This is a genomic window from Nocardioides sp. zg-DK7169 (assembly GCF_013155365.1).
GTDB lineage: Bacteria > Actinomycetota > Actinomycetes > Propionibacteriales > Nocardioidaceae > Nocardioides.
Genome location: NZ_JABJRA010000003.1, coordinates 1 through 404,843, shown reverse-complemented (window position 1 = coordinate 404,843; position 404,843 = coordinate 1). Strand labels below are relative to the sequence as shown.

The following is a 404,843-nucleotide window of genomic DNA, read 5'->3' as shown; positions in this document are numbered from 1 at the left end:
ACGCCTGCACGGCGAGATCGGCCTCGTCCCACCCGTTGAGTTCGAGGACGAGCACTACCGGCACAACCCCGCGCCGACTACCCTCAGCGCGTCAGTTCAGAGCCTCCACTGAACCCGGCACGCGACAGTTGGTAGAGCGCCCCATTGATACTGGGGAGGTCGCGGGTTCGAGTCCCGTACGGTTTTGGAGAGGCGCGGCGCGGTCGAAGACCCCGCGTCTCTTTCCATGTTCGGCCCGCCCTCCGCGCTTTTTTGCGGTGAAGTGACGCACCGTGGAAGCGCTCATCGCGGCAGGTTCGCGCGGGTGCGGCCAGCAACTATTCGTCGATGATGCGGACCTCGATCAGTTCTGCCTACCGCTTGCCACGTCTCGAACGCTTGCCACGAAGACGACGGGTAGGTCGTCGCGCGGACGGCGGGATCGGACGATTTGAGTCGCTCACGGATCGTAGGCCGATGAGCTCGCCCAATGCGTCCAGCTCTGGGTCGTTGGCGGCGGGTGCGTTCATGTAGACGACCTCGACGATCTCGCTACTGTTGTCGATGAGGAGCCCGAGGCTGCGGTCCGAACCCATCTGGTGCTTCTTCGCAGCCATGTAGGAGCGCAACTTTTGTGCCGACTCCCGACGCGTGTGGCTCTCGGGCACAGACCCCGCGAACAACATCGGATAGCCCCACATGCCTGCGTATCCCTGGACCATGCTGTGCCATCGATTGTCAGACCTGGTCTGCGCCACGAGATGGCGAAGGTGATCGCCGATCTTCGTCTGTGCTGTTCCCGCTAGCCCCAGCAGATCGGCACCAAAACGGAACCAACCCGGCTTCCGACCGTCTTGGAGGAAGTCCACGATCTCCTGTGCGGCGGGATGGGTGTTGAACGCGGGCTTGTCGATCTCGTACGGACTACTACCTTCACGGCGGTACATCCATGCGTCCAGTGGATCGGTATGCGTACCAACGACGGTAGGACGCGCGTCCTGGAGGTAACGCTTGCGATCGCGGTCCCGGGCCGGTCCGGCGTTTGGATGGAGGCGGCGAACCTCGTCCGGGTCTTCCTCGACGTAGAGCCCTCCATCTAGAAAGAGCATGAAAAGGTCCAGTTCGTCGGATCCGCGGAAGTGGGTTGCCACGCCGGAGTCCGTGCGCCTGCGCAGGTAGAGCAGGAATTCCGCCGGTCGATCGATCACCAGGGCGATCACCTCAAGGTCATGCAAAGAGGCGATCCACGGAAGGGAGCCGTCACCGAGATGTCCGGCTCGCTTGAGGTCGCCGAGCGCAACGGCCAGCGGACCGAAGAAGTCGAGGCCGACTACGATCGATCGGACTTCCCGCACTACGGCGAGGTCGAGCCAGGTCCCGTCCTCGCGCCACAGCCCATGGTTCGACAAGATGAGGTCCTCGAGGCGCCGGGCCTGCCGGGCACCATCACCGAAGATGGCCTTGATCTCCGTCGAGAGACGTGCCCGGTCGCCACGACGAGCCGGCTCGGCGATCGTTCTGCCCTTCACTTCGACACAGATCGCGACGTCGTCAATGAGGAAGAGTCCGTCGCATTCAGTCTGATTCCCTGTCGCCTTCGGGGTCTCACACGCACCGTTGAGCACCCCCGGCGCAGCGCCCTCCTTCGGTGCAAGGTACTTCAGGTTCGCATGAGCGGCCGGGGTCTTCAGTACGCGACCGACGGCTTCCAATGCCATCCGTTCGGTGACCTCAGCGCGGATGCGGTCGTAGCGTCTCCACGCCTTGCTGTCAGGCTTCAGCGCGGCTTCGGCGATCGTTCGAAAGGAGTCTGTGCCGATCTGGCCTCCGGTCATCAGATAGTTGCCGTTCGCGTCTTTGACGAGGCACGTCTTTTGAAGGGGATTCACGCCGCGTAGGAAGTCAGCCACGACCGAGGCTGCATCGGTGGCTCCACGGAACTCGATACTGAAGGCGTCGAGCACAGCTTCCACGCGAGACATGTCAATCCCGGACTCTTGTGCGATGTCGGTCGCGGTGAATGCAGCTCGGTCGCCAGGAAGGAACATGAAGGCCGACATCGACTCGCGAAAGCCAACGAGTTCCTCGGCCGTCGGCTCCCGTCCCTCGGCTTGGCACCGGATGACTAGGTTTCCGGTGTCGTCCCGAAGCGCGGTGAGGATCCTGCTGTAGCGCTCCTGGATGCCGCTTCGGACTGCTTTGAAGTCGCCATAGGTGAAACCAAGACATCTCATCAACAGTGCGTCGATCTGCGGTTGGTCGAAGAGTTCGGCGTCCGCCTTCTCCTGAACGGACTCGTACTGGAGCTTTCGTACAGCGACGAGATAGGACTGGTACTCGGAGGCGAGGCGTGCGAGCGCGTCGGTGCCGCCGCCAGCGGCGGCCGTATGCATGAAAGTGGCGAGACGAAGTAGCCTCGTGGATCGCGAGTGAAGCTCGCTGATGACCATGTGCGGCTCGGTCTCGCTGCGAGGCCGCCGGCCAACCATGCGAGCGGATCGCGCCAAGCAAACGAGCGCCACAAGTTCGATCGCTGCGCCGTTGCCATCGTGCTCGTGCACGAGTGCCGCGACCGGCACGATGGGTAGCTCTCGAAGACGAACCAGTTCGATGACGTCGAACGCGTCGAGTTCTTGGATGGCCTCCAGCATCGCGGAGACCTCGATCGTGACCTGCGCCTGCTGGCGCTGCTGAAGTTCGGCCGGGTTCGTGGCGCCGGCAAACACCTTCATGTCACCCAGCGCGTCGTCTCCCAAGCCCGTCCAATCGAAGTTGCCGATGAGCGAGCTCGACCCAGGGGCCAACTGGAAAGGCTGTCGACGACTCTTGGACATGCACGACTTGTATCAGCGAGCACCGACACACGGCCCGAGCACCGGCATGCGGCATTCCACTCGGCGGCTCCAATAGGAGCGAGCCGGCACCGACGCCGGTCGCTGGCGAAGGCGACCAGCCCTCCCGAGTGCTTCGCCAGACGCGGTCGCCCCGCAGCCTCACCTGCGTCCACTCATAAGGCCCGCGTGCAGCGGCAACGAGTTGTTCGGCGAGCTTGGTCCAACTAGCTCCATTCATGCACCTAGTCGTTGGCATCCGCGTTAGGGGGAAATAACGACAAAGCGGCGTACTGAGCCGCGTCGAAGGAGTCGGCGTCCACCCACCCCTTAGCCATGACGTGCGGTCCGATCGTGCTCGATGACTGAAGCTGAGCAAGCCCGACCCCATAGAAGTGGTTCCCGTAGGCATGCACACCTCCTGTTGTCACTACCCATTGCGGAGGACAGAGTTCGATTGCCGGACGTCGTCCCGGGCTGGTGAGCGCGACTTCGAGAAGGTCCGCTAACCCGGTGAAGAGCGAGACAGTGTCAAAGGCCTCGTTGGTCTCCTTGCGGAGTTCGCGGCCGAGTTGAAATAAGATGTCTTCCGCTGTCCGTTCCCCATCCCAGACCACGGGCGCAACGCTCTCCCCGTCGATCCTTTCGAGCCGTAGCTCGATCACGTGAGCAGCACCGCTGAAGAGGTTGCTGCGAGTGACGAGAAGGAAACTGACGTAGAGGTAGTGATCGCCAACTGCTACTCGCGGAGGGTGGTCCATGTCTACGAGCCCCTGCTCGACGGCGCGCTTGAGCGCGTCGGCGACGACTTCGCGCTCCGGCGCGGCACTTCTTAGCCCCTCGAACGTGTCTCTGTCGGCCGCGGCCTCCGCTCGCAGCCGCGCATCGACACGTTCGGCGACGTCGGTGAGCTGCCGAGCGACGTCTTCGCGGACTTCCTCCACCTGTTTGGAAAGGTCCTCAACCGTCGCCGCCGTCGACGCCCGCACCTGCTGCACTTGGTCAGCAGCGTCTTCGCGAACTTGCTCGATATGAGAATCAAGCGACCGCGTGAGCAGATAGAACGGGGCGAAGAGCAGGACAGAAGAGCCAAGGGTCATCAGCACGTCACGCAGCCACGCGTCGTCGTACCCGGGGCTGGGCAACAGCGAGAGAATGACCAACACGGATCCCGTCGAAAGCAATGCTGCGACGATCAGTGCAGATCGGCGGCTTGGCTTCTCTCTCACGGCGCTGAGGGTAGACGTCGTAGGGCGCGTGCGCTGAGCAAGCCTGTCGTCTTGATCTCCCTAAACAAGGAGGACGTGCTTCGGCCTTCGCCACGTACGCGTGATCAGTGACGAACAGAGCGACCCCTTCTGGGTTGGCAGCTCATCAACGATTGCGAACAGCGTGCGCTCGGCAATCGAGCAGCCGGAGGAAGCGATCTTCCAGATCGACACGGCAGCGCTCTAGCAGCCCGCGGTGCCCCGGGGCGCGCGCGTCCCGCAGGCCTCGATCCTTTGCAAGTTCGAGATGAGTTCATGTGTCATTGCCCATTCCCTTCCGAGTCCCAACAGTCGCGCGCAGTAGTGCGTCTATCTGGGCTACTAGAGGATTCCCGTAGGACCGGCGTCCGGCCAGACTCGGTCCAGGTGCCCGGCGGGCTTGCTCTCTTTTGGGCTGCCCACCCGTCCGCGGGTGTGGCTCGATTCCGGTTTGCAGCCCACCGGGCACCGCTGACGAGGCGTGGCTCAAGAGGGGACTGCCCAGCTCGTAGTAGCAATGCCCACCTCGCCGTCCACATCGGTACGAGCACAGGCGGGAGCAACGCATGGACCATGTCGTTATCGGGGTCGATCCCCACAAGCTGTCCGCGACGATCGAGGTCGTCGACCAGCACGAGCATCTCCTCGGATCCGGTCGCTTCAGCACCGACCAGGCTGGCTACGCCGCCATGCGTGCCTACGCCAAGACGTGGCCGAAGCGCCTGTGGGCGGTCGAAGGCGCCAACGGCGCGGGTCGTCCACTTGCCCAGCGTCTCCTCGAAGCCGGCGAACATGTCGTCGACGTGCCCGCGAAGCTTGCTGCCCGTGTCCGGCTCTTCGACACCGGCCACAACCGCAAGACCGACGCCCACGACGCACACGCGGTCGCGGTCGTAGCCGTGCGCACGACGAACCTGCGGGTGCTCAAGGTCGACGGCGAGCTCGAGGCGATGCGGATGCTGGCCGATCGCCGCGAAGCCCTCACCCGGCGTCGTGTTCAGACCGTGTGCCGACTCCAGGCGCTACTCGCAGAACTCCTGCCTGGCCAGGCCAAACGCGACATCACCACTGGTCAGGCCAAGGCGATGCTGGCCACCGTTCGCCCGCGCGACATCGCCGGGAAGACCCGTCGCCGCATCGCTGCCGAAGAGCTGGCCGAGTTGATCGCGGTCGAGGCGAAGATCAAGAAGGCCACTGCCGAGTTGAAGGCGATGGTCCTGGCGCGGGAATCACGGCTGATGGACATCCACGGTGTCGGTGCTGTGGTGGCCGCCAGGATCCTCGCCGATGTCGGCGACGTCGCCAGGTTCGCCGACCGCAATCGGTTCGCGTCCTGGACCGGTACCGCGCCGCTGGACGCCTCGTCTGGTGAGCAGAACCGGCACCGTCTCTCCCGCGCCGGGAACCGCCGGGTCAACCACATGATCCACATCGCCGCGGTCACCCAACTCCGGCTCGACACCGAAGGCCGCGCCTACTACCGGCGCAAACGCGCCGACGGCAAGAAGCCCCAAGAAGCACTCCGCTGCCTCAAGCGACGCATCTCAGATGCCATCTACAAGCAGCTCGTCACCGACGCTGTCCGAGCCGAAGGCGCGGACCCGGGAGGGCACTGCGGGGCGTCTCAAGAATCCAGCGCGGTCGACCTACCCCCGCACATCGACACTTCGGATCAGCCACTCCCGGACCCGCAGACCCGACGCTACGCCGCACTACCCGGCACGCGGAAGAGCCAACCGGTCGGAACCCTCGCCAGCACCGGTTGACAACAGAGGGGAGCCGGAAGGAGTCAGACCCAGTAGCAACTCTGGGCGCTCGGCTCCGGTTGATCCACGGCCGGGGCATGACTGCGGGACGGCTCTCGCCTGCGAGCCTGCTGCCGTGGGTGGTCGTGGCTGGCGCGACGTCGCCGGCGGCCGGCGCCCCGTGGGCAACTCGCGGCCCTGCCGAGGCCGGCAACGCAGCTAGGAATCCCCGCAGGGGTAGCTCGCCCGAGCCGCCGCGTGTCCGGGCGTGCGGGACCGGTCTTTCCTGTCGGGAGAAGGAGGAGCCTGCCTGTGACGTGGCGAGGAGGGCAGTGCCGGCCACTACACCCCGCGAGGGGAGCCGGAGAGCGGGCGTCGTCGTTAGATTCGAATCTCGCGATCAATGAGCGCAACTGGAGACACATGAAGTTCCACCAGCTCACAGCGGTGCAGCACGGCGAGACCGTGGCTCTCGCGGGAGTGATCGACGAGCTCTCGATCCACGAGCTGCGCACGGTGCTGGAGCACAAGGTCGGCAAGGGTCCACTGGTCGTCGACCTCTCCTCGGTCGAGCACCTCGCGAGCGTCGGGGTCAACGAGCTCGTCGCCGCGCTGCGACGCGCGCCGAGGGACAGCCCCGTGACGCTCCGGGCGTGCCAGGGTTCCATCGCGCAGATGGTCCTGGAGATGAACGGGCTGCCCCACACCACGGCCGTTCCCGCGCCCGAGGACGACCGGTCGCGGCAGGTCGAGGCGATCTAGCGGAACCCGGGCTCACAGACCGAGCCCCGACCGCGCACACCCACCGAGGGGTGAGGCGCAGGCGCCGAAGGGCTCCTACCGTCCAGGTGGCGCCTCGTAGTGGGGGACTTCTCACCAACCCCAGGGCACCAGCGGTGCCCCGGACGCCCCGGCGGTCGTGTGGTCGTCCCGGGGCGCCGCCCGTACGCCGCGGCGTACGCCTGCGATGCCCTATGTTCGCGCAGGTGAAGATCGTGATCGCCGGGGGATCCGGTGCGCTCGGGCGGCGGCTGTGCGAGGACCTCGAGGCGAACGGGCACGAGGTGGTCGTCCTGACCCGCCGCGCGCGTCCCGGCGCGAGGTTCCGGCAGGTGGAGTGGGACGGGCGGACCGTGGGTCCGTGGGCGTCCGAGCTCGAGGGCAGCGCGGTGATCAACCTCGCCGGCGAGCTCGTCGACCGGCGGCCCACCGCCGCGAACGTCGACCTGCTCACCCGCTCACGCGTCGAGCCCACCCGCGCGCTGGTCCAGGCGAGCGCGTCCCTGTCCGAGCCGGTGCCGGTGTGGCTGCAGGCCAGCACGCTGGCGATCTACGGCGACGCCGGCGAGCAGGTCCTCGACGAGTCCGCGCCACCGGCCGACGGGCCGCCCCAGATGGCGGGCGTGGCCACGGCGTGGGAGGCGGCCGTGGAGGGCGCGAACGCCGTACGCCTCTCCACGCTGCGCACCGGCATCGTCCTGGACACCGACACCCCGGCGCTCGACCGGCTCCTCGGGCTGGCGCGCTGGGGGCTGGGCGGGCGCGTCGGTCCCGGCACCCAGTGGATCAGCTGGCTGCACATCGAGGACTGGCTGCGCGTCGTCCGCCTGCTGCTCGGGCCCGAGGGCGCGGGGCTGTCCGGGATCGTCCACGTCACCGGGCCGCAGCCGGTCCGCAACGCCGAGCTGATGGCCGCGCTGCGCAGGAGCGTGCGCCGTCCCGCCTCGCCGCCCACCCCCTCGCCGCTGGTCCGCGTCGGCGCGGTCCTCCTGCGCACCGATCCCGCGCTGGCGCTCACGGGACGGCGGGCGGTGCCGGCGAGGCTGCTCGAGGCCGGGTTCGAGTTCCGGCACCCGGACCTTGACGCAGCGCTCGCCGACCTGGTCAGCCGTCCTGTCGCAGCAGGGCGCTGAGGGGAGTCGGCGTACGTCCGCCGATGGTCTCGACGACGTCGGTGACGCGCGCGAGCTTGCCCAGCCGGATGGACGCACCGAAGGACACCAGCATCGGGGCCCACGCCTCCGGGAGGCCGCCCGCGACGAGACCGGCGGCGTAGGCCTCGTCGTCGAGCCGGACCACCTCGACGGGGCGGCCGGCCTGGGTCGCGGCGAGGGCGGCGAGGTCGCTCGCACTCACCGCGGCGGGGCCGGTCACGTCGTACGTCTGTCCCTCGTGGCCCTCGCCGGTCAGCACCCCGGCGGCCACGGCGGCGCAGTCCGCACGCGTGACGTAGGCGGCAGCGCCGTCGCCGGTGTTGGTGAACAGCCGTCCGCTGGCCGCCGCCTGCTCGATCGTGGGGAGCTGCATGTCGGCGTAGAGGTTGTTGCGCAGGATCGTCCAGGCGAGCCCGCTGTCGCGCAGCAGCTCCTCGGTGGCCGCGTGGTCGGGCACGACGACGGAGGGGTTGTCGGCGCTCGGCTCCGGGATCGAGGTGTAGACGACGTGGCGTACGCCGGCCTTCGCGGCGGCCTGGATCGCCGCGCGGTGGCCCTCGACCCGGGTGCCGACGGCGTCCGTGGAGATGAGGAGCATCCGCTCCACGCCCGCGAGGCAGTCGACGAGGGCCTCGGGCCGGTCGAAGTCGGCGGCCCGGACGGTGGCGCCTCGCTCGGTGTGGACGGCGAGCTTCGCCGGGTCGCGGGTGAGGAGCACGACCTCGGCGGGGTCGAGGGTGGCGAGGAGCTGGTCGGCGACGAGCCGGCCGAGCTGTCCCGAGGCGCCGGTGACGGCAACGGTCATGGGGGGTGTCCCGATCTGTAGTCGCGGTGATGACGGTTCTCCCAAATGTAGCCACCGTGATTGCGGTGCGTCACGATGGGGGCATGCCCAAGCCGACCAACACCCGGTTCGCGGTCGCCGTGCACGTGCTGACCTACCTCGCGGCCGTGGCCGCCGCCGGTCGCCCGACGCCGGTCGGGTCCGAGGAGCTGGCCGGCAGCACGGCGGTCAACCCGGTCCACGTGCGCAAGGTGCTGGGTCCGCTGCGCGCGGCCGGCCTGGTGCGCTCTCGGGCGGGTGCGCATGGCGGCTGGGAGCTGGCCGTCGATCCGGACGCCGTGACCCTCGCGCAGGTGTGGCGGCTGCTCCAGGGCGACGACCCGGTTCTCGGCATCCACGGTCCGAACCCTGCGTGCGCCGTGGGCGGCAGCATGCAGGACGTGCTGGTCGACCTCGACCGGCGGGTGGCCGACGCGGTCGTCGCCGAACTCGCAGGCATCTCGCTCAGCGACGCCCTCGCGCGCGCCGGGTTCGACGCCGAGGTCTACTCCGCGCTCGCTGCGGTGGGCGAGGGGCGCTGAGTCGTCGGGGGATTGGCGGCCGCACGGGTCCGGCGGCCCGTCAGGGAAGTGGGGACAGCGCATTGCGCCCGAACAGATGTTCGAGTAGGATCGGGTCAAGACCCACCGTTGAGCTCTCGGAGGCTCGCATGGACCACCCGATCCGGGGCGCCGCCCGTGAGCTGGGCGCCGTGCTGGAGTCGGTCGCGGGGGTGGACCCGGTGTTCATGGCGACCGCGGACAAGGCGGCCGCGCTGGTGGAGCTGGCGGCGATCGAGTCGCGGGTGGCGGAGCTGCGGCTGCGGGTGACCGCCGAGGCCGGGGACGTGGCCGAGGCCGCGGGGGCGCGTGACGTCGGGGCGTGGGCCGCGGTGGCCACCCGGCGACGCCGCTCGGACTGTGCGGCCGAGCTGCGGGTGGCGGTGGCGTTGACCCAGCGGCCGGTGCTGGCGGCGGGGCTGCGTGCCGGCGAGGTGAACGTGGACCAGGCGGGGCTGATCGCGGCGGCGTTGGCCGAGCTCCCGGACGAGGTCGAGGCGTCGGTGGTCGAGCAGGCCGAGTCGCGGCTGGTGGAGCTGGCGGCGCAGTTCGATCCGGTCGAGCTGCGCCGGCTGGGGCGGCGGATCCTGGACGTGGTCGCCCCGGAGGTCGCGGAGGCGGCCGAGGCGCGCCGGCTGGCGGAGCTGGAGGCCTCGGCGCGCCGGCGGATGCGGCTGGGGCTGCGGGCGCTGGGCGACGGTACGACGCGGATCAGCGGGCGGATCCCGGACGCCTCGGCGGCGCGGTTGGCGGCGTACCTGCACGCGTTCACCAACCCGCGCCGCGAGGAGGCGCCCGAGGCCGCTGCTGCGCAGGGGGAGGCGGCGGAGGGGCGGGTGGCGTACGGGCGGCGGGCGGCGCAGGCGTTCTGCCAGCTGCTGGAGGTCCTGGACCCGGGTAGGTTGCCGATCCACGGCGGGGACGCGACGACGTTGGTGGTGACGGTCTCGTTGGAGGCGCTGCGCGCGGGGTTGGGCACCGCGACGCTGGGCAGCGCGGCGCCGGGGGACTCCCACGACCGGATCAGCGCCCAGGAGGCACGGCGGCTGGCGTGCACGGCGCAGATCGTGCCGGCGGTGCTGGGACGGCGCGGCGAGGTCCTGGACCTGGGGCGGGGGAGCCGGCTGTTCAGCCGGGCCCAGCGTCGCGCGCTCGCGGTGGTGCACCCGCGGTGCCGGGCGGAAGGGTGCTCGATCCCGGCGGCGTGGTGCGAGGCGCACCACCGCACGCCGTGGTCGGCGGGCGGGCGCACGGACCTGGCCGACGGGGTGCTGCTGTGCTCGCACCACCATCACCGCGCCCACGACCAGCGCTACGCGTGCGACCGGCTCGCCAACGGTGACCTCCGGTTCCACCGGCGGACCTAGTCGCCCCGGATCTCGACCAGCACCTCGCCGGCGTCCGTCCCGGGGCGGATCACCAGGCAGAGCGGGTGGCCCTCGACCTGCTTGCGCCACCCGCAGTACGTCGGGTCGGGGCCCCGGGCCCATCCGTGGTGCGCGGCGAGGGCGGCGAGCTCGACGATCTTCTCCGTCGTCGTCGCCCCGTCGGTGATGATCCACGACCTCGAGACCTGCGCGGGCGAGGCCATCCCGAACGGGGTGGTGTTGTCCTTGCTCCAGTCGAAGCGCACCGTCAGGCCGGGCAGTCGGTCCGAGGCCAGCGGGTCGGTGCGCATGGCGTCGTACTCGGGCGTGGTGCGGGAGCCGACGACCACATGACCCGCGGCGGCTCCGACGACGCTCAGCGCCACCACGGTGGCGAGCACCCCCGTCAGCAGCGCATGTCGCGGGGCGCGCCGCTCGGCGTGCCGCCCGGTGCTGGCGTGCCACACGACCGAGACCGCCACGAGCACCGCGAGCAGCGCGGGGAGCGGGCCGAGGTCGAGGTTGACGCCGGTGAACGCGCACGCGCCCGCGAGCGCCAGCGGTGCCGTCCAGGGAAGGTAGCGCCGGTCGTGGCGTCCGGCCAGCAGCGCGGTGGCCAGGCCGCCCAGCGCCCCGAGCCCCCACGGCCACAGCCAGTCCTGCGCAACCGTCTCGCCGTGGTCGGTGCCGAGACCGACGACCAGGACGGTGAACGCCGCGCCGTAGCCGACCACCAGGAGGGCCATCACGGCGTTGAGCGCGCCCCACAGACGACGCGGGATCTCGATCGGGCCACTTGTCATGACGGGGACGCTAGGGCCGCGGACCGCCCGGGGGGATGAGTACGGACACTCGACCTCCGCGGGCTGGACCGCTCTCGTGCGGGCGGCTCAGCGTGCGACGGGGCGGCGCACCTTCTGCAGCAGGACCTCCGACTCGACGGGGGAGAAGCCCAGGTCGGCGTTGATCGCGCGCATCCAGACGTTCGCGTCGTCGCTGCTGGTCCGCACGCGTACCGCCCCGGCGTGCTCGCGTACGGCGAGCAGCGAGGCGACCTTGACCGCCCGGCCGAGTCCCGCGCCGCGGTGGGCGGTGAGGACCAGAGTCCCCTCGACGTGCGCCGGCCGCTGCGGGGTGGGCCCGACCACCACGCACGTCCAGGCCGCGACCACACCGTCCGCGGTGACGGCGATGGACTCGACGGGGGTGCGGCCCTGCTGGTGCCACAGGGCCAGCTCGCGCTCGTAGTCCTCGACCGAGACCGGGGTGGGCTCCCAGCCGAGCTCGCCGTGGGGCGCCTCGGCGTCGACCAGGCCCTTGATCACGCCGACCTGGGCGCGCAGGTCGGCCGGGACGCCGTCGAGATGGGTGGAGACCGTGACGTCGGCGGCCCCCGGCTCGGCGGGCGCCAGCTCGGCGGTGGCCAGGTCGAGCTCGACCACCGTCTCCGTGGTGGCGCGCGCATAGCCGAGGGGACCGGCGAACCTCTCCACGAGCGCGTCGATCTCCGTGGCCGTGGGGAGGTAGGCGCTGGCGACGTACCGCTCCGCCCCCGCGGGGCCGGCCTGCTCCGCGGCCCGGGCGAGCCGCGTGCCGATGCCGCGGCGCTGGTGCGTGGGCAGCACGCAGACGTCGAGCCAGGAGGTGTCCGGGGTGTCGTCGGCGGTCGAGGAGCTGGCGAATCCGATCAGGTCGTCGCCCTCGAAGGTGCCGACGAGGTGGTGGGACCAGCCATTGTCGGCCTGCCACGCCGCGGCCCTGGCCGCCTCGTCGAGCGGCACCCAGCCCGGGCGGGCGTGCGCGGTCGCCGAGCACTCGACGGCGTACACGGCGCTCAGGGTCGCAGGGTCCTCGAGGTCGAGGGCCCGCACGTCCGGCGGCTGCGTCATCGCTGATCCCGTCTGCAGAAATGGCACGAGGCCGCCTCGCATCTCTGCGAGGCGGCCTCGTGTGGAACCTCTGTCGGGCTGACAGGATTTGAACCTGCGACCCCCTGACCCCCAGTCAGGTGCGCTACCAAGCTGCGCTACAGCCCGAACGTCCGGGACCCGGTGAAACCCGCGTCACGAACCGCGTGAACCTTACCCCACCTCGAGCCCGAGGCCGGAATCGGGCCGCGGTGGCGCGACCGGCGGCGCCTCCCCGGTGCCGGGACGGTGCCAAGACGGCGTCAACGGGCGTCAAGACGGCGACAAGATCGGCGGCCATGCCCTCGGTGCGGTCTTCGCTGGTGCCATGAGTGTTGAGAACGGCCTCCTGGTCCTTGCCGTCGTCGCCGTGGCGGCGTACCTCCTCGCCGCGCTGATCCGCCCGGAGCGGTTCTGATGGGCGACCACGTCGCAGGGCTGCTGCAGATCGCGGCCCTGGTCCTGCTGCTCGCGCTGGTCCATGTGCCGCTCGGTGACCACATGGCGCGCGTCTACACCAGTACGACGCACCTGCGCGCCGAGCGCGCGCTCTACCGCCTCAGCGGCGTCGACCCCCGCGCCGAGCAGAGCCCGAAGGCCTACGCGCTGAGCGTCGTCGGCTTCTCCCTGGTCGGCGTCGTGGTGCTGATGGCGATCCTGATGGGCCAGGCCCACCTGCCGCTGAGCCGCGAGCTTGACGGCATGGGCTGGGCGATGGCGTTCAACACCGCGGCGTCGTTCGTGGCGAACACCAACTGGCAGTCCTACGGCGGGGAGTCCACGCTCGGCTTCGCGGCCCAGATGGGCGGCCTCGCGGTGCAGAACTTCCTCTCCGCCGCCGTCGGGATGGCCGTCGCGGTGGCGCTGGTGCGCGGGTTCGTGCGGGTGCGCACCGGCACCCTCGGCAACTTCTGGGTCGACCTGACCCGGGGCACCGTGCGGATCCTGCTCCCGATCGCCCTCCTCGGCGCGGTCCTGCTGATGGCCGGCGGCGTCGTCCAGACCTTCTCCGACACCCCGATGACCACCCTCGCCGGGCACGGCCAGGTACTCACTGGCGGCCCGGTGGCCAGCCAGGAGGCGATCAAGGAGCTGGGGACCAACGGCGGCGGCTTCTTCAACGCCAACTCCGCGCACCCCTTCGAGAACCCCTCGGGCCACACCAACCTGCTCCAGGTCCTCCTGATGCTGCTCATCCCGGTCTCGCTGACCCGCACCCTCGGCACGATGTTGGGCAACCGGCGCCAGGGCCTGGCGGTGCTCGGGGCGATGGGCGTGCTGATGGCGGTCTCGCTGGCGGTGATGACCGCCGGCGAGGCGGGCGCCCGCTCCCAGGCGGCACAGGCGGCCGGTGCCGCGATGGAGGGCAAGGAGACCCGGTTCGGAGAGTGGGCCAGCGCCTTGTTCGGCATGGTCTCCACCGGTACGTCGACCGGCGCGGTCAACGCCGCCCACGACTCCTTCACGCCGGTCGGCGGCGGGGGATCGCTGGTGAACATGATGCTTGGCGAGATCAGCCCCGGCGGGGTCGGCTCAGGGATCTACGGGATCCTCGTGATGGCCGTCGTGGCGGTCTTCGTGGCCGGGCTGATGGTGGGCCGCACCCCCGAGCTCCTGGGCAAGAAGATCGGCGCACGGCAGATGACCTACGTCGCCCTCTACACCCTGACCACCCCGGTCCTGGTGCTGGTGGGCACCGGGGCGGCCATCGCCCGCGACGCCACGCCCGAGGCGATGGGCAACCCGGGCGGGCACGGCTTCAGCGAGGTGCTCTACGCCTACACCTCGGCCGCCAACAACAATGGCAGCGCCTTCGGCGGCATCACCGTGACCTCCGACTTCTTCCAGATCACCCTGGCCCTGGCGATGCTCCTGGGCCGTCTGGTCCCGATCGTGCTGGTCCTGCTGCTCGCCGGCTCCCTCGCCGAGCAGGGCAAGGTCCCCGCCACCGCCGGGACCCTCCCGACCCATCGGCCGATCTTCGTGGGCCTGCTGGTCGGCGTGATCGTGATCCTCACAGGCCTCACCTACTTCCCCGCCCTTTCACTGGGCCCGATCGCAGAGGCACTCGCATGAGCACCACCACCACGTCCCAGGCCCGCACCGGCCTCAGCCTGCGCACCCTCGCCGCCCAGGGCGTCGAGCAGCTCCCGGAGGCGCTGCGCAAGCTGCACCCGCGCCACCTGTGGCGCGCGCCGGTGATGTTCCTCGTCTGGCTGGGCTCGGTCCTCACCACCGTGGTCGCCGTCGTCGACCCGAGCGTCTTCGCGATCTCACTGGCGCTCTGGCTGTGGCTCACCGTGGTCTTCGGCAACCTCGCCGAGGCGGTGGCCGAGGGCCGCGGCAAGGCCCAGGCCGCCTCGCTGCGCGCCGCGCGCAGCGACACCGTCGCCCGCCGGCTGGCCGGTGACGGGACCGAGACCGAGGTGCCCGGCACCCAGCTCGAGGTCGGCGACCTGGTCGTGGTCGAGGCCGGCGAGGTGATCCCCGGCGACGGCGACGTGGTGGAGGGGATCGCCTCGGTCGACGAGTCCGCGATCACCGGGGAGTCCGCCCCGGTGATCCGCGAGGCCGGCGGCGACCGGAGCGCCGTCACCGGCGGCACCCGCGTGCTGTCCGACCGGATCGTCGTACGGGTCACCGCCGCGGCCGGGCAGACCTTCCTGGACAAGATGATCGCGCTGGTCGAGGGCACCTCGCGGCGTCGTACGCCGAACGAGATCGCGCTGTCGATCCTGCTGACCAGCCTGACCCTGGTCTTCCTCGTCTCCGTGGCCACCCTCGCGCCGATGGCGGCGTACGCCGGGGCACCGCAGGACCTGGTCGTGCTGGTCGCGCTGCTGGTCTGCCTGATCCCGACGACCATCGGCGCGCTGCTCTCCGCGATCGGCATCGCCGGCATGGACCGCCTGGTGCGCGTCAACGTGCTGGCGATGTCCGGCCGCGCGGTGGAGGCCGCCGGCGACGTGAGCACGCTGCTGCTCGACAAGACCGGCACCATCACCTACGGCAACCGGCGCGCGGTGCGGTTCGTGCCCGCCGCCGGGGTCGCCCCCGAGCAGCTGCGCGACGCGGCCCGCAACGCCAGCCTCGCCGACCAGACGCCGGAGGGGCGCTCGATCGTCGAGCTCGCCCGGGTCGAGGGAGGTGCGGCCGGGGGCGGTGACGACGGGGGCCTGCCCGCCGACGCGGAGTTCGTCGAGTTCACCGCCCAGACCCGGATGTCCGGGGTCGACCTCGCCGACGGCAGCTGCCTGCGCAAGGGCGCTGCCTCGGCGGTGGCCGCCTGGGTCGGGCAGAACCCGCCGGTGGAGGTGTGCGACGCGATCGAGGAGATCTCGCGCCGCGGCGGCACCCCGCTGGTGATCGCCTGCCGCGACGAGAGCGGCGGGGCCCGGGTGCTGGGCGTCGTCGAGCTCAAGGACGTGGTCAAGGAGGGCATGACCGAGCGCTTCGCCCAGCTGCGCGCGATGGGGATCCGCACCGTGATGGTCACCGGCGACAACGCCCTCACCGCCCGCGCGATCGCCGACGAGGCGGGCGTGGACGACTTCCTCGCCGAGGCCACTCCGGAGGACAAGCTGGACTACATCCGCCAGGAGCAGGCCGGCGGTCGGCTGGTCGCGATGACCGGCGACGGCACCAACGACGCCCCGGCCCTCGCGGCCGCCGACGTCGGGGTCGCGATGAACAGCGGCACCGCCGCGGCGAAGGAGGCCGGCAACATGGTCGACCTCGACTCCGACCCCACGAAGCTCATCGACATCGTGGAGATCGGCAAGCAGCTGCTGATCACCCGCGGGGCGCTCACGACGTTCTCGATCGCCAACGACGTCGCGAAGTACTTCGCGATCATCCCGGCGATGTTCGTCGCGGCCTACCCCTCCCTGGACGCGCTCAACGTGATGGGGCTCGCGACGCCGCAGTCCGCGATCCTCTCGGCGGTCATCTTCAACGCGCTGGTCATCGTCGGGCTGATCCCGCTGGCGCTGCGCGGGGTGCGGTTCCGTGCCGCCTCGGCCACCGCCGTCCTGCGCCGCAACATGCTCGTATTCGGCCTCGGCGGCGTCCTGGTGCCGTTCGCCGGCATCAAGCTCCTCGACCTCATCGTCTCCACCATCCCCGGGATCGGCTGATCACATGCTCACTGACCTCTCGCGCCAGGCCCTGACCGGGCTGCGCGCCCTCCTCGTCCTCACCGTCGTGCTCGGGGTGGGCTACCCCGTCCTCGTGTGGGGCGTCGGCCAGCTCCTCGGCGACCGGGCCCAGGGCCAGCCGGTCCGTCTCGACGGCGAGGTCGTCGGCTCGCGGCTGTTGGGCCAGCACTTCGAGGGCGAGGAGTGGTTCCGCTCCCGTCCCTCGGCCAACGACCACGACTCGCTCGCCTCGGCCCCCAGCAACCTGGGGCCCTCCAACACCGACCTGCTCGCGCTGATCGCCCAGCGGCGTACCGAGGTGGCCGCCGTGGAGGGCGTCGACGCCGCGGACGTGCCCGCGGACGCGCTCACCGCGTCCGGCTCGGGGCTGGACCCGCACATCTCCCCGGCGTACGCCGCCCTCCAGGTGCCGCGGGTCGCCGCCGCCCGCGACCTCGACGAGAGCGTGGTGCGCGCGCTGGTCGCCGACGCCACGGTCGGGCGCGGGCTCGGGTTCCTCGGGGAGCCGGGCGTCAACGTGCTCGAGCTCAACCTCGCGCTGGACCGTGCGGCGCCGCGGTGAGCGGCCACTGAGCGTGGAGACTGCTCCCATGGAACGCGGGACGCTCAGGGTCTACCTGGGAGCGGCGCCCGGCGTCGGGAAGACCTTCTCGATGCTGGACGAGGGGCACCGCCGGGCCGCCCGCGGGACCGACGTGGTGGTCGGGTACGTCGAGACCCACGGGCGGGCGCGGACCGCCGAGCTGCTCGAGGGCCTCGAGGTGGTGGCCCGGCGACGGGTCGACTACCGCGGGACCGCGCAGGAGGAGATGGACCTCGCCGCGGTGATCGAGCGCCGCCCCGAGGTCGTGCTGGTCGACGAACTGGCCCACACCAACGTCCCCGGCAGCACGTGCGACAAGCGCTGGCAGGACGTGCAGGTGCTCCTCGACGCGGGCATCGAGGTGATCACCACCGTCAACATCCAGCACCTGGAGTCCCTCAACGATGTCACCGAGGCGATCACCGGGGTGCGCCAGCGCGAGACGGTCCCCGACGAGGTGGTGCGCGCCGCGGACCAGATCGAGCTGGTCGACATGAGCCCGCAGGCGCTGCGGCGCCGGATGGCGCACGGCAACGTCTACGCGCCCGACCGGGTCGACGCGGCGCTCTCGCAGTACTTCCGTGAGGGCAACCTGACCGCGCTGCGCGAGCTCGCACTGCTCTGGCTGGCCGACCGGGTGGAGGAGGGGCTCGAGCGCTACCGCGACGAGCACCGCATCGACGCCAGCTGGCCCACGCGCGAGCGGATCGTGGTGCCGGTCAGCGCCGGCCCGGAGTCGGCCACGCTGATGCGCCGCGCCGCCCGGATCGTCTCGCGCGGCTCCGGCAGCGAGTGGCTCGCGCTCTACGTCACCCGCCCCGACGGCCTGACCGCGATCTCCCCGGACCAGCTGGACGCGCTGCGCGCGAAGGCCGAGGAGCTCGGCGGCACCCTGCACACCGTGGTCGGGGACGACCCGGCCGAGGCGATCCTCGACTTCGCGCGCGCCGAGAACGCCACCCAGCTGATCGTCGGCGCCAGCCGCCGCGGCCGAGTGCCGACGCTGCTGCGACCGGGCATCGGCGAGCGGGTGATCGCCGGCGCGGGCGACATCGACATCCACATCGTCACCCACGACTACGCACGGACGGGCAGCCGGTGGCGTCCGCCGGAGAGCCTGGGCGCGCGCCGACGCCTGCTCGGGTTCGCCTTCGCGGTCCTCGCGCCGGTGCTGGTCAGCCTGGCGCTGCTGGCGACGGGGGAGGCCCACAGCCTGCCCATCGAGGCGATGACGCTGATGGCCGTGGTGGTCGCCACGGCCCTGATCGGCGGCCTGGTCCCGGCGGTCGTGGCCGCGCTGTCCAGCGGCCTGCTGCTCAACGTGCTGTTCACCGCGCCGGTGCGGACCCTCACCGTCGCCGAGCCCGAGAACGCCGCCGCGATCGTGATCTTCATGATCGTCGGGATCGCCGTGGCCAGCGTGGTCGACACCGCGGCCCGTCGTACGGCGCAGGCGGCGAAGGCGCGCGCGGAGGCGGACGCGCTCGTGGTGCTCTCCCACAGCCTGCTCAACGCCGGCGACGACCTGGGCGGGCTGCTGGCCTCGGCGTGCGAGCTGTTCAACGCGCGCGGGGCGTCGGTCCTGCGCCGCGGGGAGCACGACGTCGAGGAGGTGGTGGCCGCCCACGGGGCCGCGCCGGCCTCCTCCGACGCCGCGGACGTCGCCACCGCCATCGACGAGCGGACCACGCTGGCCCTCGACGGCGCCCGGCTGCCCGCGTCACAGCGCGGGCTGCTCAACGCCTACGCGGCGTACGCCAAGGTGATGGCGGAGCGGCGGCGCGCGACCGCGGCCGAGGTGGAGCGACTCCGGCTCGCGGAGACCGACCGCACCCGCACCGCGCTGCTGGCCGCGGTCTCCCACGACCTGCGCTCGCCCCTGGCCGCGGTGAAGGTCGCGGTCTCCAGCCTGCGCGCCCCCGACATCGCCTGGTCCGCGGAGGACGAGGCCGCCCTGCTGGAGACGATCGAGGAGTCGACCGACCGGCTCGCCGCGCTGGTGGCGAACCTGCTGGACATGAGCCGCATCAGCACCGGCTCGGTGCAGGTCGCGCTCGCGGAGGTGTCCCTGGCCAGCACCGTGCACCACGCGATCGGGCCCCTGGAGCGCGGCGAGCGGATCGAGGTGGCGATCGACCCCGACCTGCTCGTGCGGGCCGACGCCGGCCTGCTGGACCGGGTGGTGGCCAACCTGTGCGACAACGCCCTGAAGTACACGCCCGCGCAGGCGCGCATCCGCATCGACGCCGCCCGGACGAACGGGCACGTCGTGCTTCGGGTCGCCGACAGCGGACCCGGCGTACGCGACCGGGACCAGCGGCGGCTCTTCGCGCCGTTCCAGCGCCTCGGCGACGTCCCGCAGGGCGACGGCGTGGGGCTGGGACTCGCGGTGGCGCGCGGGTTCACCGAGGCGATGGGTGGCACGATCAGCACCGAGGAGACGCCGGGCGGGGGACTCACCTTCGTCGTGGAGCTCCGCACCTGCGCCAAGGAACAGCCATGACCTTCGTCCTCGTCGTCGACGACGACCCCGCCATCTGCCGCACCCTCGCGATCAACCTGCGCGCCCGCGACTACGACGTCGAGACCGCCGGCGACGGCCGCTCGGCGCTGCAGATCGTCGACGAGCGGATGCCCGACGTGGTGCTGCTCGACCTCGGGCTGCCCGACCTGGACGGGATCACCGTGCTGACCCGGCTGCGCGGGTTCAGCCAGGTGCCGGTGATCGTGGTGTCGGCGCGGACCGGCTCCGACGACAAGGTGGAGGCGCTCGACCTGGGCGCCGACGACTTCATCACCAAGCCGTTCTCGATCGAGGAGCTGCTCGCCCGGGTGCGTGCGGCGACCCGTCGGGCGGGGGCGGTCGAGCCGGCGCCCTGCGTGCGGGTGGGCGACCTGGTGCTCGACCTGGGCGACTCCCGGGCGCGCCGCGGCGAGTGCGAGATCCACCTGACCCCGATCGAGTGGCGCATCGTCGAGCACCTGGTGCGCCGGCGCGGCCGGCTGGTGCGCCACGCCGAGCTGCTGCAGTCGGTGTGGGGGCCGAGCTATGAGCGCCAGACCAACTACCTGCGCGTCCACCTGGCCAGCATCCGGCGCAAGGTCGAGGTCGACCCCTCACGCCCGGTCCTGTTCGTCACCGAGCCGGGGATGGGCTACCGCTTCGCGCCGCAGGGGTGAGACGGGGCCGCACGCTAGCCGGGCAGGACCTTCGGGAGCGTGAAGGTGCTCGGGCTGTCGCACCCGGGGCAGTCCCACTCCAGGACCCAGGCGCGGGTGTCCTCGGCGACCCGCAGCGGGTGCGTCGTACGGTCCGGGCCGTGGCGCACGATCTTCGACGCCGCGTCGACCCGCACCGGGGTGTGGCAGGTGCCGCAGCTCAACAGCGCCGTCAGCAGCCCCACCGCCCCGGCGCTCGCGCGGACCCGGGCAGGTCCTGGTGGTGGTTCGTGGGCAGGGCGCTCACCCGCACGTCGCAGCCATCCCGAGAAGGTCATGACGCTGTGCCTTTCGCGGTGTCGTGGGCGCCAGGAGGCCTGGCGTCGTGGAGACCGGAGCCGGCGGAACGACCGCGGAGGGCGTGCGCTCGTCGGACCAGACAGGGTGCAGGATCGCGGGTCGCGGAGTTGGGGCGGGCGTTGTTTCGGCAAGTTCCTGGCGCGCAACGGTGGTCGCTGAGTGGACGCCTCGTTGCCGTTGGGGACCAGACGACAATGTTTTCGGGCGGATCGCTGTCGTTCGTGACCAATCGGTGGGGTGGCAGCGCGAGCAGCGGGCGACGCCCTGGGGATGTCGTCGCGGCTGGGCCGGCGGGTCGACGATTGGTCACGAACGACACGGAACTGCCCCGGATCGTTGTCGTTGGGGACCAAACGTCGACCCTCGTCGTACCCGGTCGGGTACCGCCGAGGCGGTCGGGGACCGGTCCCCGGTGCGGCCTACAGTTGCCCTCGTCCGTGGTGCGTGCCCGCCCGCGGACGGGAGCCGTTGCCGCTCCACACCCGGTCCGAACGGGGTCGAGAGCTCAGTCAGGGAGGGTCCGATGGCGCGTGAGCACCGCTGGCCGTCGTTCGTGTACGGCGCGGGCGAGGAGCCCGACTACCGCTTCAGCTTCGCCAACGAGCGCACCTACCTGGCGTGGATCCGCACCTCGCTGGCGCTGCTCGCGGCGGGTGTGGCGATCGACGTGGTCGACCTGTCGATGTCGGGCGCGGCCCAGCACGCGCTCGCGGTGCTGCTGGTCGCGCTGGGGCTGGTCTGCTCCGTGGCGGCCTGGGTGCGCTGGGCGCTCGCCGAGCGCGCGATGCGCCGCCGCGAGCCGCTGCCGTCCTTCGGGCTCGGCATCCTGGTCACGGTGCTGATGGTGGTCGCCGTCGCCGTGCTCGTCCTCGCGCTGTGAGCGACGCGGATCGCCCGGCGGCGGGCACCGACGGCGTGGACGGCCGGGGCCCCGGCGCCGCGCACGGCGACCCCGGCGCCGCCAACGAGCGCACGGCGCTGGCCTGGCAGCGCTCGGCGCTCGCGCTGATCGCCGGCGCCGCGCTGCTCGCCCGGCTCACCTGGTCGAGCCTCGGGGTGGCGGCCCTGGTGGTGCTGTCGGTGGCGCTGGTGCTCAGCGCCTGGGTGTTCGTGGAGAGCCGCGGGCGCTACGCCCACGACGCCGGCACCCGCCAGCGGCCCCGGTCGCGCGGCGGCCGGGCGCCGCTGGCGCTCGCGATCGCGACTGCCCTGGTCGGGGCGACCGAGCTCGCGGCCCTCGCGGTCCGCTGAGCCCGGCCGTCCGATCACGGCGCCGTCCGGATCAGCGCGGGAGCAGGCTCAGGCGCGGGTGCCGCGCACGAGGTACTGGGTGAGCACCTCGTGGTTCGGCGCGACGCCGTAGCGCTGGTCGAGCTCGAGGATGCTCGTGAGCGGGGTGGCGGTCACGTCGACGAAGCCGGCCTGCTCGACCACGCGGAGGGTGTCCTCGATGCTGGTCGCCTCTGCGAGGGGGAGGGCCTCGCGGACCTCGTCGCCGTACGACGTGCGGAACTGCTCGCTCGCGTCGACGTAGAGCCCCTTGGCGAACCAGGTGCTGTCGACGACCGCGAGGGTGCCGCCGGGGCGCAGCAGCGCGGCCCAGTTGGCCAGCGCCACGTGCGGCTCGCGCAGCGTCCACATCACGTAGCGGTTGACCACGGCGTCGAAGCTGGCGGCGGGGTACTCAGGGGCGACGGCGTCGCCGAGCTCGAAGCGCGGCGGGTTGTCCATCTTGGCGGCGTGCTCGCGGGCCCGCTCGATCATGCCGGTGGCCAGGTCGATGCCGGTGACGCGGTGGCCCAGGTCGGCCAGGATCCGCGCGACGTACCCGCTGCCGGTGCCGACGTCGAGGACGTCCAGGGCCTCGGTGCCGAGCGCCTCGGTCCACACCTCGCGCCAGGCGGCACGGTCGGCGTCGCGGCGGTCGGGGCGCTCCTGGTAGTCGTCGTACGGCCCGGACCGGCCGGTCCAGTACTCGTTCATGGCTGCCTGGACGTTGCTCATGCGTGACTTCCTTCGTGGGTCGGAACGGTGAGGAGACGGTGGCGGAGCGGACGGAAGGCCAGCTGGAAGCCGTCGGCGAGGTCGATGCGCTGCACCGCCACCTCATAGACCGGCTCCAGCAGGGCGGGGTCGAGCACCACGTCCGGGGTGCCGTCGGCGACGACGGTGCCGCGGTCGAGCAGCAGCACCCGGTCGCAGTAGGTGGCCGCGAGGTTGAGGTCGTGGAGCACCACGATCACGGTGCGGTGGCTGGTGAGCGCGAGCTGGCGGGCCAGGTCGAGCACCTCGTGCTGGTAGCGCACGTCGAGGTGGTTGGTCGGCTCGTCGAGCAGCAGGTGCGAGGCCTCCTGGGCGAGCGCGCGGGCGATCAGCACCCGCTGCCGCTCGCCGCCGGAGAGGCCGTCGAAGGGCTGGGTCGCGAGGTGCAGGGCGCCGACCTGCGCGAGGGCATCGGCCGCGATCCGGTCGTCCTCGCGACCGGCGCGGGAGAACCCGGAGCGGTGCGGGGTGCGCCCCAGCAGCACCATGTCGGAGACCAGCAGGGGCAGGTCTCCCGAGGACTCCTGCACCACCACCGCGACCCGGCGGGCGATCTCGCGGGCCGGCAGGGCGCCCAGCTCGTCGCCGTCGATGAGGACCGCGCCGGTCCGAGCGCGCAGCGAGGCGTAGAGGGTGCGCAGCAGCGTGGTCTTGCCGCTGCCGTTCGGGCCGACCAGCCCGAGCACCTGGCCGTGCGGCGCGGCCAGGTCGACGTCGTCGAGGACGACGCGGTCGCCGTAGGCGAAGCCGATGCCGTTGGCGGTGATCATCGCGCGAACGCCTCGGAGATCCGGTCCAGCCCGTCGATCACGAGCGGGGAGGCAGGCTCGCTGAAGTTGAGCAGCTGCACGACGATGTCGCCGTTGCGCACCGCGGTCAGCGCCTCGGCGCCGCGCATCGAGGTGATGACCTCCTCGACCGCCGCCGGGTCGCCGTCGGAGTGCAGCAGCACCAGGACGTCGGGGTCGCGCCCGAGCAGCTCCTCGCGGCTGATCTCGAAGACCCGCTCGTCCACGTCGGCGAAGACGTTGCGCAGCCCCGCCGCCTCGAGCTGGGGATGCGCCATGGAGCGGGTGCCGTAGGCGTAGGTGGTGCCGCCGCCGACGGTCGGGTAGAGGACGGCGGCGGTACGCGGCTGCCCGGTGCCGGTGCCGGTCGCGGCCTCGACCCGTGCGGTGGCGTCCGCCGCGGCGGCCTCGCCGCGCTCGGGGACGCCGAAGACGCGCCCGTAGGTCCGCAGCTGCTCGGCGATGTCGTCCAGGCTCGGGTCCGCCGCGGGCTCCGGGCACAGGGCGGGCTCCTCGAGCAGCGGGATGCCCGAGGCCGCGAGGGTCTCGCGGGTGAGGTTGTCGGAGGCGCCGAGGACCAGGTCGGGCCGCTGGGACAGCACGACCTCCTGGGAGATCTGCAGGTGGCCCGCGGAGTCGACCTCGTCGGTCAGCACCGGCACCGCCTCGATCGCCTCCCAGGTCTCGGCGTCGTAGTAGTCGCGGGGGTAGGTGCCCGCGCGTGCCACGACCCGGTCGAGCACGTCCAGCTCGTGCAGGTAGGTCGCGGCCCCGCTCTTGAGCATCACCACCCGCTGCGGAGGGGCGTCGAAGGTGACCTCCTCGCCGCAGTTGGTGATGGTCAGCGGGAAGCCGTCCACCTCGGCGCTCGCCCCGGACGCGGAGCCCTCGGTGTCGGCGCCGCACGCGGTCAGGGTGAGCGCCAGCAGGCCGGCAGAGGCCGCGGCCACGGCGCCGCGGCGGCGCGTCGTACGGATGTCCATGGGGGCTCCTCGGGCTCGGGGGTCGGTTCGTGCGGCGGCGGTGCGGGGTGTCAGCCGGCGGGGCGCAGGCGGCGGATCAGGTAGAGCAGGAACGGCGCGCCCACCAGGGCGGTGACGATGCCGACCGGGAGCTCGCGGGGCTGCAGGAGCATCCGGCACAGCAGGTCGGCCCAGAGCAGGAAGGTCGCGCCGAGCAGGGCGGCGGCCGGGACGGCCCACGCGTGCGCGGACCCGACCAGGCGCCGGGCGAGGTGGGGTACGACGAGGCCGACGAACCCGACGCTGCCGGCGGCGGCGACCACGGCGCCGATGCACAGCGAGACGAGCACCAGCAGCTGGGTGCGGAAGCGGGTGGGGGAGATGCCCAGGACGTGGGCGGTCTCGTCACCGATCGCCAGGGCGTCCAGGCGCCGCGCCCAGGCGCCGAGCACCAGGCAGGTGAGCACGACGACCACGAGCAGCACCGCGAGCGGGCCGCCCCACTGGGCGAGGGCGAGGGAGCCCAGCAGCCAGAACATCACCGAGCGGGCGCCCTCGGCCGAGCCGGAGGCGAAGATCAGGAAGCTGGTGACCGCGGAGAGCGCGTAGCCCACGGCGACGCCCGCGAGCAGCAGGCGTACGGAGGTGACCCGGCCGGCGGCTCGTGCGACCACGAAGACGAGCAGCGAGGCGCCGAGCGCGCCGAGGAAGGCGCTCGCGGCGAGGGCGTGCTCGCCGATGCCGAGACCGACGCCGAAGAGGATCGTCGCGGCCGCGCCGCTGGAGGCGCCGGAGTTGATGCCCAGCAGGTAGGGATCGGCCAGCATGTTGCGGACCATCGCCTGGAGGGCGACGCCGCAGACCGCGAGACCGGCGCCGACCGCGAGACCGAGCAGCACCCGCGGCAGGCGTACGTCCCACACGATCGCGTCGGAGACCGGGTCCAGGGCGGTCACGTCGCCGGCGCCGAGGTGGGCGGCGACGATGCGCAGGACGTCGACGGGGTGGATCCACACCGGCCCGACGGCAACGCCGAGCACGGCGCTGAGCAGGAGCACGAGGGACAGCGCGACGACGGCGAGGGTGTTGCGGCGACGGCGTCGCGCCCGGCCGAGCGGGTCGGCGAGGGTCACGTCGTCGAGTGTGACCGCCACATTGCCCCCCTTATTGCGAATCCGTTGCAAGAGCAACCATAGGGCTTCACAGCCGCCAGGGGGTGCGCGGTCCGCCTGTGGGACGCGAGCTGGGTGCGATCGGCACGCCACAGGGGCGGGTGCTCCCCGCCTCGGCGGCCGCCGACGTGGGTGCGGACGGCCGGTTCACCGCGCTCGACGCCGGGCTCCTGGGGCTCGGAGCGGCCGTCCTCCTCGGCGCGGTCGTGCGGACACGCCCGGCCCCGGCCGGCCTGAGGCCTCGACTCGACGCGCCAGAGGTCTCGACTCGACGGTCAGAGGTCTCGACTCAACCGTCGGAGGGCTCGACTCAACCGGCGACGTAGGCCGCGAGGTGCTGGCCGGTGAGGGTGGAGGCGTCGGCGACGAGGGCGGCGGGGGTGCCCTCGAAGACCACCCGGCCGCCGTCGTGGCCGGCGCCGGGGCCGAGGTCGACGATCCAGTCGGCGTGCGCCATCACCGCCTGGTGGTGCTCGATCACGATGACCGAGCGCCCGGAGTCGACGAGGCGGTCGAGCAGCGCGAGCAGCTGCTCGACGTCGGCGAGGTGGAGGCCGGTCGTCGGCTCGTCGAGGACGTAGACGTCGCCCTCGGTGCCCATGTGGATCGCCAGCTTGAGGCGCTGGCGCTCACCGCCGGACAGCGTGGTGAGCGGCTGGCCCAGGGTGAGGTAGCCGAGGCCGACGTCCTCCAGGCGCGCCAGGATGCGGTGCGCGGCCGGGATCCGGGCCTCGCCGGTGCCGAAGAACTCCTCGGCCTCGGTCACCGACATCGCGAGCACCTCGCTGATGTCGCGCCCGGCCAGGTGGTGCTCGAGCACCTCGGCCTGGAAGCGGCGGCCCTCGCACTCCTCGCACGGCGTCGCCACACCGGCCATCGTGGCCAGGTCGGTGTAGGTGACGCCCGCGCCGTTGCAGGTGGGGCAGGCGCCGGCGGAGTTGGGGCTGAACAGCGCCGGCTTCACGCCGTTCGCCTTCGCGAACGCCTTGCGGATCGGCTCGAGCAGGCCGGTGTACGTCGCGGGGTTGCTGCGCCGCGAGCCCTTGATGGCGCCCTGGTCGATCGTCACCACGCCCTCGCGCCCGGCGACCGAGCCGTGGACGAGCGAGCTCTTGCCCGACCCTGCGACCCCGGTGACGACGACCAACACGCCCAGCGGCAGGTCCACGTCGACGTCGCGCAGGTTGTGGGTGTCGGCACCGCGGACCTCCAGGACACCGGTCGGTTCGCGCACGGTGTCCTTGAGGGCGGCCCGGTCGTCGAGGTGGCGACCGGTCAGGGTGTCGCTGCGGCGCAGGTCGGCCACGCTGCCCTCGAACACCACCTCGCCGCCCCCGCTGCCGGCGAGCGGGCCGAGGTCGACGACGTGGTCGGCGATCGCGATGGTCTCCGGCTTGTGCTCGACCACGAGCACGGTGTTGCCCTTGTCGCGCAGCTGGAGCAGCAGGTCGTTCATCCGGGCGATGTCGTGCGGGTGCAGCCCGATCGTCGGCTCGTCGAAGACGTAGGTGACGTCGGTGAGCGAGGACCCGAGGTGCCGGATCATCTTGGTGCGCTGCGCCTCGCCGCCCGAGAGGGTGCCGGACGGCCGGTCCAGGGACAGGTAGCCCAGCCCGATCTCGGTGAAGGAGCGCAGCGTCGCCGACAGCGAGGCGAGCAGCGGGGCCACCGTGGGCTCCTCGAGGCCGTCGACCCACGTGGCGAGGTCGCTGATCTGCATGGCGCAGGCGTCGGCGATGCTGACCCCGTCGATGCAGGAGGACCGCGCCTGGGCGCTGAGCCGGGTGCCCCCGCAGTCGGGGCAGGTGGCGAACGTGACCGCCCGCTCCACGAAGGCACGCACGTGCGGCTGCATGGCGTCGACGTCCTTGGCGAGGAACGACTTTCGGATCTGCGGGATCAGCCCGGCGTAGGTGAGGTTGATGCCGTCGACCTTGATCTTGGTCGGCTCGCGGTGCAGCAGGTCCTCGAGCTCGCGCGGGGTGAAGTCGCGGATCGGCTTGTCGGGGTCGAAGTAGCCGCAGCCGCGGTAGATCCGGCCCTGCCAGCCCGCCATGCTGTAGCCCGGCACGGTCACCGCGCCCTGGTTGAGCGACAGGTCCTCGTCGTAGAGCGCGGCCAGGTCGAAGTCGGTGACCGTCCCGCGCCCCTCGCACGCCGGGCACATGCCGCCGAGCCGCTCGAAGGTGGCCTTCTCGGCCCGGGGCCTCCCGCCGCGCTCGACGGTGACGGCGCCGCTGCCGCGGGCGGTCGGGACGTTGAAGGAGTACGCCGTGGGCGGGCCGATGTGCGGCGTGGCCAGGCGGCTGAACAGGATGCGCAGCATCGCGTTGGCGTCGGTCACGGTGCCGACCGTGGAGCGCGGGTTGGACCCCATCCGCTCCTGGTCGACGATGATCGCGGTGGTCAGGCCCTCCAGGACGTCGACGTCGGGTCGGCCCAGCGTCGGCATGAAGCCCTGCACGAAGGCGCTGTAGGTCTCGTTGATCAGCCGCTGGGACTCCGCGGCGATGGTGCCGAAGACCAGCGAGCTCTTGCCGGACCCGGACACGCCGGTGAAGACGGTGAGGCGGCGCTTGGGCAGCTCGACGTCGACGTCGCGCAGGTTGTTGACCCGTGCCCCGTGCACCCGGATCAGGTCGTGGCGGTCGGCGGCGTGGGTCGCGCTCATGGGTCTCCTCGGGTCCGGGGGGCCGGCGTGGTGCCCGATTCAACCAGTCATCGGCGCTCGGCGTCGGCGAGCACGTGGTGGCGCCCGATCGGCAGCATCAGCGGCCGCCCGGAGACCGGGTCGGTGACCACGGTGCTGTCCAGCCCGAACACCGCCCGCACGGTGTCCTCGGTCAGCACCTCCTGCGGCGTCCCGGCCGCGTGCAGCCGGCCGCCGGCGAGGGCGATGAGCTGGTCGGCGTACCGGGCGGCGAGGTTGAGGTCGTGCAGCACCATCACGATCGTGGTGCCGCGCTCGCGGTTGAGGTCGGTGAGCAGGTCCAGGACCTCGATCTGGTGGCTGACGTCGAGGTACGTCGTGGGCTCGTCGAGCAGCAGCACGTCGGTCTCCTGGGCCAGCGCCATCGCGATCCAGACCCGCTGGCGCTGCCCGCCGGAGAGCTCGTCGACGGGCCGTTCGGCCAGCTCGACGGTCTGGGTGGCCTCGAGCGCTGCGGCCACGGCGGCGTCGTCGGCGTGGGTCCACCGGGGCAGGAACCCGTGGTGCGGGTTGCGGCCGCGACCGACCAGGTCGCTGACGGTGATCCCCTCGGGTGCGGTCGGGGCCTGGGGGAGCAGACCGAGGGTGCGGGCCAGCTCCTTGGCGGGCATCCGGTGCACCTGCTTGCCGTCCAGCAGCACCCGGCCCGCCCGCGGGGCCAGCAGCCGCGACATCGAGCGCAGCAGCGTGGACTTGCCGCAGGCGTTGGCGCCGACGATGGCGCTCACCCGCCCGGTCTCCACGACCAGGTCCAAGGACTCGATGACGGTCCGCTCGCGGTAGCCGAGGGCCAGCTCTTCGACGGTGAGGGTGTGGCGTGCGGTCACAGGGAGCCTCCGACGCGGTGGGTGCGGACGATGAGGTAGACGAGGTACGGCGCGCCGAGCACGCCGGTCACCACGCCCACCGGGTAGCGGTGGTCGAAGGCGAACTGCCCGCAGAAGTCGGCGAGCAGCACCAGCAGCGCGCCCACCAGCGCGGAGGGGACCAGCAGCGAGGCGCCGGGGCCGACCAGGCGGGCCGCGATCGGGCCGGCCAGGAAGGCCACGAACGCGATCGGCCCGGTGGCGGCGGTCGCGAAGGCGACCAGGCCGACGGCCGCGAGGATCACCACGATGCGGGTGGTCTCCACACGGACGCCGAGGGCGGAGGCGGCGTCGTCGCCGAGCTGGAGCATGTCCAGGTCGCCGGCCCGGCTCAGCAGCACCGGGCCGAGCACCGCGAGCGCGACCAGCGTGGGCACGACGTCGCCCCAGGCCGCGCCGTTGAGGCTTCCGGTCAGCCAGCGGGTGGCCTCCTGGAGGTCCCACTCGGGCGCCTGGCTGAGCACGTAGGCGGTGACGCTCTCCAGCATCGCGGCGATGCCGATGCCGATCAGGATCAGCCGGGTGCCGGCGACGCCGTCGCGGAAGGAGAGCAGGTAGATCAGCAGCGCAACCCCGAGGCCGACGACGATCGCGAACACCGAGACCGCGGCGCCGCTCAGCGAGAGCATGACGATCGCGAAGGCGGCGGCGGCGCTCGCGCCCGCGCTGATGCCGATGATGTCGGGGCTGGCCAGCGGGTTGCGCAGCATGGTCTGGAAGGCCACGCCGGCCAGGCCGAAGCAGAGGCCGGTCAGCAGTGCGAGCACGGTGCGCGGCAGCCGGAGCCGGCCGACGGTGAAGGACGCGCCGGGGACGTCCTGCCCGGCGATGACGCCCAGCACGTCGCCGGGACCGTAGAAGGTGCGCCCGACCATCAGGCTGAGCGCGACCATCGCGAGCACCAGCACGGCCAGCACGACGACCACGACGCGGCGCCGCGCGGTGCGCTGGCGCCGGGTGCGGGTGACCCGGTCGACGGTGGAGGGGCGCGCGGCCCCGCTGAGGAGGGTGTTCACAGGGCACGCACCTTCTGGCGGCGTACGACGTGGATGAAGACGGGGGCGCCCACCAGGGCGGTGATGATGCCGACGTCGATCTCGCTGGGGCGCGCGACGATCCGGCCGACCACGTCGGCGGCGGTCAGCAGCGCCGCGCCGACAACGGCGGAGAACGGCAGCAGCCAGCGGTGGTCGACGCCGACGAGCAGCCGGCACAGGTGCGGCACGACCAGCCCGACGAACCCGATCGGCCCGGCGACGGCGGTCGCGGCACCGCACAGCAGCACCGCGCCCAGCGCGGCGGCGCCGCGGGTGAGGGCGACCCGCTCGCCCAGCCCGGCGGCGACGTCGTCGCCGAGGGCCAGGGAGTTGAGGCCGCGGGAGGTGGCCACGCAGACCACCAGGCCGACGACCAGGAACGGCGTGACCAGCCCGATCGTGTCGAACGACGCCCCGCCGACGCCGCCGATCTGCCAGGAGCGCACGCCGCCGGCGATGTCGTTGCGGGGGAGCACCACCGCGGTGATCACCGAGGCGAACGCCGCGGAGGTGGCGGTGCCGGCGAGGGCCAGCTTGAGCGGCGTCGCGCCGCCGCGGCCCAGCGAGCCGATGACGTAGACGAACACCGCGGAGACGCCCGCGCCGACGATCCCGACCCAGATGTAGCTCGACGCGGCGGTGAGGCCGAACCAGGCGATGCCGGTGATCACGGCGAGCGAGGCGCCCATGTTCACCCCGAGGATGCCGGGATCGGCGAGCGGGTTGCGGGTGACGCCCTGCATCACGGCGCCAGCGACCGCGAGGGCGGCGCCGACGAGCACGGCGAGCAGCGTGCGCGGCACCCGCTTGGAGACCGCCGCCTCGCCCATCGTGTCCGTCGAGCCGCCCAGGGCGCCGAGGATCTCGGCCAGGCTGACCTCGCGCGAGCCGACCGCGACCGAGCAGGCCGCGAGCAGCACCAGGAGCACCACGCCGGCGGCCAGCCAGGCGGCGCGCACCCGCCTCGGACGTCGTACGACGCCCGAGGCGGGTGCCGGCGCGGGGGCCGGGGTCGTGCTCGTGCCGGAGGTGGTCACTGGGTGTCGGCGCTGGCCTCGGCGAGCATGGTGACGTAGTCGTCGAGCACGTAGGAGATCGACAGCGGCGTCGGGTTGGCGGCGGTGCCCAGCGGGTTGTTGGGCAGCAGCACGATCGCGCCGTTCTCGACGGCCGGCATCTTCGACAGCAGCGGGTCGCTCTCGAGGGCCTTGACGAGGGACTCGTCGCCGTAGGTGACGATCAGCTCGACGTCGTCGAGGGCGTCGACCTGCTCGGCGCTGCGGGTCAGGCTGAACTGGTCGGTCTTCGCCGACGCGGTGGCGATGCTCTTCGGCGTCGCCAGGCCGAGGTCCTCGAAGAAGCGCGCCCGGGTGTCGTGGGTGGTGTAGAAGCTGACCTCGCTGAGGTCGGTGGTGTCGACGTGGGTCAGGAACATCGCGCCCTTGCCGGCCAGGCCCTCGTGCTTGGCGACGGTGTCGGCGATCTCGCCCTCGAGGTCGTCGACGAGCTCCTCGCCCTCCTCGGCCAGGCCCATCGCCTGGCTGCTGAGCGTGATCATCTCGCGCCAGTCGGTGGACCAGGGGGCCTCGGGGTAGGCGACGACCGGGGCGATCTCGCTGAGGGTGTCGTAGTCCTCCTGGGTCAGCCCGGAGTACGCCGCGAGGATCACGTCGGGGGCGGTGTCCGCGACGGCCTCGAAGTCGATGCCGTCGGTCTCGTCGAAGAGCACCGGGGTCTCCGCGTCGAGCTCCTCGAGCCGGTCGGCCACCCAGGGAAGCACGCCGTCGCCGTCGTCGTCGCCGAAGTTGGCCGCGGCCATGCCGACCGGCACCACGCCGAGCGCCAGCGGAACCTCGTGGTTGGCCCAGTTCACCGTGGCGACCCGCTCGGGCGCCTCCGGGATCTCGGTGGTGCCGAGGGCGTGCTCGATGGTGATCGGGTACGACGCGTCGCTGCCCGTGGCCTTGTCGCTGCCGGTGTCGTCGTCGCTCTCGGCGGAGGAGCAGCCGGTGAGCAGGAGTGCGGTGACGCCGACGGTGCCGGCGAGAAGTCGGAGGGGACGCACGTGGGTGTCCTTCGGGGCTCGGGGATCACGGGGGGTGGATCGGGGGTGGTCGCGGGGGATGACGCAGCTGCGGGGAGAGGCGCGGGCGAGGCTCGTCCGGGCGGACCCGGGCCGCCCCGCGGCGACGCCTGCGATTGGTGAGGCTAACCTAAGTGCCTCACGTCTCAGGAAAGCGGTGCCATGTACGGACGAGTGGAGTCCACCGAGCAGATCACGCCCTCGATCGTGCGGGTCGTGCTCGGCGGGGAGGGTCTGGACGGCTTCGAGATGCCGGCCGCGACCGACGCCTACCTCAACCTCGCGATCGCGCCGTCCGGCGCGCCGTACGACGCGGTGTTCGACCCCAAGGCGGTGCGCGCCGAGCACGCCCGCGAGTGGTGGCCGGCCCGGCGCCGCTACACCGTGCGGGCCTGGGACGGCACCCGCCGGCTGCTCACCATCGACTTCGTGGTCCACGGCGACGAGGGCGTCGCCGGCCCCTGGGCCAGGCACGCCCGCCCCGGCGACGTCCTGGTCTTCGAGGGCCCCGGCAGCGGCTACACGCCCGACCCGGGCGCCGACTGGTACCTGTTCGCCGGGGACGAGTCCGCCCTCCCGGCGATCGCCGCCTCGCTGGGCGCCGTCCCGGCCGGGCGCACCGTCGTGGTGCGTCTGGTGTGCGACGACGCCGAGCACGAGCTGGCGCTGGAGACCCCGGGCCGCCTCGACCTGCGCTGGCTGCACCGCCGCGGCGCCGAGGAGCCCGCGCGGCTGCTGCTGGACGCGGTGGCCGCGCTGGAGCTGCCCGCGGGCCGCGCGGACGTCTTCGTGCACGGAGAGGCCGACGAGATCCGCGGCCTGCGCCGCCACCTGCTCGCCGAGCGCGGGATGGACCGCTCCGCGATGTCCTGCTCGCCGTACTGGCGCCGCACGATGACCGACGAGGCCTGGCGCGCGGTGAAGGCGGACTTCGTCGCCTCGATGGACGCCGACCTGGACGCCGCCACCGGCGCCGACAGCACCGCCGATCGTCCTTGAGCACCCGCACCGGCGCCCGGACCGCGCCCGACGTCGAGGGCCGACTCCCCGAGCCGCCCCCCGCCCCGGACCTGACCGCGGCGCCGCCGGCGACTGCGGGCGCGCTGCTGCGCCGCACGGTGCGCCGCCACGCCCGCTCCCTGGCCGGCGCCTCCGCGCTGGTCACCGTCTGGCAGGTCGCCGAGCTGATGGTCCCGGTGCTGATCGGCGTGGTCATCGACCGTGCGGTCGTCACCGGCGACGTGGCGCAGATGCTGCTGTGGGCGGGCGTCTTCGCGCTGCACTTCGTGGTGCTCAGCCTCTCCTACCGCTTCGGCGCGCGGATGGGCAACCGCGCCCTGCACACCGAGTCCCACGCGCTGCGCACCGAGGTCTCCGCCCACGTCCTGTCCGGACGCGGGGCCCGCTCCGACCGGCTGCCCGGCGACGTCGTGAGCATCGCGACCGCGGACGCCGAGATGGTCGCCTTCGTCGTACGTCAGCTGATGTTCACCGTCGCCGGCGCGGTGGGCCTCCTGGTGAGCGCCGTCGTGCTCGCGGCGATCGACCTGGTGCTCGCCGTCGTCGTGCTCGTGGGCGTGCCCTGCGTGCTGGTCGCCACCCAGCTGCTCTCCCCGCGGTTGGCCAAGCGCAGCGCGGTGCGCCAGGAGGCGCTCGGCGAGGCGGCCGGCATCGCCAGCGACCTGGTGCGCGGCATCCGGCCGCTCAAGGGCGTCGCCGGCGAGGACGCCGCCCAGGCCCGCTACCGGCGCCACAGCCAGCAGGCTGCCACCGCCAGCGTCGGCGCCGCCCGCTGGGAGGGCGTGATGCAGGGGATGACCGAGGGCCTGAGCGGGGTGTTCCTCGCCGTGGTGGCGCTCGTCGCGGGCGTCCGCGCCGTGAACGGCGACATCGGCGTCGGCGAGTTCGTCGCCGTGGTCGGCATCAGCCAGTTCCTCGGCGAGCCGCTGCGGATGCTGACCTTCCTGGTCGCCCAGCTGGCCCAGTCACGTGCCTCGGCCGCGCGGATCGTGGACTTCCTCGCCACGCCGCCGCTGGTGCTCGCCACCCGCGACGAGCAGGGCGAGGCACCCGCCAGCGGCGCCGTGCCGGTCGTCGCGACCCCCTCGCTCGCGCTGCGCGCGGTCTCCCACGGCCCGCTGCGCGACCTCACGCTCGTCGCCGAGCCGGGCGCCTGGGTCGCGGTGGTGGCCGAGGACCCGGCCGACGCGGCCGCACTGCTCGCGCTGCTGCGCGGCGAGGCGGTGCCCGACGAGGGAGTCGTGCTCGTCGGCGGCCGCCCGGTGGCCGACCTCGACGTCGCCGAGCTGCACGCCGAGCTGCTGGTCGTGGACCACCACGTCGAGCTCTTCGACGGGACCATGCGCAGCAACGTCGACCCCCACGGCGTCCTGGACGCCGACCGGCTCGCCCGGGTGCTGCGCGCCTCGGCCGCCGACGAGGTGGTGGCCCAGGGTCCCGCCGGGCTCGAGGAGCACGTCCGGGTCGGGGGCACGACGCTCTCCGGAGGCCAGCGCCAGCGCCTCGGCCTGGCTCGGGCGCTCGCCGTGGACCCCGGGATCCTGGTGCTGCACGACCCCACCACCGCCGTCGACGCGGTCACCGAGGCGCGCATCGCCGACGGCCTGCACGAGCTGCGCCACGGCGGCGGTGCCGCGCGCACCACCGTCGTGCTCACCAGCAGCCCCGCGCTCCTGGCGCGCGCCGACCTCGTGGTCCACCTGCGCGAGGGCAAGGTCCTCGGGAAGGGCCGCCACCACGACCTCGGCGCGGACGAGCGCTACCGCGCGGCGGTGCTGCGATGACCCGCCTGCCCGTCTCCAGCGCCCGCGAGGCCTACGCGCTGGCGCGCCGACTGCTCGCCCGGCGACGCTGGACCTTCGCGCTCAGCGCGAGCATGTTCGCGCTGGCCGGCGCCGCCGGCCTGGTCGCCCCCTGGCAGCTGGGACGCATCGCCGACCTGGTCGGGACCGGCGGCACCACCGGCCAGGTCCTCACCGCGGCCGCCTGGATCGGCGTCGCGGCGCTGGTCACCGCGGCGGCCACCGCCCTCTCGGTGGCCGCGCTCGCCCGGGCCGCGGAGCCGGCGCTGGCCGAGCTGCGCGAGGACGTGCTCGACCGAGCCCTGCACCTCGACACCGAGGAGCTCGAGGCCACCGGCAGCGGCGACCTGCTCGCCCGGGTGAGCGACGACGTCCGGGTGGTGGCCGCGTCGCTGACCGAGGCCGTGCCGCTCGTGGTCAACTCCGCGATGGCGATCCTGTTCACCCTCGGCGGCCTGCTCGCCCTCGACTGGCGCCTGGGCCTCGCCGGTCTCGCCGCGGCGCCGGCCTTCGTGGTCGCGCTGCGCTGGTACCTGCCCCGCTCCGGGCCCTACTACCGCCGCGAGCGCGAGGCGAACGGCGACCGGGCCGAGGCGCTCCTCGCCGGCGTCCACGGCAGCCGGCCGCTGCGCGCGCTCGGCGTCGCCCCCCAGCAGCAGGAGCGGATCGCGCAGGCCTCGTGGCGCTCGGCGCGGATCTCCATCGACGTCTTCGACCTGCTGATGCGCTTCGGCGGGCGGACCAACCGCGCCGAGGCGATCGGGCTGCTGCTGGTGCTCACCACCGGGTTCCTCGTGGTGCGCGCCGACGTGGCGACGGTCGGAGCGGTGACCACGGCGGCGCTGTACTTCCACCGGCTGTTCAACCCGATCGGCGCGGTGCTGTTCCTCTTCGACGAGGTGCAGTCGGCCGGCGCCTCGCTCACCCGCCTCGCCGGGGTGGCGCTCCTGCCGCCGCGCGCCCCCGGGGCCGCGCTCGCGCCCGCGGACGGCGGGGTCTCGCTCAGCGGCGTCGGGCACGTGTACGACGGCGGGCACGCCGCCCTGCGCGGCGTCGACCTGGAGATCGCGCCGGGCGAGCGGCTGGCGGTCGTCGGCAGCAGCGGGGCCGGCAAGAGCACCCTCGGCTCGGTCGTCGCCGGCCGCGTGGTGCCCAGCGCCGGGAGCGTGCGGGTCGGCGGCGTCGCCGTCGCGGACGCCGCGCTCCCCGGACGCCCCGTGGTGGCGACGGTGACCCAGGAGGTCCACGTCTTCGCCGGCAGCGTGCGCGACAACCTGCTGCTCGCCCGCCCCGACGCGACCCCCGAGGAGGTCGACGCGGTGCTGGTGGCCGTCGGCGCCTGGGGCTGGGTCGCGGCGCTGCCCGACGGCGCGGACAGCGAGGCGGGCGGCGGCGCCGTACCGCTCACGCCCGCGCAGGCCCAGCAGGTCGCCCTCGCCCGGGTGCTGCTCGCCGACCCGTGGGTGGTGGTCCTCGACGAGGCCACCGCCGAGGCGGGCTCCGCGGGCGCGCGGGCCCTCGAGTCGGCCGCCCGGGCCGTGACCGAGGGACGCACCACGATCACCATCGCGCACCGGCTCGTGCAGGCCCGCGACGCCGACCGGGTGCTCGTCCTCGAGGACGGCGTCGCGGTCGAGCTGGGCACCCACGAGGAGCTCGTGGCCGCCGGCGGGCGCTACGCCCGGCTCTGGTCGGCCTGGTCGGCGCGCTGACCGGCCGACCCGCTGGGCAGAGGACCGGTCAGGACCCGGCGGTGACCTTCTCGGCCAGTCGCACCGCGGCGTGCAGCACCAGCGGCGCCTCGTCGGGGTCGGCGGCCGCCTGCTCGGGGACCAGCCCGCCCAGGAGTGCCGCGGGGCGGGTCAGCCAGCCCCAGGCGGTCCAGGGGTCCATGCGCGCGGCGAGCAGCGGCTCGAGGACGGGCAGCAGCTCGGGGCGCACCTGGCCCTCGGCGTCGAGCTGGAACGCCGGCACCAGCACCCGCTCGGCCTCGGTGAGGATGAGCAGCCGGTGCTGGGAGGCGGCCTTGTGGATGCTGAAGCGGGCGGCGTCGACCGAGGAGCCGCGCTGCTCGGCCAGCGACTCGTAGGTGAACCACCGGCTGGCCAGCAGCTGGCCGCGCACCCGCGCGCGCTGGGCGAGCTGCAGCAGCGGCACCGGTACGGCGTGCTCGGGCTCGCTGCCCTCGCTGTGCAGCTGGCGGTCCAGGTCGGCGAGCTGCTCGGCGCTGAGCTGCGCGCCGGTGCGCGGGTCGGTCCACACCGCGCGGCCGTGGCAGTCGCGGGTCATCGTGGGCAGCCCGGCGCCGCGGAGCGCCTCGACCAGCCCGAGCTCCTCGAGCCAGGCGGCCAGCCGCTCACCGGTGTCGGCGGGTGCTGCTGCGTCGGGTGCGGGGGACGGCGCCGAAGTCATGGTTCAAGCCTGCCGCACCGCGGCCCGCGGGCGCTCATCGGGAGGTCCGGTCGTGCTCGGCGAGCCCGGCGAGCATCCGGTTGTAGGCCTCCAGGTCCGCGTCGGCGTCGCGCGAGGACTGCCGGTCGTGCCGGTCGGCGTCGCGGGTGTCGCTGCGGAACCACTGGAACAGCAGCACCACCATCACGATCAGCAGCGGGATCTCGCCGAGCGCCCAGGTGAGCGAGCCGCCGACGTACTGGTCGTGGGCCAGATCGGTGGCGAAGCCGCGGTCGAGCATCGCGTAGTAGTCGCCGGCCACGACGGTGTCCGCGCTCATCAGCGCGATCGCGAAGAACGCGTGGAACGGGGTGACCAGCAGCATCAGGCCGAGCCGGGCCAGGTAGGAGGGCCGGTGCGGCACCGGGGCGTCGCCGACGAGCACCTCGAAGTAGAGGTAGCCCGCGATCAGGAAGTGCAGCTCCATGAAGGCGTGGCCGAGGTGGTTCTGCATCAGCGCCTCGAAGACGCCGGTCATGTAGACGGCGTAGAGGCTGCCCACGAAGATCACCGCGGCGACCAGCGGGTGGGTCAGGAAGCGGGCCGGGCGCGAGCGGAGGACCGAGGAGAGCCACTGGCGCGGGCCGTGGCCCCCGGGGACGTCGGCGCCGGGCAGGGCGCGCAGCGCCAGGGTGACCGGAGCGCCGACGACCAGGAAGATCGGGGCGACCATCGAGAGCACCATGTGGGCGGCCATGTGGGCGCTGAACATGACCTCGGAGTAGACCGCCAGGCCGCCGAGGGTCGTGTACGCGACGAGCAGCAGGCCCACGAACCACGACACGGTCCGGCCGGCGTGCCAGCGCCCGCCCCGGCGGCGCACGGCGACGATGCCGGCGATGTACCCGGCGGTGCCGAGCAGCACGACCGCGAGCCCGATGCCCGAGGGCGTGAAGGACAGCAGCAGGTTGCCCACGCTCGGCGGGTCCGGCAGCGGGCCGCCGAGCAGGCTCTCGGCGCCGGTGCGGAACGGCTCGCCGACCGGGGGAGGGGTGCGGCCCAGGGCGACGCCGAGGCCGGCGGCCACGGACATCAGCACGAGCTCGAGGCCGACCAGCGGGGCGAGGTCGCGGACCCCGCTCGCCGACGGCTCGCGCTCCACGAGCGTGCGCCGGGCCCGCAGCGCCACCACGCACAGCAGCGCGAGGGCGGCGGTCTTGGCCAGCACGCCCGCGCCGTACGCCGTGGTGAAGAGGTCCACGGGGGAGTCCAGGCGCACCAGGGCGCTCACGACGCCGGAGGCCAGCGTGAGCCCCAGGCAGCAGGCGGCGAGCCCGGAGAAGCGGCGCGCGGCGCGCGAGCGCGCCTCGGAGGGCTCGCGCAGGAACCAGGCGAGGGCGACCAGGCCGCCGGCCCAGACGGTGACCGGCCCGACGTGCAGGGCCAGCGCGATCACGGCGGTGTCGTGGCTGCCGGAGGAGGCGGAGTGCCCGGTCAGGACGCCCGGCAGGTTGGCGAGGACGGCGAGCACCAGCAGGAACGCCGACTCGCGGACCGCGAGCACCCAGCGGCAGGCGACGGCGAGCACCAGCGCCGCCGCGGCCTGCACGAGCAGCACCCGGCCCTGGTCGGACTGGAGGGCGAAGTCCCACACCGTGCCCGGGCGGACGTTGCGCAGCGGCACCGCGAACAGGTCGGAGTAGGTGAGCACGATCTCGGTCAGGCAGACCACCAGCCATGCGGCCGCCAGCCAGCGCACCGAGGCGACGGCGCGGAACGCGCGGCCGCTCAGCTCGCTGCGTGGCCCGGCCGCGGTGAGCACCGGGACCAGCAGCGCGCCGACGACGGCGACGCCGAGGCCGATCGAGACGTAGCCGAGGACCGGCACCCCCCAGCCGCTGAGCGCGCCGGGGTCCGGCAGGCCGGCGGGCGGGGCCTCGGGGGCACCGCCGCCCAGGAGCAGGAACGCGACGAGCGCGAGGAGCCCGCCGCCGACGGCGAGCAGCGCCATCCGCACCCGCGGGCTCATGCCGAGCCCTCGCGGCGCCCGCGCAGCACCAGCGCGCCGGCGAGCGCCAGCACCGCGACGATCCCGGCGACGAGAAGGGCGACCGTGGTCGCGTCCCAGCCGTCGTCGTCCGCGGCGGCCTCGGACTGCGCGTCGGAGGCGTCCGCTTCGGTCGAGCCCGCCGAGCCCGTCGCGGGCTGGCCGCTCGCCTCCGTGGCGGTGGCGACCTCGAAGGTCTGCTCGCCGCTGACCGGGTGCCCGTCGGCGGAGACCACCCGGTAGGCCAGCGTGTAGCTGCCGGCCGGCAGCGCCAGGCCCTGGGCGTCGAGGTCCTGGGTGACGCGGGTGCCGTCCACCACGGCGTCGCCGCTGTTGACCCGGACGCCGTCCGGCGCGGTGACCACGACGTACGCCGGGTCCGCGATCGGCTCGTTGAACTCCAGGGCGACCTCGTCGGGCAGCGTCTCGACCCGGTCGCCGTCGCCGGGGTCGGAGGAGACGAGCGCCGCGTGCGCCCACGCGGGGGCGGTCGGGGCGAGCAGGGTGCCGGGGACCAGCGCGACCAGCAGCGCCGCGAGGGCGGCGAGGCGGGCGCGGGGGCGCGGCGAGGTGGCGCGGGCGTTCACAGCAGGGTGCTCCAGTAGTCCCAGAAACGGATCAGGATGAGGACGAGTACGACGAGGTACCACAGGGCGACCAGCAGGAGGCGCGCCTCCCAGGTGGTGCGGACCAGGCGGCTGCGGCTGCCGCGGGCGGCGGCGAGCACCGACCACAGCGCGATCGGCACGGTCACCGCCCAGACCACCAGGCACCACGGGCACAGCGCGTCGATGCGGTAGAGGCTCTGGAAGGCGAGCCAGTGCACGAAGAGCGCCCCCGCCGCCGAGCCGGCGACCAGGCCGCCGAGCACCCAGGCGGGCACGCGCGCACCGGCGGCCAGGACGACCCCGAGGGTGATCACGACGCTGAACCCGATCAGGCCCAGCAGCGGGTTGGGGAAGCCGAGCACGGAGGCCTGCTCGCTGGTCATCACCGAGCCGCACGACAGCACCGGGTTGAGGTCGCAGGAGGGGACGTACGCGGGGTCCTCCAGCAGCCGGATGCGGTCGACGGTGAGCGCCAGCGAGGCGAGCAGACCGACCGCGGCCAGGACCGCGAGGGTGACGCCGGTGCCGCGCAGGGAGCGCTCCGCGCGCGCGGGCGAGATCCCGGGCGCGCGCGCCTCGGCGACCCCGGCGTCGTCCCTGGTCTCCATGGTGGCTCCAGTGTGGCAACCGCGCGGTCGCCGGGCCAACCGGTGCGGCGCCGCCGGCGTGCGGAGGAGGTGCAGGTCACCCTGGGGTGACGTCGTCCGGGGACCTCCCCGGACCCTCAGTGCTCGACCAGGCCGTGCGCCACGCCCCAGAGCACCGCCTGGGAGCGGCGCTCGACGCCGATCTTGCGGTACGCCGAGCGGATGTGGGTCTTGACGGTGTTGACGCTGAGGAACGACTGGTCGGCGATCTCCTGGTTGCTCATCCCGCGCGAGATGCACGCGATGATCTCGGCCTCCCGCGGCGAGAGACCCTCCGGGTGACCGGGCCAGGTGCTGCGCTCGGCGGCCGGCACCCGGTGGTGGGTGGTCGTGGGCTCGAGGACGGTGCGGCCCTCGTGGACCGCGACGACCGCGTGCACCAGCTCCGCGGCCGAGCAGCTCTTGTGCAGGTAGCCGGCCGCGCCCTGCGCCATCGCGATCTCGGCCGGGTAGGTGCGCCAGCTGAAGACCAGCACCGGCGCCCGGTGCTCGTGCACGAGCGTGGCGAGGGTCGGGTCGTGGCCGGGCATCCGCCCGAAGGTGTCGTAGAGGATCACGCCGGGGGAGCGGTCCAGCTGCGCGCTCGTGGTCAGCTCCATCACCTCGACCTCGGCGTACGGCTCCAGCATCGCCTGGAGCCCGCGCACGATCACTTCGTAGTCGTTCGCGATGGCGAGCTGGACCGGGTCGGGGTCCGGGCGCGTCGCCATCGCCGAGGTCGCCGAGGTCATGGACGTGGCGGTACCCGATCCGGGCCGGGGCCAACGCCCCTCGCCGTGAGTTGGGGGCCGATTCGTGGGCGACCGGGGGTCGGATGGGATGCTGTCGCGTCGCCTCGCGCCCACGGCAGCGGCGAGCGTGACGGGCCAGACGTGCCCCTGACAGACCCCGACAGACCCTGACAGAACCCGATGGACCCCGATGGAGTGGCGATGAGCGAGGTGGCCGGCGAGCTGGCGCGCGTGCGCAGCGCGTTCGAGCAGCCCACGCTGACCCTTCTCCACCAGCGGCAGGCGCCGGTGGTGATCACGGTGTTCCGCGCCGCCTTCGGGCGCGACAACCGCCCGGTGTCGACCGGGCGGCTGCACGCCCAGGTCGAGGAGCACCTCACCGAGCTGCGCCTGGCCGGCGAGCGCGACCTGCCCCAGGGCACCGGGCGCGACCTGTGCCAGCGCTGGATGAAGGGGCAGTGGCTGGTCCGCTCCCTCGACGAGCTCGGCAACGAGGTCTACACGCTCACCTCGCACGCGCAGCAGGCGCTGGAGCAGGTCAAGGCGCTGTCACGCGACCGCGCCACGCTCAGCGAGCACCGGATCGGGACCCTGCTCTCGACCGTGCGCCGCTTCAACAGCGAGGCGAACCCCGACCCCGGTGCCCGGGTCGGCATCCTCAACGCCGAGATCGCGCGCCTGCAGTCCGAGCGCGACCGGCTCCTCGAGGGCGGCGCCGTCGAGGCCGCCGACGAGGACTACATGGCCCAGGGCTTCACCGAGCTCCAGCTGCTCGTCTCGGCCCTGCCCAGCGACTTCGCGCGCGTCGAGGAGCGCTTCGCCGAGATCCGCGCCGAGATCCTCGCGGCGTTCCGGGCCGAGCAGCGCCCGGCCGGCGAGGTGGTCGACGAGTACCTCGCCCGCGCCGACACGCTGATGACCGCCACCCCCGAGGGCCGCGCGTTCGAGGGCGCGTTCGCGCTGCTGCGCGACGACGAGCTCGTGGCCCAGCTGCGCGACGACCTGTCGGCGCTCCTGGAACACCCGCTGTCCGGCGCGATCCTGGCCGACGTGGACCGCGCCGAGCTGCGCGGCACGGTGCGGCTGATCCGCGAGGGCCTGGACCGGGTGCTGGCCCAGCGGGCCCGGGTCACCGCGACGCTCAAGGAGTACATCGTCGCCCACGACGCGGCTCGCGACCGCGAGCTGGAGCAGACGCTGCGCCAGGTCGAGTCCGAGCTGATGACCTGGATGGACAACACCGGCCCGCGCACGGTGCTGGAGATGGCGCTGCTGCCCGACCGGGTCGGCGTCGAGCACCTGCGAGAGCGCTTCTACGACCCCGCCGACCACGTCCGCCCCGCCCGGCTGCCCGCCGCGCCGCAGGAGCCGTCGACGCCCCCGACGTACGAGGAGCTGCGCGCGCAGGGCGGCCCGTCGGTCTCCGAGCTGCGGACGCGGTTCGTGACCGCGCTGTCCGCGCCGGTCGGCGCCGACGGCCGGCGGGCCGCGTCGCTGGGCGCGTTCTTCGACGCCCTGGAGCCCGAGCTGCGCCGCCCCGTCGAGATCTTCGGCCTGCTCCACCTCGCCGCCGAGCGCGAGCTGGCCGTCGCCGGCGAGCCCGAGACCTACCGGGCGGTGCGCCCCGACGGCACCGAGCGTGCCTTCGCGGTGCCCCGCGTCGAGCTGAGCGACCCCGACCCCGACCCCGACCCCGACCGATCCCGCACGGAGGACCCCCGATGAGCACCACCGCCGACCCGGCCGCGCCGGAGGAGTACGACGGGGAGCCGATCGGGTCCGCTGAGCCTGCTCGGCCCGCCGACGAGATCGACCCGCCCGAGCTGCTGGCCTCCGTGTCGCTGTTCGAGGGCGACGAGGGCACCCTGGCCCAGCCCGAGCGGCAGGCGCTGGTCGCGCTGCTCAAGCAGCGCTTCATCAGCGCCCGCACGCATCCCCGCGACTGGCGGGTGCTGGTGGAGAACGAGCAGCTGCTGCGCTCGCGCCTCAACGACCTGTTCCTCGAGCTCCAGGTGGACCGGCTCCGCGAGGTCGCCTGGAAGCGCCAGGCGTTCTCCGAGACCGGCCAGCGCTTCCCGACCCTGCTGCACGACACCGCGTGGAGCCGCGAGGAGACGATCGTGCTGGTCCACCTGCGCGACCGGTTCCGGGCCGCGACGGCGGCGGGGGAGGACCGGGTCTTCGTCGACCGCGAGGACCTCGTCGAGCACGTCTCCGGGTTCCGCCCGGTCCACAGCACCGACCTGTCGGGCGATGAGAAGCGGGCGCGCAACGCGGTCGCCAGCGTGCAGAAGGCGGGCCTGCTGATGGGCTCGCCGACCGACGACCGCTTCGAGATCAGCGAGGCCGTCGAGTCGCTGCTGCCCCTCGAGGTGCTCCAGGAGCTGCTGGAGACGCTGCGCCGCGCCAACGAGGAGCCGCCCGAGCCTGCCGACGACGTGCTGTTCGGCGACGACCGCTCCGACCGTGAGGAGGCTCAGGCATGAGCACCACCCAGCAGCCCGGGCCCGGGACCCAGTCCTCGGGCGAGCCCGAGCCCACCGTCCCCGCCGCGGTGCTCCCCGACCGACTCCAGGACGACCCGGCCAAGGTCGAGACCGAGGTCGGCAGCGTCGGGCTCTTCGACGAGGACGCCGTCCTCCTGCCCTCCGACGACACGCTGCAGTGGCGTGCCGAGGTCCTGCAGATGGTCAACTGGGGCGGCTTCTCCGGCCGGGTCGCGATCGACCTGCACGCCGACGCCACGATGATCTCGGGCGCCTCCGGTGTCGGCAAGAGCACGCTGCTCGACGCCTACACCGCGCTGATGATGCCCTCCGACACCCGCTTCAACGGCGCCTCGAACGACGCCGTCACCGGGCGGGCGCGCGGCGCCGGGCAGCGCAACCTGCTGTCCTACCTGCGCGGTGCGGTCGACGTGGTCGACGACCCGCGCACCGGGCGCCCGGTCGAGCGGCTGCTGCGCGGGCGCGACGGCGACTCGTGGGGCGCGGTCGCGATGACGTTCGTCAACGACGAGGAGCGCCGCTTCACCGCGCTGCGCACCTACTACGTGCCGCGCCGCGCGACCCGCTCCGGGGAGGTCCAGATGCAGCTGGTCACCCTCGACGCCGCGATCGACCTCGCCACGCTCGAGGCGGCGGTCCCGGACCGTTTCCACGCCAACACGCTCAAGAAGCTCAGCCCGGGGCTGCGGGTGCACCGCACCTACGCGGAGTTCTCCGCCGTGCTGCACGCACGCCTCGGCATCGGCGCGAACGGCGACGGCGCCAAGGCGCTCGGCCTGCTGGCCCGCATCCAGGCCGGCAACCAGGTCCGCAGCGTCGATGAGCTCTACAAGGAGATGGTCCTCGAGCGCCCCGCGACGTTCGGGGCCGCCGACCGTGCCGTGGAGCACTTCGACGCCCTGGAGTCGGCGTACTCGGCGATGCGCACCGAGGAGGAGAAGCAGGACCTCCTCGCCCCGATCACCGAGCTGCACGCCCGCAAGGTCGCGGCCCGCGACCGCGCCGCCGAGCTCGACGCGTACGGCGTGACCGCGACCGGCGACACCCCGGTGCGGTTCTGGCTGCTGCGCACCCACGCGCGGCTGCTCGCCGCCGGCGTCGAGGCCAACCGCCTGGGCCGCCTCGCGGTGCGCGACGAGCTGCGCGCCGCCGATCGCCGGGTGGCCGCGCTCGGCGCCGACCTGGACGCCGCCCGTGACGAGCACCGCGACGCCGGCGGCGCCAGCGTTGCGCGCCTGGACGGCGAGATCGAGCGCGAGCGGCTGCTGCGCGAGGAGCGCCACGTGCGCCGTCAGACGCTGCTCGAGCGGCTCGCGCCGCTGGCCGTGCTGGACGACGACGGCGGCGAGCGGGTCGACCCGACCGCCGCCCTGGCCAGCCGCGAGGCGTTCGCCGCGCTGGCCGACCACGCCGAGCAGTGGCTGGCCGGGCAGTCCGACGCCGGCGACCGGCTGGTCGCCCAGCGCGACGGGCTGCTCGCCGAGCGCTACCCGCTGCTGGCCCGGCGCACCGACCTCCAGGGCGAGCGCGCCTCGCTGGAGGGGCGCTCGGGCCGGGTGCCGGAGCACCTGCACGCGATGCGCCGCGAGGTGGCCCGCGCCAGCGGGCTGTCGGTCAGTGAGCTGCCGTTCGTGGCCGAGCTCCTCGACGTCGCGCCGGAGGAGTCGCGCTGGCGCCTGGCGATCGAGACCGTCCTCGGGGCCACCGCCCGCACGATGCTGGTGCCGCTGCCGCGCCTGGAGGCCTTCTCCGCGGCCATCGACTCGCTGCGCCTGCGCGGCCGGCTCACCTTCGAGGGCGCGCAGCTCGACCTCGAGGGTCCGGACCTGCTCGACCCCGACCACGTCGCCGGCAAGCTGGTCTTCGCCGACTCGCCGTTCAGCGGCTGGGTGCAGCGCCACGTCGCGGAGCCCGCGCGCAACGCCCGCTGCGTGGAGAGCGCCGACGAGCTCGGTGGCGGCGGTTACCGCGTCACCCTCGCCGGCCAGACCCGCTCCGGGCGCCGCGGCTCGCACGGTCGCGGCGACCAGCGCAGCATCATCGGCTTCAGCAACGCCGAGGCGCTCGCCGAGATCGACGCCGACATCGCCGCCCTCGAGGCCGAGCTCGCCGCCGTCGACGAGCGGATCGCCCGGGTCGAGGCCGCGACGCGGGTGCAGGACCGTCGCCGCGCGGCGTACGACGCCCTGGCCAGCCAGTCCTACGACGACCTGGACGTCGCCGCGTGCGACGCCCGGATCGCCGACCTCGAGCGCCGCCGCGAGCAGATCCTCACCGCCGACGACCGGCTCGGCACCACCGAGCAGCAGATGGGCGAGCTGGCCGAGCAGCTCGAGGAGGCCCGCCTGGCGCGGTTCCGCCTCGACGAGCGCCGCCACCGCCTCGAGCTCGAGCACGCCGAGCTCGTCGACAGCGAGGACCTCGTCAACGACGAGCTGGAGCGGATCACCCAGGCCGGCCGCGTCGTGTGCACCGAGGAGCAGTCGAGGCGCCTGGACGAGGAGTTCCGCGCCGCGGCCGACCCCGACGACCCCGAGGACCTGGACCGCTTCCACGAGAGCTCCGGGCGCCTCCAGGCCCGGCTCTCCGCCGCGGTCCAGGAGGCCCAGGTCGAGGTCGAGCACGTCGACCGCGAGCTCGCCGCGATCTTCCGCGCCTACCAGCTGCACTGGGCCGACCCCAACCTCGGCACGACGGCGGAGTCCTACCCCGACTTCGCGCGGATCCTCGCCGACATCGAGGCCACCGGGCTGCCGCAGCGCCGCGCGGAGTGGCGCCGTCGCCTCACCGAGTGGAGCGGGCAGGACCTGGTCCCGCTCGCCGGCGCGATGTCGTCCTCGGTCGAGGAGATCGAGGACCGTCTCGAGCCGATCAACGCGATCCTGCGCCGCCTGGAGTTCGGCGCCGAGAAGGACCGCCTGCGGATCCGGCTGCGGCGCCTGGCACCGGCCCACGTGCAGGTGTTCCTGCGCGAGCTGCGCGAGCTCTCGCGCGGCACGGTGCGCGACCTCGACGAGGCCGCGCTCGAGGAGCGCTTCACCCGGCTGCGCCGCTTCATGGGCCAGCTGCGCGGCCCCGCCCAGGGCGCCGACCCCGAGCGCGCGGCGGAGCGCGAGCGGCTGCTCGACGTACGCCGCCACGTGGAGGTCAGCGCCGAGCGCTACGACCGGCTCAGCGGCGAGCTGAAGTCGACGTACCGCACGCTGGGGGAGAAGTCCGGCGGCGAGAGCCAGGAGCTGGTCGCCTTCATCGTCGGCTCCGCGCTGCGCTTCCGCCTCGGCGACGAGATGCGGTCGCGGCCGCGGTTCGCGCCGGTCTTCCTCGACGAGGGCTTCGTCAAGGCCGACTCGGAGTTCGCCGGCCGTGCGGTGCGCGCGTGGAAGGGACTGGGCTTCCAGCTCGTCATCGCGGTGCCGCTGGACAAGGTCACCGGCCTCGAGCCGCACATGGACGCGCTGCTGGTCATCACCAAGCACACCGAGACCCAGCTGTCCTCGGTGTTCCGGGTGAGCGACGCCCAGGAGACGTCCGCCTGAGACGTCCGTCCGAGCTGTCCGCCGGCCCCGGCGTGGGGGCGGCGGACGGGCCGGCGACGGGCCTGAGGACGCAAATGTGCCGCGGGCGCCGGGTTCGGCGTACCGTGGAGGTCCAGACAAGTCTCCCGCGCGTCCTCGGGGGGCCGGCGGCAGGAGCACTCGGGTGAAGTCGGAGCACGCGCGTCCCTTGGCGGCGTTCGCGGCCGTCACGGTCGCCACCGCCGTCGTGCTCGCGGTACCCCGACACGCGGAGCAGCACTCGGACACCCTCGCGGCGACGTCGGCGCGGGAGGCCTCGGCCTCCGCGCAGGCACGTGCCGGGCAGGCCGTCGACGGCGGCACCTCGCGTCCCGGCTCCGGGAGCGACGCCGCGGCTGCACCCGGGCTCGGCCCGGACGGTCTGCCGATCGGCTCCGGCTCGAGCCTCGGGCTGCTCTTCGGCGGTGTCCCGGACGCCGCCCTCGCCGTCGCCGCCCGGCTCGCCACGGCGCTGCAGGACGCGGTCGACGCGGTGGACACGACGGACGTCGTGGACACGGGCGGCGGTCCCGCGGACGGCCCGGACGGCGGCAGCGACACCACCGGTCCCGGGGACGACGCCGGCAGCACCGGCGCCACGACGCCGCCGACCCAGGCGCCGGACCCGACCGCGACCTCCGTCCCGACCCCGAGCGACCCGCCGAGCACCCCTCCGCCCTCGGACCACCCCGGGGACCAGATCCCGCCGTCGCCCACCGGGTCCGCCGACCCGCACGGCTCCTCCGACGACACCTCGGGCACCGTCCCCTCCGAGACGACGCCGTCCGCGGACACCCCCCACGGCGGGACGTTCCCGACCGAGCCGACGCTCCCGCCGTCCGGCTGACCCCGCGCGCCCCCGTGCGCGATCGCGTCCGGTGCGTCACGCTGGGAGGATGAGCCGACGTCCCGTCTCGCGCGTCACCGACGCGCAGGAGCCGCAGAGCGCGCGCCAACGGCGCCGCCAGCGGTGGTACTTCGCGCTGATGGGGACCTGCGTGCTGCTGATCGTCGTGGCCTGGAACCTGGTCCGCTTCGTCTCGGTGCCCGCGGCCGTCGTCATGTCCGCGGTGGCCGCCGTGATCCCACCGGTCGCCGCCCTGATCGCGAACTGGGGCGAGGGGAGATGACCCGGATGGCGGAACCCGTCCCCGCTCCGCGTCCCCGGGCCGCAGGATAGGGCCATCGTGAACAGACCCGGACCCGAGGAGCCCCCCGCGCAGGGGTCCCCCGAGCGACCCGACGCCCCGACGGGGCTCGACGACCTCCTGGTCGAGGTGGACCGGCACCCGCCGCGACCCGCGGCCGGGCCGCTGGCCCGCTCCGCCGGCGTCGTGGTCGCCTGCCTCACCCTGGTCACCTGCCTGGCGCTGCTGCCCTTCACGCTGGTGCTGGGCGGCACGGCCCAGACCGCGATCCGGGCCTGGGACGGCATCGGCGCCGAGCTGCCGCCGATCCAGGCCAAGCAGCGCACGGTGCTGCTGGACGGTGAGGGGCGCCAGTGGGGCCAGCTGTTCACCGAGAACCGGGTCGCCACCCGGCTGGCCGACATCAGCCCGCACATGGTCGCGGCGCTGCTCGCCACCGAGGACAGCCGGTTCTACGAGCACGGCGCGGTCGACCTGCGCGGCATCGCCCGCGCCCTGGTCAACAACGTGGTCGGCTCGGACCTGCAGGGCGCCTCGACACTGTCGCAGCAGCTGGTGGAGAACCTGCGGATCCTCAACGCCACCACCGACGACGAGCGCCGCGTCGCCAAGGCCTCGACCCTCGGCGGCAAGATCGCCGAGCTCAAGCTCGCCGGCGAGCTGGAGCGCCGCTACTCCAAGGATGAGATCCTCGAGGCCTACCTCAACGTCGTCTACCTCGGCAACGGCGCGTACGGCGTGGAGGCGGCGGCCCGGCGCTACTTCTCCGTCCCGGCCGCCGACCTGAGCGTGAAGCAGGCCGCCACCCTGGTCGCGATGCTGAAGTCGCCCTCGGCGTACGACCCGCTCGCCCACCCGCGGCGCTCGCGGGAGCGCCGCGACGTGGTGATGGCCCGGATGGTCGCCGAGGGGTTCCTCGAGCGTGACCGCTTCGAGCAGCTGCGCCGCCACCCCACCCCGCTGCGCGAGTCGCGACCCCGTTCGGGGTGCGCGGCCTCGGAGTTCCCCTTCTACTGCGCGATGCTGATCGAGCACGTGCTGCGTTCCCCGGAGTTCGGCGCGACCCGCGAGGAGCGCCAGAACCGCCTCAACGCGGGCGGCCTGGTGATCCGCACGGCGCTGGACCCCGAGGCGATGCGGGCGGCGCAGGCCGCGGTCGACGACGGCTTCGGGCGCAGCAACCGGGTCGGCTCCGCGGTCGCGGTGATGGAGCCGGGCACCGGGCGGGTGGTGGCGATCGCGCAGAACCGCACCTTCGGCAGCCCCGAGGACGACGAGGACCTCTCGCGCACCCAGGTCGTCTACGCCACCAGCGAGTTCCAGACCGGGTCCACCTTCAAGCCGATCACCCTGGCCGCGGCGCTCGAGGCGGGGATGAGCGTGCGCACCCCCTACGACACCCCCAACGGCCTGCAGGTCGACGGGCTCGACGCCCCCGAGGGCGGCTACAAGAACGACGACCGTCGCGGGCACGGCGTGCTGGACGCCTACGGCGCGATGCGCGGCTCGGTGAACACCTACTTCGTGCAGATGGTCGCCGACGCGGGCGTGCGCGAGACCGCCGCGGTGGCCCGGCGTCTCGGCCTGACCTCGATCCCCGACGACCTCAGCGGGCGCGAGGGGTCGATCACCCTCGGGGCGTTCGAGAGCTCCCCGCTCCAGCTCGCCACGGCGTACGCGACCCTGGCGGCCCGGGGGATGCGCTGCGACCCGGTGCTGATCCTCTCCGCGCGTGATGTCACCACGGACGAGTCCGTGGCGGTGCCCGACGGCGACTGCCACCAGGCGATCAGCCCGGCGGTGGCGGTGCAGGTCTCCGACGTGCTCCGCGCCCCCTTCGACTCCGGAGGCACCGCGCAGTCGGTGCGCCTGGCCGGTGGGCGGCCCGCGGGCGGCAAGACCGGCACCACCGACGACGCGGCGGCCGTCTGGTTCGCCGGCTACACCCCGCAGTACGCCGCCGCGGTCTGGGTGGGCGACCCGCGCGGGGGCCAGGCGCACCCGCTGACCGGCGTCTACGCCCACGGCTACTACCACTCGGTGCTCTACGGCGGCACCGGCGCGGGACCGGTCTGGCGGCGCACCATGGACGCGGTCCACGAGGGGCTGCCGGTCGAGGACTTCCCGCCGATCCAGGGCGCCGGGGCGGTGCTGGTCAACACCGCCGTGCCCTCGGTGGTCGGCATGGGCGTGGACCAGGCGGTCACCCTGCTGGCCGCGTCCGGCTTCGAGGTCCGGGTGCGCGAGCGGCCCAGCGACTCCGCCGACGGGGACCCCGACCACGTCGCGGAGCAGGAGCCCGCGGCCGGGACAGCCGTGGGGCGCGGCGCCTCGGTGCGCCTCACCCTGACCGCCGGGTCCGAGACCTCCCTGGACCTCCGCTCCTTGCCCGCGGGCGGAAGCGAGCGCCGGCGCGGCCCGGGCGGTGGTCGATGAGCTTCGACCGGGGCAACCCCTTCCACGTGCTACCGGCCGCCGCCGCGGCGGTCGCGGTGCTGTGCACGCTCGGCCTGCTGCTGCTCGGGCTGCCGGTGCTCGGCCTCGGCGGCGGGGACGACGACGGCGAGGAGGTCGCTCGGGAGGTCCCGGTCGCCTACGCCCGCGTGGTCGAGGAGAGCCCGCTGCCCGCGTGGCGCGCGCTCACCCGCACCTTCGCGGGCCTGCCGGAGGACTGGGACCGGCAGGGCGAGCTGCTCACCGCCGCCAGCGTGCCGCACCCCCTCTCGTGCGTCGAGCTCGCCCCGGCGGTGGCGATGTCGCAGACGTTCCTGGTCGAGGAGAGCAACGTGCAGGCCACCGTGGCGGCCTGGCCCGCGGGCGTCGGCGCCGCGGCGCTGGCCCGGATGGTCGAGGACGGCCCCGGTTGCGCGCCCTCGGCGCTCTCGGTGCAGGTTGTCTCGCAGGTGCCGCTGGGGGTGGAGGGCCACGCCTTCGCGGTCTCCGGCACCGACGCGGCGTACGACGTGCTGGCCTGGCGACGCGGCGACGTGGTCGCCTTCGTGGCCGGCACCGAGAGGGAGGCGCTCGACGCGTCCGCCTCGGCCCTCGACGAGGTGCTGGCCCGCGAGCTGGCCGGGCGCTGCGCCGAGCAGGGCTCCGAGCCGGCCGGCGCGTTGCGCAACCAGGTCCACGCCGGCGCCGACTTCACCGGTCGCACCCGCGGTGAGCCGGTCCGCACCACGCCCGTCGACTGGCCCGAGCTGCCCGCCGACCTGCGCGCCAGCGGCGTCGAGGCGATCCAGGTGCCCGGGCCCGCCTCCTCCGTGCTGCCGGTCGTGCTGCCCGCTCAGCCGGGCCACCCGGTCTGGCCGCCGCTGCCCGAGCCGGTGGCGTTCCCCGAGCTGCCGCCGGACGTCGAGCCGCAGCGCACCGAGGCGATGGCCCGGCAGCGGATCCCCGACCCCACCGGCCCCGGGTGCGGGTGGGACTTCGCCGCCACGATGGAGCCGGAGTACGTCGAGCAGGAGGTCCGGGCGGTGAACACCGACGCGCTGCGGCGTACCCGCGCCGCCCTGGTCGAGGACGGCGCGCGCTGGCAGCGCGAGGTCCTCGACTACTGGGTCGACTACGCGGCGTACGTCGACGCGGTCGCGGCGTACCGCTCCTACGCCGACGAGGTGGCCCGGGTGTCGCTGGCCTGGGACGAGATCGCCGCGGACTGGGCCGACTACGAGCGAGCGATGGAGGAGTGGCGGGCCGCCGAGCAGGCGCGCACCGACCTCGTCGAGGCGCAGACGCGCGCGCGGGAGCGCTACGCCGAGGAGGCCGAGCGCTGCCAGGAGTGGTTGGAGGAGGACCCGATCAGCCCCGAGTACGTCCTGTACTGCCCCCCGACGTACCCCGCGGTGCTGGACGAGGAGGTTCCGCCCTCGCAGCCGGAGCCGGAGCCGCCGGCCGACCCCCGCCCGGCCGGCCAGCGCTGACCGACCGGGACGGTTCGTCGGGAGCGAGAGGCTAGGGCTCCTCGTCGAAGACCATCGGCTCCGGGACGCCGGCGGTGATGCGCGTGCCGTCGGCGCGGATGCCGCCGGTCTGCGGGCGGTTACCGAGCAGGCCGGGGACCCGCGGGCCCTGGTGATCGAGCGGGACGCGCACGGGCTCCTTGGCGCTCACCGTGTAGTAGTCCCCGCGCACGTTGACCGACACCTCGGGCTTGTCCCCGGGCTCCAGCATCGTGAAGGTGATGGCGTCCTGGGTGAGCTCGACGAGCAGCCGGGTGCCGTGCCAGCGGATCCGGAACCGCATCGCGGGCCAGTCGCGGGGCAGGCGCGGGTCGAAGCGCAGCCGCCGGCGGCGGTCGCCCATCCCGGCGAAGCCGAACACGAGCGCGCTCCACACGCCGCCGGCCGAGGCGATGTGCATGCCGTCGACGGTGTTGTGGTGCAGGTTGCCCAGGTCGACGTACAGCGCCTGGCGGAAGTAGTCCATCGCGACGTCCTCGTAGCCCACCTCGGCCGCGATGATCGCCTGGACCACGGCCGACAGGGTGGAGTCGCCGGTGGTGATCGGGTCGTAGTACTCGAAGTTGGCGCGTTTCTGCTCCGGGGTGAACCGGTCGCCCTGGAGGAACATCGCCAGCACCACGTCGGCCTGCTTGAGCACCTGGAAGCGGTAGATCACCAGCGGGTGGTAGTGCAGCAGCAGCGGACGCAGCTCGTCGGGGGTGCGGGAGAGGTCCCACACCTCGCGGTCGAGGAAGAAGTCGTCCTGCGGGTGGATGCCGAGGCCCTCGTCGAAGGGGATCGACATGCCGTCCGCGCAGCGACGCCACTCCGCGACCTCGTCGTCCTTGACGCCGAGGCGGTGCACGAGGCGCTCGTAGTCCTCGGGGCGGCGCTCGCGGATCGCCTCCACCACGCGGGCGGCGGCGTCGAGGTTGAAGCGCGCCATCACGTTGGTGAACAGGTTGTTGTTGACCACCGTCGTGTACTCGTCGGGGCCGGTGACGCCGTGGATGTGGAACGTCGGGTCGCCGCCGTTGGTGCGCCAGAAGCCCAGCTCGGTCCACATCCGGGCGGTCTCGACGAGCAGGTCCATGCCGTCACGGACGAGGAACCCGATGTCGTCGGTCGCGGTGACGTACTGGAGCAGGGCGTAGGCGATGTCGGCGTTGATGTGCATCTGGGCGCTGCCGGCCGCGTAGTACGCCGAGGCCTCCTCGCCGTTGATGGTGCGCCAGGGGAAGAGCGCGCCGCTCTGCGCCATCTCCCGGGCCCGGGCGCGCGCCGCGGGGAGCATCCGGGTGCGGAAGTGCATGAGGTTCCGCGCGAGGTGCGGCTGGGTGTAGGTGAGGAACGGGGCGACGTAGATCTCGGAGTCCCAGAAGTAGTGGCCCTCGTAGCCCGATCCGGTCACCCCCTTGGCCGGGACGCCCTGGCGGTCGGCGCGCGCCGAGGCCTGGGCCAGGGTGAGCAGGTTGAAGCGGATCGCCTGCTGGGTGGCGTCGTCGGTGGCGACCTCGACGTCGGCGGCCTCCCAGAACTGGTCGTACCAGCGCTGCTGCTCGGCGAGGTGCTCGGCCACGGTGTGCCCGCCGGCGCGGTCGAGGGTGCGCTCGCAGCGCTCGCTGAGCTCGCGGACCGGCACGCCGCGGGAGGTGTGGTAGGTCACCAGCTTCTCCAGGCGCACCGTGCTGCCCTGGCGCGCCTCGATCCGGATCACCATCTTGGCGAGGTCGTCGTCGGCGCGCACGATCACCTCGTGCTCGTCCGGGGTCTCCAGGCGGTGGTCGGCGGCGACGGCGATGGTCATGCCGGAGCGGGCGCACTGGTAGCCCAGCAGCATCCGCCGCTCGTCGGCGTGCGCGGCGCGCGGCAGCAGCACCCGCTGGTCGAAGCCGCCGGCCTTGCGCGGGTCGGTGGCCTCGCCCATCGAGGCGGCCGGGACGTGGTACTCGTCCTCGCCGTCCTGGCGGTTCTGCAGCTGCGAGGAGATCACCAGCGGGGCGTCGCCGTCGAGCATGGTGACCTCGAAGGTGAGCACGGCGAGGTGGCGCTGGCTCATGGACACCATGCGGGTGGACTCCACCTGCACGCGCTTGCCCGAGGGGGTGCGCCAGATCAGGCTGCGGCGCAGGACGCCGTCGCGGAAGTCGAGGCTGCGCTCGTAGTGCTCGAGGTCGGCGGTGCCGAGGATCAGCGGCTCGTCGTCGACGTAGAGCTTCATCAGCTTGGCGTCAGGGGCGTTGACGATCGTCTGGCCGGTGCGCGCGAAGCCGAAGGCGGACTCGGCGTGCCGGATCGGCCAGGTCTCGTGGAAGCCGTTGATGAAGGTGCCGTGGGCGTAGGCGTCGCGGCCCTCCTCGGGGTTGCCGCGCATGCCGAGGTAGCCGTTGCCGACGCTGAAGAGGGTCTCGGTGGTGCCGAGGTCGTCGGCGCGGTGCTGGGTCTCGACCAGGCGCCACGGGTCCGCGGGGAAGCGGCCGCGGTCCATCGGGTTCTTGGACTGCTCGCGCGGGTTCATCGGGCGTCCTCCCGCGTGACGAGGTCGGCGAGGTCGGGCACGACCAGGTCGGCGCCCGCAGCGGTGAGCGTCTCGGAGCCGGCGCCCCGGTCGACGCCGATCACCAGGCCGAACCCGCCGGCCGCGCCGGCGCGGACGCCGGAGACGGCGTCCTCGAGCACGACGCAGGCGTCCACGGGGGCGCCAAGGACCTCGGCGGCGTGGACGAAGGTGTCGGGGGCCGGCTTGCCGGGCAGCCCGAGCTCGGCCGCGACCGAGCCGTCGACGACGGTGCGGAAGCGGTCGGTGAGCCCTGCCGCGGCGAGCACCGCCGGGGCGTTGGCGGAGGAGGAGACCACCGCGAGAGGCACGTCCAGGTCGCGGAGCTGGTCCAGCAGCGCCACCGAGCCGGGGAAGGCGGTCACGCCGTCGCGCTGCAGGACGGCGTTGAGCGCGTCGTTCTTGCGGTTGCCCAGACCGCGCACGGTCAGCTCGGTTCCCGGGTCCTCGCTGGTGCCCTCGGGCAGGGTGATCCCACGGGAGGTCAGGAAGTCGCGGACGCCGTCGTAGCGGGGCTTGCCGTCCACGTGCGCGAAGTAGTCGGCCTCGGTGTACGCCGACAGGTCCGCGGACGCGGCGTCCGGCAGCGCCGGGGCGTCGTTGGTCAGGAAGGCGTTGAACATCTCGCTCCAGGCACGCATGTGAACCTCGGCGGTCGGCGTCACCACCCCGTCGAGGTCGAACAGCACGGCACGCCAAGAGGTCCAGTCGACTCGATCCACATCTCCGAGGCTAGAGGCTCCCGCCCCACGACCGGGCCTCCTGCGTCGTGAGTCCCGTCGCACTTTCGCCCTGCCTCCCGTGTCGATCCTGGGGGTCGGGGGTCTACGCGTCGGGCGGGTGCGCGCTGAGGAGGCGGGTGGCGCCGCCGTCCTTGACCAGGTGGAGGCCGTGTGGGGATCGCCAGAGATAGGTCGCCGCATCGGTCCGGTCGTACGTCCAACCCGTATGCGTCTTGGCCCGGTGATGTCGCCGGCAGAGCGGCGCCAGGTTGCAGCTGCATGTCGGGCCTCCGTCGCCGTGGGCGACGACGTGGTCGGTGTCGCAGCGGCGGGCCGGGCGTTCGCACCACGGGAAGGCGCACGTCGGCTGGGCCAGACGGGTCTGCTCGACCAGCCGGTCGGGGACGGCGTAGGCGTCGGTGTGGTGGTGGGCGTCGAGGTCGATGACGGGCTTGATGACGACCTGGGCGTCGCCGGTGCACCAGTCGCGGACCTGGTCGGTGGACACGATGGAGCGGGTCTCCTCGACTCGCGCGATGCCCGCCTCGTCGCGGCTGATGGCGGCGTGGGAGAGATGGACGTGGATGACGACCTGGCGGGGCTTCACCATCGCAGTGGTCCCGTCGCCCGCGTCGCCCATCAGGTCGAGGGTGAGCTGGCGGCGGGCGAGCTCGCCGGCGGCCCGGGAGCGGCGGACGTCCAGCGACTCGGTCGAGCCCAGTGCGGCGAGCTCCTGGGCGCCCTGGCGGATCGCGGCGTCGAGGTCGAGTGCGTCCGCGAGGTCGAGGGTGCCCTCGACCTGGACCGTCCCGTCGAAGTCGGCGGCCTCGGTGTGGACGTCGAACCGGCGCCCGTCAGTTGCCTGACGGCGCTGCTTCTCGGCGCCCTCGGGGTCGAAGAGCGCCTTCGCGTGATCCACGAGGCGTCCGATGGCCGCGAAGCCGATCTTGCCCACGACGGGGGAGAGGTGGCGGTCGACGTGGTCGGCTCCGGCCAGGGGAAGCGTGGTGGTCAGCTGGGCGACTCGGCGGGCCTTCCAGGCGGGCACCTCGCCGGCCTGCACGAGGGCCCACGTCCGCTTGAGGCGGTGGGCCAGCTCGAGGGCGTCCCCGATCAGCGACTTCGCGGAGTCGGTCGAGAGACCGAGTGCGGCGCCGAGCTCCATCGGCGCGAACTCCGCGACCAGCGGGGTGCCCTCGCCCGCGAGCGGGACGGCCAGCTCCCCGAACATCAGCCCGGCGGTCGGGGTCGGAGACACCGACCGCCGGGGTGCATCGCCGCCCACACCAGGGCGGCCCCCAGCACGTCGACCTCCGCGGCCTGGGCTGCGGCCCGGCGGCGCCGCGCGAACGCCAGCACGGCGGCCGGGGTGTCGCAGTCGGGGAGATCCGGGGAGGCCATGCCTCAGTCTACTCGAACACATGTTCGAGCTCAATGGTCTTTCCCCAAGGCACCCGCCCACCTCACGGCGTCCGCCACCTCGGCGACGGCCGACCCCGGGAAGCCGACCCACGAGCCCGACGTCGCACGTATGTCTGAGACATCACACCCCACGCCTCGCGGGTCTCGACAGGCTCGACCCACGGCGCACGGCTCGCCTCGCGGCGAGCTATCCGGCCAACGGCGCCCCGCTCTGCCGACGGCCGACTAGACCGGTGGGCCTCAGCGTGCCGGGCGCCTCCGCTTGGCCACCTCGTCCTGGACCCGGGAGGTCGCGCTGCGCAGGCGTGCCTGGTTCTGGGGCTTGCGCGCCTCGTCGTAGACCTTCTTGGCCAGCGCGAGGCTGGCTGCCTTCTTCCACAGTCCCATGGGGGAGCAGTACCCATCGGCGGCGACGTTTCGCGCCGGTCCGGCAGTGGGATGGTGACGTCCGTCGCGCCGGACCGCAACCGCGGCCGCCGGGGGAGCGACGACGAGGAGGAGTGAACGTGAAGCGAATCGGCATCCTGGCGGCGACCGCGGTCCTGGGCACGAGCCTGCTGAGCGGGTGCGGGGGCGGCGACGACTACTGCGACACCCTGAGCGACGCCCGCGGGGAGTTCTCGGCGGTCGGGTCGGGCGACATCGACTCCTTCGATGACTTCCGCGACGTCACCAGCGACCTGGCCGACTCGGCCCCCGACGAGGTCGCCGACGACTGGGAGACGATCGAGAAGGCCTTCAACGACCTCGAGTCCGCGATGGACGACGCCGGCGTGAACATGGAGGACCTCGACCAGATGTCGGAGTCCGGCGAGCTGCCCGAGGGCGTCAGCCAGGAGGACCTCATGGCGCTCGGCGAGGAGCTCCAGAGCGTCGGTGACGGGATCAACGAGTCCGGCGACGCCATCACCGAGCACGCCAAGGAGAGCTGCGACATCGACCTCAACGACCCCGACGCGTAGCCGGGACGTCGGTCGGGCCGCTCGGGCGGCGCGGCCGGCCGCGGCGCCGTACACTGATCCCTCGCCTGTTCGCGCGCGTCGCGCCCCGGATCTGCAAAGGACCCCAAGCACCACCCATGGACGGCTCTCAAAGTAGTCGGCTCTCCCCCTGCGGAGAGCCCACATGACGACCTCACTCATCCTGCTGGTGGGCGCGCTGCTGCTCGTCGCGGCCTGCGGCATCTTCGTGGCCGCCGAGTTCTCCCTCGTCGCGGTCGACCGCAACAAGGTCGAGCAGGCCGTGGCCGACGGCGACGTGTCCGCCCGCGGCGTCCAGACGGCGCTGCGCCAGCTCTCGACCCAGCTCTCCGGGGCCCAGGTCGGCATCACGGTCACCAACCTCGGCATCGGATTCCTCGCCGAGCCGGCCATCGCGGACCTGATCCGCGATCCGCTCGAGGACCTCGGTACGCCGTCCGGCGCCGTGTCCCCGCTCGCGCTGACCATCGGCCTCGTGCTCAGCACGATCATGACGATGATCTTCGGCGAGCTGGTGCCCAAGAACCTGGCGATCGCGCGGCCGCTGGAGACCGCGCGCGCCACCCAGGGCCCGATGCGGATGTTCACCGCGATCAACAAGCTGCCGATCCGGCTGCTCAACAACTCCGCCAACGCGCTCGTACGCCGTCTCGGCGTCGAGCCGCAGGAGGAGCTGCGCTCGGCGCGGAGCTCCTCGGAGCTGGCCTCGCTGATCCAGCGCTCGGCCGACGAGGGCACCCTCGACGCCGACACCGCGGAGCTGATGGAGCGTTCCGTGGAGTTCGGCACCCGCACCGCCGGCGAGATCATGACCCCGCGCGTGCGCACCCACACCCTCGAGGTCAACGACCGCGCGAGCGCCGTCATCGACCTGGCCCGCCAGACCGGTCACTCCCGCTTTCCGGTGCTCGACGCCGAGGACGTCGTGGTCGGCACCGTCCATGTCAAGCACGCGGTCGCCGTCCCGCTCCACGAGCGGGCCACCACCCGGATCAAGCACCTGATGGTGCGCCCGGTCGTGGTGCCGGACTCGATCCGCCTCGACCCGCTGCTCGCGCTGCTGCGCAAGGACGGGTTCCAGATGGCCGTCGTCCTCGACGAGTACGGCGGGCACGCCGGCATCGTCACCCTCGAGGACGTCATCGAGGAGATCGTCGGCGACATCGCCGACGAGCACGACCGGCTCGGAGCCCGGGCGCGGCAGCGCCACGACGGCAGCTGGATCGTCTCCGGCCTGCTGCGCCCCGACGAGGTCGAGGACCTCACCGGGATCGAGCTCCCGGAGGCGGAGGACTACGACACCGTGGCCGGACTGGTGCTGAAGGTGCTCGGCCGGGTGCCGTCGCGCGGTGACGTGGCCGAGGTCCCCGTCCCGGTCCGCACCGACGAGGAGGAGACCCGCGAGCAGCTCGCGCTGCTCAGCGTCGAGCACATGGACGGGCTGCGGATCGACCGGCTCAGCATGCGGCTGCTCGAGGGCACGCCGGCGGGGGAGGAGCAGCGATGAGCGACTGGGCAGCCGTCCTGCTGACCGTGGTCCTGCTGGGCCTCAACGCCTTCTTCGTGGGCGCGGAGTTCGCGCTCGTCTCCGCGCGCCGCAGCCAGATCGAGCCCCGCGCCCGGGAGGGCTCGCGGGTCGCGCGGACCACCCTGCGCGCCATGGAGAACGTCTCGCTGATGATGGCGGGCGCGCAGCTCGGCATCACCGTCTGCTCGGTGCTGCTCGGTGCTGTGGGCGAGCCCGCCGTGGCGCACCTGCTCGAGCCCGGCTTCGACGCCCTGGGCGTGCCGCACGAGCTGGTGCACCCGATCGCCTTCGTGATCGCGCTGGGCATCGTGGTGTTCCTGCACGTCGTGCTGGGCGAGATGGTGCCGAAGAACATCGCCATCGCCGGTCCCGACCGGGCCGCGCTGGTGCTCGGCCCGCCGCTGCTGGGCATCGTCACCGTCCTCAAGCCGGTGATCGTCGTGCTCAACGCGGTCGCCAACGGCGTGCTGCGCACGATGCGCGTGGAGCCTCGCGACGAGATCAGCTCCAGCTTCACCCGCGAGGAGGTCGCTGCGCTGGTCGAGGAGTCGCGCGGGGAGGGCCTGATCGAGGCCGACGAGTACGACCGGCTCGCCGGTGCGCTCGGCTTCACCGAGAAGACCGTCGCGGCCGTCCTGATGCCCGCCGAGTCGCTCAGCACCGTACGACGCGGCTCGACCGCCGCCGACGTGGAGGCGCTGTGCGCGGCGACCGGCTTCAGCCGGTTCCCCGTGGAGTCCGACACCGGCGAGCTGATGGGCTACCTGCACATCAAGGACGTGCTGGAGCCCGACGAGGAGCGCCGGCTGCGCCCGGTCGAGGACAAGTGGATCCGGCCGTTCGCGCCGGTGACCGCCGACGACCTGCTGCACGACGCGCTCGAGCAGCTCCAGCGGCGCGGGGCGCACATGGCGCGGGTCGTCGACACCACCGGCAGCACCGTCGGCCTGGCGACGCTCGAGGACGTCATCGAGGAGCTGATCGGCGAGATCCGCGACGCCGTGCACTCCGACGAGACCGTCTGAGCGCGGGGCGGCCCGCCATGTGGCGGGCCGCCTCTCGGCGCAGGGGTCGGCGGCAGCGCGCGGCGCTGCCGATAGGGTGAGGACGTTCCCAGCAGCAGCGACGAGGATGCAGGTCTACGTGGCGGAAGAGACGATGCGGGTCCACCGGGTGTGGACCCTGCCGAACGTGCTCAGCATGCTCCGCCTGGCCGGCGTCCCCGTCTTCCTGTGGCTCGTGCTCGGGCCCGAGGCCGACGGCTGGGCCCTCGTCCTGCTCATGGTCTCCGGGGCCACCGACTTCGCCGACGGGTGGCTGGCGCGGCGGCTGGACCAGACCACCGTGCTGGGCCAGCTGCTCGACCCGATCGCGGACCGGCTCTACATCCTGGCCGTCGTGGTCGGCCTCGCGATGCGCGACATCATCCCGTGGTGGGTGGCGGTGCTGCTGCCGCTGCGCGACCTGCTGCTGTGGGGGCTGGTGCCGCTGCTGCGCACCCGCGGCTACCACGCGCTGCCGGTGCACTTCCTGGGCAAGGCCGCCACCTTCAACCTGCTCTACGCCTTCCCGCTGCTGCTCCTGGGCGACGGCGACGGCGTGGTCGCGACGCTGGCGCAGGTCTTCGGCTGGGCGTTCGCGTTCTGGGGCATCGGGCTGTACTGGTGGGCCGGGCTGCTCTACGCGTGGCAGGTGCGGACCCTGCTGCGCACCACCGAACGTCGTACGGCGGTCCGCGATGGCTGAGGAGCCCCGGCGAGACCACGCGCCGACGCCGGCCCCCCGGCGGCCGGCGCCGGCCCCTCGGCCGCCGGCGCGGGTCACGCTGCCCCTCCTCACCCTGATCACCCAGCAGTCCCTCGACGAGGACTACGTGCTGGCCGCCGAGAGGCGCGTCCTCTCGGGTGACAAGGCCGCCCCCTCGAAGCGGCGCCCCCAGGTGATCGCGGTCGTCGTGATCACCGTCTTCGGCATCCTGGTGACCACCGCCGCGGTGCAGACCTCGCGCAACGCCGACATCGACGACGCCAGCCACAACACCCTGGTCGCGCGCATCGAGAACCAGCGCGCCGAGCTCTCCTCGCTGCAGGAGCAGGCCGCCGCCGTGCGCGTCGAGAACGCCGAGCTGGAGGACGAGCTGGCCCGGACCAGCGCCGCCCTGCAGTCGAGCACGTCGAACCTGCGCCGGCTTCAGTCGCGCACCGGGTTCGTGCCCGTCGTCGGCCCCGGCGTGCGGCTGGTCGCGAACGACGCGGAGAGCGCCGTCGAGCGGCTCCGCAAGGACGACCTGTTCCTGCTCATCAACGGACTGTGGGCCGCCGGCGCCGAGGCGGTCAGCCTGAACGGGCGCCGCCTGAGCGTGCTCACCTCGATCAACAACTCCGGCGGCGCGATCAACGTGGACCTCACCCCGATCCGGGCGCCGTACACGCTCCAGGCCATCGGGGACCCGCGTACGCTCCAGGCGAACCTGGTCGAGACCTCGACGTTCGACCAGTACACCGCCCTCATGTCGCAGTACGGCTTCACCCTCGAGATGGAGGACGTCGAGGAGATGACGCTTCCCTCTGCCCCCGTCAAACGCCTGGTCGCCGCCACCGAGGGCGCGGCCAACGAACGTCCGAACCGCAAGGACGAGGAGAACTCATCGTGATTGCCGCTCTCGGGCTCTTCATCGGCATCGTCCTGGGCCTGGTCCTGGAACCGGACGTCCCGCTGGCGCTGGAGCCCTACCTGCCGATCGCGGTCGTCGCCGCCCTGGACGCCGTCTTCGGCGGCCTGCGCGCGTACCTCGACGGGATCTTCGACGACAAGGTCTTCGTCGTGTCGTTCCTGAGCAACGTCGTGATCGCGGCCGGCATCGTCTACCTCGGCGACAAGCTCGGGGTCGGCGGCCAGCTCTCGACGGGCGTCATCGTCGTGCTCGGCATCCGGATCTTCTCCAACGTCGCCGCGATCCGCCGGCACCTGTTCCATGCCTGAGCGGTCCACGCCCGGCGGGTCCGGGCCCGTGCCGCCGGAGCAGCCGGACCGGCCGAGGCCGACGAGCAGGCCGGAGCCGCCGGCGCCGCCGAGCGGTCGCCAACGGCTGCGCAACGCCCTGGTGCGGCCCTCGCGGGGCCAGACGGTCGTGGCGATCCTGCTCGCGCTGCTCGCCTTCGCCACCGTCACCCAGGTGCGCCAGAACGAGGTGGAGGACTCCTTCGCCGGCTACCGCGAGCAGGACCTGATCGACGTCCTCAACGGCCTGTCCAGCACCAGCCAGCGCGCCCAGGCCGAGATCGAGCGCCTCGAGGAGACCCGCGCGGAGCTGCGCTCCGACACCACCAGCCGCGCCACCGCGCTGGAGCAGGCCCAGCAGGAGGCCGAGGTCCTCTCGATCCTCGCCGGGCTGGTGCCGGTCACCGGCCCGGGGCTGCGGATCACGATCACCGAGGAGGACGGCACCGTCGGGGCCAGCGACCTGGTCGACATGGTCCAGGAGCTGCGGACCGCCGGCGCCGAGGCGATGCAGGTCAACGGCCAGGTGCGCCTGGTCGCGCAGAGCTACTTCGCCGACGCCCCTGGCGGGATGAGCATCGACGGCCAGGTCGTGACCGCGCCGTACGTCTTCGACGTCATCGGCGAGCCGGACAACCTCGCCAACGCGCTCACCTTCTACGACGGCCCGCGCGACAACGTCGAGCGCGCCGGCGGCACGCTGACGTTCGAGGAACGCACCTCGATCGACATCGAGGCGGTACGCCGCCCGACGGATCCGGAGTACGCGCAGCCTGCGCCGGAGCAGTAACGTGCGGCCACGGCCTGTGGCACGCGCGACACCCCACCCGCACCCGACGCGAGGAGCACCCGTGTACCCCGACGACCTGACCTACACCAGCGAGCACGAGTGGGTGCGCCGTCCCGGCGAGCACGAGGGGTCGGTGCGGGTCGGGATCACCCACTTCGCCCAGGACGCGCTCGGCGACATCGTCTACGCCTCCCTCCCTGTCGTCGGCGAGATCATCACCGCGGGCACGCCGTGCGGCGAGCTGGAGTCGACGAAGTCGGTCAGCGACATCTACGCCCCGGTGAGCGGCGAGGTGGTCGCCCGCAACGAGGCCCTCGACGCCACCCCCGAGCTGGTCAACAGCGACCCCTACGCCGGCGGCTGGCTCTTCGAGGTCGTGCCCTCGGACCCCGCCCAGCTCGACGACCTGCTCGACGCCACGACGTACGCCGACTCGCTCGAAGGCTGACCCAGCCGGCCGGGTGCCCGGGGCCGGACGTTCCGGCTTGATCGACCCGGCCGGGCTGGTAGGTTCTGACAACCGTCAACCTCGACCCGTCCTTGAGGGTTGGGGGACCACGACCCCGGAGGATGACCGAATGCCGTTCTGCACCGCGTGTGGCAGGCAGAATCCCGACGACGCCCGCTTCTGCGCCCAGTGCGGCACCCGCCTGGTGAGTGTCGAGGCGCCTGGCGGCGAGTCCGCCGGCGAGTCCACGGCGACCATCCAGATCGGTGTCCCGGCAGAGAAGTCCGAGACATCCGACCGCCAGCTCGACCCGGTGGACGCCGCCGCCGTCGACGCGCTGCCCGCCGGTCACGCCCTGCTCGTCGTGCAGCGGGGCCCCGGCTCCGGCAGCCGGTTCCTGCTCGACACCGACGTGGTGAGCGCGGGCCGTCACCCCGACAGCGAGATCTTCCTCGACGACGTGACCGTGTCGCGCCGCCACGCCGAGTTCACCCGGGACGGCGACAGCTTCACCGTTGCCGACGTCGGCAGCCTCAACGGCACCTACGTCAACCGCGACCGCATCGACCACGTGCGGCTCAGCGACGGCGACGAGGTCCAGATCGGCAAGTACCGGCTGGTCTTCTTCTCCGGGCACGAGAGCGCCTGACGCCTTGGCGGCCACGGCTCCCGGAGGTGCCGCGGGCGCAGCCCCCGCCCGGATGAACATCGGGCAGGTGCTGGACCTGCTGCGCCCGGACTTCCCCGGCGTCACGATCCCGAAGATCCGCTTCCTCGAGGACAAGGGGCTGATCAAGCCGGAGCGGACGCCGGCGGGCTACCGCAAGTTCTCCCACGCCGACGTGGAGCGGCTGCGCTACGTGCTGCGCATGCAGCGCGACCACTACCTGCCGCTCAAGGTCATCGGCGAGCACCTCGACGCCCTCGACCGCGGCCTGGAGCCGCCGCCGATCGAGCCGGTCGTCCCGACCGTGCCGAGCGTGGCCCTGTCGCCCGACGGGCTGCCGAGCCCGGAGTCGTTCACCCGGCGCGACGACGTACGCCTCTCGCGCCTGGAGCTGATCAAGATCGCCGGGATCAGCGAGGAGCTGCTCGAGGAGCTCGAGCAGTACGGCCTGGTAGGGCGCCGCGCCGGCTCGCGCCACTACGACACCGACTGCCTGGTGGTCGCCCGCACCGCCCGGGAGCTGGCCGACTTCGGCCTCGAGCCGCGCCACCTGCGCGCGTTCAAGAACGCCGCGGACCGCGAGGTGGGCCTGGTCGAGCAGCTCGTGGCCCCGCACCGGCGCGCCCACGACGCCGCGGCCCGGGAGCGCGCGGACGAGGCGGTCGCCGAGATCGCGGCACTCTCGGTGCGCCTGCACGCCACGCTCGTCAAGCGCGCCCTGCGCTCGAGCTAGTCCATGTGTGGCCCGGTGGTCCGCGAGGGCCGTGCCGGGCCGGGACCCATCACCCGCGGAGTAGGCTGAAGCCGTGCGCGAAGTCGATGTCATGGGTGTCCGGGTCGAGATGCCGTCGAACCAGCCGATCGTGCTGCTGCGCGAGGTGTCGGGTGAGCGGTACCTGCCCATCTGGATCGGCGCGGTGGAGGCGACGGCGATCGCCTTCGCCCAGCAGGGCGTGGTCCCTCCGCGGCCGCTGACCCACGACCTGCTCAAGGACGTCCTCGAGGCCACCGGCAACGAGCTGAGCGAGGTCCGCATCACCGACGTCCGCTACGGCGTCTTCTTCGCGACCCTCGTCTTCGCCTCGGGGGTCGAGGTGAGCGCGCGCCCGTCCGACTCGATCGCGCTGGCGCTGCGCACCGGCACCCGGATCCTGTGCTCCGAGGCCGTGCTGGACGAGGCCGGACTGGCCGTCCCGGCCGAGCAGGAGGACGAGGTCGAGAAGTTCCGCGAGTTCCTCGACCACGTGACTCCCGAGGACTTCGACGCCCACGAGGGGTGAGCCGTGAGGGATGAGATCCCTCACCCTCATGCGCAAGGTGAGGGTCGGCGACACGCCGCCTCGCTCGTTGACCGGTCCAGCCCGTGGCCGTACCTTGAACTGTCTCTGTTGTAACTCCACCGTTGTCGCCGTGCCCGCACGACGACAGCGCCTTCCCCTGGCAGTTACGCACAACGGAGTAGACCCACGGAGGACCGTGTGAATGAGCATGAACAGGAGATGAGTCCCGATGTCGCGCGGGCGGCCGAAGCCGCCGGCGAGCAGGGGCTCCTCTTCAACGACGACGTCTCGACCCTGCCCAGTGACACCGGCTACCGCGGCCCGACGGCGTGCAGCGCGGCCGGGATCACCTACCGGCAGCTGGACTACTGGGCCCGCACCGGCCTGGTCGAGCCGACCGTCCGAGGCGCCAGCGGCTCCGGCACGCAGCGGCTCTACTCCTTTCGCGACATCCTGCTGCTGAAGGTCATCAAGCGCCTTCTCGACGCGGGCATCTCGCTGCAGCAGATCCGCACCGCGGTGCACCACCTGCGTGAGCGGGGCACCGACGACCTGACCCGTGTGACGCTGATGAGCGACGGCGCGTCGGTCTATGAGTGCACGAGCAACGACGAGGTCATCGACCTGCTCCAGGGCGGTCAGGGTGTGTTCGGCATCGCGATCGGCGGTGTCTGGCGCGAGATCGAGGGCACCCTCGCCGAGCTGCCGAGCGAACGGACCTCCGAGGACCCCTCCTCGTCGGCCGGCGACGAGCTCGCCGCCCGTCGGGCGCGCAGGATCGGCTGACGCCGAGCCACACGCATCCTCCGAGACGCCCCCGCAGCCACCGGCTGCGGGGGCGTTCCGCCGTCCGGACACCCCGGCCGGCGCCGGTCGGGCTGCTAGATTGATCGGGCTGACGAACCCGCACGGGAGAGTCTTCAGGTCGCGGCCACCACGGCGTGACGCCGAAGCGCCGAAGGGGCAATTCCTCCCCGGAACCTCTCAGGCACCCGGACCGTGCGAACCAGGCGACTCTGGAGCGAACGACCCCGGCGAGGTGGCCGGCGGGCGGGGTGACAGAGGGGGAGGCGACCCGATCTGTCGATCCGAGGAGCCCCCGTGAGCGCCGAGCCGTCCCGTCCCGCCCCCGCAGAGCCGACCGGGCTCGCTGGGCTTCCCGACCTGCACGGCGCGCTGCCGTTCGAGGACCGCCACATCGGGCTGTCCGCCGACGCGGTCGCGACGATGCTGGCCCGCGTGGGGCACGCCTCGCTCGAGGAGCTGATGGACGCCGCCGTGCCCGGCGCGATCCGCAGCGCCGCGGCCCTGGACCTGCCGCCGGCGCTCAGCGAGCACGAGGTGGCCCACGAGCTGCGCGCCCTTGCCGCTGCCAACCGGCCGGGGGAGGCGATGATCGGGCTGGGCTACCACGCCACGATCACCCCGCCGGTGATCCGGCGCAACGTGCTGGAGGACCCCAGCTGGTACACCGCCTACACGCCGTACCAGCCGGAGATCTCCCAGGGCCGCCTCGAGGCGCTGCTGAACTTCCAGACCATGGTCGGCGACCTCACCGGGCTGCCGACCGCCAACGCCTCGCTGCTCGACGAGGGCACGGCGGCGGCCGAGGCGATGACGCTGGTACGCCGCGCGAACCGCACGGCGAGCGGGCCGTTCGTCGTCGACGCCGACGCGCTGCCGCAGACCATCGAGGTGGTGCGCACCCGTGCGGAGGCGATGGGCGTCGAGGTCGTCGTGGCCGACGTCGCCCACGGACTGCCCGACGGGATCGAGGAGGTCTGCGGGGTCCTCGTGCAGTACCCCGGCGCGTCCGGGCGGGTCACCGACCCTCGCACGGCGATCGAGGCCGCGCACGCGCGCGGTGGCCTGGCCGTGGTGGCCGCTGACCTCCTGGCGCTCACGCTGCTGGAGGCGCCGGGAACCCTGGGCGCCGACGTCGCGGTCGGGACCACCCAGCGTTTCGGGGTGCCGCTGTTCCACGGCGGGCCGCACGCCGGGTACATGGCGGTGCGGGCGGGGCTCGAGCGGCACCTGCCCGGCCGCCTGGTCGGGGTCTCCGTGGACGCCGACGGGCGCCCGGCGTACCGCTTGGCGCTGCAGACGCGCGAGCAGCACATCCGCCGCGACAAGGCGACCTCCAACATCTGCACCGCGCAGGTGCTGCTGGCGGTCGTCGCGTCGATGTACGCCGTCTACCACGGCCCCGAGGGGCTGCGCGGGATCGCGCGGCACACCCACGAGCTCGCCGCGCGGGCCGCGGGGTCGCTGGCCGCCGCGGGCCTGAAGATCACCACCGACACCTTCTTCGACACCTTCAGCGTCGTGGTCCCGGGCCGCGCCGCCGACGTGGTCGCGGCCGCACGGGCGGACGGCCTGCAGCTGCGCCTGGTCGACGCCGACACGGTGGGGCTGTCGTTCTCGGAGGTCAGCGGGCCGCAGACGCTGCGCGCGGTGCACGCGGCGTTCGGCGTCCCGGCGCAGGAGGTCGAGCCGCTGGCCGCCCTCCCCACGGGCCTGGCGCGCACCACGGCGTACCTCACCCACCCGGTGTTCTCCGCGCACCGCAGCGAGACCCAGATGCTGCGCTACCTGCGCCGGCTCTCGGCGCGCGACTACGCGCTGGACCGCGGGATGATCCCGCTCGGCTCGTGCACGATGAAGCTCAACGCGACCACCGAGATGGAGCCGGTCTCGCTGCCGGGCTTCGCCGACCTGCACCCGTTCGTGCCGGTCGAGGACGCCGAGGGCTACCACCGCCTGGTTGCGGAGCTGGAGGGCTGGCTGGCCGAGGCGACCGGCTACGACCGGGTCTCGGTGCAGCCCAACGCCGGCTCCCAGGGCGAGCTCGCAGGCCTGCTGGCGATCCGCGGCTACCACCGGGCGCAGGGCCAGGAGGGGCGCGACGTGTGCCTCATCCCGTCCTCGGCCCACGGCACCAACGCCGCCTCGGCGGTGATGGCCGGGATGCGGGTGGTCGTGGTCAAGGCCGGCGAGGACGGCGCGGTGGACCTCGACGACCTGCGCACCCAGTGTGCGGCGCACGCCGATGACCTCGCGGCGATCATGGTCACCTACCCCTCGACGCACGGGGCCTACGAGGACACCGTCACCGAGCTGTGCGAGATCGTGCACGCCCACGGCGGGCAGGTCTACATCGACGGGGCCAACTTCAACGCGCTGCTCGGCTATGCCAAGCCCGGCGAGTTCGGCGGCGACGTGTCGCACCTGAACCTGCACAAGACCTTCTGCATCCCGCACGGCGGCGGCGGCCCGGGCGTCGGGCCGGTCGCGCTGCGCGCGCACCTCGCGCCGTACCTGCCCTCGCACGGCATGCACCCCGACCCCGCGCGCCGCGACGGCATCGGCGCGATCAGCGCGGCGCCGTACGGCTCGGCGGGGATCCTGCCGATCTCGTGGGCCTACGTGCGGCTGATGGGCGCGGCCGGGCTGACCCGTGCGACGGCGTCCGCGGTGCTGGCGGCCAACTACGTCGCCGCCCGCCTCGACCAGCACTTCCCGGTGCTCTACCGCGGCCACAACGGCCTGGTCGCGCACGAGTGCATCCTCGACCTGCGCCCGCTCACCAAGGCCACGGGCGTCACCGTCGACGACGTGGCCAAGCGCCTGGTCGACTACGGCTTCCACGCCCCGACCATGTCGTTCCCCGTCGCGGGCACGCTGATGGTCGAGCCCACCGAGTCCGAGGACCTCGGCGAGATCGACCGGTTCTGCGAGGCGATGATCGCCATCCGCGCCGAGATCGAGCGGGTGGCCGCGGGGGAGTGGAGCGTCGAGGACTCCCCGCTGCGCCACGCCCCGCACACCTCCGCCGCGGTCCTGGGCGACTGGGACCGTGCCTACCCCCGTGAGGTCGGCGCCTTCCCGACCGGCCCGGACCCGGACAAGTACTGGCCCCCCGTGGCCCGCATCGACCAGGCGTACGGCGACCGCAACCTGGTCTGCTCCTGCCCGCCGCCGGAGGCGTTCGCGGACTGAGGGTGCTCGGACTACCGCTCCATGTCATTCTAGGCGAGCCGGAAGTAGAAGATCTTTGACACCTCCCGGACGCCACCCCTACGGTGTCGATGTCAAGAATTCTTGACATTGCTCGCTGACCGGAGGAAGAGATGGCGTACGAGGAGAAGCGGGCCTGGATCATGGCGGTGGTGGCACTCGGCGCCTACGCCGTCTACCTGGGCCGGGTCGGACCAGGGCTGGCCGAGGCGTCGGCGGCGACGGTCCCGTACGCCGCAGCGCTGATCTGGAGCGTCGCCGGCTCGATCCTCGCGGGGATCGTGCTGAACGTGGTGGCGGGCATCGGGGTCGGCGCCGGAAGCCGCACGGACCGGCGAGACATCGAGATCCACCGCGCCGGCCAGTACATCGGCCAGTCGTTCCTGGTCCTCGGCGGCGTCGCCGCGCTCGCGATGGCCCTGGCTCGCTGGGACACCTTCTGGATCGCGAACGTGCTCTACCTCGGGTTCACGCTCTCCGCCGTGGTGGCCTCGGCGGCCAAGATCGTCGCCTACCGCCGGGGATTCCTGGGATGGTGAAGCCGACCCGCGTCACCAACTCGATGCGTGCCCTCCGGGCCGAGCACGGGGAGATGTCCCAGGGCGAGCTCGCCCGCCGCATCGGCATGACCCGCCAGACCGTCATCGCCATCGAGCAGGGGCGCTACTCACCGTCCCTGGAGGTGGCCTTCCAGATCGCGGCCGTGTTCGGCGTCCCCGTGACCGAGGTCTTCGACTACCCCGCAGCAGAGGAGGAGTGATGAGGGCGATCCTCCACGACCGGTACGGGCCGCCCGAGGTGCTGAGGGTCGGGTCCGCGCCGGTCCCGGAGCCGCGCGACGACGAGGTCCTGGTCCGGGTGCGGGCCGCCGGTGTCGACCCCGGTGTCTGGCACGTGGTGACCGGCCTGCCGTACGCCGTCCGGCTCGGCTTCGGCCTCCGCCGGCCGCGTCACCCCGTCGTCGGCATGGACCTGGCCGGTGTCGTCGCCGCTGTGGGCCGGCGGGTGACCGGCCTGGCCGTCGGCGACGCGGTCCACGGCACCGGCCGGGGCAGCTTCGCCGACTACGCCGTCGCCAATGCCAGCCGGCTGGCTCCCCTCCCGACGGCGCTGACCTTCGAGGAGGCGGCGGCGGTGCCGATCTCGGGACAGACCGCCCTCGCCGCGGTGCGCAGTGCCGGCGACGTCGACGGCCGGCGGGTGATGGTGCTCGGCGCCGGAGGCGGCGTGGGCGCCTTCGCGGTGCAGATCGCCAAGGCCCAGGGGGCGCACGTCACCGCGGTCTGCAGCACCGGCAAGGCCGACTTCGTGCGCTCCCTCGGCGCGGACGAGGTCGTCGACTACACCCGGACCGACCCGACGCCGCCGGGCGCGGCGTACGACGCCATCATCGACACCGCCGGCAACCGCACGCTCACTCGTCTCCGCCGCGCCCTGTCCCCGAGCGGCGTGCTCGTGCTGGTCGGGGGCGAGGCGAGCAGCGGCAGGCTGCTCCAGGGCTTCGACCGCCAGCTGCGGGCGCTGCTCTGGTCGCCAATGCTCCGCCAGCGCCTGGTGCCGCTGACGGCCCGGCAGAGCAGGGCGGACCTCGTCAGCCTCGCGCGACTGATCGACGCGGGCGAGGTCCGACCCGTGGTGGACCGCACGTTCCGGCTCGAGGACGCTGCGGCGGCCGTCGCGCACGTCGGCAGCGGTCACGCCCGGGCGAAGACTGTGCTCTCCCTTGGCTGATTCCGACTGAGCCGCGTGCGGAGCGGCGGTAGTCAGCGGGTGTGGATGCCCCGGACCCGTCCCTCGACCATGAAGCCGGCGTTGCGGCCGTACGCCTCCCAGCGCACGACGGGGCCCTTGACGTGCACGGTCCGGGTCGCACCGGCGGGCACGCGCACCACGCCGGATCCCTTGGCGGAGGACCCCCGCAGCGGGAGCGCAGGGAGGGTGTGGTGGTTCGCGCCCGCCCGCTGCCAGCTGAAGCGCATCGGCAGGGTGCTGGGGTTGGTGACCCGCAGGCGTCCGGGCTTGCCGGCGACCTTGCGGACGGTGACCTTCGGGGCAGGCAGGACCGTGACGGTGACGGTCGCCGGGGTGAGGACCGTGCGGTCGCAGGCGTAGTAGGTGAACCGGTGGGTGCCGCGGGCCTTCGGGCCGGTGGCCACCAGGGCGAAGCCCGGCTCGGCGAGCGGGCCGAGCTCGTCGAGCTCGTCCTCGTCGAGGCCGAGGAGGTCGGCCACGCTGAGCGAGCTGAGCGAACCCTGGGCGGCGAACAGGACCTGGCGGGCCGGCGAGCGGTCGATGCGGCACACGGCGAGCTCGTCGCCGTCGGGGTCGGTGTCGTTGGCGAGCAGGTCGAGGTACTTCATGCCGGTCGCGTAGACGGTGACGGCGTCGTCGCCGGCGACGGGCGCGTTGTTGGGCTCCGCGTGTGCAGGCGAGCTCATGAAGGGCAGCATCGTGGCGGCGGCGAGAACGCCGACCGCCGCTCGGCTGACGCTGCGGACGGACTGGTGGCGCATGGGACTCCTGGGTGTGGTGTTGCCGCTGTGAACCAGGCCACGCTACGGCGGGCTGCTGTCGGCGTCCGGGGATCGTTCGAGCTCCTCGGGTGCGCCGCGTCACAGGCTCGGTCGCGCCGGCGGGCTGACACCTCACGTTTGGTCCCCAACGACAGTGTTTCGGGGGTTTTCGGTGTCGTTCGTGACCAATCGTGGAGCTGGTGGCCCGAGGATGCGGCACCTCAGCGTTCGTACGCCGGCCGCCGGCATTCAGCAGCCCGGCACCCCACGTTTGGTCCCCAACGACAATGTTCCGGGGCTTTCCGATGCCGTTCGTGACCAATCGATGCGCCGCGCCAGGACACCCGACGGCCAGCCGGCGACCTCGGCCGGCCGGCGACACCCGGCCGGCGACCTCAGCCGACCGGCGTCCTCAGAGAGCCTGCGACACGCTCGACATGTTGAAGTCCGGGACCCGCAGCGCCGGGGTGGCGGTGCGCGAGAAGTAGTCCTCGCCCCACTCCCGGCTGAAGCTCGGCACCGTGGCCGAGGCGTGGGTGAACCGGTCCAGGATGCTGATCGGGCTCTCGTTGAACCGGAAGTTGTTCACCGCACCGGTGACCTCGCCGTCCTCGACCAGGTAGACGCCGTCGCGGGTCAGGCCGGTGAGCAGGAGCGACTGCGGGTCCACCTCGCGGATGTACCACAGGCAGGTCAGCAACAGGCCGCGCTCCGTCCCGGCGACGAGGTCGTCCAGCGACCCGGTGGCGCCGTCGACGGAGAGCACCAGGTTGTCGATGGCCGGGGTGAGCGGCTGGTCGGTCATCGCCGCGGAGTGCCGCGTCTGGAGCAGCGCGGCCAGGTCGCCGTCGCGGATCCACTCGGTGCGGTGCAGTGGGAGGCCGTTGTCGAAGACCGAGGACTCGTTGCCCGAGCTGGTGGCGATCACGAACGGCGCCGCCTGCAGCCCGTCGTACGCCGGGTCGGAGAGCAGGTGCACGCCGGGCCGGGCGATCCGCTCGCCGATGCGCGTCCCGCCCCCGCGCCTGCTGTAGACCGACTGGCCCTCGTGGGCCACGCGGGCCCCGGCGGACCAGTAGGCGTCGATCATCAGGTCGGCCACGGCACTGGGCGGCAGGATCGTGTCGTAGCGCCCCGCGGGCAGCTCGACGCGCCGCTCGGCCCAGGACAGGCGCCGGGCCAGCTCGTCGTCGAGGGCGAGGGCGTCGACACCGGCGAAGTCGCGGGTGGCGCCGCCCACCCAGGCGCTGCGGGTCAGGTCCGCGCTCTTGCCGGTGACGCCGTAGTGCCCGGTGGGCTGCACGTGGCGCAGGCGCAGCCCGGTGCTCGAGCCGAGGTAGGTCGTGGTGACCTCGTGGCTCACGAAGCCGTAGAGCCCCCGCCGGGCCGCGGCCGCGTGGCCGAACGCGGTGCCCAGGGCGGGCGCGAAGGACCCGAAGACACCGATGTCGGTGGCGGCGGGGGCCTCGTCCCAGTCCGCGGAGACGGCGTCGCCGGCCAACGGCGCGGCGTCCTCGGCCGGGGAGGCGGCGCGGGCGACGGCGTCCGCGGCCCGCGCCAGCTCGGCGACCTGCGCCGCCAGCGTCGCGGTGCCGGTGACCGAGCCGGTGGCGGTGCCGTCCGGGGTGCGCACGAAGGAGATGACCGTGACCTCGACGCCGCGGGTCACGCCGTTGGTGGTCAGGGTGTTGTTGGCCCAGCGCAGGTTGGCCGAGGCGGTGGTGCGCACCAGGACCACGCAGTCGTCGGCGCCGGACGTGGCGAGGGCGTGCTCGACGAAGGACTGGGGCGAGAGGGAGCTGCTCATCGGGTGCCTGCCTCGTCGGTGGTGTTGAGGATGCGGACGCCGCGGAACAGGGCGCTCGGGCAGCCGTGGCTCACCGAGGCGACCTGGCCGGGCTGGGCCTTGCCGCAGTTGAAGGCGCCGCCCAGGACCCAGGTCTGGGGGCCGCCGACCGCCTCCATGGACCCCCAGAAGTCCGTGGTGGTGGCTTGGTAGGCCACGTCGCGCACCTGGCCGCGCAGCTCGCCGTCGCGGATCTCGAAGAAGCGCTGCCCGGTGAACTGGAAGTTGAAGCGCTGCATGTCGATCGACCAGCTCTTGTCGCCCACGACGTAGAGCCCGCGCTCGACGCGCCCGATCAGCTCCTCGGTGCTCGGGCCGTCGGGAGCCGGCTGGAGGGACACGTTCGCCATCCGCTGGATCGGCACGTGGCCGGGGGAGTCGGCATAGGCGCAGCCGTTGGAGCGGAGGTCGTTGAGCTCGGGCATCGCGGCGGCCATCGCCCGGTCCAGCTGGTAGCCGACCAGCACGCCGTCCCGGACGATGTCCCACGACTGCGCCTCCACGCCCTCGTCGTCGTAGCCGATGGTGGCCAGGCCGTGCTCGACGGTGCGGTCGCCGGTGACGTTCATGACCGGGGAGCCGTACTGCAGGGTGCCGAGCAGGTCCGGGGTCGCGAACGAGGTGCCGGCGTAGCTGGCCTCGTAGCCCAGCGCGCGGTCGAGCTCGGTGGCGTGGCCGATCGACTCGTGGATGGTGAGCCAGAGGTTGGAGGGGTGGATCACCAGGTCGTGCTCGCCGGCGACGACCCCGGGCGCGCGCAGCTTCTCGGAGAGCAGCTCGGGCACCTCGTCGAGCTCGGCGTCCCAGTCCCAGGCTCCGGCGTCGGTGCTGCCCGCGACGTACTCCCAGCCGCGGGCGACGGGCGGGGCGATGCTCGCCATCGAGTCGTAGGTGTCGCCGACGGTGCCCATCGCCTCGAACCCGGGCTGCACCCGGACCCGCTGCTGGGTGGTGCGGGTGCCGGCGGTGTCGGCGTAGTACTTGTTCTCGTGGACCTGCAGGAGGTACGCCGAGGCATGGTCGACGTCCGCGCCGCGTCGCAGCCGCTGGGTCCAGTCGATGAGCACCTCGGCCTTCTCGGCGAGCGGGGTCGCGAACGGGTCGGTCTCGCAGGGACCGACCCAGGTGACGTCGCGGTGCGTCGGCTCGGGGGCGAGCTCGACCGGCGCCGGGGTCATCGCGGCGGACAGCTCAGCGACGGCGATCGCCTCGCTGGCGACCCGCACGGCCTCCTCCGGGGTCAGCACGACGCCGGACGCGAAGCCCCACGCGCCGCGGTGCACGACGCGGACCGCGAAGCCGAGGTCCTCGCGGTCGTGGGCGCCCTGGAGCACGCCGTCGCGCGCCGAGAGCACCTGGGAGCGCACCCGCTCGAAGCGGAAGTCGGCGTGCGTCGCGCCCAGGTCGCGGGCCCGTTGCAGGGCGGTCTCGCCCAGGCCGCGGTAGGGCAGCGCGGTGAAGGTCGGGTCCAGCGGGGTCGGGCCGGTCATGGCGCGAACCTACCCGAGCGCACCCCCTCGCGGCGTGCGCGATGAGTCCGCCCGTCGCGCCCGGTCGGTAGGAGCGAGCGACCCACCCCCGACCACCGTGCGAGGAGAGAACGATGAGCCTGCGACTCACCAGCTACCTGGGGTTCCCGGGGACCGCGCGGGAGGCGATGGAGCTCTACCGCGACGTCCTCGGCGGCGAGCTCCAGGCCACGACGTTCGCCGAGGTCGGTCAGAGCGACGAGCCCGGCGAGCGCGACAAGATCATGCACGCGGTGCTGGAGACCCCCGACGGCTTCGTGCTGATGGGCGCCGACCACCCGGCCGGGACGGACCGGGTCGTCGGCAACGCCCACAGCGTGTCGCTGAGTGGCGAGGACGACGCGCGGCTGCGCGGCTGGTGGGAACGGCTGAGCGACGGCGGCACGGTCGTGCTGCCGCTGACCACGGCCCCGTGGGGCGACGCGTTCGGCATGTGCACCGACCGCTACGGGACCAGCTGGATGGTCAACATCAGCTCGCGGGGGCAGAGCGGCTGAGCGAGAGGGAGGAGCCCTTGCGGGTCTTGCTCACCACCAGCTGGGCGGGGATCCGGTCGCGCATCTCCGAGACGTGGCTGACCACCCCCACCACCCGGCCGCCGTCGCGCAGCGAGTCGAGCACGTCGAGGACGTCGTCGAGGGTGTCGGCGTCGAGGGACCCGAAGCCCTCGTCGACGAAGAGGGTGTCGAGGTCGGCGCCGCCCGCCTCCTGGGTGATCACGTCGGCCAGGCCGAGCGCGAGGGCCAAGGAGACCACGAAGGTCTCGCCGCCCGACAGCGTCACCGGGTCGCGGGACTCACCGGACCAGTCGTCGCGCACCAGCAGGCTCAGGCCGCCGCGGGTCTCCCCGGCGCCCCGGCGGGCGGTGTGCTCGAGGGTGTAGCGCTGGTCGCTCATGTGGGCCAGCCGCTCGTTGGCGGCGGCCACGACCTGGCTGAGCCGGTAGGCCAGGACGTAGGCGGAGAGCCGCATCTGCAGGTGGTTGTCGGGGGAGCGGCCGTCGACGAACGAGCACAGGCGGGTGGTCAGGTCGAGGTCGGCGCGCAGCGGCGCCCACGCGTCCAGCGCACGGCCGAGCGCCTCCCCGAGCTCGGCGAGCCGGCGGGCGCGCCCGCTCCACAGCGCCGCGCCGGACCGGGCGGACCCGAGGGCGGCGAGCGCCACGGCGTGGTCGGACTGCCGGGCCGGTACGTCGGGCTCGGGGGCCGCGGCGGCCGCCTCGCTGCCGGGCTCCTCGAGGACCTCGCGCACGGCGCGGCGCCGGTGCTCGTGGTGGGCGACGCGGCGCGCCAGGCGCTCGACCTCCTCCGGGGCGAGCACCGCGGCGAGGGCGTCCTCGACATCGTCGAAGCCGGCGTCGGCGACCGCGGCGCGCAGGGCGGCGTCGGCCTCGAGGTGGGCGGCCGCGGCGGCGTCGTGCTCCTCCGCAGCGCGCAGGGCGGCGGCGAGGACCCGCGCGCGGCGGTCGTGCTCGGCGGCCAGCGCGGCGAGGTCGTCGTGCCCGGAGCCCACCAGGAGCTGCTCGACGCACTGGCGCACCCGGGCGGTCTCCTCGCGGCACCCGGTGAGCTCGGTCGCGAGTGCGCTCTGGTCCGCACCGACCCGGGCCTGGTGGTCGATCAGCTCGCGCAGGCGCCGCTCGGCACCCTCCAGCTTCTCGGCGAGCGTCGTGGCCTGCTCGGCGGCGCGCCGGGCGCCGGCGAGACGGGCGCGGGTGTCCTCGAGCCGCGCCGCCAGCGCGGGCTCCTCGTCTTCGCCCGCGCGCTCGCGGGACAGGTCGAGCAGGGTGGTCAGCTCGCGGACCTTCTCGGTGCGCAGGTGCTCCTCGGCCTTGGCGTCGTCCACCGCGCGCTGGGCCTCGCGCTCGACGGCCGCGTCGATGGCGTCGGCGCCGCGGGCGGCCTTGCGCGGGTGGTCCTCGGAGCCGCAGACCGGGCAGCACTCGCCCACGGCGAGGGCGGCGGCGATCTCGCCGGCCATCCCCTCCAGGCGGGCCTCGCGCAGGTCGAGCCACGCCTCGCGGCGGGTGGTCAGCGTGGCGCGCGCGGTCTCCAGCTCGGCCTGGGCGCTCGCGAGCTGCGGAGCGAGCCCGGCGAGCTGGCGGTGGGCGGCCAGGCGCTGCTCGAGGCTCGCCGCCTCGGCGCTCAGGGCGCCGGTCCCGGCGGCGGTCTCGCGCGCGGCGTCGAGGTCGGCGCGCAGCGTGGTGACGGTGAACGGCAGGACGTCGGCCTCCTCGCGCAGCGCCGTCGCGCGGGCGGTGAGGGCGTGCTCGCGGGCGGACAGCTCCTCGATGCGGGCCGCGAGGGTCTCCAGGCGGCGCTCGTCGGGCAGCGCGGCGCGCACCCGCGCCGCGGCGTCGAGCGCGCTCGCGTGGGCCTCGGCGATGTCCTCGCGACCGGCCACGAGCAGCCCGAGCGCGGCGGCGGCGTCGTCGAGGGCGGCGTCCGCGGCGAGCGCCGTGCGGTCCTTGGCCCGGGCGGCGCCGAGCGCGACGCGGTGGACCGGGGCCACGGTGGCCGCCCGTCGCCCACGGTCGAGCCTGGCGACATCGGCGGCGTGGGCCTCCGCGGCCTGGTCCAGGGCGCGCAGCTCCGCCGCCGCCGCGTCGAGGCGACGGCGCCGGTCGGCCAGCGCGCGCGCCTCGTCGAGCGCGGCGCGCGCGGCCTGCTCGGCCTCGGCGGCGGCAGTGGCGGTGTCGTGGGCCGCTGCGCTGGCCACGGCGGCGTCGGCGGCCAGGCCGGTGGCCCAGGCACGCACCGAGCCGTCGCCGGCGGGCACGGTGAGGTCGCGCGGGTCCCAGTCGGCCGGCGGGTGCGCGTCGGTGGCCTCGCTGACCCGGCTGACCAGGTCGGCGACGTCCTGGTGGGCGGCGTCACAGGCGCGCGACAGGGTGCGCCGGCGCTCGCGCAGCCAGCCCTCGACCTGCTCGAAGCGGCCGGTGCGGAAGAGCCGCTGGAGCAGCTGGTGGCGCTCCTCGGAGCGGGCCCGCAGGAAGGACTGGAAGCGGCCCTGCGGCAGCATCGCGACCTGGGTGAACTGGGTGAGGTTCATGCCGAGCAGCCCGGAGACCAGGTGGCCGGTCTCGTCGAGACGGGTGGACAGCGTCACCCACTCGCCGTCGACGCGTTCGGCGATCACCACGGAGGCCTGTTCGGTGGTGGTGCCGGTGCCGCGCTTCTTGGGCCGCTCCCAGGCAGGGGAGCGGCTGAGCCGGAAGCGGCGCCCGGACAGGCTGGTCTCGAGCACGACGCGGGGGGCGACCCCGGGCGCGGCGTGGTCGGAGCGGAGCCGCCGCGCGGAGCCGCGGTCGCCGGGCACGTCGCCGTAGAGCGCGAAGCAGACGGCGTCGAGCACGCTGGTCTTGCCGGCGCCGGTCGGGCCGGAGAGCAGGAACAGCCCGGCCTCGGAGAGCTCGTCGAAGTCGACGGTGACGGTGTCGGCGAACGGACCGAAGGCCGTCACCTCGAGGGAGTGCAGGCGCATCAGCCGGCCGCCACGGGGTCGAGGTCGGTGTCCTCGCAGCAGGAGTCGACGGCCTCGCGCAGCAGCGCGGCCTCGGCCTCGGTGGGCGGGGTGCCGCGCAGCTGGGTGACGAACTCGCGCGCGATGTCGTGGTCGGAGCGGCTGCTCGGGCGCTGGGTCGGGAGCATGCCGATCCCGGTGGGGGTCGCCTCGAACCCGAGGACCAGGGTGTGGGGGAAGCGCTGGCGCAACCGTTCCATCGCCCGGACCGGGCGGACCGCGTCGCTCAGCGTGACCTGGAGCCAGGACCCCTCGTGGCGGGCGAGGTCGGGGTCGGTGAGCAGGTGCTCGATCTCGCCGCGGACCCGGGCGAGCGGGCGCGGGACAGGGGCGTCGACGAACTCCGCACGCACCGCGCCGTCGGCGCCCAGGTCGACCAGCCAGCTGCCCTTGCGGTGGGTGGCCTCGGAGAAGGAGTAGGCGAGCGGCGACCCGCTGTAGCGGACCCGATCGTGCAGGGTGTGCCGGCCGTGGAGGTGGCCGAGGGCGACGTAGTCGATGCCGTCGAACACCGAGGTCGGGACGAGCGAGACGCCGCCGACGCTGATGTCGCGCTCGGAGTCGCTGGGCTCGGCGCCGGCGACGAAGGCGTGGGCGAGGACCACCGAGCGGGTCCCCGGCCGCCCGGCGAGGTCGGTGCGGACCCGGCGCATCGACTCGGTCAGGGCGGCCTGGTGGGAACGGGCGGGCAGCCCCCAGGGCTCGCGCACCGCGTCGGGGTCGAGGTAGGGGATGCCGTGCACCGCCACCGGCCCGTGCTCGTCCTCCAACAGGACCGGGGTGCCGACGGTCGCGGGGTCGGTGCGGATGAAGACCCCGGCGGCGTCGATGAGGCGCGAGCTGAAGCCGAGGCGCTGTGCGGAGTCGTGGTTGCCGCTGGTCAGGACCACCCGGGCGCCGGAGGCGGCCAGCCGGGCCAGGGTCTCGTCGGCGAGGCGCACGGCGTCCACGGCGGGCAGCGCCCGGTCGTAGACGTCACCGGCGACGACGACCAGGTCCACGCGCTCGGAGGCGACGACCTCGAGCAGGTGGTCGACGAAGCCGGCCTGGTGCTCCAGCATCCCCTCACGGTGGAAGGACCGGCCCAGGTGCCAGTCGGAGGTGTGCAGGATCCGCATGTGCGGCACGGTAGTCGGCGCCTCCGACAGTGCCCGCACCCACGCCGCTTGAGGCAGCGTCCCGGCGTCGTAACCTAGAAACGGGTCGTGAATTGATTCACAAAGGGGCTCGTGGCCTTGGGTAACCGACGCCGCGTCGGTACGTTTCCCGACATGACGTCGATTCCTGCCCAGGAGGTGTAGCGCCGTGTTCCTCGCGCTACGTGAACTCATCTTCGCTCGCGGACGGTTCGCCCTCATGGGCGTCGTCGTGGCCCTGATCGCCATCTTGATGGTGCTGCTCAGCGGTCTCACCGTCGGGCTCGTCAACGACGGCGTGTCCGGCCTGCAGCGCCTTCCCGCCACCTCGCTGGCCGTGCAGGACGGGGTCTCGAAGGACTCCGCCTTCTCGCGCAGCGTCGTGTCCACCGACGCGGTGGAGACCTGGCGCGAGCAGCCCGGTGTCGAGGACGCGGCGCCGTTCGGCAACGCGCTGGTCAACGCCCGCACGGACCAGGACGTCGAGATCGACCTGGCGCTGTGGGGCGTCGAGACCGGCTCCTACCTCGACCCCGAGGTCGCCGAGGGCAAGGCCCTGGCAGGCGAGGGCGAGGTCGTCGTCAGCGCCACCGCGGCCGAGGAGGGCGTCGAGATCGGCGACACGATCACCATCGACCCCTCCGGCTACCAGCTCGAGGTTGTCGGCATCCTCGCCGACCAGCACACCTTCGGCCACGTCGACATCGGCTACCTGCCGCTGCGCACGTGGCAGGAGGTCAAGGCCGGCGTGCGCGACGGCGACGTCGTCCCGGACCGCGTGTACGACGAGATCACCGCGGTCGCGGTCCGCGCCGAGGACGGGGCCGAGGTCGACCTGGCTGCCGGTGACGAGGCCGCCGGCACGGAGTCGATGACCATCAAGGACAGCTACGGCGCCTCGCCGGGCTACACCGCGGAGACCTCCACGCTGCAGCTGGTGCAGGGCTTCCTCTACGCGATCTCCGCGCTGGTGATCGGCGCCTTCTTCACCGTGCTCACCGTCCAGCGCAAGCAGGAGATCTCGGTCCTGCGGGCCATGGGCGCCAGCACGTCGTACCTCCTGCGCGACAGCCTCGCGCAGTCCCTGATCCTGCTCGTCGTCTCCGTCGCCGTCGGGGTCGGGATCGGGGTCGCCGCCGGTGCCGCACTGGCCTCCACGCCGATGCCGTTCGCCCTCGAGGCCGCCCCGATCGCCGGGGCCAGCGCGCTCCTCATCGGCCTCGGCGTCGCCGGTGCGGCCGTCGCGGTCCTGCGCATCACCCGAGTCGACCCGCTGAGCGCCCTGGGAGGCAGCCGATGACCACCATTCTCTCGATGTCCGACGTCACCCTCCTGCACGGGGACGGCGAGGAGACGGTCACCGCCCTCGACCACGTCGACCTCGAGGTCGCCGCCGGCGAGCTGGTCGCCGTCGTGGGTCCGTCCGGTGCGGGCAAGTCCAGCCTGCTCGCTGTCGCGGGCGCGCTGACGCGGCCCACCTCGGGCGCGGTCCGGCTCGGCGACGTCGACCTGGTGACGGCGAAGGACCGCGACCTCACCCGGCTGCGCCGCGAGCGGATCGGCTTCGTCTTCCAGAGCGGCAACCTGGTGCCTGCCCTCACCAGCCTCGACCAGCTGCGCCTGCCGCTCACCTTCGGCAAGGTGGCGGACGCCCGGGACCCGCAGGAGCTCCTCGAGGCGGTCGGCATGGGCCACAAGGCCAAGCGCCGTCCCCACCAGCTCTCCGGCGGCGAGCGGCAGCGCATCGGCATCGCCCGCGCGCTCGTCACCCGCCCGCAGGTGCTGCTGGTCGACGAGCCGACCGCGGCGCTGGACCGCCAGCGCAGCCAGGACGTGGTCGGGCTCCTGGCCCACGAGACCCACGAGCAGGGCGTGGCGACGATCATGGTGACCCACGACCACGACGTGCTGCACCACTGCGATCGTGTGCTTGAGATGATCGACGGGCGGCTGTCCCCGGTGCGGGTCACCGCCTCCTGACAGACCCCGCGAGACCCGGCCGACCGGCCCCCGCCCGACCGACCCGAGGACCCGAGTGCCCCGCATCCAGGCCCCCACCGTGGCCGAGCACCACGCCCGCATGGAGCGTGCGCTGCTCGACGCGGCGCGGGGCCTGCTCGCGGAAGCGCCCGAGGTGCCCTCGATGGCGGCGGTGGGCCGGCGCGCCGGGCTCGCGCGCTCCAGCGTCTACCAGTACTTCGGCTCGGCCGAGGAGCTCCTCGCCGCCGTCGTCGCGGACGTCTTCCCCGAGTGGGGCGCCCGGGTCGCCGACCGGGTGGCCGCGGCGGGGAGCCCCGCCGAGCGGGTCTGGGCCTACATCGAGGCCAACGTCGAGCTCTTCGCCAGCGCGGAGCAGGCGGTCGCGCGTGCGCTGACGCGCGTGGTCGAGCCGCACGTGCTCGCCGGGCCGATGAGGGAGTTCCACGCCCGCCTCCAGGTGCCGCTGCGCGAGGCACTCGCCGACTTCGGCGAGCCCGAGCCCGAGGCGATGGCCGAGCACCTGGACTCCCTGATCGTGCAGGCCTCGCGCGCGTCGGAGGAGCGTGCTCCCGACGGCCCCGACAGTCCCGACGGCGCTGCCGCCCCCGGCAGCTCCGCCCTCGCCCGGCTGCGCCGCCTGCTGGGCCCCTATCTCGGGCTGTCCGCGGACGCGGGAGCTCCCGCCGCGCCGCAGCCCCAGACCGGCCGCCGGTGAGACCCGGACCGGCCTGATCCACCCATCCCCACCACCATCGGAGAAGACATGGACATCGTCCGTCTCGTGCTGCTGTTCATCCACCTGCTCGGCATCGCGGTGCTGCTCGGCGGCCTGATCGTGCAGGCCAAGGAGCCCACCAAGCGGATCACCTCGTGGGTGCGCGACGGTGCGGGCACGGCGTTCGTCGCGGGTCTGCTGCTCGTCGGCGTGCTCGAGGGCCTCGACGCCGACGTCAACCACACCAAGGTCGCGGTCAAGCTCGGCCTCGGCCTGGTGATCCTCGTGATCGCCCTGATCAACATGCGCAAGGCGAGCATCAGCACCGGCCTGTGGGCCACCCTGCTCGTGCTGACCGTGGTCAACGTCGCCGTCGCGGTGTTCTGGTCCTCGCCCCACAAGGTCGCCGACGACGACAACGTCGAGGCCGCCCCGATCGTGCTGGTCCAGCGCTGATCGTTCAGCAGTAGCGCACCGTACGGCGGGCGCCGGTGAACCCGTAGAGGGCCAGACCGGCGTCCGCCGCCAGCTGTACGGCGAGGCTCGTGGGCGCCCCGACCGCGACGAGCGACCCGACGCCCGCGGCCACCGCCTTCTGCACGAGCTCGAACCCCGCCCGCCCGCTCACCACGAGGCAGGCCTGCGTGGGGGACTCCCCGGCCAGCACCCGTGCCCCGGTGACCTTGTCCACGGCGTTGTGGCGCCCGACGTCCTCGCGGACCACCAGCACCGTGCCGTCGGCATCGACGAGCCCGGCCGCGTGCACGCCGCCGGTGCGCCCGAAGAGCGCCTGGTGCTCGCGCAGCCGGTCCGGCAGCGAGCGGACCACCTCGGGCTCCGGCAGCGGCCCGCCCCAGCGCGCACCGGCGAGCGGCTGCCCGAGCACGTCGCCGATGCTGTCCTTGCCGCAGACCCCGCAGGCCGACGAGCCCGACGACGCGGCGTCGTGGCGGTGCCCGACGTCGCGCAGCGGCGGGCCGGCCAGCGTCACGGTCACGACATTGAACTCCTGCTCGGGCTCCAGGGTCACGTCGGTGCAGTAGGCGACCGTCGCGATGCCGTCGGCGGTGCTCAGCCCCTCGTGGAGCAGCCAGCCGGCGGCGAGCTCGAAGTCGTGGCCCGGGGTGCGCATGGTGACCCAGACCCGGCGCGCGTCCGAGCCCGGCCAGGCGAGGCGGATCTCCAGCGGCTCCTCGGTGGCCAGCCGGTCCTCGCGGCGCCGCTCGCCGTCCTCGGCGAGCTCGTGGACCCGGGTGCGGACCGAGGGGCCGGGCCGGCGGGCGCGCCCGCTCATGCGCCGTACCTCGTGCGGACCGCGAGGCGGCGGGCCAACAGGTCGGTGGTGTCGGCGAGCCGGCGCCGCACCGTCGGGTCGAGGGACTCGTCGGCCAGTCGCTCGCGGGCCCGCTCCAGGGTCTCCTGGCTCAGCGCGGTGGCCGGGAAGAACGCCTCCACGGCGGTGCCGCGCACCCAGCCCCGGTGCACCTCCGCGACGGTGTCGAGGGCGGCGAAGTAGCGCTCGACGTACGGCGCGGTGAGCTCCTCCTGCCCGGGCTGCCACAGCCCGGTGCCGGCCGCCTCGAGGTCGTAGTTGGGCACCGGCGTCTCGCCGGTGAACCGGGCCCACGCCCAGGCCTTCGCCTCCGCGTCCGGCAGCGAGGCGCGGGCGCGGGAGTGCTCCACGCGAGCCTGCGCGGTGGGGTCGGCGGCCAGCGCGGCGTCGAGCTCGGCGGCGTCGCACGCGCCGAGGACCGCGAGCCGGACCAGCACCCGCCAGCGCAGATCGAGGTCGGCGTCGATCCCCGGCGGCGGGGCGGCCAGCCAGCCGCGCAGCGTCGCGGGGTCGGTGGCGGTGGCGATCGCCAGGCGCAGGGCGGAGTGCTGGTGCTCGCTGCCCGCGGGCTCGGCGGCGGTGCGGGCCACCGCCGCCGCGTGCACCCGCTCGCGGGACCCGGCGGGGGCCAGCGGGAGCAGGGTCTGCACCAGCCACGGGACGGTACGACGGGGGACCGCGCGCACCGGGGTGTCCTCGAGGTCCTCCACCGGCGGGGCGGCCACCGCGACGTCCACGACCCGGGCCGGGTCGATCGCGCCGTGGTCGTGGGCCATCCGCAGCTGGTTCCAGGTCGCGGCCCGCTGGAGCTCGTCCGCCAGGACCGGCAGCTCGGTGACCAGCGCCTCGACGGTGGCCTCGTCCGGGAGCACCAGCGCCCACGTCTGCTCGTGCGGGTCGAGCAGCACCGCGCCGGTGCCGACGTCGACCGGCGTCTCCACGGCGCTGATCTCCAGCGGGCGGCGGGTCCAGCCCGCGGCCTCGCGGACGGCGAGGCCCAGCGTGTGGGTGCGCGCGACGTCCTGGCCGGCCGGGGGAGTGCGGCGCACGACCCCGGAGGCGCGGTCCAGGCTGATCGTGTCGGGCCCGGAGGTGCGCAGCCAGGCGTCGGTGAAGGCGGACAGGTCGCCGGCGCCGGCGCGCTCCCAGGCGCCGAACAGGTCGTGCATGGTGGCGTTGCCGAAGGCGTGGCGGCGCAGGTGGTCCACCACGCCGCCGAGGTAGACCTCGTCGCCGAGGCGGGTGTTGAGCTGGCGCAGGATGCTCGCGCCCTTGGCGTAGGAGATGCCGTCGAAGTCCTGGAGAGCGGCGAGCGCGTCGACCGCGCCGTTCCCGGCGACCGGGTGGGTGTTCGGCCCGAGGTCGGCGCCCAGGCCCCAGCAGCGGCGCAGGTAGGAGTTGTCCACCCACGCGTCGGCGTACTCGGTCGCGTCGGCCACCACGCGGGTGCCGGTGTACTCCGCGAAGGACTCGTTGAGCCACAGGTCGTCCCACCACCGCGGGGTGACCAGGTTGCCGAACCACTGGTGGGCCAGCTCGTGGGCGATGGTGGTGGCGCGCACGATCCGCGCGCCGCGGCTGAGCCGGGTCGAGGACAGCATCTGGTCGCGCAGCGTCACGCAGCCCGGGTTCTCCATCGCGCCGGCGTTGAACTCCGGGACAAAGGCCTGGTGGTAGTCGCCGAAGGCGTAGCGGATCCCGAACAGGCGGTGCAGCTCGTCGAGGCTGGCCCGGGTGACGCCGAGCAGGTCCTCGGCGTCCGCCTCGAGCGCCCCCGCCAGGCTCGACCGGGCGCTCAGCCCGAGCGGGATCCCGTCGTGCTCGTCGCGGATCAGGTAGTAGGGACCGGCGACGACGGTCACGAAGTACGTCGAGAGCGGCGGCGTGGGCCCGATCCGCCACAGCCCGGGCTCGGGGTTGCTGGCCGGGGCGTTGCCGAGCACCACCCAGTCGCGCGGCGCGCGCACCGTGAACGTGTACGGCGCCTTGAGGTCGGGCTGGTCGAAGCAGGCGAAGATGCTGGGCGCGGCGTCCATGAAGGACATGCCGTAGACGTAGTGGCGGCCGTCGGCGGGGTCGACGCTGCGGTGCAGGCCCTCGCCGTCGGTGCGGAAGGCCATCACCGCGTCGACGACCAGCTCGTTGGCGCCCGGCACCGTGTCGATGCCGAGGCGTCCCCCGACCAGGGCGTCGGCGTCCAGCGGCCTGCCGTTGAGCACCAGCGAGCGGACCCGGCGCGGCTTGAGGTCGACGAACGTCGCGCCGCCGGCGCTGGTGAAGCGCAGCGTGGTGCGCGAGGAGAAGGTCTCCACGTCGGAGGCGAGGTCGAGCTCCACCTCGCAGGACTCGACGCGGAGCAGGGCGGCGCGGGCCTCGGCCTCGGTGCGCTGGAGGCTGCGCGGCGCGGCGTGCTGAAGATCGGGGAGCGGGGACGTCACTTCGCCAGACTAGGCACCCGGGCCGCGTCGGGAGACCTAGCATCCGCCTCGGCAACCTCTTCGCGCTCGTGCGCGTCTGAGGAGGCATGGACGAACACGCGTCCCATCACTCGGAGGAAACCTCATGACACGTTCGACGTCCCGCCCTCCCCGGCGGCTTGCGGCAGGCCTTGCCGCGTCCGGGCTGCTGCTCGGCGCTGCGGCCGTTGCCACCGCGCCCTCGCCGGCCGGCGCGGCACCCCCCGGGTGTGACCAGCCGTTCCCGACCGCGGAGCTCGAGTCCGGCCAGGTCCTCTCGGGCCTGACCGTCGTCAAGGGCACCGAGCCGGTCGCCTTCGAGGGCACCGTGATCGGGGTGCTCGACGACGGCATCGCCTCCGGTCTCGACATGATCATGGTCGACGTCGAGCTGCCCGACATCGAGCTCCCCGGCGGCGGCCAGGCGGGCGGCATCTGGCAGGGCATGTCGGGCTCCCCGCTGTACGCCGCGGACGGACGCGTCGTCGGAGCCATCTCCTACGGCCTGGCCTGGGGTCCGAGCCCGATCGCCGGCGTGACCCCGTTCGGCGACATGGAGGAGTTCCTCGAGGCCGACCCCGCCCCGCGGCTCCCCGTGCCGCCGGCGATGGCGCGCAAGATCGCCGCCCGCACCGACGTCAGCGCCGCTCAGGCCGGCCGCGGCATGCGTGAGCTCACCGTGCCGCTGGGCGTCTCGGGTGTCTCCCAGCGCACGCTCGACATGCTGGCCGCGAAGGCCGAGCAGCTGGCCAAGCGCGGGGTCAAGCGCCCCTACCTGAAGTCCGCGAGCTACCGGCTCACCCGCTCGGCAGCCGCTGCCGACGCCAGCGCGATCGTGCCCGGCGGCAACCTGGCCACCACCGCGTCGTACGGCGACGTGACCATGGGCGGCGTCGGCACCGTGACCTCGGTGTGCGGTGACCGGGTGGTCGGCTTCGGGCACCCGGCGTACTCCCTGGGCGCCACGTCGCTCGGCCTGCACCCCGCGGACGCGGTGTACGTGCAGCCCGACCCGGCGGGCGCGCCGTTCAAGCTCGCCAACATCTCCGCGCCGGTCGGCACCATCGACGACGACCGCCGGGCCGCGATCGCCGGTCGCCTCGGCGCGCTGCCGGAGGCGATCGCCCTCACCAGCGCGCTGTCCCTGGACGGCGAGACGCTGACCGGGCGCACCGACGTCTACGTCGAGGACGCGGCCGCGGACGCGGTCTACTACCAGTTCTCCGCCGCCCACGAGCGGCTGCTCGACAACGACCCGATGGGCTCGGAGCTGCTGACCTGGACGATCACCGGCACCGATCCGGCGGGCGCGCCGTTCACCCTGCGCCTCACCGACCGCTTCGCCGGCGCCGACGCCCTGTGGGAGGCGGCGTACGGCGTCGCCGACTTCGCCTGGGGCCTGAGCCGCCTCGAGGGCGTCGAGATGACCAGCATCGACCTGCGGGCCGGTCTCAGCCGTGAAGCGCGCACGCTCGACATCGCCCGCGTCGAGCAGCACCGCAACGGGTCGTGGACGACGGTCAACAACAAGACCCCGATCCAGGTGCGGGCCGGGCGCACCATCCGGCTGCGCCTGGTGATGACCGGCCCGGGCGGCAAGACCTACCGCAAGGTCAGCTTCGCCGCCCCGGCCGCGAAGTACCGCACCGCGACCCGCGTCTCCGTGACCTCGGGCAGCAACCAGTGGAACAGCACCTCGTTCAAGAACCTCACGGGGGCCAAGAAGCTGGTCGCCTCGACGCTGCGCAACGACCAGGTCCGCGTGCAGTACGGCACCAACGACAAGGTGCAGTACGCCGGGGACTACTACGGCGAGGAGATGTACTTCCGCGCGGACCGCAAGCGGCCCAAGTCGTTCCTGCGCACCCGCACCTCCGCGCCGTACTCCCACGTGGTCACGGGCGCGGCCAACATCAAGGTCAAGATCCGCAAGTAGCAGCGCACGACGACGGCGGACGGGAGCGAGGCTCCCGTCCGCCGTACGCTGCTAGGCATGGGTGCGCAGGACGTGACAGAGCCGGGCGAGGTCGCCGCACGCGCCGAGAAGGACCGGCTGCTCGCGCTGGTGCGCGACTCCGTGATCGGTGAGGACCTGTTGATGGCCACGCCGTACGGGCGCCGCCGGGTGACCTACGCCGACTACACCGCCTCGGGCCGGGCGCTGTCGTTCATCGAGGACTTCGTGCGCCGCGAGGTGCTGCCCGGCTACGCCAACACCCACACCGAGTCCAGCGGCACCGGGCTGCAGACCTCGCGGCTGCGCGAGGAGGCCCGGGCGATCATCCGCGACGCCGTCGGCGGCGACGAGGACACCGTCGTGCTGTTCACCGGCTCCGGCGCCACGGGCGCCATCGCCAAGCTGGTCGGGGTGCTGGGGCTGCGGCTGCCCTCGGTGCTGGAGGACCGCCACCACCTGCTGCGCCACATCCCGCGCGAGGAGCGGCCGGTCGTCTTCGTCGGGCCCTACGAGCACCACTCCAACGAGCTGCCGTGGCGCGAGTCGGTCGCCGACGTCGTGGTGATCCGCGAGGACGCCGACGGCCAGGTCGACCTCGACGACCTGCGCGCGCGCCTCGTCGAGCACGCCGACCGCCCGCTGCGCATCGGCTCCTTCTCGGCCGCCTCCAACGTCACCGGGATCATGTCCGACGTCGCCGGGATCGCCACCGTGCTGCACGAGCACGGTGCGCTGAGCCTGTGGGACTTCGCCGCGGCCGCGCCGTACGTCGAGATCGAGATGGGTCCCAGCGACCCCGGGCGGCCGCTGTCCTACAAGGACGCGGTCTTCATCTCCCCGCACAAGTTCGTCGGCGGGCCGCAGACGCCGGGCGTGCTGGTCGCGCGGCGCGAGCTGTTCGCCAACCGGGTGCCGGACGTGCCGGGCGGCGGCACGGTCGCCTACGTCAACACCGACGACCACCGCTTCCTCGACGACCCGACCCACCGCGAGGAGGGCGGGACGCCGGCGATCGTCGAGGCGATCCGCGCCGGGCTGGTCTTCCAGCTCAAGCAGGCCGTGGGGGTCGAGACCATCCGCGAGCAGGAGGAGCGCCACCTGGCCCGTGCCGTCGAGGCGTGGCGCGCCGAGCCGGGGCTGGAGCTGCTCGGCAACCTGGAGGCCGAGCGGCTCTCGATCGTCTCCTTCGTGGTGCGCTCGCCCACCGGGCGCTACCTGCACCACAACTACGTGGTGGCGCTGCTCAACGACCTGTTCGGGATCCAGGCCCGCGGCGGCTGCTCGTGCGCGGGTCCCTACGGCCACCGGCTGCTCGGCATCGACATCGAGCGTTCCCACGAGTTCGAGCGCGAGATCACCGGCGGCTGCGAGGGCATCAAGCCCGGCTGGGTGCGGGTGAACTTCAACTACTTCGTCCCCGACGCCGTCGCGCAGTACGTCGTGGACGCGGTGCGGATGGTGGCCCGCGACGGCTGGCGCCTGCTCGGCGACTACGCCTTCGAGCCGGACACCGGGCTGTGGCGCCACCGTGCCGGGGTCGTCGACCCGCCGCTGTCGCTCCACGACGTGTCGTACGCCGGCGGCCGGGTCACGATGCCCGAGCACACCGCCACCGGGGGAGTGGAGCTGCTCGAGGAGCACCTGCGCGACGCCGCCCGGATCCTCGGCGAGCGTCCCGGCCCGGACCTCACCACGCACCCCGGCAACGTGAGCGCCGACTTCGAGCATCTGCGCTGGTTCGACCTGCCCGCGGAGTGCCTCGAGGCGTAGTCCGACACCGGGCCGCGCGGCGTCGATGTGCGGTGGGCGGCCGAGCAGTCGGGCGACCGGGTCGTCGACGTTTGGTCACCAACGACAGGTGTCCGGGGCGGAATGTTGTCGTTGGGGACCAAACGTCGACCTCGGCTCTCCGAAGCCCGGGCCCTCAGAGCCGCACGAGCATCTTCCCGATGTTGTCGCCGCGGTGCAGGCCGAGGAAGGCGTCGACGGCGTGGTCGAGGCCCTCGACCACCGTCTCGCGGTGGACCAGCTCGCCGTCGGCGACCCACTGGCGCGCGAGGCGCTGGTACTCCCGGGCCAGGTCGGCGTGGTCGGTGACGATGAAGCCCTGCATCCGCAGCCGCTTGGTGACGACCTGGAACATGTTGCGCGGGCCGGGAGTCGGCAACTCCTCGTTGTAGCTCGCGATCGAGCCGCACGCCGCGATCCGGCCGTGGTCGGAGAGCAGCGCGATGGCGGCCTCGAGGTGCTCGCCGCCGACGTTGTCGAAGTAGACGTCAAAGGGGCCGTGCGGCTCCAGCAGTCTCAGCGGCGCGCCGTCGTGGTAGTTCACGGCCGCGTCGAAGCCGAGGTCGTCGGTCAGCCAGGCGACCTTCTCGGGGGACCCGGCGGAGCCGACCACCGCGCTGGCGCCGAGCAGCCGGGCGATCTGGCCGGCGAGCGACCCGACCGCGCCGGCGGCGCCGGAGATCAGCACCCGGTCACCCTCGCGCAGGCCGGCGATCGCCACCAGCCCGACGTACGCCGTGAGGCCGGGCATGCCCAGCACGCCGAGGTACGCGGACTCGTCGACACCGGTCGCGTCGACGTGCCGGAAGGCCGCGGCGGGCGCCAGCGCGTGCTCACGCCAGCCCAGCTGGTGCAGCACCGTGTCGCCGACCGCGAGGGAGTCGTCGTTCGAGGCGATGACCGTGCCGACCGCGCCTCCGTCGAGCACCTCGCCGAGGCGGTACGGCGGCACGTAGGACTTCACGTCGTTCATCCGGCCGCGCATGTAGGGGTCCACCGACATCACGGTGTTGCGCACCAGCACCTCGCCGGGCCCGGGGTCGGGCAGCTCGGTCTCGACCAGGCGGAAGTCGTCGGGGGTGGGCCACCCCTCGGGGCGGGCGGCCAGGTGGATCTCTCGGGTGGCAGTCGGCATGCCGCGATCCTGACAGGGCGGCGGTGAGCCACCCGGCGTCCACAGGCCGCGCGGTGCGCCAAGGAGGGGTGAGATGACGAGTAGTCCGTGACGTTCGGGCCTGTGGAGAGTCTCCTCCACGGTCCCGAACGTCACGGACTACCTCGGGTCCGGGGACGCACCCGGACAGGCCGCCCCGGGATCACCCCCGGGACGCAGGGGTCAGGCCTGGAGACCGAGCGCGAACTCGACCTTGCCGGCGGCGTCGACGGCGGCGTCGAGCACCTTGTCGTCGAGCATCAGGGCGGCGGCGGCGTCGAGGAAGATGAACGCACCACCCTGCTCGACGACCAGGTCGCCCTCCTGTGCCTGTTCGGCGGCACTGACGGCGAACGAGGGCTCCTCGGTGCCCTCGGAGGTGATGCGCAGACCCGCCGTCTCGGGCAGGCCCTGCTGGCTGGAGATCTCGCGGACGATCGTGCTGGCGTTCTCGGTGAGGGTGAGCATTGACTCGCCTTCCGATGGGCGTGCAGGACCTCTCCACCGTGTCCGACCGGGCGCGACGGTTCAAGTCGCCGCAGGTGGCCCGGGCGTGTCGTGGGAGGCTGGCGGGATGGCCGAGCAAGAGACCCACCGCAGCATCGAGCTCGCCCGCGACGGCGACCTGCACTTCGTGGCGACCAACCGGCGCGGGGGCACCCTCGCGATCGGCTCGGGCGAGGACGCCGACTTCACGCCGGTCGAGCTCCTGCTCGCCGCGCTGGCCGCCTGCGGGGCGATCGACCTGGAGTCGGTGACTGCGAAGCGCGCGCCGTTCTCCTCCTTCGCCGCCCGCGCGGATGGCCACAAGATCCGCGACGAGCAGGGCAACCGGATGGTCGACCTCGCGGTCACCCTCGACGTGGCCTTCCCCGAGGGCGAGGACGGCGACCGCGCGCGTGCGGTGCTCGAGCGCACGGTGCGCCAGGTCGAGGAGCGGTTGTGCACGGTGGGCCGCACCGTGCACGTCGGCGACCCGGTGCGCTACCGGCTCGGCGACCTCGGGCGGCAGCCCGAGGACCTCACCGCACGGTGACGGAGGAGATCTCCACCGGGGTCGCGGGCGGGCCGTCCTGGCCGCCGCCCTCGACGCCGTCCTCCGCGACCGCGCGCACGTCCCTCAGCGACTTCGCCGAGATGGTGCCGAACGCCGTGTAGGTCGGCGGCAGCGCGCCGTCGACGTCCTCGTAGACGATGAAGAACTGCGAGCCACCGGTGTTCGGGCTGCCGGTGTTGGCCATCGCCAGGGTGCCGGCCGGGTAGGTCTCCTCGCCGGTCACCTCGTCGGGGATGGTGTAGCCGGGGCCGCCCATGCCGGTCCCCGTGGGGTCCCCGCACTGGAGCACGTAGATGCCGGCGGTGGTGAGGCGGTGGCACGGGGTGTCGTCGAAGAAGCCCTGCTCGGCGAGGGACACGAAGGAGCCCACCGTGCATGGCGCCGCGTCGGCGTCCAGGGTGGCGGCGAGGTCGCCGGCGGAGGTCGCGAGGGTGGCCTTGACCGTGCCGCTCACGGTCGCCTCGGTGGGCGGCAGCTCCGGACCGTCCTGGGTGCCGTCCGGGAGGTAGTCGCACGACACACCCGTCCCGGCGGACGGGGAGGACGGGGGCGTGGACTCGGCGGAGTCGGCCGGCGAGGCGTCGACGGCCCGGTCGGGCTCGTCGTCGCTGCACGCGGAGAGGGTGCCGACCACGGCGAGGGCGGCGAGGGCGGCGAGCGGGCGCTTGAGCGAGGCGACGGGCATGACGCCGATCGTATAGAGGGGCTCAGCCGTTGCGGCCCCGGGCGGTCACCGACCACTGCTGCGGCCCGGCCTGGTCCGCGGACCAGATCAGGTCGTGCAGGTTGACCGCGGCGCACACGTGGTTGGGTGCGATCTCGACGCGGCTGCCCAGCGGTGGGAGCGGCGCGCCGGCGAGGTCCACGACCGCGTGGTGCTCGGAGAGCAGCACCACGCGGGCGTCGGGCGCGCCCGGCAGCCGCCCCCATCCCGAGGCGTACGGCGCCCGGTCGGCGCCCAGCGCCTTGCTCCCGGCGTCGAGGACCAGGCGCCCGCCGGCGTGGCTGACGACCGTCGCCACGCAGGTGAGGGCGATGTCCTCGGGGCCGACCACGCCGAGCTCCCACTGCTGGGCGTCGTTGAAGGCGTAGACGCCGGGGCGCAGCTCGGTGACCACGTCGAGGTCGGTGTGGGCCAGCGTCGGCGTCGATCCGCCGGAGACCACCCGCGCCTCGACCCCGGCGGCGCCCATCGAGGCGACCGCGGCACGCAGCGCGGTCGCCTCCTCGAGGGCGACCCCGACGGGGTCCTCGCCGTACCCGTGGCCGGGGAAGGTGAAGACGCCGCGCACCGGGAGCCCGGCGTGGAGGGCCGCCACCGCCACGTCCCCCGCCTCGTCGGGCTCGGCGCCGCTGCGGTGCTGGCCGCTGTCGATCTCGACCAGGGCCTCGATGCCGCGGCCGCCAAGGTGGCGACCGGCGTTGGCGGCCCCGGCGACGGAGTCGACGCCGATCGCGAGACGGGTGGTCTCGGCGAGGTCGCCCAGGCGCCGGGCGGAGGCGTCATCGAGCCACAGCGGGTAGGCGATGAACAGGTCCGAGCAGCCGTACGCCGCGAACGCCTCGGCCTCGCCGATCGTCGCCACGGTCAGGCCGACCGCGCCGGCGCCGAGCTGGAGCTCGGCGACCTGCCGGGACTTGTGGGTCTTCGCGTGCGGGCGCAGGGTCACCCCCGCGGCGGCGGCCAGGTCGGCGGCGCGCTGGAGGTTGCGGTGCACCTTGGCCGGGTCGGCGCGCAGGAAGGGCGTCCGCGGCTCCTCGGGCACCGTGTCGAACATGGCGTCACTGCTCCTCGTGGACGTCGGGGTCGCCCCCGAAGAGACGCCCGTCGGGCCGGCCGAGGGCGGTGATGGCGGCCATCTCGGCCTCGCTGAGCGCGAAGCCGTCGAGGTCGAGGTTGGCTCGCTGGCGCTCCGGCGTGGCCGACTTGGGGATCGGCAGGTTGCCCAGCTGCACCTGCCAGCGCAGCACGATCTGGGCCGGCGTGACGCCGTGGGCCTGGGCCGCGTCGGTGACCGCCGGCTCGCCGAACGGTGCGTTGCGCTTGCCCAGCGGGCTCCAGGACTCGGTCAGGATCCCGAGCCGCTGGTGGACCGCCCGCAGCTCGACCTGCGGGAACCGCGGGTGCAGCTCGACCTGGTTGACCACCGGGGTCACCCCGGTCTCGGCGATGATCCGCGCCAGGTGCGCCTCGGTGAAGTTGGAGACGCCGATCGAGGTGACCAGCCCCTGGGCCTGCAGGTCGACGAGGGCGCGCCACGCCTCGACGTACTGGTCCTGGCTGGGGTTGGGCCAGTGGATCAGGTGCAGGTCGAGACGGTCGAGGCCGAGGCGCTCCAGCGACTCGTGGGTGCTGCGGATCGCGGCGTCGTACGCGTGGTGGCGTCCGGGGAGCTTGCTGGTGATCCGTAGCTCCTCGCGCGGGATTCCGGAGCGGCGCACCGCCTCGCCGACCTCGCGCTCGTTGCCGTAGTTGACGGCCGTGTCGAGCAGCCGGTAGCCGTTCTCGAGCGCGCCGGTGATGGCGCGGATGCCGTCCTCGCCGGTCAGGGTGTAGGTCCCGAACCCGATGGCGGGCAGGGTGCGGCCGTCGTGCAGGACGTGCTCGGGGAGAGGCATGTGCTCGACGCTAGTGCCGCGGCGGCGCGCGGGCGAGGGAACCTCGGAGAGAATGGCGCCATGACCCTCGAGGAGACCCTGCGCCCGGACTGCGGGGCCTGCGTGGGCCTGTGCTGCGTGGCGCTGCCGTTCGGGCGCTCCCGTGACTTCGCCTTCGACAAGGCGGCCGGCGAGCCGTGCCGTCACCTGACCCCGGCCGACGGCTGCGGGATCCACTCCGAGCTGCGCGGGCGCGGGATGGTCGGCTGCACCGTCTACGGCTGCCACGGGGCCGGGCAGCAGGTCAGCCAGGTGGTGTACGCCGGGCGCTCGTGGCGCGACGGCGCGGCGATGGCCGGGGAGATGTTCGCCGTCTTCGCGGTGGTGCAGGGCCTGCACGAGATGCTCGTGCTGCTCGCCGACGCCGGCCGCTGGGCGGTCGGCCCGCGCCGCGGCGAGCTGGACGCGCTGACCGAGCGGCTGCGCGCGGCGAGCGGAGGGACCCCCACGGAGGTGCTCGGAGTCGAGGTGGACCGGTTCCGGGCGTCGGTGGGTGAGTTCCTGCGCAGCCTCAGCGCCGAGGCGCGGGGCGCCGCTGGTGCCGCGCTGGCCGGTGCCGACCTCGTGGGTCGCGACCTGCGCCGGACCGACCTGCGGGCCGCTGACCTGCGCGGCGCGCTGCTCGTCGCGGCCCGGCTGAGCGGGAGCGACCTCACCCGTGCCGACCTGCTCGGCGCGGACCTGCGCGACGCGCGCCTGGACGGCGCCGATCTCTCCGGGGCGCTGCTGCTGACCCAGCCGCAGGTCGACGCCGCGCGCGGCGACGAGCGGACCCGGCTGCCCGCCGGCCTGGAACGTCCGGCGCACTGGCTCCCGCCCCACCCCGCCGGCGCGCACTGAGCTAGCCGACCCGCTCGGGGCCGGCGCCGGGGCCGGCATCGTGACCGGCGTCGTGACCGGCGTCGGGCGTCGCGGTGTGGTGCGGGTGGCCGTGGGTGCGCCGGTCCTCCTTCATCTGCGCCTCGTGGAGGTGCCGCCGGCCCTCGGCCAGCGCGTCGCGGGTCTCCCGCTCGATCTCCTTGACCGCGGAGTAGTAGTGGTCGTCGTAGTCCTCGACGACCTGGAAGGTCCAGCGGCCCTCCAGGACGTTGCGCCCCACCAGCTCGCGCTCGACCCGGTCGGCGAGGGCGTCGTGCCCGGCGTCGCGCAGCAGCGCGACGGCCTCGCCGAGGGTCAGGTCGGCGGTCCCGCTGAGCCGGTGGAAGGCGTAGAGGTGGCCGCGCGCCACCTCCACGCACTCCATCGCCTCCGACAGCTTGCCGAGGGCCTCGACGGTGTCGTCGTCGACGCCGGGCGGTCGCCGGTGCGCGGCGTCCGGGCCGCTCATGTCAGCCGAGCACGGCCTGGGCGTCGACCGCCCCGTGACGCGACTCGATGGCGTCGGCGAGACGGGTGATCTCGTCCTCGCCGACGGTGACGCCGGCCGCGAGGAAGCCGCGCTGCAGCTCCTCGTGCACGGTGCCCTCGGTGGCGCCGTCCTGCCAGGAGGTCACCCGGTCGACGACGGCCTGGACGGCCTCGAACTCTTCTGCGCTTCGCTGCTCGGTCATGGACGGGGAGTACCCACCGCGACCCGGCGTACGCTCGCCGGATGGACCTCGGCATCCACTACGCCCGCTTCGACCACCCCGGCTGGGACGCGCGGCTGGCGGAGCGCCTCACCGAGACCGCGCGGGTCGCCGACGAGGGCGGCGTGAGCCTGATGACGGTGATGGACCACTGGTTCCAGATGGAGGACCTCGGCGGGCCTGCGGAGCCGATGCTGGAGGGCTACACCACGCTGGGCTACCTCGCCGCGGTGACCGAGCGGCTGCGTCTCGGGCTGCTGGTGACCGGCGTGACCTACCGGGCCCCGGGGCTGCTCGCCAAGACCGTCACCACCCTCGACGTGCTCTCCGGTGGCCGTGCGGTGCTGGGGATCGGCGCGGCCTGGTACGAGCGCGAGCACCGTGGCCTCGGCGTCGACTTCCCGCCCACCGCGGAGCGCTTCGAGCGGCTCGAGGAGGCCCTGCAGATCTGTCGGCAGATGTGGAGCCCCGACGACGGTGGCTACCGCGGCACGCACTACCACCTCGACGAGACCGTGTGCGTGCCGCCGCCGGTGCGCGGTCGGGTACCGGTGCTGATCGGCGGCAGCGGGGAGCGCAAGACGCTGCGCCTGGTCGCGGCGTACGCCGACGCGTGCAACCTGTTCGGCTTCGAGCCGGACCTGATGGCGCACAAGCTCGACGTGCTGCGCCGCCACTGCGACGACCTGGGCCGCGACTACGACGAGATCGAGAAGACCGCGCTGACCTCGCTGGACCCGGTGGGGGAGCGCGACGCGTTCCTGCGGCAGATGGAGCAGTACGCCGCGCTCGGGATCGGCCTGGTCACCACGATGCCGACCGCCGAGGACCCCGTCGCCTGGACCACCGCGCTGGTGGACGATGTGGTGCCGCGGCTCCGCGCGCTCTGAGCGCGCCGACCCCTCCGACACATGGGGGCGGCGGTGGTCGGCCGCCGCGCTCGGCCTGCTGCTGGTGACGGCCGCGTGCTCGGCCCCGGACGGTCCCGGTGAGCCCCCGAGGGGCGCCGTGGGCGAGCGGGCCCCGGCGGCTGTCCCGGCCGCCTGGCCCGCCCCGGCGGCACCGGTGCTCGAGCTGGCGGTCAGCGACGGGCGCCCGGCGCGGGCGCTGCTCTCGGTGCCCGCCCTCGGCATCGTCGACCTCGCCGTGGTGCCCTACCGCGGCGTCACCGACGATGCGCCGGGCACCGCGATCCAGGACGGTGGCGTGGCCGCCAGCCCGCACGGTCCCGGCGGCGGCACCGGCCCGGGTGGCGTGGGCAACTACCAGGTCACCGCGCACCGGGTGTCCTCGACGCGGGCCTTCGAGCACCTGCCGACACTCGCCCACGGGGCGCGGGTGCTCGTCGACGTCGGGCGGACCCGCTACGTCTACGAGGTGCGTGCGACCCGTCGTACCTCCTTCCGCTCGGCGCAGTCGCTGCGCGAGCAGCGCGCCGCGGTGCCGGGCCGGCCCGTCGCGCGCCCGCGGCAGGCGATGCTGACCCTGTCGACCTGCGCAACCCCCGAGGACCACGCCGCCGGCAACTTCTGGTCCGACGCGCACGGCAACCCCGAGCACCGCATCGACAAGGTCGCAGTGCTGGTGGGGGTGGGGAAGTCGGTCCCTCAGGAGTAGTCCGCGAACAGCCGCTGGGTCTCGCCGTCGACGCTCATCACCCCGCCGTACGGCACGATCCACTGCGGCCGGGTGTGGCCGAAGGGCGGACCGACTACGACGACCGCGTCGGGGTGGTAGCGCCCGACCAGCTCGATCGCGGTGTCGCGCTGCTCCTCGCGCTTGGCCAGCCGCTCCGCGGACGACGGGCGCCGGGTGAAGTCGGAGGTCGGCGGCCGGGCCACGACCACCGCGTCCACGGCCTCCAGGATCCCGCGCTCGCCGAGGCTGCGCAGGATCCAGCCGAACTCGGTGGCGGACATCAGCTCCTCGGAGGTCTCCAGCAGCAGTACGCCGCCCGCGACCCCCGCGGGGTCGGTCGCGAACCGGCCGGCGGTCAGGATCCACTGGAGGACGTCGAGGCAGCCGCCCCAGGTGCGGCCGGTGACCGAGCGGGCGGGACCGGCCCAGGTCCACGACTCGGTCGGCTCCCGGTCGCCGTACTCGTGCAGCGCACGGGGGTCTGCCCAGTCCCGGCCGAAGTCCTCGGACTCGCCGGGCTCGGTGATCTCGAGGCGCCCGCCGCTCAGGAGGGCGGCGCGCAGGGACTGCTCGTGGACGGCGTCGAGGCTGGGGCCGGCCCCGAGGTGGACCTGCGTCGAGCCGCCGTAGAACCCGGGGACGCCGTGGCCCCACAGCCAGTTCAGGACGTTGGTGTTGTCGCTGTAGCCGAGGAACGGCTTGGGATCGCGCGTCACGAGGTTGGCGTCGAGGTGGGGGACCACCGTGATCTGGTCCTCCCCGCCCACCGTGGCCAGCACCGCGCGGATCTCGGGGTCGGCGAACGCGGCGTTCAGGTCGGCGGCGCGCGCCTCGGCCGATGCCCCGAGCTGGCGGGTCGTCGGGTACTCGACCGGCACCAGCCCGGTCACGGCACGCAGCCGCGCCATCGCCTGCTCGTGCACCGCGGGTGCCACCGCGGGCGCTGCGAACGAGGGGGAGAGGACGGCGACCTTGTCGCCCGGCCTGGCCTTGGGAACGTCTGCGAATGCCACGCACGCGACCCTAGTAGCCTGCCGCGGTGGAGAACGCCGAGGTCGCAGCCGGCCGCCTGAGCGAGCGACAGGCCGATCTCCTCGCGCGGTGGCTGCCCGGCTGGCGGCTCGTCGACGACCTCGGCTGGGGGCTGGTCGGCACCACCGTCCTGCGGGTCGAGCAGGACGGCGGGCAGTACGTCGTGAAGGCCGGCGACGCGGACGACCACCACCTGGCCCGAGAGCTGCGAGCGCACCGCGAGTGGCTGACGCCATGGACCTCCGGCGCTCGTGCGCCGGTGCTCGTGCACGGCGACGAGGCGGCCAAGCTGCTGGTGACCCGCTACCTGCCTGGCGAGCTGGTGCAGGGCAGCGCCGCGGAGACCGACCCGGACACCTACGAGCAGGCCGGCCGGCTGCTGCGGCTGCTGCACGCCCAGCTGAGCGTCGTGGACGACGGCTTCGAGGCCCGCGAGCGCGACAGGGCGCTCGCCTGGCTGGCCCGCCCGCACCGCATCGAGCCAGCCGCGGCGGCGGAGCTGGAGCGGCTGGTCGGCGGGTGGCCGACCCCGCCGACCACGCTGGTGCCGACCCACGGCGACTGGCAACCGCGCAACTGGCTGGTCGAGGACGGGGTCGTGTACGCGATCGACCTCGGCCGCGCCGACCTGCGCCCGGCGCTGAGCGACCTGACCCGGTTGGCCGCCCAGCAGTTCCGCGTCGTACCGGGGGCCGAGGCGGCGTTCCTGGCGGGCTACGGCGCCGACCCCCGCGACGCCGACGCCTGGTTCCGCACCCGCGTCCGCGAGGCCATCGGCACCGCCGTCTGGGCCCACCAGGTCGGCGACGAGCCCTTCGAGGCCCAGGGCCACCGGATGCTCGCGGAGGTGCTGGCCGAGGCGGAAAGGCTCGGATAACAGACGCATCCGAGGTTGCCCACCCGGACACCAGGAGCCGCGAAGCCCACCGGTTCCACGCCAGCCGCAACAACGACACGCCGCCGGGGGAGTGCGCGCTCACCGCTCCTCGGGGACGTCCTCGCCGCTCGCCGCGTCGTACAGGTAGACAGGCTCGCCGGCACGGGGATCCCGGGCGTGCAGCAGGTGGTAGGTCGTCGCGTCCACCGGGCCGAGGTCGAGCAGGCCCGCGCCGGCGCCGAGCACCCCGCGCACCAGGCGCGCCGGGGCCGTGGTGTCGATGCGGGTGACGACCCCGGGCGCCACCCAGACCGGCGTACCGGCCAGGAACCCGCTGACCGGGTGGTGCAGGTGCCCGGCGAGCACGCCGCGAACGTCCGATCCGCGCACGACCGCACGCAGGCGGTCGATGTCGCGCAGCACCACCTCGGCCACCTGCGGCATGGAGGCGATGTGCAGCGGCGGGTGGTGCAGCACCAGGAGGGTGCCGTCCGGCGACGGGGTCGCGAGCAGCGCGGCGAGGGCGTCGAGCTGCGCACGGTCCACCTCGCCGTGGGTGCTTCCCGGGACCAGCGTGTCGAGCGTGACGACCCGCAGCCCGCCGACCTGGCTGTACGCCGCGCGCAGGTCCGCGCCCGGCACGATCAGCGTGCCGCGGTCCTCGCCGTCGGCGCCGAGGTGGCCGCTGCCGAGAGCCGCGGCGAAGCCGGGTCGGGCGTCGTGGTTGCCGGTGCAGTAGACCTGCGGGACCCCGCGCGCCCGGGCGAAGGCGCCCACGCGGTCGCGCACCGCGCGGCAGCCGGCCTCGGAACCGTCGTCGGCCACGTCGCCGCTGACCACGACGAGCTCGATCCCGGGCACGTGGCGCACGTCGTGCAGCAGGCGCTCAAGCGCGCCGAGCGCGTCCACGCCGTCCATGTCGGCGCCGGTGCGCGCCGCGCTGGCGTGGGTGTCGGAGAGGTGCAGGATCCGGGTCACGGCGTTCCTCCGCTCGTCGTACGCGCGTGCCCAGCATGGCGGACGGTCGCCGGCAGCGCGTCCGCCTGATATCGTGGTGATATCACTTTCGGGCGTCACCGCCCACCACCACGAGGAGCCCCGCCCATGAGCGATGCGACGTCCACCGCCGTCACGACCCCTCCGGTCCGTGTCGACATCCAGGAGAAGCCCGGTTTCGCGGTGGGCGGCTGGCCGGTGCTGGCGCTCGTCGTCCTCGGGGCCGCAGCCTCGGCGGTCCTCGTCGTGATGGGCGTCGTGGCGGGGGAGTCCGACGACATCGGGCGCGCGGTCGCGCTCACCGTGCCCGGGGCGGTCCTCGGCCTGGCCGCGCTCGTGGCGCTCACCGGCTTCAGCGTCATCCAGCCCGGCGCGACGCGCGTGGTCACCTTCTTCGGCGCCTACGTCGGCACCGTGCGACGCACCGGCCTGTCCTTCACGGTGCCGCTGACCGGGCGCCGCCTGGTCCCGGTGCGGGTGCAGAACTTCGAGACCCAGACCCTCAAGGTCAACGAGAAGACCGGCTCGCCCGTCGAGGTCTCCGCGATCGTGGTCTGGCAGGTCGCCGACACCGCGAAGGCGGCGTTCGCCGTCGACCAGTACGACGAGTTCATCACCACCCAGTCCGAGGCCGCGCTGCGGCACGTGGTCGCGACGCACCCCTACGACGCGCAGGCCCAGGCGGCCGCGAGCGACCAGACCGAGGAGGAGGTCGAGCGCTCGCCCAGGATCCTCACCCTGCGCGAGAACGGCGCCGAGGTCGCCGACGAGCTGGTCGTCGAGCTCAACGAGCGCATCCACATCGCCGGGCTCGAGGTGCTCGAGGTCCGGCTGTCCAACCTCTCCTACGCCGCGGAGATCGCCGGCGCGATGCTCCAGCGCCAGCAGGCCCAGGCGGTCCTGGACGCCCGTCAGGTCATGGTCACCGGTGCCGTGGGCCTGGTGACCGAGGCGCTGGCGGCGCTGGAGAAGAGCGGTGACATCGAGCTGGACCCCGAGCGCCGGGCCTCGATGACCTCCAACCTCATGACCGTGCTGGTCGGCGGGGGCTCGGCGACGCCGGTCCTCAACGTCGGCTCGCTGTACTCCTGAGCGCGACGGCCGAGGACGCGACGTGCCCCGCGGAGTGCCCGGCCGGCCGGAGCGCAAGCAGATCCCGCTCCGGCTGAGCCGGCCCGTGGCCGACGCGGTACGCCGCTGGGCCGACGACGAGCTGCGCTCGGTCAATGCCCAGATCGAGAAGATCCTCCACGACGCGTTGGTGCGCGCGGGGCGGCTGCGTGAGGACGACCCCGACAAGAACGACTCGGGCAGGGACGACCGGGGCGAGCCGCCGCCGGACTGACCGAGTGCTGGGAGCACCGTGCTGAGATAACAGACGCAACCGGCGAGCCTCCAGGGAAATCGGTCGGCCGCAGCTTCGCTGCGCGGGCACCAGCAGGGGAGGCCCTGGGGGTGGCCACGGCTACGGTTCGGCGGGTGGAGTGCAGGGACGGCGGGTGCGGGCTGTGGGCGGCCGCGAGCACGGCGACGCAGCGCGCCGGTGCGGGCCGCGCGCGCCAGGTGACCTGGGTGGTGGGGGAGATCCACCGCGCCCGGGCCCTGGGCGGCGACGACGCGCCCGAGTGCGTCGCCTGGCTGGGTGGCGAACGCGCCCGCACCTACCTGACGATGGCGGCCGCCGGCACGCTGCGCAGCCGAGGTGGCCATGCCCGGCCGTCCACGGAGGCGTCCATGCGGGTCCGCAGCTCGGTGCTGCGAGAGCTCGGCGCGATCGTGGGCCTCGACGGGCCGGTGCCCGGGGTCGGTACGGCGCCCGAGCGCGGCTGGACCGAGGGCGCGTCGCGACGCGCCTTCCTCACCTGGCTGCGCCACGACACCAGTGAGGCCGGCACCCGCACGTGGGCGGCCGCCGCGCTGGCGTCCGCGGGCCTGTGGGTCGGCGAGATCGCCAGCCTGAGCGACCGGAGCGTCTCCGCCGACGGTGTCGTCGCCGAGCTGTGGCGCAACCCGCCCGGCCCCGGCGCGCCGTACCTGCTCCCGCTCGCCCTGCCGGGCCATGCCCTCGAGGCCGTGCGCGCCTGGCTCGCCGTACGCGAACAGGTCGTGGTCTCGGACCGGGTCCGGGCGATGTTCGTGACGCTGCGGCCCGGGACCCGCAACGGCAGCGTCTATGCGCGCGGGCTGCCGCTCAGTGCGCGCAGCCTGAACCGGACCCACGCCGCGGCCGCCCAGACCTGGGTGCGCACCGGTGCGTCCGCGGCCCAGGGGTTGCGTGCGTCGGACCTGTCGTTGGGGCGCCTGGCGTTCTCACCCGAGGCGACGGAGGAGGGCGGGAGGGACCTTCGATCTTCATAACCTGACATAATGTCAGTTATCGGCGATATTCGGATGGCGGTCGAGAGGGGCTGGATCGCTCACGCCAGCCAGGCGGTGTAGAAGATCCCGAGGCCTGCGGCGACGCACGTCCCGGCGATCACCCAGAAGCGGATCACGACGTTGACCTCGTCCCAGCCCAGGTGCTCGAAGTGGTGGTGGATCGGGGTGATCCGGAAGACGCGGCGGCCGACGCCGGTGAACCGCTTGGTGAGCTTGAAATAGCCGACCTGGATCAGCACCGACATCGCCTCGAGGACGAACACCCCGGCGATGACGGCCATCAGCAGCTCGGTGCGCGACATGATCGCCAGGCCGGCCAGGGCACCGCCAAGGGCCAGCGAGCCGACATCGCCCATCATGATCCGTGCCGGTTTGGCGTTCCACCACAGGAAACCGATGCAGGCACCGGCGATGGCCGCGGAGAACACCGCGAGGTCCAGCGGGTCGCGCACCTCGTAGCACTGCGCCTCGACGACCGCGGCCCGCGTGGACCCGCAGCGCTGGTTGTTCTGCCAGACGTTGACCAGGACGTAGGCGCCGAAGACCATCGCGGAGATCCCGGCGAGCAGCCCGTCGGCGCCGTCGGTGAGGTTCGCGGCGTTGGAGGTCGCGGTCACGATGAACCAGATCAGCAGCAGGACCACGACGACCGGGAGCTTGATGCCCCAGTCGTGCGTCGTGGAGAGGTGCTGCGACGCCGGGTGCATTCCCCTGTCGTCGGCGAAGAACAGCGTCGCCAGGACCCCGAACCCCAGCGCGACGGCGGTCTGGCCGGCGATCTTGGCCCGGCCGCGCAGCCCCTGGTTGTGCTGGCGGTAGACCTTGATGAAGTCGTCGAGGAACCCCACCGCGCCGCAGCCGGCGAACAGCAGGAGCAGCAGCCACGCGCTGGCGCTCGGACGGTTCCCGGTCAGGAACGTCGCCGCGAGGTACGCCGCGGTCGCGCCGACCACGATGACCACGCCGCCCATCGTGGGCGTGCCGCGCTTGACGTGGTGGGTCAGCGGGCCGTCGTCCCGGATCGGCTGGCCGAAGCCGTGCCGGGTGAACCAGCCGATGGCCAGCCGGGTCCCCAGCAACGCGCAGACCACGGCCAGCGCACCGCTCAGCACGATGACCCGCATGCGGCCCCCTCGGCTCGCTCAGGATGGTCGAACCCCGTCGAGCCGGGAGCAGATCCGCGGGTCATTCTGGGACAGACCGGACGCGCGGTGGTCCTTCGACACGCGGCTCGCCGGGGTCTTGCTGGGACCCGACGGGGTCCGCTGACACCGACGTTTGGTCCCCAACGACAACATCTGGCCCCGAAATGTTGTCGTTGGGGACCAAACGTGGGGGGTTACTCAGCCCTCGAGCAGCCCGGCGGCGACGAACGCGCGCTGACAGATCTCCCGCACGACGGCCTCCTTGCGGGCGTTGTACTCCATGCTGTGCTCACCGGCGGCGTGCGCGGCGTCGGCGGCGGCGCGCTTGGTGCGGGCGTAGAGGTCGCGGTCGACGGGGTGGGTGCGCAGCCGGTCGCGGAAGATCCGGTGCTTCATCGGTTCGGGACTGTCCGGGCCGAAGACGTGCAGGTGGCAGGCCGGATCGGAGGCGCGCAGCAACCGGTGCTCGAACCACCACGGTTCGCGCACCCGCAGCTCGAAGCCGACCGCCGCCAGGGCCGGGACGTACGCCGCCTCCTCGGCGGGGTCGGCGAGCACCAGGTCGATGTCGATGATCGGCTTGGCGGGCAGGTCGGGCACCGCGGTGGAGCCGACGTGGGTCAGCGAGAGCACCCGCGCGCCGAGCGCCTCCCGCACCCGGGTGGCGAGCTCGTCGTACCGACCCGGCCAGGCGGGGTCGGGCGCGACGACGGCGACGGCGGGCGACGGGCCCGCGCCGGGCACCCAGGGCGACTCCCCTGCCGGCACCGGCGGGTCGTGGAAGGTGACGACGTCGAGGCGGGTGACCACCTCAGCTCGCCGCAGCCCCGAGGAAGACCCGCAACGCGGAGATGAACGCCTCGGGCTGCTCGGAGTGCACCCAGTGACCGGCCCCCTTGATGGTGGCCAGCCGGGTGCGCGGGAAGAGCGCGCGCATCGCGTCCTCGTGCTCGGGGCGCACGTACGGCGAGCGCTCGCCGGCCAGCCACAGCACCGGGTGGTCGAAGCGGGCGTCGATCTCGGGCCAGCCGCCGATGTCGGGCAGGTCGCGGCGCAGCAGCGCGAGGTTGGGCTGCCAGTGGAAGCCGCCGTCGGCGGAGCGCAGGTTCTGCAGGAGGAAGCCGCGCACCCGCTCGTCCGGGATCGGGTCGGCGAGCCGCTCGTCGGCGTCGCTGCGCCGCTCGATCGCGTCCAGGTCGAGCCCGGCGAGGCTGTCGAGGAGGTGCTCGAACTCCCCCGTGCCGCCGCTCGGCACCGGCGAGATGTCCACGACGACCAGCCGGTCGACCAGGTCGGGGTGGCGCAGCGCCAGCTGCATCGCGGTCTTGCCGCCCATCGAGTGCCCGACCACGTGCACCGGGCCGTCGGCCGCGAAGCCCGCGCGCAGGTGCTCGGCGACCAGGTCGGCGGTCTCGGCGTACCCGAAACGCTCGGTCCACTCCGAGCGGCCGTGGTTGGGCAGGTCGACCAGCAGCGAGCGGAACTCCGGGCGCAGCGCCTTCGCGACCTGCGTGAAGTTGCGTCCCTGCCCGAACAGCCCGTGCAGGAAGACCACCCGGGCGCCGCTGTCGCCGACCTCGGTGCTGTGGATCGCGGTCTCGGTCGGGCTGGTCGAGCTGGTGGACGTCGCGGCGCTGGTCACGCGCCCAGCCTAGGGGTGGCGACCGGCGGCCACGACGGCCACCTCGTCGAGGTCCAGCTCGGTCCCGGAGCGGCCCTGCCGCGCCTGGTCGGCGAGCCGCTCGCCCACGACGTCGTCGTACGCCGCGCGCAGCCGGGCCCGCCCCGCGTCGTCCTGGGCGAGGTAGGTGCGCCCGACCACGCCGACTCCCCCGGCGATGCCGGTCCACCAGGTCTGCGGCGCGATCCGCCACGGGAAGCGCAGCTCGGCGGTGACCACGTCGGCGAGCCCGGCCTCCTGCAGCAGGGCACCGAGCCCGGGGACGCTGCGCTCGAAGTCGAGCTCCGCCGGCAGCCGGGTGCCCGGCGGCGGCTGCGCGCCCGCGCGCCGCAGCGTCTCCTCGAGCAGCGTCGCGCTCGGTCGCGGCCCGGACGGCCAGATCGTCACCGCCACCGCGGTCGAGGCGACCCGCACCAGCTCGCGCACGCCGGCGCGCGGGTCGCCGAGCTGGTTGACCACGAACCCCGCCACGACCACGTCGTACGACGCGTCGCCGAACGGCAGGTCCGGCAGGGCCGCGAGCAGCGTGGGGCCCTCGAACGCCGCGGCGCCGAGCGTGAGCAGCTCGGGGTCCGGGTCGACCGCGGTCACCGCCGCGCCGCGGCGTACCGCCTCGGCCGCGACGGCGCCGGTGCCCGTGCCGACGTCGAGCAGCCGCCGACCCATCAGCCCGCCCGCCCCGGCGGCCGCCTCCGCCGCGTCCAGCAGTCCCGGCACACCGCCGTGGCACAGGGACGCGAACGACGCGGCGTATGCCTGTGCGATCCCCGACCAGTGCCCGGTCCTGTCCTCGGCGTTCCCGCCGCGCTCCCCCGCCGCTGTGCTCATCGCGCCATCGAAGCAGCCGCACGGGTGCACGGGACCGAAGCCGGGCCGAAGGTCCCGAGACAGCGGATCGTATATCCGATATCTTCTTTGCCATGAGTGCTGCCGCCGTCGTCAAGGGCCCGAAGCTCGCGCTGGTCATCCCCTCCACCAACACCTCGGTGGAGCGCGAGTACCACCACATCCGTCCGCGTGACCTGTCCTGGCACACCGGCCGGATCATGATCAAGGCGCCGGCGCTGGACTCCGCCGACGCGTTCGGGAAGTTCCGCGAGTGCCTCAACGAGGCGCTGCCGGACGCCCTGGAGATCGTGATGACCGCGCAGCCGGACTACATCGTGATGGGCATGTCGGCCGAGACCTTCTGGGGCGGCGTCGCGGGCAACGCGGCCTTCGAGCAGAACGTCCGCGACCTCACCGGCCTCGAGGTCAGCACCGGCGCGACCGCCGCCGGTGAGGCGCTCAAGGCGTTCGGCGCCCGGCGGATCGGCGTGGTCACGCCGTACCAGCCGGTCGGCGACGAGCAGGTCGTCGCCTACTTCACCGAGCTCGGATTCGAGGTCGCCGCGATCACCGGGCTGTGCTCGGCCTCGGCGACCTCGATCGCCGACGAGACGCCGGAGACCATCCGCGAGGCGTTCCTGGCCGTCGACGGTCCCGACGTCGACGCCCTGATCCAGTGCGGCACCAACCTCGAGGCGGTCGCGGTCGCCGCGGAGCTCGAGAAGGAGCTCGGCAAGCCGGTCATCGCGATCAACGTCGCCACCATCTGGCACGCGCTGCGCGCCAACGGCATCGACGACAAGGTCGTCGGCCACGGCTCGCTGCTCGAGCTGCACTGAGCACCCGCTGCTCCCCCATCCCGCCCCGACCCCAGGAGACAACCCCGTGTTCCAGCACATCGGCGTCCTGACGCTCACCGACGAGGCCACCGAGGCCGACCGCACCGCCATCTCCGAGGGCCTCGGCTCGCTGCTCGGCCGCATCGACGGGCTGCGCTCGGCCCGCGTCGTCTTCGACGCCGGCATCAAGGAGGGCAACTCCGACGTCCTGTTCGTGATGACCTTCGACTCGCGCGCCGACTGGGAGGCCTACAGCACCCACCCGGCGCACGTCGAGGTCGTCAAGACCGTCATCGGGCCGGTCCTGGCGAGCAAGACCTTCCTCCAGGTCGACGCCGCCGAGCCCGCCCCCGGCGCCCTGGTCTGAGCACCCGCCCCGCCCGGGGCCGACCCGCCCGAGCGCGGGAGCGGCCGGTCACTAGACTCAGCCGCGTTCCGACATCTGCCGAGGAGATCCTTGTGAGCACGCCCGTCCGCCGCACCGACGCCCCGACGACACCGGCCAAGGCCGAGACGACGACCTACGTCCCGGTCGAGCCGCTGCCGCCCGTCGTGGCCCCGCTCGGCTGGGTGATCGCGCTCTCGGGCTCGATCGCCCTGATGCTCTGCGCCTGGCTGATCTTCCCCAACGACCACGACGGGATGTACGACGGCTACCGCTCCAGCATCCTGGCCACCGTCGCGCTGATGGCGATCCTGGCGCTCAAGGTCGACATCGCCCGGATCCCGCTGCTCGTGATCACCGGCCTGTGCGGCCTGGCCTCGCTCCTCGCCGGCATCTTCGACGACGCGACCACCGGCACGATGGTCAGCGAGATCGCCGGCGGCATCACCCTGCTGCTCGGCGTCGCGATGATGGCGTCCTCCCCGAAGGACATCCGCTGACCCGCGACTGACGCATCGACAAGACCCCGCCCCTCGCAGCAGAGGGGCGGGGTCTTGCGCGTCCGGGGAGCGGCCGCGAGGCCGATCCGGCTCAGGGCTCGACGAGCACCTTGATCGCGCGGCGCTCGTCCATCGCCCGATAGCCCTCGGCGACCTGGTCCAGGCCGACCCGCGCGTCGAAGACCCGACCGGGTTCGATGCGGCCCGCCAGGACCAGCTCGAGCAGCTCGGGCAGGTAGCGGCGCACCGGCGCCATCCCGCCGCGCAGGCCGACGTTCTTGGAGAACATCGTGCGCACCGGCAGCTCGACGCCGTGCGGCACGCCGACGAACCCGACCATCGAGCCGGGGCGGGCCACGCCGAACGCCGTCCGCATCGCGTCGTCCGTGCCGACGCACTCCAGGACCGCGTCGGCGCCGATGCCGCCGGTGAGCTCCTTGACGATCGCCCCGCCCTCGCGGCCGCGCTCGGCGACGATGTCGGTGGCCCCGAACGCGCGGGCCAGCTCCTGGCGCCGCGCGTGGCGCGACATCGCGATCACCCGCTCGGCGCCCATCGTGGAGGCGGCCAGCACGCCGCACAGCCCGACCGCGCCGTCGCCGACGACGACCACGGTCGACCCGGGCGTGACGTTGGCGCTGACGGCGGCGTGCCAGCCGGTGGGCATCACGTCGCTGAGCGCGAGCAGCGAGGGCACGAGCGCCGGGTCCGGGGCGTCGTCGCCGATCTTGACCAGGCTGCCGTCGGCCTGGGTGACCCGGGCGAGCTCGGCCTGCCCGGAGACGGTCATGCCGAGGTTCGTGCAGACCGACTGAGCGCCGGCGCGGCAGTGGGCGCAGGTGTTGTCGCAGTGGCAGAACGGCACCACCACGTGGTCGCCGACGCGGATCTCGCGTACGTCGGCGCCGACCGCCTCGACCACGCCGATGCACTCGTGGCCGATCGTGGCCCCCTCGGTGATCGGGTTCTCGCCGCGGTAGGGCCACAGGTCGGAGCCGCAGATGCAGCCTGCCGTGACTCGGACGATGGCGTCGGTGGGCAGCTCGAGGGTGGGGTCCGGGACCTCGCTGACGCGGATGTCGCGGGGTCCGTGGATCGTCGTGGCACGCATGCGAGCATCCTTGCACCCGCCCGTGAGCGGCTCGGCACGGCCGGGCGCGGCGCGAATTGCCATATCTCACATGTGAGTTACCGTGGTCGACATGAGTGAGGACTACAAGGGCCGCATCGGCAATCTCATCCGTGACGCCCGCAAGCACCGTGGTCTTACCCAGACCCAGCTCGCCGACCTGCTGGCCACCAGCCAGAGCGCGATCAACCGGATCGAGAAGGGTCACCAGAACCTCTCCCTGGAGATGCTCGCGCGCATCGGCGCCGCACTGGACTCCGAGATCGTCGCCGTCGGCGCCGGCCCCGTGCACCTGCGCGTGACCGGTCCCACCACGCTCTCCGGCACCATCGACGTGAAGACCTCCAAGAACGCCGGCGTCGCGCTGCTGTGCGCCTCGCTGCTCAACCGGGGTCGCACCGTGCTGCGCAAGGTCGCGCGCATCGAGGAGGTCAACCGGCTGCTCGAGGTGCTCAGCAGCCTGGGCGTGACCACCCGCTGGCTCAACGACGACAACGACCTCGAGATCATCCCGCCGCGCGACCTCGACCTGAGCCAGATCGACGAGGCCGCGGCCCGTCGTACCCGCTCGGTGATCATGTTCCTCGGCCCGCTGCTGCACCGCGCCGACGACTTCGAGCTGCCGTACGCCGGCGGCTGCAACCTCGGCACCCGCACCGTCGAGCCGCACATGTCGGCGCTGCGCCCCTTCGGCCTGGAGGTCAAGGCCACCGACGGGCTCTACCACGCCCAGGTCAACCGCAACGTCGCCCCGACGCGCCCGATCGTGCTCACCGAGCGCGGCGACACCGTCACCGAGAACGCGCTGATGGCCGCGGCCCTGCACCCCGGCACCACGGTCATCCGCAACGCCTCGTCGAACTACATGGTCCAGGACCTCTGCTTCTACCTCCAGCGCCTCGGCGTCACGGTCGAGGGCATCGGCACCACCACGCTGACCGTCACCGGCCGCGAGGTCATCGACGTCGACGTGGACTACGCGCCGTCGGAGGACCCGATCGAGGCGATGTCGCTGCTGGCCGCCGCGATCGTGACCCAGTCGGAGATCACCATCCAGCGGGTGCCGATCGAGTTCCTCGAGATCGAGCTGGCGCTGCTGGAGGAGATGGGCTTCCGCTACGACGCCACCCCCGAGTACGTCGCGCGCAACGGCCACACCCGGCTCATCGACATCACCACCAAGCCCTCCACGCTGCACGCGCCGCTGGACAAGATCCACCCGATGCCGTTCCCGGGCCTCAACATCGACAACCTGCCGTTCTTCGCGGTGATCGCCGCCGTCGCCGAGGGCCAGACCCTGCTGCACGACTGGGTCTATGAGAACCGCGCGATCTACCTCACCGACCTCAACAAGCTCGGCGGCAACGTCAAGCTGCTCGACCCGCACCGGGTGATGATCGAGGGCCCGACCTCCTTCACCGGCACCGAGCTGGTCTGCCCCCCTGCCCTGCGCCCGGCCGTGGTGATCCTGCTGGCGATGCTGGCCTCCAAGGGCACCTCGGTGCTGCGCAGCACCTACGTGATCCACCGCGGCTACGAGGACCTGGCCCAGCGGCTGAACCTGCTGGGTGCGCAGATCGAGTCCTTCCGCGACATCTGAGGGTCGCCTGACGGGCCGCTGCGGCCCCGAAGACCCCCACGTTTGGTCCCCAACGACAACAAAACGGCCCTTTGCGTTGCCGTTGGGGACCAAACGACGACATTTCCGGCCCACCGGGCCCGTGCGGCACCGGGCGGCCCGCAGGGGTGTTTACTGCTCCGGTGAGCACACGGCCGCACACCGGGCACGCCTACCTCGACACGGTCGCGGGACGGCGCGAGGTCCTGGCGTTCGCGCACCGGGGCGGGGCCTACCACCCGGAGATCGACGGGCTCGAGAACACCCTGGCCGCGTTCAAGCACGCCGTGGCGCTCGGGTACCGCTACCTCGAGACCGACGTGCACGTGACGCGGGACGGGATGGTGCTCGCCTTCCACGACCGGGTCCTGGACCGGGTCACCGACCAGCGCGGGGAGATCGCCTCGCTGACCTACGCGGAGGTCCGCCAGGCCCTCGTGGGCGGTCGCGAGGAGGTGCCGACGCTGGCGCGGCTCTTCGAGGAGTTCCCGGACGCGCTGTTCAACATCGACCTCAAGGCCGACGGCGCCGTCGCGGCGCTGGCCGAGCTCATCGACACCCACGACGCCTGGGACCGGGTGCTCGTCGGGTCCTTCTCCCCGCGCCGGCTCACCCGCTTCCGCGAGCTGACCGCGCACCGGGTGCCGACCTCCGCGCACCCGCTGGAGGTCCTGGCCTTCCGGTTCCTGCCCAGCGGGAGGCTGGCCGACCTGGTGACGCGCGGACGGGTGGCGGCCCTGCAGGTCCCCCACCGCCGCGGGCCCTGGCCGCTCACCAACGCCGGGCTGGTACGCCGCGCGCACGCGGCCGGCAAGCACGTGCACGTGTGGACGATCGACGACGCCGACGAGATGCGCGAGCTGCTCGACCTCGGCGTCGACGGGCTGTTCACCGACCGCACCGACACCTTGAGGGACGTGCTCGTCGAGCGCGGCCAGTGGATGGACCAGCGGAGGGACCACGCATGACGACCACCCAGCCGCCCGGCGGGACCGACGCCGGCAGCACCACCCCCGCCGGCCCGCCCCGCGGAGGGCGCGACCGCTACGGCTGGCCCGTGTACGCCTGGGGGCTGTGGGACTGGGGCTCGGCGGCGTTCAACGCCGTCATCACGACCTTCGTGTTCAGCGTCTACATCACCTCCGACGACTTCGGCCCCGGCGCGTCCTCCAAGCTCGGCTGGGCGCTGGCCGGCGCCGGCCTGCTGATCGCGCTGTTCGCGCCGATCAGCGGCCAGCGCGCGGACCGCTCGGGACGGCGTACGTTCTGGCTGGCCGTCAACACCGGCCTGGTGATCCTGGCGACGCTCGGGCTGTTCTTCGTCAAGCCGTCCCCGGACTACCTGTGGCTGGGCCTGCTGCTGCTCGCCGCGGGCAACGTGTTCTTCGAGTTCGCCTCGGTGAACTACAACGCGATGCTCAACCAGATCTCGACGCCGGCCACGGTCGGCCGGATCTCGGGGCTCGGCTGGGGCCTGGGCTACCTCGGCGGCATCGTGCTGCTGCTGATCGTCTACTTCGGGCTGATCAGCCCGGACGTGGGCCTGTTCGGGGTGACCTCCGAGGAGGGCCTCGACGTCCGGGTGACGATGCTGTTCTGCGCGGCCTGGACGCTGGTCTTCTCGCTGCCGCTGATCCTCACCCTGCGCGACGACCGCTCCCAGCGCGGTCCCCGCGGCCCGCGGACCGGCGTGATCGCCTCCTACCGCGCCCTCTTCGCGACCGTGGCCGACCTGTGGCGCACCGACCGCAACACCGTCTACTTCCTGGGCGCCTCGGCGGTCTTCCGTGACGGCCTCGCGGGCGTCTTCACCTTCGGCGCGGTGATCGCGGCCAAGGTCTTCGGCTTCAGCGACAGCGGGGTGATCGTGTTCGGCATCGCCGCCAACGTGGTCGCCGGTGTCGCCACCATCGCCTTCGGCCACCTCGACGACCGGATCGGGCCGAAGCGGGTCATCGTGCTGTCGCTGAGCGTGATGCTCCTCGCCGGCGTCCTGATCTTCTTCCTCCACGACGGCGGGACGACGACGTTCTGGGTGTGCGGACTGACGCTCTGCATCTTCGTGGGCCCCGCGCAGTCCGCCTCGCGCACCTTCCTCGCCCGGCTGATCCCGGCCGGCCGGGAGGGCCAGGTCTTCGGGCTCTACGCCACCACCGGCCGCGCGGTGAGCTTCCTGGCGCCCGCGGCGTTCGCCGGCTCGATCTGGATCGGGGCGAAGCTGACCGGCGTCGCGGACGTCGACGACGCCCAGCACTGGGGGATCCTCGGCATCGTCTCGGTGCTCCTGCTCGGCCTGCTCCTGCTGCTGCCGGTGCGCAGCGGCGTCCGCAGCGACTCGGCGCTGGTGACCACCCCTCCCCGGTCCTGAGCGGGTCCCGACCCCGCACCGACCCCGCACCGACCCCGGCCCGGCGTCACCGCCGAGCCGGGTCGCGACGTGTCAGGGGTTACGTCGGACCACACCGGGTTACCGTCGATTGTCGGAATCCTCGACCGCTCAGTAACGTTGAAGACTTCTGGAGCCGGGTCCCGACTCCAGTCACCGCTACACGGGGAACAGAACGGAGGCGTCTCTATGGCAGAGCGCACATTGCGTGGAGCCCGACTCGGCGGCCAGAGCTTCGAGGACGAGCGCGGCATCGAGTTCGCGGCGCGCCAGCAGGTCGGGTACCGCTGCCCGCAGAACCACGAGTTCGAGATCACCATGTCGGTCGAGGCCGACATCCCCGCCGTGTGGGAGTGCCCGCGCTGTGGCGCCGAGGCGCTGAGCACCGCTGGCATCGAGCGCGAGGAGAAGGTCGAGAAGCCGGCCCGCACGCACTGGGACATGCTGCTCGAGCGCCGCTCCGAGAAGGAGCTCGAGGACATCCTCAAGGAGCGCCTGGAGCTGCTGCGCGGCGGCGAGATCGGCCCCGCGCACCTGCACCGCGCGAACGCCAAGAAGCGCAAGGCCACGGCCTGAGCCGAGCCGGCGCGGACGGCGTCAGTCGTCCACGACCTCGCCCCGGACCACGGATCCCTCGGATCCGGGTCCGGGGCGTCGCTGTGTGGGGGTGCCGATGACGACCACGCGGGAGGTGACCAGCCCGACGAGCAGGCGGCGGAACAACGGCCGGGTGAACGGCAGCACCAGGAGCACGCCGAGCACGTCGGTGATGAACCCGGGGAACACGATCAGGGTGCCGCCGACCAGCACCAGGGCGTCGTCGGCGATCTCGCGGGCCGGCATCCGCCCGTTCGACAGCGACGTGCCCAGCGCCGTCCAGGCGCGTGTGCCGGCGTGCCGGATGATCGCCGACCCGACGACGCTGCCCAGGATCAGCAGCGCGATGGTCCACCACGCACCGATCTCCTGGGCGACCTGCACGATCACGAACAGCTCGGCCACCGGCAGCAGCACGAAGAGGAACAGGAGCACCCAGCGGGTGCGGGGTCGGCGCGTGCTCATGGGGTCCATCGTGCCAGTGCCCTCCTGACCTGCGCGGCCCGCTCCCGCAGGCCCCAGGTGGTGATCCGGCGCAGCGACTCCGCGGCGACCGCGCCGCTCATCTTGGAGTCCCCGCGCTCGCGCTCCACGAACTCGATCGGCACCTCGCGCACCCGCAGCCCGGCCTGCAGCGTGCGGGCGGCCAGCTCGGTCTGGAAGACGTAGCCGGTGGACTGCACGGTGTCCAGGTCGAGGCGCTCCAGGGTGGTACGGCGGTAGAGCCGGTAGCCGGCGGTCGCGTCGCGCACCGGGATCCCCAGCAGCAGGCGCACGTACAGGTTGCCGCCGCGCGAGAGCAGCTGGCGGCGCAGCGGCCAGTTCACGACCGTGCCGCCCGGCACCCAGCGCGAGCCGATCACCAGGTCGGCGTCCGCGAGCGCCGCGCGCAGCAGGTGCAGCTGCTCGGGCTGGTGGGAGCCGTCGGCGTCCATCTCGCCGATGACGTCGTAGCCGGCCTCGAGGGCGTGCGCGAAGCCCTCCAGGTACGCCGCGCCCAGGCCGGCCTTGCCGGTGCGGTGCACCACGTGCACCCGCGGGTCGGTGCCGGCCAGCTCGTCGGCGACGTCGCCGGTGCCGTCGGGCGAGGCGTCGTCGACGACCAGCACGTCGACCTCGGGCTCGGCAGCGTGCAGGCGGCCCACGATCCAGGCCAGGTTGTCGGCCTCGTTGTAGGTCGGCAGCACCATGACCGTGCGTCCCGACGGACCGGTGCCGGCGGCGGTCCCGCTGTCGGGGGTGGTGCCACTGCTCACGATCGGGACTCTCCTCGGGGACTGCCGGCGGTGACGAGCTCGCGGGAGTCGCCGTCGGCCGGAGCCGGCCGGACCCGTCGACGATACGGGACCAGTCCGGCGAGCAGCGCGAGGCCCGTGGCGACGAGGCAGAAGGCGCTGATCCAGGGCGCCAGGCGGACGCCCGGGGTGACGGCGTCGTTCAGCTCGATGCTTTCCAGGAGGACCTCCTGGGTGCGCGGGGCGGCGCTGGCCACCACGGTGCCGTCGGGGGCGATGACGCCCGAGACACCGTTGGTCGCCGCGACGACGGCGTACTTGCCGGTCTCCAGGGCGCGCATCCGGGTGATCGCGAACTGCTGGTCGATCTGGTCGGTGTGGATGAAGGTCGCGTTGCTGGTCTGCACGACCAGCATCTCCGCACCCTCCTCGACCTGGGCGTAGATGCCGTCGTCGTAGGCGATGTCGAAGCAGATCGCGTCCGCGACCGGGACACCGGCGATGTCGAGCGGGGAGGTGCGGGTGCCGGAGAGCATGTCGCGCGGGACCATGGCGAGGCGGCCGAACTGGGCGGTGAAGAAGTCGCGGAACGGGATCCACTCGCCGTACGGCACCGGGTGCCACTTGGTGTAGCGCTCCCCTGGACCGGTCCCGGGGTCCCACACGATGCCCTGGTTGAGCACGTTGCCGGGCCCGCCGTCGACCAGGCCGCCCACCAGCACCGGCACCCCGATGGCCGCCACGGCCGTCTCGATGCCGTCGCGAATCTCGCCCTCGCGGAACGGGTCCGAGGCGGTGGAGTTCTCCGGCCAGACCACGAAGTCCGGACGCGGCGCCTCGCCCGCGGCGACCTCGCGCGCCAGCTCGATCGTGGCGTCCACGTGGTTGCGGGTCACCCCGGGGGCGTCGTAGAGGATGTCGTTGCCGGGACCGGGCACGTCGCCCTGGACCGCGGCCACGGTGACCTCGCCGGTCGGCGTCGCCGACCACGGCACCACCACCGGTACGGCGAGCAGCGCGACGCCCGCGACCAGGACGCCGGCCACCACCCGGCGCGCGCGGTCCCGCTCGAGGACCAGCGCCGCGAGCAGGGTGCCGCCGAGCGCGAGGACGAAGGAGACGCCGACCGCACCGACGTAGGGCAGCGCGTCGGCGACCGGGGTGTCCACGACCCCGAAGGAGAGCCGGCCCCAGGGCATGCCGCTGAACGGCCAGCCGCTGCGCCACACCTCCATCGAGACCCACGCGGTGGCCAGCCACAGCGGCCACCAGGCGCGCCGGTGCAGCACCGCGGCCACCGAGCCGAGCAGGGCGTAGAAGAGCGCCTCGATGCCGGCCAGCGCCAGCCAGGCGTCGGTGCCGACCGAGCGCATCCACCAGATGTGGGTGTAGTAGAACGCCACGCCGAAGACCAGCCCGGGCACCCAGCCGCTGCGCGCGCGCAGGCCGCGGGTGGCGAGGGCGAACCCGGCGACGCCGACGGGCAGCAGCACCGGCAGGGCGACGGGCTCGAAGGCCAGGGCGAGGGCCAGACCGGCGACGAGGGCCAGGGCGGTCCGCTTCAGCACGACACCACGGTACCGGGGCGTCGCAGAGCGACGGGAGGAGCCCGAAACCCTTCGGTCCAACCCGCGCCCGGCTGGCTGCCGACCACGAGGTTGTTGTCTAGGGGGTCCGGGTTCCTCCCGTGCCCGCCCCATGGGGCGAACCGACCTCCGCGAACAATGTCGAACAGGTGCCTGGCACCCACACCCTCCGACACAGCCACTCGGACGTCGGTCCACCGGCCACGATCTGCACGGGCGGACGCCTCACAGTGGCGGCTGCGCCGCGCGGCTGTCAACACCACGCTGACCTGCACGAACGGGTGTCCTCGCAGGTCAGCGGCGTGCTGGTGGCTACCCACAATTTGCACCGATTCCAGACCACTGCGACGGGGCGCCGCGAAGTGGCGCACGACACCCACCCGGCTGTGCTAATGCGCAGGGGTGAGATGGGGTCACCCCTCGCGGCGGGTGCCCGGGACGACGACCGTGCCGCGGGCGGTGGTGGCCAGGATCGGCTCGGCCAGCAGCTGCGCGGCCCCCGGCTGCTCGGTGCTGCCGCACCCGCGCGCGACCACGTGCAGGGCCAGCTCCAGGGTCCGTGACCGGGAGCCCACCGCGACCAGCTCGGCGCTCGCCTCGACCACGTCGCCGGCACGGACCGGCGCCAGGAACCAGACCTCGGCGTACCCGGCGAACAGGCCCTCGTCGCCGTCGGTGCGGATGCACATCTCGGTCGCCACGTCGCCGAACAGCCCGAGACCGTAGGCGCCGTCGACCAGGCTGCCGGCGTAGTGCGCGTGGCTGTGCGGGACGTAGCGCCGGTGCACCACCCGGATGCCCGGCTCCGGCGCCCCGTTCACCGGGCGAGCTCCGCGCGCGCGGCGACGCGGTCGGCCAGGAAGGAGGCGACCTCGCCGGGCGTCGTACCCCTGCCGAAGACGCGGTCCACGCCCAGCCCGGCGGCGGCCGACTCCTCGAACCGCGGCCCGCCGACGACCAGCAGCGGGCGCCCGCCGTCGGGGTACGCCGCGGCGAACGCCGCGGCGACCTGACGGGCGTGCAGCAGGTGGGCGTCGCGCTGGGTGACGACCTGGGAGACCAGGACGGCGTCCGCGCCCTCCTCGACCGCCCGGGCCAGCAGCTGCTCGACGTCGACCTGCGCGCCGAGGTTCACGACCTTGATCTCGCGGTAGTACTCCAACCCCTTCTCCCCCGCGAACCCCTTGACGTTCAAAATCGCGTCGATGCCCACGGTGTGGGCGTCGGTGCCGACGCAGGCGCCGACGACCACCATCCGCCGGCGCAGGGAGCGCCGGATCGCGGTGTTCACCTCCGCGGGCGTGAGCAGCGGGTAGTCGCGCTCGACCACCTCGACGGCGTCGGTGTCGACGAGGTGGGAGACCCGGCCGTAGACCACGAAGAAGGTGAACCCCGGGCCCATCGGGCGGGCGTGGACCACCATCGCGGGGTCCATGCCCATCTTGGCCGCGAGCTGTGCGGCCGCTCCCTCCGCGACCTTGGAGTGCGGGATCGGCAGGGTGAAGCTGACCTGCACCATCCCGTCCCCCGTGGTGTCGCCGTACGGGCGCACGATCATGACTCCTCCAGCAGGTCGGTGGCGGGGTTGTGGTAGCCGTCGGCCTTCTCGGCGACGCCGTCCAGGCCGCGTCCGCCGTCGGCGGGGCGGCGCATCAGCCCGAAGGTGCCGTCGGCGATGGCGTCGAGCAGGCCGTGCTCGTGGGCGGTGATCCGGGTGAGCAGGTCGACCGACTCCCCGAGCACCTGCCGGGCGCGGGTGACGATCAGGCCGTCGGGTGCCGGGCGGAAGTCCTCGCGCAGCCCGCCGGCGGCCTCGAGGACGTAGCGGACGTTGCGCAGCGCCAGGTCGCGGTCGGAGAGCCACGGCGTCACCACCGCCTCGGTCATCATCCCCACGAGCAGGATGCCCTGGCCGGTAAGCGCCCCGGCGAGGTTGAAGAACCCGTCGAGGAGGTAGCCGCGGAACACGTCGCCGGTCATGTGCCGCGTCGGCGGCATCCACTTCAGCGGTGCGTCCGGGAACAGCTCGCGGGCCAGCATCGCGTGGGCGAGCTCGAGGCAGAACGAGTCCGGCAGGTCGGGGTCGATCTCGAAGGCGTGGCCCAGGCCGAGCTGCCAGTCCTCGAGCCCGGCCTCCTTGGCGAAGTACTCGTTGAGCAGCTGGCTGGTGGTGACCGTGTGCGCCGCCTCGACCGCGTCCGCGGTGGTGAGGTAGTTGTCCTCGCCGGTGTTGATGATGATCCCGGCGCGGGCGTGCACCTGGCGGCTGAAGCGCTGGTCCACGAAGGTGCGCACCGGGTTGATGTCGCGGAACAGGATCCCGTACATCGAGTCGTTGAGCATCATGTCGAGGCGCTCCAGCCCGGCCAGGACGGCGATCTCGGGCATGCACAGCCCGCTGGCGTAGTTGGTCAGGCGCACGTAGCGGCCCAGCTCGCGGCTGGACTCGTCGAGCGCGGCGCGCATCAGTCGGAAGTTCTCCTGGGTGGCGTAGGTGCCGGCGAAGCCCTCGTGGGTCTCCCCCTCGGGCACGTAGTCCAGGAGGCTCTGCCCGGTGGAGCGGATCACCGCGATCACGTCCGCGCCCTCGCGTGCGGCCTGCTGGGCCTGCGGGATGTCCTCGCGGATGTCGCCGGTGGCCACGATCAGGTAGATCCACGGCTTGCTGGGCGCGTCGCCGTGGGTCCGGATCAGCTGCTCGCGCTCGTCACGGCGACGGTCGATGCGGGCCAGCCCCTCCGCGACAACGGCGCTCGAGGCGGTCCGGGCCCGGTCCGCGTCGGCGCCCGTGGGCAGCCGGAAGGACACCGAGCCGACCGCGGCCTTCTGCGCCAGCGCGCCGAGGTCGTCGGCCTCGCCGCGCAGCAGCGCGTCCCACACCGGCAGTGCGACGCCGTGCTCGAGGCCGACCTCGTCGCGCACCGCGTCAGCGAGCCGGTTGACCCAGGGCGTCCCCTCGGCGTCGGCGCCGGCGAGACCGGCCAGCCGGAGCGTGGCGCGCTCCACCGCGACCGTGGTGTGCTCGCGCGCCATCCGCACGATCGGCTCGCCGGCGCGCCGGGCCAGCTCACGGGCCTGGCGGATCGTGGTGGGGTCGAGGTCCAGCGCGCTCACCGGCCCACCCGCTCGCTCAGCAGCTCGCCGACGCCGGGGTGGCGCCGCACCAGGTCCAGGGCGTACGCCGCGTGCCCCGGCACGTAGCCGTTGCCGACCAGCATGGTGACGTCGGCGGCCAGACCCTCGGCGCCGAGCGCGGCGGCCGAGAACGAGGTGGCCATCGAGAAGAACACGACCGTGCCCCGCTCCGCGGTGGACAGCACGGCGCCGCCCTCGCAGCCGGGGACGTCCACGCACACCACCGTCACGTCCGCGGGCCCGCCGGCCCCGGTGACCGCGTCGCGCAGCGCGAGCGGGTCCCGGGCGTCGGCGACCACCACCTCGTCGGCCAGGCCGGTGGCCGCGAGGCGTCGGGTCTCCGCGGTGTCCGGGACGACCGCGATCGTGCGGGCCGCCCCGGCCTCGCGGGCGGCGGCCAGGCTGAGGGAGCCCGACTTGCCGCCGCCACCGAGCACGGCGACCGTCGGGGCGGCGTACTGCGCGACGACGCGCCGGGTCAGCGCCGGGGCGCCGCACACGTCCATCACCGCGAGGCTGAGCGCGGTGGGCAGGTCCTCGGGCAGCACCGCGGCCACCGAGCGGCCGAACAGCACGGCGTAGCCGTCGCACGGCACCTGCTCGCCGAGGCCGTCCCAGCGGGCCAGGTCGTCCTCCACCACCAGCGGGGTGAGGCTCAGCGAGACCAGCGTCGCGACCCGCTGCCCGACCCGCAGGCCGAGCGGGGACTCCGGGCCGACCTCCTCCACGGTGCCGACGAGCATCCCGCCGGAGCCGGTCACCGGGTTCTGCATCTTGCCGCGCTCGGCGATGATCGCCAGCACCGCACGGCGTACGGCGGCGCCGTCCCCGTCGTGGGCCTCGGCCAGCTGGCGGTAGGAGGCCGCGTCGAGGTTGAGCCGCTCCACGCGCACCCGGACCTCGTCGGGCCACAGCTCGCGGCGGGCGTCGAGGCGCTCGGCGGCCTGCGGCAGGACCGCCCGCTCGTCGCGCACACGGTGCCGCCCGGTGGGGTCACTGGTGAGCAGCGTGGGCATGGGCATCTCCGCCTTCTGTGCGAGTCAACGGGAAATCCTTCGGCGTGCGGGTGGACGTGCAGGACGATTCGCTCCTACTGTGGCAGATATGGCGCAGGTCACACAACGACCGCGCCCTCCGTGTCCGCGCCAGCCGGAAGGCCGCCCATGACCGTCCACGTCACCACTCCACGCCCGGAAGGCCCGCGCAGCGAGCAGCCCTACGCCTACCTGCGCACCGAGCTCGTGGAGCCCGACTGGACCCGCTTCCCGGGGTGGCGCGACGTGGGGGTGGAGCAGTGGGAGTCGGTGCAGTGGCAGCGCGCGCACTGCGTGAAGAACCTGCGCCAGCTGCGCGAGCTGCTCGGCGACCTGGTCGACGACGTCTTCTACGACGACCTGGCGCGCGACCAGGCCGAGCGCGCCACCATGTCGATGCTGGTGCCGCCGCAGATGCTCAACACGATGGCGCCGTACACCGAGCCGGGCGGGCCGGGGTCGCTGACCGCGGCGTTCTACGCCGACCCGGTTCGCCGCTACATGATCCCGGTCTTCTCCGACCGACGCACCGACTGGCCCTCACACCCGCACGCGAGCCGCGACTCGCTGCACGAGCACGACATGTGGGCGGTGGAGGGGCTCACCCACCGCTACCCGACCAAGGTGCTCGCCGAGCTGCTGCCCACCTGCCCGCAGTACTGCGGACACTGCACGCGCATGGACCTGGTCGGCACCTCCACCCCGGTGGTCGACAAGCTGCGCTTCGAGCTCAAGCCGGTCAGCCGGCTGGACGCGATGCTGGACTACCTGCGCCGTACGCCGCAGGTGCGCGACGTCGTGGTCTCCGGCGGCGACGTCGCGAACATGCCGTGGCCGCGCCTGGAGGACTTCCTGACCCGGCTGCTGGAGATCGACACCATCCGCGACGTCCGGCTGGCCACCAAGGCCCTCGTCGGGCTGCCCCAGCACTGGCTCCAGCCCGAGGTCGTCGCCGGCGTGGCCCGGGCCGCCGAGCTCGCCCGCGGCCGCGGGGTGTCGCTGGCGATCCACACCCACGCCAACCACGCCCAGTCGATCACCCCGCTCGTCGCCCGCGCGAGCGGCGCGATGCTCGACGCCGGGCTGCGCGACGTGCGCAACCAGGGCGTCCTGCTGGCCGGCGTCAACGACGACCCGCACGCCCTGCTCGACCTGTGCTTCCGGCTCCTCGACGACGCCCGGGTGATGCCCTACTACTTCTACATGTGCGACATGATCCCGTTCAGCGAGCACTGGCGGGTCTCGGTGGCCCACTCCCAGCGCCTGCAGCACCAGATCATGGGCTACCTCCCCGGCTTCGCCACCCCGCGGATCGTCTGCGACGTCCCCTTCGTCGGCAAGCGCTGGGTCCACCAGCTTGCCGACTACGACACCGAGCGCGGCATCTCCTACTGGACGAAGAACTACCGCACCTCGATCGAGGCCGCCGACCCCGACGCCCTGGGACGCCGCTTCGAGTACTACGACCCGATCCACACCCTCCCGCCCGACGGACAGGCCTGGTGGGCGCGGCACGGCTGAGGGCGCCGAAAAGTGCGTCGTTTGGTCCCCAACGGCAGTTTCGACCCCGGTTTTGTTGTCGTTGGGGACCAAACGTGGGGTCCAGGACCCCGCAGGGAGACGCCGAGCCGGCGCACCGGTCAGCCGGTGACCGGCCGGTTCTCGTAGTACGTCGACAGCACGATCGTGGTGCGCGTGGAGACGTTGGCGGCGGTGCGGATCCGGGCCAGCAGGTCCTCGAGCGCGGCCGGGGTCGCGGAGCGGACCTTCAACATGTAGGACTCCTCCCCCGCCACCGACCAGCACGACTCGATCTCGGGGACGTCGCGCAGCCGCTGGGGGCAGTCGTCGGGCTGCGAGGGGTCGATCGGGCGGATCGAGATGAACGCCGTGAGCGGCAGGCCGAGCGCCTCGTGGTTGAGGGTGGCGCCGTAGCCGAGGATCAGGCCGCGCTGCTCGAGCCGCTTGACCCGCTGGTGCACCGCCGAGGTGGACAACCCGGTCGCGCGGCCGAGGTCGGTGTAGGACATCCGGCCGTCTGCGGCCAGCAGCTGGAGGATCTTGCGGTCGGTGGTCTCGACCTCGGCGGCGATCACGTCCCTCAGGGTGCCACAGGGGCGTGGGAGGATCCGATCGTGACCGAACCGCAGACAGCCGGCCGCCTGATGCTCCTCGACACCGCGTCGATGTACTTCCGCGCCTTCTTCGGCGTACCGGAAATCCTCGCGCCCGACGGCAGCACCCCCGTGAACGCCGTACGTGGCCTGATGGACTTCATCTCCCGACTGGTCGAGGAGTACCGCCCGACCGAGCTGGTGTGCTGCTGGGACAACGACTGGCGCCCGCAATGGCGCGTCGACCTGGTCCCGACGTACAAGACCCACCGCGTCGAGGAGGAGGTCGACCAGGCACCCGACGTCGAGGTCGTCCCGGACCCGCTGCAGGTGCAGGTGCCGATCATCCGCGACGTGCTCGCGGCGTTCGGCATCGCGGTCGTCGGCGCGGACGGCTACGAGGCCGACGACGTCATCGGCACCCTCGCCACCGGCGCGGGGCGCCCGGTCGACGTGGTGACCGGGGACCGCGACCTGTTCCAGGTCGTCGACGACGAGGCGGAGGTCCGGGTCCTCTACATCGCCCGCGGCATCAGCAAGCACGAGCGCGTCGACAACGACTGGGTGCGGACCAAGTACGCCGTCGACGCCGCCCAGTACGCCGACTTCGCCACCATGCGCGGCGACGCCTCCGACGGCCTGCCCGGGGTGAAGGGCGTGGGCGAGAAGACCGCGGCCACCCTCCTCGAGCGGTACGGCGACATGCCCGGCATCCTGGCGGCCGCGGCGGACCCCGGCTCCGGCATGGGCCCCGCGCCGCGGGCCAAGATCAAGGCCGCCGCCGACTACCTCGCCGTCGCACCCCAGGTGGTTGCGGTCGCGCGGGACCTGGACCTGCCCCGCGAGGGCTACGCCCTGCCGAGCACCCCCGCCGACCCCGACCGGGTGCGCGAGCTGGCGGCCCGATGGGGCCTGGAGTCCCCCACCGAGCGACTGCTCAAGGCGCTCGCGGGCTGAGGCAACGGCGCCGCCGTGGGCCCGGGGCTGGGCCCACGGGGTCTTGGAAACCGTCACGTTTGGTCCCCAACGACAGCTCTGACCCCGGTTTTGTTGTCGTTGGGGACCAAACGTCGACCTCGGCACGCACCCGCCACCCTCACCAGCCCCCTCGTAGCGTGACCCCATGGACCGCATCGCGATCGTCGGGGGCCACGGACAGGTGGCCCAACAGCTCATCCACGTGCTGCGCCGCAGCGAGCACACCCCGGTGGCGCTGGTGCGCCGCGAGGAGTACCGCGCGGAGCTGGAGTCACAGGGCGCCGAGGTGCGCCTGCTCGACATCGAGCGCCAGGACTCCGCGGCGTTCGCGGAGGCGTTCGAGGGGTGCGCTGCGGTGGTCTTCGCCGCCGGTGGCGGCCCGGACGGCAACATCGAGCGCAAGCGCACCGTCGACCTCGAGGGCTCGCTGAAGTCGATCGAGGGGGCGCAGCGCGCGGGGATCCGTCGCTTCGTGCAGATCTCCGCGATCGGGGTCGACGACCCGCTGCCGGAGGACACCGCGCCGGTGTGGAAGGCCTACGTCGAGGCCAAGCGCGACGCCGACAAGGCGCTGCGCGACAGCGGCCTGGACTGGACGATCCTGCGCCCCGGGATGCTCACCGACGACCCCGCCACCGGCGAGGTCGAGCTGGCCGACCGGGTGGAGCCCGGCCCGGTCACCCGCGCCGACGTGGCCGCGGTCGCGGCCGCGGTGCTCGACGCCCCCGGCAGCATCGGTCACCAGTGGAGCCTGGTCAACGGCTCCACCCCGGTCGCCGACGCGGTCGCCGCCGCCTCCGCCTGAGGCAAGCCCGAGGCGCGCCCAACAGGACCGCCCCGCACACACGCAGCAGGCCCCCGCGGCCCGACCCACCAGGTCGGGACGCGGGGGTCGCTCAGTCCTCGGCGAGCCCGCCGGAGGCGACCACGCCGCGGCGTACCCGGTCCATGACCTCGCGCGCGGTGTGCCGCACCGGGGAGTCGCCGGCGGCGTTGGCGACCTGGCCGGCGAGGTCGAGCAGCTGCTTCATCCAGCGCACGAAGTCGCCGGCGGCCAGCTCGCTGGCGCGCAGCACGTCGTCGAGGTCGTCGCCCTCGCTCCAGCGGTACGCCGTCCAGGCCAGCCCGAGGTCGGGCTGGCGCAGGAAGTCGAGGCGGTGGTCCTTCTCGAGGCGGTCGAGCTCGCCCCAGACCCGCACCATCTCGCCGATCACCTCGCGGGCGCGACCGCCCGGCAGCCGGGGCGCGGAGGCGTCGTCGGGACGACGCGCCTCGAAGACCAGCACCGACAGCGCGGCGGCCAGCTCGGAGGGCGACAGGTCGTCCCACAGCCCGTGGCGCAGGCACTCGGCCGCGACCAGGTCGAGCTCGGAGTACAGCCGCATCAGGTGCCGCCCGCGCGGCGTCACCTCGTCGCCGTCGAGGTAGTCCAGCGCGGTGAGCACGTCGCAGACCCGGTCGAACTGGCGCGCGACCGTGTTCGTGCGCTGCTCGACACGGCGCTTGAGGGTGTCGGCGTCGCGGCGCAGCTTGTGCCAGCGCTCGGCCCAGCGCGCGTGGTCCTCGCGCTCGGGGCAGGCGTGGCAGGGGTGCTCGCGCAGCTGCTCGCGCAGCCTGGCCACCTCCTCGTCGGCCCCCGACTGTGCCATCGCGGTCCGGGCCCCGCCCCCGCGCCCGGGCGGCGGCGGGGCGAGGTCGTGGGTGCGCGAGCGCAGCGCGGAGGCCAGGTCGCGGCGCATCTGCGGGTTGCGGCCGTTGAAGTTCTTCGGCACCCGCACCTTGCCCAGCGCCTCGACCGGCGTCGGGAAGTCGATCATCGCCAGGCGCCGCGCCTGCCGGTCGGCGGTCACGACGTAGGGGCGCGGGCCGTCGGGCGACCAGCCCGGGTCGATCACCACGGCGTACCCGGCGAACTTGCCGGTCGGGACCCGGATCACGTCGCCGGGACGCAGCACGCGCAGCGACTCGATGGCCTCCACGCGGCGGTCGGCCTTGCGGGCCCGGCTGGCGTCCTTCTCCACCTCGGAGATCCGCCGGCGCAGCGCGGCGTACTCCATGAAGTCGCCGAGGTGGCAGGTCGCCGCCTCTCGGTAGCCGTCCAGCGCGTCCTCGGCCTTGCGCAGCTGGCGGGCCAGCCCGACGACGGCCTTGTCGGCCTGGAACTGCGCGAAGGACTGCTCGAGCAGCTCGCGCGAGCGCGCGCGGCCGAACTGGTGGACCAGGTTGACCGCCATGTTGTACGACGGGCGGAAGGAGGAGCGCAGCGGATAGGTGCGGGTCGAGGCCAGGCCGGCGAGCTCCTTGGGGTTCATCCCCTGCTGCCACAGCACGACGCCGTGGCCCTCGGTGTCGAGGCCGCGGCGACCGGCGCGCCCGGTCAGCTGGGTGTACTCCCCCGGCGTGATCGCGGCGTGGGTCTCGCCGTTCCACTTCGTCAGCTTCTCGATCACCACGGTGCGTGCGGGCATGTTGATGCCGAGCGCGAGGGTCTCGGTCGCGAAGACGACCTTGCACAGACCCTGGGTGAACAGCTCCTCCACGCACTGCTTGAACGCCGGCAGCATGCCGGCGTGGTGCGCCGCGACGCCGCGGGTCAGGCCGTCGAGGAAGTCGTGGTAGCCCAGGACGTGGCGGTCCTCGTCGGGCAGGTGCCGGCAGCTCTCCTCGACGTATTCGTAGATCGCGTCGCGCTCCTCCGGGGAGGTCAGGCGTACGCCGCTGGCCAGGCACTGCTGCACCGCCGCGTCGCAGCCGACCCGGCTGAAGATGAACACGATCGCGGGCAGCAGGCCGTCGCGGTCGAGGCGCTCGATGACCTCGGCGCGGCTCGGCACCCAGACCCGGCGACCGTTGCCGACCTGGCGCCCGCCCGCAGCACCGCTGGGCTTGCCGCCCCGGCCGGGCTTCTGCCCGCGCGGGGAGCGGCGGTCACGCACGTGGGTGGCGGCCCAGTCGTCGCGGGCGACCTTCATCAGCTCGCCGTTGACCGCGGCGCCCTCCTTGACGAAGCCGGCGGCGGCGTCGACGTCGGAGCCGGCGAACAGGTCGAGCATCCGGCGCCCGACCATGACGTGCTGGTACAGCGGGACCGGGCGGCGCTCCTCCAGGACGGTGGCGGTCTCGCCGCGCACCGTGGCCAGCCACTCGCCGAACTCCTCGGCGTTGGACACGGTCGCCGACAGCGACACCAGCGCCACCGACTCCGGCAGGTGGATGATCACCTCCTCCCAGACCGCGCCGCGGGAGCGGTCGGCGAGGTAGTGCACCTCGTCCATGACCACGAAGCCGAGGCCGAGCAGGGTCCGGGAGCCGGCGTAGAGCATGTTGCGCAGGACCTCGGTGGTCATCACGACCACCGGCGCCTCGCCGTTGATGGTGTTGTCGCCGGTGAGCAGGCCGACCTGGTCCGGGCCGTAGCGGTCCACCAGGTCGTGGTACTTCTGGTTCGACAGCGCCTTGATCGGGGTGGTGTAGAAGGCCTTGCGCCCGGTCTCCAGGGCGAGGTGGATGGCGAACTCGCCGACGATCGTCTTGCCCGACCCGGTCGGCGCGGCCACCAGGACCCCGCGGCCCTCCTCGATCTCGCGGCAGGCCCGCAGCTGGAAGTCGTCGAGCGGGAAGTCGTGCAGCGACTGGAACTCCCGCAGGACGGGGTGGTTCTTGTGCTGTCGGTACGACGCGTACCGCTCCGACGGGGACAGCTCGTCGGCGCTCATGCGCCCAACCTACGCGAGGCTCACGACAGCACGGTGAGGGCGCCCGGTGCGCACTCCACGGTGAGCGGCAGCGGCCCGAAGCGCTCCCCGTCGGCGTAGGTCACGATGCCCGGCGCGGCGATGGTCACCCGGCGCACGAGGTGACGCTCGTACTGCGGGTGGGTGACGTGGGTGCCGCGGAACAGCTTGGGGTAGGTCCGCACCAGCGAGGCCTTGCTGATCGGCTTGATCACCACGACGTCGAGCAGGCCGTCCTCGAGCGAGGCGCCCTCGGTGATCCGCAGCCCGCCGCCGAAGGAGGGCCCGTTGCCGACGGCCACGAGCATCGCGTCGGTGCGCACCACCTCCCCGTCCAGGTCCAGGACGTAGGACAGCGGGCGGAAGGTGCGCAGCTCGGCGACGGTGGCCAGGTTGTAGCGCATCTGGCCGCGCGGCCAGGTCATCGAGTTGGCACGCTCGTTGACCACCGCGTCGAATCCGGCGCACAGCACGGTGGTGTAGTACGTCGCGCCGCTGCGGGCCAGGTCGACCGTCCGGGTGCGTCCGGCCACCACCCGCTGCACCGCGGCGGCGGGGTCCCCGGGGGAGATGGCGAGGGCACGCGCGGCGTCGTTGCCGGTGCCGGCCGGGACGATGCCGAGCGGCACCGCGGTGCCGGCCACGGCCTGCACCGCGAGGTGGACCAGCCCGTCGCCGCCGACCGCGACCACCGCGTCCACGCCGTCGGCGACCGCGCCGCGGACCAGGTCGGTGCTCTCGTCGGCGTCCGCGCCGGCGAGGTCGCGCACGTGGATGCCGGCCTCCCGCAGCCGGGCGACGGTGAGCGCGCGGGTGCGCGCGCCGCGTCCCTTGCCCGCGCTGGGGTTGCTGAGGACTGCGATGTCGCGCCGGCCGGTCACCGCCGCACCCTAGGCCATCGCCGCCGTCGCCGGACGGACCTCAGGGCCTGCGCCCCGCACTCTCGCCGATCCGCAGGCAGGCGCTGTAGCGCTCCGGGGTCGCGCCGACCGCGCGGGCGAGCCGGCTCAGGGCGTCCAGCACCAGGTCAGCGGTGAAGCCGGTGCCGGGCACGGCGAGGGTGAGCCGGTCCTCGCGGCGGACCAGGTGGACCTCGCCGCGGTGCCAGGCCTGGTGGGTGCGGGTGCGGTCGGCGTCGCCGGCCACCGGGACGGGGTACGCCGCGTCGACGGCGAGCAGGTCGCAGCCCACGCTGTCCTCCCCCGCGGCGTGCTGCAGGACGCCGGCGACCAGGTGCCCGGCGCGGAGCCCGGACCCGGGGGTCCAGGTGACGTCCGAGGTGCCCAGCCAGTCGGGCAGGTCGAACGGGTCGAGCTCGCCGAGGAGCACGACCGGGGAGCTGGTCGGGCCGCTCACAGGGTGGAGACCTCGTCGTCGGACCACTGGTCGGTGCCGTGCGCCCCCCGGCCGCGGCGGCGGTCGATCAGGCGCGAGACGGCCTCGGCGACCAGGAACAGCACCAGCATCGGCACCGCGAGCATCAGCATCGAGAACGGGTCGGTCGACGGCGTCGCGACGGCGGCGAAGACGAAGGTGCCGATGATGATCCAGTTGCGGTACCGCGCCAGCACCTTGCCGCTGAGCACGCCGGCCAGGTTGAGCATGATGACGAAGAGCGGGATCTCCATCGCGATGCCGAACACCAGCATCATCCGGGTGAAGAAGCTGAAGTACTCGCCGAACTCGACGAGGTTCTCCAGGCCGTCGGGGGTGAACCCGATCAGGACCTCGAGGCCCTTGGGGAGCACGTAGTAGCCGAGCGCGACGCCGGCGATGAACAGCGGCCCCGCGACGGCGGCGAACAGCCGCGTCCAGCGCTTCTCCCCCGGGTGCAGGCCCGGGAGGATGAACGCCCAGATCTGGTAGAGCCAGTACGGGCTGGAGACCACGATGGCGGCCACGCCGCACAGCTTCAGCTGCAGCAGCAGCGGGCCCCCGGCGCTGGCGATGTAGGCCTTGGTCTCGACCGACTCCGGCAGCGCGGCGCGCGCGTCGTTGTACGGGTCGAGCACCAGGTCGAGCAGCTGCTCGTAGACGAACAGCGCGGCGACGAACGCCACGACCAGCACGGTCGCGGAGCGGAGCAGCCGGGCCCGGACCTCACGCAGGTGGTCCGACAGCGGCATCCGGCCGTCCGGACCGACCGGGTGCTGGGGTCGGGCGGAGTAGAGGCGTACGAACCCGGAGAGCGCGGACAAGCGGCTCAGGCCGTGTCGCCGCGGCGACGGCGCTCGGCCTCGCGCTCCGCGGCGAGGCGGTCCTGGTCGAGCAGCGCCTGGCGGGCCTCGATCTCGCGCTGCTCGGGGGTCTTGACCTCGTCGTCGTCGTCCATCAGGCCCTTGGTCTCGGCCTTGAAGATCCGCAGCGCGCGGCCGCTGCCGCGGGCCAGCTCCGGGAGCTTGCTGGCGCCGAAGAGCAGCACCAGGACGGCGAGGATGATGAGCAGCTCGGTGGTGCCGAGGCCTGCGATGAGCGGGGTGATCATGGTGTCCTCACGGTCCTGGTTGCGCGTGTTGTCGGCCTCGCCAGTCTACGCGGCGTCATCGGTAGAGCCCGAGCGCGTCTTGCGCCACGGCGCGGAACTCCTCGGCGATCCCTTCGGGGCGCACCACCCGGGCGTGCGGGGCGACCCGCAGCAGCAGCCGGGTCAGCCACTGGTGGTCAGCGACGAGGAGGTCGACCTCGGCGCCGCCGTCCTCGCGGGGGCGGACCGCCTCGACCGGGTAGTACTCGACCACCCAGCGCGCGGCCGGGTCCAGGTGCAGCGTGACGGGCAGGGTGTCGCTGGAGGGGCTGAACATGCCCGCCGACAGGTCGCGCGGCGCAGCCGGCTCGGAGACGACCGGCTCGTCGAGGACGTCCGCGGAGCTGATCCGGTCCAGGCGGAACAGCCGCGGCGCCTCGGCGGAGTGGCACCAGGCGTCGAGGTAGTCCACGCCACGGGAGGTCACGACGCCGCGCGGGTCGACGACCCGGTCGGACTCCTCGTCGCGTGAGGGCACGAAGTAGGTCAGCCGGACCTGGCGGCCGCGGTCGGCGGCATCCTGCAGGCGGCGGGCCAGCAGCGCCTGGTCGGCGTCCACGGCGTCGGTGCCCGGGTCGATCCGGGGTGCGGCGGTGCCCTCCGCGGCCGCGGCCTCCAGCTTGGCCAGCGCGCGGTCGACCACCTCGCGGGTCTCGGCGCCCGCGCCGTTGCGCAGCGCACGCAGCGCGACGATCACCGCGGTGGCCTCGGTCGGGGTCAGGCGCAGCGGCCGGGCGAGGTAGTCGGCGTTGGAGACCCGGATGACGCCGTCGCCGTCGGGGTCCTCGAGGGCGTCGAGGTCGACGTCGATCAGGTCGTCGGGGTAGCCGCCCGGCAGGCCGCACATCAGCAGGACCTTGAGGTCCTTGAGCAGCTGCTTGGGCGCCACGCCGAGGGCACGCGCGGCGTCCTCGAGGCGGACGCCGTCGCGGGCGTGCAGGTAGGGCACCAGGGTCAGCAGGCGGGCCACCTGCTCCTTGGCGCCCAGCGGGGCCTGGCTCATGCGCTCTCCTCCGCCGCGGCGTGCTCCTGCGGCTGCTCGAGGGCCGCCCGGAGACGGTGGATGACGGCTTGGCGCACGGTGTCCGGGGACTCCACGACGACGTCCGCGCCGTGGCCCAGCACCTCGTCGACCAGGCCGAGGCTGCGGGTCAGGGAGACCCGGTCCCATCGGGTGCGGGTGTCGGGCCCGGGCACGTCGGTCTCCACGGAGTCCACGCCGCGCCGCAGCGCGTGGCCGGCGCCCTCGCGGACCAGCAGGACGGCGTGCTCGATCGTGGGCGCCGGGGCGAGACGCCGCGCCACCTCGCGCACGTCGGTGCCGGCCGGCACGTCGTACGCCCCGGGCCGGCCCTGGCGCTTCGCCTGACCGCGGACCCGGGAGAGCCGGAAGACGCGCTCCGCGCCGCGGTCGGTGTCGAGGCCCACGACGTACCAGCGCCCGGAGTAGCGCACCACGCCCCACGGCTGGAGGTGGCGCCGAGTGACCTCGTCCTGGCCGGGGCGGGCGTAGTCGAAGGAGACCGCGCTGCGCTCCTGGGTGGCCTCCCAGAAGACGTCGAAGGACGGCTCGTCGGCGCTGAGCCGCGGCTCGACGATGTCGAGGGCGGTGGTGTCGACGTCGATGCCGGCCGCGCTGAGCTTGCGGACGGCGTCGCTGGTGGCGGAGGCGAGCCGGGCGTGCTGCCACACCCGGGTCGCCAGCCCGATCACCGCCGCCTCGTCGGGGCGCAGGTCGATCTCCGGAAGTGCGAAGTCATCGGGCGAGATCCGGTAGCCCGGCTCGTCGTCGAAGAGCGGGTCGATCTGGTCGACCTCGACGGGTACGCCGAGGCTGCGCAGCTCCTCCTTGTCGCGCTCGAACATCTTCTCGAACGCCTCGAGGGTGGAGTCGGGGTAGAGGATCGAGCGGATCCGCTGCTTGGGCACCGGGCGGCGCTGGACGAGCAGCATGATCAGCAGGTTGAGCAGCCGCTCACTCTTGGCCACCGTCACGCTGCTCCTCCTTCGTCGATCCGCACACCCTCATTCTCGCCCACGACCCCACCGAACGGGTCAGGACGCGGCGAGGACGTCCACGACGAAGTAGAGGGTGTCGGTGCCCTTGATGCCCGCGGCCGGCTGGCCCTTCTCGCCGTATCCCCAGGCCGGCGGGATCGCGACCAGCACGCGGCTGCCGATGGTGCGGCCCACCAGGGCCTTGTCCCAGCCCTTGATGACCTGGCCCGCGCCGATCGCGAAGGACGCCGGGCTCTTGGAGAACGACTCGTCGAACGGCGCCTTGCCGCCGTACACCTGGCCCAGGTAGTTGACCTTGATGGTCTGGCCGCTCTCGACCTTCGCGCCGTCGCCGACGACCAGGTCGGCGGCGCGCAGCTTGCCGTTCGGCTTCGGGGCGTCGGTGAAGTCGAGCCCGGTGACGTCGCCGCTGTCGTTGGTGACCAGCTCGGGGGCCCAGGCCGGTGCGGCCTGCTCCTTGCCCTGCGGCTCGTCGAGGACCTCCGCGGTGGACAGGATGTCCATGACCACCACGATGGTGTCCTTGTTGGCGATCTGCAGCGACGGGTTGCCGCCGGCGCCGAAGAACTCGTCCGCGACCGCGACGGTGGCGATGCGGGAGCCGACCTGCTGGCCCTCCAGGCTGTCGCGGAAGCCATCGGCGAGGGTGTCGTCGAGGGTCAGCGCCTGGGGCGCCTTGGAGTCGTAGGTGCTGAACGACTTCGTCTCGGTGTAGCCGTTGCCGATCCAGATGTGGGCGGTGACCTCGTTGCCGGCGGCCACCTCCTCGCCGTCGCCCTCGGAGAGCACGGTGGTGTCGCTGCCCTTGTCCATCTCGACGCGACCGTCCCAGCCGACCCGGATGGCCTTGCCGGGCTCGCCCTTGATGCTGAGCGACGCGATCAGGTCGTCGGCGGAGGCGGAGGTCGCTGCGTCGTCCTCACCGCACGCGGCGAGCGCGGGAAGCAGGAGGAGCGGGGCGAGGAGTGCGGGCAGGCGGCGCAGGCGTCGCGACACGTGGATCACCAATCGGCTCGGGAGTCGGTGCTCGGGAATCGGGCGAGGCGAACACTAGACGCCGATGCTGAGAGGAACCTGCACCGGTGCGCCGGGCGGCGGGCTCACATGCCGTCGATGAGGCGCTGCACCCGGTCGTCGTACGCGCGGAAGGGGTCCTTGCACAGCACGGTGCGCTGGGCCTGGTCGTTGAGCTTGAGGTGCACCCAGTCGACGGTGAAGTCGCGGCGTCGCTCCTGGGCGCGGCGGATGAACTCCCCGCGCAGCCGGGCCCGGGTGGTCTGCGGCGGAACCGTCTTGGCCTCGAAGATGCGCAGGTCGCTGGTGACCCGGGCTACCTGGCCGCGCTTCTCGAGCAGGTAGTACAGGCCTCGGTTGCGGCGGATGTCGTGGTAGGTCAGGTCCAGCTGGGCGATGCGCGGGTGGCCCAGCGACAGGCCGTGCTTGGCGCGGTAGGCCTCGATCAGCTTGAGCTTGATCACCCAGTCGATCTCGGTGTCGACCAGGCCCAGGTCGTCGGCCTCCACCGCCTTGAGCCCGCGCTCCCACAGGTCCAAGGTGCGCTCGATGACCGGGGTGCTGAGCTGGCGGCGGTCCACGAACTCGCGGGCCTTGGCGAGGTACTCGCCCTGGATGTCCAGCGCGCTGGCCTCGCGGCCGTTGGCCAGGCGGATCTTGCGGCGCCCGGTGACGTCCTGGGAGATCTCGCGGATCGCGCGGATCGGGTTCTCCATCGTGAGGTCGCGCATCACCACGCCCTCCTCGATCATCCGCAGCACCAGGTCGCAGGAGGCGACCTTGAGCATCGTGGTGGTCTCGCTCATGTTGGAGTCCCCGACGATGACGTGCAGGCGGCGGTACTTCTCGGCGTCCGCGTGCGGCTCGTCGCGGGTGTTGATGATCGGGCGGCTGCGGGTGGTCGCGCTGCTCACGCCCTCCCAGATGTGCTCCGCGCGCTGGCTGACGCTGTACGACGCCCCGCGCGGGGTCTGGGTGATCTTGCCGGCGCCCACCACGATCTGGCGGGTCACCAGGAACGGGATCAGCACGTCGGCCAGCCGGCTGAACTCCCCCGCCCGGCTGACCAGGTAGTTCTCGTGGCAGCCGTAGGAGTTGCCCGCGGAGTCGGTGTTGTTCTTGAACAGGTAGATCTCCCCGGCGATCCCCTCGTCGTGCAGGCGCTGCTCGGCGTCCAGCAGCAGCCCCTCCAGCACCCGCTCCCCGGCCTTGTCGTGCGCCACCAGCTCCGTGACGTCGTCGCACTCCGGCGTGGCGTACTCCGGGTGGCTCCCGACGTCGAGGTAGAGCCGCGCGCCGTTGCGCAGGAACACGTTGCTGCTGCGCCCCCAGCTCACCACCTTGCGGAACAGGTACCGCGCCACCTCGTCCGGGCTCAGCCGCCGCTGCCCCCGGAACGTGCACGTCACGCCGTACTCGTTCTCGATCCCGAAGATCCGCCGCTCCATGGGCCCACAGTAGTGCGCTGGTGGGTGGTGGGTGTGATGTGCGACACGGAGGGGTGGCGGGTCGTGGTTTGGTCCCCAACGGCAGCCTCAGCCCCCGATTTCATGTCGTACGTGACCAATCGTCGAACCCCATGGCCCGCTGCCAGCGGTTCAGGATCCGCTCGCGACCGCGTTCGTCGTAGAGGGAGTTGGCCACCAGGCGGCGCCACCGCGCGATCCGGCGCGCGTCGTGCGGCCTCGCCAGCGCGCGGTCCAGCTCGTGCATCACGACGGCTGCGTGGTTGAGCAGGTCGTCCAGGACGAAGCCGCGCCGGTGGTAGCCGGTCCCGCTCCAGCCGCGCTCGCGCCGCAGGTCGTTGCGGTGCTGGACCTGCCCGCGGTGCCCCGCCCCGTCGTACTCGTGGACCGCGCCGATCGCCGGCACCAACAGGTCCACGCGGCCGATGAAGGTGCCCGCGGCGTCGTACAGCTCGACCTGCGGCTCGACGTCGACCTCCATCTGCTGGTGGAACAGCCGCAGCACGGTCTCCCCCGCCGACTCGCAGCGCGGGGTGGCGAGCTCGTACGCGGTGCGGGCGACGCGTACGCCGGGGCGCCCGCTGGCCAGCACCGCCTGCATGCGCTCGTGGTCGAGGTCGCCAGCCTCGAGGGCGGAGTCGATCATGATCACCAGGTCGAGCACGCCGAGGTCGCGGGCGGCGCGCAGGACGATCTCCTCGGCGGAGTCGACCGGCAGTCCGCGCCGGAGCTCTATCGGATCGGGTGGGCCGAGCCCGCGGGCGACGAGACGCGAGCAGATGAGACCTGGGCGGCGGGGACGGCGCTCGGTGCCGCGCACTGCCGCGAACACGGGGACCTGCTCCGGTACGGCGGGCAGCCGCCACCCGCGCAGGCGCGCGGCGGTGAGGTGGGTGAACACCGCTCCTGGCGGGAGCACCTGCACCCAGGCACGGAGCTCGCGGAGGAACTCCTCCTCGTTCCCCAGGCCGTGGGACCTGCGGAGGTAGAGGCCGTGGCTGACCCGGCGGAACGCGGTCAGCCGCACCTGCCCACGCACGACCTCGTCGTGTCGGGGAGCCTCGTCGGTCCGGTGCGCTGCCACCCCCAGATCGTGCGGCCAGCGAGGTGGCGCGAAACCGGGCGACTGCCGGGCTGTGGAGGCAGCGGGCCGCGGGGACGAAAGGAACGACGTTTGGTCCCCAACGACAACGAAACGGCACGGAATGCTGTCGTTGGGGACCAAACGTCGCCCGGAGGTCGACTAGCTGACTGGCGGCGCCACCGGCGGATCCGGCTCGCCCGGCTGCGGACCGGTGGCACCCGGCGCCTCCGGTGCGGCGGGTGTGGTGACCGCGCCGGCGGAGGGCACCCGGTCGCCGAGCATCGTGTCGAGGCGCGAGGGGCTGAGGCGACGGAACTTGCGCGTCTGCGTGCGGGTGCGGTCGAGCACCGCGACCTCGAGGTCGTCCACCGGGATCACCCGGTCCTCGGTGTCGTTGTGGCCGAGGGCGGAGACGGCGAGGTGCAGGGCGTCATCCAGCGAGGCGCCCGTGGAGTAGCGCTCCTTGAGGTAGCTCGCCACCGACTCCGCGGCGCCGCCCATCACGGCGTACCCGTGCTCGTCGGCGACCTGGCCGTCGTAGGTGAGGCGGAAGATCTGGTCCTCCTCGGGGGTGTCGCCGATCTCCGCGACGAAGAGCTCGACCTCGTAGGGCTTCTCGCCGCCGCTGGAGAAGATCGTGCCGAGGGTCTGGGCATAGGCGTTGGCCAGGCCGCGCCCGGTGACGTCACGGCGGTCGTAGGCGTATCCCCGCATGTCGGCGAGGCGGACCCCGGCGATGCGAAGGTTCTCGAACTCGTTGTAGCGCCCCACCGCCGCGAAGGCGATCCGGTCGTAGATCTCGGAGACCTTGTGCAGCGCCTGGGAGGGGTTCTCGGAGACGAAGAGGATGCCGCCGGCGTACTGCACCGCCACCACCGAGCGGCCGCGCGCGATGCCCTTGCGCGCGAAGTCCGCCCGGTCCTTCATCTGCTGTTCGGGCGAGACGTAGAAAGGCATGCTCATGCGACGGGACCTCCGGGAAGGCCCGCCAGCGGGCCGTCGGGACGGGACATGCGGGCCGCGATCATCCGGTCGGCGACCTCGGCGACGGTGGCCTCGGGCAGGCTGCGCCCGCCCTCGTTGGTGATGACGTGCACGATCGGGAAGATCCGCCGGGTGACGTCCGGCCCGCCGGTGGCGGAGTCGTCGTCGGCCGCGTCGTAGAGCGCCTGGATGGCGGTCATGACCGCCTCGTCCTCGCGCATGTCGCTGCGGTAGAGCTTCTTCAGCGCGCCGCGCGCGAACAGCGAGCCGGAGCCGACCGAGTGGAACCCGGTCTCCTCGTAGCGCCCGCCGGTGACGTCGTAGCTGAAGATCCGCCCGGCGCCGGCCGGTACGTCGTAGCCGACCAGCAGCGGTACGACGGCGAGGCCCTGCATGGCCAGCGCGAGGTTGCCACGGATCAGGGCGGAGAGCCGGTTGGCCTTGCCGTCCATCGAGAGGGTGGTGCCCTCGATCTTCTCGTAGTGCTCGAGCTCGACGCCGAAGAGACGGACCAGCTCGACCGCGATCCCCGCGGTGCCGGCGATGCCGACGGCGGTGAACTCGTCGGTGGCGAAGACCTTCTCGATGTCGCGCTGGGCGATGATGTTGCCCATCGTGGCGCGCCGGTCGCCGGCGAGCACGACGCCCCCGGGGAAGGTCAGCGCGACGATGGTGGTGCCGTGCGGCGCGAGGTCACCGGCCTGGCCGGCGGGCAGCGCGCGGCCACCCGGCAGCAGGTCCGGGGACTGCCCGGCGAGGAACTCGCTGAACGAGGACACCCCGGGGCGCAGGTAGGCGGGAGGGAGACGAGGGTCGTTCACGCGCTCACTCCCCGCCCTTCTGGATGAAGGACTTCACGAAGTCCTCGGCGTTGGACTCCAGCACGTCGTCGATCTCGTCCAGGATGTCGTCGACCTCGCCGTCGAGGGTCTCCTTGCGCTCGGCGACGTCGCTCTCCGGGGTGACCTCGACCGCTTCGTCAGTCTCCGAGGACTTCCGCGGCTGCTTCTGCTCCTGTGCCATGGATCGACCCTATCCACTCCGTGGGTGTCGTGAGGTGCCTCGAGCGGCAGGAATCGCCGAGCGGCGCCATCTGGTTGTCGTTTGGTCCCAAACGACAACGAAAACCCCCGGATCGATGTCGTTGGGGACCAAACGTGCGCCGCCGGGTCCGTCAACCCTCAGGACCGCGTGAGCACGGCGAACAGGTCCGTGGCGGTCTTACAGCGGTCGAGCAGCTCCCCCACGTGCGCGCGGCTGCCGCGCAGCGGGTCGGCGGTGGGGACGCGCTGGAGGGAGTCGCGGCCGGGGAGGTCGAAGATCACCGAGTCCCACGAGGCGGCGGCGACGTGCTCGGCGTACTTCTCCAGGCAGCGGCCACGGAAGTAGGCGCGGGTGTCGGCGGGCGGCTCGTGCATGGCCGCCTCGATCTGGGTGTCGTCGAGGAGCCGCTGGATCCGACCGCCGGCGACGAGGCGGTGGTAGAGCCCCTTCTCGGGGCGGATGTCGGAGTACTGCACGTCGATGAGCTGCAGCTTCGCGGAGTCCCAGTCCAGGCCATCGCGTTGGCGGTACTGCTCGAGCAGCTTCAGCTTCGCCACCCAGTCCAGCTCGGTGGCGCACAGCATCGGGTCCCGCTCGAGGCGGTCCAGCACCGACTCCCAGCGGGCCAGCACGTCGACGGTCTGGGCGTCCGCGTCGGCGCCGAAGCGGTCCTCGACGTACTTCTTGGCCAGGTCGAGGTACTCCATCTGCAGCTGGACGCCGGTCAGGGTGCGCCCGTCCTTCAGGCGCAGGGTCTGGCGCAGCGTCGGGTCGTGGGAGATCGCGCGCAGCGCCCGCACCGGCCCGTCGACGGACAGGTCGCGGGTGATGAAGCCGTCCTCGATCATCGCCAGCACCAGCGAGGTGGTGCCGACCTTGAGGTACGTCGAGATCTCCGAGAGGTTGGCGTCGCCGATGATCACGTGCAGGCGCCGGTACTTCTCGGGGTCGGCGTGCGGCTCGTCGCGGGTGTTGATGATCGGGCGCTTCAAGGTGGTCTCGAGGCCGACCTCGACCTCGAAGAAGTCGGCGCGCTGGCTGACCTGGAAGCCGTGCTCGCGTCCGTCCTGGCCGATCCCGACCCGCCCCGCGCCGCAGACCACCTGGCGGCTCACGAAGAACGGCGTCAGGTGGCGCACGATGTCGCCGAACGGCGTGGCGCGGCGCATCAGGAAGTTCTCGTGGGCGCCGTACGACGCGCCCTTGTTGTCGGTGTTGTTCTTGTACAGCGCGATCGGCGCGCTGCCGGGGATCTGCCCGGCCCGGCGCTGGGCGTCGAGCATGATCTGCTCTCCCGCCTTCTCCCAGCGCACCGCGTCCAGCGGGGTGGTCACCTCCGGGGAGGAGTACTCCGGGTGGGCGTGGTCGACGTAGAGCCGCGCGCCGTTGGTGAGGATGACGTTGGCCAAGCCGAGGTCCTCGTCGGTGAGCTGGCTGGCGTCGGCGACCTGGCGTGACATGTCGAAGCCCCGCGCGTCGCGCAGCGGCGACTCCTCCTCGAAGTCCCACCGCGCCCGCCGGGCGCGCAGCGTCGAGGACGCATAGGCGTTGACCACCTGGGTGGAGGCCACCATCGGGTTGGCCAACGGCTGGCCGAGCACGGAGATGCCGTACTCGATCTCGGTTCCCATCACCCGGCGCACGCTCATCCTTCGAGCCTACGGGACCCGGCGCCTCGATTCCCGGGCCTAGAGTCACGACATGGGGCTCTGGACGGGGCACGTGCTCCCGCGGCTGACCGACCGCTCCCTGCGCGCGCCCGGTCTGGACCCGCTGCGCGAGCGGACCTGCCGGGGGCTGCACGGGCGGGTCCTGGAGATCGGGTTCGGCAGCGGGCTCAACCTGGCCCACCTGCCGGCCGGCGTCAGCGGCGTGGACGCCGTGGAGCCGGTCGACGCCGCCTGGCGGCTCAGCGCGGCACGGCGCGCGGCCTCCCCGGTGCCGGTACGCCGCCTCGGCCTCGACGCCCAGGGGATCCCCGCGGAGACGGCGTCGTACGACGCGGCGCTGTCGACGTTCTCGCTGTGCACCATCCCCGACCCGGTCCGAGCGCTGCGGGAGGTGGCCCGGGTGTTGCGCCCGGGCGCGTCGCTGCACCTGCTCGAGCACGGGTCCGCCCCCGACGGGTCGGTGGCGCGCTGGCAGCGGCGCTGCGAGCCGCTCCAGCGGTGCGTGTGCGGGGGATGTCACCTGACCCGGGACCCGGCGGCCCTGCTCGAGGAGGCCGGGCTGAGCGACGTGACCCTGCGCGGCGGATACCTCCCCGGACCCGCGCTCGGGCGCCCGTGGGGCTACCTCCACCACGGCCGGGCGCGCACCGGTACGGCGAGCGGCCCGGCCGCCGGCTGAACACGCGCGTCGGGCACCCGGCGCGCAGGCCGGGTGCCCGACGGCGTGGCTCAGAGGTACTGGCCGGTGTTGGAGACGGTGTCGATGGACCGTCCCGGCTCGGTGCCCTGCTTGCCGGTGACCAGCGTGCGGATGAAGACGATCCGCTCGCCCTTCTTGCCCGAGATCCGCGCCCAGTCGTCGGGGTTGGTGGTGTTGGGAAGGTCCTCGTTCTCCTTGAACTCGTCGACGCATGCCTGGAGCAGCTGCGAGACGCGCAGCCCGTGCTGGCCGTGGTCGATGTAGTCCTTGATCGCCATCTTCTTGGCCCGGTCCACGATGTTCTGCAGCATCGCGCCGGAGTTGAAGTCCTTGAAGTACAGGACCTCCTTGTCGCCGTTGGCGTAGGTGACCTCGAGGAAGCGGTTCTCCTCGGTCTCGGTGTACATCCGCTCCACCGTGGCCTGGATCATCGCGTCCACGCACGCCTGCCGGTCCCCGCCGAACTCGGTGAGGTCCTCGGCGTGCAGCGGCAGGTCGGGCACGAGGTACTTGCTGAAGATGTCGCGGGCCGCCTCGGCGTCGGGGCGCTCGATCTTGATCTTCACGTCCAGGCGACCGGGCCGCAGGATCGCGGGGTCGATCATGTCCTCGCGGTTGGAGGCACCGATGACCAGCACGTTCTCGAGCAGCTCGACGCCGTCGATCTCGCTGAGCAACTGCGGGACGATGGTGTTCTCGACGTCGGAGGACACCCCGGTGCCGCGGGTGCGGAACAGCGAGTCCATCTCGTCGAAGAACACGATCACCGGGGTGCCGGTGCTCGCCTTCTCCCGCGCCCGCTGGAAGACCAGGCGGATGTGGCGCTCGGTCTCCCCGACGTACTTGTTGAGCAGCTCGGGGCCCTTGATGTTGAGGAAGTAGGACTTCCCCTCCTGCCCGGTGCGCGCCGCGACCTTCTTGGCCAGCGAGTTCGCGACCGCCTTGGCGATCAGCGTCTTGCCGCAGCCGGGCGGGCCGTAGAGCAGCACGCCCTTGGGCGGCTTGAGGCGGTGCTCGGCGAACAGCTCGGGGTAGAGGTACGGCAGCTCGACGGCGTCCTGGATCATCTCGATCTGGTTGCCCAGACCGCCGATCGCGGCGTAGTCGATGTCCGGGACCTCCTCGAGGACGAGCTCCTCGACCTCGGACTTCGGCACCTTCTCGTAGGCGTAGCCGGCGCGGGCGTCGAGCAGCAGGCTGTCGCCGGCGCGGATGGTCTCGCGCAGCAGCGGCTCGGCGAGGCGGACGACGCGCTCCTCGTCGGCGTTGGCGATGACCAGGACCCGCTCGCCGTCGGCGAGCAGCTCCTTGAACATCACCACCTCGCCGACCTTCTCGTAGGCCAGCGCGTCGACGACGTTGAGCGCCTCGTTGAGCAGCAGCTCCTGGCCGGGCACGAACTCCTCCGCAGCCAGGCTCGGGCTCACCGTGACGCGCAGCTTGCGGCCGCCGGTGAGGATGTCGACGGTGTCGTCGTCGTTGCGCTCCAAGAAGGTGCCGAACGTCGCCGGCGGCAGCGCCAGCCGGTCGACCTCCTCCTTGAGCTTGAGGATCTGGTCGCGCGCCTCGCGCAGCGTCTGGGCGAGCCGCTCGTTCTGGCTGCTCATCGCCGCGAGCGAGCGCTCCGCGTCGGCCAGCCGGAGCTCGAGGCCCCGCGAGCCGTCGGGTGCCTCGCTCAACCGTCGGCGGAGGTCGGCCACCTCCGACTCCAGGTAACGCACCTGGCGTGCAAGATCGTCGCGGGCGGGTCCGCCCGTGCTGGCCTGGTCCATCCCGAACGGGTTGTCCGATGTCATCAGCGCCACCTCCTGTGTGCTGGCGACCATACCCGCGCGGAGGTGCCGCGGAAGGGGCCGAATGGCCGCGAAGGTCACGATTCGGTCCCGGTGGAGGGGGGCCTTCCGGGAGGCCTCGAGTGGACGTTTGGTCCCCAACGACAGCCCGAAGGTCCGGATCGTTGTCGTTGGGGACCAAACGTCGCCCTCAGGCGAGCGTCACTCGCCCTCGGCGGCCTCGATCGGGACCCCCGCGGGCCGCGGACCGGTGTAGTCCGGGCCGTACGCGCCGGGGGCGGGACGGCGCTTCTTCAGCGGCGGGCGCTGGCCGGGGGCCATGCGCCGCGCGGTGACGAGGAACGCCGTGTGGCCGATCATCTTGTGCCCGGGGCGCACGGCGAGGCCCTCGACGTGCCAGTCGCGCACCAGCGACTCCCAGGGCTGGGGCTCGGTGAAGCCGCCGTGGATGCGGACGGTCTCGACGAACCGGGACAGCTGGGTGGTGGTGGCGACGTAGGCGCACACGATGCCGCCGGGCAGCAGCGCGTCGGCGGCGGCGTCCAGGCACTCCCAGGGCGCGAGCATGTCGAGGATGATCCGGTCGCAGCGCTCGCCGGAGGCGGGCAGCGCCTCGGCCAGGTCGCCGAGCCGCAGGTCCCAGGCGGGGTGCTCGCCGCCGAAGAACTGGGTGACGTTGCGGCGCGCGACGTCGGCGAACTCCTCGCGGCGCTCGTAGGAGGTGACCTTGCCGTGCGGGCCGACGGCGCGCAGCAGCGAGCAGGTCAGCGCGCCCGAGCCGACCCCGGCCTCGACCACGTGGGCCCCCGGGAAGATGTCGGCCATCGCCACGATCTGGGCGGCGTCCTTGGGGTAGACGACCGCGGCGCCGCGTGGCATCGAGACCACGAACTCCGAGAGCAGCGGGCGGAAGACGAGGTACTCCCCGCCGGCGGAGGAGGTGACGGTGAAGCCCTCCTCGCGCCCGATCAGCTCGTCGTGCTCGAGGTGGCCGCGGTTGGAGAAGAACCGCTTGCCCGGGACCAGCTCGAAGTTGTGGCGCCGGCCCTTCTGGTCCAGCAGGCGCACCCACTCCCCGGCGCGCAGCGGACCGCGGTGGACGCCGGACCAGGCCTCGGGGGTGACGTCGGGGGCCGTCTCGGACCCGGAGTCCGGGGTGGCGTCGGAAGGGGGCACGGCGGCGTCGAGCTCGGCGTCAGGCACGGGCAGCCACTTTAGTGTGCGGCCCGCTGGAACGCCGCCTCGACGTCGGCAGTGACCAGTACGCCGTACACCGAGCCGTCGGGCTCGACGAGCAGGTACTCCGTGGCCGGGGTCCGGTTGATGGCGGCGAGCAGCTGCTCGCCGTCGATGTCGGCGTCCAGGCGCAGGCCCGGCTCGAGGGTGCGCGCGACCGAGGAGACCGGCACCCAGGGGCGCCGCTCCTCCGGTACGGCGAGGAGCGCGGCCTCGTTGACCAGCCCGACGGGCTCGCCGTTGGGGGCCACCGTGACCACGCCCCCGGCCTGCGCGGCCTGCGCGCGGCGTACCGCCTCGGCGAGCGGCAGGTCCTCGGGCACCATCACGCTGCGCCGCGCGAGCGGGCGGGGCCGCAGCCGCGGCAGGCGCGCGCGGACGCGGCTGGTCGCGATCGAGGCGGAGGCGCCGGTCCACAGGAACAGGCCGATGATGAAGGCCAGGATGAAGTCCACGATCTGCGGCTCGATGCCGAAGAGGACCTCCAGGGCGACCGGCCACAGCAGGATCAGCGCGGCGGTGACCCGGCCGCCCCAGCCGGCGGCGATGCCGCCCTTGTGGCGGTTGCCGGTCAGCTGCCAGACCGCGGCCTTCAGCACCCGGCCGCCGTCCAGCGGCAGGCCGGGGATCAGGTTGAGCACGCCGACGAGCAGGTTGGCACTGGCCAGGCCGCCGACGGCCATCCCGATCAGCCCGCCGGGGACCACGAACCACAGCGCGCCGGCGGCCAGGCCGACGGCGATCGAGGTGAGCGGCCCGACCACGGCGATCCAGAACTCCTGGCGCGGGGTGCGGGCCTCACCCTCGATCGCGGTCATGCCGCCGAGGAAGTGCAGGGTGATCGAGGTGACCCGGAAGCCGTAGTGCTTGGCCATCACCGCGTGCGAGGCCTCGTGCAGCAGCACCGAGCCGTACAGGACGACGGCGAAGGCCACGCCGGCGACGTACTTCAGCGCGCCCAGCCCGGGCTGCACCTCGTCGACGGCGGGCGCCAGCACGAGCGCGATCAGCGCGGCGACGATGAACCAGGTCGAGGAGACGAGGACGTCGCTCCCGGCGACGGTGCCGACCTTGAACGTCCCAGTTGGGCGGGCCGGGGAGCGGGTCGGGGCGTTGCTCGGAGGAGGGTCGGGATGATCGGCCACGCCTTGACGCTATCCGACGGCTGCCAGTCGGGCGGCGGACGGGACTGTCGGCGCGGTCGCCTAGTGTCCTGGGCGTGGAGGAGCTGCCCGCGTCGCCGGCCGACAGGCACTCGACCCCGGTCGACGGGGTCGACGTCCTCGGCGCGCTCTCCCCCAGCCGTGCGGGCGACTTCCTGACCTGTCCGCTGCTCTACCGCTTCCGCACGGTGGACCGGCTGCCGGAGCCGCCGTCGCCCGATGCGGTGCGCGGCACGCTGGTGCACAAGGTGCTCGAGGACATCTTCGAGCTTCCCGCACCCGAGCGGACGCCGGAGCGCGCGCAGGAGCTCCTGGAGCCGTCGTGGGAGCAGATCTGCGCGACCGAGCCGGAGCTGCGTGCGCTCTTCGGCGCCGAGGGGCCCGCGCTGGCGCCCTGGCTGGCCTCGTGCCGCAGCGTCCTGGAGCGGTACTTCACCCTCGAGGACCCCCGCCGCCTCGAGCCCGCCGAGCGCGAGCTCTACGTCGAGACGCTGCTGGACTCCCGGCTGCTGCTGCGCGGCTTCATCGACCGCGTGGACGTCGCGCCGGACGGGGCGATCCGGCTGGTGGACTACAAGACCGGGAAGGCGCCGGGGCCGGACTACGAGGCCAAGGCCCTGTTCCAGATGAAGTTCTACGCCTTGGTCGTGTGGCGCGCCCGCGGCGTGATGCCGGCGATGCTGCAGCTGATCTACCTCGGCAGCGGCGAGATCCTGCGCTACGTCCCCGACGAGCAGGACCTGCGCGCCACCGAGCGCAAGGTCGAGGCGGTCTGGCGCGCGATCCGGGAGGCCGGCGAGACCGGCGACTGGCGCCCGAACCGCAGCCGGCTGTGTGCCTGGTGCGCGCACCAGGCCATCTGCCCGGCGTACGGCGGCACTCCCCCGCCGCTGCCGGTCGTCGCCGAGGAGCGGGTGCTCGTCGAGCCGGTTCAGCCCAGCTCGGACTGAAGGCGGGCGAGGGCGGGGCCGTCGAGCTCGGTGAGCGAGTCGCGGAACACCCGGCGCGGACCGGGCGGCACGGCGACGTGGTTCTGCACGACGAGCACGGTGCACCCCGCGGCCTCCGCCGAGGTCGCCCCGGTCGAGGAGTCCTCGATCGCGACGCAGTCCGCCGGGTCGAGCCCGAGCGCCGCGGCCGCGGAGAGGTACGGCTCCGGGTGCGGCTTGCCGTAGCTCACCTTGTCGCCGGTGATCACCACGTCGAAGGTGTCCGCGGGCAGGTGCCCCAGGATCGGCGCCACCAGCCGCTCGTAGGACATCGTGACCAGCGCGCACGGGACGCCGCGCGCGTGCAGCTCCTCGAGAAGCTCGCGCGCCCCCGGGCGCCACGGCACCGACTCGCGCACGCTGGCGACGACACCGTCGAGCAGCTCCTCGACGATCTCCTCCGGGGTGAGGTCCAGGCCCATCCGCTCGCGGATGTAGCCGGCCGAGGTCAGCAGGCTGTTGCCGACCAGGCTGAGCCCGTCGGCCTCGGTCCACTCCGCCCCGTGCCGGTGCGCCAGCGCCGTCTCCGCCGCCACCCAGGCCGGCTCGGTGTCGACGAGGGTGCCGTCCATGTCCCACAGGACCGCCGCGGGCAGCGACGTTTGGTCCCCAACGACATCGTTTCGGCCGGTTTCGTTGTCGTTGGGGACCAAACGTGCGTCCTCGGCCCGTCGGCGCTCGTCGTCCGGCTCAGTCATCGGGGTCGTAGCCGAGGTTGGGCGAAAGCCACTTCTCGGCCTCCGCGAGGGACCAGCCCTTGCGCTCGGCGTAGGCCTCGACCTGGTCGCGGCCGAGCCGGCCGACGACGAAGTACTGCGCGTCGGGGTGGCTGTAGTAGACGCCGGAGACCGAGGCACCCGGCCACATGGCCATCGACTCGGTGAGCTGGATGCCGGTGTTCGCCTCGACGTCGAGGAGGTCCCACAGGGTGGTCTTCTCGGTGTGGTCGGGGCAGGCGGGGTAGCCGGGCGCGGGGCGGATGCCGGTGTACTTCTCCGCGATCAGGTCCTCGTTGGACAGCTGCTCGCTGTCGACGTGGCCCCAGAACTCGGTGCGCACCCGCTGGTGCAGCCGCTCGGCGAAGGCCTCGGCGAGGCGGTCGGCCAGGGCCTCGACCAGGATCGCGTTGTAGTCGTCGAGGTCGTCCTTGAACTGCTGGACCTTCTCGGGCAGCCCGATGCCGGCGGTCACGGCGAAGCCGCCGACGTGGTCGGGCAGGCCGGTCTCGGCGGGCGCGACGTAGTCGGCCAGGGACCGGTTCGGCACGCCGTCGCGGTGCTTGCCCTGCTGGCGCAGCTGGTGCAGCACCGCGCGGACCTCGGAGCGCTCCTCGTCGGCGTACACGACGACGTCGTCGCCGCGCGAGGCCGCGGGGAACAGGCCGTACACGCCCTGGGCGGTGAGCCAACCCTCGGCGATGATGCGGTCCAGCATCTCGTTGGCGTCGGCGTACAGCCTGCGCGCGGTCTCCCCGGTGGTGGGGTTGTTGAGGATGTCGGGGAAGCGGCCCTTCATCTCCCAGGCGTTGAAGAACGGCTGCCAGTCGATGTACTCGCGCAGCTCGGCGATCGGGTAGTCGCGCAGCACGTGGACGCCCGGGGTGCGCGGCGCCGGCGGCTCGTACCCGGTCCAGTCGATCGGGGTGGCGTTGGCGACCGCGTCGGCGTAGCTCAGCTGCGGGCGGTCGCTCTTCGCGGCGTGCCGGGTGCGCAGCGAGTCGTAGTCGGCCTGCACGTCGGCCATCAGCGTCGTGCGACGCTCCGGGTGCAGCAGCGACGCGGCGGTGGGCACCGACCGCGAGGCGTCCTTGACCCACACGACGGGGCCGTCGTACTTGTGGTCGATCTTGACCGCGGTGTGGGCGCGCGAGGTGGTCGCGCCGCCGATCATCAGCGGGATCTCCATCCCGAGGCGCTGCATCTCCCCGGCCACGGTGACCATCTCGTCCAGCGACGGGGTGATCAGGCCGGACAGGCCGATGATGTCGGCGCCGACCTCGCGGGCGGTGTCGAGGATCTTCTGCGCGGGGACCATCACGCCGAGGTCGATGACCTCGAAGTTGTTGCACTGCAGCACCACACCGACGATGTTCTTGCCGATGTCGTGGACGTCGCCCTTCACCGTCGCCATGACGATGGTGCCGTTGGTCTCCTTGGCGGTGGCGAGCGCGGGGTTGTCGATCTTCTCCTGCTCGATGAACGGGATCAGGTAGGCGACGGCCTTCTTCATCACCCGCGCCGACTTCACCACCTGCGGCAGGAACATCTTGCCGGCGCCGAACAGGTCGCCGACCACGTCCATGCCCTGCATCAGGGGGCCCTCGATGACCTCGATCGGCCGGCCCCCACGGGCGGCGATGAGGGCGCGCAGCTCCTCGGTGTCGGCCTCGACGTGGGCGTCGATGCCCTTGACCAGCGCGTGGGTGATCCGCTCGCCGACCGGCAGGCTGCGCCACTCCTCGGCGGTCGCCTCGTCCTGCGCGGCCGCCCTGTTGTGGCCCTCCGCGACCTCCAGGAGCCGCTCGGCGGCGTCGGGGCGGCGGTTGAGCACGACGTCCTCGATGCGCTCGCGCAGCTCGGGGTCGACCTGGTCGTAGACCACCAGCGCACCGGCGTTCACGATGCCCATGTCGAGCCCGGCGGCGATCGCGTGGAACAGGAAGACCGCGTGGATCGCCTCGCGGACCGGGTTGTTGCCCCGGAAGCTGAAGCTGACGTTGGAGATGCCGCCGGAGACCTTCGCGTGCGGCAGGTTCTCCTTGATCCAGCGGGTGCCCTCGATGAAGTCCAGGCCGTACGACGCGTGCTCCTCGATGCCGGTGGCCACCGCGAAGACGTTCGGGTCGAAGATGATGTCCTCGGCCGGGAAGCCGACCTCGTCGACCAGGATCCGGTAGGCGCGCTCGCAGATCGCGGTACGGCGCTCCAGGCTGTCGGCCTGGCCGTCCTCGTCGAAGGCCATGACGACCGCGGCGGCACCGTACTTGCGGCACAGGCGGGCGTGGGCGACGAACGCCTCCTCGCCCTCCTTCAGGGAGATGGAGTTGACCACGGCCTTGCCCTGGATGTTCTTCAGTCCGGCCTCGATCACCTCCCACTTGGAGGAGTCGACCATCACCGGCACGCGGCTGATGTCGGGCTCGCTGGCGATGAGGCGGGTGAAGCGGTCCATGGCCGCGACGCCGTCGATCATCCCCTCGTCCATGTTGATGTCGATGACCTGCGCGCCGTTCTCGACCTGCTGGGCGGCCACCGACAGCGCGGCGTCGTAGTCGCCGGCCTTGATCAGGTTGCGGAAGCGGGCCGAGCCGGTGATGTTGGTGCGCTCGCCGACGTTGACGAACAGGCTGTCGTCGCGGACGGTGAACGGCTCCAGGCCGGAGAGGCGCAGCGCGGGCTCGACGGGGGCCGGCACCCGGGGCGCCTTGTCGGCCACGGCCTCGGCGATCGCGGCGACGTGGGCGGGGGTGGTGCCGCAGCAGCCGCCCACCAGGTTGACGAACCCGGCCCCGGCGAACTCCGCCACGACCGCGGCGGTCTCGGCCGCGGCCTCGTCGTACTCGCCGAACGCGTTCGGCAGGCCGGCGTTGGGGTAGCAGGACACGAACGAGTCGGTGATCCGCGCCAGCTCGGCGATGTAGGGGCGCATCTCGGTCGCGCCGAGGGCGCAGTTCAGGCCGACGGCGAGCGGCCGGGCGTGCCGGATCGAGGCCCAGAAGGCCTCGGTGGTCTGGCCGGTCAGGGTGCGCCCGGAGGCGTCGGTGATGGTGCCGGAGATGACGACGGGCCAGCGGCGGCCGTACTCCTCGAAGAGGGTCTCCAGGGCGAAGATCGCGGCCTTGGCGTTGAGGGTGTCGAAGATCGTCTCGACGAAGACCAGGTCGGAGCCGCCGTCGAGCAGGCCGCGGCCGGCGACGAGGTAGGCCTCGACGAGCCGGTCGAAGCTGACATTGCGCGCGCCGGGGTCGTTGACGTCCGGGGAGATGGAGGCGGTCCGGGTGGTCGGGCCCAGGGCGCCGGCGACGTAGCGGGGCCGGTCCTCGGTGGCGTGCGCGTCCGCGGCCTCGCGGGCCAGTCGGGCGGCGCAGTAGTTGAGCTCGTAGGCGAGCTCCTCCATGCCGTAGTCGGCCAGCGAGATCGCGTTGGCGTTGAAGGTGTTGGTCTCGATGATGTCCGCGCCCGCCGCGAGGTACTCCTCGTGGATGTCGCGGATGATCTCCGGCTGGGTGAGCGTCAGCAGGTCGTTGTTGCCCTGCAGGTCGCTGGGCCAGTCGGCGAACCGCTCGCCGCGGTAGCCGGACTCGTCGGGACGGTCACGCTGGATCGCGGTTCCCATCGCACCGTCCAGCACCATGATCCGCTCGCGCAGCATCACGGTCAGCGCCTCCGTGGCATCGGGGCGCAGGAACGGCTCGAAGGCCGGATCGCTCAACGTGACTCCTCTCGAGAGGCCGGTGGGTCCCGGCCGGTCCTCCAGCGTAAGAAGGTATGTCCACGTGCTGGACGAACAGACCAGATCGTGACACCGGGCCGGCGCGGCGGCGAAATCGCCGCTCCTGACTAGGCTGGGTGGGTGATCGAGATCGATGAGCTGCCCGACCTCGTCGCCCCGGTGGTGATCGCCGCCTTCGAGGGGTGGAACGACGCTGCCGACGCGGCATCCTCCGTCGTCGACCACCTGATCGACGTGTGGGGCGCGCGGGTGGTGGGGGCGATCGACCCCGAGGAGTTCTACGACTTCCAGGTCAACCGCCCCGTGATCGGCACCGACGCCAACGGGCACCGCCGGGTCAGCTGGCCCACCACCCGGATCGCGGTCGCCTCTCCCCCGGACCTGGACCGCGACGTCATCCTGATCCGCGGCATCGAGCCCAACATGCGCTGGCGCCAGTTCTGCGCCGAGCTGCTCGCCGCCTGCGACGAGCTCGGCGGCGAGCTGGTGATCACCCTCGGCGCGCTGCTCGCCGACGCCCCGCACACCCGCTCCATCCCCGTCACCGGTACGGCGACCGAGCCCGAGCTGGTCGACCGGCTGCGCCTCGAGCAGTCGACGTACGAGGGACCGACCGGCATCGTCGGGGTCTTCCAGGACGCCTGCGTGCTCCTCGACGTCCCGGCCGTGTCGTACTGGGCGGCGGTCCCCCACTACGTCGCGCAGCCGCCGTGCCCCAAGGCGACGCTCGCGCTGGTGCGCCAGCTGGAGGACCTGCTCGAGGTCAGCATCCCGCTCGGCGACCTCCCCGAGGACGCCCGCGCCTGGGAGCGCGGGGTCGACGAGCTCGCCGAGGAGGACGAGGACATCGCCGACTACGTCCGCTCCCTGGAGGAGACCCGCGACACCACCGACCTGCCCGAGGCGACCGGTGAGGCGATCGCGCGGGAGTTCGAGCGGTACCTCAAGCGCCGCCAGGGCGGGGACGACTGACGCTGCCGGCGGCGCTGCCCCCGGAGGTCGTCGTTTGGTCCCAAACGACAGCTTCCGGGGCGGTTTCGTTGTCGTTGGGGACCAAACGTTGCACCCAGGCGCCCCGACGCGGGCGCCCGCCCGGCGTCAGAGCGCCAGGCCGAGGGCGGCGTCGAGGGCGGTGTAGACCGTGTGGGCGGCGTCGGGGTCGCTGGTGTCGGCGAGGCCGTCGGTGCCGAGGGTGGCGCGCACCCAGGCGTCCACGGCGGCGAGGGCGCGGGGGGCGTCCAGGTCGTCGGCGCAGGCCGCGAGGACCTCGCGCACGACCGGCTCGGCGGGGGCGCCGGCACCGAGTGCCAGGGCACGGCGCCAGTCGGCGAGGGTGTCGACGGCGTTCCAGAGCTCGGCGTCGGTCCACTCCCAGTCGCTGCGGTAGTGGTGGCGCAGCAGCGCCAGGCGGATCGCCATCGGGTCGACGTCGCTGTTGCGCAGCGCGGAGACGAAGACCAGGTTGCCGCGCGACTTCGACATCTTCTCGCCGTCGTAGGCGACCATGCCGGCGTGGGCGTAGACCTGCGCGAAGCGGTGCGCGGGGTCCGCGACCTGCGCGTGGCCCGCGCACATCTCGTGGTGCGGGAAGACCAGGTCGCTGCCGCCGCCCTGGACGTCGAAGGCGGCACCGAGGTGCTCCAGCGCGATCGCGGTGCACTCGATGTGCCAGCCGGGGCGACCGGGGCCGAAGGGGCTGGGCCAGGCCGGCTCGCCGGGACGCTCGCCGCGCCACACGACGCAGTCGAGGGGGTCCTTCTTGCCGGGACGGTCGGGGTCGCCGCCGCGCTCGGGGAAGATGCGCAGCATCTCCTCGCGCGACAGCCCGGACTCCTCGCCGAAGGCGGGGTCGGCGGTCACCGACATGTACAGGTCGTCCTCGACGCGGTAGACCGCGCCGGCGGCCTGGAGGCGCTCGATGAGGCGGATCACCAGCGGGATCGACTCGACGGCCCCGATGTAGTGGGCCGGGGCGATGACGCGCAGCGCGGTCATGTCCTGGCGGAACAGCTCGGTCTCGCGCTCGGCGAGCTCGACCCAGTCGACCTTCACCTTCTCGGCGCGCTCCAGCAGCGGGTCGTCGACGTCGGTGACGTTCTGCACGTAGCTGACCTCGTGCCCGGCGTTGCGCCAGGCCCGGTTGAGCAGGTCGAAGCCGAGGTACGTCGCGGCGTGCCCGAGGTGCGTGGCGTCGTACGGCGTGATCCCGCAGACGTAGAGCCGGGCGGCGCCGTCGGGCCGCGTGGTCACCGGACCGCCCGTGGCGGTGTTGTGGAGGGTGACCGGCGGGCCCTGGATGGGCAGGGTCGGGATCTCCGGGGAGGACCAGGCGCGCATGCGGTGAACTGTAGTGGGCGGGCTCAGAAGGGCGGCCACGGGATGGCCGGGGACTCCCCGCGGGGCGCCGGCATCACCCCCGCGGACACCAGCCGGCGGCAGCGCCGGGCGAGGATCTCGATCTCGTCGTCGTCGAGCAGCGGGGCGAGCGCTTCGCCCAGCGTCCCGCGGACGGCGTCCTCCAGACGGCGTACGGCGTCGAGCTCCTCGTCGGTGAGCGGCTCGCCGGTCCAGCCCCACAGCACCGTGCGGAGCTTGGGCTCGTGGTGGAACGCGATGCCGTGGTCGACGCCGTAGCGGTGGCCCGACGGCATCGCCAGCACGTGCCCGCCCTTGCGGTCGGCGTTGTTGATCACCACGTCGAAGACCGCCATCCGGCGCAGCGGGGCGGAGTCCTCGTGGACCAGGGAGACCGGCTGGTCGAGGCCGTCGATGCCGTCGAAGACGCGCAGGAAGCCCGGCGGGATCGCGCCGGCGCGGACCAGGGTCACCGGCTCCTGGTCGTCGTCGGGCTCCTCCCACGACTGCACCATCCCGGGGCCGTGCGGGCCGTCGCGCAGCCAGGTGCGCGGCACGATGTTCCAGCCCAGCTCCTCGGAGACGAGGTACGCCGCGAGCTCGCGGTGCGCCAGCACGGCGCCGGGGAAGTCCCACAACGGGCGCTCCCCCGAGATCGGCTTGTAGACGACGCGGTGCTCGCCGACGGCGCCCAGGAACGTCGCGTTGGAGGCCGGCATGATCCGGCCGTGCAGCACCAGCTCGTCGCCGAGCAGGTCCGGGAGCGCCTCCATCAGCCGTGGCAGCCGGTCACGGGTCGCGGCGCTTGAAGCCGTTGGCGCGCACGCACAGGTGGCCGTCGACGTCGATCGGGTTGCCGCAGAACGGGCAGGCCGGCCGGCCGGCGTCGAGCACCTGGGCGCTGCGCTGCACGAAGGCGCGTGCGTAGCCGGGCGCCAGGCGCACCAGCAGCACCTCCTCCGGCTCCGGCTCCACGATGTTCTCGTCGACCTGGTCGGGGGCGACGATGGCGGCCTCGCTGAACGGGAACACCTCGATGACCACGCGCTCGTCGCCCGGGTCCCACGACAGGGTCATGGTGCCGGCGCGGAACTCCTCCTCGACTGGCTGGTCGAGGGGGTCGCTGTCGACCAGGTCGAACGGTGCCACGGCGGGTACGACGGCGCTGCTGGGCTCGGTGGCCATGACCTCGTCGAGCAGCTCGTCGACCCGCTCCGCGAGCGCGGCGACCTGCTGCTTCTCGACGGCGACGGAGACGATCCGGGTGCCGCTGCGGGCCTGGAGGTAGAAGGTGCGGGAGCCGGGCGCGCCGACGGTGCCGGTCACGAAGCGCTCCGGCGGATCGAAGGAGTGGACGAGGGCCATGCGCCCAGCCTAGGACCCTGCCGCACCGGCAGGCGCGGGGCCCGCGCCGCCGCCGACGACCGCGTCGGTGTCCGCGGCCGGGGTCTCGGTGCCCGTGTCGGCCGGCGGGCGCAGCCAGGACAGGTCGCCCTCGTGGGAGTTGGTCGCGAGCACGTAGGGGCGCGACTCGGTGTAGCGCACGATCGAGATCGAGGCCGGGTCGACGTGGAGGCGCTGGAACAGGTCCAGGTGCATGCCCAGCGCGTCGGCCAGCACCGACTTGATGATGTCGCCGTGGCTGACCGCGACCCACACCGCGTGCGGCCCGTGCTCACGCTCGACCTCGGCGTCGCGGCGTCGTACGGTCGCGACCGAGCGGGCCTGCATCGCGGTCATCGTCTCCCCGCCCGGGAACGCCGCGGCGGAGGGCTGGGTCTGGACGACCTTCCACAGCTTCTCGCCGGCGAGGTCCTTGATCGCGCGGCCCTGCCACTCCCCGTAGTCGCACTCGGTGATCCCGCGGTCGGTGACCACCGGCGGCTCGTCCTCGCGCCCGGCGAGCAGCGCGCGGGTGGTCTGGCGGCAGCGCTCCAACGGGCTGGTCACCACCAGGGCGAGCGGCACCTGCGCCAGCCGGGCGCCGGCGCGGGCGACCTGCTGCTGACCGGTGCTGTCCAGCCGGACCCCCGGCGTACGTCCGGCGAGCGTGCCGGAGGCGTTGGCGGTGGTGCGCCCGTGCCGCACGAGGATGAGGGTGGCCATGGCGCGGACTCTAGCCGGGTGTACCGGACCGGCCGCGCGGTTAGCGTGTCCGGATGATCGTCGACAGCGGCCTCTACCGTCATGGTGTCCGGGCGCCCGCGCCCCTCGCGACGTCCGACCTCGCGCGGGTCCGGGCCGAGCGGGCCCCCGGCGACTTCATCTGGGTGGGCCTGCACGAGCCGACCCCCGAGGAGCTCCAGCAGATCGCCGACCAGCTGGGCTTCCACCCGCTCGCCACCGAGGACGCGCTCAAGGCCCACCAGCGGCCCAAGCTGGAGCGCTACGACCAGTCGCTGTTCCTGGTGCTCAAGACGCTGACCTACATCGATGCCGACGACGCCGTCGAGACCGGCGAGATCAGCCTCTTCGTCGGTGAGGGGTACGTCGTGACGGTGCGGCACGGCGCGGGCGGCGACCTGAGCTCGACCCGTGCCCACCTCGAGGAGGTCTCCGACGTGCTGGGACGCGGGCCCGCGGCGGTGGTCTACGCGGTGTGCGACAAGGTCGTCGACGACTACACCCTGGTCGGGCGCTCCCTGGAGGAGGACGTCGACGAGGTGGAGCAGTCGGTCTTCTCCGGCGAGCGCACCCGCGACTCCGAGCGGATCTACACCCTCAAGCGGGAGATCGCGGAGGTCCGGCGGGCCGTGCTGCCGCTGCGTCAGCCGATGATGGACTGCGCGGAGGGCCGGGTGCCGGGCATCAACGGCGACGTCGCGCCGTACTTCCGCGACGTCGCCGACCACCTCAGCCGGGTCGCGGAAGTCGTGGACAACCTCGACCAGCTGCTGTCCTCGGCCTTCGACGCGCACGTCGCGCAGATCTCGGTGCAGCAGAACGACGACATGCGCACCATCTCCGCGGGGGCGGCGCTGGTGGTGGTGCCGACGCTGATCGCCGGGATCTACGGCATGAACTTCAAGCACATGCCGGAGCTCGACTGGCGCTACGGCTACCCGTTCGCGCTGGTGATGATGGTCGGCGTCGCGGCCGGGCTGTGGGTGTGGTTCAAGCGCTCCGGGTGGCTGTGACCCGGCTCAGGGGGTGAGCACGTTGGCCGAGAGCAGGATCAGCACCAGCGCACCCAGCGCGACCCGGTAGAGCACGAACGGGGTGTAGGAGCGCGTGGAGACGTAGCGCAGCAGCCAGGCGATGGCGGCGTAGCCGACGACGAAGGACACGACCGTCGCCACGATCGTGGGGGTCCAGCCGTACGGGTTGTCCCCGCCGGGGATCTCCTTGAGCTGGAAGATCCCGGCGCCGACGACCGCCGGGATGGCGAGCAGGAACGCGTAGCGGGTGGCGGCCTCACGCTCGTAACCCAGGATGCGGCCCATCGAGATCGTGGCGCCGGAGCGGGAGACGCCCGGGATCAGCGCGCAGGCCTGCGCGACGCCCATCAGGACGGCGTCGCGGATGTTGATCTGGTTGATCTTCTTGGAGTTGCTGCTGAACTTGTCGGCCAGGCCGAGCACGATGCCGAGCGCGATCAGGGTGACGCCGATGATCCACAGGCTGCGGAACTCGTTCTCGATGACGTCCTTGAGCGCGACGCCGAGCAGCACGATCGGCACCGAGCCGATGATGATGAACCAGCCCATCCGGGCGTCGAGGCTGCCGCGGTACTCCGGCTTCACCAGCGACTTCAGCCACGCCGTGGCGATGCGCCAGATGTCCTTGCGGAAGTAGATGAGCACCGCCAGCTCGGTGCCGATCTGGACCACCGCGGTGAAGGCCGCCCCCGGATCGCCCCACCCGAACATCTCCGGGTAGATGCGCAGGTGCGCACTGCTGGAGATGGGGAGGAACTCCGTGAGTCCCTGGATGGTGCCGAGCACGACAGCTTGGAAGAGTTCCCACACGGGCGGGCAGCCTACGCGGCACCGAACCGCGTGCCGCCGACGGCTTACGTGGGTGGGACCACTACCTTTCTGCCATGCAGCTCAGGTCCCTCGGCCAGACCGGTCTCCGCGTGTCCCGTCTCGGCCTCGGCACGATGACATGGGGACGAGACACCGACGAGCACGAGGCGCGCGACCAGCTGATCGCCTTCGCCGAGGCCGGCGGCACGCTCGTCGACACCGCGGCCAGCTACGGCGACGGCGCCGCCGAGGAGCTGATCGGCTCGCTGATCGGTGACGTGGTGGCGCGCGACGAGGTCGTGCTGGCCACCAAGGCCGGACTGGTGCGCCGCGGGGACTCCCGGCGCATCGACACCTCGCGTGGGCACCTGCTCCCCGCGCTGGACCGCTCGCTCAAGCGCCTCGGCGTGGACCACGTGGACCTGTGGCAGGTGCACGTGTGGAGCGACCGGACCCCGCTGGAGGAGACGCTGCAGGCCCTCGACCTGGCGGTGACGTCGGGACGCGCGTCGTACGTCGGTATCTCGAACTACACCGGCTGGCAGACCGCGCACGCCGCGACCTGGCAGAGCGCGGTGCCCGGCCGGGTGCGCCTGGCCTCGACGCAGGTGCAGTACAACCTGCTCAACCGCGGCGTGGAGCACGAGGTGCTGCCGGCGGCCGCCGCGCTCGGGCTCGGCGTCCTCGCCTGGTCGCCGCTGGCAGGCGGCGTGCTGACCGGCAAGTACCGCGGCGGCACCCCGGCCGACTCCCGCGCCGCCGACCCCTGGTTCGCCTCGCGGGTCGAGAACTACCTCGACAGCTTCGGCCGCGGCGTCGTGGAGGCCGTGGCCCGCGCCGCCGACGGCCTGGGCTGGACGCCGCTGGAGGTCTCCCTCGCCTGGCTGCGCGACCGTCCCGGCGTGACCGCCCCGATCCTGGGCGCGCGCACCGCCGCCCAGCTGCGCGCGGCGCTCGCGGTCGAGGAGCTGACCCTGCCCCCCGAGATCGTCCTGGCCCTGGACGACGTCAGCGAGGAGTGAGCCGATGTCACGTGTGCTGCGTCAGCCGCTGCGTCCCGGGGTGGAGTGGGAGCTCGACAGCGTCACGTTCGCCCGCGAGTTCCCCCGCGGTGTGGTCGCCAAGCTGCTGACCGAGCGCGCCGAGCAGGGCGGCTGGGAGCTGGACCGGGTCCGCATCGGCGCCGACGGCGTGCGGCGGGTGGTCCTGCGCCGGCGGGTGATCAAGGTGGTCCGCACGGCCTGACGGTGCGACGTTTGGTCCCCAACGACAGTCTTCGGGGCCGAATCGTTGTCGTTGGGGACCAAACGTGGGGGTTCTCCCCCACTCAGACCTGGTCGAGGAACCTGTCGAACACCCGCGCCCCGAACTCCAGCGCATCCACGGGGACGCGCTCGTCGACGCCGTGGAACAGCGCGGTGAAGTCGAGGTCGGCGGGCAGGCGGAGCGGGGCGAAGCCGTAGGAGCGCATGCCGAGCTTGCGGAAGTGCTTGGCGTCGGTGCCTGCCCCCATCAGGTACGGCGCGACGAGGGCGTCGTCGTCCTCGGCGAGGATCGAGCGGGTCATGGCGCGGACCAGGTCGCCCTCGTACGGCGACTCCCAGGGCTGCTGGTGGCTGACCATGTCGATGTCCACGCCGTCGCCGACGAGCTCGCGCAGGGTCGCGAAGAACTCGTCCTCGTAGCCGGGCAGGAAGCGGCCGTCGACGTGGGCGGTCGCCTCGGTGGGGATGACGTTCACCTTGTAGCCGGCCTGGAGCATCGTCGGGTTGGTGGAGTTGCGCAGCACCCCGCCGAGCATCCGGGTCGCCGGGCCGAACTCCTCGACGAGGTCCTGGGCGTTGTCGGGGGTGACCTCGGTGCCGGCGAGGTCGGCGACGGTGGCGAGCAGCACCTCCATCGCGGGGGTGAGCCGCACCGGCCACTCGTGGGTGCCGAGACGCGCCACCGCCTGCGCGAGCCGGGTGACGGCGTTGTCGGGGTTGATCATCGAGCCGTGCCCGGCGCGACCGCGGGCGGTCAGGCGCATCCACGCCATGCCGCGCTCGGCGGACTCGATCAGGTAGAGCCGTCGCCCGCGGACGGTCGTGCTGAAACCGCCCACCTCGCCCACCGCGTCGGTGACCCCCTCGAACTCCTCGGCGTGGTCGCGGACCAGCACCTCGGCGCCGCGGTGTCCCCCGGCCTCCTCGTCGGCGGTGAAGCACAGCACCACGGGGCGCTCGGGCACGGCGCCGGCGCGCTGCCGGGCGCGGACCACCGAGAGCAGCATCGCGTCGAAGTCCTTCATGTCGACCGCGCCGCGCCCCCACAGGTAATCCTCGTGGATCTCCCCGGAGAACGGGTCCATCTGCCAGTCCTCCGCGGCCGCCGGCACCACGTCGAGGTGGCCGTGCAGCAGCAGCCCGTCGCCCCGGTTCCCGCCCCAGCGCGCCATCACCGAGGTCCGCCCCGGGCTGGACTCGTAGATGCGCGGCTCGATCCCCACGTCGGCGAGCAGCGTGGCGACCATCTCGGCCGCCTTGCGCTCCCCCGGGCCCGAGTCGTCGCCGTAGTTGGAGGTGTCGATGCGGATCAGGTCGCGGCACAGCTCGACGACCTCGCTCGCGGGGTCGTACGCCGGGGCGTAGGCCGGTGCCTGGTCGGCGGTCAGGTCCTCGGGATCAGCAGCCATGGCGCCAGCATGACACCTCGATGTGCACCCCCCGATTCCGTGTTTCCGGGAGGCCAGTGTTAAGTTTTTCCAGCACTCGGGTCCGGGTGGCGGAATTGGCAGACGCGCTAGCTTGAGGTGCTAGTGCCCTTTATCGGGCGTGGGGGTTCAAGTCCCCCCTCGGACACCAGCAACAAACCGGCCAGGCTCCTGAAAGGGAGCCTGGCCGGTTCGCATTTCGCCACCTTCTCGCCTGCATTCCGCAGGCCCTGGTCGAGCCGCTCCGGCCGGCGCCGTACGACGCCGGCCGGTCGCGACCTCAGGACTCGCAGACCGTGCCGTCCCCGTCGCCGTCGCGGTACCAGTCGTACTCGGGGTCCCGGCCGCGCACGTACGGGCCGTAGCCCGCGGCGATCGCGGAGGTGCAGTAGTCGAAGCGCGGGTCCAGGCCACCGGCCCCCGCGCCGGCGCCGCTGCCGGCCGGCGGGGACGGTGCCGGGGTGCGGGTCGGGGTCGCCGGCGCGGCCGGCATCGCCCCGGCGTCGGACGGCCGGGCGTCGGCCACGGCGTCCCCGCGCAGCCGGGCGAGGCGGACGGTGAGCCGGCGCGTGCCGCAGCCGTCGGCGTAGCGGGTGAGCGTGCGCTGCTCGACGGGGTCCACGCTCAGCCCCCACCGCACCTTGATCGCGACCCAGGAGGAGACGTAGACGCAGGACTTGTACGCCGGCATCCACTGGGCGGGGTCGGCGTCGGACTTGGTGCGGTTCGAGGAGGCGCTGACCGCGATCAGGGCGCGCCGGTCGCCGAGGTCGTTGGCGAACGCCTCGCGCCGCTGCGGCGACCAGCCGTGGGCTCCGGAGTCCCACGCCTCGGCGAGCGGGACCAGGTGGTCGATGTCGAAGTCGGAGGGGTTCGTGGTCGTCTCCTGGTCGTAGTAGGAGTGCCAGCGCCCACCGACGACGGCGCAGCCGGGCGCGAGGCGTGCCCCGGGAGCGCGGTTCTGGGTGATCAGAACCTCGTCGCGGGTGTCGCAGCCGTTGCGGTCGGCGTCGGACCAGTGCACGAACAGGTCGCGGTCGTAGCCGGTACGCCGTTCCGGTGCCACCGGCAGTGCGGTGACGGCGGCCGCCAGCGTGGTCCGCACCTGCGTGCCCGGATTGCCGGTGATCCGGGCGGGGGCGTCCGGGGCCGGAGCAGGACGGGGCGTACGGGTGCCGCCGCCGGGGCTCGGCTCGGTGCGCGGGGACGTCTCGGCGCGCGGGGGCGTCTGTTCGGCGACGTCGGACGTCGCGGCGTCGCAGCCGGCCACGGCCAGGAGCAGCAGGGCGGCACCGACGCCGGGCGCGAGGCGCCGCAGCCGGGAGCGGCGGGTGGGAGTGGGGACGGCGGACGGTGGGAGGGGCGCGCTCACGCCCCGATCCTCGCCTGCGGCACCGACAGTCGTGCGGGCGGGCGTCCCGGGTCCGGTGGCACTGGTCAGGTGGGACCCCTCGTCCCTACCGTGGGACATGCGCATCTCAGGCAACGTCTTCCTCGTGACCGGCGGTGGCAACGGGATCGGGCGCGAGGTGGTCCTCGCGCTGCGGGCCCGCGGCGCCCGCGTCGCCGCCGTGGACCTGAGCCTCGACGGGCTCTCCGAGACCGCGCGGCTGGTCGGTGAGGACGTCCGTCTCACCACCCACGTCCCCGACGTCACCGACTGGGACGCGGTCGAACGGGTGGTGGCCGACGTCGTGGCCGCGCACGGCCAGCTCGACGGCGTGCTCAACGTCGCCGGGATCATCCAGCCGTTCGTGCCGGTCAAGGACCTCGAGCGCGCGGTCTTCGAGAAGGTCATGGCGGTGAACTTCTGGGGCGTGGTCAACGTGACGACCGCGGCCCTGCCGGTCCTGCTCACCCGGCCGGCCGCGTCGATCACCAACATCTCCAGCATGGGCTCGTTCGCGGCCGTCCCGGGGCAGACGGCGTACGGCGCGAGCAAGGCCGCGGTCACCCAGTTCACCGCCGGGCTGTGGGCCGAGCTGCGCGACACCCCCGTGGAGGTCACGGTGGTGATGCCCGGCGGGGTCAGCACCGGGATCGCGACCCACTCCGGCGCCGAGCGGCCCGGCCAGGACGCCTCGGACAGCCCGGTCGACCTGACCACCCCGGCCGAGGCCGCGCGCCAGATCGTGGCGGGCACCGAGAAGGGGAGCTACCGCGTGGTCATCGGCAAGGACGCCCGGCTCCTCGACGTGCTCAGCAGGGCCATGCCGCGCCGGGCCAACCAGTTCCTGGCCCGCCGGATGTCCTCGCTGCTGGACTGAGGCCGGGCGGTCTGCCGGCCGGGGATCCTCCCCCGAGCTGTTGACGCTTCCAGTGTGGAGCGTCAACGACCCCGCGTCACGGCCGAGGCGGGCCAGCGCCTCTCGCCGGCGACCCAGGTGGCGCGGGCGTGCGCCGGGGTGCTGCGCGCGGTTCCGGACGACCTGGGCCACCGAGGCCCGAGGTCGGGGCGTCGCCGCCCCACGCTGAGGGCAGCAACCGGGCTCAGCCGTCGAGCGCGCGGACCCGCTGGAAGTTGCGCCCGCCGCGCTCGAAGGAGGCGACCACGGCGACAGGTGCCTGGGGCTCGTCGACCGGCTCGTCCCAGTCGCAGGGACGCACGTGCACGAGGTCGGCCGCGCACGCCTCCCGCGTCGAGTCGTAGCGCCACGGTCCGGTGAGCACGCCGCGCCGGTAGCGACCGTCGGTGTCCCGGGTCCACACGACGGAGCCCTCCTCGACGGCGGCGAACCGCTCGACCCGGCGCGCGACGCGCTCCCCGTGCTCGAGCACCGTGCGGGCGAGGACCTGCTCCCTCGGGGTGTCCGGTCCCGGCGCGGGGTCCAGGCGCCCGCCGATCCCGACCAGCCCCAGGGCGACCGCACGGACCTGGGCCAGGTCCGGGTCGACGTCGTCGCGGCGGCTGCGCAGCGGGGCTCGGTAGGTCGCGGGCATCGCACGATCCTATGCGCCGGTGCGAGGGCCGCCGACCGTGCGTGACGAGGGTCCGAGGGGCTCGCCCGACGGGGCGGGGTCGCGACCGACGTGAGCGACGAGGCCGTTTGGACGGCGCGTGGAGCGGCTACCGCCACGACGTACCCGAGGAGAGGAACCACCACATGAGCGAGCAGCAGTTCACGCCCGACACGAAGGTCGCCTTCCTGGTGGCCACCGAGGGCATCGAGCAGATCGAGCTCACCGACCCCTGGGAGGCCGTCCGCGCCGCGGGCGCCACCCCGGTGCTGATCAGCACCGAGCCGGGGAAGGTCCAGGCGTTCCACCACCTCGACGCGGCCGACACCTTCGGCGTCGACGTCGTGGTCGGCGACGCCAGCGTGGACGACTACGCCGCGCTGGTGCTGCCGGGCGGGGTCGCGAACCCCGACGCGCTGCGCACCGACGCGACCGCGGTCGGGTTCGTGCGCGACTTCGTCGCCTCCGGGCGTCCGGTCGCCGCGATCTGCCACGCCATCTGGATGCTGGTCGAGGCCGACGTGGTCCGCGACCGCGAGCTGACCTCGTGGCCGAGCCTGCAGACCGACGTGCGCAACGCCGGCGGGCGCTGGACCGACGCGGAGGTCGTCGTCGACGACAACCTCATCACCAGCCGCAAGCCCGACGACCTGCCCGCCTTCAACCGCGAGCTGCTCGGCCGGCTCGCCGGCTGAGGCCCGCGTCAGCGCTCACGCCCCCGCGCCCTAGGCTCGGGGGCGTGAGCGCTTTCCGTGTGGGGTTCGTGACCGGTGCGACCCCGGACAAGTGGGCGCGCGCCTGGCGCGAGCGCAGCCGGGTCCCGCTGGAGCTGGTGCCCGTCGAGGAGGACGAGCAGGAGGCCGGGCTGCGTGACGGGTCGCTCGACATGTGCCTGGTGCGCCTGCCGATCGACCGCGAGGGCCTGCACTGCATCCCGCTCTATGAGGAGGTCCCGGTCGTGGTGGCCGGACACGAGCACTTCGTGGCCGCAGCCGACGAGGTGTCGCTGGCCGACCTCGAGGAGGAGCAGCTGGTGCTCCCCCACCGCTCCGGCTGGACGCCGAGCGCCGCGCAGCTGGAGTGGCCGGCGATGGGCCTGCGCGATGCCGTCGAGGTGGTCGCCTCGGGGACCGGGATCGTGCTGGTGCCGATGTCGATCGCGCGGCTGCACCACCGCAAGGACGTGATCCGCCGCCCGGTCACCGACCTCCCCCCGACGACCGTCGGCCTGGCCTGGCTGATCGACAACGAGGACCCGCGCGTGCAGACGTTCATCGGCATCGTCCGGGGACGCACCGCACGCAGCTCGCGGGGCTGAGCGGCCGGCCGCGCCGACATCGAGCGGCGCGTGGCCTCACCCGGTCGGGCAGGTGAATCCCCTCACGATGCCGTGTGTCGGGTGGCCCACGGGGGTATCAACGCCCTTTGTGAGCAGACATGGCGAGACCCCCCGCACCCCGAGCACCGCGGACCGCTTGCGCCGCGTGGCCGCCCAGCCCGTCGACGACGTGGTCCCCCACCCGGTGCTCGACGTGGCGCCGACCGAGGCCGACCGGGTCCGCCCCGGCCTGGACCGAGCCGTCTTCGGCGTCACCGCCGCCCTGGCCGTGGCCTTCCTGGTCTGGGGCTTCGTGAGCACCGACTCGCTGGCCTCGGTCTCGGATGACTCCCTGGGCTGGACGATGGACAACGCCGGCTGGCTCTTCGTCATGACCGCCAGCGGCTTCGTGGTCTTCGTGCTCTGGCTCGCGTTGAGCCAGTTCGGCTCGATCACCCTGGGTCGCGACGATGAGACGCCGGAGTTCCGGACCACCTCGTGGATCGCGATGATGTTCAGCGCGGGCATGGGCATCGGCCTGATGTTCTTCGCCGTCAGCGAGCCGATCGCCCACCTCACGACCCCGCCGCCCGGCACCGAGGGCGGGACCGAGGCCCAGGCGATGAAGACCGCGCTGTCCACGACGCTCTTCCACTGGACGCTGCACCCCTGGGCGATCTATGCCGTCGTCGGCCTGGCGATCGCGTACGGCGTGTACCGCAAGGGCCGCGTCCAGCTGATCTCCGCCGCCTTCGAGCCGCTGCTCGGCCGCCACGCCCGTGGCCCGGCGGGGAAGCTCATCGACATGCTCGCGATCTTCGCGACGCTCTTCGGCTCCGCCGCCTCCCTCGGCCTCGGCGCGCTGCAGATCGGCAGCGGACTGGAGATCGTGGCTGGCCTCGACGAGGTCGGGAACGGGCTGCTGGTGATGGTCATCGCCGTGCTGACGGTCGGCTTCGTGGTCTCCGCCGTCTCCGGCGTCGCACGAGGCATCCAGTGGCTCTCGAACATCAACATGGTGCTCGCCGTCGTGCTGGCGCTGTTCGTGTTCCTCGTCGGCCCGACGATCTTCGTGCTGAACCTGCTGCCCACCGCCATCGGCGGCTACATCGCCGACCTGCCGACCATGGCGGCGCGCACCGGCGCCGAGGGCAGCGCGACCAACGACTGGCTCCAGGGCTGGACGGTCTTCTACTGGGCCTGGTGGCTGTCGTGGACGCCCTTCGTCGGCATGTTCATCGCCCGCATCTCCCGTGGCCGCACGATCCGTCAGTTCGTCTCGGGCGTCCTGCTGGTGCCGAGCCTGGTCAGCCTGGTGTGGTTCTGCATCTTCGGCGGCGCCGCCCTCGACCTGCAGACCTCCGGCGAGGCCGACATCGCCGGCGCGCTCTCCACCGAGTCCCAGCTGTTCACGATGCTGCAGGCCTACCCGGCTGCGACCGCGACCAGCATCCTGGTGATGGTGCTGGTCGGCATCTTCTTCATCTCCGGCGCCGACGCCGCGTCGATCGTGATGGGCACCCTCTCCGAGCGCGGGACCACCACCCCGCGCCGCGCCACCGTCGTGTTCTGGGGCGTGGCGACCGGCGCCGTCGCGGCGGTGATGCTGCTGGTCGGCGGCGCGGACGCCCTCAACGGGCTCCAGTCGGTCACCATCGTGGCGGCGTTGCCGTTCGTGGTGGTGATGATCGGCCTCGCGGTGGCGCTGGTGAAGGACCTGCGCTCCGACCCGGTGGTGCTGCGCCGCGCCTACGCCCGCGAGGCGGTCGAGCAGGCCGTGATCAGCGGCGTCACCGAGCACGGCGACGACTTCGTGCTCTCCATCGAGCCGACCACGGACGACCATGGCCCGGAGCAGCCCACGACGGACGGCCCCGAGGACCCGGGGCAGCCCGGCGTCACCACGACGTCGACAGCGGGCGCCCCTCGCTGAACCCGGCCGCCGACTGCACGCCCACGACCGCGCGGGCGTGCAGCTCGGCCAGGCTGCGGGCCCCGGCGTAGGTGCACGCGGAGCGCACCCCCGAGCAGATCTCGTCGATCAGGTCCTCCACGCCCGGCCGCACCGGGTCCAGGTACATCCGGGAGGAGGAGATGCCCTCCTCGTAGAGCCCCTTGCGGGCCCGGTCGTACGCCGACTCCCCCGCCGTACGGCTGGCGACGGCGCGGGCCGACGCCATGCCGAAGGACGTCTTGTAGGCGCGCCCGTCGGCGTCCTGCATGAGGTCCCCTGGGGACTCGTGGGTGCCCGCGAACCACGACCCGACCATGACGCTCGCGGCGCCGGCGGCCAGGGCCAGCGCGACGTCGCGCGGATGGCGTACGCCACCGTCGGCCCACACGTGGCGGCCGAGATCGGCGGCCGCGGCCGCGCACTCCAGGACGGCGGAGAACTGCGGGCGACCGACGCCGGTCATCATCCGGGTCGTGCACATCGCGCCCGGTCCGACGCCGACCTTGACGATGTCGGCGCCCGCCTCGATCAGCCGCCGGGTGCCGGCGGCGGAGACCACGTTGCCGGCCGCGACGGGCACGGCGGGCTCGAGGGAGCGCACGGCGGTGAGCGCGTCCAGCATCCGCTCCTGGTCGCCGTGCGCGGTGTCCACCACGAGGCAGTCGACCCCGGCGTCGAGCAGCCGGGCGGCCTTGTCGCCGACGTCCCCGTTGACCCCGACCGCGGCGGCGACGCGCAGGCCGCCGTCCAGGTCGGTCGCTGGGGTGTAGAGCGTCGCGCGCAGCGCCCCGGTGCGGGTCAGCACCCCGACCAGGCGGCCCTCCTCGTCCACCGCCACCGCGAGCGCCGCGCGGGTGCCGTCCAGCGCCTCGAAGGCGGTGCGCGGGTCGGTGTCCTCCGCGATCGTCACGGCCGGCGGCGACATCACCTCCTGCACCTGGGCGAAGCGGTCCACGTCCATGCAGTCGGCCTCCGCGACCACGCCGATCGCGCGACCGTCCCGCACCACCACGGCGGCGTGGTGGGCCCGCTTGGGGATCAGCGCCAGCGCCTCCGCGACCGTCTGGTCCGGGCGGAGCACGATGGGGGTGTCGAAGACGAGGTGGCGACGCTTGACCCAGGCGACCACCTCGGCGACGACCGGGATCGGGATGTCCTGGGGCAGCACCGTCAGGCCGCCGCGCCGTGCCACCGTCTCCGCCATCCGGCGCCCGGCGATCGCGGTCATGTTGGCGACCACGATCGGGACCGTCGCCCCGGTGCCGTCGGCGACGGACAGGTCCACGTCGTACCGGCTGCCCACCGTCGAGTGCTCGGGGACCATGAAGACGTCGTCGTAGGTCAGGTCGTGGGGCGGGACCGCGTCGTTGAGGAATCGCACGCTCGGTGACGATACGCCGACCGGGGGCACCGAGCACTCGGAAGCGCGCGTCCTAGGGTGGCGCCATGCCCCTGCTCGAGCCCGGCAGCCCGTCCGACCTCGTCCGCGCCACCGCCGCGGCCTTCACCGAGCGGTTCGGCCGCCCGCCGACCGTGCTCGGGCGTGCCCCGGGCCGGGTGAACCTGATCGGTGAGCACACCGATTACAACCGCGGGCTGGTGCTGCCGGTCGCGCTGCCGCACGCGACCTGGGTGGCCGTGGCGCCGCGCGAGGACGGCGCCCTGAACCTCTCCAGCACCCAGCAGGACGCCCCGTGGACGGGCACCCTGGACACCCTCGAGCCGGGCTCGATCTCCGGGTGGGCGGCCTACGCCGCCGGCGTGCTCTGGGCGCTGCGCGAGGCGGGCCTCGACGTCCCCGGCCTCGACCTCCACGTGCACAGCACCGTCCCGCTCGGCGCCGGGCTGTCGAGCTCTGCCGCCCTCGAGTGCGCCGTCGGAGCCGCGGTGGTCGGTCTGCTCGGGCTGGACCTGGACGGCCGCCACGGCGAGGAGCCGCTGCGCGACCTGCTGGTGCGCGCCGGGATCCGGGCGGAGACCGAGGTCGCCGGCGCCCCGACGGGCGGCATGGACCAGACGATCGCCGTCCACGCGCAGGCCGGCAGTGCGCTCCTCATCGACTTCGACGACGACAGCCGGCGGCCCCTGGACCTGGACCTCGAGGGCCGGGTGCTCCTGGTCACCGACACCCGGGTCAGCCACGAGCTCACCGACGGCGGCTACGCCTCGCGCCGTGCCGACTGCGAGGCCGCCGCGCAGGCGCTGGGCGTCGACTCGCTGCGCCACGCGAGCCTGGACGCGGTCGAGGGCCTCACCGACGAGCGGGTACGCCGCCGCGCGCGGCACATCGTCACCGAGGTCGCCCGGGTGGAGCGCACCGTGGCCGCCCTGGAGGCCCGGGACTTCGCGGAGGTCGCCCGCTGCTTCCTGGACTCCCACACCTCGATGCGCGAGGACTTCGAGATCAGCACCGAGGAGCTGGACACCGCGGTGGGCGTCGCGGTTGAGGCCGGTGCCCTGGCCGCCCGGATGACCGGCGGCGGGTTCGGCGGCTCGAGTGTCGCGATCGTGCCGGAGGAGCGGCTGGCCGCGGTGGTGCGCGCGATCGACGCGGCGTTCGCGCTGCGCAGCTACCCCGCGCCGGATCACCTCGTCGTCGAGCCCGCCGCCGGCGCCTCCCTGGAGACCGACGGCCTGAGCCGGGCCTGAGCGGCCTCCCCGCCCCGTCCCGAGCGGGCGGCGCGGTGGGCCGCCGCCGGGTGTGATCGGTATCGCCTGGCGTATCGCGAGCCGGACGTGCGGTGTGGGTCGGCATACTCGGGGTACGGAAGGGCTGCGGCCCCGCCGCGCCCGTGACCTGTCGGACCCCGGAAGGATCTGCCCATGGCCCGCAAGAGCCCGATCAGCATGATCAAGGACACCGCGCTCGACACCCTGAAGGACCCGCTCGCAGCCGGCCACAAGGCGATCGACCAGGCGAGGGCGACGGTCGGGCTCGGCCGCGCGGTGGCCGACCAGGTCGCGAGCACCCTGTTGTCCCGCGCCGGTGACGTGCTGAGCACCGTGGCGACCATGGGTGGCCGTGCCGACGCCGGCCCGGTGACCCCGACGACGGCTCCCTCCGTCCCGGGCCGCCCGCCGGCACCGGCCTCGCCCGACGGCGGGCCGAGCGCGCGGACCGAGCCGCCCGCGCCCGTGAAGAAGGCGCCGCCCGCCAAGAAGGCGCCGGCCAAGAAGGCGCCCACGGCCAAGAAGGCGGCCCCTGTCGTCGAGAAGGCCGTCGAGTCCGGCGCGGCGACGCCTGCCGCGACGCCCCCCGCCAAGAAGGCGCCGGCCAAGAAGGCGCCCGCCGCCAAGAGGGCGCCGGTGGTGGAGAAGGCCGTGGAGTCCGGTGCGGCCGCGCCGGCGAAGAAGGCGCCCGCGAAGAAGGCGCCCGCGGCGAAGAAGGCCCCCGCCGTGCAGAAGGCCGGGGCCGCGACGTCCGGCACGGCCACGGCCACGACGCCTCCCGCTCCTGAGCCCGCCGAGACCATCGAGCCGGTCCCCGCGCCGCAGACGTCCATCGACGCCGCCGCCGACGACCTCGTGGTTGAGGCCACCCCGGCCGACCTGGCCAAGAAGGCCGCCACGCCGACCGCGAAGAAGACGGCGACCAGGAAGGGGGCCGCCAAGAAGGGGGCCGCCAAGAAGTCGGCCACCGCGAAGACCGCCCCCGCGAAGACTGCCGGCAAGGGCGCCTCCGCGACCGGCGCCCCCAGCGCGAAGCGGACGGCCGCGAAGGAGACCCCGAGCACGACCACGGGCGCGCCGGCAGCGGGCACCACCACGCCGCCGCAGACCTCGATCGACGCCGGCGCCGACGCCTCCAAGCTCGACGCGACCCCCGCCGACGTGGCGAAGAAGGCGGCGCCCGCGGCCCCGAGCGCCCCTGCGGACACCACGGACACCACGAGCACGCCCGAGAAGAAGGCGCCCTCGGCGTCCTCGGTGCCCGGAGACCGGCTGCCGCCGCAGAAGGCCCCGGAGTCCGGTCCCGCCGAGGGCTGAGGCCCGCCGTACCCCGCACCGGTGAGCCGCGGTGCTCGCCGATGCGGGGGTTTCGGGCGGCATGGGCTAGTGTCATGCGTGTTGAAGGGATCGCCGCAAGGTGATCCTGGCCGCGCACCTAGTCGCGGCTCGTGTCTCGTACTCCTGGTTTTCGGTTCGCTGAACATCAGCACGGTTGATGGCTTCAGCGGCTCGTGGGCACTCCGCCCCGGCACCGAACAAAAGGAACAACATCATGGCTCAGGGCACCGTCAAGTGGTTCAACGCTGACAAGGGCTTCGGCTTCATCGCTCAGGATGGTGGCGGCGAGGACGTGTTCGTCCACTTCTCCGCGATCCAGTCCAGCGGCTACAAGTCCCTCGACGAGAACCAGAAGGTCGAGTTCGACCTCGCCGCCGGCCCCAAGGGCCCGCAGGCTGAGAACGTTCGCGTCGCCTGATTCCCCTTCGAAGGCCCCGACCGCACTGCGGTCGGGGCCTTCGTGCATTTCCAGACGGCTTGCCTCAGCGCAGCTCGGCGCTCGAGAGCCCGAGCACCCGGCGGGCCACGATCAGCTGCTGGATCTGCTGGGTGCCCTCGAAGATGTCGAGGATCTTGGAGTCGCGGGCCCACTTCTCCAGCAGCTCGGACTCGCTGTAGCCGACCGTCCCGCACAGCTCCACGCAGCCGAGGGTGATCGCGGAGCCGGCGCGCCCGGCCTTCGCCTTCGCCATCGACGCCTCCAGGGAGTTCGGCCGGCGGTTGTCGGCCAGCCACGCGGCCTGGAGCATCAGCAGGCGCGCGCCCTCCCAGTCGGCCTCCATCTCCAGCAGCCTCGCCGCGGCCGCGCTCTGCAGGTGCGCCGGGCGGTCGTGGTCGACCGCCACCCCCGCCCCGGCGAGCAGGTCGCGGGTGAGGTCCAGCGCCGCGCGGGCGCACCCCACCGCCATGGCCGCGACCAGCGGCCGGGTGTTGTCGAAGGTCGCCATCGCCCCGGCGAAGCCCTGGGACGTGTCGATCTCGGGCGAGCCGAGCAGGTTCTCGGCCGGCACCCGGCAGTCGGTGAGCAGGATCGTCGCGGTGTCGGAGGCCCGGATCCCGAGCTTGTGCTCGAGACGCTCGACCCGCATCCCCGGCGTACCGTGCGGGACGACGAAGGAGCGGATCGCCGCGCGCCCCAGAGCCGGGTCCAGGGTGGCCCACACGACCACGTGGTCGGCGCGGCTGCCGGAGGTGACGAAGATCTTCTCCCCGTTGAGCACGTAGTGGTCGCCGTCGCGGGTGGCGGTGGTCCGGATCGCCGCGGAGTCGGACCCGGTCGCGGGCTCGGTGATCGCCATCGCCGCCCACACCCCCGCGAAGCGGGCGAGCTGCTCGTCGTCGGCGACCGAGGCGATCGCGGAGTTGCCCAGCCCCTGGCGCGGCATCGAGAGCAGCAGGCCGACGTCGCCCCAGCACATCTCGGTGATGGAGAGCACCGAGGCGAGGTTGGACCCGTTGCGCACCCCGGACCCGCCGCGGTCTCCCCCGCCGTCGCCGCGCACGCCCGCGGCCCCCGCGCCCTCGCTGGCGCCGGACTCGGCGAGGCCGTCGATCATCGCGGCGAGCATGTCGAGCTCGTGGGGGTAGGCGTGCTCGGCGCGGTCGTAGCGCCGCGAGATCGGGCGCAGCATGTTCATCGCGACCTGGTGGGCCTGTCCCACCAGCGGCCGGAACTTCCTCGGGGTCTCCAGGTTGATCGCCATCAGACCAGCACCGCACCTTCCATCACGCCGATCGCCCGCAGGTCGCGGTACCACCGCTCCACCGGGTGCTCCTTGACGAACCCGTGGCCACCGAGCAGCTGGACGCCGTCGAGGCCGATCCGCATCCCCTTGTCGGTGCACAGGCGCCGCGCGAGGGCGACCTCGCGGGAGTGCTCCCGCCCGGCGGCGGCCAGGGAGGCCGCCTTCCAGGTCAGCAGCCGCATCGCCTGGAGCTCGATGGCCATGTCGGCCACCGCGAACGCGACCGACTGGCGGTGCGCGACCGGCTCGCCGAACGCCTCGCGCTCCTTGACGTACGGCGTGACGTGGTCGAGCACCGCCTGCCCGACGCCCACCGTGAGCGCGCACCAGGCCAGCCGCGAGAGGCGCACGCACTCGCGGTACGCCGCGCCTCCGGCGTCCCCGAGCACCGCGCCGGCCGGCACGGAGACACCGTCGAGCCTCAGCGTGGTCAGCCCGGCCGCCCGCACACCCATCGACGGGTCGGCCTCGACGCTCAGGCCGGCGGCGGAGGACTCGACCAGCACCAGCACGGGGCTGTCGTCGAGCATCGCGCCCACCACGAAGAGCTCGGCCTCCGCGCCGCGCGGCACCGCGGACTTCACGCCGTCGAGCACCAGCCGGTCCCCGCGTCGTACGGCGCGGGTCGCGGGCTCGAGCACGTCGAGGAGCACCCGGGGCTCGGTGAGTGCCAGCGCGGCCGCCGGTGCGCCGCGGTCGGTGAAGGCGGGCAGGTAGGTCTGCTGCTGCTCCTGGTTGCCCCACAACGCCAGCGCCGTGGCCACCGCTCCGGGTGCGAGGTGGGAGACGGCCAGCCCCAGGTCGCCGTGGGCCAGCGCCTCCGCGACCAGGGTGCCGGCGACGGCGGACCGGGTCTCGAAGATGCCGCCGAGCTCCTCGGGCACCCCGAGCAGGGGCAGCCCGAGCTCCTCGCCGGCGAGGAGCAGCTCCGGCGGGGCCGCGCACTCCGCGTCGGCCTGGGCGGCGGCGGGACGCACCCGCTCCGCGGCGTACTCGCGGACGACGTCGAGCAGTGCCTGCTCGTCCGGCGTGGGGGTGAGGTCGAAGACGTCCCCGGCCTGCGCGGCCGGGGCGCGCCGACCGGGCGTGCGCGCCGAGCCGGCGCGCTGGAAGGCGCGGCCGGCGGCCGTGGCGGCGCGGAAGCCGCCACGGGCCGCGGTGAAGACGGCCCGCTCGGTGGGGCGCCGCAGGCCGACGCGGTCGAGGAGGTCGCTCTGGGCGAGGCGCCCGAGCGCCGCGACCGCGTAGCCGAGGGGGTCGCGGGACTCCTGGCTGGACAGGCCGTGCCGACCGCCCGGGCGCAGGCTCTGGATGAGGGACATGGCGCCAATGTAACTGCTAGTTACACGGCGCGCTACAGGCTCCGCCCGAGACGGGGTGCGTGTCGGTCGTCGACACGGACGGGAGGCGGCGGCCCGGACGGGAGGGGGGAGGGTGTCCGGGCCGCCGCCCGTTCGTCGGACAGGTCAGGCCTGTCGGGCGGGGAGGATGCGGGCGCGCGCCTCGCCGAACCCGAGGCGGGTCCCGGCGGGCCCGGGGGCCGTGGCGGTGAGGACCACCTCGTCGCCGTCGAGCAGGAAGGTGCGCTCCTCCCCCGCGACCTGGACCGGCTCGGCGCCGCCCCAGGTGAGCTCGATGAACGCGCCGCGCTGGTCCTTCTCCGGCCCGGAGATGGTGCCGGAGGCGAACAGGTCGCCGGTGCGCGTCGGCGCCCCGTTGACGGTCAGGTGCGCGAGCATCTGCGCGGGCGACCAGTACATCTCCTTGTACGGCGGGCGGGTGACCACGTCGCCGTTCCACTCGACCGCGAGGTCGACGTCGAGGCCCCAGGGCTGCTCCATCGCCAGGTACGGCAGCGGCGTCGGGTCCTGGGCCGGGGTGGCGACCTTGGCGTCGGCCAGGGCGAGCATCGGGACCACCCACGGCGAGACGGTCGAGGCGAACGACTTGCCCAGGTTCGGGCCGAGCGGGACGTACTCCCAGGCCTGGATGTCGCGCGCGGACCAGTCGTTGAACAGCACCACGCCGAAGATGTGGCGCTCCGCGTCCTCGACGTCGATGCGCTCCCCCATCGCGTTCCCGGTGCCGACCACGAAGCCGAGCTCGGCCTCGATGTCCAGGCGCACCGACGGGCCGAAGACCGGCTCGGGGTCCTGCGGGCCCTTGCGCTGGCCGCAGGGGCGCACGATGTCGGTGCCGGAGACCACGACGGAGGCGGAGCGGCCGTGGTAGCCGACCGGCAGGTGCTTCCAGTTCGGCATCAGCGGGTCGGGGTTCTGGGGGCGGAAGAGCCGGCCCAGGTTCGACGCGTGGTGCTCGGAGGCGTAGAAGTCGACGTAGTCGGCGACCTCGAACGGCAGGTGCAGCGTCACCGCGGACACGTCGTGCAGCGCCTCGGGCGCGACGTCGCCGCGCAGCCGCTCGGCGATCGCGGCGCGGACGGCGACCCAGCGCTCGTGGCCGGCGGCCATGAACGGGTTCAGCGTCGGGCCGGCCAGCGCCGCGGCCTCCGGGAGGTCGGCGAGCAGGATGCCGAGGTCGACCACGGTGTCGCCGAGCCGGGTGGCGACCCGGCGCGGACCGGATCCCACGGAGTAGACGCCGTAGGGCAGGTTCTGCAGGCCGAACTCCGACCCCTCGGGGGCGGTGACGGTGGTCATCGGGTGGGTCCTTCCGGGGTGGTGGTGGGGACGAGCGCGGGGTCGAGCAGGCCGAGGTCGGCGAGCTCCTCCACCGGCTCGGCGATGCTGCAGGTGCCGAAGGAGCGGAACTGGGCGCGCAGCCGGGCCGCCGCCTCGTCGTCCAGCGCGTCGAGCAGGAACCCGGCCAGGACACGGCCGTCGCGCTCGGCGAGCAGCCGCTGGACCTCCTCGACGTCGGCACCGTCCAGCGCCGCGTCGACGGCGGCGATCAGGTTGACGAAGCCGTGCTGCTCGAAGCCGGTGGCCGGGTCGGTGTTGCGCACCGCGTGGTGCAACCCGGCGGTGGCCTTGAACGGCACGCCGGCACGCGCGGTCGCGACGACCGCCTCGGCCAGCTCGGCCTCGTCCGGGTACAGGTCCGCACGGACCCCGCCGGTGCGCAGCTTGGCGAGGTACGCCGTACCGGCCAGCGCCGCGATCACGTCCGGGCGGCGCCGGTCGCGCGGCACCTCCACGAACACCGTGGTGCCGGGACGACCCGCCAGGGCGGCGTCCAGGGCGGGCACCACCGCGTCGGGGGCGGTCTCGGTGGCCAGGGCCACCTCCACGCCCTCGACGCGTACGGCGGGGATCGCATCGGCGGCCGCGAGGGCCGGGGCGAGCGCCTCGAGGGCGGGCACCGTCAGCGCGACCGCGAAGGAGCCGGCGGGCTGGTCGGCGACCAGCGTCGCGAGCTCGTCCAGGCGGGCGGCGGCGACGATGAAGGGACCCACCAGCGACGCGTGCGGCGCGCGCAGGTGCTCGAGGTGCGCGGGCACGGCGAGGTCCAGCGCGAGGTTGCCGGGCGGGAAGATCGCGGCGTCGTCGCACAGGCCCTGCAGCAGGACGGCGGGGAGGCGCTCGGCTGCCGTCATGCGGTGCCGCCGTCGTCGCCCAGGCGGCGTCCGCCGCTCCAGGAGTAGGCGTAGCGCCCGTCGTCGGTGGCCAGGCCGGCCTCGCCGAGCTCCAGGGGACGGAAGGTGTCCACCATGACCGCGAGCTCGTCGAAGAACTCCGCACCGATCGAGCGCTCGTAGGCGCCCGGCTGCGGGCCGTGGGCGTGGCCGCCGGGGTGCAGGCTGATCGAGCCCTGCCCGATCCCCGAGCCCTTGCGGGCCTCGTAGTCGCCGCCGCAGTAGAACATCACCTCGTCGGAGTCGACGTTCGAGTGGTAGTAGGGCACCGGGATGGCGAGCGGGTGGTAGTCGACCTTGCGCGGCACGAAGTTGCAGATCACGAAGTTCTGCCCCTCGAAGACCTGGTGCGCCGGCGGCGGCTGGTGCACCCGGCCGGTGATCGGCTCGTAGTCGGAGATGTTGAAGGCGTAGGGGTACAGGCAGCCGTCCCAGCCCACCACGTCGAAGGGGTGCTCGGGCAGCACGTGCACGCTGCCCACGATCCCGGCAGACGTGCGGTGCTTGACGTAGACCTCGACCTCGCTGCCCTCGACCACGCGGGGCTCGCTCGGGCCGCGCAGGTCGCGCTCGCAGTACGGCGCGTGCTCGAGCAGCTGGCCGAACTTCGAGAGGAACCGCTTCGGCGGGCCGATGTGGGAGTTCGCCTCGATCGCGTAGATGCGCACCGGACCCTCGGGCACCACGCGGTACGTCGTGGCGCGGGGCACGATCACGTAGTCGCCGGTGGCGGCCTCGATGTCGCCGAAGACGGTCTCCACACGTGCGCGGCCGTCCTCGACGTAGAGGCACTCGTCGCCGATGGCGTTGCGGTAGTACGGGCTCGGCTCGGTGGCGACGACGTACGCGAGACGCACGTCGGCGTTGCCGAGCAGCAGGCGCCGGCCGGTGACCGCGTCGACGCCGCGGGTCGACTCCTCGTCGGGGAAGAGGGCGTGGGTGTCGAGGTGGATCGGGCGCAGCGGGTGGTTCGGGGTCAGCGAGGAGTCGCCGAGCTCCCACACGCGCACGTCGAGGACCGCGGAGGGGATGTTGACGTGGTACAGCAGCGAGGAGTCCGAGGAGAAGCCCTCCTCGCCCATCAGCTCCTCGTAGTACAGGCCGCCCTCGGGGGTGCGGTGCTGGGTGTGACGCTTCGGGGGGACCGAGCCGGCGGAGCGGTAGTACGGCATGGTTGCCTGCCTTGTCTCGTGTCGGTGGGGACGGGGGTGGTGGTGGGCTGGTGCTCTCAGCGTGCCGCGCGGGCGGCCTCGACCGCATCCCGCAGCGCGGCGGGACCGACCTGGTCGCCGAGGACCAGGGCGAGGCGGGTGAGCAGGGCGGGACGGTCGTCGGCCGCGACGGAGTCGAGGGCGGCGGAGACCGCGAGCCAGACCTGCTCGCGCGCGGCCTGCTCCGGCGGGAGGCCGACGCGGGGGTCGGCGGCCTCGGCGCGCTGCGCCTTCGCGGTGCCGCCGGCGCGCAGGTGCGCCGGGACGCCGCCCAGGTCGCCGGCCCGCCCGCGGCCCAGGAGCAGCCCGTCGGGACGCACCACGAAGACCTCGCCGGGAGCCGCGCCCCAGGCCGCGGCCAGCTCGCCGTCGGTGTCCACCAGCGAGTGCTCGGTCTCGCCGAGCCCGACCATGACGACGGTGGCGTCCTCGTGCGGCAGGGCGGCGGCCAGGTCCCCGCGGAGCTGGAAGACGGACTCCAGCGCCGACTCGTCGAGCGGGCCGAAGGCGTAGATGCCGAAGCCGGTCCCGCGCACCTCGTGCACGCTGGACTCCTTGCCGGGCGCGGTGCGCACCCGGCGGTCCGGCACCGGGTCGCCCGCGACCAGGCCGGCGGCCTCGATGTCGGCGGTCGCGGCGTCCGGGTCGGCCAGGGTGAGCGCCGAGCGGCGGGCGTGGGTGGCGCTGCTCTGACGCGGATCCAGCAGGTGGCTGAACTCCGGGCGCACCTCGCTGAGGTCCAGGAGCGCGTCGCGGGTGGCGCGGTAGCCGTCGGTGCCCGGCGTCATCACCAGGGTGGACTTGCCGGCGTTGGCGACGTTCTGCTGCCAGGCGTCGTGACGCTCGGCGGAGTACGCCGCGAGCAGTGCCGGGTCCGCGTCGCCGTGCAGCACGGCGGCGAGGGTCCACACCAGGGTGTCGGCGTCCTCCATGCCGGAGTTCAGCCCGCGCACGCCGAAGATCGGCACCAGGTGGGCGGCGTCGCCGGTGAAGACGACCCGGCCGTGCACGAAGTCCGGGAGCGCGAGCGCGCGGGCCTGGTAGAAGCCGTGCCACTCCAGGGTCCACGGCTGCTCGTGGCGCAGCCAGGTGAGGTGCTTGGCGATCCGCTCGCGGATCCGCTCCTCCTGGGTCTCGACCTCGGCGTCGTCGCCGGGGGCGAGCTGGTAGTCGATGCGCCAGATGTCGTTGGGCTGGCGGTGCATGATCACCGTCGAGCCGGGGTTGCTCGGCGGGTCGAACCAGACCAGACGCTCGGCAGGGAGGTCGCACACCCAGTGGATGTCTGCGATGACGTAGCGGCCCTCGTAGCTGGTGCCCTCGAGGCGCAGCCCCAGCTGCTGGCGCACCGCGCTGCGTCCGCCGTCGGCGGCGACGACCCACTGCGCGCGCAGGGTCCGCTCCCCCTCGACGGTGTCGACGGTGACCCGCGCGCCGTCGGCGTCCTGCTGGACGCCGACCACCGGGGTGCCCCAGTGCAGGGTGATGAGCGGGTTCTTCTCGAGGGTCTCGACCATCATCTGCTCGAGCTCGGACTGCGAGACGTTGACCATCGGGGCCCGCACGTCGCCGGCCTCGTGGGGCATCGTGAAGTGCAGGACCTCGCGGTCGCGGTGGTAGCTGCGCCCGCCCTGCCACTCCAGGGCGAGGGCGGCGAGCCGCTCGCCGAAGCCGAGCCGGTCGGCGACCTCGAGGCTGTGGCGCGAGATGCAGATCGCGCGACTGCCGAAGGACACCTGGTCGGCGGCCTCGAGGACCGTGACGGGGATGCCGCGCTGGGCCAGGCCCAGGGCGACGCTCATCCCGACCGGGCCGGCACCGACGACGACCACGGGCAGCGGGGCGGCGTCCGGCGCCGGCTCGGCGACGCGGCTGCGCTCGTACGTCGGGGGCTGGAAGTACGGCGAGGTCATCGGGCGGCTCCTGTCGGGACGGCGCTCTCGTCGGCGCGCTCGGCGGGCTGCGCGGCGTCGCCGGCCGGTGCGCCGGTCAGCTCGCTCGGGGGACGGCGCAGGAGGATGAGGGTGCAGGTGAGGCTGATCAGCGCGATCAGCACGAAGTAGGCGGAGATCGCGTTGCTGGTGCCGAACTCGGCGTAGAGCCAGGTCGCCATGAACGGGGCGATGCCGCCACCGAGGATCGCGCCGACCTGGTAGCCGAGCGAGGCGCCGCTGTAGCGCACGTGGGCCGGGAACAGCTCGGCGAAGAGCGCCGACTGCGGGCCGACGGTGCAGCCGAGGACGAAGGCGAGCAGGATCATCGCGAGCAGCATCACCGGGATCGACGCGGTGTCGATGAGGGTGAAGAAGAACGCCGAGGTCACGAGCAGCGCGATCGTCGAGGCGACGTAGATCTTGCGGCGACCGACGATGTCGGACCAGTACGCCGAGACGCCCATGCCGAGCATCCACACCGGGCAGGCGGCGATCAGCAGGCCGAGCATGGTGCCGCGGCCGAAGTCGAGCTCCTTGGTGCCGTAGGTCAGCAGGTAGGCCATGAAGACGTAGGCGATGCCGTTGGTGGCGATGAACGTGCCGCCGGCGAGCAGCACGGTGCGCCAGCTCTTGGTGAGGACCTCCACGATCGGGATCCGGGCCACCTGCTCGTCGGCCTTGACGGCCTCGAACTCGGGGCTCTCCATGACGCCGAGGCGGATCCACATGGCGACGCCGATGAGCACGATGCTCAGCAGGAACGGCATGCGCCAGCCCCACTCGAGGAACGCGTCCTCGCTCATCGACTGGGTGCAGGCCAGGTAGACCAGGTTGGCCAGCAGGACGCCGGCCGGGACACCCATCTGCGGGGCGGAGCCGTAGAGGCCGGCCTTGCCGGGCGGGGCGTGCTCGGTGGCCATCAGCACCGCGCCACCCCACTCGCCGCCGACGCCGATGCCCTGGACGAAGCGCAGGACGACGAGCAGCACCGGCGCCCAGGCGCCGATCGAGTCGTAGTTCGGCAGCAGGCCGATGCCGACGGTCGCGCCACCCATCACGAACAGCGAGATGACGAGCATCGACTTGCGACCGGTGCGGTCACCGAAGTGGCCCATGATCACGCTGCCGAAGGGACGTGCGATGAATCCCACGGCGAGCGTGGCGAAGGCCGACAGGGTGCTGGCCAGGTCGGAGTCGGTCGGGAAGAACTGAGGACCGAGGACCAGGGCGGCGGCGGTGCCGTAGATGAAGAAGTCGTACCACTCGATGGCGGTGCCGACGAAGCTGCTGGCGACGGCACGGCGCGCACTGGTCGGTGCGGGCGTGGTCCCCGAGGCAGGTGCTCCCATGAGGGTGGGCCTTTCGCTCGTTTCATTCCACCGAGGGAGGTGGCGCTCCCCACGGTGAAGGTCAAGCCATGTGGATGGAAAGCCCCGGTTAACGCAGTATTACCTCGGGATTTCCGTGGAAGCCGCGTTGCGGATCGTCCCGCTCTTGAGCTGTCGGGCCGCCAGCCGCACCGCTTCGGTGAGGAACGCACGCGTGGCGCGGTTGAGCAGCGAGTCCGGGTGCCACACCACGTCGACCGAGACCGGCTCGATGCCGGGGGTCGCGATCTCGCGCACCGCGACCGGGAGCCCCTCGTAGGTCACGTCGGCGCTGGGACGCTGCAGCAGGATCGTCCAGCCCAGCCCGCGGCCCACGAAGGAGCGGGCGGTCTCGTAGGTGCGGGCCCGGTAGCCGATCCGCGGGGCGAACCCGGCGATCGCGCAGCAGCCCAGCGCGTGGGCCGAGCTGGGCGGCGCGTCCAGGAGCACCAGCGGATCCCCGCGCAGGTCGTTGAGGTCGACCGGATCCTCGCTCGCGGCGAGCCGGTGGTCGCCGGGCAGCACGACCAGCGGCTTGAGCAGCGCCAGGCCGGCGCGGCGCCACGACGGCCCGAGGTCGAGGTCGTACATGATCGCCGCGTCGAGCAGCCCGCCCTCCAGGCTGGCGGTGAGCTGGTCCTGGTTGGCCTCGGTGACCTCGAGCTGGGTCTCTGGCTGGGTCGCGGCGAACCCGGTGATCAGCGGCGGCAGCAGCGTCGGGGCGAGCGAGGGGTAGCAGCCCAGGCGTACCACGCCGGCCGCGCCCCGCTCGCCGCGCGCGTCGGCCTCCAGCTCCAGGCCCTGGTGCAGCAGCAGCCGGGCCCGGGGCACGAGCAGCTCGCCGGTCGGGGTCAGCTGCACACCCTTGGCGCGGTGCCGGGTGAGCAGCTGGGCGTTGAGCGCCCGCTCCAGCTCGGTGAGGTTGGCCGAGAGCGCCGATGCGGAGATGTGCAGCTGCTGCGCGGCACCACTGATGGTGCCCACATCGGCCACGGCGACGAACGCCGCCAGCTGGTTGATCGTGAACGTCGGAACGCCTTCGGCCCTGGCCACGTCATGACGTTACCTCCGTCCCGGTCCCGGTCCGACGCGTGGTCCCCGCTAGCATTCGTGGTCATGTCCGCTCCTCCCGCACCGCCCGAGCACGCGCCGTACGGCCCCCTTCCCGAGGGCGGTCGGGTCCGGCCGATGACGCGTTGGGGGACCCCGGTCATGCATCGCCCCCAGGCCCGGGTCGAGCACTTCGACGAGGAGCTGCGCCAGCTCGTCGCGGACATGGTGGCGACGATGTACGCCGCGGACGGCGTCGGCCTCGCGGCCTGCCAGATCGGCGTCGACCTCGCGGTCTTCGTCTTCGACTGCCCCGACGCCAGCGGCGAGCGGACGGTGGGCGTGGTGTGCAACCCCGACGTCGACCTGCCCGAGGGCAAGGACCGCCACCTCGACGTCGACGACGAGGGCTGCCTGTCCTTCCCCGGGGCGTTCGTGGACTGCGCGCGCCCCGACTTCGCCACGGTCCACGGTGTCGGCCTGGACGGCGAGCCGGTCACCTTCTCCGGTGACGGCCTGCTGGCCCGCTGCCTGCAGCACGAGACCGACCACACCCTCGGCACCGTCTTCGGCGACCGCCTCCCGACCAAGGCCCGCAAGAAGCTCCAGAAGGCCCACGACAAGGCCGTCGCCGACTACCCCGACGGCTGGCCCGCGACCTCCTGACCCCTGCCCCCTCCGCGAGGCGGCTCGTGTGGTTGCCCGAGTCGGCCCGTGTGGCGCGGCGAGTCGGCCCGTGTGGCGCGGCGAGTCGGCCCTTGTGGCGCGGCGAGTCGGCCCTTGTGGTGAGCTCGCGCTCCTGACGGCGCGTGAGTCAGGACACCCGCGACTCTCCGCCGCCCCCGGCCAGGTGCTCGGCGACGATGCGCCGGTGCTCGGCGGTCAGCTCGTCGGGCACGGCGGGCAGCACGTCGTCCCAGAACGCGAGCATCGCGCCGCGGCCCTGCATCATGCCGGCCGGACGGGCCAGCGCCCACAGGTGGAAGTGCTCCGAGCCGTCGCCCCAGCGCGAGAAGTGGCAGCGCGCGACGCCCGGGACCGCCTTGACCGCGGCGCTGAGGCGCTGCATCAGCGGGCCCAGGCCGGCGAGCAGCTCGACCGGCGCGTTGTCCAGCAGGACGTGATCGACGGGCGCGATGCCGCCGACGAACGGCAGGCCCGTGCGGGTGAACCCGGAGCGGACCTGCCAGGTGCCGTCGGTCCAGATCGTGTGCTCGCTGGGACGGCAGTGCCCGCACTCGGCGCGGTCGAGCGTCCCGGAGCGGGGTGCCTCGGGCACCATCATCGGGCCCAGCGGACGAAGCCGGACCTCCTCGAAGGAGGACAGCGCGTCGTCGACGAGCGGCTGGCCCGAGAGTCGCTCCCCCACCGGCAGCGTGCGGTGGTACGGCGAGTCGGCGGGCTCTTGGCCCTGGGCGGCGTGGTCGTCGGTCACCCGCCGCACCCTAGTCCGCGAGCCGGTGCCGGAGGCGCGCCGCAAGTCTCGACTCGACGCGCAGCGAGTCTCGACTCGCTCGTCACAAGTCTCGACTCGACGAGTGGGGTCAGCGGCGGGCGGTGACGTAGCAGGCGACGGCGCTGGCGGCGGCGACGTTGAGGGAGTCGATGCCGGCGCGCATCGGGATGATCGCGCGGCGGTCGGCGCTCTGCTCCCAGCGTGGCGAGAGCCCGTGGCCCTCGGAGCCGAGCACCAGCGCGACCCGGTCCAGCCCGGCGACCGCCTCCTCGATGGCGGTCGCGTCCGGGGTGAGGGTCAACGCCACCGTGGTGAAGCCGCGGGCGCTGAGCGACGGCAGCGCGTCGTACCAGTCGGGCAGGCGGGTCCACGGCATCGTGAAGACGGCGCCCATGCCGACCTTGATCGCGCGGCGATACAGCGGGTCCGCGCAGCGCGGGGCCAGCAGCACGGCGTCGAAGCCGAGCGCGGCGCCGCTGCGGAAGATCGCGCCGACGTTGGTGTGGTCGACGATCTCCTCGAGCACCAGCACCGAGCGGGCGCCGTCGAGCACCTCGTCGACCGAGGGCAGCGGGCGGCGCTCCAGGGAGGCCAGCGCACCGCGGTGCACGTGGAAGCCGGTGACCTCCTCGGCGAGCGCCTCCGACATCACGTAGCAGGGAGCGTCGGTCGTCGCCAGCACGTCGGCCAGGCCGTCGAGCCAGCGCGGCGCCATCAGGAACGACCGCGGCGCGAAGCCGCCCTCGACCGCGCGGCGCACGACCTTCTCCCCCTCAGCGAGGAAGAGCCCGTTCTCCGTCTCCAGGCTCTTGCGCAGCTGTACGTCGCGCAGGTCGCGGTAGTCGCCCAGCCGGGGGTCCGCGGGGTCGGTGATCTCGACGATCGTGGCCATCAGACCCGCTCGAAGCGCTCGGGGTGCGCGACCGCGACGACGCCGCCGACGACGATGATCGCCGGGGGCTTCACGTCCTGGGCGGCGAGCTCGTCGCCGAGGGTGGCCAGCGTCGCCAGGACGGTGCGCTGCCCGGGCATCGTGCCGTCGCAGACGACCGCGACCGGGGTGTCCGCGTCCCGGCCGCCGGCCACGAGGGCGGCGGCGATCGCGGGGGCGTTCTGCACCGCCATCATCAGCACCAGCGTGCCGCTCAGCCCGCCGACCGCCGCCCAGTTGGTCAGCGACTCGGGGTGCCCGGGCGGCAGGTGCCCGGAGATCACGGTGAACTCGTGCGCGACGCCGCGGTGGGTGACCGGGATCCCGGCCACGGCCGGTACGGCGACCGGGCTGGTCAGGCCGGGAACGACCGTGACGGGGACGCCGGCCGCGCGGCAGGCGAGGACCTCCTCGTAGCCGCGGCCGAAGACGAAGTTGTCGCCGCCCTTGAACCGCACCACCCGCTTGCCCGCCAGCGCCCGCTCGACGATGACGCGGTTGATCTCCTCCTGCTGCGCCGAGCGGCCGCGGGGCAGCTTGGCGACGTCGATGAGCTCGACGTCGGCGGGCAGCTCGCCGAGCAGCTCGCGCGGCGCGAGCCGGTCGGCCACCACGACGTCGGCCTCCATCAGCGCCTTGCGACCGGCGACCGACATCAGTTCCGGGTCGCCGGGTCCGCCGCCGACCAGCACCACGCCGGGCGTGTGGTCGCGCTGGTGGCGCGCCGCGATGGTGCCCTCGCGCAGGCCCTCGAGCACCTCGTCGCGCACGCCGGCCGAGCGGCGCGGGTCGCGGTTGCCGAGCACGGCCACGGTGACGCCGGCGTGCCGGCCGACCGCCGGCGTCCACGCCGTACCGCCGCGGGCGTCGTCGGCGCGCACGCAGAAGATCCGGTCGGCCTCGGCCGCGGCGCAGACCTGGGCGTTGACCTCCGGGTCGTCGGTGGTGGCCAGGGCGTACCACGCCCCGTCGAGGTCGAGCGGCGCGAAGCGGCGCCGGTGCCAGGTCACCTCGCCGGACCCGACGAGGCCCTCGATGGCGGGGGTGACCTCGGGTGAGACCACGTGCACGTCGGCGCCGGCGGCGATCAGGGCGGGGATGCGTCGCTGGGCGACGTGGCCGCCGCCGACGACCAGGACCCGGCGGGCGGTGAGGATGAGCCCCGAGGGGTACGGCGTGTAGTCGTCCACGTCGTCATTCTCGCCGGGCGCGGGACCACACCGGTGGCCCGGGTTCAGGGAGCGGACTACGGTCGGCCACCCGAGCCCGCCGGCACGAGAATGCCCGGCGGCCCCGCCGATCGATCAGGAGCGACATGAACCTCGACCGACCCGTCACCCCCAACCCCTACGACCTGCTGCCGCGCGTCCCCTCCTTCGAGGTGACGAGCACGGACGTCGTCGACGGCCAGCCGCTGAAGGACGACCAGGTGAAGTCGGGCGGCGACTCCTCGCCGCAGCTGTCGTGGTCCGAGGCGCCCGAGGGCACCAAGAGCTTCACGGTCACCTGCTTCGACCCCGACGCTCCCACGCCGAGCGGGTTCTGGCACTGGGTGCTCGTCGATCTCCCCGCCGACGTGACCTCGCTGCCGGCCGGTGCCGGCGCTCCGGGCGCGGAGCTTCCCGGCAAGGCGTTCATGTGTCGCAACGACCTCGGCACCCCCGGCTTCAACGGCGCCGCTCCGCCGCAGGGCGACCAGGTGCACCGCTACTTCTTCGTGGTCCACGCGGTCACCGAGGAGTCGCTCGGCGTCGACGCCGACGCCTCCCCCGCGGTCGTGTCGTTCAACCTGGCGTTCAAGACCGCCGGACGCGCGATCCTGCACGGGACCTACCAGCACTGACCCGCTGCGCCGGGCCCGGGGATGGCCGGGCCCGGCCCCCGGGGGCCCGCGGGATGTCAGCCCTCGCTGGAGCGGCGGAGCAGCTCCTCGAACGGCGTGGGCTCGCCCAGCTCCTCCTCGACCGTACGACGCGGGGCGGGGGCGGCGTCTGCGCCGCTCACCTTCCCCGCGAGCAGCGCCAGCTCCCCGGCCGCGCGGCGTACCCGCGCGTCCAGGTCCGAGCCGGCGAAGTCGTCGGTGGCGGCGAAGACGCCGGTGGGGACGACGACCGCGCGCAGGTAGGCGAACAGCGGGCGCAGCGCGTGGTCGAGGACCAGCGAGTGCCGGGCCGTGCCGGCCGTGGCCGCGACCAGCACCGGGGTGCCGTCCAGCAGTCCCGGCTCGAGGACGTCGAAGAACGTCTTGAACAGGCCCGAGTAGCTCGCCGAGAAGACCGGCGTCACCGCGATCACCCCGTCCGCGTCCCGCACGGCCTCGATCGCCGCGGCGAGGTCGGGGCCTGGGAAGCCGGTGAGCAGGTGGTCGGTGAGCTGGTGGGCGAGGTCGCGCAGCTCGACGTGGACGACCTCGGCCTCCTCGAGCGCCTCGCGGGTCGCGTCCGTGAGCCGGTCGGCCAGCAGGCGGGTCGAGGACGGCGTGGACAGCCCGCCTGAGACGACGACGACCCGGGTCATGCCCGCACCTCCGCCCCTCCCTCGGCCCCGACAGCACCCTCAGCGTCCTCGGCCCGGTGCCCCGTGGCCGCGTCGGCGGGCGCGTAGACGGTGGCGTCGCTCGCTCCCCCGGCCTTCGCGACCAGCGAGGCGTGGGTGGGGGCGTCCGGGACGTGCGCGGGCCGGCCCTCGGCGAAGCCGCGGCGCATGTCGGGCAGGATCTCGCCGAGCAGGTCGAGCTGCTCCAGCACCGTCTTCAGGGGCAGGCCGGCGTGGTCGAGCAGGAACAGCTGGCGCTGGTAGTGCCCGGCGTACTCCCGGAACGACAGGGTCCGCTCCAGCACCTGCTGCGGCGAGCCGACGGTCAGCGGGGTCGCCTCGGTGAAGTCCTCCAGCGACGGGCCGTGGCCGTAGACCGGCGCGTTGTCGAAGTAGGGGCGGAACTCAGCGACCGCGTCCTGGCTGTTGCGCCGCATGAAGAACTGCCCGCCCAGCCCGACGATCGCGGTGTCCGCGGGGCCGTGGCCGTAGTGCTCGAAGCGGCGGCGGTACAGGTCGACCATCTGCTGGGTGTGCCCGGCGGGCCAGAAGATGTGGTTGTGGAAGAACCCGTCGCCGTAGTAGGCCGCCTGCTCGGCGATCTCGGGGCTGCGGATCGAGCCGTGCCACACGAACGGCGCGACGCCGTCCAGCGGGCGCGGGGTGGAGGTGTAGCCCTGCAGCGGGGTGCGGAAGCGCCCCTCCCAGCTCACCACGTCCTCGCTCCACAGCCGGCGCAGCAGGGCGTAGTTCTCGACGGCGAGGTTGATGCCCTGGCGGATGTCCTTGCCGAACCAGGGATACACGGGCCCGGTGTTGCCGCGGCCCATCATCAGGTCGACGCGGCCGTCGGTGAGGTGCTGGATCTTGGCGTAGTCCTCCGCGATCAGCACCGGGTCGGTGGTGGTGATCAGGGTGGTCGCGGTGGAGAGGATGATCCGCTCGGTCAGCGCACCGATGTAGGCCAGCGTGGCGGTCGGGTTGGAGGCGATGAACGGCGGGTTGTGGTGCTCGCCGGTGGCGAAGACGTCCAGACCGATCTCCTCGGCCTTGCGCGCGATCGCGACGGTGGCCTTGATCCGCTCCTGCTCGGTGGGGGTCCGCCCGGTCGTGGGGTCGGTGGTCACGTCGCCGACGGTGAAGATCCCGATCTGCATGCTGCCCTCGCTCGGTAGTTGAAAGTGCGATTACATCCCACAATCCCCGCCCGTGTACAGGTATTCCGCCTCCCGGACCGCGTCGCCGTCCGCCCGCAGCCGTCGCCGCCACGCCGCGACCACGGCGTCCAGCGTCGCGCGCGCCGTGGCCGTCCCCGGCACCCGGGCCCGCAGCGCGATCCCGTCGTCGGTGCGCGAGAGCCACAGCTGGAGGTCGTCGGCCAGTGTCGCCGCCGACACGTGGTGCGCCGCGCGCTCCCGCGCCCGGTCGTGGCCCGGCAGCCGCCGGTAGTCCAGCCAGGACACCATGAAGACGTCGCCACGGGTGCGCACCAGAGGGGCGGGCAGCGTGGCCAGCACCTGCTCCAGCGGCACGTCGGCCAGCCCCCGCGCCGCGCGCAGGTCGCGCGCGGCGGCGCCGGGGTCGTCGCCGGCCCCCAGCACCAGGGGCACCGTCGCGGTGAACCAGCCCACGGCGCGCCGTTCGGCGGCGGTACGCCGGGTGCTCACCGGGAGCAGCACCGGCAGCTCGCCGGGCCCTCCGCAGTCGGCCACGGCGCCCGCGAACCCGGCCAGCACCGCCGCGCAGGTGGTGGCGCCGGCGCTCGCCGCCCGCAGGTCGAGCGCGGCCGCGTCACCGGCGTCGAGCAGCTCGACCAGCACGCTCGCCTGCGGCACCCGCTCCCCCGGCGCGACGCCCAGCGGCAGCGGGAACGTCGGCAGTCGGTGGTCGAGCCCGCCGAGGAAGGCGTGCCACGCGGCCAGCCGCGCGTCCTCGGGCGGTACGACGGGCGCCGGCGCGGCGCACGCCTCGACGAAGCAGCCCGTGGGCGGCAGCGGTCCGGTCCCTGGGCGGCCGCGGCGGGCGGAGTACAGGGTCGCCAGGTCCTCGACGACCACGGCCACCGAGGTGGCGTCGGCGTGCAGGTGGTCCAGGCCGAGCAGCACCGTGGAGCGACCGGGGCGCGAGACCGCGGCCGGAAGCAGCCCGGAGCCGGCCAGCGGGGCGCAGCCCGCGTCCAGCAGCCCGCGCAGCAGCGTGCCGGTCGCCGCGGCGGACGTCGGCGTCCCCGCGACCCGGCGCCGCCAGGTGAGCGTCGCCGGGTCGTGGCGGCGCGCCACCGGGGCCTCGCCACCGCTCCCGTCGCGCTCCGCTTCCACTCCCGCGACGCACTGCAGCGTGCCGTGCCGCGCGACCAGGTCGCGGAAGGCGCCCTCGAGCGCCACGAGGTCGATCGGCCCGGCCACGTCGAAGGCGGCGGTCAGCCACACCGACGGCGCACCGGCGGCGGCCGCGGAGAGGTGGTTGCGCTGGTCCGCGGAGAGCGCGACGCGGGTCCCACCCGTGCCCGGGGGTGCGACGTGCCAGGCGTGGACCGCCCCGGGCGCGGGCTGCCAGGCGTCAGCGGTCGTGACCCGCATGCGCCCGTTCCTGCGCCGGGGGGTCGATCCGCTCGCCGCGGGCCGCGGCGCGCAGCACCGCGCGCAGCAGCCCGTGGTAGGTCGTCACCGCCGCCTGCGCCTCGGGGGTGTCCGGGGTCTGCGCGACCACGTAGAGGCGCCCCGCGTCGCGGTTGACCCACATCGAGGCGTTGGAGGTGCGCCCCAGTCCGGTGAAGTGCACCCCGCGGTCGTGGGCGGGAGCGCCGACCCCCGAGAACCACCGCAGGTCGATGTAGGACACCAGCTGCGGGCTGCCGAGGTGGTCGGGGGCCACCGTCCCCGAGCGCACCAGCGTCTCGAGCACCAGCGGCACCGGCGCGGCGCCCAGGCGCTTGGCGCGCTCGAACGCGGTCTGTGCCGTCGCGGCCAGGCTGGCGAAGTCCGGCTGGCCCCCGGTGCGGATCTCGACCGGGGCGAAGGTGCAGAACCAGCCCTGCGAGGTCGTCCACGGCCCCCGGCGGGTGCTGAGCACCGTGATCGCGAGGTGGTCGCGGCGCCCGGTCAGCAGCCGCTCGGTCTCCGCGAGCGCGCCGAACACGGCGCCGGTCATCCGCGCGCCCGCCTCGCGGCACAGGGCGTCGAGGGCGTCGAGCTCGGAGACCTCCAGCAGGTCGGTGCTGCGGATCCGCACCGGCGCGGTCTCCCCCGGCGCGAGTCCCAGGTCCAGCGGGAAGCTCGGCAGTCGCCCGCCGTGGCGTGCGACCGAGCCGACCCACTCCCCGACCTCCGGGGACTCCGGGCCGAACTCCGCCGCGGCGGCCCGCTCCGCGCGCGCGTGCGCCACGAAGCCCCCCGGGACCGTGCGCACCGCGTCCGGACCCGCGGGGTCCGGACCGCGGTCGGCGATGCCGCGCTCGTCGTCGTACAGCCAGCCGAGCTCGCCGGCCAGCAGCACCTGGGAGACGCCGTCGGTTAAGGCGTGGTCACAGCCCCAGGCGACCCCCACCGAGTCCGGTCCCTCGACGGCGACCAGGCACCAGCCCGGCCAGGCGTCGGGGCGGCACCGCTCGGTGAACAGGTCGGTCAGCAGCGCGTGGAGCGCCGCGTGCCAGTCGCCGTCGACAGGCCCGTCCGCCGGCCCGTCGGCGGGCGCCGGGGCGAGCTCCTCGATCTCGAGCGCGACGTCCTCGGGCGCGAGCAGGTGGCGCACCGGCTCGTCGCCGGCGAGGTCGAACCAGGTGCGCAGCCCCTCGTGGCGGCCCACGAACCGCACCACCGCCCGGCCCAGGGCCGCGCGGTCCAGCGGCCCGTCCAGCACCGTCGCGACGCCGGTCCAGGCCCGGTGCACCCCGCCGCGCGCGACCAGGCCGGCGTACGCCGCGAGGTGGTCGACCTGCAGGAACGACGGTGGTCCGGGGCTCACGGGTGCGGTCGCGGCCGCGGTCGCGGCGGCCGGGGTGGGGCGCCAGGCCAGCACGCGGCCCGGTGCCGGGCGCCACTCCTCCATGCCCGCCAGGATCATGCGCTCGCCTCCTGCGCCCCGTCGGCCAGCAGCTCGCGGAGCACGCGGCGCATGTCGGTGTGCAGGGTGCGCAGCGCGGCGTCTGCCTCCTCGGTGCGCGGGTAGCGCGCGGACACGCTGAGGCCGTGGTGGCTGCGCACCAGCCACAGGTAGACCTCGTCGTCGGCGTACGCCGGGCTGCGCAGCGTGCGCGCCCGCAGCCGGTCCCAGTGCGCGGCGCCGGGGATGTGGCGGGTGTCGACGTAGGAGACCACGAAGTGGGGGTGGTCGTGGATCTCCAGGAGCTGGGCGATGCGGGGCAGCGGGACGCCGACGAGGGGCTTGCCCGCGTCGACGCCGGCATGGATGCGGGCGAGCACCTCCGCGGTGTCGTGGGCGCCGGCGAGGTCGACCTGCACCGGGGCGCAGCCGACGTACCAGCCGACCGCCGGGAGGTGTGCGGGGTCGTGGCGGGTGTGCATCGGCATCACGAAGCGGAACCGGTCGGTCGGGCGCGCGGCGCGCAGCGCGAGCAGCAGCACCGCCAGCGCCCCGGACTGCGCGGACGTCCCGGCGCTGCGGCACAGCGCGCCCAGGCGGTCCAGCTCGTCGGGAGCAGCGACCCAGGTCGAGGAGCTGTGCTGGGGCTGCCTGCCGTCGGTGACCGGGCCGATGCGCAGCGCCGGGTCGGGGTGGTCGGGGAAGCGCAGGCCGGAGCCGTGGGCGAGGAAGGAGCGCCAGCCGCGCACCGCGGGGTGCTCGGCCGTGACCGCGGCGCCGAGCGCGCGGTCGGCGGCGGCGTGGTCGACGTGGCTGGCGATGGCCGGGTCGACCAGCGAGGAGGGCGTCGCACCGGCGCGGACCCGGTCGTAGAGGGTGGTGAACTCCTCGAACCAGACCAGCTGGGAGTAGGCGTCCATCACGCTGTGGTCCGCGCCGAAGACGAGGTCGAAGCCCGGCGCTCCCTCGCGGTGCACCGTTGCGAGGCGCACGTGCGGCCAGGCGGCGCGGGTGAGGGAGGCGAAGGACCGCGAGATCCGGTCGGCGGCGTCCTGCGGGGAGACCGTGCCGGCCTCGATCGAGCGGATCGCGAGGCCCGTCCCGTCCGTGCTCGAGCGCCGCCACGTGCCGTCCTCGGTGCGGACGACGGTGGTGCGCAGCCCCTCGTGGCGAAGCATCCACGCGGTGGCCGCTGCCGCCACGTGCGCTGGGTCGTACGGCGCCGGCACGTGCATCACCGACCCGATCCAGGAGCCGTCCTCGCCGCCGTCGAGGTGGTGCTCGTGGTCCCACGACAGGCCGCGGTCGTCCGCGCGCCACGCATGGTCGGGAACCACCGGTTCCCAGGTCGTCAGCCGTCCGCCCGAGAGGGGGTACTGGTCAAGTTCGCTGTACTCCACCTCGACAACGATGACGCAGCCGACGGTTGCTGGCGAGGGTGACATGAATCACAGTGTCACTCACAGTTTCGCAATGTGTGGCACTTCCGGTTGTCATATTCGTCCGGTTTCATGGGGCGTTCGTGCCGCCCGTGGCGGCGGTCCCGGGCCGGCGCGCCCGGACCCACCGCCACGGCCCTCCCCCACCTCGGCGCCCCGGCGCCCGGCACGAGGAAAGGCCCCATGCTCCTGACCGGCGGGCCCCCGGCCCCGCTCCGCTCCTCCTTCGGCGACGACCTCTTCCTGCGCCGGCACCGCGGCGTGGGCAGCCCGATCGCCAACCAGCTCGCGTGGCTCTTCGAGGGCCCGCTCCCCGCCGCCGGCGTCGAGGCGCTCGCCGACCGCCTCGCCGAGGGCGCGCTCGCCCGGCGAGCGGACCGGGCGCTGGTTCCCGGCGCCCGCGGCCGCTGGTCGCGCGCCGCCCACCGGCCCGCGGTCGGGTACGACGGGGAGGTCGCCGAGCACGACGTGCTGGCGTGGCTGCGCGCCCGGGCCGGCGTACGCCTGGACCCGGCGGCGGGGCACGGCTGGGAGCTGGCGACGGCCGACCTCGCCAGCGGTGGCGCAGTGCTCTCCCTGGTCGTCTCGCACGCGGTGGCCGACGGCGGCGCGATGGTCGACGCCGTGGCCCGGGCGGGGGCCGCGGCCGCCCCGCTGGTGCCGCCCCCGCGCCCGGTCGGCCTGCGTGCGCTCCTGCTCGACGGCCGCGACGCAGTCGGGCAGCTTGCGGAGGTCGGCGCCTGGCTCGCCGGGCGCCTGCGCCCCCACGTCGGACCCCGGCCGTCGGGGGCGCCCCGTCCGTCGGCGGAGCCTGTCGCGACCCCGTCCGTCGAGCCCCAGCCGTTGGTCGAGCCCGTCGAGACCCCTCCCGACTGGACCACTCCCCTGGTGGTCCTCGAGCTCGCCGCGTCCGACGTCGACCGGGTCGCCGCGGCGCACGGCGGCACCGTCAACGCCTGGTTCGCCGCGCTCACCGCGGGCGTCGCCATGCGGGTCCTCGGCGAGGCGCCCGTCCCGGTGGCGCTCCCGGTCAGCACCCGCACGCCCGACGACCCGCGCGCCAACGCCACCCGGATCGCCCGGGTCGAGGTCCACCCGACCGACCTGGCGCGGCGCGACCTCGCCGCGGTGCGGGCCCGCTCCCGCGCGGCCTACGCCGCCCTCGACAGCCACGCCCGCGAGCCGCTGCCCCTCGCGCTCGTGCAGATGCTCCCCGACGCCGTCGTACGCCGTCTCCCGGCGCCGCCGGGTGCCCGCGCGCTGGCCTCGCGGGTCGGCGAGCTGCCCGAGGCGTTCGTCGCCGCGGCGGGGGTGCCGGCGCGCTCGGTGGCCGCGATCGCGCACCACGTGGGCGCCCCGGTCGAGGAGGTCCGCGCCATCGGCGGCGGCATCGCGGCCTGGTCGTGCACGGTCGGGGACCGCCTGACCGTGAGCCTGGCCGGCATGGCCCCGCACCTGCTGCTCGACGACGACGCGCTGGCCGGACCGGTCGCGGCCGAGCTCGCCCGCTGGGACCTGGCTGGGCGGCGCTGGGGCACCCGATGACCCGCGAGGAGACCGGCCCGGGCTCAGCCGGCCCGCTCGAGCAGGTCCGCGGCCGCGCCCACCGCCGCCTCCGGGGCCACCAGCCGCCCCGCGACGCGCCGCGCGCGTGCGGTGCAGGCGGGGTCGAGCACCCGGGCCAGGGCGGAGGTCAGCGTGGCGGCGTCCAGGTCGCGGAACGGCACGCCCACGCCGACCCCGAGGTCGGCCAGCAGTCGTCCCCAGATCGGCTGGTCGGCGCTGAAGTGCCCGACGACGGCGGGGAGCCCGGCGCGCAGGGCGGCCGCGGTCGTCCCCGCGCCGCCGTGGTGCACCGCGGCGCGGCAGCGCGGGAGCAGCGTGGCGTGGTCCGCGGGGCCGACGATGCGCAGGTGCGGGTGGTCGGCGCCCAGGTCGTCGGGGAAGTCGTTCCACCCGGTGCTCAGCACGACCCGCACCCCCAGTGCGGCGGAGGCGCGACCCACCGTGGCGACCAGCGCCCGTGGGTCGCCGACCGCCATGCTGCCGAACCCGACGTACACCGGCGCGCTGCCGGCGCCGAGCCACTCCTCGAGGGCGGGGTCCTCGGCGAGGCTGGCGTCGCCCAGCCGGGCGCGCGACCCGGGGTCCAGGTCCAGGAAGCCGACCACCGGGCGCCGCGCCGGCCACTGCGCCGCCAGCCCGGGGACCAGCACCGGGTCGTAGGCCTGCACCTCCAGCGCCCCGCGCTCGCGCAGCCGCTCCGGCAGCCCGACCTTCGCCGGCGCCAGCCCGAGCAGCGCCCGCTGCTCGTTCTCGGCCGTCCGGGTCAGCCGCCAGCGCACCGACTCCCCCGCGCGCCAGGCCCGCGCCTGCACCCGGCGGGCCACGGCGGGCGAGAGCCGTCGCGGGAGGCCCAGGAGCGGCACCACCTCGTTGGCGCGGACCGGGCAGTAGTGCAGCGCCGCGAAGCCCGCGCCGTGCGCCTCGGCGACCGCCGAGCCCACCTCCTGCCCGAGCAGCCCGGTCACCACCACGTCGGCGCGGCGCGCCAGCGGCGCCAGGCCGGTGCGCAGCTCGTCCCACCCGACGCTGGCGACCGCCTGGAGCGCGCGCAGCCTCCGCACCGGGTGCGCCGAGCGCATGTCCTCGCGCACCAGCGTCGAGCCGAGCAGGTCGCGGGAGTCGGCGCCCACCGGCACCGCCGGCACGCCGAGCCGGGCGACGAAGCCGACCAGGTTCGGCGCGACCGCGACCTCGACGTCGTGGCCGCGACCGCGCAGCGCCAGCGCCACCGCGACCGCGGGCTGCACGTCCCCCCGACTGCCCAGCAGGGCGAACGCGAATCGCACGCCCCCACCGTAGGAGACGCACGTGGCTGAGCCGTACGCCGTCCGGACCACCGGACTGCTCAAGACCCTGGGCGGCCACCGCGCCCTCGCCGGGGTCGACCTCGCGGTGCCGGCCGGCAGCGTGCTGGCGCTGCTCGGCCCGAACGGCGCCGGCAAGACCACCACCGTGCGGATCCTGGCGACCCTGCTGCGCCCCGACGGCGGTACGGCGAGCGTGCTGGGCCACGACGTGGTCCGCGACGCCCACCGGGTCCGCTCGCTGATCGGGCTGACCGGGCAGTACGCCGCGCTCGACGAGAGCCTCACCGCCACCGAGAACCTCGTGGTGCTGGCCCGGCTGCTGGGCCGGGGCCGACCGGCCCGGCGGGCGGACGAGCTGCTGGAGGAGTTCGCCCTGGCGGAGGCCGCGCACCGCCCGGTCTCGACGTTCTCGGGCGGGATGCGCCGGCGCCTCGACATCGCCGCGAGCCTGGTCGGCGAGCCGCCGGTGCTGTTCCTCGACGAGCCGACCACCGGCCTGGACCCGCGCACCCGGGTGCAGATGTGGGAGACCGTGCGCCGCCTGGTCGAGCGCGGCACCACGGTGCTGCTGACCACGCAGTACCTCGAGGAGGCCGACCGGCTCGCCGACCGGGTCGCGGTCATCGACCGGGGCCGCCTGGTCGCCGACGACACCCCGGCGGCGCTCAAGGCCTCGGTCGGCGCCACCCGGCTGCACCTGACGGTCGCCGACGCGCGGCGCGGCGAGGCGGCCGAGGTCCTCGCCAGCGTCACGGGCCGGGAGCCGACCGCGCACCGCGACGGCAGCCTCGGGGTCCCGGTCGACTCCGGCGCCCTCACCGCGGAGCTGGTCCTCGCGCTCCAGGCCCGCGGCATCGACGTCGCCGAGCTCGGCGTGCGCCGCCCGTCGCTCGACGAGGTCTTCTTCGCCCTCACCGGCGTGGCCGGGACGGAGGCGGCATGAGCGGCACCCACGTGCGGCTCGCGGCCTCGCCGTCGCTGCTGGAGACGGTGTCGCAGTCGCTCACCATGGCCCGGCGCGGCCTGCTGCGGATCCGCCACGACCCGCAGCGCCTCTTCGACGTCGTGGCGCTGCCCGTGGTGGCCACGGTGATGTTCGCCAACGTCTTCGGCGGCGCCGTCGCCGGCGGCATCGACGCCTACCTGCCCCGCCTGGTGCCCGGGGTGATGGTGCAGATCGCCGTGACCGCGTCGGTGGTCACCGGCGTGCAGCTGCGCGACGACATGGAGCGCGGCGTCTTCGACCGGTTCCGCTCCCTGCCGATCGCACGCACCGCCCCGCTGGCCGGCTCGCTGCTGGCCGACGTGGTCCGCTACGTCCTCGCCGTGACCATCACCGTCGGGGTCGGGGTCGCCATGGGCTACCGGCCCGAGACCTGGCTCGGCCTGGCCGCCGGGGCGCTGCTGGTCGTCGGCTGCGCCTTCGCGATCAGCTGGATCTTCGCCCTGATGGGCGTGGTGATGCGCAGCGCGTCCGCCGTCCAGGGCGCCTCGATGCTGGTGCTGATGCCCCTGTCGTTCATGTCCAACGCGCTGGTGCCCGTGGAGACGATGCCGGGCTGGATGCGGGCGATCGCGGAGGTCAACCCGATCACCCACCTGGTCTCCGCCCTGCGGGCGCTCGCCGCCGGCGACCCGTCGGGCCAGCCCGTGGCGCTCGCCCTGGGCGGCGCGCTGGTGGTCCTGCTCGTCGTCGCCCCGCTGACCGTGCGCGCCTACGTGCGCGCCGCCTGACCCCGCCCCAACCAGGAGGAAACCGTGCCCCTGCTCCCCCCTCCCGCGACCCGCGCGAACCGGCTCACCTACGACGACGACCTGTTCCTGCGCTCGCGCCGGGTGCTCGGCGTGCCGCTGGTCAACCAGACCGTGTGGCGCTTCTCCGACCCCGTCGACACCGCGCGGCTGGAGCGGCTCCACCGGGGCCTGGCCTCGGGGCGCCTGGCCCGGGTGGCGCGCGCGCCGCGGGTGCCCGGGGCCCGGCCGCGCTGGGTCCCGGGCGCGACCACCGCACCGCTGGTGGTGGACACCGACGCGGTGGCGGCGGACGACGTGCTCGGCTGGGCGGACCGGGCCGCGCACCTCCCGCTGGACCCGGAGGCCGGACCCACCTGGGCGCTGCGTGCCGCGCCCACCAGCGACGGCGGCTACGTGCTGTCCTACCTGACCTCCCACGTCGTCGCCGACGGCGGCGCCCACCTCGCGGCGGTGGTCGCCGCCGCCCGTGGGGACCAGGAGCCCCGGCTGCCGGTCGAGGACCCCGCCCCGCACACCGGGCGCCGGCGCGACGACGTCCGCGACGCCGCCCACCAGCTGCGCCGGGCCGCGGCCGGGGGCGCGACCGCATGGCGCCGCTCGCGCACGCCGCGCCCGCCGCTGGAGGGGCAGCGCTCCTCCGACACCCCGCCACGCTCGCCGGCGCCCGGCGACGACACGGCGTACGTCGTGCCGACCGCGGTCGTCGACTGCTCGGCGCAGGACTGGGCGCGGGCCGCGGCCGCAGGCGGGGGCACGAGCAACTCCCTGCTGGTCGCCGTCGGGGTCGAGGTGCTGCTCGGGCTGGGCCGCGCCGAGGCGGGACGCGCGGTGCGCGTGGCGGTACCGGTCAACCTGCGCACCGGCAGCGCCGACCTGCGCGCCAACGCGACCTCCGGCGTCTCGATCGCGGTCCCGACCCGCCGCGTGGACGGGGTCGGCCGGGTCACCGGGCTGGAGCAGGTCCGCGGGGCCACCCGGCGCGAGCTCGCGGCACGCAGCGCCGGCACCCGCCACGACCCGCTCGAGCCGTGGCAGCCACTGCTCCAGATGGTCCCGGACCGGGCCCTGGCTCGCCTCGCCCGCGACCAGAGCGCCCCGCTGTGCCTGTGCTCCAACCTCGGCGAGCTCGACGACGACTATCGCGCGCCGCTCGGCGTGGAGGCGACGTCGGTGATGATGCGCTCGGTGACCCCGGGCGCGACACGCGGACAGATGCGACGCGCCCGGGGCGGCGTGAGCGCCTGGTGGTCCTCCCACGGCGACCGGGCGACCCTGTCGGTCGTGTGCCTGGACCCCGAGCTGCCGGCCGAGCGCCTCACCCCGCTGCTGCTGGCGGCGTGCGCGAGCTGGGGCGTCCCCGCCACCGCCTGGTAGCCCCCCAGGATTCCGCGAGTCGGCGCCAATGGCGTGCCGAGTCGGCGCATGTGGTTGCCCGGTACGCCGACGGGGCCCGGCCGCAGGTGCGGCCGGGCCCCGAAGGTGCGGTGGATCAGCGCAGGTCGAAGCGGTCCAGCTCCATGACCTTGACCCAGGCGGCGACGAAGTCCTCGACGAACTTGGTCCTGGCGTCGTCCGAGGCGTAGACCTCGGCGAGCGCGCGCAGCTCGGAGTTCGAGCCGAAGACCAGGTCCACCCGCGAACCGGTCCAGCCGGCGGTCGAGGAGAACAGCTCCCCGGCCTCGTCGACGGGGGTCCACTCCTGGCCCAGGTCGAGCAGGTTGACGAAGAAGTCGTTCGTCAGCTGGCCCGGGTTGGTGGTGAACACGCCGGTCTTCGAGCCGTCCCAGTTGGTGTCCAGGACGCGCAGGCCACCCACGAGCACGGTGGTCTCGGGGGCGCTCAGGGTGAGCAGGTTGGCGCGGTCGAGCAGCAGGTACTCGGTCGGGACCTTCGAGGTGCGCGACAGGTAGTTGCGGAACCCGTCGTGGCGCGGCTCGAGGGCCTTGAAGGACTCGACGTCGGTCTGCTCGATCGAGGCGTCGGTGCGACCCGGGGTGAACGGGACGACGACCTCGGTGCCGGCGGCCTTGGCGGCCTGCTCGATGCCCACGCCACCGGCGAGGACGATCAGGTCGGCCAGGGAGACCTTCTTGGCGTCGGTGTCGAAGCCGGCCTTGACGCCCTCGAGGGCCGCGAGGACCTTCGCGAGGCGCACCGGGTTGTTGACGGTCCAGTCCTTCTGCGGCTCCAGGCGGATGCGGGCACCGTTGGCGCCGCCGCGCTTGTCGCCACCGCGGAAGGTCGCGGCCGAGGCCCAGGCGACCGAGACGAGCTCGGAGACGCTGAGGCCGGTGGCGACGATCTTCTCCTTGAGCACCGCGATGTCGGCGTCGTTGACGAGCTCGCCCTCGTGCGCCGGCAGCGGGTCCTGCCAGATGAGGACCTCGGAGGGGACCTCCGGGCCGAGGTAGCGGTCACGGGGACCCATGTCGCGGTGGGTCAGCTTGAACCACGCACGGGCGAACGCGTCGGCGAAGGCCTCCGGGTCCTCCTTGAAGCGGCGCGAGATCTTGTCGTACTCGGGGTCGACGCGCAGCGCGAGGTCGGAGGTCAGCATGCGCGGCTCGCGCTTGCCGTCGCCGAACGCCTCGGGCACCAGGCCGTCGCCGCCGTTGTTGACCGGACGCCACTGCAGCGCGCCGGCGGGCGACTTGAACTGCTCCCACTCGTAGCTGTACAGGATGTGGAAGAACTCGTTGTCCCAGCGGGTCGGGTGGTAGGTCCAGGTGACCTCCAGGCCCGAGGTGATCGCGTCCTCGCCCTTGCCGGACTTGTACGACGACTTCCAGCCCAGGCCCTGCTCCTCGATCGGAGCGGCCTCGGGCTCGGGGCCCACCAGACCGGCGTCGCCGGCACCGTGGGTCTTGCCGAAGGTGTGGCCGCCGGCGATCAGCGCGACGGTCTCCTCGTCGTTCATCGCCATGCGCGCGAAGGTCTCGCGGATGTCCTTGGCGGAGGCGAGCGGGTCGCCGTTGCCGTTGGGGCCCTCGGGGTTGACGTAGATCAGACCCATCTGGACCGCGGCGAGCGGGTCCTCGAGGTCGCGCTCACCGGTGTAGCGCTCGTCGCCCAGCCACTCGGTCTCGGGACCCCAGTAGACGTCGGCGTCGGCCTCCCAGACGTCCTCGCGGCCGCCGGCGAAACCGAAGGTCTTGAAGCCCATGTCCTCGAGCGCGACGTTGCCGGCGAGGATCATCAGGTCGGCCCAGGAGATCTTCTGGCCGTACTTCTTCTTGACCGGCCACAGCAGGCGGCGGGCCTTGTCGAGGTTGGCGTTGTCGGGCCAGCTGTTCAGCGGCGCGAAGCGCTGCTGACCGGCACCGGCGCCGCCGCGACCGTCGGTGATCCGGTAGGTGCCGGCGCTGTGCCAGGCCATCCGGATGAGGAAGGGGCCGTAGTGCCCGAAGTCGGCCGGCCACCAGTCCTGCGAGTCGGTGAGAGCCGCAGCGATGTCCTTCTTGACCTCGGCGAGGTCGAGGGAGCCGAAGGCCTCGGCGTAGTCGAAGTCCTCACCCAGCGGGTTGGCCACCGCGGGGTTCTTGGCGAGGATCTTGAGGTTGAGCTGGTTCGGCCACCAGGTCTTGTTGGCGTCACCCTGGGCGGGCAGCGGCTGTTGGGAGCCGTGCATCACGGGGCAACCACCACGGGCGTCGCTCTCATCGTTCATCTCGCCAACGACTGCGTCGGGGCTGTCAGCCACAGTGTTTCCTTCCGGTTCTTCGGGAGTGGGGTTCACGAACGGGTCGTGGAGCAGGAGGGGCACTGGCCCCAGTAGACGACCTCGGCCTCGTCGATGCTGAAGCCGTGGTCGTCGGACGCGGTGAGGCAGGGGGCCGCCCCGACCGCGCAGTCGACGTCGACGATCACGCCGCAGGTGCGGCACACCAGGTGGTGGTGGTTGTCGGCGACGCGTGACTCGTAGCGGGCGACCGTGCCCTGGGGCTGGATCCGTCGGACCAGGCCGGACTCGGTCAGGACCCGCAGTACGTCGTACACCGCCTGCTGGGAGACTTCGCCCAATCGGTCGCGCACGGCGCCGTAGATGGTCTCGGTGTCCGCGTGCGGGAGGTCGTGGACCGCGTCGAGCACGGCGACCCGAGGCTTCGTGACCCGCAGGCGGGCCTCGCGCAGCAGGTCTTCGTGATCGGTGGTCGGCACGCGAGGATCATCGCACAGTTATCTGGAACGGTTCAAGTTTGGTGTCCGTTCCGTGGGAGGCGGTGCCCTCCCCCTCGCCGCACCCGCCGCGGGGACCCGTGCGGGCGAGGATCAGCACCGCCCGGTCGTCGTCCCCGCGCGGCACCTGGGCGATGATCCGCCCCGCCGCGCCGGCCAGCCCGGCCCGCATGGCCTCGGCGCCCACCGAGCGCAGCCAGGCGATGCCGTCGTCGAGGGAGGCGGAGCGGGACTCCACGACACCGTCGGTGTAGAACATCAGCGCCTCGCCCGGCTCGAGACGGCCGCGGGTGGCCTCCAGGTCCGGGTCGTCGACGATCCCGAGGGAGGTGCCGCGGGCGGAGTCCAGGGACCAGGACTCCCCGTCCCAGCGCAGCGCCGGCGGGTGACCAGCGCTGTGGATGCCGTAGTCGCCGCTCTCGAGGTCGACGAGCACGTGGACCGCGGTGGCGAGCGCCTCGTCGGAGGGCTGGCGCAGCAGGAACGCGTTGGCCGCGCGCATCAGCGGCTCCGGCGGCAGTGCCCCGATCAGTCCCCCGAGCGCGCCGGCGAACTGCAGCGCGTCCGGGCCGGCGTCGACGCCCTTGCCGCAGACGTCGACGAGCACCATCTCCAGCTCGGCGCCACCGGGGCCCCGGCCGCGCAGGTCGGCGACCAGGAAGTCGCCGGCGTACCCCGCCTCGTGCGCGGCGCGCATCGCCGACTGCGAGTGCCACCCCGCTGGCAGAGGGGGAACGGTCGCCTGCGCCTGGAGTCGGTCACGCAGCTCGGCGAGCACCGCCTCCCCCAGCGCCGCCGGGAGGCCGGAGCGCTGCCGGCGCGACTGCACCAGGATCACCACGACCCCCGCGAGCATCCCCAGCATCGCGCTGACCCGCAGCGGCCCGGGCGGGCCGTCGAGCGCCACCGCGATCAGGCCGAAGACCAGGGCGGCCACGCACAGCGCGGCCAGCGGGCGGAAGCGCAGCAGCACCATGCCCAGCAGCAGCCAGACGAAGTACGCCGTGAGCGGCATCCACGTGTACTCCACCAGGGAGACCACGAAGGACGCCGTGAGGCCGGCCATCAGCACGCACAGGGCGAGGCGCTGGCTGCGTCGTGAGCCCGTGCTCCAGCCCAGCACCGGGGCGCGTCCGGAGCCGTAGGTCCGGTGCAGGGTGCGCCGCAGCGCCGCCCGGGTGCCGACGATCACGCGCGCAGCGTAGCGGTCCGCGGCCGCGCGGGGGCGCGTTGGAGCACCGCCTCCCCTGGACCGGTCCCGACTGGCACAGTGAGTGCATGGAGCCCTCGCCCGCAGCCGGCGGCGCGCCGCGGGTGCTGGTGAGCGCCCACCGCGGCGGTGCCGGTGGCGACCCGAACCTGGAGAACACCCGGCCCGCGCTGGAGCGTGCGGTCACGCTCGGCGTGGAGTACGTCGAGTTCGACGTGCACCGCTGCGCCGACGGCGCGCTGGTGCTGTTCCACGACGACTGGCTGTGGGTCGACGGGACCCGGCACTGGCTGCGCGAGGTCCCCGTCGAGGCCCTGACCGCCCAGTCCGAGCACTACCTGCGCTACGAGGAGGCGCTGGGCATCCTCGCCGGCCGCGCGCGGGCGCACCTGGACCTCAAGTTCACCTCGCCCGGCGGCACCGCGGAGGTCGCGGCGGTCCGCCGCGCGGTCGAGGTGCTCGGTGCGGAGAACCTCGTGGTCACCACCCTCGACGACCGGTCGGTGCGCGCGGTGCGGACCTGGGCCGACCAGGAGGGCCTGGCGCTCCTGGTCGGGCTCTCCCTGGGCCGCGGCGTGCGCGGGCTGCCCTGGCGCGTGCAGGCGCGGGTCCGCATCTCCGAGCTGCGGCCACGGCTGCGCTACCGGGCCTCGCGCGCCAACGTGGTGGTCGCCAACCACGCCCTCGCCCGGCTCGGGGTGGCCGCGCTGGCGCGCCGGTGGGGCCTGCCGCTGCTGGTGTGGACGGTCGACACCGAGCGGTCCCTGGCGTACTGGCTGCGGCCCGGGCGCGCCTGGATGGTCACGACGAACCGTCCCGAGCTCGCCCTCGCCGTGCGCGAGCGACGCACCCGCGCGCTGCGGGGCGCGCGGGCCCGATCCGGACGCCGCCGCGGACCCGGGGCACCGGGGTCCGGCGTGCCGGGGTCTGGGAGCATGCGGGCATGACGCACGACCAGGAGACCGCGGCCGTGGTGGACGTCCTCGGGGAGCCGTTCCTCGCCGAGACCATCGAGCTGCCCGACGACGACGAGGGACCGGTCGTCGCGACGCTGGTCACCCGGCGCGCGGAGCGGCCGAACGGTCGCGCGGTCCTGCACGTCCACGGCTTCGCCGACTACTTCTTCCAGGCCGAGTACGCCGCGTGGTGGTGCGATCGGGGCTACGACTTCTACGCCCTCGACCTGCGCAAGTACGGCCGTTCGCTGCTCCCCCACCAGACGCCCAACTACGTCGTGGACCTCGCCGAGCACCACGCCGAGATCGACGAGGCCTGGCGCCGGATCACCGAGCGCGACGGGCACCGACAGGTGGTGGCCTCCGCGCACTCCACCGGCGGCCTCACGCTGCCGCTGTGGGCCCACGACCGGCAGCCTGCCGAGCTGGTCGGGATGGTGCTGAACTCCCCGTGGCTCGACCTCCAGGGCAGCGCGTTCCTGCGCACCATCGGCACCGTCGCGCTCAAGCAGCTCGGCCAGCGCCAGCCGCGCCGGGCCATCCCGCGCACCGTCAACGGGCTCTACGGAAGCAGCCTGCACCGCGACCACGGCGGCGAGTGGGACTTCGACCTCACCTGGAAGCCGCTGGAGTCCTTCACCGTGTACGCCGGCTGGCTGCGCGCGGTCCGCAACGGCCACGCCCGGCTCCAGGCCGGCCTCGACGTCGCCTGCCCGGTGCTGGTGCTGTCCTCGGGCGCCAGCCGATGGCCCACCGTGATGGGCGAGGACGTGCACGGCAACGACATCGTCCTCGACGTCGCCCACATCCGGCGCTGGGCGACCGCGATCGGCACCCACGTCACCTACGTCGCGGTCCCGGGCGCGCGCCACGACGTGGTGCTCTCCCGGCCCGAGCCGCGCGAGCGGGTCTACGCCGAGCTCGAGCGCTGGCACACGGCGTACGTCGGGTCCTGATCGCCGGCAGGTCGCGCCGCCGCGCAGCCCGGGGGCCGCTAGGGTCCGGCGCATGGATCCTGTGACCGGCCTCTCATGCGGCCGCATCGTGCTCGGTGCCGCCTCCCTCCTGCGCCCCGACGTGGCGGCGAACGCCTTCCGTCTCGACCTGGCCGCCAACCCGCAGCTGTCCTACGTGCTGCGCCTGTTCGGTGCGCGCGAGGTGGCCCTGGGCGCGGTCACGCTGCTCGCCCCGGCACCCGCGCGTCGCGCTCTGCTGGCCACCGGTGTCGCGGTCGACGTTGCCGACGTGGCCACCGCGGTGCAGGGCGCGCGCGAGGGCCACGTCGCTCGCCAGGGCGCCTTCGGGCTGGCCGGGCCGGCGGCGGGCGCCGTGCTCATCGGCCTGCTCGCGCTGCGTCGTCCCCGGGGCTGAGCGCCCCGCCGAACCCTCACGTTTGGTCCCCACGACAACTCCGCGGGGGTTTCGGGTGTCGTTCGTGACCATTCGTGGAGGCGCCAGCGACCCAGCCGGTTCGCGCCCGGTTGCTCCCCGACTGACCGCCGGCAGAGGTGCCGCACCCTCACGTGTGGTCCCCCACGACAGATTTCCGGGGCTCCCGGATGTCGTGGGGGACCAGACGTGCGGGGCAGAAGGCTTCAGACCGCGAACGACACCAGCGCGACGACACCGACGGTGACGATCACCGCTCGCAGCGCGTTGGGCGGGAGCCGGCGACCGTACGACGCGCCGAGCTGGCCGCCGATGACCGCGCCGACGGCGATCAGCACGACGACGGTCCAGTCGACGTCCGCGACCACCGCGAAGATCACGCCGGCCACGGCGTTGACCAGCCCCGCTGCGACGTTCTTGACGGCGTTGAGGCGTTGCAGCGAGTCGTCGACGCCGATCCCCATGATGCCCATGAGGATCACGCCCTGGGCGGCGCCGAAGTAGCCGCCGTAGACGCCGCTGGCGGCGGCTGCGGGGGTGACCCAGCGGGCGTCCGGCCGGGTGCCGACGGTCTCGCCGTGGCGCGCGGCGACCCACCGCGACAGGCGCGGGCCGATCAGCACGAGCAGCACGCCGAGCCCGATCAGCACCGGTACCACCCGCTCGAAGGCGTCGGCGGGCAGCACCAGCAGCAGGATCGCGCCGACGGTGCCGCCGACGAGGGAGGCCAGGCCCAGGCGCAGCACCCGGGCGCGCTGTCCGCGCAGCTCGCGGCGGTAGCCCCAGGCCCCGGAGATGGAGCCCGGGACCAGTCCGATGGTGTTGGAGGCGTTCGCGGTCACCGGTGGCACGCCGAACGCGAGGAGCGTCGGGAACGTGATGAGCGTGCCGGAGCCGACGATCGTGTTGATCGTGCCTGCGGCGACGCCGGCCGCGGTGATCGCGAGGGCCTCGAAGAGCCCCAACCTCAGCCGGCCGGCGTCGCGCCGGACGGCGGCTCGGTGTCCGCCGGTGCGGCCGGGTCTGCCGGCTGCTCGGGCGTACCCGCCGGGCGTCCGCTCGGCGGCGCGGCCGAGGCGGCCTCCGCGATCGCGGCCTGCACCGCGGCGCTGGCCGAGCCCGCGACGTCGCTGGGCTCACGGGTCTGGACCTCGGTCGGGCCCATGTCGACGCGGGTGCGCGGGCCGTCGACCTCCTGGGGGATGCCGCGCAGGTCGTTCATCGTGGAGCCGAGGCCCTCGAGGGCCTTGCCGATCTCGCTCGGCACGATCCAGACCTTGTTGGCGTCGCCCTCGGCGATCTTCGGCATCATCTGCAGGTACTGGTAGGCCAGCAGCGACTGGTCCGGGCGCCCGTCGTGGATCGCCTGGAAGACCGTCTGGATGGCCTGGCCCTCGCCCTGGGCGCGCAGGATCTGCGACTCCCGCTCGGCCTGGGCGCGCAGGATCTGCGACTCGCGCTCGCCCTCCGCGTTGAGGATCGCGGACTGCTTGTTGCCCTCCGCGGTCAGGATCGCGGACTGGCGCTGGCCCTCGGCGGTGAGGATCAGGGCGCGCTTGTCGCGGTCGGCGCGCATCTGCTTCTCCATCGCGTCCTTGATCGAGGGCGGCGGGTCGATGCCCTTGATCTCGACGCGGTTGACGCGGATGCCCCATTTGCCGGTGGCCTCGTCGAGCACGCCGCGCAGCCCGGAGTTGATCTCCTCACGGCTGGTCAGCGTCTGCTCGAGGTCCATGCCGCCGACGATGTTGCGCAGCGTGGTCATCGTCAGCTGCTCGACGGCCTGGATGTAGTTGGCGATCTCGTAGGTCGCCGCGACCGGGTCGGTGACCTGGAAGTAGATGACGGTGTCGATGGAGACCACGAGGTTGTCCTCGGTGATCACCGGCTGCGGCGGGAAGCTGACGACCTGCTCGCGCAGGTCGATCACGTAGCGGACCTTGTCGATGAACGGCACGACGATGTTCAGACCCGCCGGCAGCGTCTGCTTGTACTTCCCGAACCGCTCGACCACGCCGGCGCGCGCCTGGGGCACGATCCGCACGGTCTTGGCCAGGATCGTGACGACGAGCACGAACAGCAGGCCCAGCAGGATCAGGACGATCGTGCCCCCCATGGCTTCTCCTCCGGTTGAGATGGTTCAGGGTGTTGCGGTGTGGTGCGGTACGGCGCCGTGCGGGCTCACTCGAGCCGCGGCACCGGGTGGACGTAGGCGGTCGCGCCGCGGATCTCGAAGACCTCGACGGTCTCGCCGGGCTCGATGGTCAGCGTCGAGTCGTACGGCGCCGCCGACCAGATCTCCCCGCCGAGGCGGACCCGGCCGACCTCGAGGCCGCTGAGGCGCTGGGTCACCGTGCCCTGCTGGCCGACCAGCTTGCCGTGGCCCAGGGTGAGCTCGGGGCCGCCGTGCATGCGGCGCACCAGGGTGGGGCGGAGCACCACCAGGGTGGCGGCCGAGACGCCGGCGGCGATCAGCGCCGAGACGACGACGGGCGCGCCGAGCAGCGCCGAGCCCATGCCGGCCAGGGCGCCGACCGCGAGCATCGCGAAGATCAGCTCGAGGCTGAAGATCTCGACCACGCCGAGCGTCATCGCGAGCGCGAGCCATGCCGCCCACTGGTGATCGCTCAGCCACTCCATGGGCAGACCCTACCGGTGACCCACAGCACGTCGGACCTAGAGGTGGCGTACCGCACGTCGGGCGGCCCAGCGGCCGTCCTCGTGCGCGAGGGAGAGCGGCATCCCGAACGTCGAGGACAGGTTGGCCTCGGTGAGGGTCTCCTCGATCGGCCCGGCGGCCACCACGGCGCCCTTGCGCAGCAGCAGCGCATGGGTGAAGCCCGGCGGGATCTCCTCGACGTGGTGGGAGACCAGGACCATCGCGGGCGAGTCTGGGTCCGCGGCGAGCGCGGCGAGCGTGGCGACCAGGTCCTCGCGGCCGCCGAGGTCGAGCCCGGCGGCCGGCTCGTCGAGGAGCATCAGCTCCGGGTCGACCATCAGGGCCCGGGCGATCTGCACGCGCTTGCGCTCGCCCTCGCTGAGGGTGCCGAAGGTGCGCTCGGACAGCTCGCTGACACCGAGCTCGACGAGCAGGCTCTCGGCCCGGTCGTGGTCGAGGGCGTCGTACTCCTCGATCCAGCGCCCGACCACGCCGTACGACGCGGACACGACGACGTCGTGCACCCGCTCCGAGCGCGGGATCCGCTCGGCGACGGCGGCGCTGGTGACGCCGATGCGGGGGCGCAGCTCGAAGACGTCGACCAGCCCGAGGACCTCCTCCAGCACGGCCGCGACGCCGGTGGTCGGGTGGATCTGGGCGGAGGCGAGCTGCAGCAGCGTGGTCTTGCCGGCGCCGTTGGGGCCCAGCACCACCCAGCGCTCGTCGTCCTGCACCGTCCAGTTGACCGTGTCCAGCAAGGTGGCCTCGCCTCGACGGATGGTGACGTCTGCGAAGTCGAGGACGGCAGTCATGGCGGCAACCCTATCGGCACCCCTCGGGGCCCCGGCGTACAGTCTCGGGCCGTGTCCCTGCACCTGCCCGCGTCGGCCCGCCTCGCCTGGTGGGGCACCGCCTGGCTGCGCGGACACGTGGTCACCGACCTCGTCGTGGACGCGGTCCTGGGCGAGGACGTGACCCACGCCGTGGCCGGCCTGCACGCCCTCGGGCTCGGCGGCCCGGAGGGGACCGACACCCTGGTCGGAGGCCTGGCCCGGCTGCGCGCCGAGGGGGCGCAGACCATCGGCGCGGCGTACCCCGCGGAGGGCGACCCGGTCGGGCTCGGCGGGCCCGCCGACTTCAACGCCGCGGCCCTGGAGGCGGGCGAGGCGGTGGTCACCGACGTCGGCGTGGGGCTGGTCCCCGTCGCGGTCGGGCCGGCCACGACCTGGGTGGCCCACCCGGCCCGGCGCCGCCAGCTCCCCGACGTCGGCGAGGCCGACCGGGCGCTGCGCCGCGAGCTGCTCGAGACGGCGTCGTCGCTCGCGGAGCTGGACGTGGCCCGCTGGCGCCCCGAGGTGGCGGACCTGCTGATGAACCTGCGCCACCGTGCTCCCCTCACCGCGCCGCCCGGCGTGCCGCAGCGCTGCGTCGACCTGGCGGAGCGCGCGATCCAGGCGCTCGGCATCGTCGACGCCGCGCTGGAGGACGACGGTGCCGCGATCACCGCCCACGAGGCACGCGCCCGGCGTGAGGCGCTCGTCGGGCTCGAGCGCGCCGGACGCCGCGCACTGGTCGCGGCCTGCTCCCCCGAGGTCTGGCCACCGGGCTGATCGGGTCGTCTCGGAGCGGCTGAGCCGATCGGTGCGGACCGGGCCGTCAGCGGTAACCTCGTCCCGCGATGACCCAGACCCCAGGCGCCCGGCCCGAGACCCTCCTGATCACGCTCACCGGCAAGGACCGGCCCGGCGTGACCTCCGCCGTCTTCACGACCCTCGCGCAGACCCATGTGCAGGTGCTCGACGTCGAGCAGATCGTGCTGCGTCGCCGCCTGGTGCTCGGCGTGCTGGTCACGGCGCCGCGCGACTGGCGTCGCCTCAGCGAGGCGATCCACCGCACCGGGGAGGAGCTCGGCATGAACGTCGAGATCGAGCCCGGCACCGGTGACAACCGCCCGCGCCCCCAGGGCCGCTCGCACGTCACGCTGCTGGGCAGCCCGCTGCGCCCCGGTGCGATGGCCGCCATCGCCGGGCGGATCGCCGACGCCGGCGCCAACATCGACCGCATCGAGCGGATGGCGCGCTACCCCGTCACGGCCATCGAGATGCACGTCTCCGGCGCCGACCCGGCCCGGCTGCGCGCCCTCCTCGCCACGGAGGCGGCCGCCCAGGGCATCGACGTCGCCGTCCAGCCGGCCAGCCTGGTCCGTCGCGGGCAGCGCCTGATCGTCATGGACGTCGACTCCACCCTGATCCAGGGCGAGGTGATCGAGATGATCGCCGCCCACGCGGGCTGCGAGGAGAAGGTCGCCGAGGTCACCGAGGCCGCGATGCGCGGCGAGCTCGACTTCGAGCAGTCGCTGCGCGAGCGGGTCCGCCTGCTCGAGGGCGTCCCCGCGAGCGCGCTCGACGAGGTCTACGACTCCATCGTCCTCGCCCCGGGCGCCCGCACCCTGGTGCGGACGCTGAGCCGGCTGGGCTACCGCTTCGCGATCGTGTCCGGCGGCTTCAGCCAGATCACCGACCGCCTCGCCGCGGACCTCGGCATCCACTTCGCGCGCGCCAACGAGCTCGAGATCGTGGACGGCAGGCTGACCGGACGCGTCGTGGGCGAGGTCGTGGACCGGGCCGGCAAGGCCCGCGCGCTGCGCGAGTTCGCCGCCGAGGTCGGGGTGTCGCAGGACGCCGTGATCGCGATCGGCGACGGCGCCAACGACCTCGACATGCTCGGCTCGGCCGGGCTCGGGATCGCCTACAACGCCAAGCCGATGGTCCGCGACGCCGCCGACACCGCGGTCAACGTGCCCTACCTCGACACGATCATGTACCTCCTCGGCATCTCCCGCGAGGAGGTCGAGGCGGCCGACGCCGCGGCCGGCATCGTGACGCCTGCCCCGCCGGTCTGAGCCGACGGTCCGACCGGAGCTGGCCCGGAGGTCAGTCGCGGGGCACGTGGAAGGCGACCACCCGGGCGCCCTCGGCGCCCAGGTCCGACCAGCCGGAGCCGACCTCGAAGACGGTCGTCGCCGCGGTCGGGTACCCGCCGAGCATCGCCACGGAGGCCTCGGGGTCGCCCTGCCCGTCGTCGAGCTGCTGGGCCAGCACGCCCACCGTGGGGTTGTGCCCGATCAGCACCAGGGTGCGGACGTCGTCGTCGGTCCCACGCACCAGGTCCAGGGCGGCCTCGGCGCCCGCGGAGTACAGCCCCTCGTCGAACGCCGCCGCGTCGAGGTCCCAGCCGGCGCCGGTCGCGAGCGACTCCCAGGTCTCGCGGGTGCGCAGCGCGGCGGAGACCAGGGCGGCGTCCGGGGTGATGCCGCGGGCGGCGAGCCACTCACCGCCCGCGCGGGCGTCGCGCCTGCCCCGCGGGGCGAGCTCGCGCTCGTGGTCGCTCGGACCGTGGGACTCCGCCTGGGCGTGACGCATCAGGACCAGGACGCGCGGCTGCTCGCTCACCCCTCAAGCGTGGCACATCCGTCCGCGCCGGCTCAGGCGCCCATCGCGTGGAAGCCGCCGTCGACGTGCACGATCTCGCCGGTGGTGGCGGGGAAGAAGTCCGAGAGCAGCGCGCACACGGCCTTGGCGGTCGGGGTCTGGTCGGCGTTGTCCCACCCGAGCGGTGCGCGGGTCTCCCACATCGCCTCGAGGTCGGAGAAGCCGGGGATCGCCTTGGCGGCCAGCGTCTTGAGCGGCCCGGCGGAGACCAGGTTGCAACGGATGCCGTCGGCGCCGAGCTCGCGGGCCAGGTAGCGCGAGGTCGACTCGAGCCCGGCCTTGGCCACGCCCATCCAGTCGTACGCCGGCCAGGCGACGGTCGCGTCGAAGGTGAGGCCCACGACCGAGGACCCCGGGCCCATCAGCGGGCGGACCGCGCGCGACAGCGACGCCAGGGAGTATGCCGAGACGTGCACGGCCTGGGCGACGTCCTCCCAGGGGCCGGTCATGAACTTGCCGCCGAGGAGGGTCTCGGGGTTGCCGTAGGCGATGGAGTGCACGACCCCGTCGAGGCCGTCGACGTGCTCGCGGACCAGCTCGGGCAGCCGCTCGAGGTGCTCGGGGTCGGTCACGTCGAGCTCGAGGACCGGCGGCTCCACGGGCAGCCGCTTGGCGATGCGCCGGGTGATGCCGAGGGCGCGGCCGAAGTTGGAGATGAGGACCGTGGCGCCCTGCTCCTGGGCGACCTTCGCGGTGGCGAAGCCGATGGAGGAGTCCATCGTCACGCCTGCCACCAGGATCCGCTTGCCGTCGAGAATTCCCATGGTCGTCCTCTGCTCTCGCGCTCGTGCTCGGTGTGGTTCGAAGGACGGGCCCCGCGGGCCCGGAGGTGGTGCGAAGCGGCGGGTCAGTGACCCATGCCGAGGCCGCCGTCGACCGGGATGACCGCGCCGGTGACATAGGCCGCGCCGGGACCGGCCAGCCAGGTGACGGCGCTGGCCACCTCCTCGGGCTGGGCGTAGCGGCCCAGCGGCACCTGGGCCTTGATCGCGGCCCTCTGCTCGTCGGTGAGCACGCCGGTCATGTCGGTCTCGACGAAGCCGGGGGCGACCACGTTGGCGGTGATCGAGCGCGAGCCGAGCTCGCGGGCGATGGAGCGGGCCATGCCGACCAGGCCCGCCTTGGAGGCGGCGTAGTTGACCTGACCGGCCGAGCCGAGCATGCCCACCACCGAGGAGATCAGGATGATCCGGCCGCGGCGCAGGCGCAGCATGCCCTTGCTGGCGCGCTTGGCCAGTCGGAAGGTGCCGGTGAGGTTGGTGTCGATCACCGAGGACCAGTCCTCCTCCGACATCCGCAGCAGCAACGTGTCGGAGGTGATGCCGGCGTTGGCCACCAGCACCTCGACGGGGCCGTGGGCCGCCTCGACGACGGCGAACGCCGCGTCCACGGCGGCCGGGTCGGTGATGTCGCAGCGCACGTCGAGGGCGCCCATCGGGGCGCCGCCGGAGCGGGTGGTCACCGCGACCTTGTCGCCCTGGGCGAGGAACGCCTCGGCGATGGCGCGACCGATGCCGCGGTTGCCGCCGGTCACGAGGACCGATCGCGGGGCGGGGCTGTCAGGACCGGTGTCGGGCGTTGCGTCGCTCACGTCGCCTGACGCTAGTGATTACCGCGGGGTAGACGAAAACACGTGCCCGGCGCGGCGTGGAGGCCGCGCCGGGACCGGCGCTGCTCGGGCCTCAGTCGTCCTCGAGGCGGAAGCCGACCTTCATGCCCACCTGGAAGTGCTCGACCTCGCCGTCCTTGACCTGGCCGCGGATCTGGGTGACCTCGAACCAGTCGAGGTGGCGCAGGGTCTTGCCGGCCCGGGAGACGCCGTTGCGGATGGCGGCGTCGATGCCCTCGGGCGAGGTGCCGACGATCTCGGAGACACGGTAGGTGCGGTTGGTCATGGGAGGAGCCTCTCGGTCTGCGTGGGTCGGGCTAGCGATCGTAGGTCACGCCGGCCGACGTAGGATGAGAGCATGGCCAAGGACCGGTCCCGCCCGTCCGAGGCGGTCCGCATCACCACCGCCGCCACGACCCGCGGCAGCGACCTCGCTGCTCGTCAGCGGCGCTACATCGTGGCGATGACGATCCGCACGCTGTGCGTGATCGGTGCGGCGATCTCGGGCGCGGCCGGCATCAACTGGCTGTGGCCGGTGCTGATCGCGGCGGGCGTGTTCCTGCCGTACGTCGCGGTCGTGGACTCCAACACCGCGCAGACCCGCTCGGACGCCTTCGAGCTCCCGGACAGCACCTACCGCCGCGAGCTCGGCCCCGGCACGGGCACCCCCGACCCCCACCACGACCCCCAGCAGCCCGGCGCCGGCCGGGACACGCGGGGCCAGACGAAGGACGACGCCTGATGGACCCCGACCTGTGCTCGGCGAAGGGCTGCCAGGAGCCCGCGGTGTGGCAGCTGCTGTGGAACAACCCGAAGGTGCACACCCCCGAGCGCCGCAAGACCTGGCTGGCGTGTGAGCAGCACCGCGAGTCGCTGTCGTCGTTCCTCGGCTCGCGCAGCTTCCTCAAGGACGTCGTCCCGCACGAGCCGGTCGGCTGAGACCTAGCCGCCGATCGCGGACATCGGGCGGTCGGGCTGCAGGAACGTCGGGTCGTCGATCCCGTGACCGGCGCGCTTGCCGCGCATCGCGGTCAGCCACCGCTCGGCGAGCTTCTCGTCGCTCGCCCCGGCCCGCAGCGCGCCGCGCAGGTCGGACTCCTCGCGCGCGAACAGGCAGTTGCGGACCTGGCCGTCGGCGGTGATCCGCACCCGGTCGCAGTCGCCGCAGAACGGGCGGGTCACCGAGGCGATGACGCCCACGGTCCCCGGGCCGCCGTCGACGCGGAACAGCTCCGCCGGGGCGCTCCCCCGCGGCTCGATCGCCGGCGACAGCGCGAACCGGGGCTCCAGCAGCGCGAGGATCTCCTCGGCGGTGACCATCGCGGCGCGGTCCCAGCCGTGCTGGGCGTCCAGCGGCATCTGCTCGATGAAGCGCAGGTGGTAGTCGTGCTCGAGGGCCCAGGCGAGGAGGTCGGGTGCCTGGTGGTCGTTGACGCCGCGCAGCAGCACGGCGTTGATCTTCACCGGCCCCAGACCGGCCGCGTGCGCGGCCGCGAGCCCGGCGACCACGTCGTCGAGGCGGTCGCGGCGGGTGATCTCGTGGAAGGTCTCGCGGTCCACGGTGTCGAGGCTGACGTTGACCCGGTCCAGGCCCGCCTCCGCGAGCGCCGGCGCGGTGCGGGCCAGGCCCAGCGCGTTGGTGGTCAGCGAGAGCTCGGGCGTGGGTTCCAGGGCCCGCGAGCGGCGCACGATGTCGACGACGCCACGGCGTACGAGCGGCTCGCCGCCGGTGAAGCGCACCTCGCGGACCCCGAGCAGGCGCACCGCGATGTCGATGAGCCGAACGACCTCGTCATCGGTGAGCAGCCGCTCGTTGGCGAGCCAGTCCAGGCCCTCCTCGGGCATGCAGTAGGAGCAGCGCAGGTTGCACCGGTCGGTCAGCGACACGCGTAGATCCGTGGCCACCCGGCCGTATCGGTCCTCCAGCGCTCTCATCACACCCGCAGTCTAGGCACGTGGGCCACGCTCGGTACCCTTGCGACGTGCGGTCCCTGTCGTTCCTGCTCAGCCGCCGCTGGGTTCTCTTCCTCCTCTCGATCCTCATCGTCGGCGCCGGAACGTGGTGGCTCGGCGAGTGGCAGTTCGACCAGCTCGAGAAGCGGCGGGCCGCGAACGAGGTCGTGCGGACCAACGAGATGCTGACCGCCACGCCGGTCGCCGAGGTGCTCTCCCCCGGTGCCGAGGTCGGCTCCGACGACGAGTGGCGACTGGTCGAGGCGACCGGGCGCTACCTGCCGGAGGAGACCGTGGTGGTGCGCTACGCCAGCAGCCCGTCCGGTGACGGCGGCAGCGGCGTCGACGTGGTCGTGCCGCTCGAGACGACCGACGGCACGGTGCTGCTGGTCAACCGCGGCTTCCAGACCCGCGCCGACATCAGCGGCACCATCGGCCAGCTCCCCGAGCCCCCGAGCGGCGAGGTCACCGTGACCGGCTGGGTGCGGCCCGACGGGGACGGCGGCAGCACCGAGGTCGTCGACGGCTCGACCCGGGCGATCAGCTCCGAGGCGATCGGCGAGGCGGAGGGCCTCGGCACGACGTACGGCGGCTGGATCGAGCTGCGCGACGAGGACGGCCGCACCGCGGAGCCGCTCGAGGGGGCGCGGCTGCCCACCCTCGACGACGGCCCGCACTTCTTCTACGGCCTGCAGTGGTGGTTCTTCGGCATCCTGGGCTTCGGCGGCTTCCTCTACCTCGCGTACGACGAGTGGCGCGGCGGCCCGGAGCGGCGCCAGCAGCGCCAGGGCGACAAGCCCCCGACCAAGGCGGAGATCCGCCGGGCCCGGCGCGCGGCGGCGAAGCAGGCCGAGCGCGAGGCACGGGAGTCCGGCGCGCCCCGCGACCGCGAGTCCGCGAGCTCCCGGCGCTGATCCCCCGCCCGAGCCGGGGCCCCCGGCCCTGCGCCGGCCTCCGTCCCGCGAGTGGGAGCGGCCGGGATCAGGCCCCCGGCACCGCGACGTCGTCGAGGAACTGGGTGCGGTAGAGGTCGGCGTACAGCCCGCCCTGCGCGAGCAGGTCGGCGTGGGTGCCGGACTGCACGATCCGCCCGTCCTCGAGCACCAGGATCTGGTCGGCCTGGCGCACGGTGGAGAGTCGGTGCGCGATTACCAGCGAGGTGCGGCCCTCGAGCGCGGCGTCGAGCGCGCGCTGCACCGCAGCCTCGGACTCGCTGTCCAGGTGCGCGGTCGCCTCGTCGAGCACGACCACCGCGGGTGCCTTGAGCAGCAGCCGGGCGATGGCGAGGCGCTGGCGCTCGCCGCCGGAGAGCCGGTAGCCGCGGTCGCCGACCACGGTGTCCAGCCCGTCGGGCAGCGCGCGCACCAGGCCGGCGACCTGCGCGGACTCCAGCGCGTGCCAGATCGCGTCGTCGTCGGCGTCCGGGCGGGCGTAGACGAGGTTGTTGCGGATCGTGTCGTGGAACATGTGGGCGTCCTGGGTGACGTAGCCGACCGCGTCCTCCAGGGACTGCAGGGTGACGTCGCGGACGTCGTGGCCGTCCAGGCGCACCGCACCGGTGTCGACGTCGTAGAGACGCGCGACCAGGTGGGTGACGGTCGTCTTGCCGGCGCCCGAGGGCCCGACCAGGGCCACCATCTGGCCCGGCTCGGCGGTGAAGGTGACGTCGTGCAGGACCTGCGCCGCGGCGCGCGACTCGGTGCGCGCGACCACCTCCAGGGAGGCCAGCGAGATGTCGTCGGCGTGCGGGTAGGTGAACCCGACGTGGTCGAACTCCAGTCGCGAGGCGTGCGGGGAGAGCTCCGTCGCGCCCGGCCGCTCCTGCACCAGCGAGGGCAGGTCGAGGACCTCGAAGACCCGCTCGAAGCTGACCAGTGCGGTCATCACGTCGATGCGGACGTTGGAGAGCCCCTGCAGCGGGCCGAGCAGGCGCAGCAGGAGCGTCGCCAGCGCCAGCAGGGTGCCGATGGTGAGGGTGTCGTCGAGGACCAGGTGGCCGCCCACGCCGTACACCAGGGCGACGGCGAGAGCCGGGACCAGCGCCATCGCGGCGGCGAAGACCCGGGTGAGCAGGGTGATCCGGACCCCGAGGTCGCGCACGCGGGCGGCCTTGGTGGCGTAGAGGGCGTCCTCGTCGGCGCGGCGCCCGAACAGCTTGAGCAGCATCGCCCCGCCGACGTTGAAGCGCTCGGTCATCACGTTGCCGAGGTCGGCGTTGCCGTCCATCTGCTGGCGGGTCAGCCCGGCGAGCCGGGCGCCGACGAACCTGCTGGCGAGGAAGAGCAGCGGGAACAGCGCCAGGCACAGCACCGTGACCTGCCAGCTCAGCGCCAGCATCGCGATGCCGACCACCACGACCGCGATCGAGTTCGACACCGTGCTCGACAGTGTCGTGGTGAAGGCGCGCTGGGCCCCGATCACGTCGTTGTTGAGCCGGGAGACCAGGGCGCCGGTCTGGGTGCGGGTGAAGAAGGCGAGGCTCTGGCGCTGGACGTGGCCGAAGACGCTGGTGCGCAGGTCGAAGATCAGGCCCTCACCGATCCGCGAGGACAGCCACCCGTTGAGGACGGTCAGGACGGCGCTGAGCACCGCGAACCCGGCCATCGCCAGCGCCAGCGTGGTCACCAGGCCGCCGTCGCCGGCGAGGATCCCGTCGTCCACGACCATCTTCACCAGCAGCGGGGTGACGACGACGGTGGCCGAGTCGATGACGGTCAGCACGAGGAAGACCGAGATCAGGCGGCGGTGCGGGCGCGCGAAGGACAGGATGCGACGCAGCGTGCCCGGCTCCAACCGGTTCTCGACCGCGGTGCGGTCGGTGCGCAGGTGGCGCATCGCCGGTCCCATGCCATGCATCCCGGACACGTGTCCTCCTCGTTGCTGTAGCTCCCCCGTTGCTGTCGACTGCTCCCCCGGCCCTGCGGCCGGGGACGTTCAGCGTCCGACGAGCCCGGCGACCTCGCGGAACCGGCGTCCCTGCGCCTCGCGCTCGAGGCGACGCTGGTCCTCCAGGCTCCGGTCCGCCGCGCCCTGCAGGAGCGCCTTGGTCTCGCGCACCGCGCCGACCATCGGCGTGGTGAGAGCGGCTGCGAGGTCGGCCACCGCGGCGTCGAGCTCGGCGGCCGGTACGACGCGCTGGGCCAGACCGATGGCTGCGGCCTCCTGGGCGCCGACCATCCGCGCGGTGGCGCAGATCTCGAGTGCTCGTGCATATCCAACGGCCTCGACGAGGGGCTTTGTTCCCGTCAGGTCGGGGACCAGGCCGAGCGCCGGCTCCTTCATGCACAGCTGGGCGTCCTCGGTGAGGATCCGCAGGTCGCACGAGAGCGCCAGCTGGAAGCCGGCACCGACGGCGTAGCCCTGCACGGCCGCGATCGAGACGAAGCGGGGGTCGCGCAGGAACGTGAAGCCCTGCTGGTACTCGTCGATCGTCGCGGACAGCCCGGCGTCGTCGAGGCGGAGCAGGTCCGCCACGGTCTCCACGCCCGGGGCGCTCGCGGTCGGGTCGAGCATCGAGCGGTCCAGGCCGGCGGAGAAGCTCTGCCCGGCGCCGCGCACGACGACCACCCGCACGTCGTCGCCGATGCCCGCGCCGATCTCGGCGAGGGTGCGCCACATCCGCGGGGTCTGCGCGTTGCGCACCGCCGGACGGTCCAGGGTGATGGTCAGGACGGCGCCGTCCTGGGCCAGCTGCAGGCCGCTGTCGGCGAGGGCTTCGGGGCTCACGAGGGACGTCATGGCGGCAGTCTAGGAAGCCCCCGCGCCGCGGCCCGCATCCGTGCCCCGCCCGACCAGAGCGGCCGGTCGGGCCGTGCTCGGGCCGGGGGTCAGGCCAGCGACACCAGGTCGGCGTAGTCCTCGCTCCACAGGTCCTCGTCGCCGTCGGGCAGCAGCAGCACCCGGTCCGGCTCCAGGGCCCGCACCGCGCCCTCGTCGTGGGTGACCAGCACGATCGCGCCCTCGTAGCTGCGGATCGCGTTGAGCACCTCCTCGCGCGAGGCGGGGTCGAGGTTGTTGGTGGGCTCGTCGAGCAGCAGCACGTTGGCGCTGGAGACCACCAGGCTGGCCAGGGCCAGACGGGTCTTCTCACCGCCCGAGAGCACCTTGGCGGGCTTGTGGGCGTCGTCGCCGGAGAAGAGGAACGAGCCGAGCACCGAGCGTGCCTCGGTGTCGGTGAGCTGGGGTGCGGCGCTCTGCATGTTCTCCAGCACGGTGCGCTCGGTGTCCAGGGTCTCGTGCTCCTGGGCGTAGTAGCCGGCCTTGAGGCCGTGCCCGGCGATCACCCGGCCGGAGTCCGGCTCGTCGACGCCGGCGAGCATCCGCAGCAGGGTGGTCTTGCCCGCGCCGTTGAGCCCCAGGATGACCACCCGCGAGCCGCGGTCGATGGCGAGGCTGACGTCGGTGAAGACCTCCAGCGACCCGTAGGTCCGCGACAGGCCCTCGGCGGTGATCGGCGTCTTGCCGCAGGGTGCCGGCTTGGGGAAGGCGATCCGGGCGACCTTGTCGGCGGCGCGCTCGCCCTCGACGCCGGCGAGCATCTTCTCGGCGCGCTTGAGCATCGACTGCGCGGCCTGGGCCTTGGAGGCCTTGGCGCGCATCTTGTTGGCCTGGTCGGTGAGCGTCTTGGCCTTGCTCTCGGCGTTGATCCGCTCGCGCTTGCGGCGCTTCTCGTCGGTCTCCCGCTGGGTCAGGTAGTGGCGCCAGCCCATGTTGTAGACGTCCATCGCCGCGCGGTTGGCGTCGAGGTGCATGACCTTGTTGACGGTCTCCTCGAGCAGCGCGTTGTCGTGGCTGATCACGATGAACCCGCCCTTGTAGGACTTCAGGAAGTCGCGCAGCCACACGATCGAGTCGGCGTCGAGGTGGTTGGTGGGCTCGTCGAGGATCAGGATCTCCGCGTCGGAGAACAGGATCCGTGCGAGCTCCACGCGCCGGCGCTGACCACCGGAGAGGGTCTTCAACGGCTGGTCGAGGATCCGGGTCTCGATGCCGAGGCTGGAGGCGATGGTGGCGGCCTCGGACTCCGCGGCGTACCCGCCGCCGGCGTGCATCTCGTCGTCGGCGCGGGTGTAGCGCCGCATCGCCTTCTCGCGGACGGCCGGGTCCTCGCTGGCCATCTGGACCTCGGCCTGGCGCAGTCGGCGTACGACGTCGTCGAGGCCGCGGGCCGAGAGGATCCGGTCGCGGGCGAGGACCTCGGGGTCGCCGGTACGCGGGTCCTGCGGCAGGTAGCCGAGCTCACCGGAACGGGTAACGGTGCCGGAGGCGGGCAGCGCGTCGCCGGCCAGGATCTTCGTCAGCGTGGTCTTGCCGGCGCCGTTGCGACCGACCAGACCCACCTTGTCGCCGGCGGCGACACGGAACGAGACGTTCTCCATGAGCAGGCGTGCGCCCACCCGGACTTCCAGCTGGGAGGCAGTGATCATGAGGGGCACGAGTCTAGAGGCGTCCCGGAGCATCCCCATTTCCTGACCGACCCGAGGAGAGACCCATGCGCTTCAACCCCCGAGCCCGGCTGGACCGGGGCCGGGTCCGCGACACCGGACGCGGCGCCGGCACCGGCCTGCGCCTGGGCCGCGGCGGCGTCGGGACGGGCCGTCGCGGACCCGGCGGGCTGGCGGTGGGCGGCGGCGTCGGCGGGCTGGTGATGGCGGTCGTCGTGGTGCTGGTCGTGGTGCTCTCCCCCGGCCTGCTGGACGGCGGGGGCGGCGCCGGCAGCACCGACCTGTCCACGTCCCGAGTCGGCGGCGACACCGACCGCTACGCCTCCTGTGAGACCGGCGAGGACGCCAACGCCAGCGCCGACTGCCGGCGGGTCGCGGTGGAGAACTCCCTGCACGACTTCTGGTCCGGCGAGCTCGGGGACCGCTACCGGCCGCTCGCCGCGATGACGACCTTCTCCGGGCAGGTCGCGACCGGCTGCGGCGGTGCCGGTTCGGACGTCGGGCCCTTCTACTGCCCGGCGGACGCCACGATCTACCTCGACACCACCTTCTTCGACGACGTCCTCGAGCGCCGCCTCGGCGGACCGGACGGCGGCTTCGTGGAGCCCTACGTGCTCGCCCACGAGTACGGCCACCACGTGCAGAACGTCCTGGGCACCATGGGCCGGGTCCGCACCCAGCAGGGCCCGCGCAGCGACGCCGTACGCCTGGAGCTGCAGGCCGACTGCTACGCCGGGCTGTGGGCGCGCGCCGCGACCACCACCGACGACGCGACCGGGCAGGCGCTCGTCGAGGACCTCACCGAGCAGGACGTCAGCGAGGCGATCGCGGCGGCGTCCGCGGTCGGCGACGACCGGATCCAGGCAGCGACCCAGGGCCAGGTCACCGAGGAGACCTGGACGCACGGGTCCGCGGAGTCCCGGGTGCGGTGGTTCCGCACCGGTCTGCGCGAGGGCACCCTCGAGGCGTGCGACACCTGGCAGGTCGCGACCCCGTGACCGGGCTGCCGCGCAGCGGCACGGGGGCGCTAGCCTGCGGGCGTGAACGAGGCCAGCGGGGCGGGTCGGACGCCGCCGGACACCGGGGCGCCGCTGCGCGTGCTCGTGGCGGACGACTTCGAGCCGGTGCGGACCCTCGCCGTCCGCATGCTCGAGAAGCTGGGCAACCACGTGGTCGGCGAGGCCGCCGACGGCCAGGAGGCCGTGGAGGCCCTGGAGCGCGAGCCCCACGACCTGCTGCTGCTCGACCTGTCGATGCCGCGCATGTCCGGGCACGACGTGGTGCGGTGGGTCAACGCCCGCCCGGAGATCCGCGACCGGCTCACGATCGTGGTGATCAGCGCGTCTGCCCTGGACGAGCGGCCCGCCCTCGCCGAGCTCGGCGTGACCCGGGTGCTGCCCAAGCCGTTCCGCCTCCAGCAGATCGCCGACGTCGTCGACGGGCTGCCCGGACGCTGAGGCGCGCGCCTACGCCTGGCCGAGGAGCTGCTCGATCAGCGGGAACTGGCGCTGCAGCGCCCGCAGGTGCGGCGCCACCGCCGGGTGCCGGTACTTCCCGGCGAGCGCGCCCTCTCCCCCGGTGACGCGTGCCAGCGCCCACTCCGCGCGGTTCAGCGCCGTCAGCACCGCCGTCACCCGGGCACCGTGCGCGGCCTCGTCCGCGCTGCCGCCCAGCTCCGGCGGCAGGCCCGTGACGTAGGCCTCGAGGAGCGGTTCGACGCTCTCGCGGGCGGAGAGCAGGTGGTAGCCCAGGTCGCCGCCGAGCGGGCCGGTCCCGAGCGTGCCCCAGTCGAGCGCCACGACGTCCGTGCCGCGGCGCCCGAGGAGGTTGCCGGGCACCGGGTCGCCGTGCTGGGCGACCTGGGGCAGGGCGTCGAGGGAGTCCAGCAGCCCCGCACGGCGCTCCCACAGGTACGCCGCGACGTCGGCCACCGGGGTGCGCCCCAGCGTGCGCCAGCCACCGTGCCGCTCGACGCGGGCCACCCGGTCGCGCAGCTGGTCGCGGGCCAGCCACGGGGCGTGGAGCCGGGCCCCGGCGAAGCGGCCCAGCGCGTGGGCGAGGAAGAGCCCGCTGTTGCCCGCGTCCGCGACGCTCTCCTGCACCAGGGTGATCCCGTCGGGGTCCTCCTCGACCGCGGTGGCCGGCATCCGCAGGCCCGGGGTGCGCTCGACCGTGCCGCTGCCCGCGGCGTCCGCTGCGCGGCGCCAGTACGCCGCGTGCCGCGGGTCGCGCAGGACCGCGGGGTCGTCCGGCCCCGGGGCCACGAGCCGCTTGACCACGACCGTCTGCCCGCCCAGCCGGGCGCGCCAGACGCCGAGCGTCGAGGTGCCGGTGCCCCCGGGGAGGGGCTCCCAGCCGGGCTCCGGCTGCCACATGCCGGTCATCTTGACAGAGCGGGCGACCGCGGCGTGGGAGGCGACGCGCGGCAGCGCGGTCAGGCGTCGGGGACGTCCGCGTTGCGGACCTCGACCACCAGCTTGCCGGCGTCGGCGACGGCGCCCTCGAGCACGCCACGGCGCGGGTCCGGGACCGGCAGCCACGGGCCGACCTGCTCGAGCCGGCTCAGGCGCGGGTCGGCGAGCACCTCGGCGACCGCGGTGTGGTCGCCGCCGGTGACCACGGGGCCGGCGAGGTCGCCGAGGAGGCGCGCGGCGTGGTCGGCGGCGGCCTCGAAGGCCTGGCGCGCCTGGTTGTCGCGGCGCCGGGCGAAGCGCTGCTGGCTCTGCCCGCCGGCCTTGGTGCGGCCCTGCACGTGGCGCTGGCCGACCTTGGAGGCCAGCGTGCGCCCACCGGCCAGGCGCGCGACCGCGAAGCCGCCCTTGCGCACCAGCAGCACGCCCCAGTCGTCCGGGGGCGCCGCCTGCGCGGCGAAGGCGGCCGCGTCCGGCAGGCCGGCGTACGACGCGGCGAAGGGCAGCCGGGCGGCGAAGCTGGAGCCGTCCTCGGCCACGCCCTGCAGGGACGCGTCCACGACGGTCAGCGCGGTGGCGCCGTGCCGGCCGCGGAAGTTCAGCACCCAGCGCTCCCAGCGCTGCGGGGCGACCAGCACCCGGGTCGGCGCGTCGCTCACTGCGAGTGCAGCACGCGCAGGTGCTCGACGGCCTCGACCGGGCCGACCTCGACCCGCTCGGTGACCACGAGGGCGCGCGGGTGCCCGCTGCCGTCCAGCACGATCCCCAGGGTGCCGACCTCGGGCACCGGCACGCCGGCGGCCTCGAGGTCGGCCAGGGACACCTCGAGCGTGGTCAGGGTGCCGTCGATCAGGGCGCGCAGGCCGGCGTCGGCCTGCGCGGGGTCCTCACCGAAGGACCAGGTCGGGGGCGGGACCGCCCCCACCGGGGTCGCGGGGAAGTACCCCGGCAGCGGCTGGAGCCGGGCGTGGGAGCGCGCCACCTGCCAGAAGTTCTCCACCGCGTCCACGAGGTCGCGGCTCAGACGTTGAAGCCGAGGGCGCGCAGCTGCTCGCGACCGTCGTCGGTGATCTTGTCCGGGCCCCACGGCGGCATCCAGACCCAGTTGATCGCCACGTCGTTGGCGATGCCCTCGAGCGCGCCGTGGGTCTGGTCCTCGATGACGTCGGTCAGCGGGCAGGCCGCGGAGGTCAGCGTCATGTCCAGCACGACGTTGGCGCTCTCGTCGATGTGCACGCCGTAGACGAGGCCGAGGTCGACCACGTTGATGCCGAGCTCGGGGTCGACGACGTCCTTCATCGCCTCGGTGACGTCGTCGATGGCCACGGAGCTGCTGGCCGAGGTGCTGACCGGGCCGTTGGCCGCGGGCACCTCGGGCAGGTCGCCGTGGTCCACGGCGCCGGTCTCGCCGGCGGTGGTCTCGGTCTCAGGCATGGTTCTCCTCCGTGACTCGGGCGGTGGCGTCCTTGAACGCCATCCAGGAAAGCAGCGCGCACTTCACGCGCGCCGGGAACTTGGCGACACCGGCGAACGCGATGCCGTCCTCGAGGACGTCCTCGTCGGGCTCGACCGTGCCCTTGCCCTGCATCAGGGTCAGGAAGCTCTCGTGCACGGCCATCGCGTCGGAGACCGGTCGCCCGATCACCAGGTCGGTCAGCACCGAGGCCGACGCCTGGGAGATCGAGCAGCCCACCGAGTCGTAGGAGACGTCCTCCACGACCGGGCCGGCACCGTCGGCGCCGTCGGCGAGGTGGACGCGCAGCGTGATCTCGTCGCCGCAGGTGGGGTTCACGTGGTGCACCTCGGCGCCGAACGGCTCGCGGAGCCCCTTGTGGTGGGGGTTCTTGTAGTGGTCCAGGATGATCTCCTGGTACAGCGAGTCGAGGTTCGGGTCAGCAGTCATCGACGGATCAGCCCACCTTGAAGTAGGAGCGGGTGTATTCGAGGCCCTCGATCAGCGTGTCGATCTCCGCCGGCGTGGTGTAGAGGTACGACGACATCCGCGTCGAGCTCTGCACCCCGAACCGGGCGTGCGCGGGGCGCGCGCAGTGGTGGCCCGCCCGCACGGCGATGCCGCGTGAGTCGAGGACCTGGGCGATGTCGTGGGGGTGCACGCCGTCGAGCTCGAAGGAGATCGCACCGCCGCGGCGGGTCGGGTCCAGCGGGCCCAGGACACGCATCCCCGGCACGCTCCGCAGGCCCTCGAGCGCATAGCCGGTGATGGCCTGCTCGTGGGCGTGGATCGCCTCCAGGCCGATCGAGGAGAGGTACTGCAGCGCGGCGCCGAGGCCGACGGCCTCGACGATCGGCGGCGTACCGGCCTCGAACTTGTGCGGGATGCCGGCGTAGGTCGAGCCCTCCATGCGGACGGTCTCGATCATCTCGCCGCCGCCGAGGAACGGCGGCAGCTTCTCGAGGATCTCGCGGCGGCCCCACAGCACGCCGATGCCGGTCGGGCCGACGACCTTGTGGCCGGTGAAGGCCAGCAGGTCCGCGCCGGAGGCGACGACGTCCACGGGCAGCTGGGGTGCGGCCTGGGAGGCGTCGACGACCACGATCGCGCCGACCTCGTGGGCGCGCCGGGCGATGTCGGCGACCGGGTTGATGGTGCCCAGCATGTTCGACACCCAGGTCAGCGAGACCACCTTGGTGCGCTCGGTGATCAGCTCGTCGATGTTCGACAGGTCGAGCTCGCCCTCGTCGGTGAGCCCGAACCAGCGCAGCGTCGCGCCCTTGCGCTCCGCGAGCAGCTGCCACGGCACGATGTTGGAGTGGTGCTCCATCTCGGTGATGACGATCTCGTCGCCGGCACCGATCGCGAGCTCACCGGTCGCCCACATCAGGGTGTTCGCCACCAGGTTGAGCGCCTCGGAGGCGTTCTTGGTGAAGATCACCTCGTCGCGGCTCGGGGCGTTGAGGAACGCCGCGACCGTGTCGCGCGCCGCCTCGAACGCCTCGGAGGACTCGGCCCCGAGCTGGTGCATCGCGCGGGCGACGTTCGCGTTGTGCCGCTCGAGGTGGTCGACCATCGCGTCGATGACGCACTGCGGCTTCTGCGAGGTGTTCGCGCTGTCGAGGTACACCAGGCGCTTCCCGTCCGCGAGCTCGCGCTCGAGGATCGGGAAGTCCTTGCGGATGACCTCCAGCTCGGGGAGGAGACCGGTGAGCTCAGGCATGCTCAGACCGATGCCTTGACGTACTTGTCGTAGCCCTCGGCCTCGAGCTGCTCGGCGAGCTCGGGGCCACCCTGCTCGGCGACGCGGCCGTTGACGAAGACGTGGACCTTGTCGGGCTGGATGTAGCGCAGGATGCGGGTGTAGTGGGTGATCAGCAGGACGCCCTTGCCCTCCTGCTCACGGAAGCGGTTGACGCCGTCCGAGACGACCTTGAGCGCGTCGATGTCGAGACCGGAGTCGGTCTCGTCGAGGATCGCGACCTTCGGGTCGAGCAGCTCGAGCTGGGCGATCTCGTGGCGCTTCTTCTCACCGCCGGAGAAGCCCTCGTTGACCGAGCGCTGGGAGAACGTCGTGTCGAGGTTCATCCGCTCCAGGGCGCCGTTGACGTCCTTGACCCAGGTGCGCAGCTTGGGGGCCTCGCCGTCGACCGCGGTCTTGGCGGTGCGCAGGAAGTTCGACACCGAGACGCCGGGCACCTCGACGGGGTACTGCATGGCCAGGAACAGGCCGGCGCGGGCGCGCTCGTCGACCGACATGGCCAGCACGTCCTCGCCGTCGAGGAGCACCGTGCCGCCGGTGACGGTGTACTTCGGGTGACCCGCGATCGAGTAGGCCAGCGTGGACTTGCCGGACCCGTTGGGGCCCATGATCGCGTGGGTCTCGCCGTCGCCGATGGTCAGCGTGACGCCCTTGAGGATCTCCTTGGGGCCGTCCTCGGTCGCGACCGTGACGTGCAGGTCCTTGATCTCCAGCGTGCTCATTGTTGTCTCTTCCTTGTGTTCGAAAGTCGTGGTGGCGTGGTGGCGGCTGCTCAGCCGGGCCGTACGCCGTTCAGGGTGGTGCTGGCGTCGACGTAGACCGCGCCGTCGCGGACCTCCACCGGGAAGGTCGCGACCGGGTCGATGGCCGGCGGGCCGACCGGCTTGCCGGTGCGCAGGTCGAAGCGCGAGCCGTGCAGCCAGCACTCGATCTGGCAGTCGGCGACCTCGCCCTCGCTCAGCGCGACGGCGGCGTGGCTGCACAGGTCCTGCACGGCGTACACCTCGTCGCCGTCGCGGGCCACCGCGACCGCGATGCCGTCGACGGTGACCGCGAGGCCCTCGTCGGCCGGCACCTCGGCCAGGGTGCAGACGCGTTCGAAGCCCATGGTCAGGCGCCCCGCAGGACGTTCTTGGCCAGCTCGTCCTCGACCGTGCTCATCAGCTTCTCCTCCAGGGAGGGGATGCCGATCTTGCGGATCAGGTCGTTGAAGAAGCCGTGCACGACCAGGCGGCGGGCCTCGGGCTCGGAGATGCCGCGCGAGCGCAGGTAGAACAGCTGCTCGTCGTCGAAGCGACCGACGGCGGAGGCGTGACCGGCGCCCTCGATCTCGCCGGTCTCGATCTCCAGGTTCGGCACCGAGTCGGCCTGGCAGCCGTCGGTGAGCACGAGGTTGCGGTTCTCCTCGTAGGTCTCGATGCCCTCGGCGATCTTGCGGATCAGCACGTTGCCCACCCACACGGTGTGGGCGCCCTCGCCCTGCAGCGCGCCCTTGTAGACGACGTTGCTCTTGGTGCGCGGCGCGGTGTGATCGGCGAAGAGGCGGTGCTCGAGGTGCTGGCCCTCGTCGGCGAAGTACAGGCCGTACATCTCCGCGGAGCCGCCGGGGCCGGCGTAGGTGACGTTGGCGTCCATGCGGACCAGGTCGCCGCCGAAGGAGATCGCCACGTGCTTGTACGACGCGTCGCGCCCGACGCTCGCCTCGTGGTGGGCGAGGTGGACGGCGTCGTCGGCCCAGTCCTGCACCGAGATGACCGAGACCTGGGCACCGTCGCCGACGACCACCTCGACCACCTGCGCGAGCGAGGCGTGGCCCTGGTGCTGGAGCACCACGACCGCCTTGGAGAAACGACCGAAGCGCAGCACGACGTGCCCGGCCTCGGTGGCCTCCACGTCGGTGCCGTCGAGGGTCACCACCACCGGCTCGGCGACCTCGGCCTCGGCCGGGACGTCGACCAGCAGGGTCGCGGGGGTCTCGGCGAGCACGCGGGCGCTGAAGCGGTCGTTGGGGACCCAGCCGCTGACGCCGCGCAGGGCGCGGGCCTCCTCGCCCTCGACCGACGCGACCCGGACGCCCTCGGGGGTGGTCCAGGTGACCTGGGTGGTGCCGGTGCCGTAGACGGCCTCGCCGTGCAGGTCGCGCAGTCGCTTGAGCGGGGTGAAGCGCCAGATCTCCTCACGACCGGTCGGGACCGGGTGGTCGGAGACGTCGAAGGAGCCCTCGGGGTGCAGGTGGGAGTCCACCGGCGTCAGCTCGAGGGCGGACTCCACGCTGTCGCGCGCAGTGTCGATTGCAGTCACGGATCTTCTTTCTACGAACGGGGTGGACGAAGGACGGGCCGGCATCAGCCGACCGCGCCCTCCATCTGCAGCTCGATGAGGCGGTTCAGCTCGAGGGCGTACTCCATGGGGAGCTCCTTGGCGATCGGCTCGACGAAGCCGCGCACGATCATCGCCATCGCCTCGTCCTCCTCCATGCCCCGGCTCATCAGGTAGAAGAGCTGGTCGTCGGAGACCTTCGAGACGCTCGCCTCGTGGCCCATCGACACGTCGTCCTCGCGGATGTCGACGTAGGGGTAGGTGTCGGAGCGGCTGATCTGGTCGACCAGCAGCGCGTCGCACAGCACGTTGGACTTCGAGCCGTAGGCGCCCTCGTTGACCTGGATCAGGCCGCGGTAGGAGGTCCGGCCGCCGCCGCGCGCCACCGACTTGCTCAGGATCGAGCTGGAGGTGTGCGGGGCCGCGTGGACCATCTTGGCGCCGGCGTCCTGGTGCTGGCCCTCGCCGGCGAACGCGATCGACAGGGTCTCGCCCTTGGCGTGCTCGCCCATCAGGTAGACGGCCGGGTACTTCATCGTCACCTTGGAGCCGATGTTGCCGTCGACCCACTCCATCGTCGCGCCGGCCTCGCAGACCGCGCGCTTGGTGACGAGGTTGTAGACGTTGTTCGACCAGTTCTGGATCGTCGTGTAGCGGCAGCGGCCGCCCTTCTTCACGATGATCTCGACCACGGCGGAGTGCAGCGAGTCCGAGGAGTAGATCGGTGCGGTGCAGCCCTCGACGTAGTGCACGTAGGCGTCCTCGTCGACGATGATCAGCGTGCGCTCGAACTGGCCCATGTTCTCGGTGTTGATCCGGAAGTAGGCCTGGAGCGGGATGTCCACGCGGACGCCCTTGGGCACGTAGATGAACGAGCCACCGGACCACACCGAGGTGTTGAGCGCGGCGAACTTGTTGTCACCGACGGGGATGACGGTGCCGAAGTACTCCTGGAAGAGCTCCGGGTGCTCCTTCAGCGCGGTGTCGGTGTCGAGGAACAGGACGCCCTGCTCCTCGAGGTCCTCGCGGATCGAGTGGTAGACGACCTCGGACTCGTACTGGGCCGCGACGCCGGCGACGAGGCGCTGCTTCTCCGCCTCGGGGATGCCGAGCTTGTCGTAGGTGTTCTTGATGTCCTCGGGCAGCTCCTCCCAGGAGGTGGCCTGCTTCTCCGAGGAGCGCACGAAGTACTTGATGTTGTCGAAGTCGATGCCGCCGAGGTCGGAGCCCCAGGTCGGCATCGGCTTGCGCCCGAAGAGCTTCAGCCCCTTGAGCCGAAGGTCGAGCATCCACTGGGGCTCGTCCTTCTTGGCGGAGATGTCGCGAACGACGTGCTCGTTGAGGCCGCGCTGCGCCTCGGCGCCCGCGACGTCGGGGTCGGCCCAGCCGAAGTCGTACCGACCGATGCCCTTGAGCTCGGGGTTCAGCTCCTCGATGGAGGTCATGGAGTGACCTGCTCCTTCTCATTGGTGGTGCTCGAAACGTTCGGGATGCTCGTGGTGCAGACGCCGTCGCCGTGGGCGATCGTCGCCAGTCGCTGGACGTGGCGTCCGAGGACCCGGCTGATCGCCTCGGTCTCTGCCTCGCACAGCTGCGGGAACTCGTGGGCCACGTGGGAGACCGGGCAGTGCTGCTGGCACAGCTGCTCCCCCATCGGCTTGCCGTTGATCGGGCCCAGGTCGCGCACCGCCGCGGCGTAGCCCTCGTCGGTGAAGACGCGGGCGAGCACCTCGGCGGGGCCCAGGGACGGGTCGGCGGCGCTGACCCGGTGGAACCTGTCCTCGATGAACGCCACGCGACGTCGCGAGAATTCCCGGACCGCCTCCTCGCCCCCGGTCTCGGCCAGGTAGCGCAGCGCCTGCACGGCCAGGTCGTCGTAGGCCTGGTCGAAGTGGTCGCGACCGACCTCGGTCAGTGCGAACACCTTCGCCGGGCGGCCGCGGCCGCGCTGGCCGTGGGCACGCGGCTCGCGCGCCTCGACCTGCCCGTCGTCGACCAGCAGGTCGAGGTGGCGGCGTACGGCGGCCGGCGTGAGGTCGAGGCGCTCGGCGAGGTCGGCGGCGGTCGAGGGGCCGTTGTCGAGGATCGAGCGGGCGACGCGCTGCCGGGTCGGCAGGTCGTCCCCTCGCAGGCGTCCCTCGATCAATTCCACAACACCAGTGTGCCGTTATTGGTTCGGCACCTTCAAGGAAGGCAACCCTTACCCGCGCCGGAGCGGCTCCGGCGCCGGGATCAGCGGCCGGGCGCGGTCCGGCGCAGCCACCACAGGCCGGCGAAGGGCAGCACCAGCGGCAGGAAGGCGTAGCCCTGGCCGAAGTGCGACCACACGGTGCGGTCGGGGAACAGGTCCGGCGCGACGAAGGACAGCGTGCCGATCCCCAGCACGCCGACGGCCTCGACCAGGCAGGCGCCGACGGCGACGCGCCAGGCGGTGGGGCCGCCGATGACCAGGCAGGCGGTCGCGACGATGTAGATGATCGCGGCGACCAGGGAGAGCGTGTACGCCAGCGGCGCTCGGTCGGCGTCGATCAGGAGCTGGGTCAGCGAACGGCCGGTCGCGGCGATCGCGAAGACCGAGTAGACCGCGACCAGGATCCGCCCCGGACCGGCGCCGAGCTCACGCACCGACGCCCCACAGGCTGTCCACGCGCAGCTGGAGCGCGGCCACGGTCACCAGGGCCACGAGCAGGACGGCGGTCCCGGCCCGGGTGCGTTCGGCGAGGGACCAGAACGCCCCGAGCGGCACGATCAGCGGCACCGCGATCAGGTAGCCCACGAACGTCGCCTTGTCCATCGAGTCCCCGGACATGGACGAGAGACCCCACACGACCTGGACGAGGAGCACCACCTCGAGCACGGCGAGCAGCGCGAAGGTGGGGTCGCCGGCCGTCTCGTCCTTGACCAGCAGGACGATCGTGGCGATCACGCCGAGCGCGGTCAGGGCGAGGGTGATGCCGAAGAGCCACACGTTCACGCCATAGACCCTAGGCGGCGTCCGCCGCAGGCCCCTCGCCAGGCCCGCTGCGGGCGATCCCTAGACTGGGCTCGTGCCCGACGCCCCTGCAGTGGCTGTCGACGGGCTGGTGATGAGGTACGGCGACAAGGTCGCAGTCGACGACCTGTCCCTGACCGTCGAACGCCACACCATCACCGCTGTCCTCGGCCCCAACGGGGCCGGGAAGACCACGACCCTCGAGACCTGCGAGGGCTACCGCAAGCCCCAGGCCGGCACGGTCCGCGTGCTCGGGCTGGACCCGGTGCGCCAGCGCCGCGAGCTGCTCCCCCGGATCGGCGTGATGCTGCAGTCCGGCGGCGCCTGGAGCGGCGTGCGCGCCAGCGAGATGCTGCGACACGTCGCGCGGCTGCACGCGCACCCCCTCGACCTGGACCTGCTCTCCGAGCGGCTCGGCCTGGAGGAGTGCGGGCGTACGCCGTACCGCCGCCTCTCCGGCGGCCAGCAGCAGCGCCTCGGCCTGGCGATGGCCCTGGTCGGGCGCCCCGAGGTGGTCTTCGTCGACGAGCCCACCGCGGGCGTCGACCCGCAGATGCGCCGCACCATCTGGGAGCTGCTCGCCGAGCTGCGCCGCGACGGCGTCACCGTGGTGCTCACCACGCACTACATGGAGGAGGCCGAGCGCCTCGCCGACCACGTCCACATCGTCGACCACGGCCGGCTGGTGGCCTCCGGCACCCCGCTGGAGCTGACGCGCGGCGGCTCGGTCGCGACCATCCGGCTCGTGGTGACCCGGCCGTTCCCGCCCGGTGCCCCCGACTCGTTGCGGCGGGTGCTCGGCGACGGCACCTCGGTGAGCCAGGTCGACGACCTCAGCATGCTGGTGAGCGGCCCGGCCGACGGCACCACGCTGGCGAAGATCTCCGCGTGGTGCGCCGAGCACGACGTGCTGCCCGAGTCGCTCAACCTCGGGGCCCGCAACCTCGAGGACGTCTTCCTCCAGCTCACCGGACGGGAGCTCGCCCCGTGACCTCTTCCCAGACCCGGCCCGCCGGGACGTTCTCGCCCCGGCCCGGCGCCGCGCCGTTCGGGCGCATGGTGCTGGCGCAGGCCGGCATGGAGGCCCGGCTGATGCTGCGCAACGGCGAGCAGCTGCTGCTCGCCGTCGTCGTACCGGTCGTGGTGCTGGTCGCCGCGGTGACCGGCTCGGACCGCGTCGACCTCGACCTCGACCACCCCGCGGTGGACGTCTTCACCCCCGGTGTCCTGGCCCTGGCGGTGATGTCCACCTCGTTCACGGCGCTGGCGATCGCCACGGGCTTCGAGCGGCGCTACGGCGTGATCAAGCGCCTCGGCACCTCGCCGCTGCCGCGCTCCGGGCTGCTGGCCGGCAAGGTGTTGGCGCTGCTGCTCGTGCAGCTGCTGCAGCTGGTCGTGATCTCTGCCGTGGCCCTCGGCCTCGGCTGGTCCCCGGAGCCCGGCGTGGCCGGCGTCGTGGGGGTGCTGCTGATCATCGCCGCCGGCACCGCGGCCTTCGCCTCGCTCGGGCTGCTGGTCGCCGGCGCGCTGCGCGCCGAGGCGACCCTGGCCGCGGCCAACCTGATCTACCTGCTGCTGATGGCCTGCGGCGCCGTTGTGCTCCCTGCCACGGCGTACGGCGGCTTCGAGGGCCTCGTGCAGTGGCTACCATCGGGAGCGCTCGGAGAGGGCATGCGCGATGCCCTGATCGACGGCACGATCGCGTGGCCCGCGATCGCCGTCCTCCTGATCTGGACAGTTCTCGGCGCCGCCCTCAGCGCGCGCACCTTCAAGTGGGAGTGATCTGCTCGTGACCGCCACCTCGACCGACCCGACCGACGTGGAACGGGGCACGCGTCCCGCCGGCCACCGGTGGGTGCTCGGTCTCGGCTGGAGCAGCCTGGTCGCCAACATGGTGCTGGTCGTGACCGGCGCCGTCGTCCGGCTGACGGGCTCCGGCCTGGGCTGCCCGACCTGGCCGCGCTGCACCGACGAGTCCTACACGCCCCACGCCGAGTACGGCATCCACGGCGTGATCGAGTTCGGCAACCGACTGCTCACCTTCGTGCTCGCGGCAATCGCGATCGCGACGTTCGTCGCCGCGGTCCGCACCGGTCGTCGCTCGCTGATCTGGCTCGCCCTCTGGATGGGCCTCGGCATCCCCGCGCAGGCGGTGATCGGCGGCGTCACGGTGCTGACCGACCTGAACCCCTGGATCGTGTCGCTGCACCTGATCTGCTCGTTCCTGATCATCTGCCTGGCGGTGCGCTTCATCCAGCTGGTGCTGCGCGGCGATGACCTCCCCCGCGCTCGCGGACCGGTGGTGGGGCTGGCCTGGGTGGTCTTCGCCGCCGGGTGGGTGGTGCTCTACATCGGCACGATGGTCACCGGTGCGGGCCCGCACGCGGGCGACGCCGACTCGCCCCGCAACGGCCTGGACCCGGCACAGATGAGCCAGCTGCACGCCGACGCGGTCTTCTTCTTCATCGGCGCCACGGTGGGCCTGATCTTCGCCGTCTACGCCTGGCGCCACGGCGCCTCCGCCCGCCGCGCCCTGTGGGTGCTGTTCGCCGTGCAGATCGGGCAGGGTGCGATCGGCTTCGTGCAGTACTTCACCGACCTGCCGATCGTCCTGGTCGGCTTCCACATGCTCGGCGCCTCCCTCACGTCCGCCGCGATCGCGTGGGTGCTCGTCGCCGTACGCCACCCGCGCGAGCTCGACGCGGCTGAGCCCGTGGCGGCCGGTGGGCTCACGGTGCCGGTCGAGGCCGCCGAGGCTCCGGTGGCGCCCAGCCGCTTGTAACGCGGGGTTATTGACGCTGTACACGTGGTGTACGGCGGGGGAACCGTCGACAACCCGGTGGGACTGTTCGGCGTCGTACGACACACAGCGAGCGGTGAACGCCCCAGCACGGCGGCGCGGGTCACCCGAGATCGACGACCAGACGTGCAGGCGTGGCGCGCACCTCGATCCGGTACGCGCCGCGACCGCCGCGGAGCCCGATGAAGACGTGCGTCATGCCCTCCCACGCACCGCTCGCCCGCAGATCGACGACGTCACCACCGAGCCGGGAGCGAACGGGAGCATCGTCGACCGACGCACGGGTCGGGGTCCCGGTGATGTCGAGCCGGAGGATCGTGTCACCGTCGAGGTCGACGATCCTGCCGCTTCCCTCCAGCACCGCCTCCTCGACGAACCGCGCGGCCCAACCGGGCCTGCTGGTGCCGGCGAACCTCAGCACGACCCGGTCCTGGGCCTTGCGCTGGACCACCGAGACATCCTGGAGCACCAGGTCGTAGGCGCCCGAGTGCCTGTGCACCCGCGGATCGGGCCCGGTCACCGACGGCGGGCGGGACGAGACGGACGACTTGCTCCTCGCCGAGTCGCCTGCAGTCGCATCCTGCGGCCGGTCGCCGGCGGAGCCACCGCACGACGTCGACAGCGCGAGCACTAGCCCAAGCACGACGCCGGACACCGTCATCTGGGATTTCATGGCAGTGGGACGAGCGAAGGCGGTGGATGGTTGTCGCACGGCTCATCCGGCCCGCACCCGGGCGAGCACCGCATCGACGACCGGCCGCACCCGCTCCACGTGGGTCACCAGGCTGCCCATCAGCCGGTTGCGGGCCGCGAAGATGCCGGTCGGACCGAGGCGGTAGAGCAGGGCGCGGATCAGCAGCTGGTCCCAGTCCGGTCCGGACTCCCACTCCTCGAGCAGCGACATCGGGGCGCCGCGGAAGGTGACCGCGTCGGTAACGGCCACCGCGTTCGCCGTGCCCGCCGGCCGGAAGTACGGCGGCCAGTCGATCACGGCCGGGGCGAGCCGGTCCGCCAGCAGCACGTTGGGCAGCACGTCGCCGTGGATCGGCTGGTCGGGTCCCCGCACCGGTGCGAGCGCCGCGCGCAGCCGCGCGATCATCGCGAGGGTCGCCGGATCCCCCTCCGGCTCGGCACCCTCCCAGGCCAGCCGGTCGCCGAAGGCCCACGGGTCATCGCGGCAGTCCATGAACGCCGGCCGAGGCAGGTCCGCGACCGCGCGGTGGAAGGCATCGCTCGCCTCCTTGATCGCCGCCAGCTCCCGGGACGGGTCGGCGTCACGGCCGGGCACGAAGACGTGGGCGCCCCAGCCGTCCACCGAACACCCGGCGCCCGGGCCGGCTGCCGGGGCCACCGGCCGCGGGACCCGCACCTCGTCGCTCGTCCAGGCGGCGTACACCTCGCAAACCCAGGTGTGCTCCGGCACGCAGCCGACGGGCTTGAGCACCAGCCGGCCGTCGGTCCAGACGTGCCCGGCTCCCCCGGGCAATCGCCGCAACGACCCACCTCGTACGCCGAAGGCGTCGACCGCAGACGCGGTGGGACCGCGACGGCGCCAGGCCCAGTCGGGCTCCTGCATCAACCGGACGCCGGCAGCACCACCCATGCCGCGACGCTAGCGTCCCCACCGCGTCCGGGCGGGGACCTGCGCTCAGAGACCCAGGATCGGGTCGAGCGCGACCGCCACGAAGAGCAGCGTCAGGTAGAGGTTCGAGGAGTGGAAGAGCTGCATCGGCTGGATCACCGCGAGATCGTCGCTGGTCTTCGTGCGCCCCCACATGCGGTGGGCCTGCACGAGGAAGACCGCGCCCAGGACCGCGGCGATGACCGGGTAGACCAGGCTGGTGTCGGCGACCGGCCATAGCAGCAGCGAGGTCGCGACCATCACCCAGCTGTAGATCACGATCTGGCGCCCGACCGCGCGGGCCGGGGCCACCACGGGCAGCATCGGGACGTCGACGTTGGCGTAGTCCTCGCGGTAGCGCAGCGCCAGCGCCCAGGTGTGCGGCGGGGTCCAGAAGAAGACCACCATGAACAGCACCACCGGCACCCAGGACAGCTCACCGGTGACGGCGGTCCAGCCGATCAGGGCCGGGAAGCAGCCGGCGAGACCGCCCCAGACGATGTTCTGGGTGGTGCGGCGCTTGAGCAGCATCGTATAGACGAAGACGTAGAAGGCGTTCGCGCCGAGCGAGAGACCGGCGGACAGCCAGTTCACCCACGTGGCCAGCACCAGCGTCGACAAGATCGCCAGCACGAAGCCGAAGATCAGCGCGGAGCGCGCCGAGACGATGTGGCGCGGCAGCGCGCGCCGCCGGGTGCGGCGCATCTGCTCGTCGATGTCGCGGTCGTAGACGCAGTTGAAGACCGAGGCGGACCCGGCCGAGAATGCGCCGCCCACGACGGTCGCGACGACCAGGCCGAGCGGAGGGACCCCGCGCTGCGCGAAGAACATCACCGGCACGGTGGTCAGGAGCAGCAGTTCGATGACCCGGGGCTTGGTGAGCCCGACGTACGCCGCGACGACGTCCTTGAAGGTGGCCCGACCGGACTCGTCGCCGGTCGACTGCGGCGGTGCAGCAGGGGCCGGCTGGCCGACGTACGTCACTGGTGTCCTCGATGATCTTCGGAAGCGTGGAGCGATGCTGAGTCTATCGCGCGGGGTGAGTAGGCTCGGTATCGCCCGAAGCCCCGCGAGAGGAACCCTGTGAGCACTGCTTCTGCCCTGGACTGGAACGACATCGACGACAAGGCCGTGAACACGGCCCGCACCCTCGCGATGGACGCGGTGCAGCGGGTCGGCAACGGTCACCCGGGCACCGCGATGAGCCTCGCTCCCGCGGCGTACCTGCTGTTCCAGAAGGCGATGCGTCACAACCCGGCGGACCCGAACTGGGCCGGCCGCGACCGCTTCGTCCTCTCCGCCGGCCACTCCTCGATCACGCTCTACAACCAGCTCTTCCTCGGTGGCTGGGGCCTGGAGATCGAGGACATCAAGTCGCTGCGCACGTGGGGCAGCAAGACCCCGGGCCACCCCGAGTTCGGCCACACCGCCGGCGTCGAGACCACCACCGGACCGCTGGGCCAGGGCATCGGCAACGCCATCGGCATGGCCATGGCCGCCCGCCGCGAGCGCGGCCTGCTCGACCCCGACGCCGCCCCCGGCGAGTCGCCGTTCGACCACCAGATCTACGCGATCTGCAGCGACGGCGACGTGCAGGAGGGCGTGAGCGCCGAGGCGTCCTCGCTCGCCGGCACCCAGCAGCTCGGCAACCTCACCGTGATCTACGACGCGAACCGGATCTCGATCGAGGGCGACACCGACGTCGCGTTCACAGAGGACGTCGCGAAGCGCTACGAGGCCTACGGCTGGCACGTGCAGACCGTCGACTGGACCCAGGACGGCACGACGTACGTCGAGGACATCCCGCAGCTGTGGGAGGCCGTGCAGGCCGCCCACGCGGTGACCGACCGGCCCAGCTTCATCGTGCTGCGCACGGTGATCGCCTGGCCCGCGCCGAACGCCCAGGGCACCGGCGCCTCGCACGGCTCCGCCCTCGGCGCCGACGAGGTCGCGGCCACCAAGAAGATCCTCGGCTTCGACCCCGAGCAGGACTTCGAGGTCCCCACCGACGTCATCGAGCACACCCGCACCCTGGTCGCCCGTGGCAAGCAGGCCCAGGCCGACTGGCAGGCCGGCTTCGCCGCCTGGCGCGAGCGGGCCTCGAAGGAGGCGCTGGCCGCCTGGGAGCGCATGCAGACCCGCGCGCTGCCCGAGGGCCTCGCCGCCGCGCTGCCCACGTTCGAGGCCGACCCCAAGGGGATGGCCACGCGCAAGGCCTCCGGCGCCGTCATCAACGCCGTCGCCCCGCTGATGCCCGAGCTCTGGGGCGGCTCGGCCGACCTGGCCGAGTCCAACAACACCACGATCAAGGGTGTCCCCTCGTTCATCCCGGCGGACCGCACCACCGACCAGTGGCAGGGCGACCCCGCCGCCGGCCGGGTGCTGCACTTCGGCATCCGCGAGCACGGCATGGGCGCGATCATGAACGGCATCACCCTGCACGGCGGCACCCGCGTGTTCGGCGGCACCTTCCTCACGTTCTCCGACTACATGCGTGGCTCGGTGCGCCTGGCCGCGCTGATGGGCCTGCCGGTCACCTACGTGTGGACCCACGACTCCATCGGCCTCGGCGAGGACGGCCCCACGCACCAGCCGATCGAGCACCTCGCCGCGCTGCGCGCGATCCCGGGCCTCGACGTCGTCCGCCCGGCCGACGCCAACGAGACCGCGGCTGCCTGGGCCGCGATCCTGTCTCACACCGACCGCCCGGCCGGCCTGGCGCTCACCCGCCAGAACGTCCCGGTCTTCCCCCGCGGCACCGACGGCTTCAGCGACACCTCCAACGTCCACCGCGGCGGCTACGTGCTGCTCGACGCCGACGGCGGGCTGCCCGACGTCGTCCTGATCGGCACCGGCTCGGAGGTCCAGGTCGCGGTCGCGGCCCGCGAGCTCCTCGCCGCCGACGGCATCCGCGCCCGCGTGGTCTCGATGCCGTGCCGCGAGTGGTTCGACGCCCAGGAGGAGGCCTACCGCGAGACCGTGATCCCGCCCACCGTCAAGGCCCGGGTCTCGGTCGAGGCCGGCGTCGCCATGGGCTGGCGCGAGATCGTCGGCGACCACGGCCGGATCGTGTCGATCGACACCTTCGGCGCCTCGGCCGACTACCAGCGCATGTACGCCGAGTACGGCATCACCGGTGAGGCCGTGGCCGACGCCGCCCGCGACAGCGTCCGGGTCTCGTCGGTCTGAGCACGCCCCGCTCGGGTACTTCACCACCACGACTTCAGGAGGCAGTACATGAGTGACCGTCTGCAGGCACTGGCCGACGCCGGCGTCTCGATCTGGCTCGACGACCTCTCCCGCGAGCGGATCGAGACCGGCAACCTCGCCGACCTCACCCGCGAGCGCTCGGTCGTCGGCGTCACCACGAACCCCACCATCTTCGCGAGCGCGATCGCCAACGGCGAGCGCTACGACGAGCAGGTGCGGCGCCTGGTGGCCGAGGGCCGCAGCGTCGACGAGGTGATCTTCGAGCTCACCACCGAGGACGTCCGCAACGCCTGCGACGTGCTCGAGCCCCTCGCCGGCACCTCCGCCGGCGACGGCCGGGTCTCGATCGAGGTCGAACCCGACCTCGCCCAGGACACCGAGGGCACCATCGCCTCGGCACGTGCCCTCTTCAAGGCCGTCGACCGCTCGAACGTCCTCATCAAGATCCCGGCCACGCAGGCCGGGCTCAGCGCGATCACCACGGTGATCGGCGAGGGGATCAGCGTGAACGTGACGCTGATCTTCTCCGAGGAGCGCTACCGCGCCGTCATGGACGCCTACCTCGCCGGCCTGGAGCGGGCGAAGGAGGCGGGCCTCGACCTGTCGAGCATCCAGTCCGTCGCGTCGTTCTTCGTCTCCCGCGTCGACACCGAGGTCGACGCCCGGCTGGAGAAGATCGGCACCCCCGAGGCGCTCGAGCTCCGCGGCAAGGCGGCGATCGCCAACGCCCAGATCGCGTACGGCGCGTACGCCGAGGTCGTCGGCTCCGAGCGCTGGCGCGCGCTGGCCGAGGCCGGCGCCAACGTGCAGCGCCCGCTGTGGGCCTCCACCGGGGTGAAGAACCCCGACTACCCCGACACCCTCTACGTCACCGACCTGGTGGTGGGCGGCACGGTCAACACGATGCCGGAGAAGACCCTCGAGGCCTTCGCCGACCACGGCGAGGTCCGCGGCGACCTCGTCACCGGCCGCGAGGACGAGGGCCGCGCGGTCCTCGCCCGCCTCGAGGAGGTCGGTGTCGACTTCGCCGACGTGCTCGTGGCCCTCGAGACCGAGGGCGTCGAGAAGTTCGTGAAGTCCTGGGATGAGCTCGTCGCGACCGTCCGCGGCCAGATGGAGCAGGCGAACGCGTGACCCGGGCGATGGCGTGGGACGAGACAGGGGCGATCGCCGTCGGCACGCCCGCCGGGTCGCCGCACGGGGAGGTCCTCGACCGCCTCGTCACCGACCGGGTCGCCAGCCGGATGGCCGACCGCGACCCCACCCTGTGGGGCGAGGCGGCCGTCGACGAGGCCGCCAAGCGGCTGCACTGGGTCGGCCTGAGCCAGACCTCGCGTGACCTGGTCACCGAGATCTCGCTGCTCGGGGTCGAGCTGCGCCAACGCGGGCTCGCCCGCCTGGTGCTGTGCGGCATGGGCGGCTCCTCCCTCGCCCCCGAGGTGATCTGCGCGGCCGCCGGCGTGGAGATCGACGTGCTCGACTCCTCCGCGCCCGACGTCGTACGACGCGCGATCGAGGACCGCCTCGGCGAGACCGTCGTGGTCGTCTCCTCCAAGTCCGGCGGCACGGTGGAGACCGACAGCCAGCGCCGCGCCTACGAGCAGGCCTTCCGCGACGCGGGCATCGACCCCGCTGAGCGGATCGTCGTCGTCACCGACCCCGGCTCGCCGCTGGAGCAGTCGGCCCGCGAGGCCGGCTACCGGGTCTTCCTCGCCGATCCGGAGGTGGGCGGGCGCTACTCCGCGCTCACCGCCTTCGGGCTGGTGCCCAGCGGTCTCGCCGGCGCGGACATCGCCGGTCTGCTCGACCAGGCCGAGTCGGTGCGCCCCGCCCTCGAGAAGGACAGCGCCGACAACCCCGGACTCGTGCTCGGCTCCCTGCTGGGGGCGGCCAACCTGTCCGGGGTCGACAAGCTCGCGCTGGCCGGTGCCGGGGGCAGCTACCCCGGCCTCGGCGACTGGGTCGAGCAGCTGGTGGCCGAGTCCACCGGCAAGGACGGCCACGGCATCCTCCCGGTCGTCGTCGGCTCGCTCGCGGCCGCCGCCGAGACCACCCGGCACCCCGACGTCCTGCTCGCGACGTACGGCGCGGACAGCGACGCCGCTGCTGCGGTGGAGGTGGTCTCCGGCTGGAGCGCCCACCTCGACCTGCCGCTCGGCGCGCAGATGCTGGTCTGGGAGTACGCCACCGCGGTCGCCGGCCGGGTGATGGGCATCAACCCCTTCGACCAGCCCGACGTGGAGAGCGCGAAGGCCGCCGCACGCAGCATGCTCGACGGTGCCGCGTCCTCCCCCGCCCCGGTCTTCACCGACGGGCCGGTCACCGTCTACGCCTCCGACGGCTGGCTGCCCGACGGCACCGAGACCGTCGCCGACGCGGTGGCCGCCCTGCTGGCCACCCTCGACCCCACCCACGGCTATCTCGCCGTCCAGGCCTACCTCGACCGGCACCTCGACGCCGCGCTGGCCGAGACCCGCGACCGGCTGGCGGTGCGCACCGGTCGTCCGGTGACGTTCGGCTGGGGCCCGCGTTTCCTGCACTCGACGGGGCAGTACCACAAGGGCGGACCGGCGACCGGGGTGTTCCTCCAGGTCACCTCCGCCCCCGCCGCCGACCTCGCCGTGCCGGGTCGCTCCTTCACCTTCCAGGAGTTCATCACCGCCCAGGCGGTCGGTGACGGCCAGGTGCTGGCCGGCAACGGACGCCCGGTGCTGCGCCTGCACGTGGAGTCACCCGCCGGCCTCGACGCCGTACGCACGGCGCTCGGCTGACGGGCGGGCGGCCCCGATGACCTGGCGGAACCCGCTGCGGGACCCTCGCGACCGGCGCCTGCCCCGCATCGCGGGCCCGTGCGGCCTGGTGCTGTTCGGCGTCACAGGCGACCTGTCGCGCAAGAAGCTGATGCCGGCGATCTACGACCTCGCCAACCGGGGGCTGCTGCCGCCGGGCTTCAGCCTGGTCGGGTTCGCCCGCCGTGACTGGGCCGACCAGGACTTCGCGCAGATCGTGCACGACTCGGTCAAGGAGCACGCCCGCACCGAGTTCCGCGAGGAGGTCTGGGAGCAGCTCTCCGAGGGCGTCCGGTTCGTGTCCGGCTCCTTCGACGACGCCGATGCCTTCGAGCGGCTGCGTGCCACCGTCGACGAGCTCGACGCGGCCCGGGGCACCGACGGCAACCACGCCTTCTACCTCGCGATCCCGCCGGGCTCCTTCGGCACTGTCGCGCAGCGCCTCAAGCAGCACGGGCTCGCCGACGCGCCGGACGGCTCCTGGCGCCGCGTGGTGGTGGAGAAGCCCTTCGGCCACGACCTGGAGTCCGCGCGGGAGCTGGACCGCGCCCTGGGCGAGGTCTTCCCCGAGGACTCGATCTTCCGCATCGACCACTACCTCGGCAAGGAGACGGTGCAGAACATCCTCGCGATCCGCTTCGCGAACAGCATCTTCGACCCGGTCTGGAACGCCAACTACGTCGACCACGTGCAGATCACCATGGCCGAGGACGGCGGGATCGGCGGCCGCGCCGGCTACTACGACGGCATCGGTGCGGCGCGCGACGTGATCCAGAACCACCTGCTCCAGCTGATGGCGCTGGTCGCGATGGAGGAGCCGCCCGCCTTCGACGCCGACAGCCTGCGCCTGGAGAAGGAGAAGCTGCTCTCCTCGATCGTGCTGCCCCGGCGACTCGACCTCACCACCGCCCGCGGGCAGTACGTCGGCGGCTGGGCGGGCGGGGCCAAGGTGCCGGGCTTCCTCGAGGAGGAGGGGATGCCGGCCGGGTCCACCACCGAGTCCTACGCCGCGGTCACCCTCCATGTCGAGAACCGCCGCTGGGCCGGCGTCCCGTTCTACCTGCGCACCGGCAAGCGTCTGGGCCGCCGCGTCACCGAGGTGGCGGTGGTCTTCAAGCGGGCCCCGCACCTGCCGTTCAGCGCGGGCTCGACCGAGGAGCTCACCCAGAACGCGATCGTGATCCGGGTCCAGCCCGACGAGGGGATGACCCTGCGGTTCGGCTCCAAGGTGCCCGGCACCGCCCTCGAGATCCGCGACGTGTCGATGGACTTCGCCTACGGCGGCTCCTTCACCGAGGCCTCGCCGGAGGCCTACGAGCGGCTGATCCTCGACGTCCTGCTCGGCGACCCGCCGCTGTTCCCGCGTCACCGGGAGGTCGAGCTGTCCTGGCAGATCCTCGACCCCGTGCTCGAGGCCTGGGCACGCAAGGGCACGCCGGATCCCTATCCCGCGGGCACCTGGGGACCGGAGTCCGCCGACGCGATGCTGGAGCGCGACGGCCGCGCCTGGCGCCGGCCGTGAGCGGAGGACGAGCATGATCGAGCTGATCGACACCACCTCCTCGGCGATCGCCGCCGAGTTCGTGCGCGCTCGCACCCGGGCCGGCAGCCCGGCGATGGGCATGGTGATGACGCTGGTGGTCGTGGTCGACGAGGACGACGCCGAGGCCGCCATGCGGGTCGCCCGCCAGGCCGCCCACGAGCATCCCGCCCGGGTGCTCGGCGTGATCATCGGCGACGGCCGCGGCCACGGCAGCGTGGACGCCGAGGTCGGCATCGGCGCCGGCTGGAGCGGCGAGACCGCACTCATCCGGCTCAGCGGCGAGGTCACCCGGCACCCGGAGTCCGTGGTGCTGCCGCTGCTGCTCCCGGACTCCCCCGTCGTCGCCTGGTGGCCGACCGATGCCCCCGAGGACCCCGCGGCCGATCCCCTGGGGGCGCTCGCGACGCGCCGGATCACCGACAGCGCGAGCGCCACGAAGGCGCGCACGCTCGCCCTGCAGCGCCAGTGCGCGTCGTACACGCGGGGGAACACCGACCTCGCCTGGACCCGGCTCACGCCGTGGCGGGCCTTGCTCGCCGGGGCCCTGGACCAGCAGCACCTCACCGTCACCGGCGCCCTGGTCGGAGCCGAGCGGCACAACCCGAGTGCCGACCTGCTCGCGGGCTGGCTGGGCAGCCGGCTGAAGGTGCAGGTCGAGCGGCGTGCCACCGACGGGCCCGGGATCACCGAGGTCGAGCTCGAGACCCGTCAGGGACCGATCCGGCTGGACCGTCCCGACGGGCGGCTGGCGACGTTCAGCTCACCGGGGCGCCCGGACCGCCCGACCGCGCTGCGTCGCCGTGACCTGCCCGCGCTGCTCGCCGAGGAGCTGCGACGCCTCGACGAGGACGAGGTGTACGCCGAGGTCGCCGAGCACGTGCTGCACGCCCAGAAGGAGCGCGCATGAGCGCCCAGGTGGTGCGCCACGAGGACGCCGCAGCGCTGGCCACCGCGGTCGCCCGGGCGCTGCTGGAGCGACTGGTCGCGGTCCAGGCCGACGGGCGTGAGCCGCAGGTCGTGCTGACCGGCGGCACCATCGCCCGCGAGGTGCACCGCGAGGTCGCGCGGTTGACGCCCGGCTCCGGCGTCGACTGGTCACGCGTCGTGGTGTGGTGGGGCGACGAGCGGTTCGTCGGTCCCGACGACCCCGAGCGCAACGCGGGTCAGGCCCGCGCCGACCTGCTCGACCGAGTGCCGGTCGACCCGGCCAAGGTGTTCGCGATGGCCTCGTCCGCCGACGCGGCGAGCGCCGAGGAGGGCGCGGACGCCTACGCGGCCCTGCTCGAGACGCACGGGACGGACGCCTTCGACGTGGTGATGCTGGGGCTGGGGCCCGACGCCCACGTCGCCTCGCTGTTCCCCGGCCACCGCGCGCTCGACGTCGCCGGTCGCCCGACCGTCGCGGTCCACGACTCCCCCAAGCCGCCCCCGGACCGGATCAGTCTCACGTTCGACGCGCTCGCCCGCGCCCGCGCCGTGTGGCTGCTGGTCAGCGGCGAGGGCAAGGCCGACGCCGTCGCGCGGACCCTGGCCACCCCGCGCCCGCAGCGCCACGACGTACCGGCGGCGTGGGTGGGTGGCACCGAGGAGACCGTCCTCCACCTCGACCGCCCCGCCGCCTCCCGCCTCCCCTGACCCCACCCCTGCTCGCCGAGTCGGGGTCAATGGTTGCGCGAGCCGGCCCGCCTGGCGTGCCCAGTCGACGTGACGGGCGCGGTCGTCCACAGGTCGGCGGCGGGCGACTCCCACCGGCCCGGGTCTCGTCGCAGTGTGGGGCCATGGACCTCGAGACCACCCTTGCCCACGGCACGCTCGACCGGAGCGTCCCGCTTCCCCGCGACGTGCCGTTCACCTATGCCAGTGCGCTTGACGCCGGCGTGAGCCGCCATGCCCTGCGGCTCCTCCTCGAGGGGCGGGTGCTGCGGCGCCCGATCAAAGGCGTGTACGTCGCGGCGGAGCTTCCGGACTCCCTCTCCCTCCGGGCCGCCTGTCTCGCGCTCGTCGTACCGCCCGACGCCGTCGTGGTCGACCGGCACGCCGGATGGCTGCTGGGAGCAGAGATGGTGCTCGCGCCCGGCGAGCACCTCGACCTGCGACCGCTGTCGGTCTTCCGGCCCTCGGGTCGGGGCAGGTGCAGCAACGGGCTCTCGCGGGGCGGAGAACGCAACCTGCGGCCGGTCGACATCTGCGAGGTGAACGGGCTCCGCGTGACCACCCCGCTGCGGACCGCCTGGGACCTGGGCCGGGTGCGCTGGACCGACGAGGCGATCACGGGGCTGGACGCGATGTTCCGCCTGGGCGTGTTCGGTCGCGAGGAGTTCCTCGCGGGGATCCGCAGGTTCCGCGGCATGCGGTGGGTCCGCACCCTGCGGGCGATCGGCCCGCTGGCGGACGCGCGCGCCGAGTCGCCGCCGGAGTCGGTGCTGCGGCTGCGCTGCGTGGAGCTGGGACTCACCGGGGTGGAGCCGCAGGTCGAGGTGTGGGACGAGGGTCGCTTCATCGCGCGCCTCGACCTCGCCGAACGACGGCGCCGCTTCGCTTTCGAGTACGACGGGGCGCAGTGGCACTCCGGACCCGAGGCGCAGAAGCGCGACGCACGCAGACGCAAGCGCGCCGCCGACGCCGGCTGGCTGCTGGAGGTGTTCCGCGCCGAGGATGTCTTCGGCCGGACGGCTGACTGCGAGCGGCGGATGCAGGAGCTCGTGCGGGCGGCCGAGGTCCGCACGCGCCGCACCCGCACCCGCACCGAGTGACCCGCCACAAGCCCGGACTCGGACAACCACAAGCCCCGACTCGCGCAACCGTTGACGCCGACTCGCGCAACCACGAACGCCGAATCGGCGCGCCATTGGCGCCGACTCGGCGTTCGAGTGGGTGGTGCTGGGGTCCGGCTGGGCCTAGAAGATCAGGTCGCCGGACTTGCGGCGGGTGCGGAGGAGCTTGAGCGCCTCGTCGAGGATGTCGGCCGCCTCCTTGTCGGAGCGCCGCTCCTTCACATACGCCAGGTGTGTCTTGTACGGCTCGTTCTTCGGCGCCGGGGGCGGGTTCTCCGCGTCCTGGCTGGCGGGCAGCCCGCACTTGGGGCAGTCCCAGGCCTCGGGCACGACCGCCTCGATCGCGAAGGCCACCACCGAACGGTGGCTGTTCGAGCAGTGGTAGGTCACCGTCTGACGAGCGGCTGCCTCACCACGCTCGGCCTCGCCCATCGGGCCGGCACCCACCCGGCTGCCACGGATTGCGCTTCCTCCACCTGCCACGGGCGACGTCTCCTCAAGCTCTAGTCAGCGATGGTGCCGAGTGTCTTCGGAACTCAGGGATAGGCGAGCAGCAGGCCGAGTGCGATCACGCACGCGAACCAGATCACGCCGACCCCGACCGTGAAGCGGTCGAGGTTGCGCTCAGCCACCGACGAACCACCCAGGGAGCTCGAGACGCCGCCACCGAACATGTCGGAAAGGCCGCCGCCGCGCCCCTTGTGCAGGAGCACCAGGAGGATCATCAGCGCGCTCGCGAGAACGAGCAGGACGGAGAGGACGGTAGTCACAGTGTGAAATCCTACGTCACCGACCGCCGGTCACAGGACCGGCATGTCGTAGAAGCGACAGATTCCGCCGAACTCCTCCGCCTGGAGGCTCGCGCCACCGACGAGAGCGCCGTCGACGTCCTCCTTGACCATGATCCCCGCGACGTTCGACGCCTTCACCGAACCGCCGTACAGCACGCGTACGCCGTCGGCCGCGGCGTCGCCGTGGACCTCGCGGATGCGGGCGCGGATCGCGCCGCACACCTCCTGGGCGTCCTCCGGGGTCGCCACCTCGCCGGTGCCGATCGCCCAGACGGGCTCGTAGGCGACGACCAGGCCGGCGACCTGCTCGGCGGTGAAGCCGGCCAGGGAGCCGTCGACCTGCGCGAGGGTGTGGGCGACGTGCTCGCCGGCGCGCCGCACCTCGAGGCCCTCGCCGACGCACACGATCGGCGTCATGCCGGCCGCGTGCGCGGCGTGCGCCTTCGCCGCGACGGTCGCGTCGGACTCGGCGTGGTACTCACGCCGCTCCGAGTGACCGACCACGACGTAGGAGCAGCCGAGCTTGGCCAGCATGCCGGCGGAGATCTCGCCGGTGTAGGCGCCGGACTCGTGCTCCGAGACGTCCTGGGCGCCGTACTTCACCTTGAGGCGGTCGCCGTCGACCAGGGTCTGCACCGAGCGCAGGTCCGTGAACGGCGGCACCACGACGACCTCGGCCTTGTCGAAGTCGTGACGCTTGTCGGTGAGGGTCCAGGCCAGCTTCTGGACCAGGACCACCGCCTCCTGGTGGTTGAGGTTCATCTTCCAGTTGCCCGCCATCAGCGGGACACGGGCAGCAGACTTCGCCATGGTGTCAGTCCTCCAGGACCTTGATGCCGGGGAGCTCCTTGCCCTCGAGGTACTCGAGGCTGGCACCGCCGCCGGTGGAGATGTGGCCGAACGCGGACTCCTCGAAGCCGAGGGTGCGCACCGCCGCGGCGGAGTCACCGCCCCCGACGACCGACAGGCCCTGGACCTTGGTCAGCGCCTCCGCCACGGCACGGGTGCCGGCGGCGAACTCCTCGACCTCGAAGACGCCCATCGGCCCGTTCCAGAACACCGTGCGCGCGTCGGCGAGGGCCGCGGCGAACGCAGCACCCGACTCCGGGCCGATGTCCAGGCCGAGGGCGTCGGCCGGGATCTCGGTGGCCGCGACGACCGAGGGCTGCGGCGTGGCCGCACCCGTCGGGAAGGTCGTGTCCACCACGATGTCGGTCGGCAGCACGAGCTCGACACCGCTCTCCGCAGCACGCTGCAGGTAGGAGCGGCACACGTCGAGCTGGTCCTGCTCGAGGAGGCTCTTGCCGACCTCGTGGCCCTGGGCCTTGAGGAAGGTGAAGACCATGCCGCCGCCGATGAGCAGCTTGTCGGCCTTGCCGAGCAGGTTGTCGATGACGCCCAGCTTGTCGGAGACCTTCGAGCCGCCGAGGACGACCACGTAGGGCCGCTCCGGGGTCTCGGTCAGGCGACGCAGGACGTCGACCTCCGCCTGCACCAGCCCGCCCATGGCGTGCGGGAGGCGCTGGGCGACGTCGTACACCGAGGCCTGCTTGCGGTGGACGACGCCGAAGCCGTCGGAGACGTACGCGTCGGCGAGGGCGGCCAGCTGTTCGGCGAAGGCGCCGCGCTCGGCCTCGTCCTTGCTGGTCTCGCCCGGGTTGAACCGGACGTTCTCCAGCACGGCGACCTCGCCGTCGGCCAGACCGGCGACGGTGGCCTGCGCGGACTCACCGACGGTGTCGGTGGCGAAGGCGACCTCGCGGCCGAGCAGCTCGCCGAGGCGTGCTGCGACCGGACGCAGGGAGTACCGCTCCTCCGGCGCACCCTTCGGGCGGCCGAGGTGCGCGGTGACGACCACCCGCGCGCCGGCCTCGGCCAGCGTGCGGATGGTCGGGACGCTGGCGCGGATCCGGCCGTCGTCGGTGATGGTGGTGCCGTCCAGCGGGACGTTGAGGTCGGAGCGGACCAGGACGCGCTTGCCCCGGACCCCCCTCTCGACCAACGTGGCGAGCGTGGCGATGTCGGTCATGCCTCAGAGGGTCTTGCCGACGTAGTCGATCAGGTCGGCGAGGCGGTTGGAGTAGCCCCACTCGTTGTCGTACCAGCCGACGACCTTGACCTGGTTGCCGATGACCTTGGTCAGGGGGGCGTCGAAGATGCAGGACGCCGGGTCGGTGACGATGTCGGAGGAGACGATCGGCGCCTCGGAGTAGCGCAGGAAACGGCCGTCGGCAGCCTTCTTGATGACCGCGTTGACCTCCTCGACGGTGGTCTCGCGGCCGGCCTCGAAGGTCAGGTCGGTGGCGGAGCCGGTCGGGGTCGGGACGCGCAGCGCGTAGCCGTCGAGCTTGCCCTTGAGCTCGGGCATGACCAGGCCGATGGCCTTGGCGGCACCGGTGGAGGTCGGGACGATGTTGAGCGCGGCGGCGCGGGCGCGACGCAGGTCCTTGTGGATGTTGTCCTGCAGGTTCTGGTCCGCGGTGTAGGCGTGGATCGTCGTCATCAGGCCCTTGACGATCCCGAACTCCTCGTGGAGCGCCTTGGCCATCGGGCCGAGGCAGTTCGTCGTGCAGGAGGCGTTGGAGATGATGTTGTGCTTCGCCGGGTCGTAGTCCTCGTGGTTCACGCCCATCACGACGGTGATGTCCTCGTTGGAGGCGGGCGCCGAGATGATGACCTTCTTGGCGCCGGCGTCGAGGTGCGCCTTGGCCTTGGTGGCGTCGGTGAAGAAGCCGGTCGACTCGACGACGACGTCGACGCCCAGCTCGCCCCACTTCAGGTTGGCGGGGTCGCGCTCGGCGGAGACCTTGATCTCCTGGTCGCCGACCTTGATCGCGTCGTCGGTCGCCGAGACGTCAGCGTCGAGACGACCCAGGATCGAGTCGTACTTCAGCAGGTGGGCCAGGCTGGCGGTGTCGGTGAGGTCGTTGACGCCGACGATCTCGATGTCGAGCCCGGACGCACGCACGGCGCGGAAGAAGTTGCGGCCGATGCGGCCGAATCCGTTGATGCCTACTCGAACGGTCACTGCGAAGACTCCTCGGAACGCTGGTGTCGCGCTGGGCGCGGTGGTCGTGCCGCTTCGGTGTTCACCGTCACGGTCGCCCCCGAGCCTATCGCTACCCGCGAGAGTCGCGAGTGGGGGTGCTCACCCCTCGTCGACCAGCATGTCGGCCGTGAGTGACGCCTCGGTGTCGGGGATGCCGAGCTCCTCCGCACGCTTGTCGGCCATCGCCAGCAGGCGGCGGATCCGCCCCGCGATGGCGTCCTTGGTGAGGACGGGGTCGTGCAGCTGGCCGAGCTCCTCCAAGGAGGCCTGCTTGTGCTCCAGGCGCAGGGCGCCGGCGAGCTTGAGGTGGTCGGGGATGTCCTCGCCGAGGATCTCCATGGCACGCTCCACGCGAGCACCGGCGGCCACCGCGGCCCGGGCGGAACGACGCAGGTTGGCGTCGTCGAAGTTCGCGAGCCGGTTCGCGGTCGCGCGGACCTCGCGGCGCATCCGGCGCTCCTCCCAGGCCATGAGCGACTCGTGCGCGCCCACACGGGTCAGGAGCTGGCCGATCGCGTCCCCGTCGCGGATGACGACGCGGTCCACGCCGCGGACCTCGCGGGCCTTGGCCTGGATGCCGACCCGGCGTGCGACGCCGACGAGGGCCAGCGCGGCCTCGGGCCCCGGGCACGTGACCTCGAGGGAGGAGGAGCGGCCGGGCTCGGTCAGCGAGCCGTGCGCGAGGAAGGCGCCGCGCCACGCGGCGACGGCGTCGCAGGCGCCACCGGACACGACGGCCGGCGGCAGTCCGCGCACCGGGCGCCCGCGCTGGTCGAGCAGGCCGGTCTGGCGGGCCAGGGCCTCGCCGTCCTTGACGATGCGCACCAGGTAGCGGCTGCCCTTGCGCAGGCCGTTGCCCTGCACCATCACCACGTCGGCCTGGTGGCCGTAGACCTCCAGGACGTCGGTGCGCAGCCGGCGCGCGGCGGCACCGGTGTCGAGCTCGGCCTCGAGCACGACCCGCCCGCTCACGATGTGCAGCCCGCCTGCGAAGCGCAGCAGCGAGGCGACCTCGGCCTTGCGACAACAGGTCTTCGTGATCTGGGTGTTGGCCAGTTCTGCCTTGACCTGTCCCGTCATCGCCATGGGCCCGATCCTCCCACGCGCGTCAACGAACCGGGACACTGACATGGGTGATGTCCAGCCCTGCCGGCGCTCGTACGGCGGGGGACGTGAGCGGCCCCACGGCCGGCCCCGTGACCAGCCCCACGACGGGGCGTCAGCCGGCCTCGATGATCCGCGCGTACGCCGCGGCGAGCTTGACCGGGTCGTGGCGCGGGGTGCCGTCGTCCGCGGCCACGTCGGCGAGCACCAGGTGGGCGCCGAAGGCGTCCGCACACTCCTGGAGCTCCTCCAGCCCGTCGCCCACGCTGGTGCGGTCGGCGAGCACGGTGTGGATGCCGAGGTCCGGTGCGTGCTCGGCGAGCACGGCCAGGTGGTCGGCCGGACCGAATCCGCCGGTCTCCCCCGCCTGCTCGGCGAGGTTGAGCACCACGACGACGCGGGCGTCGGTGGCGATGAGGGCCTCGTGCATCGCCGGCACCATCAGGTGCGGGATGACGGAGGTGAACCACGACCCGGGGCCGAGGACGACCCAGTCGGCGGCGTCGACGGCGGCGACCGCCTCGGGGCAGGCCGCGGGGTCGGGCGGGTCCAGGGCGATCGAGGTGATCACGCCCTCGGTGGTCGCCACCTCGACCTGCCCGCGGACCGTGACCAGCGCGTCGGGGTCGTCCGGGACGAGGCCGCGCACCTCGGCGGTGATGTCCATCGGGGTGAGCGCCATGGGCAGCACCCGCCCCTTGGCCCCGAGCAGCCGGCCGACGTGGTCCAGGGCGTCGACGTGGTCGCCCAGCAGCTCCCACAGGCCGACGATCAGCAGGTTGCCGACGACGTGGCCGCGCATGTCGCCGTCGCCGGTGAACCGGTGCTGGAGGACGTCGGCCCAGGTGGTGCCCCACTCGTCGTCGCCGCACAGCGCGGCCAGCGCCATCCGCAGGTCGCCGGGCGGGAGCACGCCGAACTCTCCGCGCAGCCGCCCGGAGGAGCCGCCGTTGTCGGCGACGGTGACCACGGCGGTCAGCTCGTCGACGGTCAGGTCGTCGACGAGGCGGCGCAGCGCGCGCAGCGACGCGTGCAGGCCGTGGCCGCCGCCGAAGGCCACGACCGCCTGGGCACGCACGCTCATCTACTCGCGCCCCAGGTCACGGTGGACCGTGCGCACGAGGTAGCCGGAGTGCGCGAAGCGCCGCGCGATCTCCTCGGTCATCGCGACGCTGCGGTGCTTTCCGCCGGTGCAGCCGATCGCCACCCGCATGAACCGCTTGCCCTCGCGCACGTAGCCCTCCGCCACGCCCTCGAGGACCGGGACGTAGCCGTCGAGGAACTCCTCGGCACCGGGCTGGGAGCGGACGTAGCGCGCGACGTCGGCGTCGCGGCCGGTGCCGGGGCGCAGCTCGGGGATCCAGTGCGGGTTGGGCAGGAAGCGCATGTCGGCGATGAAGTCGGCGTCGACGGGGATGCCGTACTTGAACCCGAAGCTCAGCAGGGTGACCCGCAACGTGGTGGTGTCCGCGGTCCCGAACGCCTCGGAGATCCGGTCGGTGAGCTGGTGGACGTTGAGCCCGGTGGTGTCGATGACCAGGTCGGCGGAGCCGCGCAGGTCGGCCAGGACCGCGCGCTCGCGCTGGAGGCCGTCGAGCAGCCGGCCGGCCCCCTGGAGCGGGTGCGGGCGGCGGGCCGCCTCCTGACGGCGGACGAGGACCTCGTCGGTGGCATCGAGGAAGACCAGGGTCGCGCGGCGCCCGGTGGCACCCTGGGCGAGATTGGCCTGCAGCGAGCCGAAGAACGACCCGGAGCGCACGTCCACCACGACCGCGATCGGCTGGCCGGTCCCCCGGCTCTCGTCGACCAGGCGGACGACGTCGCGCAGCAGGCTGGGCGGCAGGTTGTCCACGACGTAGTAGCCGAGGTCCTCCAGCTCCTTCGCCGCGGTGCTGCGGCCGGCGCCGGTCATGCCGGTGATGACCACGAGGGGTCCGGGCGCGGGGGTCCCGGGGCCGGTCGCCGCGGGCACGACGGTCTCGTCTCGCTCGGTCACGGGGTCTCCTCGATGATCTCTCCGGTCGCGGTGTTCACGCTCATCATGGTGGGTGTCGCGTCGCCCGCCTGGCCCGGGGAGGACACCGCGGTCTTGATCGCCTCCGCGGTGCGCGGGCCGATGCCGGGCACCTGGGCGATCTCCTCGAGCGAGGCGGCACGCAGCTTCTTCAGCGAGCCGAAGTACTTCATCAGCGTCTTGCGCCGCACCTCACCCAGCCCGGGGACGTCGTCGAGGGCGCTCTCGACCATCGAGCGCGAGCGCCGGTTGCGGTGGTGGGTGATGGCGAAGCGGTGCGCCTCGTCGCGGATGCGCTGGAGCAGGTAGAGCCCCTCCGAGGACCGCGGCAGGATCACCGGGTCCTCCTCGCCGACCACCCAGACCTCCTCGAGGCGCTTGGCCAGCCCGCACACCGGGATGTCGTCGATGCCCAGCTCGTCCAGGGCGCGCTTGGCGGCCGCGACCTGCGGCGGCCCGCCGTCGACGACGACCAGGCCCGGCGCGTAGGCGAACTTGCGCGGCCGCCCGGTCTCGGGGTCGACCAGCATCGGGCCGCTCTCCTCGTCGCCGGGCCGCACCTCACTGCGCGCCTGCTCGTCGAGCAGCCGCCGGAACCGGCGGGTGATCACCTCGTGCATGGAGGCCACGTCGTTCTGGCCGTCGACGCCCTTGATCACGAAGCGGCGGTACTCGCTCTTGCGTGACAGCCCGTCCTCGAAGACCACCATCGAGGCCACCACCTCGGTGCCCTGGAGGTTCGACACGTCGTAGCACTCGATGCGCAGCGGCACCTCGTCGAGCTCGAGCGCCTCCTGGATCTCCTCCAGCGCCCGGTTGCGGGTGGTGAGGTCGCTGGCGCGCTTGGTCTTGTGGAGCACCAGCGCCTGGGCGGCGTTGCGGGCGACGGTCTCCTGGAGGGTCTTCTTGTCGCCGCGCTGCGGCACCCGGATCGCGACCTTCGCGCCACGCACCTCACCGAGCAGCTCCTCGAGGGTGTGCGGGTCCGGGGGCAGGGCCGGGACCAGGATCTCGCGCGGGATCGAGTCGGCGGCCTGGTCGCGGTCGATGCCGGCGTACTGCTGGAGGAGGAACAGCTCGACCAGCTCTGGTACCCCGCCCTCCTCCACGCGGTCCGCGACCCAGCCGCGCTGGCCGCGGATCCGCCCGCCGCGGACGTAGAAGATCTGCACCGCGACCTCGAGGGGGTCCTCGGCGACCGCGATCACGTCCACGTCGGCGCCGTCGCCGAGCACCACGGCCTGCTTCTCCAGTGCCCGCTCCATCGCGCCGAGGTCGTCGCGCAGCCGGGCGGCCTTCTCGAAGTCGAGGGCGTCGGAGGCGGCGTACATCTCCTTCTCGATGCGGCGCAGGAAGGTCCGGGTCTGCCCGCCCATGAAGTCGCAGAAGTCCTCGACGATGCGGCGGTGCTCCTCGGCGCTCACGTTGCCCACGCAGGGGGCCGCGCACTTGTCGATGTAGCCCAGCAGGCACGGACGCCCGATCTGCTGGGAGCGCTTGAACACGCCGTTGCTGCACGAGCGCATCGGGAAGACGCGCAGCAGCACGTCGACGGTCTCGCGGATCGCCCAGGCATGGCTGTAGGGGCCGAAGTAGCGGGTGCCCTTCTTCTTCGCGCCGCGCCCGACCATGACCCGCGGGAACTTCTCGCCGACCGTGACCGCGAGCCAGGGGTAGGACTTGTCGTCGCGGTACTTCACGTTGAACCGCGGGTCGTACTCCTTGATCCAGGAGTACTCCAGCTGGAGCGCCTCGACCTCGGTGTTGACCACGGTCCACTCGACGCTGGCGGCCGTGGTGACCATGGTGGCGGTGCGCGGGTGCAGCTGCCCGACGTCTTGGAAGTACGACGAGAGCCGGGCGCGCAGGTTCTTCGCCTTGCCGACGTAGATCACGCGCCCGCTGGGGTCGCGGAAGCGGTAGACGCCGGGCTGGGTCGGGATGGAGCCCGGGGCGGGACGGTAGGACTGCGGCCCCCGGGAGGAGCGGGCGGGACGAGCGGGAGGCACGGGCCAACCCTACGTTCCGCCGCCGACAGCAGGCGGCTCAGGCGAGCTGGACGTCCTCACCGGAGACCTTGATCGCGACCTCGGGCAGCGGGGTCGACGCCGGCCCCGACACGGGCGCCCCGTCGTCGATCGAGAAGTGGCTGGAGTGGCAGCGGCAGATGATCTCGCCGTCCTCGACCGCGGTGACCGAGCAGCCCTGGTGGGTGCAGATCGAGGACCACGCCTTGAACTCGCCCTCCCGCGGTTGCACCACGACGACCTTCTCCTCGTCGATGATGGTGCCGCCGCCGACCGGGACGGAGCCGGTGGTGGTCAGCGAGGTGCCGGCCGGGCCGGTGTCCACGGCGACGTCGCCCGACGAGTCGTTCCCGCAGGCAGCCAGGAAGGGGATCCCGACCCCGGCCACGGCGGCCGCCGTCAGGGCGCCCCGCCGGTCGAAGCAGGGGCCGGAGCACGAGTGGGTCATCCAGGTGTCCTTTCGAGGGTGGGGGTGACGGTGGAGCCGCGGAAGCGCCGGGTCAGGACTTCGCGGAGTCGCGGGCCCGCTGGACGCGCTCGCCGCGCTTCTTCGACGAGGCGGCGGTGCGGCCGCGGGGCTCGGGGGCGGAGCTGGCGGGGAGCCGGCGCTTCGGCTGGGCGGCCTCCTTGCCCTCGAGGATCGGCGCGAGGTAGCGGCCGGTGTGGCTCTCCGCGACGGTCACGACGTGCTCGGGGGTGCCCTCTGCGACGATCATGCCGCCGCCGGAGCCGCCCTCCGGGCCCATGTCGATGATCCAGTCGGCGGTCTTGACCACGTCGAGGTTGTGCTCGATGACCAGCACCGTGTTGCCGGCGTCCACGAGGCGGTTGAGCACCCCGAGGAGCTTGCGGATGTCCTCGAAGTGCAGGCCGGTGGTCGGCTCGTCGAGGACGTAGAGGGTCCGTCCGGTCGAGCGTCGCTGGAGCTCGGTGGCGAGCTTGACGCGCTGCGCCTCCCCGCCGGACAGGGTGGTGGCCGGCTGGCCGAGGCGGACGTAGCCGAGACCGACCTCGACGAGGGTCTGCAGGTAGCGCGAGATCGCGGGGACGGCGGCGAAGAAGTCGACGGCCTCCTCGATCGGCATGTCGAGGACCTCGGCGATGGTCTTGCCCTTGTAGTGCACCTCGAGCGTCTCGCGGTTGTAGCGCGCGCCGTGGCAGACCTCGCACGGCACGTAGACGTCGGGCAGGAAGTTCATCTCGATCTTGATGGTGCCGTCGCCCATGCAGGCCTCGCAGCGCCCGCCCTTGACGTTGAAGGAGAAGCGGCCCTGGAGGTAGCCGCGCATCTTGGCCTCGGGGGTCTCCGCGAACAGCTTGCGGACCCGGTCGAAGACGCCGGTGTACGTCGCGGGGTTGGAGCGCGGCGTGCGCCCGATGGGCGACTGGTCGACGTGGATGACCTTGTCGACGTGCTCGAGACCGGTGATCCGGGTGTGCCGTCCGGGGATCGCGCGGGCGTTGTAGAGCTGCTTGGCCAGCGCGGTGTAGAGGATGTCGTTGACCAGCGTCGACTTGCCGGAGCCGGAGACGCCGGTGACCGCGACGAAGACGCCGAGCGGGAACGAGACGTCGATGGTGTGCAGGTTGTTCTCGCGAGCACCCACGACGGTGAGCTCGCGACCGGTCGTGCGCGGACGACGGGCGGCCGGCACCGGGATCTCGCGGCGACCGGAGAGGTACTGGCCGGTGATCGAGTCGGGGTGGGTGTAGAGGTCGGCGACCGACCCGCTGTGGATGACCTGGCCGCCGTGCTCGCCGGCCCCGGGGCCGATGTCGACGACCCAGTCGGCGACCTTGATCGTGTCCTCGTCGTGCTCGACGACGATCAGGGTGTTGCCGAGCTCCTTGAGCCGCACCAGGGTCTCGATCAGCTTGGCGTTGTCGCGCTGGTGCAGGCCGATCGAGGGCTCGTCGAGGACGTAGAGGACGCCGACCAGGCCGGCGCCGATCTGGGTGGCGAGCCGGATCCGCTGGGCCTCGCCACCGGACAGCGAGCCGGAGGCGCGGTCCAGGGAGAGGTACTCCAGCCCGACGTCGAGCAGGAACCGCAGCCGCTGCTCGATCTCCTTCAGCACGACGTCGGCGATCTGGCGCTCCCGGTCGCTCAGCTCGACGCTGGCGAGGAACTCCGCGGTCTTGTCGAGCGACATCGCGCAGATCTCGGCGATGCTGCGCCCGCCGACGGTGACCGCCATCGTCACCGGCTTGAGCCGGCTGCCGCCGCACGCCGGGCACGGGACCTCGCGCATGAAGCCCTCGTAGCGGTCACGGCTGGTGTCGGACTCGGCCTCACGGTGCCGGCGCTCGACGTAGGGGCGCACGCCCTCGAACTCGGCGTAGTAGGCGCGCTGGCGGCCGTAGCGGTTGCGGGTGACCACGTGGACCTTGGTGGAGTGGCCCTCGAGGATCGCCTTGCGGGCCTTCGGGGTGAGCTCCTCCCATGGGGTGTTGAGGTCGAAGCCCAGCTCGTCGCCGAGGGCGCCCATCAGGCGCAGGAAGTAGTCGGCGACGTGGGCGCCGCTCCACGGCTGGATCGCGCCCTCGCCAAGCGTCGCGCGCGGGTCCGGGACCACCAGGTCGGGGTCGACCTCCATGCGGGTGCCGATGCCGTGGCAGGCCGGGCAGGCGCCGAACGGGGAGTTGAACGAGAACGAGCGGGGCTCGAGCTCGTCGGTGTCGATCGGGTGGTCGTTGGGGCACGACATCTTCTCGCTGAACTTCAGCTCGCGCCCCGGGTCCTTCGCGTCCAGGTCGACGAAGTCGAAGACCACCAGGCCGCCGGCGAGGTTGAGCGCGGTCTCGACCGAGTCGGTGAGGCGTCGCTTCGAGGACTCCTTGACCGCGAGCCGGTCGACCACGACCTCGATCGTGTGCTTCTTCTGCTTCTCCAGCGTGGGCGGCGCGTCGAGGGTGTAGGTCTCGCCGTCGACGCGGGCGCGGGAGAAGCCCTGGCTCTGCAGCTGGGCGAACAGGTCGACGTACTCGCCCTTGCGGCCACGGATCACCGGGGCGAGCACCTGGAAGCGCCGGCCCTCCTCGAGCGCGAGGACGCGGTCCACGATCTGCTGCGGGGTCTGGCGCTCGATCGGCGCGCCGCAGGTCGGGCAGTGCGGGCGGCCGACCCGGGCGAAGAGCAGGCGGAGGTAGTCGTAGACCTCGGTGATGGTGCCGACCGTCGAGCGCGGGTTCTTCGAGGTCGACTTCTGGTCGATCGAGACCGCGGGCGAGAGACCCTCGATCAGGTCGACGTCGGGCTTGTCCATCTGGCCGAGGAACTGGCGCGCGTAGGCGGAGAGGGACTCCACGTAGCGGCGCTGGCCCTCGGCGAAGATCGTGTCGAACGCCAGCGACGACTTGCCGGAGCCGGAGAGGCCCGTGAAGACGACGAGCGAGTCCCGAGGGAGATCGATCGAGACGTCCTTCAGGTTGTGCTCCCGGGCGCCCCGGATGATGAGCTGGTCGGCCACGAATGCGATCCTCGGAAATGAGAGTGTCGGACGGTGTGGGTGACCCCGCGACCTGCGGCCGCGGAGAGTTCGAACAAACGTTCGCGAGTGTAACCGGCAGGTGCGAACGAAACATGTCGAGCCTGTCACAGGGGACCGACAGTGCCGAGTCCCGGGGACGCCCTCCCTCGCGTTCGCGAGCCGGAGACGGCACGATGGTGTGGTGAGCATCCCAGACCTCGGGGTCGGTGCCCCGTCCCCCGCCGTGATCGAGCACCTCGCCACCGCGACGCGGAGCCTGGTGCGCACCGTCGACGCCCTGGAGGAGGACGACCTCCGCGCTCCCAGCCTGCTGCCGCGCTGGACCCGGGCCCACCTCGTCGCCCACCTCACCCTGAACTCCGAGGGCCTGGCCAGCGTCCTTCGCGGGGTCTCGCTCGGGGCCGGGGTGCCGATGTACCGCTCCCCCGAGGCGCGCGACACCGACATCGAGGAGCTCTCGGGGCGAGACGCCGCAGCACTGCGCGACCGGCTGCTCGCCGCCACCACCGGGCTCTCCGAGGCCATCGCCGCGATGCCGGCCGGCGCCTGGGCCGCCCGCGCGCAGCGCACGCCCGGAAGCCGGGCGACGTTCGCGGCGGGCGACGTGCCGCTGATGCGGCTGCGCGAGGTCGCGCTCCACCACGCCGACCTCGGTACGGCGTTCACCCGCGCCGACTGGACGCCCGGCGTCGCCGAGGTGCTGGCCGAGTCGCTGGCGCCGCGCGCCGCCGCGCCCTGCACGCTGCACGCCCACGACATCGGCCGGACCTGGCCGGCGGGCGGTGCCGATAGCGTCTCCCCCGGCCCCACGGTCCGCGGCACGGCCGCCGACCTCGCGTGGTGGCTCTCGGGCCGCGGAGGCGGTGCCGGGCTCGACACCGACAGCGGCGAGCTGCCGCGGACAGGAGCATGGTGAGCTACACCGGAGAGGTCCGACCCGGAGGTCCCGCGGACGTGCGCGAGCTGGACGGCGTACGGATCACCAAGGTCGCGGTCGACGAGAAGATGTCGAACAACTGCTACCTGCTGCGCTGCCTGCGCACCGGGGAGCAGGTGCTCATCGACGCTGCCGCCGAGCCGGAGGTCCTGCTCCCGCTGATCGGCGACGACGGGCTGCGCGCGGTCGTCACGACCCACCGGCACTGGGACCACCACCGGGCGCTGCGCGCGGTCGTCGACGCGACCGGCGCCGAGGTGGTCGCCGGCACCCCCGACGCCGACGCGATCACCGAGCAGACCGGCGTCGCCGTGGACCGTCGCGTCGACCAGGGCGACACGATCCCGGTCGGTGCGAGCTCGCTGGAGGTGATCGCCATCGCCGGCCACACCCCCGGCTCGATCGCGCTGCTCCTCGACGACACCGCCTCCGGCGGGCACCCGCACCTGTTCACCGGGGACTCGCTCTTCCCGGGCGGGGTCGGCAACACGTTCGGGGACGCCGACGCCTTCGTCCAGCTGGTCGACCAGGTCGAGGAGCGGATCTTCGACCGGCTCCCGGACGACACCTGGTTCTACCCCGGGCACGGCAACGACTCGACGCTCGGCGCCGAGCGGCCGCATCTCGCCGAGTGGCGGACGCGGGGCTGGTAGCCCCGACGCCGCTGGTCCTGCTCGCACGGGCGGGCCGCGGCGGGCGTGTGACGACGTCGCGGGTTCGGGGAAAACCCCGCCCCCTGGCGCGTCGATGCACCATGCTGTGCGGGCCTGGTCTGGTCCGGGCTGCGGGCCCGAGCGGGGCCGGCGGCCGGGGAAGCCCGACCGGGACCTCCCCCTCCCCCGCGGCACCCCGAAGGATCCCCCCGTGAAGGCCCTGACCCAGCTGACCCTCTCTGCGGCGCTGCTCGCCGCCACCTCCGCGCTCGCCCCGACCGATGTCGGCACGACCGCGACGCCGTCCCCTGCCGTACCGACGTGGCCGGTCACCGCCGACCCGGTCGTCGCCGCCGGGGACTGAGGCGCCCGGGCGCCACATCGCAGGCGGCCGAAACGACCCGATGCCGGCGCCCTCCGAGGAAGGCGCCGGCATCGTCGTCTCCTGGCGGGCGCGGCGTTCGCCGCGCGCGCCGAGAGCGACTCGGGTCAGGCCTTCTTGGAGACGGCGGCCTTCAGCTGGGCGCCGGCCTTGAACGCGGGGCTGGTGCTGGCCGCGATCTCCATGGACTCGCCGGTCTGGGGGTTGCGGCCCTGACGGGCGGCGCGGTCGCGGGTCTCGAAGGTGCCGAAGCCCGGGAGGGTGACCTTGTCGCCGGAGGCCAGCGCCGAGGTGATGGTGTCGAGGACGGCGTTGAGCGCCTTGTCCGCCTGGGCACCGTTGAGGTCGGCGGCAGCGGCGACCGCGTCGCGCAGCTCAGTCTTGTTCATGGGTGATGTTCACCTTTCGGTCGTGAGGCCCTGGCGGACCTCTTCGCTGGGAAACGTACCCGTGTCGGGCCGTCTGACCGCGTTTGCGCGCCCTGCGACACGCTCTGGCCTGAGCCAGCGGGGCCCGGTCCGGGGGCTTCTCGAGGTCTTTTCCGGCCCTGCGGGGTGGTTCCCGGGTTGGATTCGACGGCGTCGTCCGGGGTCACGTTTGGTCCCCAACGACAACCAGACGGGGGTCTGCGATGTCGTTGGGGACCAAACGTGGGGGTCCAGGTCCCCCAGGTTCAGGAGTACGACGCCCGCACGACGTCCGTGACCGGCTCGGCCTGGCAGGCGAGGCGGATGCCGTCGGCGAGGTCCTCGGCGTCGAGCACGTCGTTGTGGCGCATCGACACCTCGCCCTCGAGCAGGCGTACGGCGCAGGCCGAGCACTCCCCCTCGCGGCAGGAGAACGGGGCCTTCACGCCCTTGGCCTCGAGGTGGTCGAGCATCGTGGTGCCCGGGGCCCAGTCGTCGAAGGCGTGCGTCTCGTCGTCGAGCTCGACCTCGAGGCGGACCGCGGCGGCGGGGGCGGCCGCCTCTGCGCCCGGGACCGGCGCGGCGGCGGCGTCCTCGGGGTCGGCCTCCGCGGACTCGATCTCCTGCTCGGCCACCTCGACGTCGTGCAGGTCGCCGAACGGGTTGCCGCCCAGCGAGATGAACTTCTCCTGGTGGCGCCGGGCGCGCGGGAAGCCGAGCTCCTTGAGCGCGGCCACGGTCATCGCCATGAACGGCGCCGGGCCGCAGACGAACGCGTCGTCCTCGAGGTGGTCGGCGGCGAATGCGCGGACCTGCTCCTGGGTGGGCAGGCCCTGCACGGACTCCAGCCAGTGCACGACGCGGAGCCGGTCGGGGTGCTCCGCGGCGAGGCGGCGCAGCTCGGCGGCGAAGATCACCGAGCGCTCGTCGCGGTTCGCGTAGAGCACCGTGATCCGCCCGGTGCCGCCAGCCAGGGCCGCGCGGATGATCGACATCACCGGCGTGATGCCGGAGCCGGCCGCGAAGAGCAGCAGGTCGGCGTCCAGCGAGGCCGGGGTGAAGATGCCGCTGGGGGCGAGCACGCGCAGCGTGTCACCGACCCGGACGTTGTCGCACAGCCAGTTCGAGGCGTACCCCTCGGCGGTGCGCTTGACCGTGATGGTCAGCGGGCCGTCGCCCACCGGGCTGCTCGACAGCGAGTAGCAGCGCGCGGCCACCCCGGTGCGGTCGCTCGGCACGGCGACGGTGAGGAACTGACCGGGCCGGTAGGCGAACTGCTCCTCGGCGCCCTCGGGCACCTCCACGGTGATCGAGCGGGCGTCGGGGGTCTCCTCGACGACGTCGATGACCTTGAGCTCGAAGGAGTCGGTGTCCACGGATCTCTTTCTCATGATGGGGCGTACGGCGTGGCGCCGCCCGCGGGCGTGCGGTGCGGCGTCGGGGAAAGGATGCCTCAGTAGCCGTCCTCGGCCCCGATCGGAACCCGCCCATCGAGAGCGGCCGCCTCGATGGCAGCGAGCAGGCGCGGGCACCCGCGGTGCAGGGTCCGGGCGCGCTCGGCCTCGGGCACCCGCTGGAGCTCGGGGCACTGGCCGCGGGCGTCGCCGTGCCACTGGATGGAGGTGTGGTGCTCGCTGTTCTTCTTCACCGCGACGGTGGTCAGGCAGTCCAGGCACGCCACCTCGACCAGCCGGGCGCGGGTGTAGCGGACCTGGTCCTCGAGGGTCTCTGGGTCGCTCGGGACGAACGACGGCACCGTCTCAGGACCCCGCCGCGGTCGGCGCCTCGGCCTGGCGCGCGAGGTTCTGGGCCACCTCGACCTGCCAGTACTCGTTGGCCTTGGTGGTGTCGACCTCGAACTCGAAGCGCTCCACCATCTCCGGGGCGATGTCGGCGCGGTCGACGTAGAACTGCTCGTACCAGCGGCGCAGCTGGTACACCGGGCCGTCCTCCTCGCACAGCAGCGGGTTCTGCACCGGGACCTTGTTCTTCCAGATGTGGACGTCCTGGAGGAACCCGTCGCCGAACATCTCGGCGTACTTGCGGCTGATGTACTGCACGGAGTCCTCGTCGAGGCCCTCCGGCTTCTTGACCGTGATGCCGTACTGCAGGGTGAAGGAGTCCGGGCCGGTCGGGATGTGGCAGTTGACGAGGACCACCTCGGTGATGAACCCCTTGTAGTCGACCTCGAGCCAGTTGATCATGTACGACGGCCCGAAGTAGGTGGCCTCGGACTTGAGGAACAGCTCGGGCGCGCCGTAGCCGCCGCTGACGTCCGGGCGGCCCTTGGACCCCATGTACTGGGTCGCGACGGTGCCCTCGAAGACGTTGCGGAAGCTGGTCGGGAAGGACAGGTGCACGTAGTAGAAGTGCGCCATGTCCACGACGTTGTCGATGAGCTCGCGGCAGTGCGAGCCCTCGATCGGGACCACCTTCCAGAACCAGTCGGTGTAGGCGTCGGTCCCGACCCCGGGCAGCACCGGCGGCAGGATGTCGTGGTCCGGCTCGGAGCCCTCGACGTCGTGCCAGACGAGCACCTGGCCGTTGCGCACGACCACCGGGTAGTGCTGGGTGCGCGCCCGCAGCGGCACCCGTCGCGCGTACGGGATCGACTTGCACCGCCCGTCACCGCCCCAGCGCCAGTCGTGGAAGGGGCAGGCCACCTCGTCGCCCTTGACGCTGCCCTGGGTCAGGTCGCCGCCCATGTGGCGGCAGTAGCCGTCCAGGACCTTGATGTCGCCGGCGCTGTCCTGCCAGACGACGAGCTTGGTGCCGAAGGCGTCGATGCCGTGCGGCTTGCCGTCCGCGAACGTCGAGGCGAGGCCGAGGCAGTGCCAGCCGCGCGCGAACCGCTCCGGGGGCGCGCCGTGGTCGAGGGTCCGTGCAGTGGTGACGGTGTCGCTCATGACGTCCTCCGTGGGATCTGGACCAGAACGAGAACAGGTTATAGTTTTTCCGGTGGGGAGGCCACACCCGTGACACACGTCCGGCCGGCCCCCGTCGCCTTCTGCCCCTGGGAGCCCCCGATGCACCTCGCCCTGGACCCCGAGCACGTCGCGCTGCGCGCGGAGCTCGCGGACTACTTCTCCGCCCTCGTCACCCCGGAGGTGCGTGCCGGCCTGAGCGCGGCCGCCGGCGAGTTCGGCGACACGGAGGTCTACAAGTCCGTGATCCGCCAGCTCGGCACCGACGGCTGGCTGGGCATCGGCTGGCCCGAGGAGTACGGCGGGCAGGACCGCTCGATGGTGGAGCAGCTGATCTTCACCGACGTCGCGGCCGACCACGGCGTCCCGATCCCCTACCTGACGCTCAACACCGTCGGGCCGACGATCATGCGCTACGGCACCCCCGAGCAGAAGGAGTACTTCCTGCCGCGGATCCTCGCCGGCGAGCTGCACTTCTCCATCGGCTACTCCGAGCCGGAGTCCGGCACCGACCTGGCCTCGCTGCGCACCCGCGCCACCCGTGAGGGCGACGAGTGGGTGATCAACGGCCAGAAGATGTGGACCTCGCTGATCCAGTACGCCGACTGGATCTGGCTGGCCTGTCGCACCGACCCCGAGCAGGCGCGGCACCGCGGCCTGTCGATGATCCTGGTCCCCGCAGACGCCCCGGGCTTCTCCTACACGCCCGTGCACACCGTGGCCGGGGTCAGCACCAGTGCGACGTACTACGAGGACGTCCGGGTGCCGGTCGGCAACCTGGTCGGCGAGCTCAACGGCGGCTGGTCGCTGATGACCAACCAGCTCAACCACGAGCGGGTGGCGCTGACCTCCTCGGCGCCCCTGGTGCAGTCGCTGCGGCTGGTGCACCAGTGGGCGCAGGAGACCAAGAACCCCGACGGGCAGCGGGTCATCGACACCGAGTGGGTGCAGATCGCGCTGGGTCGCGCGCACGCCCGGGTCGACATGTTGACCCAGCTGAACTTCAAGCTGGCCTCTGACGCCGACCGCGGGGTGGCGCTCTCCCCCGCCGAGGCGTCGGCCACGAAGATCTACGGTTCCGAGCTCGCCACCGAGGTCTACCGGGCCCTGATGGAGATCGTCGGGCCGAACGCCGCCGTCCGCGCGGGCTCGGAGGGCGCGGTGCTGGCCGGGCGCCTCGAGCGGTTCCACCGCTCCTCGCTGGTGATGACCTTCGGGGGCGGCACCAACGAGATCCAGCGCGACATCATCGGCTACGTGGGCCTGGGCCTGCCGGCCGCCAAGCGCTGACCGCCGACGAGCCCTCCACCGAACGGACGACGACATGGACTACTCCTTCACCCCCGAGCAGGACGACGCCGGCGAGCTGGCCGCGCGGATCCTCGGCGACCACGCCACCCCCGAGCGCCTCCAGGCCGTGGAGCGCGCCGGCGAGCGCTTCGACCCCGAGCTGTGGCGCGCGCTCGGCGAGGCCGGCCTGATCGGCCTCGCGCTTCCCGAGGAGCACGACGGCGCCGGGCTGGGCCTGGTCGAGCTGTGCCGGGTGCTCGTGGAGGTGGGCCGAGTGGTCGCACCGGTCCCGCTGGCCACCCACGGTGCGGCGAGCCTGCTGGTCGCCGAGCTCGGCACCCCCGCGCAGCGCGAGACCTGGCTGGCCGGCGCGGCCACCGGCGAGCGGGTGCTGGGCATCGCCACCGCCGAGGACCGCAGCAGCCTCCCGGTGCACCCGGTCACCACCGCCCGCGCCGCCGACGGCGGGACGGGACACCGGATCACCGGCACCAAGACGGTCGTGGGCGCCGGGACCATCGCCGACGCGCTGCTCGTCACCGCCTCGAGCCCCACGGGCCCGGCGGTGTTCCTCCTGCGTCGCGACGACCCGGGAGTCACGCTGGTGCCCCAGGTGGTCTCCGACGGGGACCCGGTCGCGCGCCTGGACCTCGCCGACGTCGAGCTGGGCCCGGACCGGCTGCTCGGGGCGGACGACGCCAGCGCGGTCGAGCGGCTGCACGACCTGCTGACCGTCGCGACCTGTGCCGAGCAGCTCGGCGTGACCGAGGGCGCGCTCCGCCTCACCGCGTCGTACGCGAAGACGCGCGAGCAGTTCGGGCGTCCGATCGGCACCTTCCAGGCGGTCAGCCAGCGCCTCGCCGACGGCTACATCGACGTCCTCGGCCAGCGGCTGATGCTGTGGCAGGCCGCCTGGCGTCTCGCCGAGGGGCTGCCCGTCACCACGGAGGTGGCCGCCGCGAAGCTCTGGGGCGCCGACGCCGGGCACCGCCTCGCGCACACCGCGGTCCACGTGCACGGAGGTGTCGGCATCGACCTCGACGGCGAGACGCACCGCTACTTCACCCACGCCAAGCGGCTGGAGCTGCTCCACGGCGGCGCCACCGAGCAGGCGCTCCGCATCGGCCGCGCCCTCGCGGCCGAGCCCGCCTGACGGACGCCATGGGTCGAGCCTGTCGACCGCCGAGCCGTCCGCGACCCCTCACGCCCGGCGCCCGATTCGCGGCGATCTTCGCAAACTCCCTCCTCCTGGTGTGAGGCACACCACAATGGGACGCACGTCAACTTCACTGCGGGAGGACCCCCATGGCCGAGACCGTCCAACAACGGCTGCGAGAGCTCGTCGAGGTCGATACCGTCGCGGTGCGCCACGAGGACCGCACCTGGACCTGGCGCGAGCACCTCGCGGAGGCGAGCGCCGAGGCGGCGACGATGATCCGGATGCTCGACCCCGAGCGGCCGCCGCACGTCGGCACGCTGCTCGGCAACGGGCCCGCGATGCTGCGCGCGATGGCGGCGGCCGGCCTGGGCGGCTACGTGCTCGCCGGGATCAACGACACCCGCCGCGGGGCGGGCCTCGCCGCCGACGTACGCCGTGCCGACTGCCAGGTCCTGCTCACCGACCGCGAGCACCTGCCACTGCTGGACGGCCTCGACCTGGGCGACGTGCAGGTCCTCGACGTCGACGACGAGGGGTACCTCGGACTGCTCGCCGAGCCGGGCGCCTCCGCGCTGACCCCGCTGCGCGAGGTCGGCGCCGGCGACACCTTCATGCTGATCTTCACCTCCGGCACCTCCGGGGACCCCAAGGCGGTCCAGGTCGGGCACATCACCGTCCTGTTCGCCGGGCTGATGCTCGCGCAGAAGTACGAGATCACCGACGCCGACACCTGCTACCTCTCCATGCCGCTGTTCCACTCCAACGCGGTGCTCGCCGGCTGGTCGGTGGCACTGTGCGGCGGCGCCGCGATGGCGCCCGCGCGGTTCAGCGCGACGCAGTTCCTCGCCGACATCCGCCGGTACGGCGCGACGTACATGAACTACGTCGGCAAGCCGCTCGCCTACGTGCTGGCCACCCCCGAGCGCCCGGACGACGCCGACAACCCGCTGCGGGTCGCGTTCGGCAACGAGGGCAGCGACCGCGACATCGCCGAGTTCGCGCGCCGTTTCGACTGCATCGTGTGGGACGGGTTCGGCTCCACCGAGCTCGCCGTGACCATCACCCGCGAGCCCGGGACGCCACCGGGCTCGATCGGCATGCCGGCGGAGGGCGTGGCGATCTACAGCTCCGCCACCGGGCAGGAGTGCCCCCGCGCCGTCTTCGACGAGCACGGCGCCCTGCTCAACGCGGAGGAGGCGATCGGCGAGATCGTCAACACCACCGGCGGCGGATACTTCCAGGGCTACTACAACGACCCCGCGGCGAACGCCGACCGGCTGCGCGGCGGGATGTACTGGTCCGGCGACCTGGGCTACCGCGACGCCGACGGCTGGATCTACCACGCCGGCCGCACCGGCGACTGGATGCGCGTGGACGGGGAGAACCTCGCCGCGGCCCCGATCGAGCGGATCCTGATGCGCCTGGACGGCCTCAGCCGGGTCGCGGTGTACGCCGTGCCGGACCCGCACGTCGGGGACCAGGTGATGGCCGCCGTCGTGCTGCGCGACGACGCCACGCTCACCCCGGCCGACCTCGAGGCGTTCCTCGCCGCGCAGGCGGACCTGTCGGTGAAGGCGTGGCCGCGCTACGTGCGGATCGCGCCGGACCTCCCCTCGACGGCCACCAACAAGGTGCTCAAGCGCGAGCTCGCAGCCCAGGGCGCCACGGCCGGGGACGGCGTGCTGTGGGTGCGCGAGGAGCGCGGCCGACGATACGAGGTCGCCGAGGGCGCCGAGGTCCCCCGGAGCGCGGGACGCTCGGTCCCCGCCGCGGGCTGACACCGCCAGGGCACAGCCCACAGGCGAACGGCCCCCTCCCCGTGCGGGAGGGGGCCGTTCGTGTCGGTGCGGGGCTCAGCGAGGACGACGAGAGCAAGCGGGCCGTGTGCCACAAGCACCCCGACGCGTCCCTTCGCCGGCGGGGTGTGCGGCACACCAAGGCCGGCCCCAAGCAGCGCTGAAGCTGCCCTGGCGGCGGCAAGGGCCACTTCATCTTCACGACCCGCGCGGCCGACCCCACCGTCGGAGGGGCCCCGGCGCACGATCAGCTGTCCGCCACCGAGCCCACAATCGTCGCCGGCCGTGGCATGTTGGCCTCGGTGTCGGCTGAACCCGAGATCTGGGGTCGTTAGCCCCAGGCCTGCGAGCCCGCCGTCACACACACGCGTCGAAGGCGCTCGCTGGCGTCCCACTGGGCCTGCTGGAGCGTCGGCCTCGCCAGCGCCTTCCCATCCGCGGCGATCGCATCGGTGGCTTTCAGCAGCGGTCCCAGCGCTCGCGCAGCCTCCGGGTCGGCGACATCCGCCATGCCCTGGAGCTCTGCGGCCAGTCCACGGGCCTGGTCAGCGTCGTTCAGTCCCCCCGATCGGAAGGCGTCCTGGACGTGATCGCAGACATGAAGAAAGTTCGCCGCGGTCGCCGCCTGCACGCTCGGCTGCGTCTGGACAGCCGTAGGCGACGGGGACGCATCGAGCGGTGCGTCGGCCGAGCCCGTCGAGCACCCAGCAAGAGCGAAGGCGATGGCAGCACCTCCCACAGCGACCGCCCAGCCCCGAGCGGCAAGCCGCGTGTTCCCTGTCATGGTCATCCCTCCGTAGGTCCTCCTGTCGCTCATGGGACACGAGCACCGCAGCGCGAGTTGCCAGGTGTCGGCTCATCGGCCAACTGCGCTAGACCTTCGCTCGCGAGCCGCTCGCTGCCGGGGATCTACCGTGCGCTGTGCGTCGTTGTGGGGATGCCCAGTCCTCGCGCACGAGCCTTCCAAGCTGGGTACGGCCGGTACGCGAAGACGCGCCCCGACCGAAGCCGGGGCGCGTCCATCAGGTCGTCATCCCGCTGACGTACCGCGGTTGCCCCAAGTACCCACTGCAGGAGCCGAACAGCCCCGTGCGGGAGGGGGCCGTCCGGTGCGGGGCTCAGAGGCTGGCGAGCCGCGCGACCGTCGCGTCGTACTCCGCGACCAGGTCGGCCATCACGTCGGCGACCGGGCGGACCTCGTTCATCCGTCCGACGATCTGTCCGATCGGCATCGAGATGACGTCGGGGTCGCCGGAGGCGGTGATCCGGTTGTGCGCCTCCGCGACGAGCAGGTTCTGCAGCGGCATCGGCAGCGGCTCGGGGGCGTCCTCCTCGGCCCACGCCTCGGTCCACTTCGTCTTGAGCAGGCGCGCGGGCTTGCCGGTGTAGATCCGGGTGCGCACGGTGTCGGCCGACGTGGCGCGCGTGAACGCCTCGGTCCAGCCGGGGCTGCCCTGGAGGTTCTGGTACTCGGCGGTGCCGAGCCAGATGGAGCCGGTCCACACGCCCTGGGAGCCGAGCGCGAGGGAGGCCGCGACCTGGCGCCCCGACCCGATCCCGCCGGCGCCGAGCACCGGCACGTCGGGGCCGACCGCGTCCACGATGTCGGGGGTGAGGACCATCGAGGCGATCTCGCCGGTGTGCCCGCCGGCCTCGTGGCCCTGGGCGACGATGATGTCGACGCCGTTGGCGACGTGGCTCAGCGCGTGCTTGGCCGCGCCGGCGAGCGCCGCGACCTGGACGCCGTGCTCGTGGCACTTGTCGATGACGTCCTTCGGCGGCGAGCCCAGGGCGTTGGCGATCAGCACCGGTCGGTGGTTGAGCGCGGCGTCGAGGTGGGAGCGGGCCACGGAGTGCAGCCAGCCCAGCACGCCCTCACGGCCCTCGCCCTCCGCGAGCGGAGGGACGCCGAGCTTGCGCAGTGTCTCGTCGACGAAGTCGCGGTGGGCCTGCGGGATCATCTGGCCGAGGTCGAGCGAGGTCCCCTCGGTGGGGACCTTCATCGGCATCACGATGTCCACGCCGTACGGCTTGCCGTCGGTGTTGTCGTCGAGCCACGACAGGGTCTTCTCGAGCTCCTCGGTGTCGTTGAACCGCACGCAGCCGAGGACCCCGAGGCCGCCGGCGCGGGAGACCGCGGCCGCGACGTGCTCGGAGGGGGTGAAGGCGAAGATCGGGTAGTCGATCCCGAACCGCTCGCACAGGGACGTCCGCATCAGGCACGCACCTGCTCGGTGCCGGCGGCGAGCGCCATCTCCTTGGCGCGGGGGTACTGGGCCTTGCCGGTCGCGTTGCGCGGGATCTCGGGGACCTCCACCATCACCCGGGGCAGCTTGTAGCCCGAGAGGTGCTCGCGCAGGAAGTCGCGCAACTCGTCGAGCTCGACGCTCGTGCCGTCACGGAGCTCGACGACGGCGGCGACCGCCTGGCCGAACTTCTCGTCGGGTACGCCGACGACCAGCACGTCGTAGACGGCCGGGTGGCGCTTGATCGCCATCTCGACCTCCTCGGGGTAGACCTTCTCCCCACCGGTGTTCACGCAGTTCGAGCCGCGCCCGAGCATGGTGACCCGGTTGTCGGTCTCGATCCGCGCGAAGTCGCCGGGCACCGAGTAGCGGGCGCCGTCGACCTCGATGAACGTCGCGGCCGACTTCACCGGGTCCTTGTAGTAGCCCACCGGCACCGAGCCGCCGCGTCCGAGGCGGCCGATCTTGCCGACGTTGGTGGCGAGGTCGAGCACCCGGTTGTCCTCGTCGAGCACGACGCTGTACGGCCCGAGCGCCACGACCGGCCCGTCGGGACTGATGTTGTCCTTGTCCTGCATCCCCATGCCCTGGAAGCCGGTCTCCGAGGCACCGACGGAGTCGGTGTAGATGGCGTCGGGGAGCGCGGCGATCCAGCGCTCCTTCACCGGCGGGCTGAAGATCGCGGCGCTGCTGCTGATCGCGAACAGCCCGGAGGCGTCGTACGGCGTACCGGTCGCGGCCTGGCGCTCGTACTCCTCGATGAGCGGGCGCGCCATCGCGTCGCCGGTCATGAAGATCAGCTGGACCTTCTCGCGGTCGATGATCTGCCAGGTGCGGGCGGGGTCGAACTTCGGCTCCAGGATCGTCAGGTGCCCGGCGAACAGGTGCATCAGCAGGCCGGCCTGGGCGCCGCCGTGCATCAGCGGGCTGAGCGGGAAGGTGATCATGCGTCCCGGCGACGTGGCCTGCTCGGACTGGTCGAACTCGCCGAGGACCTGGCCGGTGTAGAAGTCGATGCCGCCGCCGAGCACCCGCCAGAAGTCCTCGTGGCGCCACATGACGCCCTTGGGGAAGCCGGTGGTGCCGCCGGTGTAGATGATGTGCAGGTCGTCGGCGCTGCGCTCCTCGAAGTCGCGCTCGGCGCTCTGCCCGGCCAGCGCGTCGTCCCACAGCACCCCGCCGAACGCGGAGACGTCGCTGTCGTCGTCGGGCTCGATCACGTCGGGCATCACCACGACGTGGCGCAGCTTGTCGTGGCGCGGGAAGGTCGCCGCGACGAGCGGGGCGTAGGTGCGCTCGACGATCAGCGCGACGATGTCGGCGTTCTCGAAGAGGTAGTCCAGCTCGGACTCCACGTAGCGGTAGTTGACGTTGATGCACACGCCACGGATCTTCACCACCGCCAGCACCGCCACCACGTGCTCGATGCTGTTCTTGGCGTAGATCCCGACGTGGTCGCCCGCACCGATCCCCTGCGCGCGGAGGTGGTGGGCGAGCCGGTTGGCCTCGACCTCCAGCTCGGCGAAGGAGACCCCGCGGTCCCCCACCAGGAGGGCGCGGTTGTCCGGGGCGGCGTCGACGGCGTGTTCGAAGAGGTCAGCGATGTTCAGGGCCACGCCCGGAGACTAGAACACGTTCTCATTCTTGGCTAGCATTCCGCGCCATGACCGCCACCCAGAGCCAGTCCACCACCGACGCCGCACCGCACTGCCTCGTCGAGCAGGACGGCCACAAGCTGATCGTGACCATGAACCGCCCCGAGCGGCGCAACGCGCTGTCGGGCGAGATGCTCGCGATCATGGAGGCGGCCTGGGACCGGGTGAACTCCGAGGAGGAGATCCGGGTCTGCATCCTCACCGGCGCCGGTGGCTACTTCTGCGCGGGCGCGGACCTGAAGTCCATGTCGGCCAAGCCGCCCTCGGAGAGCTTCGAGTCCGGGGAGTACGACCCGTCGGTGATCAAGGGGCTGCTCAAGGGCTTCCGGCTCACCAAGCCGCTGATCGCCGCGGTCGAGGGCCCCGCGATCGCCGGCGGCACCGAGATCCTCCAGGGCACCGACATCCGGGTCGCCGGCGAGTCCGCGAAGTTCGGAATCTCCGAGGCCCGCTGGAGCCTCTACCCGATGGGCGGCTCGGCGGTGCGGCTGGTGCGCCAGATCCCGTACACGGTCGCTGCCGACCTGCTGCTCACCGGTCGGCACGTCCTGGCCCCGGAGGCCAAGGAGCTGGGGCTGATCGGGCACGTCGTCCCTGACGGCCAGGCGCTGGCCAAGGCCCACGAGCTGGCCGACCAGATCTGCGCCAACGGCCCGCTCGCGGTGCAGGCGATCCTGCGCACGATGCGCGACTCCGAGGGCCGCCACGAGGACGAGTGCTGGGCCGACGACGCTCGCGTCGGCGCCGCGGTGTTCGCCTCCGACGACGCCAAGGAGGGGCCGCGCGCGTTCGCGGAGAAGCGCGCCCCGCGGTTCACCGGCCGCTGAGCGGACCGCTCACCCGACCGGCGTGATCGGCAGCGAGCGGCGCGGCTCGAACTCGAACCCCGCGCCGCCGCTGATCCGCGTCACCGCCACCTCGTCGGCGACCGGTGCGGGCTGCGCGCGCTCGATCAGCCGGGCGACCCAGTCCTCGTCGGTGCCGACCACCTCGACGTCGAGGTGCGGGTCCACCGCGCGCACGATCGCCTGGAGCGGCGCGATCGAGCCCGGCCCGCAGCGCGAGATCCAGGCGCCATCGTGGGTCGCGGCAGACTCGCGCACGCTGAGCTCCCCGAGCACCGGGTCCCCCCCGAGCACCGGGCCCCCCGGCGTGCCGGGCTCGAGCGTCGCGTCGACGTACGACGCGGGGTTGAGCAGCGGGTGGAGCTCGAGGACCCGCAGCGCACCTGCCGCGTCGCTCGGCAGCGCGAGCGCCCGGTGGATCCGCGCGGCGGCCACGCCGGCGATGCCGGTCAGCTGGCGGGTGGTGATCGTGCGCAGCAGCCCCTCGTCCGCGCCGGCGCGCGCTCGCACGGCCAGGACGAAGGCGAGGTTGAGCAGGTGCATCTGCACGCACACCTCGTCGGCGATCCGCACCAGCGCGCAGTGGGAGAACTCGGCGAAGTCGAGGTCGGAGACCAGCGGGCCGGTGTAGTCCGCCTGCCCCTCGTCGGCGGGGTCGATCGGGTCGAGCACGAGCCGGGCGGCGCGGCTCTCCGCGATCACCGCGCACTGCTCGATCGCCGCGACCGGCGGGTGGGAGGGGTCGATGCGCACCGTCCACGCGCAGTGCGGCCGGCGGTCGGCGGGGACCCGGGGCGGGCGGTGCAGCGGGCGCACCTGGGCGTGCGGGTTGGTGGCCACCGCCGTGGCGTCGAAGGTGGGGTCCTCGATGTCGTGGCACATCGAGCGGACGTAGTCGGGCCCCATTGGCTCGACGTCGAGCAGCGCGCCGCAGTGGTCGAGGTGGAACTCGCCGTTCCAGCGGTCGTGGACGGTGTAGCGGAAGTCCATGAACTGCGGCGGCGCACCGATGTCGAGCTGGAGGCCCTTGAAGATCGTCACCACGTCGCCCTCCCCGGGGGCGGGGGCGTAGCCGAGCGCGTCCTGCATGCGCCGGGTGTAGATCGGCGAGGAGGCGGCCCACTCCTCGATCGCGATCTGCGCCATCTGCTCGCGGCCGAACGCGCCGATGCACCAGGCCATCCCGGAGCGGTCGATCAGCTGTCCGATCAGCAGCAGCTCGGGGACGAGGGCGGCGAGCTCGTCGCGGGACAGGGCGGCGTACCGGCTGGGCATGGGGTGATCGTGGGTCAGCCGGCCGGCGGTGTCAACAGTGTTGACACCGCGGCGCCGTAGAGCCGCGCGACGTCCACGGGATCCGCGCCCAGCACGGTCTGGTCCTCCAGGATCACCAGCGCCTCGAGCAGCCCGCCGACCTGGGCCGCGACCAGGTGCGCCCGCAGGTCGGCGTCGGGGCCCTCGAGTCGCGCGGCCAGCGGGCGGGCCAGCGTGGCCTCCATCGCGGAGACCAGCCGCTCGCGCACCGCGGCGCTGTCGGTGGCCCGGATCATCGCGCGGTACGGCGTGCGCAGGACCCCCGCCAGCCGATCGTCGAGCACCATCGCGACGAGCCGCTCGCCGAGGCCCTCGAGCGGACCGTCGAGCGCGGGCGCGAACGGCCCGCCCACGTCGACGGTCTCCAGGAACAGCTGCTCCTTGGACCCGAAGTGGCGGATCACCAGTGCGGGGTCGATCCCGGCAGCGGAGGCGACCGCGCGCACCGACGTGGCGGCGTACCCCTGCGCCATGAACTGGCGCCGGGCCTCGAGGGCGATCACGTCGCGGGTCGTCCGGCTCACGCCGCGAGGGTAGCGACGACCCGCCCCACAGTCCCGACAGGCACGAGCAACGGGGTGGGCGACCACCGGCGTGGTAGCGATGCACCCATGAGGACACGCACCCTGGGCAACGAGACCGTCGGCCGCGTCGAGGTCGGCGCCATCGGCCTCGGCCTGATGACCTTCGACCAGTCCGGCCCGCAGCCCCGCGAGCAGCTGCTCGCCACCGTGCGCGCCGCGCTGGACGCTGGCGTCACGCTCTTCGACACCGCGGACGCCTACGGCTGGGGCGAGAAGCTCGGCGCCGACGCGCAGGGGGCCAACGAGCTGCTGATCGCCTCGCTGCTCGACGAGCTCGGCGTGCGCGACCGGGTGTTGCTCGCCACGAAGGCGGGCCACGTGCGTGCCGGCGGTGGCGCGTGGGCGCTGGACTCCTCGCCCGAGCACCTGCACCACGCGGTCGACGCCAGCCTGGAGCGCCTCGGCGTGGAGCAGATCGCGCTGTGGCAGCACCACCGCCCGGACCCGAAGGTCCCCTACGAGGAGGTCGTCGGCACGCTGCGCGAGGTCGCGGAGTCCGGCAAGGTCGCGATGGTCGGGCTCTCCAACGCCGACCCCGCGCAGATCCGGCTGGCGCACGCCGTGCTGGGCGACCGCCTGGTCAGCGTCCAGAACCAGTTCTCCCCGGCCTTCCGCACCAGCGCCCCCGAGATCGAGGTGTGCGACGAGCTGGGCCTGGCCTTCCTGCCGTGGAGCCCGCTCGGCGGCCTGGGCGACGCGAAGTCGATGGCCGAGAAGCACCCCGCCTTCGCCGAGGTCGCCACCGCGCGCGGCGTCAGCGCGCAGCAGGTGGCGCTCGCCTGGGAGCTCGCCCAGTCGCCGCGCGTGATCCCGATCCCCGGCGCCAAGCGCCCGGAGTCGATCCGCGACTCGGCGGCCGCGGCCGACCTCGACCTCAGTGCCGACGAGGTGGCCCGCCTCGACGCGTCCTGACGGCGCCGCGCGAGGCGGGCGCCGGTCGGGCCGCGGTCAGCCGACGGCGCGCCCTCCGGTCCAGTACGCCGCGCGCAGCGCCTTCTTGTCCGGCTTGCCGAGACCGGTGAGCGGCAGCGCGTCGGTGGCGACGACCTGCTTGGGCGCCTGCACCGAGCCCTTGCGGTCCTTGACCATCTGCTGGATCTCCGCGACCACCTCGTCGGTGAGCTCGTGGCCCTCGCGCAACACCACGATCGCGGTGACGGCCTCGCCGAACTTCTCGTGGGGCGTCCCGATCACCCCGACCTGGGCGACCGCGGGGTGCTCGGCGACCACGTCCTCGACCTCGCGCGGGAAGACGTTGAAGCCGCCCGTGACGATCATGTCCTTGGTGCGGTCGACGATGTACCAGAAGCCGTCCTCGTCCTCGCGGGCCACGTCGCCGGTGCGCAGCCAGCCGTCGCGGAAGGTCTCCGCGGTGGCCTCGGGCAGGTTCCAGTAGCCGTCGGCCAGCAGTGGGCCGGCGACGCAGATCTCCCCCGGCTCCCCCACCGGCACCTGCCGGCCGTCCTCCCCGAGTAGCGCGGTGCGCAGGAAGGCCGCGGGGCGCCCGCACGAGGCCAGCCGCCGGTCGTCGCCGAGGTGGTCGGCCTTGGCCAGGTAGGTGATCACCATCGGCGCCTCGGACTGGCCGTAGTACTGGGCGAAGATCGGCCCGAACCGGTCGATCGCCTCCTTGAGCCGCACCGGGTTGATCGCCGAGGCGCCGTAGTAGACGGTCTCCAGGGAGGACAGGTCGCGGGTGCGCGAGTCGGGGTGGTCCAGCAGCGCGTAGAGCATCGAGGGCACCAGCATGGTCGCGGTGATCCGCTGCTCCTCGATGGTGCGCAGCACCTCGGCCGGGTCGAACTTCGCGAGCACGTGCAGGCACCCGCCCTTGAGCACGGTCGGCACGAAGAACGCCGCGCCCGCGTGCGACAGCGGCGTGCACATCAAGAATCGCGGCGACTCGGGCCACTCCCACTCCGCCATCTGCACCTGGGTCATCGCGTGCATGCCCCGAGCCGTGCCGACGACGCCCTTGGGCCTGCCCGTCGTCCCGCCCGTGTAGGTGATCGAGACGATGTGGTCGGACGGCAGGGTCGCCGCCTCCAGCGGCACCGGGTCGTACGACGCGGCGACGGCGGTCAGGTCGTGCCCGACGTGGCCGAGCGCCTCGGGGACCGGGCCGATGGTGAGCACCTTCTCCAGCTTGGGGCAGCGCTCGAGCAGCCCGAGCGCGCGCTCCACGAACATCGGCACCGGATCGATGGTGAGGGTGGTGATCTCCGCGTCGTTGATGACGTACGCGTGGTCCTCGAGCGAGCCGAGCGGGTGCAGCGAGGTGCGCCGGTAGCCCTGCGTCTGGCCGGCGCCGAGGATGAACAGCACCTCGGGCCGGTTGAGCGCGAGCAGCGCGCCCGCGGTGCCGCGCCCGGCGCCGAGCGACTCGTAGGCCTGGCCGTACTGGCTGATCCGCGCCGCCACCTCGCCCCCGGTCAGCGTGGTGTCACCGAGGTGCATCACCGCGCGCTCGCGGTGGCGGCGCAGGGCGGACACCATCAGGTGACCGTTGTGGGGGCCGGTCCGGATCTCGTCGCTCATGGCGCCGAGACTAGAACGTGTTCCAGTCCCGGCGCCAGCGCCGTCCCGGCTCGGCTCAGGCGAGCAGCTCGGCCACCGACCTGACCTCCTGCGGGGATCGGCAGCTCAGCAGCAGGGTCCTCACCCCGGTCTCCTCCCACTGGGCGACCTTCTCCTTCACCTCGCCGGCCTCGCCGATGATGTGCATGTCGTCGACCAGCTCGTCGGGCACCAGGGCGGTCGCCCGGTCCTTCTCGCCCGCCAGGTAGAGCTTCTGCACCTCGTCGGCGAGCTCGGCGTAGCCCATGCGGACGAAGACCTCCTTGTGGAAGTTCGCCTCCTTCGCCCCCATCCCTCCCATGTAGAGCGCGACGAACGGGCGCATCGAGTCCAGCACCGCCGCCTTCTCCTGAGCCGAGGAGACCACCTCGAGGTGGCAGGTCGCCGCGATCTCGAAGTCCGCGCGCGTGCGGCGCGCCCCCGGGCGGGCGAAACCCTCGTCGAGCCAGGGTTGGTACATCCCGGCCGACCTCGGCGTGTAGAAGATCGGGATCCAGCCGTCCGCGATCTCCGCGGTCTGGGCGACGTTCTTCGGGCCCTCGGCGCCCAGCCAGATCGGCAGGTCGGCGCGCAGCGGGTGCACGATCGGCTTGAGCGGCTTGCCCAGCCCGACCGAGCCCGGCCCGTCGTACGGCATCGGGTGGTGCGGGCCGGGGTTCGTCACCGGCGCCTCGCGGGCGAGGACCTGGCGGATGATGTCGACGACCGCGCGGGTGCGCGCGAGCGGCTTGGCGAAGGGCTGGGCGTACCAGCCCTCGACGACCTGGGGGCCGCTCACGCCCATGCCGAGCACCACCCGGCCACCGCTGAGGTGGTCCAGGGTCAGGGCGTGCATGGCGATCGAGGCGGGACTGCGGCCCGACATCTGCACGATCGAGGTGCCGAGCCGCACCCGCGAGGTCTCGCGTCCCCACCACGCCAGCGGCGTGAACGCGTCGGAGCCCCATGCCTCCGCCGTGAAGATCGCATCGAAGCCGCTCTCCTCGGCCGCCGCGACGAGCTCGCCGACGCCCTGCGGTGGCTGTGCGCCCCAGTAACCCAGCTGCAGTCCCAGTTTCATGGCCACACCATGGCAGACGCCTTGTCAGCAACGTAGAACCTGTTCTAGTTTCTGGGACATGGCTCGCACCTTGTCAGCCCCTGTCACCGTCGCCTTCGACTACACCCGCTCCACCGGACCCGTCATCGGGCGGTTCCTCACCGGCCTGCGCGACGCGCGGGTGGTCGGCGGCCGCACCTCGAACGGCGTGGTGGTCCCGCCCCCGGAGTACGACCCGGTCACCCACGACCCGGTCACCGAGTTCGTCGAGGTGGCGCCGACCGGCACCGTGACCTCGTGGACCTGGGTGCCCGAGCCGGTCGCCGGGCAGCCCCTCGACCGTCCCTTCGCCTTCGCGCTGGTGCGCCTCGACGGCGCCGACGCGCCCTTCCTGCACGCCCTCGACGTCGCCTCCCCCGCCGAGGTGAGCACCGGCATGCGCGTGCAGGTGCGCTGGGCCGCCGAGCGCACCGGCGCCATCACCGACATCGCCTGCTTCGAACCCGCCGGCGAGTCCGACGCGGGCACCGCGGGCGGCTCGGATCGTACGCAGCCGGAGCCGAGGGCCGTGGAGGACCCGGTCACGGGCGTCATCACGCCGGTGGCGCTGGACTACGTCTACGCCGCCTCCCCCGAGGAGTCGGCCTTCTACCGCGGCCTCGCCGAGGGCCGGATCGTGGCCCAGCGCTGCCCGACCTGCGACAAGGTCTACGTGCCGCCGCGCCCGGCCTGCCCCGACGACGGGACACCCACCACCGACGAGGTCGAGCTGGCCCAGACCGGCACCGTGACCACGTTCTGCATCGTGAACGTGCCGTTCCTCGGCCAGCGGATCAAGCCGCCGTACGTCTCGGCCTACGTGCTGCTCGACGGCGCCGACATCGCCTTCCTGCACCTGATCCTCGACATCCCGGCCGAGGAGGTCCGGATGGGCATGCGGGTCAAGGCCGTCTGGAAGCCCCGCGAGGAGTGGGGCACCACGATCGAGAACATCAGCCACTTCGCGCCGACCGGTGAACCGGACGCGGCGTACGAGACCTACCGCCACCACCTCTGAGAGGCGAGCAACAGATGAGAGACGTCGCCGTCGTCGGGTTCGCCCAGCGACAGATGAAGGAGTTCGACGGGTCGCCGAACTGCGTGGAGCTGCTGGTCCCGCTCTTCGCGGAGTGCTACGAGCAGACCGGCTGGGACCGCCGCGACATCGGGTTCTGGTGCTCCGGGTCCTCCGACTACCTGGCCGGACGCTCGTTCTCGTTCGTCTCGGCAGTGGACGCGATCGGGGTCAACCCGCCGGTCAACGAGTCCCACGTCGAGATGGACGCCGCCTGGGCGCTCTACGAGGCCTGGCTGAAGATCCAGACCGGCGAGGTCGACACGGCCCTGGTCTACGGGTTCGGCAAGAGCTCCGCGGGCCTGCTGCGCCGCACCCTGTCGCTCCAGCTCGACCCGTACACGATGACCCCGCTGTGGCCCGACACCGTGTCCCTCGCCGGGCTCCAGGCCCGCGCCGGCATCGACGCCGGGCTCTGGGACGAGCGCGCGATGGCCGAGGTCGTCCAGCGCTCGCTGACCGATGCGGAGAAGAACGAGCACGCGATCCGCAGCGGCGGCTCCTCGGTGGAGGACCTCCTGGCCCGCCCGCTGTACGCCGACCCGCTGCGCAAGCACGACTGCGCGCCAGTGACCGACGGCGCGGCCGCGATCGTCCTCGCCGCCGGCGACCGGGCCCGCGAGGTCTCCGACCGGCCCGCGTGGATCAGCGGCATCTCGACGTACGTCGACCCGATCAGCGTCGGCACCCGTGACCTGACCCGGTCCCCCTCGGCCGCGGCGTCCGCCGCGCGCTGCGACCTCGGCGGCGTCGAGGTGGCCGAGCTGCACGCGCCGTTCAGCCACCAGGAGCTGGTGCTGCGCAGCGAGCTGGCTCTGGGCGACGACGTCGCGATCAACCCCTCGGGCGGTGCCCTCGCCGGCAACCCGATGTTCACCGGCGGCCTGATCCGCCTCGGCGAGGCCGCCCGGCGGGTCTGGGACGGCAGCGCCGACAAGGTGCTCGGGCATGCCACCAGCGGCCCGGCCCTCCAGCAGAACCTCGTGTGCGTGATGGAAGGACGGGCCTGAGATGGGCAAGCTGCCAGCAGCCGTGGTCGGGGTCGGCCAGACCCACCACCGCTCCAAGCGCGAGGACGTCTCGATGGCCGGCCTGTGCCGCGAGGCGATCGACCGCGCCCTGCTCGACGCGAACCTGGGCCTCGACGACATCGACGCGATCGTGATCGGCAAGGCGCCGGACCTGTTCGAGGGCGTGATGATGCCCGAGCTGTTCCTCGCCGAGTCCCTGGGCGCGGCCGGCAAGCCGCTGCTGCGGGTGCACACGGCCGGCTCGGTGGGCGGGTCGACGGCGATCGTGGCCGCCTCGCTCGTGCAGGCCGGCGTGCACAAGCGGGTGCTGACGGTCTCCTTCGAGAAGCAGTCGGAGTCCAACGCGATGTGGGCGCTCTCGGTGCCGGTGCCGTTCAACATGCCGGTGCACGCCGGCGCGGGCGGCTACTTCGCCCCGCACGTGCGCTCCTACATCCGGCGCTCCTCGGCGCCCACCCACATCGGCGCGATCGTGGCCGCCAAGGACCGCCAGAACGCGCTGAAGAACCCCTACGCCCACCTGCGCAACCCCGACACCACGGTGGAGTCGGTGCTGGCCTCGCAGATGCTGTGGGACCCGATCCGCTACGACGAGACCTGCCCGTCCTCCGACGGCGCATGCGCGCTGGTGATCGTGGACGAGGACACCGCGAAGGCCTCGCCCAACCCGGCGTGGATCCACGGGACCGTGATGCGCTCGGAGGCCACGAGCGCCGCGGAGCGCGACCAGGTCAACCCGCAGGCCTCCCGCGACGCCGCCGCCCAGCTGTGGCGCCAGTCGGGCATCACCGACCCGTTCACCGAGATCGACGCGGCCGAGATCTACGTGCCGTTCTCGTGGTTCGAGCCGATGTGGATGGAGAGCCTCGGGTTCGCGGAGGTCGGCAGCGGCTGGAAGCTCACCGAGTCGGGCGCGACCTCGATGACCGGTGAGCTGCCGGTGAACTGCTCGGGCGGCGTGCTGTCCTCGAACCCGATCGGCGCCTCCGGGATGCTCCGCTTCGGCGAGGCCGCGCTCCAGGCCCGGGGTGCCGCCGGCGAGCACCAGGTCGACGGCGTACGCCGCGCGCTCGGGCACGCGTACGGCGGCGGCTCGCAGTTCTTCTCGATGTGGGTGGTCGGCAGCGAGAAGCCGACCTCCTGAGCCACACGACCCGGGCCCCGGGCACCGCCGCCGTACCGCGGTGGCGCCCGGGGCCCGCTGCGTGGGGCCCGGCCGGTGTGCGCCGCGGTGCGGCGCGGCCTAGGCTCGAGGGGTGATCGAGCTCCGCACCCCCGCCCAGATCGAGCAGATGAAGCCCGCCGGCCGCTTCGTCGCCGACGTCATCACCCGTCTCTCCGAGGTCGCCGACGTCGGCGTGAACCTCCTCGACCTCGACCGGGTCGCGCACGAGATGATCAAGGAGCGCGGCGCGGAGTCCTGCTACCTCGACTACCACCCGTCCTTCGGCGCCTCGCCGTTCGGCAAGGTGCTGTGCACCTCGGTCAACGACGCGGTCCTGCACGGTCTCCCCCACGACTACGCGCTGCGCGACGGCGACCTGCTCTCCGTCGACTTCGCGGCCTCCGTGGACGGCTGGGTCTCCGACTCGGCGCTCAGCCTGGTCGTCGGCACCCCCCGCGAGGAGGACCTGCGCCTGATCGACACCAGCCAGCGCGCCCTGGCCGCCGGCATCGAGGCGGCCCGGGTCGGCAACCGGCTCGGCGACATCTCCGCCGCGATCGCGGAGGTGGCCCGCGGCGAGGGGCTGCGGATCAACACCCAGTTCGGCGGCCACGGCGTCGGCCGGACCATGCACGGCGACCCGCACGTGCCCAACGACGGGCGCGCCGGGCGCGGGCTGAAGCTCCAGGCCGGCCTGGTGATCGCGATCGAGCCGTGGTTCCTGCACACCACCGACGAGATCTACACCGACCCCGACGGCTGGACGCTGCGCTCGGCGGACGGGTCGCGCGGCGCGCACTCCGAGCACACCGTCGCGATCACCGACGACGGCCCGCTGGTCCTCACCGCTCGCGACTGAGCCCGGCGTACCGCTCCGCCTGGGCCGGTTCCGGGCTCAGGCGTAGCGGACCGGCAGGTCCTTCAGGCCGTTGACCCAGGCGTGGCGCAGCCGCCGCTCCGCCCCGGCGCGGGCGATGTCGGGGACCTGGTCGGCGAGGGCCTCGAAGATCAGCCGGATCTCCTGGCGCGCCAGGTTGGCGCCCAGGCAGTAGTGCGCGCCGTGCCCGCCGAACCCGAGCTGCGGGTTGTGCTCGCGGGTGATGTCGAAGCGGTGCGGGTCGGTGAACACGTCCTCGTCGAAGTTGGCGCTGGCGTAGAAGAGCGCGGCCCGCTGGCCCTCGGCGATCCGGACCCCGTCGACCTCGACGTCGCGCAGCGCGGTGCGCTGGAAGACCGTCACCGGCGTCGCCCACCGCACGACCTCGTCGACCATCGTCGCCGGGCGCTCCTCGCACCACAGCCGCCACTGGTCGGGGTGGTCGAGGAACGCCGCCATGCCGTGCGCGATGGCGTTGCGGGTGGTCTCGTTGCCGGCCACCGCGAGCAGGATCACGAAGAACCCGAACTCGTCGTCGTTGAGGCCGCGCTCGCCCTTGTGGGCGTTGATCATCTTGGTGATCAGGTCCTCGCGCGGGTGCGCGGTGCGGTCGGCGGCCAGCAGCATCGCGTAGCCGAGGATCTCGGCCGCCGCGACCTCGGAGCTCCCCGCGTAGTCGGGGTCCTCGCCGGCCAGCATCTGGTTGGACCAGTCGAAGAGCTTGCGCCGGTCCTCCTGCGGTACGCCGATCAGGTCCGCGATCGCCTGCAGCGGCAGCTCGGCGGCCACCTGCTCGACGAAGTTGCCGCTCCCCGACGCGCGTGCCGCCGCGACGATGTCGTGCGCGCGACGCGTCATCACCTCCTCGAGCTCGGCGATCGAGCGGGGCGTGAAGGCCCGCGAGATGATCTGTCGGGTGGTGGTGTGCTCGGGCGGGTCCTGGTTGATCATGATCACCCGCTGGAGCTCGACCTGCTCGCGCTGCATCCCGGCGGTGTTGCGCACGATCGCGCCGTTCTCGGCGTTCGACCAGTCCTTGGAGTTCTTCGAGATCGCCGACACGTCGGCGTGCCTGGTGATCGCCCAGTAGCCGGTGCCGGACTCCGCCGACATCCCGTCGTACGCGCCGGGCACCTGCTCGATCCAGGAGACCGGTGCGTCCTGCCTGAGGCGCCGGAACGCCTCGTGCGGCACCCCCCGCTCCATCACGGACGGGTCGGTGGGGTCGAACCCCTCAGGCAGGACGGCAGCGGTCATGGCTCAGGCTCTTCCTGTGCGGGTGGTGAGCGGGTGCCGAGCGGTCACCGGTAGGCGACCTGGTAGTCCTTCACCCCGTTGAGCCAGCCGCTGCGCAGCCGGTCCGGCTCGCCGACCTGACGGATGTCGGGGGCGAGGTCGGCGAGGGCGTTGAAGATCAGGTCCACCTGGAGGCGCGCCAGGTTGGCGCCGATGCAGTAGTGCGCGCCGTGCCCGCCGAAGGCCTGGTGCGGGTTGTGCTCGCGGGTGATGTCGAAGCGGAACGGGTCGGTGAACACGTCCTCGTCGAAGTTGGCGCTGGCGTAGAGCAGCCCGACCCGGTCGCCCTTCTTGATGTCGGCGTCGCCGATGCGGATGTCGTTGATCGCGGTGCGCTGGAAGACCGTCACCGGGGTCGCCCAGCGGATGATCTCGTCGACGGCGGTGCGCGGCCGCTCGCGCTTGTACAGCTCCCACTGCTCGGGGTTGTTGAGGAAGGCGTGCATGCCCCACGTGGTGGCGTTGCGAGTGGTCTCGTTGCCGGCCACCGCGAGCAGGATCATGAAGAACCCGAACTCGTCGTCGCTGAGGCCCTGGCCGTCGACGTCCGCGGTCACCAGCTTGGTGATGATGTCGTCCTGCGGGCGCTGGCGCCGCTCGTCGGCCAGGCCCATCGAGTAGGCCAGGATCTCCATGAAGGCCGTCATCTGGTCGCCCGGCACGTCCGGGTCGTCGTAGGCCATCATCTGGTTGGACCACTCGAAGAGCTTGCCGCGATCCTCCTGCGGCACCCCGAGCAGGTCCGCGATGGCCTGGAGCGGCAGCTCCGCGGCCACGTCCTCGACGAAGTTGCCCGACCCGCCGGCCACGGCGTCCTCGACGATCTTCGCCGCGCGCACCTTGAGGTCGTCGGCGAGCGCGTTGATCGCGCGGGGCGTGAAGGCGCGCGAGACGATCTGGCGCAGCTTGGTGTGGTCGGGCGCGTCGTGGTTGATCAGCAGGAAGCCGGTCTGCTCGACCTCCTCGCGGGTCATCTCGGGGTTGAACCGGATGATCACGCCGTTCTCACGGGTGGAGAAGTTCGCCTGGTCCTTGGAGACCGCCGCCACGTCGGCGTGCTTGCTCAGGGCCCAGAAGCCCTCGGTGTGCTGGAAGCCGCCCAGGCCGGCCTCGGACTGCGCGACCCACGAGACCGGCGCCGTACGCCGCAGGGCGAGCAGCTCCTCGTGCGGGACGCGCTCGCGCATCACGTCGGGGTCCGTGGGGTCGAAGTTGACGGGGATCTCGAGCGAGGTGCTCACGTGGCATGGCCTTTCCGCAGGGGTGGTGCAACACGTTCTAGTGGTGCAGGTTACATACCAACGGTACGGAGCGACAGGGGTTACGGGCGCCCTTGCGCGCGCTCCGCTCACCGGGACCACGCCTTGCCCGGCGCCAGAACGTGTTCTACGTTGCCGAGCATGGGCACTCCCGTCATCGTCGAAGCCGTCCGCACCCCCCTCGGCAAGCGCAAGGGGTGGCTCGCCGGCGTCCACCCGGCCACGCTCCTGGGCTTCGCGCAGACCGAGGTCCTGCGACGCGCCGGCGTCGACTCCGAGGTCATCGACCAGGTGATCGGCGGCTGCGTCACCCAGGCCGGCGAGCAGTCCAACGACATGGTCCGCCGGGCCTGGCTGCACGCAGGCCTCGCCCAGCGCACCGCGGGCACCGCGCTCGACGCCCAGTGCGGGTCCGGTCAGCAGGCCGCCCACCTGGTCAACGACATGGTGGCCGCCGGGTCCATCGACGCCGGCATCGCCTGCGGCGTCGAGCTGATGTCGCGCATCCCGCTCGGCGGCAACGTCCCGCCCGGGCTGGGCGACCCGCGTCCGGACGACTGGTCCATCGACATGCCCAACCAGTTCGAGGGCGCCGACCGGATCGCGCGCCACCACCAGATCAACCGCGAGGACCTCGACGCGTTCGGCCTGGAGTCCCAGCGCCGGGCCCGCGTCGCCGTCGACGAGGGCCGCTTCACCCGCGAGATCGCGCCGTACGAGGCGCCGGTGCTCGACGAGGACGGCAAGCCGACCGGCGAGACCCGACTGGTCTCCACCGACCAGGGCCTGCGCGACACCACGAGCGAGGGCCTCGCCGGCCTGCGCACCGTGCTGCCCGAGGGTCTGCACACCGCCGGCACGTCCTCGCAGATCTCCGACGGCGCCTCCGCCGTGCTGATCATGGACGAGGACCGCGCCCGCGGGCTCGGCCTCACCCCGCGCGCACGCATCGTGCGGCACACGCTGGTCGGCTCGAACCCCTACTTCCACCTCGACGGCCCCATCGACGCCACCCGCGCGATCCTGGAGCGCACCGGCATGTCGATCGGCGACTTCGACCTCTTCGAGGTCAACGAGGCCTTCGCCTCGGTCGTGCTGTCCTGGGCCAAGGTGCACGAGGTCGACATGGACAAGGTGAACGTCAACGGCGGCGCGATCGCGCTGGGCCACCCGGTCGGCTCGACCGGCACCCGCCTGATCACGACCGCCCTGCACGAGCTCGAGCGTCGCGACGCCTCGACCGCGCTCATCTCCATGTGCGCCGGTGGCGCGATGGCGACCGCGACGATCATCGAGCGGATCTGAGAACCCCCCGCCCGGTTGTTTCTCGCGAACCCGCCGGGAGTACTTTCGGTACCGTGAACCAGACGCAGCCACGCCGCGCGCGCCACCTGATGGACCTGTCCGCACCGCGCCCGCAGCAGGTCAGCAAGCCGGGCATGGGGATCGAGGGCGTCCAGAAGTGGGTGCTCTCGGCCCTCGCGGTCACCACCATCTGGCACATGGCCGCGGCGCTCGTGCTCTTCGCGACCTACATCGACGACGACAAGCGGGCCTCGCAGATCGGGCTGTGTGTCATCGCCGGCGTCTTCGGCGTCCTCGGCATGGCCGCCGGGTTCGCGATCCACCGCCGCTCGCCGGCGAGCGCGTGGATGCTGCTGGGCGTGCTCCCCGGCGTGCTCGGCGTCTGGCTCGTCCTGCGCTGAGGCTCAGTCGGTGGTGCGGTAGCCGCCCCGGAAGAACAGCAGCGGGTCCTGACGGGTGGTGGCCTGCAGGTCCTGCACCCGCCCGATCACGACGTAGTGGTCCCCCGCCTCGTGCACGGCGTGGATCGTGCAGTCCAGGTGGGCCAGCGAGCCGTCCAGCACCGGCGAACCGGAGTGCGCCGAGGGCGTCCAGGCAACCCCGCTGAACTTGTCGGCCCCCCGGCTGGCCATCTGGTTGGACAGGTCCGACTGGTCCGCGGCCAGGACGTTGACGCAGAACCGGCCGGCCCGCTGGATCAGCGGCCAGGCCCGGGACGTCTTCGCCGGGACGAAGAGCACCAGCGGCGGGTCGAGCGAGACGCTGGAGAACGACTGACAGGTCATCCCGACCGGCTCGCCGCCGCTCAGCGTGGTCACGACGGTGATGCCGGAGGCGAACGTGCCCAGGACGTCGCGGAAGCGCCGCGCCTCGGCGAGCGCCTCGGCGTCGTCGGGCACCGCGACCGCCTCGCCGGGCTTGAGCTCGAAGTCGGGCTCGGCGTCGCCGAGCCAGGAGCTGATCAGCTCCTGGCTGGGCCACGACCGGCGCGCGTCGGGGCTGATGCCCTCCAGGATCGGCGGGTCCTCGCCGTCGGCGGATCGGGAGCTCACCTCCTCGACCCTAGCCGTCCCCGCCGTACCGGACGGCTCGCCCACTACTGCCCGCCGCCGAAGTCGTGGCCCCAGTACGACACCGCCGTGGACTCGCGCGCGACCCACGCCTGGTCGTCGACCTGGAGCCCCTCGCAGCCGAACTCGACGTCGAAGCCGCCGGGCGAGCGGACGTAGAAGGAGACCATCTCGTCGTTCATGTGGCGCCCGAGGGTCGCCGACAGCGGGGCGCCGTGCTTGCGGACGCGCTCGAGGGCACGGCCGACGTGGTCGAGCCGGTCCACCTCGAGCATGATGTGGACGCACTTGGCCGGGTTCGGCATCGGCAGGAACGCCAGGGAGTGGTGGCGCGGGTTGACCCCGAGGAAGCGCAGCCAGACCTTCGAGCCGGGCTCCTTGCCGACGAACTCGCCGGGCATCGACATCGAGTCGCGCAGCCGAAAGCCCAGGACGTCGCGGTAGAAGCGCAGCGCCTCCACGTCGTCGCCGACCGGCACGACGATATGGCCCATCCCCTGGCTGCCGGTGACGAAGCGCGCGGCGTACGGCGTGACGAGCGGGTGCGCCTCGTAGGTGATGCCGTGGAACAGCTCGAAGACGTTGTCCCACGGGTCGGCGAACCGGATCAGCTCCTGGACCCGGCGCTCGTCGAGCTCCTCGCGGGTCCCCTCCTCGAACTCCACGCCGGCCTTCGCGAGGTGCTCGCGCGCGGACTGCAGGGCCGCGTGGTCGGCCAGCTCCCAGCCGGTGGCGGCGAGCTGGTCGACGTCGGAGGGAACGACCACGAGGCGGGCGGAGACCTCGTCCATGCGCCAGTACTGGTGCTCCGGGTTCGGGCCGCGACCCTCGGCCAGGCCGAGCACCTTGCCGGCGAACTGGGTCCACTGGGCGGGGTCGGTGGAGGCGACGCGCACGTAGCCCATGGACTTGATGTCGATCATCTGTCTCTGCTTCCGGTCGGGGGTTCTCAGTGGTAGCGGGCGAGGAAGGCCGTGGCGACCTCGGCGAACTCCTCGGCCGCCTCGATCTGCGCCCAGTGCCCGCAGTTCGGGAACACGTGCAGGCGGGCACGCGCGATCAGCTTGAGGGCGACCAGCGCCCCGTCGAGCGGGTTGACCCGGTCCTCGCGGCCCCAGGTGAGCAGCGTGTGGTGGCGCAGCCGGTGCGCCTCGCGCCACAGCAGGCCGTCCTCGGCGGAGGCGGGGTCGAAGAACGACATGCCCATCGACCGCATCGCCTCGCGGGCGCCGGGCGCGGTGGCGTCGGCGAAGCGCTCCTCGACGAGCTCGTCGGTGACCAGCGTCTGGTCGACCACCATCGTGGAGATGAAAGCGCGCAGCGCCTCCCGGGTCGGCTCGGCACCGAACTCCATCAGCCGCTGCACGCCCTCGGTGGGGTCGGCGTGGAAGAGGTTGAGCGACAGCCCGCCCGGGCCCATCAGCACCAGCCGGCCCACCCGGTCGGGGTGGCTGAGCGCCAGGCGCATCGCCGTACCACCGCCGAGGCTGTTGCCCAGCAGGTGCACCTGCTCGATGCCGAGCTCGTCGAGCAGGGCGACGACGTGGTCGGCGGCGAAGCGGTAGTAGTTGCCCTCCACCGGCGGCTTGTCGGAGCCGCCGAAGCCGGGCTGGTCGACCAGCAGGGTGCGGAACGACGCCGAGAAGTGCGGCAGGGCCCGCCCGAAGTTCGACCACGCCGAGGCACCGGGACCGCCGCCGTGCAGCATCACCAGCGGCAGCCCGCCGCCGAGGACGCTGCCGCCCTCGGGGCCCGCCTCGTAGTAGTTCAGGGTCAGGCCCCCGGCCTTCGCCGAGCGGCGCACCGCCTCCTGCTCGTACGTCGCCTGCGCGCCCATCAGTACATCCCCGGGTCGACCTGGTGGCCGAACTCGTGCGCGCCGTACATCTGCAGCGCGCGCTCGGGGTCGTTCGCGGCGTGCACCCGGCCGGCGTGGGCGTCGCGCCAGGCCCGCTGGAGATAGCTGCCCTCGGCCAGCGCGCGGCCGCCGGAGGCCTCGAAGAGGGTGTCGATGGCGTCGATGCAGCGCTGGGTGCCGATCACCTGGTCGCGGCGCACGCGCAGGCGCAGGCCGAGCGGGATGGTCTCGCCCTTGGCGACCAGCGCCATCTCCTCGCGCAGGTTGCCCATCAGCAGCGCCCAGGCGGCGTCGATGTCGGAGGAGGCCCGGGCGACGCGCACCGCGGCGAACGGGTCGAGGGACGCCTTCTCCCCGATGTACGACGCGCGCACCCGCTTCTTCTGCATCGCGACGTGCTCGTCGTAGGCGCCGCGCGCCATGCCGACGATCGGCGTCGTGATCGTGGAGGTGAAGACGGAGTGGAAGGGCAGCTTGTAGAGGTCGGAGGTGTTCTGCTCCTGCCCCGGGCCGTGGCAGCGCCCGGTCTCCCCCATCGACAGCGTGAACGCCTCGGGGACGAACACGTCGTCCACGACGACGTCGTTGGAGCCGGTGCCGCGCAGGCCGACGGTGTGCCACACGTCGTGGATGGTGTAGCTCGCGCGCGGGACCATGAAGGTCTTGAAGTCCACGACCTGGCCCTCGTCGGTGAACACCAGTGCGCCGAGCAGCACCCAGCTGCAGTGGTCGCAGCCCGAGGAGAAGCTCCAGCGCCCGGAGAGCCGGTAGCCGCCGTCGACCTGGGTCGCCTTGCCGGTCGGGGCGTAGGAGCTGCTCAGCCGGGTCGAGGTGTCGGCACCCCACACCGCCTGCTGCGCCTCGTCGCTGAAGAGCGCCACCTGCCAGGGGTGGACGCCGACCACGCTGGAGACCCAGCCGGTCGAGCCGCACGCCGAGGCGATGTCGCGCACCGCGGTGTAGAAGGTCATCGGGTCGGCCTCGTAGCCGTCGAAGCGCCGCGGCTGGAGCAGCCGGAAGAAGCCGGTGTCCTCCAGCTCCTTGATGGAGGCGTCGGGGACGACGCGCAGCCGCTCGGTCTCGTCGGCGCGCTCCCGGAAGGTCGGGAGCAGGTCGCGTACCGCATCGAGCACTGCCTGGGACATGGCGTTCTCCTGTCGTGGTGGGACGCCGCTAGACTAGAACACGTTCTCGTTTTGCGCGAGGAGCGCTCCGCTCAGTCGGCGGCAGCGCGACTGAGCACGCAGAACTCGTTGCCCTCGGGGTCGGCCAGCACCGCCCAGCCCCGGTCGCCGTTGCGTCGGTCCGCGACCAGGGTGGCGCCGAGGCCGAGGACCCGCTCGACCTCCTCGTCGCGGCTGCGGTCGGTGGGGCGCAGGCACATGTGCATGCGGTTCTTGACCTGCTTGACCTCCGGCACCTGGAGGAACAGCAGCCACCGCCCGTCAGGTCCGCGCAGCCCGCACTCGTCGTCCCCGGGCTGCTGCTCGTCGTCGGGCTGGACCGTGAAGTCCTCGAGGACCCGGGCCCACCACATGGTCTGGGCGTAGGGGTCGGCGGCGTCGATGCACAGGTTCGCGACATGGGAGCTCATGGGGCAGAGACTGCCACGCCGGGCCGGACGCGCACCCGATAGAACCTGTTACAGTTTTCGCCCATGAGCACCCTCCTGCCGCCCGAGGTGGACGTCGTCGTGGTCGGTGCCGGTGGCGCCGGCATGAGCGCCGCCCTCGCGGCCGCCGCCCGCGGCCTGGACACCGTCGTGATCGAGAAGAGCGCCTGGTTCGGCGGGTCCACGGCCCGCAGCGGCGGCGGGGTCTGGATCCCCGGGAGCTACGCCCTCGCGGACGCCGGCCAGGCCGACGACCCGGCCCTGGCCAAGCAGTACCTCGACGCGATCGTCGGCGACGTGGTGCCGAAGGTCCGCCGCGACACCTACATCGACCGCGGGCCCGAGGTCATGGACTTCCTGCGCGCGCACACGCCGCTGCGCTTCCGCTGGGTCCCGCAGTACTCCGACTACCTGCCCGAGGCGCCCGGCGGCCGGCCGGCCGGCCGCAGCTGCGAGCCGGTGCCGCTGGACGCCCGCTTCCTCGGCGACGAGCTGGACCGGCTGCACCCGCAGTACACCAAGGCGCCGGCCAACATGATCGTCACCCAGGCCGACTTCCGGAAGCTCAGCCTCGGCATGCGCACCCTCCGCGGGCCGCTCACCGGGGTCAAGGTGGCGATCAAGCGGATCATCAGCGGCCTGCGCGGTCAGCGGATGTACGCCATGGGCAACGCGATCGCGATCGGCCTGCGCAAGGGGTTGATGGACGCCGGCGTACCGGTGCACTACGAGACCGAGCTCGTCGGCCTGCTGGTCGAGGACGGCCGGGTGGTCGGCGTGCGTGTGGTGCGCGACGGAGCCGAGCACCAGGTGCGGGCGCGGCGCGGCGTGGTGCTGGGCAGCGGCGGGTTCGAGCGCAACCTGGAGATGCGCGAGCAGTACCAGCCGCACCCGACCTCGGTCGAGTGGACGACCGGCTCGCAGAACAACACCGGCGGCGGGATCCTCGCGGGCCTCGAGGCCGGCGCCGCCGTCGACCTGATGGACGACGCCTGGTGGGGCCCGACGATCCCGCTGCCGAACCGGCCGTGGTTCTGCCTGGCCGAGCGCAACCTGCCCGGCTCGATCATCGTCAACGGCGCGGGCAAGCGGTTCATGAACGAGGCGCTCCCCTACGTCGAGGCGACCCACGAGATCTACCGCGGCGAGGCCAGCGGCGTCACCCACGTGCCGAGCTGGATGGTCATCGACCAGCGCTACCGCAACCGCTACCTGTTCGCCGGGCTCGGCCCCCGCCAGCCGTTCCCCGGCCGCTGGTACAAGGCCGGCGTGGTGAAGCGCGCCGACACCGTCGAGGGCCTCGCCGCGGAGATCGGCGTACCGGCCGACGCGCTGCGCGCGAGCGTCGAGCGGTTCAACGGCTTCGCGCGCAGCGGTGTCGACGCCGACTTCCACCGCGGCGAGAGCGCCTACGACCGCTACTACTCCGACCCGACGGTCAAGCCGAACCCCTCGCTGCACACGATCGACCAGGGCCCGTTCTACGCGGTCAAGATCGTCCCCGGCGACCTCGGGACCAAGGGCGGGCTGGTCACCGACGAGCGGGCCCGGGTGCTGCGCACCGACGGCAGCGCCATCCCCGGCCTGTACGCCGCCGGCAACACCTCCGCGGCGGTGATGGGCCGCACCTACGCCGGTCCGGGCGCCACCATCGGCCCCGCGCTGACCTTCGGCTACCTCGCCGCCGAGGACATCGCGGCCGCCCGGGACGCCGCCGGCGCCGCGCAGCCGGCCGGGGAGGGCCTGGGCTGACAGGGCTGCCAGGGCCGACGGGGCTACCGGCACGCCCGCGGCCCCGGGAAGATCGCGGGGCCGCGGCGGGTTGGCCCGAGGTGAAGAAGATCGGCTTCCTGTCCTTCGGCCACTGGACCCCCTCGCCGCAGTCCCAGGCCCGCTCGGCCGCGGACGTCCTGCACCAGTCCATCGACCTGGCCGTGGCGGCCGAGGAGCTGGGGGCGGACGGGGCGTACTTCCGGGTTCACCACTTCGCCCGCCAGCTGGCCTCGCCGTTCCCGCTGCTCGCCGCGATCGGAGCACGGACCAGCCGCATCGAGATCGGCACCGGCGTGATCGACATGCGCTACGAGGGCCCGCTGCACATGGCCGAGGACGCCGGCGCGGCCGACCTGATCGCGGACGGGCGGCTCCAGCTCGGCATCAGCCGGGGATCACCGGAGCAGGTGATCGACGGCTACCGCTACTTCGGGTTCAACCCGGCGGAGGGCAGCACCGACGCGGACATGGCGCGCGAGCACACCGAGGTCCTCCTCGAGGTGCTCCAGGGCCGCGGCTTCGCGGAGCCGAACCCGCGCCCGATGTTCCCCAACCCGCCCGGCCTGCTGCGCCTCGAGCCGCACTCCCCCGGCCTCCGCGAGCGGATCTGGTGGGGCGCCGGGTCGCGGGCGACCGCCGAGTGGGCGGCGCGCAAGGGGATGAACCTGATGAGCTCGACGCTGCTCACCGAGGACACCGGCGTCCCGTTCCACCGCCTCCAGGCCGAGCAGATCGAGCGGTTCCGTGCCGCGTGGCGCGAGGCCGGCCACGACCGCGAGCCCCGCGTCTCGGTCAGCCGCAGCATCTTCCCGATCGTGAACGCCACCGATCGCGCGTACTTCGGCGGCGAGGCGGGCAGCCAGGACCAGGTCGGCATGCTCGAGGGCGGCCGCGCCCGCTTCGGCAAGACGTACGCCGGGGAACCGGAGCGCCTGATCGCCGAGCTCGCTGCCGACGAGGCGGTCGCCGCGGCCGACACGCTGCTGCTCACCGTCCCCAACCAGTTGGGTGTTCCTTATGTTGTACACCTCCTGGAATCGTTCACAACGCATGTCGCTCCTGCCCTCGGATGGAAGCCGAACACCGACGGTCCCGTCGAGGGATACGCGATCTAAGCCCGTCACTATGCACTACTGCACATTCCACCGAGGGCTGCCCAGGGCGGCACAAGATCGCAGCCTGTGCGCACTAATAGGCGTGGGGGGCCTCGTTCAAACTGCCGCTTTGTCGAGCCCAGAAATAGTCGTGTACAGATCACGGAGCGAGCCGTCCGACATGTCGATGATCGGCTCGTACATGAACGAGTTGATGTGAAGATTCTCAGGAGTCATGAGCAACACCGAGCGTAGGTGCGCAAGCTCTCCGGCGTTACCAACTCCGCGCTGATCGAACAGTTTGAAGAGTTCCCAGTTCTGATTCTTGGCTATGGCGTCGGTGGTCGCCGGGTCGTTGATCCGACCGAGCATGTACGACTCGGAACGGAGCCTGATAGCCATCGACAGGACGATCTTGTTGGCGAAGTTCACCCCTTCATCTGCTTCGAGACAGGCATCTGCTTCGCGGTAGATCATGTCGATTACCGGCTCGCTCGGATCTGCCCATGACTGTTCGGGCAACCCCGCCAGCGCATTCTTGAATATCGTGTCGAGCTCAGCTTGCGTGATGGACGCGGTGTCGGTCTTGTGGTGGAGCAGAGAGGTGAGCTTCAAGTAGTCGTCATCTTCGGTTCCTCGGCTGTACTCTATAAGATTTCGCACGAAGGGGATGCAGGCGATCCGCTTCATCCCATCGATGAAGATCTTCTTCTTGAAATCCAGCGTGAAGGGGTTCTTGATCGTGTTCCCCGCCATCTTGCTGAGCTTCACTCGTTCAGGACTCTTCTCTGCCATGAAGCAATGGCCCCAACCCACGACGCCGCGCCCGTAGATGGTACGCAGGAAGTCGAAGTTGTGCGTCAGGATCAGCAGGCGGAAGTTCTCCTCCTGCTCCATCTCTTGCAGGTAGTAGATGATGGCGTACTTGTTCTTATAGTCGAAGGAGTCCGCGATGTCATCGATGACGAAGATCGCCAGCTCACCCGTCCCTCGCCGGGCCTCCACCTCAAACAGAATGTTCAAGATGTAGAGAGCCTTCTTCTCGCCGGTGCTCAGTACTCGGAGCAGGTGCTCCCTGTCGACCCGCGAGGCTCCGCCGCCATCCTTGAAGTCGAAATCGAGTTCGAGGAATGGCTCTTGGGCGAGCATTACCTTCTCCCTATTCCGCGGGACAAGCGTGAATGGCACGGAGAACCGCGCGTTGAAGAGATCGATGACCTCCTCCCACCTCGTTCGCTCGGCCACCGCCTGCTTGAGGATCGCCTTGCGCCGTCCCTCGGATGACTTGTGACTTGCGACCGCTTCCGCGACGAGTTCCTCCGACGCCTTGAGATAGGCGACCCAGAGTTTCTGCTTGAACAGTTCGATGTTCTGGAACTCGGCAAGTAGTTCGGGCCGATCGGAAACGAGCTTGAAGAAATCGCGCGTGGCCTGGTTCGCGTTCAGCGCCTTCTCCAGCGCATTCAGTCTCTTCGTCAGTTCTTCATCGTCCGAGATGCGCTGCTTCTCCTCGGCGATCAGGGCCGTCAGGGCCTTCTCGCTCGCCACCTCCCTCGGGCTGTCGTCGCCGGTCAGGAGCAGCGAGTGCTTGGCCTTGAAGAAGCCTTGACTAACGAGGCTCTTGCTCAGGGTTTCGGCGTTGTAGTAGGTAAACGATGATCGACTGAAGAAGACGGAGCTATCCAGCAACTCGTTGAGTCGGGTCACATAGTCGCTAAGCGAATCCCGAAGTGCTGGGTCTAGCAAGACCCTTTCGACGCTCGCGTTGAAGATCGTGTCGTACGGGAGATCGGCGAGCGGGGTGCCCTCCAGCTGCTCCACCTCGTAGCTCACGCGCGCCAAGGCACCGAAGAAGTTGTCATCCTGCTTTGTGAAGATCTGGGAGACGAGTGTTGCCACATCTTGCTTGGTCCGCGCCGTCTTCTTCAGCTCCTTCGTCAACGCGGCCTCAAGCTTCATCAACCCCTTGTTGATGGACTCGAACTCTGCGCGAAGTGGCGCATTGACGAGCAGCGTGGACGCGAACTCGTCCGCCACGTAGTGCTCGTCGTACGCCAGGAACACCGACACGCTAGAGGGATCCGGCTGATCGCCGTTTTCGTCCGCGATCTTGCGAATGGTTTCGCGATCGGTGAAAACATGGTCCGCCGATTCTTCGTCCCGCGAGAAGTCCAGAAAGGTGCGGGCGAAGCTCGACTTCATGGTGCCGTTGGGTGCGTAGATGGCAACCGCACGCTTCCGGTCGAACGGAAGCTCAGCGTCGAGCTCTCGGACTCCGTGGCAGTTGCGAAGCTCGATCTGAAGAGTCTGCATGCCTGGAGCCTAGCGAGAAATCGCACGCCTGCAGTTCGCCACCCGGACAGTACACGCTTGAGCACGCTGTGTTCCCGCTTCACCCGCCCCCCCCCCGCTGGCGTAGGAGTACCAGCCGACTCCCATTCCCGAGCAATGGTCGTGACACCGCCTCCCGCCCTGAGCTTGGTGACGGCGTGCCGGATCAGATCAGCCTCAGCAGGTTCCACTGTGATGCCGTCCCCCTTCCACCCGAGGGCATTGCCGCTGGAGCTTGGGCTTACCCGCCAGGGCATTGTCAGGAAAGTGACCTTCTGAGGTCCAGAGATTCGGTTGACCTCGGCAGCGGCCCAAGCCGCAACCGTAATGGCAAGTGCACGACCTTCGGCGGTGGTGAGATCGTACTTTCCGGAGGACTCCGTCTCGACCTGGAGAGCGCCAGATTCCGCCAGAGCGACCCAGCTCAATCCACTCCGCTGGTCAACGAGTGAGCCGCGAGTTGGAGTAGGCGATGCTCGTGTCAATGGCACCGGAGCGGACATCCGCAAGCATGCGCTGGCAATCCTTGCGAGGCTTGTTGCCCGTGAGGTTGGACGTCCCAATGTCGTTGTCTGATTGACCTCGAGAACTTCAAGACCGAGGCTGTCGGCCTTCTTCCGACAAAGCGCCTCCTGACGAGCAACGCCGACGCGATCACCGTCCTTGTCCCGACCGAGGCGAGCCTAGATCGCGGCTCTGCGCTTGGTCGTAGACATGGCTTCCTCCCCGGATTACTAGTGTCCGCTAGGCAGTCCCCAACCAGCTCGGCGTCGACTACAACGCCCACGTGCTGGAGAGCGTCCTGCACGACCTCGCGCCCGCCCTGGGGTGGCGCTGACCACATCCGCTCCTAGGATGTGCGCCATGTCGTTCCTGCGCCGGCGGATCATCACGGCGGCCCTCGTGGCCAACGCCCTTCGACCGGTGCCGGGGTTCCGCGGCGGCATCGCCTCCTTCATCCCCGGATGGATGACGACCGAGCTCGCGCCGCACCTGTTCGCGCTCACCGCCGCCGACACCGCGGCGCACGCCGTGTGGGGCGGGTCGCGTGGGCGCAGCCGGCTCGGCCTGGCCCTGGGCGGCGCAAGCCTGGTCGGCCTGGGCGTGGTGCTGGAACAGTCGCGCCACGCGCGCACGGACACCGAGGCCGCGCTGACGACCGCGCTCGGCACCGGCTACCTCGACGAGCTCGAGAGCCGCCCGACGCCGGCGGAGCTCGCGGTGCCGTGGCGTCGGTTGCTCTACCCCTTCCGGGTGCGCGACCTCGCCGTCCACGTCGACCGCGACATCCCCTACGCCCCCGAGCACGGTCGGCGCGGACTGCTCGACGTCTACCGCCCCGCCGAGGGCGACGTGTCCGGCGCCCCGGTGCTGGTGCAGGTCCACGGCGGCGGCTGGACGATCGGCACCAAGGACCAGCAGGGGTTGCCGCTGATGCACCACCTCGCCGCGAAGGGGTGGGTCTGCGTCGCGGTCAACTACCGCCTCGCCCCGCGCGACCCGTTCCCCGCGCAGATCATCGACGTCAAGCGCGCCCTCGCCTGGGTCAAGGAGCACATCACCGAGTACGGCGGGGACCCCGACTACGTCGCGATCACCGGTGGCTCCGCCGGCGGGCACCTCGCCGCGCTCGCCGCGGTCACGCCCAACGACCCGGCCTACCAGCCCGGCTTCGAGGACGCCGACACCAGCGTGCAGGTGGCGGTCCCCCACTACGGCGTCTACGACTTCGCCGCCTCCACGGGCCTGCGCAGCGCCGAGCTGCTGCGCGACCGGTTCCTCGCACCGCGCGTGGTCGGGCGCACCTACGCCGAGGCGCCCGAGGTCTTCGAGGCCGGCTCGCCCATCCTCCGGGTGACCCCGGACGCGCCGGACTTCTTCGTCATCCACGGCACCCACGACGGGCTGGTCCCGGTCGAGCAAGCACGCCGCTTCGTCGAGAAGCTGCGCGAGGTCGGCAACGCGACCGTGGCGTACGCCGAGCTGCCGGGCGCCCAGCACGCCTTCGACATGTTCACCTCGATCCGCAGCACCCACGTCGTGCACGCGATCGACCGCCACCTGCACTGGCACTGGAACCGGTGGCGGCGCGCCCGGCAGGGCAGCGCCGCCTGAGCGGCCAGCAAGAGCAGCGACAGGCGCGACAGACCGCCGAGGCTCAGCGCGGCAGGCCGAGGATCCGCTCGCCGGCGACGTTGCGCAGGACCTGCGTCGTACCGCCCGCGATCGACAGGCAGCGGGTGCTGAGCATCTCCCACAGGTCGGCGCGCAGCTGCTCGTCGGGCACCACGAGACGGTCCTGCTGGAGCGCGACCACCAGCTCGGAGCCCTCCTGGCGGCTGCGGACGCCGAGCAGCTTGGCCACCGACGACTCCGGGCCAGGTCCGCGTCCGGCCAGCGAGCGCATGACGGTCCGCACGCCGAGCAGCGAGCAGACGGTCGAGAGCGCGACGGCGCGGCCGACCTTGACCAGGTCGGCCTCGCCAAGACCCGCTGCGGCGAGCTCGACGGCCCGCTCGGTGCTGGTGCCGAGGCGGCTGGAGGCCATCGCGACGCGTTCGTTGGCGAGCGTGGTGCGGGCCAGCCGCCAGCCGTCACCGGGCTCGGCGACCACGCAGCCGTCGGGCACGAAGACGTCGTCGAGGAAGACCTCGTTGAACAGCGCCTCGCCGGTCATCTCGCGCAGCGGGCGGACCTCGATGCCCTCGGAGTTCCGCATGTCGACGAGGAAGTAGGTGATCCCGCGGTGCTGCGGCGCCTCGGGGTCGGTGCGGGCCAGGCAGATGCCCCAGTCGGCGCGGTGGGCCACCGAGGTCCACACCTTCTGCCCGCTGAGGCGCCAGCCGCCCTCGACCCGCTCGGCGCGGGTGCGCAGCGAGGCGAGGTCCGATCCGGCGCCGGGCTCGGAGAAGAGCTGGCACCACACCAGCTCGCCGAGCAGCGAGGGCCGCACGAAGCGCTCGCGCTGCTCCTCGGTGCCGTGCTCGAGGATGGTCGGGAGCGCCCACCCGGCGATCACCAGGTCCGGTCGCTCCACGCCGGCGCGGGTGAGCTCCTGGTCGATGACCAGCTGCCGCACCGCGTCCGCGCCCAGGCCGTACGGCGTGGGCCAGTGCGGGGTCAGGTAGCCGCTGTCGACCAGCGCGGCGCGGCGCTCGGCGTCCGGGAGCGCGGCGATCCGGGCGGCGGTGTCGCGTGCCTCGGGGCGCAGCGCCTCGTCGCGTCCCTCCAGGTCGACGTCGAGCCGGCGACGCTCGCCGGCGGCCGCGCGGGACGCGAGCCGGAGCGCGGCGGCGTCGCTGCTGCCGAGCAGGCCGCGCAGGGCGCTGGCGCGCCGGTAGTAGAAGTGCGCGTCGTGCTCGAAGGTGAAGCCGATCCCCCCGAGCACCTGGATGCAGGACTTCGCGACCTCCAGGGCGGCGTCGAAGGCGAGGGCACCGGCCACGTCGCTGGCGTAGGTCCACTGCGCGTCGTCGCCGGCGTCGGCCGCGTTGGCGACGTCCCACGCGAGGCTGGTGACGGTCTCGGCGTGCTCGAGCATCTCGGCGCACAGGTGCTTGATCGCCTGGAAGCTGCCGATCTTGCGGCCGAACTGCTCGCGAACCTTGGCGTAGTCGACCGCCGTCGCCAGGCACCAGCGGGCCAGGCCGGAGGCCTCCGCGGCCGCCAGCGTGACCGCGGCGCGCCGGACCCGGGCGGTGGTGAGACCGGGCACCGCGACGGCCGCCGCGTCGTCGACCAGACGGACCGTGCCGAACCGGCGGGTGAGGTCGAGCCCGGGCGCGGCGAGGTCAAGCTCGACGGCCTCCCGCGGGGCGAGCACCCAGGCGTCGCCCGGCGTCGCGAGCAGGACGTGGGTGGCCTGGGGGGCGTCCCAGACGACGTCGCCCAGCGCGAGCCCGACGACCGCGCCCTCGGCGAGGGTCGCGGCGTGCTCGGAGGAGCCGAGCAGCAGGCTCGCCACGGCAGGACCGAGCAACGCGCCCGGGACCAGCTCGTGCGCGCAGGCCTCGAGGGCGACCGCCACGTCGAGCACCGTGCCACCGCCGCCGCCGGCCGCCTCGGGCAGCGCGATGGTGGTGATCCCCATCTCCTGCGCCGCCGACCAGGCCTCGGCGAAGGTCGCGTGGGCGTCCTCCTCCGCGGTGCGGGTCAGCTCCGTCCCGCCCAGCGAGGACGCCCACTTGCGCAGGGTCGCTGCGAGCTCGACGTGCTCCTCGGAGATCCCGATCGACATGCTTCGACCTTCCCGTGCCGCGGACCCCTGGCCCGACGAAAGTAGAACGTGTTCTGACTCTATAGGCTGCGGTCGTGACCGAGATGCCAGCCGACCTGCTCGCCCACGCCCGCGAGGCCAAGGGCTTCATGCCCGAGGACGAGGGCCTGTTGCTGCACCGTGCCGCGTGCGAGCGTCTCGTGCACGGTCCGGTCCTGGAGGTCGGGACCTACTGCGGGAAGTCGGCGATCTACCTGGGCGCCGCGGCACGCGAGGTGGGCGGCCCGCAGGCGGTCGTGTTCACCGTGGACCACCACCGCGGCTCGGAGGAGAACCAGGCCGGGTGGGAGCACCACGACCCCACCCTGGTCGACGAGGAGTCCGGCCTGATGGACACGCTCCCGGTCTTCCGCCGCACCCTCGCCCGGGCCGGGCTCGAGGACCAGGTGGTCGCCGTCGTCGGGCGCAGCACCACGGTGAGCGCCCACTGGCGCACACCGCTGTCGCTGCTCTTCATCGACGGTGGGCACGCCGAGGAGCACGCGCAGAACGACTACTCCGGCTGGGCGCCGTGGGTGATGCCCGGCGGGCTGCTGGTCATCCACGACGTCTTCCCCGACCCCGCGGACGGCGGGCAGCCGCCGTACCACGTCTTCCTGCGCGCGCTCGAGAGCGGCGCCTTCACCGAGGTGGAGACGGTCGGCTCGATGCGGGTGCTGCGCCGCTCAGCCGGCGTGGCCGGGGACCCCGTCGGCTGAGACCTCCGGGGACGGGCAGCCGCACTCCAGGGCGAGCTCGCGGAAGTGCGGCGCCAGCGAGGAGCCGCGCATGATCCCCGAGCCGGGCGTGCTGTGGCCGTAGGTCTCCCCCAGCGCGTCGGCGGCCAGGACCACCGCGGCGGCGGTGTACGTCGTCCACTCCGGCGGCCAGTTGACGTCGTCGCCGTAGACCCAGCCGGTCCAGTACTTGCCGTCCTCGGCGCGCAGGTGCTGCATGTCGGCGAACAGCTGGAGCGCCCGGCGGTGGTCGCCCAGGTTGTCCAGCGCCATCACCAGCTCGCAGGTCTCCGCGCCGGTGACCCAGGGGTTGGTGTCCACGCACAGGATGCCGAGCCCGGGACGCACGAAGTGGTCCCACTTGGCGTCGATCATCGCCAGGCCGTCCGCGCCCCGCACGGCCCCGCCGAGGGCCGGGTAGTACCAGTCCATCGAGTGCTTGGCCTTGTCCAGGAACAGGTCGCGGTGCTCGCGCAGCGCGTGGCCGAGGCGACCACCGGCGAGCTCCCACTCCGGCTGCGGGTCGCCGAGCAGGTCGGCGAGGGCCACGCCTGCGCGCAGCGACTGGTAGATGCTCGAGGAGCCGGCCAGCAGCGCGCCCTCCTCCTCGGGGGTCCAGTTGATCCCGCCGAACGCGAGCTGCTGGGAGACCACCCAGTCCAGCCCCGCGCGCACGGAGGTCCAGTGGCGGCGCACGTAGGCCAGGTCGGAGCGCACCAGCCAGTGGTGCCACAGCCCGACGGCGAAGTACGCCGACATGTTGACCTCGCCGCGCGGGTCCTCGACCTCGCCGCCGACGATCTTCATCGGCCACGAGCCGTCGGAGCGCTGCATCGTCGGCACCCAGTCGTAGGCGCGCTCGGCGGCCTCGACCTGCCCGCCGACCAGCATCGCCATCGCGGCCTCGACGTGGTTCCACATGTCGGTGTGCTCGTCGGTCGTCCACGGCACCGAGCCGCACGGCTCCTGCATCGCCGCGATGGAGGCGGCGGTCTGCGCCACGTCGGCTGCCGTCAGCACGCCCTGGACCCAGGGCACCCGGGCCAGGTCGACCGCGTCGCCGACGGGGTCAGACATCGGCGCTCTCGGGCTTGCGGAAGTACAGCACCATGCTCTTGCCGATCAGCGGGTCGAGGACCCGGCCGGCGACCTGGAGCACCTTGGGCTGCTTCATGATCTCCCAGACCAGCAGCTTGTGGTACGCCCGGGCGAGCGGGTGGCCGTCGTTCTCGACGCCCACCGCGCACTTGATCCACCAGTACGGCGAGTGCAGGCCGTGGGCGTAGTCGCGCCCCTCGAACACCAGACCGGCCTTGGTGACCTTGTCGGTCAGCTCCTTGTCGGTGTAGATGCGGATGTGGCCGCCCTCGACGTTGTGGTAGTCGTCGGAGAGCTTCCAGTTCACGACCTCGGGGAACCAGCGCGGCACCGAGACCGCGAGGGTGCCTCCGGGACGCAGCACGCGCACCAGCTCCTGGATCGCCTGGATGTCGGCGGGGATGTGCTCGAGCACCTCGGCGGCCACGATCCGGTCGAACTCGCCGTCGGCGAACGGCAGCGCGAGGGCGTCGCCCTCCTTGACGTCGGCCTCGGCGCCGGCCGGCACCTCGCCGGCCTCCTTCATCGCCACGAAGAGCTCGCGCACCTTGGCCAGCTCGTCGGCGTCCATGTCGAAGGCGATCACGTCGCCGCCGCGCCGGTACATCTCGAAGGCGTGGCGCCCGGCGCCGCAGCCCATGTCGAGCACCCGGTCGCCGGGCCGCAGGCCGAGGCGGTCGAAATCAACGGTCAGCATCGGTGTGCTCCTCCTGCTCGCGCCGGTACTCGGCGATGACGTCCTCGTAGGCGGCCGCGACCTTGGTGGCCACGGCTCGCCAGCTGAACAGCTCCTCGACGCGCCGGCGACCGGCGCGCCCCATCCGCTCGCGCCGCTCCGGGTCGTCGAGCAGCGCGGCCAGCGCCGCGCCCAGCTCGCCGACGTCGCCGGGGGTGACCAGGTCGGCGCACTCGCCGTCGGGGCCCACGACCTCGGGGATCGCGCCGGCGCGCGAGACGATGAGCGGCGTCGCGCACGCCATCAGCTCCGCGGTGGGCAGCGAGAAGCCCTCGTAGAGCGACGGGACGCAAGCAATCTCCGCAGAGCCCATCAGCTCGACGAGCTCGGCGTCGCTGACGCCGGACACGAAGTGCACCGAGTCGGCGATCGCGAGCTTGTCGATGAGCTTCTCCGTGCGCCCGCCCGGGCGGGGCTTGGTGACGAGGACCAGCTCGAGGTCGCGCTCCGTACGCAGCTTGGCGAAGGCCTCCAGCAGGGTGGCGATGCCCTTCATCGGGGCGTCGGCGCTGGCCATCGCCAGGATCCGGCCGGGCACCCGCGGCTTCGACGGCGGCACGAAGCCGTCGTCGACGCCGAGCAGGATGACCTGCATCCTCGCCGGGTCCACCCCGAAGTCGGTGGCGATGTCGCGCTTGGAGGCCTCCGAGGGCGTCATGATCCGGCGCGCCGCGCGGGCGACCTTGGCCTGCATCCGCAGGAAGCCGTACCAGCGCCACAGCGTGAACTTGCGCCACGGGTTGCGGGTCTGGGCGATGTCGATGCGCCGGTCGAAGGTGATCGGGTGGTGCAGCGTGGTGATCAGCGGCAGGCCGAGCTTCTCGATCTCGAGCATGCCGTAGCCCAGCACCTGGTTGTCGTGGACGATGTCGAAGTCGTCGACGCGGTCCTTCAGCAGCCTCGCCGCGCGCAGGCTGAACGTCTTGGGCTCGGGGAACCCCGCGATGCACATCGTGGCAAACTCCTCCACGTCGATGCGGTCGCGGAACTCGCGCAGCTTCGGGACGCGGAACGGGTCCGGCTGGCGGTACAGGTCGAGGCTCGGGACCTTGGTCAGCGTGACGCCGGGGTGGTCGAGCTCGGGGTAGGGCTGGCCGGAGATCACCTCGACCTGGTGGCCCAGGTTGGCCAGCTCCCTGCTCAGGTGGCGCAGGTAGATGCCCTGCCCACCGGTGTGGGGATGGCTGCGGTAGGACAGCATCGCGATCCGCACACTGTGGCCTTTCTCGAGGTGATCACCGGGACTCGCCGCGACCTGCAGCGCAGACGCGCCCCGAGCCCAGCAAAGTAGAACGTGTTCCTATCATGGTCTACGCATTGGTAGCCTAGGGGACACCGCGTCGGCCCGGACCCCGGGCTCCGGCGCAGGTCCGTGAGGCACGCCACACATCCGATCACCCCAACCGGCAAGAGGTAGAACCGTGACCAGCGCCAACTCGCTGAGCGTCGAGGAGCTCGGATCCGCAGCACAGCGCGACCGGCGCAAGCGGATCCTGGACGCGACGATCGAGCTCGCCTCCCAAGGCGGCTTCGACGCCGTGCAGATGCGCGCCGTCGCCGAGCGGGCCGACGTCGCGCTGGGCACCCTCTACCGCTACTTCCCCTCCAAGATCCACCTGCTGGTCAGCGCGCTGAGCCGTGAGCTCGAGCGCGCCGAGACGGTGCTGCGCGACCGTCCGGCCGTCGGCGACACCCCCGCCGAGCGGGTGATCAACATCTTGAAGCGCACCAGCCGCGGCATGCAGGGCGACTCCCACCTCACCGAGGCGCTGACCCGGGCGTTCATGTTCGCCGACGCCTCCGTCGCCCAGGAGATCCACGCTGTCGGGATGATCCTGACCCGGATGCTGACCCGGGCGATGAACCCCGACCGCGAGGAGCTCACCGAGGACGACGTGGCCATCGCCCGCGTGCTCGGCGACGTGTGGCTCTCCGCGCTGGTGGCCTGGGTGACCGGCCGCAACAGCGCCGCCCAGACCGCGCGCCACATCGAGGTCGCCGTCAACCTGCTGCTGCGCGAGCGCTGAGCCGGACCCGACGCCGGCGGCCGAGACCGCCGGCGTGGTCCCGCGCCTCAGACGCCGACGGACGCGGCGGTCGAGCCGCCGAGCTCCATGGCCGGCAGGCCGAGCTTGCGGTGGTCCCAGCTGCGGGACCGGTCGACGTCGAGCCGCACGACCACGCGGTTGTGCATCATCGTCTCCACGAACGGGCGCAGCTCCTCGGTGTAGGGAGCGTTGTAGCGCTCGAAGACGTTGACGCACACGTTCCACAACAGCTCCGGGTCGTCCTCGACGACCACGCCGGTGCCCTCGAGGGCGACCCCGCGCAGCTGGTCGTAGGTCTGCCCGGCCTCGACGAGGAAGCTCATCCGCCCGTCGCGGCGCATGTTGAGGACCTTCTGGGACTTGCCCTTCGTCTCCAGGTAGACCTTGCCGTCGAGGTAGGCGTACCACATCGCGACGAGGTGGACGCCGCCGTGCGCGCCCACGGTGGCCACCGTGGCGTTGCGCTGCTCGGTGAGGAAGGCGTCGATCTCCTCCTCGGTCATGACGATCTGGGTTCGCTGCTTGGCCATGGGCAGGGGGCTCCTGTCGTGGTCGTGCGGGGGCCCGGCGTGGTGCCGGGGCGGGGACCGGCGAGCGGGTGCTCGTCCGGGGGTTCAGCCGCCGAAGGCGTGCGTCGCGGTGACGCCGCCGTCGACGGAGATCTCGGCGCCGTTGATGTAGGCGCTCTCGTCGCTGCCGAGGAAGACGTAGAGCGGTGCCACGTCGCCGGGGTGCCCGACACGACGCAGCGGGACCCGCGACGCGCCGTACTCCATCGCGGCGTCGCCGCCGTGCACGCGGGTCATCGGGGTGTCGATCATGCCGGGGTGCACCGAGTTGACCCGGATGCCCTGCGGGCCGAGCTCCATGGCCGCGCACTTGGTCATCCCGCGGATCGCCCACTTGGTCGCGGCGTACGCCGTGCAGCCGGCCATCCCGGCCAGGCCCTCGACCGAGGAGGCGTTGACGATCGCGCCGCCGCCGTGCTCGCGCATGCTGGGCACCACGGCCTGCATGCCGAGGAAGCAGCCGAGCTGGTTGACCCGGAACAGGGTCTCGACCTCGGAGACCGGCATCGAGTCGATCTGGCCGAAGCGCAGGATCCCGGCGTTGTTCGCGAGCACCGAGACGGCACCGAAGCGACGCTCGGTCTCGTGCACGAGCGCGGTCCACGAGCCGGGGTCGCCGACGTCGTGGCGCACGAAGTGCGCGCCCTCGCCGAGCTCGTCGGCGAGGTCGCGCCCCGCCTCCTCGGCCACGTCGGCGAGCACCACCCGGGCACCCTCCTCGACGTAGGCGCGCGCGATGCCCGCGCCCTGCCCCATCGCCGCGCCGGTGACGATCGCGACCTTGCCGGCCAGCCGGCCCATCAGGCCTCCAGCGCCATGATCGAGTCCGCGGAGAAGCCCCGCGAGAGGTCGCGTCCCTCGAAGTGGGACCCCACCTGCTTGTCGAGGTCCGCGAGGTCCCAGACCGCGCCGCTGCTGTCGAAGCGCTGCTCGACGACGGGGGCCGCGACCAGGGCGACCATCCCGCCGTACACGACGAAGACCTGGCCGGTGATCGACGCGGCGGCCGGCGAGGCGAGGTAGGCGACGACCGGGGCCACGTGGGCGGGTGAGTACGGGTCGATCTCGGCACCGGACTCGTCGGCGCCGAACACCTCCGCGGTCATCGCGGTGCGGGCGCGCGGACAGATCGCGTTGGCCCGCACGCCGATCCGGTCCAGGCCGCGGGCGGTGGACATCGTCAGGGCGACGATGCCGGCCTTGGCCGCGGCGTAGTTGGCCTGGCCGGGCGGACCGGCGAGGAACGCCTCGGAGGCGGTGTTGACGACCCGCCCGTACACCGGCGCCCCGGTCTCCTTGGCCCGCCCGCGCCAGTACGACGCGGCGTTGCGCGAGAGCAGGAAGTGCCCGCGCAGGTGCACGCGGACGATCGCGTCCCACTCCTCGTCGCTCATGTTGAACAGCATCCGGTCGCGGGTCATCCCGGCGTTGTTGACGACCACGTCGAGGGACCCGAAGTCGTCCACCGCCGCGGCGAGCATCGCGTCGGCGGTGCTGCGCTCGGCGACGTCGCCCTCCACGACGCGCACCTGGCCGCCCAGGGCGCGGATCTCCTCCGCGGCCTCGTCGGCGGCACCGGGCAGGTCGTTGAGCACGACCCGGGCCCCGGCGCCGGCCAGGGCGAGGGCCTCGGCGCGGCCGAGGCCGGCTCCGGCGCCGGTGACGACGGCGACCCGGCCGTCGAGGGAGAGTCGTGGGTCGAGCGGGGCGGTTGCGGGCACGTGCTCAGTCCTCCAGGGTGATGGCGGCGCGCGGGCAGGCCGCCGCGGCGCGCTTGACGTGGTCGACGTTCTCCGGCGTGGTCTGCTCGACCTTGAGCTGGAGGAAGTCGTCGTCGTCGAGCTCGAACACCTCGGGGGCCATCGCCTCGCAGAGCCCGTTGGACTCGCACAGGTCGAAGTCGACCTTGATCCTCATCGTGGCGTCTCCTAGCTTCCTTCACTCGAGTGACCGGGGAAAACCTTGGCGCTGGGGTCGATCGCCACCGCGGCGTTGTTGACGGCGGTGGCGGCCTCGCCGAACCCGACGGCGATCAGGCGCACCTTGCCGGGGTAGTCGGTGACGTCGCCGGCGGCGAAGACCCGCGGGAGGTTGGTGCGCATCGAGGGGTCGACGATGACGTGACGCTTGGACACCTCGAGCCCCCAGCCCTGGATCGGGCCGAGGTCGGCGACGAAGCCCAGCGCGGCGACCACGGCCTGCGCGGGGTGGGTGGTGGTCTCGCCGCCGACGACCACGTCGACCTCGGCCACGGTGCCCTCGCCACGCAGCGCACTGACCTCGGCGTTGGTCACGATCCGCACCGAGGACGCGCGCACCTGCTCGACGGTGCGGGCGTGGGCGCGGAAGGCGTCGCGGCGGTGCACCAGCGTCACCGACGACGCGACCGGCTCGAGGTGCAGCGCCCAGTCGAACGCGCTGTCTCCCCCGCCGACGATCACGACGTCGCGCCCGGCGTACGGCGCGAAGCTCGGCACGAAGAACTCCAGGCCGCGGCCCAGCCAGCCCTCGCCGGCCGGGAGCGGACGCGGGGAGAACCGGCCGATGCCGGCGGTGATCAGCACCGCGCCGGCGCGCACCACGGTGCCGTCGTCGAGGCCGACCGTGACGCCGTCGTCGTCGTGCTCGAGGGTCTGGGCGGTGCGCTCGAGGAGGTACTCGGGCTTGGCGGTGTTGGCCTGCTCGACGAGGCCCGCGACCAGGTCGCGCCCCTTGACGGTCGGGAACCCGGCGATGTCGAGGATCTGCTTCTCGGGGTACATCGCGGTCACCTGGCCGCCGAGCTCCGGCAGCGAGTCGACCAGCGCCGTGCGCAGTCCGCGGAACCCCGCGTAGTAGGCGGCGAAGAGGCCGGTCGGGCCGGCGCCGATGATCAGGAGGTCTGTGTCCACGGTCACAACCGCGATCCTTCCCCTCCCCCGGCGCGGCCTCAAGACCCCACGCTGCGGTCCAGACGGCCCATTTCTATAACAGGTTCTACTTTAGCAGACCGGTCCCGGCCTCGTCACGCAGGTGCGGCGTGTGGACGCACCCAGCCCCTACGATCTGCGGGTGAGCGCCCCCCGACCCCCGAGCGTGCCGCCGCCGAGCGTGCACAAGGTCCTCGGCACCCACCCCTCCGCGGTACTGCTGGGCGCCCAGCTCGTCGCGGTGCTCGCCTACCCGTTCCTCGACGGGACCGCGGCGGGGCGGGCGGTGCTCGGGGTCGTGCAGATGGGCGTGGTGACGATCGCGGTGTGGGCGGTGCGCCGTACCCCTGCGCTGAGCTGGGTGGCGATCTTCCTGGGCGCCCCCGCCATGGCGTTCACGGTCGTCGAGGCGATCACGCCGGACACCGGCTGGGTCGTGCTGGTCTCGGCGTTGCTGCACGCGCCGTTCTACTTCTACGTCTCCCACGCGATGGTCCGCTACCTCTTCCACGACGACCGCGTCACCCGCGACGAGCTCTACGCGACCGGGGCGGCGTTCACGGTCGTGGCCTGGGGCTTCGCCTACCTGTACGCCGCGGCGCAGGTGGTGTGGCCGGGCTCGTTCGTCGGAGCCGAGGGCGGGGCCTCGCGGGACTGGTTCGAGCTGCTCTACCTGTCGTTCTCGGTGCTGACCAGCGTCGGGCTCTCCGACGTCGCCCCGGTGGCCGCGCACGCGCGCTCGATCGTGATGGTCGAGATGGTGACCGGCGTGCTCTACGTGGCGCTGGTGGTCGCCCGCCTGGTCGGCCTGACCGTCAACCGCCGGGCGTCCTGACGGCCGACGCCCGGCCGGGGTCCTCCCAGCCGTCCGGGCGCAGCCGCACCGGCAGCCCGGCGACGACGAGGCGGTAGGACTCCTCGAGCGCCGCGACCAGCTCGTCGTCCGGGATCGCGCCGCCGAAGCCCAGGTCGTTCCATCCCCAGCGACCGATGTGGGCCATCACCGCGACGTCGCGCGGGTAGCGGTGCAGCCACTCGTCGGCCTCCTCGCGGGTGCGCGCCGACTTGACCCCCACCGCGCCGGTGCGCAGGAACGCGAAGATCTTGCCGCGCTCCCCCGGCCCCACCTTCACGACCGGGTGCTCGTGGTCCCAGGGGTTGTCCGCCCAGGCACCGGGGAACGCGAGGGCGCGCGCGGTCATCGTCTCCACGTCCATCCCGGCATCGTGGCAGCCGCCGCCGGCCCTGTCACCGGCCTGTCACCGGCCTGTCACCGGGTGGGCCGTCAGGCGGTGGCGCCAGCCTGGAGCGCGGCCCGGTCGACCACCCGCCGGGTGCGGACCCGGTAGCGCAGGATCTGCACGATCCCCACGGTCCACAAGACGTACTGGCTGGCCATCGCCCAGCGGAACGCCTCCTGGGTGTAGGCCGATCCCTCCGGCGTGCGCCAGTCCAGCACCAGCCCGATCACCACCACGAGCAGCAGCGTGGCGTAGAAGCCGGCCTGGTTGATCACGCCGGTCGCGCTGCTCTGGCGCTGCGGCGGGTTGGAGGTCCGTCCGATGTCGAAGCCGATCACCGAGGCGGGCCCGCCGACGCCGGTGACCACCACGAGGAGCACCAGCACCCCGAACGGCGCCTCCCCGGGCCAGGCCAGGACGACCGTCCAGACCGTGACGATGGCCGCCAGGATCGTGAGCACCATGGTGGAGCGGTGCCACGGGTGGCGACCGACGAGCCAGCCGAGCACCGGCCCGGCTGCCATCACAGCGACCACCATGATCGTCAGGAGCAGCCCCGCCTCGGCGGACGTACGGCCCTCGCCGCGCACGAAGAACGGGTAGCCCCACAGCATGCTCAGCACGTTGGCGCTGAACGGCGTGCTGAAGTGGATCCAGAAGCCCAGCCGGGTGCCGGGGTGGCGCCAGGACTCGGCCAGCCCGCGCCCGAGGTCGCGCACGTCCAGGCGCCCCGCGGGCGCGGCCCGGCCCTGCGGGGAGTCGCGGACCAGCAGGAACGCCGCGAGGCCGACGACGAGTCCGAGGCCGGCGGCGACGGCGTACGCGCGGGTCCAGCCCAGTGTGCCGAGCGCCCAGGTCATCGGCGCCGCGGCGACGATCGCGCCGAGCTGGCCGAGCATGCCGGTGAGCTGGGTGAACAGCGGGACCCGGCGCGGCGGGAACCACGAGACGACCAGCCGCAGCACGCAGATGAAGACCATCGCGTCGCCGGAGCCGACCAGCACCCGGGCCAGGACGGCGAGCGGGTAGCTCTCCGCCACGGCGAAGAGCAGCTGGCCCAGCGTCATCAGGCTCAGCCCGGTGAGGAGCACCCGGCGCGGGCCGACCCGGTCGACCGCGAGGCCCACCGGGATCTGCATCAGCGCGTAGACCAGCAGCTGGAGCATCGTGAACGTCGCCAGCTGCGAGGCGGAGATGTCGAAGCGCTCGCTGGCGGCCAGGCCGGCCACGGCCAGCGACGAGCGGTGGAAGACCGCGAGCACGTAGACGAGAAGTCCCGTGACCCAGACGGCGACGGCCTTCCCGACCCAGGGCTCGGGACGGTCGCTCACCCCACGGAGTGTAGGAGCCTCAGTCCAAGCAGAACTCGTTGCCCTCGGGGTCCGCGAGCACCAGGTGGCCGGCCGCCATCGGAGGCGCGGGCTCGTGCCGTTCCAGGCGGCGTGCCCCGAGGCCGACGAGGCGCTCGGCCTCGGCCTCGAGCGCGGCCATCCGCTCGTCTCCCGTCAGGCCCGGCGCGGCCCGGACGTCGAGGTGGAGCCGGTTCTTCACCGCCTTCGGCTCCGGGACCCGCTGGAAGAACAGCCGGGGCCCACGACCGGCGGGGTCCTCACTGGCCGAGGCGCTGTTGCGCTGCTCGGGCGCCAGGCTCGCGGAGAAGTCGTCCCACGAGCCGAAGCCGGGTGGCGGTGGGGGCAGCTGGTCGCCGAGCACGGCGTTCCAGAAGAGGGAGAGCGCCCGCGGATCGGCGCAGTCGACGGTCACCTGGATCTCACGTCCTTCGCTCATGACCCGAACCTAGACCCCGGCACGGACAGGCCACCTAGGATTGTGCGGTGAGCAACGACGACCCGTGGTCCGGGTTCAGCCTGGATCCTCGACTGCCGCAGCACGCCGTACTGCGTGCCTCGGACACCGACCGCAGCGTCGTGCAGCAGCTGCTCGGCCAGGCCTACGCCGACGGCCGCCTGGACCGCGACGAGCTCGACGAGCGCAGCGCCGCGGCGGACGCGCTCAAGACCTACGGCGAGATCCCGGCGCTCGTCGTCGACCTGGTGCCGGTCACCCTCACCACCACGGGGTCCGGCCTGCCGGTGCCGCTCAACCAGGCCGACGTACGCCGTGAGGCCGAGCGCCGCTACGCCGCGGAGCGGCGCTCCGCGGTCCTCGGCTTCATCGGCCCCACGCTGATCTGCTGGGCGATCTGGGTCGCGACCTCGTTCGGCAGCGGCGGGTTCGACCCCTACTTCCCCTGGCCGCTGATCGTGATGGCGGTGACGCTGGTCAACCTGCTGCGCACCGCCGTCGGGAGCCGTGAGCGGATCGAGGAGCACGTGCGCCGCATCGAGCGCCAGCGCGCCAAGGCCCTGAAGCGCCAGCGGAAGATCCTGCCGCCCGGCTTCTGAGCCAGGCCCCGCGCGAGGCCGGTGCTACTTGGTGGCCTCGATCATCTGGCGCAGCTCCTTCTTGAGCTCGGAGATCTCGTCGCGCAGCCGCGCCGCCACCTCGAACTGCAGCTCGGCCGCGGCGTTCTTCATCTGGTCGGTCAGGTCCTGGACCAGCTGGGCGAGGTCGGCGCTCGGCATGCCGGCCAGGTCGGCGGCGTGCTTGCCGGCGTCCGCGCCCAGCGCCGGGACCGGCTGCTTGGCCTTGACGCCGCCGGCGCGGCCCTTGGCCTCGGTGCCGGCCCAGGTCTCCAGCAGCGCCTGGGTGTTCTCGTCCTCGCGGGCGAGCATGTCGGTGATGTCGGCGATCTTCTTGCGCAGCGGCGTCGGGTCGATGCCGTGGGCGGTGTTGTAGGCGACCTGCTTCTCGCGACGCCGGTTGGTCTCCTCGATGGCCTTCTCCATGGACGGCGTCATCTTGTCGGCGTACATGTGCACCTGGCCGGAGACGTTGCGCGCCGCGCGCCCGATCGTCTGGATCAGCGACTTGTCCGAGCGCAGGAACCCCTCCTTGTCGGCGTCGAGGATCGCGACCAGGGAGACCTCGGGCAGGTCGAGGCCCTCGCGCAGCAGGTTGATGCCGACCAGGACGTCGTACTGGCCCAGGCGCAGGTCGCGGAGCAGCTCGATGCGCTTGAGGGTGTCGACCTCGGAGTGCAGGTAGCGGGTGCGGATGCCGGCGTCGAGGAGGTAGTCGGTGAGGTCCTCGGACATCTTCTTGGTCAGCGTGGTGACCAGGACCCGCTCGTTGCGCTCGGTGCGCAGCCGGATCTCGTGGATCAGGTCGTCGATCTGGCCCTTGGTCGGCTTGAGCACGACCTCGGGGTCGATCAGGCCGGTGGGGCGGATGATCTGCTCGACGGTGTCGCCGCCGACCTTGTCGAGCTCGTAGTCGCCCGGGGTCGCGGAGAGGTAGATCGTCTGGCCGATCCGCTCGAGGAACTCCTCCCAGCGCAGCGGCCGGTTGTCCATCGCGCTGGGCAACCGGAAGCCGTGATCGACCAGGTTGCGCTTGCGCGACATGTCGCCCTCGTACATGCCGCCGATCTGCGGGACCGCGACGTGGGACTCGTCGACGACCAGCAGGAAGTCCTCGGGGAAGTAGTCGAGCAGCGTGTTGGGGGCGCTGCCGGGCGCCCGGCCGTCCATGTGCATCGAGTAGTTCTCGATGCCCGAGCACGACCCGACCTGACGCATCATCTCGATGTCGTAGGTGGTGCGCATCCGCAGCCGCTGGGCCTCCAGCAGCTTGCCCTCGCGCTCGAAGCGGGCCAGCTGCTGCTCGAGCTCGGCCTCGATGCCGGCGATCGCGCGCTCCATGCGCTCGGGGCCGGCGATGTAGTGCGAGGCCGGGAAGACGTAGAGCTCCTCGTCCTCGGTGAGCACCTCTCCGGTGACGGCGTGCAGCGTCATCAGCCGCTCGACCTCGTCGCCGAAGAACTCGATGCGCACGGCGTGCTCCTCATAGACCGGGAAGATCTCGAGGGTGTCGCCGCGGACCCGGAAGGTGCCGCGGGTGAAGGACATGTCGTTGCGGGTGTACTGGATCTCGACGAGGCGGCGCAGGATCGAGTCGCGGTCGTGCTCCTCGCCGACCCGCAGGCGCAGCATCCGGTCGACGTACTCCTGCGGGGTGCCGAGGCCGTAGATGCAGGAGACCGTGGAGACCACGATGACGTCGCGGCGGGTCAGCAGCGAGTTGGTCGCGCTGTGGCGCAGCCGCTCGACCTCCTCGTTGATGGAGGAGTCCTTCTCGATGTAGGTGTCGGTCTGCGGGACGTAGGCCTCGGGCTGGTAGTAGTCGTAGTAGCTGACGAAGTACTCGACCGCGTTGTCGGGGAACAGCTGGCGCAGCTCGTTGGCGAACTGCGCGGCGAGGGTCTTGTTGGGCTGGAGCACCAGCACCGGGCGCTGGACCTGCTCGGCCACCCAGGCCACCGTCGCGGTCTTGCCGGTGCCGGTGGCACCGAGGAGCACGACGTCCTGGACGCCGGCATTGACCCGCTTGGTGATCTCCGCGATCGCCGACGGCTGGTCGCCGGAGGGTGAGTAGTCCGAGACGACCTTGAAGGGCGCCACGCGGCGTTCGAGATCGGTGACCGGTCGCATGACACCGAGCCTAGACGCGGCCCCCGACAACCGGGGACGCGCGCTTCGCGGCGGCGTTGACTAGGTTGGCTCCCGTGACGAGTCCCACCCCGCGCAACGACCACCTGCTGATGATCCTGCGCAGGACGCTGGCCGGACTCATCGCCACCCCGTTCATGCTCGCGATCGCGATGTCGCTGGTCGACTCCTACCGGCGCCGCGGCAAGAAGCCGAAGCCGTTCCCGGTCACCCCGCCGCGCACCGTCGACATCGGCGACGGCACCGTCACCACCTACACCTACGGTGCGGACCTCTACGCCGACATGCTCTCCGCCATCGAGGGCGCGCAGCGCCAGGTGCTGTTCGAGACCTACCTGTGGAAGGGCGACGAGGTCGGCGAGCGGTTCAAGCAGGCGCTGGCCGACGCGGCGGCCCGCGGCGTGGAGGTCTACTGCATCTACGACGGCTTCGGGAACCTCGTGGTCTCCCCCCGCTTCAAGCACTTCCCCCGCCGGATGAAGGTCCTGCGCTTCCCGTCGTACGCCGCGGGCTGGCGCTTCTTCGACGTCACCCGCTACGGCCGCGACCACCGCAAGATCCTCGTCGTCGACGACTCCGAGGCGTTCGTGGGCGGCTACAACATCGGCTCGGCGTACGAGACCGAGTGGCGCGACACCCACATCCGGATCACCGGGCCGGCCGTGTGGGACCTCAAGCGGGCCTTCGCGGACTTCTGGAACCTCAACCGCCGCCGGCGGCTGCGCTCCAGCGAGCAGCCGCTGCTGCTGGACACCGGCTCCACCTGGGAGCCGCAGATCCGGATCCACCGCAACGTGCCGCGGCTGTGGATGTTCCCGATCCGCAACCTCTACATCGAGGCGATCAACCGCTCCTACCGGCGGGTCTGGCTGACCACGGCGTACTTCCTGCCCGACCAGGACTTCGTCGACACCCTCAAGGCCGCGGCCCGGCGCGGGGCGGACGTGCGGGTGCTGGTGCCGCTGAAGTCCAACCACGTGGTGGCCGACTGGATCTCGCGCGGCTACTACAGCCAGCTCCTCGACGCCGGCGTGCGGATCTTCCGCTACCGCGACGCGATGGTGCACGCCAAGACGATGACCATCGACGGCAGCTGGAGCACGGTCGGCACCGCGAACATCGACCGGCTCAGCCTCCAGGGCAACTACGAGATCAACGTCGAGATCTTCGACGAGGGCCTGGCCCGGACGCTGGAGGAGATCTTCGAGGTCGACCAGTCGCACTCCCTCGAGCTGACCGCCGGCGAGTGGGCCGCGCGCGACCTGCACCGCAAGTTCACCGAGAACGTGCTCGCCCCGCTACGCCCGCTGCTCTGAGGGTCGCTGTCACGGGTCCCGCCGACCAGCGAGGACGACCGTCAGGCGACACCGTTGATCTCGTCGACGGCACCCTGCACGTCGCCGAGGTTGTAGTGGTCGACGGCGACGAAGTTGGGGATCTGGCCGCGTTCGCGCCAGCACTTCTCCAGCCGCGGCAGCAGCACGTCCTCCGCATTCACCCGCTGCGCGTTGGCGACCCGCGTCGTGAAGTTGCTGAGCCAGTGGTTGACCAGGAACAGCGGTGCGACCGCGCGCCCGCGGAACAGCTCGCAGCTGAAGTCCTTCGGGCTCTCGAAGGAGTACGGCGTGTCCTGGGACCAGACGGTGCCGTCGAGGATCCAGGGGTACTCGTCCCCGCCGCTGGTGTTCTCGTGCAGCACGAGCACCCGTTTGCCGGAGTCGATCATCTCCGCCAGCGTCGGCCACGGCTTCCCGCGCTCGGGGGTGTGGACGAAGGGCAGCAGGCCGGCGTCCTCGAAGACCGCCGCGGTGTCCTCAGGGCTGACCTCGTCCTGGATGAAGAACGTGACCACCTCGCGCGGGTTGGCCTCGAGCCACTCCTCGACCTCGCCCATCAGGGGCGTCCACGCCGTCGAGCCGAGCTCGCACAGCGCGTGGCACAGGTAGGGCTCCGGCGGGCCGGTCGGGTCCAGCGACAGCGCCGAGCGGACCCGCAGTGCGGACTGGACCACGGCCTCGCCGTACGTCTCCTCCGCCTCCTCCAGCGCGCTGGAACGGTTCTCCTCGGCGGTGGCCACCACGCCCTCGCGGTCGGTCGTCTGGCCGTACCAGGAGTCGATGAGGAACACCCGGACGCCGTCCTCGAGCTGGCCCATCACCCCGGTGGGCTGCTCGCCGAGGAACCAGCCGCTCTCGTCGACCGCCGACATCGAGTTGTGCGTGGCGACCTGGGCGATCTCGTTGAAGCGCCGGTCGCAGAGATCGACGTGGCCGTTGCACCCGCGGTCGTCGACGCGCGAGACGGGGTACGGCGACTGCGTGGGCCAGCCACCGAGGAGCAGGGTGCCCGCCACGAGGCCCACCACGAGCGCGGCCGCGGTGCCGCGCAGCAGCGTGCGGTAGGCGTGCCCGGGCCGCGGCGCGACCCTCTCCAGGTAGGTGACGAGCGCACGCCCGACCTCCACGAGACCGGCCAGCGCGACCACCAGCCCGAGCCCGACCAGCAGCGCGGCGAACACCTGGAGCGGGCGCACCGCGAGCAGCACGCCGACGGTGAGGAGCGCCGCGCCACGCAGGGCGGTCACCCGCGGCGTCGCCGTGCCGATCGCGAGCTCGCGTCCGCGGGCGGCGAGGGAGGCCGGGGACTGCCGGGCCTCCGGTGCGGCCACCAGCGAGGCCAGCAGCCCGAGCGCACCCACCACCGCCGTGGTGCGCCACAACGGATCGTCGAGCTCGTCCCAGATCGCGAGGGTCAGCGCCCCGGAGAGGTCGTCGCCGGCGACGGCGGCCAGGACCACGCCGGTCACGACGTTGGCCACGACGAGCACCGCGACCACCACCAGGGCGCCCGTCCCGACCGCCCGCAGCGCGGAGTCCCAGGTGCGCCGGCGCAGCAACCCGGCGCCGGCCAGCAGCAGCACGCCGACCAGCGGCAGCAGCCACGAGAGCAGCGAGACCACCTGGGCGGTCTCGATCAGCTCGGAGGTCAGCTGTTGCCCGCCGATCTCCGCGAGGGTGACCTCGAGGTCGTCGGGGATCCTGGCGCCGACGTCGGGGGCGATCTCGCGCAGCGCCGCGACCAGCACCGCGGCCACGTCGGCGATGCGCAGGACGACCTGGTCCTGGTCGTTGGAGACCATCGCGTCGTGGAGCGGCTCCAGCACCGAGCGGACGACGGGCCCGAGGGCGTCGCTGGCGATCACGGTGGACGCGGTGCTCTCCACCAGGGGGCGCAGGGCCACGAGCTCGGGGTCGATCTCGAGGATCCGGTCGGTGAGCCGGACCGCGAGCTGGTGCGCGACCTCGGGGTCCGCTCGCACCGCGTCGGCGTGCGCGGCGAAGGCGCCGCCGTCGGCGACCTCCCGGTTCAGGACCCCGGCGAGGATGCCGAGGACCAGGCACAGCACACCGAGGACGCTCAGCACCCTGGCCGTCCAGCGCGGCACCCGCCGGCGGGTGGTCGTGCCGGGGCGGCGCGAGACGTCCTCGGCTGCCTCCATCCTGGAGAGCCTAGCGGCGCGGTGCCCTCAGCGGCGGGTCACGCGGGCCGGCAGATGGGTGCGCGGCGCCATCCGCGGGCCGTGCCGGGGACGCCGCAGGCCCGCGACCGCGAGCAGCAGCGGCACCCGGCCGCGGTGCGGTCGCCAAGGTTCGAGGAACGCCTCGAGCTCGGCGTCGTCGAAGGGCCTCCCGGTCAGCGCCCACCCGACGTCCTTGGGCACGTGGTAGTCGCCGAACGACACCGCGTCGGGGTCGCCGTGGGCGCGCTGGCGCACCTCGGCGCTGGTCCAGACCCCGAACCCCGGCAGCGAGCGCAGCCGCCGGTCCACCTCGTCGCCGGGCAGCCCGACGGTGCGTTCGAGGGAGTCCGCGACCCGAGCGGCGGTCACCACCGCGCGGGAGCGGGCGCCGTCGACGTGCATCTGCAGCCAGGCCCACGACGGCACGAGACGCAGCGTCGCGGCGTCGGGCTGGAGCCGCAGCCGCCGGTCCGCGCCCGGGCCGGGGGCGGGCTCGCCGTAGCGCTGCACCAGCATCCGGAAGCCCGCGAACGCCTCCTGCCCGGTCACCTTCTGCTCCAGCACCGCGGGGACCACCGCCTCCAGCACGAGGCCGGTGCGCCCCAGGCGCAGGTGCGGGTGGCGTCGCCACGCCTCGGCCAGCACCGGGTGCCGCGGCTCGAACCCGCGCCAGTCGTCGCTGTCGCCGAGCAGGTCGGGGACGGAGGCGAGCGCCCAGTCGGCGCCCGGGCCCCACGCCCTCGCCTCGATCGCGCCGAGGTCGTTGCGGGCGTGCAGGACGAGCGTCGCCGGCCCCTCCGGCGTGCGGATGCCGCGCCAGTGCCGTCCGGCCTCGTCGACCTGGTAGGTCGGGTCCCCCGGCCCGCGGCGCAGCGCACGCATGGTGTGCGGCGTCGCCGGCCACGCCGGGCGCCACACCCGCAGGCGGGCGGAGGAGGTGCTCACCCCTCGACGCTAACCCCGCGCACCGACAGCCGCCGAACCCGCCGCGGTCTCGACCGGCTCGTCCAGCGAGAGGGCCACGCGACCGACGGGGCCCAGTCGATCTGGAACCTGTTCTAGTCTGCGGCCATGACGCTGCAGATCTCCGATGACCGACGGGTGCGCACGATCGTGCTGGACCGTCCCGAGGCCCTCAACGCCTTCGACGAGGCGCTGTACGACGCGACGGCCGAGGCGCTGCTCGCCGCGGCCGAGGACCCCGGGGTGGCGGTGGTGCTGCTGACCGGTGCGGGGCGCGCGTTCAGCGCAGGGACCGACCTGCGCGAGATGCACGCGCGCACCACCGACCCCGGCTTCGTGCCGGGCAAGCACGGGTTCGTCGGGCTCCTGGACACGCTGGTCGACTTCCCGAAGCCGCTCGTCTGCGCGGTCAACGGGATCGGCCTGGGCATCGGGGCCACGATCCTGGGGTTCGCCGACCTCGCGTTCATGGCGAGCACCGCGCGGCTGAAGTGCCCGTTCACCTCGCTCGGGGTGGCACCGGAGGCAGCGTCGTCCTACCTGCTCCCTCGCCTCGTCGGGCGCCAGGACGCCGCGTGGATGCTGATGTCCTCGGAGTGGATCGACGCCACCCAGGCGCTCGAGATGGGCCTGGTGTGGCGGGTCTGCGAGCCCGAGGACCTGCTGGCGGAGGCGACCCGGCACGCCGCGGTGCTCGCAGCGCGTCCGATCTCGAGCCTGATGGCCGTCAAGCGGACGATGAGCGCCCCGCTGCGCGCCGAGATCGACGCCGCGCGGGTGCGCGAGAACGCCGCGTTCGCCGAGCTGATGGGCGGCCCGGCCAACTTCGAGGCGCTGAGCGCGTTCGCCGAGGGGCGCGAGCCCGACTTCACCGGGCTGCCTCCCGGCTGGTGACCCGCGGGTGCGGGCCCCCGCCGGGAGGCGGCGCGGCTGCGGGCGTCAGGCGGCCGCGACGTACGGGAACAGCTGGCGCAGCAGGTCGGTGATCGTGACGACCCCGACCACGTGGCCCTCCTCCTCGACGAGGACGAGGTGGCTGCTGTCGCGCCGCATCCGGGCGAGCGCGTCGTACACCGTCGTCGTCCCGGCGAGCCGGGCGACCGGGTGGACCAGCGCCTCGACGGAGGTGTCCGCCTCGAGGGCGAGCGTGTCGCGCACGTGGACCGCGCCGGTCACCCGGCCGTCCGCGTCGGCCACCAGGATCCGCAGGTGGCCCGAGGCCCGCGACGCGGCCACCACGTCGGCCGCCGTCCCCGAGCGGGGCACGGAGACGACCCGCGCGCGGCGCACGATGTCGGCCAGCGTCATCGTCTCGAGCTCGAGGGCCCCGAAGAGCTGCGCGGTGTAGCTCGCGTCGAGCGCACCGACGTTGGCCGAGTGCTCGACCAGCTCACGCAGGGCGGCGGGGTCCTGACCGCTGGACACGCTGTCGGTGGCGTCCACGCCGACCCGGCGCAGGCACCAGTTCGCGGACTCGTTGAGCGCGTGCAGCAGCGGGCGGGTGAGCCACATGAAGGCGCGCATCGGGAGCGCCAGCATGATCGCCGAGCGCTCGGGGTGCGCGATCGCCCACGACTTCGGCGCCATCTCGCCGACGACGAGGTGCAGGAAGGTGACGATCACCAGCGCCAGCACGAAGCCGGCCACGTCGGCGAGCCAGAGCGCGAGGCCCCAGTCCTCGAAGAGCGGCGTGAGCCAGTGGTGCACTGCCGGCTTGGTGATCGCGCCCAGCGCGAGGGCGCAGACCGTGATGCCCAGCTGGGACCCGGCCAGGAGCAGCGTCAGCTCCGAGGAGCTGCGCAGCGCCGCGCGCGCGGAGCGGCTGGTCGTGGCGGACTCCTCGATGCGGTGGCGCCGAGCCGCGATCAGCGCGAACTCCACGGCGACGAAGAACGCGCTCAGCGCGATGATGGCGACGGTGGCGGTGACGACCACCCAGGGGTTCTCCATCAGGACCGGCCCTCCTCGAGGACGGCGTCGGTGGCCAGCGTCAGCCGGACCGATGCAGGGATGTGGTCCTCGACCTCGAGGACCTCGAAGGTGGCCAGGACCGGCTGGGGGTCCTCGCTGTCGGCGTAGGTGCTGGGGTCGAGCGGGAGCTCGACGGTGATCACGTCGCCCACGTCCGGGAAGCGGCCGAGGTGGTCGATGAGCAGGCCCGCGACGGTCTCGTAGTCGCCCTCGGGCAGGTCGTGCTCGATGGCCCGCTCGACCTCGTCGATGTGCCGGCTGCCGGCCAGGGTCCAGGAGGACGAGGAGGCGTCGGCGGCGAGGTCCACGGCCAGCAGCCGCTCGGCCTGGAGGTCGTGCTCGTCGGTGATCTCGCCGACCAGCTCCTCGGCCAGGTCCTCGACGGTGATCACGCCGTCGAACCCGCCGTGCTCGTCGAGCACGCAGGCGAGCTGGTTGCGGGTGCGCGCGAGCTCGCGCACGGCGTCGGGGAGCCGCATCGCGGTCGGCAGCATCAGCGGGTCGCGGGCCAGGTCCCCGGCGCGGCTCTGCTCGGCGTCGCCGGTGAACTCCAGGACGTCGATGAGGTGCACGACGCCGACGACGCGGTCGTCCTCGTCGAGCACCGGGTAGCGGGAGTGGCCGCCTGCCATCGTCGCGCGCAGCTCGGCGATGCTCATGTCGCCCTCGACGGTGTCGACGTGCACGCGCGGGATCATGGCGTGGGCGACGTTCTGCTCCGGGAAGTCCAGCACCCGGTCCAGGAGCATGGACAGCTCCTCGGGCAGGTCGCCCGCGGCACGGGACTCGGCGACGATGTGCTCGAGGTCGCGCGCCGTCGCGGAGTGCTCGACGTCGTGGACCGGCTCGATGCGCAGCGCGCGCAGCAGCAGGTTCGAGGACTGGTCGAAGACCCAGATCAGCCAGCCGAGCAGCTTGAGGTAGATCAGCGTGGAGGCGGCGAGGGCCCGGGCGACGGGCTCGGGGCGGGCGATCGCGAGGTTCTTCGGGAAGAGCTCGCCGAAGACCATCTGCACGCCGGTCGAGAGCAGCAGCGCCAGCACGGTGCCGATCACGACACCGACGCCCGTCGGTACGCCGACGCCGCCGAGCAGCTCACCGATCGCGGAGCCGACCAGCGGCTCGGCGACGTACCCCACGAGCAGGGCGGTGACGGTGATGCCCAGCTGGGCGCCGGACAGCATGAACGACGTGCGTCCGGTGACCTGGAGGGCGCGCCGGGCGAGGGCGTCGCCGGCGCTGGCACGGGCCTTCAGCCGGGAGCGGTCGACCGCCATGTAGGCGAACTCCTGGGCGACGAAGTACCCGGTGAAGGCGGTGATCACGAGGATCACGAGGATGCCGAGCAGGAGGGAGAGGACCGGTGTCATCGGCCGGCCCCCTCACGCTGCGGATGGTGGGAGGGGACCATGGGGCCGAACCGGCCCGGATGTTGAACGTCCATGGCTCATTCTGTCGAGGGGATCTGTCATGACTCCCAACGACCGAGCCGACCGCTGGGTTCCCGCCTCTCGCGACGTCACGTCACGTCACGTCACGTCACGGGGATCGTCGCGGGCCCCGTGCCCTCAGCCCCACGGGCGCCACTCGCGCGGCGGGTCCTCCCCGGTGCGGCCGTCCACGGCCTCGCGCAGCAGGTCGGCGTGCCCGGTGTGGCGGCCGTACTCCTCGATCAGGTCGCACACCAGGCGACGCAGCGTCACGACCCGCCCGACCTGTTCGCCGAGGTGGGCGGGCTGGTCCAGGCCGTCCTGGGCGACCGCTGCTGCGAGCAGGTGCCGCGAGCGCGCCACCGCCGCGTCGTAGCGGGCGTAGAGGTCCGCCGGGGCGTCGTCCGCGGCGCTGCGGAAGTCCCAGTCGGGGTCGGCGTCCCAGTCGTGGGAGTCCCAGGGCTCGCCGGGCGAGTCACCGAACATCTTCCACGGCACGTGGGTCGACTCGACCGCAGCGAGGTGCTTGAGCAGCCCGCCGAGGGTGAGCGCGGACGCGCCGACGCCGGTCGCGAGGCCGGCGCTGTCGAGGCCGTCGGCCTTCCAGCGGAACGTCGTCCGCAGGCGCTCGAGCGCGGCGAGGAGCTGCTCGGCCTCGCTGCCGGCGTACGGCGGCTCCCAGGGCGGGGGCTGGTCAGTGGGGGTCATGACGGCTCCTGGCTGTGGAGGAGGACGGCGAGGTCTCGTTCGGCGTACTGGCGGTGCCACCACTCCTCGTTGATCACGATGTCGAGGGCGTGGGTGACGGGTACCTGGTGACCCGCCGGCGGCCACCCGGGGCCGTCGGGGACGGTGCGGACCTCGGTGAGCCGGTCGTCGCTGAGCCCGTCGAGGGCCTCGCGGACCAGTCCCTGACCCGAGCGCCGCATCGCCAGCACCTCCTCGAGGCCGGGGTCGCGCGTCGCGGTCGGAGGGGACGCCGGGCGTCGGCGGCATCTGCTCCCAGGGCAGCGAGAGCGGGTGCCAGGGGTCGGGGACGCCCTGCAGCACTCGGCCGATCCAGCTCTCGGTGGCGAAGACGAGGTGGCGCAGGGTGTCGGTGAAGGACCACTCGCCGGCGACCCGCTCGTGCAGCTGCGCCGGATCGAGGCGGCGGGCGCGGGTGACGGTGTCGGCCCACAGCTGCTCCAGCACCGTGAACGCCTCGTGGTAGCCGGCCACCGTGGTGGGCCGCAGCCGGGTGCGCTCGGGGTGGCGCCGGTCCAGCTCGGCCTCGACGAGCGGCACCACGTCGACGCCGTTGACCTCGAGGCGGCCGAAGTCGCCGGTGATCTCCAGCGCCTCGGCCTCCACGCCGATGAAGCGCGTGCCGCTCAGGTCGACGTCGCGGATCGTCACCCCGCGCAGCTGCTCCTCGTCCACTTCCTCGGCCATTTCCCGACCGTAGACCCGGGAGCCGTCATCCGTCTCGGTGCCGGCGGGTGGTTTCGCGGAGGTCAGCAACTGCTGGGCAAGGCACCGACCCCGGGCGACCCGCGCGACCCCCGGCGAGAGGGGCTACTCCTCGCCCGCCCGCCACTTCCGTTCGGCCTTGGCGATCGTGTCCTCGACGATGGCGTTGACCCGCGAGCCCATCGGCCAGCCGGCGTAGTGGCACAGCAGGATGACGATCTCGCGCAGCTCGGTCTCGTCGAGCTCGCCGGCGGCGTACGCCGCGGGGATCTGGATGGTCAGCACGTCCTGGCCGCCGGAGCCGGCCAGCAGACCGATCAGCACCAGCCGGCGGTCGCGATCGGAGAGGCCGGGGCGGTTCCAGATGTCGGCGAAGAGGTGGTCGGCGGTGTAGCGGAAGAAGTCGCCGTCGCCGTCGCTCATGTCGAAGCCGTAGACCTGCTCCATCCGCTCCAGCCCGCGTCGGCGGGTCTCCGGGAGGTCGTCGAACTTGTCCGTGGTCACAGTCCCAGCCCCTTCGCGAGGTCGGCGCGCGCCCGGCGCGCCAGCGGTACGTCGACGCCGAGCTCGTCGGCGAGGTCGAGGGCGAAGCCGAGGTCCTTGTCCCCCAGCGCCGCCACGTGGCTCATCACGCCGTGCCAGAAGTCGTCCGGCTCGATCGGCGCGGTGGTCCCGCGCAGCATGATCGCCCCGGGCCCGCCGGTGACCGCGTCGGTGTGGCGCACCACGTCGCCGAGGTCCTTCAGCGACAGCCCGGAGGCCTCCGCGAGCCGCATCGCCTCGGCGGCGGCCGCGAAGGAGACGAAGTGCATCAGGTTGCGGGCGAGCTTGAAGCGCGTCCCCGCCCCCACCGGGCCCGCGTGCACCACCCGCGAGCCCATCGCCTCCAGGGCCGGCCGCGCCGCGGCGTACGCCTCCTCGGCGCCGCCGACCATGATCGCCAGCGTGCCGTCGGCCGCGCCCATGGGACCGCCGCTGACCGGCGCGTCCAGCACGTGTACGCCGTGGGGCGCGGCGGTCGCCGCGAGCTCCGCGGGCGTCTGCGGGGCCACGGTGGAGTGCACCACCACGGTCCGCGGTCCGGCCCCGGCCGCCAGCACCTGCGCGAGCACGTCGCGCACCTGCGCGTCGTCGCGCACCATCACGCACACCACGTCCACGCTGCGCGCGAGCTCGCCCACGCCGCCGGCCACCTTCGCGCCCGCGGCGGCGAGCTCGGCGACCGGCTCCGGGGCCACGTCGAAGACCACCAGCTCGCACCCGGAGCCGGCGAGGCGCAGCGCCATCGGGCGCCCGATGTTCCCCAGCCCGACGAACCCGACCACCGGCGCCCGCCCGCCCGCCCGCTCGGCAGGCATCTGCCCGGACTCCTGCTCAGGCACGGAAGGTCTGCCCGCCGTCGACGGCCAGGATCTGGCCGGTCACCCAGGATGCCTCGTCGGAGAGCAGGAAGACGCACGCGCCGACCATGTCCTCCGGCTGGCCCATCCGCTTGATCGCGAGCCCCTTGACCAGGTCCTTCGCCGCGTCGCCGGCCTGGGCGCGGGTGGCGGCGGTGTCGGTGGGGCCGGGGGCGATCGCGTTGACCCGGACGCCCATCCCGCCGAGCTCGTGGGCGAGCTGCTGGGTGAGGCCGTTGACCCCGACCTTGGCCAGGCCGTAGAAGCCGGAGTAGAGGTAGGCGGCCGTCGAGCTCTGGTTGACGATCGACCCGCCTCCGCCCCGACGCAGGTGCGGGTAGAGCGCGCGGGTCATCACCAGCGCGCCGTCCATGTTCACCGACATGAACCGCTTGTAGTAGTCCCAGTCCACGCTGATCAGCAGGTCGAACTGCATGTCGCCGTAGATCGCGGCGTTGTTGACCAGCCCGTCGATGCCGCCGAGCTCGGCGACGGTGCGCTCCGCGAGCGCCGCCGCGGACTCGTGGGAGGAGACGTCGGTGCGCACGAAGATCGCGCGTCCGCCGTTCTCCTCGATCCCGGCGGCGACCTTCTCCCCCGCCTCCTCGTGGAGATCGGCGACCACGACCGCGGCGCCCTCCGCGGCGATCGCGCGGGCATAGGCCTCGCCGATCCCCTGCGCGGCGCCGGTGACGACGACGACCTTGTCCTGCAGACGCATGGTGTTCCTCTCGAGCGGTGGTGAGGGGTCGGGGCGGTGCTCAGGCCGGGAAGGCGAGGGTCTTGGTCTCGAGGTACTCCTCGAAGCCGGCGACGCCCATCTCCCGGCCGATGCCGGACTGCTTGTAGCCGCCGAACGGCGCGTCCGGGCTGAACCAGACCCCGCCGTTGACGGCCAGGGTGCCGGTGCGGATCCGGGCCGCCACGGCGCTCGCGCGCTCCAGCGAGGCGGAGTCGACGGAGCCGGAGAGTCCGTAGGCGGAGTCGTTGGCGATGCGCACCGCGTCGTCGTCGCCGTCGTGGGCGAGGACGACCAGCACGGGGCCGAAGATCTCCTCCTGCGCGAGGCGCGAGGAGTTGTCGAGGCCGGCGACGACGGTGGGTTCGACCCAGTGGCCGGGCCGGTCGAGCACGGACCCGCCGGTCGCGAAACGCCCGCCCTCCTGCTCGGCCAGGCGCAGGTAGCCCTCGACCCGGTCGCGCTGGGCGGCCGAGATGACCGGCCCGCAGATGGCGCCGGGGTCCGCGGGGTCCTTGACGCCGATCGACTCCATCGTGGCCGCGGCGACCTGCACCGCCTCCTCGTACCGGTCCCGCGGAACGACCAGGCGGGTGGTGATCGCGCACCCCTGGCCCGCGTGGATGCAGGCGGTGAACGCCGTCGCCCCCGCGACCGCCGCGATGTCGGCGTCGTCCAGGGCGATCGCGGCGGACTTGCCGCCGAGCTCGAGGAAGACCTTCTTCAGCGTCGGCGCGGCGGCGGCCATGATCGCCCGCCCGGTCGCGGTGGAGCCGGTGAAGGACACCATGTCGACGCGCGGGTCGGTGCTCAGCACCGAGGCCACCTCGTTGGAGCGCGGGGTGACGACGTTGAAGACGCCCGGCGGCATGTCGGTGTGCTCGGCGACCAGCCGGCCCAGCTCCGCGGCCAGCCACGGGGTGTCCGGCGCCGGCTTGAGCACCACCGTGCAGCCGGCGGCCAGCGCGGGTCCGACCTTGGCGAGGTTGATCTGGGTCGGGACGTTCCAGGGTGTGATCGCGGCGACCACGCCCACCGGCTCGCGCCGCACCGTGCGCCGCGAGGCGATCCCCATGGGCCGTGCGACCCCGAGGTCGGTCTCGAACTCGTAGCCCTCGAGCAGGTCGGTCACCCACGCCAGGCCGGCGACCGGCACGTCGAACCCGGCGGCGCCCATCATGAAGCCGGGCATGCCGACCTCGGCGGTGGTGAGCGCCGTGAACGCCTCCGCGTTGTCGAGCAGGGCCGCGTGCAGCTGGCGCAGGCAGCGCACCCGCAGCGCGACGTCGTTGGCCCACACCCCCTCGTCGAAGGCCCGCCGGGCGGCACCGATCGCGGCGTCGACGTCGGCGGCGGTGGAGTCGGGCGCGTGCCCGATCTCCTCGCCGGTCGCCGGGTTGTGGATCGGGTACGTCGTGCCGTCCGAGGCCCCGGAGAGCTTGCCGTCGACCAGCTGCTGGGCGGGCGGGGTGCTGAGCGTGCTCACGCGGACGGCCCCGCGGCCGGCGGCTGTGCCGACTTCTCGGCGAGGTAGCGCCCCGCCTCGACCGGCGGCGGCCAGACGGTGGAGGGCAGGTCGGCGTGGCGGTAGTGCCCGGGCACCTCCAGGCCGGTGACCTTCATCCGCTCGGTCAGCGTCTCCGGCGCCTTGCCCGACTTGAGGATCTCGATGAAGGTGTGCGCGGTCGAGGGCATGTCGAACCAGTCGCGCTGCCAGGCGATCTTGACCAGCCCGTCGTCGGGGCCGCCCTGCTGGCGCTCGACGCCGAACCAGCTGCCGCCGAGGCCGCGGATCTCGAACTCCTCGCCGGTACGGTCGTCGACGATGCCGGAGCGCTGCTTCCAGAAGCCGACGATCATCCCCTTGCGCTCGTCCATCACCGCGCACTGGTAGTCGTAGCGCCAGCCGTCGAAGCCGTCCATCTCGATGCCGATCGCCCAGTCGCGGATCTGCTCGCGCCCGACGGCCATGAAGTGCTCGTCGACGGAGTACATCCAGCCGTAGCTCGCGTCCAGGGCGAACGAGTCGGCCAGCACCCGCCAGTCGGCGGTCCGCTCGGCCTCCCGGTTCACCTCCAGCCAGGACTCCCAGAACTCCTCGATCTCGGCACGGGTCAGCTCACTCATCGTTCTCCTCCTCCAGCGCCAGCGCCATCGCTGGGCAGTACCTGACGGCGGCCGCGACCTGCGGGCGCTCGGACTCCGCGGGATGCTCCTGGAGCACCGTGACCAGGTCGGCGGCCTCGTCGAAGCCGAAGACCGCCGGCGCCTCGCCCTGGCACATCCGGTGGGCCTGGCACAGGTCCAGGTCGGCGCGGACCCTCACCGGACACTCACCGCACACTCACCGCACACTCACCGGGCGCGCCCGCGCTCACGGCGCCGGTAGCGCACCCGGCACGGCTGCTCGAGCTGGATCACCATCTTGGAGACGTCGTCGCGGTAGTCCTCGCTCGGCTGCGCCATCTCGAACTCGTAGTCGCGCAGGACCACCGAGAAGATCGCCTTCAGCTGCATCATCGCGAAGGCCGAGCCCACGCAGCGGTGCTTGCCGGCGCCGAACGGGATCCAGGTCCAGCGGTTGACCAGGTCCTCCTGGCGCGGGTCCAGGTAGCGCTCGGGGTCGAAGCGCTCGGGGTCGGGGAAGTCGGTGCCGATCCGGTTGGACACCTTCGGTGAGGCCGCGACGGTGGCCCCGGCCGGGATGGTGTGCCCGGCGAGCTCGATCTCCTCGCGGACCACGCGCATCAGGATGATCAGCGGTGGGTGCAGCCGCAGCGTCTCCTTCAGCGCCGCCTCCAGGCGCGGGATCGAGCGGAGCGCCTGGAAGGAGACCTCGGAGCCGTCGGCGTACAGCTCGTCGAGCTCGGCGACGACGCCGGCCATCACCTCGGGGTGGCGCAGCAGCTCGATCAGCGCCCAGGCGGCGGTGCCGGAGCTGGTGTGGTGCCCGGCGAACATCATCGAGATGAAGATCCCGGTGATGTAGTCGGCGTCCATCCCGACCGCGATCAGCACGTCGAGGAGGTCGCGTTCCTCCCGAGGCACGGTGCCGCGCTCGACGCGCTTGTCGATGATGCCCTGCACCAGCGCGACCAGCTGCTCGCGGGCGGCGTCGCGGACCCGGAAGGACTCGATGTCGGCGTACGGGTCGACGTAGGCCAGCGCGTCGGTACCGCGCTCGAGGTCGTGGTAGTGGTGGGCGAAGCGGGCGTCGAGCTCCTCGCGGAACGGCGTGCCGATCAGGCAGGCCGAGGTGGTGTAGATGGTCAGCTCGGCGAACCAGTCCAGCAGGTCGATCTCGCCCTCGTCGCCCCACTCGGCGACCATCCGGGTGATCTCGGCCTCGATGGTGGCGGCGTGCCCGCGCATCATGTCCCCGCGCAGCGCCTGGTTCTTCAGCATCTGCTGGCGCTCCTCCGGGGAGGCGTCGAAGACGACGCCCTTGCCGAAGATCGGGGTCATGAAGGGGTACGCCGCGGCCTGGTCGAGGGTCTGGTCGGGGGCCCGGAAGAACTGCTCGTTGGCCTCCGCCCCGCTGACCAGGACCACGTCGCGGTCGGCCAGTCGGAACCGGCCGATGTCGCCGCACTCGTCGCGGACCCGCTGGAGCAGCCCGATCGGGTCGACGCGGAGCTCGGCGAGGTGTCCCCAGTCGGGGGCCCCGGTCTCGTCGGGCAGGACGCGGGACACCTCCGGGACGCCCTCGATCCCGGGCGTGGTGGTCGTGCTCATCGGGCCTCCCCCGTGGACGGCGGGTCGCTCAGCGGCGCCTCGGGCGACACCTCGACCAGGTTGATGTGGACGCCGCGGGGCGCGGCGACGACGGTGGTGATGGCCTCGGCGATGGCGACCGGCTTGAGGAAGTGGGAGTGGCGGGCCAGCCCGAACGCGGTCCACGCGTTGAGCACCTTGGCGCCCTCGTCGGGGTCCCAGTCGGTGCCCATCTCGCTCCAGGTCGGGCCGGGGCGCACGATCGAGGTGCGGACGCCGGTGCCCTCCAGCTCCATCTGCATGGCGTGGGCAAGGCCCTCCAGGCCCCACTTGCCGGCGGCGTAGGCGGCCATGTGCGGGCGGGGCCGGACCGCGACGTCGCTGGAGACGACCACGACGTCGCCGCGGCGGCGCTCGACCATGCCGGGCACGAAGGCGCGGATCATCCGGTGCGCGCCGACGACGTTGACGTCCAGCTCGCCGGCGATCCGCTCGGAGCTGACCTCGTGGATGGTGCCGGGTGCCAGCGACCCGGCGTTGCTGATGAGCACCTCGACGTCGCCGAGCGCGGCCGTCGTGGCCTTCGCGAACGCCTCGACCGAGTCGTCGTCGGTGACGTCGAGGGGGTGCACGAACGCCTCGCCGCCGCCGGCGCGGATCTGCTCCGCGAGGTCCTCGCAGCGCTCGCTGCGCCGCGCGCCGAGCGCGACCGGGTGGCCGGCCGCGGCCAGCGTCAGGGCGGTCGCGGCACCGATGCCGGAGGACGCGCCGGTGACGACCACGGGCCGTCGCGCCGGGCGGTGGTACCTCTCTCGCCCGCTCATCGGGGCTCCAGCCGCACCGGGACCGAGGCGAAGCCGCGGACGTTGACCGAGTGGACCCTGCGGCTGGCCTCGTGGTCGACCTCGACGCGGCGTACGGCGCGCACCAGCTCGCGCAGCGCGATCTGGGCCTCCAGCCGGGCGAGGTTGGCGCCGAGGCAGAAGTGCCGTCCGCCGCCGAAGCTCAGCAGCTGGGCGACCTCGGCCTTGTCGCGGAACAGGTCGAAGCGGTCCGGGTCGGCGAACACCCGGTCGTCGCGGTTGGCCGAGCCGAGCACCAGCAGCAGCTTGGCGCCGGCGGGGGCGGTGCGCCCGTGCAGCGTGACGTCGGCGAGCAGGTGGCGCGCGACCATCTGGCTCGAGGTGTCGTAGCGCAGCGTCTCCTCGATCCACGGCGAGATCAGCTCCTCGCCGCGGGCGGCGTCGGTGAAGACCGCCGCCTCCTGCTCGGGGTGCCGGGTGAGGTGGAAGAGCGCGTGGCCGAGCAGCTTGGTGGTGGTCTCGTTGCCCGCGACGACCATCAGGAAGAGGAACGCGATGATCTCCTCGTCGTTCAGCCGGTCGCCGTCGACCCGTGCGGCGATCAGCGCGCTGGTGAGGTCGTCGGTCGGTCGGCGGCGGCGCTGCTCGACCATCTCGGCGTAGTAGGCGACCAGGTGCAGGCTCGCCTCCATGCCCTCCTGGGGCACGTCGTAGGTGCCGGGCTCGCGGTGCACGACGAGGTCGGCGAGGCGGCGCAGCTCGGCGCGGTCGGCCTCCGGCACCCCCATCATCTCGGAGATGACGTCCATCGGGAGGCGGCCGGCGAAGTCGTGGATCCAGTCGATGCCCTCGCCGGCGCGGGCCCGCTCCAGGCACCGGCCGAGGTGGAGCGCGGTGAGCCGCTCGATCTGCGGGGTGAGCTCGGTGACCCGGCGCGGGCTGAACCCCTTGGAGACCAGCGAGCGCAGCCGGGTCTGGCGCGGCGGGTCCATGCCGAGGAACGACATCACCCGATGCGCGTCGGGGCCCCACGCCGACCTGTCGATGGAGACGCCCATCGCGTTGGAGTAGACCCCCTCGGTGCGCACCGCGTGCTGGACGTCGGCGTGCCGGGTCAGCACCCACAGGTCGAGGTCGGGGTTGTGGTGCAGCGGGTCCTCGTCGCGACACCGCCGGTAGACCGGGTAGGGGTCGGCCTGGAAGGCGTAGTCGTAGGGGTCGAAGACGATCGGCCCGGAGACCGTCGCGGCGTCCTCGGTGAGGGTGCTCATCCGGTGTGCCCCTTCATGATCACGGCGACGACCGCGTCGAGGCGGTCGGCCAGCTCGGCGTAGGTCATCAGTCCCATCCCGGCCTGGAGGAGCGCTCCGGAGAACGACAGGGTGAGGGTCTCGAGCACCGCCTCGTCGACCGGTACGTCGTCCGCCGGCGCCAGGGCGGCACGGAAGCGACGCACGAGCTCGCCGCCGATGCGCAGCCGCAGCCGGTCCACGTCGGTGTCGGTGCCGAGCAGCGCCGGTGTGACGGCGGCAGCCAGCTCGGGGGCGGCCGCCAGCCGCTCGGAGAGCCGCCGGGTGACCGCGCGGAGCCGCGCGACGACGTCGGGCTCCCCGGCCACCGCAGCGTCCACGGGGTCCTCGGCGAGGTAGCGCCAGAACAGCTCGGCGAACAGGTGGTGCTTGGAGGCCAGGTAGGTGTACGCCGTGGCCGGCGAGACCCCCGCGCGGGCGGCGACGGTGCGGATGGTGAGCGCGTCGGCGCCGACGGCGCGCAGCTCCTCGGCGCCGGCCGCGAGGAGCCGCTCGACGGTCTCGGACTGCCGCGGGTTCACCCCGCGCCGGGTGATGTTGGACACCTGACTGGACACGTGTCCAAGCTAGAACGTGTTCTTGTCCGACGCAAGGGCCTGCTTCCCCGCGCCCGTCCGGCCTGGACCAGCCTCCGCCCGCTCCGGCCCGGCCCGTCAGCCGCGGGTCCCGGCCGAGCGCCGCCGACGCGCGAGCACCGCCACGGACGCCACCGCCGCCAGCGTCAGCCCGGCGGGCACGAGCAGGAATCCGGGACGCTCCCAGGTCCGGCTCTCCTCGGTGGCGGCCGCCCCGGACGCCGCGCCCGCGCCGCCTGCGGGCACCGGGAGCGGGCCCACCTCGAAGCGCACCTCGCCGCTGATCTCGTGGCCGTCGGCCGCGACCACGTCGTAGCTCATCACGTAGTCACCGTCCGGACCCGCCCACAGGTTCTGCCGCACCTCCGCCCCGTCGTACGTCGCGGCGCCGTTGACCACGTCGCCGTCGGGCCCGGTCACCGCGAGCGCGTGGACCTCGGTGATCGCGCTGTCGAAGGTGAGGACCGCGCGCGACGGCAGGGTCTCCAGCAGGCCTGCCTCGGCCGGGTCGGAGGAGACCAGCGAGGCGTGCGCGGCGGCGGGCGGCACCGGCAGCCACGCCAGCCAGGCCACGAGCAGCAGCAGGCACCCGAGCGCGCCGGTGGCGCCTCGCTGGGCGGGTCGCGCCGGGGCGGGGTGCGGGGGCTGGGGCTGCGGCATGGGCGGTCCTTCGCGGTCGGTGGTCGGGTGAGCTGGTGGCGGCGTGGCTAGGGGTCGGGCGCGGCGGCCAGCCGGCCCGCACGCAGCCGGCCGTCGGGGTCGAGGACCGGCGCGCAGACGTGCCGCAGCGCCTCCTCGCCCCAGTCCCCCAGCAGGACGGTCGCGCGTCCCGGCGGGAGCGCCGACCGGGCGGCGGCGACCTCCGCCTCGACGAGGTCGGCCACCTGCAACGGGGAGCCGCCCCCGGCCAGCAGGGAGACCGCGGTCGGGACGTGGTTCGCCGCGTCGGAACCGGTCGGCTTGCCCATCTGCTCGTGGTTGCCGACCGCGTCGAGGAGGTCGTCGAGGTGCTGGAAGGCCCGGCCGAAGTGCAGCCCGAACCGGCCGTGTGCCTCCACGACGCCGGCGGGCGCCCCGACGGCCAGGGCGCCGAGCTCGGCGCTGGCACGGAAGAGCTCGGCGGTCTTGAGCGAGGCGTACTCCGCGTAGGCCTCGAGCGACGGCGCCGCGGCCAGGCCGTCCTCGCGCAGCTGGCCCTGGGCCATCCGCTCGAGAGCGCGCGCCCACACGCCGGCGGCCGGCCCCGACGCGCCCGCCGCCGCGGCCGCACCCCGGGCGAGCAGCAGGTCGCCCACCACGATCGCCGTGCCGACGCCGGCGCTCGCCACGACCGAGGGCCGGCCGCGGCGCACCGCGGCGCCGTCGATGATGTCGTCGTGGACGAGCGTGGCCACGTGCAGCAGCTCGACCGCGAGCGCGAGGGTGACCGCGCGCTCCTCGGCGTCGGGGTCCGCGGCCCGCTCCCCGTCGGCCGCCGCCGCGCTGCGGACCAGGAGGTCGGGTCGCAGCAGCTTGCCCGGGCGCAGCGCGTCGACGACGACCCGGTCGACCTCGGGCACCCCGCAGGACGGCGGGGACCGGAGCCGGTCCCGCACCAGCCCGAGCAGCGTGTCGACGTCCATCACGGCACCGGGGACGCCGAGTCGGCACCGACCAGGTCCAGCACCAGGTCGCGCACGTCGGTGGCGCTCAGCCGCTCGGTGAGGGCGCCGGGGCGGTCGCACAGCACCATCGGGGCGTCCTCGTCGCGTGCGGGCAGCCGCCCGTGGGTGCCCCGCACCGGTGCCGGGTCGAGCGGCACCACCGACATCGCGTAGCGCAGGCCCGCGGCCTTGCGGGCCAGGGTCAGCGCCGCCCTGGCCTTCACCAGCCGGTCCGCGGGGTCGAAGAACAGCTCGGCCGGGTCGTAGCCCGGCTTGCGGTGGATCTCCACGCCGCGGGCGAAGTCCGGCGCCCGGTCGTCGTCGTCCCAGTAGTAGTAGGTGAACCAGGCCGTGGGGTCGGCCACCAGCACCAGCTCGCCCGCGCGCTCGTGGTCGAGCCCCACCGCGCCCTGCCCGGCGCGGTCCAGCACCTCGGCCACACCGGGGAGCTCCGCGCAGAGCGCCCGCACCCGCGGGAGGTCGGTCGGGTCGGCGACGTACACGTGCGCGACCTGGTGGTCGGCGACGGCGAAGGCCCGCGACGCCCACGGGTCGAGGTACTCCATCCCGTCCTGGGTGTAGACCTCCAGCAGGCCGGCCGTCCGCAGCGCCCGGTTGACGTCGACGGGGGTGTCGGCCCGGGTGATGCCGTACTCCGAGAGCACCAGCACCCGAGCGCCGGCGCGCTCCGCGTCGTCGAGCAGCGGCGCGAGCGCGGCGTCCACGTCCGCCGCGGCGCGGGGGGCCTCGGGGGCGTCGGGGCCGAAGCGCTGGAGGTCGTAGTCGAGGTGCGGGAGGTAGGCCAGGGTCAGGTCCGCGCGCGGCAACAGCCGCCGCGCCGCCCCGACGATCCACTCGGTCGACCGGATCGACGCGGTCGGTCCCCAGTACTGGAACAGCGGGAACTCGCCGAGCTCCGCCACGAGCTCGTCGTGCAGCGCCGGGGGCCGGGCGTAGAAGTCGGGCGCCTTCTTCCCGTCGGCGTAGTAGATCGGGCGGGGCGTCACGGTCCAGTCGGTCGAGGCACCCATGGCGTACCACCAGCACACGTTGGCCACGGTGTAGCCGGGCTGCACGCGCCGGATGGTCTCCCAGACCTTCTCCCCCTGCACGAGGCGGTTGTGCTGGCGCCACAGGAAGACCTCGCCGAGGTCGCGGAAGTACCAGCCGTTGCCGACGATCCCGTGCCCCGACGGCGGCAGGCCGGTGAGGAAGGTCGACTGCATGCTGCAGGTGACGGCGGGCAGCACCGGGTCGAGCACCGCGGAGGACCCGGTGTCGGCGAGGCGGCGCAGGCGGGGCATGTGCTGGAGCAGGGCGGGCGTGAGCCCGACGACATCGACGACGAGCAGCTTCTCCATCAGGTCCTCCGGGTCACGGCTGGGGGGTGCGGGACGGGATCGGGGTGAGGCCGAGGCCGACGAGCTCGGCGTGCACCCAGGCGAGCTCGGCCGCGAGTCCCGCGGCCAGCGCGTCGTCGTCGGCCGGGGCGCCCCCGGGCAGGACCGACCAGGTGTAGGTCTCCACCTCGAGGTGCGCGACCCGGGCGACGGGTCCGCCGAGGAGCGCCGCCAGCGAGGCCCGCAGCTCGGCGCGGCCGGTGCGCAGCGGCGGGCTGGGGTCGGCGTGCACCGGCACGTGGAAGTGCACCCGCCACGGCGCGTCGACGGCCAGCGGGTCCGCGCCGGCGAGCGCCTCCGGCAGGTCGTCGCGTGCCGCGACCTGGCACCGGTCCGCCCGGTCCTCCTCGAGACGACCCTCCTCGGGGCGGGCCTGGCGCACCTGGTGCAGGAACCGGTCCTCGGCGTACGACGCGAGCGCGGCGCGCGCCCGCTCGTCGGCGGGGTCCTCGACGACGAGTGCCGACGCGGGCTGGGCCTTCACCACCCGCAGGCCCGCGGCGTCGAGCACCGCCAGCGCGCGGGCGGCGTCGTCGAAGCCGACGGCGAGGTGGCACAGGTCCAGGCAGACGCCGATCCACTCCCGGTCGACCCGGGCCAGCCGCTCCACGGCCTGCTCGACGGTCTCGACCACGCACCCCGGCTCGGGCTCCAGGCCGACGACGACGCGACGACCGGACTCGGCCTCGATCCGCGCCAGCCCGCGGGCGACCTCGGCCAGGTGGAGCTCGGCGCGACGCTGGTCCGCGTGGCTCCACGGGGCGTGCCACCCGAACGGCAGCGAGGAGATGGAGCCGTGGTCCGCGTCGTCGGGCAGCAGCCCGGCCAGCACCCGCGCGGCGGCCAGCGTGTAGTCGCGGCGCTCCGGGGAGCCCCACGTGGGCAGGTAGACCGCGCGCTTGACCACCTCGCTCTGGAAGGCGGCGTACGGGAAGGCGTTGACGGTGACCACCTCCACGCCCTGGTCCGCCAGCCGCTCCCGCACCAGCCGCACCCCGGCGGGGTCGGCGGCCAGCCGGTGCGCGGCCGCCGCCGGGAGCCAGAGCCCGAGCCCGACCTGGTCGCCCGCCGGCACGGACGCGGGGCCGGACGCAGGCCCCTCGGCCAGCGCGCGGCGGATCCGTCCGCCCATCCCGACGGCCTGGGCGACCAGCCCGTCGACGTCCTCCGCCGGCAGCACGTTGGTGCCGTAGCCGAGGTGGACGACCGTGCCGTCCGGGTGTCGCAGCCTCATCAGGACACCCGCTCGCCCCGCAGGACCGAGTTGCCCTCGAACGTCGAGCCGGGGTCGGGCGCCGGGGCCCCGCCACCGGCGACCCTGCCGTCCGTCTCGCCGTCGGGCAGCAGCAGCCGCCCGCTCTGGGCGAAGAACTCCACCGGGTTGCGCCACAGCACCCGGTCGACGTCGTCCTCGCTGAAGCCGGCCGCGAGCATCGCCGTCCCGGTCGCGTGGGTGAGCAGCGGGTCGCTGCGTCCCCAGTCGGCCGCGGAGTTCACCAGGACCCTCTCGGTCCCCCGCTCCTGGAGGATCCGGACCATCCGGTCCGGGTCCATCTTGGTGTCGGGGTAGATGGAGAAGCCCATCCAGCAGCCGCGCTCGTCCACCGCCGCGACGGTCCGCTCGTTGAGGTGGTCGACCACGACCATCCCGGGGTCGACCCCGGCCTCCTCGACCAGCTCCAGGGTGCGGCGGGTGCCGCCCTCCTTGTCCCGGTGCGGGGTGTGCACCATCGCCGGGAGCCCGTGCTCGAGCGCCAGCGCGAGCTGGCGCCGGAACGCCTCCTCCTCCGCGGGGGTCATCGAGTCGAACCCGATCTCCCCGACGGCGACCACGCCGTCCTTGTCGAGGTAGCGCGGCAGGACGTCGAGCACCGGGGTGCACCGGGGGTCGTTGGCCTCCTTCGGGTTCAGCGCGATGGTGCAGTGGTGGGTGATCCCGAACTGCGAGGCCCGGAACCGCTCCCAGCCGACCAGCGCGTCGAAGTAGTCGGTGAAGGACCCGACGCTGGTGCGCGGCTGACCGAGCCAGAACGCCGGCTCGACCAGGGCGCGCACCCCGGCGGCGTACATGCGCTCGTAGTCGTCGGTCGTGCGCGAGCTCATGTGGATGTGGGGGTCGAAGATGCGCATCTCAGCCTTCCAGGTCGGCGGACGGGGTGGTCAGGGCGGTCGGGCCGAGGAAGCGGGCCGCGTCGGGGGGCACCGGGCGCCCGGCCGCCTCGCGCTCGGCGGCGTAGCGGCGGACCATCGCCGCGAGGTCGGCGTCGGTGCGCTCGTCGAGGTGGGCCACGGCGTGCAGCGGCACCCCGACGAAGAGGCACTTCAGCACCCCGTGCCGCCAGTCGTGGGGCGTGAGCCGGTCTGCGTGCGGACCCATCGCGGCCGCGACGAGACGCACGTCATTGGTGCGCAGGGCGTCGAGCAGCAGCTCGGACCCATCGACGTCGGCGTCGCCGGTCGCGGCGAGCGCGAGCAGGACCGCGCGCCGCTCATCGGCGTCGCCGTGGCGGTAGAGCGCCTCCAGCTCGGCGGCGAGCGCGCCCGGGTCCAGGCCGGCGGCGGCCGCGCGGACCAGCTCCACCCGGACCGCGTCCTCCACACGGTGACCGCCCTCGGCGCCTTCCAGGTCGCCCCGGGCGGTACGCCGGGCCGCGCCCGCGAAGAGCCTGCCGATGGCCGGCGGGTCCTCGGCCAGGGTCGCGAGCATCTCGTCGAGGGCGCGCGCGGCGTCCGGGCCGAGGCGGGCGCGCAGGAGCGAGGGGTCGACGAGCGGGTGGACGAGGGTCATCGGGCACCTCCGGGGACGGGTGCGACGGCGCCGAGCCGACCCAGGGACGCCTGGAGGGCGTCCATCGTCGACGCGGCCACCACGGGGGCGGCGTGGGAGTGGCGGGGCAGCTCGACGCAGGCCAGTCCGGTGTAGCCGGTCTCGAGGAGCGCGGCGAGGACGGCGTCGAGGTCGAGCTCGCCGGTGCCGAGCTCGAGGTGCTCGTGCACGTCGCGGACCATGTCGTCGACCTGGACGTTGGCGATCAGCGACCCCGCGTGCCGCACGGTGTCGGCGGGCGTGCGGGGCTCGTTGCAGGCGAGGTGGCCCAGGTCCAGGGTGACGCGCAGGTGCTCGGGGTGACCGAGCCTGGTGCGCAGCTCCAGCACGTCGTCCAGGGTGGCGAGGAACATCCCGGGCTCCGGCTCCACGCAGACGGTGACGCCGAGGGCGGCCGCGTCGTCGAGCACCGGGCCGAGACCGTCGAGCACCCGGCGCCACAGCGCGGTCCTGGACACCCCGGCGGGCGCGGTCCCCGACCAGCACGAGACCGCCTCGGACCCGAGGTCGGCGGCGATGCGCACCGCCCGGCACAGCAGCTCGACGCGGCGTTCGCGTCCCTCGGTGCTCACCAGCGTCGGCTCGTGCTTGTGCCACGGGTCGAGCACGTAGCGCGAGCCGGTCTCCACCACCGAGGCGAGCGCGTTGGTCTCCAGGCAGCGCCGCGCGTGCGCGATCTGGCCCGGGAGGTCGCCGAACGGGTCGAAGTGCGGCTGGTCGAGGGTGAGCCCGACGCCGCGGTAGCCGAGGCCGGAGACCACCGCGCACGCGTCGGCGAGGCGGTGGCCCGCGAAGCCGTTGAGGCCGTAGCCGAGGCGCAGGCTCATGTCGGGCTCACCGCCCGGGCGGCCCGGCGCAGCAGCGGACCAGCACCGGCCACCGCCACCGCGGCCACGGTGCGCCCGCGGGCCGCCAGCCAGGCCGACTGCAGCAGGGTGAGGCCGCCCATGCCCGCCCCCGTGGCCGCGCGGACCCGGGCGGCACCCGGGTCGGTCAGGGCGCGCGCCTGGGCACCGGCCACGACCGCGGCGTACGCCGCCGCGAGCACGAGCGCCGCGCGCCGGTCGTTGCCGCCCGCGGCCGGGTCGCGCAGGGTTGCGCCCACCAGCAGCGCGGCGGCGCTCGCGGTGCTCGCGAGCGCCGCGAGCACGGCTGCCGGACGGGTGCCGTGGACCTCCCCGCGGCTGAGCAGGGTGACGCCCACCGTGTGCACGGCCACCGAGACCGCCGGCGCGGCCGCGGCGCCCGGTCCGTGGCCGGGTCCGGCCACCGCCCCGAGGAGCACGTCCAGGCCCCGGGTCGAGGCCATCGCCAGCGGCCCGACGGGCGAGTCCTTGACCACGACGTCGTAGGTCGCCACGAGCAGCGCGAGCGGCACGCTGACCCGCAGCGCGCGGGGCCCGCCGACCACCGCCGTTGCGGCCAGGCCGGCCGCGCCGAGCGCCCCGGCGACCGCGAGCGCCGTGCTCGCGGGGATCCGCCCGGACGGGATCACCCGCTCGGGCCTCTCCACCGCGTCCACCTCCCGGTCGGCCCAGTCGTTGAGCGCCATCCCGGACCAGTAGAGGAGCGCGGACCCGAGCGGCATCAGCGCGCCGCCGGACCCGGCCGCCACGCCCGACCAGGCGGCGCCGGACCAGGCGTCGCCGGGGACCGTCAGCACCGCCGGGAGCCGCACCAGCTCGGCGAGGTCGCGGGCGCCGGGCAGGGCGGTCATCGCGCCAGCCCCTGCCGCCACGCGACGAGGTCGCGCCACTGCTCGGCGAGCCGGTGCTCGCTGCCGCCGACCGGGTCCTTGAAGAAGAACCCGAGCGCAGGCAGCGGACCCGAGCGTCCGGCGGACTGGGCCGCGGACACCAGCCGGACCAGGTCGAGCACGAGCGGGGCGGCCAGGGCGGAGTCGCAGCCCTGCCAGGTGAACTGCAGCGTCATCCGGGTCCCGAGGAAGCCGTCGAAGCGGACGTGGTCCCACGCGGTCTTCCACTCCCCGAGGTCCTCGACGTGGTCGATGTGCATCGGGCCCGGGACCGGGTGCCCGACCATCGCGTCCAGGCCGCTGCGCTTGGCCGATGTCTTGCTGCGCGCGGCCTCGGGGTCCGCCAGCGTGGCGCCGTCGCCACCGCCCAGCAGGTTGACCGAGGTCCAGGAGCGCAGCTGGAGCGCCCGGGTGGCGAACATCGGCGCCAGCGCCGACTTCACCAGCGTCTCCCCCGTCTTGCCGTCGCACCCGGCGTACGGCAGCCCGTGGCGCTCCGCCGCCTCGACCACGACCGGCAGCCGCAGGCAGGGGCTCGGGGTGAACGCGACGTACGCCGCGCCCGCCTCGAACGCCGCGAGGGCGTAGACCGCCGCGCTGGGAAGGTCGTCCTCGAGGGTGCGCACGGCATCCGGGTCCTCGACCGGGGGCCGGGTGCTGGCGACGTCCACGACCACCACCTGGGCCACGGCGTGACGCTCACGGAAGGCGACCACGTCGGCGGCGAGCCGGGCGATCGCCGCGGCCGGGGACTCCTCGCCCGGCACGTGGCCGGGCCGCACGTCGGTGTCGATCGCCTCGAGCTCCGCGCGGGTGGCCGCGACGAGCGCCGCGGGCAGGACGCCGCCGTCGGCGAGGGCCTCGGCCTTCTTGGCCAGCGCGGAGGAGGCCACGTCGTGTCCCCCGAAGACCAGGCCGGCCAGGTCGGGCAGCCCGGCCGGGTCGAGCTCGGGGAGCTCGGTGACCAGGCCGGTGGCCGGCGCGAGGCCGTGGCGGATCGCCAGCGCGCCGACGACCGCGGTGGTCGCCACCGAGCCGTGGGCGCCCACGAACCACACCCCGGTGCGTGCCGGGCGGGGCTGGGTGTCGCTCTCGTCGTTGCTCATCGAGGGTCTCCTCGCGTTCATGGGGGTGGGGGGATCGCCGTGCTGGGCGGGGCTCAGGTCCCGTCGCGCAGCGAGGCGTACGCCGCGCGCACCGCGGCACCGCACGCACGCGCGTGCTCGTCCGGCGCCGGCTGCTCCTCGAGCCCGCCCTGCGGCCACGCAGGCGGGCCCTCGGACCCCGTGAGCGCCCACGCCGCCTGGCGGGCCGCGCCGAGCGCGACGTACTCCCCCGGCGGCGGGAAGGCGACCGCCCGGCCCAGCACGGCAGGTGCGAGGGCGCGCAGCGCGGGGCTGCGGGTGGCGCCGCCCACGAGGAGCACGCGGGTGGGCTGGACCCCGGACGCGGCGACCAGCCGGTCGACGGCGTCCGCAAGCCCGCACAGCAGGGCCTCGAAGGCGGCGCGGGCCAGGTCGGCGCGGGTGGTCGCCGGGGTGAGCCCGCGCCAGACGCCGACGGCGTCGGGGCGGTTGGGGGTCCGCTCCCCGCCGTAGTAGGGCAGCACGGTGAGCCCGCGCGAGCCCCAGTCCGCCTCGAGCGCCAGGCGGGCGAGCTCGGCGTGGTCGACGCCGAGCCACCGCGACTGGAGGTCCAAGATCCCGGCCGCGTTCATCGTGGTGACCATGGGCAGGAACCCGGACTCGGCGTCCGCGAAGCCGGTGACCGTGCCGGTGCCGTCGGCCACCGGGTCCCGGCTCACCGCCGAGGCGACGCCGCTGGTGCCGATCGAGACCAGCACGTCCCCGGTGCGCAGCGACATGCCGAGCGCCCCGCCCATGTTGTCGCCGGTGCCGGCGGCGAGCGCGGCCCCGGACCCGGTCGTGGCCGCGACGACGCCGCCCGCCACGACCTCCGGGACGCCGGCCTCGTGGCCGAGCGCCGCGGCCAGCAGGTCGGGGCGCCACCGCCCGTGGGCGGTGTCGAAGTAGCCGGTACCGGAGGCGTCCCCGCGGTCGGTGAACACGCGCGTCCCCGGCGCCGCGAGGTGCCGGGACACGTAGTCGTGCGGGAGCAGGACCTCGGCGACCCGCGCGGCCGCGTCGGGCTCGTGGTCGCGCAGCCACCGCAGCTTGGTGGCGGTGAAGGAGGCGACCAGCACGCTGCCGACCGCGTCGGCGCACGCCTGCGCGCCGCCCATCTCCGCGACCAGGTCGCGGGCGGCCGCGGCGGAGCGCACGTCGTTCCACAGCAGCGCGTCGCGCACCGGTGCGCCGCCCTCGTCGAGCGCCACCATGCCGTGCTGCTGCCCGGCGACCGACACCGCCGACGCGCGGTCGAGCAGCGGCCCGGCGGCGTCGTCGCAGGCCGCGAGCCACGCCCGCGGGTCGACCTCGGTCCCGGGCGGGTGGGCGGCCGCCCGGGACTCCACCACGGTGCCGTCGTCGGCGTCGACGAGGACCGCCTTGGTGGACTGCGTCGAGGTGTCGATGCCCAGCACGAGCGTCATGCGGTCCTGCCTTCCCGAGCGGCGCCGGCCGGCCGCATCACGTTCACCTCAGGTCCGCGTCAGGAGGCCGAGAACGCGGCGTCGAAGGCTGCCGAGGGCGGGTCGAAGGCCAGGCGCCGGACGAACTCCAGCGCCTCGGGCGCCCCGACGAGCCGGTCCATCCCGGCGTCCTCCCACTCCACCGAGATCGGTCCGTCGTACCCGATCGTGTTGAGCATCCGGAACGACGCCTCCCACGGCACGTCGCCGTGCCCGGTGGACACGAAGTCCCAGCCGCGCCGCGGGTCGGCCCAGGGCAGGTGCGAGCCGAGCCGCCCGTTGCGGCCGTTGCCGACCTGGCGCTTCGCGTCCTTGCAGTCGACGTGGTAGATCCGGTCCTTGAAGTCCCAGAGGAACCCGACCGGGTCGAGGTCCTGCCACACGAAGTGCGAGGGGTCCCAGTTGAGGCCGAACGCCTCGCGGTGACCGATGGCGTCGAGCGCCGCGACCGTCGTCCAGTAGTCGTAGGCGATCTCGGAGGGGTGGACCTCGTGGGCGAACCGGACGCCGCACTCGTCGAAGACGTCCAGGATGGGGTTCCAGCGGTCGGCGAAGTCGCGGTACCCGGCCGCGACCATCTCCTCGGTGGCCGGCGGGAACATCGCGACGTACTTCCAGCTCGAGGAGCCGGTGAAGCCGATGACGGTGTCGACGCCGAGGCGCTGCGCCGTCCGGGCGGTCAGCTTCATCTCCTCCGCGGCCCGCTGGCGCACGCCCTCGGGGTCGCCGTCGCCCCAGACCTGCGGCGGCAGGATCGCCTGGTGGCGGGCGTCGATGGGGTCGTCGCAGACGGCCTGGCCCTTCAGGTGGTTGGAGATGGCCCAGGTCTTGAGCCCGTACTTCTCCAGCAGGTCGAGCTTGCCCTGGACGTAGGCGTCGTCCTCGGCTGCCTGCCAGGGGTCCAGGTGGTCGCCCCAGCACGCGATCTCGAGTCCGTCGTACCCCCACTCGGAGGCGAGGCGGCAGACCTCCTCGAACGGCAGGTCGGCCCACTGGCCGGTGAACAGGGTGATGGGGCGTGGCATGGGAGCTCCTTCAGGCAGTGGTGCGTCGAACGGGTGCGGATAACGGGCGGGTGGTGCGGATCGGGCGGGCCCGGTGCGGACCGGTACCGGGACCCAGCGCGAGGTCCCGGCACCGGCCGCGGGAACCGGCGTCACGTGGACGCCGCTCCCCCGCCCGGGCGGGGGGCCCGGCCCCCGACCCGCTCGCAGGGCCGAACCTGCGAGCGGATCGGGTGCGGCACCTCTCGGCACCGCCTGGCCGGGACCCCCATCTGCGGACGTTCTCCCTTCTTCTCGTCGTGCGCCTAGAGCTGCTTCTTCAGCTGGCGCGCGACGCCCGTGAGCGCGGCCTTGGCCGGGGCCTTGCGCACGCCCGCGGCGAGCGACTGGAACCTCGTCAGGGCCCGGCGCGCCTGCCGCTCCTGGCCGCGGCGATCGGCGCGCTTGGCGTCGTTCATCGCGGTGGTGAGCGAGGTGGCGAGCCGGGCACCGATGGTGTTCTCGCGGTCCAGGCGCTTGACCAGCTGCTTCGCGCCGGCGTACGTCGCGACCACCCGGAAGGTGACCGTGCGCGTCTGCCGGTTGCCGGCCTTGTCGGTGACGGTGACCGCGAGCCGGTGGGTGCCGGTGCGCAGCCGCATCGCGTCGAGGCGGACCGGGGAGCCGACCACCTTGCCGTCGAGACGGATCACGCGGGACCCGACACCCGAGGTGGCGTCGGTGGCGTTGACCCGCACGGTGCGGACCGCCGCGGCGCCCAGCTTGGCGCCGGCCTTGATCCCGGCGACCTTGATCGCCGGGGCCGTGGTGTCGAGCCGGACCGTGGTGGTCGCGACCTCCGAGACCGTGCCGGCCGCGTCGGTCGCCCGGGCCGAGATCCTGGTGATCCCGTCCCTGGTGACCCGGACGGGCGCCGTGTACGGCGTCCACCCGCCGGTGCCGAAGCGGTACTCCAGGCGCAGGTCCCCGTCGCCGCCGTCGCCCTCGAGGGTGACGGTGACCGGCGAGGTGAACCAGCCACCCGCGCCGTCGGGTGCTGGCGGTGCCGTGGTCATGCTCACCGTGGGCGCCGGCGCCTCGGTGTCGTCGTCGGGGACGACGACCTCGAACTCGCCGGTCGTCTCGTTCCCGGCCTCGTCGGTGGCGGTGTAGGCCACCACGTGGGTGCCGGGCTCGGTGATCTCGAACGGACCGTCGTACTCGGTCTCCTCGCCGCCGTCCACCGTGTAGGTGAAGGAGGTGACGCCGACGTTGTCCGAGGCGTCGAGCACGACGGTGCCCGGACCGGTCAGGTCGAGATCGGCGCATGCGACGATCGCTCCGTCACGGTGCACGACCAGCGAGCGTCCGTCGATGCGCGGCGCCCACGGGACCGTGGCCTCCGCGTACGACGTGCCGTCGGCGGCCGCCTTGATGCGCGGGTCGCCCGATCCGGCCTCCCAGCCGGGGTTGGTCGGCCAGAGCTCGTTCGGCGGGGTGCCGGCACCGTCCGGGTCGTCGCGGTAGTGACCCTCGAAGCCGCCGCAGGTGCCGACGTGCAGGTGCGACTCGTAGCGCTGGCTCGGGTCGAGACCCGTCAGCTCCAGCGTGGCGGTGGTCGTCCGGCCCTCACCGTCGGCCGCGGAGACCAGGGTGGCCTCCCCGCCGATGGTGCCGCCGCTGAGGTCCTCGACCTCGCCGGCGTACGAGCCCAGGACCGTGGCGTCGACCTGCGGTGCGTCCTCGTCCTCGCCCGGCTCGTCCGGACCGCCCGGCCCGGGCTCGCAGGGCTCGGCCCCGCCGAGGGTGAACCAGTCGAACGAGGCCGTGATGCCGGCGCCGGCCGTGGTGTTGGCCGCCGCCAGCAGGCCGATCCGCGGGTCGTCGATGCCGGCCAGGTCGAAGCCTGCCGACATCTCCGTCCACGTCTCGCCGTCGGTGCTGTAGGAACCGATGACCTCGGTCCCGTCCTCGCTGGCCAGTCGCAGCCAGACCGTGCTCGGGAAGTCCGCCCCGAGGCCGGAGGAGTTGGTCTCGGTGGCGGTGCCATCGACCTCCTTGGCGGTCTGGATGATGTTCGCGGCGACGTCCGGCTGGTCGCTGCGGCCCTGGAAGACGTGCTTGATGTAGTTGTCGTCGTCTCCGTAGAGCAGCAGGCCCGCCGACTGGTAGGACCGGTTGATCGGGGCGCTGACCTTGGTGGTGGCCACGAACGGGCCGTCGGGCAGGTCGGTGAGGACCAGGTCCCGGGCGGTGTTCGTGCCCTGGTAGAGGTCGGTCGCCTCGAGCGGGATCTGCACCGTGCCGCCGGAGACCTCGAGGTTGCCGCTGGGGCGGACCACGCTCCAGTCGGACCCGAGGGCACTGCCGTCGAACTGCTCGACCAGGCAACCCGGCTCACACGGCACGGCCGTGTCGTCGGGCGTCAGGGTGAAGTGGTCGAAGCTGGCGGTGATGCCGGTGGCGCCCGCCTGGTTGCCCAGGGCGAACAGGCCGACCTTCGGTGCGGTGATCCCGGTGAGGTCCCGTGTGGAGGTGACGTCGGTCCACGTCGCCCCGTCGCTGCTGTAGGAGCCGGTCACGACGTTGCCGTCGGTGCTGCTCAGCCGCAGCCAGACCGTGTCGGGGAAGTCCGCGCCGAGGTTGGCGGAGTTGGTCTCCGACGCCGAGGCGTCGACCTCCTTGGCCATCTGGATGACGTTGGTCGCCTTGTCGGGGGTGCTCGACCGACCGGAGTAGACGAGCTTGACGTAGTTGTCGTCGTCGCCGTAGAGGATCAGCCCGGCCTGCTGGTAGGCGCGGGTGGCCGGCAGCGTCAGCTTGGTGGTCACCTCGAAGGCGCCCGACGGCAGGTCCTGCAGCACGACGTTCGGCGTCGTGTTGGTGCCCTGGTAGATGTCGGTCGCGGTGATCGGGATGTTGAGCGACCCGTCGGCGACCGTCAGGGACTGGTCGACCCGGACGCTGCGGTTCCAGCGCTCGGTGTCGAGGGTGTTGCCGACGAAGTCGTCGGAGCGCCCGGTGAAGCAGCTGTCGCCCGCTCGGGTGACGATGACCTCGAGCGTGCGGGTGGTCTTCGCCCCGCGTGCGTCGGTGACGGTCAGCTCCACGACGTACCGGCCCGGCGTGGTGAAGGTGTGGCTGGGCTCGGCCTCGGTGGAGGTCGCCCCGTCACCGAAGTCCCACGCATAGGTCACCGGGGTGTCCCCGTCGGCGTCGTTCACCGTGCTGGTGAACTCGACCGGCAGCGGGGCCTCGCCGGTGGTGGTGCTGGCGGTGATCGCGACGGTCGGCGGCCGGTTGTCGGTGATGCCGCGGCCGTTGAACTCCAGCCAGTTGACGTTGGCCCCGCCGGTCGTGGCGACGAAGTAGAGCTCGCCGCTGGCGTCCGTGGCGCCGGTGAACGTCGTGGAGACGTCCTGGTAGGTCTGCGCCCCTCCGGTGTTCGGCACCGTCAGGGTGCCGATCGTGTCGCCGGTCGGCGAGCCCTGGCGGACCGCGAACGTCGCGCCCGCGGTCGTCGAGGCGGCCCGCATCGTGACGCCGGTGATGCCGGTGAGGTTCATGACGTCCCAGCGGAACCAGTCACCGGTCTCGACGCCGGTGACGTTCTGGCCGCCGCCGGTGTCCGTGGTCGCCTGGACCGAGACCCCCGGCGTACCGCTGGTCTCGCTGCCGGTGCGCCCGGTCTCGTCGAAGAACTCGGCCTCCTTGTGCTTGGTGTGCACGATGATGCCGTCGACGCCGGTCAGGGCGCCGGCGTCGCCGGCCCCGTCGTCGGTGTAGGTGGCCTTGATGGTGCCGAAGATGTTGGCACCGACGTGGCCGGAGTCGCCGGGCAGCGCGAGCGTGCCGCTGCAGCCGGTGTACTGCTCGTAGTCGTGCGAGTGCTCGTCGTGGCCCAGGCCGGGCTGGACGACCACCCGGTCGCAGTCGATCGTGCCGTCCTCGGGATCGGTGACCTCGACCTCGTAGCGCAGGTAGTCGCCGAACTCGAAGAACCCGCCGTCGACCGGCAGCGTCAGCTCCACGGTCGGAGCGGTGTTGCCGGCGACGATGTCGATGTTGGTCGTGGCGGACCGGCCGCCCTCGTCTGTCACCGTGAGCCGGGCGGTGTAGTTGCCCGCCTCGGTGTAGGTGTAGCTGCCGGTGGGGGTGGTGGCGTCGGTGGTGCCGTCACCGTCGAAGTCCCAGGCGTAGGTCAGGCCCGTGGCGTCGCCGGTGTCGGCGTCGAAGGACCCGCTGCCGTCGAACGCGACGGTGAGCGGGGCCGGGCCGGAGGTCCGGTCCGCGGTGGCCCGGGCGACCGGGGCGCGGTTGCCCTCGACGTAGTCGATCCGGTAGATGCCGGAGTCGGTGTTGTTGCCGTTGAAGCCGCTGCCCCACTCGATCATGTACAGCGCGCCGTCCGGGCCGAACTGCAGCGCGTGCGGGCGGATCATCGGCAGGTTCGGCAGGAACCGGTTGATGTCGGTGTAGTTCGTCCCGTCCAGGTTCATCTGCACGGTGAACAGCCGGCTGTTGTTCCAGTCCGCCCAGATCGCCTTGCGGTCGAAGTACGCGGGCCACTTGCGGTCCGAGACCAGGTCGGCGTCGTAGGAGTAGGTGCCCGAGGTCATCGGGGCGCCGCTGGCGCCGATCTCCGGGGTTCCGGTGATCGCGGCGTTGTTGCTCTGCCAGATGACCGCCGGCTTGGCGGGCGGCAGGTTGGTCAGCCCGGTGTTGTGCGGGGAGTCGTTGACGAGCGCCGCGCAGTCGAAGGCCGGGCCCGCGGTGCTGCTGGCGAAGTTGTAGTCGTTGTACGGCGTGTTGTCGCCGACGCAGTAGGGCCAGCCGTAGTTGCCGGGCTCGTCGAGGATGTTCCACTCCACGCGGCCGTTGGGTCCGCGGGTGGCACTCACGGCTCCGGCGTCCGGGCCGTAGTCGGCGACCAGGATGTTGTTGTTCTGCTCGTCCAGGCCGATGCGGAACGGGTTGCGGAAGCCCATCGCGTAGATCTCGGGGCGGGTCTTGTCATCCGCGTCGGCGTCCTCTTCGAAGAGGTTGCCGTCGGGGATCGCGTAGCCGCCCTCGGGCAGCGGCGTGATGCGCAGGATCTTGCCGTTGAGGCTGTTGGTGTTGCCCGAGGTCCGCTGGGCGTCCCAGGCGGCGCGGTTCGGCCGCTCGTCGATCGGGGTGTACCCGCCGGAGTCGAACGGGTTCGTGTTGTCGCCCGTGGCGAGGTAGAGGTTGCCGTCGTTGTCGAACTCCAGCGACCCGCCGGCGTGGCAGCACTGCTCACGCTGGGTGGGCACGTCGAGGATCGTCGTGGCGGTGTCGAGCTGGAGGGTGTTGCCCGACATCGTGTAGCGCCCGATCCGGTCGGTCGCCTGGTTCCCCTGCGGTGAGTAGTAGAGGTAGACCCAGTTGTTGGTGGCGAAGTCCGGGTCGAGCGCGATGCCGAGCAGACCGAACTCCTGGCCCGTGTAGACCGGGATCGTGCCCGCGGTCACCACGGTGCCGTTGGGCTGGATGATGCGCACGGCGCCGTTGCGGTCGACGTAGAAGACGCGACCGTCCTCGGCGATGTCGAGCTCCATCGGGTTGGAGGTGTTCTCGTCGAGCGCGACCTTCTCGAAGCTGTCCTCGAGCGTGGCGGAGCAGTCCGAGGGCAGGACACCGGCGGCGGTCTTGATGCCGCCAAGGATGTGGCCCAGGAACTTCTCGTCGGTGAAGGACGCCTCGGTGTGGCCCATGCCGGTGTACCAGCTGCGGCCGCCGTCGTAGTCCTGGCACCACGCGATCGGGTGCTCGACGCCCATGGCGCCGCCGCCCGGGGCGTAGGTGCTCTCGTCCATGGAGGCCAGGACGTGCACGTCGCCGCGGGGGTTGGTGCGGAAGTTGTACCACTCGTCGGTGCGCTGCCAGCGCGGCTCGATGCCGGCGGTGGAGGGGTGCGCGGGGTCCTCGACCTTGACGGTCGCGGTCGGCGTGCCCGGCGGGTGGTTGGCGAAGTAGGAGCCGACCAGCTCGCCGTACCAGGGCCAGGAGTACTCGGTGTCGGAGGCCGCGTGGATGCCGGCGTACCCGCCTCCGGCCTGGATGTAGCGCTCGAAGGCCGCCTGCTGGGTCTCGTTGAGCACGTCGCCGGTGGTCGACAGGAAGATGACCACCTCGTACTGCGCGAGGTTGGCGTCGGTGAAGGCCGAGGCGTCCTCGGTGGCGGTCACGGTGAAGTCGTTCTCGACGCCGAGCTGCTGGATCGCGGTCGTCGCCTCGTCGATGTTGCTGTGGCGGAACGCCGCGGTCTTGGAGAACACGAGGGCGTCGAACGTCTCGTGCTCGTCGGCCGCCGCGGTGAGATCCGCGGTCCACGGGACCGCGTCGCCCAGCGGGACGGACTCGCGCAGGTTCTTGGCGCCCTTGCCCTTCTTGCCCTTCTTCTCGGCCGGCTTGGCCTTTCCATTGCTCCGGTCAGGGGCCTTGGTCGCCGCGGACGGCGCCTTCTCCGGTTGCGCGGCCTGGGCCGCCGTGGCGGAGAGCCCGAGGCCGACCGTGGCTGCCAGAGGCAGCGCCACGACCGTGGCCAGGGTCGAGCCCAGCGCGGTGCGTGAGCCCTTCCGTAGCCGCGTGATGAGCTGATGCATCACGATCTCCTTCGTTGGTGACGGTGTGCGCTGGTGCGGTTCCGGGGCGGGTCCCCGGGCGTTCGGCCCCTGGCGGTGCTGATCAGGCTGGTCGTGCTGGTCGTGCTGGTCGTGCGGGTCGTGGTGGACGGGTGGACGGGCGCGCGGCTCAGCGGGCGCCGAGGAGGTGCTCCATGGCGAGCTGGTCGAGGGCCTCCATCGCGACGCTGCGCTCGGCGAGCGCAGCGACGTCGTACGTCGTGTCGCGCAGGTCGGAGAGCTGCTCGCCCGGGTCCAGCGTGGGCCGCTCCAGCTGCTCCACCTCGGCGGCGGCGAGCGCCTCCGCGACGGCGGGGTCGGCCCGGAAGGCCAGGGCCCGCTCGCGCAGGATCAGGTAGTTGCGCATGCAGGCGCGGGCGGCGTCCCAAACCCCGTCGACGGCCTCGGCGCGCGGCGTCTTGAAGTCGAAGTGGACGTAGCCGTCGTAGGCGTTGCCGCTGCCGCTGCCCAGGAGGGTGTCGACGGTCCAGAACGCGCCGCGCAGGTTGCCGGCGCCGAAGCGCAGGTCCTGGTCGAACCGCGGGCCGTGCTGGCCGTTGAGGTCGATGTGGAAGAGCTTGCCGTGCCACATCGCCTGGGCGATCCCGTGCGCGTAGTTGAGCCCGGCCATCTCCTCGTGCCCGACCTCGGGGTTCAGCCCGACCATGTCCGGGTCGTCGAGCTCGCCGATCAGGGCGAGCGCGTGGCCGATCGTCGGCAGCAGGATGTCGCCGCGGGGCTCGTTGGGCTTGGGCTCCAGGGCGAAGCGCAGGTCGTAGCCCCGCTCCTTGACGTAGGCGCAGAACGTGTTGAGCGACTCCACCATCCGGTCCAGGGAGGCCCGGACGTTCTTGCTGGCGCCGTGCTCGGCGCCCTCGCGGCCGCCCCAGAGCACGAACGTGTCCGCCCCGAGGCTCGCCGCGAGGTCGATGTTGCGCAGCACCTTCTGGGTCGCGTAGCGGCGTACGTCGCGGTTGTTCGCGGTGAGCGCCCCCTCCTTGAAGACCGGCGGCCCGAACAGGTTGGTGGTGACCATCTCCACGCGCAGGCCGGTGTCGGCCAGGGCCTTGCGGAAGCGGTCGAGGTCGCGGTCGCGGGTGGCGTCGTCGGGCAGCAGGTCGTCGTCGTGGAACGTGACGGCCGACGCTCCCATCTCGGCGAGCCGGTGGGTGGACTCGACGGGGTCGAGGGGCGGGCGGCTCGCGGGTCCGAAGACGTCGACGCCCTGCCAGCCCACGGTCCAAAGACCGAAGGAGAACTTGTCCTCGGGCCGGGGGGTGTGGTCGGTGCTCATGCGGTGATCTCCTGCCACTGTCGGGTGTGGGAGCTCGTCTCGACCGCAGCCAGCACACGCTGGACCTGCAGGCCGTCGGCGAACGACGGGGTGGGCTGCTCGCCCGCGGCCAGCGCCGCGACCAGGTCGACGACCTGGTGGGTGAAGCCGTGCTCGTAGCCGAGGCCGTGGCCCGCGGGCCACCAGGCCGCCACGTAGGGGTGCTCGGGCTCGGTCACGAGGATCCGCCGGAAGCCGGCCGTCTCGGCGGGCTCCGTGGCGTCGAAGAGGTCCAGGACGTTCATGTCCTCGAAGTCGAAGGCCAGCGAGCCGCGGGAGCCGTTGATCTCGAGGCGGATCGCGTTCTTGCGTCCGTAGGCGAAGCGGGTCGCCTCGAAGACGCCGAGGGCGCCGCCGGCGAAGGAGGCCAGGAAGACGGCGGCGTCGTCGACCGACACCGTGCCCGTCTCCCCGCTCGCGCCTCCCCCTCCGAGCGTGCCGGCGGTCGCCTCGGCGGCGAGCGGACGCTTGTGCACGAACGTCTGGAGGTGACCGGACACCGAGCTGATCGAGAGCCCGGTGATGAACTGGGCGAGGTCGACGATGTGGGCGCCGATGTCGCCGAGCGCCCCCGAGCCCGCCTGCTCCTTGTCCAGGCGCCACGACAGCGGGACCTCCGGGTCGGCGATCCAGTCCTGGAGGTACTGCGCCCGCACGTGGCGGATCTCCCCCAGCCGGCCGTCGGCGACGAGCCGCCGGGCCAGCGCCACGGCCGGCACCCGCCGGTAGGTGAAGCCGACCATGGCCATCACCCCGTCGGCGGCGGCGCGCTCGGCCGCGGCGGCCATCGCCTCGGCCTCCGCCACCGTGTTGGCCAGCGGCTTCTCGCACAGCACGTGCTTGCCCGCCTCGAGCGCCGCGATGGCGATCTCGGCGTGGGTGTCGCCCGGGGTGCAGATGTCGACCAGGTCGACGTCGGGGCGCTGGACCACGTGGCGCCAGTCGGTCTCGGTCTCCGCCCACCCGAGCCGCTCGGCGGCGGTTCGGGAACGGCCCGGGTCGCGACCGCAGAGCACCTGCATCACCGGTGTCAGGGGCAGGTCGAAGAAGTGCGGGGCGGTGCGCCACGCCTGGGAGTGTGCGGCCCCCATGAAGGCGTGGCCGACCATGCCGACGCGCAGTGTTCCTGGGGTCGCTGGGGTCCCTGCGGTCCCTGGGGTCGAGCGCGTCGCGGAGGTGGCGTCGGCGGGTGACTCGGTCATCGGCTTCCTGCTCGATTCGTCCGGAGGTGGATGGGGGCGCGGTCGGCCCGGGGAGGCGGGCCGACCGCGGGGGGTCGCCGCTCAGGACTCGAAGGCGGTCTCGAGGTACTGCTCGACGTTGTCGGCCGTCACGACCGGCGCGTAGAGTTGGACCATGCGCGGCACCTCGACCTCGACGAGGTCGGCGACGGAGCGCTGCTGGGCCAGCAGGCGGGCCAGCTTGAGGCCGTCGGCGCCCTGGGTGGAGGGGTAGATCACCGTCGCCTTCAGCACGCTGTCGCCCTCCTGGATCGCGCGCATCGCGTTGGCGGAGCCGGCGCCGCCGACCATGATGAACTCGTCACGGTTGGCGTTCTCGATGGCCGCGAGCACCCCGACGCCCTGGTCGTCGTCGTGGTTCCACATGGCGTCGATGCGGGGCTCGGCCTGGAGCAGGTCGGAGGCCGCCTCCTCGCCGCCCTGGACGGTGAAGTCGGCGGCGACGCGGTTGTCGACGTCGAGGCCGCAGTCGGCCAGGGCGTCCTTGAAGCCGCGGCTGCGGTCCTGGGTCAGCGGCAGCGAGTCGATGCCGGCGATCTCGGTGACCACCGCATCGGGCTTGTCCCCGACCTGCTCGCAGATGTAGGTGCCGGCCGAGACGCCCATGCCGTAGTTGTCGCCGAGGACGGTGACGCGCGCGGCGTTGGGGTCGCTGAACTCGCGGTCGACGTTGATGACCGGGATGCCGGCCTCCATGGCCTTGAGCGCGACCTTGGTCATCGCCGCGCCGTCGAAGGGCAGCAGCACGATCGCGTCCACGCCCTCGTTGATGAACGTCTCGACCTGCTGAATCTGGACGTTCACGTCGTTGGTGCCGGTGGCGATCTTGAGCTCGACGTCGTCGTACTGGTCGGCGACCTGCTCGGTCGACTCGGTGATCGAGGCCATCCAGCCGTGGTCGGCCGCGGGGGCCGAGAAGCCGATGACGACCTTCTCGCCGGCCTCGTCGTTGGAGCCGGCCTCGGCCTGCGACGTACCGCCGGCGCGCTCCTCCTCCTCGCCCTCGGCCTCGTTGCTCGTGCACGCGGACGCCGCGAGCAGGGCCAGGACCGCGACGCCGCTGCCGACGATCCGGGCCGGGGTGGTCCTCTTCTTCAGTGACTTCACGGTCATGGCGGGTGCTCCTTGGATCAGGTGTGGGTGTGACGGGGTGGGTGCTGCCGGGACAGCCGCCCGAGAAACGGTGTCGATCAGGTCGCGCTCTTGCGCGAGGCCAGCCACTGCTGGAGCAGGACGGCGGCCACGATGACGGCGCCCTTGAGCACGGACTGCTCCGAGGAGTCGCGCTGGTTCTGGATGAACACGTTGGTGAGGGTCGTGAAGATGAGCACACCCAGCACGGTGCCGGTGACGGTGCCGCGCCCACCGGCGAGCAGCGTCCCGCCGATGACGACGGCAGCGATGACGTCGAGCTCGATGAGCGTGCCGTGGGTGGAGGTTCCGGTGGTGGTGCGGGCCACGAGCATCAGCGCCGCGATACCGCAGCACACACCGACCAGCACGTAGAGCAGGACGGTGTGACGCCGCACGTTGATGCCGGCCAGCCGGGCGGCCTCGGGGTTGCCGCCGACGGCGAAGGTGCGGCGCCCGAAGGTGGTGCGGTTGAGCAGCACCCACCCGACGACCGCGACGAGGCCGAAGAGGTAGATGGAGAAGTCGATGCCGAGGTAGTCGGAGGCGAAGACGTCGGTGAACCCGTCGACGTCGACGATCTGGGTCTTCTTGTCGGACAGGATCTCGGCCAGACCGCGCGCGGCGATGAGCATCGCGAGCGTCGCCACGAACGGCACGATCCGTCCGTAGGACACCAGGATCCCGTTGACCAGGCCGCAGCCCGCGCCGACCGCCAGGGCGACGAACACCATGACCAGCCAGTGGTTGTCGCGCGCCATCGTCTGGGTGGCCAGGGTCGTGCACCACACCGAGGACAGGGCGAGGATCGCGCCGACGGAGAGGTCGATGCCGCCGCCGGTGATCACGAACGTCATGCCGATGCTGAGCACGCCGACCACGGCGGCGCCGCGCAGGATGGTCAGCGCGTTGTCGCTGTTGGCGAAGTTGCCGCCGGCGGTGAAGGCACCGACGGCGCAGATCACCACGAGCGCGACGACCAGGCCCAGGATGCGGAAGAACCCGACGGCCGAGAGCCACTGGATCGCGCGCTGGCCACGCGTCGTGGGCCGGTCCTCCGCCTGGACCATGGTCTGGTGCGACGCGGTGCCGGACACGGCCGCGGTCCCGTCGGGTCCGGGGGCCGGTGGCCGGTCCTGGGACGAGGAGTCCTTCAAGCGATCGGTCATGCGGGCGCTCCTTCCATGACCAGGTCGAGGACCTGGGACTCGTCGATGTCGTCGGCGGCCGCCTCGTGGACCACCCGCCCCTCGCGGACCACCAGCACCCGGTCGGCCAGCCCGAGCACCTCCTCGACCTCGCTGGAGACCACGACCACGGCGACACCGGAGTCGGCCAGCCCGGCGATCAGCCGGTAGATCTCGGACCGCGCGCCGACGTCGACGCCGCGGGTCGGCTCGTCGAGCAGCAGCACCCGGCACTCACGCAGCAGCCAGCGGGCCAGGACGACCTTCTGCTGGTTGCCGCCCGACATGGTGCGCACCATCCGGTCGACGTCGGGGGGCCGCACGTCGAGGGACCGGGTGAGGACCGACGCACGGCGTCGCTCGTCGCGGCTCGCGAGGAACCCGAGCCTGGAGAAGTCGCGCAGCGAGGCGACGGTGATGTTGCGGTAGACCGCGTCGTCGAGCAGCAGGCCCTGGCTCTTGCGCTCCTCCGGGGCCAGGCCGACGCCGGCCTTCACCGCCTGGGTGACCGAGCCGCGGCGCAGCTGCTTGCCGTCGACGTGGACGGTGCCGGCGCTCGCGCGGCGCGCGCCGTACAGCGTCTCGAGGATCTCGGTGCGCCCCGAGCCGACGAGCCCGGCCAGCCCGACGACCTCGCCGGCGTGGACGGTCATGTCGACGTCGGAGAAGACCCCGGCCAGACCGAGGCCGCGCAGCTGGAGCACCACGGGGCGTTCCGCGTCGGGCCGCCGCTCGCGCGGCGGGAAGACGTACTCGATCGAGCGGCCGGTCATCAGCCGGATCAGCTCGGAGGTCGGGGTGTCGAGGGCAGGGAGGCCGGTGGCGACGGTGCTGCCGTCCTTGAGGACCGTGATCCGGTCGCCGATGCGGCGGATCTCCTCGAGCCGGTGGGAGATGTAGACGACCGCGACGCCCTCGGCGGTGAGCCCGCGGATCACCCGGAACAGGTTGTCGACCTCGCCGTGGTCCAGCACCGCGGACGGCTCGTCGAGGATCAGCAGCCGGGTCTCGTGGCTGAGCGCCCGGGCCATGCTGACGATCTGCTGGCCGGCCGGGGACAGGTCCGCGACCAGGCGCGATGGCGGGATCTCGCCGTGGCCGAGGCGCTCGAGCAGCTGCTGCGCGCGGCGGTGGGCGCGGTTGCGCCGGATGAAGCCGCCGGTGGCGACCTCGTGGCCCAGGAAGATGTTCTCGGCCACCGACAGGCCGGGGACCAGGTCGAGCTCCTGGTAGATCGTGGAGATGCCGGCGTCGATGGCGGCCTGGGGGTGGCTGAGCCGGACCTCCTGGCCGTCCCACCAGATCGTGCCCTCGTCGGGCTGGTACGCCGCGGAGAGCACCTTCATCAGCGTGGACTTGCCCGCGCCGTTCTGCCCGAGCAGGCAGTGCACCTCGCCGGCGCGCACGTCGAGGTCGACGCCGTCGAGGGCGCGGACGGCGGAGAACTGCTTGACCACCCCGGTCATCCGGAGCAGCACCGCGCCGGGCGCGCGCCCGGGGCGGTCCGGGCCGTCGGGCGGCGGGGTGGGGGTCGGGGTGGTCATGCCATCACCTCTCCGGCGGGGCCTGCGGGCTGGGGACGTCGGGGGATCCCGGAGGGGTCGGCGAAGACCGGCTCGAGCGCGGCCATCGCTCCCCCGCGCACCGCGGCCGCGAAGCCCATGGTCGAGATCTCCACCCGGGTGCCGCCGGAGTCGACGGCGAGGACGCCGGCGCCGAGGGCACGCTCCACGGCAGGGCGCATGTGGTGGCCGACCGCGGAGTAGTAGCCGCTGAGCACGATCGCGGCCGGGTTCAGGGCGTTGGCCAGGATGGCGGCGCCCACCCCGACCCAGGTGCCGACCTGGTCGAGGGCGTCGAGGGTCCGGGCGTCGCCGAGATCGGCGCGCCGGTTGATCTCGGCGAGGCGCTCGTCGAGGCCGAGCGCCGGGTTGCGGATGGTGTCGTGGGGCTCGGCGACCAGCTCGAGCAGCGCGCGCAGGCCGCTCACGGTCTCCCAGCAGCCGGTGCGACCGCAGCCGCAGGTGCGGCCCCGCGGCTGGACGATGATGTGCCCGAACTCCCCGGCGTACCCACGGCGGCCGCGGAGCAGCCGGCCGTCGGCGACGATCCCGCCGCCGACACCGATCTCGCCGAAGAGCACCAGGATGTCCTGGCGGTCGGGCACGCCCGGCGTGGCCTCCGCCGTCGCCGCGAGGTTGCCCTCGTTGTCGATGCGCACCGGGAACGACCCGTCGAGGCGACGCCGGATGAGCTCGCCGACCGGGACGTCGAACCAACCGAGGTTGGGACCGTGGGTCAGCAGGTCGCGGCGCCGGTCGACCAGCCCCGCGACGCCCACCGTCAGGCCCGCCGCGTGGCGGCCGCCGAGCGCGAGCTCGTCGACGACCTCGCACACCAGGCGCATCAGGTGGTCGATCACGACCTCCGGGCCCATCGCCCGCGCGTCGAGCGCCAGGCGTCGCTCGCCGACGGTGCGGCCGGCGAAGTCGAGCGCGAGGACCGAGACGTGGTTGACGTTGACCTCCGCCCCCAACCCGTAGACGCGGGACCCGTCGAGCTCGACGGCCGTGCCCGGGCGCCCCACGCTCGAGCGCTGCACCTTGCCCTCGCGGACCAGGCCGCGTTCGGCCAGCTCGGAGACCAGCGTGGAGACCGTCGACCGGGTCATCCCGAGCTCGGAGGAGAGGGTCGCGCGGGAGCGCGGGCCGTGGTCGCGCAGGGAGCGCAGGACCAGGCCCAGGTTGCTGCGCCGCAGGTCGAGATGATCGACGCTGTGCGACTGCGGAGAAGCGCCGAGAGACGCCATGTCGTGCTCCTGACTGACCACGGACGGCCCGCCTGTGACCGCCATCACATATTTGTTAAGGCGACGCACAAACTAAGTCACAGGAAACAGCGTCCACAACTGTTTCGAGGGCGTTGTCACGAGCAGAGATTCGCTTATGCCGATTCCCGAGATAAGTGGTCCGGTTCGCGACATAAGTAGGGCTATTTCGGTGCCGAAATCGCCCTCTCGCGGGTCTCGGCGCGGCAATTAGTGTCGAGCGGCTAGAGGACGCCGAGGGCGCGCTCGGAGGCCAGCAGGGCCATGCCGAGGAGCACGGACCGGTCGCCGGGGGCACCCAGCTCGACCTGGGTGCCGGCGACCACGTCGGCGGGCGCGCGCCGGTAGACCGCGCCGCGCATCTCGTTGAGCAGCAGTGGTCCCAGGGCGGCGCCGGGGCCGCCCACGACCACGATCGCGGGGTTCGCGAAGGCCACCAGGCCGGCGACGGCCTCGCCCACCCGGCGGCCCACGTCGCGGGCGATCTGCACGGCCACGGGGTCCCCGCCGGCGACCGCGGCCACCACGTCCGCCCAGACCAGGTGGTCGCGCTCGCCGAGTGCTGCGGCCAGGGTGGCCGACCGCGCGGAGCGGGCTGCGGCGGAGGCCTGCTCGATCACCATGCCGAGCGAGGCGAAGGAGTCCAGGCAGCCGCTGCTCCCGCACCCGAGACAGGCCGGCCCGAACTCGTCGACCCGGGTGTGGCCGATCGCGCCGGCCAGGTCTGCACTGCCCCGGCCCAGGTGGCCGTCCATGAAGGTCGCCGTGCTGACCGTCGCGCCGAGCCGGACGACGACGACGTCGTCGAGGGCACGCGCCCGCCCGCCGTGGCGTTCCCCGACCGCCATCGCCCGGGTGGCCTGCTCGACCGCCGTGGGAGCACCGTCGGTGACCGCGGCGACGTGGCCGAGGACCTCCTCGAGGTCGACCACGATCCCGGGGGCGAGGGCCACGCCGGTGGCCAGCACGCCGCGCCGGTCGTCGGGCGCCTCGGCCAGCGCCTGCGAGAGCGTCTCCCCCACCAGCCGTCCCAGCTCCTCGGACGACTCCCCCGCGGTGCGGTCCCGGGTCACGCGGCGCGAGACCGCGAACGTCCCGTCCACCACCGTCGCTCGCACCCAGGACTCGGCCACGGACACCGCGCCCGTCCGGACCGCGGGACCGAGGCCGACGGTGCTCGAACGCCGCCCGCCCGAGCTCGGCGCCACCGGACCCGGCGCGACCAGGCCGGCCCCCTCGAGGAGCGCTACCTCCCCGGTCACGGTCGTGCGCGAGACCCCGAGCAGACGGGCCAGCTCCGAGCGGGTCAGCGGCCCCTCGTCGCGCAGCACGCGCAGCAGCCGGCCGTCGAGCGAGGGCAGCACCGGGTTCGTCTGGGTCATGTGCGCTCCGTCCGAGGTCCCGGCCGATGGATGGGCTGGATCCTGACACGTCGCCGCCGAAGTGGACAGGGCCTTGGCGTCGCGGTCGCACCGGGGTCGACCCTCCTCGATGCCCCGCATCCACCAGAGGACGTCCGGGCACACTGGCGCCATGCTGCTCAATGACGTGGTCGCGACCTCCGCGAGCGTGGCCGCGACCCGCTCGCGCAAGGCCAAGGTCGCGGCGATCGCCCGGCTGCTCGCCGACACCCCGGAGGCCGAGCTGCCCACGGTCGTCGTCTACCTCGGCGGGACCCTGCGCCAGCGGCGCACCGGGATCGGCTGGCGCGGACTCGGCGAGCTGCCGGACCCGGCGGGCGAGGCCACGCTGGAGGTGGCCGACGTGGACGCGGCCTTCGAGCGGGTCGCCGCGCTGTCCGGGCCCGGCTCGCAGGCGGCGCGGGCGGCCGCGGTGGAGGCGCTCTTCGGCCTGGCGACGCCCGAGGAGCAGCGCTGGCTGCGCGGTGCCGTCACCGGCGAGGTCCGCCAGGGCGCGCTGGACACGCTGGTGCAGGAGGCGGTCGCGCAGGCCACGGGCGTCCCGCTCCCCGTCGTACGACGGGCGGCGATGCTGGCCGGCTCGACCCGGGCGGTCGTGACCGCGGCGTTCTCCGGTGGCGAGGACGCGCTGGCCGGCATCGGCCTCGAGGTCGGGCGCCCGGTGCTGCCGATGCTCGCCTCGTCGGCGAAGACGCTGCCCGAGGCGATGGAGCGGGCCGGCGGCGGCACCGTCGCGGTCGACACCAAGCTCGACGGGATCCGCATCCAGGTGCACCGCGACGGCGACGAGGTGCGGATCGCGACCCGCACGCTGGAGGACATCACCGCCCGCCTGCCGGAGGTGGTCGCGGTGGTCCGCGAGCTGCCCGGGCGCCGCTTCGTGCTCGACGGGGAGGCGATCGCCCTCGACGCGACCGGCCGGCCGCGCCCGTTCCAGGAGACCGCCTCACGCACCGCCCAGCGCTCGGCCAGCGACGTCGCGGTCACGCCGTACTTCTTCGACCTGCTGCACCTCGACGACGAGGACCTGCTCGACTCCCCCGGCGCCGAGCGCCTCGCCGCGCTGGAGACGCTCGTGCCCGACCCGTGGCGGGTCCCGCGACTGGTCACCGACGACGTCGCCGCGGCCGAGGACTTCGCCGCTGAGGCCCTCGCCGGCGGTCACGAGGGCGTGGTGGTGAAGAACCTCGCCGCGCCGTACGACGCCGGGCGCCGGGGCGCGTCGTGGGTGAAGGTGAAGCCGGTGCACACCCTCGACCTGGTCGTCCTCGCCGTCGAGTGGGGCTCCGGACGGCGATCCGGGTGGCTGTCCAACATCCACCTCGGCGCCCGCGACGGCGACGGCTTCGTGATGCTGGGCAAGACCTTCAAGGGGATGACCGACGAGATGCTGGCCTGGCAGACCGAGCGGTTCCTCGCCCTCGAGACGCACCGCGAGGGCCACACCGTCCACGTCCGCCCCGAGCAGGTCGTCGAGATTGCGTTCGACGGCCTCCAGCGCTCGATCCGCTACCCCGGCGGGCTCGCGCTCCGCTTCGCGCGGGTGCTGCGCTACCGCGACGACAAGACCGCCGCCGAGGCCGACACGATCGAGACGGTGCGGGCGCTGGCCGGCGGCGCCGGGGCGAGCTGACGGTCCCGGTCGTACCGCCGAGCGCGCCGACGAGGACGGCGACCGTGACCAGCGGGGTCCGATGTGGGCGCCGGCAGCGGAGACCCACCCCACGAGCAGTCCGCTGAGGACGACCCCGGCTCGCGGTCAGGGCGACATGGCCGGATCGCTCTGGGCGAGTGCGAGGAAGCAGCGGTCGAGCTCGTCGACGAGCATCGCGGAACCGTCGTCGCAGGCGTCGCACCCGCAGTACGGGATCGAGGTGATGCACCTGCCCGGCTCGTCCGGCGAGCCGGCCGGACGGACGCCGACGTCGAGCCCGAGCGGCTCGCCGTCGATGATCACGACCCCGCAGAGCAGCTCGTGGCCCCCGGGTGCGCGCGGCACGACCCGGTAGACGCGCTCGATCTGGTCGGCCCTGCGGCGACCGCGGAGCCAGCCCGGCTTCTCCTCTCCAGCGACCAGAGGCGCCACCGTCGTGGTCGCGATGCCACGCTCGGCCAGGACCTCGGCCCACGCCTCGACCCGCCGCGCGAGGATGCGGTACTTGCCCGGGTCGGTGTAGCGGGAGTACTCCTCGTCGTCCACCTCCCCGTCCGGGTGCGGGTCCGGCCAGCCGGGCGTGTCGGCGCCGATGACGGCGAAGGCCCGGTCGACGGCGGCGAGCAGGTCCCTGACCGCCGCTGCAGTCGTCGGGAGCAAGTGATCCATCCGCGCAGCCTGACCCGCGGGTCTGCTCGGCGGCAACGGCGTTTCGGGCCGGCAGCAGATCGGACGCCGGCCTGACTCAGAGCCAGGGCTCGCCCGCCCATCGCTCCAGGCCGGGTCGCGTCCGCGCGTCCGCGTCGAGCCAGCTCTCGCGGGGGTCACCGGTGCCTTGCCACCCGTCGATCGTGCGCGTGATGGAGTCGCCGCCACGACGGGCGTGCAGCACGCCGCCCCGCGCGACGCTGAGGAACCAGCCGTCCAGCTCCTCGAGGAGAGGGGCGGAGCCGTCGTCACACGCGTCGCACCCGCAGGACGGAAGGGTGTCGAGGAAGACGGGGGCGCTCGCCGGCACCTGGCCCGCACGGATGCCGACGTCGACACCGAACGGCTCCTCGTCCACGATCGTGACGCCGCAGAGCAGCTCGAGCCCGCGGGGCGTCCTCGGCACGATGCGGTAGACGCGCTGGAGCTGGTCCGGCGAGCGGTCGGCGCCGAGCCAGGCGGCGCCCGTCCACGGCCCGACGCTCACGGTCGCGATGTCGCGGTCAGCCAGGACCTCGATCCACGCCTCCAGCCGCCGGACCAGGATGCGGTACTTCCCCGGGTCGAGGCAGCGGGAGTACTCCGCCTCGTCCGGCTCCCGATCCCAGTGCGGGTCCGGCCAGCCGGGCGTGTCGGCACCGGTGGCGGCGAAGGCGCGGTCCACGGCGGCCAGCAGGTCCGACGCCCAGGCCGGCGTCGTCGGGAGCGAGGTGGGATCCACCGGCGCAGCCTGACCGTCCGTCCGGCATCGCGGCAACGGGGTTTCGGGTCCGCGGCGATCAGGTCGGGAACTGCTCGAACATGACCTCGTAGCCGTCCGGGTCGAGCCCGTAGAACACTCTTGCGGACCCGACGTCCTCGACCTCGAGGGTGACCGGCAGCCCCTCGGCACGCCAGAGGTCGCGCATGCCGGCGATGTCGGTCGTCGGTACGACGACCACCACGCCGCTGCCCATCGGGCCTGTCCGCGCCAGCAGCTCACGCTCCGGGTGGTGGTAGCCGTGGGAGTGCCGGCTGGCGAGGATCAGCCAGGTGTGCCTGAAGGTCAGGTATCGCACCATCGATGCTGGGTCGCTCGGGATCTCCCGGAACCCGATCCGCCTGTACAGCGCCAGCGACCGATCCAGGTCCTCGACCCTCAGCCCGATCTTCAGCTGCCGGGATCCCGCGACCATGGCGACGAACCTAGCCGCCCCGACGCCCGCCGGCCGGCGGGCGTCAGCGCCGGACGCTGCCGAGGGCGACGCGCGCGACCCGGACGGGGCGTCCGGGGGCCGCCAGACTGACCTCGACCAGCAGGAAGCGTCCGGCCATGGGCGCCCGCGGGGTGAAGGACCGGCCGCGTGCCCCGGGGATCCTGGTGGACGATCGCTGGTGGGGTCCCGTCCGGTACCACTGGTAGGTGACCACCGGGTCCACCCGCTCGCCCGCGTCCGTGAGGACAGGCTTGCCCACCGTGATCGTCTTGCCCACCTTCGGCGCGCCCGTGCTGGCGAAGCTCGTCACCCAGGTCACCGGGTAGCCGACCTGGAGGTCGGACTAGGCGCGCGGCGCGAACACCACGCTCCTCGTGCCCGGGACGCTGGCAAGCACCTCGATGGTCACGTCCAGGCCGATGACACGCCGCGGCACGATGATGCTCGACGGTGGCGCTGCTGTGCGCTTGCGCGACACCACGACGGGCGTGCGCGAGTCCCCCGGGTCGTGGCTGCGCGCGGTCACGAGCGTCTCGAAGGTCGCTGCGGGGTCCCAGCGCCCGTTCCACCTGATCGGGTAACGCGTTCCCGCTCGGAGACCGGTGCGCGCGTCGTCGATCAAGCGGTCGCCGATGAGCGAGGCCGACGCAGGACGCCGCATGTCGAGGAGCCGGTACGGACGGGAGGTCGCGGACCGCTGGACGTCGGCGTCGCCGCCTCCACGCGACGTCTCGACGACCGTGAACCGGTGCTTGCTGCGGGGGTACGTGCTCGCACCGCAGCCGCCACGGTTCCGCGCGACGAAGCTGTCCCCGTCGCGGTCCAGGCTGTCGTACCCGTCCGCCGCGGGCCAGAAGGACGAATGGCGGATCGCGCCGTTCGCGGGAGCGATGGCGGTGTCGACGATCTCGTACGCGCCCTCCCCCTCGACCGGCGTCGCGTCGGTGAACGTGACGACCACGTTGCATGCGGTGTTGAGCCAGAACCGGCCAGGAGAGCGCTCCTGCTCCCACTCCACCCCGGTCACCACGATGTCGCCGGTCACCGGTGCCGCCAGCGGGTCGTCGGCGGCCACCGCTGCCGGGATCGTGAACCCGACGAGCCCCGCGCAGAGCACCGCCGTGATGGCGGACAGTGCAGGCACGAACGACCTGGGCGTCATGAGCGGCTCCTCCGGCGGGGTCGAGCACCGCAGGGAGCGGAGTCGCCCGACGCTATCGGTCGGCGACGGGCGGCGTGGCCGAACGGCGGGGTCGGCTCAGCGACGTGCATCACGGCACGGACCGGGGAGCTGAGCGGCCCGTTGCCGCTGGCGCGCGGTCGGTGCGGCCAAGGGGATTCCGGCGGACCCGGTCGGTCGACGAGGTCCGCCGGTCAACCCCTGCCGATGTGGTCGTGCCACTGATTACGGATCACGGTCGCCACACAGGATCGATACCTGCCGTAGCCCGTCCGCCCCAGGGGTGAGGCGAGAGCTCGACGGTACGAGGTCGCGATGTCTGGCCGCGACCGGGTTTCCCAAGGGCGGTCCGGAACGGGCGCTCGGCCTAACAGCGCCGGTGGAAGGCGACCTTGCCTCCCGAGAGGTGTTTCGTCTCGTAGCCCGGATCGTGGGCCCGGGCGTGGTGGCGGGGGCAGAGGAGTCGACCGCCGTCGACGCTGGTCCCGCCTCCTTGGGACCAGGGCAGGTCGTGGTGGGCGTGGCACAGGCCGGGTGGCCAGTCGCAGCCTTCGGCGGTGCAACCGCCGTCGCGGATCGCCAGGGCGATGCGGTGGGTCTTGGTGTGGAGGCGGCGCCTGCGGCCGACGTCGAGGGGGCGGCCCTGGCCGTCGAGGACGGCGGGGACGAGGCCGGCCTCGCAGGCCAGCCGCCGCGCCTCGGTGGCGGAGATGGTCTCCCCGGTGTGCAGGTGCGCGGCGCGCAGCCCGCCGAGCAGGGACTCCAGCGGCATCGTGACCACGATGGTCGCGGCGACGCCGCCGGCCTCGGGGAGCCGATCGGTCGGGTAGCGCTCGAGGTAGTCGCAGAACGCGTGCCCCAACCGCTCCGGCCCCGGCCGCCGCTCACCCGCCATCGTCCCGGCGCCGTTCACCGCCTGCTGGTGCTTCGGCGCCGCGATCGCCAACAACGCCGCCCGCAACATCGCCGCATGATGGGTCGGGATCGTGAACCGGCCATGGGTCTTCCCGTGCCCGTCATCGCTCATCGTCAGCCGCGCGGCGGCGCGCGCTGCGGCTTCCTCACGCTCCAACCGGGCCGCCTCCGCGGCGTCAGCCTGCTCAGGCGCCGCGACCTCCACGAGCCGCTTGGCAAGGCGACGCAGGGTGATCGCGTCGTGCTCGCCCGCCTGCTCGACCAAGAATTCCTCAGCCCGGGCGCGAGTCGTCTCATCGACCAGGTCCGCGGGCAGGTCGTCGACCGCATCGACGATCACCTGGGCCTGATCCACGTGGATCCGCCCCGCAGCCAGCGCCTCGCGCACGAGGTCGTGATCGCCGGTGTCCAGGGCGCGAGCCAAGCGCATCAGCCGATGGGTCTCCGGCCGAGTCAGCCTCGAGTGGTGCGCCCACCAGCTCGCCGTACTGGTCGCACCCTCGGCGTCGCCCACCTCCACCGCATGCGCCTGAGCCGCGACCCGCAGCCGCAGCTCCTGCAACCGCGCCATCTCGACGTCGAGATCCAGCAGCGCCGCACCCGCCTCAACCTCGCCCAACGCCAGCACCGAAGAGCCGGCAACCCCGTCCAACGCCTCGCGCACGCACGCCACCGCGACAGCCACCGGGTGGCCGGAACGGGGCGGGCGAGGTGCTTCCATGGACCAACTCAACCATCGACCACCGACAGTCCCGACGTAACGTCTTCGCAGGTCAGACGGCCTGTGGACAACCAGCCGTTGCGCCGTCCGAGCAGGTGCGGGACATTCGACCGCACCGCCCGCCAGCCGGCAACACCGAGCCGGCGAGGGGCAGGAAGGACCGCTCCCGTGCGCATCGGCGACATCGACCTCCACCCGCTGACCGACGGCACGTTCCGTGCGGGGCCGGGCTACTTCGGCGACCACGTGACCGCGCACGGGCACGAGGACTACTTCGCGTCGGACGGCAAGGCGTTCCTGCCCATCGGCTGCTTCCTGATCCGCACCGGGTCGCGCACGATCCTCGTCGACGCCGGCATGGGCCCCGCGATGCGCGACGACGGAGACCGACGGCTTCTCATCGGCGGGCAGCTCCCAATCGGGCTCCGTGCCCAAGGCGTGTCCCCCGCCGACATCGACACCGTCATCTGCACGCACCTGCACGCCGACCACTGCGGCTGGCTGTTCGACCTCACCGGGGCGCCCACCTTCCCCCGCGCCGACATCTGGTTCGGCGAGCACGACTGGCACCACTTCGTCGCGGACCCCGACGTCTGGATGCTCGACCACATCCGGCACGGGTTCCGCGAGGCTGACGGCGCACGACTCCACCTGGTCGACCAGGACACGGCGGTCGCGCCCGGCGTCGACATCGTCATGACTCCCGGGCACACCCCCGGCCACCTCTCCGTCGTCGTCTCCTCCGGTGTCCACCGCGCCCTGCTCCTCGGCGACGCCATCGTGTGCCCGATCCAGCTGGACGAGCCCACCTGGCAGTCCATCGGCGACGTCGACCCCGCGCTCGCCGCGCAGGTGCGCGAACGGCTGTTCCGCGAGCTCGAGGGCGAGAACGTCGTCGGCGCGGGGGCGCACTTCCCCGAGCTGCGGTTCGGCCGGGTGCTCGCCGGAGAGCTGCGCCGCTGGCTCGGCTGAGGCGCGGCCTCAGCCAACCTCAGCCGACCTGCACCCGTCCGTCCTCGACCCGCCACCGCTGGTCGAGCGCGACGTTCGCGAGCAGCCGGCGGTCGTGGGAGACCAGCAGCAGCGCGCCGTCGTACGACGCGAGCGCCTCCTCGAGCTGCTCGATCGCGGGCAGGTCGAGGTGGTTGGTGGGCTCGTCGAGGACCAGCAGGTTGACGCCACGGGCCTGGAGCAGCGCCATCGCGGCGCGGGTGCGCTCCCCGGGCGAGAGGCGCCCGACGAGGCTGGCGACCTGGTCGGCCTTGAGGCCGAACTTCGCGAGCAGGGTGCGGACCTCGGCCGGGGTCCACTCGGGGACGGCGAGCTCGAAGGCGGTGCCGAGCGGCTGGTCCTCGGGCAGCCCGGCGCGGGCCTGGTCGATCTTGCCGACCGCCACCGAGGCGCCCAGCGACGCGGAACCGGAGTCGGGGGCGACCTCGCCGAGGAACAGGCGCAGCAGCGTGGTCTTGCCGGCGCCGTTGGGGCCGGTGATCCCGATCCGGTCGCCCGCGTTGACCTGGAGCGAGGCGGGGCCGAAGGTGAAGTCGCCCTGGGTCAGCGTCGCCTCGTTGAGGGTGGCGACCACCGCCGAGGAGCGCGGGGCGGCGGCGATGCTGAACTGCAGCACCCACTCCTTGCGCGGCTCCTCCACCTCGTCGAGGCGAGCGATGCGCGACTCCATCTGGCGCACCTTCTGCGCCTGCTTCTCCGAGGACTCGCTCTGCGCTCGACGGCGGATCTTGTCGTTGTCGGGCGACTTCTTCATCGCGTTCCGCACACCCTGCGAGCTCCACTCGCGCTGCACGCGGGCCCGGGAGACCAGGTCGGCCTTCTTGTCCGCGAACTCCTCGTAGGCCTCGCGGGCGTGGCGCCGAGCCACCTCGCGGTCGGCGAGGAACGCGTCGTACCCGCCGTCGTAGACCGCCACCTGGTGCTGGGCAAGGTCGAGCTCGACGATCCGGGTCACGCAGCGGGCGAGGAACTCGCGATCGTGGGAGACCAGCACGACTCCCCCGCGCAGCCCGCGCACGAACGCCTCCAGCCGCTCCAGGCCGTCGAGGTCCAGGTCGTTGGTCGGCTCGTCGAGCAGCACGATGTCGAAGCGGCTCAGCAGCAGCGCCGCGAGGGCCGCGCGCGCCGCCTGTCCGCCGGACAGCGACGTCATCAGCGCGTCCGGGCCGACGTCGAGGCCCAGCTCGGCCAGCACCGCCGGCAGCCGGTCCTCCAGGTCGGAGGCGCCGCTGGCCATCCACCGGTCGAATGCGACGGCGTACGCGTCGTCGGCGCCGGGCTCGCCCGAGCCGAGCGCGGCCGCGGTGGACTCCATCGCCTCGGTCGCGGCCGCGGCACCGGTACGACGGGCGACGTACGCCGCCACCGTCTCGCCCGGCACCCGGTCGTGCTCCTGGGGCAGCCAGCCGACGAAGGCGTCCGCCGGCGCCAGCGAGACGCTGCCCTCGAGGGGCACGTCGGCGCCCGCGAGCAGCCGCAGCAGGGTCGACTTGCCGGCGCCGTTGGCGCCGACCACCCCGACCACGTCGCCGGGGGCGACCGTGAGATCGAGGGACTCGAAGAGGACGCGGTGGCCGTGGCCGCCGGCCAGGCCCTTCGCGACGAGGGTGGCAGTCACGCTCGGATCCTAGTCGTCGCCGGCCCCCGCACCGCCGCCGCCTCCTGCGCGCGAGCCTGGCCCGAACGTGCTGGTCGCCGGGTGGCAGGAACTAGCATCTGCCGCATGCCCACCCCTGCCTCCGGCACCGACGGTCGTCGCTCCGCCGCAGCCGTCCGGCGCCGCCAGCGCGAGGCCGAGATCATCGCCGCCACGCGCAACCTGTTCGACCAGCGCGGCGTGCGCGACGCCCAGATCGACGACATCGCCAAGGCAGTCGGGATCAACCGCGCGATCGTCTACCGACACTTCACCGGCAAGGAGGAGCTCTTCGCCCTCACCCTGGTCGGCTACCTCGAGGAGCTGCGCGACGCCCTCGAGGCCGCGAGCGCCGTCGACGCGGCCCCCGCCGTACGCCTCGAGGCGATCGTCTCCGCCTTCGTGGAGTACGGCGTGGCGCACCCGGCGTTCGTGGACTGCGCCCAGGCGCTGATGCGCCGCTCCGGGCCCGAGCTCCTCGACGAGATCTCCGAGGGCGCGCTGTTCCGCCTCGGCCGGGCGATCTCCTCGTGCCTGGCCCTCCTCACCGGCGTGCTGGAGGACGGCGTGGCCGCCGGCGACTTCCACGTGCAGGACCCGCACCTGCTCGCCAACACCCTCTACGCCAGCGGCCTCGGCTCCCTCCAGCTCGCCCGCGTCGGCATCCTGGTCAAGGAGGCCGCGCCCGGCATCCCGACCCTCGGCGAGATCTCCGCCGAGCAGGTGCGGGACTACCTGGTCACCTCCGCGCTCGCGCTGGCCACGCACCGCTCCTGAGCGGACCGGGGCCCAGCGCCCCTGGTCAGGGGCGCTCGAGGATCGCAGTGATGCCCTGGCCGCCGGCCGCACAGACGGAGACCACGCCGCGCCCGGAGCCGTTCTCGGCGAGCAGCTTGGCCAGCACGGTGAGGATCCGCCCGCCGGTCGCGGCGAACGGGTGCCCCGCGGCCAGCGAGGAGCCGGTCACGTTGAGCCGGGTCCGGTCGATCGCCCCGAGCGGGGCGTCCAGGCCGAGCCGCTCGGCGCAGAACACCGGGTCCTCCCACGCCTTGAGCGTCGCCAGCACCTGCGAGGCGAACGCCTCGTGGATCTCGTAGAAGTCGAAGTCCTGGAGCTTCAGCCCCTGGCGCTCCAGCATCCGCGGCATCGCGTAGGCCGGCGCCATCAGCAGCCCCTCGTGCCCGTGCACGTAGTCGACCGCCGCGGTCTCGTAGTCGGTGAGGTAGGCCAGCACCGGCAGCCCGCGCTCGGCGGCCCACTCCTCGGAGGCCAGCAGCACCACCGAGGCGCCGTCGGTCAGCGGCGTGGAGTTGCCGGCCGTCATGGTCGCCGCCGCGCCCTTGCCGAACACCGGCTTGAGCCGGGCCAGCTTCTCCGCGGTGGAGTCGGGGCGCAGGTTCTGGTCGCGCTCCAGGCCGCGGAACGGCGTCACCTGGTCGTCGAGGAAGCCCCGGTCGTACGCCGCGGCGAGGTGCTGGTGCGACGCGGCCGCCAGCTCGTCCTGCTCCTCGCGGCCGATCTGCCACTCCAGCGCGGTCAGCGCGGCGTGCTCGCCCATCGAGAGCCGGGTGCGGGGCTCGCCGTTCTGCGGGATCGAGGGGACGATGTCGCCGGGGCGGACCTTGGCCAGCGCGGCGAGGCGGCCCTTGAGGTCCTTGGCGCGGTTGAGCTCGAGCAGGATCTTGCGCAGCCGCTCGCCGACCGCGATCGGGGCGTCGGAGGTGGTGTCGGTGCCGCCGGCGATGCCGACGTCGATCTGGCCAAGCGCGATCTTGTTCGCGACCTGGATCGCCGCCTGGAGGCCGGTGCCGCAGGCCTGCTGGATGTCGGTCGCGGGCGTCTCGGGCGCCAGCCGCGAGCCGAGCACCGACTCGCGGGTCAGGTTGAAGTCGCGGGAGTGCTTGAGCACCGCCCCGGCCACCACCTCCCCGACCCGCTCGCCCTCCAACCCGAAGCGCTCCACGAGGCCGTCGATCGCGGCGGTGAGCATCTCCTGGTTGGAGACCTCGGCGTACACGCTGTTGGAGCGCGCGAACGGGATGCGGTTGCCGCCGACGATGGCGACGCGGCGGACGGGGGTGGCGGGGTCGAGGCCGGTCATGGGACACAGTCTTGCCGCCCGAGTGGGTACGGCTAAACCCAGTGAGGGCCAGATCACGAAATCTGGACATCGAGTTACACCACTAGTTGCATGGAGTCCCATGAGCGACCGCTACCAGGAGTTCGCCTCCTCCCCCGTCGGCCGGATCCTCGTCAAGAACCTCGGCCTGCCGCGGCCCACGCCGCTGACCCGTCACGTCGAGGGCGCGCCGCTGGTCACCGGAACCGTGCTCGTCGGCGGCACCGGGCGCCTGGCCGACACCCTGCCCGCGCTGCTCACCGGTCTGGACGTCCACGCGGTCACCGAGCCGCCCGAGGACGAGCGGCTGCGCGGACTGGTCTTCGACGCCACCGGCCTCACCTCCTCCACGCAGCTCGGAGCGCTGCGCGACTTCTTCGCGCCGCGGCTGCGCGGCCTGACGACCAACCCCCGCGTCGTGGTCCTCGGTACGCCGCCGGACCAGGTCCGCGGTCCGGAGCGGGTCGCCCAGCGCGCCCTCGAGGGCTTCACCCGCAGCCTGGGCAAGGAGATCGGCCAGGGCGGAACCGTCCAGCTGGTGCAGGTCGCCCCCGGCGCCGAGGACAAGGTCGCCTCGACCCTGGCGTTCCTGCTCTCCCCGAAGTCGGCGTACGTCTCCGGCCAGGTCGTGCGGATCGGCACCCACGGCACCTCCGAGGTCACCGTCGACCAGGTCGCCGACCCGGACCGCCCGCTGGCCGGCAAGGTCGCCCTGGTCACCGGCGCCAGCCGCGGCATCGGCGAGGCGATCGCGCGGGTCCTGCATCGCGACGGGGCGCGGGTGGTCGGCCTCGACGTCCCGCAGGCGGCCAGCGAGCTGCAGAGCGTGATGGACGAGCTCGACGGGGACTGGCTGGTCCTCGACATCACCGCGCCGGACGCCCCGCAGCGCATCGCCCACGAGCTGCGCGAGCGGCACGGCGGGGTCGACGTCGTGGTCCACAACGCCGGGATCACCCGCGACAAGCGGCTGGCCAACATGTCCGAGGACCGCTGGGACTCCGTGATCGCGGTCAACCTCACCGCGCCGGAGCGGATCACCCGCGAGCTGCTCGACCAAGGGGTCCTCAACGCGGGCGGGTCGATCGTTGGCGTCGCCTCGATCGCGGGCATCGCCGGCAACGTCGGGCAGACCAACTACGCCGCCTCCAAGGCCGGGGTGATCGGCCTGGTCGACTCGCTCGCCGACGAGGTGGCCGAGCGCGGCGACGCCATCACCATCAACGCGGTCGCGCCCGGCTTCATCATCACCCAGATGACCGCCGCCGTGCCGTTCGCGACCCGCGAGGTCGGCCAGCGCCTCAACGCCATGGCGCAGGGCGGACTGCCGGTCGACGTGGCGGAGACGATCGCCTGGTACGCCCACCCGGGCTCGCGTGCGGTCAACGGCAACGTGGTCCGCGTCTGCGGCCAGATGATGCTGGGCGCCTGAGCATGGCCGGGTCGGGCTCGGGAGTGGGGACGCTGCTGCGCGCGGCGCTCCCGTCGGTGCCGGTCATCGGAGCGCTGCCGGGCGTGCGCAAGGCACCGGCGGCGGGGTCCGCCGGCCTGCGCCGCGAGCGCACCGGCGTGGTGGTCGAGCGCGGTCACGTCGAGGCGTACGCCGCGGTGTGCGGGTTCCCGCGCAAGGACACGGTCCCGCTGCCCTACCCGCACCTGCTCGGCTTCGACCTCCAGCTCGCGATGATGGCCGACCGGGCGTTCCCGGCTCCCGCGATCGGGACCGTGCACGTCGAGAACTCGGTGCGCACCCAGCGGGCGATCCGGATCGGCGAGCGGCTCGACGTCGCCGTCGACGTCGGTCGCCCGCTGCCGCACCGAAAGGGCACCGCCTTCGCGTTCACGACCACCGTGGCCGACGAGGACGGCGTGGTGGTGTGGGAGGAGGTGTCGACCTACCTCTCCCGCGGTCGCCCGGCGCCGGGCGAGCCGGCCCCCGCCTCGTCGTACCCGCGGGTGCCCCGGGGGACGCTGACCTGGCCGCTGCCGGCCGACCTGGGCCGCCGCTACGCCGCGGTCTCCGGCGACCGCAACCCGATCCACCTGCACCCGCTCAGCGCGAAGGCGCTCGGGTTCCCGCGCCAGATCGCCCACGGGATGTGGACGATGGCGCGCTGCGTGGCCAGCCTGGAGAACCGGATCCCCGACGCCGCCCGCGTCGACGTCTCCTTCCGCCGCCCCGTGCTGCTCCCCGGCGAGGTCGCCCTCGGCACCACCCGCCTCCCCGACGGCCATGCCTTCGCCCTCACCTCCCCCGACGGCACCACCACCCACCTGCTGGGGACGGCGCGAGGTCGAGTCGAGCCTTCGTGACGGTTGAGTCGAGCCTTGTGGCCGGTTGAGTCGAGCCTTCCGGACGAGGTCGCGACAGGCTCGCCCCACGGCGTCAACCGGTCTCGGCACACTCGGCTGACGGAGGCCCTGCTCGACCGACGGGGGTCTCCCTCAGATGGGTGAGAAGGACAACACCGGCGCATGACGGCCACCCCCCGGGGGTAGGCGGTCTCGGTGAGCAACTCCCCTGCTGCGGCGCGCGACTCCCTGCGCCTGCGCCGTTACCCCCGCCGCCTGTTCCTCGACTACCAGAAGAACGTCGTCGACGTCTCCGCCGACGGCCCGCCCCGCCGACTGCCGACCGCGGCCGCCAGCAAGGACCCCAACGAGGAGCTGTCCTTCGCCGCCTGGTGGCGCGAGTCCGGCCAGAGCCCGAAGAACAGCTGACCACCCGTCCAGACGCAACAGCGCCCCGTGCTCGAGGAGCACGGGGCGCTGTCATGTCTGCGACGTGTCGGGACTCGTCAGTCGCGGGGCCGCACCGGGCGGATCAGGCCCTCCTGGGCGCAGGTCGCGACGAGGCGGCCGTCCTCGGTGAAGATCCGGCCGAGCGCGAGCCCGCGGGCGCCCTGCGCCGCCGGCGAGGTCTGGTCGTAGAGCCACCACTCGTCGGCGCGGAACGGCCGGTGGAACCAGATGGTGTGGTCCAGCGACGCCATCTGCACCTCGGCCGGGGTCACCGCGTGCGCGGCCAGGCTCGCGCCGAGCAGCGTGATGTCGCTGGCATAGGTGAACGCCGCGAGGTGCACGACCGGGTCGTCGGGCAGCCCGGCGTGCACGCGCGCCCACATCCGCGCCTGCGACGGGTGGTCCGGGTCCGGGGTGAGACCGGCGGAGGAGTTGCCGAGGTAGCGCGCGTCGATCGAGGCCCACTCGCGCGCCAGCGCGTTCGCCTCCGGGTTGCCGCCGCGCCGCATCACCGCGCCGAGGTCGAAGCCGGCGTCCGGGCCCGGCACCTCGGGCATCGCGTCGTGGTGGTCGAAACCGTCCTCGACGACCTGGAAGTCCAGGGTCTGGTAGTAGATCGGACGGCCGTGCTGGCGCGCCACCACCCGCCGGGTCTGGAACGAGCGGCCCTCGCGGATCCGCTCCACGTCGTAGACGATCGGCACCGAGTAGTCGCCGCCGCGCAGGAAGTAGGAGTGCAGCGAGTGCACGGCGTACGACGGGTCGACGGTGCGGGTGGCCGCGATGAGCGCCTGCGCGGCGACCTGTCCGCCGTACACCCGGGCGCGCCCGGAGTCGGGCTGGCGCCCGCGGAACAGGTCGGGGTCCAGCTGCTCGAGGTCGAGCAGGCTCACCAGCTCCGCGACCGGGTCCAGCGCCGGGTCGACCACCGGGGCGGGCGTCTCGGGGCTGCTCATGGCGTCTCCTTCTTGCGCGCCGGGCGCATCAGGAACTCCTGCGCGACGGTGGCGGCCAGCTGGCCGTCCTGGGTGAACACGTTGGCCGTCACCAGGCCGCGACCGGCGGAGGCCGACGGCGAGACCTGGTCGTAGAGCCACCACTGGTCGGCGCGGAAGGCCCGGTGGAACCAGATCGCGTGGTCGAGCGAGGCCAGCTGCACCCGCGGGTCGCCCAGGCGCAGGCCGTGCGGCGCGAGCGCGGCACCCATCACCGTCATGTCGGTGAGGTAGGTGAAGGCGGCGAGGTGGAGGAACGGGTCCTCGGGGAGCTCCTCGGAGACCCGCAGCCAGGTCCGCTGCCGCCCCGGGCGCGCCGGGTCGGGCTCCAGGCCGTCGGCGGAGGTGCCGACCAGCCGGATATCGGCGACCGCCCACTCGTCGTCGGAGGAGACGCCGCGGGCCGGGGCCGCCAGCGTCTCCGGCGCGGGCGCCTGCGGCATCCGGTCCTGGTGGGTCAGGCCCTCCTCGGTGCGCTGGAAGCTCGCGGTGAGCGCGAAGATCGGCCGTCCGTGCTGACGCGCGAGCACCCGCCGGGTGAGGAAGGAGCGCCCGTCGCGCAGCGTGTCGACGTCATAGAGGATCGGCGCCCCGGGGTCGCCGGGCTGGAGGAAGTAGGAGTGCAGCGAGTGCACGACGAACTCCGGGTCGACGGTGCGTGCGCCGGCGACCAGCGCCTGCGCCGCCACCTGCCCACCGAAGACCCGGGGCAGCGTCATGTCGGCGACCGCCCCGCGGAAGAGGTTGTCGTCGATCGTCTCGAGGTCGAGCAGCCGCAGCAGCTCGTGGATGTCCCTGGCCATCAGCCTTGTCTCAGCCCTGCTTGTCGTCGTGGGTGTCGTCGTCGCCGTCCAGGCCGGCCAGGAACTGCTCGAACTGGCGCCCGATCTCCTCGCCGGTCGGCAGCGGCTGGTCCTCGGCGAGCAGGCTGCTGCCGCTCTCCTCGGCGCGCGCGAAGGAGTCGTACTGCCGCTCCAGCGCGGCCACCACGTCGGCGACCTCGGCGTTGGCGGCGAGGTAGCTCTCGATCTCGGCCTCGCGGTCCTCGGCCTCGGCGCGCAGGCCGGACAGGTCGATGGTCAGCCGTCCGGCGCGCTCGACCTGCTCGAGCAGGACGGCTGCGGCCTGGGGGTACTCCAGCTGGCCGAGGTAGTGCGGGATGTGCGCGACGAAGCCCATCGCGGGGTGGCCCCACTCGCCGAGCCGGATCTCCAGCAGCGCCTGGGCGCTGCTCGGGACCCGCAGCTCGCCGCTCCACGGGCTGCGCCCGGTGACCAGCGCGGGGTCGTTGGCGTGTGGCGTCAGCGCGATCGGGCGGGTGTGCGGGACGGCCATCGGCACCGACGCGATCTGCACGGTGCGGGTCACCCCGAACCGCTCGATCACGGTGCGTACGCCGCGCGCGAAGGCCTCCCAGCGGGTGTCGGGCTCCGAGCCGTGCAGCAGCAGGTACGGCGTGCCGCCGGCGTCGCGCAGCAGGCGCACCACCAGGCGCGGGGCGTCGTACGCCTCGTAGTGGTCCTGGGCGAAGGTCACGGGAGGACGGCGGGCGCGGTAGTCGTGGAGCTGGTCCACGTCGAACGTCGCCACCACCGATCCGCCGTCGCAGAGGTCGGCGAGGTGCTGGGCCGCACGCCCCGAGGCCTTGCCGGCGTCGAGGAAGCCGTCGAGCACGACGACCATCGTGAGGTCGCTGTCAGCGCGCCCGTCGAGCTCGGGTACGTCGTCCACGATGTGCACGAGCCTTGATTCGGTCACCGGGCCACGATAGGCCCCAGCGCCACGCTCGGCGGGGAGCGTCGACCAGTCGGACACACGTGAGGACGCCCACACCGACCCCGCGTGCCCGGAGTTGTTACCCGCGGGTAATCTGATCTTCCCAGCCGCCAGCAGACCAGGAGAACAGGTGCCCCGACAGCTGCGAGAGGTCGTCTTCGTCGACGGCGTGCGCACTCCCTTCGGCAAGGCCAAGGGCCAGTACGCCGAGACCCGCGCCGACGACCTCGTCATCAAGTGCATCCGCGAGCTCATGCGCCGCAACCCCTCGCTGCCCCCGGAGCGGGTCGACGAGGTCGCGGTGGCCGCGACCACCCAGATCGGCGACCAGGGCCTGACCATCGGCCGCACCGCCGCGCTGCTCGCGGGCCTGCCGCAGAGCGTGCCCGGCTACGCCATCGACCGCATGTGCGCGGGCGCGATGACCGCCGTCACCACCACCGCCTCCGGCATCGCCTTCGGCTCCTACGACGTGGCCATCGCCGGCGGCGTCGAGCACATGGGCCGCCACCCGATGGGCGAGGGCGTGGACCCCAACCCGCGCATCGTCTCCGAGAAGCTGGTCGACCCCGACGCCCTGGTGATGGGCAAGACCGCCGAGAACCTGCACGACCGGTTCCCGACCATCACCAAGGAGCGCGTCGACGCCTACGCCGTGCGCTCGCAGCAGAAGACCGCCGCCGCCTACGAGGCCGGCAAGATCCAGCCCGACCTGGTCCCCGTCGCCACCCGCTCCGCCGAGCAGGGCTGGGGCCTGGCCACCACCGACGAGCCGATGCGCCCCGGCACCACCGTGGAGTCGCTCGCGGCGCTCAAGACGCCGTTCCGTGCCCACGGCCGGGTGACGGCGGGCAACGCCGCCGGCATCAACGACGGCGCCACCGCCGCCCTGCTCGCCGAGGAGGAGACCGCGCGCGAGCTCGGCCTCCCGATCCGGATGCGCCTGGTGTCCTACTCCTTCGTGGGCGTCGAGCCCGAGGTCATGGGCGCCGGCCCGATTCCCTCCACCGAGAAGGCCCTCAAGCAGGCCGGCCTCACCATCGACGACATCGGCGCGTTCGAGGTCAACGAGGCGTTCGCCGTGCAGGTGATCGCGTTCCTGGAGCACTTCGGCATCGCCGACGACGACGCGCGCGTCAACCCCTACGGCGGCGCGATCGCGATGGGCCACCCGCTGGCGTCCTCGGGCGTGCGCCTGATGACCCAGCTGGCCCGCCAGTTCGAGGAGCACCCGGAGGTCCGCTACGGCCTCACCACGATGTGCATCGGCATCGGCATGGGCGGCACCGTGATCTGGGAGAACCCGCACTACACCGGAGAGGCGGCCTGACGTGTCGACCACTGACATCTCGTCCCTGCTGACCCGCGCCCAGGAGATCTCCGCCGACGCCGAGCGGGTCACCCGCGCCCACCTGCGCAAGGTCACCCTGCCCGTCGCCGCCGGCGCCCCGGCGCAGGTGCTGGGCCTGATCACGCTGGACAACGGCGAGGACCACACCAAGCCCAACACCTTCGGCCCGCGCTCGCTGCTCGAGCTGAACACCGCCATCGACGCGGCGCTCGCCGACGACGAGATCACCGCGCTCGGCGTCACCGGCAAGCCGTTCATCCTGGCTGCCGGCGCCGACCTCACCTCGATCGCCGGCGGCGGCCCGGACGCCGTACGCGTGGTCGCGGAGCTCGGCCACGCGGTCTTCCGCAAGCTCGGTGACGGCGGCAAGCCGTCCTTCGGCTTCATCAACGGCCTCGCGCTCGGCGGCGGCCTCGAGGTCGCGCTGCACTGCGACTACCGCACCGTCATGGACAGCGCGCCCGCGCTGGGCCTGCCCGAGGTCATGCTCGGCCTGGTCCCCGGCTGGGGCGGCGCCTACCTGGTGCCGAACCTCGTCGGCGCCGAGAACGCCGTGAAGCTCATCATCGAGAACCCGCTCAACAACGGGCGCACCGTGTCCGGCAAGGCCGCCTTCAAGCTCGGCCTGGCCGACGCCTGCTTCTCCGGCGCGGACTTCCTCGAGCAGTCGCTGCTGTGGGCGGCGCCCGTGCTCAGCGGTGAGACCACCGTCGAGCGCGCCGAGGTCGACCGCGGTGCCGCCTGGGACGAGGCCGTCGCCCGCGGCCGCGCGATCGCCGAGGCCCGCACCGGCGGCGCCTCGCCCGCCGCCGCGCTCGCGGTGGACCTGATCGCCGCTGCCAAGGACCGCACCCGCGACGAGGGCTTCGCCGCCGAGAACGACGCGCTCGAGGCGATGTCGCGCACCCCCGAGCTGCTCGCCTCGCTCTACGCCTTCGACCTGGTGCAGAAGCGCGCCAAGCGCCCTGCCGGTGCCCCGGACCGCACGCTCGCCCGCCCGGTCACCAAGGTCGGCATCGTCGGCGCCGGCCTGATGGCCAGCCAGCTCGCGCTGCTCTTCGTACGCCGCCTCGAGGTCCCGGTCGTGCTCAACGACCTCGACCAGGAGCGCGTCGACAAGGGCGTGGCCTACGTGCACGCCGAGATCGACAAGCTGCTCGCGAAGGGCCGCATCGGCCAGGACAAGGCCAACCGCCACAAGGCGCTGGTGTCCGGCACCGTCGACAAGGCCAGCGAGTTCGCCGACGCCGACTTCGTCATCGAGGCCGTGTTCGAGGACATGGGCGTGAAGAAGTCGGTCTTCGCCGAGGTCGAGAAGGTCGTGTCGCCGGACTGCATCCTGGCGACCAACACCTCCTCGCTGTCGATCACCGAGATGGCCTCCGAGCTGACCCACCCCGAGCGGGTCGTCGGCTTCCACTTCTTCAACCCGGTGGCCGTGATGCCGCTGCTGGAGATCGTGCGCGGCGAGCAGACCTCCGACACCGCCCTGGCGACCGCGTTCGCGACCGGCAAGGCGCTGAAGAAGACCACGATCCTGGTGCAGGACAGCCCGTCGTTCATCGTGAACCGCCTGCTCGGCCGGTTCATGAGCGACGTCAGCCGGATCGTCGACGAGGGCACCCCGGTGCAGGTCGTGGACGGCGCGTTCGCCGGCGTCACGCCGATGTCGCCGTTCACCCTCATCGCGCTCGTCGGTCCCGCGATCGCGCTGCACAACACCGAGACGCTGGCGGGTGCGTTCCCCGACCGCTTCTACGTCTCCCCCGCCCTCGAGCGGGTGGTGGCGGCGCGCAAGGCGGCGTACTTCGCCCCCGACGGGACGCTCGACCCCGAGGTCGAGGCGCTGCTCGAGCAGCCGGCCGAGCCGGTCGTCCTCGACGCCGCCGAGGTCCGTACCCGGGTGCTGAAGGGTCTCGCCGACGAGGCCCGGATCATGCTCGACGAGGGTGTCGTCGCCGCGGCCGAGGACCTCGACCTGGCGATGATCACCGGCGCCGGCTTCTCGTTCTGGAACGGCGGCCTGACCATGCTGCTGGAGCGCGAGGGGCTGGGGAAGTTCCACTGACCCGCCTCTGAGGCAGCAACGCGCAGGGCGCCGGACCGCGAGGTTCGGCGCCCTGTGGTGTCTGGGGGCCCGTCGCCGGTCGAGCACTCACCGCTGGTCGAGCAGCGAGCGCCACCAAGCGTCGTCGAGACCTCAGAAACCCACCCACCACGGACGAGGACGCTCCTATGTCTGGTCAAGGGGGGTGGGGCGGGGGTTTTCGAGGCGTCGGTAGAGGTCGCGGGCGATGTAGCGCTTGAGGCAGCGGCGGATCTCGCGGGGGTTCTTGCCCTCGCTGATGCGTCGCGCGGTGTAGTCGCGGGTGGGCTGGTCGTGGCGCTGACGGGTCAGGGCGATGGTGTGCAGGGCGCGGTTGAGTTGGCGGTCGCCGTGGCGGTTGAGCCGGTAGCGGTTCGTGGTCTGTCCGCTGTTGGCCGGGATCGGGGCGGCGCCGGCGAGCATCGCGAACGCGGCCTCGGAGTGGATCCGGCCGGGGTGGGACCAGGCGCACAGCACGATCGCGGCGCTGATCGGGCCGATCCCGGTCTCCTCGAGCAGGTCGGGGCGCCAGGACCGCACGATCGCCGCGATGGCCTTCTCATGGATGGCGGCCTCGGCGGCGAGTGCCTGGATCCGGCGGGCCAGGGACCGCAGCACGGTGATCGTGGCGGTGGTCTCGGCGTCCTGGCCGGGATGGACCCGCAGGGTGGCCGCGGTGCGCACCATCGCGGGCAGTTTCTGGGCGGCGAACCGGTCCCGGATGCGTTGCGGGGCGGCGATGACCAGCGCGAACAACTGGCGTTGCGCATCCCCGGCGGCCTCGACCGCGGACCTGCGGGTGGTGATCAGCACCGACAACGCCTGACGGTCCCCGCTCGCGCGCGGGGTGCCGAGCCGGGGCCGGGACAGGGCCTCACGCGCGGCACGGACTGCGTCGAGGGGGTCGGACTTCGCGCCGTTGCGGCGCTTCGCACGCACCGGGCGGTCGAGCTCGATGACGACCTCGTGACGCTCACCCAGCACCCGGGCCAGTCCGGCGCCGTGGCTGCCGGTGCCCTCGATCGCCCAGGCCCGCAACGGAGTGTGGCGATCAGCGAGCTCGACCAGCTCGGCATACCCGGCGCTATCGGCGGCGACGGTGAGTTCCTCCAGCACCCCACCGGTGCGGGCATCGATCACCGCCGCGGTGTGGGTGTGGACGTGGGTGTCGACGCCGATAACGACATCGACGACCTCGCGTAGATCGACCAGATCGGCATGGTCGGTCAGACTGGTCATGCGTTCTCTCCTTTGCCGGAACAGGGACGTGGTTTCCGGTCCGGGGCGGAGATACGGCAGGACTGTGATGAGACACGACCGGTGCGCTAACACCGGTCGGTCAAGCTCCTGATCAGGCCAGTCGCTCCACCCGGGCCGGGCCGGCAGCCGGGAACGGACAAGTCCTCAGCAGGACACCCGCTGACTACGCGGGGCCAGTCTCGACAAGGGTCACGTCCCCGACCACCAGCCACAGCCCACCACCACTGCGGGCTGCAAAGGAAGACTCACAGTCTCGACAAGATCGACTAACCGCAGGCTCGACCAACTGCGCGGTTCGACCAACTGGGGTACGCGATAACGGACGAGCGCGCGACCTAAGGGTCGGCGGGCGGGTCGCCGGTGATCAGGCGGGTGGTGCCACCGGCCTTCACAAGATGGAGCCCGTGCGGGGACCGCCAGAGGTACGTCGCCGCATCGGTCTTGTCGTAGGTCCACGCGGTGTGGGTCTTCGCCCGGTGATGTCGGCGGCACAACGGGGCCAGATTGCAGCTGCACGTCGGGCCGCCATCGCCGTGGGCGGTGACATGGTCGGTGTCGCAGCGGCGGGCGGGTCGTTCGCACGACGGGAACGCGCACACCGGCTGGGCCAGACGGGTCTGCTCGGCCAACCGGTCCGGGACCGCATAGGCGTCGGCGTGGTGGTGGGCCTCGAGGTCGATCACCGGCTTGATCGTCACCTGGGTCTCGGGGTTGGCGCACCAGTCGCGGACCTGACCGGTCGACACGATCGACCGAGTCTCCTCCACGTGCGCGATACCTGCCTCATCACGGGAGATCGCTGCGCGGGAGAGGTGCACGTGGATCACAACCTGCCGCGGCTTCACCACCGAGGCGGCGCCCTCGCCGACCTCGGCGCGCAGGTCGAAGGCGAGCTGGCGCCGGGCCAGCTCGCCGGCGGCCATCGAGCGGCGCACATCGAACGACTCGGTGGACCCGAGCGCCGCCAGCTCTTCAGCGCCCTGGGAGATCGCAGTGTTGAGGTCGATCGCGTCGGCGAGGTCCAGGACGCCTTCGACGTGGACGGTGCCGTCGTGGGTGGCCCCGTCGGTGCGCACATCGAAGCGACGACCGTCGGCCGCTTCGCGGCGCTGCTTCTCCGCACCCTCGGGGTCGAACATCACCCGGGCCTGATCGACGAACCGCTCGATCCCGGCCCAGCTGATCTTCCCCACGAAGCCGGCGAGCTGGCGGTCCACGAACTCCGCACCGTCCAGCGGCAGCGTGGTCGTCAACTGCGCGAGCCGCCGGGCCTTCCACAGCGGCACCTGCCCGGCACGGACCAGCTTCCACGTCCGCTTGAGCCGGTGCGCCAGCTCCAGAGCATCACCGACCAGCGAACGGGCCGCGTCAGTGGACATGCCGATCGCGGCACCGAACTCCATCGGGGCGAACTCCGCCACCAGCGGCGCCCCCTCACCCGCGAGCGGGACCGCCAGCTCCCCGAAGACCAACCCGGTCCTCGGTGCCGCGTCGGCAACCGACTCCTCGGGGTGCATCGCCGCCCACGCCAGCGCGGCCTCCAGGACGTCGATCTCCGCCCGCTGGGCTGCGGCCCGGCGGGACTGTGCGAACGCCAGCACGGCGGCTGGAGTGTCGCAGTCGGGGAGCTCGGAGTCGGCCATGCCTCATTCTACTCGAACGTGCATTCGACAGAAAGAGATGAAGGTAAAACTGTGGAGAGCGATCATCGCTCCCCCGCACCGTCCCCGACGGAGCCCTCAGCCCCGCGCCAGCACCTCGAGCGCCATCCGGTACCCCTCGATGCCGTGGCCGGCGATCACCTCGACGGCGTGCGGGGTGACCACGGAGTGGTGGCGGAACTCCTCCGGCCGCGTCCGGGGGTCGGAGATGTGCACCTCGACGAGCGGGGCGGTGAGCTGGGCACAGGCGTCGTAGACCGCCCAGGAGTAGTGCGTCCAGGCCGCCGCGTTGAGCACCACCGGCGTGACCTCGTCGGCGGCGGCGTTGAGCCAGTCGAGCAGGACGCCCTCGTGGTTGGTCTGGTGCACCTCGACCGCGAGGCCGAGCTCGGCGCCCCACGCCACGCAGCGCTCGGCGAGCTCGTCGTGGGTGGTGGTGCCGTAGATCTCCGGCTGGCGCCGGCCGAGCCGGCCCAGGTTCGGGCCGTTGAGGACCAGGACGGGGCGCGGGATCACGCCGGGCCGCCGATCGCGGCGTACGCCGTGCGCAGGTCGGCCTCCGAGGGCCCGGCCAGGATGCTCGGGCGGGCGAGCTCGTCGAGGACGACGAAGCGCAGCTGGGAGCCGCGCGACTTCTTGTCGACCTTCATGGTGGCGTGCAGGTCCTCGAACGACGCGCCGTCGTACGTCGTGGGCAGCCCGACGCGCCCGAAGACCGCCGCGTGGCGGTCGGCCAGGGCGTCGTCGATGCGGCCGGTGGCACGGGCCAGCTCGGCGACGTAGACGCAGCCGATCGCGACGGCCTCGCCGTGGCGGATGCGGTAGTCCTCGGCGCGCTCGATCGCGTGCGCCAGGGTGTGGCCGTAGTTGAGCGCCTCGCGGCCCGGGTGGCCGTCGCGGCCGCCGGTCTCCTTGAGGTCCTCGACGACGACGTCGATCTTGACCCGGATCGCACGCTCGACGAGCTCGCGCAGCACCGGCGAGTCGGCGGTCAGCTCGTCCGGGTCGGTGGCCTCGACCAGGTCGAGGATCACCGGGTCGGCGATGAAGCCGCACTTGACGACCTCGCCCAGCCCGGCGACGAGCTCCTCGCGCGGCAGGCTCCGCAGGGTGGAGAGGTCGCACAGCACGCCCGCAGGCTCGTGGAACGCGCCGACGAGGTTCTTGCCGGCGCCGGTGTTGACGCCGGTCTTGCCGCCCACCGCGGCGTCGACCATGCCGAGCAGCGTGGTGGGCACGTGCACGACGCGCACGCCGCGCAGCCAGCAGGCCGCGACGAAGCCGCCGAGGTCGGTGGTCGCGCCGCCGCCGACGGTGACGACCACGTCGGAGCGGGTGAAGCCCTTCTCCCCCAACGCCTCCCAGCAGTCGTTGGCCACCGCGGCGCTCTTGGCGTCCTCGCCGTCGGGCAGTCCGAGGGCGAGGACGTCGTAGTGCTCCACGAGCGCGTCGGCGATGGGCTCGGCGAGGTGGCCGAGCTGGCCGGCGTAGAGCAGCGCGACCCGCTGGACGCCCTCGCCCAGGATCGCGGGCAGCCGGCCGGCCAGGTCGTGGCCGACCACCACGTCGTACGGCGAGGCGCCGCCGACGTGCAGGACGGTGTCGGGTGCGGGGGTGCTCATGCGAGGGCCTCTCGGATCTCGGCCGCGACGTCCTCGGGAGTGCGGCCGTCGGTGTCGACGGTGATGGTGGCGACCGATTCGTAGATCGGCGTGCGCTCGTCGAGCAGCGCCTTGACGCGAGCCCGCACGTTGCCGAGCAGCAGCGGGCGCCCGGTCCCGAGCCCGACGCGCTTGACCGCGTCGGCGAGCCCGACGCGCAGGAAGACGACGCGGTGCCCGGCGAGCAGCTCACGTGTCGCGGGGTCCAGGACCGCGCCACCACCGAGCGACAGCACGCCGTCGTGGGAGCGCAGCGCGGTGGCGACGGCCTCGCGCTCCAGCGCGCGGAAGTGCGCCTCGCCGGAGTCGACGAAGATGTCGCTCACCGAGCGCCCCTCGCCCGCCTCCACGTCGGCGTCGGTGTCGCGCGCCGGCACGCCCCACTCGCGGGCGAGCAGCTCGGCCACGGTGCTCTTGCCGGCCCCCATCGGGCCGACCAGGACGACGCGGGGGCTCATCGGGCGGGGCTCATCGGTAGCGCAGGTTGTCGAGGTAGGACTGCGCGTTGCGACGGGTCTCCCCCACCGAGTCGCCGCCGAACTTCTCCAGGACGGCGTCGGCCAGCACCAGCGCGACCATCGCCTCCGCGACGATGCCGGCGGCCGGGACCGCGCAGACGTCGGAGCGCTGGTGGTGGGCGACGGTGCCCTCGCCGGTGGCGACGTCGACGGTGCGCAGCGCGCGCGGGACGGTCGCGATCGGCTTCATCGCCGCCCGGACTCGCATCACCTCGCCGGTGGTCATGCCGCCCTCGATGCCGCCGGAGCGACCGCTGACGCGGCGCAGGCCCTCGTCGGTCGCGACGATCTCGTCGTGAGCGAGGGAGCCCGGGGTCGCGGCCAGCTCGAAGCCGTCACCGACCTCGACGCCCTTGATCGCCTGGATGCCCATCAGCGCGCCGGCGAGGCGCGAGTCGAGGCGGCGGTCCCAGTGCACGTGCGAGCCGAGGCCCGGCGGGAGGTCGTGGACGACCACCTCGACGACGCCGCCGAGGGTGTCGCCGTCCTTGTGGGCCTGGTCGATGCGCGCGACCATCGCCGCGCTGGTCTCGGGGTCCAGGCAGCGCACCGGGTCGGCGTCGAGGCGCTCGACGTCACCGGGCTCGGGCAGCACGCCGGCCGGGGCGCGCACGCCGCCGAGCTCGATGACGTGGGAGACCACGCGGACCCCGAGGGCCTGCTCCAGGAAGTTGGTGGCGACCCTGCCGAGCGCCACGCGCGCGGCGGTCTCGCGCGCCGAGGCACGCTCGAGCACCGGGCGGGCGTCGTCGAAGTCGTACTTCTGCATGCCGGCCAGGTCGGCGTGGCCGGGCCGCGGCCGGGTCAGCGGCGCGTTGCGCGCCGAGCCCTCCAGCAGGGCCGGGTCGACCGGGTCGGCCGACATCACCGTCTCCCACTTGGGCCACTCGGTGTTGCCGACGTTGATCGCGACCGGACCGCCCTGGGTCCGGCCGTGACGCACGCCGCCGATGAAGGTGACCTCGTCCTGTTCGAACTTCATCCGGGCGCCGCGGCCGTAGCCGAGACGACGCCGGGCAAGGGAGTCGCGCACGTCCTCGCTGGTGATCTCGACATGGGCCGGGAGGCCTTCGAGGACAGCGACCAGGGAGGGGCCGTGGGACTCGCCCGCGGTGAGCCAACGCAGCATGGGCGCAGTCTTTCATGCCCCGCTCACGGCCCGAGCACCCTCACCCGCTGGCGAGACCCGGCAGCAGCAGCGGACCCACGAGCACACCGGCGAGCGCACCCGCCACCAGGAACGGGCCGTACGGCGAGGCGCGGCGCAGCACCTCCCGGTCACGGCGCACCAGGGCCAGCACCAGCCCCGGCACGGCGAACAGCACGAACCCGGCGTACATCCCCACGACGAGCTCGGCCCAGCCCAGCCAGCCCAGGCCGAGCCCGAGCAGCGCGGCCAGGCGCACGTCGCCGAAGCCCATCCCGGCCGAGTGCAGGCGCCACAGCAGCCAGAAGAACGTGCGGGCGACGAGCATCCCCGCGACCGGACGGACCAGGTCGGAGGGCTCGCCCAGCACCAGCGCGTCCAGCGCCACCAGCACCAGCAGCACCGCGGTCGCGGGCAGCACGAGCAGGCGCGGCAGCAGCCGGGTGCGCCAGTCGATCACCGCCAACGCCACGCACACCGACACCATCGCCGCCAACCCGACGAGCGCGGGCTCCCAGCCCACGGAGGCGCCGATCAGCGCGCCGGCGAGCGCCGACACCACCGCGGCGCGGACGGCGAGGCCCGGGGTCGCCGCGATGGCGGCGTAGGTCTCCTTCGGCGGCTCCGCCTGCTCCCCACCGGGCCCCGGGCCGGGGCCGGCGTCGAGGTCGGCGTCGAGGTCCGGGTCAGGAGCGGGCTCGGGGACCCACGCGATCAGCCGCGGCACGAGCAGCCCGCCGAGGCCGGCGAGGACGGCGCCGACGAGCGTCGCCACCAGCTCCAGCCCCGTCATCCGCGCTCACGCCCCGGCGCGCGCGGCCAGCGCCTGCTCCCCCGCGGCGCGCATCTGCGCCAGCGGGGCCGGCACGCCGGTGAACATCTCGAACTGCAGGACCGCCTGGTGCACCAGCAGGTCCAGGCCGCCGACCAGGGCGCGCCCGCTGTCGCGCGCGGCCGCGGCGAGCGGGGTCGGCCAGGGCTCGTAGAGCGCCTCGAAGACGGCGTCCGGCGCGGTGCAGCGGGCCAGCAGGTCGGGGGTCTGCGCCTCGGCCGGCACCGTCGAGACCAGCACCTCGCCGGTCGCGACGTCGTCGGCGAGCGAGCCGACCACGACCTCGGGCGCCGAGGGGTGGCGCCGGACCGCGTCCGCGGTCTCCGCGGCGCGCTCGGGCGAACGGGCCAGCAGGGTGATCCGGGACGCGCCGAGCTCACACAGCGCCAGCCCGGTCGAGGCGGCGGTCGCGCCCGCGCCGAGCACCGTGGCGGCCGTGACCGGGCCGTCGTAGCGCTCGCGCACCGCGGCGACCGCGCCGGGCAGGTCGGTGTTGTCCACCAGCGTCCGCTCCCCGCGCACCCAGGTGTTGCCCGCGCCCGCGAGCAGCGCCCGGTCGGTGACCTCGTCGGCCAGCGCCAGGACCTCCCGCTTGAGCGGCATCGTCAGCGACAGCCCGCGCCAGGTCTCGTCGAGCCCGGCGAGGAAGCCCGCGAGCCCGCCGGCCGGCACCCGGACCGCGTCGTAGGACCAGTCCAGGCCCACGGCGGCGTACCCCGCCCGGTGCAGCGTCGGCGACAGCGAGTGCGCGACGGGATCGCCGAGCACCGCGCACCGCCTCGAGGCACCCATCACCGCTCGCCCGTCAGCATGCGTCGGAGGTCTTGCAGTACTCCAGGAACTCGTTCTTGAAGGTCAGGAACTCGTCGTAGTCCTCGGTGAACTTGGTCTCGCCGGTGCGCAGGTCGACGGTGACGTAGAAGAACCACGGACCCTCGGCCGGTGCCGCCGCGGCGGCGATCGCGTCGTCACCGGGTGCCTCGATCGGGCCCGGGGGCAGCCCAGGGTAGCGCCGGGTGTTGTACGGCGAGTCGACCGCGAGGTCCTCGGAGGAGATCGCGACGCCGAGGTTGCGCCCCAGCGCGTAGTTGACCGTGGCGTCGATCTCGAGCTTGCCGTTGGTCGGGTAGCCCTCGGTCTCGAGACGGTTGTAGATGACCCGCGCGATCTTGGGCATGTCGTCACCGCGGCCCTCGGCCTCCACCAGGGAGGCGATGGTCATCAGCTCGTGCGGGGTGTAGCCGAGCCGGTCGGCGGCCTCGACGAGCCCGGCGTCCTCGGCGGCCTGCTCCCAGCGGCGCACCATCGCGCGGACCATGTCGAGCGGCTTGTCCTTGGGGCCGAACGCGTAGGTCGCCGGGAACAGGTAGCCCTCCGGGTTGCCGTCGGCGTAGTCGGGTAGGCCGATCTTGCCGGGCTGGTCGAGGACCTTCTCGAAGGCGGCGGCGGAGAAGTCGGTCTTGTCGGCGAGGATCTCCACGATGTCGACGACGCGCAGGCCCTCGGGGATCGTGACGGTCGCCGAGACGATGTTGGAGGGGTCGACCAGCACGTCGACGACGTCGCTGGCGCGCATCTGCTCCTTCAGCTCGAAGTAGCCGACCTGGATGCCGGTGGAGTCGGGGTTCGCGCTGGCCGCGGCCGTGAAGGCGTCGACGGAGGCGACCACGTCGGCGTCCTTCAGGTTGCGCCCCATCTGCGACAGCGTGTCGCCCGGGGAGACCTCGAAGAGCACCTGGCCGCTGCCGGGACCCGGGTAGTCCTCCGGGTCGCCGAACATGTCCTGGATCTTGGAGACACCGGTCGAGACGCCCCAGTAGAGCCCGCCGACCACGACGACCAGCGCCACGAGGGCGGCCAGGCAGCCGGGCAGGCGGCTGCGCTCGCGGCGCCGGCGACCGCCGGGCTGCGAGGCGGAGGTGCCGGGGACCACGGGGGTCTCGTGGGGCTCGTCGAGCGCCGCCTCGAGGGAGCCCAGGCCCTGCCTGTCCTCGGGCGCAGCGTCTCGCGAGTCGTACGGGTCGGTCATGTCGTCTCCTCGACGATCTCGCCGGGCGCGGTCCCCGTCGCGCGCTCGGTGTCCAGTGCATGTTGCAAGATCAGGACCGCGGCGGCCTGGTCGACCACCGCACGGCGCTTGCTCCCGCTTCGCCCTCGGTCGCGCAGCATAGCCTCCGCGGACACCGTGGTCAGCCGCTCGTCGACGAGTCGCACCGGTGTCGGCGCGATCCGGGCCGCGAGCGCGCGGGCGAACTCGCGGGTCTTCACCGCCGCGGGGCCCTCCCCGCCGCCGAGCGAGCGGGGCAGCCCGACGACCACCTCCACGACCTCGGATTCCTCCGCGATCTCCGCGAGCAGCCGGCGGATCCGGGCGAGGTCGCCCTTGCCGCGCCGTACCGTCTCGACGGGGGTCGCCAGGAAGCCCGACGGGTCGCTGCGGGCGACCCCGATGCGCGCGTCACCGGGGTCGATGCCGAGGCGTACGCCGTGCCGCACGCCTCAGGCCCCGCTCACCGTCCGCGCAACCTCCGCGCCGACCACCCCGAGGGCCTCGTCGACCCGGCTGGTGTCGGTGCCGCCGCCCTGGGCGACGTCGTCCTTGCCGCCGCCCTTGCCGCCGACCAGCGGGCCGACCGCGCGGACCAGCGCGTTGGCGCTCAGGCCACGCTCGCGGGCGGCCTCGTTGGTGGTCGCGACCACGGAGACCTTGCCGTCCGCGATGCCCATCACCACGACCACGGCCGGGCGACCGGCCCCGAGGCGGCTGCGGATGTCCATGGCCAGGGTGCGGACGTCGCCGCCCCCGGCACCGTCGACGCGGTGGGCGACGAGCGCCACGCCGGCGACGTCCTGCGCGCCGGCGGCGAGCTCGCCCGCGGCGGCCAGGATCTGGGCCAGGCGGGCCTTCTCGACCTCCTTCTCCGCGGCCTTGAGCCGGTCCACCAGCTCCGAGACGCGGCCGACGAGGTCGTCGGGCTGGGCCTTCAGCAGGCCGGTGAGCTGGCCGACCACGTCGCGCTCGCGGGCGAGGTAGGCGAAGCCCTCCAGGCCGGTGAACGCCTCGATGCGCCGGTTGCCCGACCCGACCGAGGACTCGCCGGTCACCACGAGGGTGCCGATCTGCGAGGAGTGGTCCACGTGCGTGCCGCCGCAGAGCTCGCGCGACCAGGGGCCGCCGATCTCGACGACGCGCACCTTGGTGTCGTCGTAGGTCTCGCCGAACAGGGCGATCGCGCCCCACTCCTTGGCCTCGGCGAGCGTCATGTACTGCCAGCCGACCGGGAGGTCCGCGCGCAGCGCCTCGTTGGAGACCTGCTCGATGTCGCGCACCTGGCCCGGGGTCAGCCCCTGGGTCCAGCCGAAGTCGAGGCGCAGGTAGCCGGGACGGTTGTAGGAGCCGGACTGCAGGGCACTGGGGCCGAGCACCTGGCGCAGCGCGGCGTGCACCACGTGGGTGCCCGAGTGCGCCTGGCGGGCGCCGGTGCGCCACTCGGCGTCGACCTTGGCGTGCAGGGGGCGGTCGGGGTCGAGCTCGCCCTCCAGCACGCGCACCTGGTGCACGACCAGGCCGCGCACCGGGCGCTGCACGTCGAGCACCTCCAGCTTGCCACCGTCGAACTCGATGACGCCGGCGTCGGCGGCCTGACCACCGGACTCGGCGTAGAACGGCGTGCGGTCCAGGACCAGCTCGCCGACCTCGCCCTCGCTCAGCGAGGAGGCCCGCTCGCCGCCGCGCAGGACCGCGAGCGCGCGGGACTCGGTCTCGAGGGTCTCGTAGGCGAGCCACTCGGTGGGGCCGTTGGCGTCGAGGATGCCGCGGTAGACGCCGGTGTCGGCGTGCTGGCCCTTCTTGGCGCGCGCGTCGGCCTTGGCCCGCTCACGCTGCTCGGCCATCAGCGAGCGGAAGCCCTGCTCGTCGACGCTCAGCCCGGCCTCGGAGGCCATCTCCAGGGTCAGGTCGATCGGGAAGCCATAGGTGTCGTGCAGGGCGAACGCCTTCGCGCCGGCCAGCGTCGTCGACCCGCTGCTGCGGACCTCCTGCGCGGCCTGGTCGAAGATCTGGGTGCCGGCCGCGAGGGTCTTGCGGAACGCGTCCTCCTCGGCGTACGCCACCCGGGAGATGCGCTCGAAGCCGCTCTCCAGCTCGGGGTAGGACACCTTCATCCTGCTCATCGACACCGGGAGCAGCTCCGGCAGCGCGCGGTCCTCGAAACCGAGCAGGCGCATCGAGCGCACGGCACGGCGCAGCAGACGGCGCAGCACGTAGCCACGGCCCTCGTTGCCGGGGGTGACGCCGTCGCCGATCAGCATCAGGGCGCTGCGCACGTGGTCGGCGACCACGCGGAAGCGGACGTCGTCCTGCTCGTTCGCGCCGTACGCGCGCCCGGTCAGCTCGCTGGCGCGCTCGATGACGGGGAAGACCTCGTCGATCTCGTACATGTTCTGCTTGCCCTGGAGCAGGTAGGCGACGCGCTCCAGGCCCATGCCGGTGTCGATGTTCTGCGCGGGCAGCGGGCCCTCGACGTCGAAGTCGTCCTTGGCGCGCACGGCGCTCAGCGACTCCTGCATGAAGACCAGGTTCCAGATCTCCAGGAACCGGTCCTCGTCGGCGTTCGGGCCGCCGTCGGGGCCGTACTCCGGGCCGCGGTCGACGTAGATCTCCGAGCAGGGGCCACCCGGTCCGGGCACGCCCATGTTCCAGTAGTTGTCCTTGAGCCCGCGCTCCTGGATCCGCTCCTCGGGCAGGCCGGCGACCTCGCGCCACAGCTGCTTGGCCTCGGTGTCGCTGGGCAGCACCGTCACCCAGATCTTCTCCGGGTCGAAGCCCAGTCCGCCGTCCTCGACGGAGCCGGTGATCAGCTCCCAGGCGAAGCGGATGGCGCCCTCCTTGAAGTAGTCGCCGAAGGAGAAGTTGCCGCACATCTGGAAGAACGTGCCGTGCCGGGTGGTCTTGCCGACCTCCTCGATGTCGAGGGTCCGCACGCACTTCTGCACGCTCACCGCGCGGTCGTACGGCGCGGTCTCCTGGCCCAGGAAGTACGGCTTGAACGGCACCATGCCGGCGTTGACGAACAGCAGGTTGGGGTCGTCCAGCAGCAGCGAGGCGGACGGGACCACGGTGTGGGCGTGCCGCTCGAAGTGGGCGACGAACCGCCGTCGGATCTCCGCGGTCTCCATCAGGTGGTGCCTCTCTCTAGCCGTGCAGTCTCGGGTCGGGAATCGGTGGGAAGCGTGGGTGCGGCCGGTGTGCCGCCGGTGCGGGGTGGGGCGAGCGCCGGGGGCCCGGTCACCAGGCCGAGCCGCTCACGGACGACGGGCTCGGCCTCGGCGGCGCCCTGAGCGACCTCCTGGCGCAGCAACCGGGCCCCGGCGACCAGGCCGTTGACCCGGTCCCGCATCCCGTCGGCGCTCAGCGCCTCCGCGGCGCGGCGCCCGCGCACGGCGGCATACAGACCGGCACCGGCGCCGGCGACGAACCACAGCCCGCGGCTCACGACGCGACCTCCGTGGTGTCGTCCAGCGCGGCACGCTGGTGGGCGCGGTAGAAGGCGATCGCCTCACGGGTCTCCGCGCGGCGGTGCTTGCGCGAGCGCTTGACCTCGCGCTTGTACTCGAAGCGGATCCGGTTGCGGGTCTCCGGTGCCAGCGCACGGCGTACGCCGGCGGCCAGCGTGGCGCCGCGCACGACGCTCTCGCGCAGCACCATGTCGGCGAAGAGCCGCGCGGGCACCGTCGGCACCGCGTCGGCGCGCTCCACGGCGCGGGTGTCCGGCTCCTCGCCGGCCTCGGCCTCGTGGCCCAGCCCGGTGATCACGAACTCCCGGTCCTCGCGGGTGACCTGCTGCGGTGCGGCGGCGCGGGCGAGCGCCTCCACCTGGGCGCGCAGCGCCTCGGTCTCGGCGCGCGCGGCGTCCAGCCCGGCGACCGTGCGGCGGCGTCCGCGCACGATGGTGAGGACCAGGGCGAGGACCAGCGCGACGAGCACGGCGACGAGCGCCACGACGGCCCAGGCCGGCACGTTCCACTGCTCAGTCACAAGCGTTGACCCTATCGCGCAACGTGCCGCGTCCCTCAGCCACGGTGCCTGCCGCGGATCATCCGGCGCACCCGCTCCCAGCGCTCCTTGATCGGGCCCTCGGCACCGAGCGAGGTCGGGCGGTAGTACGCCGCGTCAGCGACGACGTCCGGGGCGTACTGCTGCTCGGCGATGCCGAACGGCTCGTCGTGGCTGTACTTGTAGCCCTTGCCGTGGCCGAGGTCCTTGGCGCCGCCGTAGTGCGCGTCGCGCAGGTGCGGTGGGACCGGTCCGACCTTGCCGGCCTTGACGTCCCCGATGGCGGAGAAGATCGCCGTGGTCACCGCGTTGGACTTCGGCGCGACCGCGAGCGCGATGGTCGCGTGGGCCAGGGTCAGCTGTGCCTCGGGCATGCCGATGAGCTGCACGGTCTGGGCCGCCGCCACCGCGGTCTGCAACGCCTGCGGGTCGGCCAGCCCGATGTCCTCGGAGGCCAGGATCAGCAGCCGGCGGGCGATGAACCGGGGGTCCTCGCCGGCGACGATCATCCGCGCCAGGTAGTGCAGGGCGGCGTCCGCGTCGGAGCCGCGCACCGACTTGATGAACGCGCTGGTCACGTCGTAGTGCTGGTCGCCCTGACGGTCGTAGCGCACCGCCGCCTGGTCGACCGCCAGCTCCGCGGTCGCCAGGTCCACCACGATCGGCTCGTCGCCGGGGCTGGTCGAGCTCGTCGAGACCGCCGCGCCCGTCGCGGCCTCCAGGTAGGTCAGCGAACGGCGCGCGTCGCCGCCGGCGAGACGCACCAGGTGCTCCAGCGCGTCGTCCTCCACGACAAAGCGGCCCGCCAGGCCGCGCTCGTCGACGAGGGCCTGGCGCATCACGGCGCGCACGTCGTCGTCGGTGAGCGACTCCAGGCGCAGCAGCAGGCTGCGCGAGAGCAGCGGGGAGATCACCGAGAAGAACGGGTTCTCCGTCGTGGCGGCCACCAGCGTCACCCAGCGGTTCTCCACGCCGGGGAGCAGCGCGTCCTGCTGGGCCTTGCTGAAGCGGTGCACCTCGTCGACGAAGAGCACCGTCTCGCGCCCGGTCGCGACCAGCTCGGCGCGGGCGGAGTCGATCGCCGCCCGGACCTCCTTGACGCCCGCGGAGACCGCGGAGACCTCCACGAAGCGGCGGTCGGTCTGCTGGCTGACGATCGAGGCGATCGTGGTCTTGCCGGTGCCGGGAGGACCCCACAGCAGCAGCGACATCGACTGCTCGTTCTCGATCAGCTGGCGCAGCGGCGCCCCGGGGGCACGCAGCTGCTCCTGGCCGACGAGCTCGTCCAGGGTGCGGGGCCGCATCCGCACCGCGAGCGGCGCCGAGGCGTGGGTGTTCGCCGTCAGCGATCCCCCGCCACTGGCCCCGCCGGAGCGGGGCACGTCGAAGAGACCGTCCACGCAACGAGCCTACGCACCGCGGCGGGGGCGTACGTCGTACGCCCCCGCGACGCGGTGGATCAGGCGCCCACCATCGAGCGGCGCTCGACGTCGAACCAGCGGTCGTTGAAGCCGGGGCCCTCGCCCAGGTCGGCGGCCGGGCCGGCGCCGGGCTGGGGGTTGCCGCGGTCGTCCACGCCGAGCAGGCCGGCGGTCGAGGGGGTCGCCGGCGCCTGGCCCAGCGGGGCCGGGAAGTGGCAGGCGACCTTGTGGCGCGGGCCGATCTGCAGCAGCGGCGGCTCGACCTTGGCGCAGATCTCCTGCGCCAGGTGGCAGCGGGTGCGGAAGCGGCAGCCCGAGGGCGGGTTGATCGGCGAGGGCACGTCGCCCTCGAGACGGATCCGCTCGCGGCGACCGCCGATGGCCGCCTGCTTCACGTCCGGCACCGCCGAGAGCAGCGCCTGCGTGTACGGGTGGTGCGGACGCGAGTACAGCGTCTCGCGGTCGGCGATCTCGACGATCTTGCCGAGGTACATCACCGCGACCTCGGGGCAGAAGTGCCGGACCACGGCGAGGTCGTGGGCGATGAACAGGAACGCGATGTTGAACTCGCGCTGCAGGTCCTGCAGCAGGTTCACCACCTGGGCCTGGATCGACACGTCGAGGGCCGAGACCGGCTCGTCCGCGACGAGCACCTTCGGGTTCAGCGTCAGCGCGCGGGCGATGCCGATGCGCTGGCGCTGGCCGCCGGAGAACTCGTTCGGGTAGCGGTTGTAGTGCTCGGGGTTCAGGCCGACGACCTCGAGGAGCTCCTTGACCCGGTCCTTGATCTGGTTCTTCGGCACGATGTTGTGCACCGCGAGCGGCGCACCCACGATCGCGCCGACCGTGTGGCGCGGGTTCAACGAGGTGTAGGGGTCCTGGAAGATCATCTGCACGTTGCGGCGCAGCGGCTTCAGCGAGCGGTTCGAGAGCTGGGCGATGTCCCGGCCCTCGAAGTTGATCGCACCACCGGTCGGCTTGTAGAGCCGGGTGATCAGGCGACCGGTCGTGGACTTGCCGCAGCCGGACTCCCCCACCAGGCCGAGGGCGCCGCCCTCGGGGACCTGGAAGGAGATGCCGTCGACGGCCTGCACGTGGCCGACCGTGCGGCGCACCAGCCCGGAGGCCTTCACCGGGAACCACATGCGCAGGTTGTCGACCTCGAGCACGGGACGCTTGGAGGTGTCCAGGCGGGTGGCGGTGTGGCCGTGGGCCACCGCCTCGGCGAAGGTCTCCGCCTGCGGGCGCTGGGCCTCGAGGATCGGGTCGGAGACCTCGGGGGTCTTGTCGTCGGACATCAGTTCTCCTCGACCAGTTCAGGGGCGATCTCCGGCAGGACCTCCTGCTGGTAGATCGCTACGGGGTCGGCCAGGTGACAGCGCTTGAGGTGGCCTTGGCCGATGGTCGCGGGCAGCAGGGCAGGCATCTCGGTGCGGCACAGGTCACCCGGCACCTTGTCGCGGTGGGTGCACCGCGGGTGGAACGCACAGCCGCTCGGCGGGTTCACCAGGCTCGGCGGGTTGCCCGGGATCGGGATCAGCCGCGCGTCGGTGTCGGCCGTGACGTCCGGGACGCTGGAGAGCAGCCCCCACGTGTACGGCATCTCCGGGTGGGTCAGCAGCTGCTTGGTCGTGCCGTGCTCCACGGCGCGGCCGGCATACATCACCAGCACCTCGTCGGCCATCTCGGCGATCACGCCGAGGTCGTGGGTGATGATGATGACCGCGGAGTCGAACTCCGCCTGCAGGTCCTGCAGCAGGTCCAGGATCTGGGCCTGCACCGTCACGTCGAGCGCGGTGGTGGGCTCGTCGGCGATCAGCAGCGAGGGGTCGTTGATCAGGCCCATCGCGATCATGGCGCGCTGGCGCATGCCGCCGGAGAACTGGTGCGGATAGTCGTCGACCCGCTTGTCGGGCTGCGGGATGCCGACCCGGTCCAGCATCTCGATCGCCTTGCGGCGCGCGTCGCGCTTGGACGCCGAGTGGTGGTGGGCGCGGTACGCCTCCGCCAGCTGGCCGCCGACCTTGTAGAAGGGATGCAGCGCGGCGAGCGCGTCCTGGAAGATCATCGAGACCTTGTTGCCGCGCAGCGCGCGCATGGTCGACTCGGACGCGCCGACGATCTCCTGGTCGCCGATCTTGATCGACCCGGTGATCTGCGAGCGCTTCGGGTCGTGCAGGCCCAGCACGGCGAGGCTGGACACGGACTTGCCGGAGCCGGACTCGCCGACGATGCCGAGGGTCTGACCGCGCGCGACGCTGTAGCTCAGCCCGCTGACCGCGGTGATCTGTCCTTCCTCGGTCGGGAACTTCACCGTCAGGTCGTCGACGACGAGGAACGGATCGGACGTGCTCACGCGGGACTCCGTCTGGGGGGTGGACTGGCCGGGGGTGGGGATGTGGCTCACGACAGCCTCACCCGCGGGTCGAGGGCGCTGTAGACGAGGTCGACGAGCAGGTTGCACACGATCATCACCACCGCGCCGAACAGCGCGGTCGCCTGGACCACCGGCAGGTCCTTGTCACCGACGGCGAGCAGCGCCCACAGCCCGATGCCCTGGATGTCGAAGATCCGCTCGGTGAAGATCGTGCCGACGAGCAGGGTGCCGAGGTCGATGCCGAAGATGGTCACGATCGGCACCATCGCGGCGCGCAGGCCGTGGCGGTAGACCACGGTGCGGGTCGGCAGGCCCTTCGCCCGCGCGGTGCGGATGTAGTCCTCGCTGAGCGCCTCGATCATCGAGCCGCGTGCGAAACGGGTGTACTGGGTCGATCCGAAGATGCCCAGCGCCAGCCACGGGAGCAACAGGCCCGCCGCCCACTTGGCCGGGTTCTCGGAGAGTGGCACATAACCAGTGTCGCTCAACCCCGGAACCTGCCAGACGATCGTGACGTAGAGCCACAGCATCAGCGCGAACAGGTAGTACGGGACCGAGCTGAGCACCAGGAAGGTCGAGACGAGCGCCTTGTCGGTGAGGGTGCCTCGCCGTCGCGCGGCGGCGATGCCGATGGGCACACCGAGGATGACGTAGAGGGCGGCGCCGCCGAAGGCGACCGAGATGGTCGCGGGCAGCCGGTCCTTCAGCTCGCCCCAGACCGGTCGGTCGGTGGCGTAGGAGAAGCCGAAACAGGGGGCGGGGCACTCCTGGGTGCGCCCGGCGATCGTGATGTCACGACCCGCCACGATCCCCTTCATGAACTTGAGGTACTCGGAGTGGATGGGGTTGTTGTAGCCCATCGACTCGGTGTAGACCTCCAGCCGCTCGGGCGTGCAGCGCTGGCTGGTCTCGAGGTTGCACAGCGGTCGTGCGGGTTCCTGGGGTCCGTACCAGAACAGGGCGAAGATCGACATCGAGACGAGGATGACGACGAAGAACCCTGCGATCAGACGCTTCACCACATAGGCGAACATCGCAGCAACATCTCCTGATTCTGGTGGTTCGTCGCACGCGGAGGTCCGGGTCTCGGGCCTCCCGGAGGAGCACGACGGATATGGGTCGGGCACGGGTGTCGGGTGGGGGCCCCGGCCCTGCGGCCAGAGTCCCCCACCCGACGGGGTCTTGCAATGCTGCTCGGGATTTCCCGATGGAGCTCAGGACGTCACGCGAGGTGACGCTGCTGTACTCAACACCTCATGAGGCAGGGCCTCACTTGGAGATGACGTACAGGTCCTTGTAGTTCGGGGCACCGATGGCACCGTCACCGAAGAAGTTCCCGATCCGGGTTCCGTGGGTGAACAGGTCGTTGCGGTACGCCGTGGGGATGATCGGGAAGTCCGTGGTCTGGATCTCCTCGTCGAGGGCACCCCAGGCGTCGGCCTGCTCCTCAGCCGGAAGCAGCGAGATCTCGTCCATCTTCTTGTCGATGGCCGGGTTCGAGTAGCCACCGGTGTTGTAGACCGCACCGGTACGCAGCAGCGACGGGAGCATGGTCAGGCCAGACGGCCAGTCGGAGCACCAGTTGACGCCACGCAGGGTGAGCTTCTTGTTGGTGGCGTTGTTCGGGTCGAGCCAGATGTCGTACGGGTCGACCTGCACCGGGATGGCCTGGACGTCGAAGCCGGCCTCCTCGAAACCGCGAACCAGCTGGTCGTTGGTCTTGACCGCCAGCGGGTCGGGTTCGTAGTAGATCATCACGATCTTGAACGGGTTCGACTCGTCGTAGCCCTCTTCGGCGAGGAGCTCCTTGGCCTTCTCCGGGTTGAACTCGGTGGGCTCGCCCAGCGGGTTGTAGTCGGGCTTGCCGGCCATGCCGGGGGGCATGATCGAGTTCGCGGGCACGCGGGTCACGCCGGGCACCTGGCCACCGGCGAGCCAGCTGGCTTCGTAGTCGATGGCCAGCGCCATCGCCTGGCGCACGCCCTTCGTGGTCTTGTCGTAGACCGGGTACTGGAAGCTCGTGCACTGCGAGGACTGCTGGACCATGCGGTCACCGAGCTCGCTGGCGGCCTTCTGGTAGTTCACCGAGTCCAGGTCCGTCGAGATGACGGTCTCCGAGGCGGTGTTGCCGCTCAGCAGGATCTGGTCGGTCTGCGCCGGGTCAGCGTTGAACTTGAAGGTGTAGCTGTCCGGGTACTGGTGGCGGCCCGGGTCGGTCGCGGGGTCCCACTGCTCGTTCTTCACCAGGACCAGCTCGTCGGTCGGGGTGAAGGACTCGATCTTGTAGGGACCGGTCGCGAGCGGGTCGCGGCCGTACTTCGGCGGCGCGGCAGCCTCACCGAGCGGGGCGGGACCGATCGCCATGAAGGCGCCCCACCAGTCCATGTCCGGGAACGGCTCGGCCATCTTGATGGTCACGTCGCGGCCGTTGACCTCGACGCCCTTGTAGGGCTGACCGGAGGTGTAGGGCCCCTCGTAGGTCGTGCCGTCGAGGAAGTAGTGGCGGGAGTACTCGGTGCCGGGGCCGCTCGGGAACGCCTCGGCGTCGAGCGTCCGGGAGATGCCGAAGGCAAGCTCCTCGGGGGTGATGTCCTTGCCGTTCTCCCACTTCACGCCCTCACGCAGGGTGAAGGTCCACTCGGTGAAGTCCTCGTTCGGCGTACCGAGGTCGGTGGCGAGGTCGGGGATGAGCTCCATCCCACCGGTCTCCGGGTTCCGCGCGTACTGCGTCAGGGACCGGTTGGTCAGCGCCTGCTGGATCGAGTTGCCGGTCACCGACCAGCCCTCGGCCGGCTCGAGCGTGCTCGGACCGGGGTCGCCAGGGAGGTAGACGGTGATGTCCCCGCCCTCGGTGGCGTCCTCGATCTCGTACGCCGGGCCCTCGGCACGGTCCGGGTTCTTGACGATCTCGTCCGCGGCCGCGTACTCGCGGTCGTCGTTGGCGGCACCACCGTTGTTGTCCCCACCGTCGCCGCCACCACAGGCAGCGAGGGTGAGCATCGAGGCCCCGACGAGCAGCGCAAGGGGCTTGCTTCGCCTCATTGAATCAGCCTTTCTTCCTTGATCGCGTCACCGCGGTTCACGGTCGACGACGTAGCGGAGCCCGGTCAGCGCCGGGTCTTGGGATCGAGCGCGTCGCGGATCGCATCGCCGAGCAGGTTCAGCGCGACGACGAGCAGGACGATGCCCAGCAGCGGCTCGTAGAGGTAGAGGGGGTAGGTCTGGAAGTAGTCGGTGGCGTTGGAGATGATCTGCCCCCACGACTTGCCGTCGGTGACGCCCAGGCCGAGGAACGACAGACCGGCCTCCGCGGCGACGAACGTCGGCAGCATCAGCGAGACCGACACGACGATCGGCGCGACCAGGTTGGGGAGCAGCTCGCGGACCAGGATCCGGCGCGTCGGCATGCCGAGCACCCGGGCGGCCTGGATGAAGTCGCGCTCGCGCAGCGACAGCACCTCGCCGCGGATCAGGCGCGCGATCGACATCCAGCCGAACATCGCGAGCACCGTGATCAGCGTCCAGCGCTGGATCGTCGGGTAGTTCGGCTCCGCGCCGAACCGCTCGCTGATGATCGGGGCGATGGTCAGCGCCGCGAGCAGGAACGGGACGGTCAGGAAGAAGTCGATGAAGAAGGAGATGATCCGGTCGACCATGCCGCCGGCGTACCCGGCCAGCAGGCCGAGGGTGACGCCGACGACCGAGGCGACCAGGGTGGCCAGCGCCGCGATCATCATCGAGGTCTGGGCGCCCGCGAGCCAGTAGGCCAGGTTGTCCGAGGCGGTGCCCGGCGCGATGCCGAAGGGGTGCTCGGGGTCGAAGCCGTTGTTCGGCGGGCCGATCAGCGGCAGGCCGCCGCCGAGCTGGTCGATCAGGCCGATCGGGCGGACCGTGTCGGTCGTGACGCCGAAGAGCTTCATCAGGGCGTCGGCGAAGACCGCGATCAGCGCGAAGAGCACGACCACGATCAGGCACAGGACGGCGACCTTGTCGTGCAGCAGCCGGCTGAGGGCGATCTGGATCGGCGACTTGCCGACGATCGAGCCCTTGCCCTTACCGCCGCCCGCGGGCCCACCGTCCACCGGCTCGTCGCTGAGGTGACCCAGCGTCTCGGTGGAAACCGGAGGCAGCGACATTCTCTTCCAATCTGGGTACTGGAAATGAAATCAACACGGGCGACGCGCCTGTCGACGCGCCGCCCGTGACTCTATGTGACTTGCTCTGCCACGGCGGTCACCCGTGAGTAACGATCTGGTCTCGACCACCGGGCTGCTGTCCTGTGGATCAGCCTTCTGCCGGGACGTCCTTCGCCGGCGGGGCGTCCACCCCGGCCTCCTTGCGCTGCTGCGCGGTGATCGGGGCCGGTGCTGCGGTGAGGGGGTCGAAGCCGGCACCGGACTTCGGGAAGGCGATCACGTCGCGGATCGAGTCCGCGCCGGACAGGATCGCGACGATCCGGTCCATGCCGACCGCGATGCCGCCGTGCGGGGGCGCGCCGAACTTGAAGGCGTCGAGCAGGAAGCCGAACTTCTCCTGGGCCTCGTCCGGGCCGATGCCCATGACCTCGAAGACGCGCTTCTGCACGTCCTCACGGTGGATACGGATCGACCCGCCGCCCAGCTCGGAGCCGTTGCAGACGATGTCGTAGGCGTAGGCCAGCGCCGAGCCCGGGTCGGACTCGAAGGTGTCGAGGAACTCCGGCTTCGGGCTGGTGAACGCGTGGTGCACCGCCGTCCAGGCACCGGCGCCCACGGCGACGTCGCCGCTGGCGACCGCGTCGTCGGCCGGCTCGAAGAGCGGCGCGTCGACGACCCAGGTGAAGGCGAAGGCGTCCTCGTCGATCAGCCCGCAGCGCTGGCCGATCTCCAGGCGCGCGGCACCGAGCAGCGCGCGGCTGCTCTTCGGCGTGCCGGCGGCGAAGAAGATGCAGTCGCCGGGCTGGGCGCCGGTGTGCGCGGCGAGGCCGGCCTTCTCGGTCTCGGAGAGGTTCTTGGCGACCGGGCCGCCGAGCTCGCCCTCGGCGGAGATCGTGACGTAGGCCAGGCCCTTGGCGCCGCGCTGCTTGGCCCACTCCTGCCAGGCGTCGAACTGGCGACGCGGCTGGCTGGCGCCGCCGGGCATGACGACCGCGCCGACGTACGGCGCCTGGAAGACCCGGAAGGTCGTCTCGGCGAAGTACTCGGTGCAGTCGACGAGCTCCTGGCCCATCCGCAGGTCGGGCTTGTCGGAGCCGAAGCGCGCCATCGCGTCGGCGTAGGTGATCCGCGGGATCGGACGAGGGATCTCGTGGCCCTCGAGCGCCCAGATGGCGGCCAGGACCTCCTCCATCAGCGCGATCACGTCGTCCTGGTCCACGAAGCTCATCTCGATGTCGAGCTGGGTGAACTCCGGCTGGCGGTCGGCGCGGAAGTCCTCGTCTCGGTAGCAGCGCGCGATCTGGTAGTAGCGCTCCATGCCGCCGACCATCAGCAGCTGCTTGAACAGCTGGGGGCTCTGCGGCAGGGCGTACCAGCTGCCCGGGTGCAGGCGGGCCGGCACCAGGAAGTCGCGCGCGCCCTCGGGGGTGGAGCGCGTGAGGGTCGGCGTCTCGATCTCGACGAACTCGTGGCGGTCGAGCACGTCGCGCGCGGCCTTGTTGATCTTGCTGCGCAGGCGCAGGATCCGGTTGGGCTCGCTGCGGCGCAGGTCGAGGTAGCGGTACTTCAGGCGGGTCTCCTCCCCCACCTCGCCGCCCTTCGACGTCGCGGCGTCGTCGATCGGGAACGGCAGGGGCGCGGCGGTGCTGAGCACCTCCACGTCGGTGGCGACGACCTCGATCTCGCCGGTGGCCAGGTTGGGGTTCTCGTTGCCGGCCAGGCGGGCGGTGACCTCACCGGTGATCTTGAGGCAGTACTCGTTGCGCAGGCTGTGGGCGATCTCCTCGTCGCGGACGACGACCTGGACGACGCCACTGGCCTCGCGCAGGTCGAGGAACGCCACGCCGCCGTGATCGCGCCGGCGCGCCACCCACCCGGCGAGGGTGACGGTCTGGCCGACGTGCTCGGCGCGCAGGGCGCCGGCGTCATGGGTGCGGATCACGAGAGGGACTCCTTGGTCTGGTGCTGCTGGGTGAGGTGGGTGACGAGCTCGGCGAGCGGTACGGCGACCTGCTCCCCGCTCGCCATGGTCTTGACCTGCGCGACGCCGGCGTCGAGGTCGCGCTCGCCGAGGACCACCACGGCGGGGGCGCCGGAGCGGTCGGCGGACTTCATCGCGCCCTTGAGGCCGCGCTCGCCGAACACCTGGTCGGTGCGCAGGCCCGCGGCGCGCAGTTGGGCGACCAGCGCGGGGGCGGCGGTGCGCCCCGCGGCGCCGAGCGGTACGACGTACACGTCGAGGGCGGAGGCGGGGCCGACCTGGACGCCCTCGGCCTGGCAGGCCAGGAAGGTGCGGTCCAGGCCGAGGCCGAAGCCGATGCCGGACAGCTCCTGGCCGCCGAGGTCGGCCATCAGGCCGTCGTAGCGCCCGCCACCGCCGATGCCCGACTGGGCGCCGAGGCCGTCGTGGACGAACTCGAAGGTGGTGCGGGTGTAGTAGTCGAGCCCGCGCACCATCCGCGGGTTCACGACATAGGCGGTGCCGTGCTCGTCGAGCAGGCGGCGCACGGCGGCGAAGTGCTCGGCACAGGCCTCGCAGAGGTGGTCCAGCATCAGCGGGGCGTCCGCGAGCTGGGCGATCACCTCGGGCCGCTTGTCGTCCAGGACGCGCAGCGGGTTGATGCGGGCGCGCTCGCGGGTCGCCTCGTCGAGGTCGAGGCCGTCGAGGAAGGCGACCAGCGCCTCGCGGTACGGCGGGCGGCACTCGCGGCAGCCCAGCGAGGTGAGCTCGAGGCGGTAGCCGGTGAGCCCGAGGGAGCGGTAGCCCTGGTCGGCGATCGTGACCACCTCGGCGTCCAGCGCTGGGTCGTCGGAGCCGATCGCCTCGACGCCGAACTGCTGGAGCTGGCGGTAGCGACCGTGCTGGGGGCGCTCGGCGCGGAAGAACGGGCCGGTGTACCAGAGCTTCACCGGCAGCTGGCCGCGGTCGAGGCGGTGCTCGATCACGCTGCGCATCACGCCGGCGGTGCCCTCGGGGCGCAGGGTCAGGGAGCGGTCGCCGCGGTCGGTGAAGGTGTACATCTCCTTGGAGACCACGTCGGTGGACTCCCCCACCCCGCGCACGTACAGCGCGGTGTCCTCGAAGATCGGGAGCTCGATGTAGCCGTAGCCGGCCAGCACCGCGGGGCGCGCGAGCGCCTCGCGGACGGCCAGCCAGGCGCCCGACTCGGGTGGGAGGTACTCCGGGACGCCCTTGGGCGCCGCGAGGGTGTCGGACATCTTCTTCACAGACCTCGGGTGACTCGGCCCGCGTCGCCACTCTCGAGGAGGTCGCGCAGGTAGGGGTTGGTCGCGCGCTCACGACCGATGGACGTCTGCTCGCCGTGACCGGGCAGCACGACGATGTCGTCGGGCAGGGTCAGCACCTTGTCGGCGAGGCTGCGCAGGATGGTGGGGTGGTCGCCGCCGGGCAGGTCGGTGCGACCGATGGAGCCCGCGAAGAGCAGGTCCCCCGAGAACATCACCTCGGAGATCTCCGGCTGCGCGTCGTACGGCGTACGGAAGGTGACCGAGCCCTGGGTGTGCCCCGGGGTGTGGTCGACGACGAAGCGCAGGCCGGCGAGCTCGAGCTCCTGGCCGTCGCCGAGCTCGCGTACGTCGTCGGGCTCGGCCCACTCGTGCTTCGCGCCCAGCAGCATCTGGGTGGTCTCGCGCGACATGCCGGCCATCGGGTCGGTCAGCAGGTGCCGGTCGGCCGGGTGGATCCACGCGGTCGCGTCGTAGGTGCCGGCGACCGGCGCGACGCACCACATGTGGTCGACGTGGCCGTGGGTGACGAGCACGGCGACCGGCTTGAGCCGATGCTCGCGGACCACCTCCGCCACGCCGGCGGCGGCGTCCTTGCCCGGGTCGATGACCACGCACTCGGTGCCGGGACCGGTGGCGGCGACATAGCAGTTCGTGCCCCACGGACCCGCGGGGAAGCCGGCGATCAACACTCCGCCACACTATCGAGGCGGGCCCATCTGCGCCTCATCGGCTGCACGCCGCGGACCGAGGGCCCCCGCCGGACGGCTGTGACGACTAGCATGGCGCCTGCGTGTCCGACACCAGCGAAGAGGAACACCAGTGACGAGCCATGAGTGGGGCCGGGTCGACGACGACGGCACCGTCTACGTCAGGACCGCCGACGGCGAGCGATCGGTCGGTCAGTACCCCGAGGGCACCCCGGAGGAGGCCCTGGCGTTCTTCACCGAGCGCTACGCAGCGCTCGCCTTCGAGGTCGAGCTCCTGGAGAAGCGCGTGCAGTCCGGCGTGCTGTCCCCCGAGGAGGCCGTCGAGTCGGTGAAGACCGTGCGAGCGCAGGTCAGCGACGCCAACGCGGTCGGCGACCTCGCCGCCCTCGGTGCGCGTCTCGACGCGCTCCGACCGGTCATCGCCGCTCAGCGCGAGGCCCGCCGCAAGGAGAAGGCCCAGCGCACCGCCGAGACCCGGGCGGCCAAGGAGAACGTCGTCGCCGAGGCCGAGCGCCTCGCCGAGGGCACCGACTGGCGCAACGGCGCGAACCGGCTGCGCGACCTGCTCGCCGAGTGGAAGGCGCTGCCGCGCATCGACCGCAGCTCCGACGACGCCCTGTGGCGCCGGTTCTCCACCGCGCGCACGGCGTACACCCGCCGGCGCAAGGCGCACTTCGCGGAGCAGAACGAGAAGCGCGAGAGCGCACGCGCCATCAAGGAGCGCCTCGTCGTGGAGGCCGAGGCGGTGCAGGACTCCACCGACTGGGGTCTCACCGCCGGCCGCTACCGCGACCTGATGCGCGACTGGAAGGCCGCCGGTCCCGCCCCGAAGGACGTCGACGACGCCCTGTGGAAGCGGTTCCGTGCCGCGCAGGACCACTTCTTCGGGGCCCGGGACGCCGCGAACGCCGCGCTCGACGAGGAGTTCGCCGCCAACGCCGTGGTCAAGGAGGAGATCCTGGTCGAGGCCGAGGCGCTGCTGCCGATCGAGGACCTGGACGCCGCGAAGCGTGCCTTCCGCGACCTCGCCGACCGCTGGGACGCCGCCGGCAAGGTGCCGCGCGACCGGATGAAGGACCTCGAGGGTCGCTTCCGCAAGGTCGAGCAGGCGCTGCGCGCGGTCGAGGACGAGCAGTGGCGTCGCTCCGACCCGGAGAAGTCCGCGCGTGCCGAGGACCTCGTCGCCAAGCTCGAGGCCGCCATCGCCCAGGTCGAGGCCGAGCTGGACAAGGCCCGCAGCGCCGGGCAGGAGAAGAAGGTCCGCGAGCTCGAGGAGAACCTCGTCTCGCGCCAGTCCTTCCTGGAGATGGCCCGGCGCGCCAGCGCCGACTACTCCGGCTGACCCCGCGTTCGACGAAGAACCCCCGACCCTGAGGGTCGGGGGTTCTTTCGTTGAGTCGAGGGTTCTGACGGTCGAGTCGAGAGTTCTGACCACTCGAGTCGAGGGCGAGGTCAACCGGTGTTAGCAACGGTCAGGCTGCTGGCCGGTTGGCCAGCAGCTGGTCCAGCGCTTGGGCTGGGGTCCGCATGTCGAGGGTAGGACGTGGTCGTGCGTTGAGGCTCGCGGCGACC

At 72.9% G+C, this 404,843-nt stretch carries 375 protein-coding genes, 2 tRNA genes and 1 riboswitch; of the genes, 136 read left to right on the top strand and 241 right to left on the bottom strand.

What is annotated here, in order from left to right:
- Positions 1-353: 353 nt before the first annotated feature.
- Complete coding sequence (locus HOQ23_RS06975; RefSeq protein WP_172213140.1) at positions 354-2,813, bottom strand: hypothetical protein; 2,460 nt, start codon at positions 2,811-2,813, stop codon at positions 354-356.
- A gap of 242 nt (positions 2,814-3,055) precedes the next feature.
- Entirely contained in the window at positions 3,056-4,039 is a 984-nt protein-coding gene (locus HOQ23_RS06970) for a hypothetical protein (RefSeq protein WP_172213138.1), read from the bottom strand.
- A 584-nt stretch (positions 4,040-4,623) separates the two neighbouring features.
- On the opposite strand from HOQ23_RS06970, the gene HOQ23_RS06965 reads away from it, so the two are divergent.
- From HOQ23_RS06965 to HOQ23_RS06955, 3 genes are all read left to right on the top strand, one after another.
- A complete protein-coding gene (locus HOQ23_RS06965) occupies positions 4,624-5,823 on the top strand; it encodes an IS110 family transposase (RefSeq protein ID WP_216653760.1) in 1,200 nt (399 codons plus the stop codon).
- Between the two features lie 402 nt (positions 5,824-6,225).
- On the top strand, positions 6,226-6,564 hold the full coding sequence (locus HOQ23_RS06960; protein WP_172213136.1) for an STAS domain-containing protein: 339 nt from the start codon (positions 6,226-6,228) through the stop codon (positions 6,562-6,564).
- Between the two features lie 224 nt (positions 6,565-6,788).
- On the top strand, positions 6,789-7,715 hold the full coding sequence (locus HOQ23_RS06955) for a TIGR01777 family oxidoreductase (protein ID WP_216653759.1): 927 nt from the start codon (positions 6,789-6,791) through the stop codon (positions 7,713-7,715).
- Here HOQ23_RS06955 and HOQ23_RS06950 read toward each other — a convergent pair.
- The gene (locus HOQ23_RS06950) at positions 7,687-8,541 is read right to left on the bottom strand and encodes an SDR family oxidoreductase (RefSeq protein WP_172213132.1); all 855 of its coding nucleotides are present in this window, start codon (positions 8,539-8,541) and stop codon (positions 7,687-7,689) included. The two genes, HOQ23_RS06955 and HOQ23_RS06950, sit on opposite strands and share 29 nt — an antisense overlap.
- Before the next feature lie 83 nt (positions 8,542-8,624).
- Here HOQ23_RS06950 and HOQ23_RS06945 point away from each other — a divergent pair, with 83 nt between their 5' ends.
- Both HOQ23_RS06945 and HOQ23_RS06940 read left to right on the top strand, forming a co-directional pair.
- Positions 8,625-9,101 (top strand): Rrf2 family transcriptional regulator, encoded by a 477-nt coding sequence (locus HOQ23_RS06945; protein WP_172213130.1) that lies wholly within the window; start codon positions 8,625-8,627, stop codon positions 9,099-9,101.
- A gap of 128 nt (positions 9,102-9,229) precedes the next feature.
- Entirely contained in the window at positions 9,230-10,486 is a 1,257-nt protein-coding gene (locus tag HOQ23_RS06940) for an HNH endonuclease signature motif containing protein (RefSeq protein ID WP_172213128.1), read from the top strand.
- On the opposite strand, the gene HOQ23_RS06935 is transcribed toward HOQ23_RS06940, so the two are convergent.
- The 3 genes from HOQ23_RS06935 to HOQ23_RS06925 all read right to left on the bottom strand — a co-directional run bounded on the left by HOQ23_RS06935 (position 10,483) and on the right by HOQ23_RS06925 (position 12,522).
- Positions 10,483-11,289 carry a hypothetical protein gene (locus HOQ23_RS06935; protein WP_172213125.1) on the bottom strand — a complete coding sequence of 269 codons (807 nt, stop codon included), beginning with the start codon at positions 11,287-11,289 and terminating at the stop codon, positions 10,483-10,485. The genes HOQ23_RS06940 and HOQ23_RS06935 overlap by 4 nt on opposite strands.
- A gap of 87 nt (positions 11,290-11,376) precedes the next feature.
- A complete protein-coding gene (locus HOQ23_RS06930; protein ID WP_172213123.1) occupies positions 11,377-12,375 on the bottom strand; it encodes a GNAT family N-acetyltransferase in 999 nt (332 codons plus the stop codon).
- Positions 12,376-12,448: 73 nt separating this feature from the next.
- Positions 12,449-12,522: transfer RNA gene (locus HOQ23_RS06925), tRNA-Pro, on the bottom strand.
- 199 nt (positions 12,523-12,721) lie between these two features.
- Between HOQ23_RS06925 and HOQ23_RS06920 the strand changes: the two genes are divergently transcribed.
- The 6 genes from HOQ23_RS06920 to HOQ23_RS06895 are packed head-to-tail and all read left to right on the top strand — an operon-like array spanning position 12,722 to position 20,313.
- Complete coding sequence (locus HOQ23_RS06920) at positions 12,722-12,811, top strand: potassium-transporting ATPase subunit F (RefSeq protein ID WP_172213121.1); 90 nt, start codon at positions 12,722-12,724, stop codon at positions 12,809-12,811.
- Positions 12,811-14,469 carry a potassium-transporting ATPase subunit KdpA gene (kdpA, locus tag HOQ23_RS06915; RefSeq protein ID WP_172213119.1) on the top strand — a complete coding sequence of 553 codons (1,659 nt, stop codon included), beginning with the start codon at positions 12,811-12,813 and terminating at the stop codon, positions 14,467-14,469. Before HOQ23_RS06920 ends, kdpA begins: the two co-directional genes overlap by 1 nt.
- A complete protein-coding gene (gene kdpB, locus HOQ23_RS06910; protein ID WP_172213117.1) occupies positions 14,466-16,529 on the top strand; it encodes a potassium-transporting ATPase subunit KdpB in 2,064 nt (687 codons plus the stop codon). The genes kdpA and kdpB overlap by 4 nt, the downstream gene beginning before the upstream one ends.
- Positions 16,530-16,533: 4 nt before the next feature.
- On the top strand, positions 16,534-17,112 hold the full coding sequence (kdpC, locus tag HOQ23_RS06905; RefSeq protein WP_172213115.1) for a potassium-transporting ATPase subunit KdpC: 579 nt from the start codon (positions 16,534-16,536) through the stop codon (positions 17,110-17,112).
- A 28-nt stretch (positions 17,113-17,140) separates the two neighbouring features.
- Positions 17,141-19,636: an ATP-binding protein gene (locus HOQ23_RS06900; RefSeq protein WP_172213113.1), complete on the top strand. Its 2,496-nt coding sequence runs from the start codon at positions 17,141-17,143 to the stop codon at positions 19,634-19,636.
- Positions 19,633-20,313, top strand: coding sequence for a response regulator (locus tag HOQ23_RS06895; protein ID WP_172213111.1), 681 nt, complete (start codon positions 19,633-19,635; stop codon positions 20,311-20,313). The genes HOQ23_RS06900 and HOQ23_RS06895 overlap by 4 nt, the downstream gene beginning before the upstream one ends.
- 14 nt (positions 20,314-20,327) lie before the next feature.
- Here HOQ23_RS06895 and HOQ23_RS06890 read toward each other — a convergent pair whose 3' ends face one another.
- Entirely contained in the window at positions 20,328-20,630 is a 303-nt protein-coding gene (locus HOQ23_RS06890) for a hypothetical protein (RefSeq protein WP_172213108.1), read from the bottom strand.
- Between the two features lie 545 nt (positions 20,631-21,175).
- Here HOQ23_RS06890 and HOQ23_RS06885 point away from each other — a divergent pair.
- Together HOQ23_RS06885 and HOQ23_RS21170 are read left to right on the top strand one after the other, a co-directional pair.
- Entirely contained in the window at positions 21,176-21,532 is a 357-nt protein-coding gene (locus tag HOQ23_RS06885) for a YidH family protein (protein WP_172213106.1), read from the top strand.
- Positions 21,529-21,903 (top strand): DUF202 domain-containing protein, encoded by a 375-nt coding sequence (locus HOQ23_RS21170; protein ID WP_172213104.1) that lies wholly within the window; start codon positions 21,529-21,531, stop codon positions 21,901-21,903. Before HOQ23_RS06885 ends, HOQ23_RS21170 begins: the two co-directional genes overlap by 4 nt.
- Before the next feature lie 48 nt (positions 21,904-21,951).
- On the opposite strand, the gene HOQ23_RS06875 is transcribed toward HOQ23_RS21170, so the two are convergent.
- The 9 genes from HOQ23_RS06875 to HOQ23_RS06835 form a co-directional block, all read right to left on the bottom strand.
- Positions 21,952-22,656 carry a class I SAM-dependent methyltransferase gene (locus HOQ23_RS06875; protein ID WP_172213101.1) on the bottom strand — a complete coding sequence of 235 codons (705 nt, stop codon included), beginning with the start codon at positions 22,654-22,656 and terminating at the stop codon, positions 21,952-21,954.
- A complete protein-coding gene (locus HOQ23_RS06870) occupies positions 22,653-23,465 on the bottom strand; it encodes an ABC transporter ATP-binding protein (protein ID WP_172213099.1) in 813 nt (270 codons plus the stop codon). The genes HOQ23_RS06875 and HOQ23_RS06870 overlap by 4 nt, the downstream gene beginning before the upstream one ends.
- Positions 23,462-24,466: an ABC transporter substrate-binding protein gene (locus HOQ23_RS06865; protein WP_172213097.1), complete on the bottom strand. Its 1,005-nt coding sequence runs from the start codon at positions 24,464-24,466 to the stop codon at positions 23,462-23,464. The genes HOQ23_RS06870 and HOQ23_RS06865 overlap by 4 nt, the downstream gene beginning before the upstream one ends.
- 50 nt (positions 24,467-24,516) lie before the next feature.
- The gene (locus HOQ23_RS06860; protein WP_172213095.1) at positions 24,517-25,599 is read right to left on the bottom strand and encodes an iron ABC transporter permease; all 1,083 of its coding nucleotides are present in this window, start codon (positions 25,597-25,599) and stop codon (positions 24,517-24,519) included.
- A gap of 328 nt (positions 25,600-25,927) precedes the next feature.
- Entirely contained in the window at positions 25,928-28,288 is a 2,361-nt protein-coding gene (locus tag HOQ23_RS06855; RefSeq protein ID WP_172213093.1) for an excinuclease ABC subunit UvrA, read from the bottom strand.
- Positions 28,289-28,335: 47 nt separating this feature from the next.
- Positions 28,336-29,154 (bottom strand): ABC transporter ATP-binding protein, encoded by an 819-nt coding sequence (locus tag HOQ23_RS06850; protein ID WP_172213091.1) that lies wholly within the window; start codon positions 29,152-29,154, stop codon positions 28,336-28,338.
- Positions 29,151-30,209, bottom strand: a complete 1,059-nt coding sequence (locus tag HOQ23_RS06845) for a FecCD family ABC transporter permease (RefSeq protein WP_367650409.1) — start codon at positions 30,207-30,209, stop codon at positions 29,151-29,153. Before HOQ23_RS06845 ends, HOQ23_RS06850 begins: the two co-directional genes overlap by 4 nt.
- On the bottom strand, positions 30,206-31,267 hold the full coding sequence (locus HOQ23_RS06840; protein WP_172213089.1) for an iron ABC transporter permease: 1,062 nt from the start codon (positions 31,265-31,267) through the stop codon (positions 30,206-30,208). Before HOQ23_RS06840 ends, HOQ23_RS06845 begins: the two co-directional genes overlap by 4 nt.
- Positions 31,264-32,295: an iron-siderophore ABC transporter substrate-binding protein gene (locus HOQ23_RS06835; RefSeq protein WP_172213087.1), complete on the bottom strand. Its 1,032-nt coding sequence runs from the start codon at positions 32,293-32,295 to the stop codon at positions 31,264-31,266. The genes HOQ23_RS06840 and HOQ23_RS06835 overlap by 4 nt, the downstream gene beginning before the upstream one ends.
- Positions 32,296-32,475: 180 nt before the next feature.
- Between HOQ23_RS06835 and HOQ23_RS06830 the strand changes: the two genes are divergently transcribed.
- From HOQ23_RS06830 to HOQ23_RS06820, 3 genes are read left to right on the top strand one after another with little or no spacing between them, the layout of a single operon-like run.
- On the top strand, positions 32,476-33,312 hold the full coding sequence (locus tag HOQ23_RS06830) for a siderophore-interacting protein (RefSeq protein ID WP_172213085.1): 837 nt from the start codon (positions 32,476-32,478) through the stop codon (positions 33,310-33,312).
- Positions 33,309-35,117 carry an ABC transporter ATP-binding protein gene (locus HOQ23_RS06825; protein ID WP_172213083.1) on the top strand — a complete coding sequence of 603 codons (1,809 nt, stop codon included), beginning with the start codon at positions 33,309-33,311 and terminating at the stop codon, positions 35,115-35,117. The genes HOQ23_RS06830 and HOQ23_RS06825 overlap by 4 nt, the downstream gene beginning before the upstream one ends.
- On the top strand, positions 35,114-36,847 hold the full coding sequence (locus tag HOQ23_RS06820) for an ABC transporter ATP-binding protein (protein WP_172213081.1): 1,734 nt from the start codon (positions 35,114-35,116) through the stop codon (positions 36,845-36,847). Before HOQ23_RS06825 ends, HOQ23_RS06820 begins: the two co-directional genes overlap by 4 nt.
- Positions 36,848-36,875: 28 nt before the next feature.
- Here HOQ23_RS06820 and HOQ23_RS06815 read toward each other — a convergent pair whose 3' ends face one another.
- The 5 genes from HOQ23_RS06815 to HOQ23_RS06795 form a co-directional block, all read right to left on the bottom strand.
- On the bottom strand, positions 36,876-37,547 hold the full coding sequence (locus HOQ23_RS06815) for a hypothetical protein (protein ID WP_172213079.1): 672 nt from the start codon (positions 37,545-37,547) through the stop codon (positions 36,876-36,878).
- A 34-nt stretch (positions 37,548-37,581) separates the two neighbouring features.
- Positions 37,582-39,555 (bottom strand): cytochrome c oxidase assembly protein, encoded by a 1,974-nt coding sequence (locus HOQ23_RS06810; RefSeq protein WP_172213077.1) that lies wholly within the window; start codon positions 39,553-39,555, stop codon positions 37,582-37,584.
- Complete coding sequence (locus tag HOQ23_RS06805) at positions 39,552-40,160, bottom strand: copper resistance CopC family protein (RefSeq protein WP_172213075.1); 609 nt, start codon at positions 40,158-40,160, stop codon at positions 39,552-39,554. Before HOQ23_RS06805 ends, HOQ23_RS06810 begins: the two co-directional genes overlap by 4 nt.
- Entirely contained in the window at positions 40,157-40,789 is a 633-nt protein-coding gene (locus tag HOQ23_RS06800) for a vitamin K epoxide reductase family protein (protein WP_172213073.1), read from the bottom strand. Before HOQ23_RS06800 ends, HOQ23_RS06805 begins: the two co-directional genes overlap by 4 nt.
- A 116-nt stretch (positions 40,790-40,905) precedes the next feature.
- Positions 40,906-41,559, bottom strand: coding sequence for a response regulator transcription factor (locus tag HOQ23_RS06795; RefSeq protein WP_172213071.1), 654 nt, complete (start codon positions 41,557-41,559; stop codon positions 40,906-40,908).
- A 201-nt stretch (positions 41,560-41,760) separates the two neighbouring features.
- Here HOQ23_RS06795 and HOQ23_RS06790 point away from each other — a divergent pair, with 201 nt between their 5' ends.
- The 7 genes from HOQ23_RS06790 to HOQ23_RS06760 all read left to right on the top strand — a co-directional run bounded on the left by HOQ23_RS06790 (position 41,761) and on the right by HOQ23_RS06760 (position 52,691).
- Positions 41,761-43,284, top strand: coding sequence for a DUF3375 domain-containing protein (locus tag HOQ23_RS06790; protein WP_172213069.1), 1,524 nt, complete (start codon positions 41,761-41,763; stop codon positions 43,282-43,284).
- On the top strand, positions 43,281-44,045 hold the full coding sequence (locus HOQ23_RS06785; protein WP_172213067.1) for a DUF4194 domain-containing protein: 765 nt from the start codon (positions 43,281-43,283) through the stop codon (positions 44,043-44,045). Before HOQ23_RS06790 ends, HOQ23_RS06785 begins: the two co-directional genes overlap by 4 nt.
- Positions 44,042-47,602 (top strand): ATP-binding protein, encoded by a 3,561-nt coding sequence (locus HOQ23_RS06780; RefSeq protein ID WP_172213065.1) that lies wholly within the window; start codon positions 44,042-44,044, stop codon positions 47,600-47,602. The genes HOQ23_RS06785 and HOQ23_RS06780 overlap by 4 nt, the downstream gene beginning before the upstream one ends.
- A gap of 163 nt (positions 47,603-47,765) precedes the next feature.
- Complete coding sequence (locus tag HOQ23_RS06775; RefSeq protein ID WP_172213063.1) at positions 47,766-48,467, top strand: hypothetical protein; 702 nt, start codon at positions 47,766-47,768, stop codon at positions 48,465-48,467.
- A 49-nt stretch (positions 48,468-48,516) separates the two neighbouring features.
- Positions 48,517-48,750: a DUF3099 domain-containing protein gene (locus HOQ23_RS06770; RefSeq protein ID WP_172213061.1), complete on the top strand. Its 234-nt coding sequence runs from the start codon at positions 48,517-48,519 to the stop codon at positions 48,748-48,750.
- Positions 48,751-48,807: 57 nt separating this feature from the next.
- Positions 48,808-51,204, top strand: coding sequence for a transglycosylase domain-containing protein (locus HOQ23_RS06765; protein ID WP_172213059.1), 2,397 nt, complete (start codon positions 48,808-48,810; stop codon positions 51,202-51,204).
- Positions 51,201-52,691: a hypothetical protein gene (locus tag HOQ23_RS06760; RefSeq protein WP_172213057.1), complete on the top strand. Its 1,491-nt coding sequence runs from the start codon at positions 51,201-51,203 to the stop codon at positions 52,689-52,691. Before HOQ23_RS06765 ends, HOQ23_RS06760 begins: the two co-directional genes overlap by 4 nt.
- A 31-nt stretch (positions 52,692-52,722) precedes the next feature.
- Here HOQ23_RS06760 and HOQ23_RS06755 read toward each other — a convergent pair whose 3' ends face one another.
- The 5 genes from HOQ23_RS06755 to HOQ23_RS06735 all read right to left on the bottom strand — a co-directional run bounded on the left by HOQ23_RS06755 (position 52,723) and on the right by HOQ23_RS06735 (position 57,800).
- A complete protein-coding gene (locus HOQ23_RS06755; protein ID WP_172213055.1) occupies positions 52,723-55,230 on the bottom strand; it encodes a glycoside hydrolase family 65 protein in 2,508 nt (835 codons plus the stop codon).
- On the bottom strand, positions 55,227-55,991 hold the full coding sequence (locus tag HOQ23_RS06750; RefSeq protein WP_367650408.1) for an HAD family hydrolase: 765 nt from the start codon (positions 55,989-55,991) through the stop codon (positions 55,227-55,229). The genes HOQ23_RS06755 and HOQ23_RS06750 overlap by 4 nt, the downstream gene beginning before the upstream one ends.
- Positions 55,992-56,094: 103 nt before the next feature.
- Positions 56,095-57,249: an HNH endonuclease signature motif containing protein gene (locus HOQ23_RS06745; RefSeq protein ID WP_172213051.1), complete on the bottom strand. Its 1,155-nt coding sequence runs from the start codon at positions 57,247-57,249 to the stop codon at positions 56,095-56,097.
- Positions 57,222-57,392: a hypothetical protein gene (locus HOQ23_RS06740; protein WP_172213049.1), complete on the bottom strand. Its 171-nt coding sequence runs from the start codon at positions 57,390-57,392 to the stop codon at positions 57,222-57,224. Before HOQ23_RS06740 ends, HOQ23_RS06745 begins: the two co-directional genes overlap by 28 nt.
- 261 nt (positions 57,393-57,653) lie before the next feature.
- Positions 57,654-57,800, bottom strand: coding sequence for a hypothetical protein (locus tag HOQ23_RS06735; RefSeq protein ID WP_172213048.1), 147 nt, complete (start codon positions 57,798-57,800; stop codon positions 57,654-57,656).
- Between the two features lie 119 nt (positions 57,801-57,919).
- Between HOQ23_RS06735 and HOQ23_RS06730 the strand changes: the two genes are divergently transcribed.
- From HOQ23_RS06730 to HOQ23_RS06655, 16 genes are all read left to right on the top strand, one after another.
- A complete protein-coding gene (locus tag HOQ23_RS06730) occupies positions 57,920-58,375 on the top strand; it encodes a hypothetical protein (protein ID WP_172213047.1) in 456 nt (151 codons plus the stop codon).
- Positions 58,376-58,538: 163 nt separating this feature from the next.
- Positions 58,539-59,900 carry a hemolysin family protein gene (locus tag HOQ23_RS06725; protein WP_172213046.1) on the top strand — a complete coding sequence of 454 codons (1,362 nt, stop codon included), beginning with the start codon at positions 58,539-58,541 and terminating at the stop codon, positions 59,898-59,900.
- Positions 59,897-60,946: a hemolysin family protein gene (locus HOQ23_RS06720; protein ID WP_172213045.1), complete on the top strand. Its 1,050-nt coding sequence runs from the start codon at positions 59,897-59,899 to the stop codon at positions 60,944-60,946. Before HOQ23_RS06725 ends, HOQ23_RS06720 begins: the two co-directional genes overlap by 4 nt.
- A gap of 106 nt (positions 60,947-61,052) precedes the next feature.
- Complete coding sequence (locus tag HOQ23_RS06715) at positions 61,053-61,667, top strand: CDP-alcohol phosphatidyltransferase family protein (protein WP_172213044.1); 615 nt, start codon at positions 61,053-61,055, stop codon at positions 61,665-61,667.
- Positions 61,660-62,574: a DUF881 domain-containing protein gene (locus tag HOQ23_RS06710; RefSeq protein WP_172213043.1), complete on the top strand. Its 915-nt coding sequence runs from the start codon at positions 61,660-61,662 to the stop codon at positions 62,572-62,574. The genes HOQ23_RS06715 and HOQ23_RS06710 overlap by 8 nt, the downstream gene beginning before the upstream one ends.
- Positions 62,571-62,903: a small basic family protein gene (locus tag HOQ23_RS06705; protein WP_172213041.1), complete on the top strand. Its 333-nt coding sequence runs from the start codon at positions 62,571-62,573 to the stop codon at positions 62,901-62,903. Before HOQ23_RS06710 ends, HOQ23_RS06705 begins: the two co-directional genes overlap by 4 nt.
- The gene (locus HOQ23_RS06700) at positions 62,896-63,711 is read left to right on the top strand and encodes a DUF881 domain-containing protein (protein WP_172213039.1); all 816 of its coding nucleotides are present in this window, start codon (positions 62,896-62,898) and stop codon (positions 63,709-63,711) included. Before HOQ23_RS06705 ends, HOQ23_RS06700 begins: the two co-directional genes overlap by 8 nt.
- A gap of 61 nt (positions 63,712-63,772) precedes the next feature.
- Positions 63,773-64,159 carry a glycine cleavage system protein GcvH gene (gcvH, locus tag HOQ23_RS06695; RefSeq protein WP_172213037.1) on the top strand — a complete coding sequence of 129 codons (387 nt, stop codon included), beginning with the start codon at positions 63,773-63,775 and terminating at the stop codon, positions 64,157-64,159.
- Positions 64,160-64,289: 130 nt separating this feature from the next.
- Positions 64,290-64,808 (top strand): FHA domain-containing protein, encoded by a 519-nt coding sequence (locus tag HOQ23_RS06690; protein ID WP_172213035.1) that lies wholly within the window; start codon positions 64,290-64,292, stop codon positions 64,806-64,808.
- 52 nt (positions 64,809-64,860) lie between these two features.
- Positions 64,861-65,559 carry a MerR family transcriptional regulator gene (locus HOQ23_RS06685; protein WP_172213033.1) on the top strand — a complete coding sequence of 233 codons (699 nt, stop codon included), beginning with the start codon at positions 64,861-64,863 and terminating at the stop codon, positions 65,557-65,559.
- Between the two features lie 73 nt (positions 65,560-65,632).
- Entirely contained in the window at positions 65,633-66,106 is a 474-nt protein-coding gene (locus tag HOQ23_RS06680) for a bifunctional nuclease family protein (RefSeq protein WP_172213031.1), read from the top strand.
- A gap of 219 nt (positions 66,107-66,325) precedes the next feature.
- Positions 66,326-66,892 (top strand): MerR family transcriptional regulator, encoded by a 567-nt coding sequence (locus HOQ23_RS06675; protein WP_172213030.1) that lies wholly within the window; start codon positions 66,326-66,328, stop codon positions 66,890-66,892.
- A 113-nt stretch (positions 66,893-67,005) separates the two neighbouring features.
- A riboswitch (glycine riboswitch) is annotated at positions 67,006-67,116 on the top strand.
- A 166-nt stretch (positions 67,117-67,282) separates the two neighbouring features.
- A complete protein-coding gene (gene gcvP / locus HOQ23_RS06670; protein WP_301539719.1) occupies positions 67,283-70,105 on the top strand; it encodes an aminomethyl-transferring glycine dehydrogenase in 2,823 nt (940 codons plus the stop codon).
- Positions 70,106-70,236: 131 nt separating this feature from the next.
- Positions 70,237-70,662, top strand: coding sequence for a hypothetical protein (locus HOQ23_RS06665; RefSeq protein ID WP_172213025.1), 426 nt, complete (start codon positions 70,237-70,239; stop codon positions 70,660-70,662).
- Positions 70,656-70,883, top strand: coding sequence for a helix-turn-helix transcriptional regulator (locus tag HOQ23_RS06660; RefSeq protein ID WP_172213023.1), 228 nt, complete (start codon positions 70,656-70,658; stop codon positions 70,881-70,883). The genes HOQ23_RS06665 and HOQ23_RS06660 overlap by 7 nt, the downstream gene beginning before the upstream one ends.
- The gene (locus HOQ23_RS06655) at positions 70,883-71,854 is read left to right on the top strand and encodes an NAD(P)-dependent alcohol dehydrogenase (protein ID WP_172213021.1); all 972 of its coding nucleotides are present in this window, start codon (positions 70,883-70,885) and stop codon (positions 71,852-71,854) included. Before HOQ23_RS06660 ends, HOQ23_RS06655 begins: the two co-directional genes overlap by 1 nt.
- Positions 71,855-71,886: 32 nt before the next feature.
- On the opposite strand, the gene HOQ23_RS06650 is transcribed toward HOQ23_RS06655, so the two are convergent.
- The 3 genes from HOQ23_RS06650 to HOQ23_RS06640 form a co-directional block, all read right to left on the bottom strand.
- On the bottom strand, positions 71,887-72,636 hold the full coding sequence (locus tag HOQ23_RS06650) for an Ig-like domain-containing protein (RefSeq protein ID WP_172213019.1): 750 nt from the start codon (positions 72,634-72,636) through the stop codon (positions 71,887-71,889).
- A 412-nt stretch (positions 72,637-73,048) separates the two neighbouring features.
- On the bottom strand, positions 73,049-74,443 hold the full coding sequence (locus HOQ23_RS06645; RefSeq protein ID WP_172213017.1) for a metallopeptidase TldD-related protein: 1,395 nt from the start codon (positions 74,441-74,443) through the stop codon (positions 73,049-73,051).
- Positions 74,440-75,972, bottom strand: coding sequence for a TldD/PmbA family protein (locus tag HOQ23_RS06640; RefSeq protein WP_172213015.1), 1,533 nt, complete (start codon positions 75,970-75,972; stop codon positions 74,440-74,442). The genes HOQ23_RS06645 and HOQ23_RS06640 overlap by 4 nt, the downstream gene beginning before the upstream one ends.
- 113 nt (positions 75,973-76,085) lie before the next feature.
- Here HOQ23_RS06640 and HOQ23_RS06635 point away from each other — a divergent pair, with 113 nt between their 5' ends.
- On the top strand, positions 76,086-76,508 hold the full coding sequence (locus HOQ23_RS06635) for a VOC family protein (RefSeq protein WP_172213013.1): 423 nt from the start codon (positions 76,086-76,088) through the stop codon (positions 76,506-76,508).
- On the opposite strand, the gene HOQ23_RS06630 is transcribed toward HOQ23_RS06635, so the two are convergent.
- A complete protein-coding gene (locus HOQ23_RS06630) occupies positions 76,483-79,494 on the bottom strand; it encodes an AAA family ATPase (RefSeq protein ID WP_172213011.1) in 3,012 nt (1,003 codons plus the stop codon). The two genes, HOQ23_RS06635 and HOQ23_RS06630, sit on opposite strands and share 26 nt — an antisense overlap.
- Positions 79,494-80,651 carry an exonuclease SbcCD subunit D gene (locus HOQ23_RS06625; RefSeq protein WP_172213009.1) on the bottom strand — a complete coding sequence of 386 codons (1,158 nt, stop codon included), beginning with the start codon at positions 80,649-80,651 and terminating at the stop codon, positions 79,494-79,496. The genes HOQ23_RS06630 and HOQ23_RS06625 overlap by 1 nt, the downstream gene beginning before the upstream one ends.
- 238 nt (positions 80,652-80,889) lie before the next feature.
- Between HOQ23_RS06625 and HOQ23_RS06620 the strand changes: the two genes are divergently transcribed.
- The 4 genes from HOQ23_RS06620 to HOQ23_RS06605 are packed head-to-tail and all read left to right on the top strand — an operon-like array spanning position 80,890 to position 83,820.
- A complete protein-coding gene (locus HOQ23_RS06620) occupies positions 80,890-81,969 on the top strand; it encodes an ABC transporter permease (protein ID WP_216653757.1) in 1,080 nt (359 codons plus the stop codon).
- A complete protein-coding gene (locus tag HOQ23_RS06615; RefSeq protein WP_172213005.1) occupies positions 81,966-82,649 on the top strand; it encodes an ABC transporter ATP-binding protein in 684 nt (227 codons plus the stop codon). The genes HOQ23_RS06620 and HOQ23_RS06615 overlap by 4 nt, the downstream gene beginning before the upstream one ends.
- A gap of 55 nt (positions 82,650-82,704) precedes the next feature.
- Positions 82,705-83,364 (top strand): TetR/AcrR family transcriptional regulator, encoded by a 660-nt coding sequence (locus HOQ23_RS06610; protein WP_172213003.1) that lies wholly within the window; start codon positions 82,705-82,707, stop codon positions 83,362-83,364.
- Positions 83,365-83,412: 48 nt separating this feature from the next.
- Complete coding sequence (locus HOQ23_RS06605; protein ID WP_172213001.1) at positions 83,413-83,820, top strand: hypothetical protein; 408 nt, start codon at positions 83,413-83,415, stop codon at positions 83,818-83,820.
- A 4-nt stretch (positions 83,821-83,824) separates the two neighbouring features.
- On the opposite strand, the gene HOQ23_RS06600 is transcribed toward HOQ23_RS06605, so the two are convergent.
- Both HOQ23_RS06600 and pepN read right to left on the bottom strand, forming a co-directional pair.
- Positions 83,825-84,658 carry a formate dehydrogenase accessory sulfurtransferase FdhD gene (locus HOQ23_RS06600; RefSeq protein WP_172212999.1) on the bottom strand — a complete coding sequence of 278 codons (834 nt, stop codon included), beginning with the start codon at positions 84,656-84,658 and terminating at the stop codon, positions 83,825-83,827.
- Positions 84,655-87,135 (bottom strand): aminopeptidase N, encoded by a 2,481-nt coding sequence (pepN, locus tag HOQ23_RS06595; RefSeq protein WP_172212997.1) that lies wholly within the window; start codon positions 87,133-87,135, stop codon positions 84,655-84,657. Before pepN ends, HOQ23_RS06600 begins: the two co-directional genes overlap by 4 nt.
- 124 nt (positions 87,136-87,259) lie before the next feature.
- Here pepN and HOQ23_RS06590 point away from each other — a divergent pair, with 124 nt between their 5' ends.
- Together HOQ23_RS06590 and HOQ23_RS06585 are read left to right on the top strand one after the other, a co-directional pair.
- Entirely contained in the window at positions 87,260-89,089 is a 1,830-nt protein-coding gene (locus tag HOQ23_RS06590; RefSeq protein WP_172212995.1) for a hypothetical protein, read from the top strand.
- Between the two features lie 57 nt (positions 89,090-89,146).
- Entirely contained in the window at positions 89,147-90,880 is a 1,734-nt protein-coding gene (locus tag HOQ23_RS06585; protein ID WP_172212993.1) for an aminotransferase class V-fold PLP-dependent enzyme, read from the top strand.
- Between the two features lie 154 nt (positions 90,881-91,034).
- Here the strand turns inward: HOQ23_RS06585 and HOQ23_RS06580 are convergent, their stop codons facing one another.
- Both HOQ23_RS06580 and HOQ23_RS06575 read right to left on the bottom strand, forming a co-directional pair.
- Complete coding sequence (locus HOQ23_RS06580; RefSeq protein WP_172212991.1) at positions 91,035-92,033, bottom strand: NADP-dependent oxidoreductase; 999 nt, start codon at positions 92,031-92,033, stop codon at positions 91,035-91,037.
- Positions 92,034-92,234: 201 nt separating this feature from the next.
- On the bottom strand, positions 92,235-92,519 hold the full coding sequence (locus HOQ23_RS06575) for a Fe-S cluster assembly protein HesB (protein WP_172212989.1): 285 nt from the start codon (positions 92,517-92,519) through the stop codon (positions 92,235-92,237).
- 106 nt (positions 92,520-92,625) lie between these two features.
- Here HOQ23_RS06575 and HOQ23_RS06570 point away from each other — a divergent pair, with 106 nt between their 5' ends.
- Positions 92,626-93,087, top strand: a complete 462-nt coding sequence (locus tag HOQ23_RS06570; RefSeq protein WP_172212987.1) for an OsmC family protein — start codon at positions 92,626-92,628, stop codon at positions 93,085-93,087.
- Here the strand turns inward: HOQ23_RS06570 and HOQ23_RS06565 are convergent.
- From HOQ23_RS06565 to HOQ23_RS06555, 3 genes are read right to left on the bottom strand one after another with little or no spacing between them, the layout of a single operon-like run.
- The gene (locus HOQ23_RS06565; RefSeq protein ID WP_172212985.1) at positions 93,074-93,793 is read right to left on the bottom strand and encodes a peptidylprolyl isomerase; all 720 of its coding nucleotides are present in this window, start codon (positions 93,791-93,793) and stop codon (positions 93,074-93,076) included. The genes HOQ23_RS06570 and HOQ23_RS06565 overlap by 14 nt on opposite strands.
- Before the next feature lie 22 nt (positions 93,794-93,815).
- Entirely contained in the window at positions 93,816-94,886 is a 1,071-nt protein-coding gene (locus tag HOQ23_RS06560; RefSeq protein WP_172212983.1) for an alanine racemase, read from the bottom strand.
- Between the two features lie 4 nt (positions 94,887-94,890).
- Positions 94,891-95,727, bottom strand: a complete 837-nt coding sequence (locus HOQ23_RS06555; RefSeq protein WP_172212981.1) for an aldo/keto reductase — start codon at positions 95,725-95,727, stop codon at positions 94,891-94,893.
- A gap of 60 nt (positions 95,728-95,787) precedes the next feature.
- Between HOQ23_RS06555 and HOQ23_RS06550 the strand changes: the two genes are divergently transcribed.
- Positions 95,788-96,606, top strand: a complete 819-nt coding sequence (locus tag HOQ23_RS06550) for a pentapeptide repeat-containing protein (RefSeq protein WP_172212979.1) — start codon at positions 95,788-95,790, stop codon at positions 96,604-96,606.
- A gap of 1 nt (position 96,607) precedes the next feature.
- Here HOQ23_RS06550 and HOQ23_RS06545 read toward each other — a convergent pair whose 3' ends face one another.
- Both HOQ23_RS06545 and HOQ23_RS06540 read right to left on the bottom strand, forming a co-directional pair.
- Positions 96,608-97,093 carry a hypothetical protein gene (locus HOQ23_RS06545; protein WP_172212977.1) on the bottom strand — a complete coding sequence of 162 codons (486 nt, stop codon included), beginning with the start codon at positions 97,091-97,093 and terminating at the stop codon, positions 96,608-96,610.
- Position 97,094: 1 nt separating this feature from the next.
- Complete coding sequence (locus HOQ23_RS06540) at positions 97,095-97,316, bottom strand: hypothetical protein (protein ID WP_172212975.1); 222 nt, start codon at positions 97,314-97,316, stop codon at positions 97,095-97,097.
- A 41-nt stretch (positions 97,317-97,357) separates the two neighbouring features.
- Between HOQ23_RS06540 and HOQ23_RS06535 the strand changes: the two genes are divergently transcribed.
- Together HOQ23_RS06535 and HOQ23_RS06530 are read left to right on the top strand one after the other, a co-directional pair.
- On the top strand, positions 97,358-98,224 hold the full coding sequence (locus tag HOQ23_RS06535; protein ID WP_172212973.1) for an LLM class F420-dependent oxidoreductase: 867 nt from the start codon (positions 97,358-97,360) through the stop codon (positions 98,222-98,224).
- Between the two features lie 118 nt (positions 98,225-98,342).
- A complete protein-coding gene (locus HOQ23_RS06530; RefSeq protein WP_367650407.1) occupies positions 98,343-98,951 on the top strand; it encodes a sortase in 609 nt (202 codons plus the stop codon).
- Here HOQ23_RS06530 and HOQ23_RS06525 read toward each other — a convergent pair.
- Positions 98,942-99,985 carry a S66 peptidase family protein gene (locus HOQ23_RS06525; RefSeq protein WP_172212969.1) on the bottom strand — a complete coding sequence of 348 codons (1,044 nt, stop codon included), beginning with the start codon at positions 99,983-99,985 and terminating at the stop codon, positions 98,942-98,944. The genes HOQ23_RS06530 and HOQ23_RS06525 overlap by 10 nt on opposite strands.
- Positions 99,986-100,011: 26 nt before the next feature.
- Here HOQ23_RS06525 and HOQ23_RS06520 point away from each other — a divergent pair, with 26 nt between their 5' ends.
- Positions 100,012-100,881 (top strand): phosphotransferase, encoded by an 870-nt coding sequence (locus HOQ23_RS06520; RefSeq protein WP_367650406.1) that lies wholly within the window; start codon positions 100,012-100,014, stop codon positions 100,879-100,881.
- A gap of 99 nt (positions 100,882-100,980) precedes the next feature.
- Here the strand turns inward: HOQ23_RS06520 and HOQ23_RS06515 are convergent, their stop codons facing one another.
- On the bottom strand, positions 100,981-101,859 hold the full coding sequence (locus HOQ23_RS06515; RefSeq protein WP_172212967.1) for a metallophosphoesterase: 879 nt from the start codon (positions 101,857-101,859) through the stop codon (positions 100,981-100,983).
- 126 nt (positions 101,860-101,985) lie between these two features.
- Between HOQ23_RS06515 and HOQ23_RS06510 the strand changes: the two genes are divergently transcribed.
- From HOQ23_RS06510 to HOQ23_RS06500, 3 genes are all read left to right on the top strand, one after another.
- Entirely contained in the window at positions 101,986-102,969 is a 984-nt protein-coding gene (locus tag HOQ23_RS06510; RefSeq protein ID WP_172212965.1) for an SPFH domain-containing protein, read from the top strand.
- A 22-nt stretch (positions 102,970-102,991) separates the two neighbouring features.
- Complete coding sequence (locus HOQ23_RS06505; protein WP_367650405.1) at positions 102,992-103,222, top strand: Arc family DNA-binding protein; 231 nt, start codon at positions 102,992-102,994, stop codon at positions 103,220-103,222.
- 134 nt (positions 103,223-103,356) lie between these two features.
- Positions 103,357-104,235 (top strand): hypothetical protein, encoded by an 879-nt coding sequence (locus tag HOQ23_RS06500; protein WP_172212963.1) that lies wholly within the window; start codon positions 103,357-103,359, stop codon positions 104,233-104,235.
- Positions 104,236-104,294: 59 nt separating this feature from the next.
- Here HOQ23_RS06500 and mraY read toward each other — a convergent pair whose 3' ends face one another.
- The 4 genes from mraY to HOQ23_RS06480 all read right to left on the bottom strand — a co-directional run bounded on the left by mraY (position 104,295) and on the right by HOQ23_RS06480 (position 107,910).
- Positions 104,295-105,380 carry a phospho-N-acetylmuramoyl-pentapeptide-transferase gene (gene mraY / locus HOQ23_RS06495; protein WP_172212961.1) on the bottom strand — a complete coding sequence of 362 codons (1,086 nt, stop codon included), beginning with the start codon at positions 105,378-105,380 and terminating at the stop codon, positions 104,295-104,297.
- 219 nt (positions 105,381-105,599) lie between these two features.
- The gene (locus HOQ23_RS06490; RefSeq protein WP_172212958.1) at positions 105,600-106,211 is read right to left on the bottom strand and encodes a GrpB family protein; all 612 of its coding nucleotides are present in this window, start codon (positions 106,209-106,211) and stop codon (positions 105,600-105,602) included.
- 1 nt (position 106,212) lies between these two features.
- Positions 106,213-107,043: an alpha/beta fold hydrolase gene (locus tag HOQ23_RS06485; RefSeq protein WP_172212956.1), complete on the bottom strand. Its 831-nt coding sequence runs from the start codon at positions 107,041-107,043 to the stop codon at positions 106,213-106,215.
- A 9-nt stretch (positions 107,044-107,052) separates the two neighbouring features.
- Positions 107,053-107,910: a class I SAM-dependent methyltransferase gene (locus tag HOQ23_RS06480; RefSeq protein WP_172212954.1), complete on the bottom strand. Its 858-nt coding sequence runs from the start codon at positions 107,908-107,910 to the stop codon at positions 107,053-107,055.
- A 92-nt stretch (positions 107,911-108,002) separates the two neighbouring features.
- On the opposite strand from HOQ23_RS06480, the gene HOQ23_RS06475 reads away from it, so the two are divergent.
- The 3 genes from HOQ23_RS06475 (at position 108,003) to HOQ23_RS06465 (ending at position 109,634) form a co-directional block, all read left to right on the top strand.
- Entirely contained in the window at positions 108,003-108,749 is a 747-nt protein-coding gene (locus HOQ23_RS06475) for an arylmalonate decarboxylase (protein WP_172212952.1), read from the top strand.
- Positions 108,750-108,795: 46 nt separating this feature from the next.
- Positions 108,796-109,116, top strand: coding sequence for a Dabb family protein (locus HOQ23_RS06470; RefSeq protein ID WP_172212950.1), 321 nt, complete (start codon positions 108,796-108,798; stop codon positions 109,114-109,116).
- Positions 109,117-109,208: 92 nt separating this feature from the next.
- Positions 109,209-109,634 (top strand): hypothetical protein, encoded by a 426-nt coding sequence (locus HOQ23_RS06465; RefSeq protein WP_172212948.1) that lies wholly within the window; start codon positions 109,209-109,211, stop codon positions 109,632-109,634.
- 91 nt (positions 109,635-109,725) lie between these two features.
- On the opposite strand, the gene HOQ23_RS06460 is transcribed toward HOQ23_RS06465, so the two are convergent.
- The gene (locus HOQ23_RS06460; protein WP_172212946.1) at positions 109,726-110,745 is read right to left on the bottom strand and encodes a zinc-dependent alcohol dehydrogenase family protein; all 1,020 of its coding nucleotides are present in this window, start codon (positions 110,743-110,745) and stop codon (positions 109,726-109,728) included.
- A 91-nt stretch (positions 110,746-110,836) separates the two neighbouring features.
- On the opposite strand from HOQ23_RS06460, the gene HOQ23_RS06455 reads away from it, so the two are divergent.
- From HOQ23_RS06455 to HOQ23_RS06440, 4 genes are all read left to right on the top strand, one after another.
- A complete protein-coding gene (locus HOQ23_RS06455) occupies positions 110,837-112,363 on the top strand; it encodes a UDP-N-acetylglucosamine 1-carboxyvinyltransferase (RefSeq protein WP_172212944.1) in 1,527 nt (508 codons plus the stop codon).
- A 161-nt stretch (positions 112,364-112,524) separates the two neighbouring features.
- On the top strand, positions 112,525-113,349 hold the full coding sequence (locus tag HOQ23_RS06450; RefSeq protein WP_172212942.1) for a glycerophosphodiester phosphodiesterase: 825 nt from the start codon (positions 112,525-112,527) through the stop codon (positions 113,347-113,349).
- Positions 113,346-114,749: an MFS transporter gene (locus HOQ23_RS06445; protein WP_172212940.1), complete on the top strand. Its 1,404-nt coding sequence runs from the start codon at positions 113,346-113,348 to the stop codon at positions 114,747-114,749. Before HOQ23_RS06450 ends, HOQ23_RS06445 begins: the two co-directional genes overlap by 4 nt.
- 207 nt (positions 114,750-114,956) lie before the next feature.
- On the top strand, positions 114,957-115,343 hold the full coding sequence (locus tag HOQ23_RS06440) for an RNA polymerase-binding protein RbpA (RefSeq protein ID WP_172212938.1): 387 nt from the start codon (positions 114,957-114,959) through the stop codon (positions 115,341-115,343).
- Positions 115,344-115,364: 21 nt separating this feature from the next.
- On the opposite strand, the gene HOQ23_RS06435 is transcribed toward HOQ23_RS06440, so the two are convergent.
- From HOQ23_RS06435 to HOQ23_RS06405, 7 genes are all read right to left on the bottom strand, one after another.
- Positions 115,365-115,829: an FxsA family protein gene (locus tag HOQ23_RS06435; RefSeq protein ID WP_172212936.1), complete on the bottom strand. Its 465-nt coding sequence runs from the start codon at positions 115,827-115,829 to the stop codon at positions 115,365-115,367.
- The gene (locus tag HOQ23_RS06430; protein WP_367650404.1) at positions 115,826-116,620 is read right to left on the bottom strand and encodes a polyprenol monophosphomannose synthase; all 795 of its coding nucleotides are present in this window, start codon (positions 116,618-116,620) and stop codon (positions 115,826-115,828) included. Before HOQ23_RS06430 ends, HOQ23_RS06435 begins: the two co-directional genes overlap by 4 nt.
- Entirely contained in the window at positions 116,617-118,167 is a 1,551-nt protein-coding gene (gene lnt / locus HOQ23_RS06425; RefSeq protein ID WP_367650403.1) for an apolipoprotein N-acyltransferase, read from the bottom strand. Before lnt ends, HOQ23_RS06430 begins: the two co-directional genes overlap by 4 nt.
- Before the next feature lie 431 nt (positions 118,168-118,598).
- Entirely contained in the window at positions 118,599-119,006 is a 408-nt protein-coding gene (locus tag HOQ23_RS06420; protein ID WP_172212932.1) for a hotdog domain-containing protein, read from the bottom strand.
- Entirely contained in the window at positions 119,003-119,743 is a 741-nt protein-coding gene (locus HOQ23_RS06415) for an OAM dimerization domain-containing protein (protein ID WP_172212930.1), read from the bottom strand. The genes HOQ23_RS06420 and HOQ23_RS06415 overlap by 4 nt, the downstream gene beginning before the upstream one ends.
- On the bottom strand, positions 119,740-121,299 hold the full coding sequence (locus HOQ23_RS06410) for a lysine 5,6-aminomutase subunit alpha (RefSeq protein ID WP_172212928.1): 1,560 nt from the start codon (positions 121,297-121,299) through the stop codon (positions 119,740-119,742). Before HOQ23_RS06410 ends, HOQ23_RS06415 begins: the two co-directional genes overlap by 4 nt.
- Positions 121,296-122,342, bottom strand: a complete 1,047-nt coding sequence (locus HOQ23_RS06405; protein WP_172212926.1) for an L-erythro-3,5-diaminohexanoate dehydrogenase — start codon at positions 122,340-122,342, stop codon at positions 121,296-121,298. The genes HOQ23_RS06410 and HOQ23_RS06405 overlap by 4 nt, the downstream gene beginning before the upstream one ends.
- 141 nt (positions 122,343-122,483) lie before the next feature.
- Between HOQ23_RS06405 and HOQ23_RS06400 the strand changes: the two genes are divergently transcribed.
- On the top strand, positions 122,484-123,875 hold the full coding sequence (locus HOQ23_RS06400; protein ID WP_172212924.1) for a KamA family radical SAM protein: 1,392 nt from the start codon (positions 122,484-122,486) through the stop codon (positions 123,873-123,875).
- A 119-nt stretch (positions 123,876-123,994) separates the two neighbouring features.
- Here HOQ23_RS06400 and HOQ23_RS06395 read toward each other — a convergent pair whose 3' ends face one another.
- Positions 123,995-124,447 (bottom strand): Lrp/AsnC family transcriptional regulator, encoded by a 453-nt coding sequence (locus HOQ23_RS06395; protein WP_172213218.1) that lies wholly within the window; start codon positions 124,445-124,447, stop codon positions 123,995-123,997.
- A gap of 42 nt (positions 124,448-124,489) precedes the next feature.
- Between HOQ23_RS06395 and HOQ23_RS06390 the strand changes: the two genes are divergently transcribed.
- A complete protein-coding gene (locus HOQ23_RS06390) occupies positions 124,490-125,425 on the top strand; it encodes a 5'-3' exonuclease H3TH domain-containing protein (RefSeq protein WP_367650402.1) in 936 nt (311 codons plus the stop codon).
- Positions 125,426-125,591: 166 nt separating this feature from the next.
- Complete coding sequence (locus tag HOQ23_RS06385; protein ID WP_172212922.1) at positions 125,592-126,251, top strand: SDR family oxidoreductase; 660 nt, start codon at positions 125,592-125,594, stop codon at positions 126,249-126,251.
- A 91-nt stretch (positions 126,252-126,342) separates the two neighbouring features.
- On the opposite strand, the gene HOQ23_RS06380 is transcribed toward HOQ23_RS06385, so the two are convergent.
- The 14 genes from HOQ23_RS06380 to dop form a co-directional block, all read right to left on the bottom strand.
- Positions 126,343-129,162, bottom strand: a complete 2,820-nt coding sequence (locus HOQ23_RS06380) for an RNA helicase (RefSeq protein WP_172212920.1) — start codon at positions 129,160-129,162, stop codon at positions 126,343-126,345.
- 20 nt (positions 129,163-129,182) lie between these two features.
- Positions 129,183-130,061 carry a diacylglycerol kinase gene (locus HOQ23_RS06375; protein ID WP_172212918.1) on the bottom strand — a complete coding sequence of 293 codons (879 nt, stop codon included), beginning with the start codon at positions 130,059-130,061 and terminating at the stop codon, positions 129,183-129,185.
- A 40-nt stretch (positions 130,062-130,101) separates the two neighbouring features.
- The gene (locus HOQ23_RS06370; RefSeq protein ID WP_172212916.1) at positions 130,102-130,536 is read right to left on the bottom strand and encodes a hypothetical protein; all 435 of its coding nucleotides are present in this window, start codon (positions 130,534-130,536) and stop codon (positions 130,102-130,104) included.
- Positions 130,533-131,378: a twin-arginine translocase subunit TatC gene (gene tatC / locus HOQ23_RS06365; protein WP_253945228.1), complete on the bottom strand. Its 846-nt coding sequence runs from the start codon at positions 131,376-131,378 to the stop codon at positions 130,533-130,535. The genes HOQ23_RS06370 and tatC overlap by 4 nt, the downstream gene beginning before the upstream one ends.
- Before the next feature lie 5 nt (positions 131,379-131,383).
- Positions 131,384-131,665, bottom strand: coding sequence for a twin-arginine translocase TatA/TatE family subunit (gene tatA, locus HOQ23_RS06360; RefSeq protein ID WP_216653756.1), 282 nt, complete (start codon positions 131,663-131,665; stop codon positions 131,384-131,386).
- Between the two features lie 55 nt (positions 131,666-131,720).
- Positions 131,721-132,707: a YafY family protein gene (locus HOQ23_RS06355; RefSeq protein WP_172212914.1), complete on the bottom strand. Its 987-nt coding sequence runs from the start codon at positions 132,705-132,707 to the stop codon at positions 131,721-131,723.
- Positions 132,704-133,699 (bottom strand): WYL domain-containing protein, encoded by a 996-nt coding sequence (locus HOQ23_RS06350; RefSeq protein WP_172212912.1) that lies wholly within the window; start codon positions 133,697-133,699, stop codon positions 132,704-132,706. The genes HOQ23_RS06355 and HOQ23_RS06350 overlap by 4 nt, the downstream gene beginning before the upstream one ends.
- A gap of 60 nt (positions 133,700-133,759) precedes the next feature.
- Entirely contained in the window at positions 133,760-134,719 is a 960-nt protein-coding gene (locus HOQ23_RS21475) for an FKBP-type peptidyl-prolyl cis-trans isomerase (RefSeq protein ID WP_172212910.1), read from the bottom strand.
- 104 nt (positions 134,720-134,823) lie between these two features.
- Entirely contained in the window at positions 134,824-136,185 is a 1,362-nt protein-coding gene (pafA, locus tag HOQ23_RS06340; RefSeq protein WP_172212908.1) for a Pup--protein ligase, read from the bottom strand.
- Between the two features lie 100 nt (positions 136,186-136,285).
- Positions 136,286-137,287, bottom strand: a complete 1,002-nt coding sequence (locus HOQ23_RS06335; RefSeq protein ID WP_172212906.1) for a hypothetical protein — start codon at positions 137,285-137,287, stop codon at positions 136,286-136,288.
- Positions 137,288-137,446: 159 nt separating this feature from the next.
- Positions 137,447-138,250 (bottom strand): proteasome subunit alpha, encoded by an 804-nt coding sequence (gene prcA, locus HOQ23_RS06330; protein ID WP_172212904.1) that lies wholly within the window; start codon positions 138,248-138,250, stop codon positions 137,447-137,449.
- Positions 138,247-139,092 carry a proteasome subunit beta gene (gene prcB / locus HOQ23_RS06325; protein WP_172212902.1) on the bottom strand — a complete coding sequence of 282 codons (846 nt, stop codon included), beginning with the start codon at positions 139,090-139,092 and terminating at the stop codon, positions 138,247-138,249. The genes prcA and prcB overlap by 4 nt, the downstream gene beginning before the upstream one ends.
- Positions 139,093-139,096: 4 nt before the next feature.
- Positions 139,097-139,294: a ubiquitin-like protein Pup gene (locus HOQ23_RS06320; RefSeq protein ID WP_172212900.1), complete on the bottom strand. Its 198-nt coding sequence runs from the start codon at positions 139,292-139,294 to the stop codon at positions 139,097-139,099.
- Positions 139,295-139,452: 158 nt separating this feature from the next.
- Positions 139,453-140,964, bottom strand: coding sequence for a depupylase/deamidase Dop (gene dop / locus HOQ23_RS06315; RefSeq protein WP_216653755.1), 1,512 nt, complete (start codon positions 140,962-140,964; stop codon positions 139,453-139,455).
- A gap of 52 nt (positions 140,965-141,016) precedes the next feature.
- On the opposite strand from dop, the gene HOQ23_RS06310 reads away from it, so the two are divergent.
- On the top strand, positions 141,017-141,664 hold the full coding sequence (locus tag HOQ23_RS06310; RefSeq protein WP_172212898.1) for a class I SAM-dependent methyltransferase: 648 nt from the start codon (positions 141,017-141,019) through the stop codon (positions 141,662-141,664).
- Between the two features lie 50 nt (positions 141,665-141,714).
- Here HOQ23_RS06310 and arc read toward each other — a convergent pair whose 3' ends face one another.
- From arc to HOQ23_RS06295, 3 genes are all read right to left on the bottom strand, one after another.
- Positions 141,715-143,481, bottom strand: coding sequence for a proteasome ATPase (gene arc / locus HOQ23_RS06305; RefSeq protein WP_253945227.1), 1,767 nt, complete (start codon positions 143,479-143,481; stop codon positions 141,715-141,717).
- Positions 143,482-143,679: 198 nt separating this feature from the next.
- Positions 143,680-144,564 (bottom strand): tRNA (adenine-N1)-methyltransferase, encoded by an 885-nt coding sequence (locus HOQ23_RS06300; protein ID WP_216653831.1) that lies wholly within the window; start codon positions 144,562-144,564, stop codon positions 143,680-143,682.
- A 128-nt stretch (positions 144,565-144,692) separates the two neighbouring features.
- Complete coding sequence (locus tag HOQ23_RS06295; protein WP_367650401.1) at positions 144,693-145,859, bottom strand: site-2 protease family protein; 1,167 nt, start codon at positions 145,857-145,859, stop codon at positions 144,693-144,695.
- A gap of 83 nt (positions 145,860-145,942) precedes the next feature.
- Between HOQ23_RS06295 and HOQ23_RS06290 the strand changes: the two genes are divergently transcribed.
- Positions 145,943-146,827, top strand: a complete 885-nt coding sequence (locus tag HOQ23_RS06290; RefSeq protein WP_172213201.1) for a PD-(D/E)XK nuclease family protein — start codon at positions 145,943-145,945, stop codon at positions 146,825-146,827.
- Here the strand turns inward: HOQ23_RS06290 and HOQ23_RS06285 are convergent.
- A complete protein-coding gene (locus HOQ23_RS06285) occupies positions 146,809-147,519 on the bottom strand; it encodes an HAD family phosphatase (RefSeq protein WP_301539716.1) in 711 nt (236 codons plus the stop codon). The two genes, HOQ23_RS06290 and HOQ23_RS06285, sit on opposite strands and share 19 nt — an antisense overlap.
- Before the next feature lie 37 nt (positions 147,520-147,556).
- Positions 147,557-151,297: a methionine synthase gene (gene metH / locus HOQ23_RS06280; RefSeq protein WP_301539710.1), complete on the bottom strand. Its 3,741-nt coding sequence runs from the start codon at positions 151,295-151,297 to the stop codon at positions 147,557-147,559.
- A 141-nt stretch (positions 151,298-151,438) separates the two neighbouring features.
- Between metH and HOQ23_RS06275 the strand changes: the two genes are divergently transcribed.
- Positions 151,439-152,290 (top strand): PAC2 family protein, encoded by an 852-nt coding sequence (locus HOQ23_RS06275; RefSeq protein WP_172212894.1) that lies wholly within the window; start codon positions 151,439-151,441, stop codon positions 152,288-152,290.
- Between the two features lie 126 nt (positions 152,291-152,416).
- On the opposite strand, the gene mshC is transcribed toward HOQ23_RS06275, so the two are convergent.
- Genes mshC through HOQ23_RS06255 form a run of 4 tightly spaced genes read right to left on the bottom strand, consistent with a single transcriptional unit; the run spans position 152,417 to position 155,779 of the window.
- Positions 152,417-153,655: a cysteine--1-D-myo-inosityl 2-amino-2-deoxy-alpha-D-glucopyranoside ligase gene (gene mshC, locus HOQ23_RS06270; RefSeq protein WP_172212892.1), complete on the bottom strand. Its 1,239-nt coding sequence runs from the start codon at positions 153,653-153,655 to the stop codon at positions 152,417-152,419.
- Between the two features lie 23 nt (positions 153,656-153,678).
- On the bottom strand, positions 153,679-154,446 hold the full coding sequence (locus HOQ23_RS06265) for an SCO1664 family protein (protein ID WP_172212890.1): 768 nt from the start codon (positions 154,444-154,446) through the stop codon (positions 153,679-153,681).
- A gap of 16 nt (positions 154,447-154,462) precedes the next feature.
- Positions 154,463-155,038: a DUF3090 domain-containing protein gene (locus tag HOQ23_RS06260; protein WP_172212888.1), complete on the bottom strand. Its 576-nt coding sequence runs from the start codon at positions 155,036-155,038 to the stop codon at positions 154,463-154,465.
- A gap of 9 nt (positions 155,039-155,047) precedes the next feature.
- Positions 155,048-155,779 (bottom strand): histidine phosphatase family protein, encoded by a 732-nt coding sequence (locus HOQ23_RS06255; protein WP_172212886.1) that lies wholly within the window; start codon positions 155,777-155,779, stop codon positions 155,048-155,050.
- Between the two features lie 53 nt (positions 155,780-155,832).
- On the opposite strand from HOQ23_RS06255, the gene corA reads away from it, so the two are divergent.
- The gene (gene corA, locus HOQ23_RS06250) at positions 155,833-156,810 is read left to right on the top strand and encodes a magnesium/cobalt transporter CorA (RefSeq protein ID WP_172212884.1); all 978 of its coding nucleotides are present in this window, start codon (positions 155,833-155,835) and stop codon (positions 156,808-156,810) included.
- A 6-nt stretch (positions 156,811-156,816) separates the two neighbouring features.
- Here the strand turns inward: corA and HOQ23_RS06245 are convergent, their stop codons facing one another.
- Positions 156,817-157,641 carry an undecaprenyl-diphosphate phosphatase gene (locus tag HOQ23_RS06245; RefSeq protein ID WP_172212882.1) on the bottom strand — a complete coding sequence of 275 codons (825 nt, stop codon included), beginning with the start codon at positions 157,639-157,641 and terminating at the stop codon, positions 156,817-156,819.
- Between the two features lie 74 nt (positions 157,642-157,715).
- Between HOQ23_RS06245 and HOQ23_RS06240 the strand changes: the two genes are divergently transcribed.
- Together HOQ23_RS06240 and HOQ23_RS06235 are read left to right on the top strand one after the other, a co-directional pair.
- The gene (locus tag HOQ23_RS06240) at positions 157,716-158,663 is read left to right on the top strand and encodes an aldo/keto reductase (RefSeq protein WP_172212880.1); all 948 of its coding nucleotides are present in this window, start codon (positions 157,716-157,718) and stop codon (positions 158,661-158,663) included.
- Between the two features lie 4 nt (positions 158,664-158,667).
- Positions 158,668-158,886: a DUF5703 family protein gene (locus tag HOQ23_RS06235; protein ID WP_216653754.1), complete on the top strand. Its 219-nt coding sequence runs from the start codon at positions 158,668-158,670 to the stop codon at positions 158,884-158,886.
- Positions 158,887-158,968: 82 nt separating this feature from the next.
- Here HOQ23_RS06235 and HOQ23_RS06230 read toward each other — a convergent pair whose 3' ends face one another.
- Complete coding sequence (locus HOQ23_RS06230; protein ID WP_172212878.1) at positions 158,969-160,315, bottom strand: M20/M25/M40 family metallo-hydrolase; 1,347 nt, start codon at positions 160,313-160,315, stop codon at positions 158,969-158,971.
- Between the two features lie 80 nt (positions 160,316-160,395).
- Between HOQ23_RS06230 and HOQ23_RS06225 the strand changes: the two genes are divergently transcribed.
- A tRNA-Leu gene (locus HOQ23_RS06225) sits at positions 160,396-160,484 on the top strand.
- Between the two features lie 129 nt (positions 160,485-160,613).
- Here HOQ23_RS06225 and HOQ23_RS06220 read toward each other — a convergent pair.
- A complete protein-coding gene (locus tag HOQ23_RS06220; RefSeq protein ID WP_172212876.1) occupies positions 160,614-161,705 on the bottom strand; it encodes a DUF1524 domain-containing protein in 1,092 nt (363 codons plus the stop codon).
- Positions 161,706-161,802: 97 nt separating this feature from the next.
- On the opposite strand from HOQ23_RS06220, the gene HOQ23_RS06215 reads away from it, so the two are divergent.
- On the top strand, positions 161,803-162,600 hold the full coding sequence (locus HOQ23_RS06215) for an SDR family oxidoreductase (RefSeq protein WP_172212874.1): 798 nt from the start codon (positions 161,803-161,805) through the stop codon (positions 162,598-162,600).
- Positions 162,601-162,823: 223 nt separating this feature from the next.
- Here the strand turns inward: HOQ23_RS06215 and HOQ23_RS06210 are convergent, their stop codons facing one another.
- Positions 162,824-163,273 (bottom strand): GAF domain-containing protein, encoded by a 450-nt coding sequence (locus tag HOQ23_RS06210; protein ID WP_172212872.1) that lies wholly within the window; start codon positions 163,271-163,273, stop codon positions 162,824-162,826.
- A gap of 164 nt (positions 163,274-163,437) precedes the next feature.
- Between HOQ23_RS06210 and HOQ23_RS06205 the strand changes: the two genes are divergently transcribed.
- From HOQ23_RS06205 to HOQ23_RS06195, 3 genes are all read left to right on the top strand, one after another.
- Positions 163,438-163,986 (top strand): type 1 glutamine amidotransferase domain-containing protein, encoded by a 549-nt coding sequence (locus HOQ23_RS06205; protein ID WP_172212870.1) that lies wholly within the window; start codon positions 163,438-163,440, stop codon positions 163,984-163,986.
- A 44-nt stretch (positions 163,987-164,030) separates the two neighbouring features.
- Entirely contained in the window at positions 164,031-164,609 is a 579-nt protein-coding gene (locus HOQ23_RS06200) for a LysR substrate-binding domain-containing protein (protein ID WP_172212868.1), read from the top strand.
- 166 nt (positions 164,610-164,775) lie between these two features.
- Positions 164,776-166,542 (top strand): BCCT family transporter, encoded by a 1,767-nt coding sequence (locus HOQ23_RS06195; protein ID WP_367650400.1) that lies wholly within the window; start codon positions 164,776-164,778, stop codon positions 166,540-166,542.
- On the opposite strand, the gene HOQ23_RS06190 is transcribed toward HOQ23_RS06195, so the two are convergent.
- Positions 166,508-167,944, bottom strand: coding sequence for a GuaB1 family IMP dehydrogenase-related protein (locus tag HOQ23_RS06190; protein ID WP_172212865.1), 1,437 nt, complete (start codon positions 167,942-167,944; stop codon positions 166,508-166,510). The two genes, HOQ23_RS06195 and HOQ23_RS06190, sit on opposite strands and share 35 nt — an antisense overlap.
- A gap of 65 nt (positions 167,945-168,009) precedes the next feature.
- On the opposite strand from HOQ23_RS06190, the gene galK reads away from it, so the two are divergent.
- The 3 genes from galK to HOQ23_RS06175 all read left to right on the top strand — a co-directional run bounded on the left by galK (position 168,010) and on the right by HOQ23_RS06175 (position 170,989).
- Complete coding sequence (gene galK, locus HOQ23_RS06185) at positions 168,010-169,212, top strand: galactokinase (RefSeq protein ID WP_172212863.1); 1,203 nt, start codon at positions 168,010-168,012, stop codon at positions 169,210-169,212.
- 174 nt (positions 169,213-169,386) lie between these two features.
- Complete coding sequence (locus tag HOQ23_RS06180; protein ID WP_172212861.1) at positions 169,387-170,550, top strand: hypothetical protein; 1,164 nt, start codon at positions 169,387-169,389, stop codon at positions 170,548-170,550.
- A gap of 235 nt (positions 170,551-170,785) precedes the next feature.
- Positions 170,786-170,989, top strand: coding sequence for a cold-shock protein (locus tag HOQ23_RS06175; RefSeq protein ID WP_172212859.1), 204 nt, complete (start codon positions 170,786-170,788; stop codon positions 170,987-170,989).
- Between the two features lie 64 nt (positions 170,990-171,053).
- Here the strand turns inward: HOQ23_RS06175 and HOQ23_RS06170 are convergent, their stop codons facing one another.
- From HOQ23_RS06170 to HOQ23_RS06135, 8 genes are all read right to left on the bottom strand, one after another.
- Complete coding sequence (locus tag HOQ23_RS06170; protein ID WP_172212857.1) at positions 171,054-172,274, bottom strand: acyl-CoA dehydrogenase family protein; 1,221 nt, start codon at positions 172,272-172,274, stop codon at positions 171,054-171,056.
- On the bottom strand, positions 172,274-173,638 hold the full coding sequence (locus tag HOQ23_RS06165) for an acyl-CoA dehydrogenase family protein (RefSeq protein ID WP_172212855.1): 1,365 nt from the start codon (positions 173,636-173,638) through the stop codon (positions 172,274-172,276). Before HOQ23_RS06165 ends, HOQ23_RS06170 begins: the two co-directional genes overlap by 1 nt.
- 144 nt (positions 173,639-173,782) lie before the next feature.
- Positions 173,783-174,976 (bottom strand): fumarylacetoacetase, encoded by a 1,194-nt coding sequence (gene fahA / locus HOQ23_RS06160; RefSeq protein WP_172212853.1) that lies wholly within the window; start codon positions 174,974-174,976, stop codon positions 173,783-173,785.
- Positions 174,973-175,872, bottom strand: a complete 900-nt coding sequence (locus HOQ23_RS06155) for a hypothetical protein (RefSeq protein WP_172212852.1) — start codon at positions 175,870-175,872, stop codon at positions 174,973-174,975. The genes fahA and HOQ23_RS06155 overlap by 4 nt, the downstream gene beginning before the upstream one ends.
- The gene (locus HOQ23_RS06150) at positions 175,869-177,083 is read right to left on the bottom strand and encodes a homogentisate 1,2-dioxygenase (protein ID WP_172212851.1); all 1,215 of its coding nucleotides are present in this window, start codon (positions 177,081-177,083) and stop codon (positions 175,869-175,871) included. The genes HOQ23_RS06155 and HOQ23_RS06150 overlap by 4 nt, the downstream gene beginning before the upstream one ends.
- Positions 177,084-177,139: 56 nt before the next feature.
- Positions 177,140-179,035 carry an FAD-dependent oxidoreductase gene (locus HOQ23_RS06145; RefSeq protein ID WP_172212850.1) on the bottom strand — a complete coding sequence of 632 codons (1,896 nt, stop codon included), beginning with the start codon at positions 179,033-179,035 and terminating at the stop codon, positions 177,140-177,142.
- Positions 179,032-180,405 carry an MFS transporter gene (locus tag HOQ23_RS06140; protein WP_172212849.1) on the bottom strand — a complete coding sequence of 458 codons (1,374 nt, stop codon included), beginning with the start codon at positions 180,403-180,405 and terminating at the stop codon, positions 179,032-179,034. The genes HOQ23_RS06145 and HOQ23_RS06140 overlap by 4 nt, the downstream gene beginning before the upstream one ends.
- Before the next feature lie 99 nt (positions 180,406-180,504).
- On the bottom strand, positions 180,505-181,476 hold the full coding sequence (locus HOQ23_RS06135) for a LysR substrate-binding domain-containing protein (RefSeq protein ID WP_172212848.1): 972 nt from the start codon (positions 181,474-181,476) through the stop codon (positions 180,505-180,507).
- Between the two features lie 63 nt (positions 181,477-181,539).
- On the opposite strand from HOQ23_RS06135, the gene def reads away from it, so the two are divergent.
- The gene (def, locus tag HOQ23_RS06130) at positions 181,540-182,139 is read left to right on the top strand and encodes a peptide deformylase (protein WP_172212847.1); all 600 of its coding nucleotides are present in this window, start codon (positions 181,540-181,542) and stop codon (positions 182,137-182,139) included.
- 148 nt (positions 182,140-182,287) lie between these two features.
- Here def and HOQ23_RS06125 read toward each other — a convergent pair whose 3' ends face one another.
- The 3 genes from HOQ23_RS06125 to cobA all read right to left on the bottom strand — a co-directional run bounded on the left by HOQ23_RS06125 (position 182,288) and on the right by cobA (position 185,050).
- Positions 182,288-182,908, bottom strand: coding sequence for a hypothetical protein (locus HOQ23_RS06125; RefSeq protein WP_172212846.1), 621 nt, complete (start codon positions 182,906-182,908; stop codon positions 182,288-182,290).
- Between the two features lie 109 nt (positions 182,909-183,017).
- On the bottom strand, positions 183,018-183,821 hold the full coding sequence (locus HOQ23_RS06120) for an RNA methyltransferase (RefSeq protein ID WP_172212844.1): 804 nt from the start codon (positions 183,819-183,821) through the stop codon (positions 183,018-183,020).
- A complete protein-coding gene (gene cobA / locus HOQ23_RS06115; RefSeq protein ID WP_172212842.1) occupies positions 183,821-185,050 on the bottom strand; it encodes a uroporphyrinogen-III C-methyltransferase in 1,230 nt (409 codons plus the stop codon). Before cobA ends, HOQ23_RS06120 begins: the two co-directional genes overlap by 1 nt.
- 125 nt (positions 185,051-185,175) lie before the next feature.
- Here cobA and HOQ23_RS06110 point away from each other — a divergent pair, with 125 nt between their 5' ends.
- Positions 185,176-185,703, top strand: coding sequence for a YbhB/YbcL family Raf kinase inhibitor-like protein (locus tag HOQ23_RS06110; RefSeq protein WP_172212840.1), 528 nt, complete (start codon positions 185,176-185,178; stop codon positions 185,701-185,703).
- A 56-nt stretch (positions 185,704-185,759) separates the two neighbouring features.
- Here the strand turns inward: HOQ23_RS06110 and HOQ23_RS06105 are convergent, their stop codons facing one another.
- Genes HOQ23_RS06105 through HOQ23_RS06085 form a run of 5 tightly spaced genes read right to left on the bottom strand, consistent with a single transcriptional unit; the run spans position 185,760 to position 191,836 of the window.
- Complete coding sequence (locus HOQ23_RS06105; protein ID WP_172212838.1) at positions 185,760-186,377, bottom strand: FMN reductase; 618 nt, start codon at positions 186,375-186,377, stop codon at positions 185,760-185,762.
- Complete coding sequence (locus tag HOQ23_RS06100) at positions 186,374-187,552, bottom strand: LLM class flavin-dependent oxidoreductase (protein ID WP_172212836.1); 1,179 nt, start codon at positions 187,550-187,552, stop codon at positions 186,374-186,376. The genes HOQ23_RS06105 and HOQ23_RS06100 overlap by 4 nt, the downstream gene beginning before the upstream one ends.
- A gap of 30 nt (positions 187,553-187,582) precedes the next feature.
- Positions 187,583-188,974, bottom strand: a complete 1,392-nt coding sequence (locus HOQ23_RS06095) for a condensation domain-containing protein (protein WP_172212834.1) — start codon at positions 188,972-188,974, stop codon at positions 187,583-187,585.
- Complete coding sequence (locus tag HOQ23_RS06090; RefSeq protein WP_172212832.1) at positions 188,955-190,457, bottom strand: hypothetical protein; 1,503 nt, start codon at positions 190,455-190,457, stop codon at positions 188,955-188,957. The genes HOQ23_RS06095 and HOQ23_RS06090 overlap by 20 nt, the downstream gene beginning before the upstream one ends.
- Complete coding sequence (locus tag HOQ23_RS06085; protein WP_172212830.1) at positions 190,454-191,836, bottom strand: condensation domain-containing protein; 1,383 nt, start codon at positions 191,834-191,836, stop codon at positions 190,454-190,456. The genes HOQ23_RS06090 and HOQ23_RS06085 overlap by 4 nt, the downstream gene beginning before the upstream one ends.
- A 222-nt stretch (positions 191,837-192,058) precedes the next feature.
- On the opposite strand from HOQ23_RS06085, the gene HOQ23_RS06080 reads away from it, so the two are divergent.
- The gene (locus HOQ23_RS06080) at positions 192,059-193,420 is read left to right on the top strand and encodes a hypothetical protein (protein WP_172212828.1); all 1,362 of its coding nucleotides are present in this window, start codon (positions 192,059-192,061) and stop codon (positions 193,418-193,420) included.
- A 23-nt stretch (positions 193,421-193,443) separates the two neighbouring features.
- Here the strand turns inward: HOQ23_RS06080 and HOQ23_RS06075 are convergent, their stop codons facing one another.
- Positions 193,444-194,727 carry a glycosyltransferase gene (locus HOQ23_RS06075; protein ID WP_172212826.1) on the bottom strand — a complete coding sequence of 428 codons (1,284 nt, stop codon included), beginning with the start codon at positions 194,725-194,727 and terminating at the stop codon, positions 193,444-193,446.
- 22 nt (positions 194,728-194,749) lie between these two features.
- On the opposite strand from HOQ23_RS06075, the gene HOQ23_RS06070 reads away from it, so the two are divergent.
- Genes HOQ23_RS06070 through HOQ23_RS06060 form a run of 3 tightly spaced genes read left to right on the top strand, consistent with a single transcriptional unit; the run spans position 194,750 to position 197,877 of the window.
- Positions 194,750-195,691, top strand: a complete 942-nt coding sequence (locus tag HOQ23_RS06070; RefSeq protein WP_172212824.1) for an ATP-binding cassette domain-containing protein — start codon at positions 194,750-194,752, stop codon at positions 195,689-195,691.
- Entirely contained in the window at positions 195,688-196,482 is a 795-nt protein-coding gene (locus tag HOQ23_RS06065; protein WP_172212822.1) for an ABC transporter permease, read from the top strand. Before HOQ23_RS06070 ends, HOQ23_RS06065 begins: the two co-directional genes overlap by 4 nt.
- Positions 196,483-196,506: 24 nt before the next feature.
- A complete protein-coding gene (locus HOQ23_RS06060) occupies positions 196,507-197,877 on the top strand; it encodes a hypothetical protein (protein ID WP_172212820.1) in 1,371 nt (456 codons plus the stop codon).
- 115 nt (positions 197,878-197,992) lie between these two features.
- Here the strand turns inward: HOQ23_RS06060 and katG are convergent, their stop codons facing one another.
- The 3 genes from katG to HOQ23_RS21470 form a co-directional block, all read right to left on the bottom strand.
- The gene (katG, locus tag HOQ23_RS06055; protein WP_172212818.1) at positions 197,993-200,170 is read right to left on the bottom strand and encodes a catalase/peroxidase HPI; all 2,178 of its coding nucleotides are present in this window, start codon (positions 200,168-200,170) and stop codon (positions 197,993-197,995) included.
- A gap of 65 nt (positions 200,171-200,235) precedes the next feature.
- Positions 200,236-200,661 carry a Fur family transcriptional regulator gene (locus HOQ23_RS06050; RefSeq protein ID WP_367650399.1) on the bottom strand — a complete coding sequence of 142 codons (426 nt, stop codon included), beginning with the start codon at positions 200,659-200,661 and terminating at the stop codon, positions 200,236-200,238.
- Positions 200,662-200,668: 7 nt separating this feature from the next.
- Positions 200,669-201,871 (bottom strand): PP2C family protein-serine/threonine phosphatase, encoded by a 1,203-nt coding sequence (locus tag HOQ23_RS21470; RefSeq protein ID WP_172212816.1) that lies wholly within the window; start codon positions 201,869-201,871, stop codon positions 200,669-200,671.
- Positions 201,872-201,957: 86 nt separating this feature from the next.
- Between HOQ23_RS21470 and HOQ23_RS06040 the strand changes: the two genes are divergently transcribed.
- From HOQ23_RS06040 to HOQ23_RS06030, 3 genes are read left to right on the top strand one after another with little or no spacing between them, the layout of a single operon-like run.
- Complete coding sequence (locus tag HOQ23_RS06040) at positions 201,958-202,836, top strand: glycerophosphodiester phosphodiesterase (RefSeq protein ID WP_172212814.1); 879 nt, start codon at positions 201,958-201,960, stop codon at positions 202,834-202,836.
- Positions 202,833-203,801 (top strand): alpha/beta hydrolase, encoded by a 969-nt coding sequence (locus tag HOQ23_RS06035; RefSeq protein WP_172212811.1) that lies wholly within the window; start codon positions 202,833-202,835, stop codon positions 203,799-203,801. The genes HOQ23_RS06040 and HOQ23_RS06035 overlap by 4 nt, the downstream gene beginning before the upstream one ends.
- A gap of 52 nt (positions 203,802-203,853) precedes the next feature.
- Complete coding sequence (locus HOQ23_RS06030; protein ID WP_172212809.1) at positions 203,854-204,216, top strand: hypothetical protein; 363 nt, start codon at positions 203,854-203,856, stop codon at positions 204,214-204,216.
- A gap of 224 nt (positions 204,217-204,440) precedes the next feature.
- Here the strand turns inward: HOQ23_RS06030 and HOQ23_RS06025 are convergent, their stop codons facing one another.
- From HOQ23_RS06025 to HOQ23_RS06010, 4 genes are all read right to left on the bottom strand, one after another.
- Positions 204,441-205,199, bottom strand: coding sequence for a sulfite exporter TauE/SafE family protein (locus tag HOQ23_RS06025; RefSeq protein WP_172212807.1), 759 nt, complete (start codon positions 205,197-205,199; stop codon positions 204,441-204,443).
- Positions 205,200-205,201: 2 nt separating this feature from the next.
- Positions 205,202-206,350 carry an SPFH domain-containing protein gene (locus HOQ23_RS06020; protein ID WP_172212805.1) on the bottom strand — a complete coding sequence of 383 codons (1,149 nt, stop codon included), beginning with the start codon at positions 206,348-206,350 and terminating at the stop codon, positions 205,202-205,204.
- A gap of 65 nt (positions 206,351-206,415) precedes the next feature.
- Complete coding sequence (locus HOQ23_RS06015) at positions 206,416-206,874, bottom strand: NfeD family protein (protein WP_172212803.1); 459 nt, start codon at positions 206,872-206,874, stop codon at positions 206,416-206,418.
- Positions 206,875-206,910: 36 nt separating this feature from the next.
- The gene (locus HOQ23_RS06010; RefSeq protein WP_172212801.1) at positions 206,911-207,705 is read right to left on the bottom strand and encodes an ABC transporter ATP-binding protein; all 795 of its coding nucleotides are present in this window, start codon (positions 207,703-207,705) and stop codon (positions 206,911-206,913) included.
- Positions 207,706-207,756: 51 nt separating this feature from the next.
- Here HOQ23_RS06010 and HOQ23_RS06005 point away from each other — a divergent pair, with 51 nt between their 5' ends.
- Together HOQ23_RS06005 and serB are read left to right on the top strand one after the other, a co-directional pair.
- On the top strand, positions 207,757-208,503 hold the full coding sequence (locus HOQ23_RS06005; RefSeq protein WP_172212799.1) for a hypothetical protein: 747 nt from the start codon (positions 207,757-207,759) through the stop codon (positions 208,501-208,503).
- A 68-nt stretch (positions 208,504-208,571) separates the two neighbouring features.
- The gene (gene serB / locus HOQ23_RS06000) at positions 208,572-209,795 is read left to right on the top strand and encodes a phosphoserine phosphatase SerB (protein ID WP_172212797.1); all 1,224 of its coding nucleotides are present in this window, start codon (positions 208,572-208,574) and stop codon (positions 209,793-209,795) included.
- A gap of 31 nt (positions 209,796-209,826) precedes the next feature.
- Here serB and HOQ23_RS05995 read toward each other — a convergent pair whose 3' ends face one another.
- The 4 genes from HOQ23_RS05995 to HOQ23_RS05980 all read right to left on the bottom strand — a co-directional run bounded on the left by HOQ23_RS05995 (position 209,827) and on the right by HOQ23_RS05980 (position 212,279).
- On the bottom strand, positions 209,827-210,345 hold the full coding sequence (locus HOQ23_RS05995) for a histidine phosphatase family protein (protein WP_367650398.1): 519 nt from the start codon (positions 210,343-210,345) through the stop codon (positions 209,827-209,829).
- Positions 210,346-210,377: 32 nt separating this feature from the next.
- Positions 210,378-211,148, bottom strand: coding sequence for an enoyl-ACP reductase FabI (gene fabI, locus HOQ23_RS05990; protein WP_172212795.1), 771 nt, complete (start codon positions 211,146-211,148; stop codon positions 210,378-210,380).
- 83 nt (positions 211,149-211,231) lie between these two features.
- Entirely contained in the window at positions 211,232-211,975 is a 744-nt protein-coding gene (gene fabG / locus HOQ23_RS05985; protein ID WP_172212793.1) for a 3-oxoacyl-ACP reductase FabG, read from the bottom strand.
- A gap of 91 nt (positions 211,976-212,066) precedes the next feature.
- Positions 212,067-212,279, bottom strand: coding sequence for a dodecin (locus HOQ23_RS05980; protein ID WP_153323372.1), 213 nt, complete (start codon positions 212,277-212,279; stop codon positions 212,067-212,069).
- Positions 212,280-212,351: 72 nt separating this feature from the next.
- Between HOQ23_RS05980 and HOQ23_RS05975 the strand changes: the two genes are divergently transcribed.
- Both HOQ23_RS05975 and HOQ23_RS05970 read left to right on the top strand, forming a co-directional pair.
- The gene (locus HOQ23_RS05975) at positions 212,352-212,735 is read left to right on the top strand and encodes a DUF3099 domain-containing protein (RefSeq protein WP_172212791.1); all 384 of its coding nucleotides are present in this window, start codon (positions 212,352-212,354) and stop codon (positions 212,733-212,735) included.
- Positions 212,735-212,932, top strand: coding sequence for an acetone carboxylase (locus tag HOQ23_RS05970; RefSeq protein ID WP_172212789.1), 198 nt, complete (start codon positions 212,735-212,737; stop codon positions 212,930-212,932). The genes HOQ23_RS05975 and HOQ23_RS05970 overlap by 1 nt, the downstream gene beginning before the upstream one ends.
- Positions 212,933-212,935: 3 nt before the next feature.
- On the opposite strand, the gene moaA is transcribed toward HOQ23_RS05970, so the two are convergent.
- Positions 212,936-213,928, bottom strand: coding sequence for a GTP 3',8-cyclase MoaA (moaA, locus tag HOQ23_RS05965; protein WP_172212787.1), 993 nt, complete (start codon positions 213,926-213,928; stop codon positions 212,936-212,938).
- A 47-nt stretch (positions 213,929-213,975) separates the two neighbouring features.
- Between moaA and HOQ23_RS05960 the strand changes: the two genes are divergently transcribed.
- Complete coding sequence (locus tag HOQ23_RS05960) at positions 213,976-214,860, top strand: SURF1 family protein (RefSeq protein WP_172212785.1); 885 nt, start codon at positions 213,976-213,978, stop codon at positions 214,858-214,860.
- Between the two features lie 67 nt (positions 214,861-214,927).
- Here HOQ23_RS05960 and HOQ23_RS05955 read toward each other — a convergent pair whose 3' ends face one another.
- The 3 genes from HOQ23_RS05955 to abc-f all read right to left on the bottom strand — a co-directional run bounded on the left by HOQ23_RS05955 (position 214,928) and on the right by abc-f (position 219,372).
- Complete coding sequence (locus HOQ23_RS05955) at positions 214,928-216,802, bottom strand: ABC transporter ATP-binding protein (protein ID WP_172213188.1); 1,875 nt, start codon at positions 216,800-216,802, stop codon at positions 214,928-214,930.
- Positions 216,803-216,880: 78 nt separating this feature from the next.
- Entirely contained in the window at positions 216,881-217,684 is an 804-nt protein-coding gene (locus HOQ23_RS05950) for an enoyl-CoA hydratase/isomerase family protein (protein ID WP_172212783.1), read from the bottom strand.
- An 89-nt stretch (positions 217,685-217,773) separates the two neighbouring features.
- The gene (gene abc-f, locus HOQ23_RS05945; protein ID WP_172212781.1) at positions 217,774-219,372 is read right to left on the bottom strand and encodes a ribosomal protection-like ABC-F family protein; all 1,599 of its coding nucleotides are present in this window, start codon (positions 219,370-219,372) and stop codon (positions 217,774-217,776) included.
- Between the two features lie 65 nt (positions 219,373-219,437).
- On the opposite strand from abc-f, the gene HOQ23_RS05940 reads away from it, so the two are divergent.
- Together HOQ23_RS05940 and HOQ23_RS05935 are read left to right on the top strand one after the other, a co-directional pair.
- Positions 219,438-220,388, top strand: a complete 951-nt coding sequence (locus HOQ23_RS05940) for a neutral zinc metallopeptidase (RefSeq protein ID WP_172212779.1) — start codon at positions 219,438-219,440, stop codon at positions 220,386-220,388.
- Between the two features lie 42 nt (positions 220,389-220,430).
- Positions 220,431-220,847 (top strand): response regulator, encoded by a 417-nt coding sequence (locus HOQ23_RS05935; RefSeq protein ID WP_172212777.1) that lies wholly within the window; start codon positions 220,431-220,433, stop codon positions 220,845-220,847.
- Between the two features lie 9 nt (positions 220,848-220,856).
- Here the strand turns inward: HOQ23_RS05935 and HOQ23_RS05930 are convergent, their stop codons facing one another.
- The 13 genes from HOQ23_RS05930 to HOQ23_RS05870 all read right to left on the bottom strand — a co-directional run bounded on the left by HOQ23_RS05930 (position 220,857) and on the right by HOQ23_RS05870 (position 230,309).
- Positions 220,857-221,765, bottom strand: coding sequence for a phosphotransferase (locus HOQ23_RS05930; RefSeq protein WP_172212775.1), 909 nt, complete (start codon positions 221,763-221,765; stop codon positions 220,857-220,859).
- 59 nt (positions 221,766-221,824) lie between these two features.
- Entirely contained in the window at positions 221,825-222,460 is a 636-nt protein-coding gene (locus tag HOQ23_RS05925; protein WP_367650397.1) for an acVLRF1 family peptidyl-tRNA hydrolase, read from the bottom strand.
- Positions 222,457-222,810: an ASCH domain-containing protein gene (locus HOQ23_RS05920; protein WP_172212773.1), complete on the bottom strand. Its 354-nt coding sequence runs from the start codon at positions 222,808-222,810 to the stop codon at positions 222,457-222,459. Before HOQ23_RS05920 ends, HOQ23_RS05925 begins: the two co-directional genes overlap by 4 nt.
- A gap of 11 nt (positions 222,811-222,821) precedes the next feature.
- Positions 222,822-223,235, bottom strand: coding sequence for a metal-sulfur cluster assembly factor (locus HOQ23_RS05915; protein ID WP_172212771.1), 414 nt, complete (start codon positions 223,233-223,235; stop codon positions 222,822-222,824).
- Complete coding sequence (gene sufU / locus HOQ23_RS05910) at positions 223,228-223,704, bottom strand: Fe-S cluster assembly sulfur transfer protein SufU (RefSeq protein WP_172212769.1); 477 nt, start codon at positions 223,702-223,704, stop codon at positions 223,228-223,230. Before sufU ends, HOQ23_RS05915 begins: the two co-directional genes overlap by 8 nt.
- A gap of 7 nt (positions 223,705-223,711) precedes the next feature.
- Positions 223,712-224,977, bottom strand: coding sequence for a cysteine desulfurase (locus HOQ23_RS05905; RefSeq protein WP_172212767.1), 1,266 nt, complete (start codon positions 224,975-224,977; stop codon positions 223,712-223,714).
- A gap of 2 nt (positions 224,978-224,979) precedes the next feature.
- Positions 224,980-225,738, bottom strand: a complete 759-nt coding sequence (sufC, locus tag HOQ23_RS05900; RefSeq protein WP_172212765.1) for a Fe-S cluster assembly ATPase SufC — start codon at positions 225,736-225,738, stop codon at positions 224,980-224,982.
- 50 nt (positions 225,739-225,788) lie between these two features.
- On the bottom strand, positions 225,789-226,124 hold the full coding sequence (locus HOQ23_RS05895; protein ID WP_172212763.1) for a non-heme iron oxygenase ferredoxin subunit: 336 nt from the start codon (positions 226,122-226,124) through the stop codon (positions 225,789-225,791).
- Between the two features lie 2 nt (positions 226,125-226,126).
- A complete protein-coding gene (sufD, locus tag HOQ23_RS05890; protein ID WP_367650396.1) occupies positions 226,127-227,317 on the bottom strand; it encodes a Fe-S cluster assembly protein SufD in 1,191 nt (396 codons plus the stop codon).
- Positions 227,318-227,361: 44 nt separating this feature from the next.
- The gene (sufB, locus tag HOQ23_RS05885; RefSeq protein ID WP_172212759.1) at positions 227,362-228,780 is read right to left on the bottom strand and encodes a Fe-S cluster assembly protein SufB; all 1,419 of its coding nucleotides are present in this window, start codon (positions 228,778-228,780) and stop codon (positions 227,362-227,364) included.
- Positions 228,777-229,487, bottom strand: coding sequence for a helix-turn-helix transcriptional regulator (locus tag HOQ23_RS05880; protein WP_367650394.1), 711 nt, complete (start codon positions 229,485-229,487; stop codon positions 228,777-228,779). Before HOQ23_RS05880 ends, sufB begins: the two co-directional genes overlap by 4 nt.
- A gap of 80 nt (positions 229,488-229,567) precedes the next feature.
- Positions 229,568-229,960 (bottom strand): hypothetical protein, encoded by a 393-nt coding sequence (locus HOQ23_RS05875; RefSeq protein WP_172212757.1) that lies wholly within the window; start codon positions 229,958-229,960, stop codon positions 229,568-229,570.
- Positions 229,953-230,309 carry a hypothetical protein gene (locus tag HOQ23_RS05870; protein ID WP_172212755.1) on the bottom strand — a complete coding sequence of 119 codons (357 nt, stop codon included), beginning with the start codon at positions 230,307-230,309 and terminating at the stop codon, positions 229,953-229,955. Before HOQ23_RS05870 ends, HOQ23_RS05875 begins: the two co-directional genes overlap by 8 nt.
- A 73-nt stretch (positions 230,310-230,382) precedes the next feature.
- Here HOQ23_RS05870 and HOQ23_RS05865 point away from each other — a divergent pair, with 73 nt between their 5' ends.
- From HOQ23_RS05865 to HOQ23_RS05855, 3 genes are read left to right on the top strand one after another with little or no spacing between them, the layout of a single operon-like run.
- Positions 230,383-231,318 (top strand): ABC transporter ATP-binding protein, encoded by a 936-nt coding sequence (locus HOQ23_RS05865; protein WP_367650393.1) that lies wholly within the window; start codon positions 230,383-230,385, stop codon positions 231,316-231,318.
- The gene (locus HOQ23_RS05860) at positions 231,315-232,109 is read left to right on the top strand and encodes an ABC transporter permease (RefSeq protein ID WP_367650392.1); all 795 of its coding nucleotides are present in this window, start codon (positions 231,315-231,317) and stop codon (positions 232,107-232,109) included. Before HOQ23_RS05865 ends, HOQ23_RS05860 begins: the two co-directional genes overlap by 4 nt.
- Positions 232,110-232,116: 7 nt before the next feature.
- Positions 232,117-233,109, top strand: a complete 993-nt coding sequence (locus HOQ23_RS05855) for a heme A synthase (protein ID WP_367650391.1) — start codon at positions 232,117-232,119, stop codon at positions 233,107-233,109.
- Between the two features lie 121 nt (positions 233,110-233,230).
- On the opposite strand, the gene HOQ23_RS05850 is transcribed toward HOQ23_RS05855, so the two are convergent.
- The 3 genes from HOQ23_RS05850 to HOQ23_RS05840 are packed head-to-tail and all read right to left on the bottom strand — an operon-like array spanning position 233,231 to position 235,732.
- Positions 233,231-233,800 carry a hypothetical protein gene (locus HOQ23_RS05850; protein ID WP_172212753.1) on the bottom strand — a complete coding sequence of 190 codons (570 nt, stop codon included), beginning with the start codon at positions 233,798-233,800 and terminating at the stop codon, positions 233,231-233,233.
- A 42-nt stretch (positions 233,801-233,842) separates the two neighbouring features.
- On the bottom strand, positions 233,843-234,730 hold the full coding sequence (locus HOQ23_RS05845) for a TIGR02569 family protein (protein WP_172212751.1): 888 nt from the start codon (positions 234,728-234,730) through the stop codon (positions 233,843-233,845).
- A gap of 45 nt (positions 234,731-234,775) precedes the next feature.
- On the bottom strand, positions 234,776-235,732 hold the full coding sequence (locus tag HOQ23_RS05840; RefSeq protein WP_172212749.1) for a heme o synthase: 957 nt from the start codon (positions 235,730-235,732) through the stop codon (positions 234,776-234,778).
- A gap of 99 nt (positions 235,733-235,831) precedes the next feature.
- Here HOQ23_RS05840 and tkt point away from each other — a divergent pair, with 99 nt between their 5' ends.
- From tkt to HOQ23_RS05805, 7 genes are all read left to right on the top strand, one after another.
- Positions 235,832-237,937, top strand: a complete 2,106-nt coding sequence (tkt, locus tag HOQ23_RS05835) for a transketolase (protein WP_172212747.1) — start codon at positions 235,832-235,834, stop codon at positions 237,935-237,937.
- A gap of 48 nt (positions 237,938-237,985) precedes the next feature.
- Positions 237,986-239,092, top strand: a complete 1,107-nt coding sequence (tal, locus tag HOQ23_RS05830; protein ID WP_153323419.1) for a transaldolase — start codon at positions 237,986-237,988, stop codon at positions 239,090-239,092.
- Entirely contained in the window at positions 239,089-240,729 is a 1,641-nt protein-coding gene (locus HOQ23_RS05825) for a glucose-6-phosphate isomerase (protein WP_367650390.1), read from the top strand. Before tal ends, HOQ23_RS05825 begins: the two co-directional genes overlap by 4 nt.
- Positions 240,730-240,745: 16 nt before the next feature.
- A complete protein-coding gene (zwf, locus tag HOQ23_RS05820; RefSeq protein ID WP_172212745.1) occupies positions 240,746-242,269 on the top strand; it encodes a glucose-6-phosphate dehydrogenase in 1,524 nt (507 codons plus the stop codon).
- Positions 242,270-242,282: 13 nt separating this feature from the next.
- Positions 242,283-243,197, top strand: a complete 915-nt coding sequence (locus HOQ23_RS05815) for a glucose-6-phosphate dehydrogenase assembly protein OpcA (protein ID WP_172212743.1) — start codon at positions 242,283-242,285, stop codon at positions 243,195-243,197.
- Positions 243,194-243,925, top strand: coding sequence for a 6-phosphogluconolactonase (pgl, locus tag HOQ23_RS05810; protein WP_172212741.1), 732 nt, complete (start codon positions 243,194-243,196; stop codon positions 243,923-243,925). Before HOQ23_RS05815 ends, pgl begins: the two co-directional genes overlap by 4 nt.
- A gap of 143 nt (positions 243,926-244,068) precedes the next feature.
- Positions 244,069-245,043, top strand: coding sequence for a hypothetical protein (locus tag HOQ23_RS05805; protein ID WP_172212739.1), 975 nt, complete (start codon positions 244,069-244,071; stop codon positions 245,041-245,043).
- A 144-nt stretch (positions 245,044-245,187) separates the two neighbouring features.
- Here the strand turns inward: HOQ23_RS05805 and HOQ23_RS05800 are convergent, their stop codons facing one another.
- The 11 genes from HOQ23_RS05800 to uvrA all read right to left on the bottom strand — a co-directional run bounded on the left by HOQ23_RS05800 (position 245,188) and on the right by uvrA (position 257,519).
- Positions 245,188-245,547, bottom strand: a complete 360-nt coding sequence (locus HOQ23_RS05800; protein WP_172212737.1) for an RNA polymerase-binding protein RbpA — start codon at positions 245,545-245,547, stop codon at positions 245,188-245,190.
- A 53-nt stretch (positions 245,548-245,600) separates the two neighbouring features.
- Entirely contained in the window at positions 245,601-245,834 is a 234-nt protein-coding gene (secG, locus tag HOQ23_RS05795; protein ID WP_172212735.1) for a preprotein translocase subunit SecG, read from the bottom strand.
- Between the two features lie 30 nt (positions 245,835-245,864).
- The gene (gene tpiA, locus HOQ23_RS05790) at positions 245,865-246,665 is read right to left on the bottom strand and encodes a triose-phosphate isomerase (RefSeq protein WP_172212733.1); all 801 of its coding nucleotides are present in this window, start codon (positions 246,663-246,665) and stop codon (positions 245,865-245,867) included.
- A gap of 4 nt (positions 246,666-246,669) precedes the next feature.
- Entirely contained in the window at positions 246,670-247,884 is a 1,215-nt protein-coding gene (pgk, locus tag HOQ23_RS05785) for a phosphoglycerate kinase (protein WP_172212731.1), read from the bottom strand.
- Between the two features lie 3 nt (positions 247,885-247,887).
- A complete protein-coding gene (gene gap, locus HOQ23_RS05780; RefSeq protein ID WP_172212707.1) occupies positions 247,888-248,883 on the bottom strand; it encodes a type I glyceraldehyde-3-phosphate dehydrogenase in 996 nt (331 codons plus the stop codon).
- A 120-nt stretch (positions 248,884-249,003) separates the two neighbouring features.
- Complete coding sequence (gene whiA / locus HOQ23_RS05775) at positions 249,004-249,990, bottom strand: DNA-binding protein WhiA (protein WP_172212705.1); 987 nt, start codon at positions 249,988-249,990, stop codon at positions 249,004-249,006.
- A gap of 133 nt (positions 249,991-250,123) precedes the next feature.
- Positions 250,124-251,092, bottom strand: coding sequence for a uridine diphosphate-N-acetylglucosamine-binding protein YvcK (gene yvcK, locus HOQ23_RS05770; protein ID WP_172212703.1), 969 nt, complete (start codon positions 251,090-251,092; stop codon positions 250,124-250,126).
- Positions 251,093-252,004, bottom strand: coding sequence for an RNase adapter RapZ (rapZ, locus tag HOQ23_RS05765; RefSeq protein WP_367650389.1), 912 nt, complete (start codon positions 252,002-252,004; stop codon positions 251,093-251,095).
- Complete coding sequence (gene uvrC / locus HOQ23_RS05760; RefSeq protein ID WP_172212701.1) at positions 252,001-254,031, bottom strand: excinuclease ABC subunit UvrC; 2,031 nt, start codon at positions 254,029-254,031, stop codon at positions 252,001-252,003. The genes rapZ and uvrC overlap by 4 nt, the downstream gene beginning before the upstream one ends.
- A gap of 37 nt (positions 254,032-254,068) precedes the next feature.
- Positions 254,069-254,497, bottom strand: coding sequence for a Rieske (2Fe-2S) protein (locus HOQ23_RS05755; protein ID WP_172212699.1), 429 nt, complete (start codon positions 254,495-254,497; stop codon positions 254,069-254,071).
- A 52-nt stretch (positions 254,498-254,549) separates the two neighbouring features.
- Complete coding sequence (gene uvrA / locus HOQ23_RS05750) at positions 254,550-257,519, bottom strand: excinuclease ABC subunit UvrA (RefSeq protein WP_172212697.1); 2,970 nt, start codon at positions 257,517-257,519, stop codon at positions 254,550-254,552.
- Positions 257,520-257,721: 202 nt separating this feature from the next.
- On the opposite strand from uvrA, the gene HOQ23_RS05745 reads away from it, so the two are divergent.
- From HOQ23_RS05745 to HOQ23_RS05735, 3 genes are all read left to right on the top strand, one after another.
- The gene (locus tag HOQ23_RS05745; RefSeq protein WP_172212695.1) at positions 257,722-258,456 is read left to right on the top strand and encodes a maleylpyruvate isomerase family mycothiol-dependent enzyme; all 735 of its coding nucleotides are present in this window, start codon (positions 257,722-257,724) and stop codon (positions 258,454-258,456) included.
- Complete coding sequence (locus HOQ23_RS05740) at positions 258,450-259,130, top strand: MBL fold metallo-hydrolase (protein ID WP_216653747.1); 681 nt, start codon at positions 258,450-258,452, stop codon at positions 259,128-259,130. Before HOQ23_RS05745 ends, HOQ23_RS05740 begins: the two co-directional genes overlap by 7 nt.
- A 211-nt stretch (positions 259,131-259,341) precedes the next feature.
- Complete coding sequence (locus HOQ23_RS05735; RefSeq protein WP_172212691.1) at positions 259,342-259,494, top strand: hypothetical protein; 153 nt, start codon at positions 259,342-259,344, stop codon at positions 259,492-259,494.
- A gap of 125 nt (positions 259,495-259,619) precedes the next feature.
- On the opposite strand, the gene HOQ23_RS05730 is transcribed toward HOQ23_RS05735, so the two are convergent.
- From HOQ23_RS05730 to HOQ23_RS05715, 4 genes are all read right to left on the bottom strand, one after another.
- Positions 259,620-259,901: an HU family DNA-binding protein gene (locus tag HOQ23_RS05730; RefSeq protein WP_172212689.1), complete on the bottom strand. Its 282-nt coding sequence runs from the start codon at positions 259,899-259,901 to the stop codon at positions 259,620-259,622.
- 284 nt (positions 259,902-260,185) lie between these two features.
- Positions 260,186-261,295 (bottom strand): 2Fe-2S iron-sulfur cluster-binding protein, encoded by a 1,110-nt coding sequence (locus tag HOQ23_RS05725; protein ID WP_367650388.1) that lies wholly within the window; start codon positions 261,293-261,295, stop codon positions 260,186-260,188.
- 77 nt (positions 261,296-261,372) lie between these two features.
- On the bottom strand, positions 261,373-261,675 hold the full coding sequence (locus HOQ23_RS05720; protein WP_172212685.1) for a hypothetical protein: 303 nt from the start codon (positions 261,673-261,675) through the stop codon (positions 261,373-261,375).
- Between the two features lie 4 nt (positions 261,676-261,679).
- A complete protein-coding gene (locus tag HOQ23_RS05715) occupies positions 261,680-262,825 on the bottom strand; it encodes a Rieske 2Fe-2S domain-containing protein (RefSeq protein ID WP_172212683.1) in 1,146 nt (381 codons plus the stop codon).
- Between the two features lie 120 nt (positions 262,826-262,945).
- Here HOQ23_RS05715 and HOQ23_RS05710 point away from each other — a divergent pair, with 120 nt between their 5' ends.
- The 3 genes from HOQ23_RS05710 (at position 262,946) to fadD1 (ending at position 267,070) form a co-directional block, all read left to right on the top strand.
- Positions 262,946-264,133 (top strand): acyl-CoA dehydrogenase family protein, encoded by a 1,188-nt coding sequence (locus HOQ23_RS05710; RefSeq protein ID WP_172212681.1) that lies wholly within the window; start codon positions 262,946-262,948, stop codon positions 264,131-264,133.
- A 34-nt stretch (positions 264,134-264,167) separates the two neighbouring features.
- A complete protein-coding gene (locus tag HOQ23_RS05705; protein WP_172212679.1) occupies positions 264,168-265,286 on the top strand; it encodes an acyl-CoA dehydrogenase family protein in 1,119 nt (372 codons plus the stop codon).
- 152 nt (positions 265,287-265,438) lie between these two features.
- Positions 265,439-267,070, top strand: a complete 1,632-nt coding sequence (gene fadD1, locus HOQ23_RS05700; protein ID WP_172212677.1) for a fatty-acid--CoA ligase FadD1 — start codon at positions 265,439-265,441, stop codon at positions 267,068-267,070.
- 349 nt (positions 267,071-267,419) lie between these two features.
- Here the strand turns inward: fadD1 and HOQ23_RS05695 are convergent, their stop codons facing one another.
- The 3 genes from HOQ23_RS05695 to HOQ23_RS05685 all read right to left on the bottom strand — a co-directional run bounded on the left by HOQ23_RS05695 (position 267,420) and on the right by HOQ23_RS05685 (position 270,950).
- Complete coding sequence (locus HOQ23_RS05695; protein ID WP_172212675.1) at positions 267,420-267,719, bottom strand: hypothetical protein; 300 nt, start codon at positions 267,717-267,719, stop codon at positions 267,420-267,422.
- 487 nt (positions 267,720-268,206) lie between these two features.
- A complete protein-coding gene (locus tag HOQ23_RS05690) occupies positions 268,207-269,304 on the bottom strand; it encodes a nitronate monooxygenase family protein (protein WP_172212673.1) in 1,098 nt (365 codons plus the stop codon).
- A complete protein-coding gene (locus tag HOQ23_RS05685) occupies positions 269,304-270,950 on the bottom strand; it encodes an acyl-CoA synthetase (RefSeq protein WP_172212671.1) in 1,647 nt (548 codons plus the stop codon). The genes HOQ23_RS05690 and HOQ23_RS05685 overlap by 1 nt, the downstream gene beginning before the upstream one ends.
- Before the next feature lie 47 nt (positions 270,951-270,997).
- Between HOQ23_RS05685 and HOQ23_RS05680 the strand changes: the two genes are divergently transcribed.
- Entirely contained in the window at positions 270,998-271,816 is an 819-nt protein-coding gene (locus tag HOQ23_RS05680) for a crotonase/enoyl-CoA hydratase family protein (RefSeq protein ID WP_172212669.1), read from the top strand.
- A 9-nt stretch (positions 271,817-271,825) separates the two neighbouring features.
- On the opposite strand, the gene HOQ23_RS05675 is transcribed toward HOQ23_RS05680, so the two are convergent.
- Both HOQ23_RS05675 and HOQ23_RS05670 read right to left on the bottom strand, forming a co-directional pair.
- Positions 271,826-273,109 (bottom strand): hypothetical protein, encoded by a 1,284-nt coding sequence (locus HOQ23_RS05675; protein WP_172212668.1) that lies wholly within the window; start codon positions 273,107-273,109, stop codon positions 271,826-271,828.
- Positions 273,110-273,123: 14 nt separating this feature from the next.
- Complete coding sequence (locus HOQ23_RS05670) at positions 273,124-273,672, bottom strand: TetR/AcrR family transcriptional regulator (protein WP_172212667.1); 549 nt, start codon at positions 273,670-273,672, stop codon at positions 273,124-273,126.
- 87 nt (positions 273,673-273,759) lie between these two features.
- On the opposite strand from HOQ23_RS05670, the gene HOQ23_RS05665 reads away from it, so the two are divergent.
- Positions 273,760-274,644, top strand: coding sequence for an aldo/keto reductase (locus HOQ23_RS05665; RefSeq protein ID WP_172212666.1), 885 nt, complete (start codon positions 273,760-273,762; stop codon positions 274,642-274,644).
- 36 nt (positions 274,645-274,680) lie between these two features.
- Here HOQ23_RS05665 and fadD8 read toward each other — a convergent pair whose 3' ends face one another.
- Together fadD8 and HOQ23_RS05655 are read right to left on the bottom strand one after the other, a co-directional pair.
- Positions 274,681-276,270 (bottom strand): fatty-acid--CoA ligase FadD8, encoded by a 1,590-nt coding sequence (gene fadD8, locus HOQ23_RS05660; protein WP_172212665.1) that lies wholly within the window; start codon positions 276,268-276,270, stop codon positions 274,681-274,683.
- A 55-nt stretch (positions 276,271-276,325) separates the two neighbouring features.
- Positions 276,326-277,369 carry an LLM class F420-dependent oxidoreductase gene (locus HOQ23_RS05655; protein ID WP_172212664.1) on the bottom strand — a complete coding sequence of 348 codons (1,044 nt, stop codon included), beginning with the start codon at positions 277,367-277,369 and terminating at the stop codon, positions 276,326-276,328.
- 58 nt (positions 277,370-277,427) lie between these two features.
- Here HOQ23_RS05655 and HOQ23_RS05650 point away from each other — a divergent pair, with 58 nt between their 5' ends.
- From HOQ23_RS05650 to map, 4 genes are all read left to right on the top strand, one after another.
- Complete coding sequence (locus tag HOQ23_RS05650; RefSeq protein WP_172212663.1) at positions 277,428-278,405, top strand: Zn-ribbon domain-containing OB-fold protein; 978 nt, start codon at positions 277,428-277,430, stop codon at positions 278,403-278,405.
- A gap of 14 nt (positions 278,406-278,419) precedes the next feature.
- On the top strand, positions 278,420-279,472 hold the full coding sequence (locus HOQ23_RS05645) for a thiolase domain-containing protein (RefSeq protein WP_172212662.1): 1,053 nt from the start codon (positions 278,420-278,422) through the stop codon (positions 279,470-279,472).
- A 1-nt stretch (position 279,473) separates the two neighbouring features.
- Positions 279,474-280,637 carry a thiolase domain-containing protein gene (locus tag HOQ23_RS05640; RefSeq protein ID WP_172212661.1) on the top strand — a complete coding sequence of 388 codons (1,164 nt, stop codon included), beginning with the start codon at positions 279,474-279,476 and terminating at the stop codon, positions 280,635-280,637.
- Between the two features lie 112 nt (positions 280,638-280,749).
- Positions 280,750-281,517 carry a type I methionyl aminopeptidase gene (gene map / locus HOQ23_RS05635; protein ID WP_172212659.1) on the top strand — a complete coding sequence of 256 codons (768 nt, stop codon included), beginning with the start codon at positions 280,750-280,752 and terminating at the stop codon, positions 281,515-281,517.
- Positions 281,518-281,553: 36 nt separating this feature from the next.
- On the opposite strand, the gene HOQ23_RS05630 is transcribed toward map, so the two are convergent.
- Both HOQ23_RS05630 and HOQ23_RS05625 read right to left on the bottom strand, forming a co-directional pair.
- Complete coding sequence (locus tag HOQ23_RS05630) at positions 281,554-282,792, bottom strand: cytochrome P450 (RefSeq protein WP_172212657.1); 1,239 nt, start codon at positions 282,790-282,792, stop codon at positions 281,554-281,556.
- A 44-nt stretch (positions 282,793-282,836) separates the two neighbouring features.
- Entirely contained in the window at positions 282,837-284,072 is a 1,236-nt protein-coding gene (locus tag HOQ23_RS05625) for a cytochrome P450 (RefSeq protein ID WP_367650387.1), read from the bottom strand.
- Positions 284,073-284,231: 159 nt separating this feature from the next.
- Between HOQ23_RS05625 and HOQ23_RS05620 the strand changes: the two genes are divergently transcribed.
- Together HOQ23_RS05620 and HOQ23_RS05615 are read left to right on the top strand one after the other, a co-directional pair.
- Positions 284,232-285,395, top strand: a complete 1,164-nt coding sequence (locus HOQ23_RS05620) for a steroid 3-ketoacyl-CoA thiolase (RefSeq protein WP_172212655.1) — start codon at positions 284,232-284,234, stop codon at positions 285,393-285,395.
- Positions 285,396-285,448: 53 nt separating this feature from the next.
- On the top strand, positions 285,449-285,796 hold the full coding sequence (locus tag HOQ23_RS05615; protein WP_172212653.1) for a hypothetical protein: 348 nt from the start codon (positions 285,449-285,451) through the stop codon (positions 285,794-285,796).
- A 3-nt stretch (positions 285,797-285,799) separates the two neighbouring features.
- Here the strand turns inward: HOQ23_RS05615 and HOQ23_RS05610 are convergent, their stop codons facing one another.
- The 5 genes from HOQ23_RS05610 to HOQ23_RS05590 form a co-directional block, all read right to left on the bottom strand.
- Complete coding sequence (locus tag HOQ23_RS05610; protein ID WP_367650386.1) at positions 285,800-286,447, bottom strand: flavin reductase family protein; 648 nt, start codon at positions 286,445-286,447, stop codon at positions 285,800-285,802.
- Between the two features lie 44 nt (positions 286,448-286,491).
- Positions 286,492-287,388 carry an iron-dependent extradiol dioxygenase HsaC gene (hsaC, locus tag HOQ23_RS05605; protein ID WP_216653745.1) on the bottom strand — a complete coding sequence of 299 codons (897 nt, stop codon included), beginning with the start codon at positions 287,386-287,388 and terminating at the stop codon, positions 286,492-286,494.
- Between the two features lie 26 nt (positions 287,389-287,414).
- A complete protein-coding gene (gene hsaD / locus HOQ23_RS05600) occupies positions 287,415-288,302 on the bottom strand; it encodes a 4,5:9,10-diseco-3-hydroxy-5,9,17-trioxoandrosta-1(10),2-diene-4-oate hydrolase (RefSeq protein WP_172212651.1) in 888 nt (295 codons plus the stop codon).
- The gene (hsaA, locus tag HOQ23_RS05595) at positions 288,302-289,468 is read right to left on the bottom strand and encodes a 3-hydroxy-9,10-secoandrosta-1,3,5(10)-triene-9,17-dione monooxygenase oxygenase subunit (protein ID WP_172212649.1); all 1,167 of its coding nucleotides are present in this window, start codon (positions 289,466-289,468) and stop codon (positions 288,302-288,304) included. The genes hsaD and hsaA overlap by 1 nt, the downstream gene beginning before the upstream one ends.
- Positions 289,469-289,539: 71 nt before the next feature.
- Positions 289,540-289,917 carry a VOC family protein gene (locus tag HOQ23_RS05590; protein ID WP_172212647.1) on the bottom strand — a complete coding sequence of 126 codons (378 nt, stop codon included), beginning with the start codon at positions 289,915-289,917 and terminating at the stop codon, positions 289,540-289,542.
- A 63-nt stretch (positions 289,918-289,980) separates the two neighbouring features.
- Here HOQ23_RS05590 and kstD point away from each other — a divergent pair, with 63 nt between their 5' ends.
- Complete coding sequence (kstD, locus tag HOQ23_RS05585; protein ID WP_172212645.1) at positions 289,981-291,687, top strand: 3-oxosteroid 1-dehydrogenase; 1,707 nt, start codon at positions 289,981-289,983, stop codon at positions 291,685-291,687.
- 80 nt (positions 291,688-291,767) lie between these two features.
- A complete protein-coding gene (locus HOQ23_RS05580; protein ID WP_172212643.1) occupies positions 291,768-292,823 on the top strand; it encodes an LLM class flavin-dependent oxidoreductase in 1,056 nt (351 codons plus the stop codon).
- A gap of 96 nt (positions 292,824-292,919) precedes the next feature.
- Here HOQ23_RS05580 and HOQ23_RS05575 read toward each other — a convergent pair whose 3' ends face one another.
- Entirely contained in the window at positions 292,920-295,115 is a 2,196-nt protein-coding gene (locus HOQ23_RS05575) for a phage infection protein (RefSeq protein WP_172212641.1), read from the bottom strand.
- Positions 295,116-295,997: 882 nt separating this feature from the next.
- Between HOQ23_RS05575 and HOQ23_RS05570 the strand changes: the two genes are divergently transcribed.
- Complete coding sequence (locus tag HOQ23_RS05570) at positions 295,998-297,248, top strand: alpha/beta hydrolase (protein WP_172212639.1); 1,251 nt, start codon at positions 295,998-296,000, stop codon at positions 297,246-297,248.
- A gap of 43 nt (positions 297,249-297,291) precedes the next feature.
- On the opposite strand, the gene HOQ23_RS05565 is transcribed toward HOQ23_RS05570, so the two are convergent.
- The gene (locus HOQ23_RS05565; RefSeq protein ID WP_172212637.1) at positions 297,292-299,370 is read right to left on the bottom strand and encodes an acyl-CoA dehydrogenase; all 2,079 of its coding nucleotides are present in this window, start codon (positions 299,368-299,370) and stop codon (positions 297,292-297,294) included.
- A gap of 83 nt (positions 299,371-299,453) precedes the next feature.
- Between HOQ23_RS05565 and HOQ23_RS05560 the strand changes: the two genes are divergently transcribed.
- Positions 299,454-300,107, top strand: coding sequence for a class I SAM-dependent methyltransferase (locus tag HOQ23_RS05560; protein WP_172213165.1), 654 nt, complete (start codon positions 299,454-299,456; stop codon positions 300,105-300,107).
- Here HOQ23_RS05560 and HOQ23_RS05555 read toward each other — a convergent pair.
- The 3 genes from HOQ23_RS05555 to HOQ23_RS05545 are packed head-to-tail and all read right to left on the bottom strand — an operon-like array spanning position 300,075 to position 303,160.
- A complete protein-coding gene (locus HOQ23_RS05555) occupies positions 300,075-301,202 on the bottom strand; it encodes a prenyltransferase (RefSeq protein WP_172212635.1) in 1,128 nt (375 codons plus the stop codon). The genes HOQ23_RS05560 and HOQ23_RS05555 overlap by 33 nt on opposite strands.
- Positions 301,195-301,920 (bottom strand): class I SAM-dependent methyltransferase, encoded by a 726-nt coding sequence (locus HOQ23_RS05550; RefSeq protein ID WP_172212633.1) that lies wholly within the window; start codon positions 301,918-301,920, stop codon positions 301,195-301,197. The genes HOQ23_RS05555 and HOQ23_RS05550 overlap by 8 nt, the downstream gene beginning before the upstream one ends.
- Positions 301,907-303,160, bottom strand: coding sequence for a glycosyltransferase family 4 protein (locus tag HOQ23_RS05545; RefSeq protein ID WP_216653743.1), 1,254 nt, complete (start codon positions 303,158-303,160; stop codon positions 301,907-301,909). Before HOQ23_RS05545 ends, HOQ23_RS05550 begins: the two co-directional genes overlap by 14 nt.
- A gap of 220 nt (positions 303,161-303,380) precedes the next feature.
- On the opposite strand from HOQ23_RS05545, the gene HOQ23_RS05540 reads away from it, so the two are divergent.
- A complete protein-coding gene (locus tag HOQ23_RS05540) occupies positions 303,381-303,986 on the top strand; it encodes a TetR family transcriptional regulator (RefSeq protein WP_172212629.1) in 606 nt (201 codons plus the stop codon).
- A gap of 47 nt (positions 303,987-304,033) precedes the next feature.
- Here HOQ23_RS05540 and HOQ23_RS05535 read toward each other — a convergent pair whose 3' ends face one another.
- From HOQ23_RS05535 to HOQ23_RS05515, 5 genes are all read right to left on the bottom strand, one after another.
- The gene (locus HOQ23_RS05535; RefSeq protein WP_172212627.1) at positions 304,034-304,537 is read right to left on the bottom strand and encodes a pyridoxamine 5'-phosphate oxidase family protein; all 504 of its coding nucleotides are present in this window, start codon (positions 304,535-304,537) and stop codon (positions 304,034-304,036) included.
- 84 nt (positions 304,538-304,621) lie between these two features.
- Positions 304,622-305,377: a glucose 1-dehydrogenase gene (locus tag HOQ23_RS05530; protein ID WP_172212625.1), complete on the bottom strand. Its 756-nt coding sequence runs from the start codon at positions 305,375-305,377 to the stop codon at positions 304,622-304,624.
- Positions 305,377-306,297 (bottom strand): 3-oxoacyl-ACP reductase, encoded by a 921-nt coding sequence (locus tag HOQ23_RS05525; RefSeq protein ID WP_172212623.1) that lies wholly within the window; start codon positions 306,295-306,297, stop codon positions 305,377-305,379. The genes HOQ23_RS05530 and HOQ23_RS05525 overlap by 1 nt, the downstream gene beginning before the upstream one ends.
- Before the next feature lie 4 nt (positions 306,298-306,301).
- A complete protein-coding gene (locus HOQ23_RS05520) occupies positions 306,302-306,493 on the bottom strand; it encodes a ferredoxin (RefSeq protein WP_172212621.1) in 192 nt (63 codons plus the stop codon).
- 11 nt (positions 306,494-306,504) lie between these two features.
- Positions 306,505-307,473 (bottom strand): NAD(P)/FAD-dependent oxidoreductase, encoded by a 969-nt coding sequence (locus HOQ23_RS05515; RefSeq protein ID WP_172212619.1) that lies wholly within the window; start codon positions 307,471-307,473, stop codon positions 306,505-306,507.
- A gap of 154 nt (positions 307,474-307,627) precedes the next feature.
- On the opposite strand from HOQ23_RS05515, the gene HOQ23_RS05510 reads away from it, so the two are divergent.
- Positions 307,628-308,320: an ion channel gene (locus HOQ23_RS05510; RefSeq protein WP_367650385.1), complete on the top strand. Its 693-nt coding sequence runs from the start codon at positions 307,628-307,630 to the stop codon at positions 308,318-308,320.
- On the opposite strand, the gene HOQ23_RS05505 is transcribed toward HOQ23_RS05510, so the two are convergent.
- The 3 genes from HOQ23_RS05505 to HOQ23_RS05495 form a co-directional block, all read right to left on the bottom strand.
- Entirely contained in the window at positions 308,301-308,702 is a 402-nt protein-coding gene (locus HOQ23_RS05505) for an MmcQ/YjbR family DNA-binding protein (RefSeq protein ID WP_172212617.1), read from the bottom strand. The genes HOQ23_RS05510 and HOQ23_RS05505 overlap by 20 nt on opposite strands.
- Positions 308,703-308,770: 68 nt before the next feature.
- On the bottom strand, positions 308,771-310,057 hold the full coding sequence (locus tag HOQ23_RS05500) for an MFS transporter (RefSeq protein ID WP_172212615.1): 1,287 nt from the start codon (positions 310,055-310,057) through the stop codon (positions 308,771-308,773).
- 19 nt (positions 310,058-310,076) lie between these two features.
- Positions 310,077-310,514 carry a VOC family protein gene (locus HOQ23_RS05495; RefSeq protein ID WP_172212613.1) on the bottom strand — a complete coding sequence of 146 codons (438 nt, stop codon included), beginning with the start codon at positions 310,512-310,514 and terminating at the stop codon, positions 310,077-310,079.
- 47 nt (positions 310,515-310,561) lie between these two features.
- On the opposite strand from HOQ23_RS05495, the gene HOQ23_RS05490 reads away from it, so the two are divergent.
- Positions 310,562-311,131 carry a DUF1707 domain-containing protein gene (locus tag HOQ23_RS05490; protein ID WP_172212611.1) on the top strand — a complete coding sequence of 190 codons (570 nt, stop codon included), beginning with the start codon at positions 310,562-310,564 and terminating at the stop codon, positions 311,129-311,131.
- Between the two features lie 24 nt (positions 311,132-311,155).
- Here the strand turns inward: HOQ23_RS05490 and uvrB are convergent, their stop codons facing one another.
- Positions 311,156-313,279 carry an excinuclease ABC subunit UvrB gene (uvrB, locus tag HOQ23_RS05485; RefSeq protein WP_172212609.1) on the bottom strand — a complete coding sequence of 708 codons (2,124 nt, stop codon included), beginning with the start codon at positions 313,277-313,279 and terminating at the stop codon, positions 311,156-311,158.
- Positions 313,280-313,353: 74 nt separating this feature from the next.
- Between uvrB and HOQ23_RS05480 the strand changes: the two genes are divergently transcribed.
- On the top strand, positions 313,354-314,613 hold the full coding sequence (locus HOQ23_RS05480; protein ID WP_367650384.1) for a phosphatidylserine/phosphatidylglycerophosphate/cardiolipin synthase family protein: 1,260 nt from the start codon (positions 313,354-313,356) through the stop codon (positions 314,611-314,613).
- Positions 314,614-314,654: 41 nt separating this feature from the next.
- On the opposite strand, the gene HOQ23_RS05475 is transcribed toward HOQ23_RS05480, so the two are convergent.
- A complete protein-coding gene (locus HOQ23_RS05475; RefSeq protein WP_216653738.1) occupies positions 314,655-316,796 on the bottom strand; it encodes a hypothetical protein in 2,142 nt (713 codons plus the stop codon).
- 27 nt (positions 316,797-316,823) lie between these two features.
- On the bottom strand, positions 316,824-317,762 hold the full coding sequence (locus tag HOQ23_RS05470) for a DNA-3-methyladenine glycosylase (protein ID WP_367650383.1): 939 nt from the start codon (positions 317,760-317,762) through the stop codon (positions 316,824-316,826).
- Positions 317,763-317,888: 126 nt separating this feature from the next.
- On the opposite strand from HOQ23_RS05470, the gene HOQ23_RS05465 reads away from it, so the two are divergent.
- On the top strand, positions 317,889-318,674 hold the full coding sequence (locus HOQ23_RS05465) for an enoyl-CoA hydratase/isomerase family protein (protein ID WP_172212607.1): 786 nt from the start codon (positions 317,889-317,891) through the stop codon (positions 318,672-318,674).
- 45 nt (positions 318,675-318,719) lie between these two features.
- On the opposite strand, the gene HOQ23_RS05460 is transcribed toward HOQ23_RS05465, so the two are convergent.
- From HOQ23_RS05460 to HOQ23_RS05300, 32 genes are all read right to left on the bottom strand, one after another.
- Positions 318,720-319,730 carry a hemolysin family protein gene (locus HOQ23_RS05460; protein ID WP_172212605.1) on the bottom strand — a complete coding sequence of 337 codons (1,011 nt, stop codon included), beginning with the start codon at positions 319,728-319,730 and terminating at the stop codon, positions 318,720-318,722.
- A complete protein-coding gene (locus HOQ23_RS05455; protein WP_172212603.1) occupies positions 319,730-321,121 on the bottom strand; it encodes a hemolysin family protein in 1,392 nt (463 codons plus the stop codon). The genes HOQ23_RS05460 and HOQ23_RS05455 overlap by 1 nt, the downstream gene beginning before the upstream one ends.
- Before the next feature lie 198 nt (positions 321,122-321,319).
- A complete protein-coding gene (locus HOQ23_RS20790) occupies positions 321,320-322,615 on the bottom strand; it encodes a DUF664 domain-containing protein (RefSeq protein WP_253945225.1) in 1,296 nt (431 codons plus the stop codon).
- Positions 322,616-322,738: 123 nt separating this feature from the next.
- The gene (locus HOQ23_RS05440; protein ID WP_367650382.1) at positions 322,739-323,137 is read right to left on the bottom strand and encodes a carboxymuconolactone decarboxylase family protein; all 399 of its coding nucleotides are present in this window, start codon (positions 323,135-323,137) and stop codon (positions 322,739-322,741) included.
- Positions 323,134-324,015, bottom strand: coding sequence for an NAD(P)-dependent oxidoreductase (locus HOQ23_RS05435; protein ID WP_367650381.1), 882 nt, complete (start codon positions 324,013-324,015; stop codon positions 323,134-323,136). The genes HOQ23_RS05440 and HOQ23_RS05435 overlap by 4 nt, the downstream gene beginning before the upstream one ends.
- Positions 324,008-324,754, bottom strand: a complete 747-nt coding sequence (locus HOQ23_RS05430) for an SDR family oxidoreductase (protein ID WP_172212599.1) — start codon at positions 324,752-324,754, stop codon at positions 324,008-324,010. Before HOQ23_RS05430 ends, HOQ23_RS05435 begins: the two co-directional genes overlap by 8 nt.
- A 40-nt stretch (positions 324,755-324,794) precedes the next feature.
- Positions 324,795-326,258, bottom strand: coding sequence for an aldehyde dehydrogenase (locus HOQ23_RS05425; RefSeq protein WP_172212597.1), 1,464 nt, complete (start codon positions 326,256-326,258; stop codon positions 324,795-324,797).
- The gene (locus HOQ23_RS05420) at positions 326,255-326,899 is read right to left on the bottom strand and encodes a nuclear transport factor 2 family protein (protein WP_172212595.1); all 645 of its coding nucleotides are present in this window, start codon (positions 326,897-326,899) and stop codon (positions 326,255-326,257) included. Before HOQ23_RS05420 ends, HOQ23_RS05425 begins: the two co-directional genes overlap by 4 nt.
- On the bottom strand, positions 326,892-327,098 hold the full coding sequence (locus tag HOQ23_RS05415; protein ID WP_172212593.1) for a ferredoxin: 207 nt from the start codon (positions 327,096-327,098) through the stop codon (positions 326,892-326,894). The genes HOQ23_RS05420 and HOQ23_RS05415 overlap by 8 nt, the downstream gene beginning before the upstream one ends.
- Before the next feature lie 29 nt (positions 327,099-327,127).
- A complete protein-coding gene (locus HOQ23_RS05410; RefSeq protein ID WP_172212591.1) occupies positions 327,128-328,507 on the bottom strand; it encodes a cytochrome P450 in 1,380 nt (459 codons plus the stop codon).
- Complete coding sequence (locus HOQ23_RS05405) at positions 328,504-329,310, bottom strand: SDR family oxidoreductase (RefSeq protein WP_172212589.1); 807 nt, start codon at positions 329,308-329,310, stop codon at positions 328,504-328,506. Before HOQ23_RS05405 ends, HOQ23_RS05410 begins: the two co-directional genes overlap by 4 nt.
- Positions 329,307-330,560, bottom strand: a complete 1,254-nt coding sequence (locus tag HOQ23_RS05400; RefSeq protein ID WP_172212587.1) for a cytochrome P450 — start codon at positions 330,558-330,560, stop codon at positions 329,307-329,309. Before HOQ23_RS05400 ends, HOQ23_RS05405 begins: the two co-directional genes overlap by 4 nt.
- Positions 330,557-331,156: a TetR/AcrR family transcriptional regulator gene (locus HOQ23_RS05395; RefSeq protein ID WP_172212585.1), complete on the bottom strand. Its 600-nt coding sequence runs from the start codon at positions 331,154-331,156 to the stop codon at positions 330,557-330,559. The genes HOQ23_RS05400 and HOQ23_RS05395 overlap by 4 nt, the downstream gene beginning before the upstream one ends.
- A 96-nt stretch (positions 331,157-331,252) precedes the next feature.
- On the bottom strand, positions 331,253-331,834 hold the full coding sequence (locus HOQ23_RS05390; RefSeq protein WP_172212583.1) for a copper resistance CopC family protein: 582 nt from the start codon (positions 331,832-331,834) through the stop codon (positions 331,253-331,255).
- Positions 331,835-331,881: 47 nt separating this feature from the next.
- The gene (locus HOQ23_RS05385) at positions 331,882-332,796 is read right to left on the bottom strand and encodes a polyprenyl synthetase family protein (RefSeq protein ID WP_172212581.1); all 915 of its coding nucleotides are present in this window, start codon (positions 332,794-332,796) and stop codon (positions 331,882-331,884) included.
- The gene (locus HOQ23_RS05380) at positions 332,796-334,178 is read right to left on the bottom strand and encodes a nucleotide pyrophosphatase/phosphodiesterase family protein (protein WP_172212579.1); all 1,383 of its coding nucleotides are present in this window, start codon (positions 334,176-334,178) and stop codon (positions 332,796-332,798) included. Before HOQ23_RS05380 ends, HOQ23_RS05385 begins: the two co-directional genes overlap by 1 nt.
- A 13-nt stretch (positions 334,179-334,191) precedes the next feature.
- Entirely contained in the window at positions 334,192-335,451 is a 1,260-nt protein-coding gene (gene eboE, locus HOQ23_RS05375) for a metabolite traffic protein EboE (RefSeq protein WP_172212577.1), read from the bottom strand.
- Positions 335,451-336,347 carry a TatD family hydrolase gene (locus tag HOQ23_RS05370; RefSeq protein ID WP_172212575.1) on the bottom strand — a complete coding sequence of 299 codons (897 nt, stop codon included), beginning with the start codon at positions 336,345-336,347 and terminating at the stop codon, positions 335,451-335,453. The genes eboE and HOQ23_RS05370 overlap by 1 nt, the downstream gene beginning before the upstream one ends.
- 1 nt (position 336,348) lies before the next feature.
- A complete protein-coding gene (locus tag HOQ23_RS05365) occupies positions 336,349-337,005 on the bottom strand; it encodes an EboA domain-containing protein (protein WP_172212574.1) in 657 nt (218 codons plus the stop codon).
- On the bottom strand, positions 337,002-337,871 hold the full coding sequence (locus HOQ23_RS05360; protein WP_172212573.1) for a sugar phosphate isomerase/epimerase: 870 nt from the start codon (positions 337,869-337,871) through the stop codon (positions 337,002-337,004). Before HOQ23_RS05360 ends, HOQ23_RS05365 begins: the two co-directional genes overlap by 4 nt.
- On the bottom strand, positions 337,868-338,761 hold the full coding sequence (locus tag HOQ23_RS05355; protein ID WP_172212572.1) for an SCO3242 family prenyltransferase: 894 nt from the start codon (positions 338,759-338,761) through the stop codon (positions 337,868-337,870). Before HOQ23_RS05355 ends, HOQ23_RS05360 begins: the two co-directional genes overlap by 4 nt.
- Positions 338,758-339,906, bottom strand: a complete 1,149-nt coding sequence (locus HOQ23_RS05350; RefSeq protein ID WP_172212571.1) for an inositol-3-phosphate synthase — start codon at positions 339,904-339,906, stop codon at positions 338,758-338,760. The genes HOQ23_RS05355 and HOQ23_RS05350 overlap by 4 nt, the downstream gene beginning before the upstream one ends.
- Before the next feature lie 53 nt (positions 339,907-339,959).
- Positions 339,960-341,351: a xylulokinase gene (xylB, locus tag HOQ23_RS05345; RefSeq protein ID WP_172212570.1), complete on the bottom strand. Its 1,392-nt coding sequence runs from the start codon at positions 341,349-341,351 to the stop codon at positions 339,960-339,962.
- 59 nt (positions 341,352-341,410) lie between these two features.
- Entirely contained in the window at positions 341,411-342,415 is a 1,005-nt protein-coding gene (locus HOQ23_RS05340; protein ID WP_172212569.1) for a sugar phosphate isomerase/epimerase, read from the bottom strand.
- Positions 342,416-342,699: 284 nt separating this feature from the next.
- Positions 342,700-348,999, bottom strand: coding sequence for a ThuA domain-containing protein (locus tag HOQ23_RS05335; protein ID WP_172212568.1), 6,300 nt, complete (start codon positions 348,997-348,999; stop codon positions 342,700-342,702).
- 148 nt (positions 349,000-349,147) lie between these two features.
- Positions 349,148-350,311 carry a xylose isomerase gene (gene xylA, locus HOQ23_RS05330; RefSeq protein WP_172212566.1) on the bottom strand — a complete coding sequence of 388 codons (1,164 nt, stop codon included), beginning with the start codon at positions 350,309-350,311 and terminating at the stop codon, positions 349,148-349,150.
- The gene (locus HOQ23_RS05325; RefSeq protein WP_172212564.1) at positions 350,308-351,552 is read right to left on the bottom strand and encodes a Gfo/Idh/MocA family protein; all 1,245 of its coding nucleotides are present in this window, start codon (positions 351,550-351,552) and stop codon (positions 350,308-350,310) included. Before HOQ23_RS05325 ends, xylA begins: the two co-directional genes overlap by 4 nt.
- A gap of 81 nt (positions 351,553-351,633) precedes the next feature.
- Entirely contained in the window at positions 351,634-352,704 is a 1,071-nt protein-coding gene (locus tag HOQ23_RS05320) for a substrate-binding domain-containing protein (RefSeq protein WP_172212562.1), read from the bottom strand.
- Between the two features lie 77 nt (positions 352,705-352,781).
- Complete coding sequence (locus HOQ23_RS05315) at positions 352,782-353,891, bottom strand: ABC transporter permease (RefSeq protein WP_253945224.1); 1,110 nt, start codon at positions 353,889-353,891, stop codon at positions 352,782-352,784.
- Complete coding sequence (locus tag HOQ23_RS05310) at positions 353,888-355,453, bottom strand: sugar ABC transporter ATP-binding protein (RefSeq protein ID WP_172212560.1); 1,566 nt, start codon at positions 355,451-355,453, stop codon at positions 353,888-353,890. The genes HOQ23_RS05315 and HOQ23_RS05310 overlap by 4 nt, the downstream gene beginning before the upstream one ends.
- Positions 355,450-356,718 (bottom strand): ROK family transcriptional regulator, encoded by a 1,269-nt coding sequence (locus HOQ23_RS05305; protein WP_172212558.1) that lies wholly within the window; start codon positions 356,716-356,718, stop codon positions 355,450-355,452. Before HOQ23_RS05305 ends, HOQ23_RS05310 begins: the two co-directional genes overlap by 4 nt.
- A gap of 242 nt (positions 356,719-356,960) precedes the next feature.
- Positions 356,961-358,118 carry an ROK family transcriptional regulator gene (locus tag HOQ23_RS05300; RefSeq protein WP_172212556.1) on the bottom strand — a complete coding sequence of 386 codons (1,158 nt, stop codon included), beginning with the start codon at positions 358,116-358,118 and terminating at the stop codon, positions 356,961-356,963.
- Between the two features lie 151 nt (positions 358,119-358,269).
- Here HOQ23_RS05300 and HOQ23_RS05295 point away from each other — a divergent pair, with 151 nt between their 5' ends.
- On the top strand, positions 358,270-359,790 hold the full coding sequence (locus HOQ23_RS05295) for an ATP-dependent DNA ligase (protein WP_172212554.1): 1,521 nt from the start codon (positions 358,270-358,272) through the stop codon (positions 359,788-359,790).
- A gap of 126 nt (positions 359,791-359,916) precedes the next feature.
- On the opposite strand, the gene HOQ23_RS05290 is transcribed toward HOQ23_RS05295, so the two are convergent.
- The 6 genes from HOQ23_RS05290 to HOQ23_RS05265 all read right to left on the bottom strand — a co-directional run bounded on the left by HOQ23_RS05290 (position 359,917) and on the right by HOQ23_RS05265 (position 364,474).
- Entirely contained in the window at positions 359,917-360,480 is a 564-nt protein-coding gene (locus HOQ23_RS05290; protein ID WP_172212552.1) for a DUF6226 family protein, read from the bottom strand.
- A 76-nt stretch (positions 360,481-360,556) separates the two neighbouring features.
- Positions 360,557-361,240, bottom strand: coding sequence for a DUF6226 family protein (locus HOQ23_RS05285; RefSeq protein WP_172212550.1), 684 nt, complete (start codon positions 361,238-361,240; stop codon positions 360,557-360,559).
- A gap of 58 nt (positions 361,241-361,298) precedes the next feature.
- On the bottom strand, positions 361,299-361,694 hold the full coding sequence (locus HOQ23_RS05280; protein ID WP_172212548.1) for a VOC family protein: 396 nt from the start codon (positions 361,692-361,694) through the stop codon (positions 361,299-361,301).
- 43 nt (positions 361,695-361,737) lie between these two features.
- Positions 361,738-362,034: a hypothetical protein gene (locus tag HOQ23_RS05275; protein WP_172212546.1), complete on the bottom strand. Its 297-nt coding sequence runs from the start codon at positions 362,032-362,034 to the stop codon at positions 361,738-361,740.
- A 24-nt stretch (positions 362,035-362,058) separates the two neighbouring features.
- Positions 362,059-362,877: a hypothetical protein gene (locus HOQ23_RS05270; protein WP_172212544.1), complete on the bottom strand. Its 819-nt coding sequence runs from the start codon at positions 362,875-362,877 to the stop codon at positions 362,059-362,061.
- A 385-nt stretch (positions 362,878-363,262) separates the two neighbouring features.
- Complete coding sequence (locus HOQ23_RS05265) at positions 363,263-364,474, bottom strand: DUF222 domain-containing protein (protein ID WP_367650380.1); 1,212 nt, start codon at positions 364,472-364,474, stop codon at positions 363,263-363,265.
- A gap of 225 nt (positions 364,475-364,699) precedes the next feature.
- On the opposite strand from HOQ23_RS05265, the gene HOQ23_RS21165 reads away from it, so the two are divergent.
- Positions 364,700-365,503: an MBL fold metallo-hydrolase gene (locus HOQ23_RS21165; protein WP_172212542.1), complete on the top strand. Its 804-nt coding sequence runs from the start codon at positions 364,700-364,702 to the stop codon at positions 365,501-365,503.
- Positions 365,504-365,522: 19 nt separating this feature from the next.
- On the opposite strand, the gene HOQ23_RS05255 is transcribed toward HOQ23_RS21165, so the two are convergent.
- Positions 365,523-367,160 (bottom strand): ABC-F family ATP-binding cassette domain-containing protein, encoded by a 1,638-nt coding sequence (locus HOQ23_RS05255; protein WP_172212540.1) that lies wholly within the window; start codon positions 367,158-367,160, stop codon positions 365,523-365,525.
- 105 nt (positions 367,161-367,265) lie between these two features.
- Here HOQ23_RS05255 and HOQ23_RS05250 point away from each other — a divergent pair, with 105 nt between their 5' ends.
- Entirely contained in the window at positions 367,266-367,955 is a 690-nt protein-coding gene (locus HOQ23_RS05250) for a TetR/AcrR family transcriptional regulator (RefSeq protein WP_172212538.1), read from the top strand.
- A gap of 25 nt (positions 367,956-367,980) precedes the next feature.
- On the opposite strand, the gene HOQ23_RS05245 is transcribed toward HOQ23_RS05250, so the two are convergent.
- Positions 367,981-369,279 carry an acetyl-CoA C-acetyltransferase gene (locus HOQ23_RS05245; RefSeq protein WP_172212536.1) on the bottom strand — a complete coding sequence of 433 codons (1,299 nt, stop codon included), beginning with the start codon at positions 369,277-369,279 and terminating at the stop codon, positions 367,981-367,983.
- Between the two features lie 100 nt (positions 369,280-369,379).
- Between HOQ23_RS05245 and HOQ23_RS05240 the strand changes: the two genes are divergently transcribed.
- The 3 genes from HOQ23_RS05240 to HOQ23_RS05230 all read left to right on the top strand — a co-directional run bounded on the left by HOQ23_RS05240 (position 369,380) and on the right by HOQ23_RS05230 (position 372,018).
- A complete protein-coding gene (locus HOQ23_RS05240) occupies positions 369,380-370,729 on the top strand; it encodes a 3-oxoacyl-ACP reductase (protein ID WP_172212534.1) in 1,350 nt (449 codons plus the stop codon).
- A gap of 2 nt (positions 370,730-370,731) precedes the next feature.
- Positions 370,732-371,610 carry a MaoC/PaaZ C-terminal domain-containing protein gene (locus HOQ23_RS05235; RefSeq protein WP_172212532.1) on the top strand — a complete coding sequence of 293 codons (879 nt, stop codon included), beginning with the start codon at positions 370,732-370,734 and terminating at the stop codon, positions 371,608-371,610.
- Positions 371,611-371,805: 195 nt separating this feature from the next.
- Positions 371,806-372,018 (top strand): hypothetical protein, encoded by a 213-nt coding sequence (locus HOQ23_RS05230; protein WP_172212530.1) that lies wholly within the window; start codon positions 371,806-371,808, stop codon positions 372,016-372,018.
- A gap of 77 nt (positions 372,019-372,095) precedes the next feature.
- Here HOQ23_RS05230 and HOQ23_RS05225 read toward each other — a convergent pair whose 3' ends face one another.
- From HOQ23_RS05225 to HOQ23_RS05215, 3 genes are read right to left on the bottom strand one after another with little or no spacing between them, the layout of a single operon-like run.
- Positions 372,096-372,995 carry an acyl-CoA thioesterase II gene (locus HOQ23_RS05225; RefSeq protein WP_172212528.1) on the bottom strand — a complete coding sequence of 300 codons (900 nt, stop codon included), beginning with the start codon at positions 372,993-372,995 and terminating at the stop codon, positions 372,096-372,098.
- Positions 372,992-373,837, bottom strand: a complete 846-nt coding sequence (locus HOQ23_RS05220; protein WP_172212526.1) for an acyl-CoA thioesterase II — start codon at positions 373,835-373,837, stop codon at positions 372,992-372,994. Before HOQ23_RS05220 ends, HOQ23_RS05225 begins: the two co-directional genes overlap by 4 nt.
- Positions 373,838-373,847: 10 nt before the next feature.
- On the bottom strand, positions 373,848-374,792 hold the full coding sequence (locus HOQ23_RS05215) for a proteasome assembly chaperone family protein (protein WP_367650379.1): 945 nt from the start codon (positions 374,790-374,792) through the stop codon (positions 373,848-373,850).
- A 148-nt stretch (positions 374,793-374,940) separates the two neighbouring features.
- Here HOQ23_RS05215 and HOQ23_RS05210 point away from each other — a divergent pair, with 148 nt between their 5' ends.
- Positions 374,941-376,140: a thiolase family protein gene (locus HOQ23_RS05210; RefSeq protein WP_172212524.1), complete on the top strand. Its 1,200-nt coding sequence runs from the start codon at positions 374,941-374,943 to the stop codon at positions 376,138-376,140.
- Between the two features lies 1 nt (position 376,141).
- Entirely contained in the window at positions 376,142-378,229 is a 2,088-nt protein-coding gene (locus HOQ23_RS05205) for a 3-hydroxyacyl-CoA dehydrogenase NAD-binding domain-containing protein (protein WP_172212522.1), read from the top strand.
- A gap of 165 nt (positions 378,230-378,394) precedes the next feature.
- Here HOQ23_RS05205 and HOQ23_RS05200 read toward each other — a convergent pair whose 3' ends face one another.
- The 22 genes from HOQ23_RS05200 to HOQ23_RS05095 all read right to left on the bottom strand — a co-directional run bounded on the left by HOQ23_RS05200 (position 378,395) and on the right by HOQ23_RS05095 (position 403,253).
- Positions 378,395-379,579, bottom strand: coding sequence for an IS110 family transposase (locus HOQ23_RS05200; RefSeq protein ID WP_216653736.1), 1,185 nt, complete (start codon positions 379,577-379,579; stop codon positions 378,395-378,397).
- A gap of 263 nt (positions 379,580-379,842) precedes the next feature.
- On the bottom strand, positions 379,843-381,150 hold the full coding sequence (locus HOQ23_RS05195; protein WP_172212520.1) for an HNH endonuclease signature motif containing protein: 1,308 nt from the start codon (positions 381,148-381,150) through the stop codon (positions 379,843-379,845).
- A 96-nt stretch (positions 381,151-381,246) separates the two neighbouring features.
- Complete coding sequence (locus tag HOQ23_RS05190) at positions 381,247-381,681, bottom strand: type II 3-dehydroquinate dehydratase (protein WP_172213142.1); 435 nt, start codon at positions 381,679-381,681, stop codon at positions 381,247-381,249.
- Positions 381,681-382,790 carry a 3-dehydroquinate synthase gene (gene aroB, locus HOQ23_RS05185; protein WP_172212518.1) on the bottom strand — a complete coding sequence of 370 codons (1,110 nt, stop codon included), beginning with the start codon at positions 382,788-382,790 and terminating at the stop codon, positions 381,681-381,683. Before aroB ends, HOQ23_RS05190 begins: the two co-directional genes overlap by 1 nt.
- A complete protein-coding gene (locus HOQ23_RS05180; protein ID WP_172212516.1) occupies positions 382,787-383,287 on the bottom strand; it encodes a shikimate kinase in 501 nt (166 codons plus the stop codon). Before HOQ23_RS05180 ends, aroB begins: the two co-directional genes overlap by 4 nt.
- Before the next feature lie 10 nt (positions 383,288-383,297).
- Complete coding sequence (aroC, locus tag HOQ23_RS05175) at positions 383,298-384,476, bottom strand: chorismate synthase (protein ID WP_172212514.1); 1,179 nt, start codon at positions 384,474-384,476, stop codon at positions 383,298-383,300.
- Between the two features lie 40 nt (positions 384,477-384,516).
- Positions 384,517-385,287 carry a prepilin peptidase gene (locus tag HOQ23_RS05170; protein ID WP_172212512.1) on the bottom strand — a complete coding sequence of 257 codons (771 nt, stop codon included), beginning with the start codon at positions 385,285-385,287 and terminating at the stop codon, positions 384,517-384,519.
- Positions 385,288-385,293: 6 nt separating this feature from the next.
- Positions 385,294-386,118, bottom strand: a complete 825-nt coding sequence (locus HOQ23_RS05165) for a shikimate dehydrogenase (RefSeq protein WP_172212510.1) — start codon at positions 386,116-386,118, stop codon at positions 385,294-385,296.
- Between the two features lie 13 nt (positions 386,119-386,131).
- The gene (gene mltG, locus HOQ23_RS05160; protein ID WP_172212508.1) at positions 386,132-387,355 is read right to left on the bottom strand and encodes an endolytic transglycosylase MltG; all 1,224 of its coding nucleotides are present in this window, start codon (positions 387,353-387,355) and stop codon (positions 386,132-386,134) included.
- Positions 387,352-387,822 carry a Holliday junction resolvase RuvX gene (gene ruvX / locus HOQ23_RS05155; protein ID WP_172212506.1) on the bottom strand — a complete coding sequence of 157 codons (471 nt, stop codon included), beginning with the start codon at positions 387,820-387,822 and terminating at the stop codon, positions 387,352-387,354. Before ruvX ends, mltG begins: the two co-directional genes overlap by 4 nt.
- 3 nt (positions 387,823-387,825) lie before the next feature.
- The gene (gene alaS, locus HOQ23_RS05150) at positions 387,826-390,504 is read right to left on the bottom strand and encodes an alanine--tRNA ligase (protein WP_172212504.1); all 2,679 of its coding nucleotides are present in this window, start codon (positions 390,502-390,504) and stop codon (positions 387,826-387,828) included.
- Positions 390,504-390,821, bottom strand: a complete 318-nt coding sequence (locus tag HOQ23_RS05145; protein WP_172212502.1) for a DUF6167 family protein — start codon at positions 390,819-390,821, stop codon at positions 390,504-390,506. Before HOQ23_RS05145 ends, alaS begins: the two co-directional genes overlap by 1 nt.
- A complete protein-coding gene (locus HOQ23_RS05140) occupies positions 390,818-391,363 on the bottom strand; it encodes a hypothetical protein (protein WP_172212500.1) in 546 nt (181 codons plus the stop codon). The genes HOQ23_RS05145 and HOQ23_RS05140 overlap by 4 nt, the downstream gene beginning before the upstream one ends.
- A 35-nt stretch (positions 391,364-391,398) precedes the next feature.
- On the bottom strand, positions 391,399-392,781 hold the full coding sequence (locus tag HOQ23_RS05135) for a replication-associated recombination protein A (protein WP_172212498.1): 1,383 nt from the start codon (positions 392,779-392,781) through the stop codon (positions 391,399-391,401).
- A gap of 59 nt (positions 392,782-392,840) precedes the next feature.
- Positions 392,841-394,100: an ABC transporter ATP-binding protein gene (locus HOQ23_RS05130; protein WP_172212496.1), complete on the bottom strand. Its 1,260-nt coding sequence runs from the start codon at positions 394,098-394,100 to the stop codon at positions 392,841-392,843.
- Positions 394,100-395,158, bottom strand: coding sequence for an ABC transporter ATP-binding protein (locus HOQ23_RS05125; protein ID WP_172212494.1), 1,059 nt, complete (start codon positions 395,156-395,158; stop codon positions 394,100-394,102). Before HOQ23_RS05125 ends, HOQ23_RS05130 begins: the two co-directional genes overlap by 1 nt.
- A gap of 47 nt (positions 395,159-395,205) precedes the next feature.
- Positions 395,206-396,213, bottom strand: a complete 1,008-nt coding sequence (locus HOQ23_RS05120; protein ID WP_172212492.1) for an ABC transporter permease — start codon at positions 396,211-396,213, stop codon at positions 395,206-395,208.
- Positions 396,214-396,448: 235 nt separating this feature from the next.
- The gene (locus tag HOQ23_RS05115; protein ID WP_172212490.1) at positions 396,449-398,221 is read right to left on the bottom strand and encodes an ABC transporter substrate-binding protein; all 1,773 of its coding nucleotides are present in this window, start codon (positions 398,219-398,221) and stop codon (positions 396,449-396,451) included.
- A 65-nt stretch (positions 398,222-398,286) separates the two neighbouring features.
- A complete protein-coding gene (locus HOQ23_RS05110) occupies positions 398,287-399,315 on the bottom strand; it encodes an ABC transporter permease (RefSeq protein ID WP_172212488.1) in 1,029 nt (342 codons plus the stop codon).
- A 148-nt stretch (positions 399,316-399,463) separates the two neighbouring features.
- Entirely contained in the window at positions 399,464-401,257 is a 1,794-nt protein-coding gene (aspS, locus tag HOQ23_RS05105) for an aspartate--tRNA ligase (RefSeq protein WP_172212486.1), read from the bottom strand.
- On the bottom strand, positions 401,254-402,534 hold the full coding sequence (gene hisS / locus HOQ23_RS05100) for a histidine--tRNA ligase (RefSeq protein ID WP_172212484.1): 1,281 nt from the start codon (positions 402,532-402,534) through the stop codon (positions 401,254-401,256). Before hisS ends, aspS begins: the two co-directional genes overlap by 4 nt.
- Positions 402,535-402,539: 5 nt before the next feature.
- On the bottom strand, positions 402,540-403,253 hold the full coding sequence (locus tag HOQ23_RS05095; protein ID WP_172212482.1) for an MBL fold metallo-hydrolase: 714 nt from the start codon (positions 403,251-403,253) through the stop codon (positions 402,540-402,542).
- A gap of 130 nt (positions 403,254-403,383) precedes the next feature.
- On the opposite strand from HOQ23_RS05095, the gene HOQ23_RS05090 reads away from it, so the two are divergent.
- Positions 403,384-404,613, top strand: a complete 1,230-nt coding sequence (locus HOQ23_RS05090) for a DUF349 domain-containing protein (protein WP_172212480.1) — start codon at positions 403,384-403,386, stop codon at positions 404,611-404,613.
- The last annotated feature ends 230 nt before the right edge of the window (positions 404,614-404,843 follow it).

Bases quoted from the DNA above. Each gene is read 5' to 3' on its own strand.
- HOQ23_RS06975 (WP_172213140.1), bottom strand. From the start codon at position 2,813: ATGTCCAAGAGTCGTCGACAGCCTTTCCAGTTGGCCCCTGGGTCGAGC.
- HOQ23_RS06965 (WP_216653760.1), top strand. From the start codon at position 4,624: ATGGACCATGTCGTTATCGGGGTCGATCCCCACAAGCTGTCCGCGACG.
- HOQ23_RS06960 (WP_172213136.1), top strand. From the start codon at position 6,226: ATGAAGTTCCACCAGCTCACAGCGGTGCAGCACGGCGAGACCGTGGCT.
- HOQ23_RS06950 (WP_172213132.1), bottom strand. From the start codon at position 8,541: ATGACCGTTGCCGTCACCGGCGCCTCGGGACAGCTCGGCCGGCTCGTC.
- HOQ23_RS06945 (WP_172213130.1), top strand. From the start codon at position 8,625: ATGCCCAAGCCGACCAACACCCGGTTCGCGGTCGCCGTGCACGTGCTG.
- HOQ23_RS06940 (WP_172213128.1), top strand. From the start codon at position 9,230: ATGGACCACCCGATCCGGGGCGCCGCCCGTGAGCTGGGCGCCGTGCTG.
- HOQ23_RS06935 (WP_172213125.1), bottom strand. From the start codon at position 11,289: ATGACAAGTGGCCCGATCGAGATCCCGCGTCGTCTGTGGGGCGCGCTC.
- HOQ23_RS06930 (WP_172213123.1), bottom strand. From the start codon at position 12,375: ATGACGCAGCCGCCGGACGTGCGGGCCCTCGACCTCGAGGACCCTGCG.
- HOQ23_RS06920 (WP_172213121.1), top strand. From the start codon at position 12,722: ATGAGTGTTGAGAACGGCCTCCTGGTCCTTGCCGTCGTCGCCGTGGCG.
- kdpA (WP_172213119.1), top strand. From the start codon at position 12,811: ATGGGCGACCACGTCGCAGGGCTGCTGCAGATCGCGGCCCTGGTCCTG.
- kdpB (WP_172213117.1), top strand. From the start codon at position 14,466: ATGAGCACCACCACCACGTCCCAGGCCCGCACCGGCCTCAGCCTGCGC.
- kdpC (WP_172213115.1), top strand. From the start codon at position 16,534: ATGCTCACTGACCTCTCGCGCCAGGCCCTGACCGGGCTGCGCGCCCTC.
- HOQ23_RS06900 (WP_172213113.1), top strand. From the start codon at position 17,141: ATGGAACGCGGGACGCTCAGGGTCTACCTGGGAGCGGCGCCCGGCGTC.
- HOQ23_RS06895 (WP_172213111.1), top strand. From the start codon at position 19,633: ATGACCTTCGTCCTCGTCGTCGACGACGACCCCGCCATCTGCCGCACC.
- HOQ23_RS06890 (WP_172213108.1), bottom strand. From the start codon at position 20,630: ATGACCTTCTCGGGATGGCTGCGACGTGCGGGTGAGCGCCCTGCCCAC.
- HOQ23_RS06885 (WP_172213106.1), top strand. From the start codon at position 21,176: ATGGCGCGTGAGCACCGCTGGCCGTCGTTCGTGTACGGCGCGGGCGAG.
- HOQ23_RS06875 (WP_172213101.1), bottom strand. From the start codon at position 22,656: ATGAGCAACGTCCAGGCAGCCATGAACGAGTACTGGACCGGCCGGTCC.
- HOQ23_RS06870 (WP_172213099.1), bottom strand. From the start codon at position 23,465: ATGATCACCGCCAACGGCATCGGCTTCGCCTACGGCGACCGCGTCGTC.
- HOQ23_RS06865 (WP_172213097.1), bottom strand. From the start codon at position 24,466: ATGGACATCCGTACGACGCGCCGCCGCGGCGCCGTGGCCGCGGCCTCT.
- HOQ23_RS06855 (WP_172213093.1), bottom strand. From the start codon at position 28,288: ATGAGCGCGACCCACGCCGCCGACCGCCACGACCTGATCCGGGTGCAC.
- HOQ23_RS06830 (WP_172213085.1), top strand. From the start codon at position 32,476: ATGTACGGACGAGTGGAGTCCACCGAGCAGATCACGCCCTCGATCGTG.
- HOQ23_RS06820 (WP_172213081.1), top strand. From the start codon at position 35,114: ATGACCCGCCTGCCCGTCTCCAGCGCCCGCGAGGCCTACGCGCTGGCG.
- HOQ23_RS06815 (WP_172213079.1), bottom strand. From the start codon at position 37,547: ATGACTTCGGCGCCGTCCCCCGCACCCGACGCAGCAGCACCCGCCGAC.
- HOQ23_RS06810 (WP_172213077.1), bottom strand. From the start codon at position 39,555: ATGAGCCCGCGGGTGCGGATGGCGCTGCTCGCCGTCGGCGGCGGGCTC.
- HOQ23_RS06800 (WP_172213073.1), bottom strand. From the start codon at position 40,789: ATGGAGACCAGGGACGACGCCGGGGTCGCCGAGGCGCGCGCGCCCGGG.
- HOQ23_RS06795 (WP_172213071.1), bottom strand. From the start codon at position 41,559: ATGACCTCGGCGACCTCGGCGATGGCGACGCGCCCGGACCCCGACCCG.
- HOQ23_RS06790 (WP_172213069.1), top strand. From the start codon at position 41,761: ATGAGCGAGGTGGCCGGCGAGCTGGCGCGCGTGCGCAGCGCGTTCGAG.
- HOQ23_RS06785 (WP_172213067.1), top strand. From the start codon at position 43,281: ATGAGCACCACCGCCGACCCGGCCGCGCCGGAGGAGTACGACGGGGAG.
- HOQ23_RS06780 (WP_172213065.1), top strand. From the start codon at position 44,042: ATGAGCACCACCCAGCAGCCCGGGCCCGGGACCCAGTCCTCGGGCGAG.
- HOQ23_RS06770 (WP_172213061.1), top strand. From the start codon at position 48,517: ATGAGCCGACGTCCCGTCTCGCGCGTCACCGACGCGCAGGAGCCGCAG.
- HOQ23_RS06760 (WP_172213057.1), top strand. From the start codon at position 51,201: ATGAGCTTCGACCGGGGCAACCCCTTCCACGTGCTACCGGCCGCCGCC.
- HOQ23_RS06755 (WP_172213055.1), bottom strand. From the start codon at position 55,230: ATGAACCCGCGCGAGCAGTCCAAGAACCCGATGGACCGCGGCCGCTTC.
- HOQ23_RS06740 (WP_172213049.1), bottom strand. From the start codon at position 57,392: ATGGCCTCCCCGGATCTCCCCGACTGCGACACCCCGGCCGCCGTGCTG.
- HOQ23_RS06735 (WP_172213048.1), bottom strand. From the start codon at position 57,800: ATGGGACTGTGGAAGAAGGCAGCCAGCCTCGCGCTGGCCAAGAAGGTC.
- HOQ23_RS06725 (WP_172213046.1), top strand. From the start codon at position 58,539: ATGACGACCTCACTCATCCTGCTGGTGGGCGCGCTGCTGCTCGTCGCG.
- HOQ23_RS06720 (WP_172213045.1), top strand. From the start codon at position 59,897: ATGAGCGACTGGGCAGCCGTCCTGCTGACCGTGGTCCTGCTGGGCCTC.
- HOQ23_RS06715 (WP_172213044.1), top strand. From the start codon at position 61,053: ATGCAGGTCTACGTGGCGGAAGAGACGATGCGGGTCCACCGGGTGTGG.
- HOQ23_RS06710 (WP_172213043.1), top strand. From the start codon at position 61,660: ATGGCTGAGGAGCCCCGGCGAGACCACGCGCCGACGCCGGCCCCCCGG.
- HOQ23_RS06700 (WP_172213039.1), top strand. From the start codon at position 62,896: ATGCCTGAGCGGTCCACGCCCGGCGGGTCCGGGCCCGTGCCGCCGGAG.
- HOQ23_RS06690 (WP_172213035.1), top strand. From the start codon at position 64,290: ATGCCGTTCTGCACCGCGTGTGGCAGGCAGAATCCCGACGACGCCCGC.
- HOQ23_RS06685 (WP_172213033.1), top strand. From the start codon at position 64,861: ATGAACATCGGGCAGGTGCTGGACCTGCTGCGCCCGGACTTCCCCGGC.
- HOQ23_RS06675 (WP_172213030.1), top strand. From the start codon at position 66,326: ATGAGTCCCGATGTCGCGCGGGCGGCCGAAGCCGCCGGCGAGCAGGGG.
- HOQ23_RS06665 (WP_172213025.1), top strand. From the start codon at position 70,237: ATGGCGTACGAGGAGAAGCGGGCCTGGATCATGGCGGTGGTGGCACTC.
- HOQ23_RS06660 (WP_172213023.1), top strand. From the start codon at position 70,656: ATGGTGAAGCCGACCCGCGTCACCAACTCGATGCGTGCCCTCCGGGCC.
- HOQ23_RS06655 (WP_172213021.1), top strand. From the start codon at position 70,883: ATGAGGGCGATCCTCCACGACCGGTACGGGCCGCCCGAGGTGCTGAGG.
- HOQ23_RS06650 (WP_172213019.1), bottom strand. From the start codon at position 72,636: ATGCGCCACCAGTCCGTCCGCAGCGTCAGCCGAGCGGCGGTCGGCGTT.
- HOQ23_RS06645 (WP_172213017.1), bottom strand. From the start codon at position 74,443: ATGAGCAGCTCCCTCTCGCCCCAGTCCTTCGTCGAGCACGCCCTCGCC.
- HOQ23_RS06640 (WP_172213015.1), bottom strand. From the start codon at position 75,972: ATGACCGGCCCGACCCCGCTGGACCCGACCTTCACCGCGCTGCCCTAC.
- HOQ23_RS06635 (WP_172213013.1), top strand. From the start codon at position 76,086: ATGAGCCTGCGACTCACCAGCTACCTGGGGTTCCCGGGGACCGCGCGG.
- HOQ23_RS06630 (WP_172213011.1), bottom strand. From the start codon at position 79,494: ATGCGCCTGCACTCCCTCGAGGTGACGGCCTTCGGTCCGTTCGCCGAC.
- HOQ23_RS06625 (WP_172213009.1), bottom strand. From the start codon at position 80,651: ATGCGGATCCTGCACACCTCCGACTGGCACCTGGGCCGGTCCTTCCAC.
- HOQ23_RS06620 (WP_216653757.1), top strand. From the start codon at position 80,890: ATGGGCGTCGTCGTGGCCCTGATCGCCATCTTGATGGTGCTGCTCAGC.
- HOQ23_RS06615 (WP_172213005.1), top strand. From the start codon at position 81,966: ATGACCACCATTCTCTCGATGTCCGACGTCACCCTCCTGCACGGGGAC.
- HOQ23_RS06605 (WP_172213001.1), top strand. From the start codon at position 83,413: ATGGACATCGTCCGTCTCGTGCTGCTGTTCATCCACCTGCTCGGCATC.
- HOQ23_RS06600 (WP_172212999.1), bottom strand. From the start codon at position 84,658: ATGAGCGGGCGCGCCCGCCGGCCCGGCCCCTCGGTCCGCACCCGGGTC.
- HOQ23_RS06590 (WP_172212995.1), top strand. From the start codon at position 87,260: ATGACACGTTCGACGTCCCGCCCTCCCCGGCGGCTTGCGGCAGGCCTT.
- HOQ23_RS06585 (WP_172212993.1), top strand. From the start codon at position 89,147: ATGGGTGCGCAGGACGTGACAGAGCCGGGCGAGGTCGCCGCACGCGCC.
- HOQ23_RS06580 (WP_172212991.1), bottom strand. From the start codon at position 92,033: ATGCCGACTGCCACCCGAGAGATCCACCTGGCCGCCCGCCCCGAGGGG.
- HOQ23_RS06575 (WP_172212989.1), bottom strand. From the start codon at position 92,519: ATGCTCACCCTCACCGAGAACGCCAGCACGATCGTCCGCGAGATCTCC.
- HOQ23_RS06570 (WP_172212987.1), top strand. From the start codon at position 92,626: ATGGCCGAGCAAGAGACCCACCGCAGCATCGAGCTCGCCCGCGACGGC.
- HOQ23_RS06565 (WP_172212985.1), bottom strand. From the start codon at position 93,793: ATGCCCGTCGCCTCGCTCAAGCGCCCGCTCGCCGCCCTCGCCGCCCTC.
- HOQ23_RS06560 (WP_172212983.1), bottom strand. From the start codon at position 94,886: ATGTTCGACACGGTGCCCGAGGAGCCGCGGACGCCCTTCCTGCGCGCC.
- HOQ23_RS06555 (WP_172212981.1), bottom strand. From the start codon at position 95,727: ATGCCTCTCCCCGAGCACGTCCTGCACGACGGCCGCACCCTGCCCGCC.
- HOQ23_RS06550 (WP_172212979.1), top strand. From the start codon at position 95,788: ATGACCCTCGAGGAGACCCTGCGCCCGGACTGCGGGGCCTGCGTGGGC.
- HOQ23_RS06545 (WP_172212977.1), bottom strand. From the start codon at position 97,093: ATGAGCGGCCCGGACGCCGCGCACCGGCGACCGCCCGGCGTCGACGAC.
- HOQ23_RS06540 (WP_172212975.1), bottom strand. From the start codon at position 97,316: ATGACCGAGCAGCGAAGCGCAGAAGAGTTCGAGGCCGTCCAGGCCGTC.
- HOQ23_RS06535 (WP_172212973.1), top strand. From the start codon at position 97,358: ATGGACCTCGGCATCCACTACGCCCGCTTCGACCACCCCGGCTGGGAC.
- HOQ23_RS06510 (WP_172212965.1), top strand. From the start codon at position 101,986: ATGAGCGATGCGACGTCCACCGCCGTCACGACCCCTCCGGTCCGTGTC.
- mraY (WP_172212961.1), bottom strand. From the start codon at position 105,380: ATGCGGGTCATCGTGCTGAGCGGTGCGCTGGCCGTGGTCTGCGCGTTG.
- HOQ23_RS06480 (WP_172212954.1), bottom strand. From the start codon at position 107,910: ATGAGCACAGCGGCGGGGGAGCGCGGCGGGAACGCCGAGGACAGGACC.
- HOQ23_RS06475 (WP_172212952.1), top strand. From the start codon at position 108,003: ATGAGTGCTGCCGCCGTCGTCAAGGGCCCGAAGCTCGCGCTGGTCATC.
- HOQ23_RS06460 (WP_172212946.1), bottom strand. From the start codon at position 110,745: ATGCGTGCCACGACGATCCACGGACCCCGCGACATCCGCGTCAGCGAG.
- HOQ23_RS06455 (WP_172212944.1), top strand. From the start codon at position 110,837: ATGAGTGAGGACTACAAGGGCCGCATCGGCAATCTCATCCGTGACGCC.
- HOQ23_RS06445 (WP_172212940.1), top strand. From the start codon at position 113,346: ATGACGACCACCCAGCCGCCCGGCGGGACCGACGCCGGCAGCACCACC.
- HOQ23_RS06440 (WP_172212938.1), top strand. From the start codon at position 114,957: ATGGCAGAGCGCACATTGCGTGGAGCCCGACTCGGCGGCCAGAGCTTC.
- HOQ23_RS06435 (WP_172212936.1), bottom strand. From the start codon at position 115,829: ATGAGCACGCGCCGACCCCGCACCCGCTGGGTGCTCCTGTTCCTCTTC.
- HOQ23_RS06415 (WP_172212930.1), bottom strand. From the start codon at position 119,743: ATGATCGTGCGCCCGTACGGCGACACCACGGGGGACGGGATGGTGCAG.
- HOQ23_RS06405 (WP_172212926.1), bottom strand. From the start codon at position 122,342: ATGCCCATGCCCACGCTGCTCACCAGTGACCCCACCGGGCGGCACCGT.
- HOQ23_RS06400 (WP_172212924.1), top strand. From the start codon at position 122,484: ATGACCGTCCACGTCACCACTCCACGCCCGGAAGGCCCGCGCAGCGAG.
- HOQ23_RS06385 (WP_172212922.1), top strand. From the start codon at position 125,592: ATGGACCGCATCGCGATCGTCGGGGGCCACGGACAGGTGGCCCAACAG.
- HOQ23_RS06380 (WP_172212920.1), bottom strand. From the start codon at position 129,162: ATGAGCGCCGACGAGCTGTCCCCGTCGGAGCGGTACGCGTCGTACCGA.
- tatA (WP_216653756.1), bottom strand. From the start codon at position 131,665: ATGATCACCCCGCTCATCGCAGGCCTCGGCACCACCGAGCTGCTCATC.
- HOQ23_RS06355 (WP_172212914.1), bottom strand. From the start codon at position 132,707: ATGAGCCAGGCCCCGCTGGGCGCCAAGGAGCAGGTGGCCCGCCTGCTG.
- pafA (WP_172212908.1), bottom strand. From the start codon at position 136,185: ATGGAGCGGCGGATCTTCGGGATCGAGAACGAGTACGGCGTGACGTGC.
- prcA (WP_172212904.1), bottom strand. From the start codon at position 138,250: ATGAGCATGCCTTTCTACGTCTCGCCCGAACAGCAGATGAAGGACCGG.
- HOQ23_RS06320 (WP_172212900.1), bottom strand. From the start codon at position 139,294: ATGGCACAGGAGCAGAAGCAGCCGCGGAAGTCCTCGGAGACTGACGAA.
- dop (WP_216653755.1), bottom strand. From the start codon at position 140,964: ATGAGCGTGCGCCGGGTGATGGGAACCGAGATCGAGTACGGCATCTCC.
- HOQ23_RS06310 (WP_172212898.1), top strand. From the start codon at position 141,017: ATGGGGCTCTGGACGGGGCACGTGCTCCCGCGGCTGACCGACCGCTCC.
- arc (WP_253945227.1), bottom strand. From the start codon at position 143,481: ATGACATCGGACAACCCGTTCGGGATGGACCAGGCCAGCACGGGCGGA.
- mshC (WP_172212892.1), bottom strand. From the start codon at position 153,655: ATGCGCGCCTGGTCCTCCCCGGAGATCCCGACCCTGCCCATCCAGGGC.
- HOQ23_RS06265 (WP_172212890.1), bottom strand. From the start codon at position 154,446: ATGGAGGCGCTCCCGGACCTGCTCGGCGACGAGCTGGTGCTGCACGGC.
- HOQ23_RS06260 (WP_172212888.1), bottom strand. From the start codon at position 155,038: ATGGCCCTCGTCCACTCCTTCGATCCGCCGGAGCGCTTCGTGACCGGC.
- HOQ23_RS06255 (WP_172212886.1), bottom strand. From the start codon at position 155,779: ATGGCCACCCTCATCCTCGTGCGGCACGGGCGCACCACCGCCAACGCC.
- corA (WP_172212884.1), top strand. From the start codon at position 155,833: ATGATCGTCGACAGCGGCCTCTACCGTCATGGTGTCCGGGCGCCCGCG.
- HOQ23_RS06240 (WP_172212880.1), top strand. From the start codon at position 157,716: ATGCAGCTCAGGTCCCTCGGCCAGACCGGTCTCCGCGTGTCCCGTCTC.
- HOQ23_RS06235 (WP_216653754.1), top strand. From the start codon at position 158,668: ATGTCACGTGTGCTGCGTCAGCCGCTGCGTCCCGGGGTGGAGTGGGAG.
- HOQ23_RS06230 (WP_172212878.1), bottom strand. From the start codon at position 160,315: ATGGCTGCTGATCCCGAGGACCTGACCGCCGACCAGGCACCGGCCTAC.
- HOQ23_RS06215 (WP_172212874.1), top strand. From the start codon at position 161,803: ATGCGCATCTCAGGCAACGTCTTCCTCGTGACCGGCGGTGGCAACGGG.
- HOQ23_RS06210 (WP_172212872.1), bottom strand. From the start codon at position 163,273: ATGCCCGCGACCTACCGAGCCCCGCTGCGCAGCCGCCGCGACGACGTC.
- HOQ23_RS06205 (WP_172212870.1), top strand. From the start codon at position 163,438: ATGAGCGAGCAGCAGTTCACGCCCGACACGAAGGTCGCCTTCCTGGTG.
- galK (WP_172212863.1), top strand. From the start codon at position 168,010: ATGCCCCTGCTCGAGCCCGGCAGCCCGTCCGACCTCGTCCGCGCCACC.
- HOQ23_RS06180 (WP_172212861.1), top strand. From the start codon at position 169,387: ATGGCCCGCAAGAGCCCGATCAGCATGATCAAGGACACCGCGCTCGAC.
- HOQ23_RS06175 (WP_172212859.1), top strand. From the start codon at position 170,786: ATGGCTCAGGGCACCGTCAAGTGGTTCAACGCTGACAAGGGCTTCGGC.
- HOQ23_RS06170 (WP_172212857.1), bottom strand. From the start codon at position 172,274: ATGGCGATCAACCTGGAGACCCCGAGGAAGTTCCGGCCGCTGGTGGGA.
- HOQ23_RS06165 (WP_172212855.1), bottom strand. From the start codon at position 173,638: ATGTCCCTCATCCAGAGCCTGCGCCCGGGCGGTCGGCACGGCCTGTCC.
- fahA (WP_172212853.1), bottom strand. From the start codon at position 174,976: ATGACCACCGTCACCGCCCCCGAGGGGTCGGAGTTCGGCCTGCAGAAC.
- HOQ23_RS06155 (WP_172212852.1), bottom strand. From the start codon at position 175,872: ATGACGGCAGCCGAGCGCCTCCCCGCCGTCCTGCTGCAGGGCCTGTGC.
- HOQ23_RS06150 (WP_172212851.1), bottom strand. From the start codon at position 177,083: ATGCCGTACTACCGCTCCGCCGGCTCGGTCCCCCCGAAGCGTCACACC.
- HOQ23_RS06145 (WP_172212850.1), bottom strand. From the start codon at position 179,035: ATGACCTCGCCGTACTTCCAGCCCCCGACGTACGAGCGCAGCCGCGTC.
- HOQ23_RS06140 (WP_172212849.1), bottom strand. From the start codon at position 180,405: ATGGGAGCACCTGCCTCGGGGACCACGCCCGCACCGACCAGTGCGCGC.
- def (WP_172212847.1), top strand. From the start codon at position 181,540: ATGTCCGCTCCTCCCGCACCGCCCGAGCACGCGCCGTACGGCCCCCTT.
- HOQ23_RS06120 (WP_172212844.1), bottom strand. From the start codon at position 183,821: ATGGCCACGATCGTCGAGATCACCGACCCCGCGGACCCCCGGCTGGGC.
- HOQ23_RS06110 (WP_172212840.1), top strand. From the start codon at position 185,176: ATGAACCTCGACCGACCCGTCACCCCCAACCCCTACGACCTGCTGCCG.
- HOQ23_RS06105 (WP_172212838.1), bottom strand. From the start codon at position 186,377: ATGACCCGGGTCGTCGTCGTCTCAGGCGGGCTGTCCACGCCGTCCTCG.
- HOQ23_RS06100 (WP_172212836.1), bottom strand. From the start codon at position 187,552: ATGCAGATCGGGATCTTCACCGTCGGCGACGTGACCACCGACCCCACG.
- HOQ23_RS06095 (WP_172212834.1), bottom strand. From the start codon at position 188,974: ATGCGGGTCACGACCGCTGACGCCTGGCAGCCCGCGCCCGGGGCGGTC.
- HOQ23_RS06090 (WP_172212832.1), bottom strand. From the start codon at position 190,457: ATGATCCTGGCGGGCATGGAGGAGTGGCGCCCGGCACCGGGCCGCGTG.
- HOQ23_RS06080 (WP_172212828.1), top strand. From the start codon at position 192,059: ATGCTCCTGACCGGCGGGCCCCCGGCCCCGCTCCGCTCCTCCTTCGGC.
- HOQ23_RS06065 (WP_172212822.1), top strand. From the start codon at position 195,688: ATGAGCGGCACCCACGTGCGGCTCGCGGCCTCGCCGTCGCTGCTGGAG.
- katG (WP_172212818.1), bottom strand. From the start codon at position 200,170: ATGAACGATGAGAGCGACGCCCGTGGTGGTTGCCCCGTGATGCACGGC.
- HOQ23_RS06040 (WP_172212814.1), top strand. From the start codon at position 201,958: ATGGAGCCCTCGCCCGCAGCCGGCGGCGCGCCGCGGGTGCTGGTGAGC.
- HOQ23_RS06035 (WP_172212811.1), top strand. From the start codon at position 202,833: ATGACGCACGACCAGGAGACCGCGGCCGTGGTGGACGTCCTCGGGGAG.
- HOQ23_RS06030 (WP_172212809.1), top strand. From the start codon at position 203,854: ATGGATCCTGTGACCGGCCTCTCATGCGGCCGCATCGTGCTCGGTGCC.
- HOQ23_RS06020 (WP_172212805.1), bottom strand. From the start codon at position 206,350: ATGGGGGGCACGATCGTCCTGATCCTGCTGGGCCTGCTGTTCGTGCTC.
- HOQ23_RS06015 (WP_172212803.1), bottom strand. From the start codon at position 206,874: ATGGAGTGGCTGAGCGATCACCAGTGGGCGGCATGGCTCGCGCTCGCG.
- HOQ23_RS06010 (WP_172212801.1), bottom strand. From the start codon at position 207,705: ATGACTGCCGTCCTCGACTTCGCAGACGTCACCATCCGTCGAGGCGAG.
- serB (WP_172212797.1), top strand. From the start codon at position 208,572: ATGACCCAGACCCCAGGCGCCCGGCCCGAGACCCTCCTGATCACGCTC.
- fabI (WP_172212795.1), bottom strand. From the start codon at position 211,148: ATGGGAATTCTCGACGGCAAGCGGATCCTGGTGGCAGGCGTGACGATG.
- HOQ23_RS05980 (WP_153323372.1), bottom strand. From the start codon at position 212,279: ATGACCAACCGCACCTACCGTGTCTCCGAGATCGTCGGCACCTCGCCC.
- HOQ23_RS05975 (WP_172212791.1), top strand. From the start codon at position 212,352: ATGGCCAAGGACCGGTCCCGCCCGTCCGAGGCGGTCCGCATCACCACC.
- HOQ23_RS05970 (WP_172212789.1), top strand. From the start codon at position 212,735: ATGGACCCCGACCTGTGCTCGGCGAAGGGCTGCCAGGAGCCCGCGGTG.
- moaA (WP_172212787.1), bottom strand. From the start codon at position 213,928: ATGAGAGCGCTGGAGGACCGATACGGCCGGGTGGCCACGGATCTACGC.
- HOQ23_RS05955 (WP_172213188.1), bottom strand. From the start codon at position 216,802: ATGCATGGCATGGGACCGGCGATGCGCCACCTGCGCACCGACCGCACC.
- HOQ23_RS05950 (WP_172212783.1), bottom strand. From the start codon at position 217,684: ATGACGTCCCTCGTGAGCCCCGAAGCCCTCGCCGACAGCGGCCTGCAG.
- abc-f (WP_172212781.1), bottom strand. From the start codon at position 219,372: ATGATCACTGCCTCCCAGCTGGAAGTCCGGGTGGGCGCACGCCTGCTC.
- HOQ23_RS05940 (WP_172212779.1), top strand. From the start codon at position 219,438: ATGCGCTTCAACCCCCGAGCCCGGCTGGACCGGGGCCGGGTCCGCGAC.
- HOQ23_RS05930 (WP_172212775.1), bottom strand. From the start codon at position 221,765: ATGTGGCAGCCGGAGCCCGGCTGGGAGCCCCTCCCCGGGGGCACCGGC.
- HOQ23_RS05915 (WP_172212771.1), bottom strand. From the start codon at position 223,235: ATGCCTGAGACCGAGACCACCGCCGGCGAGACCGGCGCCGTGGACCAC.
- sufU (WP_172212769.1), bottom strand. From the start codon at position 223,704: ATGACTGCTGACCCGAACCTCGACTCGCTGTACCAGGAGATCATCCTG.
- HOQ23_RS05905 (WP_172212767.1), bottom strand. From the start codon at position 224,977: ATGCCTGAGCTCACCGGTCTCCTCCCCGAGCTGGAGGTCATCCGCAAG.
- sufC (WP_172212765.1), bottom strand. From the start codon at position 225,738: ATGAGCACGCTGGAGATCAAGGACCTGCACGTCACGGTCGCGACCGAG.
- HOQ23_RS05895 (WP_172212763.1), bottom strand. From the start codon at position 226,124: ATGGGCTTCGAACGCGTCTGCACCCTGGCCGAGGTGCCGGCCGACGAG.
- sufB (WP_172212759.1), bottom strand. From the start codon at position 228,780: ATGACCTCCATCGAGGAGCTGAACCCCGAGCTCAAGGGCATCGGTCGG.
- HOQ23_RS05850 (WP_172212753.1), bottom strand. From the start codon at position 233,800: ATGAAATCCCAGATGACGGTGTCCGGCGTCGTGCTTGGGCTAGTGCTC.
- HOQ23_RS05845 (WP_172212751.1), bottom strand. From the start codon at position 234,730: ATGGGTGGTGCTGCCGGCGTCCGGTTGATGCAGGAGCCCGACTGGGCC.
- tal (WP_153323419.1), top strand. From the start codon at position 237,986: ATGAGTGACCGTCTGCAGGCACTGGCCGACGCCGGCGTCTCGATCTGG.
- zwf (WP_172212745.1), top strand. From the start codon at position 240,746: ATGACCTGGCGGAACCCGCTGCGGGACCCTCGCGACCGGCGCCTGCCC.
- HOQ23_RS05815 (WP_172212743.1), top strand. From the start codon at position 242,283: ATGATCGAGCTGATCGACACCACCTCCTCGGCGATCGCCGCCGAGTTC.
- pgl (WP_172212741.1), top strand. From the start codon at position 243,194: ATGAGCGCCCAGGTGGTGCGCCACGAGGACGCCGCAGCGCTGGCCACC.
- HOQ23_RS05805 (WP_172212739.1), top strand. From the start codon at position 244,069: ATGGACCTCGAGACCACCCTTGCCCACGGCACGCTCGACCGGAGCGTC.
- tpiA (WP_172212733.1), bottom strand. From the start codon at position 246,665: ATGGCGAAGTCTGCTGCCCGTGTCCCGCTGATGGCGGGCAACTGGAAG.
- pgk (WP_172212731.1), bottom strand. From the start codon at position 247,884: ATGACCGACATCGCCACGCTCGCCACGTTGGTCGAGAGGGGGGTCCGG.
- whiA (WP_172212705.1), bottom strand. From the start codon at position 249,990: ATGGCGATGACGGGACAGGTCAAGGCAGAACTGGCCAACACCCAGATC.
- yvcK (WP_172212703.1), bottom strand. From the start codon at position 251,092: ATGAGCGTGCGTGCCCAGGCGGTCGTGGCCTTCGGCGGCGGCCACGGC.
- HOQ23_RS05755 (WP_172212699.1), bottom strand. From the start codon at position 254,497: ATGACCCACTCGTGCTCCGGCCCCTGCTTCGACCGGCGGGGCGCCCTG.
- HOQ23_RS05740 (WP_216653747.1), top strand. From the start codon at position 258,450: ATGGTGAGCTACACCGGAGAGGTCCGACCCGGAGGTCCCGCGGACGTG.
- HOQ23_RS05730 (WP_172212689.1), bottom strand. From the start codon at position 259,901: ATGAACAAGACTGAGCTGCGCGACGCGGTCGCCGCTGCCGCCGACCTC.
- HOQ23_RS05715 (WP_172212683.1), bottom strand. From the start codon at position 262,825: ATGAGCGACACCGTCACCACTGCACGGACCCTCGACCACGGCGCGCCC.
- HOQ23_RS05710 (WP_172212681.1), top strand. From the start codon at position 262,946: ATGCACCTCGCCCTGGACCCCGAGCACGTCGCGCTGCGCGCGGAGCTC.
- HOQ23_RS05705 (WP_172212679.1), top strand. From the start codon at position 264,168: ATGGACTACTCCTTCACCCCCGAGCAGGACGACGCCGGCGAGCTGGCC.
- fadD1 (WP_172212677.1), top strand. From the start codon at position 265,439: ATGGCCGAGACCGTCCAACAACGGCTGCGAGAGCTCGTCGAGGTCGAT.
- HOQ23_RS05690 (WP_172212673.1), bottom strand. From the start codon at position 269,304: ATGCGGACGTCCCTGTGCGAGCGGTTCGGGATCGACTACCCGATCTTC.
- HOQ23_RS05680 (WP_172212669.1), top strand. From the start codon at position 270,998: ATGACCGCCACCCAGAGCCAGTCCACCACCGACGCCGCACCGCACTGC.
- HOQ23_RS05675 (WP_172212668.1), bottom strand. From the start codon at position 273,109: ATGCCCAGCCGGTACGCCGCCCTGTCCCGCGACGAGCTCGCCGCCCTC.
- HOQ23_RS05665 (WP_172212666.1), top strand. From the start codon at position 273,760: ATGAGGACACGCACCCTGGGCAACGAGACCGTCGGCCGCGTCGAGGTC.
- fadD8 (WP_172212665.1), bottom strand. From the start codon at position 276,270: ATGAGCGACGAGATCCGGACCGGCCCCCACAACGGTCACCTGATGGTG.
- HOQ23_RS05655 (WP_172212664.1), bottom strand. From the start codon at position 277,369: ATGAAACTGGGACTGCAGCTGGGTTACTGGGGCGCACAGCCACCGCAG.
- HOQ23_RS05650 (WP_172212663.1), top strand. From the start codon at position 277,428: ATGGCTCGCACCTTGTCAGCCCCTGTCACCGTCGCCTTCGACTACACC.
- HOQ23_RS05645 (WP_172212662.1), top strand. From the start codon at position 278,420: ATGAGAGACGTCGCCGTCGTCGGGTTCGCCCAGCGACAGATGAAGGAG.
- HOQ23_RS05640 (WP_172212661.1), top strand. From the start codon at position 279,474: ATGGGCAAGCTGCCAGCAGCCGTGGTCGGGGTCGGCCAGACCCACCAC.
- HOQ23_RS05630 (WP_172212657.1), bottom strand. From the start codon at position 282,792: ATGACCGCTGCCGTCCTGCCTGAGGGGTTCGACCCCACCGACCCGTCC.
- HOQ23_RS05620 (WP_172212655.1), top strand. From the start codon at position 284,232: ATGGGCACTCCCGTCATCGTCGAAGCCGTCCGCACCCCCCTCGGCAAG.
- hsaC (WP_216653745.1), bottom strand. From the start codon at position 287,388: ATGATCGACATCAAGTCCATGGGCTACGTGCGCGTCGCCTCCACCGAC.
- hsaD (WP_172212651.1), bottom strand. From the start codon at position 288,302: ATGGGCGCGCAGGCGACGTACGAGCAGGAGGCGGTGCGCCGCTCGGCG.
- hsaA (WP_172212649.1), bottom strand. From the start codon at position 289,468: ATGTCCCAGGCAGTGCTCGATGCGGTACGCGACCTGCTCCCGACCTTC.
- HOQ23_RS05590 (WP_172212647.1), bottom strand. From the start codon at position 289,917: ATGAGCTCCCATGTCGCGAACCTGTGCATCGACGCCGCCGACCCCTAC.
- kstD (WP_172212645.1), top strand. From the start codon at position 289,981: ATGAGCACCCTCCTGCCGCCCGAGGTGGACGTCGTCGTGGTCGGTGCC.
- HOQ23_RS05575 (WP_172212641.1), bottom strand. From the start codon at position 295,115: ATGCAGACTCTTCAGATCGAGCTTCGCAACTGCCACGGAGTCCGAGAG.
- HOQ23_RS05570 (WP_172212639.1), top strand. From the start codon at position 295,998: ATGTCGTTCCTGCGCCGGCGGATCATCACGGCGGCCCTCGTGGCCAAC.
- HOQ23_RS05565 (WP_172212637.1), bottom strand. From the start codon at position 299,370: ATGTCGATCGGGATCTCCGAGGAGCACGTCGAGCTCGCAGCGACCCTG.
- HOQ23_RS05560 (WP_172213165.1), top strand. From the start codon at position 299,454: ATGCCAGCCGACCTGCTCGCCCACGCCCGCGAGGCCAAGGGCTTCATG.
- HOQ23_RS05555 (WP_172212635.1), bottom strand. From the start codon at position 301,202: ATGTCTGACCCCGTCGGCGACGCGGTCGACCTGGCCCGGGTGCCCTGG.
- HOQ23_RS05550 (WP_172212633.1), bottom strand. From the start codon at position 301,920: ATGCTGACCGTTGATTTCGACCGCCTCGGCCTGCGGCCCGGCGACCGG.
- HOQ23_RS05545 (WP_216653743.1), bottom strand. From the start codon at position 303,160: ATGCTGTCCTACCGCAGCCATCCCCACACCGGTGGGCAGGGCATCTAC.
- HOQ23_RS05535 (WP_172212627.1), bottom strand. From the start codon at position 304,537: ATGGCCAAGCAGCGAACCCAGATCGTCATGACCGAGGAGGAGATCGAC.
- HOQ23_RS05530 (WP_172212625.1), bottom strand. From the start codon at position 305,377: ATGGGCCGGCTGGCCGGCAAGGTCGCGATCGTCACCGGCGCGGCGATG.
- HOQ23_RS05520 (WP_172212621.1), bottom strand. From the start codon at position 306,493: ATGAGGATCAAGGTCGACTTCGACCTGTGCGAGTCCAACGGGCTCTGC.
- HOQ23_RS05505 (WP_172212617.1), bottom strand. From the start codon at position 308,702: ATGGACGTGGAGACGATGACCGCGCGCGCCCTCGCGTTCCCCGGTGCC.
- HOQ23_RS05495 (WP_172212613.1), bottom strand. From the start codon at position 310,514: ATGAGCGAAGGACGTGAGATCCAGGTGACCGTCGACTGCGCCGATCCG.
- uvrB (WP_172212609.1), bottom strand. From the start codon at position 313,279: ATGCGACCGGTCACCGATCTCGAACGCCGCGTGGCGCCCTTCAAGGTC.
- HOQ23_RS05475 (WP_216653738.1), bottom strand. From the start codon at position 316,796: ATGGAGGCAGCCGAGGACGTCTCGCGCCGCCCCGGCACGACCACCCGC.
- HOQ23_RS05465 (WP_172212607.1), top strand. From the start codon at position 317,889: ATGACGCTGCAGATCTCCGATGACCGACGGGTGCGCACGATCGTGCTG.
- HOQ23_RS05460 (WP_172212605.1), bottom strand. From the start codon at position 319,730: ATGGAGAACCCCTGGGTGGTCGTCACCGCCACCGTCGCCATCATCGCG.
- HOQ23_RS05455 (WP_172212603.1), bottom strand. From the start codon at position 321,121: ATGACACCGGTCCTCTCCCTCCTGCTCGGCATCCTCGTGATCCTCGTG.
- HOQ23_RS20790 (WP_253945225.1), bottom strand. From the start codon at position 322,615: ATGGCCGAGGAAGTGGACGAGGAGCAGCTGCGCGGGGTGACGATCCGC.
- HOQ23_RS05430 (WP_172212599.1), bottom strand. From the start codon at position 324,754: ATGCGTCTGCAGGACAAGGTCGTCGTCGTCACCGGCGCCGCGCAGGGG.
- HOQ23_RS05420 (WP_172212595.1), bottom strand. From the start codon at position 326,899: ATGAGTGAGCTGACCCGTGCCGAGATCGAGGAGTTCTGGGAGTCCTGG.
- HOQ23_RS05410 (WP_172212591.1), bottom strand. From the start codon at position 328,507: ATGAGCACGACCACCACGCCCGGGATCGAGGGCGTCCCGGAGGTGTCC.
- HOQ23_RS05405 (WP_172212589.1), bottom strand. From the start codon at position 329,310: ATGAGCGGGCGAGAGAGGTACCACCGCCCGGCGCGACGGCCCGTGGTC.
- HOQ23_RS05400 (WP_172212587.1), bottom strand. From the start codon at position 330,560: ATGAGCACCCTCACCGAGGACGCCGCGACGGTCTCCGGGCCGATCGTC.
- HOQ23_RS05390 (WP_172212583.1), bottom strand. From the start codon at position 331,834: ATGCCGCAGCCCCAGCCCCCGCACCCCGCCCCGGCGCGACCCGCCCAG.
- HOQ23_RS05385 (WP_172212581.1), bottom strand. From the start codon at position 332,796: ATGGACGTCGACACGCTGCTCGGGCTGGTGCGGGACCGGCTCCGGTCC.
- HOQ23_RS05380 (WP_172212579.1), bottom strand. From the start codon at position 334,178: ATGGAGAAGCTGCTCGTCGTCGATGTCGTCGGGCTCACGCCCGCCCTG.
- eboE (WP_172212577.1), bottom strand. From the start codon at position 335,451: ATGAGGCTGCGACACCCGGACGGCACGGTCGTCCACCTCGGCTACGGC.
- HOQ23_RS05370 (WP_172212575.1), bottom strand. From the start codon at position 336,347: ATGCGCATCTTCGACCCCCACATCCACATGAGCTCGCGCACGACCGAC.
- HOQ23_RS05365 (WP_172212574.1), bottom strand. From the start codon at position 337,005: ATGACCCTCGTCCACCCGCTCGTCGACCCCTCGCTCCTGCGCGCCCGC.
- HOQ23_RS05360 (WP_172212573.1), bottom strand. From the start codon at position 337,871: ATGAGCCTGCGCCTCGGCTACGGCCTCAACGGCTTCGCGGGCCACCGC.
- HOQ23_RS05355 (WP_172212572.1), bottom strand. From the start codon at position 338,761: ATGACCGCCCTGCCCGGCGCCCGCGACCTCGCCGAGCTGGTGCGGCTC.
- HOQ23_RS05350 (WP_172212571.1), bottom strand. From the start codon at position 339,906: ATGAGCAACGACGAGAGCGACACCCAGCCCCGCCCGGCACGCACCGGG.
- xylB (WP_172212570.1), bottom strand. From the start codon at position 341,351: ATGACGCTCGTGCTGGGCATCGACACCTCGACGCAGTCCACCAAGGCG.
- HOQ23_RS05340 (WP_172212569.1), bottom strand. From the start codon at position 342,415: ATGCCACGCCCCATCACCCTGTTCACCGGCCAGTGGGCCGACCTGCCG.
- HOQ23_RS05335 (WP_172212568.1), bottom strand. From the start codon at position 348,999: ATGCATCAGCTCATCACGCGGCTACGGAAGGGCTCACGCACCGCGCTG.
- xylA (WP_172212566.1), bottom strand. From the start codon at position 350,311: ATGAGCACCGACCACACCCCCCGGCCCGAGGACAAGTTCTCCTTCGGT.
- HOQ23_RS05325 (WP_172212564.1), bottom strand. From the start codon at position 351,552: ATGACCGAGTCACCCGCCGACGCCACCTCCGCGACGCGCTCGACCCCA.
- HOQ23_RS05320 (WP_172212562.1), bottom strand. From the start codon at position 352,704: ATGACCGTGAAGTCACTGAAGAAGAGGACCACCCCGGCCCGGATCGTC.
- HOQ23_RS05315 (WP_253945224.1), bottom strand. From the start codon at position 353,891: ATGACCGATCGCTTGAAGGACTCCTCGTCCCAGGACCGGCCACCGGCC.
- HOQ23_RS05310 (WP_172212560.1), bottom strand. From the start codon at position 355,453: ATGACCACCCCGACCCCCACCCCGCCGCCCGACGGCCCGGACCGCCCC.
- HOQ23_RS05305 (WP_172212558.1), bottom strand. From the start codon at position 356,718: ATGGCGTCTCTCGGCGCTTCTCCGCAGTCGCACAGCGTCGATCATCTC.
- HOQ23_RS05300 (WP_172212556.1), bottom strand. From the start codon at position 358,118: ATGACCCAGACGAACCCGGTGCTGCCCTCGCTCGACGGCCGGCTGCTG.
- HOQ23_RS05295 (WP_172212554.1), top strand. From the start codon at position 358,270: ATGCTGCTCAATGACGTGGTCGCGACCTCCGCGAGCGTGGCCGCGACC.
- HOQ23_RS05290 (WP_172212552.1), bottom strand. From the start codon at position 360,480: ATGGATCACTTGCTCCCGACGACTGCAGCGGCGGTCAGGGACCTGCTC.
- HOQ23_RS05280 (WP_172212548.1), bottom strand. From the start codon at position 361,694: ATGGTCGCGGGATCCCGGCAGCTGAAGATCGGGCTGAGGGTCGAGGAC.
- HOQ23_RS05270 (WP_172212544.1), bottom strand. From the start codon at position 362,877: ATGACGCCCAGGTCGTTCGTGCCTGCACTGTCCGCCATCACGGCGGTG.
- HOQ23_RS05250 (WP_172212538.1), top strand. From the start codon at position 367,266: ATGCCCACCCCTGCCTCCGGCACCGACGGTCGTCGCTCCGCCGCAGCC.
- HOQ23_RS05245 (WP_172212536.1), bottom strand. From the start codon at position 369,279: ATGACCGGCCTCGACCCCGCCACCCCCGTCCGCCGCGTCGCCATCGTC.
- HOQ23_RS05240 (WP_172212534.1), top strand. From the start codon at position 369,380: ATGAGCGACCGCTACCAGGAGTTCGCCTCCTCCCCCGTCGGCCGGATC.
- HOQ23_RS05235 (WP_172212532.1), top strand. From the start codon at position 370,732: ATGGCCGGGTCGGGCTCGGGAGTGGGGACGCTGCTGCGCGCGGCGCTC.
- HOQ23_RS05225 (WP_172212528.1), bottom strand. From the start codon at position 372,995: ATGAGCAGCCCCGAGACGCCCGCCCCGGTGGTCGACCCGGCGCTGGAC.
- HOQ23_RS05220 (WP_172212526.1), bottom strand. From the start codon at position 373,837: ATGGCCAGGGACATCCACGAGCTGCTGCGGCTGCTCGACCTCGAGACG.
- HOQ23_RS05195 (WP_172212520.1), bottom strand. From the start codon at position 381,150: ATGGCCGACTCCGAGCTCCCCGACTGCGACACTCCAGCCGCCGTGCTG.
- aroB (WP_172212518.1), bottom strand. From the start codon at position 382,790: ATGAGCACCCCCGCACCCGACACCGTCCTGCACGTCGGCGGCGCCTCG.
- HOQ23_RS05180 (WP_172212516.1), bottom strand. From the start codon at position 383,287: ATGAGCCCCCGCGTCGTCCTGGTCGGCCCGATGGGGGCCGGCAAGAGC.
- aroC (WP_172212514.1), bottom strand. From the start codon at position 384,476: ATGCTGCGTTGGCTCACCGCGGGCGAGTCCCACGGCCCCTCCCTGGTC.
- HOQ23_RS05170 (WP_172212512.1), bottom strand. From the start codon at position 385,287: ATGACGGGGCTGGAGCTGGTGGCGACGCTCGTCGGCGCCGTCCTCGCC.
- HOQ23_RS05165 (WP_172212510.1), bottom strand. From the start codon at position 386,118: ATGGGTGCCTCGAGGCGGTGCGCGGTGCTCGGCGATCCCGTCGCGCAC.
- mltG (WP_172212508.1), bottom strand. From the start codon at position 387,355: ATGACCGACCCGTACGACTCGCGAGACGCTGCGCCCGAGGACAGGCAG.
- alaS (WP_172212504.1), bottom strand. From the start codon at position 390,504: ATGGAGACCGCGGAGATCCGACGGCGGTTCGTCGCCCACTTCGAGCGG.
- HOQ23_RS05130 (WP_172212496.1), bottom strand. From the start codon at position 394,100: ATGTCCGACGACAAGACCCCCGAGGTCTCCGACCCGATCCTCGAGGCC.
- HOQ23_RS05120 (WP_172212492.1), bottom strand. From the start codon at position 396,213: ATGTTCGCCTATGTGGTGAAGCGTCTGATCGCAGGGTTCTTCGTCGTC.
- HOQ23_RS05115 (WP_172212490.1), bottom strand. From the start codon at position 398,221: ATGAGGCGAAGCAAGCCCCTTGCGCTGCTCGTCGGGGCCTCGATGCTC.
- HOQ23_RS05110 (WP_172212488.1), bottom strand. From the start codon at position 399,315: ATGTCGCTGCCTCCGGTTTCCACCGAGACGCTGGGTCACCTCAGCGAC.
- hisS (WP_172212484.1), bottom strand. From the start codon at position 402,534: ATGTCCGACACCCTCGCGGCGCCCAAGGGCGTCCCGGAGTACCTCCCA.